This is a genomic window from Rhodobacter sp. (assembly GCA_020637515.1).
GTDB lineage: Bacteria > Pseudomonadota > Alphaproteobacteria > Rhodobacterales > Rhodobacteraceae > Pararhodobacter.
On record JACKKG010000001.1, the window covers coordinates 1,359,465 to 1,806,676 of the forward strand.

At 68.4% G+C, this 447,212-nt stretch carries 437 protein-coding genes, 9 tRNA genes and 3 pseudogenes (1 of these 449 only partly in view); 241 read left to right on the plus strand and 208 right to left on the minus strand.

Features of this window, described 5'->3' with window-relative positions; genetic code table 11:
• Together H6900_06570 and H6900_06575 are read right to left on the minus strand one after the other, a co-directional pair.
• Positions 1–297: the 5' portion of a cytochrome b/b6 domain-containing protein gene (locus H6900_06570; protein ID MCC0072940.1), read on the minus strand. 186 nt of this gene lie to the left of the window's left edge; only the first 297 of its 483 coding nucleotides appear in the window; its start codon is at positions 295–297; its stop codon lies off the left edge, out of view.
• Positions 298–521: 224 nt separating this feature from the next.
• Entirely contained in the window at positions 522–869 is a 348-nt protein-coding gene (locus H6900_06575) for a RidA family protein (protein MCC0072941.1), read from the minus strand.
• Between the two features lie 116 nt (positions 870–985).
• Between H6900_06575 and H6900_06580 the strand changes: the two genes are divergently transcribed.
• Entirely contained in the window at positions 986–1,714 is a 729-nt protein-coding gene (locus H6900_06580; GenBank protein ID MCC0072942.1) for an LPS biosynthesis glycosyltransferase, read from the plus strand.
• A 32-nt stretch (positions 1,715–1,746) separates the two neighbouring features.
• Entirely contained in the window at positions 1,747–2,415 is a 669-nt protein-coding gene (locus H6900_06585; protein MCC0072943.1) for a nitroreductase, read from the plus strand.
• 184 nt (positions 2,416–2,599) lie between these two features.
• Here H6900_06585 and H6900_06590 read toward each other — a convergent pair.
• From H6900_06590 to H6900_06600, 3 genes are all read right to left on the minus strand, one after another.
• A tRNA-Cys gene (locus tag H6900_06590) sits at positions 2,600–2,673 on the minus strand.
• Between the two features lie 71 nt (positions 2,674–2,744).
• Entirely contained in the window at positions 2,745–3,788 is a 1,044-nt protein-coding gene (locus tag H6900_06595; protein MCC0072944.1) for a membrane dipeptidase, read from the minus strand.
• Between the two features lie 85 nt (positions 3,789–3,873).
• Positions 3,874–4,491, minus strand: a complete 618-nt coding sequence (locus tag H6900_06600) for a DUF1285 domain-containing protein (protein MCC0072945.1) — start codon at positions 4,489–4,491, stop codon at positions 3,874–3,876.
• Between the two features lie 82 nt (positions 4,492–4,573).
• On the opposite strand from H6900_06600, the gene H6900_06605 reads away from it, so the two are divergent.
• Genes H6900_06605 through H6900_06620 form a run of 4 tightly spaced genes read left to right on the plus strand, consistent with a single transcriptional unit; the run spans position 4,574 to position 11,314 of the window.
• On the plus strand, positions 4,574–5,578 hold the full coding sequence (locus H6900_06605) for a MoxR family ATPase (protein MCC0072946.1): 1,005 nt from the start codon (positions 4,574–4,576) through the stop codon (positions 5,576–5,578).
• The gene (locus H6900_06610; GenBank protein ID MCC0072947.1) at positions 5,575–6,456 is read left to right on the plus strand and encodes a DUF58 domain-containing protein; all 882 of its coding nucleotides are present in this window, start codon (positions 5,575–5,577) and stop codon (positions 6,454–6,456) included. The genes H6900_06605 and H6900_06610 overlap by 4 nt, the downstream gene beginning before the upstream one ends.
• A complete protein-coding gene (locus H6900_06615) occupies positions 6,453–9,245 on the plus strand; it encodes a DUF4159 domain-containing protein (protein MCC0072948.1) in 2,793 nt (930 codons plus the stop codon). The genes H6900_06610 and H6900_06615 overlap by 4 nt, the downstream gene beginning before the upstream one ends.
• Positions 9,242–11,314: a hypothetical protein gene (locus H6900_06620; GenBank protein ID MCC0072949.1), complete on the plus strand. Its 2,073-nt coding sequence runs from the start codon at positions 9,242–9,244 to the stop codon at positions 11,312–11,314. Before H6900_06615 ends, H6900_06620 begins: the two co-directional genes overlap by 4 nt.
• Here H6900_06620 and hisD read toward each other — a convergent pair.
• The 3 genes from hisD to H6900_06635 form a co-directional block, all read right to left on the minus strand.
• Positions 11,311–12,612, minus strand: coding sequence for a histidinol dehydrogenase (gene hisD / locus H6900_06625; GenBank protein ID MCC0072950.1), 1,302 nt, complete (start codon positions 12,610–12,612; stop codon positions 11,311–11,313). The genes H6900_06620 and hisD overlap by 4 nt on opposite strands.
• Before the next feature lie 195 nt (positions 12,613–12,807).
• Complete coding sequence (locus tag H6900_06630; GenBank protein MCC0072951.1) at positions 12,808–13,326, minus strand: DUF2948 family protein; 519 nt, start codon at positions 13,324–13,326, stop codon at positions 12,808–12,810.
• The gene (locus H6900_06635; GenBank protein MCC0072952.1) at positions 13,323–13,496 is read right to left on the minus strand and encodes a hypothetical protein; all 174 of its coding nucleotides are present in this window, start codon (positions 13,494–13,496) and stop codon (positions 13,323–13,325) included. Before H6900_06635 ends, H6900_06630 begins: the two co-directional genes overlap by 4 nt.
• Before the next feature lie 88 nt (positions 13,497–13,584).
• Between H6900_06635 and H6900_06640 the strand changes: the two genes are divergently transcribed.
• The 7 genes from H6900_06640 (at position 13,585) to H6900_06670 (ending at position 19,217) form a co-directional block, all read left to right on the plus strand.
• Positions 13,585–13,659 (plus strand) — tRNA-Thr (locus H6900_06640).
• 307 nt (positions 13,660–13,966) lie between these two features.
• Positions 13,967–15,355: a uroporphyrinogen-III C-methyltransferase gene (gene cobA, locus H6900_06645; GenBank protein ID MCC0072953.1), complete on the plus strand. Its 1,389-nt coding sequence runs from the start codon at positions 13,967–13,969 to the stop codon at positions 15,353–15,355.
• Entirely contained in the window at positions 15,355–15,654 is a 300-nt protein-coding gene (locus H6900_06650; protein MCC0072954.1) for a DUF2849 domain-containing protein, read from the plus strand. Before cobA ends, H6900_06650 begins: the two co-directional genes overlap by 1 nt.
• Before the next feature lie 10 nt (positions 15,655–15,664).
• Entirely contained in the window at positions 15,665–17,305 is a 1,641-nt protein-coding gene (locus H6900_06655; protein ID MCC0072955.1) for a nitrite/sulfite reductase, read from the plus strand.
• Positions 17,295–18,005 carry a phosphoadenylyl-sulfate reductase gene (locus tag H6900_06660; GenBank protein MCC0072956.1) on the plus strand — a complete coding sequence of 237 codons (711 nt, stop codon included), beginning with the start codon at positions 17,295–17,297 and terminating at the stop codon, positions 18,003–18,005. The genes H6900_06655 and H6900_06660 overlap by 11 nt, the downstream gene beginning before the upstream one ends.
• Positions 18,006–18,048: 43 nt before the next feature.
• Positions 18,049–18,426 (plus strand): DUF934 domain-containing protein, encoded by a 378-nt coding sequence (locus H6900_06665; protein MCC0072957.1) that lies wholly within the window; start codon positions 18,049–18,051, stop codon positions 18,424–18,426.
• Positions 18,363–19,217 (plus strand): ferredoxin--NADP reductase, encoded by an 855-nt coding sequence (locus tag H6900_06670; GenBank protein ID MCC0072958.1) that lies wholly within the window; start codon positions 18,363–18,365, stop codon positions 19,215–19,217. The genes H6900_06665 and H6900_06670 overlap by 64 nt, the downstream gene beginning before the upstream one ends.
• Positions 19,218–19,249: 32 nt before the next feature.
• Here H6900_06670 and H6900_06675 read toward each other — a convergent pair whose 3' ends face one another.
• Together H6900_06675 and H6900_06680 are read right to left on the minus strand one after the other, a co-directional pair.
• The gene (locus tag H6900_06675) at positions 19,250–20,509 is read right to left on the minus strand and encodes an aminotransferase class V-fold PLP-dependent enzyme (GenBank protein MCC0072959.1); all 1,260 of its coding nucleotides are present in this window, start codon (positions 20,507–20,509) and stop codon (positions 19,250–19,252) included.
• A gap of 74 nt (positions 20,510–20,583) precedes the next feature.
• Entirely contained in the window at positions 20,584–22,713 is a 2,130-nt protein-coding gene (locus tag H6900_06680) for a hypothetical protein (protein MCC0072960.1), read from the minus strand.
• Between the two features lie 187 nt (positions 22,714–22,900).
• On the opposite strand from H6900_06680, the gene H6900_06685 reads away from it, so the two are divergent.
• The 4 genes from H6900_06685 to H6900_06700 all read left to right on the plus strand — a co-directional run bounded on the left by H6900_06685 (position 22,901) and on the right by H6900_06700 (position 26,303).
• Positions 22,901–23,539, plus strand: a complete 639-nt coding sequence (locus tag H6900_06685; GenBank protein MCC0072961.1) for a queuosine precursor transporter — start codon at positions 22,901–22,903, stop codon at positions 23,537–23,539.
• A gap of 250 nt (positions 23,540–23,789) precedes the next feature.
• Positions 23,790–24,215, plus strand: coding sequence for an aminoacyl-tRNA hydrolase (gene arfB / locus H6900_06690; protein MCC0072962.1), 426 nt, complete (start codon positions 23,790–23,792; stop codon positions 24,213–24,215).
• 75 nt (positions 24,216–24,290) lie between these two features.
• Positions 24,291–24,746 carry an NUDIX hydrolase gene (locus tag H6900_06695; protein MCC0072963.1) on the plus strand — a complete coding sequence of 152 codons (456 nt, stop codon included), beginning with the start codon at positions 24,291–24,293 and terminating at the stop codon, positions 24,744–24,746.
• Between the two features lie 75 nt (positions 24,747–24,821).
• Positions 24,822–26,303, plus strand: coding sequence for an inorganic phosphate transporter (locus H6900_06700; GenBank protein ID MCC0072964.1), 1,482 nt, complete (start codon positions 24,822–24,824; stop codon positions 26,301–26,303).
• Positions 26,304–26,360: 57 nt separating this feature from the next.
• On the opposite strand, the gene H6900_06705 is transcribed toward H6900_06700, so the two are convergent.
• A complete protein-coding gene (locus H6900_06705) occupies positions 26,361–27,263 on the minus strand; it encodes a rhodanese-related sulfurtransferase (GenBank protein ID MCC0072965.1) in 903 nt (300 codons plus the stop codon).
• 225 nt (positions 27,264–27,488) lie between these two features.
• Between H6900_06705 and ffh the strand changes: the two genes are divergently transcribed.
• The 7 genes from ffh (at position 27,489) to trmD (ending at position 32,363) form a co-directional block, all read left to right on the plus strand.
• A complete protein-coding gene (gene ffh, locus H6900_06710; GenBank protein ID MCC0072966.1) occupies positions 27,489–28,982 on the plus strand; it encodes a signal recognition particle protein in 1,494 nt (497 codons plus the stop codon).
• Positions 28,983–28,986: 4 nt separating this feature from the next.
• On the plus strand, positions 28,987–29,553 hold the full coding sequence (locus tag H6900_06715) for a GNAT family N-acetyltransferase (protein ID MCC0072967.1): 567 nt from the start codon (positions 28,987–28,989) through the stop codon (positions 29,551–29,553).
• 32 nt (positions 29,554–29,585) lie between these two features.
• Positions 29,586–29,882: a chorismate mutase gene (locus tag H6900_06720; GenBank protein ID MCC0072968.1), complete on the plus strand. Its 297-nt coding sequence runs from the start codon at positions 29,586–29,588 to the stop codon at positions 29,880–29,882.
• 54 nt (positions 29,883–29,936) lie between these two features.
• Positions 29,937–30,284: a 30S ribosomal protein S16 gene (gene rpsP / locus H6900_06725; GenBank protein ID MCC0072969.1), complete on the plus strand. Its 348-nt coding sequence runs from the start codon at positions 29,937–29,939 to the stop codon at positions 30,282–30,284.
• 102 nt (positions 30,285–30,386) lie between these two features.
• Positions 30,387–31,040 carry a 5,6-dimethylbenzimidazole synthase gene (gene bluB, locus H6900_06730; GenBank protein ID MCC0072970.1) on the plus strand — a complete coding sequence of 218 codons (654 nt, stop codon included), beginning with the start codon at positions 30,387–30,389 and terminating at the stop codon, positions 31,038–31,040.
• 10 nt (positions 31,041–31,050) lie between these two features.
• On the plus strand, positions 31,051–31,554 hold the full coding sequence (gene rimM, locus H6900_06735) for a 16S rRNA processing protein RimM (GenBank protein MCC0072971.1): 504 nt from the start codon (positions 31,051–31,053) through the stop codon (positions 31,552–31,554).
• Positions 31,551–32,363, plus strand: coding sequence for a tRNA (guanosine(37)-N1)-methyltransferase TrmD (trmD, locus tag H6900_06740; protein MCC0072972.1), 813 nt, complete (start codon positions 31,551–31,553; stop codon positions 32,361–32,363). Before rimM ends, trmD begins: the two co-directional genes overlap by 4 nt.
• Before the next feature lie 44 nt (positions 32,364–32,407).
• On the opposite strand, the gene H6900_06745 is transcribed toward trmD, so the two are convergent.
• Positions 32,408–33,019, minus strand: coding sequence for a porin family protein (locus H6900_06745; protein ID MCC0072973.1), 612 nt, complete (start codon positions 33,017–33,019; stop codon positions 32,408–32,410).
• Positions 33,020–33,170: 151 nt separating this feature from the next.
• On the minus strand, positions 33,171–33,911 hold the full coding sequence (locus H6900_06750; protein ID MCC0072974.1) for a DUF1624 domain-containing protein: 741 nt from the start codon (positions 33,909–33,911) through the stop codon (positions 33,171–33,173).
• Between the two features lie 329 nt (positions 33,912–34,240).
• On the opposite strand from H6900_06750, the gene rplS reads away from it, so the two are divergent.
• The 4 genes from rplS to H6900_06770 all read left to right on the plus strand — a co-directional run bounded on the left by rplS (position 34,241) and on the right by H6900_06770 (position 37,009).
• Positions 34,241–34,624 (plus strand): 50S ribosomal protein L19, encoded by a 384-nt coding sequence (rplS, locus tag H6900_06755; GenBank protein ID MCC0072975.1) that lies wholly within the window; start codon positions 34,241–34,243, stop codon positions 34,622–34,624.
• An 11-nt stretch (positions 34,625–34,635) separates the two neighbouring features.
• The gene (gene rpmE / locus H6900_06760; GenBank protein MCC0072976.1) at positions 34,636–34,857 is read left to right on the plus strand and encodes a 50S ribosomal protein L31; all 222 of its coding nucleotides are present in this window, start codon (positions 34,636–34,638) and stop codon (positions 34,855–34,857) included.
• Between the two features lie 72 nt (positions 34,858–34,929).
• On the plus strand, positions 34,930–36,117 hold the full coding sequence (locus H6900_06765) for a hypothetical protein (GenBank protein MCC0072977.1): 1,188 nt from the start codon (positions 34,930–34,932) through the stop codon (positions 36,115–36,117).
• Between the two features lie 82 nt (positions 36,118–36,199).
• Positions 36,200–37,009 carry a division plane positioning ATPase MipZ gene (locus tag H6900_06770; GenBank protein MCC0072978.1) on the plus strand — a complete coding sequence of 270 codons (810 nt, stop codon included), beginning with the start codon at positions 36,200–36,202 and terminating at the stop codon, positions 37,007–37,009.
• Here H6900_06770 and H6900_06775 read toward each other — a convergent pair.
• Positions 36,999–37,157, minus strand: a complete 159-nt coding sequence (locus H6900_06775; protein ID MCC0072979.1) for a hypothetical protein — start codon at positions 37,155–37,157, stop codon at positions 36,999–37,001. The genes H6900_06770 and H6900_06775 overlap by 11 nt on opposite strands.
• Before the next feature lie 168 nt (positions 37,158–37,325).
• Between H6900_06775 and H6900_06780 the strand changes: the two genes are divergently transcribed.
• A complete protein-coding gene (locus H6900_06780; protein ID MCC0072980.1) occupies positions 37,326–38,660 on the plus strand; it encodes a deoxyribodipyrimidine photo-lyase in 1,335 nt (444 codons plus the stop codon).
• Here H6900_06780 and H6900_06785 read toward each other — a convergent pair.
• Genes H6900_06785 through H6900_06795 form a run of 3 tightly spaced genes read right to left on the minus strand, consistent with a single transcriptional unit; the run spans position 38,657 to position 39,907 of the window.
• Positions 38,657–39,100, minus strand: coding sequence for an SRPBCC domain-containing protein (locus H6900_06785; protein MCC0072981.1), 444 nt, complete (start codon positions 39,098–39,100; stop codon positions 38,657–38,659). The genes H6900_06780 and H6900_06785 overlap by 4 nt on opposite strands.
• The gene (locus tag H6900_06790) at positions 39,097–39,570 is read right to left on the minus strand and encodes an SRPBCC family protein (protein MCC0072982.1); all 474 of its coding nucleotides are present in this window, start codon (positions 39,568–39,570) and stop codon (positions 39,097–39,099) included. The genes H6900_06785 and H6900_06790 overlap by 4 nt, the downstream gene beginning before the upstream one ends.
• On the minus strand, positions 39,560–39,907 hold the full coding sequence (locus tag H6900_06795; GenBank protein ID MCC0072983.1) for a helix-turn-helix transcriptional regulator: 348 nt from the start codon (positions 39,905–39,907) through the stop codon (positions 39,560–39,562). Before H6900_06795 ends, H6900_06790 begins: the two co-directional genes overlap by 11 nt.
• A gap of 176 nt (positions 39,908–40,083) precedes the next feature.
• On the opposite strand from H6900_06795, the gene H6900_06800 reads away from it, so the two are divergent.
• On the plus strand, positions 40,084–42,237 hold the full coding sequence (locus H6900_06800; GenBank protein ID MCC0072984.1) for a malate synthase G: 2,154 nt from the start codon (positions 40,084–40,086) through the stop codon (positions 42,235–42,237).
• A gap of 145 nt (positions 42,238–42,382) precedes the next feature.
• On the opposite strand, the gene pyrF is transcribed toward H6900_06800, so the two are convergent.
• Positions 42,383–43,087: an orotidine-5'-phosphate decarboxylase gene (gene pyrF, locus H6900_06805; GenBank protein ID MCC0072985.1), complete on the minus strand. Its 705-nt coding sequence runs from the start codon at positions 43,085–43,087 to the stop codon at positions 42,383–42,385.
• 93 nt (positions 43,088–43,180) lie between these two features.
• Here pyrF and H6900_06810 point away from each other — a divergent pair, with 93 nt between their 5' ends.
• Positions 43,181–44,260 (plus strand): alpha/beta fold hydrolase, encoded by a 1,080-nt coding sequence (locus tag H6900_06810; GenBank protein ID MCC0072986.1) that lies wholly within the window; start codon positions 43,181–43,183, stop codon positions 44,258–44,260.
• A gap of 44 nt (positions 44,261–44,304) precedes the next feature.
• Here the strand turns inward: H6900_06810 and H6900_06815 are convergent, their stop codons facing one another.
• The 5 genes from H6900_06815 to hemC form a co-directional block, all read right to left on the minus strand.
• Positions 44,305–44,760 carry a universal stress protein gene (locus H6900_06815; GenBank protein ID MCC0072987.1) on the minus strand — a complete coding sequence of 152 codons (456 nt, stop codon included), beginning with the start codon at positions 44,758–44,760 and terminating at the stop codon, positions 44,305–44,307.
• Positions 44,761–44,830: 70 nt separating this feature from the next.
• Entirely contained in the window at positions 44,831–45,532 is a 702-nt protein-coding gene (locus H6900_06820) for a potassium channel family protein (protein ID MCC0072988.1), read from the minus strand.
• 77 nt (positions 45,533–45,609) lie between these two features.
• A complete protein-coding gene (locus H6900_06825; protein MCC0072989.1) occupies positions 45,610–46,467 on the minus strand; it encodes a branched-chain amino acid aminotransferase in 858 nt (285 codons plus the stop codon).
• A gap of 74 nt (positions 46,468–46,541) precedes the next feature.
• Entirely contained in the window at positions 46,542–47,447 is a 906-nt protein-coding gene (gene truB / locus H6900_06830; GenBank protein ID MCC0072990.1) for a tRNA pseudouridine(55) synthase TruB, read from the minus strand.
• 66 nt (positions 47,448–47,513) lie between these two features.
• On the minus strand, positions 47,514–48,461 hold the full coding sequence (gene hemC, locus H6900_06835; protein ID MCC0072991.1) for a hydroxymethylbilane synthase: 948 nt from the start codon (positions 48,459–48,461) through the stop codon (positions 47,514–47,516).
• 451 nt (positions 48,462–48,912) lie between these two features.
• Here hemC and H6900_06840 point away from each other — a divergent pair, with 451 nt between their 5' ends.
• Positions 48,913–49,854: a class I SAM-dependent methyltransferase gene (locus H6900_06840; protein MCC0072992.1), complete on the plus strand. Its 942-nt coding sequence runs from the start codon at positions 48,913–48,915 to the stop codon at positions 49,852–49,854.
• 1,118 nt (positions 49,855–50,972) lie between these two features.
• Here the strand turns inward: H6900_06840 and H6900_06845 are convergent.
• Positions 50,973–51,896 (minus strand): annotated as a pseudogene (locus H6900_06845) (D-alanyl-D-alanine carboxypeptidase).
• Between the two features lie 221 nt (positions 51,897–52,117).
• A complete protein-coding gene (locus tag H6900_06850; protein MCC0072993.1) occupies positions 52,118–52,819 on the minus strand; it encodes an HAD family hydrolase in 702 nt (233 codons plus the stop codon).
• Positions 52,820–52,923: 104 nt separating this feature from the next.
• Here H6900_06850 and clpS point away from each other — a divergent pair, with 104 nt between their 5' ends.
• The 7 genes from clpS (at position 52,924) to H6900_06885 (ending at position 59,281) form a co-directional block, all read left to right on the plus strand.
• Positions 52,924–53,247 carry an ATP-dependent Clp protease adapter ClpS gene (gene clpS, locus H6900_06855; protein MCC0072994.1) on the plus strand — a complete coding sequence of 108 codons (324 nt, stop codon included), beginning with the start codon at positions 52,924–52,926 and terminating at the stop codon, positions 53,245–53,247.
• 24 nt (positions 53,248–53,271) lie between these two features.
• On the plus strand, positions 53,272–54,333 hold the full coding sequence (locus H6900_06860) for a class I SAM-dependent methyltransferase (GenBank protein ID MCC0072995.1): 1,062 nt from the start codon (positions 53,272–53,274) through the stop codon (positions 54,331–54,333).
• A complete protein-coding gene (locus H6900_06865) occupies positions 54,330–55,136 on the plus strand; it encodes an SDR family oxidoreductase (GenBank protein ID MCC0072996.1) in 807 nt (268 codons plus the stop codon). The genes H6900_06860 and H6900_06865 overlap by 4 nt, the downstream gene beginning before the upstream one ends.
• A gap of 55 nt (positions 55,137–55,191) precedes the next feature.
• Positions 55,192–56,712: a malonyl-CoA synthase gene (locus H6900_06870; protein MCC0072997.1), complete on the plus strand. Its 1,521-nt coding sequence runs from the start codon at positions 55,192–55,194 to the stop codon at positions 56,710–56,712.
• A 163-nt stretch (positions 56,713–56,875) separates the two neighbouring features.
• Positions 56,876–57,682 (plus strand): trypsin-like peptidase domain-containing protein, encoded by an 807-nt coding sequence (locus tag H6900_06875; GenBank protein ID MCC0072998.1) that lies wholly within the window; start codon positions 56,876–56,878, stop codon positions 57,680–57,682.
• A 132-nt stretch (positions 57,683–57,814) separates the two neighbouring features.
• The gene (locus tag H6900_06880; GenBank protein MCC0072999.1) at positions 57,815–58,273 is read left to right on the plus strand and encodes an Hsp20 family protein; all 459 of its coding nucleotides are present in this window, start codon (positions 57,815–57,817) and stop codon (positions 58,271–58,273) included.
• 108 nt (positions 58,274–58,381) lie between these two features.
• Complete coding sequence (locus tag H6900_06885) at positions 58,382–59,281, plus strand: PhzF family phenazine biosynthesis protein (GenBank protein ID MCC0073000.1); 900 nt, start codon at positions 58,382–58,384, stop codon at positions 59,279–59,281.
• A gap of 81 nt (positions 59,282–59,362) precedes the next feature.
• On the opposite strand, the gene H6900_06890 is transcribed toward H6900_06885, so the two are convergent.
• Complete coding sequence (locus H6900_06890) at positions 59,363–61,321, minus strand: protein meaA (protein MCC0073001.1); 1,959 nt, start codon at positions 61,319–61,321, stop codon at positions 59,363–59,365.
• 166 nt (positions 61,322–61,487) lie between these two features.
• On the minus strand, positions 61,488–61,757 hold the full coding sequence (locus H6900_06895; protein MCC0073002.1) for a DksA/TraR family C4-type zinc finger protein: 270 nt from the start codon (positions 61,755–61,757) through the stop codon (positions 61,488–61,490).
• A 95-nt stretch (positions 61,758–61,852) separates the two neighbouring features.
• On the opposite strand from H6900_06895, the gene H6900_06900 reads away from it, so the two are divergent.
• The 6 genes from H6900_06900 (at position 61,853) to H6900_06925 (ending at position 67,430) form a co-directional block, all read left to right on the plus strand.
• Positions 61,853–63,280: a 1-acyl-sn-glycerol-3-phosphate acyltransferase gene (locus tag H6900_06900; protein MCC0073003.1), complete on the plus strand. Its 1,428-nt coding sequence runs from the start codon at positions 61,853–61,855 to the stop codon at positions 63,278–63,280.
• 110 nt (positions 63,281–63,390) lie between these two features.
• On the plus strand, positions 63,391–64,680 hold the full coding sequence (ccrA, locus tag H6900_06905) for a crotonyl-CoA carboxylase/reductase (protein MCC0073004.1): 1,290 nt from the start codon (positions 63,391–63,393) through the stop codon (positions 64,678–64,680).
• A 120-nt stretch (positions 64,681–64,800) separates the two neighbouring features.
• Positions 64,801–64,962 carry a hypothetical protein gene (locus tag H6900_06910; protein MCC0073005.1) on the plus strand — a complete coding sequence of 54 codons (162 nt, stop codon included), beginning with the start codon at positions 64,801–64,803 and terminating at the stop codon, positions 64,960–64,962.
• A gap of 59 nt (positions 64,963–65,021) precedes the next feature.
• Positions 65,022–66,353, plus strand: a complete 1,332-nt coding sequence (locus H6900_06915) for an FAD-dependent oxidoreductase (GenBank protein ID MCC0073006.1) — start codon at positions 65,022–65,024, stop codon at positions 66,351–66,353.
• Positions 66,350–66,958 carry an amino acid transporter gene (locus tag H6900_06920; protein MCC0073007.1) on the plus strand — a complete coding sequence of 203 codons (609 nt, stop codon included), beginning with the start codon at positions 66,350–66,352 and terminating at the stop codon, positions 66,956–66,958. Before H6900_06915 ends, H6900_06920 begins: the two co-directional genes overlap by 4 nt.
• 4 nt (positions 66,959–66,962) lie before the next feature.
• Positions 66,963–67,430 (plus strand): OsmC family protein, encoded by a 468-nt coding sequence (locus tag H6900_06925; protein MCC0073008.1) that lies wholly within the window; start codon positions 66,963–66,965, stop codon positions 67,428–67,430.
• 35 nt (positions 67,431–67,465) lie between these two features.
• On the opposite strand, the gene H6900_06930 is transcribed toward H6900_06925, so the two are convergent.
• A tRNA-Tyr gene (locus H6900_06930) sits at positions 67,466–67,549 on the minus strand.
• A gap of 154 nt (positions 67,550–67,703) precedes the next feature.
• Here H6900_06930 and H6900_06935 point away from each other — a divergent pair.
• The 3 genes from H6900_06935 to H6900_06945 all read left to right on the plus strand — a co-directional run bounded on the left by H6900_06935 (position 67,704) and on the right by H6900_06945 (position 69,987).
• Positions 67,704–68,441, plus strand: a complete 738-nt coding sequence (locus tag H6900_06935; protein MCC0073009.1) for a class II aldolase/adducin family protein — start codon at positions 67,704–67,706, stop codon at positions 68,439–68,441.
• 54 nt (positions 68,442–68,495) lie between these two features.
• Positions 68,496–69,275 (plus strand): 23S rRNA (guanosine(2251)-2'-O)-methyltransferase RlmB, encoded by a 780-nt coding sequence (gene rlmB, locus H6900_06940; GenBank protein ID MCC0073010.1) that lies wholly within the window; start codon positions 68,496–68,498, stop codon positions 69,273–69,275.
• 235 nt (positions 69,276–69,510) lie between these two features.
• Positions 69,511–69,987 carry a CoA-binding protein gene (locus H6900_06945; protein MCC0073011.1) on the plus strand — a complete coding sequence of 159 codons (477 nt, stop codon included), beginning with the start codon at positions 69,511–69,513 and terminating at the stop codon, positions 69,985–69,987.
• A gap of 52 nt (positions 69,988–70,039) precedes the next feature.
• Here the strand turns inward: H6900_06945 and H6900_06950 are convergent, their stop codons facing one another.
• Positions 70,040–70,834, minus strand: coding sequence for an alpha/beta hydrolase (locus H6900_06950; GenBank protein ID MCC0073012.1), 795 nt, complete (start codon positions 70,832–70,834; stop codon positions 70,040–70,042).
• 91 nt (positions 70,835–70,925) lie between these two features.
• On the opposite strand from H6900_06950, the gene H6900_06955 reads away from it, so the two are divergent.
• From H6900_06955 to H6900_06995, 9 genes and pseudogenes are all read left to right on the plus strand, one after another.
• A complete protein-coding gene (locus H6900_06955; protein MCC0073013.1) occupies positions 70,926–72,404 on the plus strand; it encodes an NAD-dependent succinate-semialdehyde dehydrogenase in 1,479 nt (492 codons plus the stop codon).
• A gap of 123 nt (positions 72,405–72,527) precedes the next feature.
• A complete protein-coding gene (locus H6900_06960; GenBank protein MCC0073014.1) occupies positions 72,528–73,409 on the plus strand; it encodes a xanthine dehydrogenase family protein subunit M in 882 nt (293 codons plus the stop codon).
• Complete coding sequence (locus H6900_06965) at positions 73,406–73,888, plus strand: (2Fe-2S)-binding protein (protein ID MCC0073015.1); 483 nt, start codon at positions 73,406–73,408, stop codon at positions 73,886–73,888. Before H6900_06960 ends, H6900_06965 begins: the two co-directional genes overlap by 4 nt.
• Entirely contained in the window at positions 73,888–76,131 is a 2,244-nt protein-coding gene (locus tag H6900_06970) for a xanthine dehydrogenase family protein molybdopterin-binding subunit (GenBank protein ID MCC0073016.1), read from the plus strand. Before H6900_06965 ends, H6900_06970 begins: the two co-directional genes overlap by 1 nt.
• Entirely contained in the window at positions 76,118–76,369 is a 252-nt protein-coding gene (locus H6900_06975; GenBank protein ID MCC0073017.1) for a MoaD/ThiS family protein, read from the plus strand. Before H6900_06970 ends, H6900_06975 begins: the two co-directional genes overlap by 14 nt.
• Before the next feature lie 90 nt (positions 76,370–76,459).
• Positions 76,460–78,880, plus strand: a complete 2,421-nt coding sequence (locus H6900_06980) for an FAD-dependent oxidoreductase (protein MCC0073018.1) — start codon at positions 76,460–76,462, stop codon at positions 78,878–78,880.
• Entirely contained in the window at positions 78,877–79,866 is a 990-nt protein-coding gene (locus H6900_06985; protein ID MCC0073019.1) for a homocysteine S-methyltransferase family protein, read from the plus strand. The genes H6900_06980 and H6900_06985 overlap by 4 nt, the downstream gene beginning before the upstream one ends.
• 8 nt (positions 79,867–79,874) lie before the next feature.
• Positions 79,875–82,379: a GcvT family protein gene (locus H6900_06990; protein MCC0073020.1), complete on the plus strand. Its 2,505-nt coding sequence runs from the start codon at positions 79,875–79,877 to the stop codon at positions 82,377–82,379.
• 11 nt (positions 82,380–82,390) lie between these two features.
• Positions 82,391–83,932, plus strand: a pseudogene (locus H6900_06995) (trimethylamine methyltransferase family protein).
• 52 nt (positions 83,933–83,984) lie between these two features.
• Here the strand turns inward: H6900_06995 and H6900_07000 are convergent.
• Together H6900_07000 and H6900_07005 are read right to left on the minus strand one after the other, a co-directional pair.
• Positions 83,985–84,389, minus strand: coding sequence for a universal stress protein (locus tag H6900_07000; protein MCC0073021.1), 405 nt, complete (start codon positions 84,387–84,389; stop codon positions 83,985–83,987).
• A 67-nt stretch (positions 84,390–84,456) separates the two neighbouring features.
• Positions 84,457–85,065: a Pr6Pr family membrane protein gene (locus tag H6900_07005; GenBank protein ID MCC0073022.1), complete on the minus strand. Its 609-nt coding sequence runs from the start codon at positions 85,063–85,065 to the stop codon at positions 84,457–84,459.
• A 188-nt stretch (positions 85,066–85,253) separates the two neighbouring features.
• On the opposite strand from H6900_07005, the gene H6900_07010 reads away from it, so the two are divergent.
• The 5 genes from H6900_07010 (at position 85,254) to H6900_07030 (ending at position 92,864) form a co-directional block, all read left to right on the plus strand.
• Positions 85,254–86,183, plus strand: a complete 930-nt coding sequence (locus tag H6900_07010) for a class I fructose-bisphosphate aldolase (GenBank protein ID MCC0073023.1) — start codon at positions 85,254–85,256, stop codon at positions 86,181–86,183.
• Between the two features lie 160 nt (positions 86,184–86,343).
• The gene (locus H6900_07015) at positions 86,344–87,195 is read left to right on the plus strand and encodes a uracil-DNA glycosylase (protein MCC0073024.1); all 852 of its coding nucleotides are present in this window, start codon (positions 86,344–86,346) and stop codon (positions 87,193–87,195) included.
• 133 nt (positions 87,196–87,328) lie between these two features.
• On the plus strand, positions 87,329–87,871 hold the full coding sequence (gene moaB / locus H6900_07020) for a molybdenum cofactor biosynthesis protein B (protein MCC0073025.1): 543 nt from the start codon (positions 87,329–87,331) through the stop codon (positions 87,869–87,871).
• Positions 87,872–87,952: 81 nt separating this feature from the next.
• Entirely contained in the window at positions 87,953–89,431 is a 1,479-nt protein-coding gene (locus H6900_07025; protein ID MCC0073026.1) for an HlyD family efflux transporter periplasmic adaptor subunit, read from the plus strand.
• Between the two features lie 4 nt (positions 89,432–89,435).
• Positions 89,436–92,864: an efflux RND transporter permease subunit gene (locus tag H6900_07030; GenBank protein ID MCC0073027.1), complete on the plus strand. Its 3,429-nt coding sequence runs from the start codon at positions 89,436–89,438 to the stop codon at positions 92,862–92,864.
• Here the strand turns inward: H6900_07030 and H6900_07035 are convergent.
• Positions 92,861–93,685 carry a hypothetical protein gene (locus H6900_07035; protein ID MCC0073028.1) on the minus strand — a complete coding sequence of 275 codons (825 nt, stop codon included), beginning with the start codon at positions 93,683–93,685 and terminating at the stop codon, positions 92,861–92,863. The two genes, H6900_07030 and H6900_07035, sit on opposite strands and share 4 nt — an antisense overlap.
• Before the next feature lie 127 nt (positions 93,686–93,812).
• Between H6900_07035 and H6900_07040 the strand changes: the two genes are divergently transcribed.
• The gene (locus H6900_07040) at positions 93,813–94,385 is read left to right on the plus strand and encodes a YqgE/AlgH family protein (GenBank protein MCC0073029.1); all 573 of its coding nucleotides are present in this window, start codon (positions 93,813–93,815) and stop codon (positions 94,383–94,385) included.
• Between the two features lie 23 nt (positions 94,386–94,408).
• On the opposite strand, the gene hpaR is transcribed toward H6900_07040, so the two are convergent.
• Complete coding sequence (hpaR, locus tag H6900_07045; protein MCC0073030.1) at positions 94,409–94,897, minus strand: homoprotocatechuate degradation operon regulator HpaR; 489 nt, start codon at positions 94,895–94,897, stop codon at positions 94,409–94,411.
• A 345-nt stretch (positions 94,898–95,242) separates the two neighbouring features.
• Here hpaR and H6900_07050 point away from each other — a divergent pair, with 345 nt between their 5' ends.
• From H6900_07050 to H6900_07065, 4 genes are all read left to right on the plus strand, one after another.
• Entirely contained in the window at positions 95,243–96,400 is a 1,158-nt protein-coding gene (locus H6900_07050; protein MCC0073031.1) for a hypothetical protein, read from the plus strand.
• Positions 96,401–96,582: 182 nt separating this feature from the next.
• A complete protein-coding gene (locus tag H6900_07055) occupies positions 96,583–99,516 on the plus strand; it encodes an isoleucine--tRNA ligase (GenBank protein MCC0073032.1) in 2,934 nt (977 codons plus the stop codon).
• A 40-nt stretch (positions 99,517–99,556) separates the two neighbouring features.
• Positions 99,557–99,742, plus strand: coding sequence for a DUF2798 domain-containing protein (locus tag H6900_07060; GenBank protein MCC0073033.1), 186 nt, complete (start codon positions 99,557–99,559; stop codon positions 99,740–99,742).
• A 25-nt stretch (positions 99,743–99,767) separates the two neighbouring features.
• A complete protein-coding gene (locus H6900_07065; GenBank protein MCC0073034.1) occupies positions 99,768–100,235 on the plus strand; it encodes a methylated-DNA--[protein]-cysteine S-methyltransferase in 468 nt (155 codons plus the stop codon).
• Between the two features lie 12 nt (positions 100,236–100,247).
• Here H6900_07065 and H6900_07070 read toward each other — a convergent pair whose 3' ends face one another.
• From H6900_07070 to fsa, 5 genes are all read right to left on the minus strand, one after another.
• Positions 100,248–100,943: a CDP-alcohol phosphatidyltransferase family protein gene (locus tag H6900_07070; protein MCC0073035.1), complete on the minus strand. Its 696-nt coding sequence runs from the start codon at positions 100,941–100,943 to the stop codon at positions 100,248–100,250.
• A 75-nt stretch (positions 100,944–101,018) separates the two neighbouring features.
• The gene (gene rpiB, locus H6900_07075) at positions 101,019–101,468 is read right to left on the minus strand and encodes a ribose 5-phosphate isomerase B (protein ID MCC0073036.1); all 450 of its coding nucleotides are present in this window, start codon (positions 101,466–101,468) and stop codon (positions 101,019–101,021) included.
• A gap of 69 nt (positions 101,469–101,537) precedes the next feature.
• Positions 101,538–102,485 (minus strand): tyrosine recombinase XerC, encoded by a 948-nt coding sequence (locus H6900_07080; protein ID MCC0073037.1) that lies wholly within the window; start codon positions 102,483–102,485, stop codon positions 101,538–101,540.
• Positions 102,482–103,198 (minus strand): DUF484 family protein, encoded by a 717-nt coding sequence (locus H6900_07085; GenBank protein MCC0073038.1) that lies wholly within the window; start codon positions 103,196–103,198, stop codon positions 102,482–102,484. Before H6900_07085 ends, H6900_07080 begins: the two co-directional genes overlap by 4 nt.
• 42 nt (positions 103,199–103,240) lie before the next feature.
• Positions 103,241–103,894, minus strand: a complete 654-nt coding sequence (gene fsa / locus H6900_07090; protein MCC0073039.1) for a fructose-6-phosphate aldolase — start codon at positions 103,892–103,894, stop codon at positions 103,241–103,243.
• On the opposite strand from fsa, the gene H6900_07095 reads away from it, so the two are divergent.
• The 6 genes from H6900_07095 to H6900_07120 all read left to right on the plus strand — a co-directional run bounded on the left by H6900_07095 (position 103,833) and on the right by H6900_07120 (position 110,606).
• Positions 103,833–106,178 (plus strand): primosomal protein N', encoded by a 2,346-nt coding sequence (locus H6900_07095; GenBank protein MCC0073040.1) that lies wholly within the window; start codon positions 103,833–103,835, stop codon positions 106,176–106,178. The genes fsa and H6900_07095 overlap by 62 nt on opposite strands.
• A 45-nt stretch (positions 106,179–106,223) precedes the next feature.
• Positions 106,224–106,817, plus strand: a complete 594-nt coding sequence (locus H6900_07100; GenBank protein MCC0073041.1) for a class I SAM-dependent methyltransferase — start codon at positions 106,224–106,226, stop codon at positions 106,815–106,817.
• Positions 106,818–107,158: 341 nt separating this feature from the next.
• Positions 107,159–107,497: a preprotein translocase subunit YajC gene (yajC, locus tag H6900_07105; protein MCC0073042.1), complete on the plus strand. Its 339-nt coding sequence runs from the start codon at positions 107,159–107,161 to the stop codon at positions 107,495–107,497.
• A 79-nt stretch (positions 107,498–107,576) separates the two neighbouring features.
• Complete coding sequence (gene secD, locus H6900_07110; GenBank protein ID MCC0073043.1) at positions 107,577–109,241, plus strand: protein translocase subunit SecD; 1,665 nt, start codon at positions 107,577–107,579, stop codon at positions 109,239–109,241.
• A 10-nt stretch (positions 109,242–109,251) separates the two neighbouring features.
• On the plus strand, positions 109,252–110,232 hold the full coding sequence (secF, locus tag H6900_07115) for a protein translocase subunit SecF (protein MCC0073044.1): 981 nt from the start codon (positions 109,252–109,254) through the stop codon (positions 110,230–110,232).
• Entirely contained in the window at positions 110,229–110,606 is a 378-nt protein-coding gene (locus H6900_07120) for an Mth938-like domain-containing protein (protein MCC0073045.1), read from the plus strand. Before secF ends, H6900_07120 begins: the two co-directional genes overlap by 4 nt.
• On the opposite strand, the gene H6900_07125 is transcribed toward H6900_07120, so the two are convergent.
• On the minus strand, positions 110,582–111,355 hold the full coding sequence (locus H6900_07125) for a folate-binding protein YgfZ (GenBank protein ID MCC0073046.1): 774 nt from the start codon (positions 111,353–111,355) through the stop codon (positions 110,582–110,584). The genes H6900_07120 and H6900_07125 overlap by 25 nt on opposite strands.
• 54 nt (positions 111,356–111,409) lie before the next feature.
• The gene (locus H6900_07130) at positions 111,410–112,099 is read right to left on the minus strand and encodes a tyrosine-protein phosphatase (GenBank protein MCC0073047.1); all 690 of its coding nucleotides are present in this window, start codon (positions 112,097–112,099) and stop codon (positions 111,410–111,412) included.
• A 105-nt stretch (positions 112,100–112,204) separates the two neighbouring features.
• Between H6900_07130 and H6900_07135 the strand changes: the two genes are divergently transcribed.
• The gene (locus H6900_07135) at positions 112,205–113,392 is read left to right on the plus strand and encodes an alanine--glyoxylate aminotransferase family protein (GenBank protein MCC0073048.1); all 1,188 of its coding nucleotides are present in this window, start codon (positions 112,205–112,207) and stop codon (positions 113,390–113,392) included.
• Between the two features lie 30 nt (positions 113,393–113,422).
• On the opposite strand, the gene H6900_07140 is transcribed toward H6900_07135, so the two are convergent.
• Entirely contained in the window at positions 113,423–114,607 is a 1,185-nt protein-coding gene (locus H6900_07140; GenBank protein ID MCC0073049.1) for a YbfB/YjiJ family MFS transporter, read from the minus strand.
• Between the two features lie 145 nt (positions 114,608–114,752).
• On the opposite strand from H6900_07140, the gene pheS reads away from it, so the two are divergent.
• The 5 genes from pheS (at position 114,753) to H6900_07165 (ending at position 119,804) form a co-directional block, all read left to right on the plus strand.
• Positions 114,753–115,814 carry a phenylalanine--tRNA ligase subunit alpha gene (gene pheS, locus H6900_07145; protein MCC0073050.1) on the plus strand — a complete coding sequence of 354 codons (1,062 nt, stop codon included), beginning with the start codon at positions 114,753–114,755 and terminating at the stop codon, positions 115,812–115,814.
• Between the two features lie 114 nt (positions 115,815–115,928).
• Complete coding sequence (locus tag H6900_07150; protein ID MCC0073051.1) at positions 115,929–116,996, plus strand: GSCFA domain-containing protein; 1,068 nt, start codon at positions 115,929–115,931, stop codon at positions 116,994–116,996.
• A complete protein-coding gene (locus tag H6900_07155) occupies positions 116,977–117,726 on the plus strand; it encodes a hypothetical protein (GenBank protein MCC0073052.1) in 750 nt (249 codons plus the stop codon). The genes H6900_07150 and H6900_07155 overlap by 20 nt, the downstream gene beginning before the upstream one ends.
• A gap of 144 nt (positions 117,727–117,870) precedes the next feature.
• A complete protein-coding gene (locus H6900_07160) occupies positions 117,871–119,343 on the plus strand; it encodes a 2-isopropylmalate synthase (GenBank protein MCC0073053.1) in 1,473 nt (490 codons plus the stop codon).
• Between the two features lie 86 nt (positions 119,344–119,429).
• Positions 119,430–119,804: a hypothetical protein gene (locus H6900_07165; protein ID MCC0073054.1), complete on the plus strand. Its 375-nt coding sequence runs from the start codon at positions 119,430–119,432 to the stop codon at positions 119,802–119,804.
• A 13-nt stretch (positions 119,805–119,817) separates the two neighbouring features.
• Here the strand turns inward: H6900_07165 and H6900_07170 are convergent, their stop codons facing one another.
• A complete protein-coding gene (locus H6900_07170) occupies positions 119,818–120,468 on the minus strand; it encodes a ribonuclease T2 (GenBank protein MCC0073055.1) in 651 nt (216 codons plus the stop codon).
• A 149-nt stretch (positions 120,469–120,617) separates the two neighbouring features.
• On the opposite strand from H6900_07170, the gene H6900_07175 reads away from it, so the two are divergent.
• Positions 120,618–121,394, plus strand: a complete 777-nt coding sequence (locus H6900_07175) for a DUF1013 domain-containing protein (GenBank protein MCC0073056.1) — start codon at positions 120,618–120,620, stop codon at positions 121,392–121,394.
• 30 nt (positions 121,395–121,424) lie between these two features.
• On the opposite strand, the gene H6900_07180 is transcribed toward H6900_07175, so the two are convergent.
• The gene (locus tag H6900_07180) at positions 121,425–121,853 is read right to left on the minus strand and encodes a hypothetical protein (protein ID MCC0073057.1); all 429 of its coding nucleotides are present in this window, start codon (positions 121,851–121,853) and stop codon (positions 121,425–121,427) included.
• Between the two features lie 150 nt (positions 121,854–122,003).
• Here H6900_07180 and H6900_07185 point away from each other — a divergent pair, with 150 nt between their 5' ends.
• On the plus strand, positions 122,004–124,421 hold the full coding sequence (locus tag H6900_07185; protein MCC0073058.1) for a phenylalanine--tRNA ligase subunit beta: 2,418 nt from the start codon (positions 122,004–122,006) through the stop codon (positions 124,419–124,421).
• A 97-nt stretch (positions 124,422–124,518) separates the two neighbouring features.
• Here the strand turns inward: H6900_07185 and H6900_07190 are convergent, their stop codons facing one another.
• Positions 124,519–124,983, minus strand: coding sequence for a hypothetical protein (locus H6900_07190; GenBank protein MCC0073059.1), 465 nt, complete (start codon positions 124,981–124,983; stop codon positions 124,519–124,521).
• A 280-nt stretch (positions 124,984–125,263) separates the two neighbouring features.
• On the opposite strand from H6900_07190, the gene H6900_07195 reads away from it, so the two are divergent.
• The 6 genes from H6900_07195 to H6900_07220 all read left to right on the plus strand — a co-directional run bounded on the left by H6900_07195 (position 125,264) and on the right by H6900_07220 (position 133,371).
• Positions 125,264–126,604 (plus strand): mechanosensitive ion channel, encoded by a 1,341-nt coding sequence (locus tag H6900_07195; protein MCC0073060.1) that lies wholly within the window; start codon positions 125,264–125,266, stop codon positions 126,602–126,604.
• A 67-nt stretch (positions 126,605–126,671) separates the two neighbouring features.
• Entirely contained in the window at positions 126,672–127,661 is a 990-nt protein-coding gene (locus H6900_07200; GenBank protein MCC0073061.1) for a DMT family transporter, read from the plus strand.
• 54 nt (positions 127,662–127,715) lie between these two features.
• Positions 127,716–127,792: transfer RNA gene (locus H6900_07205), tRNA-Pro, on the plus strand.
• 761 nt (positions 127,793–128,553) lie between these two features.
• A complete protein-coding gene (locus H6900_07210; protein ID MCC0073062.1) occupies positions 128,554–129,981 on the plus strand; it encodes a hypothetical protein in 1,428 nt (475 codons plus the stop codon).
• Positions 129,978–132,608 (plus strand): glycosyltransferase, encoded by a 2,631-nt coding sequence (locus H6900_07215; GenBank protein ID MCC0073063.1) that lies wholly within the window; start codon positions 129,978–129,980, stop codon positions 132,606–132,608. The genes H6900_07210 and H6900_07215 overlap by 4 nt, the downstream gene beginning before the upstream one ends.
• A 4-nt stretch (positions 132,609–132,612) precedes the next feature.
• Positions 132,613–133,371, plus strand: a complete 759-nt coding sequence (locus H6900_07220; GenBank protein MCC0073064.1) for a sulfotransferase — start codon at positions 132,613–132,615, stop codon at positions 133,369–133,371.
• 67 nt (positions 133,372–133,438) lie between these two features.
• On the opposite strand, the gene H6900_07225 is transcribed toward H6900_07220, so the two are convergent.
• The 3 genes from H6900_07225 to H6900_07235 are packed head-to-tail and all read right to left on the minus strand — an operon-like array spanning position 133,439 to position 135,293.
• Positions 133,439–133,657 (minus strand): hypothetical protein, encoded by a 219-nt coding sequence (locus H6900_07225; protein ID MCC0073065.1) that lies wholly within the window; start codon positions 133,655–133,657, stop codon positions 133,439–133,441.
• Positions 133,654–133,965, minus strand: coding sequence for a hypothetical protein (locus H6900_07230; GenBank protein ID MCC0073066.1), 312 nt, complete (start codon positions 133,963–133,965; stop codon positions 133,654–133,656). Before H6900_07230 ends, H6900_07225 begins: the two co-directional genes overlap by 4 nt.
• An 11-nt stretch (positions 133,966–133,976) precedes the next feature.
• Positions 133,977–135,293 (minus strand): DUF2793 domain-containing protein, encoded by a 1,317-nt coding sequence (locus tag H6900_07235; protein MCC0073067.1) that lies wholly within the window; start codon positions 135,291–135,293, stop codon positions 133,977–133,979.
• A gap of 188 nt (positions 135,294–135,481) precedes the next feature.
• Here H6900_07235 and H6900_07240 point away from each other — a divergent pair, with 188 nt between their 5' ends.
• The 8 genes from H6900_07240 (at position 135,482) to H6900_07275 (ending at position 145,547) form a co-directional block, all read left to right on the plus strand.
• Positions 135,482–136,648, plus strand: a complete 1,167-nt coding sequence (locus H6900_07240; protein MCC0073068.1) for a nucleotide sugar dehydrogenase — start codon at positions 135,482–135,484, stop codon at positions 136,646–136,648.
• Between the two features lie 193 nt (positions 136,649–136,841).
• Positions 136,842–137,405, plus strand: coding sequence for a dTDP-4-dehydrorhamnose 3,5-epimerase (gene rfbC / locus H6900_07245; GenBank protein ID MCC0073069.1), 564 nt, complete (start codon positions 136,842–136,844; stop codon positions 137,403–137,405).
• Entirely contained in the window at positions 137,402–138,439 is a 1,038-nt protein-coding gene (rfbB, locus tag H6900_07250) for a dTDP-glucose 4,6-dehydratase (protein ID MCC0073070.1), read from the plus strand. The genes rfbC and rfbB overlap by 4 nt, the downstream gene beginning before the upstream one ends.
• A gap of 99 nt (positions 138,440–138,538) precedes the next feature.
• The gene (gene rfbD, locus H6900_07255; GenBank protein ID MCC0073071.1) at positions 138,539–139,390 is read left to right on the plus strand and encodes a dTDP-4-dehydrorhamnose reductase; all 852 of its coding nucleotides are present in this window, start codon (positions 138,539–138,541) and stop codon (positions 139,388–139,390) included.
• Positions 139,387–140,289 (plus strand): glucose-1-phosphate thymidylyltransferase RfbA, encoded by a 903-nt coding sequence (rfbA, locus tag H6900_07260; protein ID MCC0073072.1) that lies wholly within the window; start codon positions 139,387–139,389, stop codon positions 140,287–140,289. The genes rfbD and rfbA overlap by 4 nt, the downstream gene beginning before the upstream one ends.
• 65 nt (positions 140,290–140,354) lie before the next feature.
• Positions 140,355–140,951, plus strand: coding sequence for a hypothetical protein (locus H6900_07265; GenBank protein ID MCC0073073.1), 597 nt, complete (start codon positions 140,355–140,357; stop codon positions 140,949–140,951).
• Positions 140,866–142,326, plus strand: coding sequence for a DNA polymerase Y family protein (locus H6900_07270; GenBank protein ID MCC0073074.1), 1,461 nt, complete (start codon positions 140,866–140,868; stop codon positions 142,324–142,326). Before H6900_07265 ends, H6900_07270 begins: the two co-directional genes overlap by 86 nt.
• Entirely contained in the window at positions 142,323–145,547 is a 3,225-nt protein-coding gene (locus tag H6900_07275) for an error-prone DNA polymerase (GenBank protein MCC0073075.1), read from the plus strand. Before H6900_07270 ends, H6900_07275 begins: the two co-directional genes overlap by 4 nt.
• Here the strand turns inward: H6900_07275 and H6900_07280 are convergent.
• From H6900_07280 to H6900_07300, 5 genes are all read right to left on the minus strand, one after another.
• Positions 145,544–146,002 carry an Lrp/AsnC family transcriptional regulator gene (locus tag H6900_07280; protein MCC0073076.1) on the minus strand — a complete coding sequence of 153 codons (459 nt, stop codon included), beginning with the start codon at positions 146,000–146,002 and terminating at the stop codon, positions 145,544–145,546. The genes H6900_07275 and H6900_07280 overlap by 4 nt on opposite strands.
• 10 nt (positions 146,003–146,012) lie before the next feature.
• On the minus strand, positions 146,013–147,458 hold the full coding sequence (locus tag H6900_07285) for an aminotransferase class V-fold PLP-dependent enzyme (GenBank protein MCC0073077.1): 1,446 nt from the start codon (positions 147,456–147,458) through the stop codon (positions 146,013–146,015).
• 179 nt (positions 147,459–147,637) lie between these two features.
• Positions 147,638–148,618 carry a methyltetrahydrofolate cobalamin methyltransferase gene (locus H6900_07290; protein ID MCC0073078.1) on the minus strand — a complete coding sequence of 327 codons (981 nt, stop codon included), beginning with the start codon at positions 148,616–148,618 and terminating at the stop codon, positions 147,638–147,640.
• Between the two features lie 489 nt (positions 148,619–149,107).
• Positions 149,108–150,019 (minus strand): methylenetetrahydrofolate reductase, encoded by a 912-nt coding sequence (locus H6900_07295; GenBank protein ID MCC0073079.1) that lies wholly within the window; start codon positions 150,017–150,019, stop codon positions 149,108–149,110.
• 16 nt (positions 150,020–150,035) lie between these two features.
• Complete coding sequence (locus tag H6900_07300; protein MCC0073080.1) at positions 150,036–150,356, minus strand: virulence factor; 321 nt, start codon at positions 150,354–150,356, stop codon at positions 150,036–150,038.
• 293 nt (positions 150,357–150,649) lie between these two features.
• On the opposite strand from H6900_07300, the gene H6900_07305 reads away from it, so the two are divergent.
• From H6900_07305 to H6900_07365, 13 genes are all read left to right on the plus strand, one after another.
• A complete protein-coding gene (locus tag H6900_07305; protein MCC0073081.1) occupies positions 150,650–151,801 on the plus strand; it encodes a Ppx/GppA family phosphatase in 1,152 nt (383 codons plus the stop codon).
• A gap of 14 nt (positions 151,802–151,815) precedes the next feature.
• Entirely contained in the window at positions 151,816–152,562 is a 747-nt protein-coding gene (locus H6900_07310) for an RlmE family RNA methyltransferase (protein MCC0073082.1), read from the plus strand.
• On the plus strand, positions 152,549–153,274 hold the full coding sequence (locus H6900_07315) for a DUF4336 domain-containing protein (protein ID MCC0073083.1): 726 nt from the start codon (positions 152,549–152,551) through the stop codon (positions 153,272–153,274). The genes H6900_07310 and H6900_07315 overlap by 14 nt, the downstream gene beginning before the upstream one ends.
• Positions 153,275–153,389: 115 nt before the next feature.
• Complete coding sequence (locus H6900_07320; GenBank protein ID MCC0073084.1) at positions 153,390–155,681, plus strand: right-handed parallel beta-helix repeat-containing protein; 2,292 nt, start codon at positions 153,390–153,392, stop codon at positions 155,679–155,681.
• A 447-nt stretch (positions 155,682–156,128) separates the two neighbouring features.
• Positions 156,129–158,093 carry an acetate--CoA ligase gene (gene acs, locus H6900_07325; protein ID MCC0073085.1) on the plus strand — a complete coding sequence of 655 codons (1,965 nt, stop codon included), beginning with the start codon at positions 156,129–156,131 and terminating at the stop codon, positions 158,091–158,093.
• 4 nt (positions 158,094–158,097) lie between these two features.
• Entirely contained in the window at positions 158,098–158,778 is a 681-nt protein-coding gene (locus H6900_07330; protein MCC0073086.1) for an adenylate kinase, read from the plus strand.
• Positions 158,779–158,883: 105 nt separating this feature from the next.
• Positions 158,884–159,141 (plus strand): DUF4212 domain-containing protein, encoded by a 258-nt coding sequence (locus tag H6900_07335; GenBank protein ID MCC0073087.1) that lies wholly within the window; start codon positions 158,884–158,886, stop codon positions 159,139–159,141.
• A 15-nt stretch (positions 159,142–159,156) separates the two neighbouring features.
• Positions 159,157–160,923, plus strand: coding sequence for a cation acetate symporter (locus H6900_07340; protein ID MCC0073088.1), 1,767 nt, complete (start codon positions 159,157–159,159; stop codon positions 160,921–160,923).
• Between the two features lie 72 nt (positions 160,924–160,995).
• Positions 160,996–162,819 (plus strand): cyclic nucleotide-binding/CBS domain-containing protein, encoded by a 1,824-nt coding sequence (locus H6900_07345; GenBank protein ID MCC0073089.1) that lies wholly within the window; start codon positions 160,996–160,998, stop codon positions 162,817–162,819.
• 13 nt (positions 162,820–162,832) lie between these two features.
• Positions 162,833–163,387 (plus strand): hypothetical protein, encoded by a 555-nt coding sequence (locus H6900_07350; protein MCC0073090.1) that lies wholly within the window; start codon positions 162,833–162,835, stop codon positions 163,385–163,387.
• The gene (locus tag H6900_07355) at positions 163,365–163,796 is read left to right on the plus strand and encodes a response regulator (GenBank protein ID MCC0073091.1); all 432 of its coding nucleotides are present in this window, start codon (positions 163,365–163,367) and stop codon (positions 163,794–163,796) included. The genes H6900_07350 and H6900_07355 overlap by 23 nt, the downstream gene beginning before the upstream one ends.
• A complete protein-coding gene (locus tag H6900_07360; GenBank protein ID MCC0073092.1) occupies positions 163,789–165,876 on the plus strand; it encodes a DNA polymerase III subunit epsilon in 2,088 nt (695 codons plus the stop codon). The genes H6900_07355 and H6900_07360 overlap by 8 nt, the downstream gene beginning before the upstream one ends.
• An 81-nt stretch (positions 165,877–165,957) precedes the next feature.
• Positions 165,958–166,395 (plus strand): DUF1330 domain-containing protein, encoded by a 438-nt coding sequence (locus H6900_07365; protein MCC0073093.1) that lies wholly within the window; start codon positions 165,958–165,960, stop codon positions 166,393–166,395.
• A 3-nt stretch (positions 166,396–166,398) separates the two neighbouring features.
• Here the strand turns inward: H6900_07365 and H6900_07370 are convergent, their stop codons facing one another.
• Together H6900_07370 and phaZ are read right to left on the minus strand one after the other, a co-directional pair.
• The gene (locus H6900_07370; protein MCC0073094.1) at positions 166,399–167,682 is read right to left on the minus strand and encodes an NAD(P)/FAD-dependent oxidoreductase; all 1,284 of its coding nucleotides are present in this window, start codon (positions 167,680–167,682) and stop codon (positions 166,399–166,401) included.
• 156 nt (positions 167,683–167,838) lie between these two features.
• Positions 167,839–169,125, minus strand: a complete 1,287-nt coding sequence (phaZ, locus tag H6900_07375; protein ID MCC0073095.1) for a polyhydroxyalkanoate depolymerase — start codon at positions 169,123–169,125, stop codon at positions 167,839–167,841.
• A 127-nt stretch (positions 169,126–169,252) separates the two neighbouring features.
• On the opposite strand from phaZ, the gene phaC reads away from it, so the two are divergent.
• The 3 genes from phaC (at position 169,253) to phaR (ending at position 172,463) form a co-directional block, all read left to right on the plus strand.
• A complete protein-coding gene (gene phaC, locus H6900_07380) occupies positions 169,253–171,049 on the plus strand; it encodes a class I poly(R)-hydroxyalkanoic acid synthase (protein MCC0073096.1) in 1,797 nt (598 codons plus the stop codon).
• 113 nt (positions 171,050–171,162) lie between these two features.
• Complete coding sequence (locus H6900_07385; protein ID MCC0073097.1) at positions 171,163–171,654, plus strand: phasin, PhaP; 492 nt, start codon at positions 171,163–171,165, stop codon at positions 171,652–171,654.
• A 236-nt stretch (positions 171,655–171,890) separates the two neighbouring features.
• Positions 171,891–172,463, plus strand: coding sequence for a polyhydroxyalkanoate synthesis repressor PhaR (gene phaR, locus H6900_07390; protein MCC0073098.1), 573 nt, complete (start codon positions 171,891–171,893; stop codon positions 172,461–172,463).
• Positions 172,464–172,478: 15 nt separating this feature from the next.
• Here phaR and H6900_07395 read toward each other — a convergent pair whose 3' ends face one another.
• Entirely contained in the window at positions 172,479–174,512 is a 2,034-nt protein-coding gene (locus H6900_07395; GenBank protein ID MCC0073099.1) for a DUF4445 domain-containing protein, read from the minus strand.
• Between the two features lie 91 nt (positions 174,513–174,603).
• Complete coding sequence (locus H6900_07400; GenBank protein MCC0073100.1) at positions 174,604–174,942, minus strand: hypothetical protein; 339 nt, start codon at positions 174,940–174,942, stop codon at positions 174,604–174,606.
• 273 nt (positions 174,943–175,215) lie between these two features.
• On the opposite strand from H6900_07400, the gene H6900_07405 reads away from it, so the two are divergent.
• Positions 175,216–176,262 (plus strand): helix-turn-helix domain-containing protein, encoded by a 1,047-nt coding sequence (locus tag H6900_07405; protein ID MCC0073101.1) that lies wholly within the window; start codon positions 175,216–175,218, stop codon positions 176,260–176,262.
• Between the two features lie 304 nt (positions 176,263–176,566).
• On the opposite strand, the gene trpD is transcribed toward H6900_07405, so the two are convergent.
• On the minus strand, positions 176,567–177,580 hold the full coding sequence (trpD, locus tag H6900_07410) for an anthranilate phosphoribosyltransferase (protein MCC0073102.1): 1,014 nt from the start codon (positions 177,578–177,580) through the stop codon (positions 176,567–176,569).
• Positions 177,577–178,158, minus strand: a complete 582-nt coding sequence (locus H6900_07415; GenBank protein MCC0073103.1) for an aminodeoxychorismate/anthranilate synthase component II — start codon at positions 178,156–178,158, stop codon at positions 177,577–177,579. Before H6900_07415 ends, trpD begins: the two co-directional genes overlap by 4 nt.
• Positions 178,159–178,290: 132 nt before the next feature.
• On the opposite strand from H6900_07415, the gene H6900_07420 reads away from it, so the two are divergent.
• Complete coding sequence (locus H6900_07420; protein ID MCC0073104.1) at positions 178,291–180,345, plus strand: divergent polysaccharide deacetylase family protein; 2,055 nt, start codon at positions 178,291–178,293, stop codon at positions 180,343–180,345.
• A gap of 34 nt (positions 180,346–180,379) precedes the next feature.
• On the opposite strand, the gene H6900_07425 is transcribed toward H6900_07420, so the two are convergent.
• Genes H6900_07425 through H6900_07435 form a run of 3 tightly spaced genes read right to left on the minus strand, consistent with a single transcriptional unit; the run spans position 180,380 to position 183,586 of the window.
• Positions 180,380–181,750, minus strand: a complete 1,371-nt coding sequence (locus H6900_07425) for an FAD-dependent oxidoreductase (GenBank protein MCC0073105.1) — start codon at positions 181,748–181,750, stop codon at positions 180,380–180,382.
• Complete coding sequence (locus H6900_07430) at positions 181,747–182,832, minus strand: CoA transferase (GenBank protein ID MCC0073106.1); 1,086 nt, start codon at positions 182,830–182,832, stop codon at positions 181,747–181,749. The genes H6900_07425 and H6900_07430 overlap by 4 nt, the downstream gene beginning before the upstream one ends.
• Positions 182,825–183,586 carry a glycerophosphodiester phosphodiesterase gene (locus H6900_07435; GenBank protein ID MCC0073107.1) on the minus strand — a complete coding sequence of 254 codons (762 nt, stop codon included), beginning with the start codon at positions 183,584–183,586 and terminating at the stop codon, positions 182,825–182,827. Before H6900_07435 ends, H6900_07430 begins: the two co-directional genes overlap by 8 nt.
• Positions 183,587–183,862: 276 nt before the next feature.
• Between H6900_07435 and trpC the strand changes: the two genes are divergently transcribed.
• From trpC to lexA, 5 genes are all read left to right on the plus strand, one after another.
• Positions 183,863–184,663: an indole-3-glycerol phosphate synthase TrpC gene (gene trpC, locus H6900_07440; GenBank protein MCC0073108.1), complete on the plus strand. Its 801-nt coding sequence runs from the start codon at positions 183,863–183,865 to the stop codon at positions 184,661–184,663.
• Positions 184,660–185,142, plus strand: a complete 483-nt coding sequence (moaC, locus tag H6900_07445) for a cyclic pyranopterin monophosphate synthase MoaC (GenBank protein ID MCC0073109.1) — start codon at positions 184,660–184,662, stop codon at positions 185,140–185,142. Before trpC ends, moaC begins: the two co-directional genes overlap by 4 nt.
• Entirely contained in the window at positions 185,139–186,026 is an 888-nt protein-coding gene (locus tag H6900_07450) for a GIY-YIG nuclease family protein (GenBank protein MCC0073110.1), read from the plus strand. The genes moaC and H6900_07450 overlap by 4 nt, the downstream gene beginning before the upstream one ends.
• The gene (locus tag H6900_07455; protein ID MCC0073111.1) at positions 186,023–187,198 is read left to right on the plus strand and encodes a molybdopterin molybdotransferase MoeA; all 1,176 of its coding nucleotides are present in this window, start codon (positions 186,023–186,025) and stop codon (positions 187,196–187,198) included. The genes H6900_07450 and H6900_07455 overlap by 4 nt, the downstream gene beginning before the upstream one ends.
• Positions 187,199–187,264: 66 nt before the next feature.
• Positions 187,265–187,957 carry a transcriptional repressor LexA gene (gene lexA / locus H6900_07460; GenBank protein ID MCC0073112.1) on the plus strand — a complete coding sequence of 231 codons (693 nt, stop codon included), beginning with the start codon at positions 187,265–187,267 and terminating at the stop codon, positions 187,955–187,957.
• 49 nt (positions 187,958–188,006) lie between these two features.
• Here the strand turns inward: lexA and H6900_07465 are convergent, their stop codons facing one another.
• Complete coding sequence (locus H6900_07465; protein ID MCC0073113.1) at positions 188,007–188,714, minus strand: DUF599 domain-containing protein; 708 nt, start codon at positions 188,712–188,714, stop codon at positions 188,007–188,009.
• A 120-nt stretch (positions 188,715–188,834) separates the two neighbouring features.
• Between H6900_07465 and H6900_07470 the strand changes: the two genes are divergently transcribed.
• The 3 genes from H6900_07470 to glcF all read left to right on the plus strand — a co-directional run bounded on the left by H6900_07470 (position 188,835) and on the right by glcF (position 192,777).
• Positions 188,835–190,265: an FAD-binding protein gene (locus tag H6900_07470; GenBank protein ID MCC0073114.1), complete on the plus strand. Its 1,431-nt coding sequence runs from the start codon at positions 188,835–188,837 to the stop codon at positions 190,263–190,265.
• A gap of 104 nt (positions 190,266–190,369) precedes the next feature.
• Entirely contained in the window at positions 190,370–191,470 is a 1,101-nt protein-coding gene (locus H6900_07475; protein ID MCC0073115.1) for an FAD-binding protein, read from the plus strand.
• Entirely contained in the window at positions 191,470–192,777 is a 1,308-nt protein-coding gene (gene glcF, locus H6900_07480) for a glycolate oxidase subunit GlcF (GenBank protein ID MCC0073116.1), read from the plus strand. The genes H6900_07475 and glcF overlap by 1 nt, the downstream gene beginning before the upstream one ends.
• Here the strand turns inward: glcF and H6900_07485 are convergent.
• From H6900_07485 to H6900_07510, 6 genes are read right to left on the minus strand one after another with little or no spacing between them, the layout of a single operon-like run.
• The gene (locus tag H6900_07485; GenBank protein ID MCC0073117.1) at positions 192,774–193,784 is read right to left on the minus strand and encodes an SMP-30/gluconolactonase/LRE family protein; all 1,011 of its coding nucleotides are present in this window, start codon (positions 193,782–193,784) and stop codon (positions 192,774–192,776) included. The two genes, glcF and H6900_07485, sit on opposite strands and share 4 nt — an antisense overlap.
• Positions 193,781–194,578: a cyclase family protein gene (locus tag H6900_07490; GenBank protein ID MCC0073118.1), complete on the minus strand. Its 798-nt coding sequence runs from the start codon at positions 194,576–194,578 to the stop codon at positions 193,781–193,783. Before H6900_07490 ends, H6900_07485 begins: the two co-directional genes overlap by 4 nt.
• A 12-nt stretch (positions 194,579–194,590) precedes the next feature.
• Positions 194,591–195,904, minus strand: a complete 1,314-nt coding sequence (locus tag H6900_07495) for a TRAP transporter large permease (GenBank protein ID MCC0073119.1) — start codon at positions 195,902–195,904, stop codon at positions 194,591–194,593.
• Positions 195,901–196,455 carry a TRAP transporter small permease subunit gene (locus H6900_07500; GenBank protein ID MCC0073120.1) on the minus strand — a complete coding sequence of 185 codons (555 nt, stop codon included), beginning with the start codon at positions 196,453–196,455 and terminating at the stop codon, positions 195,901–195,903. The genes H6900_07495 and H6900_07500 overlap by 4 nt, the downstream gene beginning before the upstream one ends.
• 55 nt (positions 196,456–196,510) lie before the next feature.
• Entirely contained in the window at positions 196,511–197,578 is a 1,068-nt protein-coding gene (locus H6900_07505) for a C4-dicarboxylate TRAP transporter substrate-binding protein (protein MCC0073121.1), read from the minus strand.
• A complete protein-coding gene (locus H6900_07510; protein MCC0073122.1) occupies positions 197,575–198,285 on the minus strand; it encodes a TetR/AcrR family transcriptional regulator in 711 nt (236 codons plus the stop codon). The genes H6900_07505 and H6900_07510 overlap by 4 nt, the downstream gene beginning before the upstream one ends.
• A gap of 260 nt (positions 198,286–198,545) precedes the next feature.
• Here H6900_07510 and H6900_07515 point away from each other — a divergent pair, with 260 nt between their 5' ends.
• Together H6900_07515 and H6900_07520 are read left to right on the plus strand one after the other, a co-directional pair.
• Positions 198,546–199,274 carry a glycosyltransferase gene (locus tag H6900_07515; GenBank protein MCC0073123.1) on the plus strand — a complete coding sequence of 243 codons (729 nt, stop codon included), beginning with the start codon at positions 198,546–198,548 and terminating at the stop codon, positions 199,272–199,274.
• A 102-nt stretch (positions 199,275–199,376) separates the two neighbouring features.
• Positions 199,377–200,081 carry a glycosyltransferase gene (locus H6900_07520; protein ID MCC0073124.1) on the plus strand — a complete coding sequence of 235 codons (705 nt, stop codon included), beginning with the start codon at positions 199,377–199,379 and terminating at the stop codon, positions 200,079–200,081.
• Positions 200,082–200,206: 125 nt separating this feature from the next.
• Here H6900_07520 and H6900_07525 read toward each other — a convergent pair whose 3' ends face one another.
• From H6900_07525 to H6900_07540, 4 genes are read right to left on the minus strand one after another with little or no spacing between them, the layout of a single operon-like run.
• A complete protein-coding gene (locus H6900_07525) occupies positions 200,207–200,845 on the minus strand; it encodes a DUF3833 family protein (GenBank protein MCC0073125.1) in 639 nt (212 codons plus the stop codon).
• A gap of 33 nt (positions 200,846–200,878) precedes the next feature.
• Entirely contained in the window at positions 200,879–202,039 is a 1,161-nt protein-coding gene (locus tag H6900_07530; protein ID MCC0073126.1) for a class I SAM-dependent methyltransferase, read from the minus strand.
• On the minus strand, positions 202,036–202,803 hold the full coding sequence (locus H6900_07535) for a DUF1365 domain-containing protein (protein MCC0073127.1): 768 nt from the start codon (positions 202,801–202,803) through the stop codon (positions 202,036–202,038). The genes H6900_07530 and H6900_07535 overlap by 4 nt, the downstream gene beginning before the upstream one ends.
• Positions 202,800–204,098, minus strand: coding sequence for an FAD-dependent oxidoreductase (locus H6900_07540; protein ID MCC0073128.1), 1,299 nt, complete (start codon positions 204,096–204,098; stop codon positions 202,800–202,802). Before H6900_07540 ends, H6900_07535 begins: the two co-directional genes overlap by 4 nt.
• 299 nt (positions 204,099–204,397) lie before the next feature.
• Between H6900_07540 and H6900_07545 the strand changes: the two genes are divergently transcribed.
• Together H6900_07545 and H6900_07550 are read left to right on the plus strand one after the other, a co-directional pair.
• On the plus strand, positions 204,398–204,967 hold the full coding sequence (locus tag H6900_07545) for a sigma-70 family RNA polymerase sigma factor (GenBank protein MCC0073129.1): 570 nt from the start codon (positions 204,398–204,400) through the stop codon (positions 204,965–204,967).
• 2 nt (positions 204,968–204,969) lie between these two features.
• Positions 204,970–205,620: a cupin domain-containing protein gene (locus tag H6900_07550; protein ID MCC0073130.1), complete on the plus strand. Its 651-nt coding sequence runs from the start codon at positions 204,970–204,972 to the stop codon at positions 205,618–205,620.
• 47 nt (positions 205,621–205,667) lie between these two features.
• Here the strand turns inward: H6900_07550 and H6900_07555 are convergent, their stop codons facing one another.
• From H6900_07555 to H6900_07600, 10 genes are read right to left on the minus strand one after another with little or no spacing between them, the layout of a single operon-like run.
• Positions 205,668–206,489 (minus strand): F0F1 ATP synthase subunit gamma, encoded by an 822-nt coding sequence (locus tag H6900_07555; GenBank protein MCC0073131.1) that lies wholly within the window; start codon positions 206,487–206,489, stop codon positions 205,668–205,670.
• Positions 206,486–207,961: a F0F1 ATP synthase subunit alpha gene (locus H6900_07560; GenBank protein MCC0073132.1), complete on the minus strand. Its 1,476-nt coding sequence runs from the start codon at positions 207,959–207,961 to the stop codon at positions 206,486–206,488. Before H6900_07560 ends, H6900_07555 begins: the two co-directional genes overlap by 4 nt.
• Positions 207,948–208,673 (minus strand): ATPase, encoded by a 726-nt coding sequence (locus tag H6900_07565; GenBank protein ID MCC0073133.1) that lies wholly within the window; start codon positions 208,671–208,673, stop codon positions 207,948–207,950. Before H6900_07565 ends, H6900_07560 begins: the two co-directional genes overlap by 14 nt.
• On the minus strand, positions 208,670–208,918 hold the full coding sequence (locus H6900_07570) for a F0F1 ATP synthase subunit C (GenBank protein MCC0073134.1): 249 nt from the start codon (positions 208,916–208,918) through the stop codon (positions 208,670–208,672). The genes H6900_07565 and H6900_07570 overlap by 4 nt, the downstream gene beginning before the upstream one ends.
• Positions 208,915–209,616 (minus strand): F0F1 ATP synthase subunit A, encoded by a 702-nt coding sequence (locus tag H6900_07575; GenBank protein ID MCC0073135.1) that lies wholly within the window; start codon positions 209,614–209,616, stop codon positions 208,915–208,917. The genes H6900_07570 and H6900_07575 overlap by 4 nt, the downstream gene beginning before the upstream one ends.
• On the minus strand, positions 209,616–209,882 hold the full coding sequence (locus tag H6900_07580) for a hypothetical protein (protein MCC0073136.1): 267 nt from the start codon (positions 209,880–209,882) through the stop codon (positions 209,616–209,618). Before H6900_07580 ends, H6900_07575 begins: the two co-directional genes overlap by 1 nt.
• Complete coding sequence (locus H6900_07585) at positions 209,879–210,154, minus strand: AtpZ/AtpI family protein (protein MCC0073137.1); 276 nt, start codon at positions 210,152–210,154, stop codon at positions 209,879–209,881. Before H6900_07585 ends, H6900_07580 begins: the two co-directional genes overlap by 4 nt.
• Positions 210,145–210,582, minus strand: coding sequence for a F0F1 ATP synthase subunit epsilon (locus tag H6900_07590; GenBank protein ID MCC0073138.1), 438 nt, complete (start codon positions 210,580–210,582; stop codon positions 210,145–210,147). Before H6900_07590 ends, H6900_07585 begins: the two co-directional genes overlap by 10 nt.
• 14 nt (positions 210,583–210,596) lie before the next feature.
• Positions 210,597–212,270 (minus strand): F0F1 ATP synthase subunit beta, encoded by a 1,674-nt coding sequence (locus H6900_07595; protein ID MCC0073139.1) that lies wholly within the window; start codon positions 212,268–212,270, stop codon positions 210,597–210,599.
• On the minus strand, positions 212,197–213,162 hold the full coding sequence (locus H6900_07600) for an arsenic resistance protein (GenBank protein MCC0073140.1): 966 nt from the start codon (positions 213,160–213,162) through the stop codon (positions 212,197–212,199). The genes H6900_07595 and H6900_07600 overlap by 74 nt, the downstream gene beginning before the upstream one ends.
• 100 nt (positions 213,163–213,262) lie before the next feature.
• Here H6900_07600 and H6900_07605 point away from each other — a divergent pair, with 100 nt between their 5' ends.
• Positions 213,263–213,853, plus strand: a complete 591-nt coding sequence (locus H6900_07605) for a TetR family transcriptional regulator (GenBank protein MCC0073141.1) — start codon at positions 213,263–213,265, stop codon at positions 213,851–213,853.
• A gap of 2 nt (positions 213,854–213,855) precedes the next feature.
• On the opposite strand, the gene H6900_07610 is transcribed toward H6900_07605, so the two are convergent.
• From H6900_07610 to ettA, 5 genes are all read right to left on the minus strand, one after another.
• Complete coding sequence (locus tag H6900_07610; GenBank protein ID MCC0073142.1) at positions 213,856–214,728, minus strand: N-acetylmuramic acid 6-phosphate etherase; 873 nt, start codon at positions 214,726–214,728, stop codon at positions 213,856–213,858.
• Positions 214,725–215,624 (minus strand): N-acetylglucosamine kinase, encoded by a 900-nt coding sequence (locus H6900_07615; protein MCC0073143.1) that lies wholly within the window; start codon positions 215,622–215,624, stop codon positions 214,725–214,727. The genes H6900_07610 and H6900_07615 overlap by 4 nt, the downstream gene beginning before the upstream one ends.
• A gap of 66 nt (positions 215,625–215,690) precedes the next feature.
• Positions 215,691–216,077, minus strand: coding sequence for a DUF302 domain-containing protein (locus H6900_07620; GenBank protein ID MCC0073144.1), 387 nt, complete (start codon positions 216,075–216,077; stop codon positions 215,691–215,693).
• 67 nt (positions 216,078–216,144) lie between these two features.
• Positions 216,145–216,855, minus strand: a complete 711-nt coding sequence (locus tag H6900_07625) for a hypothetical protein (GenBank protein ID MCC0073145.1) — start codon at positions 216,853–216,855, stop codon at positions 216,145–216,147.
• A gap of 132 nt (positions 216,856–216,987) precedes the next feature.
• Positions 216,988–218,643 (minus strand): energy-dependent translational throttle protein EttA, encoded by a 1,656-nt coding sequence (ettA, locus tag H6900_07630; protein MCC0073146.1) that lies wholly within the window; start codon positions 218,641–218,643, stop codon positions 216,988–216,990.
• Between the two features lie 182 nt (positions 218,644–218,825).
• On the opposite strand from ettA, the gene H6900_07635 reads away from it, so the two are divergent.
• Positions 218,826–219,707, plus strand: coding sequence for an SPFH/Band 7/PHB domain protein (locus tag H6900_07635; GenBank protein MCC0073147.1), 882 nt, complete (start codon positions 218,826–218,828; stop codon positions 219,705–219,707).
• Positions 219,707–219,991 (plus strand): hypothetical protein, encoded by a 285-nt coding sequence (locus H6900_07640; protein MCC0073148.1) that lies wholly within the window; start codon positions 219,707–219,709, stop codon positions 219,989–219,991. The genes H6900_07635 and H6900_07640 overlap by 1 nt, the downstream gene beginning before the upstream one ends.
• On the opposite strand, the gene H6900_07645 is transcribed toward H6900_07640, so the two are convergent.
• From H6900_07645 to rocF, 6 genes are all read right to left on the minus strand, one after another.
• Positions 219,970–220,347 carry a YigZ family protein gene (locus H6900_07645; GenBank protein ID MCC0073149.1) on the minus strand — a complete coding sequence of 126 codons (378 nt, stop codon included), beginning with the start codon at positions 220,345–220,347 and terminating at the stop codon, positions 219,970–219,972. The genes H6900_07640 and H6900_07645 overlap by 22 nt on opposite strands.
• Positions 220,347–221,339, minus strand: coding sequence for an LLM class flavin-dependent oxidoreductase (locus H6900_07650; protein MCC0073150.1), 993 nt, complete (start codon positions 221,337–221,339; stop codon positions 220,347–220,349). Before H6900_07650 ends, H6900_07645 begins: the two co-directional genes overlap by 1 nt.
• Before the next feature lie 61 nt (positions 221,340–221,400).
• Positions 221,401–222,384 carry a sel1 repeat family protein gene (locus H6900_07655; protein MCC0073151.1) on the minus strand — a complete coding sequence of 328 codons (984 nt, stop codon included), beginning with the start codon at positions 222,382–222,384 and terminating at the stop codon, positions 221,401–221,403.
• Between the two features lie 58 nt (positions 222,385–222,442).
• Positions 222,443–223,345 carry a sel1 repeat family protein gene (locus tag H6900_07660; protein ID MCC0073152.1) on the minus strand — a complete coding sequence of 301 codons (903 nt, stop codon included), beginning with the start codon at positions 223,343–223,345 and terminating at the stop codon, positions 222,443–222,445.
• A 56-nt stretch (positions 223,346–223,401) separates the two neighbouring features.
• Positions 223,402–224,448 (minus strand): ornithine cyclodeaminase, encoded by a 1,047-nt coding sequence (locus H6900_07665; GenBank protein ID MCC0073153.1) that lies wholly within the window; start codon positions 224,446–224,448, stop codon positions 223,402–223,404.
• Positions 224,448–225,386 (minus strand): arginase, encoded by a 939-nt coding sequence (gene rocF, locus H6900_07670; GenBank protein ID MCC0073154.1) that lies wholly within the window; start codon positions 225,384–225,386, stop codon positions 224,448–224,450. The genes H6900_07665 and rocF overlap by 1 nt, the downstream gene beginning before the upstream one ends.
• A 155-nt stretch (positions 225,387–225,541) precedes the next feature.
• Here rocF and H6900_07675 point away from each other — a divergent pair, with 155 nt between their 5' ends.
• Positions 225,542–225,976: an Lrp/AsnC family transcriptional regulator gene (locus H6900_07675; GenBank protein MCC0073155.1), complete on the plus strand. Its 435-nt coding sequence runs from the start codon at positions 225,542–225,544 to the stop codon at positions 225,974–225,976.
• 1 nt (position 225,977) lies between these two features.
• Here the strand turns inward: H6900_07675 and H6900_07680 are convergent, their stop codons facing one another.
• Entirely contained in the window at positions 225,978–226,406 is a 429-nt protein-coding gene (locus H6900_07680) for a MarR family transcriptional regulator (GenBank protein MCC0073156.1), read from the minus strand.
• A gap of 92 nt (positions 226,407–226,498) precedes the next feature.
• Here H6900_07680 and H6900_07685 point away from each other — a divergent pair, with 92 nt between their 5' ends.
• The 3 genes from H6900_07685 to H6900_07695 all read left to right on the plus strand — a co-directional run bounded on the left by H6900_07685 (position 226,499) and on the right by H6900_07695 (position 229,373).
• Entirely contained in the window at positions 226,499–227,449 is a 951-nt protein-coding gene (locus tag H6900_07685) for an MBL fold metallo-hydrolase (GenBank protein ID MCC0073157.1), read from the plus strand.
• Between the two features lie 100 nt (positions 227,450–227,549).
• Positions 227,550–229,181: an FAD-dependent oxidoreductase gene (locus H6900_07690; GenBank protein MCC0073158.1), complete on the plus strand. Its 1,632-nt coding sequence runs from the start codon at positions 227,550–227,552 to the stop codon at positions 229,179–229,181.
• 3 nt (positions 229,182–229,184) lie between these two features.
• Positions 229,185–229,373 (plus strand): DUF2783 domain-containing protein, encoded by a 189-nt coding sequence (locus H6900_07695; protein MCC0073159.1) that lies wholly within the window; start codon positions 229,185–229,187, stop codon positions 229,371–229,373.
• Positions 229,374–229,393: 20 nt separating this feature from the next.
• On the opposite strand, the gene H6900_07700 is transcribed toward H6900_07695, so the two are convergent.
• From H6900_07700 to H6900_07720, 5 genes are all read right to left on the minus strand, one after another.
• Positions 229,394–230,119 carry an alanyl-tRNA editing protein gene (locus H6900_07700; GenBank protein ID MCC0073160.1) on the minus strand — a complete coding sequence of 242 codons (726 nt, stop codon included), beginning with the start codon at positions 230,117–230,119 and terminating at the stop codon, positions 229,394–229,396.
• Positions 230,116–232,641: a mechanosensitive ion channel family protein gene (locus H6900_07705; GenBank protein ID MCC0073161.1), complete on the minus strand. Its 2,526-nt coding sequence runs from the start codon at positions 232,639–232,641 to the stop codon at positions 230,116–230,118. The genes H6900_07700 and H6900_07705 overlap by 4 nt, the downstream gene beginning before the upstream one ends.
• 8 nt (positions 232,642–232,649) lie before the next feature.
• Positions 232,650–233,672 (minus strand): cysteine synthase A, encoded by a 1,023-nt coding sequence (locus H6900_07710; GenBank protein ID MCC0073162.1) that lies wholly within the window; start codon positions 233,670–233,672, stop codon positions 232,650–232,652.
• A 75-nt stretch (positions 233,673–233,747) separates the two neighbouring features.
• Positions 233,748–234,143: a hypothetical protein gene (locus H6900_07715; protein MCC0073163.1), complete on the minus strand. Its 396-nt coding sequence runs from the start codon at positions 234,141–234,143 to the stop codon at positions 233,748–233,750.
• A 108-nt stretch (positions 234,144–234,251) separates the two neighbouring features.
• The gene (locus H6900_07720; protein MCC0073164.1) at positions 234,252–234,623 is read right to left on the minus strand and encodes a hypothetical protein; all 372 of its coding nucleotides are present in this window, start codon (positions 234,621–234,623) and stop codon (positions 234,252–234,254) included.
• A 111-nt stretch (positions 234,624–234,734) separates the two neighbouring features.
• Between H6900_07720 and H6900_07725 the strand changes: the two genes are divergently transcribed.
• From H6900_07725 to H6900_07735, 3 genes are all read left to right on the plus strand, one after another.
• Positions 234,735–234,950, plus strand: a complete 216-nt coding sequence (locus H6900_07725; protein MCC0073165.1) for a hypothetical protein — start codon at positions 234,735–234,737, stop codon at positions 234,948–234,950.
• Positions 234,951–235,023: 73 nt separating this feature from the next.
• The gene (gene hisF, locus H6900_07730) at positions 235,024–235,782 is read left to right on the plus strand and encodes an imidazole glycerol phosphate synthase subunit HisF (GenBank protein MCC0073166.1); all 759 of its coding nucleotides are present in this window, start codon (positions 235,024–235,026) and stop codon (positions 235,780–235,782) included.
• A 15-nt stretch (positions 235,783–235,797) separates the two neighbouring features.
• Positions 235,798–236,121, plus strand: coding sequence for a phosphoribosyl-ATP diphosphatase (locus tag H6900_07735; protein ID MCC0073167.1), 324 nt, complete (start codon positions 235,798–235,800; stop codon positions 236,119–236,121).
• On the opposite strand, the gene mnmH is transcribed toward H6900_07735, so the two are convergent.
• The 3 genes from mnmH to H6900_07750 all read right to left on the minus strand — a co-directional run bounded on the left by mnmH (position 236,110) and on the right by H6900_07750 (position 240,522).
• Positions 236,110–237,162 carry a tRNA 2-selenouridine(34) synthase MnmH gene (gene mnmH / locus H6900_07740; protein ID MCC0073168.1) on the minus strand — a complete coding sequence of 351 codons (1,053 nt, stop codon included), beginning with the start codon at positions 237,160–237,162 and terminating at the stop codon, positions 236,110–236,112. The genes H6900_07735 and mnmH overlap by 12 nt on opposite strands.
• Before the next feature lie 133 nt (positions 237,163–237,295).
• A complete protein-coding gene (locus H6900_07745) occupies positions 237,296–239,809 on the minus strand; it encodes a drug:proton antiporter (protein ID MCC0073169.1) in 2,514 nt (837 codons plus the stop codon).
• Between the two features lie 26 nt (positions 239,810–239,835).
• Positions 239,836–240,522, minus strand: a complete 687-nt coding sequence (locus H6900_07750; GenBank protein ID MCC0073170.1) for an ATP-binding cassette domain-containing protein — start codon at positions 240,520–240,522, stop codon at positions 239,836–239,838.
• Between H6900_07750 and H6900_07755 the strand changes: the two genes are divergently transcribed.
• A complete protein-coding gene (locus tag H6900_07755; GenBank protein ID MCC0073171.1) occupies positions 240,521–241,234 on the plus strand; it encodes an arylesterase in 714 nt (237 codons plus the stop codon). The two genes, H6900_07750 and H6900_07755, sit on opposite strands and share 2 nt — an antisense overlap.
• Before the next feature lie 169 nt (positions 241,235–241,403).
• Here the strand turns inward: H6900_07755 and H6900_07760 are convergent, their stop codons facing one another.
• Positions 241,404–242,615, minus strand: coding sequence for a M24 family metallopeptidase (locus H6900_07760; protein ID MCC0073172.1), 1,212 nt, complete (start codon positions 242,613–242,615; stop codon positions 241,404–241,406).
• Between the two features lie 264 nt (positions 242,616–242,879).
• Here H6900_07760 and H6900_07765 point away from each other — a divergent pair, with 264 nt between their 5' ends.
• From H6900_07765 to H6900_07810, 10 genes are all read left to right on the plus strand, one after another.
• Positions 242,880–243,359, plus strand: a complete 480-nt coding sequence (locus tag H6900_07765; protein MCC0073173.1) for a UPF0262 family protein — start codon at positions 242,880–242,882, stop codon at positions 243,357–243,359.
• A gap of 2 nt (positions 243,360–243,361) precedes the next feature.
• Positions 243,362–243,817, plus strand: a complete 456-nt coding sequence (locus H6900_07770; GenBank protein MCC0073174.1) for a low molecular weight phosphatase family protein — start codon at positions 243,362–243,364, stop codon at positions 243,815–243,817.
• 70 nt (positions 243,818–243,887) lie between these two features.
• Positions 243,888–244,301: a nuclear transport factor 2 family protein gene (locus H6900_07775; protein ID MCC0073175.1), complete on the plus strand. Its 414-nt coding sequence runs from the start codon at positions 243,888–243,890 to the stop codon at positions 244,299–244,301.
• Complete coding sequence (locus H6900_07780; protein MCC0073176.1) at positions 244,298–244,882, plus strand: GNAT family N-acetyltransferase; 585 nt, start codon at positions 244,298–244,300, stop codon at positions 244,880–244,882. Before H6900_07775 ends, H6900_07780 begins: the two co-directional genes overlap by 4 nt.
• Positions 244,883–244,890: 8 nt before the next feature.
• Positions 244,891–245,778, plus strand: a complete 888-nt coding sequence (locus H6900_07785) for a carbon-nitrogen hydrolase family protein (GenBank protein MCC0073177.1) — start codon at positions 244,891–244,893, stop codon at positions 245,776–245,778.
• A gap of 108 nt (positions 245,779–245,886) precedes the next feature.
• Positions 245,887–246,105 carry a translation initiation factor IF-1 gene (gene infA / locus H6900_07790; GenBank protein ID MCC0073178.1) on the plus strand — a complete coding sequence of 73 codons (219 nt, stop codon included), beginning with the start codon at positions 245,887–245,889 and terminating at the stop codon, positions 246,103–246,105.
• A complete protein-coding gene (gene maf / locus H6900_07795; GenBank protein MCC0073179.1) occupies positions 246,105–246,668 on the plus strand; it encodes a septum formation protein Maf in 564 nt (187 codons plus the stop codon). Before infA ends, maf begins: the two co-directional genes overlap by 1 nt.
• Positions 246,665–247,696: a ribonuclease E/G gene (locus H6900_07800; protein ID MCC0073180.1), complete on the plus strand. Its 1,032-nt coding sequence runs from the start codon at positions 246,665–246,667 to the stop codon at positions 247,694–247,696. The genes maf and H6900_07800 overlap by 4 nt, the downstream gene beginning before the upstream one ends.
• The gene (gene yacG / locus H6900_07805) at positions 247,693–247,863 is read left to right on the plus strand and encodes a DNA gyrase inhibitor YacG (protein MCC0073181.1); all 171 of its coding nucleotides are present in this window, start codon (positions 247,693–247,695) and stop codon (positions 247,861–247,863) included. The genes H6900_07800 and yacG overlap by 4 nt, the downstream gene beginning before the upstream one ends.
• Before the next feature lie 101 nt (positions 247,864–247,964).
• The gene (locus H6900_07810; GenBank protein ID MCC0073182.1) at positions 247,965–249,758 is read left to right on the plus strand and encodes an acetate/propionate family kinase; all 1,794 of its coding nucleotides are present in this window, start codon (positions 247,965–247,967) and stop codon (positions 249,756–249,758) included.
• Between the two features lie 45 nt (positions 249,759–249,803).
• On the opposite strand, the gene H6900_07815 is transcribed toward H6900_07810, so the two are convergent.
• The 10 genes from H6900_07815 to ttcA form a co-directional block, all read right to left on the minus strand.
• Positions 249,804–250,229: a hypothetical protein gene (locus H6900_07815; GenBank protein MCC0073183.1), complete on the minus strand. Its 426-nt coding sequence runs from the start codon at positions 250,227–250,229 to the stop codon at positions 249,804–249,806.
• Between the two features lies 1 nt (position 250,230).
• Entirely contained in the window at positions 250,231–250,671 is a 441-nt protein-coding gene (locus tag H6900_07820; protein MCC0073184.1) for a YeeE/YedE family protein, read from the minus strand.
• 227 nt (positions 250,672–250,898) lie between these two features.
• A complete protein-coding gene (locus H6900_07825; protein MCC0073185.1) occupies positions 250,899–251,405 on the minus strand; it encodes a histidine phosphatase family protein in 507 nt (168 codons plus the stop codon).
• Positions 251,402–252,049, minus strand: coding sequence for a ferredoxin (locus tag H6900_07830; protein MCC0073186.1), 648 nt, complete (start codon positions 252,047–252,049; stop codon positions 251,402–251,404). The genes H6900_07825 and H6900_07830 overlap by 4 nt, the downstream gene beginning before the upstream one ends.
• On the minus strand, positions 252,036–252,932 hold the full coding sequence (gene argB / locus H6900_07835; GenBank protein MCC0073187.1) for an acetylglutamate kinase: 897 nt from the start codon (positions 252,930–252,932) through the stop codon (positions 252,036–252,038). The genes H6900_07830 and argB overlap by 14 nt, the downstream gene beginning before the upstream one ends.
• A gap of 6 nt (positions 252,933–252,938) precedes the next feature.
• The gene (locus H6900_07840; protein MCC0073188.1) at positions 252,939–253,589 is read right to left on the minus strand and encodes a YihA family ribosome biogenesis GTP-binding protein; all 651 of its coding nucleotides are present in this window, start codon (positions 253,587–253,589) and stop codon (positions 252,939–252,941) included.
• The gene (locus H6900_07845) at positions 253,586–254,347 is read right to left on the minus strand and encodes an MOSC domain-containing protein (GenBank protein ID MCC0073189.1); all 762 of its coding nucleotides are present in this window, start codon (positions 254,345–254,347) and stop codon (positions 253,586–253,588) included. Before H6900_07845 ends, H6900_07840 begins: the two co-directional genes overlap by 4 nt.
• Positions 254,344–256,152, minus strand: a complete 1,809-nt coding sequence (gene yidC, locus H6900_07850) for a membrane protein insertase YidC (protein MCC0073190.1) — start codon at positions 256,150–256,152, stop codon at positions 254,344–254,346. The genes H6900_07845 and yidC overlap by 4 nt, the downstream gene beginning before the upstream one ends.
• Before the next feature lie 182 nt (positions 256,153–256,334).
• Entirely contained in the window at positions 256,335–257,870 is a 1,536-nt protein-coding gene (locus tag H6900_07855) for a GGDEF domain-containing protein (GenBank protein ID MCC0073191.1), read from the minus strand.
• 68 nt (positions 257,871–257,938) lie between these two features.
• Entirely contained in the window at positions 257,939–258,844 is a 906-nt protein-coding gene (gene ttcA / locus H6900_07860) for a tRNA 2-thiocytidine(32) synthetase TtcA (GenBank protein ID MCC0073192.1), read from the minus strand.
• 75 nt (positions 258,845–258,919) lie between these two features.
• On the opposite strand from ttcA, the gene H6900_07865 reads away from it, so the two are divergent.
• Entirely contained in the window at positions 258,920–260,584 is a 1,665-nt protein-coding gene (locus H6900_07865) for a pentapeptide repeat-containing protein (GenBank protein MCC0073193.1), read from the plus strand.
• On the opposite strand, the gene yidD is transcribed toward H6900_07865, so the two are convergent.
• Together yidD and H6900_07875 are read right to left on the minus strand one after the other, a co-directional pair.
• Positions 260,578–260,832 carry a membrane protein insertion efficiency factor YidD gene (yidD, locus tag H6900_07870; protein ID MCC0073194.1) on the minus strand — a complete coding sequence of 85 codons (255 nt, stop codon included), beginning with the start codon at positions 260,830–260,832 and terminating at the stop codon, positions 260,578–260,580. The genes H6900_07865 and yidD overlap by 7 nt on opposite strands.
• An 85-nt stretch (positions 260,833–260,917) precedes the next feature.
• Positions 260,918–261,403, minus strand: a complete 486-nt coding sequence (locus H6900_07875; protein ID MCC0073195.1) for a DUF523 domain-containing protein — start codon at positions 261,401–261,403, stop codon at positions 260,918–260,920.
• Between the two features lie 87 nt (positions 261,404–261,490).
• Between H6900_07875 and H6900_07880 the strand changes: the two genes are divergently transcribed.
• The gene (locus H6900_07880) at positions 261,491–262,222 is read left to right on the plus strand and encodes an SDR family oxidoreductase (GenBank protein ID MCC0073196.1); all 732 of its coding nucleotides are present in this window, start codon (positions 261,491–261,493) and stop codon (positions 262,220–262,222) included.
• Positions 262,219–263,160: an alpha/beta hydrolase fold domain-containing protein gene (locus H6900_07885; protein ID MCC0073197.1), complete on the plus strand. Its 942-nt coding sequence runs from the start codon at positions 262,219–262,221 to the stop codon at positions 263,158–263,160. The genes H6900_07880 and H6900_07885 overlap by 4 nt, the downstream gene beginning before the upstream one ends.
• A gap of 3 nt (positions 263,161–263,163) precedes the next feature.
• Here H6900_07885 and H6900_07890 read toward each other — a convergent pair whose 3' ends face one another.
• Positions 263,164–263,847: an FCD domain-containing protein gene (locus H6900_07890; GenBank protein MCC0073198.1), complete on the minus strand. Its 684-nt coding sequence runs from the start codon at positions 263,845–263,847 to the stop codon at positions 263,164–263,166.
• A gap of 134 nt (positions 263,848–263,981) precedes the next feature.
• Between H6900_07890 and H6900_07895 the strand changes: the two genes are divergently transcribed.
• The 11 genes from H6900_07895 to H6900_07945 all read left to right on the plus strand — a co-directional run bounded on the left by H6900_07895 (position 263,982) and on the right by H6900_07945 (position 275,164).
• Complete coding sequence (locus tag H6900_07895) at positions 263,982–265,106, plus strand: cupin domain-containing protein (GenBank protein ID MCC0073199.1); 1,125 nt, start codon at positions 263,982–263,984, stop codon at positions 265,104–265,106.
• Positions 265,107–265,197: 91 nt separating this feature from the next.
• Complete coding sequence (locus H6900_07900) at positions 265,198–265,656, plus strand: hypothetical protein (protein MCC0073200.1); 459 nt, start codon at positions 265,198–265,200, stop codon at positions 265,654–265,656.
• A 21-nt stretch (positions 265,657–265,677) separates the two neighbouring features.
• On the plus strand, positions 265,678–266,598 hold the full coding sequence (locus tag H6900_07905; GenBank protein ID MCC0073201.1) for a fumarylacetoacetate hydrolase family protein: 921 nt from the start codon (positions 265,678–265,680) through the stop codon (positions 266,596–266,598).
• Between the two features lie 3 nt (positions 266,599–266,601).
• Complete coding sequence (locus H6900_07910) at positions 266,602–267,234, plus strand: flavin reductase family protein (GenBank protein ID MCC0073202.1); 633 nt, start codon at positions 266,602–266,604, stop codon at positions 267,232–267,234.
• A gap of 170 nt (positions 267,235–267,404) precedes the next feature.
• The gene (locus tag H6900_07915; protein ID MCC0073203.1) at positions 267,405–268,457 is read left to right on the plus strand and encodes a peptidase M29; all 1,053 of its coding nucleotides are present in this window, start codon (positions 267,405–267,407) and stop codon (positions 268,455–268,457) included.
• Positions 268,458–268,480: 23 nt separating this feature from the next.
• Positions 268,481–269,791 (plus strand): acyl-CoA/acyl-ACP dehydrogenase, encoded by a 1,311-nt coding sequence (locus H6900_07920; GenBank protein ID MCC0073204.1) that lies wholly within the window; start codon positions 268,481–268,483, stop codon positions 269,789–269,791.
• Between the two features lie 2 nt (positions 269,792–269,793).
• Positions 269,794–271,083, plus strand: a complete 1,290-nt coding sequence (locus tag H6900_07925; protein ID MCC0073205.1) for an alpha/beta fold hydrolase — start codon at positions 269,794–269,796, stop codon at positions 271,081–271,083.
• Positions 271,080–271,760, plus strand: coding sequence for a TetR/AcrR family transcriptional regulator (locus H6900_07930; GenBank protein ID MCC0073206.1), 681 nt, complete (start codon positions 271,080–271,082; stop codon positions 271,758–271,760). The genes H6900_07925 and H6900_07930 overlap by 4 nt, the downstream gene beginning before the upstream one ends.
• Positions 271,757–273,100: a glutamine synthetase gene (locus tag H6900_07935; GenBank protein MCC0073207.1), complete on the plus strand. Its 1,344-nt coding sequence runs from the start codon at positions 271,757–271,759 to the stop codon at positions 273,098–273,100. Before H6900_07930 ends, H6900_07935 begins: the two co-directional genes overlap by 4 nt.
• 4 nt (positions 273,101–273,104) lie before the next feature.
• Positions 273,105–273,614, plus strand: coding sequence for a flavin reductase family protein (locus tag H6900_07940; GenBank protein ID MCC0073208.1), 510 nt, complete (start codon positions 273,105–273,107; stop codon positions 273,612–273,614).
• A gap of 89 nt (positions 273,615–273,703) precedes the next feature.
• Positions 273,704–275,164: an APC family permease gene (locus H6900_07945; protein MCC0073209.1), complete on the plus strand. Its 1,461-nt coding sequence runs from the start codon at positions 273,704–273,706 to the stop codon at positions 275,162–275,164.
• A gap of 40 nt (positions 275,165–275,204) precedes the next feature.
• Here H6900_07945 and H6900_07950 read toward each other — a convergent pair whose 3' ends face one another.
• Positions 275,205–276,095, minus strand: coding sequence for a LysR family transcriptional regulator (locus H6900_07950; GenBank protein MCC0073210.1), 891 nt, complete (start codon positions 276,093–276,095; stop codon positions 275,205–275,207).
• 117 nt (positions 276,096–276,212) lie between these two features.
• Between H6900_07950 and katG the strand changes: the two genes are divergently transcribed.
• Positions 276,213–278,375 (plus strand): catalase/peroxidase HPI, encoded by a 2,163-nt coding sequence (gene katG, locus H6900_07955; protein ID MCC0073211.1) that lies wholly within the window; start codon positions 276,213–276,215, stop codon positions 278,373–278,375.
• A gap of 56 nt (positions 278,376–278,431) precedes the next feature.
• Here katG and galE read toward each other — a convergent pair whose 3' ends face one another.
• The 7 genes from galE to H6900_07990 all read right to left on the minus strand — a co-directional run bounded on the left by galE (position 278,432) and on the right by H6900_07990 (position 285,242).
• Positions 278,432–279,427, minus strand: a complete 996-nt coding sequence (gene galE / locus H6900_07960; GenBank protein MCC0073212.1) for a UDP-glucose 4-epimerase GalE — start codon at positions 279,425–279,427, stop codon at positions 278,432–278,434.
• Complete coding sequence (gene galU / locus H6900_07965) at positions 279,424–280,323, minus strand: UTP--glucose-1-phosphate uridylyltransferase GalU (protein ID MCC0073213.1); 900 nt, start codon at positions 280,321–280,323, stop codon at positions 279,424–279,426. Before galU ends, galE begins: the two co-directional genes overlap by 4 nt.
• Before the next feature lie 94 nt (positions 280,324–280,417).
• Positions 280,418–281,848, minus strand: coding sequence for an MFS transporter (locus H6900_07970; GenBank protein MCC0073214.1), 1,431 nt, complete (start codon positions 281,846–281,848; stop codon positions 280,418–280,420).
• Positions 281,849–281,922: 74 nt separating this feature from the next.
• Complete coding sequence (locus tag H6900_07975; GenBank protein MCC0073215.1) at positions 281,923–282,867, minus strand: Gfo/Idh/MocA family oxidoreductase; 945 nt, start codon at positions 282,865–282,867, stop codon at positions 281,923–281,925.
• 12 nt (positions 282,868–282,879) lie between these two features.
• Complete coding sequence (locus H6900_07980; protein ID MCC0073216.1) at positions 282,880–283,764, minus strand: protocatechuate 3,4-dioxygenase; 885 nt, start codon at positions 283,762–283,764, stop codon at positions 282,880–282,882.
• Positions 283,764–284,153: a protocatechuate 4,5-dioxygenase subunit alpha gene (gene ligA, locus H6900_07985; GenBank protein ID MCC0073217.1), complete on the minus strand. Its 390-nt coding sequence runs from the start codon at positions 284,151–284,153 to the stop codon at positions 283,764–283,766. Before ligA ends, H6900_07980 begins: the two co-directional genes overlap by 1 nt.
• Positions 284,154–284,306: 153 nt before the next feature.
• Entirely contained in the window at positions 284,307–285,242 is a 936-nt protein-coding gene (locus H6900_07990; protein ID MCC0073218.1) for an AEC family transporter, read from the minus strand.
• 150 nt (positions 285,243–285,392) lie between these two features.
• Here H6900_07990 and H6900_07995 point away from each other — a divergent pair, with 150 nt between their 5' ends.
• Entirely contained in the window at positions 285,393–286,139 is a 747-nt protein-coding gene (locus H6900_07995) for a sulfite exporter TauE/SafE family protein (GenBank protein ID MCC0073219.1), read from the plus strand.
• A 114-nt stretch (positions 286,140–286,253) separates the two neighbouring features.
• Here H6900_07995 and pobA read toward each other — a convergent pair whose 3' ends face one another.
• Positions 286,254–287,429, minus strand: a complete 1,176-nt coding sequence (gene pobA / locus H6900_08000; protein ID MCC0073220.1) for a 4-hydroxybenzoate 3-monooxygenase — start codon at positions 287,427–287,429, stop codon at positions 286,254–286,256.
• 54 nt (positions 287,430–287,483) lie between these two features.
• Between pobA and H6900_08005 the strand changes: the two genes are divergently transcribed.
• Both H6900_08005 and H6900_08010 read left to right on the plus strand, forming a co-directional pair.
• A complete protein-coding gene (locus H6900_08005; protein ID MCC0073221.1) occupies positions 287,484–288,386 on the plus strand; it encodes a helix-turn-helix domain-containing protein in 903 nt (300 codons plus the stop codon).
• Positions 288,387–288,504: 118 nt separating this feature from the next.
• Positions 288,505–288,747, plus strand: coding sequence for a YdcH family protein (locus H6900_08010; protein ID MCC0073222.1), 243 nt, complete (start codon positions 288,505–288,507; stop codon positions 288,745–288,747).
• A gap of 75 nt (positions 288,748–288,822) precedes the next feature.
• On the opposite strand, the gene H6900_08015 is transcribed toward H6900_08010, so the two are convergent.
• Genes H6900_08015 through H6900_08025 form a run of 3 tightly spaced genes read right to left on the minus strand, consistent with a single transcriptional unit; the run spans position 288,823 to position 291,885 of the window.
• Positions 288,823–290,235, minus strand: coding sequence for a DUF2083 domain-containing protein (locus tag H6900_08015; GenBank protein ID MCC0073223.1), 1,413 nt, complete (start codon positions 290,233–290,235; stop codon positions 288,823–288,825).
• 52 nt (positions 290,236–290,287) lie between these two features.
• The gene (locus H6900_08020) at positions 290,288–291,493 is read right to left on the minus strand and encodes a multidrug effflux MFS transporter (protein ID MCC0073224.1); all 1,206 of its coding nucleotides are present in this window, start codon (positions 291,491–291,493) and stop codon (positions 290,288–290,290) included.
• A gap of 47 nt (positions 291,494–291,540) precedes the next feature.
• Positions 291,541–291,885 (minus strand): DMT family protein, encoded by a 345-nt coding sequence (locus H6900_08025; protein MCC0073225.1) that lies wholly within the window; start codon positions 291,883–291,885, stop codon positions 291,541–291,543.
• Positions 291,886–292,068: 183 nt separating this feature from the next.
• Between H6900_08025 and H6900_08030 the strand changes: the two genes are divergently transcribed.
• The 5 genes from H6900_08030 to H6900_08050 all read left to right on the plus strand — a co-directional run bounded on the left by H6900_08030 (position 292,069) and on the right by H6900_08050 (position 297,331).
• The gene (locus tag H6900_08030; GenBank protein MCC0073226.1) at positions 292,069–293,601 is read left to right on the plus strand and encodes an acyl-CoA carboxylase subunit beta; all 1,533 of its coding nucleotides are present in this window, start codon (positions 292,069–292,071) and stop codon (positions 293,599–293,601) included.
• Positions 293,602–293,867: 266 nt separating this feature from the next.
• Positions 293,868–294,017 carry a hypothetical protein gene (locus H6900_08035; protein ID MCC0073227.1) on the plus strand — a complete coding sequence of 50 codons (150 nt, stop codon included), beginning with the start codon at positions 293,868–293,870 and terminating at the stop codon, positions 294,015–294,017.
• Between the two features lie 87 nt (positions 294,018–294,104).
• Positions 294,105–294,515 carry a hypothetical protein gene (locus H6900_08040; protein ID MCC0073228.1) on the plus strand — a complete coding sequence of 137 codons (411 nt, stop codon included), beginning with the start codon at positions 294,105–294,107 and terminating at the stop codon, positions 294,513–294,515.
• A 67-nt stretch (positions 294,516–294,582) separates the two neighbouring features.
• On the plus strand, positions 294,583–296,586 hold the full coding sequence (locus tag H6900_08045) for an acetyl/propionyl/methylcrotonyl-CoA carboxylase subunit alpha (protein MCC0073229.1): 2,004 nt from the start codon (positions 294,583–294,585) through the stop codon (positions 296,584–296,586).
• 1 nt (position 296,587) lies between these two features.
• A complete protein-coding gene (locus H6900_08050; GenBank protein MCC0073230.1) occupies positions 296,588–297,331 on the plus strand; it encodes a hypothetical protein in 744 nt (247 codons plus the stop codon).
• Positions 297,332–297,519: 188 nt separating this feature from the next.
• Here the strand turns inward: H6900_08050 and H6900_08055 are convergent, their stop codons facing one another.
• A complete protein-coding gene (locus tag H6900_08055; GenBank protein ID MCC0073231.1) occupies positions 297,520–297,960 on the minus strand; it encodes a DUF4174 domain-containing protein in 441 nt (146 codons plus the stop codon).
• A gap of 118 nt (positions 297,961–298,078) precedes the next feature.
• Here H6900_08055 and scpA point away from each other — a divergent pair, with 118 nt between their 5' ends.
• The 6 genes from scpA (at position 298,079) to H6900_08085 (ending at position 302,927) form a co-directional block, all read left to right on the plus strand.
• Positions 298,079–300,214: a methylmalonyl-CoA mutase gene (scpA, locus tag H6900_08060; protein ID MCC0073232.1), complete on the plus strand. Its 2,136-nt coding sequence runs from the start codon at positions 298,079–298,081 to the stop codon at positions 300,212–300,214.
• A gap of 111 nt (positions 300,215–300,325) precedes the next feature.
• Positions 300,326–300,805: an MAPEG family protein gene (locus H6900_08065; GenBank protein ID MCC0073233.1), complete on the plus strand. Its 480-nt coding sequence runs from the start codon at positions 300,326–300,328 to the stop codon at positions 300,803–300,805.
• Positions 300,802–301,422 (plus strand): VOC family protein, encoded by a 621-nt coding sequence (locus tag H6900_08070; protein ID MCC0073234.1) that lies wholly within the window; start codon positions 300,802–300,804, stop codon positions 301,420–301,422. The genes H6900_08065 and H6900_08070 overlap by 4 nt, the downstream gene beginning before the upstream one ends.
• Positions 301,419–301,892 (plus strand): N-acetyltransferase, encoded by a 474-nt coding sequence (locus H6900_08075; protein ID MCC0073235.1) that lies wholly within the window; start codon positions 301,419–301,421, stop codon positions 301,890–301,892. Before H6900_08070 ends, H6900_08075 begins: the two co-directional genes overlap by 4 nt.
• A 43-nt stretch (positions 301,893–301,935) precedes the next feature.
• Positions 301,936–302,619, plus strand: coding sequence for a molecular chaperone DjiA (locus H6900_08080; GenBank protein MCC0073236.1), 684 nt, complete (start codon positions 301,936–301,938; stop codon positions 302,617–302,619).
• On the plus strand, positions 302,616–302,927 hold the full coding sequence (locus H6900_08085) for a hypothetical protein (GenBank protein ID MCC0073237.1): 312 nt from the start codon (positions 302,616–302,618) through the stop codon (positions 302,925–302,927). The genes H6900_08080 and H6900_08085 overlap by 4 nt, the downstream gene beginning before the upstream one ends.
• Here H6900_08085 and H6900_08090 read toward each other — a convergent pair.
• The 5 genes from H6900_08090 to H6900_08110 form a co-directional block, all read right to left on the minus strand.
• Positions 302,879–304,345 carry a Ppx/GppA family phosphatase gene (locus tag H6900_08090; GenBank protein MCC0073238.1) on the minus strand — a complete coding sequence of 489 codons (1,467 nt, stop codon included), beginning with the start codon at positions 304,343–304,345 and terminating at the stop codon, positions 302,879–302,881. The genes H6900_08085 and H6900_08090 overlap by 49 nt on opposite strands.
• Before the next feature lie 245 nt (positions 304,346–304,590).
• Complete coding sequence (locus H6900_08095) at positions 304,591–306,780, minus strand: RNA degradosome polyphosphate kinase (protein MCC0073239.1); 2,190 nt, start codon at positions 306,778–306,780, stop codon at positions 304,591–304,593.
• A 35-nt stretch (positions 306,781–306,815) separates the two neighbouring features.
• Positions 306,816–307,532: a chromosomal replication initiator DnaA gene (locus H6900_08100; GenBank protein MCC0073240.1), complete on the minus strand. Its 717-nt coding sequence runs from the start codon at positions 307,530–307,532 to the stop codon at positions 306,816–306,818.
• Entirely contained in the window at positions 307,510–308,592 is a 1,083-nt protein-coding gene (locus H6900_08105) for an AI-2E family transporter (protein MCC0073241.1), read from the minus strand. The genes H6900_08100 and H6900_08105 overlap by 23 nt, the downstream gene beginning before the upstream one ends.
• Before the next feature lie 3 nt (positions 308,593–308,595).
• On the minus strand, positions 308,596–308,919 hold the full coding sequence (locus tag H6900_08110) for a 2Fe-2S iron-sulfur cluster binding domain-containing protein (protein ID MCC0073242.1): 324 nt from the start codon (positions 308,917–308,919) through the stop codon (positions 308,596–308,598).
• Between the two features lie 188 nt (positions 308,920–309,107).
• On the opposite strand from H6900_08110, the gene H6900_08115 reads away from it, so the two are divergent.
• A complete protein-coding gene (locus H6900_08115) occupies positions 309,108–309,590 on the plus strand; it encodes a peptidoglycan-binding protein (protein MCC0073243.1) in 483 nt (160 codons plus the stop codon).
• A gap of 105 nt (positions 309,591–309,695) precedes the next feature.
• Here H6900_08115 and H6900_08120 read toward each other — a convergent pair whose 3' ends face one another.
• The 3 genes from H6900_08120 to H6900_08130 all read right to left on the minus strand — a co-directional run bounded on the left by H6900_08120 (position 309,696) and on the right by H6900_08130 (position 312,068).
• Positions 309,696–310,886, minus strand: a complete 1,191-nt coding sequence (locus H6900_08120; GenBank protein MCC0073244.1) for a UbiH/UbiF family hydroxylase — start codon at positions 310,884–310,886, stop codon at positions 309,696–309,698.
• A gap of 59 nt (positions 310,887–310,945) precedes the next feature.
• Positions 310,946–311,185: a hypothetical protein gene (locus tag H6900_08125; GenBank protein MCC0073245.1), complete on the minus strand. Its 240-nt coding sequence runs from the start codon at positions 311,183–311,185 to the stop codon at positions 310,946–310,948.
• A gap of 241 nt (positions 311,186–311,426) precedes the next feature.
• A complete protein-coding gene (locus H6900_08130; GenBank protein ID MCC0073246.1) occupies positions 311,427–312,068 on the minus strand; it encodes a pyrimidine 5'-nucleotidase in 642 nt (213 codons plus the stop codon).
• A gap of 107 nt (positions 312,069–312,175) precedes the next feature.
• On the opposite strand from H6900_08130, the gene H6900_08135 reads away from it, so the two are divergent.
• Positions 312,176–312,832, plus strand: coding sequence for a GntR family transcriptional regulator (locus tag H6900_08135; protein MCC0073247.1), 657 nt, complete (start codon positions 312,176–312,178; stop codon positions 312,830–312,832).
• Here the strand turns inward: H6900_08135 and H6900_08140 are convergent.
• The 3 genes from H6900_08140 to H6900_08150 form a co-directional block, all read right to left on the minus strand.
• A complete protein-coding gene (locus tag H6900_08140) occupies positions 312,829–314,817 on the minus strand; it encodes a glycosyltransferase (protein MCC0073248.1) in 1,989 nt (662 codons plus the stop codon). The two genes, H6900_08135 and H6900_08140, sit on opposite strands and share 4 nt — an antisense overlap.
• Positions 314,818–314,889: 72 nt before the next feature.
• Complete coding sequence (gene carA / locus H6900_08145; GenBank protein ID MCC0073249.1) at positions 314,890–316,056, minus strand: glutamine-hydrolyzing carbamoyl-phosphate synthase small subunit; 1,167 nt, start codon at positions 316,054–316,056, stop codon at positions 314,890–314,892.
• 72 nt (positions 316,057–316,128) lie between these two features.
• On the minus strand, positions 316,129–316,569 hold the full coding sequence (locus H6900_08150; GenBank protein MCC0073250.1) for a GNAT family N-acetyltransferase: 441 nt from the start codon (positions 316,567–316,569) through the stop codon (positions 316,129–316,131).
• Positions 316,570–316,742: 173 nt separating this feature from the next.
• On the opposite strand from H6900_08150, the gene H6900_08155 reads away from it, so the two are divergent.
• Entirely contained in the window at positions 316,743–317,534 is a 792-nt protein-coding gene (locus H6900_08155) for an inositol monophosphatase (GenBank protein MCC0073251.1), read from the plus strand.
• A 231-nt stretch (positions 317,535–317,765) separates the two neighbouring features.
• Here H6900_08155 and H6900_08160 read toward each other — a convergent pair.
• A pseudogene (locus H6900_08160) lies at positions 317,766–317,963 on the minus strand (transposase).
• A gap of 84 nt (positions 317,964–318,047) precedes the next feature.
• Between H6900_08160 and H6900_08165 the strand changes: the two are divergent.
• Positions 318,048–318,620 (plus strand): hypothetical protein, encoded by a 573-nt coding sequence (locus tag H6900_08165; GenBank protein ID MCC0073252.1) that lies wholly within the window; start codon positions 318,048–318,050, stop codon positions 318,618–318,620.
• Here H6900_08165 and H6900_08170 read toward each other — a convergent pair.
• The 12 genes from H6900_08170 to H6900_08225 all read right to left on the minus strand — a co-directional run bounded on the left by H6900_08170 (position 318,617) and on the right by H6900_08225 (position 330,254).
• Positions 318,617–319,555 carry a metallophosphoesterase gene (locus H6900_08170; GenBank protein ID MCC0073253.1) on the minus strand — a complete coding sequence of 313 codons (939 nt, stop codon included), beginning with the start codon at positions 319,553–319,555 and terminating at the stop codon, positions 318,617–318,619. The two genes, H6900_08165 and H6900_08170, sit on opposite strands and share 4 nt — an antisense overlap.
• Positions 319,556–320,331: 776 nt before the next feature.
• On the minus strand, positions 320,332–321,009 hold the full coding sequence (locus H6900_08175) for a class I SAM-dependent methyltransferase (protein ID MCC0073254.1): 678 nt from the start codon (positions 321,007–321,009) through the stop codon (positions 320,332–320,334).
• 70 nt (positions 321,010–321,079) lie between these two features.
• The gene (locus H6900_08180) at positions 321,080–321,859 is read right to left on the minus strand and encodes an ABC transporter ATP-binding protein (GenBank protein ID MCC0073255.1); all 780 of its coding nucleotides are present in this window, start codon (positions 321,857–321,859) and stop codon (positions 321,080–321,082) included.
• Positions 321,859–322,926, minus strand: coding sequence for an iron ABC transporter permease (locus tag H6900_08185; protein MCC0073256.1), 1,068 nt, complete (start codon positions 322,924–322,926; stop codon positions 321,859–321,861). Before H6900_08185 ends, H6900_08180 begins: the two co-directional genes overlap by 1 nt.
• On the minus strand, positions 322,923–324,008 hold the full coding sequence (locus tag H6900_08190; protein MCC0073257.1) for an ABC transporter substrate-binding protein: 1,086 nt from the start codon (positions 324,006–324,008) through the stop codon (positions 322,923–322,925). Before H6900_08190 ends, H6900_08185 begins: the two co-directional genes overlap by 4 nt.
• Before the next feature lie 153 nt (positions 324,009–324,161).
• Positions 324,162–324,992 (minus strand): copper chaperone PCu(A)C, encoded by an 831-nt coding sequence (locus tag H6900_08195; protein ID MCC0073258.1) that lies wholly within the window; start codon positions 324,990–324,992, stop codon positions 324,162–324,164.
• A gap of 12 nt (positions 324,993–325,004) precedes the next feature.
• A complete protein-coding gene (locus H6900_08200) occupies positions 325,005–326,570 on the minus strand; it encodes a copper resistance protein CopC (protein MCC0073259.1) in 1,566 nt (521 codons plus the stop codon).
• Positions 326,571–326,711: 141 nt separating this feature from the next.
• The gene (locus H6900_08205; GenBank protein ID MCC0073260.1) at positions 326,712–327,248 is read right to left on the minus strand and encodes a DUF1775 domain-containing protein; all 537 of its coding nucleotides are present in this window, start codon (positions 327,246–327,248) and stop codon (positions 326,712–326,714) included.
• Positions 327,249–327,278: 30 nt separating this feature from the next.
• Positions 327,279–328,529, minus strand: coding sequence for a di-heme enzyme (locus tag H6900_08210; protein ID MCC0073261.1), 1,251 nt, complete (start codon positions 328,527–328,529; stop codon positions 327,279–327,281).
• 10 nt (positions 328,530–328,539) lie between these two features.
• On the minus strand, positions 328,540–329,424 hold the full coding sequence (locus H6900_08215; protein ID MCC0073262.1) for a metallo-mystery pair system four-Cys motif protein: 885 nt from the start codon (positions 329,422–329,424) through the stop codon (positions 328,540–328,542).
• A gap of 79 nt (positions 329,425–329,503) precedes the next feature.
• A complete protein-coding gene (locus H6900_08220) occupies positions 329,504–329,887 on the minus strand; it encodes a hypothetical protein (GenBank protein MCC0073263.1) in 384 nt (127 codons plus the stop codon).
• A 73-nt stretch (positions 329,888–329,960) separates the two neighbouring features.
• On the minus strand, positions 329,961–330,254 hold the full coding sequence (locus H6900_08225; protein ID MCC0073264.1) for a hypothetical protein: 294 nt from the start codon (positions 330,252–330,254) through the stop codon (positions 329,961–329,963).
• A gap of 79 nt (positions 330,255–330,333) precedes the next feature.
• On the opposite strand from H6900_08225, the gene H6900_08230 reads away from it, so the two are divergent.
• Together H6900_08230 and H6900_08235 are read left to right on the plus strand one after the other, a co-directional pair.
• Positions 330,334–331,266, plus strand: a complete 933-nt coding sequence (locus H6900_08230) for an IS5 family transposase (GenBank protein ID MCC0073265.1) — start codon at positions 330,334–330,336, stop codon at positions 331,264–331,266.
• Positions 331,267–331,340: 74 nt separating this feature from the next.
• A complete protein-coding gene (locus H6900_08235) occupies positions 331,341–332,126 on the plus strand; it encodes a hypothetical protein (protein ID MCC0073266.1) in 786 nt (261 codons plus the stop codon).
• 92 nt (positions 332,127–332,218) lie between these two features.
• Here H6900_08235 and H6900_08240 read toward each other — a convergent pair.
• Positions 332,219–332,308 (minus strand) — tRNA-Ser (locus H6900_08240).
• A 66-nt stretch (positions 332,309–332,374) separates the two neighbouring features.
• Positions 332,375–333,316: a helix-turn-helix domain-containing protein gene (locus H6900_08245; GenBank protein ID MCC0073267.1), complete on the minus strand. Its 942-nt coding sequence runs from the start codon at positions 333,314–333,316 to the stop codon at positions 332,375–332,377.
• 266 nt (positions 333,317–333,582) lie between these two features.
• On the opposite strand from H6900_08245, the gene H6900_08250 reads away from it, so the two are divergent.
• The 11 genes from H6900_08250 (at position 333,583) to H6900_08300 (ending at position 346,930) form a co-directional block, all read left to right on the plus strand.
• Positions 333,583–335,328 (plus strand): hydantoinase B/oxoprolinase family protein, encoded by a 1,746-nt coding sequence (locus tag H6900_08250; protein MCC0073268.1) that lies wholly within the window; start codon positions 333,583–333,585, stop codon positions 335,326–335,328.
• Between the two features lie 81 nt (positions 335,329–335,409).
• Positions 335,410–337,530: a hydantoinase/oxoprolinase family protein gene (locus H6900_08255; protein MCC0073269.1), complete on the plus strand. Its 2,121-nt coding sequence runs from the start codon at positions 335,410–335,412 to the stop codon at positions 337,528–337,530.
• 1 nt (position 337,531) lies between these two features.
• A complete protein-coding gene (locus H6900_08260; protein MCC0073270.1) occupies positions 337,532–338,257 on the plus strand; it encodes an ABC transporter ATP-binding protein in 726 nt (241 codons plus the stop codon).
• Positions 338,254–338,973, plus strand: a complete 720-nt coding sequence (locus tag H6900_08265; GenBank protein MCC0073271.1) for an ABC transporter ATP-binding protein — start codon at positions 338,254–338,256, stop codon at positions 338,971–338,973. The genes H6900_08260 and H6900_08265 overlap by 4 nt, the downstream gene beginning before the upstream one ends.
• A complete protein-coding gene (locus H6900_08270; GenBank protein ID MCC0073272.1) occupies positions 338,970–339,878 on the plus strand; it encodes a branched-chain amino acid ABC transporter permease in 909 nt (302 codons plus the stop codon). Before H6900_08265 ends, H6900_08270 begins: the two co-directional genes overlap by 4 nt.
• A gap of 2 nt (positions 339,879–339,880) precedes the next feature.
• A complete protein-coding gene (locus tag H6900_08275; protein MCC0073273.1) occupies positions 339,881–340,933 on the plus strand; it encodes a branched-chain amino acid ABC transporter permease in 1,053 nt (350 codons plus the stop codon).
• Between the two features lie 30 nt (positions 340,934–340,963).
• A complete protein-coding gene (locus tag H6900_08280; protein MCC0073274.1) occupies positions 340,964–342,133 on the plus strand; it encodes an ABC transporter substrate-binding protein in 1,170 nt (389 codons plus the stop codon).
• 72 nt (positions 342,134–342,205) lie between these two features.
• Complete coding sequence (gabT, locus tag H6900_08285) at positions 342,206–343,495, plus strand: 4-aminobutyrate--2-oxoglutarate transaminase (protein MCC0073275.1); 1,290 nt, start codon at positions 342,206–342,208, stop codon at positions 343,493–343,495.
• Between the two features lie 3 nt (positions 343,496–343,498).
• Positions 343,499–344,938 (plus strand): aldehyde dehydrogenase family protein, encoded by a 1,440-nt coding sequence (locus H6900_08290; protein MCC0073276.1) that lies wholly within the window; start codon positions 343,499–343,501, stop codon positions 344,936–344,938.
• Positions 344,928–346,052, plus strand: coding sequence for a butyrate kinase (gene buk / locus H6900_08295; protein MCC0073277.1), 1,125 nt, complete (start codon positions 344,928–344,930; stop codon positions 346,050–346,052). Before H6900_08290 ends, buk begins: the two co-directional genes overlap by 11 nt.
• A complete protein-coding gene (locus H6900_08300) occupies positions 346,046–346,930 on the plus strand; it encodes a phosphate butyryltransferase (GenBank protein ID MCC0073278.1) in 885 nt (294 codons plus the stop codon). Before buk ends, H6900_08300 begins: the two co-directional genes overlap by 7 nt.
• Positions 346,931–346,937: 7 nt before the next feature.
• Here H6900_08300 and H6900_08305 read toward each other — a convergent pair whose 3' ends face one another.
• The 3 genes from H6900_08305 to H6900_08315 form a co-directional block, all read right to left on the minus strand.
• Positions 346,938–348,563 (minus strand): thiamine pyrophosphate-binding protein, encoded by a 1,626-nt coding sequence (locus tag H6900_08305; GenBank protein MCC0073279.1) that lies wholly within the window; start codon positions 348,561–348,563, stop codon positions 346,938–346,940.
• A 75-nt stretch (positions 348,564–348,638) separates the two neighbouring features.
• A complete protein-coding gene (locus H6900_08310) occupies positions 348,639–350,687 on the minus strand; it encodes a VTT domain-containing protein (GenBank protein ID MCC0073280.1) in 2,049 nt (682 codons plus the stop codon).
• Entirely contained in the window at positions 350,671–352,056 is a 1,386-nt protein-coding gene (locus tag H6900_08315; GenBank protein ID MCC0073281.1) for a lysylphosphatidylglycerol synthetase family protein, read from the minus strand. Before H6900_08315 ends, H6900_08310 begins: the two co-directional genes overlap by 17 nt.
• Before the next feature lie 340 nt (positions 352,057–352,396).
• Here H6900_08315 and H6900_08320 point away from each other — a divergent pair, with 340 nt between their 5' ends.
• Together H6900_08320 and H6900_08325 are read left to right on the plus strand one after the other, a co-directional pair.
• Complete coding sequence (locus tag H6900_08320) at positions 352,397–352,681, plus strand: hypothetical protein (GenBank protein ID MCC0073282.1); 285 nt, start codon at positions 352,397–352,399, stop codon at positions 352,679–352,681.
• A 222-nt stretch (positions 352,682–352,903) separates the two neighbouring features.
• A complete protein-coding gene (locus tag H6900_08325) occupies positions 352,904–353,218 on the plus strand; it encodes a cytochrome c (GenBank protein MCC0073283.1) in 315 nt (104 codons plus the stop codon).
• A 163-nt stretch (positions 353,219–353,381) separates the two neighbouring features.
• On the opposite strand, the gene H6900_08330 is transcribed toward H6900_08325, so the two are convergent.
• Positions 353,382–353,457 (minus strand) — tRNA-Ala (locus H6900_08330).
• Positions 353,458–353,606: 149 nt separating this feature from the next.
• Between H6900_08330 and H6900_08335 the strand changes: the two genes are divergently transcribed.
• Positions 353,607–354,065, plus strand: a complete 459-nt coding sequence (locus tag H6900_08335) for a GatB/YqeY domain-containing protein (GenBank protein MCC0073284.1) — start codon at positions 353,607–353,609, stop codon at positions 354,063–354,065.
• Here the strand turns inward: H6900_08335 and H6900_08340 are convergent.
• The 4 genes from H6900_08340 to ctaD all read right to left on the minus strand — a co-directional run bounded on the left by H6900_08340 (position 354,058) and on the right by ctaD (position 357,328).
• Complete coding sequence (locus H6900_08340) at positions 354,058–354,564, minus strand: DUF2244 domain-containing protein (protein MCC0073285.1); 507 nt, start codon at positions 354,562–354,564, stop codon at positions 354,058–354,060. The two genes, H6900_08335 and H6900_08340, sit on opposite strands and share 8 nt — an antisense overlap.
• Positions 354,564–355,199 carry a glutathione S-transferase family protein gene (locus H6900_08345; GenBank protein MCC0073286.1) on the minus strand — a complete coding sequence of 212 codons (636 nt, stop codon included), beginning with the start codon at positions 355,197–355,199 and terminating at the stop codon, positions 354,564–354,566. Before H6900_08345 ends, H6900_08340 begins: the two co-directional genes overlap by 1 nt.
• On the minus strand, positions 355,193–355,594 hold the full coding sequence (locus tag H6900_08350; protein MCC0073287.1) for a RidA family protein: 402 nt from the start codon (positions 355,592–355,594) through the stop codon (positions 355,193–355,195). The genes H6900_08345 and H6900_08350 overlap by 7 nt, the downstream gene beginning before the upstream one ends.
• Before the next feature lie 69 nt (positions 355,595–355,663).
• Entirely contained in the window at positions 355,664–357,328 is a 1,665-nt protein-coding gene (gene ctaD / locus H6900_08355; protein MCC0073288.1) for a cytochrome c oxidase subunit I, read from the minus strand.
• A 353-nt stretch (positions 357,329–357,681) separates the two neighbouring features.
• Between ctaD and H6900_08360 the strand changes: the two genes are divergently transcribed.
• Entirely contained in the window at positions 357,682–358,881 is a 1,200-nt protein-coding gene (locus H6900_08360) for a PLP-dependent aminotransferase family protein (GenBank protein ID MCC0073289.1), read from the plus strand.
• 34 nt (positions 358,882–358,915) lie between these two features.
• Here H6900_08360 and lipB read toward each other — a convergent pair whose 3' ends face one another.
• Entirely contained in the window at positions 358,916–359,584 is a 669-nt protein-coding gene (gene lipB, locus H6900_08365) for a lipoyl(octanoyl) transferase LipB (protein MCC0073290.1), read from the minus strand.
• A 162-nt stretch (positions 359,585–359,746) separates the two neighbouring features.
• On the opposite strand from lipB, the gene H6900_08370 reads away from it, so the two are divergent.
• Positions 359,747–361,000, plus strand: a complete 1,254-nt coding sequence (locus H6900_08370; GenBank protein MCC0073291.1) for a peptidoglycan-binding protein — start codon at positions 359,747–359,749, stop codon at positions 360,998–361,000.
• Between the two features lie 16 nt (positions 361,001–361,016).
• Here H6900_08370 and H6900_08375 read toward each other — a convergent pair whose 3' ends face one another.
• On the minus strand, positions 361,017–361,814 hold the full coding sequence (locus H6900_08375; GenBank protein MCC0073292.1) for a LytTR family transcriptional regulator: 798 nt from the start codon (positions 361,812–361,814) through the stop codon (positions 361,017–361,019).
• Between the two features lie 86 nt (positions 361,815–361,900).
• Here H6900_08375 and H6900_08380 point away from each other — a divergent pair, with 86 nt between their 5' ends.
• From H6900_08380 to H6900_08405, 6 genes are all read left to right on the plus strand, one after another.
• On the plus strand, positions 361,901–362,428 hold the full coding sequence (locus tag H6900_08380; GenBank protein ID MCC0073293.1) for a DUF2306 domain-containing protein: 528 nt from the start codon (positions 361,901–361,903) through the stop codon (positions 362,426–362,428).
• A gap of 21 nt (positions 362,429–362,449) precedes the next feature.
• Positions 362,450–362,536: transfer RNA gene (locus H6900_08385), tRNA-Leu, on the plus strand.
• 221 nt (positions 362,537–362,757) lie between these two features.
• A complete protein-coding gene (locus tag H6900_08390; GenBank protein MCC0073294.1) occupies positions 362,758–363,882 on the plus strand; it encodes an ABC transporter ATP-binding protein in 1,125 nt (374 codons plus the stop codon).
• Positions 363,883–363,963: 81 nt separating this feature from the next.
• Positions 363,964–365,079 (plus strand): extracellular solute-binding protein, encoded by a 1,116-nt coding sequence (locus H6900_08395; protein MCC0073295.1) that lies wholly within the window; start codon positions 363,964–363,966, stop codon positions 365,077–365,079.
• A gap of 121 nt (positions 365,080–365,200) precedes the next feature.
• Complete coding sequence (locus H6900_08400; GenBank protein MCC0073296.1) at positions 365,201–366,478, plus strand: ABC transporter permease; 1,278 nt, start codon at positions 365,201–365,203, stop codon at positions 366,476–366,478.
• Between the two features lie 6 nt (positions 366,479–366,484).
• Positions 366,485–367,336 (plus strand): ABC transporter permease, encoded by an 852-nt coding sequence (locus tag H6900_08405; GenBank protein ID MCC0073297.1) that lies wholly within the window; start codon positions 366,485–366,487, stop codon positions 367,334–367,336.
• Between the two features lie 133 nt (positions 367,337–367,469).
• On the opposite strand, the gene trxC is transcribed toward H6900_08405, so the two are convergent.
• The 13 genes from trxC to H6900_08470 form a co-directional block, all read right to left on the minus strand.
• A complete protein-coding gene (gene trxC, locus H6900_08410) occupies positions 367,470–367,916 on the minus strand; it encodes a thioredoxin TrxC (protein MCC0073298.1) in 447 nt (148 codons plus the stop codon).
• A 55-nt stretch (positions 367,917–367,971) separates the two neighbouring features.
• Positions 367,972–368,595 carry a trimeric intracellular cation channel family protein gene (locus H6900_08415; GenBank protein MCC0073299.1) on the minus strand — a complete coding sequence of 208 codons (624 nt, stop codon included), beginning with the start codon at positions 368,593–368,595 and terminating at the stop codon, positions 367,972–367,974.
• Positions 368,592–369,044: a ribonuclease HI gene (rnhA, locus tag H6900_08420; GenBank protein MCC0073300.1), complete on the minus strand. Its 453-nt coding sequence runs from the start codon at positions 369,042–369,044 to the stop codon at positions 368,592–368,594. The genes H6900_08415 and rnhA overlap by 4 nt, the downstream gene beginning before the upstream one ends.
• On the minus strand, positions 369,037–369,624 hold the full coding sequence (locus tag H6900_08425) for a class I SAM-dependent methyltransferase (GenBank protein MCC0073301.1): 588 nt from the start codon (positions 369,622–369,624) through the stop codon (positions 369,037–369,039). The genes rnhA and H6900_08425 overlap by 8 nt, the downstream gene beginning before the upstream one ends.
• 70 nt (positions 369,625–369,694) lie before the next feature.
• Positions 369,695–370,645: a 4-hydroxy-3-methylbut-2-enyl diphosphate reductase gene (gene ispH, locus H6900_08430; GenBank protein MCC0073302.1), complete on the minus strand. Its 951-nt coding sequence runs from the start codon at positions 370,643–370,645 to the stop codon at positions 369,695–369,697.
• Positions 370,646–370,804: 159 nt separating this feature from the next.
• A complete protein-coding gene (gene uvrC / locus H6900_08435) occupies positions 370,805–372,670 on the minus strand; it encodes an excinuclease ABC subunit UvrC (protein MCC0073303.1) in 1,866 nt (621 codons plus the stop codon).
• Positions 372,667–372,912, minus strand: coding sequence for a hypothetical protein (locus H6900_08440; protein ID MCC0073304.1), 246 nt, complete (start codon positions 372,910–372,912; stop codon positions 372,667–372,669). Before H6900_08440 ends, uvrC begins: the two co-directional genes overlap by 4 nt.
• A 61-nt stretch (positions 372,913–372,973) precedes the next feature.
• Positions 372,974–373,756, minus strand: a complete 783-nt coding sequence (locus tag H6900_08445; GenBank protein ID MCC0073305.1) for an SDR family oxidoreductase — start codon at positions 373,754–373,756, stop codon at positions 372,974–372,976.
• A gap of 7 nt (positions 373,757–373,763) precedes the next feature.
• Positions 373,764–374,696 carry a calcium/sodium antiporter gene (locus tag H6900_08450; GenBank protein ID MCC0073306.1) on the minus strand — a complete coding sequence of 311 codons (933 nt, stop codon included), beginning with the start codon at positions 374,694–374,696 and terminating at the stop codon, positions 373,764–373,766.
• Positions 374,696–374,881, minus strand: coding sequence for a hypothetical protein (locus H6900_08455; protein MCC0073307.1), 186 nt, complete (start codon positions 374,879–374,881; stop codon positions 374,696–374,698). Before H6900_08455 ends, H6900_08450 begins: the two co-directional genes overlap by 1 nt.
• Position 374,882: 1 nt before the next feature.
• Complete coding sequence (locus tag H6900_08460) at positions 374,883–375,692, minus strand: S49 family peptidase (protein ID MCC0073308.1); 810 nt, start codon at positions 375,690–375,692, stop codon at positions 374,883–374,885.
• A 64-nt stretch (positions 375,693–375,756) separates the two neighbouring features.
• Complete coding sequence (locus H6900_08465; GenBank protein ID MCC0073309.1) at positions 375,757–376,365, minus strand: hypothetical protein; 609 nt, start codon at positions 376,363–376,365, stop codon at positions 375,757–375,759.
• Between the two features lie 63 nt (positions 376,366–376,428).
• Entirely contained in the window at positions 376,429–377,376 is a 948-nt protein-coding gene (locus H6900_08470) for an aspartate carbamoyltransferase catalytic subunit (GenBank protein MCC0073310.1), read from the minus strand.
• 126 nt (positions 377,377–377,502) lie between these two features.
• On the opposite strand from H6900_08470, the gene H6900_08475 reads away from it, so the two are divergent.
• From H6900_08475 to H6900_08500, 6 genes are all read left to right on the plus strand, one after another.
• Positions 377,503–378,651: an iron-containing alcohol dehydrogenase gene (locus tag H6900_08475; GenBank protein ID MCC0073311.1), complete on the plus strand. Its 1,149-nt coding sequence runs from the start codon at positions 377,503–377,505 to the stop codon at positions 378,649–378,651.
• Between the two features lie 125 nt (positions 378,652–378,776).
• Entirely contained in the window at positions 378,777–380,429 is a 1,653-nt protein-coding gene (locus H6900_08480) for an amidohydrolase (GenBank protein MCC0073312.1), read from the plus strand.
• On the plus strand, positions 380,426–381,511 hold the full coding sequence (locus H6900_08485) for an ABC transporter ATP-binding protein (GenBank protein MCC0073313.1): 1,086 nt from the start codon (positions 380,426–380,428) through the stop codon (positions 381,509–381,511). The genes H6900_08480 and H6900_08485 overlap by 4 nt, the downstream gene beginning before the upstream one ends.
• Positions 381,512–381,514: 3 nt before the next feature.
• Positions 381,515–382,456 (plus strand): ABC transporter permease, encoded by a 942-nt coding sequence (locus H6900_08490; protein MCC0073314.1) that lies wholly within the window; start codon positions 381,515–381,517, stop codon positions 382,454–382,456.
• The gene (locus H6900_08495) at positions 382,449–383,249 is read left to right on the plus strand and encodes an ABC transporter permease (GenBank protein MCC0073315.1); all 801 of its coding nucleotides are present in this window, start codon (positions 382,449–382,451) and stop codon (positions 383,247–383,249) included. The genes H6900_08490 and H6900_08495 overlap by 8 nt, the downstream gene beginning before the upstream one ends.
• A gap of 31 nt (positions 383,250–383,280) precedes the next feature.
• Entirely contained in the window at positions 383,281–384,312 is a 1,032-nt protein-coding gene (locus H6900_08500; protein ID MCC0073316.1) for an extracellular solute-binding protein, read from the plus strand.
• A 66-nt stretch (positions 384,313–384,378) separates the two neighbouring features.
• Here H6900_08500 and H6900_08505 read toward each other — a convergent pair whose 3' ends face one another.
• Both H6900_08505 and H6900_08510 read right to left on the minus strand, forming a co-directional pair.
• A complete protein-coding gene (locus tag H6900_08505; protein ID MCC0073317.1) occupies positions 384,379–385,134 on the minus strand; it encodes a universal stress protein in 756 nt (251 codons plus the stop codon).
• A gap of 12 nt (positions 385,135–385,146) precedes the next feature.
• Positions 385,147–386,154, minus strand: coding sequence for a Hint domain-containing protein (locus H6900_08510; GenBank protein ID MCC0073318.1), 1,008 nt, complete (start codon positions 386,152–386,154; stop codon positions 385,147–385,149).
• A gap of 124 nt (positions 386,155–386,278) precedes the next feature.
• Between H6900_08510 and H6900_08515 the strand changes: the two genes are divergently transcribed.
• On the plus strand, positions 386,279–387,058 hold the full coding sequence (locus tag H6900_08515; GenBank protein MCC0073319.1) for an SDR family oxidoreductase: 780 nt from the start codon (positions 386,279–386,281) through the stop codon (positions 387,056–387,058).
• 70 nt (positions 387,059–387,128) lie between these two features.
• Here the strand turns inward: H6900_08515 and H6900_08520 are convergent, their stop codons facing one another.
• The 4 genes from H6900_08520 to gatC all read right to left on the minus strand — a co-directional run bounded on the left by H6900_08520 (position 387,129) and on the right by gatC (position 390,470).
• A complete protein-coding gene (locus tag H6900_08520; GenBank protein ID MCC0073320.1) occupies positions 387,129–387,779 on the minus strand; it encodes an N-acetylmuramoyl-L-alanine amidase in 651 nt (216 codons plus the stop codon).
• 1 nt (position 387,780) lies between these two features.
• The gene (locus tag H6900_08525; protein ID MCC0073321.1) at positions 387,781–388,572 is read right to left on the minus strand and encodes a hypothetical protein; all 792 of its coding nucleotides are present in this window, start codon (positions 388,570–388,572) and stop codon (positions 387,781–387,783) included.
• 126 nt (positions 388,573–388,698) lie between these two features.
• Entirely contained in the window at positions 388,699–390,183 is a 1,485-nt protein-coding gene (gatA, locus tag H6900_08530; GenBank protein ID MCC0073322.1) for an Asp-tRNA(Asn)/Glu-tRNA(Gln) amidotransferase subunit GatA, read from the minus strand.
• Entirely contained in the window at positions 390,180–390,470 is a 291-nt protein-coding gene (gatC, locus tag H6900_08535; GenBank protein MCC0073323.1) for an Asp-tRNA(Asn)/Glu-tRNA(Gln) amidotransferase subunit GatC, read from the minus strand. Before gatC ends, gatA begins: the two co-directional genes overlap by 4 nt.
• Before the next feature lie 295 nt (positions 390,471–390,765).
• On the opposite strand from gatC, the gene H6900_08540 reads away from it, so the two are divergent.
• Complete coding sequence (locus H6900_08540; protein ID MCC0073324.1) at positions 390,766–391,260, plus strand: hypothetical protein; 495 nt, start codon at positions 390,766–390,768, stop codon at positions 391,258–391,260.
• Positions 391,261–391,350: 90 nt separating this feature from the next.
• Positions 391,351–392,643 (plus strand): serine--tRNA ligase, encoded by a 1,293-nt coding sequence (serS, locus tag H6900_08545; protein ID MCC0073325.1) that lies wholly within the window; start codon positions 391,351–391,353, stop codon positions 392,641–392,643.
• Between the two features lie 49 nt (positions 392,644–392,692).
• On the opposite strand, the gene H6900_08550 is transcribed toward serS, so the two are convergent.
• Complete coding sequence (locus H6900_08550; protein ID MCC0073326.1) at positions 392,693–396,409, minus strand: efflux RND transporter permease subunit; 3,717 nt, start codon at positions 396,407–396,409, stop codon at positions 392,693–392,695.
• Between the two features lie 3 nt (positions 396,410–396,412).
• The gene (locus H6900_08555) at positions 396,413–397,561 is read right to left on the minus strand and encodes an efflux RND transporter periplasmic adaptor subunit (protein MCC0073327.1); all 1,149 of its coding nucleotides are present in this window, start codon (positions 397,559–397,561) and stop codon (positions 396,413–396,415) included.
• Positions 397,562–397,892: 331 nt separating this feature from the next.
• Between H6900_08555 and H6900_08560 the strand changes: the two genes are divergently transcribed.
• Genes H6900_08560 through der form a run of 3 tightly spaced genes read left to right on the plus strand, consistent with a single transcriptional unit; the run spans position 397,893 to position 401,427 of the window.
• Complete coding sequence (locus H6900_08560) at positions 397,893–398,549, plus strand: hypothetical protein (GenBank protein MCC0073328.1); 657 nt, start codon at positions 397,893–397,895, stop codon at positions 398,547–398,549.
• A 34-nt stretch (positions 398,550–398,583) separates the two neighbouring features.
• Entirely contained in the window at positions 398,584–399,894 is a 1,311-nt protein-coding gene (locus H6900_08565) for a PQQ-binding-like beta-propeller repeat protein (protein ID MCC0073329.1), read from the plus strand.
• Positions 399,895–399,954: 60 nt separating this feature from the next.
• A complete protein-coding gene (der, locus tag H6900_08570) occupies positions 399,955–401,427 on the plus strand; it encodes a ribosome biogenesis GTPase Der (protein MCC0073330.1) in 1,473 nt (490 codons plus the stop codon).
• Between the two features lie 116 nt (positions 401,428–401,543).
• On the opposite strand, the gene H6900_08575 is transcribed toward der, so the two are convergent.
• Positions 401,544–402,878, minus strand: coding sequence for an aminopeptidase P family protein (locus H6900_08575; protein ID MCC0073331.1), 1,335 nt, complete (start codon positions 402,876–402,878; stop codon positions 401,544–401,546).
• Between the two features lie 78 nt (positions 402,879–402,956).
• On the opposite strand from H6900_08575, the gene H6900_08580 reads away from it, so the two are divergent.
• The gene (locus H6900_08580; GenBank protein ID MCC0073332.1) at positions 402,957–403,736 is read left to right on the plus strand and encodes a DUF3445 domain-containing protein; all 780 of its coding nucleotides are present in this window, start codon (positions 402,957–402,959) and stop codon (positions 403,734–403,736) included.
• Between the two features lie 30 nt (positions 403,737–403,766).
• Here H6900_08580 and H6900_08585 read toward each other — a convergent pair whose 3' ends face one another.
• From H6900_08585 to H6900_08600, 4 genes are all read right to left on the minus strand, one after another.
• The gene (locus tag H6900_08585) at positions 403,767–404,555 is read right to left on the minus strand and encodes a hypothetical protein (protein ID MCC0073333.1); all 789 of its coding nucleotides are present in this window, start codon (positions 404,553–404,555) and stop codon (positions 403,767–403,769) included.
• A 127-nt stretch (positions 404,556–404,682) separates the two neighbouring features.
• A complete protein-coding gene (locus H6900_08590) occupies positions 404,683–405,069 on the minus strand; it encodes a hypothetical protein (protein MCC0073334.1) in 387 nt (128 codons plus the stop codon).
• A gap of 85 nt (positions 405,070–405,154) precedes the next feature.
• Positions 405,155–406,561, minus strand: coding sequence for a type I glutamate--ammonia ligase (gene glnA, locus H6900_08595; GenBank protein MCC0073335.1), 1,407 nt, complete (start codon positions 406,559–406,561; stop codon positions 405,155–405,157).
• Between the two features lie 33 nt (positions 406,562–406,594).
• Positions 406,595–406,933 carry a P-II family nitrogen regulator gene (locus H6900_08600; GenBank protein MCC0073336.1) on the minus strand — a complete coding sequence of 113 codons (339 nt, stop codon included), beginning with the start codon at positions 406,931–406,933 and terminating at the stop codon, positions 406,595–406,597.
• Positions 406,934–407,117: 184 nt separating this feature from the next.
• On the opposite strand from H6900_08600, the gene H6900_08605 reads away from it, so the two are divergent.
• On the plus strand, positions 407,118–408,626 hold the full coding sequence (locus tag H6900_08605) for an NAD(P)H-hydrate dehydratase (GenBank protein ID MCC0073337.1): 1,509 nt from the start codon (positions 407,118–407,120) through the stop codon (positions 408,624–408,626).
• Between the two features lie 21 nt (positions 408,627–408,647).
• Here H6900_08605 and H6900_08610 read toward each other — a convergent pair whose 3' ends face one another.
• Entirely contained in the window at positions 408,648–409,163 is a 516-nt protein-coding gene (locus H6900_08610; GenBank protein ID MCC0073338.1) for a Hint domain-containing protein, read from the minus strand.
• A gap of 133 nt (positions 409,164–409,296) precedes the next feature.
• On the opposite strand from H6900_08610, the gene H6900_08615 reads away from it, so the two are divergent.
• Positions 409,297–409,380 (plus strand) — tRNA-Leu (locus tag H6900_08615).
• A 109-nt stretch (positions 409,381–409,489) separates the two neighbouring features.
• The gene (locus H6900_08620; protein MCC0073339.1) at positions 409,490–410,821 is read left to right on the plus strand and encodes a trigger factor; all 1,332 of its coding nucleotides are present in this window, start codon (positions 409,490–409,492) and stop codon (positions 410,819–410,821) included.
• Positions 410,822–410,916: 95 nt separating this feature from the next.
• On the opposite strand, the gene H6900_08625 is transcribed toward H6900_08620, so the two are convergent.
• The 3 genes from H6900_08625 to fabI all read right to left on the minus strand — a co-directional run bounded on the left by H6900_08625 (position 410,917) and on the right by fabI (position 414,110).
• The gene (locus H6900_08625; protein MCC0073340.1) at positions 410,917–412,542 is read right to left on the minus strand and encodes an MBL fold metallo-hydrolase; all 1,626 of its coding nucleotides are present in this window, start codon (positions 412,540–412,542) and stop codon (positions 410,917–410,919) included.
• Positions 412,543–412,629: 87 nt separating this feature from the next.
• Positions 412,630–413,148 carry a xanthine phosphoribosyltransferase gene (gpt, locus tag H6900_08630; GenBank protein ID MCC0073341.1) on the minus strand — a complete coding sequence of 173 codons (519 nt, stop codon included), beginning with the start codon at positions 413,146–413,148 and terminating at the stop codon, positions 412,630–412,632.
• A 140-nt stretch (positions 413,149–413,288) separates the two neighbouring features.
• Positions 413,289–414,110: an enoyl-ACP reductase FabI gene (fabI, locus tag H6900_08635; protein ID MCC0073342.1), complete on the minus strand. Its 822-nt coding sequence runs from the start codon at positions 414,108–414,110 to the stop codon at positions 413,289–413,291.
• A gap of 153 nt (positions 414,111–414,263) precedes the next feature.
• Between fabI and pdxH the strand changes: the two genes are divergently transcribed.
• The 4 genes from pdxH to H6900_08655 all read left to right on the plus strand — a co-directional run bounded on the left by pdxH (position 414,264) and on the right by H6900_08655 (position 416,145).
• On the plus strand, positions 414,264–414,902 hold the full coding sequence (gene pdxH / locus H6900_08640; protein MCC0073343.1) for a pyridoxamine 5'-phosphate oxidase: 639 nt from the start codon (positions 414,264–414,266) through the stop codon (positions 414,900–414,902).
• Between the two features lie 94 nt (positions 414,903–414,996).
• Positions 414,997–415,527 (plus strand): cold shock domain-containing protein, encoded by a 531-nt coding sequence (locus tag H6900_08645; GenBank protein MCC0073344.1) that lies wholly within the window; start codon positions 414,997–414,999, stop codon positions 415,525–415,527.
• 4 nt (positions 415,528–415,531) lie between these two features.
• A complete protein-coding gene (locus H6900_08650; protein MCC0073345.1) occupies positions 415,532–416,023 on the plus strand; it encodes a DUF192 domain-containing protein in 492 nt (163 codons plus the stop codon).
• Between the two features lie 45 nt (positions 416,024–416,068).
• Positions 416,069–416,145: transfer RNA gene (locus tag H6900_08655), tRNA-Pro, on the plus strand.
• Between the two features lie 373 nt (positions 416,146–416,518).
• Here the strand turns inward: H6900_08655 and H6900_08660 are convergent.
• The 5 genes from H6900_08660 to H6900_08680 are packed head-to-tail and all read right to left on the minus strand — an operon-like array spanning position 416,519 to position 419,701.
• Entirely contained in the window at positions 416,519–417,001 is a 483-nt protein-coding gene (locus tag H6900_08660) for an SRPBCC domain-containing protein (protein MCC0073346.1), read from the minus strand.
• A complete protein-coding gene (locus H6900_08665; protein ID MCC0073347.1) occupies positions 416,998–417,957 on the minus strand; it encodes an NAD(P)-dependent oxidoreductase in 960 nt (319 codons plus the stop codon). The genes H6900_08660 and H6900_08665 overlap by 4 nt, the downstream gene beginning before the upstream one ends.
• A complete protein-coding gene (locus H6900_08670) occupies positions 417,954–418,685 on the minus strand; it encodes an SDR family oxidoreductase (protein ID MCC0073348.1) in 732 nt (243 codons plus the stop codon). The genes H6900_08665 and H6900_08670 overlap by 4 nt, the downstream gene beginning before the upstream one ends.
• 3 nt (positions 418,686–418,688) lie before the next feature.
• The gene (locus H6900_08675) at positions 418,689–419,012 is read right to left on the minus strand and encodes an EthD family reductase (protein ID MCC0073349.1); all 324 of its coding nucleotides are present in this window, start codon (positions 419,010–419,012) and stop codon (positions 418,689–418,691) included.
• Positions 419,009–419,701 carry an FCD domain-containing protein gene (locus H6900_08680; protein ID MCC0073350.1) on the minus strand — a complete coding sequence of 231 codons (693 nt, stop codon included), beginning with the start codon at positions 419,699–419,701 and terminating at the stop codon, positions 419,009–419,011. Before H6900_08680 ends, H6900_08675 begins: the two co-directional genes overlap by 4 nt.
• 104 nt (positions 419,702–419,805) lie before the next feature.
• On the opposite strand from H6900_08680, the gene H6900_08685 reads away from it, so the two are divergent.
• The 5 genes from H6900_08685 (at position 419,806) to H6900_08705 (ending at position 425,208) form a co-directional block, all read left to right on the plus strand.
• Complete coding sequence (locus tag H6900_08685) at positions 419,806–420,744, plus strand: fumarylacetoacetate hydrolase family protein (protein ID MCC0073351.1); 939 nt, start codon at positions 419,806–419,808, stop codon at positions 420,742–420,744.
• Positions 420,745–420,775: 31 nt separating this feature from the next.
• Entirely contained in the window at positions 420,776–421,768 is a 993-nt protein-coding gene (gene dctP, locus H6900_08690) for a TRAP transporter substrate-binding protein DctP (GenBank protein ID MCC0073352.1), read from the plus strand.
• A 7-nt stretch (positions 421,769–421,775) separates the two neighbouring features.
• Positions 421,776–422,312, plus strand: coding sequence for a TRAP transporter small permease subunit (locus H6900_08695; GenBank protein ID MCC0073353.1), 537 nt, complete (start codon positions 421,776–421,778; stop codon positions 422,310–422,312).
• Positions 422,309–423,598, plus strand: coding sequence for a TRAP transporter large permease (locus tag H6900_08700; protein MCC0073354.1), 1,290 nt, complete (start codon positions 422,309–422,311; stop codon positions 423,596–423,598). The genes H6900_08695 and H6900_08700 overlap by 4 nt, the downstream gene beginning before the upstream one ends.
• A 425-nt stretch (positions 423,599–424,023) precedes the next feature.
• Positions 424,024–425,208 carry an acetyl-CoA C-acyltransferase gene (locus H6900_08705; GenBank protein ID MCC0073355.1) on the plus strand — a complete coding sequence of 395 codons (1,185 nt, stop codon included), beginning with the start codon at positions 424,024–424,026 and terminating at the stop codon, positions 425,206–425,208.
• Between the two features lie 105 nt (positions 425,209–425,313).
• Here the strand turns inward: H6900_08705 and H6900_08710 are convergent, their stop codons facing one another.
• Both H6900_08710 and H6900_08715 read right to left on the minus strand, forming a co-directional pair.
• A complete protein-coding gene (locus H6900_08710; protein MCC0073356.1) occupies positions 425,314–426,243 on the minus strand; it encodes an NADP-dependent oxidoreductase in 930 nt (309 codons plus the stop codon).
• A 5-nt stretch (positions 426,244–426,248) separates the two neighbouring features.
• Complete coding sequence (locus tag H6900_08715; protein ID MCC0073357.1) at positions 426,249–427,157, minus strand: LysR family transcriptional regulator; 909 nt, start codon at positions 427,155–427,157, stop codon at positions 426,249–426,251.
• Between the two features lie 88 nt (positions 427,158–427,245).
• Between H6900_08715 and H6900_08720 the strand changes: the two genes are divergently transcribed.
• From H6900_08720 to H6900_08770, 11 genes are all read left to right on the plus strand, one after another.
• The gene (locus H6900_08720) at positions 427,246–428,859 is read left to right on the plus strand and encodes an AMP-binding protein (GenBank protein ID MCC0073358.1); all 1,614 of its coding nucleotides are present in this window, start codon (positions 427,246–427,248) and stop codon (positions 428,857–428,859) included.
• 10 nt (positions 428,860–428,869) lie between these two features.
• A complete protein-coding gene (locus H6900_08725) occupies positions 428,870–429,295 on the plus strand; it encodes an organic hydroperoxide resistance protein (protein MCC0073359.1) in 426 nt (141 codons plus the stop codon).
• Positions 429,296–430,462 (plus strand): thiolase family protein, encoded by a 1,167-nt coding sequence (locus H6900_08730; protein MCC0073360.1) that lies wholly within the window; start codon positions 429,296–429,298, stop codon positions 430,460–430,462.
• Positions 430,459–431,712: an SDR family NAD(P)-dependent oxidoreductase gene (locus H6900_08735; protein ID MCC0073361.1), complete on the plus strand. Its 1,254-nt coding sequence runs from the start codon at positions 430,459–430,461 to the stop codon at positions 431,710–431,712. The genes H6900_08730 and H6900_08735 overlap by 4 nt, the downstream gene beginning before the upstream one ends.
• Positions 431,709–432,494, plus strand: coding sequence for a cyclase family protein (locus tag H6900_08740; GenBank protein ID MCC0073362.1), 786 nt, complete (start codon positions 431,709–431,711; stop codon positions 432,492–432,494). Before H6900_08735 ends, H6900_08740 begins: the two co-directional genes overlap by 4 nt.
• Positions 432,491–433,276: a hypothetical protein gene (locus H6900_08745; protein MCC0073363.1), complete on the plus strand. Its 786-nt coding sequence runs from the start codon at positions 432,491–432,493 to the stop codon at positions 433,274–433,276. Before H6900_08740 ends, H6900_08745 begins: the two co-directional genes overlap by 4 nt.
• A 23-nt stretch (positions 433,277–433,299) precedes the next feature.
• Positions 433,300–434,913, plus strand: coding sequence for an AMP-binding protein (locus H6900_08750; GenBank protein MCC0073364.1), 1,614 nt, complete (start codon positions 433,300–433,302; stop codon positions 434,911–434,913).
• Between the two features lie 107 nt (positions 434,914–435,020).
• Positions 435,021–435,995: a TRAP transporter substrate-binding protein DctP gene (dctP, locus tag H6900_08755; GenBank protein ID MCC0073365.1), complete on the plus strand. Its 975-nt coding sequence runs from the start codon at positions 435,021–435,023 to the stop codon at positions 435,993–435,995.
• An 84-nt stretch (positions 435,996–436,079) separates the two neighbouring features.
• Complete coding sequence (locus tag H6900_08760; protein ID MCC0073366.1) at positions 436,080–436,592, plus strand: TRAP transporter small permease; 513 nt, start codon at positions 436,080–436,082, stop codon at positions 436,590–436,592.
• Between the two features lie 3 nt (positions 436,593–436,595).
• Entirely contained in the window at positions 436,596–437,912 is a 1,317-nt protein-coding gene (locus H6900_08765; GenBank protein MCC0073367.1) for a TRAP transporter large permease subunit, read from the plus strand.
• Position 437,913: 1 nt separating this feature from the next.
• A complete protein-coding gene (locus H6900_08770; protein ID MCC0073368.1) occupies positions 437,914–438,606 on the plus strand; it encodes an EthD family reductase in 693 nt (230 codons plus the stop codon).
• Between the two features lie 48 nt (positions 438,607–438,654).
• On the opposite strand, the gene H6900_08775 is transcribed toward H6900_08770, so the two are convergent.
• A complete protein-coding gene (locus H6900_08775) occupies positions 438,655–439,386 on the minus strand; it encodes a triose-phosphate isomerase (protein ID MCC0073369.1) in 732 nt (243 codons plus the stop codon).
• A gap of 130 nt (positions 439,387–439,516) precedes the next feature.
• On the opposite strand from H6900_08775, the gene ilvD reads away from it, so the two are divergent.
• Entirely contained in the window at positions 439,517–441,358 is a 1,842-nt protein-coding gene (ilvD, locus tag H6900_08780) for a dihydroxy-acid dehydratase (GenBank protein ID MCC0073370.1), read from the plus strand.
• Between the two features lie 739 nt (positions 441,359–442,097).
• Here ilvD and H6900_08785 read toward each other — a convergent pair.
• The 3 genes from H6900_08785 to H6900_08795 all read right to left on the minus strand — a co-directional run bounded on the left by H6900_08785 (position 442,098) and on the right by H6900_08795 (position 443,667).
• A complete protein-coding gene (locus H6900_08785; GenBank protein ID MCC0073371.1) occupies positions 442,098–442,490 on the minus strand; it encodes an iron-sulfur cluster assembly accessory protein in 393 nt (130 codons plus the stop codon).
• A gap of 5 nt (positions 442,491–442,495) precedes the next feature.
• Positions 442,496–442,864, minus strand: coding sequence for an SUF system Fe-S cluster assembly protein (locus tag H6900_08790; protein ID MCC0073372.1), 369 nt, complete (start codon positions 442,862–442,864; stop codon positions 442,496–442,498).
• 77 nt (positions 442,865–442,941) lie between these two features.
• Complete coding sequence (locus H6900_08795; protein ID MCC0073373.1) at positions 442,942–443,667, minus strand: enoyl-CoA hydratase/isomerase family protein; 726 nt, start codon at positions 443,665–443,667, stop codon at positions 442,942–442,944.
• A gap of 82 nt (positions 443,668–443,749) precedes the next feature.
• Between H6900_08795 and tgt the strand changes: the two genes are divergently transcribed.
• Entirely contained in the window at positions 443,750–444,880 is a 1,131-nt protein-coding gene (gene tgt / locus H6900_08800; GenBank protein MCC0073374.1) for a tRNA guanosine(34) transglycosylase Tgt, read from the plus strand.
• Between the two features lie 25 nt (positions 444,881–444,905).
• Here the strand turns inward: tgt and H6900_08805 are convergent, their stop codons facing one another.
• Together H6900_08805 and H6900_08810 are read right to left on the minus strand one after the other, a co-directional pair.
• On the minus strand, positions 444,906–446,201 hold the full coding sequence (locus tag H6900_08805) for an HlyC/CorC family transporter (GenBank protein ID MCC0073375.1): 1,296 nt from the start codon (positions 446,199–446,201) through the stop codon (positions 444,906–444,908).
• Between the two features lie 135 nt (positions 446,202–446,336).
• The gene (locus H6900_08810; GenBank protein MCC0073376.1) at positions 446,337–446,906 is read right to left on the minus strand and encodes a DUF882 domain-containing protein; all 570 of its coding nucleotides are present in this window, start codon (positions 446,904–446,906) and stop codon (positions 446,337–446,339) included.
• Positions 446,907–447,212 lie beyond the last annotated feature (306 nt).

Genomic DNA, 447,212 nt, shown 5'->3' on the forward strand with positions numbered 1-447,212 from the left:
CAGCCCGTGCACGATGCTCGACCCCAGGGTCAGCATCGGGTGCTGGTTGTCCACCGGCGCCGGTGCGCCATGCACGAAGCGCAGCACCAGCCGCAGCAGCATCAGCACCAGGATCGACACGCCCACCCAGACGTGCACGCTGGTGCCGGTGGTGATCGTCGCCTCGCCGGTGCGACGCAGCGCGCGCCAGCTGTCGTTCATCCACTCATGGCTGAAGAAACTGACGGCAAGCAGCAGAAGAATGAGCCAATGCAGCACCCTTTGGGTGGCGGTGTATTTTCGAACGTCGGTCGTCATGACAAGCTTCCTTGCAACTGTCCTGTCCCCTTGAACGCGCAAAGCGCGCGTTTCCGCCGTCCGGAATGGCCATTGTCCGGCCTTGTGTCACGGCGGAATCCCGCGCGCACTTTGCCACGCCCGCCGGAAAGCTTCCAGCCCCGGGCAGACGCGATCCGGCCGCCGTGAACGGTTCTGCAACACCCCCAAGCCGGCGCAGGCCGGGGCCGGGCCCCGGCGCCCGGTCAGCGCGCGGCGGTGACGATGAATTCGACCTTGTAGTCAGGGGTCGCCAGCCTGGCCTCGCCGGTTGCACGGGCGGGCGGGTTCGCCGGGTCGATCCAGGCTTCCCAGACGGCGTTCATGGCAGCAAAATCGGCCATGTCGGCCAGCCAGACGGTGGTCGTCAGGATGCGCGACTTGGTGGTGCCGGCCGAGGCCAGCAGGCGATCGACCTCGGCCAGCGCGGCCCGCGCCTGTTCGGTGACGCCGGCGCCTTCGCCGACCTGGCCGGCCAGATAGACGGTGTCGCCATGGATGACCGCCGCGCTCATGCGGCGGCCGGGTTCGAGGCGGGTGATCTCGGTGGTCATGGGAACTCCTGGTTCGGGTTGCGCCGTTTCTCAACCACGCCACGGCCTTCGCCGCAAGAGCGGTTGAAACCCGGCGGTCCGCGCGGCATGTAAGGGGCACCAGTTCCGGAGCCGTCATGCCCGACACCCCTGCCGCCCAGGCGCTGCTCGATACCTTCGGGCACATCGTCGTCATCAACCTGCGCGATCGCGCCGATCGCCGCAGGGGAATCGACGCCGAGTTGCGCAAGGCCGGCCTGTCGCTGGATCACCCGGCGGTCGAGCTGTTCGCCGCGATCCGCCCCGACAACGCCGCCGGCTTCCCTTCGGTCGGCGCGCATGGCGCCTTTCGCAGCCATCGCGGCGTGATGGCGCGGCTGTTGTCCCAGGGGTGGCCCAGGGCGCTGGTGCTCGAGGACGACATGGCCTTTGCGACGGGCGCGGTGGCCCGGTTGCCGGCGCTGGCCCAGGCGCTGGCGACGCAGGACTGGGACCTGCTCTACGGCCATCCCGGCGACCGGCCCGAGGCCCTGCCGCAGGCGCAGGCCGGGCTGGTGGCGCTGCCCCCGGACCTGGGGCTGATCCAGTTGCATTTCCTGGGCCTGACCCGGCGCGCGGCGGAAATCGCGCTGCCCGAACTCGATGCCATGGCGGTCCGCGCGCCCGGCAGCCCCGAGGGCGGGCCGATGCATGTCGATGGCGCGCTCAACTGGGTGCGCCGGTCCCACCCCGGGCTGCGGGCGCTGGCCGCGCAGCCCGCGCTGGCCACGCAGCGCGCCTCGCGCAGCGACATCGCCCGGCCGCGCTGGTTCGACCGGACGCCGGGTTTGCGCCAGCTTGCCACCGCCCTGCGCCGCCTGCGCTGAACGCAGCCCCAGACCAACCGGAGCCCCCCGCCATGACCCCCGACGCCTTTGCTACGCTTGTCCGTGCCCGCCGGTCGGTGCGCGGGTTCCTGCCGCGCCCGGTCCCGGACGCAGACATCGAATTGGCGTTCGAAACCGCGCTCTGGGCGCCGTCGAACTGCAACGTGCAGCCCTGGACGGTGCATCTGGTCTCTGGCGACAGCCTGCGTGCGCTGGGCCGGGCGATGACCGCGCGCGCCGCGCAAGGACCGACGGCGCCCGATGTGCCGATGGACACCGCCTATGCAGGGCCATTCCGCGAGCGTCAGATCGGCTCGGCCAAGGCGCTTTACGGCGCGATGGGGATTGCGCGGGACGACCGGCAGGGGCGGGTGGACGCGTTCTTGCGCAACCTCGATGCCTTTGGCGCGCCGCATGCGGCGTTCGTGTTCCTGCCCGAGGGGTTCGGCACGCGCGAAGCCGCCGATCTGGGCGGGTTCGTGCAGACGGTGTTGCTGGCGCTTACCGCGCGCGGCATCGGGTCCGTCGCGCAGGGGGCGCTGTCGCTCTATCCCGACGTGGTGCGCGCGCATCTGGGCCTGGACCCGGGCGCGCAACTGATGTGCGGGATCGCCTTTGGCTACGAGGACCCCACGCACCCGGCGAACGCCGCCCGCACCGACCGCGCCCCGCTGGGCACTATCCTGACCCGCCACGACTGAACAAAGGCCAGGCGCACGGGGGTTTCGCCCTCGGCCGGAAGCCCTCCGGGCTTCAGCCCTCGGGCGACCCGGCGCGGCGCTGAAGCGCCGCGCGGTGTGTCGTGCCCCGTGGCGGCGGTCCTGCGAATCGCACGGCCGGGTCCGAGGGCCGGTCGGGCCGGCTCGCGATTTCGAATGGCTAGGATGGAGGTGGGTACCGGAATCGAACCGGTCTTCACGGATTTGCAATCCGGTGCGTAACCTCTCCGCCAACCCACCGTTGCCCGAGGCTGGCTCTGCTTTAGCGGCTTGGGCTTGCCTGTGCAAGGCCCCCCGAAGGGGCGGCCGGGTCAGCCGCCCAGCACGCCGCCCAGAAACCGCAGCCAGTTGTCGCGGGCGAGCTTCGCGATCAGCGCCTCGCCATAGCCATGCCTGCGCATCGCGCCGATCAGCGCCGGCAGGTCCGCACACGAGCGCAGCCCGTCGGGCAGCGGCGCGCCGTCGAAATCCGAACCGAGGCCGACATGGTCCTCGCCGGCGCCCTCGATCAGCGCGTCGAACTGGCGCAGGCAATCCTCCAGCGTCGCCCGCCCGCTTCGCCATCCCTCGGGCGAGAGGAACACGGTCGCATGGTTCAACCCGACCATGCCGCCCGATTCGCCGATCGCGCGCAGCTGCGCCGCGGTCAGATTGCGCGTCACGGGCGCCAGGTCCCAGGCGTTGGAATGGGTCGCGACCAGGGGCAGGCCCATCGCGCCGATGTCCTCGAACCCCTTCATCGTCAGATGGCTGGTGTCCACCACCATCCCCAGCGCCGCGCAGCGCCGGACCAGCCGCTTGCCGTCCTCCGTCAGCCCGGGGCCGGTGTCGCCGTCGCGCCCGCTGCAAAAGGGAACCCCCTCGCCCCAGATCGTCGGGCGCGACCAGACCGGCCCCAGGGACCGCAAACCCAGGGCATGCAGCGCGTCCAGCACCAGCAGCTCGGCGTCGATGCATTCGGCGCCCTCGAGATGCAGCAAGGCGGCGATACCGCCCGCGTCCATCACCGCGCGGATGTCCCGGGCGGTGGTGCATTGGGTCACCAGCCCGGCGCCCTGCAACCGCCGCAGGACGCCCACCTGCGCCATCACCGATTGCAACGCGGGGGCCTGATCCATCGGTGCCGGCAGCGGCATGGACTGGCCCCGGAACCCGCTGAAATCGAAGGCCTGGCGAACCGCCGGGGAATAGAGCGCAAAGAACCCCCCGCCGAACCCGCCGGCCCGGGCGGCAGCGCGATTGATGTGGCCCTCCCCGCCCGCAAATCGCGCCACGGGATCGCCGCCCGCACACCACAAACGGCTCAGAACATCGTTGTGACCGTCGAACACCAGCATTCCAACGCTCCCTCTCATCTTGTCCGAAATACGCACGGGGATTTTCAAGGGGGCCGTGGCCCCCTTGAAGCGGGGGGTCCGGGGGGCGGCAGCCCCCCGGCACCTAGACCATCTCGGCCGAGGGGATCACCGGAAAGAACGCCCCGCCCGACCACAACCCGAACCAGCGGGCCCCGGCGTGTTCGGCGTGAGCGCCCAGATCCACCAGCCGGTAAAAGCTCTTGCGATCGATCAGCGCCTCCAGGCCCGCGCGGATCATCACATAGGGTGCGGGCTCACCGGTCGCGGCGTCGCGCGTCACCCGGATCGGGTGCGCCGGCCCGGCCACGGCGGTGTCGCCGACATTGGTCTCAAAGGTCAGAACCTGGTCGCGTCCCGCGCCGCGGGCGGTGAAATCGACCGCGACAAAGGGCGCGTCATCGACCGTGATTCCGACCTTTTCGACCGGCGTGACCAGAAAATACCTGCCATCCTCGCGCTTCAGGATGGTCGAGAACAGCCGCACCAACGCCGCGCGCCCGATCGGCGTGCCCTGGTAGAACCAGGTTCCGTCCCGGGCGATGCGCATGTCCAGATCGCCGCAAAACGGCGGGTCCCACAGATGCACCGGCGGCAAACCGCCTTTCGCCGCAGCCTGCCCGGCGGCCTTGGCCAGGCTGTCGGCGCTGGCGGACTCGGGGGTCGGGGGGGCGGGGGTCACATTGTCTTGTGGCACAGTCATTTTCCGAAACGAGGTCTGGGCGAGCGGGTTCAACCTGACATATAACCGGCGCTGAACCAAGGTCACGCCCGGAGGAACCCGCATGAGCGACACCCTGCTCCCCGCCATCGAGGCGCTGGGCGACCGGCTGTCCCAGGCCCGCGCCGCCATCGCGCCGCGCTTCATCGGCCAGGAAACGGTCGTGGACCTGGCGTTGACGGCGCTCCTGTCGGGCGGGCACGCGCTGCTGGTGGGCCTGCCGGGGCTGGGCAAGACCCGGCTGGTCGATACGCTGGCCACCGTCATGGGCCTGCAATCGAACCGCATCCAGTTCACCCCCGACCTGATGCCCGCCGACATCCTGGGCTCCGAGGTGCTGGAAACCGCCCAGGACGGCAAGCGCGTTTTCCGTTTCATCGAGGGGCCGGTGTTCTGTCAGCTCCTGATGGCGGACGAGATCAACCGCGCGAGCCCCCGCACCCAATCCGCCCTGCTTCAGGCCATGCAGGAACGCGAGGTGACGATCGCCGGCCAACACCGCAGGCTGGGCGCGCCGTTCCACGTTCTGGCCACGCAGAACCCCATCGAGCAAGAGGGCACCTATCCCCTGCCCGAGGCCCAGCTCGACCGGTTCCTGGTGCAGATCGACGTCCCCTATCCCGACCGCGAGACCGAGCGCGCGATCCTGATGGCCACCACCGGGACCGAGGACGCGCAAGTGCACGGCGTCTTTACCCCGGCCGACCTGTTGGCCGCGCAGACCCTGATCCGGCGGATGCCGGTGGGCGACAGCGTCGTCGCGTCGATCCTGGGTCTGGTGCGCGCCTGCCGGCCTGGCACGCCGGATGCCGACCCCTCGCTGGGTGACGCGCTGGCCTGGGGGCCGGGACCGCGCGCGGCGCAGGCGTTGATGTTGGCCGTGCGCGCCCGCGCCCTGCTGCAAGGCCGGCTTGCGCCCTCGGCCGAGGATGTCGCGGCGCTGGCGCACCCGGTGCTGGTGCATCGCATGGCGCTCAGTTTTGCCGCGCGCGCCCGCGGCGAGGATCTGGGCGGCGTCATCGACCGCGTCGTCGCACGCGCCACCGGCGTGACGGAGGCGGCTGCGTGAACCCATCCGGGCCCGCCCTGCGCCGCTCGGCCGAGGCGCTCTCGGGCGCGTTGCCGCCGCTGCTGGTCGCGGCCGAGCATCTGGCGAACAGCGCGCTGCCCGGCGCGCATGGCCGTCGCCGCGCCGGCCCGGGGGCTGAATTCTGGCAGTTCCGCCCGGTGCACGCGGGCGACGCGGCCTCGCGCATCGACTGGCGGCGGTCGGCGCGGGGCGACGATCTCTTTGTGCGCGAGCGCGAATGGCAGGCGGCGCGGGCGGTGACACTGTGGGTCGATGACGGCGCCGCCATGGGTTTTCGCGCCGATCCGTCCCGCCAGACAAAGGCGCAGCGGGCCCGTCTGCTGGCGCTGGCGCTGGCGCTGGTGCTGCTCAGGGGCGGCGAGCGCGTGGGGCTGGCGCGGACCGACCTGCGCCCCCGCGCGGGCCGCGCGCAGGCCGAAGCCCTGGCGCTGGCGCTGGCCGACCAGGACGCCGCCGGGGCCGAGCATGGCGCCGTCGATCTGCACGCCGCGCCAGCCGGGGGCCATGTGGTGCTGTTTTCCGATTTCCTGGGCGATCTTGCGCCGCTCGAGGCCGCGCTGGCGCTGGCCGCCGCGCGGTCCATGCGTGGCATCCTGGTGCAGGTGCTGGACCCGGTCGAGGAACACTTTCCCTTTGACGGGCGCACAAGGTTCGAAAGCATGTCGGGCCATCTCAGCCACGAGACCCTGCGCGCCGCGGACCTGCGCGGCGCCTATCGCGACCGGCTGGCGGCGCGCAAGGACCGGCTGGCCGCGCTGGCGCGGGACACCGGCTGGCACGCGACGACGCTGCACACCGACAGCGCGCCGGCGCCGGGTCTGCTGTGGCTCTATCAGGCGCTGGGGGGCCACCGATGAGCCTGTCCGCGCTGGGTTTCGCCGCGCCCTGGGTGCTGTGGTCTCTGCTGGCGCTGCCGATTCTGTGGTGGCTGTTGCGCGCGGTGCCGCCGGCGCCGGTGCGCCGCCGCTTTCCCGGCGTCGCCCTGCTTCTGGGCCTGCGCGACAGGGACCCGGAAAGCCAGCGCACGCCCTGGTGGTTGCTGCTGCTCAGGGTGCTGACACTGGCGGCGCTGATCCTGGCGCTGGCGGGGCCGGTGCTGAACCCTGCGCGGGGCGTGCCGGGGCAGGGGCCGCTGCTGGTGGTGATGGACGCAAGCTGGGCCAGCGCCCGCGACTGGCCGCGCCGGATCGACAGGGTCGGCCAGGCGCTGGAGGCCGCGCAACGCGCCGGGCGCACCGTGTCGGTGGTCTCGTGGACCGACGCGCCGGAGGGCGCGCCCGAATTCCGTGCCGCGGATCACTGGCGCGAGCGCCTGACGGGGCTGGCGCCGCGCCCTTGGGCGCCGGCCGCCGGCGCGGTGCCCGACTGGATCGCCGGCCTGCCCGCGGGCACCGAAACCCTGTGGGTCAGCGACGGGCTGGCGCGGGACGGACGGGCCGCCCTGCTGGCGGCGCTGGCGCAGGTCGGGCCGGTTTCGGTGTTCGAACCCGCGTCGCCGGTGCTGGCCCTGGCGCCGGCGGTCTTTGACGGGCAGATCGTCAGCGTGACCGCGCGGCGCACACCCGGCCCGGCGCAGGCGCTGGTCCTCGATGCGGTCGGCCGCGACCCGGCCGGGGCCGAGCGCGTGCTGGACCATGCCGCGCTGACCTTTGCCGCGGGCGCTGTCAGCGCCGAGGTGCGGTTCGACCTGCCCCCCGAGCTCAGGAACCGCGTGACCCGGTTCCAGATCGACGGCGCCCGCGGCGCGGGGGCGGTCACGTTGACCGACGACGGGCTGCAACGGCGCAAGGTGGCGCTGCTCAGCGTGCGCGAGGGCAGCGAGCGGCTGGCGCTGCTGTCACCGCTGCACTACCTGCGCGAGGCTTTGCGCCCCAATGCCGACGTGATCGAAAGCGCCAGCCTGGACGACCTGTTGCTGGCCGGTCCCGATGTCCTGGTGCTGGCCGACATGCCGGGCCTGACCGACACCGAATCGCAGGCCCTGCTGCATTGGGTAGAGCAGGGCGGCCTGCTGCTGCGCTTTGCCGGTCCGCGGATGGCGGGTGCCGGCGCCAGCGCGGCGCTGGGCGGCGCGCTGAGCCAGACGGACGATCCGTTGCTGCCGGTCCGCCTGCGGGCCGGGGGGCGCACCGTGGGCGGCGCGATGAGCTGGGGCGATCCGCGCTCTCTGGCGCCCTTTCCCGAGACCTCGCCCTTTGTCGGCCTGCCGGTGCCCGCCGACGTCGGTATCCGCGCGCAGGTCCTGGCCCAGCCGGGCCCCGATCTGGCGGCGCATACCATCGCCGCGCTGGCCGACGGCACGCCGCTGGTGACCCGCGCGGCGCGTGGTGCGGGGCAGGTGGTGCTGTTCCATGTGACGGCGAATGCCGAATGGTCGAACCTGCCGCTCTCGGGCCTGTTCGTGCAAATGCTGGACCGGCTCGCGATCTCGACCCGGGGCGCCCGCCCCGAGGCCGGAGACATGGCCGGCACGCATTGGCAACCGCAAGAGATCATGGATGGCTTCGGCTTGCTCAGCCGCGCCGACGACCGCGCCGCGGTGACCGGCGAGGCCCTGGCGCCGGTGCTGCTGGGCGACCGCCCACCGGGGCCCGACCTGCCGCCGGGCCTGTATGCCGGCACCGCGCTGCGCATCGCCGTCAACGCCACCGACGCGCAAACGCCCCTGACGCCCGCGCAATGGCCGCTGGGCACCCAGGTCGAAACCGGCACCCGGCCGGCCGAGGTCCCGCTGGCGGGGTTCCTGTTCGCGCTGGCCGCCGTCGTGCTGGCGCTGGACGCGCTGGCCACCCTGGCGCTGGGCGGGCGGTTGCTGCGCGCGGCGATGCTGGTGCTGGCGCTGGGCCTTGCGGCGGCGCCGCGCGCGCAGGCCCAGACCGGCGACGTGGACCCGCGGATCCTGCAAGCCACCGAGAACGTCGTGCTGGCCGCCGTGGCCTCGGGCGATGCGCAGGTTGACGAGGTCGCGCTGGCCGGGCTGAGGGGGGTGTCGGACGCGCTTTATGCGCGCTCGTCTGTCGAGCCGGGGGCGCCGATGCGCGTGGACATCGAGACCGACGAACTGTCGGTCTTTCCGTTCCTCTACTGGCCGGTGATCGCGGATAGCCCGCTGCCCTCGCCGCAGGCCTATGCCAAGCTGAACCGCTATCTGCGCACCGGCGGCATGATCCTGTTCGACACCCGCGATGCCGAGCAGGCGCGCCTGACCGGCGGCACCACCGCCGCAGGCCGACGCCTGCAGCAGATCGCGGCGGGGCTGGACATCCCGCCGCTGGAACCCGTTCCCGCCGACCATGTGCTGACCCGCACATTCTATCTGCTCAGCGATTTCCCGGGCCGCTATCAGGGCGGCACCGTCTGGGTCGAGGCCGCGCCCGCCGACGCCCAGCAGGCCGAGGGGATGCCGTTTCGCAACCTCAATGACGGGGTGTCGCCGGTCGTCGTGGGGTCGAACGACTGGGCCTCGGCCTGGGCGGTGGACGCGCAAGGGCTGCCGATGGCGCCGGTCGGGCGCGGCACCACCGGCGACCGCCAGCGCGAGATGGCGATGCGGTTCGGTGTCAACCTGATCATGTATGTGCTGTCGGGCAACTACAAATCCGACCAGGTGCATGTGCCCGCGTTGCTGGAAAGGCTGGGACAATGAACGGCGCCTCGGTGGTCTTTGATCCGCTGTTGCCCTGGGTCGTCGTCTGGGCCCTGGGCGCGCTGGCCCTGGCGGTGACGGCGGTGTCCTTGTGGCGCGGACTGGCGGGTTGGCCGCTGCGCGCGCTGGGGCTGGGGCTGATCCTGGTGGCACTGGCCAATCCCGCCATCCAGACCGAGGACCGCCAGCCGCTGCCCGACATCGCCCTGATCCTGCGCGATGCCACGGGCTCGAACCGGCTGGCCGGGCGCGCCGCGCAGACCGAGGCCGCCGTGACCCATCTGCGCGCCGAACTCGCGCGGCTGGGAATCGAGGGCCGCGTCGCCACCATCCCCGACGGGCCCGACAACGGCGGCTCGCAGGTGAACGCGGCGCTGGATCAGGCGCTGGCGGATCTGCCGCGCGACCGTCTGGCGGGGGTGTTCGTGGTGTCGGACGGGTTGGCGCATGACCCGCCGCTGGTGACCCCGCCCGCGCCGCTGCATCTGGTGCAGACCGGCGAACCGGCCGACTGGGACCGCCGCCTGATCGTGCGCAACGCGCCCGCCTATGGCATCCTGGGCGAGACCCTGACCCTGACCCTCAGGATCGAGGACGAAGGCCGCGTCCCCGAGGCGCTGCGCGGTCAGCCGGTGCGCGTGGGCTTTGCGCTGAACGGCGAGGCCCTGCGCTATGCCACCGCCCCGGTGGGCGAGGACATGACGCTGACCCTGACGCTGGATCGTGGCGGGCTGAATGTGCTGCGCTTCGTGCTGGCGGCCGAAGAGGGCGAACTGACCGACCGCAACAACGCGGCCGTGGTGCAGATCAACGGCATTCGCGACCGGTTGCGCGTGCTTCTGGTCTCGGGCGAGCCGCACACGGGCGAACGCACCTGGCGCAACCTTCTGAAATCCGACCCCTCGGTCGATCTGGTGCATTTCACCATCCTGCGGCCGCCGGATCGCCAGGACGGGGTGCCGGTCGGGGAACTGTCGCTGATCGCCTTTCCGACGCGCGAATTGTTCGTGGAAAAGATCGACGACTTCGATCTCATCATCTTTGACCGCTATCGCCGCCGTGGGATCTTGCCGAACAGCTATTTCGACAACATCCGCCGCTATGTGACCGAGGGCGGCGCGCTGCTGGTCGTCGGTGGGCCGGAACTGGCCAGCGCGGAAAGCATCTATCATTCGCCGCTGGGCCAGATCCTGCCGGCCGAACCGACCGCGCGGGTGCTGGAACAACCCTTTGCGCCGCATCTGTCGCCCACCGGCGCCCGCCATCCGGTGACCGAGGGGTTGGACCAGGGCTATCCCGCCGCGACCCAAGGCGGCGCGCCGGGCTGGGGCCGCTGGCTCAGGCAGATCGACCTTGCGCCGCATTCGGGCGAGGTGGTGATGCAGGGCGTGGCGGATCGCCCGCTTCTGGTGCTGGACCACGCCGGGCAGGGACGGGTGGCGATGCTGGCCTCGGATCAGGCCTGGCTTTGGGACCGCGGCTTCGAAGGTGGCGGGCCGCAGGCCGAATTGCTGCGCCGTCTCGCCCACTGGCTGATGCGCGAGCCCGACCTCGAGGAAGAGGCCCTGAGTGCCGACGCGCAGGGGCTGGACATGACGATCACCCGCCGCTCGTTGCACGATGGGCCACATACGGTCACCGTGACCCGCCCCGACGACAGCAGCGTCACGCTGGATCTGACGGAAACCGCGCCGGGCCGGTTTACCGCGCATTGGCAGGGCGACGAGCCGGGCCTCTACCGGCTGCAATCCGAAGGGCTGGATACCGTCACCGTTCTGGGCACCGCCAACCCCCGCGAATACGAACGCGTGGTGGCCGATGCCGCCCCCCTGGCGCCGCTGATCGACGCCACGCGCGGCGGGGTCGCGCCCGTCGCCGCCGGCCTGCCCGCGCTGCGCGCCGTGGATGCGGGCCGTCAGGCCTGGGGCCGCGGCTGGCTGGGGGTCACGCCGCGCGGCGCCTATGTCACCACCGACCTCAGGCTGGCCGCGTTGGCGCCGGTCTGGCTGTGGCTGGTGCTGGGGCTGGGCCTGGTGCTGGCGGCCTGGCTGCGCGAGGCCCGCCGCTAACCGTTCAGCCGGTCCAGCCGCGCCCGCACGCTCAGCCCGTGCGCCTGGAGACTTTCGCTGACGGCCAGCGTCTCGGCCGCCGGGCCGATGGCGCGCAGGGCCTCGGGCGTCATGCGGGCGAGCGTCGTGCGCTTCAGGAAATCCAGCACCGACAGCCCCGACGAGAACCGCGCCGACCGCGCGGTCGGCAGCACATGGTTCGGCCCGCCGACATAGTCGCCGATCGCCTCGGGCGTCCAGTGCCCCAGGAAGATCGCGCCGGCGTGGGTGACCTCTGCCAGCAGGGCCTCGGGGTCGGCGACGCACAGTTCCAGGTGCTCGGGCGCCACGCGGTCCGACAGCGCCGCCGCCTGCGCCAGCGTATCGACGACGATCACCGCACCGTAATCGCGCCAGCTTGCGCCAGCGATTGCGCGCCGTTCCAGGGTTTCGAGGTGCCGCTCCACCGCCGCCATGACCGCCTCGGCCTCGACGGCCGAGGTCGTCACCAGGATCGACTGCGCCACCTGGTCGTGTTCGGCCTGGCTCAGCAGATCCAGGGCGATCCAGTCGGGATCGCCAGTGCCGTCGCCGATGACCAGGATCTCGCTGGGACCGGCGATCATGTCGATGCCGACCCGGCCAAAGACCCGCCGCTTGGCCGCCGCCACATAGGCGTTGCCGGGGCCGGTGATCTTGTCCACCGGCGCCACGGTCTCGGTGCCATAAGCCAGCGCCGCAATCGCCTGGGCGCCGCCGATCCGATAGATCACATCCACACCCGAAAGCCGGGCCGCCAGGATCACCAGCGGGTTCACCGCGCCGCCGGGCGTGGGGCAGGCGATGGCCAGCCGCGCGACCCCGGCGACCTTGGCCGGAATCGCGTTCATCAGCACCGACGACGGATAGCTCGCCTGGCCGCCAGGCACATAGAGCCCGGCCGCCGCGACCGGAGTCCATCGCCAGCCCAGCGCGGCCCCGCTGGCGTCCTCCCAGCGCGCATCCTCGGGGATCTGGCGCTCGTGATAGGCACGAATGCGCGCCGCCGCCAGCTCCAGCGCCGCGCGGTCGCCAGGGCTTACCTGCGCGCAGAGCGTCTCGATCTCGTCCGGGGAAAAGGCCAGCGTCGCGGGGGTCAGGGCCAGCCGGTCGAATCGCTCGGTCAATTCGATGACCGCCGCGTCGCCCCGCGCCCGCACGTCGGCAATGATCGCGGCGACGGCGGCATCCACATCGGGGCTGTCCTCGCGCTTCATGCCCAGAAGGGCGGTGAAACGGGCCTCGAAATCGGCGTCACGGGTGGTCAGGAACTGCGGCATGGCGGGCCTCCTTGCATGCCCGAGGGCATAGGGGATCGCGCCCGCAGCGTCCAGTTCCTCCGTCATGGCCCGGGGCCGAACCCGCGCCTTCTTTGTGCCGGAAATATCCTCGGGGGTATCCAAAGGGGGTGGAAAACCCCCTTTGGCGGGGGGTGCGGGGGGCTGGCCCCCCGCCGCTTGCCGGCTCCCGGGGCGCTACCTCGGGTGGCTCGGCGCCTGGCCTGACGGCGCGCCATAGGGTCGCGTCACATCCACAAGTTCGGCCTCGATGCACTCGACCGTCAACTCCAGCAGCCCGTCACCGGCAAAGGTCAGCGTGATCGTGCCGGGCCCCGCCGGCTCGGTCTCTGCGCGCCCGGTTTGTTCGGTTTGCGCGTCTGCTGTCGCGGGCCGATAGGCCACAGACAGCAGCGACAGCACGGTGTCCTTGTCGCGCGACAGCCCCTGGTGGCGCACCTCCCGGACATCGGCGAATTCCAGCACCGCGCGGACCCGCTCAAAGCGCCGCCCCGCGGCCTCGGCCTGCGGCGCGTCCTCCCAGCGGAACCGGTTCAGCAACAGCGAGAATCGACGCCGCCCCCGGGCCCAGGCCAGATCCGCCCCGGTCAGCACCGCATCCTGCACCAGCGCCGACAGCACGCCCAGATCGGCCGCGTCGCGCGCGATCAGCCGCAAGGGCGCCTCGGCCCCGTCCTCGAATCGCGCGTCGCTCATGTCTCGTCCTCTTCCGCGCGGGCCTTGGCCTGCGCCTTGCGACGGGCGATGTTGGCCTTCAGCGCGGCTTTGACGCGCGCCTCTCTGGCCTGGTCGCCCTTGGTTCCCTTGACCGACTGCACGCGGCGCGCGCGGTCCCCGGCGGGTTCGGTATCTTTGCCGCTGTTCATGGCGACCCTCTTACCGCGTGGTGAAAAAACCGTCCAGACAGGGCTTGCACAACGCGCGCTTTGCGTCTAATCAGCCGCCCGTGGCAACGCTGCAGTAGCTCAGTGGTAGAGCACTCCCTTGGTAAGGGAGAGGTCGAGAGTTCAATCCTCTCTTGCAGCACCACCTTTCCCCAGGACCCATGCCCAGAACGCCGCCGCCAAAGATCGGCAGGCGGCAGGTCGCGCGCGATTCGCAGGGCCTTGAGCCCGGCTCGGGGCGCCGCGTTCCGGCCCGCCCTCCGACGGCGCAGGGTGACCCTGTCCCGGGTTGCCGGGCGGTTCGGGTTGAAACGTCCCGTCGCGTGGGGGTACGGGACAATATTCTTCCAAACGGCCGTGAACCGGCGGTAAACTGACCTTGTTTTCTTGTGTAGCTTGCGTATTTCGGGAGTTTTTCCCATCATCGGGCCGTGCTTTCCAAGGGTGCGGCGATGCAGCATTTTCCTGTCTACCTCGATCTCGCGGCCGCGCGGGTGGTCATTGCCGGGAACGGCGCCTTTGCCCTGGCAAAGCTGCGGCTGCTGGCCAGGACGCCGGCGCGGATCACCCTCTTTGCCCCGGCGCCCGCCCGCGATCTCGAAGTCGCGGCCGGCGAACACGGCGCCACGCTTTTGCGCCGCCCGGCCGAGGCCGCCGATCTCGACGGTGCCCGGCTGGCCTATGCCGCCCATGGCGAGGGTGCCGCGGACGCCAGGTTCGCGCGGCTTGCGCGGGCGGCGGGTGCGCTGGTCAACGTGGTGGACGACCTCGAAGCCAGCGACCACATCACCCCGGCGATCGTGGACCGCGCGCCGGTGACGATCGCCATCGGCACCGAAGGCGCGGCGCCGGTGCTGGCCCGGGCGATCAAGGCTGACCTGGAGGAACGCCTGCCGCAGGGGCTGGGCACGCTCGCGCGCGCGGGCAAGCTGTTCCGCCCTGCGGCCGAGGCCCTGCCGCAGGGCCGCCGCCGCCGCGCGTTCTGGTCCGACTATTACACCCGCTCCGGCCCCGAGGTTCTGGCCGAGGCCGGCGCGGAATTGCTGGACCACGCGCTTCATGCGCTGCTTGAGCGTCATCTGCGCGCCGAGGCGGGGGTCGGACGGGTCGATCTGGTCGGCGCGGGGCCGGGCGATCCCGCGTTGATGACGCTGAAGGCCCGGCAGCTTCTGGATGCCGCCGACGTGGTGATCCACGACCGGCTGGTTCCCCGGCCAATCCTGGACCTCGCCCGCCGCGAGGCGCTGTTCGTGCCGGTCGGGAAAGAGGGGTTCGGCCCCTCGACCCCGCAGGACGCGATCAATGCCGCGATGATCGATCATGCCCGGACCGGCGCCCGCGTGGTTCGGCTGAAAGGCGGCGACGCCAGCGTCTTTGCCCGCCTGGACGAGGAAACCGAGGCGCTCGCCGCCGCCGGCATCGATTGGTCGGTGACGCCGGGCATCACGGCCGCCAGCGCCGCCGCCGCAGCCATCGGCCGCAGCCTGACCCGGCGCGGGCGCAATGCCGAACTGCGCCTTGTCACCGCGCATGACACGCAGGGCTTTGCCGAACTCGACTGGCCGGCGCTGGCCCGCCCGGGTGCCGTTGCGGCGGTCTACATGGGCAGGACGGCCGCGCGCTTTGTGCAAGGGCGCCTCATGATGCACGGCGCATCGCCTGCGACCCCGGTCACGCTGGTCGCGAACGTCGCGCGCCCGGATCAGCGCATCCTGACCTCGCGGCTCGATCGGCTGGCAGCCGATGCCGCGCAACTGTCCGGCCCGGCGATCCTGCTGGTCGGCCTGGGGCCGGCACAGGCGGCGGCCTCGTTTTCCCAACGCATCGAGGATATGGCCTGATGACCCGTGACCCCATCGTGAAAATCGTCACCGCCAACGCCCTGATCGAGGGCGACGTGGTCTACCTGACTGCCGCCGGTGGCTGGACCCGCCATCTGGCCCAGGCGGCCCCCTTTGCCGACAAGACGCAGGCCGAGGCCGCGCTGGCCAGCGCCGCGCAACGCGGGCACGAGGTCGTGGGCTGTTACCTCGCCGATGCGCGCCAGACCCCGCAAGGGCTGGACCCCGCCCATTTCCGCGAGGATTTCCGCCGTCGCGGCCCCTCGAACTATGTGCACGGCAAACAGGCCGCCGCCTGAGGACCCCATCATGTATGTCTATGACGATTTCGACCGCGCCTTTGTCGCGGAACGCAACCGGCAATTCCGCGATCAGGTGGCGCGCCGCATCGACGGTTCGCTGACCGAAGACGAGTTCAAGCCGCTCAGGCTGATGAACGGCCTGTATCTGCAACTGCACGCCTACATGCTGCGGGTGGCGGTGCCCTATGGCACGCTGAACCCCGGGCAATTGCGCGCGCTGGCGGCGATCGCGGATCGCTGGGACAAGGGCTATGGCCATGTCACCACCCGCCAGAACATGCAGTTCAACTGGCCCCGGCTGACCGACGTGCCCGACATGCTGGATGCGCTGGCCGAGGTCGGCCTGCACGCGATCCAGACATCGGGGAACACGATCCGCAACGTCACCTCGGACCCGTTCGCGGGCGCCGCGGCGGACGAGATCGCCGATCCCCGGCCCTATGCAGAGCTGATCCGCCAATGGTCCACCGACCACCCCGAATTCCAGTTCCTGCCGCGCAAGTTCAAGGTGGCGGTGACCGGATCGCCCGACGACCGCGCGGTGACGAAAGCGCATGACATCGGCTTGCGCATGGTCGCGCCCGATATGTTCGAGGTGATCGTGGGCGGGGGGCTGGGCCGCACGCCGATGATCGGCAAGGTGCTGCGCGACCGTCTGCCCGCCGCCGATCTGCTGCCCTACCTCGAGGCCGTGGTCGGCACCTACAACCTGCTGGGCCGTCGCGACAACAAGTTCAAGGCCCGTATCAAGATCACCGTGCACGAAAACGGGCTCGAAACCGTCCGCGATCTGGTCGAGGCCCGCTTTGCCGAGATCGCGCCCGGTTTCGACGCGGCGGCGACGCAGGCGCATCTGGCCCGGCTCAAGCGGATGTTCGCGCCGCCCGCGCTGGGCGCGGCGGGGGATCTGCCCTATCAGGCGGCGCGCGGTGCCGACCCGGTGTTCCGCGCCTGGGCCGACACCAACCTGCACCCCCACCGCGACTCGGGCCATGCCATCGTCACGATCAGCCTGAAGGCCCACGGTGCCACGCCGGGCGACGTGACCGCTGACCAGATGCGGTGCATCGCGGACCTGGCGGAACGGCTTGGCCACGGCGAGATCCGCTTTTCGCACGAGCAGAACATCGTCCTGCCGCATGTCGCCCGCGCCGATCTGCCGGCGCTGCACAAGGCGCTGAAAGGGCAGGGGCTGGCCACCGCGAACGTGGGGCTGGTGAGCGACATCATCGCCTGCCCCGGCATGGACTATTGCGCGCTGGCGACGGCCCGGTCGATTCCGGTTGCGCAGCAGATCGCCCGGCGGGTCGAGGCGTTGAAGATCGAGCATGACATCGGCCCGCTGAAGATCAAGATCTCGGGCTGCATCAACGCCTGCGGGCACCACCATGTCGGCCATATCGGCATTCTGGGCCTGGATCGTGCCGGGGTCGAGAATTACCAGATCACGCTGGGCGGCGACGGGTCGCAAGACGCCGTTCTGGGCGAACGCACGGGCCCGGGCTTCGCGCACGACCAGATCGTGCCGGCGGTCGAGCGGATCCTGCACACCTATCTGGCCCTGCGCACGGGCCCCGGCGAAACCTTTCTGCACACCTGGCGCCGCATCGGGCTGGCCCCGTTCAAGGAGGCCCTCTATGCCGCGTGACCTCAGCCGGTTGAACGCCACCTATGCCGGCGACGCCGAGGGCGCGCTGCGCTTTGCGCTGTCGGGCGCGTTGGGGCGGTTCGCCCTGGTGTCGAGCTTTGGCGCGGATTCGGCGGTGCTGTTGCACATGGCGGCGCAGATCGACCGCGCGGTTCCGGTGCTGTTCATCGACACGCTGATGCTGTTTCCCGAGACGCTGGCCTATCAGCGCGACCTGGCGGCGCATCTGGGGCTGACCGGGGTGCGGGTGATCGCCCCCTCGCGCCCCGAGATGTTCGCCGAGGACCCCGACGGCGTGCTGCATCGCGCACAGACCGACCCGTGCTGCGCGCTGCGCAAGATCCGCCCGCTCGCGCGCGCTCTGGACGGTTTCGACGGCTGGGTGAGCGGGCGAAAGCGGTTCCAGGGCGGCGCGCGCGGCACGCTGTCCCTGTTCGAGGACGACGCGACCTCGGGCCGGGTCAAGCTGAACCCGCTGTGCGACTGGTCCGCCAGCGCGATCGCGGCCTATCTGGACCGACACGCGCTGCCCCGCCACCCCCTGGTGGCGCGGGGATACCCGTCCATCGGTTGCGCGCCCTGCACCGGGCCCGTGGCCCCGGGCGAAGACCCGCGCGCCGGGCGCTGGCGCGGGCAGGACAAGACCGAATGCGGCATCCACATCGTGGATGGCCGCGTGATCCGCAGACGGGCCGGCTAGGCGCCCGCCGGCGCCCCGATCCCGCCAACACAGGAGACAGGCGATGCCGATCATCGTCACCGACAGGGGCTTTGGCCCCGACACACACCAGGGCGCCTGGTTCGAGCTGGCCCCCGACGTGGACCTTGCGGCGCTGGCGGGGCAACTCGCTGGTGTCACGGCGATCCGCGTCGCCTTTCCCGGCTTTGCCGACGGGCGCGGCTTTACGCTGGCGGCGCGGCTCAGGCGGGGCGGTTTTGCCGGGCGCCTGCGGGCGGCGGGGCACGTGATCGCCGATCAATATGCGATGGCGCGGCGCGCCGGGTTCGACGAGGTCGAGATCGACGACTCGCTGGCCGCCCGTCAGCCCGAACACCAATGGCTCGCCCGTGCCGACTGGCAGGCGAACGACTATCGCGCCCGCCTCAGGAGGTCCCTTTGAACCCGGCCCCGAACCCCGATCTGCAAACCGTGACCCAGGTCACGCACTGGTCCGACCGGCTGTTTTCCTTTCGCGTGACGCGGCCGCGCAGCCTGCGCTTCCGGTCGGGCGAATTCGTCATGATCGGCCTGCCGGGCGACAACGGCAAACCGATCCTGCGCGCCTATTCCATCGCCTCGCCCGCCTGGGACGACGAACTGGAATTCTATTCGATCAAGGTGCCGGACGGCCCGCTGACCGCGCGGCTGCAACATGTGCAACCGGGCGATCCGATCATCCTGCGGCCAAAGCCGGTGGGCACGCTGGTGCATGACGCGCTGACGCCTGGCAAGCGGCTGTGGTTCCTGGCCACCGGCACCGGGTTCGCCCCCTTTGCCAGCCTCTTGCGCGAGCCGCAGACCTGGGAGGTCTTTGACCGGGTCATCATGATGCACACCTGCCGCGAGGCGGACGAGCTGGACTATGGACGCGCGCTGGTGCGGGGGCTGTCCGATGATCCGCTGATCGGCGCGCTGGTGGCGGACAAGCTGCGCTATTACCCCACCACCACCCGCGACGAGACCCGCTATCGGGGCCGGATCACCGACACATTGGCCTCGGGTCAGGTGTTCCGCGATCTGGGGATCGACGGCCCGTTGTCGCCCGAACGCGACCGCGCGATGGTCTGCGGGTCACTGGCTTTCAATCGCGACGTGGCGGCGCTGCTCGACGGGTTCGGCCTGACCGAGGGGTCGAATTCCGCCCCCGGCGATTACGTCATCGAAAAGGCGTTCGTCGGTGACGGCGTCTGACAGGGGCGGGGCGGTGACCGCCCCGCGCACCCTCAGCGGTGCGTAAGGGCCTCTTCCATCGCGCCCAGGAACTTTGCCACCTCGCCCTCGGTGTTGTAATGGCAGAAGGATACGCGCAGGCAATCAGGCAGGCCCAGCGGTTTCAGCACGTTGCCGGAATAGTTGTCGGCCTTGCGGATATGCGTGCGCACGCCGCGTTCGCCCAGGAATTCGACCAGCGCCTTGGTGTCCCATCCGTCCAGCGTCAACGACACAACCCCCTCGCGCCCGGCGACCCCGTCGCCCGCGATCAGGTGAACGCCCGGCATCTCGGCCAGTCCGCGCAGGTTGCCGGTGCCGGCGATCAACCAATGCTCCAGCCGGGTCTCCTCGGCATGGATGGCCGCGCCCGCCGCCTCGAGCCGCTCGCGCCGGTCGTCCGACGTCGAGAACTGCCCGCCCAGCCAGTCGAAATAGGCCACCACATCGGAAAATGTCGCATAGCTGCCCGCGTCGCGCGTGCCCAGCTCCCAGCTTTGCGGGCCGTTGCCGATGATCTGCTCGTGATCGGTTGCCGTCAGCCGGTCCGAGGCCCAGCCGACCCCGTAGCCATGGCGCGAGAACATCTTGTAGGGGCTCAGCGCGTAGCCGTCGATGTCGTAATCGACCACGTCCACGGGCCCGTGACAGGCGTGCTGGATGCCATCGACGATGATCAGCGCCTCAGGCGCGACGGCGCGGATGGCGGCGGCGATGGCCTTCACATCCGTCGCCTTGCCGGTCACCGGCGAGGTGTGGATGATCGACGCCACGCGAATGTCGGGCCTGAGCGCGGCCTTGTAGGCCTCGACATCGACAACGCCGGTCGCGTCGTCATGCGCGACCTCGATCAACGCGCGCCCGGTCTGCTTGGCCCAGTGCGTCATCGACGAACCCAGCGCCGGGTGTTCCAGCGTGGACCGCAGCATCACGCCGCCCGCCGCCGCGCCGGTCGCGGCGTTGCGCACCAGCCGGAACAGCACCTCGGTCCCGCTTTCGCCGACGAACACCACGCCCGAGGGCGCGTTCAGGAACAGCCGCATGTCGGCCTTGCCCTGGTCAATGGCCCGCATCAACGTCTGCGAAGCGCCGTTCGGGCGGCCCTGGTTGTCCGGATAGGACGCATACAGCGCCGATGTTTCCACCACGCTCTTCAGCCTGAGCGCGCCGCCCGCGTTCTCGAAGAACACGCGCGGCCCTTCGAACGGGCAGATGTCCACATGGGCAAAACGGTCGCGGACGGCCTCGATCAGGCCGGGCTTGTCGGAGATCATCGTCTGGGGTCCCGAATGGAAAAGCGCATGGCGATGACCTGCACCGCCATGCGCGTTTTGGCAAGGGCCGCCGGTTACTTGCCCGGGCCGGGCGCCGGGGCCGGCATCGGCGCGGGGACCGGGATGCGCGTCCGCGCCAGCATTGCCAGGGCCTCTTGCCGGTGGGCGCCCTGCTGCTCGGCCTTGAGATAGGTCCAGAGCGCGGTGGTCGATCCTTCCAGCACGGCGGCCTGCCAGTTCGCCTCGTCACTTGAAGGTTCCGTCCGGCCCTGAGGGGCCAGCGCCGCGCGTTCGTCCGGCGGCACGATGCCGCGATCGTGCAGCCAGGCGCGCGCATAGCCCGAATTCAGGCCGCGCGGGTAGCTTTGCAGATAGGCCAGAACCCCGGCCACGTCGCCGGCGGCCATCGCCTGGTTCCAGGCCTGCGTCTCGGCCGAGGGCTGGTCCTGAGGCGGGCGCCGGGGCTGGACCTGCGGTTGCGGATCGGGCTGCGGATCGGGTTGCACGGTCACCGGGGCCTGGACCGTTGCCTGTTCCAGCCGCGCGCGCAGATCGTCGGGGCAGGCGGCGGCGTTGGGCGGCAGGGCCAGCGCGACGGCCTGTGCCAGCGTATCCAGCAGCGCCGCGTCGCCCTGACGGGCCATCAGGCCGACCATGTAGGGCGGTTCCCCGTCGATGCAGGCGGCCGGCACCAGCAGCCGCGCGGGCACCTCCTGGCCGTCCGGGGCGCCGTTGTCGATGGTGCGCGAGGCCAGCCCCTCGACGATCCAGACCGGGACTTCGCCGATCTGTCCGTCGCGCACCCCATCGAGCCGCGACAGCAGGCGGCCGACCTGGTCCTCGGCGCTCTGTCGGGGCACGCCGGCGACGATACGCGCCAGCGGCCCCTCGGCCCCGGCCAGAACGACATCCGACAGGCGGGTCTGGCGGTCCAGCGAGGCGACGCTGATCCCGTCGGGCAGCGCCAACCCGACGTAGCCGCCCAGCAGGGCCAGCGGCATCGCCGGTGCGGCCCCGGCCGGCGTTTCCGCAGCCGCCGGGGTGTCGGCCTGGCCCGTCTCGGCACTGGCGGGGGCAGTCGCATCCTCGGCCAGGCTGGCGATGAATGCGCCCAGCAGGTCCATGGCCCGATCGGCGGGCACCCGCGCCACGGACCCGCCCGCCAGCAACTGGCGGCCGTCGGCCTCGGGCGTGGTCGCGGCCAGGTAGACGATGGTCTGCGGGTGGCTCTCGCCGCCCTCGGTCACGCTGCCCGAGGCCGCGTAGACCGCCATCTGCCGCCCCCCCAGCGTGACCTGCCGGTCGCCCAGCGTCACGGGCAGGCCGGCCCAGCGTTCCAGTTGCGCCCGGAACCCTTCGGTGCCGGGACCGCCCATGTCGGCAAGGGCGGCGGCGCTCAGCAGGCGCATCCCGAACTCATAGGCGGCGCCGTCCAGGTTGCCGCTGGCGTTGTAACCCGCGCGGTCGCCCTGCGCCTCGTCGGCGGTGACGGTGGCATCGGCCGGCACGGCAAAGGCCAGCCCCAGCCGCGTCACCGCCGTCCAACCGTCCGGCACCGTGCCCGACGGGGCGGGCAGCGCGGTCAGGTCGAGCGGCGTGGGGATCATCGCCGCGACCGGCGCGATCGCGTCGGGGCAGTCCTGGGCGCCGTCGGGGCGGGTCAGGGTCAGACCCGCGGCGATCTGGTCCAGAACCGCGCTGTGATCGGCGGCCGTGGTCATCGCCACGAGGAAGGGCGGCAGGTCGCCCTGGCAATAGCGCGGCACGATCAGGCGTGCGGGCACGCCGGACCCGGGTTCGAGCCGTTCACCGGTCGCCGCGCGCGACGATTCGCCGGTGACGATCCAGACCGGCTGGCCGCCGACCTCGGCCTCGTCGATCGCGGCGACGCTGGCCATCATGCGGCGCACTTGCGCGGCCAGATCGCGAGGCGGAACCCCGGCCACCAGCCGCGCCGGCGCGCCGTCCCCGGATGTGAGCGTCAGGTCGGTCACCTGGGCGTTGCCGTTGCGCGCCGTCTCGGACATGCCCGCGGGGCGTTCAAGGGTCACCGCGCCGTCCAGCAGCGCGGACTGCGTCGCGGGTGCCGTTTCGGCGGGGCCGGCGGGTGGCATGGTCTCTTGCGCCAGCAAGGGCAGGGGCAGCGCGAGCGCAAGCGACAGGGCAAGAGTCGCGGTCGAACCGCGCAGGGCAAAGGATGGCATCAAAAGAATCCTCAAGGTCGCAAATCCGGACACCCCACGATAACACCGATCCCCCATATGCAAAGACCGAATGCCGCCCGCCCGGTCACGACCGCTTGCGCGGGCGCCCGGCAGGGGATAGAGGGGCGTGTCGTCCCCCGGCGGGGCGGCCAAGTCTCCGACCACCTTGTCAAAACGGATACCCGATATGACCCGATTCCTGCTGCCAGGCGTGCTGGCAATGGCCGCCACCGTCGTGGCGTCGAATATCCTGGTGCAGTTCCTGCTGGGCGACTGGCTCACCTGGGGCGCGCTGACTTATCCCGTCGCCTTCCTGGTCACCGACGTGATGAATCGCGTCTATGGCCCCGAGGCCGCGCGCCGCGTGGTCTGGGCCGGTTTCGCCGTGGGCGTGGCCTGTTCGCTGATCGGCACGCAGGTGATGCTTCACGGCGACGGCTACGACTATCCCGCCGTCACGCTGCGCATCGCGCTGGGCTCGGGGCTGGCGTTCCTGGCGGCGCAGATGAGCGATGTGGCGATCTTCGACCGGCTGCGCGCGCGCGGTCCCTGGTGGCGGGCGCCGCTGGCCTCGACGCTGGTCGGCTCGTCGCTGGACACGGTGATCTTCTTTTCCATCGCCTTTTCGGCGCTGGCGAACCCGCTGGAACCCGCCAACGTGCCCACCTGGGCGCAAGAGACCCTGCCCATGCTGGGCCTCGGCCCGGCGGTGCCGTTGTGGGTGTCTCTGGGCTTTGCCGACTGGATGGTCAAACTGGCGCTGGCGCTGATCGCTTTGGCGCCGTTCCGCGTCATTGTCCGGAAACTGACCCAACAGGTCGCCTGAAAGCCTTTGACAAATACAATATCTGTGCCACCATCGCCCTACGGTTCAATCCAGCGAAAGGAGGTGGTCCAGTGTCGAGAGTGATATTGGAGAGAGGTGTCGGGACAGTCAGGGGGGACGTGAGCTGACGGCAGCCCTTGGCTGCGTAACCCTGCTGATTGGGCCCTGGATCTAACCGGCCCCATCTCCTGAAGCTCGTGAGGGCCGCTCGATTGCCGGGCGGCCCTTTCGATTGCATAAGATGCCCATCATGCTGCATGTGACCGACGACATCGCCATTCAGGACTGGGAACTTACGGAAAGCTTCAACCGGGCTTCGGGGCCGGGCGGGCAGAACGTGAACAAGGTGTCCACCGCCGTCGAACTCAGGTTCGAAGCCGAGCGGTCGCCGGCGCTGGCCCCGGCGGCGAAGGCCCGGCTCAAGCGGTTGGCGGGGCGTCGCTGGACGCTGGACGGCGCGCTGGTGCTGCGCGTCGAGGACACCCGCAGCCAGGCGCGCAACCGCGAGATCGCGCGCGAGCGCCTGGTCGAGCTGATCCGCCAGGCGCTGGTCGCACCGCGTCGCAGGATTGCCACGAAACCCACGTATGGCAGCAAAATCCGCCGCATGGACACGAAAACGCGCCGTGGAACGGTCAAATCCCTGCGCGGGCGTGTTGACGACGACTCCAACTAGGCCCACCTTGTGACAAAGACCCCTGACAACGAGCGGTCCCGCGAAACGGCCGCCCCCGAACGCGAGCAGTCCCGCATGAAGCAATCCGCCGTGGCGGCCTTCAGGAATTTCGTCGAGCCGGTGTTCCGCCGGCCCGAATTCGTGCAGACCGCCGCGCTGTGCCTGCGCGACAGCCGCAAGGGGCCCGAGGTGCTGCTGGTGTCCAGCCTGACCTCGAAACGCTGGATCCTGCCCAAGGGCTGGCCGATGGAGGGGCGCACCCTGGCCCAGGCCGCCCTGCAAGAGGCCTGGGAAGAGGCCGGCGTGACCGGCGTGGTCGAAACCGCGCCGATGGGGCATTTCTCGTATCAGAAGGTCGTCAAGAACGGCATCCCCGTGGCCTGCCGATGCGAGGTGTTCCGCGTCGCCGTCACCGGCGAGGCGCAGGATTTCCCCGAAATGGGCCGCCGAAAGCGCCGCTGGGTCTCGCCCGAGGACGCCGCCCGGGCGGTCGAGGAACCTGAGTTGAAGAAACTGCTCAAGAGCCTTTGATCCTTCCGCATTGTGGTCGCGGGGCGAATCCGTTAGGTGGCGTGTAACCGTTTTGTGACAGCTACGGAGCCCGCGATGTCCTCGCCTGCCGATCCGAACGCCAAGGCCATCAAGACCCTCGACAAGGACCTCAAGCGGATCGGTCTGCTGGAACAGGCGACCGCCTTTACCGCCCGCCCGCTGGTCGGTCCGGGGATTGCGCTGGTGTTCATGGCGCTGGCCGGGCTGGGCGCGGCGACGGTCATGGGCGCTGGCACGGGCACCTGGGTGGTGGTCATGGCGGCGGTGATCGGTGCCTACATGGCGCTGAACATCGGCGCGAACGATGTCGCCAACAACATGGGACCGGCGGTCGGCGCGAATGCCGTGACGCTGGGCGGCGCGCTGCTGATCGCCGCCATCTGCGAGACCGCCGGCGCGCTGCTGGCGGGCGGCGATGTGGTGAGCACCGTCTCGCGCGGGATCGTGGCGCCGGAATCGGTGGCCGAACCACAGATTTTCGTCTGGGCGATGATGGCCGCGCTGTTGGCCGGCGCGCTCTGGATTCACCTGGCGACGGCGATGGGCGCACCGGTTTCGACCACCCATTCGATCGTCGGCGGGGTGATGGGCGCGGGTGTCGCCGCCGCCGGTTTTTCCGCTGTGAACTGGGGCGTGATGGGCAAGATCGCCGCAAGCTGGGTGATCTCGCCGATCCTGGGGGGCGCCATCGCCGCGCTGTTTCTGGCGGTCATCAACAACCGCATCATCTACCGCGAGGACAAGCTGGCGGCCGCGCGCACCTGGGTGCCGGTGCTGATCGGCATCATGGGCGGCGTCTTTGCCACCTATATGGCGATGAAGGGGCTGAAGGCCCTGGTGCACCTGTCGCTGGGCCAGTCGCTGCTGGTGGGGATCGCCGTCGCGGTGCCGCTGACGGTGCTGATGCGTCCGGTGATCGCGCGACAGTCGCGCGGGCTGGAAAACCGCGTGAAATCGCTGAAATCGCTGTTCTCGATCCCGCTGGTCCTGTCAGCGGCGCTGCTCAGCTTTGCCCATGGGGCGAATGACGTGGCGAACGCGGTCGGGCCGCTGGCGGCGATCGTCCACGCGGTGCAGGAGGGGGCCTCGGGCGACCGCGTGCAGATCCCCTATTGGGTGATGATCACCGGCGCGCTGGGGCTCAGCGTGGGGCTGATGCTGTTCGGACCCAAGCTCATCAACATCGTGGGGTCGGAAATCACCCGCCTGAACGCGATGCGCGCCTGGTGCGTGGCGCTGGCGGCGGCGGTCGTGGTGATCGTCGCCTCATGGCTGGGGCTGCCGGTGTCCTCGACGCATATTGCCATCGGCGGCATCTTTGGCGTGGGCTTCTACCGCGAGTGGTATCACGAGAAGATCCTCAAGGAGAACCGCGACCTCTCGGCCCTGCCGATCGAGGAACGCACCCGGCGCAAGGTCGTGCGGCGCTCGCATCTGATGACGATCCTGGCGGCGTGGCTCATCACCGTGCCCGCCACGGCGGCACTGTCGGCGGGGCTGTTCTGGTCGGCGACGGTGCTGGCGGGCTTTCGCTGATCGGGGCGCGCGGGCCCGTCGCCACCGACGGTCGCCACCAACCCCGGCCGGGGGGCCTCAGGCGCCCAGATGCCGCGTGCCGCGCGCTTCGGCCAGGGCGACCTGACGTTGCCTTTCGCGGAATCGCTGCCGGCGGGCGTCGTCGAATTCCGTGACGCACCGGGGACAGCTTACCCCGTCCTCAAAGGCCGGGTGGGCGCGGTCCTGGTCGGTGATCGGGCGGCGGCAGGCGTGGCACATCGCGTGCCCGGTGGGCGCCAGCCCATGCCCCACCGCGACGCGCTGGTCAAAGACGAAGCAGCCGCCGCGCCACAGGCTGTCGGCTTCCGGCACGTCCTCGAGGTATTGCAAGATCCCGCCCTTGAGGTGATAGACCGCCTCCACCCCTTGCCCCAGCAACCAGTTCGTCGATTTCTCGCAGCGAATGCCGCCCGTGCAGAACATCGCGATGCGCTTGTTGTGGAAGCGGTGCTTGTTCGCTTCCCACCAGGCAGGGAATTCGCCGAAGGATCGCGTGCCGGGGTCCACGGCGCCCTCGAAACTGCCGATCGCCACCTCATAGTCGTTGCGGGTGTCGATCACCGCGACATCGGGGGCGGTGATGAGCGCGTTCCAGTCGCGCGGCTCCACATAATGGCCGACGCGGGCGCGGGGGTCCACGTCGGGCTGGCCCATGGTGACGATCTCGCGCTTCAGCCGCACCTTCATGCGGCCAAAGGGCATCGTTTCGGCCGGGGCCTCTTTCCACGACAGATCCGCGCAACCCGGCAGCGCGCGGACATGGGCCAGAACCGCGTCGATCCCGGCGCGCGGCCCGGCGATCGTGCCGTTGATCCCCTCGGCGGCCAACAGCAGCGACCCCTTGACCCCCTGCGCCGCGCAAAGCCGTGCCAGCGGCGTTTTCAGCGCGGCCGGGTCGGGAAAACGGGTGAAATGATAGAGCGCGGCGACGATCAGCATGGGCGGCTTTTGCGCCTTTGACGCGGCCACGGCAATGCGTATTTGCACCCACGCGACGCCCGCGACGCTTGACTCGGTGGCGATCCGGGCCTAGGTGCTGCCTGAATTCCCCCGGAAGCCCGTGCTTCCGGTCCCATCGCTTTTGCGGGGATCGCCATCCGTCAGCGCGTTGCGCCCACGGGTGCAAATCCCCGTGGTTCCGAAGTCTGTCCCGAAAGGACTGCCATGTTCGAGAATCTGTCCGAGCGCCTGGGTGGCGTCTTTGACCGCCTGACCAAGGCGGGCGCGCTCAGCGCCGACGACGTGACCGCCGCCCTGCGCGAGGTGCGCGTGGCGCTGCTCGAGGCCGACGTTTCGCTGCCCGTCGCGCGCGATTTCATCAAGCGGGTGCAGGGCAAGGCGACGGGCGCCGCCGTCACCAAGTCGATCACGCCCGGCCAGCAGGTGGTCAAGATCGTCCATGACGAACTGATCGCCACCCTGCGCGGCGACGAGGACCCAGGCCGGCTGAAGATCGACAACCCGCCCGCGCCGGTGCTGATGGTGGGTCTGCAAGGCTCGGGCAAGACGACCACCACCGCCAAGCTGGCGCGCCGCCTGAAAGAGCGCGAGGGCAAGCGCGTGCTGATGGCCTCGCTGGACACCAACCGCCCGGCGGCGATGGAACAGCTTGCCATTCTGGGCGGGCAGATCGGTGTCGATACGCTGCCCATCGTCAAGGGCGAGAACGCCGTCGCCATCGCCCGTCGCGCCAAGTCGCAGGCGACGCTGGGCGGCTATGACGTCTACCTGCTGGACACCGCCGGCCGTCTGCACATCGACGAGGTGCTGATGGACGAGGTGCAGGCGGTGCGCGACGCCGTCAGCCCGCGTGAGACGCTGCTGGTGGTCGACGGTCTGACGGGTCAGGACGCGGTCAACGTCGCCACCGAATTCGAGGGCAAGGTCGGCATCACCGGCGTCGTGCTGACGCGGATGGATGGCGACGGACGCGGTGGTGCGGCCCTGTCGATGCGCGCCGTCACCGGCAAGCCGATCCGGTTCGTGGGTCTGGGCGAAAAGACCGACGCGCTGGAAACCTTCGAGGCCGAGCGCGTCGCGGGCCGCATCCTGGGCATGGGCGACATCGTCGCGCTGGTCGAGCGCGCGCAGCAGACGCTCGAGGCCGAGCAGGCCGAGCGGATGATGAAGCGGTTCCAGAAGGGTCAGTTCAACATGAACGACCTGAAGGCGCAGCTGGAGCAGATGCTCAAGATGGGCGGGATGCAGTCGGTCATGGGCATGATGCCCGGCATGGGCAAACTGTCCAAACAGGCCGAGGCCGCCGGGTTCGACGACACCATGCTGAAGCGCCAGATCGCGCTCATCAACTCGATGACCAAGGGCGAGCGCGCCCGCCCCGACATCTTGCAGGCCAGCCGCAAGAAGCGGATCGCGGCGGGGGCCGGTCTCGATGTGGCCGAGTTGAACAAGCTTCTGAAGATGCAGCGCCAGATGGCGGATGTGATGAAGAAGATGGGCAAGGGCGGGATGCTGAAACAGGCGATGAAGTCGATGTTCGGCAAGAACCCCGACATGGCCGATATCCAGAAGCAGATGGCCGACCCCGAGGCGATGAAGGCCGCGCAGATGGCGATGGGCCGGGGCGGCGGTCTGCCGGGTCTGGGCGGCGGCATGCCGGGCGGGTTGTCGGGCCTGGGTCTGGGCAAGAAACGCTGATCCGATGACTGCGCTGGCCGAAACCTTTGCTGCTGCGACTCCGGTGCTGGAAACCCCGCGCCTGATCCTGCGCGCGCCCCGGCTGGCGGATTTCGACGGGTTCGCGGCCTATCAGGCCAGCGACCGCGCGCGCTTCACCGGCGGCCCCGTGGATCGCAACCTGGCCTGGCGCGGCTTTGGCCATGTCGTCGGCCATTGGGTGCTGCGCGGCTACGGCGTCTTCGTGCTGCAAGAGCGCGAGACCGGGCGCGCCCTGGGCACCGCCGGCCCCTGGTTCCCCGAGGGCTGGCCCGAGCCCGAAATCGCCTGGACCCTGTGGGCGCCCGAGGCCGAGGGCCGGGGCTATGCCGTCGAAGCCGCGCTGGCGACCCGGGCCTTTGCCTATGAGACGCTGGGCTGGGCGACCGCGATCAGCATGATCCTGGACGGCAACGACCGGTCGGCGGCGCTGGCCCTGCGGTTGGGCTGCCGGCGCGAAAGCGGCTTTCACCATGCGCAATTCGGTGCGACCTCGATCTGGCGGCACCCGGCGCCCGATGCGCAGGGCGCCGGCATGGAGGCCTATGCATGAGACCCCGTTCCGATGACACCCCGGAGGCCCCGATGACCAACGATTCCGAACGCGCCGCCAATCTGCTGCGCGAGCACCGCGAGTCGATCGACCGGCTGGACGCGATCCTGGTCTACACCCTGGCCGAACGCTTCAAGCACACGCAGGCGGTAGGCCGGCTGAAGGCCACGCACGCGCTGCCGCCCTCGGACCCCTCGCGCGAGGCGCGGCAGATCGAGCGGCTGGAATGGTTGGCCAAAGAGGCCGACCTGGACCCCGAATTCGCCAAGAAATTCCTGACCTTCATCATCTCGGAGGTGATCCGTCACCACGAGAGGTTGCAGAAATGACCCGACTTGGTGCCCCCACAGGGCGCCGCAACAGCCATCCATAGGAGAAACATCATGGCTACCAAAATCCGTCTCGCGCGCGGCGGCTCGAAAAAGCGCCCGTTCTACGCCATCGTCGTGTCCGACAGCCGGATGCCGCGCGACGGCCGCTTCCTGGAAAAGATCGGCACCTACAACCCGCTTCTGCCGAAAGACAGCGAAGACCGCGTGAAGATGGACATGGAGCGCGTGCAGGCGTGGCTCGACAAGGGCGCGCAGCCGACCGACCGCGTCGTGCGCTTCCTGGAAGCCGCCGGTATCCGCGCCAAGACCGAGCGCAGCAACCCCAAGAAAGCCGTTCCCGGCAAAAAGGCTCAGGCCCGCGCGAAAGAGCGCGCCGACAAGGCCGCCGCGGCCGAGTGATCGCCGCGAGGTGACATCACCGCGAGGTGACGGGGAAGGGGGGCGCACGCGCCCCCCTCTGCCCCTGCGGGGCATTCACCCCCCGTGCGTATTTGGGACAAGATGAAAGGGGCGGCCGTGATCGGTGAGGGGGCGTTCAGCGCCGACTTCCGGGCGGAACTGGCCGAACTGCTGCGCTGGCGGCGCGATGTGCGGCACTTCCGGCGCGATCCGGTGGACGAGGCCGTTCTGGCGCGCTGTCTCGATGCGTTCCGGCTGGCGCCGTCGGTCGGGCTGTCGGAGCCCTGGCGGCTGATCCGCGTGCATAGCGAGGGCGCGCGCGCCGCCGTTCAGGCCAATTTCGAAACCGCGAACGCCGCGGCGCTGACCGGCTATGACGGCGCGCGCGCCGAACTCTATGCCGGGCTGAAGCTGTCGGGGATGCGCGAGGCGCCAGTGCATCTGGCGGTGTTCTGCGACGACAGCGCGCCCAAGGGGCAGGGTCTGGGCGCGCGCACCATGCCCGAGATGCGGCGCTATTCCGTTGCCGGCGCGGTCATGCAATTGTGGCTGTTGCTCAGGGCCGAGGGGCTGGGCATGGGCTGGGTCTCGATCCTCGATCCGGATCGCCTGGCGCGGGACCTCGGGATTGACGACGGCTGGCGGTTGGTCGCCTATCTGTGCATCGGCTGGCCCGAGGCGCAGGAGAACACGCCCGAACTGGAGCGCATGGGCTGGGAGCGCCGTGCGACGCATGTCCGGGTCGAGACACGATAGGGGCGAGGCGATGAAGGACAGGGTCTGCGTTGGAGCGATTGCCGGGGCGTTCGGCGTCCGGGGCGAGGTGCGGCTGAAAAGCTTCTGCGCCCAGCCCGAGGCGATCGCCGCCTATGCCCCGCTCTACACCGAGGACGGCACGCGCAGTTTCACCGTGCGGCTGGGCAACGCCATTCCCAACGGGATGTCGGCGCGGTTGGGGGGGGTCTCGACCCGCGAAGAGGCCGAGGCGCTGCGCGGCGTGCGCCTGTTTGCCGATCGCGATCGCCTGCCGGCGCTGCCCGACGACGAATTCTACCACGCCGATCTGATCGGCCTGACGGTGCTGGACACCGGCGGCACGGTGATCGGGCGGGTGAGTTCGGTGCAGAACCATGGGGCCGGTGACCTGCTGGAAATCCAGCGCAAGGGCAAAGGCAACGCGTTCATCCCCTTCACCGTGGCGATGGTGCCGACGGTTGATATCGCCGCCGGCCGGATCATCGCCGACCCGCCCGAGGGGCTGTTCGAATGACCGACGAGACCCCGGCGCCGAAACGCTCGCATGGGCGCGTGTCGATCAGCCTGAGCGGTCAGCCGCGCGACCTGATGGGCGGACCGCCGCGAGTCAAGGGCGCCTGGACGGCCAGGATCGTGACCCTGTTCCCGGGCGCCTTTCCAGGGGTGCTGAGCGAATCGCTGACCGGCAAGGCGATGGACCTGGGTCTATGGGCGCTGGAGACGATCGACCTGCGCCCCTTTGGCGAGGGCAGGCATCGCAACGTGGACGACACGCCGGCGGGGGGCGGCGCCGGGATGGTGCTGCGCGCGGACGTGGTGGCGCGGGCGCTGCGCGCGGCCGACGCGGGCACGCCCGGGCGCGCCCGCTGGCCGGTGGTCTATCTGTCGCCGCGCGGGCGGCGGTTCGATCAGGCGATGGCCCGGCGCTGGGCGACCTGCGACGGGATCACCCTGCTGTGCGGTCGGTTCGAAGGGGTGGACGAGCGCGTGCTCGAAGCCTTTGGCGTCGAGGAGGTCAGCTTGGGCGATTTCGTTCTGACCGGCGGCGAGATCGCCGCGCAGGCCATGATCGACGCGACGGTGCGGCTGCTGCCCGGGGTGCTGGGCAATGCCGCCTCGACCGAGGAGGAAAGCCACTCGGCCGGTCTTCTCGAGCATCCGCAATACACCCGTCCCGCGGTCTGGGAAGGGCGTGAGATCCCGGCGGTGCTGCTGTCGGGCAACCACGCCGAGATTGCGAAGTGGCGCCGGGCCGAGGCCGAGCGCCTGACCCGCGAGCGCCGCCCCGATCTGTGGGCGCGGCACGAAACGGGCCGGGATTGACCAGCCCGGCAAGGCGCCGGGCCGGAACTCACCGTGCGGTCGGGTCAGAACCGATAGGCGGCGCGCAGTTCGATCGCGGTCGTGGTGGCCACCATCGGCACGGTCGAATCCTGCAACCGGCGATAGGCCACGTCGACCCCCAGCATCAGGCGTTCGGTCGCCATGTAGTCGATGCCGAGACCGGCGGTCCAGCCCGAGGGGGTGAAGGCTGCGCCCGACAAGGTCGTGCGCGAACCGCCGACAAAGCCGTAGAGCAGCGCGCGGCCCATGGCATACCCGCCGCGCAGGCGCAGGTCGATCGTGGTGCCGGTATAGGCGTTCGGCACGCCTGTCGGCAGGTTGACCGTGCCACGCAGCACCCCGACTTCGGCACCGATGACCCAGTTCGAGGGCAGTTGATGGTTATAGCCGGCAAACAGACCGAAGGCCGTGCTGTTCAGGTTGGAATAGGGCGCGCCGCCGACCGTGACATTGCCCGAGGCCGCGGCGATCTGCCCGCCGGCGTAAAAGCCGCTCCAACTGAGCGCGGGCGCGGGTGCGGCGACCATGACCGGCGGGGTGGGGGCGGGGGTCGCATAGCCGCTGGCCAGTGCCGATGTGGCCATCGCCGAGGTCACGAGCCCGCACAGGGCCAGGGGGATACCGAACGATTTCATGCGCGTGTCTCCTGTTCGTGTCGCGTGGGCGCCTGGGTCAGACGTCCCCGACAGGGTAGCGGACAGGGTCCGGAAGGTTAGGCGCCAAATTTGGCTGCAAAGGGAACGGCCCCGGCCCGGGTTCGCGCCCGGGCGCGCGCCCCGGTTCGGGTCAGCGCAGGCCGACCAGGAACAGCCAGAGGGTGCCGAAGATCAGCGGCTGGTGGATCAGGTAGATCGCCAGCGAATGGCGCCCGGGCCAGGCCAGTCCGCGCAGCCAGCGCGGCGCGGGCAGGGCGCGGTGCAGGCCCAGCCTGGCGGCCGCCATGCCCAACAGGAAGGGTGCGAACCAGGGAAACACCGGTTCCAGATCCATGCTGAGGGGTTGCACGGCTGCGAAACCGATCCAGGCCAGCCAGCGCGGGTTCATCGCCTCGGCCGGCCAGAGATAGGGCGCGATCCAGATCGCGGCGGCGGCGGGCACGATCAGCCAGGCCGACGCGCGCAGAAAGGCCAGGCCCAGCACCCGGCTGACGGCGATGGAATGCAGGATGCCGAAAAAGACGAACATCCAGGGCATGGCGGCAAAGGTGGCGACGGTGACGGCCAGCGCCCCGGCGGCGATCTGCCCGGTGCCGATCAGGAACGGCCGCCAGCGGATGCCCTGGCCATGCGCCAGCACCAGACTGACACCGGCCAGAAAGACGAAACTGCCCGCGATCAGGCGCGCAAAGATCATCCAGGGCAGGCTCTGAATGGTGCCTTGCGCGACCAGACCGAACATTTCCAGGTCCAGCGTGGTGTGGAAGATCACCATGCCGATCAGCGCCACGCCCCGGGCGATATCGACCCCGGGCAGGCGACCGGTAGCCGGGGGCGGGGCGGGCAGGCGTGAATCGGGGGCGCTGGACATGCGCGCGAGATTAGGCGCAGGCCGCGCGAAAGGCGAGGGGGCGGGTGGGCCGCCGCGCCGGGTGTCGCGGGGCCTGTCGGTTGCGTCTTGACCCGTCGCGCGGTGCCGCCTATACCCCGCGCGTCCGGGGGCGGAATCGCCCACCGGGCCGTTTTCGTTTGGGCCCCGTCTTCTCCGGCGGATCGCGGCCCGGGCGATGGGCCAGAAACGACGACCGCATCTTTGGCGGGCTGCCCCGGGCGACCGGCGCGGGACCCGAGGGAAGACCAGAGCTCTGGGCCGGCACAGACCTGCGCGGGAAAACCGCGCGCATGGATAGGAGAGATCAGATGAACCTGATCGAACAACTCGAGGCCGAGCAGATCGCCGCTCTCGGCAAGGACATTCCCGATTTCAAGCCGGGCGACACCGTGCGCGTCGGCTACAAGGTGACCGAAGGCACGCGCTCGCGCGTTCAGGCGTTCGAAGGCGTCTGCATCAGCCGTCGCGGCGGTTCCGGCATCGCCGCCTCGTTCACCGTGCGCAAGATCTCGTTCGGCGAAGGCGTCGAGCGGATGTTCCCGCTGTATTCGACCAACATCGATTCGATCACGGTCGTGCGTCGTGGCCGCGTGCGCCGCGCCAAGCTCTATTACCTGCGTGACCGCCGCGGCAAGTCGGCGCGGATCGCGGAAAAGACCAACTACCGCGCCCTCGGCGGCAAAGCAGAGTAAGGAGCAGGATCATGAGAGACGCGATCCATCCCGAATACCACATGATCAACGTCAAGCTGGTCGATGGCACCATCGTGCAGATGAAATCGACCTGGGGCAAGGAAGGCGATACGATGTCGCTGGACATCGACCCCTCGGTGCACCCGGCCTGGACCGGCGGGTCCTCGCGCCTGATGGACACCGGCGGCCGTGTGTCGAAGTTCAAGAACAAATACGCCGGCCTGGGTTTCTGACCCGTCCCGTCGTGACGCCGAACCGGAACGCCGCTACACCCGTAGCGGCGTTCTGCATTCGAGGCTCCGCGCATGATTCTGGACATCGTGATCGTGCTGACTGTCGCCGCTGCCAGCGCGGTGGTGTGGCGCCCCTCCTTGCGCAAATGGCCGGTGTGGCGGGCGATGGTGACGCCGCTCGCGTCGATTATCGGTTCGGGGTTTCTGGTTCTGGGTCCGTTGCTGAACGACGCCTACGGGGTTTGGGCCCCGGTGGCGATGGCGGCGCTATGCGCCGCGGCCTGGGGATTCGGTGCCGCGATCCGCGACAACATCGCCACCATCGGTGACAACCTGGACGCCGGCGAAGGGGTGTGGGCCGAGGGGTTGGCCTCGGCCTTGCTGGGCTTTGCCTACATGATATCGGTCGCGTATTACCTGAACCTGTTCGGGGCCTTTGCGCTGTCACTGACCCCCTGGTCCGACCCGTTGAGCGCCCGCATCCTGACCAGCGCGGTCTATCTGCTGATCCTGGGCGTCGGCCTGACCAAGGGGTTCCGGATGCTCGAAACGATGGAATATGCCTCGGTCGCGCTGAAGCTGGCGATCATCGCCGGGCTTTTGGTGGCGCTGGCGGTGTATTTCACGGGCCTGGCGGCCCAGGGCCAGTTGGTCACCGCCCCGGCCCGGGTGACCGGTTGGGCGGCGCTGACGCTGGGGTTCGGTATGATCGTGACCGTGCAGGGGTTCGAAACCTCGCGCTATCTGGGGCACGCCTATGACGCGCCGACGCGCATCCGTTCGATGCGGATGGCGCAGGGGCTCTCGACGGCGATCTACCTGGTCTATATCGGGCTGATCGCCTTCACCTTTGCGCCGGACCCGGCGCATCTGACCGAAACCGCAATCGTGGGCATGATGGGGCAGGTTTCGCCGATCCTGCCGCTGTTCCTGGTGGCGGCGGCGCTGGCGGCGCAATTTTCGGCTGCGGTCGCGGATACCTCGGGCTCGGGCGGGCTGATCGCGGAAATCAGCCGCGACCGGATGACGCCGCGGCAGGCTTATGCGGTGACCGTCGGGGTCGGCCTGGCGATCACCTGGGCGGCGGATGTGTTCCAGATCATCGCCTATGCCTCGCGCGCGTTCGCCGCCTATTACGCGGTGCAGGCGGCCATGGCGGCGGCGCGGGTCTGGCCCCGGCGCCCGGCGCGGGCGGCGGTGCACGCGGCGCTGGCGGTGCTGGCGCTGGCGGTGGTGATCTTTGGAGCCCCGGTCGAGTAGGGCGCATCGGCGCTTCCATCGGCCGCGCGGTCAGCCTATTGTCCCGGCCACGCAAAACGCGTGGGGAAGACAAGGAAGAACCGTGGCGCATATCATCGTCACCGGCAATGAAAAGGGCGGGTCGGGCAAGTCCACGACCGCCATGCATATCGCCACCGCCCTGTGCCGAATGGGGCATCGGGTGGGGGCGCTGGACCTCGACGTGCGCCAGCGCAGCTTTGGCCGCTATATCGAGAATCGGGCCGCCTTTTGCGCACGCGAGCGCGTGACGCTGCCGAGCCCGCAATACGCCGAACTGCCCGATGTCGATCCCGCGACCCTGGCACCGAACGAGAACATCAACGACCACCGTCTGGGCGAGGCGATGGCCGCGCTGGACGCCGATTGCGATTTCATCGTGATCGACTGCCCGGGCAGCCATACGCGGCTGGCGCAGGTGGCGCATTCCCTGGCGGACACGCTGGTCACGCCGCTGAACGACAGTTTCGTGGATTTCGATCTGCTGGCAAGGATCGACCCCAACACGAACGCGGTCATGGGGCCGTCGATCTATGCCGAAATGGTTTGGCAGGCGCGCCAGCTCAGGGCGCAGGCCGGGCTGAAGCCGATCGACTGGATCGTTCTGCGCAACCGTCTGGGCGCGCAGCAGATGCACAACAAGCGCAAGGTCGGCGAGGCGTTGGACGCGCTGGCCCGCCGCATCGGGTTCCGGGTGGCGCCCGGGTTTTCCGAGCGCGTCATCTTCCGCGAGCTGTTCCCGCGCGGTCTGACGCTGCTCGATCTGCGGGACACCGGGGTCGAACAGTTGAACATCTCGAACGTGGCCGCGCGGCAGGAGTTGCGCGACCTGCTGGCCGCGCTGCGCCTGCCGGGCGTGAAGGTCAGTGTTTGAAGAACCGCTTTTCGGGCAGTTGATCCGGAAGCGATTTGTGCAACTCTTCCAGACGGGTCAACACGCGGTCTTCCTCGTCGGCAAAGATGTTGAACGGCAGTTTGATGGCCTGTCCGAAAAACCCGAGGGTCGAGGGTTGAGATTTCATCGCGGTTTCCCTTTCGCGTGGTGATCTGTGGACAAGCTGCCGCCCGGCTGTGGCGGGAATGGGGCAAAGGCGGGGTGGTTTGGCGGTATCACCGGGGCGGCGCTTGCGGCCCTGCGGCGAATTGGGGTAAAACGTGAACATCCCGGTCGCGACTCAAGGCTGTCCCCGATGCTTTCCCTCGTCTGGTTCCAACGCGATCTGCGGGTGCAGGATCACCCCGGACTGGTCTGGGCCGCGGCGCAGGGGGCCGTGCTGCCGGTCTATGTGGCGGAACCTGATCTGCTGGCCGGGCCCGATGCCTCGGCGCGTCACCACGGCTTTCTGGACGAATGCCTGAGCGGATTGCGCGCGGATCTGGCGCGGGCGGGGCAACCGCTGGTGCTGCGGGTCGGCGATGCGGTCGAGGTTCTGGCGCGGCTGCACGCCAAGCACGGCTTCGGCCGGTTGGTCACGCTCGAGTCCCCCTCGACCGCCTGGAGCCGTGCGCGCGACCGCCGGGTCGCGGATTGGGCGCGCGGCCGGGGGATCGCCTGGGCGGTGCTGCCGCAACCGGCGACCGGCACCCCGCTTGCGCCCCCGGCTCTGCCCTTCGTGACCGAGGGGACGGGCGCGTTGCCGGGCCTGAAGGCGCTGGGCCTTGCCGAGGATCGCTGCCCGTTTCGCCAGCCCGGCGGGCGCGCCACCGCCGAGCAGACGCTCGAGGCCTTTCTCGGGGCCCGGGTGCAGGGCTATGCCCGGGGCCGCCTGACGCTGACCGGGGCCGAGCGCACGGGCTCGCGCCTGTCGGCCTATCTGGCGTGGGGCGTGCTGTCGGTGCGCGAGGTTCTGGACGCCGCCCGCGCCCGTCGCGGCGACGACAACGCCGCCGGTCTCAGGGCCTTTGCCGGCCGTCTGGCGCTGCGCCAGGTCGCAGACCTGCCCGATCCGGGCGCGCCCGGCGCGGCAGACCCGGCGCGGCTGGCGGCGTGGCGTGGCGGCGAAACGGGGCTGCCCTTTGTCGATGCGGCGATGCGGGCCTTCGACGCGACCGGATGGCTGAACGCGCGCGCGCGCGGGCTGGTCGCGGCGGTCGCGTGCCACCATCTGGGGCTGGACTGGCGGGTCGTGGGCGCCCATCTGGCCCGCCTGAGCACCGATTTCGACCCTGCGCTGCACGGCCATGCGCTGCGCGCGCTGGCCGGTGTCGATGCCCCGCTGCGCCTGCCCGATCCTGTGACCGTGGGTCGTCAGCAGGACCCCGAGGGCGCGTTTATCCGCCGTTGGCTGCCCGAACTCGCGCGGTTGCCCGACGCGCATCTGCATACGCCCTGGACCTGGCCCGACGCGCGGCGCCTGCGCTACCCTGAGCCGGTGGTGGACCCGGCCAGCGCGGCGCGGGCGGTCCGGGCCGCGATCCGCGCGCGCGCGCCCGTGCCGCGCCCGACCCGGCCCGTGCTGATCGAACCGCTGCCGATCCGGCCGCAGGGCCGCCAGATGGCGCTGGACCTGCGCGCGCCGGGCTAGGCGCCGAGATGGCGCGCCAGCTTGCCCAGCGTCTGCAAGCCCAGCGTGACCGCGCCGAACCCGACGGCAGTCTGGTAGTCCTCGGGCGTGAGGAAGGTCATGCGCAACGTGACGCGGGTGCGCCCGCCCAGATCGTCGAACAGGACCGAGGCGTCGGCGTGTTTCGGCCCGTCTTCGCCCGCGTGCAGCGCATAGTCGATGCGGCGCAGGGGATCGTGGCGCGAATAGCGGTGGTGGTTGGGATAGACCGTTCCGTCGGGGCCAATCATGTCGAACACCCACTCGCCGCCCGGGCGCAGTTCGATGCGATGGGTGCGGCAGGAAAACCCGTCGGGGCCCCACCACAGCGGCAGCGCCGCCGGATCGGTCCAGGCCTGCCAGATCAGGGCCACGGGCGCGTCGATCACCCGCTCCAGCACCATTGTGCGGTCGTCGCTCATGGCCGCATCAATCCTTGCGCATAGCCTTCCAGTTGGGTCACGACCGTGCCCCAGCCCTCGTGAAAGCCCATCGCCTCGTGCCGGGCCCGGGTCTCGGGTGTGCGGTGGCGGGCGATCGCGGTGTAGCGGGTTTGCCCGTCGTCGGCATCTTCCAGCATCAGAATCGCGGTCATGAAGGGCTCGGGCGCGGGTTTCCAGCCCTCGGTATAGGTGTCGGTGAACACCAGTTTCGCGTTCGGGACCACCTCGAGAAACACGCCCCGGTTCTCCATCACCGCGCCATCGACTTCAAACGTGGTGTTGAACCGCCCGCCGACGCGCAGGTCCAGGTCGCAGGCGACGACCTTGTGCGGGCGCGGAACGAAGAATTCCTTGAGGTGGCGCGGCGTGGTCCAGCATTCGAACAGCAACGCGCGCGGCGCGTTGACGGTCCGGGTCAGGATCAGGTCGGTATCGGGATCAAGCTCCATTCGCGCGCTCCTTCATCAGTTTGGCGACATAGGAGTCCAGCCGGTCCAGCCGCGCCTCCCATTGGGCGCGCTGAACGTCCAGCCAGCCTTGCACGGGGGTCAGGGCCTCAGGGCGCACGGCACAGGTGCGCACGCGGCCGTCCTTGCGGGTTTCGATCAGTCCCGCCGCCTCGAGTTTGCGCAAATGCCCGATGAGCGAGGGCAGCGCCATGGCGAAGGGCGCGGCCAGTTCGCCCACCGTTGCGGGACCTTGCGTCAGCCGTTCCAGCACCGCGCGCCGGGTCGGATCGGCGAGGGCCTGGAAGAGACGGTCGAGGGCGGGGTCATGGTTAGCCATTTGCCTAAGTAATAGCCCGCCGCGCCGAGTCGGGCAAGCGCGATGAGCGGCCCGGCGATTTTCAGGAATTCCTTGAAACTGCCCCGGGGTTGGGGCTTGCTGCCGTTGTTGCCTATCGGAAACAGGATCCCCTATTGTATCCGGCAGCATACCGAACGCAGCATCAGGGGGCGGGGATGACCCAACGCATCGAAAAGCACGGCCTGAAGGTCGATCTGCAACTGGCCGAGTTCCTCGAAACCCGCGCGCTGCCCGGATCTGGCATCGACGCCGAGACGTTCTGGCAGGCCTTTTCCGCGATCGCGCACGATCTGGCGCCGAAGAACCGCGCGCTGCTGGACAAGCGCGAAAGCCTCCAGTCGCAGATCGACGATTGGCACCGCACGCACCGCACCGCGCCGCACAACCCGCAGGCCTATCGCACCTTTCTCGAAGATATCGGCTATCTGCTGCCCGAGGGTGACGATTTCCGGATCGAAACCGCCCATGTGGACCCCGAAATCGCCAGCGTCGCCGGGCCGCAGCTGGTGGTGCCGATCACCAACGCGCGCTATGCGCTCAATGCCGCGAACGCGCGCTGGGGCAGCCTGTATGACGGGCTCTACGGCACCGATGCCATGGGCACGCCCGCGCCCAGGGGGGGCTATGACCGGGGCCGGGGCGCGCGGGTCGTCGCCCGCGCCCGCGTGTTCCTGGACGAGGCCTTTCCGGTTCAGGGCACCAGCCACGCCGACGCGCGACGCTACAGCGTCCGGGACGGCGCGCTGCTGGTTGACGATCTGCCGTTGATGCAGCCCGAGAAATTCGCGGGCTACCTGGGAAACCCCAGGGCGCCCGATTCGGTGTTGCTGGTGAACAACGGGCTGCATGTCGAACTGGTCTTTGACCGCGCGCATCCGATCGGCGCCCGCGACCAGGCGCTTCTGGCCGATGTGCGACTGGAAAGCGCGCTCACCGCGATCATGGATTGCGAGGATTCGGTCGCCTGCGTCGATGCCGAGGACAAGGTCCAGGCCTATGCGAACTGGCTGGGCCTGATGCAGGGCGATTTGAGCGAGACCTTCCGCAAGGGCGACCAGACGGTCTCGCGCCGGCTGGCGGCGGACCGGGTCTTTACCGCGCCAGACGGGGGCGAGAAGGTTCTGAAGGGGCGCGCGCTGTTGTGGGTGCGCAACGTCGGCCATCTGATGACCAACCCGGCGGTGCTGCTGCGCGACGGCGGCGAGATCCCCGAGGGGATCATGGATGCGGTCGTCACGACGCTGATCGCCCGCCACGACCTGCAAAAGACCGAGGGGCCGCGCAATTCGGTCACCGGCTCGATGTATGTCGTGAAGCCCAAGATGCACGGCCCCGAGGAAGTGGCCTTTGCCGTCGAGATCTTCGCGCGTGTCGAGGCGGCGCTGGGCCTGGCGCCCAACACCGTGAAACTGGGCATCATGGACGAGGAACGCCGCACCTCGGCCAATCTGAAGGAGTGCATCCGGGCCGCCCGGCAGCGGGTGGCCTTCATCAACACCGGCTTCCTGGATCGCACCGGCGACGAGATCCACACGTCGATGGAGGCGGGGCCCTTCAGCCGCAAGGATTTCATCAAGCGCAAATCCTGGATCAAGGCCTACGAGGACCGCAACGTCGATATCGGTCTGGAATGCGGCCTGTCGGGCAAGGCGCAGATCGGCAAGGGCATGTGGGCGGCGCCCGACCTGATGGCGGCGATGCTGGACCAGAAGATCGAGCATCCGCGGGCCGGCGCCAACACCGCCTGGGTGCCCAGCCCCACCGCCGCCACGCTGCACGCGCTGCATTATCACAAGGTCGATGTCTTCGCGGTGCAAAAGCGGCTGGCCGCGGGCGGACGGCGCGCGCATCTGGAGACGCTGCTGGAAATCCCGCTGGCCAGCTACCGCAAATGGTCCGAGGCGCAGATCCTGGCCGAGGTCGAGAACAACGCGCAGGGTATCCTGGGCTATGTGGTGCGCTGGATCGACCAGGGCGTCGGCTGTTCCAAGGTGCCCGATATCCACGATGTCGGCCTGATGGAGGATCGCGCGACCTGCCGGATCTCAAGCCAGCATGTGGCCAACTGGCTGCACCACGGCGTGATCGGCGAGGCGCAGGTCCTGGATGCCATGAAGCGCATGGCGGAGGTGGTGGATCGCCAGAACGCGGAGGATCCGTTTTACACGCCGATGGCGCCGGGGTTCGACACCGTGGCGTTTCAGGCGGCTTGCGACCTGGTGTTCAAGGGGCGCGTTCAGCCGTCGGGCTATACCGAACCCGTGTTGCACGCGCGCCGGCTGGAACTGAAGGCCCTGCGCAACGGGTGATTTGGGGCCCCCCAGGGGGCCCGGGTGACGGGGCAGGCGGGGGGCTGCCGCCCCCCGCACCCCCTGCCCAAGGGGGTTTTCCACCCCCTTGGAACCCCCGAGGATATTTCCGGCACAAAGACGGGGCACGGTCGCCGGACCCGTGTCAGTCGGTCGCGAGGTCCGCGACGATCGCGAGGGCGGCAGCGTGCGGGTCGGCCGCGGCCCAGATCGGGCGGCCGACGACGATGTGGTCGGCGCCATTGCGCAGGGCCTGGGCGGGGGTGGCGATCCGCTTCTGGTCGTTCGCGGCACTGCCGGTCGGGCGCACCCCCGGGGTGACGATCAGCCGGCCGGCGGCGGCGGGCAGCGCGCGGATGGCGGCGGCCTCGTGCGGGCTGGCGATCACGCCGTGGGCGCCGGCCTCGAACGCGCGGGCGGCGCGTTCGGTCACGATTTCGGCCATGTCGCCCGGCACGATCATCGAAGCATCCAGATCGGCCCGATCCAGGGCGGTCAGGATCGTCACCGCGAGGATCCTGAGATCGGTGCCCGCCGCGCCCTCGCGCGCCGCGCGGACCACATGCGGGTCACCGTGCACCGTCAGAAAGTCGAACCCGAACTGCGCCATTCCGCGCACCGCCGCCTCGACCGTGGCGGGAATGTCGAAGAGTTTCATGTCCAGGAAGACGCGTTTGCCGTGTTCCTGTTTCAGTTCGTTGGCCAGCGCCAGCCCGCCGCCGGTCAGCATCCCCAGGCCGATCTTGTAGAAGCTGACGGCATCGCCCAGGCGAGCGGTCAGGTCGAGCCCGGCCACCACATTGGGCACGTCGAGGGCAACGATCAGGCGGTCATCGGCGGGACGGGGCATCGCGGGGTCTCCTGCAGGGGTCGGCCGCTGATACGCCTTTCGCGGGGGGCGGGCAACCTTGCGCCGGGCCGCCGTCGCGCGCAGCATGGCGCCATGAACCGCATCGACCGCACCCGCCCCGATTCGCCGCCGCTTGCCGGCCCCGGCCCCTGGCCCGTCGGGGTCGAGACCCGCGTGCTGACCGATCCCGCCCGCTTCGCCCCCGAGGTCGGCGCGGTGGTGCCCCGCGCCCTGACCGTGGAGTGCTGGTATCCGGCCGCGTCCGGCACGCCGGTGGGCGGGATCTATCGGTCACTGTTGCGCGACGGCGTCACGCCGGTGTGCCTGCACGGGCGCGCGGCGCGGGGCGCGGCGCCGGCCGAGGGGGAGTTTCCGTTGGTGCTGATCAGCCACGGCTATCCCGGCAACCGCTACCTGATGGCGCATCTGGCCGAGTCCCTGGCCTCGCGCGGGTATCGGGTTGCGGCGGCGGATCACCCGGGCTCGACCTACGACGATCAGGCGCCGATCGGCGCGACGCTGTATCACCGGCCGCTGGATCAACGGTTCTTGCTGGAGACCCTGGGCGGCGTGGCGGTCATCGGCTATTCGATGGGCGGCTATGGCGCGCTGGTAACGGCGGGTGCGGGGGTCGCGCCCGATCTGGTCGGGCACGAGATCGCCCCGCCCGGTGGCGTGCTGGCCATTCATCGGCACCCCGAACCGCCCGAAGGGCTGCGCGCGGTCGTGGCCATCGGCCCCTGGGGCAACGGGCGCGGGGTCTGGCCCGAGGGGGCGCTGGCGGGCGTGGGGCTGCCGCTGATGGTGATGGCCGGGAGTCTCGACGATACCTCGGACTATGAGGCGATGCGGGGCATCGCCCGTGCGGCGGGCGGCACGCTGGTCACCTTCGAGAACGCCGGCCACAACGCCGCCGCGCCGATCCCCGCGCCCGAGGAAAGCCATGCCCACAGCGACGTGCTGGGCTGGGCGCCGTTCCTGCATTATGCGGATGCGGTCTGGGACAGCGTGCGGATGAACGCCCTGGCGCAGCATTTCGCCACCGCATTTCTGGACCGGCATGTGAAGGGCGACGCGGGTTGCGACGCCTGGCTGGACCCGATGCGCGGCGCGGCGGACATGCCGGGCATCCGGCTGGAACGCTGGGAAAAGGCAGCACATCCGGCCCGCTGAAAGGCCGGAATGAAAGGCCGCGGGCGCAGCCGGGCGGCCCTGCGTCAGGCGATCATTTCCATGCGTTCCTTGGACATGGTGCCCGGCACGATGGTGATCGGCACCGGCAGCGCGCCCGAGTTGCGCGACAGTTGCGTGACCAGCGGGCCCGGGCCGCTGCGATCCTCGCCGGCGCCCAGAACCAGGATGGCGATCCTGGGGTCCTCGGCGATCTGGGCCAGGATCTCGTCCACTGGCTGGCCTTCGCGAATCACCAGTTCGGGCTGGATCGCGTGCTTGTCGCGCATCCATTTGGCAAAGACTTCGAAATGGGCCTCGATCCGTTCGCGCGCTTCCTCGCGCATCAGGTCCGCGACCCCGATCCAGTGCTGGAATTCTTCTGGTGGTATCACCGACAGGATGGTCACCCCTCCGCCCGTGTGGGCCGCTCTCAAGGCGGCAAAGCGGATCGCATTCAGGCATTCGCGACTGTCGTCGAGCACGACGAGAAACTTGCGCATCATAGTCTCCGGTTGGGGCGCCATATTGGCCCAAGGCGGACGGGCTGTCCAGCGGCAGGCGGCGCGCGGCCTATTCGGAAAAACCGCCGGTCGCGATCTTCAGCGAATGGCCGCAATGCTTGCAGTGCACCGCATCCGGGTCGTGCCGGTTCAGGCCGCATTCCGGGCAGGGGTAGCGCACCTTGCTGGGCTGAAACAGGGCGCGCGCGAATTGCACGAACAGCGCGACGCCGACCACCATCACCCCGACAGAGAACAGCTTTCCGCCGGTCGAATGCAAGGTGATGTCGCCGTATCCCGTGGTCGTCAACGTGGCGACGGTGAAATACAGCGCGTCCACATAGGCCGAGACGCCGGTGTGGGCCTCAAAGAACAACGCGAACGCCAGCGAGGTCGTGACAAAGATGAACACGAACAGGTTCATCCCGGCCAGCACCGTGTCCTCGTGCCGGCGGAAGAATTCGCTGTCGCGCCTGAGATCGCGGACCAGGTGATAGGAATGCAGCAGCCTGAGCCCGCGCAGGATGCGCAGAAAGGCGATGTCCTGCGTCAGCAGCGGCGCAATCAGCAGCGACAGCAGCACCACCAGGTCGGCGATCGTATAGAGCCTGAGCAGCATCTTGCGCCGGTCGGGCGCGATCCAGAGCCGGGCCGCGAAATCGGTCAGGATCACCAGGCCCAGCACCGTGTTCAGCGCCACCAGCAGCGCCGTCTGGGGCAGCGCCGCCGACACGATGAAATAGAGGATCGACGCCGCATCAAAGGCGATCAGGGCATAGCGGAACCGTTTGGCCCGCCGGCTGCGCCCGGTATAGAGCAGCCGGATATCGCGATGCAGCCGCGGTTCGCTCACTTGGTCGAGGCCGCCCAATCCCAATAGAGTTGCCGTGCGCGCCGGGTGATCGGGCCGATCTGATACTGGCGGTCGTCAAAGGCACGCACGGGCGTGACCTTGGACATGTTGCCCGACAGAAAGACCTCGTCGGCGCCCCGGAAATCGTCCAGCGTCAGCACGGTTTCATGCACCTTGACGCCATCGGCGCGCAGGTTGTCGATGTGGCGGGCACGGGTGATGCCAGACAGAAAGGTGCCGTTGGCGATGGGGGTGAAAACCTCGCCATCCTTGACCATAAAGGCGTTCGCGGTGGCGCTTTCCGCGACATTTCCCTGACTGTCGCAGACCAGCGCGTTGTCGAACCCCTTGGCGTTGGCCTCGGCCAGCATCCGGGCGTTGTTGGGATAGAGGCAGCCGGCCTTGGCGTTGGTCACCGCGCAATCCAGCGTGGGCCGGCGAAAGCGCGTGGTGGTCAGCGTGGTCGAGGCCTCGGGCGGGGCCATCGCGATCTGTTCCAGGCAGACCGCAAAGCCGGTCTCGTCCTGCGAGGCCAGAACGCCTGAGGCGCCGCCGTTGATCGCCCAATACATCGGCCGGATATAGACCGGATCGGTGAACCCTTCGAGCCCCTCGCGGACGATCTCGAGCATGGCCTCGGCGCTGACGGTGGGCTTGATCATCAACGCCTCGGCCGAGCGGTTGACCCGCGCCAGGTGCCGGTCCAGGTCGGGCGTCATCCCGTCGAAAAAGCGCGCTCCGTCGAACACCGTCGTGCCCAGCCACGCGCCATGATCGGCCGCCCGCATCACGGGCACATCGCCGTCGTGCCATTGTCCCTGGAAATAAGTGCGGATACGCGAGCCGACGGCCATCAGGTTTCTCCCATGCAAAGCGGCGCGAGTTAAGCACTCCGTGCCGCCGGGGTCCAGAGTGGCGCGGCGTCAAATCACAGGTTGAAGACCCGGCTGGGGTGCAACTCGCCGCCCATGTAGGTGCCCACCGCGACCGGCTTGCCCTCGAAGCTGGCCCAGGCGGTGTCGCCGGGCGCGGCGCGCGACGACAGCACGCGGCCGGGGTTGCCGTTCTTCAGCCGCACCGCACCCTCGGGGGACAGCGGCAGCTCGATCAGGTCGGCCAGGCCGGTTTCCAGAGGCAGCAGATGCGCCTCGAGGTCGGGCGTGCGGGCCATCGCGTCGATCTGGGCCAGACTCAGCCCGGCATCGGCGCGGAACGGGCCGGACCATTCGCGCCTGAGCCAGGCGACGTGCCCCAGGCATCCCAGCGCCTGCCCCAGGTCGCGCGCGATCGAGCGGACGTAACCGCCCTTGCCGCAGATCATCTCGAATTCGGCGGTGTCGGCGTCGGGGCGGGCGGTCAGCACCAGCCGCTCGATCCACAGGGGGCGGGCGGCCAGGTCCATGCTTTCGCCCGCGCGGGCGATGTCATAGGCGCGCTCGCCCTCGACCTTGACGGCGGAATATTGCGGCGGGACCTGTTCGATCTGGCCCCGGAACGCCACCAGCGCGGTTTCGATCTGGGCGTCGGTGGGTCGGGTGTCGCGGGTGTCGATGACGCGCCCCTCGGCGTCGTCGGTGTCGGTCGCGGCGCCCCAACGCACCTGGAATCGATAGCATTTGTTGGCGTCGGTGACAAAGGGCACGGTCTTGGTCGCCTCGCCCAGGGCGATGGCCAGCACGCCGGTCGCGGACGGGTCCAGCGTGCCGGCGTGGCCGGCCTTTTGCGCGTCCAGCGCCCAGCGAACCTTGCCCACGACGGCGGTCGAGGTCACGCCGGCGGGCTTGTCCACCACCAGCCAACCCGAAATCGCGCGACCCTTGCTTTTGCGTCCCATGCCGTCCTCTTGGTCCATCCGGCCGGGCGGATAGCCGAGCCCGCCGCAGGGCGCAAGCCCGCGGGTTCAGCCGCGCCAGTCGAAGAAGCCCCGGGGCGCCCGCGCCAGCAGGCGGCGCGCGATGTCCTGGCCCAGGCGCGCGGCGTCCTCGATCGGCGCGCGCCCGTCCTCGGTCAAGGCGTCCGAGCCGTCGGGGCGCAGGATCTCGCCCCGCAGCCAGACCTCGCCGCCGTCGAGCACGGCAAGCCCCGCGATCGGCGTCTCGCACGAGCCGTCGAGCGTGGCCAGATAGGCGCGTTCGGCGGCCAGCCGCTGGCCGGTGGGCGTGTCGTGGATCGCCGCCAGCATGGCCCGTGCGCGCAGGTCGTTGCCGCGCCTCTCGATGCCGATGGCGCCTTGCGCGACCGCGGGCAGCATCTCGTCGGGGGCGATGGCCGAACGGGCGACATCGGCCTTGCCCAGCCGGTTCAGCCCGGCCATGGCCAGAAAGGTGCAGTCGGCGACCCCTTCGTCCAGCTTGCGCAGGCGGGTCTGCACGTTGCCGCGGAATTCGACCACCCGCAGATCGGGCCGCCGGTGCAGCACCTGCGCGCGCCGTCTGAGCGACGAGGTGCCGACGACCTGCCCGGCCCGCAGATCGGCCAGACGCGCCACCCCCGGCGCGACAAAGGCATCGCGCACGTCCTCGCGCGGCAGGTAGCAATCCAGCACCAGCCCGTCCGGTTGCGCGACGGGCATGTCCTTCATCGAATGCACCGCGATGTCCAGCGCGCCGGCCAGCATCATGTCCTCGATCTCGCGGGTGAACAGGCCCTTGCCGCCGATCTCCTTGAGCGGGCGGTCCTGCACCCGGTCGCCGGTCGTGGTGACGATGACGATCTCGAAGGCATCCTCGGGCAGATCAAAGGCGGTCATCAGTCGGGCGCGCGTTTCATGCGCCTGGGCCAACGCCAGGGGCGAGCCGCGCGTGCCGATCTTCAACGGTTGGGCGGGGGTGGGCAGGAGGTGCGTCATGGCCTCTGCTTAGCCGCGCGCGCGCATTCACGCAACGGGTCGCGCACGGGTCCCGGGGCGGGTCACGACGTGGCCGGTTTCTTTGAACCCCAAGCGCCGCAGGCGCGACGCACGGGGGTGCCCATCGACAGGAGAATCGCCATGCCCCGCACCCTGAAAGCCGCCCGCCTGTGGGGTGTCGTCCTGGCCGCCGCTCTGGTGGCGGGCGCGGTGTCGGGCCTGCACGCCCGGGGCGCCGAGGCCCCGCCTCCCCTGACCCGATCCGCCGCCATCTAGGCGCGCGCCGCGTTTTTTTGCGAAAATCGCATGGAATTGCCCTAGTCTCGCCAGATTGACGGATCACCACGGTGGGGTTGCGTGGAAGGACCCCTCCATGAAGGATTTCGTTCGAGTGTCAGAGACTAGCACCGCATCGCGGACCCAACCCGAGTGCCCGCTGAACAGCGAGCCCATGCACCCCGCGCTGCGGGTGCCGATCGACTGGCGGCGCCCGTCGGACCCGCGCGCCTGGCAGATCTGGTGGAATGATTCCGCCGGGTTCGGCCAGGTCCATCCGCGCCCGCCGGTGGATGAGGTCGCCTCGTTCTACGATCTCGAGGACTACTATACCCACGCCGAACGGGTCGAACACGACCCCGTTGCCGAACGCCGGCAGGTCGGCTTTCTGGGGCGCGCGGTCGGATCGCTGGCGTCGCGTTTCGAACACGGGGCCGAGCCGACCGCCGACTGGTGGCGCTCGATCATTCCGGGCCAGGCGCGGCATTCGCTGGAAATCGGCTGCGGCGACGGCGACCGGATGCAGACCTATGCGCCGTTCCTGTCCGAGAGCGTGCGTGGCGTGGAACCCGACCCGCGCGCGGTGCGGGTCGCGTGCGAGCGCGGGCTGGACGTGCACCAGGGCACGGCCGAGGATCTGCCCGACGCGATCCGGGACCGTCGCTATGACCTGATCGCCTTTGTGCACGTCCTGGAGCACACCCTGGACCCGGTCCTGTCGCTGAAGAACGCCGGCGCGTTGCTGAACGCCGGCGGCATCATGTCGATCGAGGTCCCGAACAACGCCTGCCATGGCGCCCGCATGATGGGCGAGGCCTGGCGCTGGCTGGACGTGCCGAGACACCTGAACTTCTTTACGCCGGACAGTCTGGCCGCCTGCGCCGAAGCCGCCGGCCTGACAGTGCGCGCGGTGCTGTATCGCGGCTATGTGCGCCAGTTCATGCCCGACTGGCTGGTGGACGAGGCCCGAATCGGCGCCGAATTGCAGGGCCGAAAGGCCAGCAAGGCCGATATCGACCGGCAGGTGCGCCATTCGCTGCGGCTGTTCGCGCGCACCGCGCTGGCGAAACCCGCGCAGAAATACGATTCCGTCCGGGTCCTGTGTTCGCGCGCCTGAACCGGCGCGCGTGACGGGGTGGCGTTCCGCACCGGGGGCGCCGATCAGGGGGTCAGCACGGTGCAGGACAGGTCGCGCGCCATCAGGCGCTGACAGGCCAGCGTCGCCTCCATTTCCGACAGGCTCTGAACCTCGGCGTGGAAGCGCCCGGCGTGGGTGGTGACGCGGCGCACACCGGTCCCCAGCGTGCCCGATTCGGTCAGGGCCAGGCGCAGCAGCGTCCGTTCGGCATCAAAGCGCGACGCAAAGGTGCCCAGATCCACCGCCCACACGCGCCCGCCCGAGGTCGAGACCCGGGTGACGATCTCGGGCATGGGCGCCGGGATGGGTTCGTCGCTGTCGCTGTCGCTGGTGGTCAGCAGGATCGTCGGCGCCATGACCGGCTCTGACGGGTCCTCGTGCGCCATCGCCTGCAAGACCTCTTCGTCACGCCACAGGATGCGGCCCGAATCGTCCACCGTCAGCGCGGTCGAGGCCGGTTCCAGGGATTCGGCCGGGGCCAGGGGCGCGGGGGCGACGGCGGCCAGGGCGGTGGTTTCGCCGGGCTCTGGCGCGGGCGTCGCGGCCGGGGTGTCGGGCGTGGTGGTATCCAGTGCGATCGGCGGCAGGCCCGAGATGGTCACACCCGTGTCATCCACCGAAACCCCCTCGGCGATCTCGGTTTCGCTGACGGCGACGGCGGGCGCGGCCGGGGCGTCGTCCGCGCTGGCGACGGCCGTTTCGGTCGCCGTTTCGGTCGGGGCGCCCAGATCGACGGGGCGTGCCTGCGGCAGTTCGGGCGGCGTGCCGGTGATTGCCGCATACCGGTCGGCGTCGATGACGGTGAAACCCGCGGTTTCGGCGGGGTCCGCGACCTCGGCCGTTGCGTCCGTGGCGAGGGCGGCGACATCCTCGGGGCGGGCGCGCGGCACGGGTGAGGTGTCCAGTGCGACCTCGGCCGTGGCGCCGCCGTCCTCCTCGCCGCCGGTGTCGTCCGGCTCTTCCGAGGTGACGCCCGCGGCGACCCCCGATTCATCGGTGTCGGCGCTGGGATCGGGTTCGCGGATCTCGTCCATCACCTCGTCGATGCCCTCCTGGATCGAGGCGATCATGTCGGCCGAGGGGGCAGATCCCGGGGCCGGGCGGGCGCGCGGAAACAGGCTGGCTGTCGGCGCGGTTTGCAGGCGGATCACACGGCCCGCCGCCGGGCCAGAGCCGCGATCCTCGGGCGCGCGGACGTAATCAGGGCGGGCGGGACGCCGCACCGCGGCCCGGCGGGGCGCCAGCCGAAAGCCGCGATCCATCAGGTCGGTGACCCGTTGCAACCGCTGCGCCGAGGAATGCGCCCCCATCGCCACGACCAGGATGCGCACGCCGCTGCGTTCGGCCATCGCCACCAGGTTGTAGCCGGCGGCGTTGGTGAAGCCGGTCTTGATGCCGTCGGCACCGCGATAGCTGTCCAGGAACCGGCGGTTCGTGTTGCGCACGGTGGCGATGCCCGCGTCCTCGGTCCGGCGCGAGAAGATGTTGTAATATTGCGGATAATCGAAATAGAGCTGCCGCCCCAGCCGCGCCATGTCGCGCGCGGTCGAAAGGTGGCCGTCGGTGGTCAGCCCGTGCGGATTGGCGAAATGGGTGCGCTGCATCCCGATCGCCCGCGCGGTGCGGTTCATGCGTTCGGCAAAGCGCGGAACCGAGCCTTCGAGTGCCTCGGCAATGGCGACGGCGGCATCGTTCGCGGACCGCAGCGCGGCGGCGCGGATCAGATAGCGGAACGGAATCGTCTGCCCCGCGCGCAGGCCCAGCCGCGACGGAGGTTGCGCGGCCGCATGGCGCGAGATGCGCACCCTTGTGTCCAGGCTGATCTCGCCGTTCTCCAGCGCCTCGAAGGCGATGTAGAGCGTCATCATCTTGGTCAGCGAGGCCGGGTGCAGGCGCGAATTGGCGTTGTCGGTCTGATACAGGACCTCGCCGGTGCGCACATCCATGATGAGCGCGGCATAGGGTTGGGCGCGGGCGGTGGCGGTGGACAGCATGAACAGGGCCAGGGCGCAGGCCATCATCATGGCAAGCGCGCCAGAAATGCGGAGCCAACGCCGGGATTGCGTTGTCACGAGCCTGTCCTCTGCCTCTGCGCCCCGGTTATGGTAGGGCGTCGTTATCTGCTGGGTGCAGGCTAACACGCGGTCGCGCGCATGGAAAGCCCCCGCTTTTCAACAGCTTTAAGGACTTTCTTAAGGTATTTCTACATCTGGACGGCGATGATGGACCAGCCACAAGATGTTCAACCCTCCGACAGGCGCGCCAGCAGGTCGGGCAGATCCGCCAGCGCGGAAATTCGCCGGTAGCGCGGATGCGTCGCGGGTTCCGGGGCCTGTTCCAGCGCCCATTCCAACCCGTGCGGCACAAAGACGCCCCAGGCCCCGGCCGCGATCGGGGCGACGACATCCGAGGCCATGGAATTCCCGGCCATCAGCGACCCGTCGGCCCCCGCACCATGGCGCGCGAAGATCTGCGCATAGGTTTCCGCGGTCTTGTGGCTGACGATCTCGACCGCGTCGAAGGCGTCGCCCAGCCCCGATTGCGCCAGCTTGCGTTCCTGGTCCAGCAGGTCCCCCTTGGTGATCAACACCAGTTTGTGCGATCCCGCCAGGGTTTCGATGGTGTCGGCCACGCCGGGCAGCAATTCGATGGGATGGGCCAGCATATCCTGCCCGGCGGCGATGATCTGGCCGATCACGTGACCCGGCACCTGGCCCTCGGTCACCTCGATCGCGGTTTCGATCATCGACAGCATGAAGCCCTTGATGCCAAAGCCGTAATGTCCCAGGTTCCGCCGCTCGGCGGCCAGCAGGCGGTCCGCCAGATGCGCGCGTTCGGCGTGCTCGGCCAGCAATTCGGCAAAGCGCGCCTGCGTCATGTGAAAGAACCGCTCGTTGTGCCAGAGCGTGTCGTCCGCATCGAGGCCGACGGTGGTGATGCGCATGGTCCTGCCCCGCAAGGGTTTTCTTGAGCGTCCGGGACGTTATATACTGCGCTGAAACCGAATCTGTCACCCCGGGTCCTTTTTCCATGGCAATCACACCGACGATGACGGACCGCAAGGACGGCCCTGGCAGCGGCGATCCTGGCCTTGCGGTCAAGACGCGCACCCGCACGCAGCGGCCGCCGATGTACAAGGTGCTGCTGCTGAACGACGATTACACGCCGATGGAATTCGTCGTGCATGTGCTCGAGCGGTTCTTCGGCCTGAATCACGCGCAGGCGTTCGAGATCATGCTGACGGTTCACAAGAAGGGCCTCGCGGTGGTCGGCGTCTTCAGCTACGAGATTGCGGAAACCAAGGTGGCGCAGGTGATGGATTTTTCGCGCCGCCACCAGCACCCGCTGCAATGCACCCTGGAAAAGGAGTAGGGCGCCCCGCGCCCGCCGAACCGCATGTCCCTGACTGACCCGGCCCCGCGCGCCTTGCGGCTGGAGCTGGCCCTCGAGGCCGGTCTCACGATGCCCGACACCGGCGCGATCGCCGTCTTCCATCCGCGCGCGGGGGAATTGCTGTCGCCGCTGCCGCACGCGCGTGTGGCGGTGGTCACGCCGCACGCGCCCGATCACGCCGCCTTTGCCGCGCAGGGCTATGCCTGCACGCAGGCGCCCCAGGGGCCCTATGCGGCGGTGCTGGTCTGCCTGCCGCGCGGCCGGGCCGAGGGGCGCGACCTGATCGCCCGGGCCGCCGCGCTGACGACGGGACCCGTGATCGTGGATGGCCAGAAGACCGACGGTGCGGATGCGATGCTGAAGGACCTGCGCGCCCGCGTGGACCTGTCCGAGGCGATCGCCAAGGGGCATGGCAAGATTGCCTGGTTCCCCTCGCCGGGCGCGGCGCTGGCCGACTGGTGCGCCGAACCGGGCCAGGTCGAGGGTTGGCAAACGCTGCCCGGCACGTTCTCGGCCGACGGGATCGACCCGGCCTCGGGGTTGCTGGCGCAGGCGCTGCCGGCAGGGTTGAAGGGCGTGGTGGCGGACCTGGGCGCGGGCTGGGGCTATCTTGCGGGGCGTCTTCTGGACAAGGCGCCCGGGATCGCGGCGCTGCACCTGATCGAATCGGACGCGCGTGCGCTGGCCTGCGCCCGCCACAACGTCACCGACCCGCGCGCGGTCTTCCATTGGGCGGACGCGACGCAGCCGGTGCCGCGCCTGGTGCTGGATGCGGTCATCATGAACCCGCCCTTTCACACCGGCCGCGAGGCGCGCCCGCAACTGGGCGCGGCCTTCATCGCGGCGGCGGCGGCGATGCTGAAATCCTCTGGGCAGTTGTTCCTGGTGGCGAACCGGCATCTACCCTATGAGACCGCGCTGGCCGCCCATTTTCGTCGGCACGAGGAACTGCCCGGCCTGCCCGGGTTCAAGCTGTTCGTGGCCGAAGGCCCCCTGCGGGCCAAAGCCGCCGCCGCGCCTCGGGGCGGTTCCCGCGTCACCCACAGCAAAGGACGCCGCGCATGAGCTTTTCCATCGCCGGCAAGACCGCCATCATCACCGGCGCCGCGACCGGAATCGGCCACGCCATCGCCCGGCATTTCGTGGACGAGGGGGCGAATGTGGTCTTTTGCGACCATAATGAGAAACGTCTGAAATCGGGCAGCGACGACCTGGTGGACCTGCCGAATTGCCGCCTGTTCGCCGGCGACCTGCGCGAGAAACTGGCGGTGGCGAACCTGTTGTCCACCGCGCTCGACGCCTTTGACCGGGTGGATATCCTGGTGAACGCGACGCGGATGTTTGCCGTGACCGACCCGCTGGACCCCTCGGATACCACGGTCGAACAACTGCTGGACCAGAACCTGACGGTCGCGCTGCGCACCAGTCAGGCCGTGGCGCGGCGCATGATCTTGCAGGCCGAACAGGCCGAGACGCGGGCGCACGAGGCCGGCGCCATCATCAACCTGTCGTCCATCGCGGCGCATCGAACGCAGCCCCAGTTGCTGGGTTTCTCGATCTCGAACGCGGCGCTGGAACAAATGACGCGCTCGCTGGCGGTGTCGCTGGCGCCGCACGCGATCCGGGTCAACGCGGTCGCGGTGGGCTCTGTCATGTCGGGCACCTTGCGCGACACGATCGCCGAGCACCCCGACTATCGCGAGGCCATTCTCGAGGGCACGCCGCTGGGCCGGATCGGCACGGCGTCCGAGGTGGCCGAACTGGTGCAGTTCCTGGCGTCCTCGGCGGCCGGCTTCATGACGGGGCAGATCGTCGGCCTGGACGGCGGGCGGCAGGTTCTGGACACGGTGCAGCGCCCGGCGCATTGAGCCGACTGGACCGGCCCCCCGGACCGCGCTATGCGCAAGACAGGAGGATCCGCCGATGCCCAATCCGCTGTATGACGCCCTGTTCGCCCCACTGATCGAACGCCGGTCGGCGCTCGTGATCCTGCCTGACGGCACCGAGATTTCCGGCGACGCCTTTCACGCGATGTGCGCGCGCGTCGCGGGCGCGCTGGCCGCGCTGGGGCTTCAGCCCGGCGACCGCATGGCCGTCCAGGTCGAAAAAAGCGCCGATGCGCTGGCGCTCTATGGTGGCGCGGTCATGGCGGGGGTCGTGTTCCTGCCGCTGAACACCGCCTACACGCCGGACGAGGTCGCCTATTTCCTGTCCGATGCGGGCGCGAAACTCTTGCTGGCGGATAGCGCCAAGGCCGCCGCGCTGGCCCCCGTGGCCGACCGCTGCGGCGCCCGACTGATGGTGCTGAACGCCGATGGTCGCGGCAGCTTCGCCGACTTTTGCGCCACCGTCGAACCGATGCGCGCGCCCGCCGACCGGGCCGAGGGGGATCTGGCGGCGTTGCTCTATACCTCGGGCACGACCGGGCGCTCGAAGGGCGCGATGCTGAGCCAGAAGAACCTTCTGTCCAACGCCGAAGTGCTGACCCGGGCCTGGCGCTTTACCGCGCAGGACGTGCTGCTTCACGCGCTGCCGATCTTCCACACCCATGGGCTGTTCGTGGCCACCAACATCGTGCTGCTGGCCGGCGGCGCCATGATCTTGCTGCCAAAGCTGGATATCGACGCGCTGATCCGCTGGATGCCGCGCGCGACCTCGCTGATGGGGGTGCCGACCTTCTACACGCGGCTTCTGGACGATGCGCGCTTCACGCGCGATCTGGTGGCGCATATGCGGCTCTTCACCTCGGGCTCGGCGCCGCTGCTGGCGGAAACCCATGTGGCCTTTGAAGCGCGCACCGGGCACCGGATTCTCGAACGCTACGGCATGACGGAAACCAACATGAACACCTCGAACCCCTATGACGGCGAGCGCCGCGCCGGCACGGTCGGCTTTCCGCTGCCGGGGGTCGAGGTGAAGGTGACCGACCCCGAAACCGGCGCGACCCTGCCGCAGGGCGAGATCGGCATTCTCGAGGTGCGCGGCGACAATGTCTTCATGGGCTATTGGCAGATGCCCGAGAAAACCGCCGCCGAACTGCGTGCGGACGGGTTCTTCATCACCGGCGACCTGGGGCGGATCGACGACGACGGCTATGTCACCATCGTCGGCCGGCAAAAGGACCTGATCATCGCCGGCGGCTACAACATCTATCCCAAGGAAATCGAGCTGGAGCTGGACGAGGCCGAGGGCGTCAAGGAAAGCGCCGTGATCGGTGTGCCGCACCCCGACCTGGGCGAGGGGGTGCTGGGGGTGATCGTGCCGCTGCCCGGCGCCCGGCCTGATACCGCCGCGATCCTGGCGGACCTGGGCACCCGGCTGGCGCGGTTCAAGGTGCCGCGCGCGCTGGTCGTGCTGCCCGACCTGCCGCGCAACACGATGGGCAAGGTGCAGAAGAACCTGCTGCGCGACCAGTTCCGCGACTGGTTCACCTCCCGGGCCTGAGCGCCCCTGGAAACCGGGGCCAAGGGGGTTTTCCACCCCCTTGGAACCCCCGAGGATATTTCCGGCACAAAGAAGGGGCGCGGCGCGGGGGCAGGGTTAACGCCGCATTTTCGCCATCTTGGCGGGGCAGGTTGCGGGTTCCCTTTGCTGATCGCGGTTCCGAATGCGCCTGGTGTTGCTGCTGTTCCTTTTGTTCCCGTTCCAGGCCTTGGCCCAGGCGCTGGTCCAGGCCCAGGCCGATACGCGCCTGCATGCCCTGCAGACCGGCGACGCCAGCCGCGGCTGGGAGGCCGTCGGCCGGCTGAACATGCAAGGCGTCGGCTTTTGCACCGCGACGCTGATTGCCCCCGACCGCGTTCTGACCGCCGCGCATTGCCTGTTCGACCGCGCCACCGGGCAACAGATCGCGCCCGGGCGGTTGCAGTTCCTGGCCGGCTGGCGCACCGGACGGGCCGAGGCGATCCGTGGCGTGAGCCGGGTGGCGATCTGGCCCGAGTTCGACTTTGCGGTCGGCGCCGAAATGGCGAATGTGCCGCGCGACCTTGCGGTGCTGGAGCTGGACCAACCGGTGCGCAACCCCGCGATCCGACCCTTCGCGATCTCGGACGCGCCGGTGGAGACGGGCGATGCGGTCGCCGTGGTCAGCTATGCCCGCAACCGGGCCGAGGCGCCGTCGATCCAGGAGACGTGCCATGTTCTCGACCAGCGCCGCGACGGGGTCTCGGTCTTTTCGTGCGACATCGATTTCGGCTCGTCGGGTTCGCCGGTGTTCGCGGTTCGCGACGGCGCGTTGCGGGTGGTTTCGGTGATCTCGGCCCTGGCGCAGGGCGAGAGCCGCCCGATCTCGTTGGGAATGCGGCTGAGCGGGCGGATCGAAGCGCTGGAGCAGGCGCTGGATCAGGGGGTGTCGGGTGTGCTGTCGGGCCAGCCCCAGGGCGCGCGATCGAGCGCGCGCTTCCTGCGTCCCTGACCCCTTGAAAGCCCGAAACGGGCTTCCCACATCGGTTGGACCGGGCGCCCAGGATGGGGTCCGGCGCTTCAACGCCCGGCCGGGCAGACCGGCGGGCAGACATCAGACATCGCTTGTCAAAGGATGACTCACATGCGTGCTTTCGACCCGACTCCGCTGTTCCGTGCCTCGGTTGGTTTCGACCGGATGGCCGACCTGATGGATCGTGTTCTGGCTGCCGAACCCGTGCAGCCCAGCTATCCGCCCTACAACATCGAAAAGACCGACGAGAACACCTATCGCATCTCGTTGGCGGTCGCCGGCTTCAGCGCCGATGAACTGGCCGTCGATGTCAAAGAGAATTCGCTGGTGATCGCCGCCCGCAAGGCCGAGGACGAAGCCGGCCGCACCTTCCTGCATCGCGGGATCGCGACCCGCGCCTTCGAGCGCCGCTTTCACCTGGCTGACCATGTGCGCGTGACCGGCGCGACCCACGCCGACGGGATGCTGCACATCGACCTGGTGCGCGAGATCCCCGAGGCGCTGAAGCCGCGCCGCATCGAGATCGCGCGCGCCGAACCGTCGCGTCTGGTCGAGGCCTCGGCCGCCTGACGCCCCGGGATCACCCCGGCCCGGCATCGAGGGCGCGTCCTGCGGGGCGCGCCCTTTTCTTTTGCCGCGTCCCGTCGCACTGTCGGCCTGCGGCAAGGAGGGTCTGTCATGCTGGCGTTCGAAACCTGGGACGTGTTCACCGAGTCGCCTTTTGCGGGCAATCCGCTTGCCATCGTGCGCGGCGCCGATGCGCTGAGCGTGGCGCAGATGCAGACCCTGGCGCGCGAATTCAACCTGTCGGAAACCTTGTTCGTGATGGCGCCGCGCGATCCGGCGCGGACCGCGCGCGTGCGGATCTTCTTTCCCACGGCCGAGATCCCCTTTGCCGGGCACCCGACACTGGGCTGTGCGATCGCGCTATCGGGTCTGGCCGCGCCCGGACCCGACGCCGAGGTGACTCTTGTGCTCGAGGAAGAAGCGGGACTGGTGCCCGTGTGCGTCCGTCGCCGTGCCAACCGGGTCGAGGGGACCTTTGCCGCCCCGGTCCTGCCCTTTGCCGCGCCGGGCCGGGCCGATCCCGCGCTGACCGCCGCCGCGCTGGGCGTCGCCACGCTGGGCACGGTCGGGCATCCGGCGCCGTCGCTCTGGCAGGGTGGTCCGGCGTTTCTTTATGTTCCGCTGCCCGATCTGGCGACACTGGCCGCCGCGGGCCCGGTCCAGCCGCACTGGTCGCGCCTCATGCATGAGGCCGGCGTGGACAGCGCGTGGTGCTACACCCGCACGGCGCAAGGTTACCGGGCGCGCATGTTCTCGCCCACCGCCGGCATCCCCGAGGACCCGGCCACGGGCTCGGCCAGCGCGATCTTCGCGGCCGAACTCATGGCGCGCGGGCTGCTGGGCGCCGGGGAAACGCGGATCGCCATCGCCCAAGGCATCGAGATGGGCCGCCCCTCGACCATCGGACTGACGGCCGTGGTCGAGAACGGCGCCCTGGCGGCGGTTCGGGTCACGGGGTCGGCGGTGCCGATCGCACAGGGGCGGATCGCGGTGCCGCAGGTCGCGGGTTAACCGCGCGTTAACCCCCCTTCTTTGTGCCGGAAATATCCCGGGGGGTGAATTTGCGCAGCAAAGAGGGGGGCAGCGCCCCCCTTACGCGGCCGCCACCGGGCGCGCCTGGACCAGGCCCACGATGTCCATCATGATCCGGTTCAGTTCGAAATCCTTGGGCGTGTAGACGGCGGCGACGCCCATGGCGCGCAGCTTTGCCGCATCCTCGTCGGGGATGATGCCGCCGACGACCACCGGCGTATCGGCCAGCCCGGCGGCCTGCATGCGATCCATCACCTCGGCCACCAGGGGCACATGGCTGCCCGACAGGATCGACAGGCCCACCACATGCGCCTGCTGGTCGCCCGCGGCCGAGACGATTTCAGCCGGGGTCAGGCGGATGCCGTCGTAATGGATGTCCATGCCACAGTCGCGGGCGCGGGCCGCGATCTGTTCGGCACCGTTGGAATGACCGTCCAGCCCCGGCTTGCCGACCACGAATTTCAGGCGCCGTCCCAGGCGCGTGCTGACCGCATCGACGGCCGAGCGGATCTCCTCGAGCCCCTCGGTCCGGTTCGAGGGGTTGCGCGACACGCCGGTCGGCGCGCGGTATTCGCCGAACACCTGGCGCACCATCAGGCCCCATTCTCCGGTGGTCGCGCCGGCCTTGGCGGCCTTGATCGACGCCGGCATGACGTTGGCGCCGGACAGCGCGGCGGCGCGCAGCTCATCCAGCGCGGCGCGCACCGCGCCCTCGTCGCGGCTGGCGCGCCAGGCCTGAAGCCGGGCGATCTGGTCGCGCTCGGCCGCTTCATCGATCACCATGATCGCGGCGTCGCCGGTGGTCAGCGGGCTGGGTTCGGTCGTGGTGAACCGGTTCACGCCGACGACCGTGGTTTCCCCCGTCTCGATCCGCGCAATGCGTTCGGCGTTCGCCTCGACCAGGCGGCCCTTCATGTAGTCGATGGCGCTGACCGCGCCGCCCATGTCGTCGATCAGCGCCAGTTCGGCGCGCGCGCCCTCTTTCAGGGCCTGCACCTTGGCATCCACCACGGGGTTGCCGTCAAACAGATCGCCGTATTCCAGAAGGTCCGTCTCGAAGGCCAGGATCTGCTGCATCCGCAGCGACCATTGCTGATCCCACTTGCGCGGCAGGCCCAGCGCCTCGTTCCAGGCGGGAAGCTGCACGGCGCGGGCGCGGGCGTTCTTCGACAGCGTGACCGCCAACGCCTCGATCAGGATGCGGTAGACGTTGTTTTCGGGCTGCTGTTCCGTCAGCCCCAGGCTGTTCACCTGCACGCCATAGCGAAACCGGCGATAGCGCGCGTCCGCGACGCCATAGCGGTCGCGGCACAATTCGTCCCACAATTCGCTGAAGGCGCGCATCTTGCACATCTCGGTCACGAAGCGGATGCCCGCGTTCACGAAGAAGCTGATGCGCCCCACCATCTCGCCGAAATGTTGGGCCGGAACCTTGTCTTTCAGATCGTCCAGCACGGCGCAGGCGGTGGCCAGCGCAAAGGCCAGTTCCTGCTCGGGCGTCGCGCCGGCTTCTTGCAGGTGATAGGAACACACGTTCATCGGGTTCCATTTGGGCAGATGTTCGCGGGTATAGGCCGCGACATCGGTGATCATCCGCAGGCTGGGTTTCGGCGGGCAGATATAGGTGCCGCGCGACAGGTATTCCTTGATGATGTCGTTCTGGACCGTGCCCTGAAGCTGGGTGATGTCGGCGCCCTGTTCCTCGGCCACGGCGATGTAGAGCGCCAGCAACCACGGCGCGGTCGCGTTGATCGTCATCGAGGTGTTCATCTGTTCCAGCGGGATCTGGTCGAACAGTGCGCGCATGTCGCCCAGGTGGCTGACCGGCACGCCGACCTTGCCCACCTCGCCCCGGCTCAGCACATGGTCGCTGTCGTATCCCGTCTGCGTCGGCAGATCGAAGGCCACGCTGAGCCCGGTCTGCCCCTTGGACAGGTTGGTGCGATACAGGTCGTTCGAGGCTTTCGCCGTCGAATGGCCGGCATAGGTGCGGAACAGCCAGGGCTTGTCCTTGGTCATGGCGAGGGTCTCCACAATGCAGTCGCAGCGCAATTTTCTTACCCGAAGGGAATATTCGGGCGAAAGATAATGTCAAGCCGGGAATCGCTGCGACGCGGCGGCGCGCCGTCGTCCGGCCGGAAAGACGCACTCCGGCCCCTGGGCCGGACGCGGCCCCCGGTGGCCGCTATTTCAACTGGCTGTCCTTGGACCCGCGCCGGTTGATCCCGGGGCGCGCGCGAAAGGCCTGGTCGCGCTCTTGCTGGCACTCCAGGCACAAGGCGACGCCGGGCAGCGCGGCGCGGCGCGCCTCGGGGATCGGTTCCTCGCAGGCGATGCAATGGGTCCGGCTTTCCCCGCCCGGTCGTGCCCGCATCCGCATCCGCGCCAGTTCCTCGCCGATCGACGTTTCGATCTGCTCGTTCACCGCGCCGTCCTTTGCCCAACCGCCTGCCATCCGTGCCTCCCGTCCTGGGGGCAAGATACCCGTTTGCCCGCCGCCTGTCATCCTAGCCCATTGTCGCCGCCGGGGGTTTCCGCCAATCTGTGGCGATGCTTTCCCCGATCCCGGTCCCCCTCTGGCTGTTGATCCTGATCCTGCTGTTCGCGGGGGCATCGTTTCTGTCGCATTTCCTGTTCCCGTCGGTGCGCTGGTTCTTCCGCCGCCGGATGGAACGCGCGGTCGAGGAATTGAACAAGCGCCTCGAACGCCCCATCCAGCCGTTCAAGCTGGTGCGCAGGCAGGACTATGTCGTGCGGCTGGTCTATGACCCGCAGGTGATGGAGGCCGTCGCCGACTTTGCCCGCGAACAGGGCATTCCGCGTTCGGTCGCCTTTGAAAAGGCCCGCCGCTACGCGCGCGAGATCGTGCCCGGCTTTTCCACCGCCGCCTATTTCGGCTTTGCGATCCGCGTTGCGCGCCGGCTCAGCCGGATGTTCTATTCCGTGCATCTGGGCGCGGGCGACGCGCAGACCCTGCGCGCCATCGACCCCAGATCGGCCGTGGTTTTCGTCATCAACCACCGCAGCAACATGGATTATGTGCTGGTCACATGGCTGGCGGCCGACCGCTCGGCGCTGAGCTATGCGGTCGGGGAATGGGCGCAGGTCTGGCCGCTGCGGGCGCTGATCCGGGCGATGGGGGCCTATTACATTCGCCGGCGCGATTCGAACCCGCTCTATCGTGCGGTATTGGCGCGCTATGTGCAGATGTCGGTGCACGAGGGGGTGACGCAGGCGATCTTCCCCGAGGGGGGGCTCAGCCTGTCGGGCGCGGTGGGTCCGGCCAAAAAGGGGCTGTTGCACTATATCGTCCGCGATTTCCGCCCCTCGGACAGCCGCGATGTGGTCTTTGTGCCGGTCGCGCTGAACTATGACCGGGTGCTCGAGGACCGCATCCTGCACAAGGCCGCCATCACCGGCGAGCGCCGGTTCCGCGTGCGCCTGACCGAGGCCGCGGGCTGGGTGCTGCGGTTGATGTGGCAAAAGGCGCGCGGGCGGTTCCGCACCTTCGGCAATGCGGCGGTCTGCTACGGCGCGCCGGTGTCGCTGCGCGATTTCCTGACCACGCAGCCCGGCGCCAGCACCGAGGCCCTGGCCGACCTGCTGATGACCCGGGTGCGCGCCGCAGTGCCGGTGTTGCCGGTGCCTCTGGCGGCCGCGGCGCTGGTGCGGGCGGGCGGGGCGTCGTCGCTCGAGGCGCTGCGCCCGCTGACCGCGCGGCTGGTGGACGACGCGCGCGCGCAGGGCGCGACGCTGCATCTGCCAGGCGGGGTCAACGCGGCGCTGCACACGGGCCTGGCCGCGCTGGTCCATCGCGGGCTGGTGCTGCGCGACGAGGACGCACTGCGCATCGCGCCGGGGCAAGAGGGGATCGTCGGCTATTACGCGGCCTCGGCCATCCAACGCCTGGCCGAACCCGACCTGCCGGGCGGATACTGCCAGACGGCGCTGGAATTGCCGGAAGTCACAGAGACATAAAATTACAAATTCGCCCGTTAAGGGGTTGTATAGTTGCGCGACCGATTTTATCAATGCTGCAACTGCTTCGTATATTCTGCGACGCGGCGTTCGATTCTCAGGAGAGACCCATGGCCCTCGACCACAACCCCGGCATCGTCAAGTATGACGCCCCCGAGAAAGACCTCTACGAGATCGGCGAAATGCCGCCCCTCGGCTATGTGCCCAAGAAGATGTATGCCTGGGCCATCCGCCGCGAGCGTCACGGCGAGCCCGACAAGTCCTTTCAGGTCGAGGTGGTCGATACCTGGCAGATCGACAGCCACGAGGTGCTGGTCCTGGTGATGGCCGCAGGCGTCAACTACAACGGTGTCTGGGCCGGGCTTGGCGTGCCGGTCAGCCCGTTCGACGGTCACAAGCAGCCCTATCACATCGCCGGATCGGATGCGGCGGGGATTGTCTGGGCCGTCGGCGACAAGGTCAGGCAATGGAAGGTCGGCGACGAGGTCGTGGTCCATTGCAACCAGGACGACGGCGACGACGAGGAATGCAACGGCGGCGACCCGATGTTCAGCCCGACCCAGCGCATCTGGGGCTATGAGACGCCGGACGGGTCCTTCGCGCAGTTCACCCGGGTGCAGGCGCAGCAGCTCATGCCGCGGCCAAAGCACCTGACCTGGGAGGAATCGGCCTGCTACACGCTGACGCTGGCCACCGCCTACCGGATGCTGTTCGGGCACCACCCGCACGAATTGAAGCCGGGCCAGAACGTGCTGGTCTGGGGGGCCTCGGGCGGGCTGGGGTCGTTTGCGATCCAGCTCATCAACGCGGCCGGCGCGAACGCGGTCGGCGTCATTTCCGATGAATCGAAGCGCGACTTCGTCATGGCGCTGGGGGCCAAAGGCGTCATCAACCGCAACGATTTCAAATGCTGGGGCCAGTTGCCCAAGGTCAACAGCCAGGAATACAACGACTGGCTGAAAGAGGCGCGCAAGTTCGGCAAGGCGATCTGGGACATCACCGGCAAGGGCGTGAACGTGGACATGGTCTTCGAACACCCCGGCGAGGCAACCTTCCCGGTCTCGGCGCTGGTGTGCAAGAAGGGCGGCATGGTGGTGATCTGCGCCGGGACCTCGGGGTTCAACTGCACCTTTGACGTTCGCTACATGTGGATGCACCAAAAGCGCCTGCAAGGGTCGCATTTCGCGCACCTCAAACAGGCCTCGGCCGCGAACCGCCTGATGATCGAGCGCCGCATCGACCCCGCCATGTCCGAGGTCTTTCCCTGGGCCGAAATCCCGATGGCCCATGTCAAGATGCTGAAGAACCAGCACAAGCCGGGCAATATGGCGGTTCTGGTTCAGGCCCCGACGACCGGGTTGCGCACGTTCGAAGACGCGCTGGAAGCCGGGCCGCGCTGAACCCCTGACGTCACGTCATGCGACGGGCCGCCCCGCACGGGGGCGGCCTTTTCCGTTCCGGGCAACGCTTTGTCAACACACATGCCGCAGGCTTCCGCCATACCGAAGAGGAGCGGCGCCTTGGCCCATGAATGGATGATACGGGTTCTCGAGGACCTGCTGACCTATGCGCGGCTGCACGGGTTGACGGCGCTGGCCGAAATGCTCGATCAGGCGCGGATGCTGGCGATCGCCGAGATCGCCAATCTGGAACCGCGCGATCGGGGCGGGGGCGACGGGTAGCGGTTCTTGCAGGCGGATGGCCGCTGGCATAGCGTGCGGCGATCATTGTCAGGTCCCCGATGCGTCCCGATCCCCGATCCCCCGATCCCCGATCCCTTGGCCCCCGTTCCCCCGGCGCCGAAACCGCCGCCCCTTATCCCGATACCTTTTACAGCCGCACCCTGGCCGATGCCCGTCGGCGCCCCGCGCTGACGGGCCGGGTGTCGGTCGAATGCGCGGTCATCGGGGCCGGATTCGCGGGTGTCTTTACCGCGCTGTCCCTGGCGCGCGCCGGAATGCGCGTCGCCCTGATCGAGGCGCAGGCGGTGGGCTGGGGCGCCTCAGGGCGCAACGGCGGCTTCGTCTCGGACGGGTTCGCCAGCGGCGCGGCGGCGATCCGGCGGCGCGTCGGCGCGGCCCAGGCCGAGGCCCTGCAGGCGCTGTCCTCCGAGGGGGTGGAAATCCTGCGCCACGAGATCGCGACCCTGGCGATCGCAGGGGCTGATCCCGTGCCCGGTATCCTGCGGCTCAGGCGGTATGACCGCTCCGAGGATCTGCGCGCCGATGCGACGCCCGAAGCGCCCTACCTGGACCAGGCCGCGATTCGCCGCCACCTGGAGACCGCGCGCTACAAACACGGGATCGCGGAACGCACCGCCTTTCACATCCATCCGCTGAACACGCTGCGCGCGCTGGTGGCCGAGGTCGAGCGCCTGGGCGGGCTGGTCTTTGAACAAAGCCCCGTCACTGGCGCCGATCTCGACGGCCCGCTCAAGGTGCTGACCACACCCGCCGGCCGGATCGAGGCTCCGCGCGTGGTCCTTGCGACGGGGGGGTATACCGGCCCGCTGGTGCCGCGTTTGCGTCGCGCGATCCTGCCCATCGCAACCTATGTGATGCTGTCCGAACCCGCGCCCGACCTGCTGGCCCAGGCCATCCGCACCCGCATGGCGGTGGGCGACGACCGGCGGGCCGGGGATTACTATCGCCTGGTCCAGGACGGCACGCGCCTGCTCTGGGGCGGGCGCATCACCACCCACGCGGCGTCGCCCGCCGGGATCGGCCGCGCCCTCCGGGCCGAGATGCTGGGCGTCTATCCGCAACTCGGACCGCTGAAGACGGATCTGGTCTGGTCGGGGCTCATGGCCTACGCGCGCCACCGGATGCCGCAGATCGGCCCGTTGCAGCCGGGGGTCTGGCATGTCACCGGGTTCGGTGGCCACGGGCTGAACACCACCGCCATCGGAGGGCGTGTGACGGCCGAAGCGATCCTCGGCACCTCGGACCGCGTCGCGCTGTTTGCGCCCTTTGGGCTGGACTGGGCGGGCGGCCCGGTGGGTCTGGCGGCCGCGCAGGCCACCTATTGGGCGCTGCAAGTGCAGGACTGGTGGCGCGAGAGGAAGGAAGCATGAACGCGCTGGTCGCCGGGTTTCTGGCCAGCCTGTCGCTGATCGCGGCCATCGGGGCGCAGAACGCCTTTGTGCTGCGCCAGGGGATCCGGCGCGAACATGTGGCGGTCGTGGTGGCGCTTTGCGCGGGCTCGGACGCGCTGCTGATCGCGCTGGGCGTGGCGGGCTTTGGCGCCGTGGCCGAGGCGCTGCCCTGGTTGACGCCGGTCATGCTGTGGGGCGGCGTGGTGTTCCTGCTGGTTTACGGCGCGCTCAGGTTTCGCGCCGCGCTGCGGGGCGGGGCGGCACTGGCGGCGGGTGCGGGCGGGCCGGCGTCGCGCCGCCGGGTCGTGCTGACCTGCCTGGCACTGACCTGGCTCAACCCGCATGTCTATCTGGACACGCTGGCGTTGCTGGGCGCCCTGGCCGCACAATACAGCCCGCATGAAGTCCGGTTCGGCCTGGGGGCGATGCTGGCCTCGGCGGTGTTTTTCGCCGCCTTGGGATTTGGCGCGCGCTACCTCGCGCCGGTTCTGGCCCGTCCACGCGCCTGGGTGATCGTGGAATGCGTCATCGGCGCGATCATGTGGATGATCGCGGCGCATCTCGTCCTTCAAGCCCTGGAGTAAGCTTTTGAAATCTCACAGCTACACCACGCACATCCGCTGGACCGGAAACACCGGCGAGGGCACGGCGCATTACCGCGCCTATCGCCGCGACTGGGAGGTCGCGGTGCCCGGGAAACCCGTGATCCCGATGTCGAACGACCCGCTTCTGGGCGGCAATCCGGCGCTGATGAACCCTGAGGACCTGCTGTTGTCGGCGCTCTCGGGGTGCCACATGCTGTGGTATCTGCACCTGGCCTCGGATGCCGGCATCGTCGTGACCGGCTACGAGGACACGCCCGAGGGGATCGGCGCGCTCGAAACCGGCGGGGCCGGGCGGTTTGTCCGGGCCGTGCTGCGGCCGCGGATCACGCTGCGGCGCGGCGCGGATCTGGCCCGTGCGCGCGCGATTCACGAAGAGATCCACAAGGTCTGCTTCATTGCCCGATCGGTGAGCTTCCCGATCGAGATCGCGCCGGACTTTATCGAGGAATAGCGGCCCAGGACCGGCCCCACCATCCGAAAGGGGGATGGTGGGTGACCCTGGAATCGAACCAGGCGTGGGTCGCCCCGGCGGAGTTACAGTCCGCTGCCGCACCTTGCAGCTCGTCACCCTGACGAGGCCGGGGAATAGCGAAGGGGGCGAGGGGCGTCAAGGGTGGAAAACGGCGGAAACTTCCGCCATGCGACGCCGGCGCGGGGCGCGGGTTGTTCCCCCGGTCGCCCGGATTTGTGGCACGATGCCGCGACGAATCGCGAAAGGACAATCATGCGGGACAACCGGGCCGAAGCGGCGCGTGGCGACTTGGCGGCGGCGTTCCGTTGGGCCGCGCGGCTGGGATTGCACGAATCGGTCGCGAACCATTTCTCGTTGGCCCTGGACCCGGGCGGACGGCGCTTTCTCATCAACCCGAACGGGCGCCATTTCGCGCGTATCCGCGCCCGCGACCTGTTGGAACTGGATGCGGACGACCCCGAGACCATGGCGCGGACGGATGCCCCCGATCCCACCGCCTGGGGGCTGCACGGGGCGATTCATCGCGCCTGTCCCCACGCGCGTTGCGTGATGCATGTCCATTCGGTCCACGCGACGGTGCTGGCAAGCCTTGCAGATTCGCGTCTGCCGGCGATCGACCAGAACACCGCCATGTTCTTTGGGCGCCATGTGGTGGACGATCACTATGGCGGCATGGCGTTCGAGGACGAGGGCGCGCGCTGCGCCACGCTGCTGGCCGATCCGGCGATCATCGCGCTGGTGATGGGAAATCACGGGGTGCTGGTGGTCGGCGACACCGTGGCCGAGACGTTCAACCGGCTCTATTATTTCGAACGCGGGGCCGAGACCTATATCCGCGCGCTTCAGACCGGGCGGCCGCTGCGCGTGCTGCCGGATCCGGTGGCCGAGAAGGTCGCGCGGGAATGGGCCGCCTATCCCGACTTTGCCGAAAACCACCTGCGCGAATTGAAGGCGATCCTGCGCGACGAAGGGTCGGACTTTGATGACTGACTTGCGCGCGCGGGCCGTCCGGGGCATGGAGAGCGCGGCTTTTGGGGGCGCGAGATGAAGAAACCGACCTGGGTGATCGACAAGGAACGCGCCAAGCGGGCGGCGGCGGCGGAAACCGTCTGGCTGTTCGGCCTGCACGCGGTGCGCGATGCGCTGATGAACCCGGCGCGCGAACGGTTGCGCCTGCTGGTGACCAAGAACGCGGCCGACAAGCTGGCCGATGCCATCGCCGCCAGCGGGATGCAGCCCGAAATTCAGGATGCGCGCAAGTTCGGCGCGCCGCTGGCCGCCGACAGCGTGCACCAGGGCGCCGCGCTCGAGGTGAAGCCGCTCGACTGGGGCCGGTTCGACGACGTCTGCGCCACGGGCGCTGGGGCTCCGGTGGTGGTGTTGCTGGACCGGGTGACCGATCCGCACAACGTGGGCGCCATCCTGCGCTCGGCTGAGGTGTTCGGCGCCCGCGCGGTGATCGCGCCGCGCCACCATTCGGCACCGGAAACGGGCGCACTGGCCAAGACCGCCTCGGGGGCGCTGGAACGCCAGCCCTATCTGCGCGTCACCAACCTGGCCGAGGCGATGGAGACCCTGAAGCGCATGGGGTTCGTGCTGCTGGGTCTGGACGGCGAGGCCGGGACAACCCTGGCGCAGGGGCTTGCCGGGGCGGGCACGCGGCCGATCGGGCTGGTGCTGGGCGCCGAGGGGCCGGGCCTGCGCGAAAAGACGCGCGAGACCTGTGACGCGCTGGTGCGCATTCCCTTCGGCGGGGCGTTCGGCAGTCTCAACGTCTCGAACGCGGCGGCGGTGTCGCTGTATGCCGCGACCGCCGGCCGCTGAACCGGCGCGCACCCGGATCGGCGCCGGCTCGCACCGGCATCACGAATCCGCGACCCCTCTTCTTTTCCCGGGGGGCGTGCCCATATCATCACATGAAGCAGCGAGCCGGAACTCTCGCGTTTCCTCCACTGTCCCTCGTTCCCAACTGGCGCCCGGTCCCGACCGGGCGCTTTTTCGTGGATCGAAGGGCGTCGGGGGGTTGTGGCCGACGGTCGCATTTTGCAAAGCTGATGCCATGACCCAGGACGCCCCCGACGATTCCACCCTGCGCGACATTCTGACCGCGATCCACGTTGTCGGGGTGGTCGGCGTGTCGCCCAATCCGGTGCGCCCCAGCTATTTCGTCGCCCGCTACCTGGGCCTCAGGGGAAAGCGGGTGATCCCGGTGAACCCGGGCCACGCGGGCGAGACCTTGCTGGGCGCGACGGTCGTCGCCGGGGTGGGCGATCTGCCCCCTGAGGTGGACATGCTGGACGTCTTCCGCCGGTCCGAACACGTCGCCCCCATCGTGCGCGAGGCGCTGGACCACCTGCCGGGGCTGCGCACCGTCTGGTTGCAGATCGGCGTCGTCAGTGACGAGGCCCGCGCGATGTGCGCCGAACGGGGGGTGAATTTCATCCAGAACCGGTGCCCGAAAATCGAATACCAGCGCCTGTTCGGGGAACTGCGCATGGGCGGGTTCAACACCGGCGTCATCAGTTCCAGGCTGTGAGCCGGGGTGCCGAACCCGAACCCGAACCCGGGCGCGGCGATTCGAGCGGCGTTCAATCCAGCAAGGTGCGCATCAGCAGGCTTTCCGAATCGGCCAGATCGTCAATCACGTTGAAATGGTGCAGCCCCGGCGCGACATGCCAGGCGCAGTCCCAGTCTTCGGACAGAAGCCGCGCCTGCCACAGAAAGGCCGGCCGTTCCTGCCCGCCGACCCAGACGGTGCAATCGACGCCCGCGCGCCGCGCCAGCAGGGCGGGGCTTTCGGCCTCGGCCTCGGCCAGGTCCAGGTGCAGCGTGCGGTTCATGTCGGTCTGCATCAGCGGCCGCAGGTCCGACAACGGCGAGATCGGCACCACGCGCGCCAGCCGGTCGGCCCAGGCGGGCGCACGATCGGCGCAGGCCATGCGGGCGCTCAGATGCCCGCCGGCGGAATGGCCGGTGACGACGATCGGCCCCTCGGGGACCAGGTCGGCGGCCAGGGTGATCGCGGTCTCGATCTCGTCGGTGATCTGGTGGATGCGCGCGTTGGGGGCCAGGGTGTAGGTGGGCAGGGCCACCGCCCAGTCGCGGGCCAGCGCGCCCTGGGCCAGGTGCGACCAGCTTGCGGCATCGTTGGCCATCCAGTATCCACCATGGATGAAGACCATCAGCCCGGCGGGTGCCGAGGTTTCGGGCAGGAACAGATCCAGCGTCTGCCGCGTGCCGTCGCCATAGGGCAGCCCGGTGCGGGCCCTGTCGCCCAGCCGCCTGCGCATTGCCGCGGCCTCGGTCGCCCAGCGGGGCGGGTAGGTTTCCGCCCCCGCGATGAAGTCGCCGTTGGCGTAGTCGCGGCTCAGATCTTTGTGCATGTCGGCGCCATTGCTTGCGTTGTTAAGTAATTTGTGGTCAGACTGCCATCACCCCGCGCCGCCCAGCCGGCGACCTGACGATGAGGACATCATGTTGGACCAACCTACCGATCTTCGTGCCCTTCTCAAGGACCCGTCGCTGTTCGAAACCCGCGCCTATGTCGCGGGCGAGTGGATCTGGGCCGATGACGGCAAGACCTTCGCCGTGACCAACCCCGCGCGCGGCGACGTGATCGCGCAGGTCGCGGACCTGAGCCGCGCCGAGGTCGCCCGCGCCATCGCCGCCGCCGACAACGCCATGCAAGAGTGGAAGGCCCGCACCGGAAAGGATCGCGCCGCGATCTTGCGCAAATGGTATGACCTCATGGTCGCCAACGCCGACGACCTGGGAACGATCCTGACCGCCGAGATGGGCAAACCCCTGCCCGAGGCCCGCGGCGAGATCCTCTATGGCGCGGCTTTCGTCGAATGGTTCGGCGAGGAAGCCAAGCGCATCTACGGCGAAACGATCCCCGGCCACCTGCGCGACAAGCGCATCACGGTGCTGAAGCAGCCGGTGGGCGTGGTCGGATCGATCACGCCGTGGAACTTTCCCAACGCCATGATCGCGCGAAAGGTGGCGCCGGCGCTGGCCGCGGGCTGCGGGTTCGTCGCGCGCCCGGCGGCCGAAACGCCGCTGTCGGCGATCGCCATGGCGGTGCTGGCCGAACGCGCAGGCGTGCCCGGGGGGCTGTTCTCGGTCGTGCCCTCCTCGCGTTCGTCCGACATCGGCAAGGAATTCTGCGAGAACCCCAGCGTGCGAAAGCTGACCTTCACCGGTTCGACCGAGGTGGGGCGCATCCTGCTGCGCCAGGCCGCCGATCAGGTGATGAAATGCTCGATGGAACTGGGCGGCAACGCGCCCTTCATCGTCTTCGACGACGCCGATCTGGACGCCGCGGTCGAGGGCGCGATGATGTCCAAGTTCCGCAACAATGGCCAGACCTGCGTCTGCGCGAACCGTATCTATGTGCAGGCCGGGGTCTATGACGCCTTTGCCGAAAAGCTGCGCGCGGCGGTGGAAAAGCTCAATGTCGGCGACGGTCTGAGCGACGGCATCACCACCGGCCCGCTGATCAACGCCGCCGCGGTGACCAAGGTCGAGGAGCATATCAAGGATGTGCTGGACCACGGCGGCGCGCTGCTGTCGGGCGGCAAGCGCCACGCGCTGGGCGGAACCTTCTTCGAGCCGACGGTGGTGACCGGGGTCACGCAGGGCATGAAGGTCGCACAAGAGGAAACCTTTGGCCCCCTTGCGCCGCTCTTCAAGTTCGAGACCGAGGCCGAGGCGATCCAGTTCGCCAATGACACGATCTTTGGGCTGGCGTGCTATTTCTATGCCCAGAACGTGGGGCGCATCACCCGCGTGCAAGAGGCGCTGGAATACGGCATCGTGGGGGTGAACACGGGGATCATCTCGACCGAGGTCGCGCCCTTCGGCGGCGTCAAGCAATCCGGCCTGGGGCGCGAGGGCTCGCATTTCGGCATCGAGGATTTCCTCGAACTGAAATACGTCTGCCTCAGCATCTGACGCCCCGCCGGGGACCGGACGGCGCCGCCTGCGGCGTGGCGCCGTTTCGCCTTTGGCCGGGGGCCCCCCTTGCGCAAGGCGGTCGTCCTCGCGCACTCTGCCGCCACATTCTGAGGAGGGACGATGCGTTATCACAGTCCGGTATCGTTTGAGGAAGCGTCGGTTTTGGCGTCTGGTTTGAGTGGTTTGACGCGTTTTCTGGGTGGGGGGACGGATGTTCTTGTTCAGCTTCGTTCGGGTTCGGTTTGTCCGGATGACGTGATCGACCTGAAGCGGATCGCGGGGTCTGGGGATATCGTTGGGTCCTCGGCCGAGGGCTGGACGATCGGTTGCGCGGTGTCGGGGGCGCGTCTCGGGGCGCATGCGGCGCTTTCGGCGTCGTGGCCTGGTGTTGTCGAGGGGATGACGCTGGTGGGTTCGACGCAGGTTCAGGGCCGGGCGACGCTGGTCGGGAACCTGTGCAACGGGTCTCCGGCGGCGGACGGGGTTCCGGGCCTGATCGCGGCGGGTGCGACGGCGACGGTGGTCGGCCCCTCGGGTCGGCGGGTTGTCGCGGTTTCGTCGATCCCCGCGGGCCCGGGGCGGACCACGCTGGCGCGGGGCGAGGTGATCGCGGCGCTGCATCTGCCGCCGCGCGGGGCGTCGGCGGCGGACGCCTATCAGCGGTTCATTCCGCGCACGGAGATGGACATCGCGGTTGTCGGCTGCGCGGTGAACCTGCGGCTGGACGGGGACACGATCGCCGAGGCGCGGGTGGCGCTGGGGGCGGTGGCCCCGACGGTTCTTCTGGTCGAGGCGGCGGCGCGGGCGATCGTCGGCAGCCGGCTGGACGCGGCGGCGCTCGAGGCGCTGGCGGCGGCGGCGCGGGCGGCGGCGAGACCGATCAGCGACAAGCGCGGCACGGCGGCGTTCCGCACCCATGTGGCGGGGGTCCTGGCGCGCCGGGTCGCCCAGAGCGCCTACAACCGCGCGAAAGGAAACCGCGCGAAAGGAGCCGCGCAATGAGCAAGATCCATGTGACGGCGACGGTCAACGGCGACGCGGTCGAGTTTCTGGCGGACCCGCGCGAGACGCTGCTGGACTGCCTGCGCGACCACCTGGGGCTGACGGGCTCGAAGGAGGGCTGCGGCACGGGCGATTGCGGGGCGTGCTCGGTGCGTCTGGACGGGGTGCTGGTGTCGTCCTGCCTGGTGCTGGGGGTCGAGGCGCAGGGCCGCAGCATCGAGACGATCGAGGGGATGGCGGGGGCGGACGGCGCGCTGCACCCGTTGCAGCGGCGGTTCATCGAACACGCGGCGCTGCAATGCGGCTTCTGCACGCCTGGGATCCTGGTGGCGGCGAAGGCGCTGCTGGAGCAGAGCCCGGACCCCAGCGAGACCGAGATCCGCTACTGGCTGGCGGGGAACCTGTGCCGCTGCACGGGCTATGACAAGATCGTGCGCGCGGTTCAGGCCGCGGCGGCGGACCTCAGGGGGGGCGCGTGATGCCGAAGGACGAGCGGAAGACCAGCTTCAAGTATGTCGGCACCCGCCCGGACCGTCCCGACGGCCTGGACAAGGTGACGGGGCGGGCGCGCTACGGGGCGGATTACGCGGCCTCGAACATGCTGCACGCGGCGGTGGTGCGCTCGCCGCACGCGCATGCGCGGATCGTGCGCATCGACGCGTCGAAGGCGCTGGCGATGGCGGGGGTGAAGGCGGTGGTGACGCGGGCCGACTTTCCCGAGGGTCTGACGGGCGAGACGTGGAACCTGCAGGAGAACACGATCGCGGGCGAGCGGGCGCTCTATGACGGGCACGCGGTTGCGGCGGTTGCGGCGACCTCGGCCTTGCTGGCGCAGGACGCGGCGAAGCGGATCGAGGTGACCTACGAGGTGCTGCCGCATGTGACCGATGTGGACGCGGCGATGGCCGAGGGGGCGCCGGTGATCCGGGCGGGGGCGGCGGACCATTCGGTGCCCGAGGGTCTGCATCCGAACGTGGTGCGGGTGATCGACTTCGGCCATGGCGACGTGGCGGCGGGTCTGGCGTCGGCGGACCTGGTGCGCACGGCGCGCTACACGACCGAGGCGACGCACCAGGGCTATATCGAGCCGCACGCCTGCGTGGCGCAGCTGGGCGCGGACGGCAAGGGCGAGATGTGGGTCTGCACGCAGGGCCAGTGGTACATCCGGCAGATGTGCGCGGGGGTTCTGGGCCTGGACGCGGCGCAGCTTCGGGTGACGCCGTCCGAGATCGGCGGCGGGTTCGGGGGCAAGACGACGATCTTCATGGAGCCGCTGGCGCTGGCGCTGAGCCGCAAGGCGGGGGGGCGGCCGGTGAAGCTGGTGATGAGCCGGGCCGAGGTGCTGCGGGCGACGGGTCCGACGGCGTCGGCGTCGATGGACGTGACGCTGGGGATGATGGCGGACGGCCGGCTGACGGCGGCGCGGGCCGAGTTCCGGATGCAGGGCGGGGCGTTCCCCGGGGCGCCGGTGGACATGGCGCTGTTCTGCTGCTTTGCGCCCTACCGCATCCCGGCGATCCAGCACCTGGGCTATGACGTCCTGGCGAACCGTCCGAAATGCGCGGCCTACCGGGCGCCGGGGTCGCCGATGGGGGCGTTCGCGGTGGAAAGCCTGCTGGACGAGATGGCGCGCGAGCTGGGCCTGGACCCGCTGGCGGTGCGCCTGACGAACGCGGTCCGCGAGGGGGACAAGGCCAGCTACGGGCCGACCTTCGCCTCGATCGGCCTGGTCGAGGTGCTCGAGGCGACGCGGGCGCATCCGAACCTGCGGATCCCGCTGGGTCCGAACCAGGGGCGCGGGATCGCCACCGGCTACTGGTTCAACCACGGCGGCGAGACCTCGGTGTCGATGGCGATCGGCGAGGACGGGACGGCGCAGGTGTCGGTGGGCACGCCGGACATCGGCGGCTCGCGGGCGTCGATCGGGCTGATGGTGGCGGAAACGCTGGGCATCCCCTACGAGGACGTGCGCGTGAACGTGGTGGAGACCGGCGCGCTGGGGGTGAACGAGCCGACGCACGGCTCGCGCGCGACCTTCGCCAGCGGCAAGGCGGCGGTGGTGGCGACGGGCCAGGCGATCGACGAGATGTGCCGGCGCGCGGCCGCGGCCTGGGGCATCGACCCCGAGGCGGTGAGCTGGGCGGACGGCGCGGCGCATCCGGCGGGCGAGAACGCGGGCCGGTTCGCGCCGATGACCATCGCCGAGATCGGCGCGAGCATGGGCAAGACGGGGGGTCCGATCTCGGGCCACCACGAGGCCACGCCCGAGGGCGTGGGCGCGTCCTTCGGCACGCATGTGGTGGATGTCGAGGTCGACCCCGAGACCGGCCGCACGACGATCCTGCGCTACCTGGTGGTGCAGGACGCGGGCCGCGCGATCCACCCGTCCTATGTGGAAGGGCAGTATCAGGGCGGCGCCGCGCAGGGCATCGGCTGGGCGCTGAACGAGGAATACGTCTACGGGCCCGACGGCCGGCTGCAGAACCCGGTGTTCCTGGACTACCGCGTGCCGGTGGCCTCGGACCTGCCGATGATCGACACCGTGATCGTCGAGGTCCCCAACCCAGGCCACCCCTACGGCGTCCGCGGCGTCGGCGAAACCGGCATCACCCCACCCCTCCCCGCCATCGCCAACGCCATCCACGCCGCAACCGGACACCGGATCCGCAACCTCCCCATCAAACCCGACAAACTCTGGGCACAATCCCATGCAACCCCTTGACGTCCACCTCTGGTCAGGACTGAAAAGGTTCACACAGGGCGCCACGGTCGTCCCGGTCGAGGCGGCGACCGTCGGTCAGATGCTGGAGGCGCTGGTGCGGGCCCATCCGGGCCTGAAACCGGTGATCGAGGCCGGCGTGTCGGTGGTGATCGACGGCGAGGTGCTGTCCGGTGGGCTGCACCGCCCCGTGTCGCCCGACAACGAAGTGTATCTGATGCAGCGCATCAAGGGCGGTTGATCGGAAATTCCGATCAATTCGGCCCCGTCAGGCGAATTGCCAGCCCGGCCCGCGCCGCGCCATACTGCCGCCAGAACGAAGGAGGGCGGCATGGTCGAAACAGCGCGCGTGGTCATCATCGGGGGCGGGGCCGTTGGCACCTCGGCGCTCTATCACCTGGCGAAAGCGGGCTGGACGGATTGCCTGCTGCTGGAGCGCAACGAGCTGACCGCGGGATCGACCTGGCACGCGGCGGGCAATGTGCCGACCTTCAGTTCCTCGTGGTCGATCATGAACATGCAGCGGTATTCGGCGCAGCTGTATCGCGGGCTGGGCGACGCGGTCGATTATCCCATGAATTATCATGTCACCGGTTCTGTCCGGCTGGGTCACAGCGCGGAACGTCTGCGCGAGTTCCAAAAGGTCGCCGGCATGGGCCGGTATCAGGGTATGGACCTGGCGATCCTGTCGCCCTCCGAGATCCGCGACCGCTACCCGTTCCTGGAAACCCACGATCTGACCGGCGCGCTCTATGATCCCTATGACGGCGACATCGATCCCGCGCAACTGACCCAGGCGCTGGCCGCGGGCGCGCGGCAGATGGGCGCGCGGATCGACCGCTTCCGCCCCGTCACCGCCGCCCGGCGCGAGGGTGACGAATGGGTGCTGGACACCCCAAAGGGCGAGGTCCGCTGCGAATACGTGGTGAACGCGGGCGGGTATTACGCGGCGCGCGTGGGCGCGATGTTCGGCCGCCGCGTGCCGATGATGGTGATGAGCCACCAGTATCTTCTGTTCGACACCATCCCCGAACTGGAACGCTGGAGCCACGAAAGTGGCCACAAGTTGCCGCTGCTGCGCGACGTGGACAGCTCGTATTACCTCAGGCAGGAAAAGATGGGCTTCAACCTGGGCCCTTATGAAAATCCCTGCCGCGCGCACTGGGCCACCCCCGACGACCCCATGCCCGAGGATTTCAGCTTTCAGCTCTATCCCGACGATCTGGAGCGGCTGGAGTGGCATATCGCCGACGCCATGGCCCGCGTGCCGCTGCTGGAACAGGCCAGGCTGCAAAAGGTCATCAACGGCCCCATTCCCTACACCCCCGACGGCAACCCGCTGATCGGCCCGATGCCTGGCGTGCCCAACGCGTTCGAGGCCTGCGTCTTCACCTTCGGCATCTGTCAGGCCGGCGGCGCGGGCAAGGTTCTGGCGGAATGGGTGACCGAGGGCGGCACCGAATGGGACATGTGGTCATGCGACCCGCGCCGCTTCACCGGTTTCGAGGACCACGACTATTGCGTCGCCAAGGGCAAAGAGGTCTACGGCCACGAATACGCCATCCACTTCCCCATGGCGCGCTGGCCGGCGGGCGCCGACCGCAAACTGTCGCCCGTGCATGCGCAGCTCAAAAGTCTGGGCGCGCAGATGGGGGCGTTCAATGGCTGGGAGCGCGCCGAGTGGTTCGCGCAACCGGGCGACGACACCTCGTGGCAGGCCACGCAGACCTTCCGCCGCGCCGGCCCCTGGGAACCGCGGATCAAGGCCGAATGCGAGGCCGTGCGCGATGGCTGCGGGGTGCTCGACCTGCCCGGGTTCACCCGTCTGCGGCTGGTCGGCCCCGGCGCGCGCGCCCATCTAGAAAGCCTTACGGCCTCGCGCATCCCCGCGCCGGGTCGCACCGGGCTCTTGTATTTCCCCGATGCGCGCGGCCGGATCGTCACCGAGATGACCGTGCTGCCCGCGAGCGACGCGGATATCGGCGTCATCACCGCGGGCGTCGCGCAAAGCCACGACGCCGACCTCTTGCGTCGAAACCTGCCCGCCGGGGTCACGATCGAGGACTGGTCGGACCGCATCCATTGCTTCATCGTCACCGGCCCCAAGGCGCGCACGGTTCTCTCTGAACTGACCGACGGCGACCTGGACCTGCCGTGGCTTTCGGTCCAGTTTCAGGCCCGGGTCGCGGGCCGGGACGTGGCGCTGATCCGCGTGTCCTTTGCCGGCGAACTGGGGTGGGAGGTCCATTGCGACCCCGCCGATGCCGCCACGATCCACGCGGCACTTCTCGATGCCGGGGCCACGCCCTTCGGCATGAAGGCCCTGAATTCCCTCAGGATCGAAAAGGCTTATCGCGCCTGGAAAGGCGATCTTTCGACCGATTATTCGCTGCTCGAAGGCGGGCTCGGCCGTTTCATCGACTGGTCGGGCGAATTCCCCGGCAAGGCCGCGCTGCAAGCCGAAAAGGCGGCGGGCCCGGCCAAGCGGTTCACCGTGCTGACCGTGAATGCCCCCGATTTCGATCCGCCCTACATGGCCAATGTCTGGGCCGGCGACACCATCGTGGGCGAGGTCACCTCGGCCGCCTGGGGCTACCGCGTCAACGCTTGCGTCGCGCTGGCGATGATCCGCACCGCCCACACCGCCCCCGGCACGCCGCTCGAGATCGAGATCTTCGGCCAACGCCACGCGGCCACGGTCCACGGCGAGGGGCCCTTGTGGGACCCCACCAACGCGAGACTGCGCGCATGAGCATCACCTTGTTCAAAGAACGCACGGGGTTTCCAAAGGGGGCCGTGGCCCCCTTTGGCGAGGGGGCTCGGGGGGCGAGCAGCCCCCCGAAGCCGACGGTCACCCTGCTGGACGGCGGCATGGGCCAGGAACTGATCCGCCGGGGCGGCGATCAGCCCTCGCCGCTCTGGGCCACGCGGGTGATGATCGACCACCCGGGGCTGGTGCAGGCGATCCACGCCGATTATTTCGCCGCCGGGGCCAGTCTGGCGACGACGAACACCTACGCGATCCACCACGACCGCTTCGTCAAGTTCGGCCTGGACCATCGCTTTGCCGAATTCTTCGACGCCGCCCTGACCCAGGCCGAGGCCGCGCGGGACGCCTGTGGGCGCGGCCTGATCGCCGGATCGACCGGGCCGCTGGTGGCCTCGTATCGCCCGGAAACCCTGCCGCCCCACGCCGAGGCCGTCGCCCTTTATGCCGAGGTGGCGGCCATCCTGGCGCCGCGCTGCGACCTTGTCGTCGGCGAAACGGTCGCCTCGCTCGCCCATGCCCGGGCGCTGGTCGAGGGGGTCCGCAAGGGGGCGCCCGGCGCGGTGCTGTGGCTGTCGCTCACCGTGGACGACCGCGACGGCACGCGCCTCAGGTCCGGCGAACCGCTGGCCGCGGTCGCGGCGATTGCGCCGCAGGTCGAGGCCATCCTCGCCAATTGTTCCGCCCCCGAGGCGATGGACCAGGCCGTGCCGGTCCTCGCCGGTTTCGGCAAGCCGTTCGGTGCCTATGCCAACGGGTTCCAGCAGATCACCTCGGATTTCCTGAAAGACAACGCGACCGTCGATGCGCTGTCGAACCGCCCCGAGATGACGCCCGAACGCTACGCCGAATTCGCCATGGGCTGGGTCGCGCAGGGCGCCACGCTGGTGGGCGGCTGCTGCGAGACCGGGCCCGACCATATCGCCGCCATCGCCCGCCGCCTGCGCGCGGCCGGCCATCCCATCGCCTGAGGTAACCCATGACCCTGCCCACCCATGCCCGTGTCGTCATTATCGGCGGGGGCGTTTCCGGCTGTTCGGTCGCCTATCACCTGGCCCGCGCCGGCTGGACGGACATCGTCTTGCTGGAGCGCAAGCAACTGACCTGCGGCACCACCTGGCACGCCGCCGGGCTGATCGGCCAGTTGCGCGGTTCGCTGAACATGACGCGGCTCGCGAAATATTCGGCCGATCTCTACGTCCGGCTCGAATCCGAAACCGGCATTGCCACCGGGATGCGTCAGAACGGCTCGATCAGCGTCGCCCTGACCGAGGCCCGCAAGGAAGAGCTGTATCGCCAGGCCGCGCTGGCCCGCGCCTTTGACGTCGAGGTTCGCGAAATCTCGCCGGCCGAGGTCAAGGCGATGTATCCCCATCTCCATGTCGCGGATGTGGTGGGCGCGGTGCATCTGCCACTCGATGGCCAATGCGACCCGGCGAACATCGCCATGGCTCTGGCGCGCGGCGCGCGCCAGAGGGGCGCGCAGATCCACGAAGGGGTCAAGGTCACCCGCGTGCTGGACGACGGCAAGCGCGTCACCGGAGTCGAGGTGGACACCGGCCACGTCATCGCCTGCGAGCATGTCGTCAACTGCGGCGGCATGTGGGGCCGCGATCTGGCTGCGCAATCGGGTGTCACGCTGCCCCTGCACGCGGCCGAGCATTTCTACCTGCTGACCGAACCCGTCGAGGGGCTGGGCCGGCTGCCCGTGCTGCGCGTGCCTGACGAATGCGCCTATTACAAAGAGGACGCAGGCAAGATGATGCTCGGCGCGTTCGAGCCCAAGGCAAAGCCCTGGGGCATGGCCGGAATCCCCGAGGAATTCTGCTTTGACAGCCTGCCCGAGGATTTCGACCATTTCGAACCGATCCTTGCCGCTGCGATGAACCGGATGCCGCTGTTCCAGTCGGCCGGGATCCATACCTTTTTCAACGGGCCCGAAAGCTTCACGCCCGACGACCGCTATTACCTCGGTCCGGCGCCCGAGTTGGGGAACTACTGGGTCGCGGCCGGCTACAACTCGGTGGGAATCGTGTCGTCCGGCGGTGCGGGCATGGCGCTGGCCTCGTGGATGACCGAGGGCGAGGCGCCCTTCGATCTGTGGGAGGTGGACATCCGCCGGGCCCAACCGTTCCAGCGCAACCGTCGTTACCTGAAGGAACGGGTGACGGAAACGCTGGGCCTGCTCTATGCCGATCATTACCCCTATCGGCAGGTCGAGACCGCGCGCGGCGTGCGTCGCTCGCCGCTGCACGAACATCTGGCGGCGCGCGGCGCGGTCTTTGGCGAGGCCGCCGGCTGGGAGCGCGCAAACTGGTTCGCGGCCCCCGGGCAGGAACGGGCCTATCGCTACAGCTGGGGACCGCAGAACTGGTTCGCGAACCAGAAGGCCGAGCATCTGGCGGTGCGCCAGCGCGCCGGGCTGTTCGACATGACCTCGTTCGGAAAGATCCGGGTCGAGGGGCCGGGCGCCACCGCCTTTCTGCAACGGGTCTGCGCCAATGACGTGGATGTGGACGCCGGGCGGATCGTCTACACCCAGATGCTGAACGCCCGGGGCGGGATCGAAAGCGACCTGACCGTCACCCGGCTGACCGAGACGGCCTTTCTGCTGGTGGTTCCCGGCGCGACGCTGCAACGCGACCTGGCGTGGCTGCGCCGCCACCTGGGCGACGATTTCGCGGTCGTCACCGATGTGACGGCGGGCGAAGCGGTGCTGTGCCTGATGGGCCCCGAGGCCCGCGACGTGCTGGCCCGCGTCACGCCTGACGCGCTGGACAATGCCGCCTTTCCCTATGGCACGGCGCGCGAGATCGAGATCGGACTGGGTGTCTGCCGCGCGCATCGGGTCAGCTATGTCGGCGAGTTGGGCTGGGAGCTCTATGTCAGCACCGACCAGGCGGCGCATGTGTTCGAAAGCCTGATCGAGGCCACGCCGGACCTGACGCTGTGCGGGTTGCACGCGCTGGACAGTTGCCGGATCGAAAAGGGGTTTCGCCACTGGGGCCATGACATCACCGACGAGGACCACGTGCTGGAGGCGGGCCTGGGTTTTGCGGTCAAGACTGCCAAGGGCGATTTCCTGGGCCGCGAGGCGGTCTTGCGCAAGCGCGAGGCCGGGCTCACCCGGCGCATGGTGCAGTTCCTGCTGACGGATCCGGCCGCGATGGCTTATCACAACGAACCCATCTGGCGCGACGGGCGGATCGTGGGGACGGTGACCTCGGGCAATTACGGCCACCACCTGGGGGGCTCGGTGGCGATGGGCTATGTGCCTTGCCAGCCCGGCGAGGACGTGCTGGCGAGCACCTACGAGATCGACGTCGCCGGGCGGCGGGTGCCGGCGCGGGCGTCGCTGGCGCCGATGTACGATCCCGGGGCACCGGGTGCGGATGTGACAGGGCGGGGCTGCCGCCCCGCACTTCTGCCCCAAGGGGGTTTTCACCCCTGGGAAACCCCGAGGATATTTCGGGCACAAAGATGAAGGAGATGCGGATGTCGGATGAACTGTGTGCGCCCGCTCGGGCCCGGCGATCGGGGCGCGCGGCGCGGTGGCGGTGCGGGCCGCGCCGCTGGATGCGGACAAGCGGCCGGTGCGCGCGGGGCTGTCGGGGCAATATGCGCCCCTGAGCGAGGGCCGCGGTGCTGCGCATCCACCAGGCCGCGCTGGAGGCGCTGGAGGTGATCGGCCTGGCCAATGCGCCGCCCTCGGGGATTGCGGCGATGGTAGGGGCGGGGGCGATCCTGGGCGACGACGGGCGCCTGCGCTATCCGCGCGCGCTGGTCGAGGACATGCTGGCCAAGGCCGCGCGCGGGATCACGTTGCACGGCCGCGACCCGCGCCATGACCTGCGGCTTGAGGGCACGCGCGTGCACTACGGCACAGCCGGCGCGGCGGTGCATGTGGTCGATCCCGAGACCAACCGCTACCGCGATTCGACCGCGCAGGATCTGCACGACGCCGCCCGGCTGGTGCAGCATCTGGACAACGTGCATTTCTTCCAGCGGATCTGCGTCTGCCGCGATGTCACCGACAATTTCGAGATGGACATCAACACGCTTTACGGTGCGATGGCGGGCACGCAGAAGCATGTCGGCACCTCATTCAGCGACCCGTCGCATGTGGCCGGCTGCATGGATCTGATCCACATGGTCGCCGGCGGCGAGGACGCCTGGCGCGCACGGCCCTTTGTCAGCAACTCGAACTGTTTCGTCGTTCCGCCGATGAAATTCGCCGAGGAAAGCTGCATCACCATGGAGCATTGCATCCGCGCCGGGATGCCGGTGCTGCTGCTGTCGGCCGGTCAGGCCGGCGCGACCAGCCCGGCGCCGATCGCGGCGTCGATCGTGCAGGCGGTGGCGGAATGTCTGGCGGGCGTGGTCTACGTGAACGCGATCGCACCGGGGCATCCGGCGATCTTCGGCACCTGGCCCTTTGTCAGCGACCTGCGCACGGGGGCCATGTCGGGCGGCAGCGCCGAGCAGGCGCTGCTGACCGCGGGATGCGCCCAGATGCATCGCTTCTATGGCCTGCCTGGTGGCGCGGCGGCGGGGATCGCCGACAGCAAGCTGCCCGACATGCAGGCCGGCTGGGAGCAGGCGATCTCGAACACGCTGGCCGGTCTGGCCGGTCTGAACATGGTCTACGAGGCCGTGGGGATGCACGCTTCGCTTCTGGGCTTCAGCTTTGAAAGCCTGACGCTGGGCGATGACATCCTTGGCCAGGCGCTGCGGTGTGTCCGGGGTATCGACGTGACCGAGGACAGCCTGTCCATCGAGGTGATGAAGGAGGTCTGCCTGACCGGGCCCGGGCATTACCTGGGGGCGGATCAGACGCTGCAACTGATGCAGACCGAATATGTCTATCCGGCGCTGGGCAACCGCATGAGCCCAAAGGAATGGGCCGAGGCGGGCCATCCCGATCTGCTGACCGCGGCACGGCGGCGCACGGCCGACCTGCTGGCGAAAGCGCCTTGCCAGGTGGATCCCGCCATCGACCGCGCGGTGCGCGAGCGTTTCGCGATCCACTTCCGCTGACAAACCGGGCGCGCACCGCGAGGGATCGGTGCGCGCCCGTCGGTGTCCGCGCTCAGCGCGAGATCAGCACCGAGCACTGGGCGTGACGCACCACCCGGGCCGCGGTCGAGCCGATGAAATAGTCGCTCAGGCCGGGACGGTGCGAGGCGATCATGATGAGGTCCGCGCCGTTGTCCTCGGCGCATTGCAGGATCTGACTGGCGGGCGCGCCGGTGCGGATCTCGTTCACCAGGTCGGCGCCCTCGGCCATGACGCCCAGTTCCACCTTGGCCTCGGCCTGGCGGCGGTCGTTCAGGTCACGCGGCAGTTCGGCGGCGATATAGCTTGGCACATCCTCGAGGACGTGCAGCAGGCGGATGACACCGCCCGCGTCCACAAGCGCCTTGGCCTTGTCGATCAAGGCCTTGCCGGCATCGCCATGGCTGAGATCAACGGCAACGATGATATGTTTGTACATGCTGTTTCTCCATGTTCGCGTGTGGTTACGGGTTAGCGCGCGTGTCCGGTGCCCGCGTTGATCTGCGTCAATCGCGCGCAGGGCGGTGCAACAGGCGCGCGGCCAGCAGGATCAGCGCGCCCATCAGGGCAAAGACCACGACCAGGCCGGCGATGTTCATCGCGATGCGGGGCGCGCCGAATCGCCCGACGTCGAGAAAGAAATAGGGGTAGTCGCCCTCGATCCCGCCCCGGATCATCGCATAGACGCAATAGCCCAGCGGCCACAGCAACCAGTATGGCAACTGCCCCCAGCGCAGGCGCTTGCCGCCCCAGATCAGCCACCACACCAGCATGCCCAGCGGCACCAGGGTGTGATAGCCCAGATCGGTCCACCAGTCCCAGCCGGGCAACGGCGTCTCGGGCGCCAGCAACGCATGGTAGACGATACCCACCATCAGGATCGACAGCAGCCCGCCCGCCAGCGCCCCGTCGCCCGGGTGGCGGTTCAATGCGACCAGGGCCATGAGGGCCCCGATCAGCGCATTTGTCAGGATGGTAAAGAATTTCGCCAGATGCCAGATCCGCGCCGTGGCGTCGGCATAGGCGGGATCCTGCGTCAGGATGGCATACTGGCCCAGGACCGAGGCCAGGGCGATCGCGGCCACCAGGGCAGCGGCAAGACGGGCGCTGGACATGCAACCTCTCCAGAAGACGAGAGGCCGAGAATAGCGCGTTTCCAGGAAAATACACCCGTTGCGAACGGGTTTCGCCGCCGGGCCAAGAAAAACCGGGGTTGTGGGCGCTAACGGCCCCAGCGCGCCATTGTCGTGCCTCATTCGCCCGCGTATCCCTGAGGCCAGCAGACAAACAGAGGGGACACGCCATGCGCGCCACCAGAACCGTTCAGAAGATCCTGGCCAATTACGAGGGCGAAACCCCCGGCGTGAAGGCCAACCTGGCCCGCATCCTGATGGAGGGCAAGCTCGGCGGCACCGGCAAGATGATCATCCTGCCCGTGGACCAGGGCTTCGAACACGGCCCCGCCCGCAGCTTCGCGCCCAACGCGGGCGGCTACGACCCGCATTATCATTACCAGTTGGCGATCGACGCGGGGCTCAATGCCTATGCCGCCCCACTGGGCCCGCTCGAGGCCGGCGCCGACACGTTTGCCGGGCAGATTCCGACGATCCTCAAGGTGAACTCGGCCAACTCGCTGATGTCGGACACCGCCGGCAAGAACCAGGCGATCACCGCCTCGGTCGATGACGCGCTCCGGATCGGGGCCTCGGCGATCGGCTTCACGGTCTATCCGGGCTCGGATTGCGCCCTCGACATGTTCGAAGAGATCGTCGAAATGCGCAAGGAAGCCGCCGCCAAGGGCATCGCGACGGTGATCTGGTCCTATCCGCGCGGCGAGGGCATCTCGAAAGAGGGCGAGACGGCGATCGACGTGGCGGCCTATGCGGCGCATATCGCCGCGCTTCTGGGCGCGCACATCATCAAGATCAAGCTGTCCACCGACCACATCATGCAGCCCGAGGCGAAAAAGGTCTACGACAAGGAAAAGATCGACATCTCGACCCTGTCGGCGCGGGTGCGGCACTGCGTGCAATCCTCGTTCGACGGCCGGCGCCTGATCGTCTTCTCGGGCGGCGCGGCCAAGGGCACGGATGCCGTCTACGACGATGCCCGCGCGATTCGCGATGGCGGCGGCAACGGCTCGATCATTGGCCGCAACAGCTTCCAGCGCTCGCGCGAGGATGCGCTGGCGATGCTGGCCAAGCTGGTCGATATCTACAAAGGCAAGGCCTGAGCGTCCGCATCATCTTGTCCCCAATACGCACGGGGATTTTCAAGGGGGGCGTGCCCCCCTTGAAGCGGGGGGTGCGGGGGGCGGCAGCCCACCGCCGCTCCGTCCCCGGGCCTCACCCGCGCCATTGGCGCCAGCCGCCCAATCGGCTAGGCTCGGCACCATGACCCTCGCCCTGGACTGGCATCTTTCGCGGGCCCTGCTGGAATGGCAGACCGAACTCGGCGTGACGGACGCGATCCTCGCCGAGCCGGTGGATCGTTTCGCCGCGTTCGAGGCCCGCCAGAACGCCCGCCAGAACGCCCCCCAGAACGCCCCCAGCGACACCCGAGACGCCCCGCGCCCCGCCCGCGCGCCCGCCTCAGGTCCCGTCCCCGGTCCCACAACCGGCCCTTCGGACCCGGGCCCCGATCCGGTTGCCGCGGCGGCGCGCCTGGCCGCGCGGGCGCCGGATCTCGCGTCGCTGGCCGAATCGCTTGAAGCCTTCGATCTCTGCGCGCTCCGGCGCGGCGCGCGCTCCTGCGTCTTCGCGGATGGCGACCCACGGGCGCGGGTGATGATCGTGGGCGAGGGGCCCGGCGCCGACGAGGACCGCCAGGGCCTGCCCTTCGTCGGTCGCGCCGGGCAGTTGCTGGACCGGATGTTCCACGCCATCGGCCTGTCGCGGCGCAGCCCGGATGCCGAGACCGCGCTCTACATCACCAACACCGTGCCCTGGCGCCCCCCCGGCAACCGCGAGCCCACGCCCGAGGAACTGGCCATGCTCAGGCCGTTCCTGGTGCGTCACATCGAACTGGCGCGGCCCGATGTGCTGGTCGCGATGGGCAACGTCGCCTGCGACGCGCTGCTGGGCCGGCGCGGCATCCTGAAGCTGCGCGGCACCTGGACCGAGGCCTTGGGCCTGCCGGTGCTGCCGATGATGCATCCGGCCTATCTGCTGCGAAACCCCGAGGCCAAGCGCGAGGCTTGGGCGGATCTGTTGTCCCTCAAGGCGCGTCTCGGGGCGCCGCGATGATCGGCCTGCGCGCCGCCCTGCCGGCCCGTGCCCGCGCCGCCTGGGCGCGATTTGCCGCATGGCTTGGGCGGGGCCCAGCGGCGATCTTCGGCCCGCCGCCGCCCGGGTCGGCGCTATTGCAATGGGGACAGCCATGAGCCGCATCGACGACACCAAACCCTTCCTTCCGGTCGGGATCGCCGTGCTGACGGTGTCCGACACCCGCACCCTGGCCGAGGACCGCTCGGGCGAGGTGCTGGTCGGGCGCATCGCCGAGGCCGGGCACCGGCTGGCCGCGCGGGCGATCCTGCCCGACGAGCGCGCGCGGATCGCCGACCAGTTGCGCGCCTGGACGCTGGACCCGGCGATCGACGTGATCCTCAGCACCGGCGGCACCGGCCTGACCGGGCGCGACGTCACGGTCGAGGCCCACCGCGATGTCTATGAAAAGGAAATCGAGGCCTTCGCCACCGTCTTCACCATCGTGTCGATGCAGAAGATCGGCACCTCGGCCGTGCAGAGCCGCGCGACCGGCGGGGTGGCGAACGGCACCTATCTGTTCGCGTTGCCGGGATCGCCGGGCGCGTGCAAGGACGCCTGGGACGAAATCCTGAAGTTTCAGCTCGATTTTCGGCACCGTCCCTGCAATTTCGTCGAAATTCTGCCCCGACTTGATGAACATCTGCGACGGAAATAGCGTGGCGCCGCGTGCAACACTTGCGCGGGACTTTGTCGCGCGCCATCTCTATGCGACTGTCACGCGGACAAAGGGCTTTCGATGCGATTTCTGACCCGGAGTATCGTTGCTCTGTTCCTCGGTGCGATGGCGCTGGGCCTGCTGGCGGTGGCGGGGGGCATGGTGCGATCGACGATCGAGGCCCGGGCCGCGCGGCAGGACGCACCGCGCGTCGCGCGCGAACGGGTGTTCGCCGCCCGTGTCGTGACGATCGAACCGGGCGCCGTGGCGCCCGTCCTGTCCGCGTTCGGCGAGGTCGTCTCGCGCCGCACGCTGGAATTGCGGGCCACGGCGGCGGGGCGCATCCTGACCCTGGCCGACGGGTTCGAAGAGGGCGCGCCGGTGCGGGCCGGTGAGGTTCTGGTTCAGCTCGATCCCGCCGATGCCGAGGCCGCGCGCGACCTGGTGCGCGCCGACCTCGCGCGGGCCGAGGACGAACGCGACGACGCCCGCCGCGCGCTGGAACTGTCGCATCTGGACCGGGCCGAGGCCGAATCCCAGGCCGACATCCGCCGCCGCGCCTTTGAGCGCCAGCAGGGGCTGGCCGAGCGTGGCATCGGCACCGCCGCCACGGTCGAGGACGCGGAACTGGCCTATGCCGCCGCGCGCGCCTCGGTCATCGCCCGCCGCCAGGCCGAGGCCGCCGCCCAGGCGCGCGTCACCACCGCCGAGAACGCGTTGGAACGTCAGCGCATCAACCTGGCCGAGGCCGAGCGCCGCGTTGCCGACACCACCGTCACCGCCAGCTTCGACGGTGTGCTCAGCGATACCAACGCTGTTGCCGGCGGCCAGGTGTCGATGAACGAACGGCTGGCCTCGGTGATCGACCCCGGTGCGCTTGAGGTGTCGTTCCGCCTGTCCACGGCCCAATATCTGCGCTTGCTGGACGGGCAGGGCGCCCTGATGCCCGCCCGGGCCGAGATCGCGCTGGAAATGGGCGGGGCCGAGATCACCTCGCCCGGAACGCTGACGCGGGTTGCGCCTTCGGTCGGGGCGGGGCAGTCGGGGCGGCTGGTCTATGCGGCCATCGACGCGCCGCGCGGCTTTCGGCCCGGCGATTTCGTGACCGTGCGGATTACCGAACCCGTTCTGCCGGGCGTCGCCCAGGTGCCGGCGTCCGCGGTGGACAGCACCGGCGGCGTCCTGGTGCTGGGCGCCGAGGACCGGCTGGAGGCGGCCAGTGTCGAGGTCGTGCGCCGCCAAGGCGACAGCGTGCTGATCCGCGCCCCGGCGCTGGCCGGGCGTGACGTCGTCGCGGCGCGCAACCCCTTGTTGGGGGTCGGCATCCGCGTGCGCCCGCAACGCGACCAGGGCGCGGCCGCGGCCCAGCCCGAGGCGCCGGACCTGGTTGCGCTGGATCCCGAACGGCGTGCGGCGCTGATCGCGCGCGTATCGTCCAACACCATGATGCCCGAGGGCGTGCGCACCCGCATCCTGGCGCAACTGGAACAGGAACAGGTGCCCGCCCGGCTGATCGAACGACTGGAACAGGGCGGCGGCCGCCCCCGGCAAGGGGGCTGAGGCGATGGCGGGCGAACGCAAGCTGGCCTCGCAGGCGTTGGGCCTGTTTCGCTATTTCACCCGCCATCGAACCGCCGCGAACCTGGTTCTGGTGCTGATGCTGGCGGCGGGCCTGTTCGCCGTGCCCCGGATGCACGCGCAATATTTCCCCGACGTGGTCATCGACAACGTGGTGGTGACCATCCCCTGGGCCGGCGCGGGATCGTCGGACGTGGATTCGGCCATCGTTCAGGTTGTGGAGCCGGCGCTGATGGGGGTCGAAGGCGTCGCCTCGAGCGAATCGCGGGCGTCCGAGGGGCGGGCGGTCGTCACGCTGGAGTTCGAGCCGGGCTGGGACATCGATCGCGCCGCCGGCGACGTGCAGGATGCGCTCGATCTCATCACCACCCTGCCCGAGGACGCCGATGACCCGCGCGTGACGCGCTCGGCCTGGCGGGACCGGGTCACGAACGTGGTGATCTCGGGGCCGGTGGGTGTCGATCAACTGGCGCATTTCACCGATGAATTCGTCGCCCGCCTGTTCACCGCCGGCATCACCCGCACGACGATCCAGGGCATCGCCTCGCCCGAGATCGCGGTCGAGGTGCCGTCGATGCGGCTGGTGCAATATGACATCACGCTTTCGGCGATCTCGCAGGCGATCAACGCATCGATTTCGGCCGATCCGTCGGGCGATCTGGCGGGCGGGGCGCAGCGCGTGCGCACCGGCACCCAGCGCCGCACCCCGGCCGAGATTGGCGCCATCGTCCTCAGGTCCGACCCGGACGGGCGGACGCTGACCGTGGGCGACGTGGCGACGGTGCACCTGCGCGACATCGACCGCGAGCGCGCCTATTTCGTCGGCGGCAACCAGGCGATCGTCGTGCGGGTGGACCGCTCGCAGAACGGCGACGCGATCGGCATTCAGGACAGCGTGCAGCAGGTCGCGGACCAGATGATGCTGACCCTGCCCGAGGGGGTCCGCATCGACCTGACCAGTGCCCGCGCGGACCAGATCGCGAACCGGCTGAACCTGCTGATGACGAACGGCGCGCAGGGTCTGGTGCTGGTGGTGCTGCTGCTGTTCCTGTTCCTGAACGCCCGCACCGCGCTTTGGGTCGCGGCGGGTATCCCCGTGTCGATGCTGGCGGCGGTCGCCTTCATGTATGTCACCGGCATGAGCCTGAACATGATCTCGCTGTTCGCGCTGATCATCACGCTGGGCATCGTGGTCGATGACGCGATCGTGGTCGGGGAACACGCCGACTGGCGCTATCGCACCCTGCGCGAGGGTGCCGCCGAGGCCGCCGAGAACGCCGCGACGCGCATGGGCATTCCGGTGTTGGCCGCGTCGCTGACGACGATCATCGCGTTTGCCGGGCTGACGGTGATCGGCGGGCGGTTCGGCGACATGATCGCGGATATTCCCTGGACGGTGATCGCGGTGCTGATCGCTTCGCTGCTGGAATGCTTCCTGATCCTGCCGAACCACATGTCCCACGCGCTGGCGGGATCGGCGCGCGATCATTGGTATGACTGGCCGTCGCGGATGGTCAACCGGGGCTTTGACGCCTTTCGCGACAAGGCGTTCCAACCGTTCATGCGGCTGGTCATCCGCGCGCGCTACGTGGTGCTGGCCGGACTGGTGGTGCTGCTGGCCTGGGCGGCGACGGCCTTTCTGTCCGGCGCGGTCACCTGGCGGTTCTTCTCCTCGCCCGAGCAGGGCACGCTCAGCGCCAATTACGTCATGACCCCCGAGGCGACGCGCGACGACACGATGGCGATGATGCGCGAGTTGCAGCGCGCGGCCGATGCCGTGGCCGGGCGGATGCGCGACGAGCATGGCGCCTGGCCCATCGCCTCGATGGTGTCCGAGGTGGGCGGCAATGTCGGGCGCGGCCTGGCCTCGGCGGCGAACCGCGATGCGGACCAGTTGGGCAGCCTGACCATCGACCTGATCGACGCCGACCTGCGGCCGTATTCGTCCTTTGAATTCACCGCGATGCTGCAAGACGAACTGCGGCAGAGCCCGCTGCTGGAAGAAATGAGCTTTCGCACCTTTGGCGCCGGGCCCGGGGGCGATTCGCTGTCGGTCGATCTGATCGGCCAGAATGCCGACGCGCTGAAGGGCGCGGCCGAGGCGCTGAAGACGATCCTGGCGCAATTCCCGCAGGTGACAGGGCTTGAGGATACGCTGGCCTATGACAAGGAAGAGCTGGTGCTGCAACTGACCCCTCAGGGGCAGGCGCTGGGCTTTTCGACCGACGTTCTGGCGCGCGAATTGCGCCAGCGTCTCAGCGGAATCGAGGCCGCGGTCTATCCCGACGGCGTGCGCTCGGCGGCGGTCCGGGTGTCCCTGCCCGAGGGCGAGCGCGCGGCGGATTTCCTGGAGAACACGCTGTTGCGCAGCGCCGGTGGCCGCTATCTGCCGCTGGGTGACATCGTTCAGGTCGAAACGCGCCAGGGGTTCAGCTCGATCCTGCGCGAGAACGGGTTGCAACTGGTCACGGTGTCCGGCGTGCTGGACGAGGACGACCCCGAGGGCGCGCAGATGGTATTGCGCCGGCTGTCCGACGAGATCCTGCCGCGCCTGGCCGAGGATCACGGCGTCACCTGGCGGCTTTCGGGGCTGGCGGAACAGGAAAACGACTTTCTCACCGATGCCGCGCTGGGCGCGGTCGGGTGCCTGATCGCGATCTATCTGGTGTTGGCCTGGGTCTTTTCCAGCTGGCTCAGGCCGCTGGTGGTGATGGCGGTCATTCCCTTCGGCATGATCGGCGTCGTCTTTGGCCACATGCAATGGGGTATCCCGTTGACCATGTTTTCGGTCGTGGGGATCATCGGCATGGCGGGGATCATCATCAACGATTCCATCGTGCTGGTGTCCACGGTCGATGAATACGCCGCCGAACGCGGCCTGTTGCCGTCCATCGCGGATGCGGCGGCCGACCGGCTCAGGCCGGTGCTGCTGACCACGGCAACCACCGTGATGGGGCTTGGCCCGCTGTTGTTCGAACGCTCGAACGACGCGCAATTCCTCAGGCCGACGGTGGTGACGCTGTCCTATGGCCTGGGCTTCGGCATGGTGCTGGTGCTGCTGATCGTGCCGTCGCTGCTGGCGGCCGGGCACGATCTGTCGCGGATGCGCAGGTCGCTCATGCGGGCCTTCCGGCTGCCCGGCGGGCAGGTCGGGGCGGGTCTGCGGGTCTTGCCCTGGATCGGCGCGGCCTGGGTGGCGTTGGCCTTTGCGCTGACGCTGGGCTGGACCGTCGCGCTGGAAACCGCGGGCCCGCTGACGGCGCTGGCGCTGCCGGGCGCAGCCGATGGGCTGGTCCCGGCGCTGGGGGTGTTTGCGGCGACGGTCGCGGCGGGGCTGGCGGCGCTGTGGGGCACGGGGATGGCGGTGATCGCCCTGAGCCGCCGAAAGCCCGCACCGCCGGCGAAGATCGGTTAACCGCCCTGGCATCCCCGGGCGGTCAGCATCCGCCCTTCGCTGAGCACGGTAAACGCCAGGCTTGCGCGGTCAATGCTGACAGGCGCATGGGCGGGCGCGCGCACGCGGGCCTCGGCCACCAGATCGCCGCCCTCGCGCCAGGTGTGGCTGTCCGAGACCCAATACCCCGTGCCCGGCAGTTCGACGATGATGTGTTCCTGGTGCCCGGTGCGGGGAAGGGTGGCGCGCAGCGTCAGGTTCGCGCCACGCTGCGCCGGTTCCAGGTGGCAGGTGGCGCGGGTCAGGCCGGCGCCCTCGCCGGGCCGCGCGGCGGTGTCCAGCGCCGCCTGGATGCGGGGGTCGCGGCCGCCCGCGCCGCGCAGCGCGGCTTGCACCGACAGGTCCACCGGCACGCAGGTGTCGCGGCACACACCGATGGCCAGCGCGCCCATCACCGCCACCGGCCGATCGGCATTGCGCGGCCTGATGGCGATGGGAAGCACAAGCTCGTCCTCGTAGCCGAAGCTTTCCATTCCGTTCTGGTCGAAGACCACCGGCCGGGGCCAGATCGGCGTGATCGACGCCACGTTCTGCGACCGCGACCAGTCGAAACGCGGCGCGATTCCCGCCTCGCCCGGAATGCGCCAATAGGTGTGCCAGCCGGGCTGCAACTGGATGCGCAGCGCCGCGATGCGGGTGCCGTCGCGCTCGGTCCAGCCTGGCACGATCTCGACGTTCAGGACGGGACTGCCCGGTCCGCTCTGGGCCGGCGCGGGGGCGGCGGGATAGCTGAGGGCAGCGGCGAACGCCAACGCGGCGGGAAAGGCGGATCGGGTCATCATGACCGATGCTGTAGCAGACGCGCACAGGCGGAAAAGTCACAAAACGGCGATGTGGCTGGCGTGCCGACCTTGGCTTTTGCCGGCGAGAGGGCCACATTGGGGCCACGCCCGCGAGGCATGACAGGATATGGCCCAGACACTCGACCTGACCGGAACGCTTCTGATCTCGACCCCGGCGATGGGGGACCCCCGCTTTGCCCACAGCGTGATCTATCTGTGTGCGCACAGCGACGAGGGGGCCTTTGGCCTGGTGCTGAACCGCCCGCTGAAGCGCGTGGGCCTGGCCGATGTGCTGGATCAGGTCGGGATCGAAGGGGGCGCGGCGCTGGACCGGCGGCGGGTGCTGGCCGGCGGCCCGGTCGAGACCCAGCGCGGGTTCGTGCTGCATGACGGCGCGTTGGTCGAAGGCGACGCCAGCGGCCAGACCTTGCCCGACGGGCTGGTGCTGAGCGCCTCGACCGACGTGTTGAAATCGATCGCCAGGGGCGAGGGGCCGCGCGCGTGGCTTCTGGCGCTGGGTTATGCCGGCTGGGGGCCCGGGCAGCTTGAATCCGAGATCGGCCAGAACGCCTGGCTGACATGCAACGCGCAGCGCGGGCTGATCTTCGATCCCGCGCCGGGCGAACATCAATGGAACGACGCGCTGCGTTCGATGGGGGTCGATCCCTTGAGCCTGTCGGCGGTGGCGGGCCGGGCCTGACCGGCCCCCCCCGCGACCGCACCCTAGTCGGGCAGGCCGTCGGTCAGGTCCCGCAATTCGTTCAGCATGTCCAGAAGCGTCTGCATCCGCTCGTGGCCAAAGGCCGAGTCGATCTCGCGCCGCGAGGCTTCCGACTGCACGACCAGCGACTGGAACAGCGCCTGCCCGGCGGGCGTCAGCGTGACCATGTGCCGGCGCGCGTCGCTGCACGACACGCCCTGAATCAGGCCCCGTTCGCCCATCGCCCGCAGGATGCGTGTCAGCGACGGGGGCAGAATCACGCATCGCTGGCACAGCGTCCCGGCGTCCAGGGCCTCGCCATCGGCCAGCGCCCTGAGCACGCGCCACTGCGGCAGCGACAGGTTGTGCGCATCCGCGTATTTCTTGAAGCGACGCATCGTCGATTCCCGCGCCCGCAACAGCGCGACGGTCAGCGACCGCTCGTAATAATCCTTGCCCGACGGTATCCCCTCGGGCAACGCTTGCTTCACTGGTTCAGCATCTGTTTTCATGCGGTAACAATCGCGCGCTGCCGGAGAAAAGCAAGCAAATTTTCACGGGTGAAGCAGTTTGTCACGGAGCCGTGCAACGCGCAGAAATCGGGGCGCAGAAACCGGGGCTTTTCGACAGCGGGGCGCCGGCCGATTTGACGGATCGGCCGGCATGGGGCACACTGGCGCCATTGAACGGCACTATTTCGTCGCCCTAATCCGACGGGACGCGCCGGGATCATGGCGCCCTCCCCCCCGGGTGGCCGATCCCGGGTAACCGATCCCGGGTCCGGCCCCGGCGCATTCGACGGTCGGCCCGGTTCAGGCAAGGGTGCAAGGAACCCGCCCCGGAACGGAGGCCCCCGAATGACCCATCCAGACCCCGTCTTGCCGTCGCTGTTGCCCGCCAGACCCGCGGGCACCAAGATGCAGCGATTGACCGTTCACCTCGATATTCTGGGGGCGAATGGCAAACCCGATCCGGCCGCGCGGCCGGACGCCTTTAGCGTCGAACTGGTGCAGATCGGCGTCGGATTGCCGGCCAAGGTTCCGCCGACGCCGATGCCCGCGCGGGGACCGCTGGTGCTGGAAATCGACCGGCACCCGGCCGAGACCTCGAACAATTACCTGTATCTCAGGGGGCCGGGGCATCTGGGATTGCCGCATGTGCGCAACTGGGCCAGCAATGCCTCGGTGCGTCCCGTTGGCGATGCCGAGATCCGGTTCACCCTGCAAGATGACCCACAGTCGGATTACCCGGCGGTGCCCCCCGGCTGGGTGAACCCGCGCGCCTCGGACCCGCCCGAGGTCCTGCCGCCAGCCACGCCACCTGCGGCGGGCGGCCCGGTCGTGCAGGGGCGGCTGGACCTGCGCGCGGTGGCAATCGATGTGTCGGTGACGCGCCGGGATGGCACGCCGGTGACGGATTATCTGTGCCAGATCCGTCAGCATGACGGCGCCTTGCCGTTGACACAAACGCGCGAGGTCGGCACGGGGCGGCGGTTTCATATCCGCGCGTCCTCGGTCACGACCTATGTCTGGTTGTGGCAGGCCGGGAACAAGGCCAAGACCTTTCAGCGCAGAATCCTGAAGCCGGGCGCGCAGGGGGCAACCGAAACCGTCGATCTGGTTCTTGAAAACGTGCCGCTGCAACGCCGCAACGCGGTGATCGACACGCCGCCCTCTCTCATGCTGGCGCCGAATGTTTCGGTCGCGACCAGCTTTACCAAACACCCGGAGGGCAGCCAGTTGACCTCAGGGTATACGCGCGGGATTGCCACCCGGTTGCGCGAGCACGCCGAAACCTGGGTGGGCCAGCACCACCATCCGCAGCCCGGCACGCTGAGGGTTCTGGCCTACAAGGGCACGACCGTCGGCGAGGGGCAGGAGGAATGGTTCAAGACCTTTCCCGAGGGCTGGTATCGCTGGGTCGCGCGCCGGTATCATCCCGATACCGACACCTACGGCGCGGTGATCGACAAGGACATGACCATCACGCGGATGCTGGTGGACTGGTTCGCGTGACGCGCCATTGCTCCCGCCGCGCGGCGGGCGTATAGGCGGGGCCATGACCTGCCGCATCGCGATCATCGGTCGAATTAGCAGCCCGGCGCTCTGATCCAGAGTTGCCGGGACAAGGCGTATGGAGACTTGCGCCGCCCTCTGCTATCCCCTTTTCGAAAACCGACGACCCGGAGCCCCGCGCGATGTGTGCCGACACGCCCGACTACAAAGACACGCTTTTTCTGCCCGTCACCGATTTCCCCATGCGCGCCGGTCTGCCGCAGCGCGAGCCCGAATGGCTGGCCCGCTGGGAACGCCTGGACGTCTACGGGCGCCTGCGCGCCAAGCCGGGCCGCAAGCCCTTTATCCTGCATGACGGCCCGCCCTATGCGAACGGGCATCTGCACATCGGCCACGCGCTGAACAAGACGATCAAGGACATCATCGTCCGCAGCCATCAGATGATGGGTTTCGACAGCCGCTATGTGCCGGGCTGGGACTGCCACGGCCTGCCCATCGAATGGAAGATCGAGGAACAGTATCGCGCCAAGGGGCTGAACAAGGACGACGTGGATATCGTCGCCTTCCGCCAGGAATGCCGCAAGTTCGCCGAGGGCTGGATCGACATCCAGCGCGAAGAGTTCAAGCGCCTGGGCATCACCGGCACCTGGAACGACCCCTACCTGACCATGGATTTCCACGCCGAGGCGGTGATCGCCGAGGACTTCATGAAATTCCTGATGAACGGCAGCCTGTATCAGGGCTCGAAGCCGGTCATGTGGTCGCCCGTCGAAAAGACCGCCCTGGCCGAGGCCGAGGTCGAGTATCACGACCACACCAGCCATCAGGTCTGGGTGCGGTTCAAGCCGCGGATGGTTCCGCAACAGAATGACATCGATTTGAGAACGCACGATGACTTGCGCGCTGCCTCGGTCGTGATCTGGACGACGACGCCGTGGACCATCCCGCAAAATCGCGCGGTCGCGTTCAATCCGGCGATCGAATATGGGCTTTTTGAAGTTCAGGAAGTTGCTGAAAACTCAACGGCACGCGTTGGAGAAACACTTGTCCTCGCAAATAGGCTTGCCGACGGCGTGATGGCCGCTGCCAAAGTCACAAAGTTCGAGAAAAAGCGTGATGTTCCCGCATCGCAACTCGAACAGATGGGCTTTGAACATCCGTTCCGTGGCGTGAAGGATGCCGATGGCAACGTCGTCACGGAGTGGGACTATAACGTGCCCATGCTGCCCGGCGACCATGTCACCGACGACGCGGGCACGGGCTTTGTGCACACCGCGCCAAGCCATGGCGATGACGACTATCAGCTTGGTCTGAAGTTCAAGCTGCCGATGACCTATAACGTCGAGCCGGACGGCAGCTATCGCGCCGATCTGCCGTTGTTCGGCGGGCAGCACATCATCACCCCGGACGGCAAGGAAGGCCCGGCCAACGTCAGCGTCATCAAGCAGCTGGCCTATAGCGGCGCGCTTCTGGCCAAGGGCAAGCTGAAGCATTCCTACCCCCATTCCTGGCGGTCCAAGGCGCCGGTGATCTACCGCAACACGCCGCAGTGGTTCGCCGCCATCGACAAGCCGCTCGCCGATGGCATGGGCCGGTATGGCGACACGATCCGCCAGCGCGCGCTGACCTCGATCGAAGAGTTGGTGACCTTTACCCCGGTGTCGGGCCGCAACCGGCTGCACGCGATGATGCAGAACCGGCCCGACTGGGTGCTCAGCCGCCAACGCGCCTGGGGCGTGCCGCTGACCTGCTTCGTCAAGATCGGCGCAAAGCCCGACGACGGGGATTTCCTGCTGCGCGACCCGGCGGTCAATGCGCGCATCGTCCAGGCCTTCGAGGCCGAGGGCGCCGACGTCTGGTACGTCCCCGGCTTCAAGGAGCGTATCCTGGACGGGCTGCACGATCCGGCCGCCTATGACCAGGTGTTCGACATCCTGGATGTGTGGTTCGATTCCGGCTCGACGCACAATTTCGTGCTGCGCGACCGGCCCGACGGCGTGCCCGACGGCATTGCCGACGTCTACATGGAAGGCACCGACCAGCATCGCGGGTGGTTCCATTCCTCGATGCTGCAAGGCTGCGGCACCAAGGGGCGCGCGCCCTATCGCAACGTCGTCACGCACGGCTTCACGCTCGATGAAAAGGGCATGAAGATGTCCAAGTCGCTGGGCAACATCATCGCCCCGCAAGCGGTCATCGATCAGTATGGCGCCGATATCCTCAGGCTGTGGGTGGCGCAGACGGATTATACCGCCGACCAGCGGATCGGGCCCGAGATCCTGAAAGGCACCGCCGACAGCTATCGCCGGCTGCGCAACACGCTGCGCTACATGCTGGGCGCACTGGGGGGCTGGGACGGCGTCACGATCGAACGCGACGCGATGCCCGAGCTTGAGCAACTGATCCTGCACCGGCTGGCGGAACTGGATGCGCAGGTCCGCAAGGGCTATGCCGCGTTCGACTTCCAGGGCGTGTTCCAGACGCTGTTCACCTTTGCAACCTCGGATCTGTCGGCGTTCTATTTCGACATCCGCAAGGACGCGCTCTATTGCGACCCGGTGGACAGCGCGACGCGGCGTGCCTGCCTGACGGTGATGGACGCGCTGTTCCACCGTCTGACGACCTGGCTGGCGCCGATCCTGCCCTTCACGATGGAGGACGTCTGGCTGTCGCGGTTCCCGACCGACGACGAAAGCGTGCATCTGCACGACTTCCCTCAGACCCCGTCCGCCTGGCTGGACGGCGAGCTGGCAAAGCGCATGGAGCGGCTGCGCGCGGTGCGCCGCGTCGTCACCGGGGCGCTCGAGGTCGAGCGCCGCGCCAAGACCATCGGCGCCAGTCTCGAGGCCGCGCCGCGCGTCCATCTGTCGCCCGATCTTGCGCGGGCGATCACCGACCCCGACGGGTTCGCAACACTGTGCATCACCTCGGGGTTGAGCCTGACCACCGACCCTGCACCCGAGGGGGCCTTCACCGCCGAGGACGTGCCGGGCGTCGCCGTGGTCTTTCACCAGGCCGAGGGCACGAAATGCCAGCGCTGCTGGAAGATCCTGCCGGACGTGGGCACCCACAAGCACGCGGGCACCTGCCAGCGGTGCTCGGACGCGCTGGGGTAATCGGATGCCGATCAAGCTGCGGGTTCTGAACGGCTTTTTCATGGGCACGCTGATGTCGGTGGTGATGTCGGCCTTTATCACGCTGGTGAACACCGGGCCCGGCCCGGGGTTCGTGGGGCGCTGGGCGACGGCGTGGTTCCTGGCCTGGCTGCTGGCGGTGCCGCTGGCGGTGCTGGTCGGCCCCCACGCGCGGCGCTGGGCTGAAACGCTGGCGGCGCGGCTGTGAGCCGCGCCGGCCCGCGCGGCCGCTGATGCCCGCGCGCAGCATTCCGACGCCGCTGGGCGCCCTCATCGTGACCGAGGACGCTGGCGCGATCACGCGGCTGCATTGGCGCGGGGCGGCCGGGCCCGTGACGGCAAAGGACGACACCCCCCTGCTGAACCGGGCCGAGGCGCAGCTCCTCGCCTATTTCGCGGGTGAGCGGGGGGATTTCGACCTGCCCGTCCGCATCGCCGGCAGCGCGGCGCAGCAAGCGGTCTGTGCCGCCATGCAGGCCATACCCTGCGGCGAGACCCGGACCTACGGCGACTTGGCGCGCGCGCTGGGGCTGAGCGCGCAGGCGGTCGGCCAGCTATGCGGCGGCAATCCGGTGCCGGTGATCGTGCCGTGCCACCGGGTCCTGGGCGCGGCCGGTCTGGGTGGGTTCAGCGCCCCGGGCGGCGTCGAAACCAAGGTCTGGCTGCTGCGCCACGAACGGGCGGGCGGTCTGCTGATCTGACCGTGCGACGGTTCAGAGACGTTCGCGATAAAGCACCTGCTGCACCGCCCCCGCCGCCAGCAGATAGATCGAGCTGGCGATCAGCGCCAGCGTGACCGGGCGCGGCTGGGCAAAATCCATCCAGGCCGCCCAGGTCGCCGCCGCCACCCAGATCAGCGCGATCGGCAGGGTCAGCGTGCGCCACCGCCGGGTGCGGACCGGGTGCACGAACTTGATGCGCAGGAACATCGTCACCGACAGCACGACGATCAACCCCAGCAGCACCCAGAACTCGGGTCGGGTGGCAAAGACCACGACGGCCAGCATGTTCCAGCACCCCGGGAAGCCCGAGAACGAATTGTCCGCCGTCTTCATCCGCGTATCGGCGAAATAGAGCACCGAAGCAAAGGTGATGACGATGATCGCGACCCAGCCGCTCCAGCCCGGCAAGAGACCGCTCTGGAACAGCGCAAAGGCCGGGATGAACACATAGGTCAGATAGTCGATGATGAGGTCCAGCAACACGCCGTCGATGATCGGGGCCTTGTGCTTGACGTCGTATTTGCGCGCCATCGGCCCGTCGATGCCATCCACCACGAAGGCGACGACCAGCCACAGGAACATCAGGCTCCATTTCGCGTCGGCGGCGGCCAGCATGGCCAGCATCGAGAACACCGCGCCGGTGGCGGTGAACATGTGGACGAAATAGGCGCGGAAGGTCTCGGACATGAGTCTTTATTGGCGTGAATGGCGTTCCGGGGCAACCCGAAGTTTGCGCGGCCCCGGCCGGGGTGCGCGGCGCGATCAGGCTTCCATCGCGGCAATCATGTCCACGCGGGTTGCATGGCGCCCGCCCTCGAAGCGGGCGTTCAGGAACGCGTCCACGATCTCCAGCGCCAGCCCCTCGCCGACCACGCGGGCGCCCAGCGACAACATGTTGGCGTCGTTGTGCTGGCGGATCATCCGTGCCGAAAATGCGTCCGAGCAGACACCGCAGCGAATGCCCCGAACCTTGTTCGCGGCCATCATGATGCCTTGTCCGGTGCCGCACAGGACGATGCCCAGCGCGCAATCGCCCGCGGCGACGGCCCGCGCGGCCGCTTCGCCGTGTTTGGGGTAATGGGTGCTTTCGGGCGTGGTCGGGCCCAGATCGACCACCTCCCATCCCTGGGCGGCGATATGCGTGGCAATGGCCTGACGCAGGGCGATGGCGGCGTGATCGCTGGAAAGGACGATGCGGCGGTCAGTGGACATGGGGGCTGTGTTCCGTGGTCTGCGAGGGGTGCGGCCCCTCCTTAGCGCCGGGACCTGGCGGCGTCGAGGTCACGCCTTGCGCGCGCGGGGGTGCGCGTCGCGGTAAACCTGCATCAGGCGCGCGGCGTCGACGGCGGTATAGATCTGCGTCGTGGCCAGATTGGCGTGGCCCAACAGTTCCTGAATCGCCCTGAGATCGCCCCCGCGCGACAGAAGATGCGTGGCGAAGCTGTGGCGCAGGGCGTGCGGGGTGGCCGTGGCGGGCAGGCCCAGGCGCAGGCGCACCCCCTCCATCGCGCGGGTGACGAGACGCGGGTTCAGCGCCCCGCCGCGCTGGCCGCGAAACAGGGGCGCGTCGGGCGCGACCGGCCAGGGGCAGAGGCGCAGATAGGCGGCGAGGGCCTCGGCCGCGGCGGGCAGGACCGGCACCATGCGTTCCTTGCCGCCCTTGCCCAGGATGCGCAGCGCGGCGCCGGGGGTGGTGACGGTGCCCGCATCGCGGCCGGTCAGGCCCAGTGCCTCGGAGATCCGCAGCCCGCACCCATAGAGCAGCACCACGACCGCGCTGTCGCGGGCGCGGATCCAGGCCTCGGACTTGTCGTCGCTGATGGATTCGGTCACCGCGCGCGCGGCGTCCTCGTCCAGCGGGCGGGGCAGGGGGCGCGGGTGCTTGGGTGCGCGCGCGCTGAGGATCGCGGTGGCGTCGAAATCGGTGTCGCGGTCGGCCAGCCATCGCACGAAGCCCTTCAGCGCCGACAGCGCCCGCGCCAGTGACCGCGCGCCCCGGCCCGAGGCCCGCGCCTGCGCCATCCAGGCCCTGAGATCGCGTGCATCGACCGCGCGCAACTGCGCCATACCGGCAGCGCCACCGTGGTGACGGGCCAGAAAATCGAGAAACTGCACCACATCGCCCCGATAGGCGGCGATGGTGTGATCCGAGGCATCGCTCAACGCCGCGAGGTGCGACAGCCACCGTTCCAGCGCGTCGCGCAGGGCGGGGCTGATCGCCAGGCTCACGACAACCAGCGCCGCAGGACGCGCTCGAACGTGCCGGTGAAAAAGGACAGCAGGTCGGTGCCTTGCCCGGGCTTGAAGCGGTGTGGGTCCTCGGACCCCATCGCCAACATGCCCGGCAGCCGCCCCGGACCCAGATCGAGCCGCATCAACGCCTCGCTGCGCAGGTCGGCCGCGACCTCGCCGTAGGGGCCCGACGACGGCGGCACGCCTTGCCTGAGGACGATCGGACGCGGCGGAACCGGGCGCCCGCCGCTCATGTAGTGTTCGACATATCCCGGCGGCTTGACCCTGAGCACGCGGTCCAGTTTGCCCAGTCCGGCCGATTGTTCGGCGCTTTCCAGCACCAGGCGCACGGCCTCGACACGCAGGATGTCGGCCACCTCGCCGCCCAGGTCCAGCACGAAGCCCTCGAACCGGTCGGCGTCCAGCAGGGTCAGCAGCGCCCGGTGGATCTGGTTGGTCGAGGCGAGGTTCTCATAGGCGGCGGCGATGACCGCGCGGTGGGTGTCTTCCAGCCGCTCCAGCCGGGATTCCAGCCGCTCCATCGCCATGCCGCGCAGGTCCACGACATTGCCGCCCATCGCCCGTTCCGAGGTCAGCACAAGCGCGCGCATCACCTCGGGATCGTCCAGCACGATCCCGGGGTCCTGCAACACCCGCTTGCGCCACTCGTCCAAAGCTCCGGAGTCTTCGGCCGGTCCCGTTACTGCCATCTCTGCCCCGATCTTTCGTCGTTGCGTCGATCCTACACCAGGTCAGAGGATTTTCTGACCGGTTTTTTCCCAGTCCTTCATGAACTGTGCCAGCCCCGCATCGGTCAGCGGGTGGCTGGCCAGCTTGCGGATCACCTCGGGCGGGGCGGTCATCACGTCGGCGCCGACCAGCGCGGCCTGGGTCACGTGGTTCACCGTCCGCACCGACGCCGCCAGGATCTGCGTTTCGAACCCGTAGTTGTCATAGATCTGCCGGATGTCGCCGATCAGGTCCATGCCATCCAGGTTGATGTCATCGAGCCGCCCGATGAAGGGCGAGATGAAGGTCGCGCCCGCTTTCGCCGCCAGCAGCGCCTGGTTGGCGCTGAAACACAGCGTGACGTTGACCATCTTGCCCTCGTCCGACAGCACCTTGCAGGCCTTGAGCCCGTCCCAGGTCAGCGGCAGCTTGACGGTGATGTTGGGCGCGATCTCGGCCAGGCGACGGCCCTCGGCGATCATCGCATCGGCTTGCAAGGCGACGACTTCGGCCGACACCGGCCCCGCGACGATCGAGCAAATCTCGCGCGTGACCTCGATGATGTCGCGGCCCGATTTCAGGATCAAGGAGGGGTTGGTGGTGACGCCATCGACCATGCCGAGGTCGTTCAGGTCGCGGATTGCGGTCACGTCGGCGGTATCGACAAAGAATTTCATCGCGCTCTATTCCTGTGCGGGGCGGTTGCGGAAGGGGTTTGGCCGCGTCATATCCTATCGGAACCCCGCCCGAAAGGTCTTTTGCCCCGTGGATATCCCCCCGGTCCAGAGCTTCGCCCCCGGACAGCCGCTGGCGGTGCTGACCACCCAACCGCTGGACCGGCTGCTGGATTACCGCGCCCCTGAGGGCGGTGCCTGCACCGGCGATTTCGTCGAGGTGCCGCTGGGCCCGCGCAAGGTGCTGGGCTGCGTCTGGGGGGCTGGCACCGGCGACCTGCCGCTGGCCCGTTTGCGGCCCGTCGAACGGGTGCTGGACGTGCCGCCCATGCGCGACGAATTGCGCGCCTTTCTGAGCCGCGCGGCCGATTACACGCTGACCCCGCTCAGCCTGATGCTGTTTCTGGCGACGCGCGCGCCGGGGCTGATCGGCGGGCCGGCCACCGTGCGGGTCTACCGCCTGAGCGAGGCCCCGCCCGCCCGCATGACCGACGCCCGCCGGCGCGTGCTGGACACGTTCGATGCCTATGGTGGTGCCGCGCTGACCGTGGGCGAGATCACGCGCGCCGCCGGTGTCACCGGCAGTGTCGTGCACACGATGGCCGCGCAGGGCGCCCTGATCGAGGGCGAGGCCGCCAAGGACCAGCCGTATCCGCGGCTCGACCCGACGCGGCAGGGCAAGGCGCTGTCCGACGATCAGGCCGCCGCGGTCGAGGCCCTGCGCGCGGGTTCGGGCGATTTCGGGGTGACGCTGCTGAAGGGCGTCACCGGCTCGGGCAAGACCGAGGTCTACCTCGAGGCGGTGGCCGATTGCCTGCGGCAGGGTCGTCAGGCGCTGGTGCTGCTGCCCGAGATCGGCCTGACCGAGGGGTTTCTGGAGCGGGTCGAGGCCCGCTTTGGCCACCGCCCGGGCGAGTGGCACTCGGGTGTCACGATGACCGAACGCCGCCGGCTGTGGCGCATGGCGGCGCAGGGCGGCGTCGGTCTGGTGGTGGGGGCGCGGTCGGCGCTGTTCCTGCCCTACCGCGACCTCGGGCTGATCGTCGTGGATGAAGAGCACGATTCCTCGTACAAACAGGAAGACGGGGTTCTCTACAACGCGCGTGACATGGCCGTTTTGCGCGCCTCGCTGGCCGATGCGCAGGTGGTGCTGGCCTCGGCCACGCCCTCGCTGGAAACCTGGGTGAACGCCGAAACGGGGAAATACCGCCGCATCGACCTGCACGCGCGCTTTGGCGTGGCCGAGTTGCCCGAGATGCGGGCCATCGACCTGCGCAGCGACAAGGCACCGCACGGCCGCTGGATCTCGGACGGGTTGCAGGCGGCCGTCAATGCCCGCCTGCAGGCCGGCGAGCAATCGCTTCTGTTCCTCAACCGTCGCGGCTATGCCCCCGTGACCACCTGCCGGACCTGCGGTCATCAGGTGCAGTGCGACCAATGCGATGCGCGCATGGTGGAGCACCGGTTCCTGAACCGGCTGATGTGCCACCAGTGTGGCGCGACCCAGCCCATCCCCACCGCCTGCCCCCAGTGCAAGACCGAAGGGTCCATGCACCCGGTGGGCCCCGGTGTCGAACGGCTCGAGGAAGAGACCCGCGCGCTCTGGCCAGAGGCCCGCGTGGCGGTGCTGTCGTCGGATCTGTTCGGCTCGGCCCGGGCGCTGAAGGCGCAGATCGCGGCGATCGCCCAAGGCGCGGCCGATATCGTCATCGGCACGCAACTGGTGGCCAAGGGGCACAATTTCCCGCTGCTCACGCTGGTTGGCGTGGTGGACGCGGACCTGGGCCTGCACGGCAGCGACCTGCGCGCGGCAGAGCGCACCTTTCAACTGATCCGCCAGGTCGCGGGGCGGGCGGGGCGCGCCGAAAAACCGGGACTGGCGCTGTTGCAGACGCACCAACCCGACCATCCGGTGATCCAGGCCATCCTCAAGGGCGACGACGAAGGGTTCTGGCGCGCCGAAGCCGCCGAGCGGCAGGCGCTGGGAATGCCCCCTTACGGGCGGTTGGCTGGGATCATCGTCACCTCGACCTCGTTGGAACACGCCTTTGAAACGGGCAATGCGCTGGCCGCGCACGCGGACCCGCTGCTGCGCATCGGCGCGCAGGTGTTCGGCCCGGCGCCCGCCCCCATCGCGCGGGTTCGCGGGCGCCACCGCGTGCGGCTGCTGGTCAAGGCCGCGCGCGGCGCACCGCTGCAAGCCGCGATCCGCGCCTGGGTGCATCCGCTGAAACTGCCGGGCGACACGCGGCTGGCGGTTGATATCGACCCGCAGAGCTTCTGGTAATTCGCGCGGCGCTGCTTATCTCGGCGGGACAACAAGGAGACGACCATGTGGGAAGACCGTTACGCTGGCGCGCAGGGCTATCTTTTCGGCACCGAGCCGGCCCGGTTCCTGACGGAAAACCCCTGGCTGGTCCTGCCAGGGGGCACCGCGCTGAGCGTCGCGGACGGAGAAGGACGCAACGCCGTGCACCTGGCCCGCGCCGGGATGCAGGTGTCGGCCTTTGATCTGTCGGCCACCGCGGTGTCGCGGGCGAGGGCGCTGGCCCGGGACGCGGGCGTGGCGCTGGATACCCGGCTGTGCGGCTGGGACGCCTGGGACTGGTCCCGCCCCGTCGATCTGGTGATGGGCGTCTTCATCCAGTTCGCCGATCCCGCCTTTCGCGCGCGCCAGTTCGCGGACATGGCGCGCGTGCTGGCGCCCGGCGGGCGGCTGGTGCTGCACGGCTACACCCCCGAACAGGTCGCGCTGGGCACCGGCGGACCGCGCGACCCGGCCCACATGTACACCGAGGCCCTGCTGCGCGACGCGTTCCCAGGCTGGCGGATAGAGCGCCTTGCAAGCTACGAGCGTGACGTTCAGGAAGGGCGCGGGCATTCCGGGCGCTCGGCGCTGATCGATTTCGTCGCGCGCAAACCGTGAGCCGGCGCGGCCAACCCGGCCGGGGCAGGGGGCCAGCCCCCTCTTGCCTGCGGCAATTCACCCCCGGGATATTTCGGGCACAAAGACGGGACATGTGCCGCGTGTCGATCCTGCCCGTCTTTGTGCGAGGGGACACCGGCGGGTCAAAGGGGGTGGAAAACGCCCTTGGACCCGCCGTCTGCCCCGGGCGCCGCGGCCGGCATGTCCGGCGTCGCGCCCGGCCGAACACGGGGGCGTTATCGCGCCGTCCCCAGTCGCTTGAACTCGCACCGACCCGCATATAGGGTGCGCGCCAATTCCAAAGGGCGCCAGCCCGGTCCATCATCCACCCGAGGAGCCCCATGTTCATCACCCCCGCATTCGCCCAGACCGCCGGCAGCGCCGCCGGTGTCGGCGGCCTTTTTTCGTCGCTCGTGCCCTTTGTCCTGATTTTCGGGATCATGTGGTTTCTGCTGATCCGTCCGCAGCAGAAGAAAATGAAGGACCACCGCGCGATGGTCGATGCGCTGCGCCGGGGCGACCAGATCGTCACCGCGGGCGGCCTGATCGGCAAGGTTGTCAAGGTCAAGGAAGACGGCGAGGTCGAGGTCGAGATCGCCGATGGCGTGAAGGTCCGGGTTGTGCGCTCGACGATCACCACGGTCCTGTCCAAGACCGAGCCGGCCAGCTCGGTCGAGTGACGCTTTCGGCCGCGCCCCCGACCGGGGCGTGGCGCATCGTTCCGCCCCCGGGACGCCCCCACCAGCGCAAGGCCTCTCCATGCTGCAATTCTCCTTGTGGAAACGCGCCCTGATCATTCTGGTCAGCCTCGCCGCCATGATCTTCGCGGCGCCGAACCTGTTCTATGACCGGGTCGAGCAGCACAACGACGCGGTGGCCCGGATCGCGGCGGGGCAGGACACGCCCGAACTGCAAGCGCAGCGCGCGCTCTGGCCCGACTGGCTGCCGTCGGACATCGTCAACCTGGGGCTGGACCTGCGCGGCGGTGCGCATCTCCTGGCCGAGGTGCACGTGTCCGACGTCTACGCGGATCGCATCGACGCGCTGTGGCCCGAGGTGCGCGACCTTCTGCGCAACGAACGGGCGACGGTCGGCGGCGTGCGGCGAATGCCGTCCGACGACCCGGGCGTGCTGCGCATCGCGGTCGGCAATCCGGACGGCTTGCAGCACGCGCTCGAGGTGGTGCAGACGCTGGCGCAGCCGGTCACCACGCTGACCGGCATCGGCCAGCACGACCTGGACATCCACCTGGACAACGGCCAGATCGTCGTCACCCTGTCCGAGGCCGAGCGCCTGGCCACCGACGACCGCACCATGCGCCAGTCGCTGGAGATCATCCGGCGTCGCGTGGACGAGGTCGGCACCCGCGAACCGACGATCCTGCGCGAGGGCAGCGACCGAATTCTGATCGAGGTTCCCGGCCTGGGATCGGCCGAGGAGCTGAAGGCGCTGATCGGCACCACCGCGCGGCTGACCTTCCATCCGGTCGTGCGCACCACCTCGAACCCGAACGAGGCGCCCGGCCCGCGCCAGTTCATCGCGCCCTCGGAAACCGATCCGACCCAGCTTTATGTGCTGGAGACAACCCCGGTCGTCACCGGCGAGCAACTGACCGACGCGCAGCCGACCTTTGACCAGAACGGCCGTCCGGCGGTGAGCTTCCGCTTCAACCCGGCCGGCGCGCGGGCCTTTGGCCTTTACACCGCCGACCACATCGGCAGCCCGTTCGCGATCGTGCTGGACGACAAGGTCATCTCGGCCCCGGTGATCCAGTCCGCGATCCCCGGCGGTTCGGGGATCATCACCGGGCGCTTCACGGTCGAGGAAAGCACCAATCTGGCGGTGCTGCTGCGGGCGGGCGCGCTGCCGGCGCAGATGACCTTCCTGGAAGAGCGCACCATCGGTCCCGAACTGGGACAGGACAGCATCGACGCGGGCAAGATCGCCGCCGTCGTCGCCTCGGTCGCGGTGCTGGGCTACATGGCGCTGAGCTATGGCTTCTTTGGCTGGATCGCCAACGTCGCGCTGGTGTTCAACATCGCCATGGTCTTTGCGATCCTGTCGCTGATCGGCGGCACGCTGACCCTGCCCGGCATCGCCGGGATCGTGCTGACCATCGGCATGGCGGTCGATGCGAACGTGCTGATCTTCGAACGCATCCGCGAGGAGTTGCGAACCGCGCGCGGCCCGGCCCGGGCCATCGAACTGGGCTATGAGCGCGCGATGTCGGCCATTCTGGACGCCAACATCACCACATTCATCACCGCGGCGATCCTGTTCGCGCTGGGTTCGGGCCCGGTGCGCGGCTTTGCCATCACCCTGGGTCTGGGGATCGTCACGTCGGTGTTCTCGGCGATCTACATCACCCGTCTCGTCATCGTCTGGTGGTTCGAACGCCGCCGTCCCAAGACGCTGAACCTCTGAGGATCGACCCATGTTCCGGCTGAAACTCGTTCCCGACGATACCGACATCAACTTCATGGGGCCCTGGCGCTACACCTTCGGCGCCTCGGTGGTTCTGGTGGTGCTGGCGCTGGTGGCTTTCCTGTCCATCGGTCTGAACTTTGGCATCGACTTCAAGGGCGGCACCTCGATCCGCACCGAGGCGACGCAACCCGTGGATGTCGGCGCCTACCGGCAGGCGATCGTGCCGCTCAACGTGGGCGATGTCGCAATTTCGCAGGTTTTCGACCCCTCGTTCGGCCCCGAGCGCAATGTCGCCTCGATCCGGATCCAGGCGCAGGACGGGGCCGAAGCGGTGTCGCAGGACATGCTCGGACAGATCCAGACAGCGTTGCAGGGTGTGGACCCGTCGTTGCATTTCACCTCGGTCGAATCGGTCGGGCCCAAGGTTTCGGGCGAACTGGTGCAAGAGGCCATCCTGGCGGTGCTGGCCGCGCTGGGCGCGGTGCTGGTCTACATCTGGTTGCGGTTTGAATGGCAGTTCGCGCTGGGCGCCGTCGCCGCGCTGGTGCACGACATCATCCTGACCATCGGGGTGTTCACCGTGCTGCAATTGCGGTTTGACCTGACGATCATCGCGGCGCTTCTGACCATCGTCGGCTATTCGCTGAACGACACGGTCGTCGTCTTCGACCGGATCCGCGAGAACTTGATCAAGTGGAAGCAGCGCAGCCTGACCGATGTCATGAACCTGTCGCTGAACGAGACCCTGACGCGCACCTTGATGACCTCGTTCACCACGCTGATCGCGCTGGTCGCGCTGTTCGTGCTGGGCGGCGACGTGATTCGCGGCTTTGTGTTCGCGATGATCTGGGGCGTCTTTGTCGGCACCTGGTCGTCGATCTATGTCGCCGCGGTGATCGTGAAGATGCTGGGGGTGCGGCGCGATCTGGGCAAGGGCGGTGACACCTCGGCGGCGGGCACGCAGTTCGCCACCTCGGCGCCGAAATGAACCTGACCGAGATCGACTTTGGCGCGGCCCGCCCGATCGAGGGGTATGGCGCCGATTTCTACCGGCTGGACGGGGTGGCGCACCCGGCGCCCGTGGTGATCGCGCCGGCGCGGGTTGCGGCCTGGGGTGGCTATGACGACGCCGCGCCGCTGCTGGCGCTGGCGGGGCAGATCGACGTGCTGTTCATCGGCACCGGGCCCGAGATCGCGCCCATTCCCGCGGCGTTGCGCCAGACGCTGGAATCGGCCGGGCTGGGGGTCGAGATCATGGCCTCGGCCGCCGCGTGCCGCACCTACAACGTGCTGTTGTCCGAAGGGCGGCGCGTCGCCGTCGCGCTGTTGCCGGCCGGTCAATCGACGGGCGTCACCGGCTGACCACCCGCACTGAGCGGGCCCTCGATCCGGTCCATCCGCATCAGCGCCAGCCCCTTGCCGTCCGCCTGGGTATAGACCGCACCGGCCTCGCGCCCGTCGGCCATCAGGACCGGGGTTCCGGGCGGCACCGGGCCGGCGGGCAGGGACAGCACCACCAGACCGCGCCTGAGCTCGGTCTTGTGGTGCATTCGCGCCGTGACCTCCTGGCCCACGTAGCAGCCTTTGCGGAAATCGACGCCGTTCAGCCGCGCAAAGCCCAGTTCCAGAATGAAACTGTCGCCGGGGATCAACTCGGCGCCAGTCTCGGGCACCTTCCGCGCGATGCGCAGCGCGTCCCAATCGACCGCTGCCCCTTGCGTCAGCGCCTGCCCGTAGAGCCGCCAGCCCAGCCCCGGCTCGCGGGGGTCTGCCAGCGCGCCCCGGGGCGCCGGGCCGATTCCGCGGGTCACTGGCAGATCGGTGCGCGCGATCTCGACCCGGGAGCGCAGCCTGAACATCGTCAGGCGGCGCGCCAGATCGTCGGCCAGCCCCCGGGCGACGTCGATCAGCACCGCGTCGGGCTGCGCCACCAGCAGGAAATCCGCGATCAGCTTGCCCTGCGGGGTCAGCAGCGCGCCATAGCCGATGCCGTCGCGCAGGACGCGGCCCATGTCCTGGGTGACCAACCCTTGCAGGTATTTTTCGCGGTCGGGGCCGGTGACACGCAACAGGGCGCGGTCGGGCACGGGGGCGCAGCGGGTTTCGGTCATGGGACTCTCCTGTCAGAGGCCGATATAGGCCGCGCGATGCCCTTGCACAGCCCCTCAGCCCCAGCGACGGCCGGTGCGCTGTTCGTAGGCGGCGATCACGTCCCACAGGTCGTAGTCCGTCTCGACCCAATCGCGAAAGCTCTGTCCCCGGGATTCGCCGTTGCGGGCATAGAGCAGGAAGAGGTCGTCCTGGATCCCCTCGGGGCCATCGGGGTTGTGGCGAAAGCGGCGCGACAGCTGCTGCATCGCTTGCGCCGTGTCATCGCCGCATTTCACCAGCCGCCAGACCGTCGCGGCCGTGCCGGTGCGGTCCGCGCCCGACTTGCAGTGAATGACCAGGGGCAGTTCGGCGGCGTCGAAGATGCGGATCATCGTTTTCAACGCCTCGGGGTGGGGCGGGTTCTTGGCCGCCAGGTCGATCGCGTGGAACGCCAGGCCCAGACGCGCGCAGGCTTCCTGTTCGAACAATGCGTAGCTTTGCGCGGGCTGGCCGCGCAGGGACAACACCGTGCGCACCCCCTCGGCCGCCAGTTTCTCAAGATCGCGGGGCGTGGGCTGGTTCATGCGCCAGACACCCGGGGCGACCTCGGCCCGGTTCTTGGACCAGGCGCGCAGAAAGGCGTGGTCGATCAGTTGCGTGTGCCACCAGGCCCGCCTCCGCCCGGCCGGGGTTGCGATGTCGCCCGCCCAGGCATCGTCCAGACGCCGCCGCAGCGCCTTGGCCCGCTGCTTCAATCCCTTCATCCCGTCCCCTTGTTCGGCGCCCCGGGTGCTGCACGCGCCCCGGCGAATCGGCGTTGACCGCATTTCCGAGGGTCACTAACCATAACCTCCGAAGGAGACACCATAATGACCCTTGCCGCCGGCCGCCACTACCTCGCCATTCCGGGACCTTCCGTCATGCCGGACCGTGTGCTGAATGCCATGCATCAGGCTGCGCCGAACATCTATGAGGGGCCGCTGATCGACTCGGTCGCGCCGATGCGGCAGGCGCTGAAGGACGTGGCGCTGACGCGGCAGAATCTGGCGATCTACATCGGCAACGGTCACGCCACCTGGGAGGCCGCGAACACCAATGTCTTTCGTCGCGGCGACACCGCGGTGGTGCTGGCGACGGGGCGTTTCGGCCATGGCTGGGCGGATCACGCCCGCGCGCTGGGCGTGGATGCCCGCGTCACCGATTTCGGCAAATCCGCGCCGGTGGACCTGGCCCGCGCCGAGGCCGCGCTCAAGGACGCGCCCGACGCCCGCGCGGTGCTGGTCACGCATGTCGATACGTCCTCGAGCGCGAAGAGCGACATCGCGGCGATCCGGCGGTTGATGGACGATCTGCGGCACCCGGGGTTGCTGATGGTGGACTGCATCGCATCGCTGGGTTGCGATGAGTTTCGCATGGACGACTGGGGCGTCGATGTGATGATTGCCGCCAGCCAGAAGGGGCTGATGACGCCGCCGGGCCTGGGCTTCGTGTTCTTTTCCGATCGCGCGGCCGAGGTCGGCCGCGGCGCCGATCTGCGCACGCCCTATTGGGACTGGACGCGCCGAACCGCGCCGGGCGCGTTTCACGAACACTGGTTCGGCACCGCGCCGACGCATCACCTGATGGGCCTGCGCGCGGCGCTGGACATGATCCACGAGGAAGGGCTTGCCAATGTCTGGGACCGCCACGCGCGCCTGGCCCGGGCGGTCTGGGCCGCGGCCGAGGCCTGGGGCCAGGGCGGCGACTGTCGGCTGAACATCGCCAGCCCCGCGCATCGCGGGCACTCGGTCACCGCGATGCGGCTGTCCAACGGCGACGGGACGCGCCTGCGCCGCTGGTGCGAATCGCAGGCCGGGGTGACGCTGGGGATCGGGCTGGGCATGGCCGAGCCGGGCTCGCCCGCGGCGGACGATTTCTTCCGCGTGGCGCATATGGGGCATGTGAACGCGCACATGACGCTGGGCGTGCTGTCGGTGATGGACGCGGGCATGAAGGCGCTGGACATTCCGCACGGACCCGGCGCGATCGACGCCGCGGCGCGCGCCATGCTGGCCTGACCGCCCCGGTGGTGCCCGGGGCGGGGCGGGTCAGGGCGTCTCGTCCAGCGGGCGCTGAAGCGTCGCGACGGCGGCACCCACCAGCAGCACCCCGGCCGCAGCCAGCAGCGCGGTGCCGATGCTGCCGGTGCGGTCCCCCAGCCATCCGGCGGCGTAGGGGCCGACCGTCTGCGCCACGGCGAAGACCACGGTGAACAGGCTGATCGCCGGGCCCCAACTGTCGGGCGGCAGGTTCTTGCGGGCGAAGTTCGTCACCGACGACGGCGCCATGAACACGCACGAGCCAAAGACCAGCGCCGACACCGTCAGCCCCGGAACGCCCGGCCACAGCACCGGCAGCGCCGATCCGATGGCGATCCCGGTCAGCACCATGGCCAGCGGCCGGCCGCCGGAATGGCGGGCAAAGACGCCGCGCCACCAAAGCGGCGACAGGGTGATCGCGCTGCCAACCAGGACCCAGATCAAGGCCACTTGCACGGGCCCCGCCTGCTGTTCCTTCATCCAGGCCGACAGAAAGGTCAGATAGACGATATACCCCAGTCCGAAACCCGCGTAACCCGCCAGTTCGCCCGCCATGCGGCGCAGCGGCAGGGGCACGGCACGGGTCTGGCGGGCCTGGGGCGCGCGCGCGGCGCGGGCCGCCCACAGCCCCATCGGCACGCAGACCAGGCTCAGCCCGCCGACCACGAACCAGGCCCAGGGCCAGGACTGCGCCCCCCATTGGGCCAGCATCGGCGGCAGGGTCGCGCCGCACAGCACGATCGCCGATCCCCCGCCCGAGCCGAACAGGATCGCGATCCCCAGCGCGTTGCGCCTGGGGTTGTCCGCCCAGAGCCGGGCCGCCAACGCGCCAGCGGTGGAAAAAGACAGCGCCCCGGCCAGGCCGGTGATGAAGCGCCACAGGCTTTGCCACCAGAGCGCCGGCACAAGCCCGGTCGCCAGGATGGCCAGAGCGGTCACCACCAGCCCCCAGGCGAACAGGCCGTTCGGGGCGCGCCGACGCAGGGCGATCATCGTGCCGACCGCCCCCAGGATATACCCCAGCGCGTTGGCGGTGTTCAGCCAGCCGGCCTGGGCATAGCTCCAGCCCAGATCGCTGCGCATCGCGGGCAGGATCAGCCCATAGGCGAAGCGGCCGAACCCGTTGGTGACCAGAACGCCCAGCGCCAGCCCCAGCAGCACCAGCCACGGATTGGCCCCCCTGGTGTCGGTCATCGGCCCCTCCTGTCGTTGTGCCCCGGGGCCTTGATGCCGCAGCCCGCGGGCCGCCACAAGTCCACCTGAACCGCCCGACGGGCGTCGTCCGCTTGCATTCGCGCCCGGCGGCGGATAGCAGAAGCGCGTCAGTCCGGAGGCCGCCATGCAGAACCTGCGCGAAACCTATCTTGCCCGCATCTCGGGCGCTGCCGATCAGGCCGCGCTGGAAGAAGTGCGGCTTGCCGCTCTGGGCAAGAAGGGCGAGATCAGCCTGATGATGCGCGAGCTGGGCCGCATGACCGCAGAGGAGCGGCAGACGACCGGCAAGGCGCTGAACGATCTGAAGGACGAGATCGACACCGCGCTTCGCGCCCGCAAGGTCGCGCTCGAGGATGCGGCCCTGGACGAGCGGCTCAAGGCCGAGTGGCTCGATGTCACGCTGCCTGCCCGGCATCGCCAGCGCGGCACCATCCACCCAGTCAGCCAGGTGACCGAGGAATGCACCGCGATCTTCGCCGACATGGGCTTTCGGGTGGCCGAAGGGCCGCAGATCGAAACCGACTGGTATAACTTCGACGCGCTGAACATCGCGCCCGAGCATCCCGCACGGCAGGAACATGACACGTTCTTCATGCACCGTTCCGCGGGGGACGCGCGCCCGCCGCATGTGCTGCGCACCCACACCTCGCCGGTGCAGATCCGGGCGATGCAGGCGCAGGGTGCGCCGATCCGGGTGATCGCGCCGGGCCGTGTCTACCGGATGGACATGGACCAGACGCACGCGCCCATGTTCCACCAGATCGAAGGCATGGCGATCGACCGCGACATTTCGATGGCCAACCTGAAATGGGTGCTCGAGGAATTCTTCACCGCCTTTTTCGGCACCAAGGTGAAGACGCGCTTTCGCGCCTCGCATTTCCCGTTCACCGAACCCTCGGCCGAGGTGGACATCCAGTGTTCCTGGGTGAACGGCCAGCTTCGCGTCGGCGAAGGCGACGGCTGGCTCGAGGTTCTGGGATCGGGCATGATGCATCCCAAGGTGCTGCGTGCCGGCGGCGTGGACCCCAACGAATGGCAGGGCTTTGCCTTTGGCATGGGGATCGACCGCATGGCGATGCTGAAATACGGCATCCCCGATCTGCGCGCCTTTTTCGAAAGCGATCTGCGCTGGCTCAGGCATTACGGGTTCGGCGCGCTCGAGGCCCCGACGGTGCACGCCGGGTAACCCGCACGCACCGGTCGCTGGGGGCGACCGGCGACGAGAGGGCTTTGTATTTTCTCGCGTTTATGGAACACTCGCGTTTCCCGAAGGGTTGGGTAGCGATCGAAAGAGGGTCCGATGACGCCGTATTCCCGGGTCAATGCGCGCGGTTTCTGGCGTCCGGCGGTGGCCGAGCGCCACATGCTGGACATCACCGACCTTTGGCAGCCCAAATTTCCCATCGGCCGCGAGGATCGGATTTCGACCTATGGGTCGTGTTTCGCGCAGCACATCGGCGCGGCACTGCGCGGGTCCGGCTTTCGCTGGTTCGAGGCCGAGGAACCGCCCTTCGGCCTGTCGCCCGAGAACCGCAAGCGATTCAATTACGGGGTATTCACGGCCCGGACGGGAAACATCTATACCACCACGATGCTGCTGCAATGGGTGGACTGGGCGCTGGGTCATGCCCCGGTCCCCGACGAAATCTGGGAGGACGGCGGCCGCTTTCAGGACCCGTTCCGCCCCGCGATCGAGCCCGAGGGATTCGACTCGGTCGCGGAACTGCGCGCGTGCCGGCAGGCGACGCTGGCAGCGTTCCGCCGGTCGATCACACAGGCGGATGTGTTCGTCTTCACGCTCGGCCTGACCGAACGCTGGATCAACGCGCGGCAGGGCCATGAATACGCGGTCTGCCCCGGCACCGCCGCCGGTCGCTTCGATCCCCAGGCCCATGTCTTTGCGCCCCTCCAGGTCGCGCAGGTGCTGCGCGCCCTGGGCGAGGCGATGGACAAGATGCGCGCCGTCCAGCCCGCGCTGCGCTTCCTTTTGACGGTCTCGCCGGTGCCCCTGACCGCCACCATGAGCGGCAAGCATGTCCTGGTGGCGACGATGGAATCGAAATCCATCCTGCGCACGGTGGCCGGGCAACTGGCGGCGAATCGCGACCATGTGGATTATTTCCCGTCCTACGAGATCATCAACGCGCCCGCCTTTCAGGGGGTGTTCTTCGATCCGAACAAGCGCACCGTGAACCCCGCCGGGGTGGCGTTCGTCATGCGGCAGTTCTTTGCCGGGCTGGGCATTGACCCGTCGGCGCCCGGCGGATCGCAGCCCCCAAGGGGCACGCGTCCGGGCCAGGACGCGACGACCGGCGCCACCGAGATCCTGTGCCACGAGGAGTTGCTCGATGCCTTCGCGAAACGGTGACCCCCGCCGACGCCTGTGCATCCTGGGCAACAGCCACGTCGGCGCGCTGAAACGCGCCTGGGACGCGCGGGGCACCGCCAGCCCCGAGGCCGACGTCGCGCCGACCTTTTTCGCAAGCCGTCACCGGGGGCTTTCGCAGGCCAGGGTCGAGGGGCGCCATCTGGTCCCCGGAACCGAGGACCTGGCGCGCGACCTGGCCTTTACCTCGGGCGGGGACGGGACCGTCGCGCTGGACGATTTCGACGCGTTTCTGGTCTATGGTCTGTTCGTTCCCGCCTATCGCGACGCCGGGCAAAGCTATTCCGCCGCCTGCCGCATGGCGGCGCTGCATGACCATTTCGACCACCGGATCGGCGTGATTCTGGCGCAGTCCCTGCGTGCGGCGGTCGATGTGCCCGTCCTGATCGCGCACGACCCCTTGCCCGCGGACCCGGGCGGCGTGCAGGGCCGGCCCGCCGCGCGCCGCGATCACTACCGCGACACCATCGCGATGGTGAACGAACGGTTCTTTGCGCCGGCCGGGTTGACCATGCTGGCCCAGCCTGCCGAAACCCGGGTGCCCGAACGCCCGTTCTTTACCAGGGCCGCGTATGCGCGCGGCTCGCGGCGGCTGGCGGTGGGCGACGCGCTGGACGACGGGGCGCACCCGCACGAGGACCGGCTGCACATGAACGACGCGTTCGGCGCGTTGGCGCTGGACACGGTCCTTGAGGCGCTGCGCTCGCGTTAGGGGCGCCGTGCCAGGGGGTTCCTCAACCCAGTGGGGTGCGCGGGTCACGTTCCGGTGGCGGGGACTTGCCAGGAACCCCGCCCCTCCTCTAGGTTTGGCGCCGCATCCAGCGGGATCGCGCCAGACCAGAGGGGAATTCACCGCATGACGCCGTTCCAGATCCGGGTGGCCGCCATGGGCCTTGTGGCCTGTCTCGCCTTTCCCGCGCTTGCGCAAGAGGGGCTGAGCGAGGTCATCACCCGCCAGTATGACGATGGCGGCATCTACGAGGGCACCTTTCTGGACGGGCTACAGCACGGGCAGGGGACCTATCGGCTGCCCAACGGGTTCGAATATTCGGGCGACTGGTCGCATGGCCAGATCACCGGCACCGGCACCGCGCGCTACCCGAATGGATCGGTCTATACTGGCCAGTTCGAGGACGGGCGCCCCAATGGCGAGGGGCGCATGGTCTTTGCCGACGGCTCGTCCTACGAGGGGCACTGGGATCAGGGCCGGATCATGGGTCAGGGCACGCGGCGCTATGTGACCGGCGTGGTCTATACCGGCGCCTTCGACGACAGCCAGCCACATGGCCGGGGCGTGATGGAGCGCCCGGGCGGGCTGCGCTATGACGGCGAATGGCAGCATGGCCTGCGCGAGGGGCAGGGCACGATCACCTATCCCGACGGCTCGGTCTATACCGGGGGAATGCACAACGACCAGCGCCACGGCGAGGGGCGCCTGACCCGCCCCGACGGCACCGTCTATGACGGCGAGTGGTCGGACGGCATGCTGGATGGCGCGGGCGTTCTGACGCTGGCGAACGGCGACCGGCGCGAGGGCACGTTCGCGCAGGGCATGTTGCAAGGCGCGGGCCGACTGATCCTGGCGAACGGCTCCATCTATGAAGGCGAGTTCCGCGACGACCTGCGCCACGGGCGCGGGCGGCTGACCACGCCCGAGGGGTATGTCTATGCCGGCGACTGGGTGGCGGACCGGATCGACGGGCGCGGCGTCATGACCGCGCCGGACGGTGCGCGCTATGACGGGCAGTTCCGCGACGGCGTGCCGGATGGCGAGGGCGTCATCACCTATGCCGACGGCACCGGCTACAGCGGGCACTGGTCCGAGGGCCGGATCGAAGGGCAGGGCCGCGCGCGCCTGGCCGAGGGCATGATCTACGAAGGCGGCTTCCGGGCCGGTCTGCCGCAGGGCGACGGGCGCATGGAATACCCCGACGGGCGCATCTATACCGGGGCCTTCGTGAATGGCGTGCGCGAGGGGCAGGGCGTGATGGTCTACCCCGACGCCACCCGCTACGAGGGCGGCTTCCTGGCCGGAGAACGCGAGGGGCAGGGCACGATCACCATGGCCGACGGCTTTACCTATGCCGGCCAGTGGCACGGCGGTCGGATCGAGGGGCAGGGCATTGCGACCTATGCCTCGGGCGATGTCTACGAAGGTCAGTTCGTCGATGGCCAGCGCGTCGGCCAGGGGACGCTGCGTTACGCGGGCGGGCAGGTCGCCTCGGGTCGCTGGGAAAACGGTGTGCTGGTCGAACCGGATGCAAACCCGGGCTCGGGCGCCGCGCCCGCCGCTCCGGCGCCGCAGGATGCCACGAACGGCAATGGCTGACCTGTCCGGTTGATCTGGCGCAGGGCGCGGCGCGGGCCCCGGGTGCAAGCTTGCGCCACGTCCGCCCAACCCCGCAGGAGCCCCGCATGGCCCGTTTCGCCCTGATTCTCGTTGCCGCAGTCCTGGCCGGGGGCCCTGCCTGCGCGGCGGACCCCTGCGCCGAAAGCGACCGCCTGGCCGCCTTGGGAAGCCCGCAGGCGGCGGATTTCGAGCGGATCTGCGCGTTGACTGGCGCGGTCGATCTGACGCCTGAATGCGTGGCCTATCTGCGCGCCCTGACCGAACCCGACCCGGCCATCGCGCCGGCGCGCGCGGTGCTCGATTCGCTTGCCGGGGTTTGCCGGCATTCGATGCCCGGGGTGTCCGTGCCGTCTGTCGCGCCCCGCGCCGCCCCGCCGCTGACCTGCGGCGACGACGGGGTGGAATGCCGTCCGCCGGACCCCGCGGTCGAGGTCGAGTGACCCGCGCCCGCCGTCAGCGCAGGGGCAGCAGCGTCGCCGCGTCGAGCGAACATTCGCGCCGCAGGGTTTCGCGGTCGCATTCCATGGGGTCGAGCGACCGGGTCAGGCAGATGCGCAATTCGACCAGATCGCCGCGCTGACAGCTTGTGACCATCATGTCCGGTGTCAGCTCCGGGTTGGCCTCGATGAAGGCGGCCTCGACCACATCGGGGTCGATGCGCAGCTCGCGGTTCACGCCGGCGAAGACCTCGGGCAGGTGGATCGCCCCGGTCGCGCGGCGCACCAGCGCGAAATAATCGCGCGCAGACAGGCCGGAACAGCGCCCGTGCTTGTCCCATTGATGCCAGGCCGACCCCGAGGTGCCGAACAGATCGGCCTGGTCCGCGGTCTCGCGGCGCGAGGGGTCGCGCTGTCCGGTCAGGCAATGTTCCGGCCAGTCGCCGCCGGTGTTCTGCGGCCAGAGCCCGTGCACCGCCCATCCGACATGGCGCCCCTCGCCGCAGCGCGGATCGCGCCGGTCGTCGCCATCCGTCGCGCAATAGGCCGGAATCCAGCTGAGCGCGAGAAGGTAGTGATCGAACACGCCGGCCCGGTCCTGGGCCGGGGCGGGCGTCGCCAGGGCGATAGCGGCAAGAATCGGCGAAAGGGCCGTGATGAGGCGCATGGGAACCTGCATTTTCTCTTTCCTCGAACAGTCGGGGCGCTTATATATGCTCCATTCCCCGAAATCGAGGATGCACGGCCCGCGGCCGTGGCCGGTCCCTCCGGCGAGCGCCGCGCCATGCGGTTCTCGTGTGATGAAGGATCGAGACGATGGCAGCTAAACCGCTGATGGCCAAGGCGACCGCCGTGTGGCTGGTGGACAACACGACCCTGACCTTCCGGCAGGTCGCGGATTTCTGTGGCCTGCACGAGCTTGAGGTGCAGGGTATCGCCGACGGCGACGTGGCCACCGGCGTCAAGGGCTTCGACCCGATCGCCCACAACCAACTTGACGAGATCGAGATCAAGAAGGGCGAGGCCGATCCGCTTTACAAGCTGAAGCTCAAGTTCAACCCGGCCTCGGTCGGCGAGGAAAAGCGCCGTGGCCCGCGCTATACCCCGCTGTCCAAGCGCCAGGATCGTCCCGCCGCGATCCTGTGGCTGGTCAAGTTCCACCCCGAACTGGCCGATGCGCAGATCCGCAAGCTGGTCGGCACCACCAACCCGTCGATCCAGGCGATCCGCGAGCGCACCCACTGGAACATCCAGAACATCCAGCCCATCGACCCGGTGGCGCTGGGGTTGTGCCGGCAGTCCGAACTGGACGCCGAGGTGCAGAAAGCCGCCAAGAAGCGCGAGGCCGAGGGTTCGGTCATGAGCGATGACGAGCGCCGCAAGCTGGTCTCGACCGAACAGTCGCTGGACATGGCGCCCGAACCCCGCCTGCCGCGCAATATCGCCGGGCTTGAGACCTTTACGCTGGGCGGGTCCTCGGGCGATGCCGAGGACGAGAAACGCCCGGTGGACTATTCCAACGCCGACAGCTTCTTCAATCTGCCCGACGCCGACGAGGACGACGAGGACGACAGCGACGATCCGCGCCGCTGATCGCCGTATCGGACCGATTGCGGGCCGGGGTTACCAGGTGGTGACCCCGGCCCGTGCCATTCTCAGGCCCGCGCCGGTGGCATTGGTGCAGGTCAGCCCGCTTTGCGCCGACAGGCAGGTGAACGCGCCCTGCTGCCAGAACCGGCCGTAGGGCAGCACCGGCCCCGCGTCCAGCCCCGGCATCTCGCCCGAGGCGATGGGCACGGGGTGGCCCTGGGCGTGGTCCAGGATGACCACGGTATAGGTCGGTTCGACCCGGGTGCAGTGCAGCTCTTCCTGTCCGGTGAAGGTGGCATAGGTGGCGGTGCCGCCCGCCGGGATATACAGGCACCCCACATTGCCCGAGGGCATGACGAAACTGACGGTGCCGTCGGGCGCCACCGGAAAGGCGGTTTCGTTGCCCCCTGCCCAGGCTGGGGCGGCGGCGGTCAGGGCGATCAGCAGGGCGAGGCGGCGCATATCCGGCTCCTTGATTGGGGTCCTTTCCTGTGTCTCATGGACCGGCGGTCGGGTTCAATCGGGATGCCAATCGCCGCGACCGCCTTTTCACGCCTGCGCCGATGGGCTAACAGGGCGCGCAAACCCCGACGCGAACGCAAAGGTCCGGCGATGAAATTCACCCTGTCCTGGCTCAAGGAACACCTGGAAACCGAGGCCACGCTCGACGAGATCGTCGAGACGCTGACCGACCTGGGGCTCGAGGTCGAGGAGGTCGTGGACCCCGCCGCCGCGCTGGGCGCCTTTCGCATCGCCCGCATCATCGAGGCCGTGAAGCACCCCGATGCCGACAAGCTGCGCCTGTGCCGGGTCGAGGTTCTGGACGCCCCCGGCGGCACCGCCGAGGAGGTGCAGGTCGTCTGCGGCGCGCCCAACGCGCGCACCGGGCTGGTGGGGGTCTTTGCCCCGGTGGGCACGCATGTGCCGGGCACCGGCGTGGACCTGAAGGCCGGGGTGATCCGGGGGCAGGCCTCGAACGGGATGATGTGTTCCGAACGCGAGCTGGAACTCAGCGACGATCACGACGGAATCATCGACCTGCCCGCCGACGCGCCGCTGGGCGCGCGCTATATCGACTATGCGGGTCTGAACGATCCGATGATCTACATCAAGATCACCCCGAACCGCCCCGATGCGCTGGGCGTGCGGGGGATCGCCCGCGATCTGGCAGCGCGGGGGCTGGGCCGGTTGAAGCCGCTCGATGTGACCCCGGTTGCCGGCGCGTTCCCCAGCCCTGTCACGGTCCGCATCGACCCCGCCCTCAAGGACAAGGGCTGCCCGTTGTTCGCCGGCCGCGTGATCCGGGGCGTGACCAACGGCCCCTCGCCGAAATGGCTGCAGCAGCGGCTCAAGGCGATCGGCCTCAGGCCGATTTCGGCGCTGGTCGATGTGACCAACTTCTTCACCTTTGCCTTCAACCGTCCGCTGCACGTCTTCGATCTGGCCAAGGTTGCGGGCGGCACGTTGCGCATCCACCCCGCGCAGGGTGGCGAGGAAATTCTGGCGCTGGACGGCAAGACCTATACGCTGCGGCCCGGCATGATGGCGATCTCTGACGCGAACGGCGTCGAATCCATCGCCGGGATCATGGGCGGCGAGCATTCGGGGTGCACCGGGGAAACCACGGATGTGTTCCTGGAATCGGCGTATTGGGACCCGATCACCACCGCCACGACCGGCCGCGCGCTGAAGATCAACTCGGACGCGCGCTATCGCTTCGAACGCGGCGTGGATCCCGCGTTCACGCTGCCTGGGCTGGATCTGGCGACGCGCATGATCCTGGACCTGTGCGGCGGCGAGGCCTCGGACCTGGCCGTGGACGGCGCCGTGCCCGATACCGCGCGCGCCTACCGGTTCGATCCGGCCCGCGTGGTCAGCCTGGTCGGAATGGACATCCCCGCCGAGGATCAGCGTCGCACGCTCGAGGCGCTGGGCTTCCGCGTCGAGGGCTCCGAGGCCTGGGTGCCGTCCTGGCGCCCCGATGTGCTGGGCGACGCCGACCTGGTGGAAGAAGTCGCACGCATCGCCTCGCTGACGCGGCTCGAGGGCAAGCCGATGGCGCGCCCGCAAATGGGCGTGCCCGCGCCGATCCTGACGCCGATTCAGCGGCGCGAACGGCTGATGCGGCGCACGCTGGCGGCTCTGGGCTATCATGAATGCGTCACCTACAGCTTCATCGACGCCGAATCGGCCGTGCGGTTCGGTGGCGGAACCGAGGCCGTGCGGCTTGAAAATCCGATCTCCAGCGAGATGACGCATATGCGCCCGGACCTGCTGCCCGGCCTGTTGCAGGCCGTCGCCCGCAACCAGGCGCGCGGCTTTGCGGACCTGGCGCTGTTCGAACTGGGCCCGGTGTTCGCCGGTGGCGAGCCGGGCGAACAGGCGATCCACGCGACCGGTCTGCTTGTTGGCGCCAGCGGCCCGCGTGATCCGCATCATGCCCGCCGGCCGGTCGATCTGTTCGACGCCAAGGCCGACGCCGAGGCCGTGTTGACCGCCATCGGTGCGCCCGCGCGCACGCAGTCGGATCGCGCCGTGGCCAGCTGGTTCCACCCCGGCCGCGCCGGACGGCTGACGCTGGGCAAGACCGCTCTCGCCACCTTTGGCGAGGTTCATCCGCGCATCCTGAAGGCCTACGGCATCAAGGGCGCTGCGGTGGCCTTTACCCTGCCGCTCGAAGCCGCGCCGATGCCACGAAACGCGGCAGCGACCCGGGCCGCGCTGGTACTGAACGATCTGCAAGCGGTCGAGCGGGACTTCGCCTTTGTTCTCGACCGCTCGGTCGAGGCGCTGAGCGTGGTCAACGCGGCCCTCGGCGCGGACAAGGCGCTGATCGAAAGCGTGCGGGTGTTCGACGAATTCTCGGGCGACAAGGCCGAGGCGCAAATGGGCGCGGGCAAGAAATCCCTCGCCATCGCAGTGCGCCTGCAACCCAGGGGTCAGACGCTGACGGACGACGACATCGCGGGCGTCAGCGCGCGGATCGTCGAAAAGGTCGCCAAGGCCACCGGCGGCGTCCTGCGCGGTTGAAGACGACCGCGGGAGGCGGCGATTCGCGCGCCTCCCGGTCTTCCCATGGGGCCCTCGCGCGCCGACGGGCGGCTCGGCGGGTCCCCCCGGCGCGCTGTCAGGTGGCCTCGCGTTCGAGGTTCAGCTTCATGTCGATCAGCACGCGTTGCAAGGCCAGCGTCTCGTTGAGCAGGCGGCGGGCCTCGTTGGCGCTGATCGTGCCGTCCTCGATCGCGGTCTGGTATTCGGCGATCAGCAACGCGAACCGCTGGCTCAGGGCGATCACATCGGAATTGACCGAGCCGCGCGCCGGCGCGTTGGGGCGCTGGTCGTCGTGCATCAGGATCACGCCGCGCAGATCGGCCAGCGCGGTGGTCACGTGGGGGAAACTGGACGCGCTTTCCAGAGCGGCGACCACGTCAATCGGCATGAACCGGTCGGCGTGTTCGGGCAGGTCCGAATAATAGCGGTTGAGACTGGCCTTTGAGCGGCCAGAAAGCTGACTGGCGGCTTCGATTCCCACATCCTTCACCAGAACTTCGGTATGGTGCTTGAGGAAGTTCTGCGTGCTCGACAGCGTCATGTACCGGAACCTTGACAGGGGGAATTACTGCGCCCTTTTCCCATTATTGTGCGGCCCAATGCAACCTAGCAATACAGGGTGCCTTGGGCCGGGTGGATGTTCTGTTTCCCCACTGTCCGGTCGGGGCGCGTGTGTGCGTGCCGAGTGCCGTTCAAGTACTGGCGGCGGGACGGCAGGGGGCGCATCCCCTGCCGTTTCGCCGTTCCACCGTTTCGCACTGGCCAGTTTTCCCCCAAGACGCTACACGGACCCTTCGAGGAACGAGTAAGAGGCGCGGCCGATGGACGGGCAGGGGTTCGTGCAGGATCTGCAAGGCTATTTCCAGCAGGGTCTGGACGTGGCGCTGGAATGGCTGGGGTCTCCGGCGGCCTGGTCGCAGTTCGGGTTGTTGCTGGCGTCCTATGTGGCCGCGCGGGTGATCGCGGCGCGCGGCGTCCCGGTTGTCACCCGGTTGCTGACCCCGCCCGCGGACCGGACCGGCCCGATCGCCCGGTTGCGGCGGTTCGTCCTGCTGTTTGTGCCGCTGGCGATGCCGCTGATGGCCTGGGCCTTCACGCTGACCGGAGAGGCCTTGGTGCGCGCGGCCTTTGGCACCGGCGTGGTGATCGCCTTCGGCAAGAACCTGTTCCTGTTCCTGGCGGCCCGGGCCGCGGTGCGCGACATCGTGTCCGACGGCTTTCTGCGGTTCCTGGGCCGGTTCGTGCTGCTGCCGATCCTGCTGCTGAACCTGGTTGGCCTGCTGGACCCGGTCAGCGACTATCTGAACGCGGCGACGATCGACCTGGGGAACATCCGCTTTTCGGCGATGGCGCTGGTGCGCGGATTGATCTCGGGCGCGCTGCTGTTCTGGTTGGGGCGCTGGTCGAACAGCCAGTCCGAGGATTTCATCAAGGCCCGGGACGAGCTGCGCCCGGCCACCCGCGAACTGGCGATCAAGGCCAGCCAGATCGCGATCTTCGGCGCGGCGTTCCTGCTGCTGATGTCGATCATGGGCATCGACCTGACCGCGGTCGCGGTGCTGGGCGGGGCGCTGGGCGTGGGCATCGGCCTGGGCCTGCAACAGATCGCCGCGAATTTCGTGTCGGGCGTGATCTTGCTGCTTGAAGGGCAGACCACGGTCGGCGATTTCGTCGTTCTCGACAACGGCGAAGAAGGCACCATCGTCAAGATGACCGCCCGCGCCGCGATCCTGGAAACCGTGGATGGCCGCTGGATCGTCGTCCCGAACGAGGATTTCATCACCTCGCGCGTGTTCAACCTGTCGGACGCCGGCAAGGCCCACCGCTACGAGGCCGCCTTCAGCGTCAGCTACGACACCGACATCAACCTGGTGCCCGACTTGATCGAGGCGGCGGTGGGCGCGCTGGATTTCGTGCTGCAAGGGCCCGGCCGCGAGGTCGAATGCGAGCTGACCGCCTTTGCCGACAGCGGGGTCGAGTTCAGCGTCGAATACTGGGTCGAAGGGATCGAGGACCTGACCGGAAAATACCGGTCGGTGGTGTTGTTCGCGATCTGGAACGCGCTGAAGGGCGCGGAGATCGAGATCCCCTATCCGCAGCGCGTGGTTCACCATCGCGGATTGCCCCCCACGGCCATGCCGGAACCGGCCCCGCACGCATAGCCCAGCCTTGCGGGGGCGCCCCCGCGCCAGTATTGCTGGTGGCTTTACCAGCGACGGACCGTCCCTCATGCCAGCCCATACCGACAGGGAACCCGCGCGCCTGCCGTCCGGGCCGACCGGCCCGCTGATGGCGCTGGCGGCGTTCGGTTTCTATGCCACCCACGATGTGCTGATCCGCATTCTGGGCGAGACCTACAGCGTGTTCCAGATCATGTTTTACATGGGGTTGTTGAGCTTCCCCATGCTTGTGGTGATCCTGATCCGCGACCCGCACCCGGGCACGCTGCGCGCGACGCATCCCTGGTTGATGACGCTCAGGACCCTGACGATGGTCGTGTCCGCCGGGGGCGCCTTTTACGCCTTTACCGTGCTGCCGCTGGCACAGGTCTATGTGGTGCTGTTCGCCTCGCCGCTGCTGGTGACGCTGCTGGCGATACCGCTGCTGGGCGAACGGGTGGGGCTGCATCGCGGGTTGGCGGTGGTGGTGGGCCTGCTGGGGGTCCTGGTCGTGCTGCGGCCCGGGGCGCAACCGATCACGCTGGGGCATCTCTCGGCGCTGACGGCGGCGCTGGCGGGGGCGCTGTCGGGCGTCATCTCGCGCCGCATCGGCCGCGATGAGCGAAGTGCGGTGATGCTGATCTATCCGATGATGGCGAATGTGGTCATCATGGCGGCGATCCTGCCGGCGGTCTATGTGCCGATGGAACTGTCCCATCTGGCGATCGTGGGCGTGATCGCGCTGCTGGCGCTGGCCGCGATGACCCTGACCATCGGCGCCTATCGCCGAGCCGAGGCTGCTCTGGTCGCGCCGATGCAATATTCGCAAATCCTGTGGGCGACGCTCTATGGCGCGCTTCTGTTCGACGAAACGCCGAATCGCTGGACGCTGATCGGGGCGGCGCTGATCGTCGGCTCGGGCCTGTATATCGTGTTTCGCGAATCGCGCCGGAACGTGTCGGCGAATCGGCCGGTTCTGCGCACCCGCCTGCGCACCGAGACGGTCGCCGCCCCCCGTCCTGCGCTGCCCGAAGAGCCGACGATGGATCGCGTCGATTGAGCGCGATAGCCCCTTGCAAACCCGTCCATGCCGGGGTAATCCCGCGCCCACGGTCGGAGTGTAGCTCAGCCTGGTAGAGCACTGTCTTCGGGAGGCAGGGGCCGGAGGTTCGAATCCTCTCACTCCGACCAGTATCTTATCCGAGTGCCTTTGCGGTGCAGCAAGTAGGTTGATCTGTTCGCGCGCTTCTTGCAGGAGCAGGCGGTTGGGCCATGGCCCGTGCTGGCCGGATTTCAGGCGTTTCAGACCGTGTTCGGAAAACTGGCAGCCCTGGGCGAAATGGCACGCCAAAGACGCATCCCAACCCATTTCGCGGTGTGCCCGGGCAGCTATTCGCGCAAGAATTGCCCGTCGCGTTCGAACGCGTTGGTCATGGCGCAAGGGATGTGCTTACAGCCTTATGCAAGAGATTCGGGGCCTGTGACCGGACCCTGCCGGTGCGGCGATGTCAGCCCCGGCAACCGGGGCTGGCGCGGGCTGACCTTGACGCAGGCCGCCGGCCAGGGCGTCGGAGGGGGCCCTTGCGGGCCCCTGACCTGACGGAGGTGGGCATGGCGCAGCGCGTTCTTGTGGCCGGCAGGGCGGGGACCTATGGCGCCCGCGCGTGCCGGTCGCTGGCCGGCGCCCGCCCGGCCCTGGCGTTCCTGAACATTTCGACGACCGAACTTGCGCTGGTTGGTCGCGACGATCCCCTGCCGCCAGGCGACCCGACCGATCGGGCGGCGCGGTTTGCGGCCCTCGGCCCTCAGGGCCGGCCCCCGTTGATCGCCGCCCCCCGGAAATGGCAGAACACTGGCGAACACGTCCACCCCGACGCGACCCCACCGGCGCACCCCGCCCCGCGCCAAACGCAACCGATTGACCGTTGATCCGATTTCTGGAGAGTTTCGATATGGCTGATTCCTGGACCCCCGTTCTTCTGTGCCATGCCAGCGAAAGCGCGGCCATGAAGGACCTCTCCGCCGTTGCCAGGGTCGTGAGTGTCGATATCGGGAACGACGAACTGATCCTTGCGCCGGCCACGGCAAAAGGTGCGCGGGACGCGGCAATCGACGACATCGCCGTCTTTCGCGATGCGATCGGCTATGTCGCCTCGGGGGTTAAGGGGGAAACGGCCCATGCCGCGATTTCGGCGCTTTGGGAACAGCGGTTCGGCGCCGGCACCGCGCCCGCGCTTTATCCCCTGCGCGAGGAACCGGCGCTGGCCGTCGTTGGCCGGATCCTGTCCCGGTCGATGGGGACCTTGCGCCAGCGCAACACCGGCCTGATGCGCGAGATCGGCCTGCTGCGGACGACGCATGACCAGACCCAGGCCGCGTTTCAGAAGCTCGAAACCTTCTTTTACGCCAACAACCGCAGCGAGCGGATTCCCGCGATGACCCTGTCCGTGCAGCGCGGCAACCGCCCCCTGGTGCTGGAGGACGGGCAGGACATCGACCAGCGCCTGCCGATCGACAGCAGCGGCCTGTGCGACGTGGCCATTTCTATCGCCCGGAAGCCGCGCGCGGGATCGGGCACGCTGATCGCGGCGCTGATGCTGCACGACAGCGCGCAGGTCGCCGGCACCTGGGAGGTCGAGGCCGAACGGATCGACGCGGGCTGGCTGCGGCTTTGCCTGGATCGGGCGCTGCCGGCAGAACCGCAAACCGCCACCCTGCGGCTGACCTGGCTGGGCGAGGGGACGCTGGCGCTGAATGCGTCCTTCTTTCACCCCGACCCGCGGTTCATGCCGTTGCCCGACGCGCCCATGCTGGCGATGCAGCTTTGGAAATACATTCCCGATGCGCGCGCCATGATGCCTGCCGAGGGGACCGCCACCAGTTCGCCGCGGGCGATCGAACGCTGGAATATCGGCGCGCGGCATTTCAAGGCGGCGGTGCCGCTGGACGGGGCCTCGGCCGAGGACGTCACCTATTCCGAGGCATTCGGCGGGCTCATGGTGCCGCCCTCGGGGACCACGCCGACCGTGGCGCGGCTGGATCGGGCGGCGCGCGCGGGCGTCCGCCATCTGTTCGGCGGCATCAAGGTCGAGCAGACCTCGGGCCCTGAGGTCGAATTCGCCTATGCGCTGCACCCGTCGCGGGCGCGGACCGTGGGGATCAACCGCGTGCCCGCCTTTGCCGAAGGGTTGATGTCGGAATGGCACGCGCTGCCGGTGAACGAGTGGTCCGAGCACCACCTGCCGCTGGCCATCCCCCTGGACGAGGATCACGACTTGTTCCTGTTGAGCCGGCTGGTGGAGGGGGGGCATTCGGATACGCCGCCCGCGGCCTGTTTCTTCAACATCGTCGCGCAGGCCGGCACCGGAGAGGACGCATGACCCCCCGGTCCCAGCCGGTCCGTCGGGCCGATGCCGACCCCGCGCCGAAGGTGGCGGTGGTGGTGCCGATCTTTCGCCACTCGGCGCTGTTGTCCGAGGCGATCGAAAGCGTTCTGGCGCAGGAGGCCGATTTCGCGATCCGCCTGGTTCTGGTCAACGATGGCTGCCCCCACCGGGAAACCGACATGGTTTGCCGCGATTACGCCGTGGCCTATCCCGACCGCATCGTCTATCTGCGCAAGCCCAATGGCGGCTTGAGCGACGCGCGCAATTTCGGCATCCGCCATGTTCTGGCGCACGAACCCAGCGTCGAGGCCGTCTATCTGCTGGACGCCGACAACCGCATCCGGCCGCGGGCGATGGCACGGGCCTTTGCCGCGCTCCAGTCCGATCCGGCGCTGGGCTGGATCTATCCCAACATCGACATGTTCGGGCTGCAATCCGCGCACGATTATGGCGGGGCCTATTCGCGCCTGCTGCACAGCACCATGAACACCTGCGAGGCCGGCAGTCTCATCAGCCGCAAGGTGTTCGAGGCCGGCGTTCTGTTCGACGTCAGCTTCAAGCAGGGGTTCGAGGATTGGGAGTTCTTCCTGTCGGCGGCCTCGGCCGGGTTTGTCGGCGCGAACCTTGAGGATTTCGGCTTTCAGTACCGCAAGCGCCCCGAAAGCATGTTGGCCGATTCCGAACGCGAGGGGGCCGGAATTCGCGCCGCGATGCAGCAAAAGCACAAGACGCTGTTCCAACCCAAGACGCTGATCGAATTCGAACAGCAGGAAATGCCGCGCTATGCCATCCTGCTGTCGGACCGCAACGAAATCCGGCTGACGACGGACCCGCGCCACCAGACCGAGGTGCTGACCCAGGCGGAATACGAACGCCGCCTGTGGCTGGGCCAGGCCAACCCCTCGCGCTATGGCGTCGCGCCCTGGCTGGTGGTGACAAGCAGCGGCTTTCTGGCGCAGCTCGACGCGGCCGGGCTGACACATTTTGCCCTCTGGCGGCTGGAACATGTCACCGACGAGGCCGGGATCGGGGTCTGCGCGCTCGAGGTTCGCGAGGAGGATCGCATCGGCGTCAAGGTCGAGAAGGCGGTGCACGGCAACCACCTGGATGCCAGCGCGATCATGATCCGGCCGCGCCTGCTGAGCGAGGTTCTGCGCGACAGTGGCTCGGCCTGGGTGGACAGTCTCTGGACGACGATGCCGATGCCCGATATCCGGCGCCTGACGCTGTCGGTTCCGGCCGATCGCGTGCTGCCCGACGAACACGGCGCGCGCGGCGCGGTGCTGGATTTCCTGTCCTTCATTCACCGTCTGCGCGCCTCGCGCTGGCGCGACGGCGCGATGCAGGCGGTGGAATGGCGGACCGGCGACCTGAAGATCCGCGCCGAACCGTATCGCGTGATCCGCCAGCGTCTGAACGGTGCGGTGGCCTATCCGCGCATTCGCGACGGGCGCCGGCATGTGGGCCTGACCATTCCCATCGTCGAATTCGGCGGGGTGGAAAAGGTCGCGCTGAACGTGGCGCGGGTGCTCAAGGCCCAGGGGTTCGGTGTCCACCTGTTCGTTCTGATGGCCGAGGATGCGGCGATCTCGCGCGACTGGGCGGCGGTTACGGAGAGCGTCAATTTCCTGTCGGGGACCGGCTTTTCACCCTGGGGCGGCGGCGAGCAGACCTATTTCGGCACCGAGATTCCGCGCTGGGCCCAGCATGGCAACCACGCCCCCGCGCTGGGTGCGCTGTATTGGCTGGATACGGTGATCGACTTTCACGGCGGGGCGCTGGTCGCGGTCATGGGCAAGCTGAAGCGGCTGGGCGTGCGCACGGTCTCGTCGCTGCATCTGAGCGACATGTCGCCGGTTCAGCGCCCGGTCGGGAACACCTATCTTGCGATGGCGCATGAACACGCCTTCGACGCCTTTGCGCCCTGTTCGCTGCAACTGGCGGACTGGCTGCACGGGATGGGCGTGCCGCAGGAAAAGATCGTGCCGCTGGTGAATGCCCCCGCGTTCCCGATCGCGGCCGCCGATCTCGAGGCCTGCCTGACCGAACGGCGCGCGCGCGATCCGGGCGCGCCCTTGCAGGTGCTGTTCCTGGGGCGGCTGGATCCGCAAAAGGGGCTGGACCGCCTGACCGTCGTGGTTGCCGAGACGGAGTCCCTGAACCTGACCTGGCGAATTGTCGGCAAGGCGGTGCTGGCCGATGCCCGCCGTCCGCTGGCGCCGGTGCTGCAACAGCGCCTGGAACCCGCGCTGAGCACCCCCGAGGAACTGATCGAGGCCTACGGCTGGGCCGATGTCGTGGTGCTGCTGTCCGAGTTCGAGGGCCTGCCTCTGACCATCCTCGAGGCGATGCGCCAGGGCGTGGTGGTGGTGGCAACCGATGTCGGCGCGGTGTCCGAGGTCGTGCGCGACAACGAGAATGGCGTTCTGCTGCCGCTCGACCAGGCGAATTCCGCCTGCATCCAGGCGCTGACGGCGCTGTCCGCCGATCGCGCGACCCTGCGGCGCCTGTCCGAGCAGGCGGCGGCCGATTCGACCATGCGCGACTGGGAACACAGCGCCAGGGGGCTTGTCACATTCCTGAATGACGCTCATACCGATAGGTCTGTGACAAAGGGTTAGCGTAATGGATGTGTCGATTTTTGACCGGCAGACCTATCCGGACCTGTACCGTCCGTCCAAGGGCTATGTCTTCATAGCCACCTATGGGCGTTCGGGGTCCACTCTGCTGATGAAGGTGCTCAACGCCATCGAAGGCGCCTGCATTCGCGGCGAGCGGGGCAACAGCCTGTCGCCGGTGCTGCGCGCGATCTCGATCATCCAGCATGAATCGAATTTTTCGGTGCGCCGCGCCGAGGCCGCGAAACCGTTCGAGGAACGCTCGGCGCACTGGCAGCAAATCATGGGGACGGTCGATGATCCCTGGTATGGCTCGGAATCGGTCGATCCGGTGCTCTATGCCAAGCTGGCGCTGGACGCCTATGTGCGCGCGGTGCTCCTGCCTCCGGACGAGGTGACCTTTCTGGGATTGAAGGAGATCTCGTTCCATGAGGTCGGCAGCGCCTTCGAGGCCAACTTGACCTGCCTGCTGGAATTCTTCCCCAACAGCAAGATCATCTTCCTGACCCGCGACATCGCCCAGGTGGCCAATTCCGGCTGGTGGCGCGACATGGCCTATTCCGCGGTCGAAAAACGGTTGCAGGACGCCAATGCCCGGTTCGAATCCTTTCAGCTGGAACACGCCGACCGATGCATGATGTTCGATTACAGCCAGTTCGCCGAAGGGTATGACGGCGTCTTGCCGCTGTTCGATTTTCTTGGCGTCAGCGTCGCCGAGGAGACCGTCGCGGAGATCCTGTCAAAGAAGCTTTCGCATCTGAAATGAACGAACGGCGCACCGGCGGCCATGGCGCGCGACCGCGCCATGGCCCGCACCGGCGTGCGCCAGCGGATCAGCCCGCCGATTGATCCAGGACCCGCCGCGCGGCCTCGCGTTCGGCGCTGACGTCGGGCGGGACCGGCGTGCCGGTTTCGGTCAGGCGGGTGACATACCAATCGGTGCGCGCCAGGAACGCGCGGGCCTGGATCCGTTCGGCGTCGCGGCGGTCGGCCTCGGCCTCGGCGGCGCGGTCCTGTGCCGTGATCAGGCGGGACAGATCGACAGAGATCATTGCAGCACCTCGCTGGTGTCGGTGGGCAGGGGGATGGGCCCGTCGGCAAGAACCTCGATCGGATCGGGGAACAGCGCGTCGGGGGACGCGGTGCCGGCGTAGGGCATCAGCAGCGTCAGATGCAGCGTGCCGTCGATGCGACGGATGTCCGAGGCCAGCCAGGAGCAATCGACCGCGTCCTGCGGTAGCGTCGCGCCCTCGGGCACGCCGGACAGATCCAGCGCCTCGCCGTTCAGCGTCAGGGTGTCGCCCTGCCGCGCCAGCAGCAGCGTGTCGTCCATGCGGATGGGCGATAGGGTAATACGCATCCTGTCCTCCTTCAGAACCAGCGGCCCGTGGCGAGCCAGAAGATCTCGGTGTCGGCGACGCTGTTGATCGCATAGGCGAGGGCCCCGGTGGCTTGCGTGGTGCGCCCGCCATAGGGGACGTTCACGCTCAGACCGGCGTTGTTCGTGATCCGGGCGTGAATTGTCGCGCCGTTGATGCTGCCCAGCACAAAGGCCGCGGGAAAGGTCCAGGCGATGGCGGCGCTGCGATACAGCCCCCCGACCGAGGCCGTGGTGATCGCAACCCCGACCTGGCGGAATTGGCAGATCTGCGTGCCGTCGGCAAAGCGGACGTATTCGCCATTGGCGTTGCTGCCGCGCTCGATGATTGCCCCGGTCGGCACGCCGCCGCTTTGCGCGACGGGCCCGAGCGTGGAATTGAACTGTTGCCATCCCGACCAGGTGGTGCCGTCGTGATAGCGCTGGTAGCTCAGCCCGGGCGCCGCATCCGGCCAGGCGATCTGCGTCTGTTGCGAGGCGCTGCGCCGCAGATGTTGCAGGCAGAACCCCCCGGTCGAGGGCATGAGCGCCGAGCCCGACACCTGATAGAACCCCGACGCCGCGATGCTGTTCGGGTTGTCGGCGGTCGGGGTCGCGGCGAGAGGGCCACCCAGACCGAAGCCGCCGACGGTCAACAGGCGGCCCGCGGTGGCGTCGATCGGCGATGCGCAGACGGCCTCGCCCTGGGGCAGCGCCGTGGCCGGGTCGAACGCCAGCGCGGTGTGCCACGCCGTGCCGTCGGCGCTGACCTTGATGCCGAAGGCGTCGCTGCCCTGGGTGCCCATCTCGGCGCGGCCCGACCAGCCCGTCTGGAACAGCAAAGAGGCCGTGTCACCGGCCGCGTTCTTGTTGACCTTGATCTGATGGCCGGCGCCCTGATGGGTGAACAGGCTGGCCTCGGACTGGACGGCCAGCTTGTTGACCGTGTCGTAGCTGGTGCCGACGCCCAGGCCCGGCAGGTTTTGCAGGTCGGGCAGGTCTGGCGACACCCAGCCGCTGCCGTCGAACACGCGCAGGTCGGTGCCCAGTGCCGCGCGCCAGCCGACATGCGGGGTGACGAACAGCCAGCCGCCGTTCGACCAGACTGCCAGGTCCAGGTCGTGCCCCGCCCAGTCGTTGACCGCGCCGTAGCCCAGTGCCCAGACCTCGCCGTCGGTCGCGGACAACGGCGGGGTGGTCGCGTCAAAGGCCGTGACGGTCAGTTGAACAATCGAATCCAGTCGTTCGAGCGCCTCGTTGTGGGTAACGTGCTTCTGGGCTTGCGCCGCGGCCATGTAGGGCAACTTCAGGTTCGCTGACCAGAACGACATGTGACAAACTCCGCTGGTTGGTTGAGGCGGAGAATCCCGGCTTACTGCAAAGAAATGTCCAACGCGGCGCACGCAAGCGGCGGGGGGCGTGCAACAGCGGCGCCCGGGTGGGTGGACCCGTTCGCCGCGGGCGGATAATCAGGGCACGAACCCGGCGTGTGCGGGGCCGCAACCCCATGGGAGGGACGATGAAAATCTGCGTTGTCGGGATCGGGTATGTCGGCCTGTCGATGGCCGTCCTGCTGGCCAGGCGGCATCCGGTCGTGGCGCTGGATGTCGATGGTGCGCGGGTGCGGGCCTTGAACGCGCGCCGCTCGCCCGTGGTGGACCCCGATATCTCGGCGGCCCTGACCGGCGGCGATCTGACGCTTGAAGCGACCACCGACCGGGCCCGGGCGATGCGCGGCGCGGATTTCGTGGTGATCGCGACGCCGACCTCTTACGATGCCGATACGAACAAGTTCGACACCCGCACGGTCGAGGACACCGCCCGCGCCGCGCTGACGCTGGCGCCCGGGGCCGCGATCGTCATCAAATCGACGATCCCGGTGGGCTATACGGACAGTCTGAACGCGGCGCTGGGCACCGACAGGATCCTGTTCTCGCCCGAGTTCCTGCGCGAGGGGCGGGCGCTGCACGACAACCTCCATCCCTCGCGGATCGTGGTCGGATCGACCTCGGCCGCGGGGCGGGCCTTTGCCGAGCTTCTGCGCGAGGCCGCGCAGGACCCCGACGTCCCCGTCCTGCTGACCGGCCCGCGCGAGGCCGAGGCGATCAAGTTGTTCGCGAATACCTACCTTGCGCTGAGGGTGGCCTTTTTCAACGAACTCGACAGTTACGCCATGGCGCAGGCGCTCGACAGCCGGCAAATCATCGACGGTGTCAGTCTCGACCCGCGCATCGGGCAGTATTACAACAACCCGTCTTTCGGCTATGGCGGCTACTGCCTGCCAAAGGACACGCGGCAGTTGCTGGCGAATTACGAAACCGTTCCGCAAAGCCTGATCCGCGCGGTGGTCGAGGCGAACGCGACCCGCAAGGACTATCTTGCCGAGCAGGTTCTGGCGCTGAATCCGCGCCATGTCGGGGTCTACCGGCTGGTGATGAAGGCCGGGTCCGACAATTTTCGCGACAGTTCCATCCTGGGTGTGATGGAGCGGATCAAGGCCCGGGGCATCCCGGTTACGGTGTTCGAACCCCGTTACGCGGGCGATCGCTTCCTGAACGCGCCGGTCGAACGCGACCTGGCCCGGTTCAAGCAGACCGCCGATGTGATCCTTGCGAACCGGCTGTCCGCCGATCTGTCCGATGTGGCGGACAAGGTGTTCACCCGCGATCTTTTCGGCGCCGACTGATCCACGGCGCGGGGTGCGGCGCACTGGGCGCCGGGGAAACCGAGTTGAACTTTGCGCGCCGAAACGCTAATCACGATCCCGAATGCTTGCCGGTTTTCAAGGGCCTGGCACCCGCGCGCCATGGGCCTGCCGGGGGGCCGCCCCGGAAATCCGCGCCGGGGGTTCGCGGGTCATTCGGGTGCGGGAGAACGTCATGCAGGTTGAAGCCACCGCGCTGCCGGGTGTTCTCAGGCTGACCCCGCGCCGGTTCGGGGATGCGCGCGGCTGGTTCAGCGAAAGCTGGAACCTCAAGACGCTGGCCGACGCCGGGCTTGTCCTGCCCGCGTTCGTTCAGGACAACCACTCCTTCAGCGCGGCCCTCGGCACTGTCCGGGGCCTGCATTATCAGGCGCCGCCTCACGCGCAGGGCAAGCTGGTGCGCTGCGGGCGTGGGCGGCTTCTGGATGTCGCGGTCGATGCGCGCCGGGGGTCCCCGACCTATGGCCATTGGCTGACCGAGGAATTGAGCGCCGAGAACGGCCGCCAACTCTGGATTCCGGCCGGGTTCCTGCACGGGTTCGTCACACTCGAACCCGCGACCGAGATCGTCTACAAGGTGACCGATCACTATGCGCCGGATTGCGACGGCGCAGTGCATTTCGCGTCCGTCGGCATCGACTGGGGGATGGACCTGTCCGCGGCCGTTCTGTCCGGCAAGGATGCGCAGGCGCCCGCGTTTTCCGACTGGACCTCGCCCTTCGTCTGGGGGGATGCATGAAGATCCTGATCACAGGCGGCGCGGGGTTCATCGGCTCGGCGGTGGTGCGGCAGGCCGTTGCGGCGGGCCACGCGGTGGTCAATCTCGATGTGCTGACCTATGCGGCGTGCCTGGACAACGTGGCCAGCGTGGCCGACAGTCCGCTCTATGCGTTCGAGCAGGTGGATATCTGCGATGCGCCTGGTGTCGCGCGGGTTCTGGCACAGCACCGGCCCGACGCGGTGATGCATCTGGCCGCCGAAAGCCATGTCGATCGCTCGATCGATGGGCCCGGCGCCTTCATCCGCACCAATGTCGAGGGGACGTATACCCTGCTCGAAGCGGTGCGCGCCTATTGGCAGGGCCGGGGCCGCCCCGGGGAATTCCGCTTTCACCACATTTCGACCGATGAGGTGTTCGGCAGCCTGGGCGCCACCGGCAAGTTCACCGAAACCACGCCCTACGATCCGCGCAGCCCCTATTCGGCGTCCAAGGCGGCCTCGGACCATCTGGTGCGCGCCTGGCACGAGACCTATGGCCTGCCGGTCGTCCTGACCAATTGTTCGAACAACTACGGGCCCTTCCATTTCCCCGAAAAGCTGATCCCCGTGGTGATCCTGAATGCCCTCGCGGGGCTGCCGATCCCGGTTTACGGCGCCGGCGAGAACGTGCGCGACTGGCTTTATGTCGAGGATCATGCCGAGGCGCTGCTGCTGGTGCTGCAAAAGGGCGCCGTGGGGCGGTCCTACAACATCGGCGGCGAGAACGAGGCCCGCAATATCGATCTGGTGCGGACGATCTGCGCGATTCTCGATGAACTGCGCCCCGCGCCGCGCCCCTATGGCGCGCAGATCACCTTTGTGACCGACCGGCCCGGCCACGACGCTCGCTATGCCATCGACCCCAGCCGAATCCGCGCCGAACTGGGTTGGCGTCCCTCGGTGACGCTGGACGAGGGGCTCAGGCGCACCGTGCGCTGGTATCTCGACAACGAGGCCTGGTGGCGCCCGTTGCAGGCCCGTCAGGGGGTCGGACAGCGCCTGGGCAAGGGCTGATCGCGGCCCGCCGGGCTGGTCAGGGACACGGGCTTGCCGCCGCCCGGTCACGCGAATGCCGCTTTCGCCTGTCATGCAAGGCAGGACAACGAGGACCCAATGCCGCTGCTCATTTTCGGAAAGACGGGACAGGTGGCACAGGCGCTGACGCGGCTGGCGCCGCAGGCGCTGGCCCTGGGCCGGGCCGAGGCCGATCTGGCCGACCCCGCCGCCTGTGCCGCCGCCATCCATGCCGCGCGCCCCGGCGCCGTCATCAACGCCGCCGCCTGGACCGCCGTGGACCGCGCCGAAACCGAGGAAACCGCCGCCACCGTCGTCAACGGCGCGGCCCCGGCTGCGATGGCGCGCGCCTGCGCGGACCTGGGTATCCCGCTGGTCCAGATTTCGACCGACTACGTCTTTGACGGGCACGGCACGGCACCCTTTCTGCCCGACGATCCGGTGGCGCCGCTCAATGCCTATGGCCGGTCGAAACTGGCGGGCGAGCAGGGGGTGCGTGACTCGGGGGCGGTTCATGCCATCCTGCGCACCAGTTGGGTGTTCTCGGCGCAGGGGCAGAATTTCGTCAAGACGATGCTGCGCCTGGGCCGCGAACGCGCGGAACTGCGTGTCGTCGAGGATCAGATCGGCGGGCCGACCCCGGCGATGGCCATCGCGCGGGCTTGCCTGACCCTGGCCACGCACCTGCAAGAGGACCCCGCGGTGTCGGGCACCTATCATTTCGCCGGGGCGCCCGATGTCAGTTGGGCCGGTTTCGCCCGGGCAATCATGGCGCAGGCCGGGCTCGACTGCCGGGTGACCGGCATCGCGACTGCGGACTATCCCACCCCGGCACAGCGCCCGGCCAACAGCCGGCTGGCGTGCCCGGATCTTGCGCGCGTCGGTCTGGCGCGACCCGATTGGCGGGCCGCCCTGACCGAGGTGCTGACCGAACTCGGAGCGACGACATGACCCAGCCCCCCAAACGCAAGGGCATCATCCTGGCCGGCGGATCGGGCACCCGGTTGTATCCGATAACGCTGGGCGTGTCGAAACAGCTGATGCCGATCTATGACAAGCCGATGATCTATTACCCGCTCAGCGTGCTGATGCTGGCCGGTGTGCGCGAGATCGCGATCATCACCACCCCGCACGATCAAGAGCAGTTCCGCCGCGCGCTTGGCGACGGTGCGCAATGGGGGCTGAGCTTCACCTACATCGTGCAACCCTCGCCTGACGGGCTGGCGCAGGCCTTCATCCTGGCGCGCGATTTCCTGGATGGGGCGCCCTCGGTGCTGGTGCTGGGGGACAACATCTTCTTCGGTCATGGCCTGCCGGAACTGTTGGCACAGGCCGATGCTCGGCCCTCGGGGGCGACGGTGTTCGGCTATCGGGTGTCCGATCCGGAACGCTATGGGGTTGTCGGCTTCGACACCGACGGTCGCGTGACCTCGATCGTCGAGAAACCCGTGGCGCCGCCCTCGCGCTATGCCGTGACGGGGCTTTATTTCGTCGATGCCTCGGCGTCCGAGCGCGCCGAACGCATCGTCCCTTCGCCGCGCGGCGAGGTCGAGATCGTCGATCTGCTGCAAGGGTACCTCGATGACGGGTTGCTGGATGTCCAGCGCATGGGGCGGGGCTACGCCTGGCTCGATACCGGAACGCATGGCAGCCTGCTGGACGCGGGCAATTTCGTGCGCACGCTTCAGGCCCGGCAGGGTCTGCAAACCGGCTGCCCCGAGGAAATCGCCTTTCAGAACGGATGGATTTCCGTCGAGCAACTGGAACGGATCGCCGCGCCATTGGCCAAGAACGACTATGGGCGCTACCTGCTCGATCTGGCGCGGGGCGACGGGCGCTGGCGGACCTGACCCTGATGGTGCCATCGGCGGCGCTGCCCGTTGGATTCGCCGTGCGGATGTTCTAGATTTGTCCCATGTGGACCGATCCCGCCCTCTCTGGCTGTTTTCCCCTGCGCAAGACCCGCGTGCACGAGGTCTGCGGCCCGGGCGCGGCAGCGTTCTGCGCGCTGGCGGCGGCCTCGGGCGAGGGGCCGGTGCTGTGGGTGGTCGAATCGCACCGGACCGAGGGGCTGAACCCGGTGGGCCTGGCCCCGCTGCTGGCGCCCGAACGGGTGCTGACGGTGCGCACCGGCACGCAGACCGACAGCCTCGCCGTGGCTGAAGAGGCGCTCAAGGATGGCGCGGCGCCCTTTGTCGCGATCGAGATCTCGGCCCCCCTGGATCTGCGCGAGGGGCGGCGGCTGCAACTGGCGGCGCGCGCGGGGGGAACCACCGGCCTGTGCCTGATCCCCGAGGGGATGGGCTCGAACGCGGCGGAAACGCGCTGGCGGGCTGCGGCGCTGTTCGATGCGACGGGGGCGGTGGACTCGACTCTGATGCGGTGGGAGATTATCAAGAACAAAGAGGGAACACTTAGGGCCTGGAATGTTCGATGGACCCCGGAAACAGGTGGTTTGCATGTGGTTCCCCCGGTTGCCGAGCGACCGGGTTCTCAGGGCGCGTCCGGTTGACGGCCCCTTTGCGCTGACGCTGACCCAGGCCAATACCCAGCGCCTGTACGACCTGAATCGCGCGGCCGAGGCCCAGGGCCTGCATCGGGGCATGAGCTATGCCGATGCGCGGGCCTTTTGCCCCGACCTGATCAGCCACCCGGCACGGCCCGATCTGGACGCGCGGTTTCTGGCCGCGCTGCGCCGCTGGGCCACGCGCTATTGCCCCTGGGTCGGGATCGACGGGGGCGACGGGCTGGTGCTGGACGTGACCGGCGCCACGCATCTGTGGGGCGGGATCGGGGCCATGCTCGACGACATGCGCGCCCGGGCCGCCCGGGCAGGGCTGGACCTGCGGCTGGGCCAGGCGGGCACCCGGGGCGCGGCCTGGGCGCAGGCACATCACGGGGGGGCGGATACCCCCCTGGACACGCTGCCGGTGGCGGCGCTGCGGCTGGACGAGGGGACAGTCACCGGGCTGCAACGGCTGGGCCTGCGCCGCATCGGGGATCTGGATGCCACGCCCCGCGCCCCGCTGGCGCGCCGGTTCGGCCCCGAGGTCCTGCTCAGGCTGGATCAGGCACTGGGCCGCGTTTCCGAGCCCCTGAGCCCCGGGGCCGAGCCACCGCATTTCGGTTTGCGCATGACCTTTCCCGAACCGATCGGCCTGGTCCATGACGTGATGGCCGCGACCGAGCGCCTGCTGGTCCCGCTGTGCGACAGGCTCAGGGCGCACGAGGCCGGGGCGCGGCGACTTGTGCTGACGCTCAGGCGGGTCGATCAGGGCAGCCAGCAGATCGAATTGCGGCTGGCGGCGCCCATGCGCGAGGCCGCGCGCATCCTGCCCCTGTTCGACCGTGGCGTGGCCGAGGTGGACGCGGGCTTCGGCATCGACCAGATCCGCATCGAGGCGGTGCAGGTCGAACCGCTGCCCGTGCAGCAGATCGGCACCGGCGCGACCGGGCAGGCCCCCGGCCGGATCGAGGATCTGATGACGCGCATCGGCACCCGTATCGGGCTGGAGAACGTGCAGCGGTTCCTGCCCGCCGACAGCCATATCCCCGAGCGCGCCTTTTCCCTCGCGCCCGCCGCCTACAGCACGGCCGAAGGCGGCTGGGCCAGTTCCAACCCCCGCCCGCTGCGTCTGTTCCCGCCCGAGGCCATCGGGGCCTCGGGCAACACGCCGCCCGAACGCTTCCGCTGGCGGCGGGTGTCCTTCATCACCGGCCGCGCCACGGGGCCGGAACGCATCGCGCCCGAATGGTGGCTGGACGATGACGCCTGGCGGTCCGGCGTGCGCGATTACTGGCGGGTCGAGACGCGGCAGGGCCGGCGGTTGTGGCTGTTCCACACGCCGCAGAACCCGGGCTGGTTCGTGCAGGGGGAATTCGCATGAGCTATGCGGAACTCTGCGTCACGTCGAACTTTACCTTCCTGACCGGCGCCTCGCATCCTGAGGAGCTGATGAAACGGGCGGCCGAATTGGGCCTGTCTGCGTTGGCGCTGACCGATCGCAACACGCTGGCGGGTGTGGTGCGGGCCTATAGCGCGCTGAAATCGCTGGCGAAAGAGGGGGCAACCGGGTTGCCCCGGCTGATCGTCGGGGCGCGGCTGGTGTTGCGCGACTGCCCCGTCGAATGGCTGGCCCTGCCCACGGACCGCGACGCCTATCACCGGCTGGCGCGCCTGCTGACGCTGGGCAAACGGCGCGCGGGCAAGGCGGAATGCCATCTGGATCTGGCCGACCTCGAAGCGGGCGCTGCGGGCCTGATCCTGATCGCCCTGCCGCCGGCCGCCGACCCGGATACCGCGCTGGCGCCGATCCAGCGGCTTCAGCGGCGCTATCCTGGCGCGGTCTTCCTGGGCGCCGCGCCGCGGTATGACGGCTCGGATCAGGGCTGGTTCGACACCTGCGCGGCGCTGGCGCTCAGGGCCTCGGCGCCGATGGTCGCGGTGGGGGACGTGCTGATGCACCGCGCGCAGCGCCGGCAACTGGCCGACGTGCTGACCTGCCTGCGCGAGGGGGTCACCATCGACCGGATCGGCACCCGTGCCCTGCCCAACGCCGAGCGCCGCCTGAAGGGCGCGGGCGACATGGCCCGGCTTTACCGGCACCATCCGGCGGCCCTGCGGCGTACGCTGGACATCGCCGCGCGCATCGCCTTCGATCTGTCGGAACTGAGTTACGAATACCCCGACGAGATCGCCGAGGGCGGCGAAACCCCGCAACAGCGGCTGGAACGGCTGGCGCGCGCGGGCATCGACCGGCGCTATCCGCAAGGCGCGCCGCCGCGGGTATTCGAGCTGCTGGACAAGGAACTGGCGCTGGTCGCCGAACTGGATTTCCCGGCCTATTTCCTGACCGTGCACGACATCGTGGCCGAGGCCCGCAGGCGTGGCATCCTGTGTCAGGGGCGCGGTTCGGCGGCGAATTCGATCCTGTGCTACCTGTTGGGCATCACCGATGTGTCGCCCGACATGATCGGCATGGTGTTCGAGCGGTTCCTCTCGCGTTACCGGGGCGAGCCGCCGGATATCGACGTCGATTTCGAACACGAACGCCGCGAGGAGGTGATCCAGTGGATCTATGAACGATACGGCCGACATCGCGCGGGCCTGTGCGCGACGGTGATCCATTTCCGCTCGCGTGCGGCGATCCGCGAGGTGGGCAAGGTGATGGGCCTCAGCCAGGACGTGACGGCGGGGCTGTCGGGGCAGATCTGGGGGATGTCGAACGCCGGCGCCGATCCCGAGAGGATGCGCGAACTGGGGCTCGATCCCGGCGACCGGCGGCTGGCGCAGACGATCCGTCTGATCCACGAGATCATCGGCTTTCCGCGCCATCTGTCGCAGCATGTGGGCGGTTTCATCATCACCAAGGGCCGGCTCGATGAGCTGTGCCCGATCGAGAACGCGGCGATGGAGGACCGCACCGTCATCGAATGGGACAAGGACGACATCGACGCGCTGGGTATCCTCAAGGTCGATATCCTCAGCCTGGGGATGCTGACCTGCCTGCGCAAGAGCTTCGAACTGCTGCGCGACCACGAGGGGATCCGCCACACGCTGGCCACCGTCCCGCAAGAGGACCCGGCGACCTATGCGATGCTGCAACGCGCCGATGCCGTCGGGGTGTTCCAGGTGGAAAGCCGCGCGCAGATGAACTTTCTGCCCCGGATGAAACCCGCGACCTTCTACGATCTGGTGATCGAGGTGGCGATCGTCCGCCCGGGCCCCATCCAGGGCGGCATGGTCAAGCCCTTTGTCCGCCGCCGCCAGGGGCTGGAGGCGCCCGAACCCTTTGGCCCGGCGCTGGCCAAAGTCACCGAAAAAACGCTGGGCGTGCCGCTGTTCCAGGAACAGGCGATGCAGATCGCGGTCGTCGGCGCGGGCTATACCGCCGAAGAGGCCGATCAGCTGCGCCGCTCGCTGGCCTCGTTCCGGCGCATGGGCACCATCGGCCAGCACCGCGACCGCTTCATCCAGGGGATGCTGCGCAACGGGTATTCGCAGGCGGTGGCCGAACAGTGCTTTGGCCAGATCGAAGGGTTCGCGGATTACGGCTTTCCCGAAAGCCACGCCGCCGCCTTTGCCATGCTGACCTATGTGTCCTCGTGGCTGAAATGCCATCATCCGGCGGTGTTTGCCTGCGCGCTGCTGAATTCGCAGCCGATGGGCTTCTATGCCCCGGCGCAGATCGTCCGCGACCTGCGCGAACACGGGGCCGAGGTGCGGCCGGTCTGCGTCAACACCAGCGCCTGGGACAACACGCTGGAGCGGCGCGCCGACGGGCGGCTGGCACTGCGGCTGGGGTTCCGCCAGATCAAGGGCTTCCGCGAGGACGACGCGGCCTGGATCGTCGCCGCGCGGGGCAACGGCTATCCCGATCCCGAAAGCCTGTGGTTGCGCGCGGGGATCACGCCTGCCGTGCTGGAACGCCTGGCCGAGGCCGACGCCTTTGCCGGGCAGGGGCTGGGCCGGCGCGATGCGCTGTGGCAGGTGCGGGCGATCCGTGCCCCCGCGCCCCTGCCGCTGTTCGCGAACCCGCTGGATGGCGAGGGGCTGCGCGAGCCGTCGGTGACCCTGCCGCCGATGCATCTGGGCGAAGAGGTGGTCGAAGACTACATCGCCCTGCGCCTGACCCTGCGCGCGCATCCGATGGAACTGCTGCGCCCCGGGCTGCCCGGGCTGACGCCGCATGACCAGTTGCCCGTGGTGCCGGCCGGGCGCATCAGCGTCTGCGGGCTGGTCATCACCCGGCAGCGGCCCGGGACGGCCTCGGGCGTGGTGTTTCTCACGCTCGAGGATGAGACGGGCGTGTCCAACGTCGTCGTCTGGCCCAGGGTCTACGACCGCTTTCGTCGCAGCGTCATGGGCGGGCGGTTGCTGCGTGTGACCGGGCGGCTCGAACGCGAGGGGATCGTCGTCCATCTGATCGCCGAGGGGATCGAGGACCTGTCGCACCGGCTGTCAGAGCTGGGCCACCCGCTGGACGACGCCGTGGGCATCACCGAGCCGCAGGCCGACGACGCCCCCCGCCGGCCGCGCACGCCCCCCCGCGCGCGCCATCCGCGCGAACAGGCCAAGCGGCTGTTCCCCAGCCGCGATTTCCACTAGACGGGCAGGCCGCGCTGATCGGCGATGGCCTCCATGGTGATGAACGAGGTCACGGTATCCAGTTCGATCCGCTCGATCAGGCGCTGATAGACCGCGTCGAAGGCGTTCATGTCCTCGGCCACGATCTTCAGCAGATAATCGTAATCGCCGGCGATGCGGTAGAAGTCGATCACATTCGGGATCGCCAGAACCACGCGGCGGAACTCGGCCAGCCAGTCGCGCGAATGGTGCCGGGTGCGGACCATGACAAAGACCGTCAGGCCCAGCCCCACCTTGCCGGGGTTCAGCCGCACGCCCGACCCTGTCAGCACCCCGGCCTCTTGCAGCGCCGCCAGTCGTCGCGCGCAGGCGGTTTGCGACAGGCCCACGGCCTCGGCCAGCGCACGCTGCGACAGCGATGCGTCGCGTTGCAGGGCGCGCAGGATCGCGCGGTCCAGCGAATCGAGCGGCTTCATCCTGTCTCCTTCAGGCGGCGTGATCGGCCTTCAGCACGACATGCGCGGTCGCGGGGTCGATCCCGTAGGCATCGGCCAAGGGATAGGGCGCGCGCGCCAGGCTGTCCACGGCGCCGATCAGGAAATCGGTCTTGGCCTCGGTCAGGAAGGCCGACAGGTTGAGCCGCGTCCAGCCTGGTTTCACCGTCTCGTCGCCCGCCAGGATGGCGCCGCGCAACTGGTCCGAGCGCGCGCGGTCGATCCCCATCAGCCGGTGCCCATAGGGCCCGGCGCAGGCGCAGCCGCCGCGTGCCTGAATGCCCCAGCCGTCGGACAGCATCCGCGTCACCAGATGCGGGTGCAACCAGCCGCCGCGCGGATCGCGGATCCGCAGCGAGAAGATCGGCAGCCGGTCGGCGCCGGGCAGGCCCAGCACCTCGATCGCCGGGTTCGCGGCCCAGGCGACGCGCGCGCGGGCGGTCAATTCGGCGTGGCGGCGGTCCAGAAAGGCCTGTCCGGCCGCGCGTTTCACCGCCATCGCCAGCCCCGCGCGGATGTCGCCCAGGATGTTCGGCGTGCCCGCTTCCTCGCGCGCGACGGGGTCCTGGGCATAGTCCTGCCCCCAAGGCGAAACGAAGCGCACCGTGCCGCCGCCCGGCTGGCTGGGGGTGGTGGCGCGGATCGCGTCGCGGCGCAGGACCAGAACGCCGGACGCACCCGGCCCGCCCAGGAACTTGTGCGCGGAAAAGACCACCGCATCCTTGGCGTGATCGGTTCCGGGCGCCATGTCGATGGCGGTATAGGGCGCGGCGCAGGCATAGTCCCAGACGCAAAGCACGCCGCGCGCCCGCAGCATCCGCGTCACCGCGACGGTGTCGGTCAGGATGCCGGTCACGTTCGACGCGGCCGAAAACGCGCCGATGCGCAGCGCGCGCCCCTCGGTCTGGTCCAGAATCTGGCGCAGGTGGTGCAGATCGGGGCCGCCGGTGGGGGACTCGGTCAGTTCGATCACCTCGGCGCCGGATTCGCGCCAGGGCAGCAGGTTCGAGTGATGCTCATAGGGGCCCAGGATCACCACCGGCCGCGTGCCCCGCGCCACCGCCTGATCCACGCCCAGCAGGTGCACCAGCCGGTTCAGCCCTGCCGTCGCGCCCGAACCGGCAAAAATCACCGCGTGTTCGGCGGTTGCGCCGGTGCCCAGGGCAATCTCGGCGCGGGCGGCCTCGCGCAGCGCCGTGGTGACGGCACCACAATGCGAGGTTTCGGTGTGTGTGTTGGCATACCAGGGCAGCACCTGGTCGCGCATGAAATCCTCGACCTGCATCAAGGCGCGCCCCGAGGCGACGTAATCGGCATAGACCAGCGGGTGGGGCCCAAAGGGGCCGGGCACGGGAATGCCGTCGCCGATGATCCCGGCGCGGATCGTCTCGGGCGAGGGCAGGGCGTCGCGAAATGCGGCAAAGGCAGGGTGGGGCATGGCGGCGGTATCCTTTGGGCTTGGCCAAGCCTAGGCCGCGCGGATTGGCGCATTCAACGATGAATGACCCTTGGGTTGCCGGAATATTCGATCATTTGCGCCATGAATTCCGCCTGGTCCGCGCAAATGAAAACGGGCCAGGGGTTTCCCTGGCCCGTGTGATGCGTGGCGATGCCGGCTCAGCCGCGGCCGCGACGCCCCCCCCGGCGGCCCGACGACGCGGCGGCGGCGGCGGCCGAGGCTTCGGCGAAGCTCGCGCCTTCGTTCATCGCTTCCAGAACCTTGGCCAGGCGGATCCACTCGCCACCGTTGGCGTCGTGGTTCATCAAGAGGTTGGCCGCGCGGATCGCTTCCATTTCCTGCGCGCGCACCGGGTTCATGATGGCCGAGGTCATCCCCGCGCCGATCGCCATCGGCAGGAAGGCCGCGTTGATCCCGTGACGGTTCGGCAGCCCGAACGAGATGTTCGAGGCTCCGCAGGTGGTGTTCACCCCCAGCTCGTCGCGCAGGCGGCGCACCAGCGCAAAGACCTGCTGTCCGGCGGTCGCCATCGCCCCCACGGGCATCACCAGGGGGTCCACGACGATGTCATGCGCGGGAATGCCGAAGTCGGCGGCGCGCTGGACGATCTTCCTGGCCACTTCGAAGCGGACATCGGGATCGGGGGAAATGCCGGTGTCGTCGTTCGAGATCGCGACGACCGGCACGTTGTATTTCTTGACCAGCGGCAGCACCAGCTCCATGCGCTCTTCCTCGCCGGTGACCGAGTTCAGCAGCGGGCGACCGTTGGCCGCCTGGAGGCCGGCCTCGAGCGCGCCGGGGACAGAACTGTCGATGCACAGCGGCACATCGGTGATCGCCTGGATGCGCTCGATCAGGGCCTTCATCAGCGGCGGTTCGACAAAGTTGTTGTCGGCGTAGCGCGGGTCCTGGGCCATCTTGTTGGTGAAGACCGCGCCCGAGTTCACGTCGAGCACCGTCGCGCCGCACAGAACCTGTTCGAGCGCGTCCTTTTCCACGGTCGAGAAATCGCCCGCTTCCAGCTCGGCGGCCAGTTTCTTGCGGCCGGTGGGGTTGATGCGCTCGCCGATCACGCAAAACGGTTCGTCAAAACCGATGACGACGGTCTTGGTGGCGGATTCGAGGACGGTTCTGGTCATGTGGGGTCCTTTTGGGGTCAGCCGCACCGGAAGGCAGGCACAAGACCCACCCCCGAGGCGCGAGGGAGAGAGGGCAGGCCGACCCCGGAGGGTGTCAGCCGATGCGTTGGCAGGTGGTTTCGACGTCGCCGCCACCCTGAGGGTGGAACAGCGGATACAGGGTGTCGGGGGCGTCGATCCATGCCGGGCGAATCGGGAAACGCACCATAGTGCCGGGCACGCTCTGCATGGGAACGAAGGTCTGTCCGGGGGCCGAGGCCTTGGGCCCGATCGATCAGCGCGCCGGTCCCCGGATCTGATGACAGGCCGAGGACCCGTTCAGGACATGGGTTCCCCGCGCGGAAACCGCGCCCGGCGCGCCAATCGCAAGCGCGCAGGACGCAAGCCAACGACCCATCGCGAACGTTCCCAGGCCTGAAATCCCGGGAAACAGCTTCGCGGCTTTCCGGGATTTCGGTAAAGAGGGCGCGGCGAGTCGTCGGCATGATTTCAGGCGGCCTGCGCGGGCTGCTGGCCGTGACGGTGGGTCCATTCGGCGTTGGTCTTGATGCCGCCCAGCGGGAAGAAGTGCACCGATTCGATGCCGAAATCGGGGTTCGCCGCCTTGTGCTCGGCCAGCGCCAGCAGGAAGTCGTCGGGCTCATAGGGCAGCAGCAGCTTGGACACGTCCATCGCGCGTTTTTGCAGCACCTTCAGCGACGGGCCGACACCGCAGGCGATCGCGAATTTGATGAGGGTTTGCAGCTTGGCCGGGCCGGCGACGCCGATGTGCACCGGCAGGTCAACGCCGGCCTCCTTCAGGCCGTTCACCCAGTCGATGACGGGGCCCGCCTCAAAGCAGAACTGCGTGGCCATCGCCATCCGGGCGTCGGTGCGCTCGCTGAACGCCTGTTTCCAGCGCGCCGCTTCCATCACCATCCGGTCCGAGCCGTCGGGATCGATGTCCTTGTTGCCTTCGGGGTGGCCGGCGACATGCAGTCGTTCGAACCCGTCGAACGCACCGGATTCCAGCAGTTGCATCGACGAATCGAAGGCGCCCAGTTGCTTTTGCGGGTTGCCGGCCAGGATCAGCCCTTGCTTGACGCCGGCCTCGCCCTTGTAGCGGGCGACCCAGTCGGTCAGCATGGCCTTGTCGGCGATGATCCGCGCCGGGAAGTGCGGCATCGGCTCGTAGCCTTCGTTGCGCAGGCGCGCGGCGGTGGCGACCATTTCCTCGATCGGCGTGCCCTCGATATGGGCGATGTAGACGCGCGTTCCGGCGGGCAGAAGGGTGCGGAAACCCGCCACCTTTTCGGCGGTGCGCGGCATCACTTCGATGGAATAACCGGCGAGGAAGGCCGTCAGGGCCTCAGATCCGGTTGCGGTCGCGGCGGCCTTGCGGCCAAAGGGGAACAGAGCCATCAGAGCCTCCCAGAGGTTACCCACGCGCGTCCCAGCCGTCATTGGCGATCAGCGCCTTGATCCTGTCTGCGTCGTAGTCCGCTTCCAGGCGGGCGGCCTCGGCGCGGGCGACCTGTTCCTGTTCGCCAGCGACATTGTAGGGGTCGGCTTTGCGCCATTCGGACAGGTAGGAATCGGTGTCGCGCGCGCCCACCTTCATCGCGCAGCGGTCGATGGCCTGCTCGAAGCGTTCGGGCAACTGGACTTTGGCGCCCCTGCGCCCCTTGCCGACGATGACCTGCGCGGGGATGTCGCGCCAGTAGACGATGGTGACGGGCTGAAGGGTAGCATCTGACATGGGGGGCCTCGTGCGGTTGGTTCCCGTTTCCTCGCCGGTTTTCCGGTCGCGCGTGGTGACGATTTCGACCTGCGCGCGCCGGGATGCGACCCCGGTGTCATAGCAGGTCCGGCGGGGCGGGGGCCACCGGGACTAAGGCGAAAAAACTTCACCAAGGACATGAGCCGAACCGCAGGGCGACGACCCCGCGGGACCGTGTGGTCCCTGGCGCCGGCCATCGCGCCCCCGGTTTCAATCTTGCGCGGCGCCGGGGGGCGGACTAGGGTAATTGCAACACGAAATGGAGGGCGGCCATGACGCCCGAGCGTCCCGCAGGCGCGGCGGCGCATCCGAAATCGTCGAGGCCGCCCCGTCAAGGGCGGACTCCGGGCGGACCAGAGCCGAAGCGCCAGACTATGCCCTCGGACGGGGGCCTTTATGCTGCCCTCGATCTGGGCACGAATTCCTGCCGCATGTTGATTGCGCGCCCCAAGGGCGCGCAATTTGAAGTCATCGACAGTTTCTCGCGCGCGGTGGAACTGGGAACCGGACTGGAAAGCACCGGCCGTCTGGGGCACGGGCCCATGGCGCGCACCGTGCAGGCGTTGCGCATCTGCCGGCGCAAGCTGGACGACCATGCGGTCCTGCGGATGCGTCTGGTCGCAACCGAGGCCTGTCGCCGCGCCCGCAATTCGGCGGAATTCATCCGCAAGATCCAGCGCGAGACCGGGCTCAGGCTGGAAATCATTCCGGCCGAGGAAGAGGCGCGCCTGGCGGTCATCTCGTGCGCGCCCCTGGTGGCGCCCGAGACCGAGCAATTGCTGGTCATCGACATCGGCGGGGGATCGACAGAACTGGTGTGGCTGGACTTGTCCGAGGTTCCGCCCGAAGAACGGCGCGCGTCGATCCTGACCGTCAAGCTGGGGCTGGCGGCGGTCGGCACCGCGATGCCGCGACCGGGGCAGTCGCGGGTGGTGGACTGGATCAGCGTCCCGCTGGGCGTCGCGACCCTGCGCGAGCAGTTCACCGATGTCGAGGACGACGCCGCCCGCTTTGCCCTGATGAGCTGGCATTTCGAAGAACAGTTGCACAGCTTCTCGCCCTATGAGAACCCGGCGCCGCGCGAGGGGTTCCAGATCATCGGCACCTCGGGCACGGTAACGACGGTCGCGGCGTCCTATCTGGGGCTCAAGCGGTATGACCGCAACAAGGTGGACGGGTTGACGATGACCTCGGCGCAGATCGACAAGGTCATTCACGATTATCTGGCGCTGGGTCCCGAGGGGCGGCGCACCGATCCCAGGATCGGGCGCGAGCGTCACGGGCTCATCATGTCGGGCGCGGCGATCTTGCAGGCCTTGATGCGGGTCTGGCCCACGGATGTCATGTCGGTCGCCGACCGTGGCCTGCGCGAGGGGTTGCTCTATGCGCAGATGAGCCGCGACGGCGTTCTCGACGGAATGTGAAGGAAGACGGACGGATGGCAAACCCGCCGGGAAAGAACACCTCGGGGCGCGGACAGCGCGACCTGAAGGTCAAGGTAAAGACCGCCAAGGGCCGCAAGCTCAGCTCGACCCGCTGGCTGGAACGGCAGTTGAACGACCCGTATGTGGCACGCGCGCGCCGTGAGGGATTTCGCGGCCGGGCGGCGTTCAAGATCGTCGAGCTGGACGACAAGTTCCGTTTTCTGGTGCCGGGCGCCCGGGTGGTGGACCTGGGCTGCGCCCCCGGCGGCTGGTTGCAGGTCGCCGTGGACCGGGTGAACGCGCTGGGTGCAAAATCGGGCAAACGCAAGGGCACCGTCCTGGGCGTGGACCTGCAAGAGGTCGAGCCGCTGGCCGGGGCCGAGGTCCATGTGCTGGATTTCATGGCGGACGGCGCCGACGCGCAGGTCAAGACCTGGATGGGCGGCCAGGCCGATGTGGTCATGTCGGACATGGCGGCGGCCTCGTCCGGGCACAAGCAGACGGACCATTTGCGGATCATGGCGCTGTGCGAACACGCCGCCTGGTTCGCGTTTGACGTGCTGGCGCCGGGCGGCGCCTTCGTGGCCAAGGTTCTGGCGGGCGGTGCCGAGGGCGAATTGCAACAGCTGCTGAAACAACGCTTTGCCAAGGTGCACAACGTCAAGCCCCCGGCCTCGCGGTCGGATTCGTCCGAGAAATACGTCGTGGCGATGGGATTTCGCGGCTTGGTCGCGCCCACCGAAGACGATGACGGGGTATGAGCCGCTCAACACCCTGAAGCCGGTCGCTGCCGATCTGTGGGTGGTGGACGGTCCCGCGATCCGGTTCTACGGGTTGCCGTTTCCGACGCGAATGACCGTCGTTCGGCTGCCGGAAGGCGGGTTGTGGCTGCATTCCCCGATCGCCCCCGATCCCGGGCTGCTGGCAGCCCTGGCTGCGTTGGGGCCGGTGCGCCATCTGATCGCCCCCAACTGGATCCACTATGCCCATCTGCCCGCCTGGCAGGCGCTGATGCCCGAGGCCGTGACCTGGGCCGCGCCCGGCGTGGCCGCGCGCGCGACCTCGCGCAATCTGGCGCTGCGGATCGACCGGGTGCTGCCGCATACAGGGCCCGAGTGGGGCGAGGCGATCGACCATCTGCTGATCGCCGGCAGCGACCTGCACCGCGAGATCGCGTTCTGTCACCGTCCCAGCCGCAGCCTGATCCTGACCGACTTGATCGAGAATTTCGAACGGCGCGCGGTGGCGCCCTGGATGGTGCCGCTGTTGATGGTGGCCGGCAACCTGGATCCCGACGGCAAGGCGCCCATCGACATGCGCATGAGCTTTCGCAAGGGGCGCGCCGCCTTGCGCCGGTCGGTTCAACGGATGCAGGCCTGGAACCCCGAGCGCATCGTTCTGGCGCATGGCCGCTGGTATCCCGAAAACGGCGCCGGTGAACTGGCGCGCGCCTTTCGTTGGGCGCTGGACTGAGGCGGCGCAACGCGCGCTGGCCTCAAGCCCCCTTAAATCCGTCTTGCTACCCCCTGTGACCGCAAGGCCGGCAAACGCGCGGCCTTACCGATGCGTCTCAACACAGGGGTCTGACATGAACAAGGCAGTGACCGAGGGGCTGATCCTGATGCCTCCGCCCTTTGCCGACGGGCTGAACGTCTGGTCCAGTGGCGACGGCACGCCCGGCGCACCGACTTATGACGGTGCGGCCAACGCGGCCTTCGTGCCCTCGGACCCGGATTTCGAGGGCTGCCTGGAACTGCTGAAGACCGCCGCCACGCAGAAACTGCGCTGGATGGGCAGCACGCCGATCCTGAACGGGTGCTATCTGCGTGTGACCGCGCGGGTCAAGGCCATGTCCGGCGCTTTGCCGACGGTGCGGATCGCGGGTTTTGCGGCCTATGCGGGCGGGGCGGCGGTGCCGGGCATCACCGTCACCGGACCGGCCGTGCCGCTGACCGCATATGGTGAAACGGTCGAAGTCAGCGCGATCATCGCCACCGCCGCGCGCACCGGCGTGGACATGGCCTGGCCCGGCGTCCACCATGGCTATCTGGGTCTGGATCTGACCGGCCCCAACGGCGGCGTGGTGCGTATCGACGACCTGACCATCGAGGACGTCACCGGCTTCTGGCTGCGGGACATGATGGACTGGGTCGATGTCCGCGATTATGGCGCCCTCGGCAACGGTGTGACGGATGATTATGACGCCTTTGTTGCCGCCGCCGCCGATGCCGTGGCCACCGGGCGTTCCATCCTGGTGTCGCAGGGCGTGTTCTACATCGGCCAGACGCTGACGGTCGAGGCCCCGGTCCGCTTTCAGGGCACGCTGACGATGCCCGATGCCGCCCGGCTGCAACTGACCAAGAACTTCGACTATCCCAGCTATGCCGCGGCCTTCGGCTCCGAGGGATTGGCGCTGCGCAAGGGGTTGCAGGCGCTGTTCTGGTATACCGACCATGACACATTCGACCTGGGCGGGCGGCGCATCGTCCTGGATGCGCCCATCGACCTGGCGGCGACCACCGGGCTGACCTATTACGCCATCCGCCGGGTGCTGAAGAACGGGCTGATCGAAGCCAACGATACCAACGCCTGGAACACCGTCACCGTCACCTCGCAGGCGACCTATTCGACCAGCCAGCCGGCGTTTCTGACCGGGGTCGCAAATGTCGCCAACATCCCGGTCGGCTCGCGGGTTTCGGGCAGCGGCGTCGGCCGCGAGGTCTATGTCAAGGCGCGCAACATCTCGGCGCAGACGCTGACACTGAGCCAGCCATTGCACGGTGCCGCGGGCACGCAAGTCTACACCTTCGAGCGGTTCCAGTATGTCCTGGACATGTCCGGCTTTGGCGTGCTCGAGCGGTTCGAGATCGACAGCGTCGAGTTCCAGTGCAAGAACCTGTGCAGCACGTTGAACCTGTCCACCGAAGGGCCGATCTTCACGCTGCGCAACTGCACCTTCAACCGGCCCAAGGACAAGGCGATCACCTCGATCGGGCGCGGCTGCCAGGGTATGCTGGTCGACAATTGCCTGTTCCTGTCGGGCGAATCCGCCGTGCGATCCCAGGATCGGGTGACGGTGGCGATCAACGTCAACGCCAATGACGTGAAGCTGCGCAACAACCTGGTCCAGCGGTTCGGCAAGTTCGCGGTGATGTCGGGGACCTATCACCTGATCGAGGGGAACCACTTCTACCACGGCGACAACGAGATGAACGCCGTGCGCCAGCCGGGCCTGGTGCTGACCTATCCGAACAGCATCACCACGATCACCGGCAATTATGTGGACAACAGCTTCATCGAGTTGACGAACGAGCATGACGCGACCCCGAACTGGGGCGGCGAGTTCACCTTTGGCGGTCTCAGCATCACCAACAACGTGTTCCTGGTGTCGAACGTCATCTCGAGCTTCCGGTTCCTGTCGGTCAAGCCGTATGGAACGGGTCACTACGTGCAGGGGCTGATCGTCACCGGCAACGTGTTCCGCACCGTCAACGCCGCACCGGCGCGGCCGGAAGGCGTGGACACCAGTTTTGCCGACCTCGACTATTCGCGGTTCCGCAACGTGATCTGGCAGAACAACACCTACAACGGCATTCCGGGTCAGACCGAAAGTCCGCTGGTGCTGCGCCACGATCAGGGTTCGGCCAATGCGACCTGGACGGTGGCGACCGGCGGCAAGCTGCCGTTCTCGGGGTGGGCGCGCACCGTCAGCGCGCTGGTCATCGAAGGTGCGGCCACCGATGGCGGAAGTCTGGTGCGCACCTCGTTCCCCTATGTCACCGTGCAGCAAGGGGCGAACAGCGACGACGTGCGGCTGATCTGGCCCAGCGCGACCCGCGGCCGCGCGGTGGTCACGGTCCGGGTGGACAACCCGATCTGATCCGCCGGGCAGGCGGATCGGCAGCGCGTCCGCAGCGGCGGACGAAGGGCGGCGCCATACGGCGCCGCCCTTGTTTCGTTCACGTTCGCGAGATGATTCGCGTGAAACGCGTGATCGCCGCGCCGCGCGATGGCCCCGCCGCCTGGGGGCCGGCGTGGATCCGGCGCGCGACGCACGGGGCGTCAGGGCTGCGGTGACGTGGCGTCACGGCATTGACTTTCGGCCGACGGACAGGGGGCTGAAAAACATGGCGGAATTGTGGCAGGCCTGACAATGATTTACAGATTGCCACTTTGATCCGTCAAGAAATTTACAAAAAACTCGTTATTAAAAAAAGAGTTACCTAAAAATTGACCAATACGGTATAGTGGCGCTCGGATGGAGGATCGGCAACGCCGTGCCCGGTATGGGGCGACGGTTTGCGTGCCGGATGCTGGAGGAGCGTGAATGTCGGACCAGGTGCAATCGGGTGTTTACCCGGCGTCGGCGGATTTTGTGGCCAAGGCGCATGTGGACGCTGCGACCTATGAGGCGATGTACGCCGAATCGGTTTCCAACCCCGAGGGTTTCTGGGCCGAGCATGGCAAGCGCATCGACTGGATCCGCCCGTTCTCGACGGTCAAGAACACCTCGTTCGAGTTCGGCAAGGTCGATATCAAGTGGTTCGAGGACGGCACGCTGAACGTCTCGGCGAATTGCATCGACCGGCATATCGCGACCCGCGCCAACCAGACCGCAATCATCTTCGAGCCCGACGATCCCTCGGCGCATGAGGCGCGGCACATCACCTATCTTGAGCTGCTGGAGCAGGTGAGCCGCATGGCGAACGTGCTCAAGGCGAACGGCATCGGCAAAGGCGACCGCGTGGTGCTGTATCTGCCGATGATCCCCGAGGCCGCCTATGCCATGCTGGCCTGCGCGCGGATCGGCGCGATTCATTCGGTGGTCTTCGCCGGCTTCTCGCCCGACGCGCTGGCCAATCGCATCAACGACTCCGAGGCCAAGGCCGTCATCACCGCCGACAGCGCCCCGCGCGGCGGCCGCAAGACGGCCCTGAAATCCAACGCCGACAAGGCGTTGTTCGACTGCTCGGAAAAGGTGAAGTGCTTCGTCGTCAAGCATACCGGCGACCAGACAACCTGGATCGACGGGCGCGACATCGACATCAAGGCGGAAATGGCTGCGGCCAGCCCCTATTGCCCTTATGCGGAAATGAACGCCGAGGACCCGTTGTTCGTCCTCTATACCTCGGGTTCGACCGGGCGGCCCAAGGGGGTCGTGCACACCAGCGGTGGCTATCTGGTCTATGCCGCGATGACGCACGAGATGACCTTCGACTATCACGAAGGCGATGTCTTCTGGTGCACCGCGGACGTGGGCTGGGTCACCGGCCACAGCTACATCATCTATGGCCCGCTGGCGAACGGCGCGACGACCCTGATGTTCGAGGGCGTGCCGACCTATCCCGACGCCGGGCGTTTCTGGGCGGTGTGCGAAAAGCACAAGGTCAACCAGTTCTACACCGCCCCGACCGCGATCCGCGCGTTGATGGGCCAGGGTGCCGAATGGGTCGAGAAATACGACCTGTCCTCGCTGAAGGTGCTGGGCTCGGTCGGCGAGCCGATCAACCCCGAGGCCTGGAACTGGTACAACACCCATGTCGGCAAGGGTGCGCGCCCGATCGTCGATACCTTCTGGCAGACCGAGACCGGCGGCCATATGCTGACGCCGCTGCCCGGCGCGATCCCGACCAAGCCTGGCTCGGCGACCAAGCCGTTCTTCGGGGTGAAGCCGGTCATCCTGGATGCCACCACCGCCGCGGTCCAGTCGGACACCACCGCCGAGGGCGTGCTGTGCATCGCCGACAGCTGGCCCGGGCAGATGCGCACCGTCTGGGGCGATCATGAACGCTTCCAGGAAACCTATTTCCAGCAATACAAAGGCTATTATTTCACCGGCGACGGCTGCCGGCGCGATGCCGATGGCTATTACTGGATCACCGGCCGCGTCGATGATGTCATCAACGTGTCGGGCCACCGGATGGGCACGGCCGAGGTCGAAAGCGCGCTGGTCGCCCATGAAAAGGTCGCCGAGGCCGCCGTGGTCGGGTATCCGCACGCGATCAAGGGGCAGGGCATCTACGCCTATGTCACGCTGATGAACGGCATCGAACCCACCGAGGACCTGCGCAAGGAACTGGTGAAATGGGTCCGCACCGAAATCGGCCCGATTGCCAGCCCCGACCTGATCCAGTGGGCGCCCGGCCTGCCCAAGACGCGCTCGGGCAAGATCATGCGCCGCATCCTGCGCAAGATCGCCGAGAACGACTATGGCGCGCTGGGCGATATCTCGACGCTGGCCGATCCGTCGGTGGTCGAAGACCTGATCGCCAACCGCATGAATCGGGCCTGATCGGATGGAGCAGACGATGACCCGTGCGGCCGTCCTGATCCTGTTGGGCCCCCCGGGGGCGGGCAAGGGCACCCAGGCCCGGATGCTGGAAGAGCGGTTTGGCCTGGTGCAGCTGTCCACTGGCGACCTGCTGCGCGCGGCGGTGGCTGCGGGAACGCCGGCGGGCCTGGCGGCCAAGTCGGTGATGGAGGCCGGCGGCCTCGTGTCCGACGAGATCGTGCTTGCGATCCTCAAGGACCGCATGGCCGCGCCCGATACCGCCCGGGGCGTGATCCTGGACGGTTTCCCGCGCACGCCCGGCCAGGCCAGGGCGCTGGACGCGCTGCTGGCCGATCAGGGCCTGCGCATCGACGCGGCGATTTCGCTCGATGTGGATGACGCGCAGATGGTCGCCCGGGTTTCGGGCCGCTACACCTGCGCCGATTGCGGCGAGGGGTATCACGACGACTTCAAGCAACCGGCCGTGGCCGGAACTTGCGACAAATGCGACGGGACGGCGTTCAAGCGCCGAGCCGACGACAATGCCGAGACCGTGGGGGCCAGGCTGACGGCCTACCACGCGTCCACGGCACCGCTGATCGCCTATTACGACGGGCAGGGCGTGCTGCGGCGGGTGGATGGCATGGCGGCCATCGACGCGATCGCGGACGACCTGGGTTCGATCGTGCACGAGGTGACAGCGTAGCGGCGCCGGCCCCGAGGGCTCCACGCCCCGGGCCGGCGTTCGACCATGAGAGGCAGGCATCCCGTGTTCGGGGTGTCCGCAGTGGAGGAAAACCGGGAGGACACAATGTCTGACAAATCGGCCAGCGCATACTGGGCGGCGAACATCCGGCTCATCACGATCTGTCTCGTGATCTGGGCGCTCGTCTCCTTCGGCTTCGGCATCATTCTTCGCCCGCTTCTGGCGGGTATTCCCGTCGGTGGCACGGATCTCGGCTTCTGGTTCGCCCAGCAAGGCTCGATCCTGACCTTCCTGGTCCTGATCTTCTTTTATGCCGCGCGCATGAACAAGATCGACCGGGAATTCGGCGTCGACGAACAGTAACGGGAGCGGGGACAGATGGATCAGTTTACACTCAACCTGATTGTGGTGGGGCTTTCGTTCGCCCTCTACATCGGGATCGCGATTTGGGCCCGCGCGGGTTCGACCAGCGAATTCTATGCCGCCAACCGTGGCGTTCACCCCGTCCTGAACGGGATGGCGACCGCCGCCGACTGGATGTCGGCCGCCTCGTTCATCTCGATGGCCGGGATCATCGCCTTCGTCGGTTATGACAACTCGACCTACCTGATGGGCTGGACCGGCGGCTATGTGCTGCTGGCACTGCTGCTTGCGCCCTACCTGCGCAAGTTCGGCCGCTTTACCGTGCCGGACTTCATCGGCGACCGGTTCTACAGCCAGACCGCGCGTATCGTCGCCGTCATCGCGCTGCTCGTCATCTCGATCACCTATGTGATCGGGCAGATGGCTGGCGCCGGCGTCGCCTTCTCGCGCTTCCTCGAGGTTTCCAGCTCGACCGGGCTGTGGATCGCCTCGGCGGTGGTGTTCGTCTACGCCGTTCTTGGCGGGATGAAAGGCATCACCTACACGCAGGTCGCGCAGTATTGCGTGCTGATCGTCGCCTATACCATCCCGGCGATCTTCATCTCGCTGCAACTGACCGGCAGCTTCCTGCCGCAGATCGGCCTGTTCAGCGCCGACGCCTCGGGGCAGCCGCTGCTGACGCACCTGGACGGCCTGCTGACCGACCTGGGCTTCCGCTCGTATACCGAGCACCACTCGAACACGCTGGACATGGTGCTGTTCACCATGGCGCTGATGATCGGCACCGCGGGCCTGCCGCACGTCATCATCCGTTTCTTCACCGTGCCGAAAGTGTCCGATGCCCGCGCGTCGGCCGGCTGGGCGCTGGTGTTCATCGCGCTGCTCTACACGGTCGCCCCGGCGGTCGGTGCGATGGCGCGCCTGAACATCATCAACACGATCTATCCGAACGGTGTTGACGGCACGCCGCTGGCCTATGCCGATCAACCCGCGTGGATGACCAACTGGGAAAACACCGGTCTGCTGGCGTTCGAAGACAAGAACGGCGACGGCCTGATCCAGTACTACAACGCCACCGACGCGATGGCCGCCACGGCGACCGAGCGCGGCTGGAACGGCAACGAGATGACCACCTTCAACCGGGACATTCTGGTGCTGGCGAACCCGGAAATCGCGGGTCTGCCGGGTTGGGTGATCGCGCTGATCGCGGCGGGTGGTCTTGCGGCCGCACTGTCCACGGCGGCGGGTCTGCTGCTGGCGATCTCGTCGGCGGTTTCGCATGACCTCATCAAGTCGGTGCTGAATCCGGGCATCTCGGAAAAGGGCGAAATGCTGGCCGCGCGTGTCTCGATGGCGGTTGCCATCCTGATCGCGACGCTGCTGGGTCTGAACCCCCCGGGCTTTGCCGCGCAGGTGGTGGCGATCGCCTTCGGTCTGGCGGCGGCGTCGCTGTTCCCGACCATCATGATGGGGATCTTCTCCAAGAGCATGAACTCGGCCGGTGCGGTCGCGGGCATGCTGGTCGGCCTGGTCGTCGAGATGGTCTACATCTTCACCTATGTGGGCTGGTTCTTCATCCCCGGCACCAACATGCTGCCGAACACCGCCGCCAACTGGCTGTTCGGTATCCAGCCGGCCTCGTTCGGTGTGGTCGCCGCGATCCTGAACTTCCTGGTGGCGTATATCGTGCTGGCGATGACCAAGCCCGCGCCGAAGAACATCCAGGACCTGGTGGAATCGATCCGCGTGCCGCGTGGCGCCGGTTCGGCCCAATCCCACTGACCCAAGACCCGGAGGGGCGCGCGGTTGCGCCCCTCCACCCCCCTCCCTCTCTCTGGTGGAACGGTGCCCCCGATGGAAACGCAGGTCGAGACGATCCAGGCCTTCCTCGAAACGGTGCACCCTTACGACAGCCTGCCACGGGACGAACTGGCGCGGGTCGCCGGTTGCTTCGGTCGCAGGGAATATGCCGCCGGCGAACAGATCTACGCCCTGGGCGAACCTCTCAAGGGGCTCTACCTCATCAAGCGCGGCGCGGTCGAGGTGACCGACGCGAACGGGGCGCTGGTGTCCATCCTGGCGCCGCGCAATTCCTTCGGTGAGCGCGGGCTTTTGCGCGACGGGCTGGCGGTGACCTCGTCCCATGCGGTCGAGGCCACGGTCGTCCTGATGCTGCCCGAGGGCGAGTTGCGCCACCTCATGGCCAATGTCCCGGCCTTCGCGCGGTTCTTCAACCGCGCGCGGCCTGCCGAGGGCCGCGACGCCGATCTGGCCACGCTCAAGGTGGGCGATCTGATGACGCGCGGGCCGGTCAGCCTGCCACCCGGGGCCACCGTGGCCGAAGTCGCGTGCGTGATGCGCGACAAGCACGTCTCGTCGGTGGCGATCACCCAGGACGACACGCTGATCGGCCTGGTCACCACCCGCGACCTGACCGAACGGGTGATGGCCGAGGGGCTGGGCTTTGACACGCCGGTGCGCCAGGTGATGACCCCGGACCCGGTCTCGCTGGGGCCCGATGCGCTGGGTTCGGATATCCTGCACGCCATGCTGGAACGCCGCATCGGCCATGTGCCGGTGGTGCAGGACGGCAAGCTGAAGGGGATGATCACCCAGACCGACCTCACGCGGTTCCAGGCGGTCAGTTCCGCGCAGCTTGTGCGTGACGTGGCCAGCGCCGAAACGCCCCAGGAAATGGCCGAGGTCACGGCGCGCATCCCGCGCCTGTTGCAGCAACTGGTGGCGTCGCACAATGCGCACGAGGTGGTGACGCGGCTCATCACCGACATCGCCGATACCGTGACCCGCCGGCTGTTGAAACTGGCCGAGGCCCAGCTTGGCCCGGCGCCCGTGCCCTATCTGTGGCTGGCCTGCGGCAGTCAGGGCCGCCAGGAACAGACCGGCGTCAGCGATCAGGACAACTGCCTGATCCTGGACGATGCCGCGACGGCCGACGACCGGGTCTATTTCAAGGCGCTGGCGAAATTCGTGTCCGACGGTCTGAATGCGGCGGGCTACGTCTATTGCCCCGGCGACATGATGGCCACCGCCGACCGCTGGTGTCAGCCAAAGGCGACCTGGCAACGCTATTTCCGTGGCTGGATCGACACCCCCAGCCCCGAGGCGCAGATGCTGGCCTCGGTCATGTTCGACCTGCGTCCGATCGGCGGGCAGCCGTCGCTGTTTCGCGACCTCCAGGAAGAGACGCTCGAGGCGGCATCGAAGAATTCGATCTTCGTGGCGCACATGATCTCGAACTCGCTGAAGCATCACCCGCCGCTGGGCCTGTTGCGCGGCTTTGCCACGATCCGCTCGGGCGAGCACAAGAACCATGTGGACATGAAGCACAACGGCGTCGTGCCGGTGACCGACATCGCCCGCATCTATGCCCTGACCGGCAAGCTGACCGAAGTGAACACCCGCGCCCGCATCGAGGCGGGCGAAGCGGCGGGTGTGGTCTCGGTTTCGGGCGCGCGGGACCTGATCGAAGCCTACGACCTGATCGCGCGGCTCAGGCTGGAAAACCAGGCCGCGCTGGTCAAATCGGGGCGCAAGCCGGACAATTTCCTGGCGCCTTCGGACCTGTCGGATTTCGAACGCAGCCATTTGCGCGACGCCTTCGTGGTGGTGCGCACCATGCAATCGGCGCTGGGCCAGCGGGCCGGGGCGCTGGGATGAAGGGAACGGGCGCATGGTGATCGACTTTATCGGCGCGCTGGCCTCGGGGCTGGGTCTGCTGGGGCTGGTTCTGCTGGTGAACCGGGTGATCCTGCGCGGCCGTTTCGGTGGCTGGGTCTATCCGGCGACCGTCGCGCTGGGGATGGTCGCCTACACCGTCTGGGCCGAATACACCTGGCCGACCCGCACGCTCGAGGCGCAGCCGCAATTGATGCTGGCCGGCGAGAACGCGGAAAGCGTCGCCTATCGCCCCTGGACCTATCTGTGGCCCCAGGTGTCGGTGATGATTACCGTGGACCGGTCGGAAACGCGGGTCAATCCGGCCTTTCCACATCTGGTCATGACCCAGGTCGTGCGGCTGGCGCGCTGGCAGCCGGTGCGCGGCTACCTGACGGTGTTCGATTGCCAGGGCCATGCCCGCGCACTGATGGGCGAAGGCGTTGAATTGAGTGCGGACGGGGCGCTGCAAGGCGCGACCTGGGAGCCGCTGGATGCCGAGGACCCGGTGCTGCGCGCCGCGTGCTCGGTCGCGGAGGAGATCGGAAATGGCCGAGGCAGCGGAACGTAAGCGGATTCTGGTGGTCGAGGACGAGGACAACATCGCCGTCGCTCTGGACTATCTGATGACCCGCGAGGGCTACGAGCAAAGCCGGATCGCCACCGGCGCCGGGGCGGTCGATCTGATCCGCCAGACCCGGCCCGATCTGGTGCTGCTGGACGTCATGCTGCCCGAGGTCTCGGGCTACGAGATATGCCAGAACGTCCGCCTTGACCCGGCGCTGAGCGGGGTGAAGATCCTGATGATGACCGCGCGCGGCTCGGCGATGGAGCGGCGCAAGGGGCTGGCGATGGGCGCCGATGGCTTCATCTCGAAGCCCTTCGAACTGAAGGCCCTGCGCGCCGAGGTGCGCCGCATCCTGGCGGGCGAGCCCGCTGTCACGACCAGCGACGCGCCGGGCGAGGCGCGCCATGCTTGACCGCCTGAGCCTGCGCCTGCGCATCCTGCTGTTCTTTGCCGCGCTGGCGCTGGGCGCGGTCCTGGCCATCGTCGCGGGCCTATGGGTCGCGCTGCGCCACGAGGGGGCCGCGACCGTCCCCCCGGCGCTGGTCTCGGGCGGGTTGATCGCGGCGTTTCTGGTGGTCGGCCTGGTCACCTGGGTCTGGTTCCTGTTCGATCAGAACGTAGCCCGCGCCATCGAATCCCTGGCGTCGGCGATCCGCGCGCGGGTTCACGCCGGCATCGAACACGACCTGGTCGCCGAGGCCCGCGCCGCGCGCTACCTGGGCGATCTGGCGCCCGCCGCCGCCGCCGTGACCCGCACCCTGGTCGAAACCCGAAACGCCCTGGCCGAATCCGTGGCGCGCGAGACCACGCGCCTCGCGGCCGAGAAATCGCGGCTGGAAACCTTGCTGGCGGATGTTCCGGTGGCGGTGTTGCTGTGCACGGCCGACCACCAGCTGGCTTTTTACAACGGGCAGGCGGTGGACATCCTGGGGGGGGGCACCGCGCCGGGGCTGGACCGCAACCTGCTGGACTATCTGCGCGCGGGTCCGATCCGGCACGCCTATGATCGGCTGGCCGGGGCCGGGGACCCCGACCTGGCCTCGGACCTGTTGTGTGCCACGGCAACCGGCGGGCGCCTGCTGGCGGGGCGGATGCGCGTGCTGAGGCGCCGCGAAGAGGGTATCGCGCCGGGCTATGTGCTGACCCTGCGCGACGTGACCGCCGATATTGCCGCACACACCAGCCGCGAGGCCCTGCTGGCCGAGGTCTTTGATCGCGTGCGCCGGCCCGCGGCCAACCTGCAAACCGTGATCGGGGTTCTGGCGGAACTGCAAGACGCGCAGGACGCCCCCGACCTCAGCGCCGCGATGCTGGACGAGGTCGGCGCGCTGACGCAGGCGATCACCGAACTGGGCGCGCGCTATGACGCCGCGCAATCCGACTGGCGGCCTCTGGTCGCGACGCGGTCGGCGGACCTGCTGGACGGGTTGAAGGGTCGCCTCCAGGCCGAGGGGCTGTCGCTGGAAACCGAGGGGCCCGAACTGATCCTCCAGGTGGACGGGTTCGAGATCGTCGCATTCTGGGCCTGGCTGGCGTGCCGGTTGGCCGAACAGGGAACCGCCCGCGCCTTTCGCCTGGTGCTGGCCGAGGAAGACGGGCCGGGCGCGGTGATGCGGCTGTGCTGGGATGGCGCGCCGCTGTCGGTCGGCCGGCTGGACGGCTGGCTGATCGAACCCCTGGGCGCGGCGACCGGCGAGTTGAGCGCCCGCGCGGTGCTGAAAACCCATGCGACCGAGGCCTGGCCGGAACAGGTCGGCGGGCGCAGTGCCGTGGTCATGCCGATCCGCTCGGCGCGCCGGGCGGGCCGCCGGCCGCCACCGATCGCGCGCAAGGTGGTCTATGATTTCGACCTGCTGTCCAAGGCCCGCAATGCCGCGGTGGCGGACACGCGACTGGACGACCTGACGTTTGTGGTGTTCGACACGGAAACCACCGGCCTGTCGCCTGCCACGGACGAGATCGTGCAGATCGCCGGCGTCCGCCTGGTCAACGGCAAGCGGGTCGAGACCGAGGTGTTCGACACGCTGGTCAACCCGGGCCGGCCGATCCCGCCGTCCTCGACCGACGTGCACGGGATCAACGACAGCATGGTGGTGGGCGCGCCCGACATCGTCGAGGCCGGTCGCCGGTTCCACAAATTCGCCGAAGGGGCGGTGCTGGTGGCCCATAACGCCCCCTTCGACATGGAGTTCCTGCGCCGCAAGGAGGCCGCACTGGGCGTGGCCTTCGATCACCCGATCCTGGACACCGTGCTGTTGTCCGCCGTCGTCTATGGCCAGACCGAGCAGCACTCGCTCGATGCGCTGACGGCGCGGCTGGGGATCACCATCCCCGAAGAAGCCCGCCATACCGCCATCGGCGACACGGTGGCCACGGCGGACGCGTTTCTGAAGCTGGTGCCGATGCTGCGCGCGCGTGGGCTGGACACCTTTGGCGCGGTGGTGGCCGAGGTGCGCAAGCACGGGCGGCTGCTGAAGGATCTGAACGGCTGACCGGCTGACGGACGGTGGGTGCAAAGCACCCACCCTACGTGGCGATTGTGCCCGTGGCCGCGTGCGGGCTAGAGTGCCACGATGACCCATCACATCGACCCGACCCGCGACAGTTTCGCCCGGTTCAAGGACCTTCCCCGGAACCAGCCGATCCATATGCTGAACCTGATCCGCCTGCGCGCGCGCGCGGCCTATGCCGACGGGCGCGACGCCAGCGGGGCCGAGGCCTATCGCGCCTATTCGCGCGAAAGCGGGCCGATCTTTCGGGCGCTGGGTGGGCGCATCCTGTGGAGCGGCCGCCCCGAGGCGATGCTGATCGGCCCCGAGGACGAACGCTGGGACATCGCCTTTGTCGCCGCCTATCCCGATGCGCAGGCGATGATCGACATGATCCGCGATCCCGCCTATCAGCAGGCGGCCCGTCACCGCACCGCCGCCGTGGCGGATTCGCGGCTGATCCGGATGGCGCCAAACCCGCAAGGCGACGGGTTCGGCGACCGGGACCAGGACACCGCCTGAGGGTCAGCCCTTGGTGGTTTCCTTGAGCTTGTCGATGCCCAGGGTTTTCAGCGCGAGCGATTCATAGAACGGCTCGGACGTGCCCTTCTTGATCTTGCGCAGGAAGTATTTCTCGAATCCCACCTTGGCCAGATGCACCCATTTGCCTGACGACGACCAGTTCACGTTGCGCGGCGGGATCTGCGGTTGGGCGACGAAGGCGACGCCGCTGTCCCCGAAATCCGCAAGACAGACCGCGTTCCACGAGCCCACCTCGTCGGGGTCCTGGCCTTTCAGCAAGGCCGCGATGTTGTGGGCGGTCGCGGTGACCATGCTTTCGATCATGAAGCCCGTCTTGGGCACGCCGCAGGGCACCGGCGTGGGGCCGGTGGGCGGGATCGCCACGCAGACGCCGACCGAAAAGATGTTGGGGAATTTCGGATTGCGCTGATGCTTGTCCACGATGACGAAGCCGCGCGGGTTCACCAACCCCTCGATGCCCATCAAGGGCTTGATGCCCCGGAACGCCGGCAGCATCATCGCAAAGCCGAAGGGCAGTTCCTTTTCGGCCTTGACCGATCCGTCCTCGGCGATTTCCTCGACCACCATCTTTCCGTCTTCGACCCGCTTGACGCGGCTCGAGGTCATGAACTTGACGTGCTTTTCGCGCATCTCGGATTCGAGCAGGCCCTTGGTGTCGCCGACCCCGTCCAGGCCCAGATGGCCGACATAGGGTTCGGCGGTGACGAAGGTCATCGGAACCTTGTCGCGGATCTTGCGGCGCCGGAGCTCGGTCTCGACGATGAACAGGAATTCATAGGCCGGGCCAAAGCAGCTTGCCCCTTGCACGGCACCGATGATGACCGGGCCGGGATTCCGGCAGAAGGCTTCGAATTTCTCGCGTGCGGCCGTGGCGTGATCGACATGGCAGACCGACTGCGTGTGACCCTCGGGGCCAAGGCCCTCGATCTCGTCAAAGGCCAGTTCGGGCCCGGTTGCGATCACCAGATAGTCGTAGTCGATGCTGCGGCCGTCGACCAGTGCGATGCGGTTCTCGTCGGCGTGCAGCTTTTCGGCGGCAACGGGGATGAAATCGATGTTCTTCTTTTTCAGGATCGGGTTCAGATCGACCGAGATATCCTCTTTCTGCCGCCAGCCGACCGCGATCCACGGATTGGACGGGACAAAGTGATAGGTCGGGTCCTTGGTGACGACGGTGATCTTGTGATCCTTGCCGACCTGGTCGCGCAGTTCGTAGGCCATGATGGACCCGCCCAGACCCGCACCCAATACGACGATATGTGCCATTGCGAAAACTCCCCCTTCGCGCCGGTTGACGCGGGAGGATTGAATGACTCTTGGCCACGCATATCAAGAAAAATCAGAATATGAGCAGGTGACTCGGGTTTTCGGCACGGTCGGGCGCGGTCGGGCGCGGCGGGCAGGGCGCCGCGCCCGGGCCGGTCAGCCGTTCGAGGCCGCCAGAGACACCGCGGGCTTGCCCGTGGTCTTGGTCTTGCGATTGCTGTGGGTGTCCATGAACTGGAACACCAGCGGGCGGATGTTGTTGCGCCAGCTCGATCCGGCAAAGATGCCGTAGTGACCCGCGCCCGGTTCCAGGTGCTGGGCCTTCATCGAGTCGGGCACCCCGGTCAACAGGTCCAGCGCCGCCAGGCATTGACCCGGGGCCGAGATGTCGTCCTTGGAGCCTTCGACGATCTTGACCGCGACATCGGTGATCTTGCCGATATCGACCTTGCGTCCGTTCACCTCGAACACGTTACGGGCGATCTCGCGGTCCTTGAAGATCCGCTCGACGGTCGAAAGGTAGAATTCGGCCGTCATGTCCATGACCGACAGGTATTCGTCATAGAAGTGGTTGTGCGCGTCGTGTTCGCTGTCCTCGCCGCGCGCGGCGGCGGTGATCTTGTCGCTGAAGGCTTGCGCGTGACGGTCCATGTTCATGCTGAGGAACCCGGCCAGCTGCAACAGTCCGGGATAGACGGTGCGGCCGACGCCGGCGTATTTCAGCCCGACGCGCTGGATCGCCAGGTGTTCCAACTGGCCCATCGTCACCCGGCGGCCGAAATCCGTCACCTCGGTCGGCGCGGCGTCGGGGTCGATCGGGCCGCCGATCAGCGTCAGCGTGAGCGGCTGGGCCTCGGGCGCGTCCTCGGCCAGAAGGGCGGTCGCGGCCAGCGCAAGGGGCGCGGGCTGGCAGACGGCGATCACATGGGTATCGGGGCCCAGGTGCTTCATGAAATCGACAAGATACTGGGTGTAGTCCTCGACATCGAACTTGCCTTCGGACACGGGAATATCGCGCGCGTTATGCCAATCGGTGATCCAGACTTCGGCATCCGGCAGCAGGCTGGCCACGGTCGAGCGCAGCAGCGTCGAATAGTGCCCCGACATCGGTGCGCACAGCAGGATGCGGCGCGGCTTTTCCGGGCGGCCCGGCACCTTGAAGCGCAAGAGGTCGCCGAACGGGCGCTTGATCTCGATCTCGGTTTCGCACAGGTGGTCGCGGCCGTCCTCGCCGACGATCGAGCGGATGCCCCACGCGGGCTTGATGACCATGCGGGCAAAGCTGCGCTCGGTCACGCGGCCCCAGGCGGACATGACCTTGAACATCGGATGCGGCACCAGCCCCCACATCGGATACGAGGCAAAGGCCCGTGCCGAGGCGCCCAACCATTCGTTGGTGTTGCGCATCGTTTCCATCAGGTCGTAGGTCGCCATCTGCTTCATGGGTGTCTCCAGGCGATGCGGGCGCGTCAGGGTTGAAACCCGACGGAATCCGCACTTCCAAACAAGGGGGGTCGCGGTTTAGAATAGACAATGCTGCGGTGCAGGATAGTAGGGGGAGCGTAAGAATATGGCAACTTCTGAATACGAAAATTCAGAGAAACTCGATGCCTTGAACGAAAATCTGGTGCGAATCGAGGCCCTCACGCAACGCCTGATTGCTGCGTTCGCGAGGAAGCAGCCCCAACGCAGCGAATTGCAGGCGCCGGACCCCTCGCTCTACCTCGACGCGGCGACCGCCTACTGGACCGACATGGTTCAGAACCCCTCGAAGATTCTGGAGCAGCAGGTCGAATACTGGGGCAAGACGCTGAAGCATTTCGTCGAGGCGCAGGAGGCCCTGCGCGCCGGCACCTTGACCGTGCCCCCGGACGCGACGCGCGATGACAAGCGGTTCACCAACCCGCTGTGGAAGACGCATCCCTATTTCAACTACATCAAGCAGCAGTATCTGATGTCGTCGGACGCGATCGAAAAGGCGATCGCGGACCTGGACACGCTGGACCCGCGCGCGAAGAAGCGACTGGAATACTTCGGCAAGCAGATCATCGACATGATGGCGCCGACGAATTTTCTGGGCACCAACCCCGACGCCCTGATGAGGGCCGTCGAGACCGAGGGCGAATCGCTGGTCAAGGGGCTGGAGAACCTGGTGCGCGACATCGAGGCCAACGACGGCGAGCTGCTGGTCACGTTGTCCGACCGCGACGCCTTCAAGGTCGGCGGCAACATCGGCATGACCGAGGGCGCGGTGGTCTTTCGCAACCGCATGTTCGAACTGATCCAGTACAAGCCGCAGACCGAGCAGGTGCACGAAACGCCCCTGCTGATCTTTCCGCCCTGGATCAACAAGTTCTACATCCTGGACCTGAAGCCGCAGAATTCGCTCATCAAATGGATCGTCGAGCAGGGCTATACGCTGTTCGTGGTGAGCTGGGTCAACCCGGGCGCCGCCTATGCCGACGTGGGCATGGACACCTATGTTCAGGAGGGCTTCCTCACCGCCATCGACAAGGTCAAGGAAATCTGCGGCGTCAAGACGATCAACACCATCGGCTATTGCATCGCCGGGACCACGCTCAGCCTGACGTTGGCGCTGCTGCAAAAGCGCAAGGACAAGTCGATCAAGTCCGCGACGTTCTTCACCGCGCTGACCGATTTTTCCGACCAGGGCGAGACCGGGGTGTTCCTGGAGAACGATTTCGTTGACGGGATCGAGGCCGAGGCGCGCGAGAAGGGCTATCTCAAGTCCTACTTCATGACCAAGACCTTCAGTTACCTGCGGTCGAACGACCTGATCTATGGTCCCGCGATCCGCAGCTACATGCTGGGCGAGGCCCCGCCGGCCTTTGATCTGCTCTATTGGAATGGCGACGGCTCGAACTTGCCGGGGCGCATGACGATCGAGTATCTGCGCGGGCTGTGCCAGGAGAATGCGTTCTGCGAGGACGGGTTCGAGATCCTGGGCGAGCGGCTCAAGGTCGGCGACGTCAAGGTGCCGCTGTGCTCGATCGCCTGCGAGACCGACCATATCGCCGCGTGGAAATCCTGTTTCCGGGGCGTGGCGCAGATGGGGTCCACGAACAAGACCTTCATCCTGTCCGAGTCGGGGCATATCGCCGGGATCGTGAACCCGCCGTCCAAGAAGAAATACGGCCACTACACCTCGGACGCGCCGATCGAGGACCCGGACGCCTGGAAAGCCGACGCAGAGTATCACGAAGGGTCCTGGTGGCCGCGCTGGGAAGAATGGCTGCGCGCGCGTTCCGGCAAGATGATTGCGGCCCGCGCGCTGCCTGATTCGGTTTTGGCCCCGGCACCGGGCACCTATGTGATCGCGAATCCGAACGCGGGATCAACAGCTTAGGGTTGTTGCTGCACCGCAGAAAAATCGCTTGATTTTCTGCGGTGCAGCATGTAGAACTCTTCTCATCCGCCGAGGCCCGGATGGTTCGGACCCGCGTAACATGGAGAAGACCAATGGCAAAAGCTGCTACCGATTTCACCAAGATGTTCCAGGACATGATGGGTGCGTTCCCCGCCGTCGATACCAAGGCGCTTCAGGACTCGTTCAAGAGCCAGGCCGCGCTGGGCGAGAAGATGAGCAAGGTCGTTCTGGAAGCCGCTGAAAAGTCGGCCGAAGTTTCGAGCAAATGGACCAAGTCGGCGCTCGCCAAGATCGGTGAAGCCTCGACCGTCAAGGAAGAGGCGTCGGACTACGCCAAAGCCGCGACCGACTTCGCTTCGGCCTCGGCCGAGCTGGCCGCCGAACACATGGCCGCCTTCGCCGAAATCGCCAAGCGCGTTCAGATGGACACCGTCGAACTGATGCTGGCCGCTGGCAAGGACATGTCGGCCGAAGCGACCGCTGCGGTGCAGAAAGCCACGGCCGACGTGACCGCCGCCGCCAAGAAAGCGACCGACGAAGTCACCGCCGCCGCGAAAAAAGCGACCGCGGCCGCGGCGAAGTGATCGGTTGACCCGCGCCGTGTCGCGGGTCTGGACCGGATCCATACCAGGGCGCCCGATCCCCTCCCATGACGGCGCCTTGGACAAGGGCGGGCTTCGGCCCGCCCTTTGCCATTCCAGGGGCGCCTTGCCCGGTTTTTCGGCACGCCATTCCCCGGGGACGAAGAATCCTGTTTCCCCGCGCCGACTTGCGGTCTAACCTCGCCGCGATGCAGTAAACGAAACCAGGGGGGACTGCCGTGTCCGAGTCCGATAAGCCGCTGTTGATCAAGCGCTATGCGTCTCGCCGGCTCTACAACACCGAGAGCAGCGATTATGTCACGCTCGAGGATATCGCGGGCTTCATCCGGGCGGGGCGCGAGGTGCAGATCGTCGATCTCAAGACCGGCGACGACCTGACGCGCCAGTATCTGTTGCAGATCATCGCCGAGCACGAAAGCCGTGGCGAGAATGTCCTGCCGCTGGAGGTTCTGACCGATCTGGTCCGCAGCTACACCGCGCAGGCGCAAAGCGTCGTGCCCCAGTTCCTGGCGATGTCCTTCGACATGCTGCGCGAGGGGCCCGGCAAGCTGGCCGAACAGATGCACGCGATGAACCCGATGATGGCGCAGATGTCCAAGATGCCCGGGTTCGAGGCCATGCAGCGCCAGCAGCGCCAGTTCCTTGAAACGATGATGGCCGGTTGGTCGTCGATGCCGGGCGCCGCGACGACCGAAGCCGGTGACGCGGACGAGGACAAGGGCGACGACCTGTCGGCGATCCGTCGTCAGGTGGCGGCGCTCGAGGCCAAGCTCAGCAAGATGGGCAAGTGATCGTCGGGCGGCGCCTCAGCGCCGCCGCCTGCGCCCGCCTTCGCCGCCGCCGCCGGTGTTGTGGCTGACCTGCGGCAAGGTGACGACCGTCGCCAGATTGGGGAAGGTGTCCACCGCGTGCGGCAGGGCAGAGGCATTGACGAAATGCTCCTGAAAGCGCGGTTCGATGGCGGTCTCGACCTTGTGGATCCGCTTGACCTGCTGTTCGATCCCGGCCCGCGCGCCGATATTGCACAGCGCGATCCGCGCCCCGGTGCCGGCGGCGTTGCCGGCGCTGGTGACCTTGTCCAGCGGGCAATCGGGGATCATCCCCAGAACCATCGCGTGTTTCGCGCTGATATGCGCGCCAAAGGCGCCGGCCAGAACCACCCGGTCCACGGTGTCGACCTGCATCTCGTCCATGAGCAGGCGCGCGCCCGCGTAGAGCGCGGATTTGGCCAGCTGAATCGCCCGGATGTCGCCCTGTGTGACGGTGATGCGCGGGCCGTTCTGGGCGCTGCCGTCATGGATCAGATAGCTGTAGGTGCGCCCCTCGGGCTGGCAGCGCGGGGTGCTGGTCTGCTCGGGCGAGCCGATCAAACCCGCGGCATCGACGATGCCTGCCATGCGCATTTCCGCCACCGCCTCGATGATGCCCGATCCGCAGATGCCGGTGACGCCGGTTTGCGCCACGGCCTCGGCAAAGCCGGGATCGTCGGACCACAGGTCGCAGCCGATGACGCGGAAGCGCGGCTCGCGTGTCACGGGGTCGATCTCGATCCGTTCGATGGCACCGGGCGCGGCGCGTTGGCCGCTCGAAATCTGCGCGCCCTCAAACGCCGGTCCGGTGGGCGAGGAACAGGCCAGCACCCGGGTCTTGTTGCCCAGAAGGATCTCGGCGTTGGTGCCGACGTCCACGATCAGCACCAGGTCGTCCGATTCCTGCGGGGCCTCGGACAGGGCCACGGCGGCGGCGTCGGCGCCCACATGGCCGGCGATGCAGGGCAGGGTGTAGAGCCGCGCCTCGGGGTTCAGCGCGCTCAGCCCCACCTCGCGCGCCGGCAGCGACAGCGACGACGAGGTCGCCAGCGCAAAGGGCGCCTGACCCAGCTCGACCGGGTCGATGCCCAGAAACAGATGGTGCATGACCGGGTTGCAGACCACCACGGTTTCGACAATCGCGCCCGCCGCGACCCCGGCCTCGGCCGCGACGGATTGCGCCAGCGCGTTGATCGACGCGCGCACCGCTTCCGTCATCTCGACATCGCCGCCGGGGTTCATCATGGCATAGGACACGCGGCTCATCAGATCCTCGCCAAAGCGGATCTGCGGGTTCATGATCCCGCCCGAGGCCAGCACGCGGCCGTCCCTGAGGTCGCACAGATGCGCCGCGATGGTGGTCGAGCCGAGGTCGATCGCAAGGCCCACCAACGGCCCGTCATGGAACCCCGGGAAGATATCCAGCAGGCGCGCGCTGCCGCCGTGGTGGTCGCGGAACACGGCCACGGTGACCGCCCAGTTGCCCTTGCGCAGAACGGGTTGCAACTTGCGCAGCACCTGCGGCCCGGCCTCGATCCCGTCGATCTGCCATTGCGTGCGCAGCGCCGCCGACAGGCGTTCCAGATCGCCCGAAGGTTCGTGCATGTCGGGTTCGGCGACCTCGACATAATAAAGCCGCGTGGCGGGGTCCATCTGCACCGCGCGCGCGCTGGCCGCCTTGCGCACCACTTGCCGGTGCAACTGGCTTTCCGGGGGCACGTCGATCACCACGTCGCCCATGACCTTGGCCTGGCATCCCAGCCGGCGCCCGTCGATCATGCCGCGCTTGTCCTTGTAGCGTTGTTCGACCGCGTTCCATTCGCTCAGCGCGTCGGCCGACACCGTGACGCCATGCTTGGGAAAGGCGCCGACCCCCGGCGTGATCTGGCATTTCGAACAGATCCCGCGCCCGCCGCAGACCGAATCGAGGTCCACCCCCAATTGGCGCGCCGCCGTCAGGACGGGCGTGCCCAGTGCGAACCGTCCCCGCTTGCCCGAGGGCGTGAAGATCACCAGCGCGTCGTCTGTCATAGGTCTGTCCCGTCTGCGTTCGGGCGCAACATAACCCGTGGGGGCTGGCGGGAAAGGGGGAAGACGACGGCGCGCGCGCGGAAAGCGACGGTCAGTCGCGGGGCAGCGGGGTGACGGCCTCGGCCAGCAGGCTGGCTTCCGCGATCAGCGCGATCAGGATTTCGACGTGGCGCGCGGCGCGCCAGGGATTGCCGACCTCGTCCAGCGGGCGGGTGCGCATCGCGTCGTGTTGGGCCTCCAGGTCGATCAGTCGGTGCAGGGTGGCCGCGCCCGGGGCGGGCGTCGCGGGCAGACGCAGGACGCGCTTCAGGTCCGTTTCGCGCCGGTAATCGGCGGTGCCGTGGCGGGCGGTGCGCAGCAGCAGGCGCGGACGGCGGATCGTGGCCAGCGCCGACAGCACGGACAGGATCGAATCGGAATGGCAGGTCATCGGTGGCTTCCCCTTGCAGGTCGGGTTTGTGACAGGGGCATCATGACACAACCTATAAGGGTGTTGCGTTTCGGCGCTTTGCACCGTTCGCTTTGTTCAAGGCTTCTTTCCCATTGAAACCGAATAGTTGGAAACGCGGCGGGATTAAGAAACCCGTAACGAATACACGCATAGGTTGTTTACGTTTTGGAAACCTATGTGGCTTGTGTCTCTGGGGCTGCCACGCCTGAGGCATCGGCAAGAGGAGGGCGTGGCAAGGCTAGGGGGGGTCCCATGACCGCCAATGTCTCGCCGATCGGCCAATTGCCCGACTGGGTGCCCTCGGCCGTGCGGCTGTATCTGAGCCATACCGAGAATGGCCGCTCGTTGCGCGACATCGCGCGCGAAGAGGGTGTCCATGCCTCGACCGTGCTGCGTCAGGTGCGCCGATTCGAGAACCGTCGCGACGATCCACTGGTTGACTGCGCTCTGGGGCGGCTGCGTCAGGCTGCCCCGGCTGACCCCGAGGAGATCTCCGCGATGACCCAACCCCTGCGGACGGCCTGCCCCGCCACGACCCCCGATGAGACCATGCTCGACGCCGAGGCCCGCCGCGTCTTGCCCCGCCTGGCCGAGGAGGGGGCACTCCTGGTCGTTGCGCCCGACATGGACCGCGCGGTGGTCCTGCGCGACGGGGCCGGCGGCGCGACACGGCTGGCGGTGCTGGACCGCCCCATGGCCGAGGCCTTTGCGCTGCGCGAATGGATCGCCTGCGTCCAGCAAGGCCGTGTCCTGCGCTACGAGATCACCGCCGGTGGGCGGGCTGCCCTGCGCCGCCTGATCGCCGGGCGCGAAGCCCCCATCCCCGCGCGGGCTTTCGACGACGAGGACAACCGCCGCACCCGGCCGGTCACCCTGGAATCGCCGGTGACCGCGCTGGCGCGGCGGCGCGACCGTGACGGCAATCCCTTTCTGACCCCGGACCTGGTCGCCGCGGCCGAGCGCCTGCGCGAGGATTTCGAAACCGCGCAGGCCGGCCCCCGGGTCACGCAGAACTGGGACCGGTTTCTGGTTGGCCCCGATCAGGGGGGCGGGGCCGGCCTGGGCAACGCGCGCGGCGCCACGGGCGCCCGCGACCGCGTGGCCCTGGCGCTGCGCGAACTGGGGCCGGGGCTTGCCGACATGGCGCTCAGGTGCTGTTGCTACATGGAGGGGCTGGAAACCGCCGAGCGGCGGCTGGGCTGGTCGGCGCGGTCCGGCAAGATCGTGCTGCGCATCGCGCTGCTGCGCCTGAAAAAGCACTACGACGATCTCGGCGACGCGGGCAAGATGATGGGCTGATTGCCGATCCCCGGCCTGATTGTCAGGCATTCACTGGCGGCCGGCCGCGGCAACAACCGCTGATGCCGGGCCCATGGTGTTCGAAAAGGCGCGGTCACCGGCCCCGAACCCGCGGGTCAGCTCCCTTGGTGGTTGAATTTCGTAAAGCCGGGGCTGCGCTTCTTTGTGCCGGAAATATCCTCGGGGGTATCCAAAGGGGGTGGAAAACCCCCTTTGGCGGGGGGTGCGGGGGGCTGGCCCCCCGCGACCTCGTCCCTGTCGGGCCGCTCTCCCGTCGGGCCGATCGCCCTCGGACCGCCCGACCTCAGACCGGCAGCATCCGTGCCAGACCGCCCACCTTGGCCGCCGCCGCACCCGAGGCGATCGCCTCGCGCGCCATGCGCACGCCGTCGGTCAACGCGCCGACCCGGTCCGCCACCACCAGCGCGGCGGCGGCGTTCAGCAGAACCGCGTCACGATAGGCGGGCCGCCCGCCGCCCGACAGCACCGCTTTCAGCTCGGCCGCGTTCGTGGCCGGATCGCCCCCCAGCAGGTCCTCGAACGGATGCACGGGCAGGCCGGCATCCTCGGGCGCGACGGTGAATTCGCGCAATTGTCCGCCCTCCAGCGCCACCACCAGGGACGGGGCGGCAATGGACAATTCGTCCGTTCCGTCGCCGCCATGCACCAGCCACGCCTTTTCCGATCCCAGCGCCTTCAGCACCTCGGCCATGGGGCGGATCAGATCGGCCGAGAATGCGCCGGTCAGTTGCCGCCTGACCCCGGCCGGGTTGGTCAGCGGGCCCAGGATGTTGAAGATCGTCCGCGTCCCCAGTTCGGCCCGCACCGGGCCGACATGGCGCATGGCGGGATGATGCATCGGCGCCATCATGAAGCCGATGCCGACCTGGGTCAGCGCCTTTTCGACTTCGGCCGCGCCGACCATGACGTTGATGCCCAGTGCGCCCAGGGCATCCGCCGCCCCCGATTTCGAACTGAGGTTGCGATTGCCATGCTTGGCCACCGGAACGCCCGCCCCCGCGACCACAAAGGCCGTCGCGGTCGAGATGTTCAGCGTGCCCTTGCCGTCGCCGCCGGTGCCGACGATATCCATCGCCCCCCGGGGTGCCGAGACCTTGACGCAACGGGCGCGCATCACGGCGGCGGCGGCGGCGTATTCGTCCACCGTTTCGCCCCGGGTGCGCAGCGTCATCAGGAAGCCGCCCATCTGCGCCGGGGTCGCGTCGCCGGCGAACAGGATCGAAAACGCCTCCTCGGCCTCGGGCCGGGTCAGCGGGCGTTCGGCGGCGGTGGCGATCAGGGTCTTGATGGTGCTCATGCCGGGGCCTTCGCGCTGTCCAGGAAATTGCGCAGCATGGCGTGGCCGTGCTGCGAGGCGATGCTTTCGGGGTGGAACTGCACCCCCTCGATCGGCAGATCGCGATGCCTGAGCCCCATGATCATGCCACTGTCCAGCCAGGCGGTCACCTCAAGGCAATCGGGCAGGCTGTCGCGGTCCACGATCAGCGAATGATACCGCGTGGCCTCCAGCGGCGAGGGCAGGCCCTGGAACAGGCCCTGTCCGGCGTGATGCATGGTGCCCAGCTTGCCGTGGACGATCTCGCCCGCGCGCACCACCTTGCCACCAAAGGCCTGGCCGATGGTCTGGTGCCCCAGGCAGACCCCCAGCAGCGGGAGGCGGGCCTCGGCCGCGGCAGCGACCAGCGGCAGGCAGATGCCGGCCTGGTCGGGGTCGCACGGCCCGGGGCTGAGGACGATCGCATCGGCGCCCATCGCCATCGCCTGTTGCACGTCCAGCGCGTCGTTGCGGCGGACCACGACCTCGGCACCAAGTTCGCCGAAATAATGCACGAGGTTGTAGGTAAAGCTGTCGTAATTGTCGATGAGCAGCAGCATGGCGGGGTCCGGTCCTGATCGGGGCGTCCCCTACATGCAACCGCCCATGCGGCAGGGTCAAGCCCGCGCGGGGGTTCAACCTTCCGGCCGAGGCTGTATACTGGCGCCAATTCGGCGGTCAGCGAGGGTGCCATGGGCGGGTTCATCAAGGGGATCGTCACGGGCGCGGTCAGCTTCGTGCTGGGGTTCGCCGTGTTGTCGGTGGTTCTGCCGGTCGAGGACCCCGCGCCCGCACCCGACGCGCAGGCCGCGCCGGACACGCAGGCCGCGCCGGACACGCAGGCCGCACCGGACACGCAGGCCGCACAGACCGCTCAGGCCGCACAGACCGCTCAGGCCGCACAGACCGCGCAGACCGCGCCGGACGAGGATCTGGCCGTCGTCGCCCAGCCGGAAACCCTGTTGCCGCAGTCCGACGCCGCGCCGACGGAACTGGCCTCGCCCGTGACCGCAGATGGGCCCGCGGACGCGGCGGTGGATACGCCGGCAGCGACGGCGCCTCCGTCCGAGGGCGCGCTCCCTCTCGCGCAACCCCTCGTCCCGGACGGGACCGCCCCCGCCGAAACGGCCCGGCAATCCCAGCCTGCCGACACACTGCCAGGCGCCGAGCCCGCCGTGGCCCCACCGCAGGCCCCGGTCGAAGCGGTCCTGCCCCCGGGGGATGTCGCGACGGATATTCCCCGGCCGCTGGAGCCCGTGGCCCCGGATGCGCCGGTTGCTGCGGCGCCCGCCGCGCCGCCGCTGGCCGGGCTGGCCGACGCCCCGGTGGGTTCCGCGGACGACGTCCGGGTCCCGGCGGTTCCGGCGGTGGCACCGTCGCCCGCCGACTCCGCGCTGGAATCGGTGCCTGAACCGGCGCCGGTCGTGCCCGCCGTGGACGAGGCGTCGGCCGTCACGGATCCCGCGCCGGTGGCCGACGCCCCGGTCAGCAGCCCGCCAGAGAGCGATGCGCAGGCCGCGCCCGCCATTCCGCCCTCTGCCCCGGTCGAGGATGCCGCGCCGCAAGCCGGTTCAACGACCGGCGCTGCCCCGGCCGCGCAAGATGCCCCGGCCGCCGATCCCGTCCCGTCACCCGGCGCGGCGCCGGACGCGCCAACCGCGGCACCGGACGACGCCCTGCCCGCCGACGCCGGCACGGCCCCCGATCTGCCCGCGCCCGAGACCCCCGCCGCGCCCGCCGAGGACCCCGTCACGCCGGTGCCCGCCCAGGTTCTGCCGCCGAGCGAGCCCACCTTGCCTTTGGGCCCCGCCCAGCCCGGCCTCGCGCCCGCGCCTCGGGCCCCGCACACACCGCGCGGCCCGCGTGTCATGTCCTTGCCCGGAGAGGGCAGCGGCGGGACCGTGCGCCGGCGGGCCGGGGTTGTCGCCGTAGCCGAACCCCGCACCGTCGAAGGCGTGACCATCGGCCGCCTGCCCAGCATCGGCGCGCCTGTCGCGACACCCGGCGACGCCACCGCCTCGGATGCCATCGCCGCAGCGGCTGCGGCGCCGGCAAGCGACGCCGAAGCCGATCCCGCGCGGCCCGCCTGGCAACGCAACGGCGTCACGGTGGACCTGCCGCAAGGCGCGCGCGCCCTGGGGGTGGTCCTGCTCGACGATGCGCGGGCTGAATTGGATGTGATGGCCCTGCCGTTCGCGGTGACCGTGGCGCTCGATCCCTACGATCCCGACGCGCCGCGCCGCGCCGCCGGCTATCGCAACGCCGGGCACGAGGTTGCGCTGCTGGCCAGCGCGCTGCCGGTCGGCGCGACGCCGGCCGACATCGCCGTGACACTGGAAAGCTGGCGGCACGCGTTTCCCGATACCGCCGAACTGATGGATGTGCCGGTGAACGGTGTCGGGTCCAACCGGGCGTTGGCCCGCACCCTGGCCGAGATGGCGGCGCCCGAGGGCTACGGCCTGATCGTGCAGCGCGACGGTGTCGATGCGCTGTTCCAGGCCGCGCGCGCCAATTCCATGGCGGTCGTGCCCGTCTACCGGGTGCTGGACGACACCGGGCAGGGCGCGATGACGCTGCGCCGCCTGCTGGACCGGGCTGCGTTCGAGGCACAGCGCCGCAACGGAATCCTGATTGTCGGTTCGGCCGGGCAGGCCGAAACCCTGGCGGCGCTGAGCAGCTATGCCCAGGGCGCCGGACGCGAGGGGGTCGTGCTGGCTCCGGCCTCGGCGGTGCTGGAGACGCCCTGAACTGCCCCCGGGAAAACGCGCCCTCAGGCGGCGTTCAGGCGCGTCCCGTCAGCCGATTGCCGATCGCGGCCAGCCGCGAGGGGCCACCGCCGCGGGCCTCGGCGCGGTCGGCGGCGGCGAACAGGCGATACATGCTGCGCACCCCCAGCCAGCGCAGGGGCTCGGGCTCCCATTTGCGGACCCGGCGATTGACCCAAGGTAGCGCCGTCAGGTCGGTTTCGCGCCCCAGGACCAGGTCCGCCAGGGTGCGCCCGGCCAAATTGGCGGTGCTGACACCGGTGCCGACATAGCCCCCGGCCCAGCCGATCCCGTCCGCGCCCAGCCCGACCGTGGCGCACCAGTCGCGCGGCACGCCCAGCACACCGCACCAGGCGTGGTCGATCCGCGCCTGGCGCGCCGCCGGAAAGTGCCGGTGCAGGATCGCTGTCAGCCGGCGGATCGTCTCGGGGTCCGGCACGCCGTCACGGTCCAGCCGCGAGCCCCAACGATAGGGCACTCCGCGCGCGCCGACGGCGATTCGGCCCTCGCGGGTGCGCTGGCAGTAGCAATAGGCATGGTCGAAATCGCCCAGGATCTCATGGCCATCCCAGCCGATGCGGGCCCAGGTTTCGGGCGGCAGGGGTTCGGTGACAATCTGGGCCGAGTTGAGCGGCAGCCAGGCGCGCCGGTGTCCGGGCAGGGTGGCGGTGAACCCTTCGGTGCAGCGCAGCACGATCGGCGCGCGCACCTGGCCCGCGGCGGTCGTCACCACGCCGGGCGCGATGCCCGTGACCTCGGTCCCCTCATGGATCGTCACGCCGCGCCGTTCCACGGCCTCGGCCAGTCCGCGCACCAGTTTCGCGGGCTGGATACGCGCGGTCCCGCGCACCACCATCGCGCCCGTCACCCCGGGGATGGTGACGCGGGCGCGGGTCTCGGCGGCGTCCAGCGTCTGAATGCGCGCACCCTCGCCCCAATGCGCGCGGTGCCGGGCCTCGGCCACAAGGCGGGTCTGCTGGGCGGGGTTCGTGGCCACCATCAATTCGTCGCAGCGCCGGATATCGGCGTCGATTCCCTCGGCCTCGGCCACGGCGATCACGGCATCCACGGTGCCCATCATCGCCCGGACCATGGCGCGCACCGCGTCGGGGCCGCTCGAGGCGGCATAGCGGTCGTGGTTCCAGGCGAAACCGCCCGACAGCCAGCCACCATTCCGCCCTGAGGCGCCATAGCCCGCAAAGTGCTTTTCCAGCACCGTGACCCGCAGTCCCGGCGCAGCCTGCATCAGCGCATAGGCGGCCCACAGCCCGGTATACCCCGCGCCGATGATGGCCACGTCCGCCTCGGCCGGGCCTTGCAACGGGGGGCGCCGGGCGCCGGGCAGCCCGATGTCCGCATACCAGAACGAGACGCCGCCGGTCTTCATTCCAGGCCCAGGTCGCGCAGGATCGACGCGCGATCCGCGTCGCGCAGAGGGGCCGGTCCGGGATCGACGAGGCGGCCGTCGAAGCGCGGCGCGGGACGGGGCATCAGCGCGCCTCCGGCCCGGGTCCAGGTGCCGCGCGCGCCCAGATGGGGATCGGATTCGACCTCGCCCGGGGCAAGCACCGGCGCGACGCAGGCGTCGCTTTGGGCAAAGAGCGCCGCCCAATGCGCCCGGGGCCGGGTGGCAAACAGCGCCGCCAGCCTGTCCGTGGCGCGCGGCCACAGGGCGGGGTCGTTCTGACGGGCAAAATCGGGGTCTCCGCTCAGGTTCATCAGGGACAGGAACTCGGCGTAGAACTTGGGCTCCAGGCATTGGACCGACATGTAGCGCCCGTCGGCGCAGGCGTAGGTGCGTGACCAGTGCGGCCCGTCCAGCATCGAGGCCCCGCGCCGATCCTGAAACCCGCCCCCGGCATACATCGACATGATCAGCGCCATCATGTGCGCCGAGCCATCGACAATCGCCGCATCCACAACGGTGCCCTTGCCGCTGCGACCTGCGGCAAGGAGCCCCGCCAGAACGCCCGCCACCAGATAGAGCGCGCCGCCGCCGATGTCCCCCACCAGCGTGGGCGGCGTGACAGGGGGCTGTCCGGGCACCGAGGCATACCACAGCGCGCCCGAAAGCCCGGCATAGTTCAGGTCGTGCCCGGCCTGCGTCGCCCGGGGGCCATCCTGCCCCCAGCCGGTCATGCGCCCGTAGACCAGCCGCGGGTTCAGCGCCAGGGCGTCGGCGGGCCCCAGGCGCAGGCGCTCCATCACGCCGGGGCGGTTGCCCTCGATCAGGGCGTCGGCGCGGGCGATCAAGGCCTCGACTGCGGGACGGTCGGCGGCGGATTTCAGGTCCAGCGCAATCGCCCGCTTGCCGCGGTCCAAGGGGTTGCTTGCCGGGGCGCCCGGCAGGGGCGGTCCCCCGGGGCGCTGGACGCAGATCACCTCGGCCCCCAGGTCGGCCAGCATCATCGCGGCAAAGGGCCCCGGGCCGATGCCCTCGAATTCGACAATCCTCAGTCCCTCAAGCATGGCGTTCCTTTCCTTGTCCCCGTGCGCGTAACACCTGGTTCAGGACCGTGGGGCGGTCGGTCATGATCGCGTCCACCCCCATGTCCAGAAGCCGGTGCATGTCGGCGGCGTCGTCCACAGTCCAGACCTGAACCTGTATCCCCCGCCGGTGCGCGGCTCGCAGGAAACGCGGCGTCACAACCGGAATGTCGCGCCAGACGCAGGGCACCTGCACCACCCGGAACGGCGCGGCGCGAAAAGGCAGGCCCCAACCCGCCAGCCAGAGCCCCAGCACCCCGCCAAAGGCCGGCGACCAGCACAGCCCCTCGCCCAGCAAGGCGCGCAGCCGGGCGGTGCGGGACGCGTCAAAGCTGCCGACGCAGATGCGGTCCAGAACGCCCAGATCGCGTACCAGCCGCGCCAGCGGCTCGACCACCGCGTCGGACTTGGCCTCGATGTTGACGAACAGGTCGGGGTGGGCCTCGAACAGGTCGGACAGCAGCGGGATCGCGGCCCCTCCATGGGTGCGGATCCGGCCCAGTTCGGCGCGCGACAGGGCTGCGATGGCGCGCGGATCACCCGCCATCCGCGCCAGGGTCGGGTCGTGATGGATCGCCACCGCCCCGTCCGCGGTCAGATGCACATCCGTCTCGACATGCGTGAAACCGATCCGCACGGCATTCGCAAAGGCGGGAAGGGTGTTCTCCTCGGCTTCGAGCGAGCCACCGCGATGGGCGATGGCAATGGGGCGGGGATGATCGAGAAACGCGTGCATCCGGCTATCTTGCGCGCATTCCCGGCCCTGTCGAGGGGGGAGGGTCCGGAACCCGGGGGCCAGCCCCCGGACCCCCGGGATATTTGGAGCACAAAGAAGGGCCGGTTAAGAAAAGGTTAACGCGCCCTTCTTTGTGCCGGAAATATCCCGGGGGGTGAATTCGCGGCACGCGAAGAGGGGGGCTGGCCCCCCTTGCCCGACCGGGTCGGCGACACGATGGCTGCTTTCCTTCGTCGTCCGCGCGCGCTAGTCAGGACCTGCAAGGAGGACCCGGCCATGGCGACCATTCTCGACCGGATCAAGGCATACAAGCTTGAGGAAGTGGCGGCGGCGAAGCGCGCGATCCCGTTGTCCGACCTCGAATCCGAGGCCCGAAGCGCAGCCGCCCCGCGCGGGTTTGCCCGCGCCTTGCAGGCCGCGTCGGTCCGCGGATACGGGCTGATCGCCGAGATCAAGAAGGCCAGCCCGTCGAAAGGCTTGATCCGCGACGACTTCGACCCGCTGTCGCTGGCGCGCGCCTATCAGGCCGGCGGGGCAACCTGCCTGTCGGTCCTGACCGACGCGCCCAGTTTCCAGGGCGCGCCGGGCTATCTGACAGCCGCGCGCGCCGCGGTGGATCTGCCCTGCCTGCGCAAGGATTTCCTGTATGACCCCTATCAGGTGTCCGAGGCCCGGGCCTGGGGCGCCGATTGCATCCTGATCATCATGGCGTCGGTCAGCGATGCCCAGGCGGCCGAGCTCGAGGATGCGGCGCTGGGCTGGGGCATGGATGCTCTGATCGAGATCCACGACGGTGCCGAACTCGACCGCGCGCTGGCGCTGAAATCGCCGCTGATCGGCGTCAACAACCGCAATCTGAACACCTTCGAGACCACGTTGGACACCACCCGCCGGCTGGCCGCGCGGGTCCCCGCCGGGCGCACGCTGGTGTCCGAAAGCGGTCTGTTCACCCCCGCCGATCTGGCCGACATGGCCGGCCACGGGGCACGCTGTTTCCTGATCGGGGAAAGCCTGATGCGCCAGGCCGATGTCGCCGCGGCGACGCGCGCGCTATTGGCCGACCCGGTGCCGGCATGAGCGGGCTCACGCATTTCGACGCCGAGGGGCGCGCCGTCATGGTGGACGTCTCGGACAAGCCGGTGACCGCGCGGGTGGCGATCGCCTCGGCCCATGTGGTCATGCGCCCCGAGACGCTGGCCCATGTGCGGGCGGGCACCGCGAAGAAGGGCGATGTGTTGGGCGTGGCGCGGCTGGCCGGGATCATGGCGGCCAAGCGGACCGCCGAGCTGATCCCGCTGTGTCACCCTTTGCCGATCACCAAGGTTCGGGTCGATCTGGCGGTGGACGACGACTTGCCCGGGGTTCGAATCACGGCCGAGGTGAAGACCTCGGGGCAGACCGGGGTCGAAATGGAGGCCCTGACCGCCGCTTCGACCGCCGCGCTGACGGTCTATGACATGCTCAAGGCCGTCGAAAAGGGCATGGAGATCGGCGGGATTGCCGTCCTGCGCAAGGAGGGCGGAAAGTCGGGGGTATACGAAAGGGGGTCGGCATGACGGTATCGGGTCGATCGCTGGAGCTGTATTTCATCGACGGGCGCCCCGAGGGGATGTTGACGGCCGAGGTGTTCAACTGGACCGGGCATGTCCTGCGCGTTCCCCGCTTGCAGGTCGTCGAGGCCCTGCGCCGCGCCGAGACCGGGCACACCGGTGTCTATCTGCTGATCGGTGACGAAGCGGATCGCCCGCGGCTCTATGTCGGCGAAACCGAGGATCTGCGCGAACGCCTGCGCGACCACGTGGTGAAAAAGGACTGGTGGAACACGGCCATCCTGATCACCACGGCCGGGGACGCGCTGCACAAGGCGCATGTCAAATACCTGGAATCCCGTCTGGTCGAAATCGCGCGTGACGCGGGCAAGGCCGTGCTGGACAACGGCAACACCCCGCCGCGCAGCAGCCTGAGCGAATCGCATGTCGCCAACATGGAGGCGTTTCTGGAAACGCTGCTGATGGTCCTGCCGGCGATCCGGGTCGATCTGTTCCTGAACAAGGCCACCGCGACCCCGCGCAAGGAGGCGCCGCCCGCCCGCCTGTTCGAATTCAAGATGCCGCGCCACAACATCGCCGCCAGGGCGGAACTGCGCAACGAGGACCGGGTGGTTCTGGCGGGGTCCCTGGCGCGCGCGGAATGGGCGGGCGATCGACGGCACGCTGAAACCTACTGGGTCCTTCACGACGAGCTGTTGGCGAATGGCACCATCGTGGTGGGCCCGTCGGGCGCGCGTTTCGCCACCGATTATGCGTTTTCCAGCCCTTCGGCCGCGGCGGCGGTCGTCGCCGGCACGGCGCGCAACGGGCGCACCGACTGGAAGTCCGTGGACACCGGCCAGACCTATGCCGAATGGGAGGCCGCGCAGGTGACGGAGGGCACGCCATGATCGGTGTCGAGGATGCGCAGGCGCTGTGTCTGGACCTGGTGACACCGACCGCCGCGTTCGAGGACGTGGCGCTGGAACACGCCTTTGGCCGGGTGCTGCGGCGCGAGGAACGGGCGGCGCGTTCGCAACCGCCGTTCGCGTCCTCGGCCATGGACGGCTATGCGATGCGCGACGCCGAGGTCGCGATCGGCGCGCGGTTCACGGTGGTGGGCGAATCCGCCGCCGGCCATGGCTGGGACGGCACGTTGGCCCCCGGGCAGGCGGTGCGCATTTTCACCGGCGCGCCGGTTCCCGACGGCGCGGATCACGTGGTGATCCAGGAGGATGTCGCGCGCGATGGCGACACCATCACCGTTCAGCCCAATCTGGGGCAGGGGCCGAACATCCGCCCCGCCGGCGCCGATTTTCCCCAGGGGTTCGCCCTGGCGGCGCCGCGCCGGCTCAGCGCGTCGGACCTGGCGTTGCTGGCGTCGATGAACGTGCCGCGCGTGCGCGTCGCGGTGCGGCCCAGGGTGGCGCTGCTGGCGACGGGCGACGAGCTGGTCATGCCGGGGGAATCCCCCGGCCGGGACCAGATCATCGCCTCGAACACCTTTGCGCTGAAGGCCATGGTGGACGCGGCCGGAGGCGAGGGCCTGATCCTGCCCATCGCGCCCGACGATCGCGCCGCGCTGGAAGCCGCGATGGCGGACCTGGCACGCGCCGACATCGCGGTGACGATCGGCGGCGCCTCGGTCGGCGATTACGATCTGGTCGGGCAGGTGGGCGAGGCGCTGGGCATGACCCGCGCCTTCTACAAGATCAGCATGCGCCCGGGCAAACCCCTGATCGCAGGCAGCCTTGGCGATGTGCCGTATCTGGGGCTGCCGGGGAATCCGGTCTCGGCCATCGTCACGGGCCATCTGTTCCTGCTGCCCATGGTGCGGCGGATGCTGGGTCTGCGCGATGCGTTGCCGCAGACCGTCAGCGCGCGGCTGGCCGGGGATGTCGGGCCGACCGGCCCGCGCACGCATTTCATGCGCGCCCGGCTCGAGGGCGGGGTGGTCACGCCCTTCGACCGTCAGGATTCGTCGCTGCTGACGGTGCTGTCGGACGCCAACGCGCTGCTGATGCGGCCCCTGGGGGACCGTCCGCGCAAGGCCGGCGAGGTCGTTCCCGTGCTCCCGCTTTAGGAGAGTGGTTGACACAAAAGGGGAACATGCGTAGAACGAGGGCTAAACACCCTGGCGGAGGACCCGATGCTGACCCGCAAACAGCTCGAACTTCTGGAACTGATCGACACGCGGATGAAGCGCGACGGCGTGCCGCCGTCCTTTGACGAGATGAAGGACGCGCTCAACCTGCGGTCAAAGTCCGGGATTCATCGTCTCATCACCGCGCTGGAAGAACGCGGGTTCATCCGACGTCTCGCGCATCGGGCGCGCGCCATCGAAGTCGTGCGTATGCCCGAGGCTCTTGAATCGCGTCATGTGGTCCGGGTCATCGACGGCGGGGCAAGGCCCGCGCCGGCCGCGCCGGCCCGCGCGCGCGCAGTGCAGTCGGTCGATGCGCTTGAGCTGCCGGTCATGGGGCGCATCGCCGCCGGCACCCCGATCGAGGCGATCTCGGACGTGTCGCATCACGTCGCGGTGCCGGGGTCCATGCTGTCGGGCCGGGGCAATCACTATGCGCTCGAGGTCAAGGGCGATTCGATGATCGAGGCCGGTATCCACGACGGCGACATCGTGGTGATTCGGGAGCAGACGACCGCGGACAACGGCGATATCGTCGTCGCGCTGGTCGAAGGGCATGAGGCGACGCTGAAACGCTTTCGCCGGATGCGCGGCATGATCGCCCTGGAGGCCGCGAACCCGGCCTATGAAACGCGGGTTCTGCGTGACGACCAGGTGCAGGTGCAGGGGCGACTGGTCGGCCTGATCCGCAGCTATTGAGCCGCCCTGACCAAAGGGTCCGCGCAGGCGGCGGCACCGCGCCCGGCAGTCACTCGGGTGCAGGCGGCGGGTCCAGCAGGACCGCGCGGGAATGCGAGGCGAAGTCGCGGCTCCAGACCAGCCAGGCCACCACGCCGGTCGCGATCATCAACGCCCAGGGCCCCAGCAGCCAGGTCAGCGCGGCCAGCGCGAAATAGGTGGCCCGAAGCCCTCGGTTGAAATTGTAGGCCGCGCGGATGTTGATCTCGGCCGCTTGCCGGGCGCGGGGATAGGCCAGCGGGTCCTCGGGGTCGTTCGGAACCGCCGACATCAGGATCGACGAATAGCCGAACAAGCGGTTCGACCACAGGAATTTCAGGAAAGCGTGGGTCAGGAACCCCAGGGCCAACAACAGCCGCAGTTCGATCTGCCGGGCGCTGGGGCCGGCCGGGACCAGATCCTCGGTCACCCCCACCAGGCGGTCGGCGTTGCCGATCAGCGCCAGCAATCCCCCCAGCGCGATCATCGTGGCCGAGGCCAGAAAACTGGTCGCCTGCCGCAGGCTGGAGAGCACCGAAGCGTCGTAGATTCGCGGCGAGCGGGATACGAACTGTCGCATCCATTCGCGCCGATACGCGGCCATCAGCACGGTGACCGAGGGCTTGCTGCGCCGCGGATTCTCGATCATGCGCGCCAGCACGAACCAGGCCAGCAGCATCAGCAGCAGCGCCAAAAGGTCCGTCCAGGACAGCAGGGTTCGCAAGGTTTCCAGGGTCATCGTCGCACCGTGCCGGGTCGCAGCATGGTGGACGGGCGCAGGTAGCCGGTCAAGACGGGTGAAACGCTGGACTTTATCCTGATATTGGTTATATTTTCTTACCAATAGGAGGGATCGCCCATGCAAATGCCCGAACCCAAGGCCCATGTTCTCGCCCGTCGGGCCCGGATCGTCGCCCGCCTGCGCGACGTCCTTGCCGCCGACGCGGTGATCGACGACCCGGCGGAAACCCGCGCCTATGAATGCGACGGGCTGACCGCCTATCGTTGCCCGCCGCTCGCGGCGGTGCTGCCGTCCTCGACCGACGAGGTGGCGGCGGTGATGCGCATTTGCCATGACGAGGGCGTGCCGGTCGTGCCCCGGGGATCGGGCACCTCGTTGGCCGGGGGGGCGTTGCCGACCGCCGACAGCGTGATCCTGGGCGTGGCGCGCCTGCGCGCGGTGCTTGAGACGGACTATGCCAACCGCATCATCCGCGTGCAGTCGGGGCGCACCAACCTGTCGGTCACCGGCGCGGTCGAATCGGACGGGTTCTTCTATGCGCCCGACCCGTCCTCGCAATTGGCCTGTGCAATCGCGGGCAACATCGCCATGAATTCGGGCGGTGCGCATTGCCTGAAATACGGTGTGACCACGAACAACCTGCTGGGGGTCACGCTGGTGCAGATGGATGGCACCGTGATCGAGATCGGCGGCGCCCATATGGATGCCGGCGGGCTGGATCTGTTGGGCCTGGTCTGCGGGTCCGAGGGGCAGCTTGGCGTCGTCACCGAGGCCACGCTGCGCATCCTGCCCAAGCCCGAAGGCGCCCGTCCGGTGCTGATCGGATTCGAGGCGAACGAGGTCGCGGGGGCCTGTGTCAGCGACATCATCAAGGCCGGTATCCTGCCGGTGGCGATCGAATTCATGGACCGCCCCTGCATCCGCGCGACCGAGGCCTTCGCCCATCCCGGCTACCCCGATTGCGAGGCGTTGCTGATCGTCGAGGTCGAGGGGTCCGAAGACGAGATTTCCGCGCAACTGGGCATGATCCGCGAAATCGCGATGCGCCACGATCCCGTGGAGTTTCGCGAAAGCGGGTCCGAGGAGGAGTCGCGCAAGATCTGGCTGGGACGCAAATCGGCCTTTGGCGCGATGGGGCAGATCAACGACTACATGTGCCTCGATGGCACGATCCCGGTGTCCGAATTGCCCCATGTGCTGCGTCGGATCGGCGAGATGTCGAAGGCGTTCGGCCTCGACGTGGGGAACGTGTTCCACGCGGGCGACGGCAACATGCACCCGTTGATCCTGTTCGACGCCAACAAGCCGGGCGATCTGGAACGCTGCGAGGCGTTCGGCGCCGAGATCCTGAAGCTGTGCGTCGAGGTCGGCGGCTGTCTGACCGGGGAGCACGGCGTGGGAATCGAAAAGCGCGATCTGATGGGGGTTCAGTTCTCGGTGGAGGACATGGAGGCGCAGATGCGCGTCAAGGACGTGTTCGATCCCGCCTGGTTGTTGAACCCGGCCAAGGTGTTCCCGCTGGAGGTCTCGGCGGCGCGGCGCGGGTGAGGCGGGGGGCCAGCCCCCCGCACCCCCCGCCAAAGGGGGTTTTCCACCCCCTTTGGATACCCCCGAGGATATTTGAGGCACAAAGATGAGAGGGCAGGCGGCGGATGCGTCCTGAAAGCGAACAGGAACTGGCGGAGTGCGTGCGCGACGCGACCGGACCCCTGGTGGTGCGCGGCGGGAGCACGCGCGGGATCGGGCGGCCGGTCGCGGGCGCGGTGTTGGAGACGGGCGGGCTGGCCGGGGTGCGGCTCTATGAACCGGGGGCGCTGACGCTGGTGGCCGGGGCGGGAACGCCGCTGCGCGCGATCGAGGCGTTGCTGGCATCGGAAGGGCAGCGGCTGCCGTTCGAGCCGATGGATCATCGCGGGTTGCTGGCCACGACGGGCGAGCCGACGCTGGGCGGTATGGTGGCGGCCAACGCCTCGGGGCCGCGGCGCGTTCAGGCAGGGGCGTGCCGCGACAGCCTGATCGGCGTGCGATTCGTGGACGGCGCCGGGACGATCGTCAAGAACGGCGGGCGCGTGATGAAGAATGTCACCGGCTACGACCTGGTCAAGCTGATGGCGGGATCGTGGGGCACCCTGGGTGTGCTGTCCGAGGTGTCATTCAAGCTGCTGCCGCGCCCCGAAGCCGGGCGGACGCTGGTCTTCGGGGCGATGACGCCGGGCGCGGCGGTGGATTTGATGGCCGCCGCGCTGGGCTCGCCTTGGGAGGTGTCGGCCGCCTCGCGTCTGCCGGACGGGCGCTGCGCGTTGCGGATCGAGGGGTTTGCGGCCTCGGTCGCGTATCGGACCGAGGCGCTGCTGCGCCATCTGAGGCAGGACGCCGCGCGGCTGGACGGGGCCGAAAGCGACGCGTTCTGGCACGCGGTGCGCGACGTGGCGCCGTTTCACGGGCGGGCCGGGGACGTCTGGCGGCTGTCGGTCAAACCCTCGGACGCGCCCGATCTGGTGACGCGGGCGGAGGGCGAGGCGCTGCTGGACTGGGGCGGCGGGCTGGTCTGGCTGCTGCTGCCCGAGGGCTGCGACCTGCGCGCGCGGCTGGGCGCCTTTCGCGGGCACGCCACGCTGGTCCGTGCCGGCATCGAAACCCGTCGCCGTATCGCCCCCTTTCATCCCGAGGTTCCGGCCATCGCGGCGCTGTCGCGCGGGCTCAGGGACCGGTTCGATCCGCGCGGCATTCTCAATCCGGGGCTCATGGACTGATGCAGACGTTTTTCAGCGACGACCAATTGCGCGACCCCGCTACCGCGCGCGCCAACGAGGTGCTGCGCACTTGCGTGCATTGCGGTTTCTGCACGGCGACCTGCCCGACCTATCAGGTTCTGGGTGACGAACTGGACAGCCCGCGGGGGCGCATCTACCTGATCAAGGACATGCTGGAATCGGGCCGTCCCGCCGACGCCCGGACGGTCCGGCATATCGACCGGTGCCTCAGTTGCCTGGCGTGCATGACGACCTGCCCGTCGGGCGTGCATTACATGCATCTGGTCGATCACGCGCGCGCCTATATCGAAAAGACCTACAAGCGGCCCATGATGGACAGGCTGCTGCGGTGGGCGCTGGCACGGATCCTGCCGTATCCCACGCGATTCCGGTTGGCGTTGCTGGGGGCGAAGATCGGTCGGCCGTTTGCCTTTCTGATGCCCGATGCGCGGTTGAAGGCGATGCTGGCGATGGCGCCGAAACAGGTCCCTCCGGTCAGCCGCAACGATTCACCGCAGGTGTTCCCGGCGCAGGGAGAGCGGCGCCTGCGGGTGGCGCTGATGACCGGATGCGCGCAACGGGCTCTGAACACCGACATCAACGATGCCACCATCCGCGTGCTGACCCGGCTGGGCTGCGAGGTCGTGGTCGCCCGGGGTGCCGGCTGTTGCGGCGCGCTGACCCATCACATGGGCCGCGAGGACGAGAGCCACGCCTTTGCCGCGAAAAACATCGCCGCCTGGATGGCCGAGGTGCGCGGCGAGGGGCTGGATGCGGTGGTCATCAACACCTCGGGGTGCGGCACGACGGTCAAGGATTATGGCCAAATGTTCCGCAACGATCCGCTGGCGGCGGACGCGGCCACCGTCGCCGGGCTGGCGCGCGATGTGACCGAGGTTCTGGCCCAGCTCAAGCCCGAGGGGCAGGCGCCCCAGGACCTGCGTGTCGCCTATCACGCGGCCTGTTCACTGCAACACGGACAACAGATCAAGGATGCGCCCAAGCAGGTGCTGAAGCGGCTGGGCTTTGCAGTGGTGGAGCCGGCGGACCCGCATCTGTGCTGCGGATCGGCGGGGACGTACAATCTGCTCCAGCCCGAGATTTCCGCCGAGTTGAAGCGCCGCAAGGTCGCCACGCTGGAAGCGAAGGCGCCCGATGTCATCGCGGCGGGCAACATCGGCTGCATGATGCAGATCGGTTCGGGCACCGGGGTGCCGGTGGTGCACACGGTCGAGCTGGTCGATTGGGCGACCGGCGGGCCGAAACCCCGCGCGCTGGGCGAGCACGCGGGCGTGCCCCGCCTTTAGCGCCAGTGCGCCATGGGCAGGCCGGCCACCGGGCTGCGGAAGGCCGGGATGCGCGTGCCCCTGAGCGAACCGATATAGACCGTGCGCAGATCGGGGCCGCCGAACGTGACCGAGGCGAACCAGGGCGCGATGGTGCCGCCGCAGGCCAGCATGTGATTGGGCGTCACCGCGTCGCGCGCAAAGGCATCATACAGCGCGGCCGAGGGCTCGGGGTTGTCGTCGTCCAGGATCACGCGAAACCCGCCGTCCGGGGTGATCGCAAAGATCCGGTCCGACATCACATGGGTGCCCCACAGGTTGCCGTGGGCGTCAAAGGCAATGCCGTCGATGAAGCCGCCGGTGTCGGCGGGGCCGTAGACCTCGCGCGCCAGGACCTGGGCATCCGCGCCGATCCGCAGCCGGGTGATGCGTCGGCCCGTGGTCTCGACGACATACAGCCATTCCTCGGCCGCATCGAAGCGAATCTCGTTGGTGAACATGAACCCGTCGGCGACGATCCGCGCGCCTTGATTGTCCAGCACCGCGACATAGCCGTCGGCGATGTTGGGGCTGATCGCCTGCATCCAGTTGGTGATCCTGGTCGAGATCGTCAGCCAGATGCGCCCGCGCGAATCGCGCAGCACGAAATTGACCTTGCCGATGGGCGTGCCGTCGATCGTGTCCAGCATGACCGTGGTGCGCCCGTCACGGGTCATCCGTTCCAGCCGGTCGGTGCCGAAATTCGAGATCAGCACAGACCCGTCCACGTCGAACGCCAGCCCGTTGGGCAGCGTGCCCTGGGTGAAGCGGTCGGCCTCGTCCTCGGTCGCGCCAAAGCGCTGATCCAGCGCCTGGGCGATCAGCGATTGCGTGCCATCGGGGCGGATGTGCACCACACCGCCCCGCGCGTCGGCCGACCACAGGCTGCCGTCGGGCTCGGCCAGGATGCATTCGGGGCGTTGAAGGTCCTGGCCGACATAGCTGAGGTCGGCCGCGCTCACGGTGAAGCCGTCGATGGGATTGGTCATGCCGCGCCCCCCTCGTCAAGAATTGCCACGGCGCGGACATAGCCCGCCGAGGCGCGCTTGATCTTGAACGGAAAGCACGCGACGCGGAACCCGGTCGGCGGCAAGAGATCCAGGTTCGCCAGCTTTTCCATGTGGCAATAGCCGATCTCCATCGAGGCCCGGTGCCCCTCCCAGATGATCGAGGCGTCGTGCGACCGCGCATATTTCTGCGCGGTGTGAAAGAACGGCGCATCCCAGGACCAGGCGTCGGTGCCGGTCACGCGCACGCCGCGCTCCAGCAGGTAAAGCGTGGCGGCCTTGCCCATGCCGCAGCCCTTGAGCAGATAGTCGGGCTGGCCATAGGCCGCCCCGGCCGAGGTGTTGACGACCACGATCTCAAGCGGGCTGAGGGTATGACCGATGCGCGAAAGCTCGGCCTCGACATCCCCGGGCGTGACGACATAGCCATCGGGGAAATGGCGGAAATCCAGCTTGACCCCGGGCTGGAAGCACCACTCCAGCGGGACCTCGTCGATGGTGATGGCGGGGCGCCCGCCGGGCACCAGGGCGCGGTCCATGGTGGAATGGTGGTGATAGGGGGCGTCCAGATGGGTGCCGTTGTGGGTGCTCAACTGCACCGATTCGACCGCCCAGCCGTCGCCATCGGGCAGGTCGTCGGCGGTCATGCCCGGGAAAAAGCCGGTCATCTGCGCCTGCGTCTCGCGGTGGCTCATGTAGTGGATCTGGGGCTCCATCCCCGGCGGGTCCGAGGCGATCCCGGTTTCCAGCGCGACGGACAGGTCGATGATGGTCATGGCGGGCACTCCTTACAGCAGGCCGGTGGCGATGGCAGGAAAGACGATCAGGACCAGCAACACCAGCCCCATGATCGCGGCGAAGGGCAGCGCGCCCTTGAACACGTCGCCCAGCGTGATGCGGGGATCGTCCAGCGAGCCCTTGATGACAAAGACCGACAGGCCCAGCGGCGGGGTCAACAGGCCGATCTCGACGGCCAGAACGGTGACAATGCCGAACCAGATCAGATCGACATCCAGTGCGCGGGCGATGGGCAGCACCAGCGGCAGTGTGATCATCATGATCGACGAACTGTCCAGAATTGTGCCCATCAGCACCAGGATCGCGCAGAAGATCAGCACGAAGCCGGTGGTGCCCAGGTCCAGGCTGACGGCCCATTCGGTGACCGCCGCCGGCAGTCCGCTGAGCGCGAGAAAGCGTGAATACATCGTCGCGGCGATGATGAGAAAGCAGATCGAGGCGGTGATGTGCCCGGTTTCAAGCGTGACCTGCCACAACACGCGCCAGCCGATCCGGCGTTTCGCGGCGGCAATCACGATCGCGCCCAGGGCGCCGATGGCCCCGGCCTCGGTCGGGGTGAAGACGCCGCCATAGATGCCGCCCAGCACCAGCGCGATCAGCGCCGCGATGGGGGCCAGTTTCGACGCCGTATCCCGCGCCAACGATCCGTCGCGCGCGACGGGCGCGGCCGGTTCCGGCGTGCCGGTGAAGCCGGGCCACAGCCGCACCATCAGCGCGATACCGGCGATATAGGCCAGCGCCAGCAACAGTCCGGGGCCGATGCCGGCCACGAACAGCAGGCCCACGGATTGTTCGGACAGGATGCCGTAGAGGATCAGCAGCAGCGACGGCGGGATCAGCATCCCCAGCACGGACGAGCCGGCGACCACGCCGGTGGCGAAGCGCGCCGTGTGGCCGATGCGGATCATCTCGGGCACGGCGACCTTGGCAAAGACGGCGGCCGAGGCGATGGAAATCCCGGTGATCGCGGCGAACACCGCGTTGGCGCCGACCGTGGCCATGCCCAGGCCGCCCTTCAGCCGCCCCAGCGCGCGGTTCGCCACGTCGAACGTGTCGCGGCCGATGTCGGCGCGGCTGACGACCAGCCCCATCAGCACGAACAGCGGCACCACACCGAACAGATAGGAGCTGATGCTCTCGCGCGTGGCCAGCGCCATCATGCGCGCGGCGTATTGCGGGCTGTCGCGCAGGGCCCAGATGCCCAGGAACGAGGTCAGCGCCAGCGCGATCGAGACATGCATCCCCAGCCAGATCAGTCCCAGGATGCCCAGCAGCGACCACAGGCCGATCTCGACCCCGCTCATGCCGGCATCCCCCGCACGGCGCGGATCGCCAGCAACAGCGCGCGCAGCGCGAAAACCAGCGTCATCAGCGCGGCGCCCAGCACGACGATGCCGTGCACCGGCCAAATCGGCGCCAGGAACTGGCCGACCGTGCCGACCATCTCGTTGCGGCCAAAACTGCGCAGGAACTGCGGCCAGAAGGCCGAGGTCAGGATCCCCAGCAGCACCGCGCCGGCCAGATGCAGCAGGGCGTCGAAGCCCTCGGCCAGGCGCGGGTGCCGGGTATGCAGCGCGCCAAGCAAGGCGTCCGAGCGCGTCAGCTTGCCTTGCGCCGTGGTGTTGGCGATTTGCAGAAAGACGATGGCCAGGATCGACATCGCCACCATCTCGGGCACGCCGGCGATGGGGTGGCCGAAAAAGAAGCGCCCCGCCACGTCCACCGCGATCAGCAGCATGACCGCCAGGATCAGCGCCGTGCCCAGGGCCGACAGCAGGGCCGTCAGCCGATCCACCGCGCGCGCAGCCCGGTCGAGCGGCGTGATCCCGGTGCGCAGACTGTCGATCGTTGCCATATGCCCCCCTTGCGGGCAGGGCGCCGCAGCGCCCTGCCGATGGCCCAGCCGTTGCTCAGCGTTGCGACCAGTCGCGGCCCAGGTCGGCGCCCTGCGCCTGGAGCGCCGCCACATAGGCGTTCAGCACATCGGTGCCCGGCAGGCCGGCGGCGTCGGCGGCGGCGGCCCAGGTGCCGGCGATGTCGGGCAGCGCGGCGGCCCAGCGGGTCCGTTCCGCGGTCGGCAGGGTATAGAGGTGATCGGCGTCCGGCGCGATCACCGCCATCGCCGCTGCCACGCGCTGCGCCTGCTCGGCCAGATAGGCCTGGGTATAGGCGGCAGCACCGGCGCGCAGGGCGTTCTGCACGACCTCGGGCTGGTCGGCCAGCCAGGTCTGGTTGGCCACCAGCGCGCCTGCGTATTGCGCGCCGAAGTCGGTGACGGTCACATAGGGCGCGACCTCTTGCAGGCGGGCCGGCGCGGCGGCCGTGGCAAAGACGATCACACCATCGAAAACGCCGGTCTGGATGTCGTTGTAATAGGTGGTCAGGTTGCCCGCCACGCCGACCGCGCCGGTGCCCTCGAGCCAGTTGACCGCCGGTCCGGGGGCCGCGATGCGGTGCCCGGCCAGATCGTCGATCGAATGCACCGGGAAGGTGGTCATCAGCAGATAGTTGTCCAGCGCGAAGCCGCCACCCAGGTATTCGGCGTCATAGGCGTGCCAGCTGTCCAGCATCCCCGGGATGGTCTGGTTCAGCGTCTCCATCGCGGACATGACCATGGTGGGGTCCGCCGGGCCGAAGGGCGTGTTGTAGGTCACGTTCTGAAGCGGCAGCTTGTTGGGCAGAAAGACCGTCGGCACGGCCGCGACCTCGGCCAGGCCGTCCTCGATGGCGTCCAGTTCGCCGCCAACCGCCGCCAACGTGCCGCCGTAGGCCTCGGTCCAGTTGATGGCATAGCCCGACCCTTCGAGCGCGGCGTTGACCGTCGGGATGAAGGTGTCGTGCAGGTGCTTCACCCACAGAAAGATCGGCGGGTGGCCGTTGACGAGGGTGATGTCGATCGTCTCGTCGGCATAGGCGGGCAGGGCGAGGCCGGCGGCCAGCGCGGTGCCGGCCAGCAGGCGGCGGATGGTCAGGGTCATGGTGTCTCCTCCTCGGTTGGGCGTGACCGGGCGTCGGGGCCCGGGGTCCGGTCGTCTTTGTCGGCCAACGCGCGGAGTCCCGCCGCGATGAACCGCACGGCGCCGGCGATGATCTCCTCCAGATCGTCGTCGGCATCGGCCCCGTCGGACAGGTCCTGCACGCGGCCGGTCGGTGCCATCAGCGAGATGCCGATGGAAATTGCATTCAGATATCCGCGCACCGCGGCCCGCGGCGACAGACCCGGCAAGGTTGCGGACAATTCGTCGATGAACAGCCGGGCGATGGCGTTGTAATGCGTGCCGGTCAGCCTTTGCGACCGCTCGTCGGTGCCCGAGGCCGCGTGACCCAGCAGCCGCGCGTAATGCGCCCCGCCGCGCGCCGGATCGCGCCCCAGCGTCACCGTGGGTCTGAGCAGCGCGTCCAGCACCTGCTCAAGCGTCGGCTGTCCCCGGGCGTGCAGACTGGACAGCAGGGTGCGGCGTTCGTCATTGATTGCGCCGGCGCGCCGGGCGATCACGGCCTCGTAGAGCGCCTCTTTCGAGCCAAAGTAATAGTGGATCAGGGCGGCGTTGGTCCGCGCCCCCTCGCCGATGGCGCGGGTGGTGGCGCCGTGAAAGCCGTTCTCGGCAAAGACCACCTCTGCCGAGTCGAGGATCGCTTCCGAGGCCTCGCCACGTTCCGGTCTGATCTGCGCCTGACGGGCCACGGGCGGGCACCTCCTCGGGGATTTAATTAATCGCCTGATTAAATTCAGCCCGCCCGCTGGCTTGAGTCAAGCCCCCTCGCACCCTGCCGCGACAATCGCCCCGTCCCGGTCCCCGGCGCCCTCCCCGGCGCCCCGTGACAGTGGCAGGCGGCCGCGCGGAAAACCGCCACCCCGTGCCCGCGGATTGATCAGGATCAAGGTGCGGGGCGGACGCAGGGGCGATCTAGGCCTTCACTCTTGCAAATCGAGGAGCTCTCACCGTGATCCATGTCTTTATCGGCTACGATCCGCGCGAGGCCGTTGCCTATCACGTCTGTTCGAACAGTCTGATCCGCCATTCGACCGAACCGCTGGCCATTTCCCCGCTCGCACTGAAGAACCTGGGCAGCTATGCCGAAACGCACAAGGACGGCTCGAACCAGTTCATCTATAGCCGGTTCCTGTTGCCGCATCTGATGGGCTACAAGGGCTGGGCGCTGTTCGTGGATGGCGACATGCTGCTGCGCGACGATGTCGCAAAGCTCTGGGCCCTGCGCGACGAGTCCAAGGCCGTGATGTGCGTGCATCACGACTACAAGACCAAGATGGAAACCAAGTATCTGGGTGCGAAGAACCAGAACTATCCGCGCAAGAACTGGTCCTCGGTGGTGCTGTGGAACTGCGGCCACCCGGCCAACGCCGTCGTCACGCCCGAATTCGTGATGGGCGCGACCGGCGCGCAATTGCACCGCTTCACCTGGCTGAGCGACGACCTGATCGGCGAAATCCCCAAGGTCTGGAACTGGTTGCCCGACGAATTCGGCCCGAACAAGGACGCCAAGCTGCTGCACTGGACGCTGGGCACGCCCTGTTTCCACGAATTCGCCCATGCGCCCATGGCCGAGGAATGGCACCGCGAGAAGCTGCTGACGGACTACAGCCTTCAGCGCGTCATCGACGGCCCGTTCGAGGGCGAGGACGGCTATGGCGTTGCCGAGGCCGCCGAATAGGGGGGCGAACCCGCTCTGACGGGCGGCGGCGGCTTGGCCGTCGCCGCCCGGGCTGTTATGGACAGGCGCACGCGCAGGCCCGCAACGCCAACAGGAGCCCCCATGACCCAAACCCTGAAAGTCTATGTCGGGTATGACACCCGCGAGGATATCGCCTGGCAGGTCGCCCGCCATTCGCTGCTGCGCCATGCCTCGGCGCCGGTCGAAGTCTATGCCTTGCGCCAGCAGGCCTTGCGCGATCTGGGGCTTTATACGCGCGCGTCCGACAACGCGACGACCGAGTTTTCGCTGACCCGCTTCCTGACGCCCTATCTGGCCGCGCATGACGGCTGGTCGATTTTCATGGACTGCGATTTCCTGGTCACCCGCGACATCACCGAGATCCTCGGCCTGATGGACCCGGCAAAGGCGCTCTACTGCGTGCAGCACGACTATACGCCGGCCAACATGATCAAGATGGATGGCAAGCAGCAGACTGTGTATCCGCGCAAGAACTGGTCGTCCTTCATGGCCTTCAACGGCGCGCATCCGCAGGTCAAGGCGCTGACGCCGGCGGTGGTGAACGGTGAAAGCCCGGCGTTCCTGCACCGCTTCAGTTGGCTCGACGACGCGGCCATCGGCGCGCTGGATCGGGAATGGAATTTTCTCGAAGGCGAGTATCCGCGCCCCGCGTCGCTGCCCATGTGCGTTCACTACACCAACGGCGGACCCTGGTTCGAGAACTGGCAAGACGTGGATTTCGGTGACGAATGGCGCGCCGAGCGGGACCTGTATCGCGCCTCGGTCGGGGCAGGGGCGGCGGACTAGCCCGCCCCGTCAGCTCGCTTCGGCCCCTGTCAGACGCGGGCCGCGCAGGGCTAAGGCGCGGTGCGGCGCGCGCGTGCCCGCGATGAGGAACGCGCCGGGCAAACACCGGCCGGCGCGGCGCCTTGTCAGGTGCCGACCATGCTGTCGCCCGACGCGGTTTCGGACTGGTGGTCCGGCTGACGTTGCCGCCCGGCCGGGACCTCGGGAATGGGCGCCGGCACGGGGCGCATGGTGGCGACCAGTTCCGCAACGGTCACCCCGAAGCGGCGCATCTGCGAGCGGTTCATCACCGTGCCGTTCGGCATGAGATAGAGCCAGTCGATGACATCCAGCACGTGCCCGCCCGCGTCCTCGGGCAGGCGGATGCGATAGGTCAGGCGCAAGGTCGCGCCGCTGAGCGTGCCGCGCCCGGTCCCCAGGATGTCGGGCGCGGTGGCCTCCAGACTGCCGTCGGCATTCAGCGTCAGGTCCCAGCGCCTTTCCTGCACGCGCCCGGAATCGTATCGGAACGATTCCGTCAAGCTGCCGCGTCGGCCGGCCCAGCGCCCTTCCATCTGCATGACGAAACGCGAGATCGCCTTGCCCGTCGGGCCAAAGATCACCCCCTCCGAGGCAATCTTGCCGTTCAGCGCGGTGCGCGGATCGAACAACGGCCCCGTCTCGCGGAAATCCGCCGGAGCCTGCGCGGCAAAGGAAAACAGCCACGCCCGCAGCGCGATCAGCGCCAACAGCACGGCAAGAACGAGGGTCGTGGCAATCAACATGGCAAGGCTCGGTTCTGAAAGGGGGCGAGGGGGTCAGGCATGGGTCAGCGTCAGTTGCACCACATCGGTGCGCCCGGCGGCGAAGCTGGCCGCGCAGATCGCCAGGTAGTAGCGCCAGCCACGCAGGAACCGTTCGTCGCGTCCCTGCGCCCGCACGCGCGGCGCGGCGGCGGCAAGCCTGCGGTCCCATTCGCGGCAGGTCCGCGCATAGTCGGCCCCGAACGCAAAGCGGTCGCGCACGGCCAGCCCGGCCCGCCGGGCTTGCTCGGCGATGGCGCCGGTCGAGGGCAGCATGCCGCCCGGAAAGGTATAGTGCCGGATGAAATCGGACCCGCGGCGATAGGCGTCGAAATGCGCGTCGGGCACCGTGATCGCCTGCAAGGCCGCCGTTCCGCCCGGCGCCAGACGGTCGCGGAGCGTGGCGAAATACTGTGGCCAGTAGCGGTCGCCGACGGCCTCGATCATCTCGATCGAGACGATGGCGTCATAGCGCCCGCGCGTGTCGCGATAGTCCTGCAAGCGGATCTCGGCCCGTCCGTCCAGCCGGGCATCGGCATAGGCCTTCTGGCTGGGGGACACGGTGATCGCGGTGACCTGCCGGCCTTGGTCGGCCGCGCGTTCGGCCATCCCGCCCCAGCCGCAGCCGATTTCCAGCACGCGTTCGGCCGGGCCCAGACTGTGCAACAGGCGGTCGTATTTGCGCATCTGGCCGCGTTCGAGATCCGTGTCATCGGGCGCGAACAGTGCCGAGGAATAGGTCATCGAAGGGTCGAGCCACAGTTGATAGAACTCGTTGCCGACATCGTAATGGGCCTGGATGTTGCGCCGCGATCCCCGGCGCGAGTTGCGCCGCAGGACCCGGTCGATGGTGGTCAGCGCCAGCCGCTGCAGCGGGCCGGGACTGGCTGCGGCCTCGATCCGGTCGAAATTGTCCAGCGCGACGCGCGTCAGGGTCTCGACACAGGGGCTGTCCCACAGGCCGGCGACATGCGCCTCGCCAAAGCCGATGTCGCCGCGCGCCGCGACCGCACCGGCGACGGCCCAGTCGTGCAGATGCAGTTCGGCCTCTGGGCCGTGGGTGCCGAAATCGTGGCGATGCCCTTCGGGGGTGACCAGCCTGAGACGGCCGGTCGTGATCCCCTCGCAGGCGGTCAGGAACTGCCGCTGGAGGCGGCGGGTGACAAGGGATTTCATCGGCTGACGTCCTGTTCCGGAGGGAGGGGTCTGGGCCTGTAGGCCACCCCCTTGAGCTTGAGCCTGAGCGCGTGCCAGTAGATCAGCGCCAGGGTGCGCAGCGGGCCAAAGGGCCGGCGCAGCGCCGCCGCCAGAAGTGCCCGGTCGGTCATCGGCACGCGTGCGCCTGACAGGGTCGCGATCAGCCCCTCGGTGCCCCGCGTCAGCACGATGCGGATGGCGATCCGGTCCGGGGACAGATCGAACGCAAAGCTGTAGCCGCCCGCGACATCCTGGAACGGCGAGACGTGAAAGACCTTTTCGGCGTGGATCCTGTCGCCGGGCCGGATCGGCGCATAGCCGGGGTTGGCGCACAGATACGAGTGCCGCTCGCCAAAGGTGTTCGAGACCTCGGCGATCGCGGCGACCAGCGCGCCGTCCCGAAAGGCCAGCCAGAAACTGACCGGATTGAACCACAGCCCCAGAAACCGTGGCTGGGTGAGCAGGCGCAGGCTCAGCCCTTCGGGCGCGTCGTGCGCGGCCAGGACCTCGCGGGCCCAGGCCGCGCCGCGCCCGGCGCCTCGGGGGCCGCCGTGCATCCGGTCCGCGACCGAGGCCAGGTTGATGCGGTTGCGCGAGAAAAGTCGCGGATAGGGGCCGGGCGCGTCGGGGTCGATCAGCACATAATCGACGCCATGGCGAAACGCGTGGCGGGTCGATCCCAGGCGGCTGTGCGTGGTCTCGCCGCGCAGGCATTCCGGCCGGTGGTCGGTCGCGATCGTCATGCCGGCACCGTCAGCGTCGCCGGCATCGACCCCAGCGCCCGGGCGACGCGCACCGCGCTGGCAAAGCCGTCCTCGTGAAAGCCGTGGCGCAACCAGGCGCCGGCGAACCAGGTGTGGTTGTCCCCGTTGCGCGCGGCGATCCGTTGCTGCGCGGCCATTGCCGCGCGGTCGAACACCGGATGATCGAACACGACCTCGTCGTGGATCAGGTCCTCGCGCACCGGGGTCTGCGGGTTCAAGGTGACGAACAGCGGGTCGTCGTCAGGGATGGATTGCAGCCGGTTCATCCAGTACGTCACGCCGACCGTGCGCTCCTGGCCCACCTGTTCGGCGCGATAGACCCATGACGACCAGCACGCCCGCCGGTTGGGCATCTGGCCGGGGTCGGCGTGCAGCACGGCGCGGTTGGGCCGATAGGCCACGGCCGACAGATCGGCGCGTTCCCGGGCACTGGCATCGGCAAGAAGTGCCAGCGCCTGGTCGGAATGACAGGCCAGGATCACCGCGTCGAAGCGTTCCGGCAGGCCACGCTCGGGCCGGACCAAGGCGCCGGCCGCGTCGCGGGTGACCGTGCGCACCGGGCAGCCGCGGCGCAGATCGACGCCCAGCAGCGACAGACGCGCCTCGAGCCGGCGCACGTATTCGACGCTGCCGCCCTGGACCGTCCACCACTGGTGCTGGCCCCGCGGCGACAGCAGCGCATGGTTGCGAAAGAAGCGCAGCAGGCTTTTCGCCGGAAAGCCGCCGATCTCGGACGAGGGCGTGGACCAGATCGCCCCGCAGATCGGCAGCAGATAATCGCGCCGAAAGGCCTCGCCCAGGCCCAGGGCGCGCGTCAGGTCATCCACCGTCATCGTGTCGTCGAGCGCCGCCGCCTCGGCCTGGGCGTTGAAGCGCAACAGGTCGCGCAACATGCCCAGAAAGGCCGGATTGACCAGGTTGCGGCGCTGGGCGAACAGGCTCGACAGATCGCGCAGCGCGTATTCCAGCCGGCCGTTGTCCAGGCTGACGCCAAAGCTCATGTCGCTTTTGGCCACCGGCACATCGAGATCCGCGAACAGCCGGGTCAGATGCGGGTAGTTGGCATAATTGAAGACGATGAAGCCCGTATCCACGGGCTGATCGCCCCGTCGGCCGGCGATCACGGTGCGCGCGTGTCCCCCCAGCCGGGGCGCGGCCTCGAACAGGGTGACGCGGTTGGCGGGCGCCAGCAGATAGGCTGCCGCCAGACCGGCAATGCCGCCGCCGACGATGGCGATGGATCGGGGCGGAGCGATCGGGGTGTCGAAGGACATGCGCTTTCCTGTCTCTGGCCTGTCACTGGCCTGGTTCGGGTCTGGTTCGGGCGGGGCCCCGGCTGGGCGTCGATTGACAGGGATACGGCGCGCGCCGCGCATCGGATCACACGCGCCGGTCCTTTCGGGCGGATCGGGTCGGGCGGATCGGGTCGGGTGGATCGGGAAAAACTGATCCGATCCTTGGCGCGGCGCGTAACCTCGCTATGCTGAACGAGACCGACACACTTCAAACGGCACGCGTGAGGCCCGCCCCGGCGACCGGGGCAGGGCTGGCGCGGCTGGGGCAGACAGGGCGGATGAACCCCGACGACACGCACGATGGGCTTTCCCCGCCGACCCAATGGCTGCTTGCGGTGCGTGACCGGCGCGACCGCGCGGCCTTTGGCCGTCTCTTCGACCATTTCGCGCCGCGTCTGACGACGATGATGCTGCGCGCGGGCATGGGGCGGGCAATGGCCGATGACGTGGTGCAGGACGTCATGCTGACGGCCTGGCAAAAGGCCCATCTGTTCGACCCCGCGCGGGCGCAGGCCTCGGCCTGGATCTACCGCATCGCGCGCAACCGCCAGATCGACATCCTGCGGCGTGAGCGCCGCCCGGTGCCCGATGCCCTGCGCCCGTCCGAGGACGACCAGCACGACGACGACGCCCTGTCGGCGCTGGCCCTCGATCAAGAGGCCACGCGCCTGCGCGCCGCGCTCGATGCGCTGACCGCAGACCAGCGCGCGGTGATCGAACAGGCCTATCTGGGCGATCTGTCCCACACCGAGATCCGCCAGCGCACCGGCCTGCCGCTGGGAACCATCAAGTCGCGCATCCGCCTGGCCCTGGAGCGGTTGCGCCATGAACTGAAGGAACTACGCTGACCATGTCGCCCGTCACCCATCACATCCCGGATGACATCATCGAAGCCTATGCCTCGGGCGCGTTGCCACATGCCTTTTCGGTGGTGGTGGCGACTCATCTGTCGCTCTGTGCCTCGTGCCGTGCCACAGCCGAGGCCTGCGACGTGCTGGCTGGAACCGCGCTGGATGCGCTGGACGCCGGTGCGCCGGATGCCGATCTGCGCGCCCGCACGCTGGCCGCGCTGGATGCGCCCGCGCCCCGGTCCGCGCGCGCCGAACGGCCCGCCCCGTCGTCCGGTGGCCTGTTCCCCGGCCCGGTGACGGCGGAACTGCGCGGCCGGCCCCCCCGGTGGCGCAGTCTCGGGGCGGGTATCCGCCAGCAGATCCTGACCGCCGGCCCCCTGGGCACGGTGCGCCTGCTGTCCATTCCCGGCGGCAAGGCGGTGCCCGATCACGGCCACAACGGGCTGGAACTGACGCTGGTGCTGCAAGGCAGTTTCCAGGACCAGACCGGCCACTACCGGCGCGGCGACGTGCAGGTCGTGTCCGACGAGGTCGAGCATACGCCGGTCGCGGACGCGGGGCCCACCTGCATCTGCCTGGCGGCGACCGACGCGCCGCTGCGCTTCAACGCGCTGATCCCGCGCCTGCTGCAAGGGGTGTTCCGCATCTGACCGGCGCGTGCCCGCCGCCGCCTGGCCCCGGGCGCAAAGGGGGCGGTTCAGACCGAACCGCGCTGACGGCCGGCGGCCAGTTCGATCAACTCGGTCGTCATCGCCTCTTGCCGGGCCTGGCGCTGGCGCTGTTCGACGGCGAGGCGGCGGTCCTTGATGTGGGCCTCGGCCCGGGCCATGGCCTCGATCCGGGCCAGGTTCTCGACCCGCAGCCCCTCGCTGAGGGCGCGGGCGATGGCGGCGAACAGCAGTTCCATCAGCAACAACCGTGCCAGATCGGGCGCGGGCAGGGTGGTCAGGGGCGGCACGATCTCCCGCGGCGGGCGGTCCGACCCGGCCGGGGGCCAGATCGGATGCAGGGCGATCGGCAGGCCGGGTTCGTCCCGGCCCGACAGCGTGGCGATCGGCCCGGGATGCGCAGCGGTCAGCGTGACGATGGCGTCGGTGATCCGGCTGGCCAGCGCCGGGATGTCGGCGGGGGTCGCCGGCAGATCGGCCGTGAAGCGCGGCGTGATCCCGCCTTCGGCCAGCAGGGCGACGGTGCGCTGACCGACGACCAGCAACCCGGCGCCGGCGGGCACCAGATCGCGCGCGGCCTCGGCCAGGCGCAGGGGGTAGGCGCCGCAAAACCCCTGCGCGGCGCCGATCAGCAGCACCAGCCCGGGCCCGGACGGGTGCGAACCGGCCACCGGCGCGGCCAGCCGGACCAGCGCCGCGCGCACCTGCGCCTCGTAGGCCGCAAGGGCTGCCAGGGTGCCGCGCGCGGCGGCGGCATTGCCCGAGGCCATGGCCCTGAGCGCGCCGACCACTTCGCCGATCTCGTTGATGGCGGTCAGCCGGCGCTGCAAGAGGTCCGGCCGTTCGGTCACGGCAAGCCCGCCGCCTGGCGCACCGCCCCGACCAGCGCCGCGCGGGTTTCGGGCGGCAGGGCCCCCGCGGGAAGGGTGGGCAGCGCGGCGGTGCGCAGCGCCTGTTTCAGCGCCGGCAGCCGCGCGGGATCGAGCCCGTCCAGAACTCCGTCCTGTAGCGCCGCCAGCAGGGCCACCTGCGCCGCCGGTTCCAGGGGCGCGAGACGCTCTTGCGCCAGCAGCGCCGCGATCCGTTCGCCGCGCACCAGTCGCGCGCCACCCGTGCTGTCGCCAAAGCCGCCAAAGCGCGCGAACATCTTCATTTCCAGGAATTGCGCATAATCCAGACGCAGCCGCCCCGCCACCGCCTTCAGCGCGGCCGACTGGGCCTTGCCGCCGACGCGGCTGACCGACAGGCCGACATCGACCGCGGGCCGCTGGTTTGCGGCGAACAGCGTGGCCGAGGTGACGATCTGTCCATCCGCGATCGAGATCAGGTTGGTCGGGATATAGGCCGACAGGTTGCCCGCGTCGATCTCGGCAATCGGCAGGGCGGTCAGCGTTCCACCGCCCCGCGCCGCCGACAACGCGCCCGCGCGTTCGAGCAGGCGCGCGTGCAGATAGAATATGTCGCCCGGATAGGCCTCGCGTCCCGGGGGTTGGCCCGCCAGCAGCGCCAGTTCGCGGTGCGTGGCCGCGTGGCGGGTCAGGTCGTCGTGGACGATCAGCACGCGCTCGCCCCGGTCGCGGAACCATTCGGCCATGCTGGTTGCGGCAAAGGGCGCCAACCAGCGCAACCCGGGCTGGGCCGAGGGTTCGGCGATCACGAACAGGATACGGTCGGGATCGCCCTTGTCGCGCAGCGCCTCGATCACGCGGCGCACCGCCGACAGCCGCTGACCGATGGCGACATAGACGCAGACCGTGCCCTGGCGCGACTGCGTGGCGATGGCGTCGATGGCCAGCGCGGTCTTGCCGGTCTGGCGCTCGCCGATGATGAGTTCGCGCTGGCCGTGTCCGATGGCGAACATCGCGTCCACCACCAGCAGCCCGGTGTCCATGGGCGTGCTGACGAAATCGCGCTCGATGATGGAGGGGGCCGGGCGTTCGGCGGGCAGCAGGGTGTCGGCCTCGGGTGCTGGCCGGTCGTCCAGCGGGCGGCCCAGCGGGTCCAGCACCCGGCCCAGCAGGGCGGCACCCGCCGGCACCGACAGCACGGCGCCGCTGCGTCGCACGACGCTGCCCGCGCCGACGCCGACGCCGGGATCGAGGAACGCCGCGTGCAGGCTGTCCTCGTCAAGCGACAGCACGAAACCGCGCGCGCCCGTGTCGAAGATCAGCACCTCGTTCAGGCCCGCGCCCGGCAACCCGTCCACCCGGGCAATGCCGTCGGCCAGCGACAGGACGGTGCCACGCTCGCTGGCCTCGGGGCCAAGCGGGGTGTTGGCGATCGTGCCCAGCAGGGGCGCCAGGGCGGGGTCAGTGGCCGGCATCGTCATGGAGAGCCTGGGCAATACGGTCGATGTCATGGGCGAGCGAGTTCTGAACCACGCCGCTGTCGCTGCGCAGATCGAGCCCGGCGATCAGGGCCGGGTCGGTGTCGATCCGGGGGGCGATGCCATGGGGGGCCAGCGCCTGCAGAATCGCCGCGTGTTCCGCCGGGTCGGGCGGCGTGGCGCTGACCAGGCGCAGGTTGCCGCCCCGCACCAACGCCGCGCGCCGGGCCGCGGGCAGGTCGTTCAGCAGATCCGCGAGGCGCGCGGCATAGCCCGGCAGCCCGGCCGGTTGCGCGGCGAGGGCCCGGCCTGCCGCCGCCATCCCCAGGTCGATCGCCTGCCGCAGCCCCTGCGCGGCGCGCGCGCGGGTTTCGCGCTCGAGCGCGGCGCGCCCTTCTGCGATCTGGTGCGCGGCCTCGGTGTGGGCGGCCTGGATCTGCGCCTGACGCAAGGCCTCGGCTTCGGCCCGCGCCTGGGTCAGGACCGCGTCCCGTGCGGTTCGGTTGGCCTGCGCTTCGGCCTGCGCGGCCCCTTCGGCGTCGCGGGCGGCCTGCCGCGCGACCTCGGCCGCGTCCAGCGCGGCGGCGGTTTCGCGGCGCCGCCGTTCCACGATCTCAGCAACCGGACGGAACAGGAAATGCCGCAAGATGGCCAGCAGGATCAGGACATTGGCGGCCTGCAGGCCAAAGGTCCACCAGTCGAAGCTCATTGCACGAAGGGGTTGGCGAACAGCAGAAGCAGCGCGACGACCAGGCAGTAGATGGCGGTCGTCTCGATCATCGCGAGGCCGACGAACAGCGTGCGCGAGATGCTGCCGGCGGCCTCGGGCTGGCGCGCGATGGCTTCGAGGGCGGTGGCCACGGCGCGGCCTTCGGCCAGGGCCGGCCCCAGCGCCCCAAAGGACACGGCAAAGGCCGCGCCGAGGATGCTGGCGATCTGGATAAGGTCTGTCATGCGGGGTCCTCTTGCGTCGGGTTGGGGGGCGCGCCCTCGTCACCGGTCACGGCCGAACCGATGAACACCAGTGCGAGGGTGGCAAAGATATAGGCCTGCACGGCGCCCGTCAGCAAATCCAGCGCCATCAGCGGGATCGGCACCAGCAGCCCGGCCAGCGACAGCACGATGCCGATCACGAAGACGCCGCTCATCACGTTGCCGAACAGCCGGACCGTCAAAGACAGATGCCGGGTGATCTGCTCGACCAGGTTCAGCGGAATCATCACCCAACTGGGCCGGGCGAAACCGGCCAGCCAGCCCAGGACCCCCTGGCTGCGGATGCCCCAGCCGATCCCGGCCGCGAACACGATCGCCGCCAGGGCGGCATCGGTTTCCAGATGCGCGGTCGGCGGTTCGACCCCCGGCACCAGCGAGGACCAGTTGGCCACGAAGACGAACAGCAAGAGCGTTCCGATCAGCGCCCGGAACCGGGCCGGGTCGCCGGGCACGGTGGACCGGATTTCGGAATCGAGGGTCTCGACCAGCAATTCCAGGACCGCCTGCGCGCGGCCCGGCCGATCGACGCTGAGCCGCCGCGTCGCAACGATTGTGGCCAGCGCCATTGCCGCAAGGATCGCCCATGTGACAACCACCGTCCAGGCCACCGGAACCGGACCCAGCGTGAAGGCGACGGGATTGGCAAAGGGCGAATCCATCAGCGCACCCTTTGCAGGACCAGGGCGCGCCCGGCCATCAGGCCGGCGCCGCCGGCGACCAGGGGCCAGGTGCCGCCCCGGGTGCACAGCCACAGAAAGACCGCCAGCACCGCCAGACGGCCGATCTGCAAGGCGACGCCCGCCAGGCGCCCCTGGACCAGCAGCGCCGTGACCCGTTCGAGCGAACGGAAATGCAGAACGCCCAGCGCCAGCCCGGCGAGCCCCGCCAGCGCCGCGACCAAACCCGGGATCAGGAGCGCGCTCATTGGTCGTGCATCCAGCGCAGGGCCAGCCACAGGCCCAGAACGGCGCCGGCAAAGACCAGCGCGGCGGTCAGCAGGTGCCCCGCTCCCAGCAATCGGTCCAGCCAGCGGCCCAGCACCAACCCTCCCAGCACCGGCAGCACCGTCATCCAGCCCAGCACGCCGATCTGACCGAACCGGCGTGCCAGCGAGGGTTCGGGATCGGCCTCGCCGGCGCGATCCCGGTCCTGGGCCCGGCGCGCGGCCTGGGCGGTTCTGTCGTCGTTCAGGTCCATTCCGCGCCCTCCAGTCCGGAAGAATCGCCCGCAAGGGACATCTCGGCCATCAGACGGCGAATGGCACGCGCGTGCAACTGCGTTGCATGGGCGCGCGCGTTGCGGTGACTGTCGTCGCTGGTCTGTCGCTGGCGGGTGACGGCGGTTTCGAGCCGGCGCAGGTCGTCGCCCAGGATCGCCTCGCGGCAGGCGATGGCGATCCGCGCGCCGGCTTCGACCGTCAGCACCGCGCCGCGCACGGCGGCGTATCGCGTGGCCTCGCCCGGCACCCGCCAGCGCAGGACGCCTGCATCGATCACCGTCAGAAAATCCGCATGACCGGGCAGGATGCCAAAGCCGCCGGTCTCATCCTCGCCGCGAAAGGCGGCGATCGGCACCCGGTCCAGCATCAGCGCAAGCGGCGTCGTCAGGGTCAGGGTCAGGGACAGGGCCTGCGGCGCGCTCATGTCGCGCGGGTCTTGTGGCGATGCTCGGCCTCGCTCAACGGGCCGACCATGTAGAACGAGGCCTCGGCCCAGTCGTCGCACGCGCCGTCAAGGATCGCCCGGCAGCCGGCCACGGTGTCGGCCACCGCGACGCTGCGCCCCTCCATTCCGGTGAACGGCGCGGCGACGAAAAAGGGCTGCGTCAGGAACCGTTGCAGGCGCCGGGCCCGGCCGACCAGGCGCTGTTCGTCGCGGCCCAGTTCCTCGACCCCCAGCAGGGCGATGACGTCGCGCAATTCCTCGTAATGTTCCATCAACTGGCGCACATCTGCGGCGGTTCGGGCGTGTTCGGCGCCGACGATGGCCGGGTCCAGCAAGGCCGAGGTCGTCGTCAGCGGGTCGATCGCCGGATAGATGCCCTGCGCCGCAAGGTCGCGCGACAGGATCACGGTGCTGTCCATATGCGCGCTGATCGCCGAGACCGCCGGGTCGGTGAAATCGTCGGCCGGGACATAGACGGCCTCGATCGCGGTGATCGCCGCCCGCCCGCCCGAGGTGATGCGCTCCTGCACCTCGGCAACCTCGGTGTCCAGCGTCGGCTGGTAGCCCACGCGCGACGACATGCGCCCCAAAAGGCCCGAGACCTCGGCCCCGGCCTGCACGAAGCGGAACACGTTGTCCATCAGCAGCAGCACGTTGCGCCCCTGTTCGTCGCGCAGGTATTCGGCCACGGTCAGCGCGGTCAGCGGAACCCGCCAGCGCGCGCCGGGCGGTTCGTTCATCTGGCCATAGACCAGCACCGTGCGGTCGAGAACGCCATAGCCCGCCATGTCGTGCAGCATCTCGTGCCCCTCGCGCGAGCGTTCGCCGATGCCGGCAAAGACCGACACGCCGTCATAGCCGGCGACCATGGCGTGAATGAGTTCGGTCACCAGAACCGTCTTGCCGACGCCCGCGCCGCCGAACATCGCCGCCTTGCCGCCCTGCACCAGCGGCGCCAGCAGGTCGATGATCTTGATCCCGGTTTCGAAACGCGCCAACCGCGGGGCGCTGATGGCGGGATGTGCGGGCGGGCGGTGAATGGCGCGGCGGGGCGTGTCGGCGGGCAGGGGCGGGCCGTTGTCGCCGGTGCGGCCCTGCACGTCGATCAGCCGGCCCAGCACCGCGTCACCGACCGGCACGGTCAGCGGCCCGCCGGTCGGAGCGGCAGACATCAGGCGCGACAGCCCCTGCGTCGGTTCCAGAGCGATGGCGCGAAAGCGGGCCGAGTCGAGATGGGCCTGAACCTCGCAGGTGATCTCAAGCCCGCCGGGATCGGCGATCACCGCGTCGCGGATCGCGGGCAAGGCCCCGTCGTCGCAGGCGAAATCGATCACCGGGCCGCGCACGGCGATGATCCGCGCGTGGCTCACCGAGGGCCCCGCGCGGTGCCGCGTGGCCGCGAGACGGGGGCGCCGGCCCGGTCGCCTGATCGGCAAACTCGCATCATCGTTGGGTTCCCGCCACCACCAGCGCCAAAGCGCGCGTCGGGCGCCAGTGAACGCCCGTTTGGGGCAAATGACAATCCGCCCGCGCCGCGCGACCCGACACGAGAAGGTGAGCGCCCGCCGCCCGCGCTCAGACGGGTTTGGGGCCAAACGCGCGGTCGGCCAGGCGCACGGACCAGGCGGCGGACTGCACCTGCACCACATAGGCCAGCGCGATCAGCAACGCCGCCTCGGCGCCCTCGGGGCCAAACAGGTTCATCGCCAGCGCCAGCGCGATCGACAGGTTGCGCATCACCGTGCCATAGGTCAGCGCGATCGCGTCCCCACGCAGCAACATCCAGCGCCCAAGGCCAAAGGCCAGCGCATAATTGACCGCGTAGAGCAGCAGCAGCGGCACCAGCAGCCAGACCACCGTGACCGGATCGGCCACCAGCACCCGCGCTTGCAGGGCGATGGCGACAAAGGCGATGCCCAGCACCCCCAGCGTCGAAAAGGGCGGGAACCGGGGGGCCCAGGTCTTCTGGAACCCGGGCATCGTGTGGCGGCGGATCAGCCAGGCCCGCGTCAGTTGTCCGGCGACCAGGGGCAGCACCACGATGACGGCGATCTGGCGGAACACCGCGATCAGATCGACGGGCACCCGCGCCCCCGCCAGCACCATCAGGTAAAAGGGCGTCAGGATCGATCCCAGGATCAGCCCCACGACGGTCATCTTGATCGCCGCCGGCAGGTTGCCACCCGCCATTCCGGTCCACGAGATCGTCATGCCGCTGGTTGGCAGCAGCCCCGCCAGCAGCAGACCCACCGCCGCATAGGGGCGGTCGGGAAAGAACAGCAGCCCCAGCGCAAGCGCCACGAAGGGCACGATCAGGAAGTTCACGCCCTGCGCCAGCACCTGCACCTTCAGGTGCCCGCTTTCGCGCAGCTGCGACAGCTTCAGCCCCACCATCATGGGATACACCATGAGAAAGGTCAGCGGCACGATCAGCGCCTTCAGCCAGCCCGTGGGGGCCAGCAGCCCATAGATCAGCCCCAGCACCATCGCCACGGGAATGGCCAGCGTCAGGTTCTTGGTCATGCGTTGGATCAGGCGCATCGGCGGCTCCGGCGTGCGGCGGCGGTCTGGCGCCGCGGGGGTGGGTTTTCAGTCGGGGCAGATTATGTTAGTGATTGATTACTTACAACGGGGCTTTCGCATGGCGCGTAAATCTGCCGCAGAGCGCAAGGCCGACATCGTCGCCGCGCTTTTGCTGCTGGCCGACCGGATCGGCCCGGACCGGCTGACCACCACCGACATCGCGCGCGAAGTGGGCGTGACGCAGGCGGCCGTCTTTCGGCATTTCCCGACCAAGGCCGCGCTGTGGACCTCGGCCGCCGAGGGAATCGCCGCACGGCTCGAGTCCGGCTGGCAGGCCGCGATTGCCGCCAATCCGCGGCCGCGCGACCGCCTGCGGGCGCTGCTGGCGGTGCATCTGAGCCTGAACGAAACCTGCCCGGCCATGCCGGCGATCCTGAATTCGCGCGAACTGGCGGCCGATGACGTGGCGTTGCGCGCGCGGTTCGGCGGGATCCTGACGCAGTTCCGGGCGCATCTGGGCGAGGCGCTGGCGGCAATGGCGCAAGACGGGGCGCTGGCCGCCGATCTGGACCTCGCAGAGGCGGTGGACCTGCTGGCGGCGCTGGTGCTGGGCTTGACGCTGCGCTGGGGGCAAAGTCCGCGCGACACGTCGCTCGGTGACCACGGGATGCGGCTGATCGACCGGCAACTTGCGCTGTTCGCGCGCTGAGATCAGAGCACGCGCGCCAGTTGCCCGCCCACCGCCGCCAGGCGCGCGCGCGCGGTTTCGGCGTCCAGGTCCAGCAGCACCATCGCCAGCGCGGTCTTGATCGTTCCGCCCGTGGCCAGCGCGGCCCGCGCCTGCTCTGTCGGGCAACTGGCGAGGTCGGCGACCATGGCGACCGCCCTTGCGTGCAGTTTGGCGTTGGTGGGGCGCATTTCGACCATGCGGCCGCGCCAGACATGGCCCAGCCGCACCATGATGCCCGTGGACAGGCTGTTCAGCAGCACCTTCTGCGCCGTGCCCGCCTTCATCCGGGTCGAGCCGGCGATGATCTCTGCCCCGGTGTCGGCCACCAGCGCCAGGTCGCAATCGGCCCGCATCGGGGCGTCGGGCGCGTTGAACAGGCCGATGGCCAGCGCCCCGGTCGCGCGGGCATGGGCCAGCCCCGCGCGCGTGTAGGGCGTCCGCCCCGAGGCCGCGACGCCGATTACCACGTCCCGCGGCGACAGCGCGGCCGCCGTCAGCGCGGCCACGGCGGCAGGGGCGTCGTCCTCGGCCCCTTCGATGGCGTGGACCAGCGCCGCGTCGCCGCCGGCCATCAGCGCCAGCGCCCGGTCGCGCGGCCAGTCGAACGTCGGCGGAAGCTCTGCCGCGTCCAGCACCGCCAACCGCCCCGAAGTGCCGGCGCCCAGATAGATCAGCCGCCCCCCCGCGGCCAGGCGCTGGGCGGCGGCGTCGATGGCCTGGGCCAGCGTCTCGGCGGTGGCGGCGGCCGCGGCGGCGGCGGCCAACTGCGTTTCCAGAAGCGCCGCCGCCAGGTCGCGGGTTGGCCAGGTTTCCAGGCCGTCGAACCGCGGCGCGGCCTGTTCGGTGCTGCTCATGCCGGGGCTCCTTGGCCGATGCGGGCCATCGTCGCGGCATGGGCGGCGGCATCGACGGCGGGGAAATGCAGGGGGATGTCGGGCACGGCGTCTTGCATCGCCATGGCGATCGCGGGGTGCAGCCGCAGCACACCGCCGATCACGCCGACCGGCGCGAGGCCGCATCGGGCGACCAGCACCCGCGCCAGCCGCGCCAGTTCGACGCCCGCGCGCGTCATCAGGGACAGCGCCAGCGGGTCGCCCTGGGTCGCGGCGGCGGCGACGGCGGGGGCCAGTGTCCCGATGGCGCCACGATCCAGCCCATAGACATGGCGGCGCACCGGCTCCCAGCCGCTGCCGCCCACCGCGTCCCAGAAATGCCGCGCCAGGACCTCGACCCCGTCGGGGCGGCCGGTTTCGTCGATGCGGCGGAACAGCCCGTCCAGCGCCCTCAGCGCGATCCAGGCCGCCGATCCGCCGTCGTCGATCAGCGTGCCGCGCCCGCCGACCAGCGTGACCGCGCCCGCCGCGTCGATCGACAGGCCCACCGACCCCGTGCCGGCCGCGACCAGATGGCCACCGCCCTGTGGAAAGGCCGCGTGCCAGGCCAGGGCCATGTCGTTCAGCACCTGGATACGCTGGGGGGGCAGGGACAGCGCGGCGCCGATGGCGGCAACCACCGCCGGGTCCCGCGCAAGCCCCGCGCCGGTCACGCCCAGGCAGGCGGCCGTCACCGCGCCGGGCAGGGCCGCGGGAATCGGCGCCAGGGCCCGGTGGAACGCGTCGCGCGCGGCTTGGGTGAACAGCAGCCCGGTGGCGCCGTCGGTTTCGCCGCGCGCCACCTCGACCCCGTCCGCCGCCCGGCGCGCGACCCACCGCGTCGCACTGCCGCCCATGTCCACGCCGAGGACCAGCATCCTCTCGCTCCTGCCTTGCCCGGGCGGGTTATAGCGGGTTTGCGGCGGGGGCGACAGCGGGTGTGATCAGATCGCCGCGACCGCCTCGGCCAGCATGGCGCGCACCTGGCCGGCGACGGCGATCAGGTCGGCGTTGTCGATCGCCGCCATCGAGGCGACCGGGTCGATGGCCGAGACTTCGACCCCATCGGGCGTTTCGCGCAGGATGACGTTGCACGGCAGCATCGCGCCGACCCGCGCCTCCATCCCGATCGCCTGCCAGGCCATGCCCGGGTTGCAGGCGCCCAGGATGCGATAGCCCGCCATGTCCTTGTCGATCTTCTTTTTCATCGTCGCCTGCACGTCGATCTCGGTCAGGACGCCGAAGCCCTTCGATTGCAACGCCGCGCGGGTGCGGGCATCGGCGTCGGCCATGCTGGCGCCGGGGATCAGACGGTCGATGGTATAGGACATGGGGGCCTCCTTGCTTGCCGATGGCAAGATGGGGGCGGGGCGCCCAGGCCGCAAGGGGCGTCGCGTTTCAGCCGTGCGGACCCCACAGGGGACGTGCCGAATCGCCAATGGAATCCAGCAGGTTGTCCCGGATCAGGCCCAGATAGGAATCGGGGAACAACGAGCGGTCCAGATCCTGAAGGAAACCTTCGGCCAGGCCCGAGACCCGTTTCTGCGCACTGCGCGCCACATGGCGCAGATCGACCGGCGTCAGCCGCTCGCCGACCCAGCCTTCGCGGGGGGTCAGCACCAAGCGGTTGCCGCGCACCAGCGTCAGGTCGGCCACGCGCGGATCGTCGGGGGCCTCGGTCAGCAGTCGGCGCAGCTCCTTGATCGGTTCGTGATCGGCATACATGCGATCCGCCGCCGGCCAGTCGGTGGCAAAGGTATAGTAATTGTCATCAAAGCACGATGCGACGATTTCCTCGTCATTCCGAAACAGCGGCTCCAGCGGCGTGTTCGCGCGGGTGCGTCCGTGCAACGCCGGGTAGTGATGCAGCCGGCGCAGGGTGCGCGACAGGTTGGTGCCGTCGAGATCGCCGATGCGGCGGCGAATCGGGTCCAGCCGGTCCTCGGGCAGGCCCAAGAGGATCTGCCCGTCCTGCACCAGACGGTTGAACAGGCGTTTCTTGACGCCGACACCGATCAGCGCGGCCAGGATTTCCTCGCCTGCATGGCGATCCGACAGGCAGACCTGTTGGAGACTGTGGGCATGAATGTAAACGCGGCGACTGGACATGACAGATCCTGCACAAGGGTCGAAGGTGAACCAAACGCAGTGAGTGTCGCAATCGAAAATGGCGGGATTGGGCCGGCTTTCGGGCGGTCGTCTGGCCGCATCACGCGGCCAGACACGCCCGTGCCTGCGGCGTCAGCGGCTGAACTTCTTGTATTTCACGCGCTTGGGTTCCACGGAATCGGGGCCCAGGCGGCGGATCTTGTCTTCCTCGTAGGCTTCGAAGTTGCCCTCGAACCATTCGACATGGGCCTCGCCTTCGAACGCCAGGATATGCGTGCAGAGTCGGTCCAGGAAGAAGCGGTCGTGCGAGATGATGACCGCGCAGCCGGCGAAATCGTCGAGCGCGGCCTCCAGCGCCTGAAGGGTTTCCACGTCCAGGTCGTTCGTCGGTTCGTCGAGCAGCAGCACGTTGCCCCCCGAGCGCAGCAGCTTCGCCATGTGCACCCGGTTGCGTTCGCCACCCGAAAGCTGGCCAACCTTTTTCTGCTGGTCGCCGCCCTTGAAATTGAACGCGCCGCAATAGGCGCGGCTGTTCATCGTGGCATCGCCCAGTTCCAGCACTTCCAGACCTTCGGAAATCTCTTCCCAGACGGTCTTGTTCGCATCCAGCGCGTCGCGCGACTGGTCCACATAGGCCAGTTTGACGGTGTCGCCATAGCTCACGGTGCCGGCGTCGGGCGCGAGCTGGCCGGTCAGCATCCGAAACAGCGTGGATTTCCCCGCGCCGTTCGGGCCGATTACGCCGACGATGCCACCCGGAGGCAGGCTGAAGCTCAGGTCCTCGATCAGCAGCTTGTCGCCCATCGCCTTCTTCAGGCCCTCGACTTCGATCACCTTGCCGCCCAGCCGCGGGCCGTTGGGAATGATGATCTGCGCAGTGGTGATTTTCTCGCGCTCGGATTTCGAGGCCATTTCCTCGTAGGCGTTGATCCGGGCCTTCTGCTTGGCCTGGCGCGCCTTGGCGCCGGCGCGGATCCATTCCAGTTCCTTTTCCAGGACCTTCTGGCGCGACTTGTCCTCGCGCGCTTCCTGCGCCAGGCGCTTGGCCTTTTGTTCCAGCCACGAGGAATAGTTCCCCTCGTAGGGGAGGCCGCGCCCGCGATCGAGTTCGAGGATCCAGCCGGTGATGTCATCCAGGAAATAGCGGTCATGGGTGACGCACAGGATCGTGCCGGAATATTCGATCAGGTGCTTTTGCAGCCAGGCGATGGTTTCAGCGTCCAGGTGGTTGGTCGGTTCGTCCAGAAGCAGCATGTCAGGCGCTTCGAGCAGCAGCTTGCACAGGGCCACGCGGCGCTTTTCCCCGCCCGACAGGGTCGCCACGGCGGCGTCGTCCGGCGGGCAGCGCAGGGCCTCCATCGCGACGTCGATCTGGCTGTCCAGATCCCAGAGGTTCTGCGCGTCGATCTCGTCTTGCAGGCGGGCCATCTCGTCCGCGGTCTCGTCCGAGTAGTTCATGGCCAGTTCGTTGTAGCGGTCCAGCTTGGCCTGCTTTTCAGCAACCCCCAACATGACATTGCCGCGCACGTCGAGGCTGTCGTCAAGCTGCGGTTCCTGCGGCAGGTAGCCGACCCTGGCGCCCTTGGCCGCCCAGGCCTCGCCGGTGAAATCCTTGTCGATGCCGGCCATGATGCGCAGCAGCGTCGATTTCCCCGAGCCGTTCACGCCGACGACACCGATCTTCACGCCGGGCAAAAAGTTCAGGCGGATGTTCTCGAAACACTTCTTTCCGCCGGGATAGGTCTTGGACACGCCGTCCATGTGATAGACATACTGATAGCTGGCCATGCCGCAGGCTCCAACGATAACGGGAATTTGCCCCTGTCCCTACAGGGCGCCGGCGCGTGCTGCAAGCGGTGGCTCTTTCCCTTTGGCCCGGCTTTGCCCATACTGGCGGCGTTTTCGATTGATCCGGCCGTGACGTGAAACCCGACGAACTTCTCCCACAGCCCTCTGTTATGGAGTCCCTGATGTCCTCCTCGATGATCGGCGGCGGCAGCATCGTGCTGCTTCTCCTTGCCATTTTCATTATCATTTCGATTTTCCTGGGCGTGCGGATCGTGCCGCAGTCGCAGAAATACGTTGTCGAACGCTTTGGCCGGCTGCGCGCGGTGCTGGGTCCGGGCATCAACCTGATCGTGCCCTTCGTCGATACGGTGGCGCACAAGGTGTCGATCCTGGAGCGCCAGTTGCCCAACCAGCGGCAGGACGCGATCACCACCGACAACGTTCTGGTGCAGGTGGAAACCAGCGTCTTCTATCGCATCATGGAGCCGGAAAAGACCGTCTACCGCATCCGCGACGTGGACGCGGCGATCCTGACCACGGTGGCAGGTATCGTGCGGTCCGAAATCGGCACGATGGAACTGGACGAAGTGCAGTCGAACCGCGCCCGCCTGACGCAGAAGATCGGCGCGGCGATCGCGGACGTGGTCGATGACTGGGGCATCGTCGTGACGCGCGCGGAACTGCTGGATGTGAACCTTGACGAGGCCACGCGCGCGGCGATGTTGCAGCAGCTCAACGCCGAACGGGCCCGCCGCGCCGCCGTGACCGAGGCCGAGGGCCGCCGCCGCGCGGTGGAGCTGGCCGCCGACGGTCAGCTCTATGCCGCCGAACAGGAAGCAAAAGCCAAGCGCGTCACCGCCGACGCCGAGGCCTATGCCACCGGCGTCATCGCCGAAGCCATCGCCAAGAACGGGCTCGAGGCGGCGCAATACCAGATCGCGCTGGCCCAGGTCGAGGCGATGAAAAAGGTGGCCGAGGGGCAGGGCAAACAGACCATCGTGCTGCCCGCGCAATTGATGGATGCCTTTGGCGACGCCTTCAAGATGCTGAAAGGAAAACCGTGATGCAATCGCTCTGGTGGATCTGGATCGCCGCCGGTCTGGGGCTGGCGATCCTCGAGGTTCTGGTGCCCGGATTCCTGTTCGCAGGCTTTGCCGTGGGCGCGGTCGTCACCGGTGCCGTCATCGGACTGGGCATTCCCGGCGCTGGCTGGCTGGCGGCTTCGCCGGTCAACGCGCTGGTGGTCTTCGCGGTGATCTCGGTCGTCGCCTGGCTGGTGATGCGGTCCGTGATGGGCGTGCGCAAGGGGCAGATGAAGCGCATCGATCACGACATCAACGAAAGCTGATCCGCGGCTTTCAAGGTCTCCAGATAGATCCGGACCGCGTCCTGCACATGCCGGAAGCGGTCGCCCCCAAGATGCTTGCCGCCGAACCAGCGGGTGACCACGACGATATGGTGGTGCAGCCCCTCGCGTTCCAGCATCCGCACGATCACCATCCCCGCGCCGGCCTCGCCGTCGTCGTTCCTGACCGGCGCCCCGTCGATCAGGCAGGCCCAGGAATTGTGCGTGGCCCGGGCGAATTTCTTTTGCCGCTTCAACGCCTTCAGGAACGCCTTCGCCGCGTCCTCGGTGGCGCACGGGCCGCCCGAGACGGCGTATTTCGACCCCCGGTCGCTGATGATCCCGTCGAGAACCCGCATCAGCCTGTCAGGCCGCGCAGGACCTCGGCGCCGATCTGGATGGACCGGATGCGCGCGGCGGGGTCGTGGATCGCGCCGGAAAAGATCATCTCGTCGGGTTGCGTGCGCTCGATCAGCCGGGACAATTGCGCGCGCAGCGTATCCGGCCCGCCGGTCGCGGAAAACGACAGCGCGCCCTCGGCCTGCGCCAGCACGCGCGCGGGCACCAACTGGTCCAGGTTGGTGACGGGCGGCGGCAGTTTCCCGGGCTGGCCACTGCGCAGCCGGGCAAAGGACAGCACTTGCGACGACCGCAGGAACCGGGCCTCGGCATCCGTTTCGGCGGCGAAAAGCCCGGCGGCGACCATCGCATAGGGGCGTTGCAGATAGGCCGACGGCTGAAAGCGTTCGCGGTAGATCGCCAGCGCCTCGTCCAGCGCGCCGGGCGCGAAATGCGAGGCGAACGCATAGGGCAGGCCCAGATACGCGGCCAGTTGCGCCCCGAACAGGCTGGAGCCCAGGATCCAGACCGGCACCTGCGTGCCGGTGCCGGGCACGGCCCGCACCCGGGCATCGGGGCTGTCGGGGCCCAGATAGGCCAGCAGTTCCATCACGTCCTGGGGGAACTGGTCCTCGTTCGTCATGTGCCGCCTGAGCGCGCGCATGGTCAACTGATCGGTGCCGGGCGCCCGGCCCAGACCCAGGTCGATGCGACCGGGATAGAGGGTCTCGAGCGTGCCGAACGCTTCGGCGACCACCAGAGGCGCGTGGTTCGGCAGCATGATGCCGCCGGCGCCCACACGGATCGTGCGGGTGGCGCCTGCGACATGGCCGATGACCACGGCGGTGGCGGCGCTGGCGATGCCGGGCATGTTGTGATGTTCCGCCAGCCAGAAGCGGTGATACCCCGCCGCCTCGGCGGCGCGTGCCAGCGCAACGGTGTTGCCCAGGGCGTCGGCCGGGGTGGCGCCCTCGGGGACGGGCGACAGGTCGAGAAGGGAATAGTGATGCACGGCAAAGCTCCTTTGACGCGATAGCTAAGCCCTGCCGCCGCCGCTGCCAAGGCGTTGCGGGTCAGGGCAGCAGGTCGGCGCCGTCGCAGGCCATCGGATCGCCCAGCGCGCAGCCGCGTTCATAGGCGACACGCGCCCGCGCGACGTCGCGCGGCACGCCCCGCCCGCCGGCCAGGATATCGCCCAGCGTGGTGCAGGCGTAGCTGTCCTGCCCGTCGCAACCGATGTCGAACAGCCGCAGCGCCTCGTCCATGTCGGGCGGCAGCCCCAGGCCCGAGCGGTGGGCCTCGGCCAAGTTGGTGCAGCCGACCGGCTCGCCGTGCGCGCAGGCCAGGCGGTAGAGGTCGCGCGCCACGGCCATGTCCTGCGCCACGCCGTCGCCGGTCTGGTGGCGAAAGCCCAGCTGCGCACAGGCCAGGAACTGGCCCGCGTCGCAGGCCCGGCGCAGCAGGGCCGCGGTGTCCTCGGGCGGGGCGCTGCCCCACAATTCCGCCAGTTGCGCCTGCCGCAAACAGGCGTCGGGCCAGCCCGAGCGGCATTGCTGATCCAGCAACGAGAACCCGGCCTGCGGTTCGCCGGGGCCGCCGCGCCCCTCGATCCGCATCGCGGCAAAGCCGGTGCAGCCCGGGGCGGCCATCCGGTCGGGCCAGGCGTCGCAACCGGCGCGATACTGGTCGCGCGCGCTGCGGTCGCTGGCCGGCAACCCGGCCAGGCCGTTCTCATAGAGCGACCCCATGATCCCCGCAGCCAGTGCCGGCAGGGCCTGGCCGGCGTCGGTCAGCAGCGTCGCGGCGCGCGGGTCCTGAGGATCGGCGGCCAGCAGCGCGCGCGCCAGCAGCACCGCCAGAAAGGCGTCCCCCGGGGCCTGTTGCCGGGCGTCCTCGCAGGCGGCGACGGCCGCGGCCGGGTCGGCGATGCGGTAGGCGCCCGCGCTGCCCTCGATCCGGGGCAGGGCGGGGTATCCGGCCAGACGGTCGCAGGGGGTCTCTTGCGACAGGGCCGGGGTGGCGAGGGCAAACAGGGCGGCGATCAACAAGACGCGCATGGAGTCTCCATCCGGTGACGGGGCCGAGCCTAGCACGACACGGGCGTCTGCCAAGCCCTCAGCGCAGCGCGTCGGCACGCTGGCAGGCATCGCCATCGCCCGAGGCGCAGGCGCGGTCCAGCACGGCGGCGGCACGGGCGGGATCGGCCGGCACGCCGGTGCCTGTGCGATAGGCTTCGGCCAGGTTCTCGCATCCCAGCCACAGACCTTGGGCGCAAACCCGTTCGTAGGTCGCGACGGCGGCGGCCCGGTCCTGCGGCACCCCGTCGCCGGTGGCCTGACGGCTGGCGTAGTTGTTGCACGCCATCGGGTCGCCCGCCGCGCAGGCCTGCCGATAGAGCGCCAGCGCGCGCGGCAGGTCGCGGCGCACCCGCAGCCCCTGTTCGTATTCGTAGCCCAGCGCCTGGCATCCCCGCGCCAACCCCGCGTCACAGGCGCGTTGCAGCAAGGCGATGGCCTGATCGCCCGGTTCGGTGCCGGGGGTTTCCAGGATCAACCGGCCGAGGTTGGCGCAGCCGATCGCCGCAAAGGGCGGCGCTGCGCCGTCGCAGGCCTGACGAAAAAGCGCCCCGGCCTGCACCGGGTCCACCGGCAGACCGCCCCAGCCGTATTGGTGGAACAGGCCCAGCCAGGTCGCAACGGCCCCGGCGGGGGCGTTCGCGATGCCCTCGACCAGGGTGCGGGCGCGCGGATCATCGCGATCCGCGGCGATCCGCGCGCGCGACAGTTGCAACCGGAAGAGCGGCTCGGACGGATAGCGCGCCACGGCGGTTTCGCACGCGGCAATCGCGGCGGCCGGATCGCGCACCGCAAAGACGGTGGCGATCCCGGGGGCGCGGGGCGCGTAGTCCAGCCCCGCCAGCCGGTCGCAATCGGTCTGCGGCGCGCCTTGCGCGACCGCCGCCGAACGGGCCAACAGCACCGCCAGGGCCACCAGAACCAGACCAGAGGGACGGACCATAGCCTCACCAAAGGGTCGGGGCGCCGCGTTACCACCGCGCCCGTTGCCCCCGGATTTCAGCACGCCCGCATGAGCATTCCGTAAAGATCGCGCGGATCGTCCGGGTCGGCGATCATGTCCAGCCGCGGCGCGTCCGGTCCCAACTGATCGGCCAGCCAGCACAGGGCCGAGAAATCCTCGATCGCGAAGCCGACGCCGTCAAACAAGGTGACGTCGCGGCTGCTCTGCCGGCCGGGCGCGGCCCCGCTCAGCACCTGCCACAGCTCGGTCACGGGGTGGTCGGCGGGCATCTGCTGGATTTCGCCCTCGATGCGGGTTTGCGGTTCGAATTCGACAAACGTCCGCGCCCGCGCGACGATTGCCGGGGCCAGTTCGGTCTTGCCGGGGCAATCGCCGCCGATGGCGTTGATATGCACGCCCGCGCCGATCATGTTGTCGTGCAGAACCGTCGCGTTGCGCTTGTCAGCGGTGCAGGTCGTGACGACCTGGGCGCCCTCGATGGCGGATTCGGCGCTGGCGCAGGGGATCACCGTCAGCCCGCTGTCCGCCAGGTTGCGCGCGCATTTCGCTGTCGCCGCCGGGTCCAGATCGTAAAGCCGCACCGTGTCGATGCCGCAAACCGCCTTCAGCGCCAGCGCCTGGAATTCGGCCTGCGCGCCGTTGCCGATCAGCGCCAACACCGACGCGCCGGGCGTCGCCAGCGCGCGCGTCGCCATCGCCGAGGTGGCGGCCGTGCGCAACGCCGTCAGCAGCGTCATTTCGGCCACCATCAGCGGATAGCCGGTCGCCACCTGCGACAGCACGCCAAAGGCGGTGACCGTTTGCAGGCCCGCGCGCGTGTTGGCGGGGTGGCCGTTGACGTATTTGAACGCGTAGCGATCGCCGTCCGACGTTGGCATCAACTCGATCACGCCGATCGCCGAATGCGAGGCGACCCGCGCCACCTTGTCGAACCGCGGCCAGCGGCGGAAATCGGTCTCGATCCGGTCGGTCAGGTCGATCAGCGCGCGCTCCAGCCCGATGCGATGGGTGATCGCCATCATCTCGGCGACCGAGACGAACGGAACCAGCGCCTGCGCCGAGGGTTTCGGAAAGTCCCGCATCACGCCTGCCCCCGGTAGCTGCGGGTCGGTCGGTCGAACACCTTGCGGCCCATCAACGAAGCGACCAGATCGACCATCAGATGCGCGGTGCGCCCGCGCTCGTCCAGGAACGGGTTCAGCTCGACCAGGTCCAACGAACTGACCAGCCCCGAATCGTGCAGCAATTCCATCACCAGATGGGCCTCGCGGAAGGTCGCGCCACCGGGCACGGTGGTGCCGACCGCGGGGGCGATCATCGGGTCCAGGAAATCCACGTCGAGCGACACATGCAAGAGGCCGTCGGCGGCGTGAACCCGGTCGAGAAACGCCTTCAGCGGCTTGACCACGCCGTGCTCGTCCAGGACGCGCATGTCATTGATGGCAATCTCGTTTTCCAGAAGCGCGGCGTGTTCGGCGGCATCGACGCTGCGAATGCCGAACAGGCAGATGTTCTCGGGCGGCACCACGGCGGGGAAAGGCGGGAATTCGGGCATGGACCGGCCGGCAAGATAGGCGACGGGCGTGCCGTGCAGATTGCCCGTCTGGGTGGACGCGGTCGTGTGAAAGTCGCTGTGCGCGTCGAGCCACAGAACGAACAGCGGCCGGCCCTGCGCGCGCGCCGCGGCCGCGACGCCCGCGACCGAGCCCAGCGACAGCGAATGGTCGCCGCCCAGAAAGATCGGCAGACCCCGGCGCGCGGCCTCGGCGCCGGTCTCGGCCAGGGCGGCGGTCCAGCCCAGCGTCTCGGGCAGGTGATGAACGGCGGGGTTGGGGCAGGTCGCCGGCACCGCCGTCGCGGCCACGTCGCCCAGGTCGGTGACGCGATGGCCCAGGCTCTCAAGCGCCTGCGCCAGGCCGGCGGTGCGATAGGCGGCCGGGCCCATGAGGCAACCGGGACGACGTTGGCCGCTGTCAACGGGCGCGCCGATCAGCAAACAGTTGCGGGGGGTCGCGGTCATGGGGGCCTCCTTGGTTGCGGAGGCTATCGCACGGGGGCGCCAACGGTTTCATCCACCGTATTGACCATTCCGGACGCAGGATTGCGCAAAATGGTCATGCGATCTATACATTTCGATCATGCCCCCCCTCCCAGCCAAAGCGCCCGAGGCCGCCCGTGGATGACACCGACCTGCGTCTGATTGCCTCCCTGAAGCGCGATGGCCGCGCCGGCCTGGGCGAATTGGCGCTGCACCTTGGGATCAGCCGCGCGACGGTGCGGACCCGGCTGGCGCGGCTGATCCAGACGGGCGAAATCGCGGGGTTCACCATCCTGACCCGCACCGATCTGGTCGAAAGCCCGGTGCGGGCGCTGATGATGGTGGCGATCGAAGGGCCGGGCACCGACCGGGCGGTGGCGCGGATGCTGGCGCTGGGCGCGGTGCAGGCGGTTCATTCGACCACCGGGCGCTGGGACGTGATCGTCGATCTGGCGACCGACAGCCTGACCCATCTGGACGAGACCCTGGCCCGGATCCGCAAGCTCGACGGCGTCAGCCAGTCGGAAACCCACCTGCTGATGTCCACCCGCCGCGCGACCGCGGCGCGCTGAGTCACCCTTGCTGGAACAGCCGTTCCAGCACCCGCAGCCCCTCCTCCAGCTTGCGCCGGTCCTCGGGGCTGAGCGGGGCCAGCATGGCCTCGGTGGCGGCCTCCACCTCGGGGCGGATGCGGTTGAAGGCGCGCCGGCCCTTCAAGGTAAGCGCGGCATGGGCGACGCGCCGGTCGGCGGCATCGGTGCGCCGGGTGATCCAGCCGCGGGCCTCCAGCTCGGCCAGGGCGCGGCTGACCTTGGTCTTGTGCGCCGGCACGCGGGTGCACAGCTCGCTCGCGGTCAACGACGGGGCCTCGGCCAGGTTCAGCAGAACGCGCCATTCGGGCCGGGTCAACTCGTGCCGGCGGCGATAGATCGGCCGCGTGTATTCCGAGGTCAATTCCGCCAACAGGTTCAATCGGTATGGCAGATAATCTTTGAGAAACATGGCTTTGAATGTCCCCGTTGATAGTTACATTTTCAACTAATACCCTGCCTAAAGATGATTCGCAAAGGCACGAAACAGGAAGTGACACGCGCATGAGCAAGGCTTTCGCGTCGCAAGGCGACATGACGGAGAAGAGGATCAGTTTCACCGAGGTCGGTGAGGGTCTTTACGCCTTCACGGCCGAGGGGGACCCGAACACGGGCGTGATCATCGGCGACGAGTCGGTGATGATCGTCGAGGCTCAGGCGACGCCTCGGCTTGCGCGCAAGGTGATCGACTGCGTGCGTTCGGTGACCGACAAGCCGATCTCGCACGTTGTGTTGACGCATTACCACGCGGTGCGGGTGCTGGGGGCCTCGGCGTATGGCGCGCGCGAGATCATCATGTCGAACGTCGCCGCGGCGCAGGTCGAGGAGCGCGGGCAAGAGGATTGGGACAGCGAGTTCGGCCGGTTTCCGCGGCTGTTCCAGGGCCACGAGGAGATCCCCGGCCTGACCCGCCCGACGACCACGTTCAGCGAGCAGATGACGGTCTATCTGGGCAAGCGCCGGGTCGAGATCCTGACGCTGGGCCGGGCGCATACCGCCGGCGACGCGGTGATCTGGGTGCCCGATCAGGAGGTGATGTTCACCGGCGACATCGTCGAATACCACTCGGCCTGCTACTGCGGCGACGGGCATTTCCACGACTGGCAAGAGACGCTGGGCAACATCGCGGCGTTCGAACCGCGGGCGATCGCGCCGGGCCGGGGCGACGCGCTGGTGGGCGAGGCGATGGTCGCCAAGGCGATCGCCAACACGGCGGATTTCGTGCGCTCGACCTACAAGCCGGTCGAACGGGTGGTGGCGCGCGGCGGCTCGCTGAAGGACGCGTGGGACGCGGTGCGCGCGGCCTGCGACCCCAAGTTCGCGGATTACGCGATCTACGAGCACTGCCTGCCGTTCAACGTCGCGCGGGCCTATGACGAGGCCCGCGGCATCGACACCCCCCGCATCTGGACCGCCGAACGCGACCGCCAGATGTGGGCCGACCTGCAAGGCTGAACCCGGCCCCCACCGGCCGACCCGCAACCCTCCCCCAGACGCGAAACACGCCAAAGGGGGCCACCCGGAGCCCTGGGCTCCGGTTCCCGGAGGACAAGCCATGAACACGCAGAACAAGATTTTCGAGGTGCCGCTCTACCCCTATGCCAGGGCGGCGGATCAGGACGCGGCCCGGCCCGCGCGCCATCAGGTGGTCGTTGTCGGCGCGGGCCCCGTCGGCCTGGGCGCGGCCATCGACCTGGCGCAGCAGGGCGTCGAGGTTGTGGTGCTCGACGACAACGACAAGGTCAGCTTCGGCTCACGCGCGGTCTGCTACGCCAAGCGCCCGCTCGAGATCCTGGATCGTCTGGGCTGCGGCGTCGAGATGGTGGAAAAGGGCGTCGAATGGAACCTGGGCAAGGTCTTTTTCGACCAGCGGCAGGTGTACGAATTCAACCTTCTGCCGGAAGACGGGCACAAATTCCCGGCCTTCATCAACCTGCAACAGTATTATTTCGAGGAATACATGGTGCAGCGCGTCGAGGCGCTGCGCGCGGCCGGCGCCCCGATCGCGCTGCGCGGCAAGAACAAGGTCCAGCGCGTCACCGACAAGGGCGACCATGTCGAGATCGAGATCGGCACCCCCGAGGGGGCCTATGTGATCGAAGCCGACTGGCTGATCGCCTGTGACGGCGCGGGCTCGCCGATCCGGCAGGCGATGGGGCTGGATTTCGTGGGCGAGGTGTTCCAGGACAACTTCCTGATCGCCGACGTGGTGATGGATGCCGAATTCCCCACGGAACGCTGGTTCTGGTTCGACCCGCCGTTCAACCGCGGCCAGTCGGCGCTGTTGCACAAGCAGCCCGACAACGTCTGGCGCATCGATTTCCAGATCGGCTGGGACATCGACCGCGAGGCCGAGTTGAAGCCCGAGAACATCGACAAGCGCCTGCGCGCGATGCTGGGCGAGGACATCAAATACGAGCTGGAGTGGACCTCGATCTACACCTTCCAGTGCCGGCGGATGGAGCAGTTCCACAAGGGCCGCGTGATCTTTGCCGGCGACGCCGCGCACCAGGTCTCGCCTTTTGGCGCGCGCGGGGCGAATTCGGGTTTGCAGGACACCGACAACCTGGGCTGGAAACTGAAGCTGATCCTCGACGGCACGGCGCCCGAAAGCCTGCTGGACAGCTACGATGTCGAGCGCATCCACGGCGCCAAGGAAAACATCCTGAACTCTACCCGTTCGACCGATTTCATCACGCCGAAATCCGAGACCAGCCGCACCTTCCGCGATGCGGTGCTGGACCTGGCCGAAACCCACGATTTCGCGCGGCCTTTCGTCAACTCGGGGCGGCTGTCGGTGCCCTGCACCTATGACGGCTCGCCGCTGAACACGGCGGATGCGTTGCCGGGCGGGCCGGCGCGCTCGCGGCCCGGGTCGCCCTGTGCCGACCTGCCGCTGGGCGACGGCTTCCTGCTGGACCGGTTGGGCGCGCGCGCCGCGCCGCGGTTCCAGATCCTGGCGATCGACACCGACGCGCCCGCCGCCTTTGCTGCCCACGGGCTGGATTGCGAGGTGATCGCGCTCTCGACCCGGGGGAACCCGCTGCTCAAGGACCGCTATCTGGGCGACGCGGCCTCGGCCGTGTATCTGCTGCGCCCCGACCAGCATGTCGCCGCGCGTTGGAGCGCCTGGGATGAAACCGCCGTCGCCGCCGCCCTGGCGCGCGCCATCGGCAAGGAGAACTGAGACATGGCCAGCCTCAACACCACCCGCAACGCCGACCGGCCCGACGACATGTATCAGATGCTCATCGACGCGCACGAGGGCAAGACCAAGGCCGAAAGCGACGCCTTCAACGCGCGCCTGATCCTGACTCTGATGAACCATATCGGCGACAGCGAGGTCATCGCCCAGGCGCTGGCCGTGGCCGAGGGCTGAGCGACCGGGTCGCCGGGGCGTCAGGCCAGCGTCAGCGTCACCCGGCGGTTCTGCTTGCCCTTCTTTTCGATCTTGCCCAGCGTCACACGGCCGATTTCGGCGGTGTGACGCACATGCGTGCCGCCGCAGGGTTGCAGGTCCACCTGCGCGTCCTCGGTGCCGATGCGGACCAGCCGCACGCGGCCTTGCCCCATCGGCGGGCGCACCGACATGGTTTTCACCAGCCCCGGGTTCGACTCGAGCTCGGCATCGGTGATCCAGCTGTCGGTCACCGCCAGGTCGCGCGCAATCAGCGCGTTGAGCGTGTCCTCCAGCGCCTGCTTGTCCTCGGGCGCCTCGGGCATGTCAAAGTCGAGCCGCCCCTTGCCCGGCCCGATGGCGCCGCCGGTCACCGGCAGCGGGATCACCACCGACAGCAGATGCAGCGCGGTATGGGTGCGCATGTGCAGGTGGCGCTGGTCCCAGTCCAGAACCATCGTCACCCGGGTGCCGGGGGCGGGGGGCTGGGCGCCCTCATCGGGGATCAGGGCGACGCCGGTCGCGCCTTCCTTGCGGGTGGTGACGATGGCGATGCGGCCGCCATCCCAGGACAGGGTGCCGGCGTCGCCTGGCTGGCCGCCGCCGGTCGGATAGAACACCGAATCGGCGACGACGATGCCGCCGTCCTCGGCCAGGCGCGTGACCGTCGTCGTGCAGCTTCGCGCATAGGCATCCTCGCGAAACAGGGGGCGGGTGTCGTCGGTCATCGGGTCTCCTCGCGGAAATCGTCGTCGCGCTGGTCGGGGCTGACGGCGGCACTGTCGGCGGTGTCGCGGTCTGCGGCGGGTTCTGGGTGGCGGGGGGCGGGTGGCGCCTCGCGCGGGGGCGGGGGGGCCAGGGCTTCGGGATTCCTGAGCCAGATGTCGCGCTGGGCAAAGGGGATCTCGATCCCTTCCTCGGCAAAGCGGGCGGCGATCTTGTGGTTCATCTCGGTCGCGACGGCGACCTTGTAGTTCACGTCCCGCAGCACCGCACGGATGCGGAAATCCAGCGCATCGGCGCCAAAGCCCAGGAAATCGACGCCCGGCTTTGGGTCCATCACCACCAGGGGTTCGGATTCGGCGATCTCTTGCAGGATGCGCGCCACCTTGCGGGTGTCGGTGCCATAGGCCACGCCCACCGTCAGCACCACGCGCCCGGTCTTGGACGACTTGGTGTAGTTGGTCACCGCACCCGAAATGAGATCGGCGTTCGGCACGATCACCTTCGATCGGTCGAAGGTCTCGATCACCGTCGAACGGACCGAGATCCGCTCGATCGTGCCCGAGGTCGTGCCGACCTCGACCCAGTCCCCTTCCGAGACCGGACGCTCGATCAGCAAGATGATGCCGGACACGAAATTCGACACGATGTTCTGAAGACCGAAACCGATGCCGACGGACAGGGCCCCGGCGACGATCGCCAGGCCCGAAAGGTCGATGCCGGCCATGGAAAAGGCGATCAGCGCCGCGGCGGTGATGCCCAGATAGCCCACGCCCGAAACGACGGCCTTTTGCGCGCCCTTTTCCATCGACGTTTTCGGCAGGACCGAGGTTCCCAGCGCGCCCTGCAAGCCCCGGGTAATCAGGTAACCCACGGCAAAGACGATGAAGAACAGCAGCACGTTCGCGGGTGCGATGCGCGTGCCGCCCAGCGAGACCCCCTCGCTGAACCGGTTCCAGACCTCGATCAGGTCGGTTTCGCGCGCCCCCCAGATCAGCGCCATGGGGGGCATCGCCAGCAAGGCCAGCACCAGCCCCGCCAGCGAGGGCACCAGACCCTGCGCGGCGCGTTCCTCGTCGCCCAGAATCGCCGCGTAGACCGCGCCGACCAGTCCGTGCAGCACGATCACGACGCCGATCAGCGCCAACGAGGACAGGGCCGGAAAGGCAATCTGCTGCGCCGCCGCCATGTAGCCGGCCGCACCCAACAGCGGCGCCAGCACCGCCAGCAGCGTCAGGATGCGGCTGGTGAAGCGCACCATCCGATCGAAGAAGGGCGAGGTATCGACCTCGACCCTGTCAACCTCGGCACGGCGGGGTTGATGGCGCAGCAGCAGCCGCGACAGCCGCCACAGCGACAACGAGACCAGCACGATCAGCGGATACATCAGCACCGCCTGCGCCGTCGCCGGCTGCACCTGCGGCGCGATAAAGGGCACATACAGTTCCTGAAGGCCGGCCAACAGGCCCAGCGCCAGCGACACACCGCGCGCGCGGCGCCGGTCGTCGTCGCTGAGGTTCAGCGCGGCGCGCGAGTCGTTGACGACCGGGAACAGGTGCAGCGACAGCCAGCGAGCGCCGAACAGCGCCATGCCCGCCGGCACCAGCGCGTCGTTGATCCCCAGGATCGTCGGCCCGGTCATCCGGGTCAGCTGGATCGCCACGGCCAACAAGAGCAGACCCAGGAAGGGCACGATCAGTTGCGACAGCGACACGAAAAAGGCCGCGACCGCGCGACCGCGCAGGATCGCCGTGCTTTTCAACAGCCGCACCGTCAGGTGTTCCATCCAGCGCCGCCCGCGTAGCAGCAGCAGGGCCGCCAGCAGCAACGAACCGATGGTGATCGGCAGGTCGGTCAGCATTTCCTCGACCCGGGCGGGGTCAAGCCAGGCGTTGTAGATCTCGCCGTTGATGGTCAGCGCCGAGCCGATCAGCGCATCCAGCGCATCGAGCCAGTTCGCCGGATTGATCGGCGAGGGGCCCAGCGTCATCAGGGCATTGGCCTGACGCGCGCGCAGCTCGCGGTCGATGGCGCGGACGATGGCGTCGGCGCGGGCATAGGCCTCGTCGGCGGCGCGCAAGGGGGCCTCGCGTTCCGCAAGCTGTGCGTTCAGTTCGTCGCGCCGCTGGGTGACGTCGGCGGCTTCGGTCTGGCCGTCGGTCGGCACCGGGCCCAGCGCAGTGATCTGCGCCCGCAACGCGTCGATTCGCCCCTGCAACGAGGTTTCAGCGGTCATGAACTGCGTCCGCATCGCCGAAATCTCGGTGCGCAGGTCATTCAGCGCCTGGTCGGTGGTGTTCGGATCGTCGATCGCGGCCTCGGCCAGCGAGGCGAGTGCGTTCCAGACGTTGTAATCGATCGGCGCCGGGGTCTGCGCATCCGGCGGGGGGGATGCAGCGGCCGGCGCGGTCTGCGGATCCGCCGCCGCAGTCTGCGCGAACACCGGTGCGGCGGTTGGCAGGATCGCCAGCGCCATCACCGCAAGACACAGGGCGCGCAGGATGGGCAGGGGGCGAAGGCGTGGCATAGGGGCGATCACGCCTCGCGCATGTCGGGCAGCGCGCGGGCGGCGCGGTCCATCCAGCCGGGCACCGGCAGCCCCTTGTCGCGCAGGAAGGCGGGGTTGAACAGCTTGGACTGGTAGCGCGTGCCATAATCGCACAGCACCGTCACGATGGTGTGGCCCGGGCCCATCTCGCGCGCCATGCGCATCGCGCCGGCGACGTTCACGCCCGAGGACCCGCCCAGGCACAGCCCCTCGTGTTCCAGCATGTCAAAGACCACCGGCAGGGCCTCGGCGTCGGCGACGCGGAAGGCCATGTCCGGGGTAAACCCCTCCAGGTTCGCGGTGATGCGACCCTGACCGATGCCTTCGGTGATCGAATTGCCGGGGTTCTCCTGGCCGGTATACAGCTTCAGCAGCCCGGCGCCCTCGGGATCGGCCAGCGCGATCTTGACGCCCTTGGGTTGCAGCGCCATCCCGGTGCCCGCCAACGTCCCGCCCGAGCCGACGGCGCAGACGAACCCGTCCACCTTGCCCTGGGTCTGCGACCAGATCTCGGGGCCGGTGGTGTCGATATGCGCCTGACGATTCGCGACGTTGTCGAATTGGTTGGCCCAGATCGCGCCGTTGGGTTCGGTCCTGGCCAGGGCGGCGGCCAGCCGGCCCGAATATTTCACGTAATTGTTGGGGTCCTTGTAGGGGACCGCCGGAACCTCGACCAGCTCGGCGCCCGCCAGCCGCAGCATGTCCTTCTTTTCCTGGCTCTGGGTTTCGGGGATCACGATCACGGTGCGGAACCCCATCGAGGCCCCGACCAGCGCCAGCCCGATGCCGGTATTGCCGGCGGTCCCCTCGACGATGGTGCCGCCAGGCTTCAGCGCGCCGCGTGCCACCGCGTCACGGATGATGAACAGCGCGGCGCGGTCCTTGACCGACTGGCCGGGGTTCAGGAACTCGGCCTTGCCGAGGATCTCGCAGCCGGTTTCCTCGCTGGCCTTGCGAAGACGGATCAGGGGGGTGTTGCCGATGGCCTCGGACAGGGTGCGGCGGATCATGCGAGGGGTCCTTTCAGCGGGCAATATCGGTCGGTGGAGCGGCGCCGCGCGTCAGGACGCGACGCGACAGGGGCGTCAGTGCAGGACGTCGCCGCGGTTCAGCGCCCGCGCATAGAGCCAGGCCAGAAACGGCACGACGACCAGCGCGGCCAGCAGCAGGCTCAGCGGTTCGTGCAGCGGCAGCGCCGGCGCCGAGGCCCCCGCCAGGATCAGCCCGCCCGCCAGCGCCAACCCGGCGGCCCCCGACGCGAAGAACAGCAAAACCGAGGCATTGTCGCGAATCAACAGGAAGAAGGCCGCGGCAAAGCCCAGCCAAACCGCCAGCGACCAGGCCACCTTGAGCCACAGCGCATCGAGCGGCAGGTTGGCCATGATCTGCGGCCAGTCCACCTGGCCCAGCGCAAAGCGGGTGACCACGTAATCCGCCGCCAGCAGCGCCTGCCATAGCAGAAGCAGCGCGGCGACAGGCATCAGATGCGCGGGAGCGGGAGCGTGAGTGCGGGCCATGGTCTCTGCCTTCTGGTCTTTGCCACAAAGTGGCGCTGTCGAACGGTGGTGTCCAGCCCCGGGGACCCGCGGTTACCGGATGGCGGCGGCAAATTCCGGTGAACCGGCCAATTGCGCCGCCAACCCGGGCGCGACGCCCCGGGTAATCATGCGCCGGAACACGGTCTCGGCACGGGTGCCGGGCAGGACCCCCTCGGGCAAGGGGGCGGCGCCGGCCATGCGCAGCGAATTGGTCTGCACTTCGAGCGGGCGAATGTCCTGCGCGCCGGCGTGGTCGGGGCAGCCCTCGAACAGGCCGGGCGGCGGGGCCACCATGCGCGTGGCGGCGGTGGCCAGCAGGGCGCATTCGGCCGCGATCCGCTCGGCCCCGGTCGGTGGGGTTTGCGGCGTGGTCATGGTGCAGGCCGCGGCCAGCAGCAGGGGCAGAAAGCGTGTCAGGGTCATGGCGGGGTTCTACCTCGGCGGGAGGCCGCCTGCAAATGCCCGTTCACGGGCTCGTGGGTTTGCAGCGCCCGGGTGGGGCGCGCAGACTGCCGCCAAGGGAAAGGCAGGCCGATGCGCGGGCTCTGGATGCTGGCGGCGATGATGATTCTGGTGGGGCTGACGCCTCTGGCCCTCGACCTGGCGGCGCCGGTGCTGGACAACGCCGCGCTGCACCGCGTCGCGCTGGCCGGCTGGCTGGGGTTGCTGGGCGCGCCCCTGGCGCTGGCCGGAATGGCGCTGGGAATCGTCCTGGCGCTGATCGCACTGGCGCGCCGCACCCGGGACTGAGGCGCCGCCGCCCGTGCGATCGGGCTTTTCCCCCGCCCCGACTGGCGCTAGGGAAGGGGCAAGGAGCCCGCACATGCTGAAGACCCGCATCATTCCCTGCCTGGACGTGGCCGACGGCCGCGTCGTCAAGGGCGTCAATTTTGTCAATCTGATCGATGCCGGCGACCCGGTCGAGGCGGCCAAGGCCTACGATGCCGCCGGCGCGGACGAATTGTGCTTTCTGGACATCCACGCCACGCACGAGAATCGCGGCACCATGTTCGACCTGGTCACCCGCACGGCCGAGCAATGCTTCATGCCGCTGACCGTGGGCGGCGGCGTGCGCAGCCACCACGACGTGCGCGCGCTGCTTCTGGCGGGGGCCGACAAGGTCAGCTTCAACTCGGCCGCCGTGGCCAACCCCGATGTCGTGGCCGAGGCCGCCGACCGCTTCGGCAGCCAGTGCATCGTCGTCGCCATCGACGCCAAGACGGTCGCACCGGGCCGGTGGGAAATCTTCACCCACGGCGGGCGCCGGTCCACCGGCATCGACGCGGTCGAATTCGCCCGCACCGTGGCGGCCAGGGGGGCGGGCGAAATCCTGCTCACCTCGATGGACCGCGACGGCACGAAATCGGGTTTCAACCTGCCGCTGACCCGCGCCATCGCCGACGCGGTCGAGATCCCGGTCATCGCCTCGGGCGGCGTCGGCACGCTGGACCACCTGGTCGAGGGGGTGACGCAGGGGCACGCTTCGGCGGTGCTGGCGGCCTCGATCTTCCACTTCGGAACCTATACCATCGGCCAGGCCAAGGCCCATATGGCCGCCGCCGGCATCCCCGTCCGGCTCTGATCGCAAGAGGTTGACATGAGCGCCATCGCCCGGCTTGCCGCCACGGTCGAGTCCCGCAAGGGTGCCGACCCCGAAACCTCATGGACCGCCAAGCTGTTCGCGAAGGGCCCCGAGAAATGCGCCGAGAAATTCGGCGAAGAGGCCATCGAGGCGGTGATCGAGGCCGTCCGCGGCGACCGCGCCCGCCTGACGGCCGAGGCCGCCGACGTGGTCTTTCACCTGTTGGTGATGTGCGCGGCACGCGGCGTGACCCTGGCCGATATCGAGGCCGAACTGACCCGCCGCGAGGGGACCTCGGGCCTGGCCGAAAAGGCCGCGCGCGGGGCGTCAGCCCAATAGCGCAGCGATCCGCCGGGCCAGCGCGTCCTGCGCGGCGTCGCTCAGGCTGTCTGTCGTCAGCACCTGCTGCACCGTTCCCGCCTGCCTGAGGCGCGTGCGGGCATAGCGCGGGTCGTAATGCGCCTGCATCAGTTGCGCGGCGAGCGGCGCGAAATCACCCGCTTGCGCCAGCGTCTGCCAATGGGCGATGGTCTCGCGCGACTGATAGGGCGACAGCGCGTCGATCCGCGCGGCCAACTCGCCCGCATTGCCCGTCACATCGGCATAGGCCCGCGTCAGCCATTCGGCCCGCGCGGCCAGTGGCGCGGCAATCTCGACCCGCGGCGCGGCGCGCATCGCCGCCCACAGGCCGGGCGGCAGCCGGATCGCGCCGATCCGGTTGGACTCGGCCTCGACCAGAACCGGGCGCGTGGGGTCGAGCCGGGCCATTTGCAGCGCCAGCGCGCTTTCGAACCCCTTCTGCGCGGGCTGCTCGATCCCGGGTTCCAGCCCGAACAGACTGCCCCGATGGCGCGCCAGACCTTCCAGGTCCAGCACCTGCCCGCCCAACGCCGCCACCTTGTTCAGGATCGCGGTCTTGGCGGTGCCGGTGTTGCCGTCCAGAACCAGCACCGGCGCCGGAAAGGGGGCCTCGTAAAGCGCCTGCTGCACCAGCTTGCGCCAGGCGCGCCAGCCACCCTCCAGCACGCCCACCCGCCAGCCGATCTGCCCCAGGATCAGCGCGATCGAGCCCGACCGCTGCCCGCCGCGCCAGCAATAGACCAGGGGTCTGTAATCGGCCGGCTTGTCGGCCAGATACCCCTCCAGATGCCGCGCGGCGTTGCGCGCGACCAGCGCCGCGCCCATGCGCCGCGCCAGGAACCGGCTGTCCTGCACATAGACCGTGCCGACGCGCGCGCGCTCATTGTCGTCCAGCGCCGGCAGGTTCACCGCCCCCGGCACATGATCCTCGGCATATTCCGAAGGCGAGCGCACGTCGATCACCTCGTCATAGGGCAGGGTGAAAAGATCCGGAATGGCGGTGAGGGTCAGGCGCTGCATCCCCTCCGCATAGCGCCCCGCACGGCAAACGAAAACCCCGCGCGCATCATCTTGTCGGAAATACGCACGGGGTTTCCAAAGGGGGGCGTGCCCCCCTTTGGCGGGGGGTGCGGGGGGCGCGCAGCCCCCCGCCTCACCCGTTCGCCCGCAACACTCCGGCCGGGCGTGCCGCCAGCGGCCTCAACGCGAACAGCGCACCCGTCGCCAGCACCGCCGCGACGCCCCCCGACACGATCAGCACCGCCGGACCCCAGGCCAGGTGGAACTCCAGCTCCATCACCGGCACCAGGACCGCCCAGGCCGCCAACGCCCCCGCGCCGATGGCGACCAACCCCGCCGCCGCGCCCATCAACGCCGAGCGCAGCGCGAAACTGGCCAGAACCGTGGCGCGGGTGGCGCCCAGCGTCTTCAGAACCGCCGCCTCGAACAATCGCGCGCGCTCGCCCGCCGCGGCCGCCCCGACCAGCACGACAAAGCCGGTGGCCAGCGTCGCCAGAGCCGCCAGCGAGGTCGCCGCCGCCAGCCCTGCCAGCGCCTCGCCCACCCGCGCGGCCGCCTCGCGGATCGGGATCGCCGTGACGTTGGGAAACGCCTCGCCCAGGGCGCGCAGGATCGCCCCGTCGCTGCCGGCGGGTGCGCGCGCCGTCGCGATCAGCGTATAGGGCGCGCCCTGAAAGGCGCCGGGGCTGAACACCATGACAAAACCGATGCCGCCGGTGCGGAAATCCAGGTCGCGAAAATTGGCGATGGTGCCGGTGATGTCGCGGCCCAGCACGTTCACGGTGATCGTGTCGCCCAGTTTCAACCCCAGTTCCGCGCCTTCCTCGGCGCCGAAACTGATGAGCGGCGGGCCATCGTATCCGGCGGGCCACCAGGTGCCCTCGGTCAGCCGATAGGAGCCCTGATCCTCGGCAAAGGTCACGCCCCGGTCGCCCCGCAGCACCCAGTGGCTGCCGTATTCGCGTGCCGGGCGGCCGTTGATGGCGCTAATGACACCGCGCAATTGCGGCGCGGTTTCGATATCCGCGACCCCGTCGAACGCCCCGAGACGTTCGGTGAAGGTCGCCAGTTGACCGGGCTGGATGTCCAGAAAGAAGAACGAGGGCGCCCGGGCCGGCATCTGCGTGGTGATCGCACCGCGCAGATTGGCGTCGATCTGCCCCACCGCGGCCAGCACGCTCAGGCCCAGTCCCAGCGACAGCACCACGGCCACCGCCCCCTCGCGCGGGTTGCCCACGGCCGCGATCGCCAGCCGCAGCGCGGGCCGTCCGCGCAGCATCCGGCTGCGTGCCAGACGTCGCGCCACCCCGCGCAACCCCTGCGCCACCAGCCACAGCAGGACCAGCGCCCCGGCGATTCCGGCCGCAGCCCCCAGCGCCAGTTGCCAGGCATCCGAGAACCACACCGCCGCCGCCACCAGCGCCGCCGTGGCCAGCGCCAACGCCAGAAGCGGGCCGGGCCTGGGCCAGGCCCGGGCCTCGACGCCAATGCCGCGAAACAGGGCGGCGGCGCGCACCCGCTCGACCCGGGCCAGGGGCCACAGGGTGAACACCAAGGCCGTCAGAACACCGTAGAGCGCGGCCTCGGCCAACGGTCCGGGATAGAGGCCCACCGCCAACGGCACCGGCAGCCGGTCCTGCACCAGCGGCGCCGCGACCAGCACCGCGCCTGCCCCCAGCGCGACGCCCAGCGTCACGCCCAGCGCCGTCAGCACCCCGATCTGCATCAGATAGGTCGCGAAGATGACGCGCCCCTCGGCGCCCAGCGTCTTCAACGTGGCGATGACGCCCGTCTTGGCATCCAGATAGGCCCGCACAGCGGCCGAGATGCCGATCCCGCCGACCGCCAGCCCGGCCAGCCCGACCAGCACCAGAAAGGCACCGATCCGGTCCACGAACCGCGCCACACCGGGTTCCGCCCGGCTCGAATCGCGCCAGCGGATACCGGCGTCGTGGAAGGTGTCGATCAGGCTCTGGCGCACCCGCGCGGGCGTGTCGCCGGCGCGCAGGACCAGGCGATACGACGTGTCGAACAACGAGCCCGCGCCCAGCAGCCCCGCCTCGCGCAGCGCGTCCGTCGCCACCAGCGTGCGCGGCCCCAGGCCAAAGCCCCCGCCGACCGAATCCGGTTCGCGCAGGACCGCCGCCATCAGCACGAAATCCTGCGTGCCCAGCCGGAAATGATCGCCCGGACGCAGGCCCAGCCTGTCGATCAGGATCGGGTCCATCGCGCCGCCCGGCAGCCCGTCGCGCCCGGCGAGGACCTCGGCCATCGGCATCGCGGGCTCCAGTTGCGGGGCGCCGACCAGCGGCCAGCTTGCATCGACCGCCTTGACCTGCGTCAGCGCGCGCTCGCCCCCGGGCGTGACCGCCATCGACCGGAAATCGACCACCTCGCCCCAGATGGCGCTTTCGCGGGTCAGCCAGGCGCGCTCGGCCTCGCTGGCAAAGCGATAGGTCAGCCGCAGTTCGGCGTCGCCTCCCAGCAGCGCGCGACCTTCGCGCTGCAACCCGGTCTCGATCGCGGCGCGCACCGATCCCACGGCGGCAATCGCCCCCACGCCCAGGATCAGGCACAGCAGAAAGATGCGGAACCCGGCGATGCCCCCGCGCAATTCGCGCCGGGCCAGACGGGCGGCCGACCGCAGGGTCCCGCCGTGATGCGCGCGCTGGCTCATGCGCCGGCCTCCAGCCGCTCGATTCGGCCGTCGCGCAGATGCGCCACCCGGTCGCAACGCGCCGCCAGCTCGGGGGCGTGCGTGACCAGAACCAGCGTCGCCCCGTGGCGGTCCCTCAGCCCGAACAACAGGTCCATGATCGCCTGACCGTTCGTCCCGTCCAGATTGCCGGTCGGCTCGTCCGCCAGCAGCAACGCCGGGCGCGGCGCCGCGGCGCGCGCCAGGGCCACGCGCTGCTGCTCGCCGCCCGACAGTTGCGCCGGATAATGGTGCCGCCGCGCGGCCAGGCCCACGGCCTCCAGTTCGGCCTCGGCGGCGTCAAACGCGTCGCGCCGGCCGGCCAGTTCCAGCGGCACGGCGACATTCTCCAGCGCGGTCATCGTCGGGATCAGGTGAAAGCTCTGGAACACCACCCCCATCGTGCCCCGCCGGAACCGGGCCAGCGCGTCCTCGTCCATCACGCCCAGGTCCTGGCCCAGCGCCAGAACCCGCCCCCCGGTGGCCCGCTCAAGCCCCCCCATCAGCATCAGAAGCGAGGACTTTCCGGACCCCGAAGGCCCCACCAGACCCAGCGACTGCCCGGCCTCAACTTGCAGCGAGATGCCCTTCAGGATCTCGACAGGGCCGGCATTGCCCTGCAAGGTCAGCCTTGCATCCTCGAGGGACAGAACGGGTTCGGTCATGAAATCAATCCTTTGCAACGCATCCAGCGGATATGGGGTCGCGCGGCGGGCAGGCAAGCGCCTGCCGGCGCTGATTTTCATGCTTTTCGCCGCCGCCGTCGCCGTTTCCGCCGCCTCGGGCGCCCGTGCCCGGGACCTCACCGTCACCGCGCTGGGCGATTCGCTGACAGCGGGCTATGGGCTCGAACAAGGGCAGGGGCTGGTGCCGCAGTTGCAGGCCTGGCTCGATGCGCAGGGCCGCGCGGTCCGCGTCGTCAATGCCGGGGTGTCGGGCGATACCACCTCGGGCGGGCTGCAACGGCTGGACTGGGTGCTCGCCGACCGCCCCGACGCGATGATCGTGGCGCTCGGTGGCAACGACCTGCTGCGAGGCATCGACCCGGCGCTGAGCCGCGCGAATCTCGACGCGATCCTCACCCGCCTCGAGGCCGAGGGCATCCCCGCGCTGCTGGTCGGGCTCCCGGCGCCCGGCAACTACGGCCCCGCGTTCCAAAGCGCCTTCGCCGCGCTCTTTCCGGACCTCGCGGCCGCCCATGACACCCTGCTGCTGCCCGATCTGCTCGCCCCGATCGCCGCGGCACGCGACGCGGGGACGCCGGTCACCGACCTCATGCAGGGCGACATGATCCACCCCAATGCCCGCGGCGTCGCGCTCGTGGTGCAGGCGCTGGGCCCACAGGTCGAAACTCTCCTCGATCGCGTGGCTCCCTGATCCCGGCGGCCGCCGCGCATCCGCCCGGGAACCCCGTCTTTGTGCCCGAAATATCCCGGGGGGTGTGGGGGGCAGCGCCCCCCACCGGATCGCCCGAGGGCTGGAGGCTGGAAGCCTCCCGGCCGAGGGCGAAACCGCCGCCCGATCCGTCCCGCCCCCGCGCCCCCCGTCACCCGACCACGTTGAACCCCGGCCCATAGGGATAATGCGTGATGTTCTCGGCGCCGGTTTCGGTCATCACCAGAATGTCGTGCTCGCGGTATCCACCCGCGCCCGGCTGCCCCTCGGGGATCGTCAGCATCGGCTCCATCGAGATCACCATCCCGGGCTCCAGCACGGTGTCGATGTCCTCGCGCAGCTCCAGCCCCGCCTCGCGCCCGTAATAATGCGACAGCACGCCGAAGGAATGGCCATAGCCAAAGGTGCGATATTGCAGCAGGTCGCGCCCGGCGAAAAAGTCGTTGATCTTCGCCGTGACCTCGGCGCACGAGACCCCGGGCCGCAGCAGGCTCATGCCGTATTCATGCGCCGCCACATTCGCCTCCCAGATCGCCAGCGAGGCGGCGTCCACGTCGCGCGCGAACAACGTCCGCTCCAGCGCCGTGTAATAGCCCGAGATCATCGGAAAGCTGTTCAGCGACAGGATGTCGCCCGCCTCGATCCGCCGCGCGGTGACCGGGTTGTGCGCGCCGTCGGTGTTGAGACCCGACTGGAACCAGACCCAGGTGTCGCGATACTCGGCTTCGGGGAACCGCCGGGCGATCTCGCGCTCCATCGCGTCGCGCCCGGCCATCGCCACGTCGATCTCGCGCACACCCGGCGCGATCGCTTCGCGAATCGCGTAGCCGCCCACGTCGGCGGTGTTCGCCCCGGCCCGGATCAGGGCGATCTCGGCGGGCGATTTCAGCATCCTCTGGCGCATCGACGCGGGGGCCATGTCCACCCGCGCGCGTGGCCCCAGGAACGCGTCCAGCTTTTGCGACTGCACCAGGGTCAGGTGGTCGCCCTCATGGCCGATCACCCGCCCGGTCCCCGTCACCGACCGCACCGCGCGCCAGTAGTTGTCGCGCGCCCAGTCGGTATAGGTGATGTTGTCGCCATGGCACCGTCGCCAGGGCTGCCCGGCGTCGATGCCGGCGCTGATCGTGACGCTGTCGGTGGCGGTGACCACCAGCCCGTAGGGCCGACCAAAGCTGCAATAGAGAAACCCGGAATAATAGGCGATCGCCTGCATCGAGGTGAACACGCAGGCTTCGACCCCCTGGTCGGCCATGGCGGCGCGCAGGCCGGCAAGGCGCGTGTCGTATTCCTCGGCGGCGAAGGGCAGCACGCGCGACCCCTGATGGAAGCGGTAAAAGGCGGGACGTTCCGCCGCCGTCATCGTCGTCATCGTCATCGTCATTGTCAGACCTCTGGCCAGGGGTCTCGGCATCGCGGGACCCCGAAAGATCCCGGCGTGCAGGACGATGCGGCCCCGTCCGAAGGGCCGCGAGCATCGGGTCCCGTCCGGGGCCCTGCGGCGACGCCATCGCCGCTTGCTCATGGGCACGCTAGCGCCGCGACCCGCGCCTTGCAACGGCAAAGCGCCTTGATCCGGGGCGGGGGCTGGGGCATCACCATGGCGACAGTGATGAAAGACCGACGCATGAACCGCATCTGCCATATCGACATCGACGAATCCGATCTGCCCGCCCCCACGCCCGAGATGGAACAGGAGCGTCGCGTCGCGGTGTTCGACCTGCTCGAGGACAACAGCTTTGCCCTGCCGGCCCGCGACGACCGCACCGTGCCCCAGGGGCCCTACAGGCTGGCACTGGCAATCCGCGATCGGCGGCTGGTGGTCGATATCGCGCAAGAGGCCGGCGACAAGGTGGCGGAATTCCACCTGTCCCTGGGTCCGTTCCGGCAGGTCATCAAGGATTACGACCAGATCTGCGCCAGCTATTTCGACGCCGTCAAACGCCTGCCCCCCAGCCAGATCGAAGCGATCGACATGGCCCGGCGCGGGATCCACAACGAGGGCGCGCGCGTCTTGCAAGAGCGGCTCGAAGGCAAGGCCGAAATCGACCTCGATACCGCGCGGCGCCTTTTCACCCTGATTTCCGTCCTTAACCACGGGTCGTGATCTTGGACCAGGGTTTCCCCCAGTCTGTCCTGTTCTGCTGCGACCACAACTCGGTCCGCTCGCCCATGGCCGAAGGCTTCATGAAAAAGCTCTACGGTCAGCGCGCCTATGTGCAGTCCGCAGGCGTGCATGGTGAAACGGACATCGACGGTTTCGCTGTCGCCGTCAGCGCCGAGAAAGGCGTGTCGCTGGACCGCCACCGCACCCGCAGTTTCGACGAGATGCAGGAATGGGGCGACGATCTTTCCGGCTTCGATCTGATCGTCGCGCTCAGCCCTGCCAGCCAGCGCGCGGCGCTGGAACTGACGCGCTACGCGCATGTGAACGTCGAATACTGGCCGATCATGGACCCCACCGGCCTGGGCGAAACCCGCGAGACAAAGCTACAGGCCTATCGTCAGACCCGCGACCAGATCGTGCACCGGATGCAGGAACGCTTCGGGCCGCCCACGGCCTGACAGGTGTCGCTTTCCGCGCCGCTTGCGCCTGCCGGGCGGCTATCCTGCCTCTGCATTGTTGGAGACCCCGATGACCCCAGCCGATACCGCCCGAGCGACCCTTCAGGCCTATTACGACGCGTTCAACCGCGGCGACACCGCGGCCATGATCGACTGTCTGCACGACGATTTCACCCATCATGTCAACGAGGGCGCGGCGCGGCCGGGCAAGCAGGCCTTTGCCGATTTCTGCGCGCACATGTCCGAAACCTACCGCGAAACGCTGACGGACCTGGTGGTCTTTGCCAGCGCCGATGGCGGGCGTGGCGCGGCGGAATTCACAGTCAACGGCACCTATCTTCAGACCGACCCCGGCCTGCCCGAGGCCCACGGCCAGACCTATGTGCTGCCGGCGGGCGGGTTCTTCACGCTCAAGGACGGGCGCATCACCCGGGTGACGACCTATTACAACCTGCAAGACTGGATCCGGCAGGTCAGCGCATGAGGGTGCAGGCGCTGTCCGGCGCCGCGCTCGAGGCCGCGCTGGACGATGTCGCACGGCTCAGGATCGCGGTGTTTCGCGACTGGCCCTATCTCTATGACGGCGACCTGGATTACGAGCGCGCCTATCTGGCGCCCTACCGCGACAACCCCCGCGCGGTGCTGGCGGGGGCGTTCGACGGCCCGCGCCTGGTCGGCGCGGCGACCGGCACCCCGATGGAGGATCACGCCGAAGACTTCGCCGCGCCCTTTGCGCAGACCGGGATTCCATTGTCTGACATATTCTATTGTGCTGAATCCGTTTTGCTGCCCGAGTTTCGCGGCCAGGGTGTCGGACATCGGTTTTTTGATATCCGCGAGGGGCAGGCGCGGTCTCTGGGCCGGCCCCATGTCGCATTCTGTGCCGTGCAGCGCCCCGCTGACCATCCCGCGCGTCCGGCCGGCTATCGCCCGCTCGATGCCTTCTGGCGCGCCCGCGGCTACGCGCCCCTGCCCGGCGTGATTGCAACCTTTCGCTGGAGGGATCTGGGCGATAGCATGGACAGCGCGAAACCGCTGCAATTCTGGATGCGAGATCTGACATGACCCGGGACGTGACCATTGCCGCCGCCGCCTATCCGCTGGACTGGTTCGACGATTTCGCCGGGTTCGAGGCCAAGGCCGCGCATTGGGTGGCCGAAGCCGCGGGGCAGGGCGCGCAGCTTCTGGTCTTTCCCGAATACGGCGCGATGGAGCTGGCCAGCCTGGGCGGGCCGGCCATCGCCGCCGATCTCGAAGGGGCGCTGTCCGAGGTCGCGCGTCACCGGCCCCGGGTGGATGCGTTGTTTGCCCGCCTCGCTGCCGAGCACGGGGTGCATATCCTCGGCCCGTCGGGACCCGTGTTCACGGGCAACCGTCCGGTCAACCGCGCCACCCTGTTCGGCCCCGGCGGCGTGATCGGCCACCAGGACAAGCAGATCATGACCCGCTTCGAACGCGAGGCGTGGGACGTGGTCCCAGGGGCCGACGGTTTGGCCGTGTTCGACACCGAGCTGGGGCGCCTGGGTGTCGTCATCTGCTATGACAGCGAATTCCCGCTGCTGGGCCGCGCCCTGGCCGAGGCCGGGGTCGAGATCCTGCTGGCGCCCTCGTGCACCGAGTCGCTGGCGGGTTTCACGCGGGTGCGGGTCGGATCGATGGCGCGCGCGCTGGAAAACCAGTGCGCCGTGGTCCACGCGCCCCTGGTCGGGAACGCCGCGTGGTGCGTCGGAGTCGAGGACAGCACCGGCCGCGCGTCGATCTATGGGCCCCCGGACCGCGACTGGCCGGCCGAGGGGATCCTGGCCGAGGGTCGGATGGACGCACCCGGCTGGGTTCTGGCCACCGTCTCGCGCGATCTGGTGGCCCGGACGCGCGCTGATGGCGGCGTCCTGAACCTGGCGCACTGGCCCGAGCAGGCCGACCGGCTGGCCACGCCCCTCAGGGTGATCGGGGCGGTCTGACCGACCGCTCGGCGGGGAGCAAGTTAAACCTTGAATTTCCCGAAACGAAGGCGCATGTAGGCCGCGCCTGCCTTGTGCGGGCCAATATCCATTGCTTTCGGAGTGACTATGGCCAAGGAAGACACGCTCGAATTTCCCGGTGTCGTCAAGGAACTCCTGCCGAACGCGACATTCAGGGTCGAGCTGGAAAACGGCCATATGATTATTGCGACGATGGCAGGCAAGATGCGCAAGAACCGCATCCGCGTCCTGGCGGGCGACCGCGTTCAGGTCGAGATGACCCCCTACGATCTGTCCAAGGGCCGGATCAACTATCGCTTCAAGTGATGCGTCTGGTCCTGGGTTCGGCCAGCCCCCGGCGGCTGGACCTGCTGGCGCAACTGGGGATCGCGCCTGACGCCGTGCGCCCCGCCGATATCGATGAAACGCCCGGTTTGCGCGAATTGCCGCGTCCCTACTGCGCCCGCATGGCGCGGGAAAAGGCGCTGGCGCTGGACTGCGCGCCCGACGAGGTCGTGCTGTGCGCCGATACCACGGTGGCGCTGGGCCGCCGCATCCTGGGAAAACCGCGCGACGCTGTCGAAGCCGCGCAATTCCTGACCCTGCTGGGCGGGCGCCGCCATCAGGTGATCACCGCCGTCGCCGTCCGGCACGGGGACCGGCTCTGGACCCGCGAGGTCGAAACGGCGGTGAAGATGAAGCGCCTGTCGGATGACGAACTGAACGGCTATCTGGCCTGCGGCGAATGGCGGGGCAAGGCCGGCGGCTATGGCATCCAGGGCCGCGCGGGGGCTTTCATCCCGTGGATTCAGGGCAGTTTCAGCGCCGTTGTCGGCCTGCCGCTGGCGGAAACCGCGGCCCTGCTCAACGCGGCGGGGTGGCGCGCATGAAGGGCAGTCTGATCGCATTGGGCCAGATCGGCGGGCGCGCGGTGGCGGCGCTGATGGTGGACGGCCGGATCGAGGATCTGGCCCTGGACCCCGACGGCATCGCCCCAGGCGCGATCCTGCGCGGCGTGGTCGGACGGCCGGTCAAGGGGCTGGGCGGCGTGTTCATCGAACTGCCCGACGGCGAGTCCGGGTTTCTGCGCGCGCCAAAGGGGTTGGCGCCCGGGCAGCGCATCCTGGTGCAGGTCACCGGCGTCACCGAACCGGGCAAGGCCCTGCCGCTGACGCAACGCCTGCTGTTCAAGAGCCGCTATGCCATCGTCACGCCCGAGGCACCGGGGCTCAACGTGTCGCGCGCGATTCGCGATGACGGGGCGCGCGCGGATCTGAGCGCGCTGGCGGATGCGGCGATGCAGGGCGCGGACCCGTCGCTGGGCCTCATTCTGCGGTCGGTCTGCGTCGCGGCCGACGACGCCGAGATCGCCGAGGACATCGCCCAGATGCGCGCCTTGGCCGAGGCCGTTCTGGCCGATCTCGACGGGCCGCCCGAATTGCTGGTCGATGCGCCCGGTGCGCATGAATTGGCCTGGCGCGACTGGGGCGACGTGGATGCCGTCGAGGATAGCGCCGACGCGCTGGAAGTGTGCGGTGCCCTCGATCAGATCGAGGCCCTGCGTCAGCCCTGCGTTGCGCTCGACGGTGGCGCGACGATGATGATCGAACCAACGCGTGCCCTGATCGCGGTCGATGTGAACACCGGCGCGGACACATCGCCCGCGGCCGGGCTCAAGGCCTCGATCGCGGCGGCGCGCGACCTGCCCCGGCAACTCAGGCTGCGCGGCCTCGGTGGCATGGTGCTGGTCGATTTCGCGCCCTGCCCGAAACGCGACCGCCATGTGCTTGAGCAGGTCCTGAACAAGGCCTTTCGCGCCGACGCGGGCGAGGCGTCGCTGGCTGGCTGGACGCCCTTGGGCAATTTCGAACTGACCCGGCGGCGCGACCGCCCGATCCTGCGCGAGTGGCTGGCATGAGCGGCCGCTGCCCGCAATGCGGCAAGCCCACGGTCCAGGCCTACAGGCCTTTCTGCTCGCGGCGCTGCGCGGATGTGGACCTGGCGCGCTGGTTCCGGGGGGACTATGCCATTCCCGTGCCAGACGAATCCCCTGAGGACGAGGCCGAACCCGGCGCGGAAAACTGACCTCTGCGCGGCGGGTGCGATTGCCCGGTCCGTGACCGTGGGTCATGCTGTCGTCATCGGCCGGGGGGCACTATCCTGCGGCCAGATCGGAGGGACTCGTGATGCGCATCGTGGTTTTCAACGCGGGCAGTTCCAGCCTGAAATTCGGCGTGTTCGACCACCAGGGCGCGGCGACCGTCCAGGTGTTCAAGGGCGCCTTCGAGCGGTTTCGCGACGGCGGCTGCCAGGCCCGGTTCGAGGCCGGGACCCGGCGCGAATCGGGGGCGGCGCCCTATCCCGATCTGGCGGCCGCGACGGCGGCGGTTCCGGGGGTTCTGGCGGACTGGGGTTTGGACGGGCTGGACGCCGTCGGCCACCGGATCGCTCATGGCGGCGCGGATTTCGCGCAGCCCGCCCTGCTGGACGACGCGACGCTGGCGCGGATCGAAGCCTTGACCCCGCTTGCCCCCCTGCACAACCCCGCCAACCTCGAGGCCGTTCGCGTTGCCCGCAAGGTCTGGCCTGATCTGCCGCAAGTGGGCGTGTTCGACACCGCCTTTCACCTGACCAATCCGCCCCGCGTCACGACCTATGCGGTGCCCGGCGCCTGGCGCGACGCCGGGCTCAGGCGCTACGGGTTTCACGGCACCTCGCACAAATATGTCGCCCGACGCGCGGCCGAGGCATTGGACCGCCCGCTGGGCGACCTCAGGCTGATTTCGGTGCATCTGGGCAACGGCGCCAGCGCCTGCGCGGTCAACCTGGGGCGCAGCCTCGAATCCTCGATGGGTCTGACGCCGCTTGAGGGGTTGGTCATGGGCACGCGCTCGGGCGATATCGACCCGGGGGCGTTCGGCTATCTGCACCGGCAACTGGGTCTGTCGATCGAGGCCATCGAAGAGGGGCTCAATCGCGACAGCGGCCTCAAGGGGCTGACCGGCAGCGCCGACATGCGCGACGTCGAGGACCGCGCGGCGGCGGGCGACCCGGCGGCGCAACTGGCGATCAACCTATACGCCTATCGGGTGCGCAAATACATCGGCGCCTATGCGGCGGCGATGGGGGGTGTGGACGCGGTGATCTTTACCGGCGGCATCGGTGAAAACTCGGCCTCGATGCGGCGGCGGATCTGCGACGGGCTGGATTTCATGGGCCTCAGGCTGGACCATGACCGCAACATGGCCGTGGACCTGCACGACCACGCGGCGCCGCAGATCCAGGCCTACGGCGCGCGCGTGGCGGTGATCGTCACCGAAACCGCCGAACAGTTGCAGATCGCGCGCGAGGTCGCCGGGCACCTGCAACGCCCCGCGGCGGCGCCACGGCCCTTGCCGGTGGCGGTCTCGGGGCGGCATGTGCATCTGTGTGCGGCCTCGCTGAAGGCGCTGTTCGGCGACGGCTATGCGCTGACGGTGGACAAGCCCCTGCGCCAACCCGGCAACTGGGCGGCCAGAGAGCGCGTCACGCTGATCGGGCCCAAGGGTCGGATCGAGCATGTCGCGATCCTGGGCCCGCTGCGCAAGGCCACGCAGATCGAGGTGTCGCGCACCGACAGTTTCGCGTTGGGGATCGATGCGCCGGTTCGCGATTCGGGGCATCTGGACGGAACGCCGACGATCCGCATCGCGGGGCCGGCCGGTCAGATCGACACCGACGGGCTGATCGTCGCCGCGCGGCACATCCATATCAACCCGGACGACGCCTCTGCGATGGGGCTGCACGACGGGCAAGAGGTGCAGGTGCGCATCGGCGAGGGCGAGCGCGCGCTGACCTTTGGCCGGACCCTGGTGCGGGTGCAGCCGACGGCCTTCACCGAAATGCACATCGATACGGACGAGGCGAACGCGGCCGGGATCGGGCCCGATTGCGAGGGGCAGGTCGTGGCCCTGACCGCACATCCGGTGGTGACCGACTGACGCGGCGCCGGGATGGGCATTGGCGCCCATCCCATCGCGCAGGGGTCAGGCCGGGCGCGGCGTCACGGCGGGCAGGGCGCGCACCGCGATCATGCCGGCCGCCATGGCCAGCGTGAAGATCAGCCCGCCGGCGCCGCTCCAGCCCAGGGCGGCCAGGGCCGGGCCCGGGCAAAAGCCCGACAGCGCCCAGCCCGCGCCGAACAGCACCGAACCGCCCAGCAGGCGCGCGTCGAGGGTCTGGCGCGGCATCGGCGGGATCAGCGCCCCGGTCAGCGCCGCCGGGCGCCGCCGCGCCAGGCGCCAGGCCAGCAGCATCGGCAGGATCGCGCCGCCCAGCACAAAGGCCAGCGTCGGGTCCCATTCTCCGGTCACGTCCAGCCAGCCCTGCACCTTGGCGGTGTCGGTCATGCCCGACACCAGCAGGCCCAGGCCGAACAGGGCGCCCGCGGCGCCGGCGATTGCGGATCGCATGTCAGATCACTCCCAGCAGGTGGCGGGCGACGAAGAAACTGACGGCCCCGGCGCCCAGGTAGCAGGCCGTCGCGACGATCGAGCGCAGCGAGAACCGCGACATGCCGCACACCCCGTGCCCCGAGGTGCAGCCGTTCGCCAGTTTGGTGCCCGCGCCGACCAGAATGCCCGCCAGCGCCAGCATCGGCAGGTCGCCCGAGACGTGGCTGTCAGGCGCACCCAGCGCCAGCACGGCCAGCGCGGGGGCGCCGATCAGGCCCAGCAGAAACGGCAGATCCTCGCGCAGGGTGCGCGGGCCGGCGCCGTTCAGGGCGTTCGACACGATGCCGCTGGCCCCCATGATCCGCCCGTTGCCCAACAACAACAGCGCGGCGGCAAGGCCGATCATCAACCCTCCGGCCAGGCCGAACAGCCAGTCTTGGGGGTGCACAATCAGGGTCATGGCGGCGTCCCGGGCAAAGGGTTTCTGGTGCCGTCAATCTGGCCCTCACATCAAGTCATTGCAATATAACGAAAATAATAAGGCCCCTGTTCCACCCAGGGCGCCCGGCCGGGAACAGCCGTTCACCGGGCCCGGGCCCGGCGCGGGACAGGGTTTCCCTGTGACGCGGATTTCGGGAACAAGCGCCCGGCGCGGGCTGGGGGCCCGCGCGGGCGGCCAGGGGCGACTCAGCCGCCGATCTCGCTGGGGACGATGAAGTCGCGCACCGCGCCCTGACCCCAGGCGATGTCCTTCCAGCTGTCGATTTCGAACGAGGCGACCAGGGTCGCGCCCGTCGGATAGCGGCGGAACTCGGGATTCATCGGCGCCTGTGCCACGATGCGTTCGGCGAATTCCGCGATGCCCGGGTTGTGGCCGATCATCATCACCGTGTCCGTGGTGGCGTGTTTCAGCACCGCCAGCATCACATCGGGCCCGGCGTGATAGAGCGCGGGCTTCAACGTCAGGATCGGCGTGCCGGGCAGGGCCGGGGCGATGCCGGACCACGTCTTGCGGGTGCGCAGCGCGTCCGAGCACAGAACCTCGTCGGGAACATACCCGCGCGAGGCCAGCCATTCGCCGAGATCGGCAGAGGCGGTCTTGCCGCGTTCGTTCAGTGGGCGGTCATGGTCGGCCATCGTCGGGTCATCCCAACTGGATTTGGCGTGCCGCGTCAGGATCAGGCGTTTGCTCATCGGTGGAACCGGCTCATGTGATAGGCGCTTTGTTCCGGCAGTCTTGCATGGCTTTCCCCGGCGGGGCAAGCGCGGCGCGCGGCACAACCATGCGTCATGCAGTCCCGACCCGCCGTGCTGTCCAGATAGGCGTGGCAGCGCGCGGTGTCATAGGCCGTGGCGGACAGCGCGGCGACCGGGCAGGCGCGCGTGCAGGGCCTGTCCACGCAGGTGTCGCAGGGGTTTTCGGCAGGCGGAAGGTGGACCGCGAGGGGCAGCGCCAGCGCCCCCCGGAACGAGGCCCAGAGCCCGCAATCGTGATGCACCAGCATTCCCACCGGCGATTGCCACAGCCGCCCGCTATCGAGCGCCCAGCGAAAGAACGGTGGCCAGGGCGGCCCGTCCGAAGGGAACAGTGCCGTTCCGCCGAATCGCTCGGCGATGGCGCCGAGCACGCGCTTCGACCATCGGTCCAGGGGATCGGGGGCGCCGTCGTGCCATTCGGGCGCGGCCGTGACGCGCGACCACCAGGTCGTGCCGCCCTCGGGGCCGACCAGAACCAGGGACTGGGTGCCGGGCGGGCAGAAGTCCGCGTCCGGCCCGGTCACCGCCAGTGCCAGCAACCCCTCGGCGCAGAGCGCGCCCAGCGGGTCAATCGTGGGCACGCAGCGTCACGCGCGAGGGCGTGGCGCGGATCATCGACCCGGCGCCGAGTTCGGTGAACAGTTCCAGCAGGCAGGCGTTGGGCACCCGCCCGTCCAGGATGACCACCGCGCGCACCCCTTCCTCGATCGCCTGCAAGGCGGTCTCGGTCTTGGGGATCATGCCGCCGACGATGGTGCCGTCGGCGATCATCTCCCGCACCTGGTCGGGGTGGATTTCGGTCAGGACATTGCCGTCCTTGTCCTTGACGCCCGACACATCGGTCAGCAGCAACAGTCGGTCGGCCTTGAGCGCACCGGCGATGGCGCCGGCGGCGGTGTCGCCGTTCACGTTGAAGGTTTCCAGCGCGCTCATGCCGGTCGCGACCGGCGCCACGACGGGAATGATGCCCGCCTTGAACAGGTCGCGCAGCACCTGCACGTTCATTTCGACGGGTTTGCCGACAAAGCCCAGTTCGGGATCGTCGGCGACGCAGACCATGAGGTCGTCATCCTTGCCCGACACGCCCACCGCGCGGCCGCCCTCGTCCATGATGGCCTGCACGATGCGCTTGTTGACCAGCCCCGTCAGCACCATTTCGACCACCTCGACGGTGGCCTTGTCGGTCACGCGCTTGCCGCGCACGAAATCCGACTTGATGCCCAGCCGGCCCAGGAGATCGTTGATCATCGGCCCGCCGCCATGCACGACGACCGGGTTCAGCCCGACCTGTTTCATCAGCACGATGTCGCGGGCAAATTCGGCCATGGCGGTGGCGTCGCCCATGGCGTTGCCGCCGAATTTCACGACGACGACGGCGCCGGAAAAGCGTTGCAGATAGGGCAGGGCCTCGGAGAGGGTGCGGGCGATGGCTTTCCAGTCACGATCCATGTTCTGCTGTCTCATGAAGTGTTATTCCATGCTGGCGATCAGCGCGCGAAGCGTGGCGATACCCTCGCCCTTTTCCGACGAGGTGACAAGCAGCTCGGGATAGGCGGCGGGGTGTTTCGCCAGGGCGGCACGCACCTGCGCAAGCGTTCGGTCCTGTTCGGCCTTGCTGATCTTGTCGGCCTTTGTCAGCACGACCTGAAAGGTCACGGCCGACTTGTTCAACAGGTCGAGGATCTCTTCATCGACCTTCTTGATGCCGTGGCGCATGTCGATCAGCACAAAGGCCCGCCGCAGCGTCGCCCGCCCCGACAGGTAATCCTTGAGCAGCGCGTGCCATTTGCGGACCACGGCCACCGGGGCCTCGGCAAAGCCATAGCCGGGCAGGTCCACCAGATAAAGCTGCCCACCGACGTCGAAATAGTTGATTTCCTGCGTCCGGCCCGGCGTGTTTGACGTCCGCGCCAGCGACTTGCGCCCGGTCAACGCGTTGATGAGGCTGGATTTCCCCACGTTCGAACGGCCCGCGAAGCAGATCTCGAGCCGGTCGGCCGGGGGCAGGCCGGGCATCGCCACCACGCCCTTGACGAAATCGACGGGGCCCGCGAACAGCTTGCGGCCGGTCTCGGCGGTCAGGGTGTCGGGCTCGGGCGTCAGGGGAAAGGGCAGGGTCATGGCAGGATCTCCACCGGGTCGTCCAGGGCGATCTCGCCGCCCCGCGTCACGGTTGCGTAAACGCCGAAGTCGCGGTGCCCCCAACCCGATTCGAGTGCGGCCAGCGTGTCGCCCGCGGGGGCGCCGGTCTCGGGGTCGTGGGCGGTGGCGACGCAGCGGGTGATGCGTTGTTCGATGCGCAGGCGCGCGGGACCGATGGCGATCTCGTGGCCAATCCGGTCGAATTCGGTCCAGGCGGGCAGCCCGTCCAGCCACAGGTTGCCGCGGAACCGGTGTATGGACAGTGGCCGGCCCATCCGCCCGGCCAGCGCATCGAGCGACGCGAGGTTCAGGATCGCGATCCAGGGCCCCGGCACATCGGTCAGCGCGCCGCCGTCCCGGCGCGCGACCAGGGCGCGGGGGGCCGGGCGGTTGGCGGGCCAGAGCGGCCGCAGCCAATCGACCAGCGCGGGGCCGCAAGCGGGCAGGGTGCCGGCGAAGGGCGGGCGCGCGGGGTGGGTCAGGCGCAGGGCGCCCGTGGTCTCGTCAAAGGTGGCGCGGATCGCTTGCAGATGCCCCTCGGCGGCGCCCCGGACAAAGTTCATCTTGGGCACCCAGCCATCCGGCGCGGCGTCGAAACCGGCGGCTTCGGTGGCGATCGCGTAGAGGCGGTCAAAGGGCAACGGGCGGCCCTCTGTCAGGGCCGCCCGGGTCACGGTCTGGAACCCGGCGGATTTCACCGGGTGCCGCACGATATGGGCCAGTCGGGCGCCGCTCACTTGGCCTTGCCGCCCTTATTGCCGCCTTTTGGCACTTTCAACGACGCCCGGATGTTGCCGAAAATGTCGGGCCGCGAGCCATGCGCCGTCATGATCAGATATTGCTGGGTAAAGGTGATGATGTTGTTGCCGATCCAGTACATCAGCAGCCCCGAGGCAAAGCCGCCCATCACGAACATGAACACCAGCGGCATCCAGTTGAAGATGGTCGCCTGCATCGGGTCCGCCGGCGCCGGGTTCAGGCGCATCTGGAACCACATCGATGTGCCGAACAACAGCGGCAGCAGACCCAGGAACACCGTCGCCAGCATCGTGCCGGTCTCGGGCGCGGCCCAGGGCATCAGGCCAAAGAGGTTGTAGAGCGAGGTCGGGTCCGGGGCCGACAGGTCGTTGAACACCCAGAACCACGGCGCCTGCCTGAGTTCGATGGTGACGAAGATCACCTTGTAGAGCGAGAAGAAGATCGGGATCTGCAACATGATCGGCAGGCAACCGGCGGCCGGATTCACCTTGCGGTCCCGGTAGAGCGCCATCATCTCCTGTTGCAGTTTCTGCCGGTCCTCGCCCGCGCGTTCCTTGATCGCCTGCATTTCGGGCTGGAGTTCCTTCATCCGCGCCATCGAGACATAGGATTTCCAGGCGAGCGGCAGCAGCAGCGCCTTCAGCGTCAAGGTCAGCGCCAGGATCGCCCAGCCCATGTTCCCGATCAGCCCGTGATAGAAGTTCAGCACCAGGAAGATCGGCTTGGTCAGGAAGAAGAACCAGCCCCAGTCGATCGCATCCACGAAGCGGTCGATGTGCAGGCTTTCCGCGTAGCCGGTCAGCGTGGCGTATTCCTTGGCGCCGGTGAACAGCATCGACTGCGCCGTCGCGGTCTGGCCCGGTTCGACCGTGACGGTGGGCTGGCGCAGGCTGGCCTGGTAAATCTCGGAGCCCGGCACATACTGGCCGACACCCGCCGCCGGATTGCCCGGCGTCGCCACCAGCGCGGCCATGAAGTATTTCGAGGTGAAGCCGATCCAGGCGTTCTCGGTCGCGTCGGCCTCGCGCGCGGGGGTCCGCTCGCGGTCGCTGACGGGATAGTCGCGCATGGTCTTGTAGCTGTCCTCGATGAGGGCGCCATCGGCCATCTGCACCAGACCCTCATGCGAGATGTAGTAGCGTTGCATGTCCGGTGGCACATCATGTTGCGCCAGAATGCTGTAGGGGTCCAGCTGCACCGGGGTGTCGCCGGTGTTCTCTACCGTCTGGGTCACGGTGAACATGTAGCCGTCGTCCACCGCGATCTCACGGGTGAAGATCAGCCCGGCGCCGTTGTCCCAGCGCAGCGTCACCGGCGTCTCGGGGGTCAGCGCGTTGGTGCCGACCTGTTGCCAGGGGGTCGCGGGGCCGGGGACATGGTCGTAATCCAGCGCACCGCGCGGGCTCCAGCCGAACAGGGCGTAGAAGGGGTGGCGCGCGCCGCCGTTGGGATTCAGCAGGTGCACAAGCTCGCTGCCGGGGGCCACGGTCTCGCGGTAGTCGCGCAGCTGCATGTCGTCAAAGCGGCCGCCGGTCAGCGCCAGCGATCCAGTCAGGCGCGGCGTATCGATGGCGATCCGTGCCGTGGCTTCCAAAGGCTGCGCCAGGGTCGCGTCGCCGCTGGCCGGGGTCGTCGTCTCGGCCGAGGGCGGGGGGATCAGTTCGCTTTGCGCGACGGTGTCGGCGGGATCGGGCTGTGGCGGCGGGAACAGCGCGAACCAGCCCATGATGACCGCGAGGCTCAGGGCAAAGGCGAGGATCAGGTTCTTTGTTTGATCGTCCATCGGGGCTTTCCGGGCGCGATTTCGGTGCTGCGCCGGTTCAACAGGCCCTGCCCGCAAAGGTCAAGCGGATTCCCCCGGGGCGCGGCGTGACGGGCGGGGAATTTTCCCGTCCCGGGGCGTCCGGCCGCGCCGCCCGGGGTGGGCGGGGCCCCGCGCGGGCCGACCGGTCCTTGCCAGGGAGCTCAGCCGGCGGTGCCATCGGCGGCGCGCGCGGCGTCGGTGTCCTCGCACCAGGGCTCGCCGCGTTCCAGGGCCTCGGTATGGGCGCGCAACCATGCCGGCAGGTCCTGGGCCGGCATCGGGCGGGCGATGGCGAACCCTTGCAGATGGTCGCAGCCCATCTGCGCCAGCAGAACCTGCTCGCCCGCGCTTTCGACCCCCTCGGCCAGGGTGGCGATGCCCAGGCGCTCGGCCATTGACAGGATGGCCGCGACCATGCGCTGCTGGTCGGGGTCGCGGTGCAGATTGGTGACAAAAGAGCGGTCGATCTTGATCCGGCCGACGGCAAAGCGGCGAATATGGGCGATCGAGGCATGGCCGGTGCCAAAATCGTCCAGATCGATGCCGCAGCCCATCGCCGCCAGGCGGGCAATGGTGCGCACGGCGACGTCGTCGTCGCCTTCGGCGATCACGGTCTCCAGGATTTCCAAGGACAGCCGCTCGGGCGCCAGGTCGCGGCGGTCCAGTTCCCAGCCGATCTCGTCGGCCAGGCGCGGGTTGCGCAATTCCTCGGCCGACAGGTTGACCGAGACGCTGGGCACGGCGTGCCCCCCGCGATCGAGCGAGACGAGCAGGTCGAGCGCGTCGCGCAGCATCCGTTCGGCCAGCAGGGGCGACAGGCCGGCGGATTCGATTTGCGGCAGGAATTCACCCGGAGAGATCAGGCCGCGTTGCGGATGCTGCCAGCGCGCCAGCGCCTCGAACCCGCTGACCTGGCCGGTGTCGGTGCGGATCTGGGGCTGGAAATAGGCGCGGATCTCGCCATCGGTCAGGGCGCGTCGCAGCGCGCCCAGATGATCGGCGTTCAGCGTGGCGGGGAAATCGACGACCGAATAGCTGCTCAGACCGCCGGGTCCCGCGCGGCGGGCCTTTTCCGCGGCGACCTCGGCCGCTTGCAGCATGTCCAGGCCGTTGAGGCTGGCCGCGCGCGCGCTGGTCGCAAAGCCGATGGACACGCTGGGCCACAGCGTCAGGTGATCGCCACGAACGGGTTGGGCCAACCGGGTCTGAACGCGCTGGGCGATCGCCAGAACCCCGCCAAGGTCGAGAGCGCGCTGCGGAAACAGGGCGATGCCGAACCCGTCGCCGTCCAGCGCGCAGAACACGTCCTGGTCGCGCAACGCCCGGCCCAACCGGTCGCCCAGTTCCTGCGACAACAGCGCAAAGGCCGCGTCGCCATGCAGCCGGCGCACCCGGTCGGCATCGTCGATCCGCACCGCCAGAGCGGCGCCCCGCGCGCCGTCACCCGGTTGCGCCAGCGCCGCCAGCACCGCCGCACGGTCCAGGAACGGGGCCTGGCCCCCGCCGGCGGGAACCCGTCCCCGGGGGGTGCGGACCACCGCCCACAGCAGCGCGGCCTGCACCACGATCAGCGACGTGACGGTCCAGCCCGGCAGCGTTGTCGTGGCCAGGATCGTCGAGGGCGCCAGCACGGCGCAGGCCGTCAGCAGCCGTCCGATCCCCGGTCGCCGCCCGAGCCAGCCATTCACAAACCCCATGAGCCCATTCCCTTGCCGCCGGAACCCATCCGGTCGGGACAGGCTGGGCGGCCGAGGTGAGCGAAGCCTTAACGCAGCAGCGGGATTTCGTTCGAATTGTCGCGATCGGGGGCGTCGGGGGTGTCGAGCCGCGCCGCCCGCGGCCTGAGACCGGCGAAATCGAACAGCGCAGGGTCCACCAGATGCGAGGGGCGCACGTTCATCAGCGCCTTGAACATCACGTTGCGCCGGCCGGGGGTGCGGCGTTCCCATTCGTCCAGCAGCGCCTTGACCTGCATCCGCTGCAACCCGTCCTGCGAGCCGCACAGATCGCAGGGGATGACCGGATAGCCCATGGCGCGCGCGAATTTCTCGCAATCGGCCTCGGCCACCAGGGCCAGGGGGCGCAGCACCGCCAGGTCTCCGTCCTCGTTCACCAGCTTGGGCGGCATGGTGGCCAGGCGCCCGCCATGGAACAGGTTCATGAAGAAGGTTTCCAGCATGTCGTCGCGGTGGTGGCCCAGGACCACGGCCGCGCAGCCTTCCTCGCGCGCGATGCGATACAGGTTGCCGCGCCGCAGTCGCGAGCATAGCGAACAATAGGTGCGGCCTTGCGGGATCTTGTCCACGACCACCGAATAGGTGTCCTGGTATTCGATCCGGTGGGGCACACCCATGCGGGTCAGGAACTCGGGCAGGACGGTGGCGGGAAAGCCGGGCTGGCCCTGATCCAGGTTGCACGCCAGCAGATCGACGGGCAAAAGGCCGCGCCATTTCAATTCGTGCAGGATGGCCAGCAAGGTGTAGCTGTCCTTGCCGCCCGACAGGCAGACCAGCCAGCGGTCGCCGGGGCGCACCATGCCGAAGGTGTCGATCGCCTCGCGCACCTGCTGGACCAGACGCTTGCGCAGCTTGCGGAATTCGGTCGTCTTGGGCGCGCCGTGGAACAGCGCGTGGATGTCGTCGCCGGGAAGATCGTCTGCATCGTCGCGCATGGGCCGGGCCCTCCTGCGGGTTGCCATAGGGGGTTTCCTTTGCCATCGTCAAGCCATCGGCAACCGGGGCGGGCGATGGACCAGGAACAGACCGAAGAGTTGCTTGTGGACCTCAGCGCCAGCCGCTTTTCGGTTGCCTTCTCGACCCTGTTCTTCGGCTTTGGCATCGCCGCCGGGTTCCTGCTGGCGTTTTCGGGGCTGGGCTTTCTGCAAGACAGCGCGGGCATCATCGCCGGCGTGTTTCTGGTGGCGCTGTGCGTCCTGGCGCTGGCGGGGCTGGCGCTGTATCTGCTGCGCGACCGGCTGCTATCGCGACTGTTCGGCATCGCCCGGGCGCAGGTCGAACTGATCGCGACCCCGCTTGCCGATGTCGCCCAGGGCGCTGCCCGGCGCGACCCCGAGCACGCCGCGCAATCCGCCCGGCGGCTGATCCAGGTGGCGATGGCGCGCTATGCCTGGCTGGCGACGCGGCGCTGGATCATGACCTCGCTGACGGCGCTGATCGCAGCCATGGCGGCGCTGGCGGGCACCGCGCTGCTGTTCAAGCAAAACGACCTGATCGCGCAGCAGATTGTGCTGCTTTCGGTGCAAAACGACCGGATCACGCAGCAGAACGCGATGCTGGAGCAGCAGACCGAACTGGCCGAGGCCGCCCGCAACGCCGCGCTGGCGGTCGAGGTGACGGCGGTCGCGGGGCTGCTGGGCGAGGCGGTGGATCGCGCGATGGGCCCTGTCGAGCAGCGCGGCCCGATGGCCATCGTGCCTGTGCTGCACCCTGAAACCGACCTGGCGCGCAGCGTCGTGTTCCGGCTCATCGCCGTGTCGCAGGCGCTCAGGCCGTATCGGTTTCTGGACCCGGGCTACCACCAGGCGGATGAAAGCGATCTGGTGCATCAGGCGATGCGGGCCCGTCGCCAGGCCATGCCCCTGACCTATGCCCGCATGGCCGAGACGAACGGCTGGGTCGATTCCGACGGCCCGCCGCATCTGGTGGATCGCCCCGCCAGCCCCGAACGCGGCCAGTTGCTGCGCGTGATGCTGGTCAACGGCTTGCGCGAGACCGAGGTGCTCAGCTTCTACGGGCTCGATCTGAGTTTCGCCTCGGCGCAGGGGTTGACCATCGGATCGGCGACGATGCAGAACGCCGATCTGGCCTATGCGGATCTGTCCTATGGGCAAATGGTCGAGACCGACTTTCGCGGCGCCAATCTGGCCAACCTGCGGTTCCGGCACGGTCAGGTGCTGCGCAGCCGCCTGGGCCGCCTGCCCGCGGCCGATGTGCGCGCGCCCTTCACCCGAGAGCCGGGCGGGTATGACACGCGCCTGATCGGCGCCGATTTCACCGATGCCTTGATCGAGGATAGCGAATTCCGGGGGGCGAACGCGATGGCGGCACAGTTCGACCGGGCGCTGGTGATCGCGGCGGATTTCCGCGAGGCGACGCTGGCCGGCGCCAGTTTCGCGGACGCCGTGCTGATCGCGCCGCAGTGGCAGGGCGCGGTGCTGCTGTCGGTCGATCTGGACGGGGCGGTGGTGATCGGGGACGATCCGCTGGCCGCGTTGGCCGCCCAGGCCGCGCCCGACAGCTTTGTCGCCGACCGGTATCGCGCGGAACCCGTCAACCTGGACGAGGTCCTGCAAGCGCATGACTGGGCCGACGACGATCGCGCGCGCCGCATCCAGGGGCTGGTGGGCGACCAGCCTGCCTGGCGGCTGGTCCGTCTCGGCGCGTTTCAGTGACGGTGTTCGCGGTCATAGGCGGGGTCGGCGCCGGGCACAGGGTCATAGCCATGCCCACCCAGGGGATGACACCGGGCGACCCGTTTCGCCGCCAGCCATGTGCCCTTCAGCGCGCCGTGCCGTTCCAGCGCCTCCATCGCATAGGCTGAACAGGTGGGCTGGTAGCGGCAGCCATGCCCGACCCAGGGGCTGAGCAGCAGCCGATAGGCGCGAACGGGCAGCGCGACCACCCAGGCGGCGGCGGTCATCTTGGGGCGGGGGGATGGCGGCATGGAAACCTCGGTCTGACAGGGCGGATGTGGCGCCACGAGGGGCCCGGCGCAAGGGCCTGCGTCACCGCGTCAGCCATTCGGCCAGATCCGCGATCTGGTGTGGGGCGAACACCGCGATGCCGTGATCGCGCAGCACCTGCGCGGTCACCCCCGCGCCGGGCACCCTTTGGCCGGCATGGTGCCCGTCGTAGACCCGTGTGCTGCCGCAAGACGGGCTGCCATCGGTCAGCAGCGCGGCGCCGCAGCCGCGGTCCTGCGCGACCTGCAACGCGAACCGCGCCCCGGCGACAAAGGCGCGGGTCACATCGTCGCCGGTCGCGCCCAGCACCCGGCCGCGCCCGGCCAGCACATCGCGGGCGGTGGTGCCGGGCGCGATCTCGGCGGGGGCGCGCGGGGTGGGCAGGCCGGCGGCGACCTCAGGGCAGAGTGGCACCAGCCAGCCCTGCGCCTGCCAGGTCGCAAGCAACCGGTCGTGCATAGGTTTCGCCCGCCCGTCGTAGCGGACAGGCTGACCCAGCAGACAGGCACTGACCAGAATGCGCGGCATGGCGCGGATCCTAGAGCGGGGCCCGCGCCGGGTAAAGGTGGACGCGGCCCCGGGCCCGGATTAGCCTGACCGGTGCTGGAGGGACGCATGACACGACATATCCTCATCACCGGCGGATCGCGCGGGATCGGACGGGCCACGGCGCTGCTGGCGGCGGCGCGCGGCTGGCGGGTGAGCATCGGCTACCACGGCAACGCCGAGGCCGCGCGCGCGGTCGCCGCGCAGACCGGCGGCCCGGCGCTGGCGGGCGACGTCTGCGACCCCGGGGCGGTGGCGGCCGTGTTCGACGCGGCCGAGGCCGCGCAGGGGCCGCTGGACGCGGTGGTGGTCAACGCCGGGGTCGTCGCCCCCGCCATGCCGTTGGCCGAGATGTCCGACGACCGCCTGCGCCGGGTCATCGACACCAACCTGATGGGCGCGCTCTATTGCGCGCGCGAGGCCGCGCGCCGCCTGCCGCGTCCCCGGGACGTCGAGCCGGGCGCGCTGGTGCTGCTGTCCTCGATCGCGGCGAGCCTGGGCGCGCCGAACGAATACGTCGATTATGCCGCCGCCAAGGGTGCGGTGGACACGTTGACCCGGGGCCTGGCCAAGGAACTCGCGGCCGGGAACGTGCGCGTCAACGCGGTGCGCCCCGGGTTGATCGACACCGAGATCCATGCCTCGGGCGGGCGGCCGGACCGCGCGCAGGCGCTGGCGCCTCTGGTGCCGATGGGCCGCCCGGGCCGGGCCGAGGAAGTCGCCGAGGCGGTGCTGTGGCTGTGCGGGCCGGGGGCGTCCTATACCTCGGGCGCGGTGCTGGACGTGGGGGGCGGACGATGAGGGCGCCGCCGCTTCCCGTGCTGGCCTCGGCCGAGGCGCGCGCCTTTCTGGCGCAACCGATCCCCGAGGCGGTCTTTCGCCACGCGCCGCAGTCGCCGGACGAATGGCGGGCCCTGATCGACCGCTTCAATGCGCTGCGGGCAGACGCGGTCGAAACCCTGCGCGCGCTGCTGCCCGTGCGCATCGACACGGTGACGATCTCCGGTGTTCCCTGCCGCGTGCTGACGCCCGAGGGCGCGCCCGACGCGCCCGACGCCCCCGTGGTGGTCGAATTCCATGGCGGGGCCTATGTGCTCTATGCCGGACTGTCCGGGCTGGGCCGGGCGCTGAAGTTCGCGCTGGCCTCGGGGCTGCGGGTGATCGCGGTGGATTACAGGATGCCGCCCGCCGCGCCCTATCCCGCCGCGCTGGAGGATGCGCTGGCGGTCTATCGCGCCGTTCTGGCGGACAAACCGGCGCGGCGGGTGGCCGTCTACGGGACCTCGGCCGGGGGGAATCTGGCGGCCGCGATGATGGTCGCGGCGCGTGCCGAAGGGCTGGCCATGCCCGCCGCCGCGGTGCTGAACACGCCCTGGATGGACCTGACCGACGCCGGCGACAGCCTGGGCCTGTTCGACGGCATCGACCCGGCGCTGGTCACCTATCACGGGCTGGTGCGCGCCGCCGCCGCGCTTTACGCCGACGGCCTTGCGCTGGACGATCCGCGGCTTTCGCCCATCCACGCCGACTTGGGCGGTTTCCCGCCCGCGCAGATCATCACCGGCACGCGCGACCTGTTGCTCAGCGATGCCACGCGGCTGCACATGCGCCTGCTGGATCTGGGCCGCGAAAGCGAGCTCAGGGTCTATGAGGGGATGTGGCACGCCTTTGCCGATATCCCCGAGGAGGCGCAGGTCTATGACGCGATGACCCGCTTCCTGCGCGCGCGCCTGGGCTGAGGGTCAGGCGCGGCGGCGCTTGTCGGGGGTCGGTGCGGCCGTGGCCAGGGTCGCGCGGATCGTGTCGGCGGTGCGCAGATAGTGGTCGCGCAGCAAGGCGACGGCCTGTTCGGGCGTGCGCGCCAGCGTGGCGTCGGCCAGGGCCTTGTGCTCGGCCTCGATGTCGCGAGTGCGCGGCCCGGTCGAGGCCAGCAGAACCGGAAGCCGGTAGCGTTCGGTCGCATGATAGAGCCGCTCGAAGAAATCGAGCATCCAGTCCGACCCGCAGGCCGCCAGCAGGGCGCGGTGAAAGGCGTGGTGACGCGCTTCCAGTTCCCAAAGGTCGGCGTCGGGGCCGCTGCGGTCGGCTTGCAGTTTCAGCGCATAGAGGGCGGCCACGATCGCCGCCGCCCAATCGTCGCCGCCCCGGGCGATCGACAGGCGCAGGGCCTCGGTCTCGATCAGCAGGCGTGTGGCCAGCGCGTCCTCGAATTCCGCCAGCGACAGCGGCGCCACGCGGAACCCGCGCAGCGTTTCCGAGGTGACCAGACGTTCCGCACCCAGCCGGTTCAGCGCCTCGCGCAGGGGCGAGAACCCCATGCCGTAGCGTTCCGCCAGATCGGCCAACCGCAGGGGGCTGCCGGGGGCAAAGGCGCCGCGAACGATGTCGTGGCGCAACCCGTGATAGGCTTTTTCCGCGAGGGTCATGGCTGGGGTCCTTTCCTGGTTCGATCCTAGGCAATGCCCCGCAGTGCTGCAATCCGAATATTTTCGAAGATTATTATTGTTGTCGAAACGATCCTGGGTCAGACTGGACGCACCATCGAACCGGAGGGGGCATCATGGCCAAGCCGAGAGAGAACTACCGCGAAGATGTCGCGGGCCGCGCCAATGTCGAGGATACGCCGGAACTTCTGGCCTATTACGACGAACTGGACACCTATAACGCCGGCGCCCTGTGGACCGTCGCGAACAAGATCGAACCGTGGGAGCCGAAATCCGATTCGGTCCCGGTGCTGTGGCGCTACCGCGACTTGCGGTCCCATGTGCTGCGCTCGGTCGATCTGGTGACGCCGGAAAAGGCCGGGCGCCGGGTGATCTATCTGAACAACCCGGGGCGCACCGATGTCGCAGCGGCGGTCGGCTGGATCTATGCCGGGCTTCAGGTCATGCATCCGGGCGAGCGGGCCTCGGCGCACCGCCATTCGGCCAGCGCGGTCCGCTTCATCATGGAAGGTTCGGGTGCCTATACCGTGGTCGATGGCCACAAGATGACGCTGGGCGCCAATGATTTCGTGCTGACGCCGAACGGCACCTGGCACGAACATGCGGTCGAATCCTCGGGCACCCCCTGCATCTGGCAGGACGGGCTGGACATCCCGCTGGTCAACGCGCTCGAGGCGAATTTCTACGAGGTCCACCCGGACCTCAGCCAGGCCGTGACCTATGCCGTGGACGACATGACCAAGACCTGGGGCAATCCGGGCCTCACCCCGAACGGCGGCAACTGGAGCAAGGGCTATAGCCCGATGTTCAAATACGAATGGGCGCCGACCTATGAGGCGCTGGGCCGCTACGCGGAATGCACCGACGGCAGCCCCTTTGACGGCGTGCTGATGGAGTATGTGAACCCCGCCAGCAACGGGCCCGTGATGAAGACCATGGGCGCCTCGATGCAGATGCTGCGGCCGGGCGAACGGACCCGCGCGCACCGCCATACCGGCAGCTATCTCTACCACGTCTCGAAAGGGCGGGGGCATTCGATCATCAACGGCCAACGCTTCGACTGGCAGGAACGCGACATCTTCTGCGTGCCGTCGTGGGCCTGGCACGAACATGCGAATGCCTCGGACACCGAGGACGCCTGCCTGTTCTGCCTGAACGACCTGCCGGTGATGCGTTCGCTGGGGCTATACCGCGAGGAAGCCTTCGGCGATAACGGGGGGCATCAGCCCGTGGTGGCCTGAGCCGGGGTTTCGACTGTCCATGCCCTTCGATCTGACACACGCCGACCTGGCGGACCTGGCGTTGCTCGCCGGGCCGGTGCTGGTCGCCGTGATGGTGGTGGTCCTCTGGCGCCGGGCGCGGCAGAGGTCCGCCCGGCGCTGGGCGGTTCTGGACGGCTCGAACATCCTCTATTGGCAGGACGGCACGCCGCGCCTCGATCCCGTGCGCGAGGTGCTGCGCGTGATGACCGCCGCCGGCTACGATTGCTGCGTGGTCTTTGACGCCAACGCCGGGCACCTGCTGTTCGGCCGCTACGGCCGCGACAGCGATTTCAGCGCCCGGCTGGGGGTGGCCAGGGACCGGGTGATGGTCGTGCCCAGGGGCGAGCCCGCCGATCCCTTCATCCTGACCGCCGCGCGCGACGCGAATGCGGTGGTCGTGACCAACGACCGGTATCGCGACTGGAGCGCGCAGTTTCCGGAAATCCACCGCAAGAACCTGCTCGTCAAGGGTGGCTTTGACGGCGGTTCGCTTTGGCTGGGCCTGCCCGATCCGGCAGCGACGGCCTGACACTTTATCAAGGAGTCCTTCATGAAACTTGTAACCTATCGCCTGGGCGTCGAGGCGGGTGCCCGTCTGGGTGTGATCGTGGACGACCTGTGCGTCGATGTGGCCGACCTGGGCCTGGCCTGCGGCGAGGACCTGCCCGACACCATGTTGGGCCTGATCGACGCCGGCCGCCCCGGCCTGTCCGCGCTGCGCGCCTGTCTCGATGAAGTGGGCGCCGACATTCCCGTGGGCTGCGCGACCGCGCTGTCCAACGTGACCCTGCTGGCGCCGATCCCGCGGCCGCGAAAGAACATCTTTGGCATCGGGTTGAACTATCTGGACCATGTCGCCGAAAGCGCGCAGGCGCTGGACACCGCGGCCGATCTGCCCAAGCAGCCGGTGATCTTCTCGAAGCCGCCGACCGCGGTGATCGGGCCGGGCCAGCCGATCCCGCACGACGCCGAGATCACCCAGCAACTGGACTGGGAGGTCGAGCTGGCGGCGATCATCGGCACCACCGCCCGCCGCGTCAGCCGCACCGAGGCGCTGGGCTACGTCTTTGGCTATTCGGTGATGATCGACGTCTCGGCGCGCGACAACCGCCGGGCCGGGCAGTGGATCGTGTCCAAGGGGATGGACGGGTTCGCGCCCTTTGGCCCCTGCATCGTCACCGCCGACGATATCCCGAACCCGCAGGACCTGGACCTGTGGCTGACGGTGAACGGCGTCGAGAAGCAGCGATCCAACACCGCCAAGATGCTGTTCAAGGTCGATGAACTGATCGCCGACATCAGCCGCGTCATCACGCTGGAACCCGGCGACATCATTGCCACCGGCACGCCCGAGGGCGTGGGCGCCGGCCGCAAGCCGCAGGAATGGCTGTGGCCCGGCGACGTGGTGGTGGCAACGGTCGAGGGGATCGGGTCGATTCGCCACCCGGTCGTCAACGTGACCCCGGCCTGACGGATGCGCTACGATCTGGATCAGGTGCCGACGCCCATCGCCTACAAGCTGCTGGCGGCGACCGTGGTGCCCAGGCCCATCGCCTGGGTCGTCACCCGGGGCGCGCAGGGCGTGAACGCGGCGCCCTACAGCTTCTTCAACGTGATGGGGTCGGCCCCGCCGACGGTGGCGCTGGGCCTGTTGGCCGACCCCGAGAGGGGGTTCAAGGACAGCGCCGCGAATATCCTGGAGACCGGCGAATTCGTGGTCAATCTGGTGCCCGAGCGGCTGGTCGAGGCGATGAACCTGACCGCCGCCGATGCCCCCCGGGGGGTGGACGAACTGGCGCTGGCGGGGTTGGCGACACTGCCCAGCCAGCACATCGCCCCGCCGCGCATCGCCGAAAGCCCGGTCGCCTTCGAATGCCGGACGCTGTCGTCGGTGGTGACGGGCCCGTGCCAGACGGTGGTCATCGGCCGCGTTCTGGCCGTGCATATCGAGGACCGCTACCTGCTGGACCCGGATCGCGCCTGGGTCGATACCGACGCGCTGGATCTGGTCGCACGGTCCTATGGCAGCGACTACATCCGCAGCCATGACACGTTCAAGCTGGACCGCCCGACCTGGGCGGGCCTGAAGGCCGAGGGCAAGGTCTGACCTTTGGGGGCGCCCTGAGGCGCCCTCTAACTGCCCGTTTTTCTGACAATTTTCGGATCATTCAAAAATTTGCGAAAATTTTCTTGACAGAATCCGGTCTGAACGAAAACCTTAACTGCAGAGTTAAGAAATTCGTGCGAACGCGAATCGTCAACAGGAAAGAGGGTCCGATGCTTCAAGAACGCATCGAAGGTAAATGGCTTGCCGCCTTTCGCCGCGTTTTCGCGCTGAACGGAATCGGCCGTGGCACCAGGATCGCCATCATCTCGGAAACCCAGTCGCGCCCGGTTCTGGTGCATCTGTCGGAACTGGCGGCTTACGATCTGGGCGCCGAATTCTGCATGATCCAGATGCCCACGCCGCCGCAATCGGCCCCGGTGCCGGTCAAATCGACCGGCACCTCGTGGGCGATCCAGGGCAACCGCGCGGTGATCGAGGCCCTGAAGCGGGTCGAGGTGATCGTCGATTGCACGGTCGAGGGGCTGATCCATGCCCCCGAATGGCCCGAGATCGAGGACGCCGGCCAGACCCGCCTGCTGGTCATCACCAACGAACACCCCGAGATCCTGGAACGCACCGAGCCCAAGGCTGAGGATGCGGTCAAGCTGAACATCGGCATCCAGATGCTGCGCGAGGCAAACGAGATGCGCGTCACCTCGGCGCTGGGCACCGACCTGACGGTGGACCTGCGCGGCGCGCCCTGCGGCGGCACGGCGGGCTTCGGCACGACGCCGGGCGCCGTCGCCCATTGGCCAGGCGGCCTGTGCCTGGCGTTCCCCGGCAAGAATTCGGTGAACGGCCGGATCGTGATGGGCGTGGGCGACATGAACCTGACGTTCAAGACCTATCTGACCAGCCAGATCGACTGCACGATCGAGAACGATTTCGTCACCGCCATCAAGGGCGACGGTATCGACGCGCTGCACTTTCGTGAATACCTCGAGGCCTGGGACGACCGCAACGCCTATGGCCTGTCGCATGTCGGCTGGGGGATGAACCACGGCGCGAAATGGGTCTCGGCCGCGATGTATGACAAGCGCGACATGCAGGCTGTCGAATTCCGCGCGCTGGCCGGCAGCTTTCTGTGGTCCACCGGCGCGAACCAGTATGCCGGGCGTTACACGCTGGGCCATTTCGATCTTCCGATGCGCAATTGCACCATCGCCCTGGATGGCAAGGTCGTCGTTCGCGACGGCGTGCTCCAGGGCGAACTGGCCCTCTGATCCCCCCAGAATACGAGAAAATCATGAGCGATATTGCCGACTACTATGACCTCAGCCGCATTCGTCCGCAGGTGGCCGAGGTGCTGCGCCGCGTAAACCAGTTGGGGCGCGAGAAATTCGCCCCCCGCGCCAAGGGGATCGACGACGACGCGAGCTTTCCGGTCGAGAATTACAAGGATCTGGCGGCCGAGGGCTTCCTGGGCCTGTGCATCCCCGAGGAATTCGGCGGCTGGGGCTTTTCCATGTGGGAATACGCCATGGTCGGCGCCGAGATCGGCAAATACTGCGGGGCGACCGCGCTGACCTTCAACATGCACAACTCGTCCATGGCGTGGTCGCGCTTCATGTTCGACATGCCGAACCTGACGGCCGAGGAAAAGGCCGCCTTTGCCCCCCTGCGCGAGCGCCAGTTCCGCCGCGCCATGGCCGAACGCGCGATCTTTTCGCAGCCGATCTCCGAGGGCGGGCAGAACTGGACGTCCAAGCCCAACCAGACCCAGTGCCGCAAGGTCGAAGGCGGTTGGCGGATCAACGGTTTCAAGAAATTCGCCAGCCTCGCCGGATATTGCGACTATTATACCATCGTCTGCACCGAGGTGTTCGAAGGCCAGGAGCCGCGCCACGAGGACACGATGCTGTTCGTCGTGCACAAGGACGCGCCCGGCCTTTCGGTCAAGGGCGACTGGGACCCTCTGGGGATGCGCGGCACCAACTCGCGCGATCTGATCCTCAAGGATGTCTTCGTGACCGAGGACGACATGCTGATGCCGCCCGGCATTTTCGGCAAGACGCTGGCGCATTGGCCGCACATGATGGCCACGCTGTCGCCCACCTACATGGGGGTCGCGCAAGGCGCCTATGATTTCACGGTGCAATACCTGAAGGGGCAGGTCCCGGGCCAGCCGCCCATCGACCGGCGCATGTATGCCACCAAGCGCGTCGCGGTCAGCAAGATGTATGCCCGTCTGGCGAACATGCGGGCCCTGTGGTGGCAGGCGTTCTCCGAGGCCAAGGGCTTTCCCACCAAGGGCGAGGTCATGCGCATGTATGCCGCGCAATACAACATCATGGAGGGCGTGCAGGAAATCGCCGCGCTGGCGATCCGCACCTGCGGCGGCCAGTCCATGCTGCGCTCGCTGCCGCTGGAACGGATGTATCGCGACGCCCGCTGCGGTGCGCTGATGCTGCCCTATACCTCGGAGATCATGGAGGACTATATCGGCGTTCTGGCGCTTTACGAGATGGACGAACTGGACAATGCGCCCGGTGATCTCGACGGCGCGCGGACCTCGCTGTGGCGGGGCGAGAGCGGCTCGATCAAGGCGCTGCGCTGATCATGCCGCGCGACCGGGTTCAGGTTCACGGCAAGCTGACGGCATCCGCGGATGCCGTCTGGGCCGTCGCCCGCGATTTCTGCGGGGCGTGGCACCCGGCGATGACGTCGATCCGGGCCGAAACCGGCCCGGGCGGCGCCCTGGTGCGGGCCTTTACGGTAACCGGCGAAGACACGGTCTACCGCGAACAACGCACCTATTTCAGCGATTCCGACCGCGTTCTGGGCTATACCCATCTGCAAGGGATCGCGGGCGCGGAAGCCTATGACGCGCGGATCAGCGTCACGCCTACGGACGGCGGTTGCGTCGTGCAATGGACGGCCACGGTCAGCGCCCCGGCCGCCCGGCTGGGGCCGATCTGCGAGGGCACCAGGGCGGTCTTTTCCGTGGGGATCGAGGCCTTGGGCCAGGCCGCGGCCCAGGCGGCGCGTCCGGCGGCGGCGCCCTTGCCCGCGCCCGTGCCACTGACGCCGATGATCTTTGACGACCTGCCGCGCCTGGGCGTCACGGTGACGCCGGATACGGGCGGCGCCACGCTGGCCATCTTCCTGCACGGGATCGGTGGTGCACGCGGGAACTGGGACGCGCAGCTTGCCGTCGCGGGCCGTGTGATGCGCTGCGCCGCGCTCGATCTGCGCGGTTACGGCGACAGCTCGCTGGGCTCGCAGCAATCGACGGTCGATGACTATTGCGCCGACATCCTGCGCTTGCGCGAACGGCTCGGTGCGGACCGGCTGGTTCTGGTGGGGCTCAGCTATGGCAGCTGGATCGCCACCTCGTTTGCCATGCGCCACCCGGAACTGCTGGCCGGTCTGGTGCTGTCGGGCGGCTGCACCGGCATGTCCGAGGCCGGCCCCGACGAGCGCGAGGCCTTCCGCGTCAGCCGCGAGGTGCCGATGGACGCCGGTCAGGTGCCCGCCGATTTCGCGCCGGCCGTGGTCAAGGTTCTGGCCGGCCCCGACGCCACCGACGCCCTGCGGCAAACGCTGTTCGACTCGATGGCCGCGATCCCGGCCGCGACCTATCGCGATGCGCTGGTCTGCTTTACCAACCCGCTGGAAAAATTCGATTTCGCGCGTCTGACGATGCCCGTTCTGATGATGACGGGCGAATACGACCGCCTGGCCCCCCCGGCCGAGATCCGCGGCGTGGCGGGCCGTATCTGGGACGCGGCACCCCGCCCCGACGTGCGATTCGAGGTGGTGGCGAACGCGGGGCATGTCTGCAACGTCGAACAGCCCGCAGCCTACAGCCGGCACCTGCTGGACTTCCTGCGCAGGATGCCCGCATGAACCAGATGTCGCGCAGTCAGCAGAACCGTCTGGCCCGGCGCCGGGCGATCCTGGGCGCGGCGCTCAAGGTGTTCTCCGAGGCGGGCTATTCGGGCGCGACCATGGATGCGGTGGCGCTCGAAGCCGGGCTGTCCAAACCCACGCTCTACCAGTATTTCAAATCGAAAGAGGCGCTCTTCTCCGCGATGATGCTGGGCAAGCGCGACGAGATGCTCGACGTGTTCGAACATTCGCCCCACTCCAGCATGGTCGAGGACCTGCTGCGCTTTGCCTGGGACTATGCCGACACGGTGATGCGTCCCGATCTGCTGTCCCTGGCCCGGCTCATCATCGGCGAGGTGCAGCGCTTCCCCGAGATCGGCCGCGCCTATCAGTCGGCGGGGCCCGACCACGTTCTGCGCGGCATCATGGCCTATCTGGACGCACGCCGGGCCGACGGGCGGCTCGATTTCGACGACACCGAACTCGCGGCCGAGGATCTCTGGGGCCTGGTGCTGTCCGCGCCCCGGACCCGTGCGCTCTACATGCCGGACGCCGCGCCCGCGCGCGCCGAACTGGCACGCTACATCCATCATGGCATCCGCGTCTTTCTGCGGGCCTATTCCACCCGGCCCGAGGCCGATCTCGCCACGTTCGACGCGCTGGTCCGCGCGCAATCAACCACAGGTGACGCATGACGCTTGACGACTTTCTCGCCGATCCCGCCAGCCGCTTCGCGACGGTGGCGATGACGGATACCAACGGACTGTTGCGCGGTCAGATGGTATCGGCGGGGGCGCTGAAGGGGATCGCCCGCAACGGCATGGGCATGGCGCCGGCACAACTGGCGCTGGACCCCACGGACCAGATGCTGGAAATGCCCGGCGTCACCGACGGCGCGATGGCCGATTTCCACGACGACCCGCTGATCGTCGATCCCGACAGCCTGCGCCACGTGCCCTGGGCCAAGCCGGGCCACGACCTGCTGGTGCTGTCGAACTATGGCGGCGAGACCGCGAAACTGTGCCCGCGCGCGATCCTGAAATCGGTTCTGGCCCGCGCCGCCGACGCCGGGTTCGCGCCGAAATACGGGATGGAGCTGGAATACACCCTGTTCGACGAGACCGCCGAAAGCGCCCGCGCCAAGGGGTATCGCAACCTCAAGACCGCGACGCCGCACGCCAGCCACGACCTGGTGCTGTATCAGGTGGTGCAGAGCGAATGGTACGAGGCCATCGCGGCGATGGCCGAGCCCCTGCGCATCGACCTGACCAAGATGCACGAGGAAATCGGCGGCGGCTTCATGGAGGCCTGCATCGGCGCCAACGGTGGCACGGATCCGGCCGATCAACTGGTGCTGTTGAAGAACTTCATCCGGGCGCTGGCGCTCAGGCAGGGGCGGTCCGTGACCTTCATGCCGCGCTGGAACGAACAGGCTGACAGCCAGTCCATCCATCTGCACATCTCGCTCAAGGATCTGTCGGGCAACACGTTGTTCCACGACCCGGCGGGCGAACACGGCATGTCCCAGACGTTTCGCCACTTCATTGGCGGGCTTCAGGCCTATCTGGGCGACATGACACTGGTGTTCCAGCCGACCGTCAACGCGTATCGCCGCTTTGCGCCCGGCACCTTTGCCCCGCCCGGCCTGACCTGGGGATACGAGAACCGCACCACCTGCTTGCGCGTCGTCGGGCACGACTCGGGCTCTCTCAGGGTCGAGAACCGCATGGCGGGGGCGGATGCGAATCCCTATCTGATTACCGCCGCGACACTGGCTGCCGGGGTTGCCGGCATTCTCGAACGGCTGGAACCCGACCCCGAGATCCGGGGCAACGGCTATGCGCAGGCGGCGCCCCGCGATTTCGCCCGGTCCATGCCCGAGGCGGTCGAGCGTCTGCGCGGCTCGGCGCTGGCCCGCGACTGGCTGGGCGAGCGTTTTGTCGAGACGTTCAGCGCAACGCGGGCCTTCCAGCACGACGAATTCCGGCGCAAGGTGCCAGACGTGGAACTGGAACGCTTCTTCGATCTGGGGTGAGGGTATGGATCAGGACCTGCGCAACCGCTTTCTCGAGGGGATGAGCCGCGCCGCGACCTTTGTCGCGGTGGCGACGACCGACGGGCCGGGCGGGCGCTGCGGGGTGACAATCTCGTCGCTGACCTCGGTCTCGGCGGATGGCGATCACCCGTCGATGCTGGCGTGCATTCACCACCTGTCGCCCGCCGCCACGGCGATCTTGAAGAACCGCAGCTTCTGCGCCAACCTGCTGCACGAGGGGCAGCAGGACCTGGCCGATCTGTTCGCCGGGCGCGGCGGCACGGATCAGGCGGCCCGTTTCGATCATGCCCAGTGGGATTCCGGGCCCCTTGGCCAACCGCGTCTGGCCGGGGCGACGGCGGTGTTCGAATGCCGCCTGGCCACCGCGATGCTGTGGGAGACGCATCACATCATGGTCGGCCGGGTCATGGCCGTGCGCCTGTCCGAGGACCCCAAGGCGCTGCTTTACGGGCAGCGCGCCTATCGCCGCGCGGTGCATCTGAACGGCGACTGACCACCCATACCGCGACGTGCAAGGGACGCACCCGCGGCACCAAAGGGGCACCGGACGGAACCGGGCCCGCAACAACGTGGAGAGGATCTATGACGGAAACCATCGTAACCGGGGGCAGCCCGAACGAGTTGCGGCGCAACTCGCTGGGCCTGATCGCGGTCACCTTCATGGTGATCTCGGCGGCAGCGCCCCTGACGGGTGTTGCCGGCGCGATGCCGCTGGCGTTCCTGCTGGGGAATGGCGCAGGCATCCCGCTGACCTTTGTTCTCATGACGCTGATCATGCTGGCCTTTGCGGTCGGCTATGTGGCGATGGCGCGCTATGTGCGCAACGCCGGCGCGTTTTATGCCTATGCCGCGCGCGGGCTGGGCGGCACCTGGGGCGGGGCGGTCTCGTTCACCGCGCTGGTCGCCTACAACGCGATGCAGTTCGGTCTGGTCGGCCTGCTGGGCGGCATCGCCGCCGGCGTATTCGGCAGCTTCGGTATCGTTCTGCCGTGGTGGGGCTGGAGCCTGATCGCCGTCCTGCTGGTGGGCTTCCTGGGCTATCGCCAGGTCGATCTGTCGGCCAAGGTGATGATCGTTCTGGTGGCGCTCGAGTATCTGGTGGTCTTCGTGGTGGACTTCGGCATCCTCGGGGCCGGCGGGGCCGCCGACGCCGGCGGTCTGGCGGTCAACATCTTCGACATGGATGCCTTCTTCTCGGGCTCGTTGACCGCGGCGGTGCTGTTCTGCCTGGGGTCGTTCATCGGCTTCGAGGCGACGACGATCTATGCCGAGGAAGCGCGCGATCCCGAACGCACCATTCCGCGCGCGACCTATCTGGCGGTGTTCATGATCGGGCTGTTCTTTGTCTTTACCACCTGGCTGATGGTGGCGGGCGTCGGCGCGGCGAACCTGACGGACACGGTGGGCGGCCTGCCCGATCCGACGGACTATTTCTTCATGCTGGCCGACATGTATGTCGGCGGCCCGATTCCGGCGATCGCGGGCGTCTTGCTGGTCTCCAGCCTGTTCGCGGCACTCAGCGCGTTCCACAACTACATCGCGCGCTATACCTATGTCGCCGGTCGCGACGGGTTGCTGCCGTCGGCCTTTGGTCGCACGCATGATGCGCACCAGAGCCCGCACATCGGTTCGGTCACGCAGACGATCGGCGCGCTGATCGTTCTGGCGATCTTTGCCGGTCTGGGGCTGGACCCGATCCAGCACATGTTCACCTGGATCAGCCAGATCGGCACGCTGGGGGTGCTGGGTATGATGACCGTCACCTCGCTCGCGGTGATGGCCTATTTCCGCAAGACGCCCGAGGCCCAGGCCAGCGTGCTGGCGCGGGTGATCCTGCCGCTGCTTTCGGCGGTGATCATGGCGGCGTTGTTCGTCTACATCTTCATGAACTTCGGTGACCTGACCGGCACCACGGGCGGCAGCCTGGGCTGGATCCTGCCGTCGCTGATCCCGGTGGGCGCGATCATCGGCTACCTGGCCGCGGCGCGTCTGCGGTCCGCGGACCCGGCGGCCTACGAGATGCTGGGCAGCAACCGCGACTGATCCAATCGACCGACCCCGGCGGTGCCAGGCGCCGCCGGGGTCACCCTGCCGCCGCCTGACGCACGGCGTCCGCGATGGCGTCGAGATGGCCGGCCAGCGGGCTGGCATTGCGCCAGACCATGCCGATGCGGCGCGACGGGCGCGGATCGGCAAAGCGCGCGATCGACACCTCGGCCGAGCGGGTCTCGACTGGAAGCGCCATTTCCGGAATCAGCGTGACCCCGATCCCGGCCCCGACCATCTGCACCAGCGTGGACAGCGACGAACCATCCAGCAACTCGCGCGGGCTGGCCATCGTCATGTTGCAATAGGACAGCGCCTGGTCGCGGAAACAATGTCCCTCCTCGAGCAGCAAGAGGCGCATCTCGCGCAGCTTTTCGGGGCTGGGAACGGGCAGTTCGGCGTCCTTGGCGGGGCGCACCAGCACGAACTCCTCGGAGAAGAGCGCAACTTCGGTCAGCCCGGGCTCCGAGACGGGCAGCGCGACGATGGCAGTGTCCAGACGCCCCTCGTGCAATTCGCTCAGCAGCTTGGGTGTCACCGTCTCGCGGATGTGCAGGTCCAGGTCGGCGTGCGTGTCGGCCAGCCGGGCGATGACGCGTGGAAGCAGATAGGGTGCGATGGTCGGAATCACGCCCAGCCGGAAGCGTCCACTCAGCCGATCACCCGACGCCCGCGCGAGATCGCCCAGTTCCTCGACCGATTGCAGAATGGGGCGGACGCGGCGCGCCACCTCCTCGCCGAAGCTGGTCAGCCGCACCTGCCGCGCACCACGCTCGAACAGGGGGATGCCCAGGCTTTCCTCCAACTCCTTGATCTGCATCGACAAGGCGGGTTGCGAAATGGCGCAGGCATCCGCCGCGCGTCCGAAATGACCATGCCGGGCGAGGGCCTCGAAATAGCGGAACTGGCGCAGGGTCAGATTTATCATAAGAACAACTTATCATGCCAATCAGGAAATACAACTTATGCTAATCAATTTCCTTTGTTAGGGTTGCCTGACAGGGGGGCAAGGCCCCAGCGGACTCAACCAGAATCGGAGAGAGCGATGGACGGCAACCACGGCGGGAAATGCCCGGTGATGCATGGCGGGAACACCGCCAGCGGCAAGAGCGTGACGGACTGGTGGCCCAATGGGTTGAACCTGGACATCTTGCATCAACACGACACCAAGACCGACCCGATGGGGCCCGGCTTCGACTATCGCGAGGCCGTCAAGACGCTGGATTTCGCGGGGCTCAAGGCCGATCTGAAGGCGCTGTTGAAGGACAGCCAGGACTGGTGGCCGGCGGACTGGGGCCACTATGGCGGCCTGATGATCCGCCTGTCGTGGCACGCGGCCGGCACCTATCGCCTGGCCGATGGCCGGGGCGGCGCCGGCACCGGCAACCAGCGGTTCGCACCGCTCAACTCGTGGCCGGACAACGCCAGCCTCGACAAGGCCCGCCGCCTGCTGTGGCCGCTGAAAAAGAAATACGGCAACAAGATCTCGTGGGCGGACCTGTTGGTGTTGGCCGGCACCGTCGCCTACGAGGACATGGGGCTGAAGACCTTCGGCTTCGGCTTTGGCCGTCCCGACATCTGGCACCCTGAGACCGATGTCTACTGGGGCGCCGAAAAGGAATGGCTGGCCCCCTCGGACAATCGCTATGACGACGTGTCCAGGCCGGACACCATGGAAAACCCGCTGGCCGCGGTGCAGATGGGTCTGATCTACGTGAACCCGGAAGGGGTGAACGGCCAGCCCGATCCGATGAAAACCGCCGCCCAGGTGCGCGAGACCTTCGCCCGCATGGCGATGAACGACGAGGAAACCGCCGCGCTGACCATCGGCGGCCACACCGTCGGCAAGGCGCACGGCAATGGCGACGCGTCGAAGCTGGGCGCGGAACCCGAGGGGGCGGACGTGACCGAGCAGGGCCTCGGCTGGGCCAACCCCGACCAGCAGGGCAAGGCGAGCCGGGCCATGACCTCGGGGATCGAAGGGGCCTGGACCACCCATCCGACCGTGTTCGACATGGGCTATTTCGACATGCTCTTTGGCCACGAGTGGGAGCTGCGCAAATCGCCCGCCGGTGCCTGGCAGTGGGAACCCGTGTCGATCAGGGACGAGGACAAGCCGCAGGATGCCTCGGACCCGTCCAAGCGTCACAACCCGATCATGACCGACGCCGACATGGCGATGAAGGTCGATCCGGTCTACAACGCGATCTGCCAGAAATTCATGGCCGATCCCGCGTATTTCAACGACACCTTTGCCCGCGCCTGGTTCAAGCTGACGCACCGCGACATGGGGCCGAGGGCGCGCTACATCGGTCCCGATGTGCCGGCCGAGGATCTGATCTGGCAAGACCCGATCCCCGCCGGGCCGACCGGCTGGGACGTGGCAGCGGTCAAGGCAAAGATCGCGGCCGCGGGGCTCAGCCTGTCCGACATGGTGGCGACCGCCTGGGATTCGGCGCGCACCTATCGCGGGTCGGACATGCGGGGCGGCGCCAACGGTGCGCGCATCCGCCTGGCGCCGCAAAAGGACTGGGAGGGCAACGAACCCGCCCGTCTGGCCCGCGTTCTGGCTGTGCTGGAGCCGATCGCAAAGGCGGCCGGGGCCTCGCTGGCCGATGTCATCGTGCTGGCGGGTAGCGTCGGGGTGGAACAGGCGGCCAGGGCGGCCGGCCATGCCGTGAGCGTGCCCTTTACCCCGGGGCGGGGGGATGCCAGCGCGGAACAGACCGATGCGGCCTCGTTCGAGGTGCTGGAACCCGTGGCCGACGGCTATCGCAACTGGCAGAAGAAGGACTATGTGGTCAGCCCCGAGGAGCTGCTTTTGGACCGCACCCAGTTGATGGGGCTGACGGCGGCCGAGATGACGGTGCTGGTCGGCGGGATGCGGGCCATGGGCACGAACCACGGCGGCACCGCGCATGGCGTGTTCACCGACCGGGCGGGGGCGCTGACGACCGACTTCTTCGTCAACCTGACCGACATGGCCAATTCCTGGCACAAGGCGGATGGCCATTACGAGATCCGCGACCGAAGGACGGGCAAGGTCAAGTGGACGGCCACGCGGGTGGACCTGGTGTTCGGCTCGAACGCGATCCTCAGGGCCTATGCCGAGCTCTACGCCCAGGACGACAACGCGGCCAAGTTCGTCAACGATTTCGTGGCCGCCTGGACCAAGGTCATGAACGCCGACCGATTCGACCTGGCCTGAGGGCGCCGAAGGCCGAAAAAGGGGGCGCGGCCGTCGGGCCGCGCCCCCCCCCGTGTTCATCCCGAATACCCGCCGGTCTTGTGCCATCGCCAGGCGTCGGCGATCATCAGCTTCAGCGACGAGCGCATCGGCTGCCAGCCCAGTTCGTCCAGCGCGCGTTTCGAACCCGACACCAGGCAGGCCGCATCGCCGCCGCGGCGCGGGCCAAAGCGGTGCGGCACCTTGTGGCCGGTCGCCGCACGGGCGTGGCCGATCACTTCCTTGACGGTGAACCCCGCGCCGGTGCCCAGGTTGAACACCCGGTTGCCCTTGCCCGCCAGCAGCCATTCCAGCCCCAGCACATGCGCCTGCGCCAGGTCCGCCACATGCACATAGTCGCGGATGCAGGTGCCGTCCGGCGTCGCATAGTCGGTGCCGTGGATGACCAGTTCGGGGCGCTGCCCGTCGATCGCTTCCAGCATCACCGGGATGAGATGCGTCTCGGGGCGGTGGCATTCGCCGATCTCGCCCTCGGGGTCGGCGCCGGCAACGTTGAAATAGCGAAAGATGACGTGTCGCAGACCCGAAGCGGCGCCGAAGTCCCGCAGGATTTCCTCGACCGCGCGCTTGGACGAACCATAGGCGTTGATCGGCATCTGGCGCGAGGATTCGTCCAGCACGACGCCATCCTGTTCGCCATAGGTGGCGCAGGTCGATGAGAAGACCAGGTCCAGACAGCCCGCCGCGACCGCGGCCTCGATCAGGGTCAGTGACCCCATGACATTGTTGCGCCAGTATTTACCGGGGTTCGCCATGGCCTCGCCAACCTGGCTGAAGGCCGCGAAATGCATCACCGCCACGGGCGAATGCGCGGCAAAGGCCGCGTCCAGCGCCGTCCGGTCGGTCAGGTCGCCCTGCACCAGGGGGCCGTATTTGACCGCCTGCGCCCAGCCGGTCGAAAGATTGTCGAAGGTCACCGGAACATAGCCCGCATCGGCCAGGGCCTTGCACGCGTGGGACCCGATATAGCCCGCCCCGCCGGTTACCAGAACGGTGCCCTTGCTGCCGCTCATGCCGTGTCCCGCCCTGGTTGCGCCGCCAGGCGATCGCGCATCAGCACAAGGAACCGGTCGCGGAATTCCTCATGCGCCAGCGCGTGGTCCACGATGGCCGTGAGATAGCCGAACTTGGACCCGCAATCGTAGCGCCGGGCGCTCATTCCCATCGCCTTGACACGGCCCTGCGCGGCCAGAACGTCGATGGCGTCGGCCAGCTGGATCTCTCCGCCGGCACCGGGCTTCAATCCGCGCAGGATGGGAAAGATCTCGGGGTCGAAGACATAGCGCCCCATCGAGGCCAGGCGCGAGGGGGCCTCGGACAGGGACGGCTTTTCGATCAGGCCGGCAACGGTGACGCGACCGTCGGGGCCGGCCGGGCCGGGGCGGACGATGCCGTATTTGTGCACGTTCTCGTCCTCGACCTCGGTCACGCAGAGGTAGTTGGACGGCGCCTCGGCATAGGCGTTGACCATTTCGGCGGTGGGCAGCGTGTTGCCCATCATCAGGTCGTCGGCCAGAAGCACGACAAAGGGTTCGTTGCCGACCGCGGGCGCCGCGCACAGCACCGCGTCACCCAGCCCCTTGGGTTCGGGCTGGCGCACGAAAATGCAGTTCACGCCCTGCGGGATGATGTTGCGCACCATGTCGCGTTCGGCGTGCTTGCCCTTTTGCGCAAGCTGAAACTCCAGCTCCAGGTTGGCGTCGAAATGATCGCCGATCGCGCGTTTCGGCCGGCCGGTGACAAAGACCAGGTCGGTGATCCCGGCGGCGATAGCCTCCTCCACCGCGTATTGAATGATGGGCTTGTCGATGATGGGCAGCAGTTCCTTCGGCATCGCCTTGGTCGCCGGAAGGAAGCGGGTTCCCAGTCCGGCGACGGGGAACACGGCTTTGGAAATGCGTCTGGTCATAACGGCTCTCGACAAGGGTCCTCAAACTCGCCCTTTTCTACGCCCCCCATGTCTCAGCGCAACATGCAAATCCAGGGTCTGGGTCGCATCGGCGTTACTCCACCCGTCGCGCGGGGTTCACAACGCCCATGAACCATTCGATGGCGATGAATGCGGCGATGGTGACAAAGGTGGCCTGGAATGCGGCGTGCCAGGCTGCGTGGGACGCGGGATCGGCACCCGCGCCACCGACCAGGATCGCCCCTGCGTCGGTGCCGTCCGGGGCGACGAGGAACAGCACAAGCGAGGTGATCGCCGTCCCGACCGAGGCGCCGATCGACCGGAAGAAGGTGACCGACCCGGCGGCGCGGCCCAGCACGGCCTGCGGGGCGGCCTGCTGGACGATGGTGTTCATCACCGACATGACCGTGCCCAGCGACAGGCCGGTGACCAGATAGCAGGCGATCAGCGGGCCGCGCTCCAGCCCGGCGCCGCGAAAGGCCAGGAACAGCACCATCATGGCCGTGACCGGCAGGGCCAGCGAGGGGAACAGCGTGGTGCGGCCGGTCATCGTCACCAGGTTGCCGGTGATGAAGCCGGCGATCCCGAACCCCACGGTTAGCGCCAGCATGGCGGTGGCGGTCGCCAGGGCGCCATCGGTGCGCAGGATGGCATGGAACAGCGGGATCGTGGTGACCAGCGAGACCAGCGCCGCGCCGTGGAAGAACACCATGATCGAGGCCCGGTTGATCGCCCGCACGGAGAACAGCGCCGGCGGAAAGACCGGGTTGGCGGCGCGCGGCTCCAGCCGGACCAGGGCGGCGATGGCGGCGATCGCGCTCGCCGCGCCCAGCCCGGCCCAAAGCCGCGTCTGGCTGTCGCCGGCCAATTCGATGGCGGCGGTCAGCCCGAAGGCCAGCACCAGCAGCGCCAGGAACCCGCCCAGGTCGAACCGTTTGCGCCCCTCGGCCGCAGGATGGTGCGGCACGGGATGGCGGGCCAGCACCACCATGGCCAGCAAGGCCAGGGGCACCGTGGTCAGGAAGATGCCGCGCCACCCCAGAGTCGCGACCGTCACGCCCCCGACCAGGGGCCCCAGGGTCGAGGCCAGCACGCTGATCGCGGCGTTGTTGCCCTGCGCGCGGCCCCGGTCGCGCGGCGCGACCAAGTCGGCGATCAAAGCCTGGCTCAGCGCCATCAGCCCGCCGCCGCCCAGCCCCTGCACCAGCCGGCCGGCGGCCAGGAATTCGATCGAACCCGACGCCGCGCAGAGCACCGAGCCCAGGATGTAGACCGCCAGCGCCACCTGCATCATGCGCGCGCGGCCCCACACATCGCCCAGCACGCCATAGATCGGCCCGGCCACGGTCAGCGCCAGCATGTAGCCCATCACCAGCCACGGCAACCGCCGGATCTGGCCCAGATCGGCGCCGATATCGGGCAGCGCGATCGAGATCATGGTCTGGTTCGCGACGGCCAGAAAGACCGGGATGCCGATCACGGGCAGAAGCGCAAAAGGCGAGGCGTAACGTCGGGACTGATCCAAAAAGGGGCGCTCCGGCGGCAACGGAAAAGGCGCCACCCGGCCGGGCGGCGCCTTTCCTTAACAGGTGAACGGCCTCAGGTGAAGCTTTGTTCGATCCGGTCCAGCGTGCGCATCGCGTCCAGCACCTGATGCACCGACCCGTTGGGCTGACGGCCCTCGCGCATCGCGGCGATGAACTCGCGGTCGATCAGCTCGATACCGTTGTTCGACACCGCGACGCCCGTCAGGTCCACCGGCTTGTCATAGCCATCGAACAGGTCGTCATACCGGGCGATATAGGTGCCCTTGTCGCAGATGTAGCGGAAGAACGTGCCCAGCGGGCCATCGTTGTTGAACGACAGCGACAGCGTGCAGATCGCGCCCGAGGGCGTCTTCATGCCGATCGACATGTCCATGGCGATGCCCAGCTCGGGGTGGTGCGGCCCTTCCAGCCCATAGCACTGGCTGACCACCTCGCCGGTCTGATACTGGAACAGATCGACCGTGTGGCAGGCGTGGTGCCAGAGCAGGTGGTCGGTCCAGGACCGGGGCTCGCCCTTGGCGTTCATGTTCGTGCGGCGGAAGAAATAGGTCTGCACGTCCATTTGCAGGATCTTCAGCTCGCCCGCCTTGATCTTGTTGTGGATCCACTGATGCGACGGGTTGTAACGCCGCACCTGGCCGGCCATCGCCAGCACGCCGGTTTGTTCCTGAACGCGGCAGATCGCTTCGCTTTCCTCCAGGCTGTCGGCCATCGGGATCTCGATCAGAACGGGTTTCCCGGCCTCCATGCACTGGATCGCCTGCGCGGCATGCAGTTGCGTCGGGGTCGCCAGGATCACCGCGTCCACGTCGTCACGGGCCAGGCATTCGGCCAGGTCCGTGGCGGCATGGCCGATGCCGCGTTCGGCGGCCAGGGCGTCGATCTTGGCGCGGGTCGGCCCCATCACCGAGGTGACAGTGACCCCCTCGATCGCCTTCAGCGCATCGAGGTGCTTGATGCCGAAGGCGCCATAGGCGCCCGCAACGCAAATTCGCATGGTTCCCTCCGTTTACTCGGCCGCCAGCTTGGCGCGGCTGTCGTGATACGATTTGTTTTCCAAGATGATGTGACCCACGGCGGTGTTCGACGCGGGGACATGATAGTGGCGGTGAACCTCGACCACGTCCTCGTCCAGCGCGCCGCGCATGACGTGCCACATGACCATCTCGATCCCTTCCGAGCCGCCCTCGCGCAGGTATTCCACATGCGGCATCCTGGACAGGCCAACCGGGTCCTCGGTCAGGCGATCGAGGAATTGCTGATCCCATTCCTTGTTGATGAGACCCGCGCGCTTGTATTGCAACTGATGGCTCAGCCCGCCGGTGCCGAAGACCATGACCTTCAGATCCTCGGGGTAGCTTTCGACCGCGCGGCGCACGGCCTTGCCCAGGTTGTAGCAACGGTTGCCGGTGGGGGCGGGGTATTGCACCACATTCACCGCCAGCGGGATCACCTGCACGCCCCAGTCGTCCTGAGGCGTCTTGTCGCCATACATCACCGACAGCGGCACGGTCAGGCCGTGGTCCACTTCCATCTCGTTCATGATGGTGATGTCGAATTCATCCAGGATCAGCGACTGCGCGATATGCGAGGCCATCTTCTGGTGGTTGCGCACCACCGGCACCGGGCGCGGGCCATAGCCTTCGTCCGCCGGGGTAAAGGTCGCCGCCGCGCCCAGGGCAAAGGTCGGGATGCACGAGGCGTCAAAGGCCGTGCAATGGTCGTTGTAGACCAGGAAGATCACGTCGGGCTTGTGTTCGGCCATCCATTCGCGGCTGAATTCGAACCCTTTGAACACGGGCTGCCAATAGGGCTGGTCGGTGATGTGCGTATCCATCGCGACACCGATGGCGGGGACATGCGAGACGCCCACTCCTGCGACGATGCGTGCCATTACTTGTCCTCCCATTCGGATTTGTAGCGGTTGCCCTCGATCGGGCGGCCGCCGTTCAGCATCATCTCGCGGTAGGCCTCGACTCCCATGCCGGTCATAAGCCCGGCCAGGTTCTGGAAGTTGATGCCGTCGTTCGCCGCCAGCTTGGACGTGTAATAGACGTTCCCGCCCAGTTCGAGCAGCCGGTTCCAGTCGCGCTTGCGCACGGCATCGCGCTGTTCGGCGGTCATCGGGAAGCCGTCCAGATAGGCCTCTTCATCGGCGTTGAACGCATCGCGGTTCTTTTGCAGTCTCAGCGAGATGCAGAACTGGTTCAGGTGATAGCCTTCGCGGGACCGGTCGGCGTCGAAGACAAAGGTCCCGGGGATATCCTCGTAGTCCTTGTGCATGGTGGTATTCTCCCGTTTGCCGAGGTGTCGCGAACCGCCGCACGCAGGCGCGGGCCCTCCCTCGATCTGGGCAATGTATACATTCGCCCGCGCCCCGCAGGCCAATAGAAATGCACCGGCTTGCATTGAAAAAAGCTATTGTTGCGCCGGCCCTCAAAGCGCGTGCATCAGCCCCAGCGCGGCGGTGACGGTGACCACCGACAACGCGGTCGTCACGATCAGCGCGGTCGAGGTGACGGCCTCCAGCCCGAACGGGGCGGCCAGGATCGGATAGACCGTCAGCATCGGCACGGCGGCGAACAGGATGCCCACCGGGATCAGCGCGGGCGGCACGCCGGGAATGGCATAGAGCGCCGCCGCCACCAGCAACGGATGCAGCACCAGCTTGCCCAGCGCGATCCCCGAGGTCCGCCGCCAGTGCCCGCCCACCGACATCCGCGCCACCGTGCCGCCGATCACGAACAACGCCACGGGCGAGGCCGCCATCGCCAGCGTCGTCACCGCCCGCTCGACCGGCGCGGTCAGGGACAGGCCGGTCGCCCGCCACAGCAGCGACGCGGCCACCGCGATCAGCAGCGGGTTGCGGATCATCCGCGCTCCGGCCGCGCGCGCCAGCCCGCCCAGCGTGGCCCCCTTGTGCTGCGCCGCACCGGCCAGCATCGTGGCCATGGGAATGATGACCGTGTTCTCGATGGTCATGGTCATGGCAAAGACCACCGCGCCGTCAGCGCCGAACAACAGGCTGGCAATCGGAAAGCCCAGGAACCCGCTGTTCGAATTGGACATGCCAAAGGCAAAGATCCAGGCATCCGCCGCCGGCTGCCGCAAGAACAGGCGCATCCCGGCATAGCCCAGCCCCAGGGTCGCGACCGACCCCAGAAGATAGGCCGCGAAGAACGCCGGATCGAGGCCGGTGTCGCCATGGGGCAGGGCGATGGCAAAGACGATCAGCGCGGGCAGGCAGATCTTCAAGGCGAACTGGCTGAGCGCCCCGATATGCGCGGTGTCGAGATAGCGCCAGCGGATCGCCGCATAGCCGACCAGGATCATCAGATAGATCGGCAGGGTGGTCAGCAGGATCTGGATCATCGGGGCCTCCGCATTGCGCCCTGCCTAGCACGCGGCGCAACCGGGGGCGAGGGGGTGGGGGGCACGCGTCGGCCCTTGCATAAATCCGGCTTTGCTTCCAGCATCCCGGCGCCTTCCCGCCCTGATCCCAGCCCGAATCCGATCCCCGCCATGACCGACCTTCTGCCCCCCGATGTCGCGCCCCTCGTGGCGCTGTCGCTGATGGCGGTGAGCTTTGCCTCGTCCTTCATCACCATTTCCTTCGGCATCGGCGGCGGCGGGCTGATGCTGGCGGTGATGGCCAGCCTGCTGCCGCCTGCGGCGCTGGTGCCGGTGCACGGGGTGGTGCAGTTCGGCTCGAACGCCGGGCGCACGGCGATGATGGCGCGCCATATCCAATGGGGGCCGGCGCTGTGGTTCGCGGTCGGGATCGTGCTGGGGATCGGGCTGGGTGCCTCGGTCGTGCCGGCGATCCCGCCGGCGGTGGTGCTGATCGGGGTCGGCCTGTTCCTGATCTGGACGGTGCTGTCGAAGCCGCCGGCCTGGATGCGCGACTGGCCGCTGCTGACCGGTACCCTGACCAGTGTGCTGAGCATGGCCTTCGGCGCCTCGGGGCCCTTCGTGAACACCTATGTGAAATCGCTCGACCTGGGCCGCCACGCGCATGTGGCCACCACGGCGGTGCTGTTGAGCGGACAACACCTGCTCAAGGCGCTGGCCTTCGGCGTCCTGGGCTTTGCCTATGCGCCCTGGGCGGGGTTGATCGCGGCTCTGATCCTGTGCGGGCTCGCGGGCACCTGGACCGGCAAACAGGTTCTGAACCGCCTGAGCGACGCGCGCTTCCGCCAGGCTCTGAACGCGGTCCTGCTGCTGCTTTCGGCACGGCTGGTCTGGCAGGGGCTGTCGCTGCTGCTCTGACCTGACGCCCTGGCCTTCTTTGTGCCGGAAATATCCTCGGGGGTATCCAAAGGGGGTGGAAAACCCCCTTTGGCGAGGGGGTGCGGGGGGCGAGCAGCCCCCCGCCGCCTGCGGTCAGAACGGCAGGCCGACGTAGTTCTCGGCCAGCGACGACAGCGCCGCCTCGGAACTGAACAGATAGGCCAGGTCGGTGTCCTGAAGCTTCCGGTCATAGGCGATGCTGTCGGGGAAGGTGTGCAGCATGGTCGTCATCCACCAGCTGAACCGCTGCGCCTTCCAGACCCGGGCCAGCGCCTTTTGCGAATACTGGTCCAACCCGGTGTCGTCGCCCTTCAGATAGTGATCCACCATCGCGTGATACAGGTAATAGATGTCCGACGCGGCCGAGTTAAGCCCGCGCGCGCCCGTCGGCGGCACGATATGCGCGGCGTCACCCGCCAGGAACAGGTTCCCCCAGCGCATCGGCTCGGCTACGAAACTGCGCAGCGGCGCGATGGATTTCTCGATCGACGGGCCGGTTTCCAGCCGTTCCGCCACCTCGGCCGGCAGGCGCTTCTTCAACTCGTCCCAGAAGTCCGCGTCCGACCAGTCCTCGACCGTGTCCGACAACGGCACCTGGATGTAATAGCGGCTCAGCACCTGGCTGCGCAGCGAACACAGCGCAAAGCCGCGGTCGTGCTTTGCATAGATCAACTCGGGGTTCACCGGCTTGGTGCGGCTCAGCACGCCCAGCCACCCGAAGGGATAGACCTTTTCGTATTCCGTCAGCACGTCCTTGGGGATCGCCTTGCGCGAGGGGCCGTGGAACCCGTCCGCGCCGATCACGAAATCGCAGTCGATGCGCACGATCTCGTCGCCGTCGCGATAGGTGACATAGGGCGGGGTGGTGGTGTTCAGGTCGTGCAGGGCCACGTCTTCGACGTTGTGGATGACCGTGCCCTTCATCCGGTCGCGCGCGTCATAGAGATCGCGCGTCAGTTCCGTCTGGCCATAGACCACGACTGACGATCCGCCGGAATACTTGTGCAGATCGACCCGCGTCAGCGCCCCGTTGTCCGAGATCTCGAACCCGTCGTGGATCTCGCCCTCGCGGTCCATGCGCTCGCCGCACTGGGCCTCGCGCATGAGTTCGGCAAAGCCGTGCTCCAGCACGCCCGCGCGGATCCGGCCCAGCACGTATTCCCGACTGTGCTTTTCCAGCACGATCGTGTCGATGCCCTTGAGGTGCAGAAGCTGGCTGAGCATCAGCCCCGAGGGGCCGCCACCGATGATGCAGACTTGGGTTTTCATGCGTGTCTCCTCCTGAATGCGGGCGCAGAGTGCCCCTGTCGCGGGCAATGGGGAATGGACCCGGTTGCGCAATTCTTGTACGATTCGAACATGACGCGCGCTGCCTCGCCCACGATTCCCAACTACAACCTGTTCGGTGAAGCCGACGATCTGCCCGATGTCGTCCATTGCGAAACGATCGAGACCCGCTCGCGGTTGCACGATTGGGAACTGGGGGTGCACCGGCACGCGCGGTTGCATCAGGTCCTTTTGTTGCAGGACGGGGGCGGGGTGCTCAGCCTTGAAGGGCGGCGCCACGCCTTGCCGCCGATGACGCTGGTCAATGTCGCCATCGGCGTGGTGCACGGCTTCACCTTTGTTCCGGGCACGCGGGGGCTGGTCGTGACCTTCTCGGCCGAGATGCTGGACCAGTCCCTGCGGCCCGCCGAAGGGCTGCGGGACGTGCTGGCGCAGGCCGCCGTGCTGCCGGCCGAGGGGGGCACGGTGCTGACCCTGACGCAGATCGCAACCGCGTTCTCTGGCCGCGATTTTGGCCGCGCGCAAAGCCTGCGGTCGCTGGCAGGGCTGTTGCTGGCCCAGGTGGCGCGGGCAATGGTCGATCACGGCGCGGTCGCCGATCCGCGCGCCACCCCCGACCTGCTGAGCCGGTTCGAGCGCCTGCTGGACCTGCACCTGCTGGACCATTGGAGCGTTGCGGACTACGCGCGCGCGCTGGCGGTCAGCGCCCCCCACCTGTCGCGGGTCACGCGCAAGGCGACGGGAAAACCGGCCTCGGGCCTGATCGAGGACCGCTTGATTCGCGAGGCGCGGCGCAATCTGGTCTATACGAACTTGCCCATTTCGCGCATCGCCTACGCCCTGGGGTTCGAGGACCCGGCCTATTTCACCCGGGTCTTCACCCGGGCGACAGGCACCTCGCCCCGCGCCTTTCGCCAGCGCCTGGGCGAGGACGGCTGACCGCCGCGAGTCGGGCTCGGGCGTATATTGTGCATTTGTTATTGAACTTCTGATCCAGATCAAATGCGCAGCGCGACACGGCCGCTAGACTTGGGTCATCAGCAAGACGGAGATCCCGATGTCGCACACCCCCCACGAACTCGCCGAAGAATTCCCGGCCGAGATCGACAAGATGCACGCGCTCAAGCAGAGCGATCCTCATTTCGCGAAGATGTTCGACGACTATCACGACGTCAACAAGGACATCCATCGGGGCGAGACCAATGTCGAGCCGATGGCGGACGATCACATGGCCGACCTGCGCAAGAAGCGCCTGGCGCTGAAGGACCAGATTGCTCACATGCTGCGCGCGGCGTCGTGAGTGCGCGAAATTAACCAGTGATGGCGTAAGAGTGGCGGGCCGCGGAAGCGGCCCGTTTTTGTTTGCCCGGCTGGGTCACGGGGTGTCCGAGGACGGCCGCGCGATGGCATAGGGCAGGACGCCGCGCTGGTCGGGGTCGATCCGCAGCTCCTGCTCCAGCGGCGGAACGGATCGCTGGTGGCAATCCGGCCGCGCGCAGATTCGGCAGGAAATGCCGATCGGCTCGAACGCCTGCGGGTTGGTCAGGTCCATGTCGTCGGCATAGGTCAGCGATTCGGCATGGCGGATCTCGCATCCCAGACCGATGGCGTAGCGGCGCACCGGGGCGCGGAACGAACCGCCCGGTTTCGAGACATCGCGCGCCAGGCAGAAATAGCGCACCCCATCCGGCGTTTCCGCCAACTGGCGCAGGAACCGGCCCGGCGTTTCAAAGGCCTGGTGCACGTTCCACAGCGGGCAGGCGCCGCCATACCGCGCGAATTGCAGTCGCGTGGCCGAGTGGCGCTTGGTGATCGTGCCGGCCTGATCGACCCGCACAAAGAAAAAGGGCACGCCCTTGGCGCCGGGCCGTTGCAGGGTGGACAGCCGATGCGCCACCTGCTCGATCGAGGCGCCAAAGCGGTCGGCCAGCATTTCCAGATCGTGCCGCGTTTCCTGGGCGCTGGCCAGAAAGGCGCGGTAGGGTAACAGCGCGGCGCCCGCGAAATAATTCGCCAGGCCGATCTTGGCGATTGCGCGGGCCTCGTCGGACTGAAAACGCGCCAGATCCAGCGTGGCCTCCAGCAGGTCGTCCTGGGTCAGCAGGGCGATCTGGTGCAGCATCTGGAAGCGCCGTGTCGCCAGCGCGGCATGGGTGGACAGTGTGAGAATGCGGTTGCGGGGATCGTAGCGCCGCAGCGTTGCCTCGTCGGAATAGCGCACGCCGACACCACGGCGCTCCAGCAGGGCGATGGCCTTGTCCTCGATCGTGCCGGTGCCCTGGGCAAAGCGTTCGGCGGCGCGATCCACGGCGTCGATATAGTTGTCGCAGTAATGGAAGAAGTCGCGCACCTCCTCCCAGGGCGAGGGGCGCAGCATCCGGTCCTCGCGTCCCAGGGCCTCGTCCAGCGAGGCGAGGCGCTCGTGCGTCTGGCTATAGGCCCGGTGCAGCGCCAGCAGCGCACGCGCCACCCCCGGCGCGTTCGAGGCCACCAGCCGCAGATCGGCGGCGCTGGGGCCGGGCTCGGGAAAGATCGGGTCGGCCAGTGCCTCGCGCAGGTCGGAAACCATCCGCTCGCTGTCGCCGGTGCTGAGTTCGGTCACATCGGTGCCGAACTCGCGCGCCAGGGCCAGGACAACGGCCGTGCTGACCGGCCGGTTGTTGTTCTCCATCTGGTTCAGATAGGGCAACGAAACCCCCAGCCGCGCCGCGAATTCCTTTTGCGTCAGGTGCAGGCGCACGCGAATCTCGCGCAGCTTCGCCCCGGCATAGAGTTTCTGCACCGCCATCGCGCCCTCGTGCTTTGCAATGTGCCAAAGCTAGCTTTGCAAAGCGGTCGCGTCAAAGGCCCAGTTGCTTGTTGCGACGGATCACCAGCAGGATCGACAGGATCGACCCCAGCAACGAGGCCCCCATCACGATCAGCAGCGGCCAGGCGCCGGTTTCCAGCGTCAACCAGCTGCCCGCCAGCGCCGACAGCGCCGCGCCGCCGCCGATCATGATCGCCCCACCCAGCCCCGAGGCCGTGCCCGCCAGTTGCGGGCGCACCGACAACATGCCGGCGTTGGAATTGGGCAGCACCAGCCCGTTGCCCGTGCCGATCAGCAGGAAGGGCAGAAAGAACCCCAGCGCCCCGCCCCAGCCCGTCGCCACCGCCAGCACCTGCAACACCATGCCCGCGACCATCACCATGTTGCCCGTGACAATCATCCGGATCACGCCCATGCGGACCGAAAAGCGGCCCGACAGGTAGTTGCCCGCGCCGTAACCCAACCCGGTGACGCCGAAATAGAACCCCAGTTCCGCCGGCGTCAGGCCATAGAGTTCGGACCCGACGAAGGGCGCGCCACCCAGATAGGCAAAGAACACCCCAGAGGCGAAGGCCGTGCTGAGCACATAGCCCCAGAAGCGCGGCGAGGTCAGCAGTTCCGGATAGTCGGCCAGTTGCTTGCGAAAGCTCGACGGCCGGCGCACGACCGTTTCGCCCAGGTCCGCCCAGACGAGCCACAACACCAGCAAACCGAGGATCAGCATCAACCCGAAACTGGCGTGCCAGCCAAAGACCTCGTCCAGCTTGCCGCCGATGATCGGCCCCAGCATCGGCACGATCGACATGCCCAGCGTGACATAGGCGATCATCGAGGCCGCGCGCGCCTCGTCCACCATATCGCGCACGATGGCGCGGCTCAGGGCCATGGCGGTGGCGACGGCGGCCTGCAACATGCGAAAGGCCAGGAAGGTCGTGACATCGGGTGCCAGCAACGTGCCCAGCGTCGCCAGGTTGAACACCACCAGCGAGGCAACGAGGATGTTGCGCCGTCCAAAGCGGTCGGACAGCGGCCCGATCACCATTTGCAGCACCGCGCTGAATGCCAGATAGACCGAAATCGACAGCTGCATCAGCCGGTAATCCGTCTGGAAATAGGCGGTCATGTTCGGCAACGAGGGCAGGAAGATGTTCATCGACAGCGCCGAAACCCCTGAAAGCAGGATCAGCGTGACCAGATGTGGCGGGGATTTTCGGTCAAGAAACCGGGGTTCTGTCATGTTCATTTCACAAGTGTAGTGAGCGGCCCGGAAACTGTCCAGCCGCCTCAGCCGGGGCGGTGGAAAATCAGGCTGGCCCCCAGGGCGATCAGGGCAAATCCCGCGGCGTGGTTCCAGCCAAGCGGTTCGCGCAGATAGACGGTCGAAAACAGCGCGAAAACTGCCAGGGTGATGACCTCCTGGAGGGTTTTCAACTGCGCCGCGCTAAAGGTGCCGTGGCCGATCCGGTTCGCGGGCACCTGCAACATGTATTCGAACAGCGCGATCCCCCAGCTGATCAGGATGACCGCCAACAGGGGCGCGGACTTGAACCTGAGGTGACCATACCAGGCGACGGTCATGAACAGGTTCGAGGCGACGAGCAGCAGAACGGTTTGCAGGGCAATGGGCATGGGGGCCTCACGCGCGGGGGTTTCGCGCGCTATACGCCTTGCGTGCACGGTCGGAAACGGGGCTGCATTAGCGGATTTGCAATTCGCATTTGATCTTTGCTAGGTTCTTTGCAAATTTTCTCGATTTTGCTTCCCCTTGCGCGCGCCGGCCCGTAGATTGCGCCGAAATCCGAGGAGGGGCCGATGAAGGACATTCTGCAAGAGCTGGAAACCCGTCGCCAGACCGCGCGCCAGGGGGGCGGTCAGCGCCGCATCGACGCGCAGCACGCCAAGGGCAAGCTGACGGCGCGCGAACGGATCGAACTCTTGCTCGACGAAGGGTCGTTCGAGGAATTCGACATGTTCGTCGCCCACCGCTGCACCGATTTCGGCATGGAACAGGACCGCCCCGCGGGTGACGGCGTGGTCACGGGCTGGGGCACGGTGAACGGCCGGATGGTCTATGTCTTCAGCCAGGATTTTACCGTCTTCGGCGGGTCGCTGTCCGAAACCCACGCACAAAAGATCTGCAAGATCATGGACATGGCCGTGCAGAACGGGGCGCCGGTGATCGGGCTGAATGATTCCGGCGGGGCCCGCATCCAGGAAGGTGTCGCCTCGTTGGCAGGGTATGCGGACGTGTTCCAGCGCAACATCATGGCCTCAGGGGTGGTGCCGCAGATTTCCGTCATCATGGGGCCCTGCGCGGGCGGCGCGGTCTATTCGCCGGCGATGACCGACTTCATCTTCATGGTGCGCGATTCGTCCTATATGTTCGTGACCGGCCCCGACGTTGTGAAAACCGTCACCAACGAGATTGTCACCGCCGAGGAACTGGGCGGGGCCAGCACGCACACCAGGAAAAGCTCGGTCGCGGATGGCGCGTTCGAGAATGACGTCGAGGCCCTGATCGAGGTCCGCCGCCTGGTCGATTTTCTGCCGCTGAACAACCGCGAGAAACCGCCGGTGCGGCCCTTCTTCGACGATCCGCTGCGCGTCGAGAACAGCCTGGACACGCTGATCCCGGACAATCCGAACACGCCCTACGACATGAAGGAACTGATCTTCAAACTGGCGGACGAAGCGGATTTCTTCGAGATTCAGGCGGATTACGCGAAGAATATCATCACCGGGTTCATCCGGCTCGAGGGGCAGTCCGTCGGGGTCGTGGCCAACCAGCCCATGGTTCTGGCCGGCTGCCTGGACATCGACTCGAGCCGCAAGGCGGCGCGGTTCGTGCGGTTCTGCGATGCCTTCGAGATCCCGATCCTGACCCTGGTGGACGTGCCCGGCTTCCTGCCCGGGACCAGCCAGGAATACGGCGGCGTCATCAAGCACGGCGCGAAACTGCTGTTCGCCTATGGCGAGGCGACGGTGCCGAAAGTGACGGTCATCACCCGCAAGGCCTATGGCGGCGCCTATGACGTGATGGCCTCCAAGCATCTGCGCGGCGATTTCAACTATGCCTGGCCGACGGCCGAAATCGCGGTGATGGGTGCCAAGGGTGCGGTCGAGATCCTCTATCGCGGCGAGCTGGGCGACAAGGACAAGATCGCGGCGCGGACCAAGGATTACGAAGGGCGCTTTGCCAACCCCTTTGTGGCGGCCGAAAAGGGCTTTGTCGACGAGGTCATCATGCCCCATTCGACCCGCCGCCGGGTGACCCGCGCGTTTGCCAGCCTGCGCAACAAGAAGCTGACGAACCCCTGGAAAAAGCACGACAACATTCCGCTGTAACCGGCGGGGTGCGTGCCCCAGCATCTGAGGGCGGTGGCCATGATATCGCAAGATGTTGAGTTTTTGACCCCAAGCGCGGCGGGCCCTGGTGCTCTGCCGCCACAGAACGCCTTGCAAGCCCCCATGATTGAACGGAAAAACTGGCACAGACCCTTGAAATGGGATATGGTCCCCTGCAGCACTGCCAGTTCGGCATGTGCGAATAAGAGCATCCGGCGTCAGGCAAGTCCATGGCGACCGGGGAGCGAAGAGAGCAGGAGTTTTCAATGTCCAAGACCACCCTCGCCGTTATGGCCGGTGTTTTCGGCCTGTCGGTCCTGGCGGGTTGCAACCAGCGACGCCAGGAAGAATTCACCATGGTCGAGCCTGCGCCGCAGCCGATCTATGTGGAGCCGGTCACCCCGAAATACCGCTGACGTTCCGCCGTCTGGCGTAGCGCGCCGGGCGGGGCTGGCCACGGTCCCGCCCGCCTGTCTGCGTGTGCGCGTCCTGGGGGGTGCCCCATGCTGAAGCACCGCGGCTTTCCCGGGCGTCTGCCCGGCACCGATTTCCAGTTCACCATCCGGCGCGCCAATGTGAAAGAGGGGGCCTCTCCCCTGATCGAGCGCAAGCGATTCAAGGATCGCCGCGCCGCTGACCGTCGCGCCGACGCCGGCTTCATGGCCGCGCTGTGGGCGCATTTTGGCGACGAACCCTTCGAGCGTGGCAACCTGGACGCCGGGCGCCTGTCCTGGCTGTTCGGCCGCGAGGTCGTTCCCGCCGAGGACCCCTTCGATCCGAAAAGCTATGACGCCCTGCTGCGCATCGACGTGGCGGCCGCCCGTGTCAGCTTTCCAGAAGTCTTCGACGACACCGATGCGGCCGACAGCGCCGACGCCTGGTCCGAAGACGAGGACGAGGGCTGGGACGAATGAGCCTCGGGGCTGTCAACGCCTTGGATGCATTGAATTTTGAGGCCCCGGCCGGGGCAGGGGAGTGAGCATGTTCAAGAAGATCCTGATCGCCAACCGTGGCGAGATCGCCTGCCGGGTCATCAAATCCGCGCGCAAGATGGGTATCGCCACCGTGGCGCTGTATTCGGACGCGGACCGCAATGCGCTGCATGTGACGATGGCCGACGAGGCGGTGCATATCGGGCCGTCGCCGGCGAACCAGTCCTATATCGTGATCGACAAGGTGATGGACGCGATCCGCCAGACCGGCGCCGAGGCCGTGCATCCGGGCTATGGCTTCCTGTCCGAAAACAGGAAGTTCGCCGAGGCGCTGGAAAAAGAGGGCGTGATCTTTGTCGGCCCGCCCAGCCCCGCGATCGAGGCGATGGGCGACAAGATCACCTCGAAGAAGATCGCGCAGGAGGCCGGTGTCAGCACGGTGCCCGGCTACATGGGCCTGATCGCCGACGCCGAAGAGGCGGTGACCATTTCGGATCAGATCGGCTATCCCGTGATGATCAAGGCCAGCGCCGGTGGCGGCGGCAAGGGGATGCGCATCGCCTGGAACGCGCAGGAAGCGCGCGAAGGGTTCGAATCGTCCAGGAACGAGGCCGCGAACAGTTTCGGTGACGACCGTATCTTCATCGAGAAATTCGTGACCCAACCGCGTCACATCGAAATCCAGGTGCTGGCCGACAAGCACGGCAATTGCGTCTACCTGCACGAGCGCGAATGCTCGATCCAGCGCCGCAACCAGAAGGTCATCGAGGAAGCGCCCTCGCCCTTCCTGGACGCCGAGACGCGCAAGGCGATGGGCGAACAGGCCTGCGCCCTGGCCAAGGCGGTCGGCTATACCAGCGCGGGCACCGTCGAATTCATCGTCGATGGCGAGCGGAATTTCTATTTCCTCGAGATGAACACCCGGCTCCAGGTGGAGCACCCCGTCACCGAGCTGATTACCGGCGTCGATCTGGTCGAGCAGATGATCCGCGTCGCCAACGGCGAACCCTTGCCCTTCAGGCAAGAGGATCTGACGATCAACGGTTGGGCCATCGAAAGCCGTCTGTATGCCGAGGACCCCTATCGCAACTTCCTGCCGTCGATCGGGCGGTTGACGCGCTATCGGCCCCCGGTCGAAGGGCCGACCCCGCGCGGCGGCCTGGTGCGCAACGATACCGGCGTCTACGAGGGCGGCGAGATCAGCATGTATTACGACCCGATGATCGCCAAGCTGTGCACCTGGGGGCAGGACCGCGCCGCCGCGATCGAGGAAATGCGCCTGGCACTGGACACATTCGAGGTCGAGGGCATCGGTCACAACCTGCCGTTCTGTTCGGCGGTGATGGACCACCCGCGCTTTGTCTCGGGCGCCATCACCACCGCCTTCATCGCCGAGGAATTTCCCGACGGGTTCAACGGCGTCGCCCTGCCCGAGCCGATGCTGAAGCGCGTCGCGGCGGCGGCGGCGGCGATGAACCGCGTGGCGGAAATCCGGCGCGCGCGCATCTCGGGCCGGATGGACAACCACGAACGCAAGGTCGGTGACGACTGGGTCGTCGCCTTGCAGGGCGTCGATTACCCGGTGGCGATCCGGGCCGACAGAGGCGGCGCGACCGTGGCCTTTGCCGATGGCGCGGCGCTGCGCGTGGAAAGCGACTGGACCCCGGGCCAGCCGCTGGCGCGGTTGATGATCGACGGCGAGCCGCTGGTGCTGAAGGTCGGGCGCGCGACGGGCGGTTACCGTCTGCGGGTGCGCGGCGCGGATCTGAAGGTGCATGTCCGCACACCCCGTCAGGCCGAACTCGCGCGCCTCATGCCCGAGAAACTGCCGCCCGACACGTCGAAACTGCTGCTCTGCCCGATGCCGGGCCTGATGGTGAAGCTCTCGGTCGCGGTGGGCGACGAGGTTTTCGAAGGCCAGGCGCTGTGCACGGTCGAGGCGATGAAGATGGAAAACATCCTGCGCGCCGAGAAGAAGGGCGTCATCAAGCTCATCAACGCCGCCGTCGGCGGATCGCTGGCGGTGGATGACGTGATCATGGAGTTCGAGTGAGTTGAAGCGCCGCGCCGTCATCCTGCTGGGCTGCACCTTCTTCGTGGCGGTTCTGGCCTCGCTGGCCATCCTTCTCTACTCGGTCGGTTTCGGGGACCTGGTGAACAAGGGCCTGGCGGCCGTGGTGGGGGGCGGCGTCCTGGCTTTGGGCTGGGTCGCCAGTTTCGTCCTGCGCGAAATCAGCGCGGCGACCGAGGAAGGCGAGAAAAGCGAAGATCTTCAGGAGACGTTGCGCGCCGAACTCTATGTCTATCAAAGCCTGCTCGACGATGACGACACGGAAGAGGCGAAGCGACAGTTGGCCAAGCGGATTTCGGACGGCGAAAGATCGGGCAGCCGCTACGTGCCCTTTGTTCCCCGGATCAGCGCGCCGGTCATCTTTGAAGCCTTGGTCGGAGACATCTACCTGCTGCCAAAGGATGTCACCGACCGCGTGGTTCAATTCTACGCGAACCTGTCCGACGTCAGGCTTATGGCGGAAGACCTGCAAACCAAGGCTTTTATCGAGCTGCCCGGACCCAGGCGTCTAACGGCGTATTGTGACTATCTCGATATCCGGCGAACGACCTGCGAACTGGCGGAAAAGGCGGTTGCGGCCCTGAACGCCTCACTCGGCAGTTCCGACGCAATGCGGGCCGACTGTATCAACCATTTTGAAGATTTCATTGCCGAACGGAAGGCCCGTCTGCGGCTGGAACTGGAGGAATTCAGTAGCCGAAGCGTGGCCCCCGGCGGCCCTCGATAGAGTGCGGTTTTGAACGTTTTTGTTTCATCATCACTCCTGTATCCGCTACCGATGAGCTTAGGCGGCGGACGGCGTCCGGCACTGCCTTTTTCGCATCGTCAGTATTACCTTACGGAAACCGTTGCCATTTGGCAACACATAGGCCCAGTCTCTGCCGCCATGTTAACGGGAATCCATGAACGATTTCTCTACCGCCCCGCCGGCAGCCGGTCCAGCAATTCCTGCCGCCGCAGGGGGAAACGGTCGATGATTTCGCCGATTTCGCGGACGGTTCGGGGCGCGGGGCGGCGTTGCTTGATCTCGCCGTCCTTGCCGATGATGGCCAGCATGAACCCGTGCGGGCGCAGCCTTTGGCGCAGGGCGCTGCCCGAGGTCCGGTCGCTGTCGATCAGCACCAGCACGTCGCGGGTGAACAGGTCGTCGGGGTGGTCCTCGATCTCGCGCATCTGGCGGGCAAAGGCCGGGTCCAGCGGCGAATCCGCCAGCACGGCGACGATCCGGTATTGCCACAGGAAGCTGTCGGGCTCGATCCCGGCGGCATCGAGGATGCGCAGCCCCTCGGGGCGGTCGTCCTGGGCCCAGGCGGGCTGGGCCAGAACCAGGGCGGCGATGAGCAGCGTCTTCAACATGGCGGGCGGGCCTCCTTGTCCAGTGCATATAGGCACGACCGCCGGAAAAACACCCGCAACCCCAAGGATTTCGCCCCGGTCGCCCATGGCCCGGGCCTGAGAGATGAAGGAGGGCAGCATGTCCCGCGACGACGCATACGAAACCTGGAAAGGCCTGGCGCAGAAGGAACTGAAGGGCCAGGACCCCGACAGCCTGACCTGGCACACGCTGGAAGGGATTGCGGTCAAGCCGCTCTATACCCGCGCCGATACCGAGGGGCTGACGCATCTGGATTCGATGCCCGGGGTCGCGCCCTTTACCCGGGGCCCGCGCGCAACCATGTATGCCGGCCGGCCCTGGACGATCCGGCAATATGCGGGATTTTCCACCGCCGAGGAATCGAACGCCTTTTACCGCAAGGCGCTGGCGGCGGGGCAGCAGGGCGTGTCGGTCGCCTTCGATCTGGCGACGCACCGGGGCTATGACAGTGACCACCCCCGCGTCGTCGGCGATGTCGGCAAGGCGGGCGTGGCCATCGACAGCGTCGAGGACATGAAAATCCTGTTCGACGGCATCCCGCTGGACAAGGTCAGCGTCAGCATGACGATGAACGGCGCGGTGATCCCGATCCTGGCGAATTTCATCGTCACGGGCGAGGAACAGGGCGTGGACCGCAAGCTGCTGTCGGGCACGATCCAGAACGACATCCTCAAGGAGTTCATGGTCCGCAACACCTATGTCTATCCGCCTGAGCCCTCGATGCGGATCATCGCGGACATCATCGAATACACCGCGGCCGAAATGCCCAAGTTCAACTCGATCTCGATCTCGGGCTATCACATGCAGGAAGCGGGCGCGAACCTGGTGCAGGAGCTGGCCTTTACCCTGGCCGACGGGCGCGAATACGTCCGCGCGGCTCTGGCGCGCGGCATGGATGTCGATGCCTTCGCCGGGCGGCTCAGCTTCTTTTTCGCGATCGGCATGAATTTCTTCATGGAGGCCGCCAAACTGCGCGCCGCGCGCCTGTTGTGGCACCGCATCATGTCGGAATTCGCGCCCAAGAAGCCGGGCTCGCTGATGCTGCGCACGCATTGCCAGACCTCGGGCGTCAGCTTGCAGGAACAGGACCCCTACAACAACGTCGTGCGCACCGCCTACGAGGCGCTGGCGGCGGCGCTGGGCGGCACGCAGTCGCTGCACACCAACGCGCTGGACGAGGCGATCGCCCTGCCCACCGAATTCAGTGCCCGCATCGCCCGAAACACGCAGCTGATCTTGCAGGAAGAGACCGGCGTGACCAGGGTCGTCGATCCGCTGGCGGGGTCCTATTATGTCGAGAAACTGACAGCCGACCTGGCGGAAGCGGCCTGGAAACTGATCGAGGAAGTTGAAGAACTGGGAGGCATGACCAAGGCTGTCGCCTCGGGGATGCCCAAGCTCAGGATCGAGGAATCGGCGGCCAAACGTCAGGCAATGATCGACCGGGGCGAAGAGGTGATCGTCGGCGTCAACAAGTATCGGCTGGCCAAGGAAGACCCGATCGACATCCTGGATATCGACAATGTCAAGGTGCGCGAGGCGCAGATCGCGCGCCTGGAACGGACCCGCGCCGCGCGCGACGAGGCTGGCTGCACCGCGGCGCTGGCCGAACTCGAACGGCGCGCGAAAGAGGGCGGCAACCTGCTGGAGGCCGCGGTCGAGGCCGCGCGCGCGCGGGCCAGCGTGGGGGAGATCAGCATGGCGATGGAAAAGGTGTTCGGCCGTCACCGGGCCGAGGTGAAGACGCTGGCCGGCGTGTATGGCGCGGCCTACGAGGGCGACGACGCCTTTGCCGCGATCCAGAAAGACGTCGAGGCCTTTGCCGAGGCCGAGGGCCGACGCCCGCGGATGCTGGTGGTGAAGATGGGCCAGGACGGTCACGACCGGGGCGCCAAGGTGATCGCCACCGCCTTTGCCGACATCGGTTTCGACGTCGATGTGGGCCCCTTGTTCCAGACCCCTGAGGAAGCGGCGCAGGACGCGATCGACAACGACGTGCACGTGGTCGGCATCTCGTCCCAGGCGGCCGGGCACAAGACGCTGGCGCCGAAACTGATCGAGGCCCTGGAAGCCGCCGGTGCGGGGGATATCCTGGTGATCTGCGGCGGGGTGATACCGCAGCAGGATTATGCGTTCCTGAAGTCCAGGGGCGTGAAGGCGATCTTTGGTCCGGGGACCAATATCCCCGAGGCCGCGCGGGATATCCTGCGGCTGATCCGCGACGCGCGCGGTTGAATGACGGGGGGGGGGGGGCTGCCGCCCCCCCACCCCCCGCCCAAGGGGGTTTTCCACCCCCTTGGATCCCCCGAGGATATTTCGGGCACAAAGAGACGGGGAGGGCATGGCATGGGGACGAAACGGGCCATCATCGCGGCGTCGATGGCGCTGGCGTTGGTCTGGTCGCTGGCGTTGGTCTGGTTGGCACCGCGGGTCGGCGCGCCCGATCCGGTTTCCGCGCTGGTGCTGGGGTTCGTGCCCGCCGGCCTGGTCATGGCGGTCATGATCGGGCGTCTGGCGCAGCGGCGGTTCTTTGACGACGCGATCATCGACGGCGCGCCCTTCGTGCCCGGATCGGGGCCCGAGATCGACCAGCGGGTCCTGACCAACACGACCGAGCAATTGGTGCTGGCGCTGGCGCTCTGGCCCTTTGCCGGTTGGGTTCTGGGATGGGCGCTGTTGCCCGTGCTGGGACTGAATTTCGCCGTCATGCGGGTGCTTTTCTGGCTGGGCTATCACCAGTCGCCCCCTCTCAGGGGGCTGGGGTTCGCGGCGAGTTTCTATCCCACGCCGGTGGCGGCGCTGTGGGCTTTGGGGGTCTGGCTATGACCGCGGTGTTCGATCATCTGGCGGTCGCCGCCGCGTCCCTCGATGAGGGTGTCGCCGCGATGGAGGCGGCGCTGGGCCTGCCGTTGCAGCCCGGAGGGCGGCACGCGGCGATGGGCACGCACAACCGGCTGATCGGCATGGGGCCGGGCACCTATCTGGAGGTCATCGCCATCGATCCCGAAGCCCCGCCACCCGGTCGTCCGCGCTGGTTCGCGCTGGACGGGTTCCGGGGCGCCCCGCGTCCACGCGCCTGGATCCTGCGCGACGACGCGCTCGAGGCGGCGCTGAGCCGGGCGCCGGCGGGGACGGGCACGCCGATGCTGTTCCGCCGGGACGCGCTGACCTGGCGCATGGCGGTGCCCGACACCGGCGTGTTGCCCTTTGACGGGGTCGCGCCCGCGCTGATCGAATGGGGGGCAGGGGTCGCGCATCCCGCCACGCGGCTGCCCGACCAGGGCCTGCGGTTGAGCGTGCTGACCCTGCTGCATCCCGAGGCCGAGGCGCTGCGCGGGGCGCTGGCGGGACTCTGCCGGGATTCGCGCCTGCGCATCGAGACCGGCCCCCCCGGGATCGTGGCCGAGGTCCTCACCCCGCACGGGCGGCGGGTGCTGGAATGATCCGGCCCGCGCATCCCGGCGATGCCCCGGGCGTCGCGGCGATCTGGAATCCGATCATCCGCGACACCGTCATCACCTTCAATCCGCAGGAAAAGACCGACGACGAGGTCGCCGCGACAATCACGGGACGGGCCTGTTTCCTGGTCGCCGAAGGGGCCGACCGGATCCTCGGATTTGCGACCTATGCGCAGTTTCGCGGCGGGCTGGGCTATGCCCGGTCGCAAGAGCACACGATCCTGCTGGCGCCGGAGGGCCGTGGCCGGGGACTGGGCCGCGCACTGATGGCCGCGCTCGAGGATCACGCGCGGGTCGCTGGCCATCACGTCCTGGTGGGCGGGGTCAGTGGGTCGAATCCCGACGGCATCGCCTTTCATGCCGCCATCGGCTTCGAGATCGTCGGCCGGATGCCGCAGGTCGGCTGGAAGCTGGGGCGCTGGCACGATCTGGTGCTGATGCAGAAAATTCTCTGACCGGCGGATGGGCAAAACCCGGGCGCGCGGATAAGATGGGGCCATGTCGCTCTGGACCCGGATCACCGATGCCGTCGAGGCCCTGCGCGCGGGCGAACCGCTCAGCGCGGTGTTCGACCGTCTGCGCGTCCGCCCCGAACGGTCGGTCGCCTTTACCATCGGCGTGATCGCCTTGGGCGCCAAGCTGGCCAAGGCGGATGGCACCGTGACCCGTGATGAGGTGGCGATGTTCCGCGCCGTCTTTACCATCCCGCCGGGCGACGAGCCGCACGCGGCGCGGGTGTTCAATCTGGCGCGCCAGGACGTGGCCGGGTTCGACGCCTATGCGCGCAAGATCGCCGCGCTGTTTCCGCCGCGTGATCCGGTGCTGAAGGATCTGGTCGAAGGGCTGTTTCACGTCGCCATGGCCGACGGCAGCCTTCACCCCGCCGAAGAGGCGTTCTTGCAGCAGGTGTCCGGGATTTTCGGCCTGGAGGAGGCTTGTTTCCGCGCGATCAAGGCCCGCGTCGTGCCGGGCGAGCGGCCCGACCCCTTCGAACTGCTGGAATTGCCGCACGATGCGACGCTGGACCAGGCGCGCAGCGCGTGGCGGCGGATGGTGCGCGAATCCCACCCGGATTCGCTGCGCGCGCGGGGCGTTCCCGACGAGGCCGTCGCCTTGGCCGAGGAGCGGCTCAAGGCGTTGAACAACGCCTGGGAAGAAGTGCGCCAGAGGCACGCGGCATGAGGGGCGCGGCGATTGCCGTCGCGCTGGCGCTGGCGCTGATGGCCGGGCAGGGCGCCCGCGCGGATGTGCCCGGGCGCATGAGCGACATGATGGGGGACTTGCTGGGCGCGGTGGACCCCTGGTTTCGCGACCTGGGCCGGCTGATGGGGGACCTGACGGGCTGGCACGCGCCCGAGGTTCTGCCCAATGGCGACATCCTGATTCGCCGCCGCCGCCCGCAGGATTCGGCCGCCCCCGATGCCGGGCGCCCCGACAGCGATCAGCCGGATGCCGGCTCGTCGGCGGCGACCGATCCTTTCGAGCTCTGAGCGCGCCCGACGCGCAACACCGTGGTCACGCCCAGCGTCTTGGCCAGCGACTGAAAACGCTGTTCGGCCACCTCGCCGAACAACGGGCGGCTGGCCGGGCGCAGGACCAGTTCCAGCACCTTTTTCTTGGGGAAATAGCGCAACTCGCCGGCGTGATCGGGCCGACCCAGCGAGAACATCGCGCCAAAGCGCATCGCACGGCCCAGCATGATCGCGTGGCGGATTTCCTCGTCGTTGAGCAGTTTCAGAACCGGGGTCAGCCGGCTGTCGGCGCCGGGCGACTTGTAGCGGTTCATCAGCGCCAGCCCCAGATAGACCCGTCCCTTGTGGTCGAGCCCGCCCAGATTGGCCCGCGTTGCCGTGTCAAAGCAACTTTCGGACCGATAGTCGGGGTGCGCGCGCCAGTTCACATCGTGCAGCAGGCAGGCGGCCTTGATCAGGCGCATCCGTTCGGGCGGCGCGTGGCGATAGAGGGGTTGCAGGAACTCGAACAGCCGCCGACCAAAGCCGGGCACCCGCGCCGAGGCCCCCTCGAGGTGGCGGCAGGCCTCGATCAGCGGGTCGCGGGCGCGCAGGTCCTCGGGCATCTGTTCGAACAGGATGCCCTCGCGGATGCCATAGCTGGAAATGAAGATTTCGCGCGGCCGAAAGACGTTCAGCAATTGGCGCAGAACCACGGTCGCCAGCGGCACCAGCGCGATGCGCTCGGGCGAAATGCCGGTCTGTTCGCGCAGCTTGCGCAGGTCCTGCGTCGCCAGCCAGTCGATCGTCTTGCGGATCGACTTGGGTGTCATCTCGTATTCGTGCAGCACGGTCAGGGGATAGCCGCGCCGCGCCATGTCCAGCCGTGCCAGGGCGCGCCACGACCCGCCGACCAGATAGAGCGCCTTGTGCCCGGTGCCGACCTCGGTCGCGACCTGCTTCAAGGTCGCGGCGATATGGGCCTTCAGGCCCTTTTTGCCGCCCTTGATCTGTTGCAGCCGGAACGGGCCCAGCGTGGTGCTGACGCGCCGCCCGACGGTGTTGTCGCCGATCTCCGCCAGTTCCATCGACGATCCGCCGATGTCGCAGACCAGCCCTCGCGCGCCGGGCCAGCCCAGCAGCACGCCCTGCGCCGACAGCCGCGCTTCCTCGCTGCCCGGGATGATGTCCATCTCGAGGCCCGTCGCGGCCTCGACCTCGGCCTTGAAGGCCTCGCCGTCGATGGCCTCGCGCACCGCCGCGGTGGCGACCATGGTCAGGCTGGTCAGGTGCATCTCGGCGGCCAGCAGGGCAAAGCGCGTGATCGCGGCCAGCGCGCGGCTGCGCCCCTCGGGGTGCAGGCGGTTGGTTTCGGCCAGTCCCCGGCCCAGTCCGCACAGGATCTTTTCGTTGAAGAAATAGGCCGGCGAGCGGGCGGCGCCGTCGAAAACCACCATCCGGACCGAGTTCGAGCCCACGTCGATCACGCCCACGCGTTCGAGCCCGCGCACCGCCTCGTCGTCGGTGATCGGTTCCCCGACATGGCCGCGAACCGGCGTTTCAGCGGGGGGCGGGGTTGCGGTGTCGGTGGTTGTCACGGCCGTCCTCGAATCCTTGGCGGGGGGGGCGTTACAGCATGTAGGCAGCGCCGCGCCGCGGCGTCAACCGCGCGCGGACACCTGCCCCTGCGTCATGGTGCGCCTCAATCGGGCGCATGGGCCAACGCGGGAACGTCCTGCGCCCCCGCCGACCCCCGCCCCGAGAGCGAGGGATTTTCCATGAAGAAGCGGTGGCAACTGAACATCGGCCGGTCGTCGGGCGTGTCCGGGTCCGGCGTCGCGCGCAAGTAGCGCCCGGCGCTGTCCAGCACCCAGCTCTGCGCTTCGTCATAGAGGTTCGCGGCCATGACCTGCTGCACGATCTGCGCCTTGACCGTGCGGTTCTGGATCTCGACCAGGGTTTCCACGCGGCGCATCAGGTTGCGCCCCATCCAGTCGGCGGACGAGATGAACACCCGTGCCTGTTCGCCCGGCAACCCGTGCCCCGAGCCGAAGCAGACGATGCGCGAATGTTCCAGGAATCGGCCAACGATGGATTTCACCCGGATATTTTCGGAAAAGCCGCGGATTCCCGGCCTGAGCCCGCAGATGCCCCGGATCACCAGGCTGATCCGCACCCCGGCCTGCGAGGCGGCATAGAGCGCGTCGATCACGTCGGGGTCGATGAGCGAGTTCATCTTGGCCCAGATCTGCGCGGGGCGTCCGGCGCGGGCGTGGTCGGCCTCGCGCGCGATCAGTTCCAGCAGGCGATCCTTCAGCGTCAGCGGCGAGATCGCCAGGTTCTCCAGCTGTGCCGGTTGCGCGTAGCCGGACAGGTAGTTGAACACCCGCGCCGCATCGCGCCCCAGCGCCGGTTCGCAGGTGAACAGGCTGAGGTCGGTGTAGATGCGCGCGGTGATCGGGTGGTAGTTGCCGGTGCCCCAATGGGTATAGGTGACCAGCTTGTCCCCCTCGCGTCGCACCACGGCGGAAATCTTGGCGTGCGTCTTGTAGTGGATGAACCCGTAGACGACATGCGCGCCGGCGCGTTCCAGCCGGCGGGACTGGCGGATGTTGGCGGCTTCGTCAAAGCGCGCTTTCAGTTCGACAAAGGCGGTGACGGATTTGCCCGCCTCGGCGGCTTCGCACAGGGCGGTAACGATCGGACTGTCGCGCGACGTGCGATAGAGCGTCTGCTTGATCGCCAGCACGTTCGGGTCGCGCGCCGCCTGTTCCAGGAACCGCACCACCATGTCGAATGTCTCGTAGGGGTGGTGCAGCAGCATGTCCTTCTGGCGGATCGCCGAGAACATGTCGCCGTCGTGATCCTGCACCCGCTCGGGCACCCGCGGGGTAAAGGGCGGCCATTGCAGGTCGCGCCGTGCATCCACCACCAGTTCCTTCAGGTCGGCCATGCCCAGCAGACCGTCCAGATCGACGATTTCCTCGGGGGCCACGCACAATTCATCCATGATGAGGGATTTCAGCGCGGGCTCCGCGCCGGCCGTCATCGTCAGGCGCACCACTTCGCCGCGGCGCCGGCGCTTCAGGGCGACTTCGAATTCGCGCACCAGGTCCTCGGCCTCTTCCTCGACCTCCATGTCGGAATCGCGCAGCACCCGGAACGCGCAGGAATTGCGCACCGCATAGCCGGGGAACAGCGCCTGCACCTGGTCCAGCAGCAGTTCCTCGAGCGGCAGGAAGCGCAGCGCGCCGTTGTCGGCGGGCAGGCGGATGAAGCGGTCGATCTGTTGCGGCACGGGCAGCAGCGCGTTGCGGCGCAATCCGTCCGCGCGGCGTTCGATCTGAAGCGCCAGGCAGTGGCCCGCGTTCGGAATGAAGGGAAACGGGTGCGCCGGGTCGATGGCCAGCGGCGACAGCATCGGGAACACGTTGGACAGGAAATAGTCGTCCAGAAAGGCGCGGTCCTCGGGGCTGAGCGCGGCGCGGTCCAGCAATGTGATGCGTTCGTTCTCCAGCAGGGCGCGCAACACGCGAAAGGCCTCTTGCTGGGTCTGCAACAGGGCGCGGGCGTCCTCGTCGATCTGCGCGAGCTGCTGCTGCGCGGTCAGCCCGTCGATCGAAGGGGTGGTGTTCCCCGCCCGGTGCAATTCGCGCAGACCGGCCACGCGGACGGTGTAGAATTCATCCAGGTTCGTGGCCGAGATCGACAGGAACCGCACCCGTTCCAGCAACGGCACGCGCGGGTTCGACGCCTCGTCCAGCACCCGCCAGTTGAAGGCCACCCACGACAGTTCGCGGTTGAAGAACCGGCCCGGCGAGGCGGGATCGAAACCCGGGGGCGGGTCGATGGGGTCAGGAAACGGGCCGTGAAGGAAGTCTGCGGTGCTCATTCGGGGGGCGTTACCAAGCAATTGCGACGGTTTCATTATGCCGTGTCCGGACCGTCGCTGTCGAGGGGCTGGGCAAGCAGGTCCCGCGCCAGATCGCGGGTGACGGGACGTTTGCGCGCCATCGAGCGCGCGTCGAGGTCGGCGACCAGCCGCCGGGCGGCCCCGAGCGAGCGTTCCATGCGGCCCAGCAGGTAAGCGATCAGCGCCGGATCGACCCTGAGCTGGCGGTCGGCGAACAGTTTGACCAGAACCGCGCCGAGCAGTGCCTCGTCGGGTTCGGCCAGGGTCAGATGCGTGGCCGCGGTCAGCCGCGAGACCAGGTCGGGCAAGGCCAGCCCCCAGTCGCGCACCGGATGCGTCGCCGTCAGCAGGATCTGCCCGCGGCCGCGCAGATGGTTGAGCAGATGGAACAGCGCCTCTTCGCCGGCGCGATCGCCGGCCAGGCGGTCGGCGTCGTCCAGGGCCAGGGCCAGGGGGCCATCGGTGGCCAGCAGCCCGGGCAGGTCCCGCGCCAGGCGGTCCGCGGGCTGCCAGCGCGCGCCCTCGCGGCTGGCCCAGATCCGGGCGAGATGGGTCTTGCCGCTGCCGCCCGGGCCGCTCAGCACCGCGATGCCGCGCGGCAGGCCGCCCGGGGCCTCGATCGTGGCCAGCGCCAGCGCGTTCGACGGGGCCTGAAGGAAGTCGGCGCGGCCCATGGCCGGATCGGCGGGCAGGTCCAGCGGCAGTTGTTCAGCGCGCGGTGGGGTCGTCATCGGCCTCTCCCTCGGGGCCGGTATAAAGGGACGAGCCCAGGTAAACCGCGGCCGCGTGGCGCGCCAGGACACCGATCGCCGCCGCGACGGGTACCGCAACCAGCATCCCGACGAAGCCGAACAGCGCGCCAAAGACGCTGAGCGCGAAGATCAGCCAGACCGGGTGCAAGCCGACAGACCGGCCGACCAGGCGCGGGGTCATCACGTTGCCTTCCAGGAACTGGCCCAGGGCAAAGACCGCCGCGACCATCGCCAGCGAAAACCAGTCGCCCCAGAACTGCACCAGTCCCATGCCCAGCGCCAGCACGCCACCCATCAGCGCGCCGACATAGGGGATGAAGGTGATCAGTCCGGCAATCAGCCCGATCACCAGTCCGAATTGCAGGCCCACCAGCATCAGGCCACCCGAGTAATAGACCGCCATCACCAGGCAGACCGTGCCCATGCCGCGCACGAAGGCGGCGACGGTCCGGTCGATGTCGCGGGCCAGCGCGCGAATGCCGGCGGCGTGTTCGCGCGGGAGCATCGCATCGATCCGCGCGATCATGTGATCCCAGTCGAGCAGCATGTAGAACGCGACCACCGGGACCACGACGACGAGCATCGCCAGGTTGATGACCGACAGCGCCGAGCCGAGGACCGCGTTCGCCAGCTCGCCCGCGCGCGATTGCAGGGCTTCGCCCAGGCCGCGCAGGGACTGCCGCAGCGTCGAATCGGCATCGACCAGCGAGGGGAAGCGTTCGGTCAGGATCGTCGTCAGGGTTTCCGTCAGCCGCGGCAGCGCGGCGATCAGCGATTGGGTCTGCTGCGCCAGCAACGGAACCAGAAGCAGGGTCGCCAGCAGGAACAGCGACACCGCCACCAGCGAGATCAGCACCGTGGCCGTCGTGCGCCCCAGGCCCAGCCGTTCCAGCGCGTCGGCGACGGGGTCCAGGAAATAGGCCACCGCCGCGCCCAGCACGAAGGGCAGCACCACGTCCCCCAGGAACCACAGCAGCAGCACCAGCACCGCCGCGACGGCCCCCCAGATCTGCACCTGCCTGCGCACGGGGACGGCCATCGGTCAGATCTGCCGTTCGGGCATCCGCACGACCAGCCCCTCGAGTTCGGGCGTGACCTTGAGCTGGCAGGTCAGGCGCGACAGGCGCGGGTCGGGCTGATAGGCGAAGTCCAGCATGTCCTCTTCCATCGGGTCCCTGGCCGGCAGCCGGTCGATCCAGGCGGCATCGACATAGACATGGCAGGTCGAGCAGGCGCAGGCGCCGCCGCAATCGGCCTCGATCCCTTTGACGCCATTGTCGCGCGCGCCCTCCATGACGGTCAGTCCGGGGGCGACGTCGACGACATGTTGGGTGCCGTCGAACTCGATATAGGTGATCTTGACCATGGGTGCCTCGTCAGGGTCTGTCAGCGGTTCTGTCGTGTCCGACATAGGGCAAGCCGCGGCTTTTGACCAGAGACAGGCGGCCGCCAAAAGGTGCCGCGCGCGCCACGGTGCTGCCCGGAATTTGCCCCGTTTTCGGGGGATAGACTGGGTCGAGACCCGAAACAATCCGCCGAATCGGACCTGTTCCCATGATGCGCCGAATCGCCCCCGTTCTGTTGTCCTGCGTGCTGGCCACCGGCCTGGCCGCCTGCCAGGTGAACCCGCCCGAACCCGAGGTGCGCCGCGACGAGGCCGCGCCCGCTTCGCTGTCGCCCGTCGAGGGCGCGGCCTGCTGGGCGACCGACCGCGTGCCCGCCCGCACCGCGACCGACCTGGTCGCGGTGGGCCCCACGGGCGAGCGCCAGCCGCGCACGCGCGTGCTGCACCCGGCCGAGGACCGGCTGTTCGCGGTTCCCTGCCCCGACCAGATGGGCCCCGATACCATCGCCTCGTTGCAGCGCGCGCTGGCGGCGCGGGGGTTGCATGGTGGCGCGGTCACCGGGGTGATGGACGCCGAAACCGCCGCGGCGGTGCGCCGTTACCAGGCGCCGCGCGGGCTGGACAGTGCCATTCTGTCGCTGGACGCGGCGCAGCAGCTTGGCCTGGTGCCGGTGCCGCGCGACCGTCTGTGAGGGTGGGCTGCAAGGGTGGGTTTCGCCCTCGGCCGGCGGCATTCCATGCCGCAGCCCTCGGGCGACCCGGCGCGGCGCTGAAGCGCCGCGCGAGGCCGCCGGCCCTCAGCGCATGCCGATACCCAGTTGCATCAGCCCGCGGCGCACGGGCGACAGCGAATAGAGCGCGTGCAGCGCCCCCGCCCGCAGGTCCCTGAGCGGGCGCGACCGGATCATCGACGCGCGGTTCAGCAGATCAACCCCCGCCAGTCGCATCCGGGCCTCGGTCCAGCGCCGCCGGTGATAGGCGTTCAGCGGGCCGGCCTCGCCCAGCGTCGCCGGATCCGCCAGGTCCATCAGCGCGCTCAGGTCGCCGAGGCTCATGTTCAACCCCTGCGCGCCGATCGGCGGCACGACATGCGCGGCCTCGGCCATCAGGACGGTGCGCTGGCCGTTGAAGCGGTCGGCCAACTGGGTGATGATCGGCCAGACGGTGAGCGGGCTGGCCTGTTCCAGCCACCCGAACAGGCCGCACGAGCGCGCGTTCATGGCCGCTTCGAAAGCGGCGCGGGGCAGGGCGCGCAGGCGTTCTATCTCGGGGCCGGTTTCCATCCACACCACGGCCGAGCACGGCATGCCCTGGTGATCGGGCAGGGGCACCAGCGTGAAGGGCCCGCCCGACCGGTGGATCTCGGTCGAGACGTTGTTGTGCGGGTCGGGGTGGGTGACGGCAAAGGCCAGCGCCTTTTGTCCGTAGCGCGTGGTCGTCACATCGATGCCCAGGGCCTTGCGCACCGGCGAGTGGCGCCCATCCGCGCCGACGACCAGCCGCGCCGACAGCCGTTCGCCATCGGACAGCGTGACCAGCGCCTCGGTCTCGCGGGTGAGAAGCCCACGAAAGGCGGTGCCGGGGCGGAAATCGACGTTGGGCAGCTCGGCCAGCCGGGCGACGAACTCGCGCCGCAGCAGCCAGTTCGGCAGGTTCCAGCCAAAGGGTTGCGCGGACACGTCGGCGGCATCAAAATCATGCGTGATGCGGGCCACGGGCTCGGCGCCGCCGGCATCGACGATGCGCATCACCTGCAAGGGCATCGCGTGGGGTTCCAGCCGTTGCCACAGGCCCGCGGCGCTCAGAACCGGGATCGAGGGTTGCAGGAATGCGGTGGTGCGCAGGTCCGCGCCCGGGGCCTCGCCCGAGGTGACAGGCGGCGCGGGATCGACGCACAGCACCGAATAGCCCGCCGCGCCGAATGCCGCCGCCGCCGCCAGTCCCGCGACGCCGCCGCCCGAGACCAGCACATCGACCCTTTGTCGCATCATCGCCTCCGCCGCTTTGCGCCCGTCTTAGCGCATCGCGGCGGCCGAGGCGAGGCAACTCAGCCGCGACTGATCGCCACCAGCACGACGATCATCAGCGGCGAGGCGACGACCGCCGGCAGATACAAGGCCGGCAACCCCCAGGTGACGATCGCCAGCCCCCAGACCGAGACCAGCGCCAGGATCAGGTAGAGCGGAAAGTCGGCGTCGCCTTCGGCCCATTCGCGGGCGATCGCGCCCAGGATCGGCAGGCGATAGACGGCGGGACGGCGGGCGAGGGCGATGTCGGCACTGGCCATTGATAACTCCGGGTTAAAGGTTTTCACCGGATATGTCTTTGGGCGGCGCCGTGCCTATCGGGCGCGTTGCCGCAGTGTGGCAAGGGGTCGCGGAGGGTGCGGCGTCGTGACCCGTCATCGCGGGCCTTCGCGCGGCGCGTCAGCGCCGCACCCGGTCGCCCGAGGGCTACAGCATGGAATGCTGTCGGCCGAGGGCGAAACCGCCCCCCCACCCCCCTTCGTTGCCACCCCGACCCCGCGCCTAGAGCCGGCTCAGAAAGTCTGCCAGATCGTCGGTGTGGTGGTGCACATGGGCGTGGTGCTGGGCCTCGGGCGTGACCAGGACGGTGCGCATGCCCAGCGCGTGGGGAATGCGCAGGTTGCGCGGGTCGTCCTCGAACATGGCGGCGCGCGCCGGCGTCAGCCCGTCCTTGGCAAAGACGCGCGCAAAGGCCTCGGCCTGGGGCTTGGGGTGATAGTCGGCGTCCTCGACCCCGTAGACCGCGTCGAACAGCCCGTCGAGGCCGCGCGCCGCGATCACCCGACGGGCATAAGGGGCCGAGCCGTTGGTATAGACGATCCGCCGCCCCTTGAGCCGGCCGATCGCCGCGCGCAGCGCGGGGTCGGGCTCCAGCACCGAAAAATCGATGTCGTGAACCTCGACCAGATAGGGAACCGGGTCCACGCCGTGATGGGCCATCAGCCCGGCCAGCGTGGTGCCATAGGTCTGCCAGTAGCCGTGTCGCAGGCGGTCCGATTCGGCGCGATTGGCGCCGGTGGTGCGCATGACGAAATCGGTCATCTTGCGGTCGATCTGGTCGAACAGGCGCACGCTGGGGGAATACAGCGTGTTGTCCAGGTCGAACACCCAGGTATCGACATGCAGGAAGCGAGCGGCGGGCATGGGGCAGGGCTACCGTGACGCGCCCCGATACGCAAGGTCGCAGGCGGCGAATCAGGGCTTTTCACAGGCCTCTCCCGCCTCTAGTCTTCCCGCCCTTGGAGGACCCCATGACCGACATTCGACCGCCGCTGCTCGATGCCTACACGTTGATCCTGGCCGCGATCGACGACGGCACCTATCGTCCCGGCGACCGTTTGGTGGAATCGGAACTGGCGGAACGGTTCGGAGTGTCCCGCACGCCGATCCGCGAGGCGTTGCAGCGGTTGGAAACGCAGTCGCTGCTGACCCGCGACGGGCGCTCGTTGATTGTCGCGTCGCTCGATCACAACCAGTTGGCCGAGCTCTATGTCGTGCGTGCCCAGCTCGAAGGGTTGGCGGCCCGGCTCGCGGCCAAGCACGCCTCGGTCGAAGAGGTGCGCGTCTTGCGCGACATGGTGGCCGACGACCGCAAGCTGGTGAACGACCCCAAGGCGCTGAGCCGGGCGAACAAGCGGTTCCACAAGCAGATCCACCTCGCCTCGCACAACCGGTTCCTGATCCAGCAACTGGACCTGGTGCACCGCTCGATGGCCCTGCTGGCGACCACCTCGCTCGAGGCAGAGGGCCGCGGCCAGGCGGCTCTGGACGAACACGACCTGATGGTCGAGGCGATTGCCCGGGGCGATGGCGACGGCGCCGACAAGGCGTTGCGCGACCATATCAGCCGGGCGTTCGAGACCCGGCTCAAGCTGGAATCGGGCGACCGCCGGCGCCAGGGCCGCTAGGAACCGCTCACCGGGCCGCGCACCGGCCCAGTGGTGGCGGCCGTGTCGTGGATGCCGTGGGTCGTCTTGTCCCAGTAGAACGGGCTCGAGATCATTTCCCAGCAGCCCTTCCAGGCGGCGACGGCGGCCAGCGGGAAATACAGGTGCAGGCTCAGCGTCCAGGGCCTGAGGAACCGGTGGTGGGGGCTTTTCAGCGCGGCGATGTTGATCGCCAGCCCGGCGACCTCGGACAGCAGGAACATCGCCGCCACCCCGGTCAGCGCGCCGTGCGGCAGGGCGGCGGTCAGCGGATGGCCCATCCCGAACAGCATCAGCCAGAAGCTCCACAGAATCGGGGCCAGAAGGAACTGCACCAGCGTGCCCAGGAACAGCACCTGCACCCCCCAGAACCGCCATGCGCCCAGTTGCCGCCACAACAGGCCCGGGTCGCGCATGTGCACCGCGTAGGTCATCGCATAGCCCTTGAGCCAGCGCGAGCGTTGCTTGACCCAGGGCCAGACGCGGCAGTTCGCCTCTTCCAGCGTGACGCTGTCCATCAGTTCGGTGCGATAGCCGTGCCGCGCCAGGCGGAGGCCCAGATCGGCGTCCTCGGTCACGTTGTGCGCGTCCCAGCCGCCCAGCCGGTCCAGCGTTTCGCGGCGAAAGAACAATGTCGTGCCGCCCAGCGGCACCACCAGGCCCAGACGCGCCAGGCCGGGCAGGATCATGCGGAACCACGCGGCGTATTCGATCGTGAAACAGCGGCTCAGCCAGTTGGTGCGGGGGTTGTAATAGTCCAGCACCCCCTGGATGCACGCCAGGTCCGGCCCGGCGGCGGCGAAGCGTTCGACAACGCGGTGCAACTGGTCGGGCGCGGGCGCGTCCTCGGCGTCGTAGACGCCGATAACCTCGCCCCGGGCGAAGTTGAGCGCATAGTTCAGCGCGCGCGGCTTGGTGCGCAGGGCGCTGTCGGGCACCGGAATGACCCGCATCCAGTGGGGCAGGCGGTTGGCGGCCAGCGCGTCGCGGGTCAGGTGGTCGTCTTCCTCGCAGACCAGCATGACGTCCAGCAACTCGCGCGGGTAGGTCAGCGCGCCCAGCCGTTTCACCAGGCGCGGCGCGATGTCCGGTTCGCGATAGAGCGGCACCATGATCGACACCGCCGGCTTGCGCAGCCCGCGGACGGTGCTGTCGGCGGCCGCGCGTGGGCGGCTGTTGGCGATGGCGGCGGCGATCTTCAGCAGGTTGCCGGCGACCAGGAACACCAGCACCAGACCGAACAGGCCCAGGAAGGCGGCCAGCGGCGCGGCGACGGTCGCGGCCAGCATCGCGATCGCGGCGGCGGCGGCCAGGCGGCTGAAACGCTGACCGTTCCACAAGCGGCAGCTTTCCTCGGCCGCGACGCAGGTTTCGGCCATCAGGCGCAGGGCGCTGCGCCGCGAGCCCAGAAGTGCCGCGTGCAGGTCGGGTTCGGGGATCACGGCCATCGCCACCGGGCCGAGCGCGGCCTCGATCTCGTCGCGGTGCAGGTGGAACTGGTCGGGGCGGGCGCAGGCGACCAGGGTGCAGGCGCCGGCGCGCGACCAGGGCAGGCAGCCGATTTGCAGGCAGCGGCGCGGGCCCAGCCGGTCGATCAGTCGCGGGTCGGGCCGCGAGTGCGCCGGATCGATCACGCTGGTGCCGAACTGTTCCGCCAGGGCCGCCATGACCGCCTGATCCGACGCCAGGCCATGCGCGCGCAGGATGTCACCCAGATGCGCCTTGCGCCGGGTCTGAAGTTCCAGCGCCCGCACCAGATCGTCGGCGCGGATCGCCCCGTTGCGCAGCAAGATCGCGCCCAGTTGCGGGCGCGCGATCCCAGGTGGCGGGTCAGCCGGCACGCTTGCAAGGTGCGGCGCGGCCGAATCCGCCACGGCGACGGCGACGGCGCCGTGCACCGCCCCGTCCGGATCGCGCGCGCGACTCTCTGCCTGTCCCATGCCGCCCACCCCAGTTTGCGGCAGCATGGCGGGGCAGGCGTTAACAAGCGGTTAACGCCTCTGCCTCCGCCCGGGTCGGGCCCCGGTGTCCGGTATCGGTCAGGCCGCGGCCTTGCGCGCGTCCATCGCCGCGGCGAAGCGTTCGAACAGGTAATAGCTGTCTTGCGGGCCCGGGCTGGCCTCGGGATGGTATTGCACCGAGAAGACGGGTTTGTCGGCCAGCCGGATGCCGCAGTTCGATCCGTCGAACAGCGAGACATGGGTTTCCAGCACGCCCGCGGGCAGGGTCTGGCTGTCCACCGTGAAGCCGTGGTTCATCGAGGTGATCTCGACCTTGCCGGTCTCGCGGTCCTTGACCGGATGGTTCGCGCCGTGGTGGCCGTGGTTCATCTTGACCGTGCGCGCCCCCAGCGCCAGCGCCAGCATCTGGTGACCCAGGCAGATGCCGAACACGGGCAAGTCCGCGGCCAGAACGCCCTTGATCATCGGCACCGCGTATTCGCCGGTCGCGGCGGGGTCGCCCGGGCCGTTCGACAGGAACACGCCGTCGGGGTTCAGCGCCAGCACCTCGTCCGCGGTTGCCGAGGCCGGCAACACCGTCACGTCGCAGCCCGACGAGGCCAGGCAGCGCAGGATGTTCTTCTTCGCGCCATAATCGATGGCGACCACCTTGTGGCGCGGCGCGGTCTGCGGCTTGTAGCCCTCGGGCCAGGCCCAGCGCATTTCGTTCCAGCGGTAGCTTTGCGCGCAGGTCACGTCCTTGGCCAGATCGAGCCCGACCAAACCCTTCCAGCCGCGCGCGCGCGCCAGCAGGCGATCCAGGTCAAAGTTCCCCTCGGGGTCGTGCGCCAGCGCGACATGCGGCGCGCCCTGCTGCCGGATGGCGCGGGTCAGGCGGCGGGTGTCGATCCCGCCGACGCCGATGCGTCCCTGCCGGGCCAGCCAATGCGTCAGGTCGTCCGCGGCGCGCCAGTTCGAGGGCTCGGTCGGGTCCCATTTCACCACCATGCCCTCGGCGACAGCCTGCTGGGCCTCGTCGTCGTCGGCATTGACGCCGACATTGCCGACATGGGGAAAGGTGAAGGTGACGATCTGCCCGGCATACGAGGGATCGGTCATGATCTCCTGATAGCCGGTCATCGCGGTGTTGAAGCACAGTTCCGCCACCGTCTCGCCGGTCGCGCCAAAGCCGTGACCGTAAAAGATGGTTCCGTCGGCAAGAACGAGGCAAGCGGTCGGGCGCGGCTGCGCGGAAGCTGCGGGCATCGGACGGCTCCTGTCTGAATCGTGCTGTCTCTAAGGGGTCGGCCCGGGGGAATCAAGGGCGCCCCGTGCCGGTTACAGGGTGATGTCGTAGGTTTTCCAGGCCGTCGCCCTGGCCAGCTTGTCGTAAAGCGCGCGCGCGCGGGCGTTGTCCTCGGCGGTGATCCAGCGGATGACGGACCAACCACGCGCGCGGCCTTCCTCGGCGACGGCCTCGATCAAGGCGCGCGCGGCACCCGATCCCCGGGCCTCGGGCGTGACGTAGAGGTCGTCCAGGAACCCGCCCACGGCAGCGGCCAGGGGCCGGGCAAAGGGACGGAAATGGGTGAAACCCACCAATGCGCCGGAATCGTCCTGGGCGACATAGGCCTCGACCTCGTGTTCGTGGTCATGGATCCAGCCCCAGACACGCGCGCGCATCGCGTCGGTCTGTTCGACCTGGTAGAACGCGGCGTAGCCGGCATAGAGGCGCTCCCAGTCGGCGCGGTCCGTATCCTGCGGGCGTCTGATCAGCATGGCGACTCCTGTCGGCGGGTGTTTCCCTGATGTAGCAGGCCCGGGGCCCCGATGGCCAGCGCCCAGCCGCAGGCCACCCTCCGGGACGCCGCCGGGACGCCACCGGGACAGGGCCCCTTTCCTTCCGTCCGCCTTTCCCGTATGGCCCTTCTGTTCAGAACGGAGCCGCCGGTATGCAGGGAAGCGCCAATCTCAATCTCATGATCAAGGCCGTCCGCAAAGCGGGCCGGTCGCTGGTCAAGGATTTCCGCGAGGTCGAGAACCTCCAGGTTTCGGCCAAGGGGCCGGGCGACTTCGTGTCGAAAGCCGACCGCGAGGCCGAACGGATCCTGAAAGAGGAGCTGTTGGCGGGCCGCCCCAACTATGGTTGGCTGGGCGAGGAAACCGGCGAGACCGAGGGCACAGACCCCACCCGACGCTGGATCGTCGATCCGCTGGACGGCACGACGAACTTCCTGCACGGCCTGCCGCACTGGGCGATCTCGGTCGCGCTGGAGCACAAGGGCGAGATCGTCGCCGGGGTCGTCTTCGACGCCGCCAAGGACGAGATGTTCTACGCCGAAAAAGGTCTGGGCGCCTTCATGAACGAAACCCGCCTGCGCGTGTCCGGGCGGCGCACGATGATCGAATGCATCTTTGCCACCGGCGTGCCCTTTGGCGGGCGTCCGGCGCTGCCCGCGACGCTTCAGGACCTGGCGCGGCTGATGCCCGTCTGCGCCGGCGTGCGGCGCTGGGGATCGGCGGCGCTGGACCTCGCCTATGTCGCTGCGGGGCGCTATGACGGCTACTGGGAACGCGGGCTGAATGCCTGGGACGTGGCGGCGGGCGTGCTGCTGGTCAAGGAAGCGGGCGGCTTCTTCGGCCCCATCCGCGACGGCGAGAATCCGGTCGAATCGGGCAACCTGATCGCTGCCAACAGCGCGATTTACGACAGCTTCGGAAAGATCATCCGCGGGCGCGACTGACCCGCGCGTTTCCGGAACCGGGGATTCGCGCACCGCGCGGCGCTGACGCCCGTTCCGGCGGCGATCTTCCCGGCCGGGTTGGCGGTCTGAACGGACCGGGCATCGCCGCCGTCGTCAGAAAAAGCCTGCCCGTCGCCAGACGGCCGGGCTGCCATGTGTCAGCGGTCGCATGGGAACGCAGACCGACGCGCTGTGACAGCACCGCCGCGCCGGACCACGGACCGGCCCCCGCCATCGCCGCCAGCGATTGCAGAGGGTCTTGTGGGGCCGTATTCCTGGGCGCATCCCGCCGGCTCAAGCCATTGCGATTGATGAAGATTATCCCACTCAGAACACGCCGGTCGTCGACGCGAGGCTTTCCGAGGGACTTGGGGAATCAGGGCCCAAACGCGCCATCTGCGCGTCGCTCAGCCAGAAGAGATCAGATATGTCACCGCTCGGTTTTCAGGGGGTGAATCATTCTGAGACGCCGAAATCAATGTGTCCTGACCCTACAGGAAACAGCGTTCCGAGATGCGGTTCACCACCCGGGACCAACTCAAAAGTGGCGTGGACGCTCCCGTTCGCGAAATCGACGGGTTGAATGCCCTGCGGGTTCCGAACGCTCCCAAGGCGCCGGATGCCTTCAACCGAGGCCCCGAAGTCTGGACCCATGACCTCTTCGATAGGCAAGATCACCTCGAACCGGGGCCGCTCGACACCAACAAATGTCCGGGCAAGGTCTCTCGCATCGCGGAATTCTACGGTCCGGCGAATGTACGATTCCGCAGCGACGCAATCAGCTTCCGACGCGATCCGCGAAGCTGTCCTTGGCACGATGTGAAGTCTGCCGGTTCGCTCGCCGTCCATCCTCGTCCCGGTCATCGGATCTATGCCGAGCAACACCCGGTCAATCAGCATCTGTCGAGTCACCGCGCCTTCGTGGCGCTGTGGGCCGTGACCTTGCACCGCAAGTTCGGCAAACCGGCGCGCGACGAAGCGGTCACCGCGAGCCCTCGGCGATCAGCATCTACGATCTCTGCTTCGTGGCGTCCATTCCGTGGGACGAGCAGCCGCAGCGGGTGTTCGATTGAGACGAAGGGTTAGTCAGGGATCGCGTGAAGCCAAACCCGGTCGGGGGAGAGCAACGTCTCACCCGGGTGCAGTTCGTATGTGACCAGCGGCCCATCCTTACCGGCTGAATAGTCGAGGCACAGCGCGTTCGGAGCCTGCAGGACCGGATTGCCGCTGAGCCAGTAGTGACCGAAGAAGACGGGGCGTTCGTGGGCGGGATAGGTCTGCGCCATCAGGGTTCCCGGTAGTGGTCCATCGGGCAGATCATCCGGAACAGGAACCGAGATAGCGATGTCACGCCAGGTCCGGGCCCCTGCATTCCACCATTGCAGCCGAACGTGATCCCGGTGGGTGCCGTCTTTGTCGCGGAATGCAAACCCATCGGGAAGCCGGTGTTCGGGCCCCTTCGTGATTTCCTCGGCATGGTGGAAAAGCACGTCGGCAGGATCAGCCGCGCGGATCAACTGCTCTTCGGACAAAACGCCGTTCCCGGATAGCGCCCGCACGCGGTCGATCGTGGGGTCGACCCAGCAGGCATGCACGGCGCGGAATCCCTCAGCTTCCAGAAACAGCGGGAGGCTGCGCATCCACGCCAGCGCCTCGCGGGTCTCGACGGCACCGACGGGGAACTCCGCCAGGAAGCTTGCGTGCTGGCGCAGGTTCTTCTCCGAATGCGTGCGGAGGGGCTGGCCGGTCTCGGGGTGGGCCGTGTGGAATTGAAGGGCATTGAGCTCGTGGTTGCCCATGATCGCGCGGGCCTTGCCGCTGTCGATCAGGTCGCGCACCAGGTGAATGACGGCCCGGTTCTCTGGTCCACGGTCGATGAAGTCGCCCAGAAAGACGATGGTCCGCTCCGGGTCGGGATGGATCCAGCCCGCCGGACCCCGCCGCCATCCGAGGGCATCGAGCGCTCCCCGCAGTTTGGCGATCTGCCCGTGGATGTCGGGGATGATATCGACTGTTCCCATGCACTCTCCTGAAAATCGTTCCCTATGCTGATGGCTGGTTTGCAGGTGCCGTCGGTCACCGCCCCGCGCCTTGTAACGCTAACGAGTTCGAGTCCTTTTGTCGTCGGGGTTTTCCGGTTCTCGTCACGGGCGGACACCGCCACCGCTACGCACCATTCGGCCAGCGCACCCAGCGACTGCGCCTCTCGCCTGTTGCGGCTCTGTTCCCCTCGAAGGCGATGGACGCAAGGCCTGAAGTTTTGGCGGTTCTGAAACTCAGGACATTGGAAAGACGAGGAAAAATCCGATCGAACCGAATTTGACGAGGTTCGCCCGAACAGAGACGGAGAGCCGTTCAGAGCCCGAAACGGGCTTGGCGTGTAGGCTCACAGGTTCGCATGGGGGAGGCAAAGCCCATTGAAAACACAACTATTTCCGCGCCGCGATGGGCGCCTGTCCGTGTTCGCAACAGGGATGATGGCGGAGGGGATGGGCCTGATATCCAACCTTCTCTACCCTCTAAGCCATTTTTTTAATTGATGAAACTGATGGTTTAGGTCGTCACTTGGTTCAATCGCGACTGGCAGAGAAAAACGGCCGCGGCGCTACGATTGAATGCATCGACAAGACGGAGGCCTTGGAACACCCCCAGCCCAGGTTTGATGACGATCAACTGTCGGCTTCGGCGTTTTTGACCTTCCCTGAGAGGGGTGCCAAAATGTAAGCAAGGCCCATCACTTTGACATGGCGGCATTTTTTTAAAGGCCGTGGTGGAGCCCGGCAAGATGAAATCGACCTTAGGGGCCTGTGTGCCAAGCCAGCACACCGATCTCATTCGTAGCGCCTTCCAGTATGATGCCACCGCGTGCGTGTGTACGTGCCATGGCCATAATGCGGTCGTAGTCCGGCGCGATCCCGTGCATCCGCAGATGAGATATCGCATCGGGAACTGCGGCATCCATTGGGCGTTGCGGATGCCAAGTCTCTTTGATCCAGACCGGCGTTACCATGCGCCCAATGGCAACGAGTTGCTCCAGCGCGTTCGGCGTCCCCGGCGGCAGAGGGAGCGAGGCGCCATGCGCGGCGAACACCGCGTCGAGCCAGGGGTCATGGCGTTTGCGGCCCCAACCGATATAGACGCACCAGCCACGGGAACAGGCCTCCATGCGGAGAAAATCCTCGGGCGTTCGGACACCGGGCATCATCTGCGCCAGGACCAGATCAAAACCGCCGGTCCAGCCGTGTGCTTCGGGGTCGATGTCTTTCCAATCGGCGCGGACCGCCGTCACGCGTCGTTCGGGATCGTTGGCCGAGAGACGGGCCAGCATCCCCTCGGAAACATCGGTGGCGGTGACATCCGCGCCCTCATCGGACGCATAGAGCGCAAAGACACCGGTGCCCGCACCAACATCGAGGCAGCGCATCCCGGTCCGGGGCAGAGCCGCTTGCGGGACATGGGTGAGACGCGCCAGCATCCGGGCGCGGTGGCCCGGGTCTCGCCCGCTGGGAAAGCGGGGCGCGCGTTCGCTCCAAAGAGCGGCGGCATCACTCTGCGGCATGGGATGCGTCCTTTCGGAATTGGGGAACCACGACGGGCACGCCGTCGAGATGGTGAATGGCGACCGGCAGGCCATAGGTGGCCTCGATCAGATCCGGGGTTATCCCGTCTGCCGGCACATGGGCGAGGATGTTCCCGCCCTTGATCAGCAGCACCTCGTCGGCAAAGCGCAGTGCGGTGTTCAGATCGTGCATCGTCATCACCGTGGCCATGCCGCGTTCGCGCACCGCGTCGCGCAGCAGTGTCAGGATCTCGAACTGATTGCGCAGGTCCAGCGCGCTGGTCGGTTCGTCTAGCAAGAGCAGGCGCGGTTCCTGCACCAGCGCGCGCGCGATGGCGACCTTCTGCAGCTCGCCGCCGGAAAGCTCGTCGATATGGCGCAGCGCCAGCGGTTCCAGCCCCAGCTGGGCGATGGCGGCTCCGGTCTTGTCGCGGTCGGCCTGGGCGACCCGCAGCCCCATATGCGGCTTGCGACCCATCAGCACCGCGTCATAGACCGTCAGCCGCGCCGTTTCCGTGCGTTGCGCGACATAACCCACCCGCTTTGCCATGCGGGGTGGCGAGAGCCGCAGCAGGTCTTCGCCCTCGAGCAGCACCGCACCTGCAGAGGGCTTGTGAATCGCGTTCAGGCACCGGATCAGCGTAGTCTTGCCCACCCCATTGGGGCCGAGGATGACGAGGATGCGTCCCGGCCGCAGCTCGAAACCGATGCGCTCAAGCACCGTCCGGTTGCGGTAGGCGAAACCGATCTCGGAAACATGTAGCATCAGCGCCGCCCCCTGAGGATGAGAAACACGAAGACCGGTGCCCCCATGAAGGCCGTCAGCACCGAAACCGGCAGCACATGCGGCGACAGGATCAGTCTTGCCGCGGTATCGGCCAGCAACAACAGGAGCCCGCCGCCAAAGATCGATGCCGGGATCAGGAACCGGTGATCGGCGCCGATCACCCGGCGGATCATATGCGGCACCACCAGCCCGACAAAGCCGATGATCCCCAGAAAGGCGATGGAAACGGCGGTCAGCAGCGAGGCCATGACCATGCCGAAGATGCGCAGCCCGTCGACCCGCACACCCAGCCCGCGCGCGGTTTCGTCGCCGGCGTCAATGGCGTTGTAATTCCAGCTCTGGGCGAGGAAATAGAGACAGGCTACTCCAGTGAGCGCCGAAAGGATGCTCAACTCGGACCAGTCCACCCGCGCTGTATCGCCAAAGGTCCAGAAAACGATGGCGGCCAGTTGGATATCGTCAGCGAAGAATTGCAGGAAGGCCGTGCCGGCCGAGAACAGCGCGCCAAGCGCCACGCCGGTCAGCACCATCACCTCGGGCGCGGACCCGCGCAGGCGGGCGACCAGTGTGATGATCGCTGCCGCAAGCAGGGCAAAGGCAAACGCCGAGGCGGTCGTGGTGGTCGGGTCCTGGATCGCCACCGATGCAGCATTCGCGCCCTGCGGTGTGCCCGTGTCCAGGATCATCACCGCGAAGGCCGCGCCAAAGGCCGCCGCCTGCGATATGCCCAGCGTGAAGGGCGAGCCCAGCGGATTGCGCAGGATCGACTGCATTGCCGCTCCCGCCACCGCCAGCCCGGCCCCGGCGACAATGGCCGCCAGCGCCTGCGGAAGCCGGATGTTCCAGACGATGAGCTCGGACCGGCGCGGCACCTCGAGCCCGATCAGCGTGCGCGCGACCTCATTTGCCGGAATTGCGGCGGGACCCAGCGACAAGGCGGCGATCAGCGCCGGGACCAGCGCCAACCCGATCAACGCAACGATCACCAGCTTGCGGGTGGTATAGGCGCGGTATCCCGCGCCTATATGTGCGGCGGCGTCCGTCATTCGACCGACACGCGCTGAAATACCAGCCCGTCATAGGCGGCATTGAACGCATCGAAGACCGGCGCGCCGACAAGGAAGGTCTCGATCTCGTTCGCTCTTGCGACCGGATCGACATCGCGGAACGTGTCGGGCCGGGTGATGGTGCCGATGAACCAGGCATTGGCGAGGATCGAGCCGACCTCGATGTGATAGAGCGTATTGGGCAGCACGCCCCACAGATTGCCCTGCGTCACCGCGCTCAGCCCCTGATAGGCGGCATCCGTGCGCAACTCGTGAAGCCCGCCGACATCCTGCCCGCGCACCGTGCCAAGATCAAGAAACAGGACCTGGGGATCCCAGGCCACGATCTGTTCGCGCGCCACGACGCTGTGGCGGCCGGTTCCCGGTGCGCCGTCGCGGGCGAGGTTGGTCAGGCCCAGCATGTCAAAGGGCGGATAGAACGGCTCGGTGCTGTTGAATCCCTGCGCGCCCTGAAAGGCGACGCCGCCGATGAAGACGCCCGGCGCCTCGACGCTCGAGCGCGCAGCCCGGTCGCCCATCTCGGCGATTTGGCCGTCGATGAAGGCGATGACCTCCTCGGCGCGGGCCTCGCGACCGACGACCTCGCCCATGATGCGCAGCGCGCTGTCGAAGGCGGCGCGCTCGCCGGCCAGATCGCCGACGTCAACGGCGACGACCGGCAGGCCGGTCTGGTTCGACAGATCGTCATGCCCGACACCGATCGAGGACAGGGTCTTGATGATGACCTGCGGTGCCGGATCGAGCGCGAGGATCAGCTCGGGATTGTCGCGCCCGCGATGCTGCCCGATGAGTGGCAGGTCGCGGAATTCGGGATGGGCGATCGCATAGGCGCGGGGCGCGTCGGCACTGGGTCGGGTTTCGATCTCGTCGACGCCGACCACCATCTCCGTGGCGCCGAGATAGGTGAGCAGACGCAGGCAGCCGGGGCCCGAACAGATCACCCGATCGACAGTGTCGGGGATATCGACGGTCCGGCCAAGGGCGTCGGTGATTTCCCGGGCCTGGGCCGGGGCGGCTGTGAGGGCGGCGAGCAGGGCAGCCGCGTGTAGAATGGTCTTCATGGTATCAGCTCCAGAGGTTGATTGCCGCCCGAAGGCGGTGAGGGTTACCGTTGCCGGGCAATGCGAGTTCGAGGTCATTCATGCGGCGTTGGCCGGGCGCGACACCTCGTGTTTCTGGCTGGTGCAGACGGACTCCGCTTGAAATGACGGGCATCAGCCGTCTCCGAGAAAAAGCGTTCCGGCGAAACCGTCATACCGGGCGCCTTCTTCCGCGGTCAGGATCGCCTCGGTTGCCGCGACGGCTTGTTCGAGGTCAATCGCCCGGCGTGGCGGCAGACCAAGCGACCGAAACGTCGCAGCAAAGCGCAGGCTTTCCCCCGAAAGGAGGATCACGGACCATTCGCCTGCCTCTTCGCGCAGAAAGGCCCGGCCAGCCACGCCCGCGACCCGCCATGACAAGACCGAGGCATTTCCAGCGATGGCAACGGGTCCAAGATCCGTGTCGGCACCCAGAACATCGCGCAGGGCGGCTTCGACCGCGGCCGATTGCACTGGATCGACGGCAGGCTCGAGACTGCCGTGATCGTGCCCCTCATGCCCTGTCATGCCGCCGTCGCGCGGTTCGACCCAGAATTCCACCGCGATCTCGCCCGCGCGTTCGAAGACCAGCGTGGCGGGGATGCGCTCGCCCTCCTCGAAGGGGTCGCCGTCGAGCCCCATGAACATGACGTGCATGCCGCCGGGTGCGAGCGTCACCGTCTCGCCCGCCGCGATCTCGATGCCTTCGACCGGAATCATCCGGGTCACGCCCTGCGCGTCGGTTTGCGTGCCGTGCAGCGTCACACGGGGGAAATCGGCCCGCACTTCCAGCAGGCGGTCGGGATCGCTGCCGGTGTTGGTGATGGTCATGTAGCCCGCGCCGGACATGGCGGTGGTCACCGTTTCCAGCGCGTAGGGGTGGTCGATCACGAGGCTGCCGGTGGTCACCTCGTGGGCGGCGGCGGGGAGCGCCAGGAGAGCAAGGGCGAAGGCAAGGCGTTTCATCAGGGTCTCCCGTCAGTCGGTAAGGGTCAGGGTGTCGGTCAGCGTCACGCGCTCGAAATCGGTGATCAGAAGGCGCAGGGTCACGTCCCAGTCGCCCGGGCGCGGCAGGGTCACGGGGCCGGCATGCCAGAGCCCGTCGCCGCCTTGCAGGGCGGTCAGGCGGATCGGCTCGATCCCGGCTTCGGGCTGGGCGAAGACGACCTCGACCTCTTGCGGGACCAGTTCGGCGAAATCGCCGGTCTGGAAGCCGAGCATGACCTCGACAGGGCCAGCGCGGCCCGGGGTCAGGCGGATGTCGGCCATTGCGGCAGCGGTATGGATGTGGGCGTAGAGCGGCTCGGCCGGTTCGATCAGCGCGCGGGGCGGCGGCGTGAGGCGGAAGCCGGAGGCAAGGACGAGGATGGCGAGGCCGAGCACGATCTCGCCCCGGATGGCGTGGCTGAGGCGTGGCGCGGCAGTCGTCTGGCCTGCGGCCAGCGCGGGCGTCAGCACAAGCCGGTTCCGCGCGGCAAGGGCGAGGAGCCCAGCGACGAGGGCCAGCTTCGCCCCAAGCACGATGCCATAGGACGAGCCCAGCAGCGCAGCCGGGCTGCCCGATTGCAGCCATGTCAGGGTCATCCCGCTCAGGATCAGAAGCGCGACTGTCGGAACGGCGATCGACGAGAATCGCCGTAGGATGGTGTCTGGCTCAGGTCCACGCAGGGCGAGGAGGAGCGGCACGAGCGATCCCATCCAGAAGATCAGCGCGGCGGCATGGAGGGTGACGGCGGGGAGCGCCACCGCGCGCGGCGGCGCCACGGCGGCATGGCCGGAGGCCGCGAAAGAGAGCGACGCGAGCCCCCATGCGCCGAGCGCCAGCCCCTTTCGCACGGAGGTGCCGGCGGTGCGCAGCGCAAGCGCGGCCAGGAACGCCGCCCCGGCAGCAAGGACGACAGTCAAGGCAATCGGTGCTGAAAGCCCCGCTTGCCACGGCTGCATCGTGAGGAGCGCGGCGGGGGCGAGCGACAGCATGTCGAGACCCTGAACCCCGGTCAGGAGACCGCCCACCGGGATCGTCGCGCCAGCCGCGGACACGGCGATGCGGGCGAGTGCCGGTCCTGCCTGTGCAGGGGCCACGAAGGCGGCGAAGACGGCAGCCCCGACTGCGACCACCAGCGACACGGTCAGCACGGCGCGCAGGGCGGCGCCAAAGCGCGCAGCCCCCGCGGCAAGTTCCGCTGGCGTCGGCGGCGTGGCGGAAGGGGCACCGACATGGAACGTCAGCGTCCCGCCGACCGGGTGGCCATCGTCCGAGACGACGCGCCAGGACAGCAGATGCGTGCCATCTGCAAGATCCGCTGGCGGTGTTACAGTGATGGTGGCGTTCTCGGCAATGCCTTCGAGGTCAGTTGCAATACCGTCCGGCCCGATATGACGCAGGACCAGTGGTGCGATAGCTTCGTTGAACTCCAGCGTGACCGACGTTGGGGCCTCAGCGACGACCGCCCCGTCAGGGGGGGCAGAAGCGCGCAGTTGCGCATGCGCCCCAGCCTGAAATGGCAGAAGCGTAAAAATGAGGGCGACGAGAAGCCTCTGCATGGTCTATCATCCTCAAAAAGCCCGCCGAGTCCGAAAAACCGGACCCGGCGGGAAGTCGGCGCACCACAAACGGGAACTGTCGGATGCGCGCTCACATGCAGGCCGGGAAGGGACGCCTCCGCAAACCGGCCCGCACGCAACTCAATGCCCGTGGCCGTGTTCGCCGGGGGCGACCACCATTACGCCTGGGGCGGGGTCTTCCAGATCATGGCTGTCCTGCCCGGCCGCCGGGATCTCGATCCAGCGCTCGGCCCCGGTGGCGCATTCCTGAATCGCGGGGATGTAGACCATCTCGCCCGCGGGCAGTCGGTCGGTCACGCGGGCGCGGAACACGAACTCGTCGTAAAAGGCATCCGGCAATTCGCCCGACCAGATGATCTCGCGCACGCCTTCGGTGAGCGTGCGTCCATAAAGCTCGTAGCTGTTCTCGTAGGGCCCGGTCACGGTCTCCAACTCCCAGCCCGCCTTGACCATGGGCTGTGCGGCGATCAGGCCCTCGGGGATCTGGATGCGGACCCTCAGCGTCGCCTCGTCGCCGCAACCATGCGGCACCCGCAGGGTCAGACGGGCGGTTTCGCCCTGCACGACTTCGCCTTCGGCGAAAGTGGCATGGGCCAGGGCCTGGGAGCCCATGGCCAGGGTCAGGGCAAGGGTTGCAAGGGCAAGACTATGTTTCATGGTCGCGCGTTTCCTGTTGGTTTCCTGGTTTCAGTTGAGGGGCATCACCCTGTTCGCATTGGCCGGGTGCCCGTCCGGCCAGGGGTCCGCAAAGGCCGGATCGGTCAGGAAGTCCTGATCTGTCAGGCTTTCGAGAAAGGCGGTGAGGTCGGCGATCTCGGCGTCAGAAATCTCGAAACCGATGATCAGGCTGTCGCGATACGGGTTTTCGTGGCCCGCACCGGCGTGGGGGCCACCAGCGATGGTCCGCCCGCCAGCCGCGTAGTGGCGTATCACCTCTTCCAGCGTCGCGATCGACCCGTCGTGCATGTAGGGCGCGGTGACGGCCACGTTGCGCAAGCTGGGCGTGCGGAAGCGGCCCATGTCGGACGTAACGCCGGTGAATTCGTAAAGGCCGAGGCCCCCCGCCGGATAAGCGCCCGTCCCGCCGATGTTGTAGAGCCCCGTGTTGTGAAAGGCGTTCTCGGGGAACGGGGTGCGCGCGGTCTGCAGATTATCCGAGAACAGCGCGCCGGTGTGGCAGTGGTAGCATTCGAGGCGATGATCGAAGAACAGCGCCTGCCCGCGGCGGGCAGCGTCGGACATGGCGTCGGCTTCGCCATAGTAGGTCGCGCGATCATAGGGGCTGTTCAACGAGATGAGCGTGCGCTGGAAAGCCCCGAGCGCGCGGGTGATCGTGTAGAGATCGGGCGCGGGCCGCTCGGGGAAGGCCGCCGGAAAGGCCTCGGCGTACCAGGGATCGGCGGCGAGGCGCGCGAAGAGCGCCTCCTCCTGCCCCGCCATCCCCATCTCGACCGGCTCTGTGCCGAACATAGGCACCAGTGACTGAAACTCCAGCGTGGTGAAATGCGGGTTCGCCCAGGTCAGCGTCGGCATGTAGCCCACATTGGCCAGCGTCGGGGAATTGCGGTGGCCGATCGTTCCATGCGCGCCGACGCCGACCGGGCGGCCATCGCTGAAGGCCAGCTCCTGCTGGTGGCAAGAGGCGCAGGCGGTCTGGCCATCGACCGACAGCCGGGCATCGTAGAACAGGTGCCGCCCCAGATCGACCAGGTCTGGCGTCATGGTGATGTCGTCCGGCACCGGCGGCGGCGGCATCCAGGCTGGCATGGGCCAGCGGAAGGCATCGAGGATCGCCGGGCGCGCGGCGACCGTTTCCGCCGGCACCTCGTCGCGCGGCAGGAAGACGGCGGCAAGGACCGCTGACGCACCAAGGATCAGGAGGGGAGCCACGAAGGCCCCCCTCCCCGCGACACGCGCGAGGCTTGCAAAGGGACGCATGACCGCCCCGTCAGCGCATCGAGACGAGCAGTTGCTCCTCGGCCGGGAACGTGTTGAACGCCAACCCCAGCCGCGGCAACACCGTGTTGCAGTCCGGATCGTTGGGGAAGGACATGCAGCCGGGGCTGGTCTCGGGCGTGTTCTGCGTCAGGTCCGCGCCCGCCACGACGGCGGCCGGGTCGATCACCACGGTGCTCTCACCCGGAACGAAGTCAGGCAGCGCAACGGCGATGCGGTTAGGGTTGGCGCAGGCCTCGGACGGCGGCGTCGTCGCCTCGGGCGCGGCGCATTGCGTCGATCCGAGGTGAAGCATCCAGCCGCGCGGCCCTTGCCCATGGGTCGCGGTCTCGCTGTGGCCCTCGGCGGCCATGGACATTCCGGACGGCGTGGTCGGCGAAAACTCGATCTTCACGAACTTGTAGCCGCCGCGCCAGTTCCAGAACATCGCCGTCAGGTTCAGCGGCGCGGGCGCGGTGGTGGGATCGCCATGGTTCCAGTCGAAGGGAACGCCGACCTCGAACTCGAGGCCGCGATACTCGCCCTCCGGCACGGTGCCGCGCAGCGTGGTGTTCACCTGCGGCGTGCCATTGGCGCAAGACCCGGTGCCGTCCTCGAAGTCCAGAAGGGCGATGTTGTCGATCTGCCAGGCGCCATCCTGGTCGAGCGCGACCGGCACGCGGCTGCCGTCGGCGGCGATCAGGTTGGCCGAGGAGACGAACAGGCGGAAATCGAGGAACTGCACCTCGGTCGCGGCGCTGCCGAGGCCGGTGTAGCTCTCGGTGCAGGCAAAGGGCGCGCCCGCGATCTCGGCAGTGAAGGGGATTTCGACAGCCATGTCGGCGAGCGCCGGACCGGCGACGAGGGCGGCCGTAGCCGCGATAAGGACGTGTTTCATGTAAGGGTCATCCAGATTGATCAGATGTCCGCGCACAGGCGGACGGACATGGCCCGCACGGTGCGGAACCGAAGCGAGGTCAGATCAACTGGATGGACGGGGGACCCCGGGCTGGCGGCGCACGCGGACCGTGACCGGTCAGGACGAGGATTTCGGGCCAGGCGGCGCGGTGGCTGGACCAGGCCACCAGACCCGTCGGGGCAAGACATGCCGGGGCAAGCGCAAGGCTCTTTGCGATGGTGCAGGCCGGGCAGTCGGCATGGGCCGCGTGATCCTGACTGTCGTCGCCCGATGTGCAGAGGTCGGCGAGCGACCCGCCGAGGGCGAGATAGGCGGCGATCTGCGGGTCGGACAGGCGCGGGTCGGTCTCGACGGGGCGATGGCCGAAGGCAACGAGCATCAGCGCCAGTGCGCAAAGCACCGACACGGCCCGATTCCACATCAAGAGGCGCAACCTTCCCATGGGAGAAGGTTTATCCGCGATCGTTTCGTCACGCAATTGTGTCATTTCGCCCAGAGTGAAAGAAAAAGGGCATCTATTTCGATATCTGCTCGCCTCTCACCGCGGGATGGTCCGGCCCCCAGACCGCCGCCGCATCCCGTGCAACGAGGCGGCCTTGCAGTGCGGTCAGTCGGGTCAGCGCAAAGTCACGATCCCCCGTTTCGGCCAGCGCCTTATCGAACGCGCGCCGCACTGAGCGCGGCCGCCAGGGTAGCACCGCCGCGGCGAGCCAGGCGCGCAGTTCGGCTGGCAGCCGGTCGTATTCCGGCATGGGGTCCTCGTTACGACGCTTGAGCTTGAGGCTCGTCTTGCCGCGATTGCCGCGCATCAGACCGGCTCTGTTGGGCTCTGTTGCATAAATCCTGTGAGGGATTCATCTTGTGAATCCAGCATGGTAGCTGGGAAGCATGAGCAGACCAACACCCCCGACCTACAGGACTAGGAACTGGCCAGCCTACAATGAAGCGCTCAAGCGCCGAGGCTCGCTAACGATCTGGTTCGATCCCGAGATGAGCTGGGAGGCCGCCCCGACAGGTCGGCGTGGCCGCCAGCAGAGCTACAGCGATGCCGCCATCCAGACATGCCTTTCAATGAAGGTTCTGTTCGGCATGGCGTTGCGGCAAACGACCGGTTTCGTCGAAAGCCTGTTACGCTTGGTCGGGTTGAACTGGACAGTGCCCGACTTCAGCACACTGAGCCGCCGCCAGAAGTCCCTGGCCGTCAACATCCCCTACCGCGGCTCCAAGGGGCCGCTGCATCTGCTGATCGACAGCACAGGCATCAAGGTCGAAGGCGAAGGTGAGTGGAACGCCCGCAAGCACGGCGGCCCCAAACGACGCGTCTGGCGCAAGATCCACCTCGGGATCGACGAGGAAACGCTGGAGATCCGCGCCATTGAGATCACGGGGAGCCACATCGGCGATGCCCCGGTGCTGCCCGATCTGCTCAGTCAGATACCAATGGACGAAGAGATCGGCAGCGTCACCGCAGATGGCGCCTACGATACTCGAAAGTGTCACGACGCGATCGCCGATCGTGGCGCCCACGCAGTCATCCCACCGCGCAAGAATGCCAAGCCGTGGAAGACCGTCACCGCCGGCGCGGTCGCACGAAACGAGGCGCTGCGGGCATCGAAATACCTCGGCCGGGCGCTCTGCCGACGATGGAGCGGATACCACCGCCGAAGCCGCGTCGAGACAAAGATGCACTGTTTGAAACTGCTGGGCCAACGCCTGAGCGCGAGGGACTTTGACCGCCAGGTTGCCGAACTCCAGGTCCGCATCGCCGTCCTGAACGGCTACACCGCGCTCGGCATACCTGTCACAGAAGCTGTGGGATAAGTCTGTCCGGGGATACCGATGCCAGCGAAGACGAGTATTTCCGGGGCGAGGTGTTGGCGGCATCCTTGGAAGCGGTGCGCTTCGACCCGTCCTATGTGGTGCGAGTGATATCCGACCTTGTTCCCAACCCCTTCGTGGCGCGGTCCATCGTTGCCGAACTGGTTGCAGGCTTGGACGCGCGGGGCTTCGATGCGAAAAAGCTGGGCGAGGCATCCGGCGTTATCATCGACAGCCTACGGCTTGATCTAGTCGCGGAACGAGACGCCCGCGCAGAGGCGCTGTTCCGTGCAGACGTTACCCAAGGGCGCGTCCAATTCCGTCTTCGTCTTGATGGCGGGAACTGGAAGATGCCCGATCACCTGCTATCGACCGAACCTGCCGGTTCGCCTCATCTTACAGGGACAGACGGCGGCGCACTGCAGCGCAGCCTTTTTGCGCCGGTCTTCAGGAACGAGTTGAACACGGAAGAACAACACGTGGCGGTGCATCTGGATGGGGATGCAACCGTCACATGGTGGCACCGGAACGTTGCCAAGGCGAACTATGGACTTCAGGGCTGGAAGCGCGGGCGCATCTATCCTGACTTCATCTTCGCAACGGGTGGCCAAGCCGGAAGCGGGCGAATCGTTGTCTTGGAAACCAAGGGCGATCACCTTCAAAACCCCGATACCGACTATAAGCGCGACGTCCTGAACTTCCTTAACCAGAACTTCGCATGGAATCAGGCGGTGCCAGCTGGGCAGCTTCAGTTAACGGCAACAGGTCAGACGGTGGAGTGCGCCCTGATCCTCATGCCGAACATTAGTGCCGAACTGCCGAACCTGATTGCAGGCACTAAACCGGCGCAGGCCCATCCATAGCGGAGCGAAAGACCAAGCGTTTTTCATATGTGGGCCTAGATGTGGGGCGAGGCCGAGAATCTGGAAAATTATCCAACAAAATCAATGTGCGATGGCGGAGACGAAGGGATTCGAACCCTCGAGACGGTTCCCCGTCTGCACCCTTAGCAGGGGTGTGCCTTCGACCACTCGGCCACGTCTCCGCCGATCCGTATAAGTTTCCCTCTGGCGGAGAACAAGGGCTTTTCTTGCCCTTCGGGCGCGGTCCGTCAGCGGCGCCTGCGCCAGTCCGACGGGGTCAGGCCGAACAGCGATTTGAACAGCCGCGAGAACTGCGCCTGATCGGAGAATCCGTAGCGATAGGCGATTTCCGCCAGCTGCAGCGCGGGCGCCGTGGCGATGGCGTCGCGGGCGGCGATCAGGCGTTCCTCGCGGATGAACTGCGAGACGGTCTTGTTCGTGTCGCTGAACAGCTCGTGCAGGTAGCGTTTCGAGATGCCGCAGGCGTCGGCCACCGCGTCGGGCGTCAGGGCGGGGCTGGACAGCGACTGGCGGATCACCTGTTCGGCGCGGCGCAGATGGCCGGCGCGCACCGCTGTCTTGACGCTGTCGTCGTCGCCCAGCCGTTCGTCCAGCGCCAGCGCCAGGACCTCGACGATCTGTCGGCCCAGCACGCCGGCGGCCTGGCGTTCGGTCGCGGGCAGTCGCAGCAGTTGATCCATCATCGCGGTGAACAGGCCGGGCAGACCGCCCCGCGCGTCGATGATCCGGGCGCAGAAACGGTCGGGGTCGCGCAGTTTCTCGGCCAGCGCGCGCTTGGGCACCTTCAGCACGGCCAGGTCGTTTCCGGCGCCATAGGAGAAACGGTAGGGTTCGTCCCCGCGTTCGACCAGGAAGCCGCCCGGGTCACAGCGCACGTCGCGGCCGAGTTGGCGGAACTCGACCGGGCCCAGACGCGGGACGGTAATCAGGTATTCCTCTTCGCGGGTGTGGGTGATGTGGTCGGGGCGGCGTTCGTATTGCGCCGCCTCGCTGGCCAGGCGCGACAGCGAGACGGGCCCCAGCGTGCGCCGTTCAAGCTGGCCCGCAAAACCCGCCGGGTCGCGATAGCTCAGATGCAGCGGAAAATAGGTCTCGGCGATGGCGCGGCTCCAGGCCCCGGCGCGCTGGCCGGGGGGTGTCAGATCGGTGCTGTGCCGAATGATCTCCATGCGCCCTCTCCCCAAAGCGCCCTTGCCTTTTTGGCTAGCGGCGATTCGCCCGGCCGGTCAAGAAGATTTGCCCCACCGCGGTTGCCTGTGCGCGCTGTGACAAAGGGTTGTGCACGGATCGACAAGGCCGCCGGCGGGTCCGCGCGGATCGTCAAGCGAAGGCGCGCGCATCTGCAAGACCGGGCGCCCGGCGCGCGGCACTCTGGGCGGATCGGATGAGGGGGCAGCCGCGATTGCCGGCCCGGCCCCGGGGGAAGGAGACCGACATGGCCAACCGCAAGGTGGACCCGATCACGCTGTCCGTGGTCCGGGGAGTTCTGGAAACGACGCAACGCGAGATGACGCTGACGCTGGAGCAGACCGCGCGGTCGTCGGTGTTCAACCTGGCGCACGACTATTCGACCGCGCTGTTCAACCACACGCCCGAGATGATCCTGCAAGGCCAGGACATCCCGATTCACCTGGGTTCGCTGATCCCGGCGATGAAGGCCGTCGCGGGGTATTTCGAGGGCGACATCCACGAGGGCGACCTGATCTTGCACAATGATCCGGCCTGGGGCGGCTCGCATATCATCGACACCTGCATGTATTACCCGGTCTTCTATCGGGGCGAGCTGGTGTTCTGGACGGTGTGCAAGGGCCACCTGACCGACATAGGCGGCCCGGTGCCCGCCGGCTACAACCCCAATGCGACCGAGATCTACGCCGAAGGGCTGCGCATTCCGCCGGTCAAGCTGTGGGATCGGGGCACGCCGCGCAAGGACGTGATGAACCTGCTGCTGTCCAACATGCGCGCGCGCCGCGATCAGGAGGGCGACTTCAACGCCCTGATCGGCGCCTGTCAGGTGGGCGCGCGGGCCCTGACGCGGCTGATGGACAGGTATGGCAAGGACGTGGTGCAGGACTGCATCGCGGAACTGCTGGACATGGCCGAGGCGCATATGCGCAAGCTCATCGCCGAGGTGCCCGACGGCACCTATCAGGGCACCGCGATCCTCGAAGATGCGGGGCACGGGTTCGGCGATTTCGAGATCACCGCAACCGTCACGATCGCCGGCGACGGCTGTCACATCGCGATCCAGAGCCCCCCTCAGGTGCCCTATTTCATCAACAGCTATGAAGGGAACAGTCATTCGGGCGTCTATCTGGGCCTGATGATGTTCGCGCAACTGCCGCCGCCCTACAACGAGGGGCTCTATCGCTGCGTCAGCACCGACATGGGGCCCAAGGGGACGCTGTGCAACGCGCAATCCCCTGCGCCGCACATGAACTGCACCACGACGCCGATGGAAACGCTGACCGATGCCGTGCGGCTGGCCTTTGAACAGGCGGCGCCGGCCAAGGTCTCGGCCAGTTGGGGCCACGCGAACGGCTGCAACATCGCCGGCTGGGACACCCGCCACAACGAGGAATACGTGACGATGGTGCTGGCCTCGATCATCTCGGGGGCCGGGGCGACGGCCAGCCAGGACGGATGGCACGCCTGCGGGCCGGAATGCTGTTTCGGCGCGCTCACCTCGGGCGATATCGAGATGCTGGAACATTCCTATCCGATCATCATCCACAAATACGGCCTGATGCAGGATTCGGGCGGCGCCGGGCGATACCGGGGCGGCTCGGGCACCGTGTGGGAGGTCGAGCCGCTGGACAAGCCAATGACGCTGGTCACCTTTGGCGAGGGGCGGCGGATCCCGGCGATGGGGGCGGCGGGCGCGCAATCGGCGCTGGTCCAGCCAAAGGTCGGACGGCTCGAGGTGACGCGGGGCGGTCAGACGCAGATCATCACCGACAACGTGATCGAGACGATCCAGCCCGGCGAACGCGCGGCCAACAAGAACCCGGGCGGTGGCGGCTATGGCAACCCGTTCGAGCGCGACGTGCAGCGCGTGGTCGAGGACGTGCGCAACGGCCTGGTCAGTCTCGACGGGGCGCGGCTGGATTACGGCGTGGTCATCACGGACCGCGACAGCCTGCACGTCGATCTCCAGGCAACGGCCGCCCTGCGCGCCTGATCCAATCCAGTCAAACGGACCGGCCCGGCCCGGGGGTGCGCCCCCGGGGATGGCCCCGGTCAACCCGAAAGGACGCATCCCATGCAGAACCAGTATCGTCTCGGCATCGACGCGGGCGGAACCTTCACCGATTTCATCCTCGCCGATCGCGACGGCACGCTGAGGATCTTCAAGGTCCTCTCGACGCCCCAGGACCCGACGCAGGCGATCCGCAACGGCCTGGCGCTGATCGAGGACGAGACCGGCATCACCGCTGCCGAGATCGTCTCGAACGCGGATTTGTGCATCAACGGCACCACGGTCGGCCTGAACGCGCTGATTACGCACAATGGCGCGAAAACCGGCCTGATCGCCACCGCCGGGCACGAGGATTCCATCGAGATCCGCCTGGGGCACAAGGAAGACGGGTATCGCTACGACCCCGACTATCCGCCCGCGACCATGCTGGTGCCGCGCTATCTGCGGCGCGGCGTGCGGGAGCGGGTGATCTCGACCGGGGGGGTGCACACGCCCCTGAACGAGGACGACGTGCGCGAGGCCTGCCGCCATTTCCTGCGCGAGGGTGTGGATTCGGTCGCCATCAGCTTTGTCTGGTCGGTGCTGCACCCCGACCACGAGCTGCGCGCCGCAGAGATCGTGCGCGCGATGATGCCCGGTGTCCGCCTGACCGTCGGCAGCCAGCTATACCCTCAGGTGCGCGAATACACCCGCACCTCGACCGCGATCGTCAACGCCTATCTGGCGCCGATCCTGCAACGCTATGTCGAGGCCGTGGACGGCTATTTCCGGGGTCTGGGGGCGCGCCAGCCGGTGCGTTACTTCCAGTCGAACGGCGGGCTGGCGCTGGGGTCGGTCGTGACCGACCAGTCGGTCTATGCGATCAACTCGGGTCCTGCCTCGGCGCCGCAGGCCGCGCTGTATCTGGGCGAGCCCTGGGGCCTGCGCGACATCATCACCGTTGACATGGGCGGCACGTCTTTTGACATCACGCTGACCCGCGACGGGCGCGCGAACGTGTCCAAGAACATCGACTTCCTGCGCTACCGCATCGGCATCCCGATGATCCAGGTCGAAACGCTGGGCGCGGGGGGCGGTTCGATCGGCTGGATCGACGAGATGGGGCTGTTGCAGATGGGCCCCCAGTCGGCCGGGTCCGAACCGGGGCCGGCCTGTTACGACCAGGGGGGCGACCGGCCGACAACGACCGACGCGAACCTGGTTCTGGGCTTTCTGAACCCCGACGGGCTGGTCGGCGGGCGGTTGCCGCTGAGCGTGGACAAGGCCCGCACCGCGATCCGCCGGCATCTGGCCGAGCCCTTGGGCATCAGCGTCGAACAGGCCGCCTATGGCATGTTCACCATCGTCAACAACAACATGGTCAACGCCATTCGCCGCGTCTCGGTCGAGCGTGGCTATGACCCGCGGGACTTCGTGCTGAACTGCGCGGGCGGCGCGACGGCGGCGCATATCACGGCGCTGGCGCGGGAAATGGGCATCCGGAAGGTGCTGATTTCCAAGCTGGCCTCGGGGTTGTGCGCCTTTGGGCAGATCATTTCGGACGTGAAATACAACCACATGGCCCCGGTCGCCGCGCGACTCGAGGGCGCGGATACGGCGGCGCGGCTGGACGCGGTGTTCAACCGCCTTGAGGCGCGCGGTCGCGAGGATCTCAAGGGCGACGGGTTCGCCGAGGACCGGATCGCCATCCGCCGCAGTCTGGACATGCGCTATGTCGGGCAGGTGCATGAATGCACCGTCGATGTCGATCCCTTCGCCATCACCGAGGCCTCGCTGGACCAGCTCAAGGCCGCGTTCCATGCCCGGCACGAGGACCTCTACACCTATTGCGAGCCGAACTCGGCGGTCGAGGTGGTCAATGTCGAAAGCGCCATCACCGGCCGCGTGGACCGGCCCGGGCGCCTGCATCTGCCGGCGGGGCAGGGGGCAGAGCGCGCGCTCAAGGGTCATCGCCCGATGATCTTCGACGCCTCGGGCGCGGCGCTGGACACGCCGGTTTACGATGGCGCGGCGCTGGGCGCGGGGGACCGCATCGAGGGCCCCGCCGTCATCCAGGAAGTAACGACAACCATCGTTCTGGAACCGGGCTGGTCGGCGGATCTGGACGCGAGCGGCGTCTATGTCCTGACGCTGGGTGCCGAAGCCGACCTCGCGGCCGCCGCCGCGCTGACCGAGGACGCCTGAGATGGCGCTGGCGCTGGACCGGGTGGGGGTCGCCTTTGGCGGCTTCCAGGCCCTGAACGACGTGTCCCTGACCGTCGCGCCGGGGCAGGTGGTGGGTCTGATCGGCCCCAACGGAGCGGGCAAGACGACCTGCGTCAACACCCTGACCGGGTTCCAGCGCCCCTCGACGGGCCGGGTTCTGCTGGGCGGGCGCGACGTCTCGCGCCTGGCCGCGCCGGCGATGCGGCGCGCGGGCGTGGCGCGCACCTTTCAGGCCGGGCGGCTGTTCGCGGGGCTGGATGTCCTGGACAATCTGGCCTGCACCGGCGTCGGGCTGGGATTGCGCCGCGCCCGCGCCGAACACGAGGCCGAGGCGCTGATGGACTGGATGGGCATCCGCGCGCTGCAAAGCCGGGGCGCGGCGGGCCTGCCCTATACCGACGAACGCCGCGTGGCGATTGCCCGCGCGCTGATGGGTGCCCCGCGGTTCCTGCTGCTCGATGAACCCGCCGCCGGCATGTCGGACCCCGAGGCCGCCGATCTGGCCGCGCTGATCCGCCGCATCGCGACAGAGCGCGGCATCGGCTGCCTGCTCATCGAACACAACGTGGGATTGGTGCTGTCGGTCTGCGCGGATGTCGTGGTGCTGGATGGCGGCCAGGTGATCGAACACGGCGACCGTGCGGCGATCCTGGCCAGCCGCGCGGTGCGCGCCGCCTATCTGGGCACGGCCGAGGTGGCGGCATGAGCAAGCTCGGCGTGTTCGACATAGCCGTGCGCTATGGCAAGCTGACCGCCGTCACCGGCGCCAGCTTCACCCTGTCCGAGGGCGCCCGCGTCTTTCTGACCGGGCCGAACGGGGCCGGCAAATCCTCGCTGCTGGGGGCGATCGCGGGAGCGGTGCGCACGGCGCATGGCCGCGTCGAGATCGACGGCGAGATCGTCTCGGGCCGTGGCGCCGAGGACATCGCGCGCCACGGCCTGTCGATGGTGCCCGAGGGGCGGCGCATTTTCGCAGGGCTCAGCGTGCGCGAGAACCTGCTGGTGGGCACCGGCATCCGCCCCGACCGCGAGGCCGTGGCCGAGGATCTCGAGACCGTCTATGCCGCCTTTCCGATCCTGGCCGAGCGGCGCCATGCGCCGGCCGGTGCGCTGTCGGGGGGGCAGCAACAGATGCTGGCGATCAGCCGCGCGCTGATGACCAACCCGTCGCTGATGCTGGTCGATGAACCCTCGCTGGGGCTGGCGCCCAAGGTGGTGGACGAGGTCTACGAGCGCCTCTGCGCGTTGCAGGACCTGCGCCGCCTGACGCTGCTGATCGTCGAACAGAGCGCAACCCGCGCCGCGCGCGTGGGTGGGCGGATGCTGCTGATGCGCGGCGGGCGGATCGTGGCCGATGGCGATGCCGCAGCCTTTGCCGCCGACGACCTGCTGGCCGAGGCCTATTTCGGAGACCCCGCATGACCCTGCAACTGCTGTTCGACGCCCTGTCGCTGGGCGGGATCTATGCCATCGCCGCGCTGGGCATCGCGCTGATCTTCGGCGTGATGAAGCTGGTGAACTTTGCCCATGGCCAGTTCATCGCCTGCGCCGTCTTTGCGCTGATCGTGCCCTCTGCCGATGCCATCGCCACGCTGGGCATCGGCGCCTTGCCCGCGCCCCTGCTGATCCCGGTGGTGCTGGCGCTGGGCGCGGGGCTGGCCGTCGCCGCCGAGGCCCTTGTGTTCCGCCCCTTGCGCCATGCCTCGCCCGTGTCGCTGATGGTGGCCAGTTTCGCGCTGGGTGTGCTGCTGCAAAACCTGCTGCTGGTCACCTATGGCGGGCGGCCCAAGGCGCTGAGCCTCTGGGCGGGGCTGGGCGCGCCGGTGCCGGTGCTCAGCGCGCAGGTGCCCTTGCTGCAACTCATCGTCATCGGCGCTGTGGCCGTGATCCTGGTCGCGCTGGCGCTGATGCTGAAACGCAGCCGACTGGGGCTGGAAATGCGCGCCGCCGCCGAGGATTTCGGCATGGCCCGCCTGCTGGGCGTGCGCGCGAACCGCGTCATCGCCGGCGCCTTTGCGCTGTCGGGGGCGTTGGCGGCCGTGGTGGCGCTGGTGCTGGTCGCGCAGACCGGCGTCGCCGATGTGCGCATGGGCGGCGCGATCATGCTGATCGCCTTCATCGCGACGGTGGTGGGCGGCATGGGCAGCCTGACGGGCGCCGTCGCGGCGGGGCTCATGCTGGGCGCGGTCTCGGCCGCGCTGCAAGCCTTCCTTCCGCCCGAGGCCCGGCCGTTCCGCGACGCCTTTCTCTACGCGCTCGTCATCCTTGTCCTGCTGATCCGTCCGCAGGGGCTGTTTGCCCCCGCCGGCGCCAAACCGAGGGTCTGACCATGACCACGATGCACCGCCTGCGCCGCCTGTCTGCCGCGACGACGCCCCTGATCCTGATCGCCGCGCTGGCGCTGCTGGTGGTCGCGGTGATGGTCCTGGGCGACCGCGCGACGCAACGGATGGCGACCGAGGCCCTGATCCGCGTCGCGCTGGTCGCGGGGTTCTGGATCTTTGCCGGGAATTCGGGCGTCATCAGCTTCGGTCATGCGGCTTTCGCCTGCGTCGGGGCCTATACCTCGGCCTGGTTGACGCTCAGGCCGGCGATGAAGGGGTTGCTGCTGCCGGGCCTGCCCGAATGGCTGGCCCAAGCCCATTGGCCGGTGCTGCCGGCCGCCGTCGCGGGCGGGCTGGCGGCCTCGGTTCTGGCCCTGCTCACCGGGGCGGCGATCCTCAGGCTGTCGGGTATCGCCGCCTCGATCGCCACCTTTGCCTTTCTGGCGATGGTGAACGCGATCTGGTCGAACTGGACCACGGTCACCGGCGGCACCTCGTCCGTGGTCGGGCTGACGCGCTACGTCACGCCCTGGGTCGCGCTGGGCTGGGCCGGGGCGGCGATCCTGGTGGCGGCGCTCTATGCGCAATCGGCGTCGGGCCTTGCGCTCAGGGCCAGCCGCGAGGACGAGGTGGCCGCCGCCGCGTCCGGTATCGACCGCTATCGCCACCGCCTGCTGGCCTATGCGTTGTCGGCATTCTTCTGCGGCGCGGGCGGCGCGCTGGCGGGGCACGCGATCGGCGTCATCAACCCCGATGCGTTCTACCTGAGCCTGACGTTCCTGATGCTGGCGATGCTGGTCGTCGGCGGCATCGGCAGCCTGTCGGGCGCGGTGGTCGGGGTGCTGGCGGTGACGCTGGCGGGCGAAGTGCTGCTCAGGCTCGAAGGCGGGGTCAGCGTCGCCGGGGTGTCGTTTGCCCTGCCGCCGGGCTCGCAAGAGATCCTGATCGCCGCTGCGATGATCCTCGTTCTGGTCTTTCGCCCCGATGGCTTGCTGGCCGGGCGCGAAATCACCCTTTCCGCCCGCCGGGTCGCCGGGCGGGAGCGCAAGCAGACCTAGACCCAACATCAAGAACCGGGAGGAGACCCCATGAACCGCCTTGCCCTGGGCCTTGCGCTGACCGCGCTGGCCGCCCCCGCACAGGCCGATATCACCATCGGTTTTGCCATTGCCCAATCCGGCTGGATGGAGGCCTACGACACCCCCGCGGCCACCGCCGCCCAGATCCGCATCGACGAGATCAACGCCGCTGGCGGCTTGCTGGGCCAGCAGATCCGCACCGTCACGGCGGACACCCGCACCGACCGCGCCGAGGCGGCGCGCGCCGGGCTGACGCTGCTCGATGACGGCGCGCAGATGATGGTCGTGTCGTGCGACTATGACTATGGCGCGCCCGCCGCACTGGTCGCCGAGGGCGAGGGGCTGAACAGCTTCTTCCTGTGCGCCGAGGACATCAAGGCCGGCGTCCAGGGCGTGGGTCCGAACAGCTTTTCCAGTTCGGTGCTGGCCGCGGTGCAGGGCGCGACGATGGCCGAATGGTCCCACGCCCGCCGCAACGCGCGCACCGCCTATGTGCTGGAAGACACGTTCATCGAATACAACAAGGGCATTTGCACCGGCTTTGACTGGATGTGGTCGCGCCTCGACGGTGCGCAGACGTTGGGCCGCGACACCTTCGTCAATTCGGATGCCTCGATCGCCAGCCAGATCACCCGCATCCGCGAACTGCCGCAGGAACCCGATGTCATCATGCTGTGTTCGGTCATGCCGGGCGCGGCGGCGGCGGTGCGCCAGATCCGCGCGGCCGGGATCCATTCGCTGATCCTGAACGGCTCGGCCGTCGATGGGTCCTACTGGCTCGATGCGACGCCCGGCCTGTCGGGCTTTGCGCTGCCGGTGCAGGGTTCGATCTATGGCGATGACCCGCGCCCCGCGGTCGAGGCCTTCAACCAGGCCTACGAGGCCCGCACCGGTGCCCGCCCGGCCAGCCAGTATGCCTATCCGGGCTATGTGTTGATCGACTTGTGGGCGCGCGCCGTCGAACGCGCCGGCACCGTCGATGCCGCAGCCGTCACCGCCCAGCTCGAGGCGATGCGGGACGAACCCACGGCCTTTGGCCCGCGCGGCTTTGCCCCCGACCTGCACCACCAGAACACCGCGCTGATGCAGATCATCGAGATCTCTGACGGCACGCCCGCGCGCGTCGATGAATGGACGATCTCGCAGCCGGTTCCGCTGTCGGTGCTGCTGGCGCAATAAGCCCTGCGGCGCGCCCGGCCTGCGTTCCCGGGTGCGCCCTTTCCCCTCCCTTTTTCCCAGGATCCGACCCCCATGACCGAGACCCTCGCCCATCGTCAGACCGCCGCCGTCGCGCGCGGGGTCGCCACGCGCCGCATCTACGCCACCCGCGCCGAGAACGCCGAACTCTGGGACGACCAGGGCCGGCGGTATCTCGACTTTGCCTCGGGCATCGCGGTGAACAACACCGGCCACCGTCATCCGCGCGTGATGGCCGCCGTCGCCAGGCAGGCCGAGGCCTTTACCCACACCTGTTTTCACGTCGCCCCCTACGAGGGTTATATCCGACTGGCCGAACGTCTGAACGCCGCCACGCCCGGCGATTTCGCCAAGAAGACGATGCTGGTCACCACCGGCGCCGAGGCCGTGGAAAACGCGATCAAGATGGCACGCGCCCATACCGGGCGGTCGGGCGTCATCGCCTTTTCGGGTGCCTTTCATGGCCGCACGCTGCTGGGCATGGCCCTGACCGGCAAGGTCGCGCCCTACAAGAAGGGCTTCGGCGCGATGCCGGCCGAGGTTCTGCACGCGCCCTTTCCGAACGCCCTGCATGGCGTGACCGAAGCCGATGCGCTGGCGCATCTCGACCGGCTGTTCGCGTCCTCGGTGGATCCCGAGCGGATCGCCGCGATCATCATCGAACCCGTGCAGGGCGAGGGCGGGTTCAACATCGCCCCGGCGGGCTTCCTGCGCGCGCTCAGGGCGATCTGCGACCGTCACGGCATCGTGCTGATCGCGGACGAGGTGCAGGCCGGCATGGCGCGCACCGGCCGCATGTTCGGGTTTGACCATTCCGGCGTCGCCCCCGATCTGGTGACCATGGCCAAGGGGCTGGCGGGCGGCTTTCCGCTGTCGGCGGTGACCGGGCGCGCCGAGGTGGTCGATGCCCCCGGCGCGGGCGGGTTGGGTGGCACCTACGCGGGCAACCCGCTGGCGGTCGCGGCCTCGCATGCGGTGCTGGACGTGATCGCAGACGAGGGGCTGTGCGCCCGTGCCGAAACGATCGGCGCGGTGATCCGCGCGCGATTGAGCCAGATTGCGGCGCGGCAGGGGATGGAATGCATCGGCGATGTGCGCGGGCTGGGCGCGATGAACGCGCTGGAACTGGTCACCGACCGCACCACCAATGCGCCCGACGCCGCCCTGACCCAGGCCATTGTCGCCGAAGCCGAGACGCGCGGCCTGATCCTGTTGTCGTGCGGCACGCGCTACAACGTGCTGCGCCTGCTGCCGCCGCTGACGATCCCGATGGAGCACCTGCATGAGGCGCTGGACATCCTGGAAGCCGCGATCGAGGCGGCGACGATGAAACGGGTGGCCTGAGCGATGCCGGAGACCTGTCTCAACCTGATCGGCGGGGCCTGGGTCGCGGGGGATCACGCGGTCGAGAACCGCAACCCCTCGGACCTGGCGGACCTGATCGGGCTTTATGCCGCGGGCTCGGCCCAGGATGTGGCCCGCGCCGTCGCCGCCGCGCGCGCCGCGCAACCCCTGTGGGCCGCCGCAGGGCCGCAGGCGCGCGCCGATCTGCTGGAGCGGATCGCGCGCGGCATCGAGGCTCGGGAAACCGCTTTCGCGACCCTGCTGGCCCGCGAAGAGGGAAAAATTCTGCCCGAGGCGCTGGCCGAAACCCGCCGCGCCGCGCAGATCTTCCGCTTTTTCGCAGGCGAGGCGCTGCGCGTGACGGGCGATGCCGTGGACTCGGTCCGCCCCGGGGTCGAGGTCACGGTGACGCGCGAACCTCTGGGCGTCATCGGCCTGATCACGCCCTGGAACTTTCCCATTGCCATCCCGGCCTGGAAACTGGCCCCCGCGCTGGCCTATGGCAACGCGGTGGTGTTGAAACCGGCCGATCTGGTGCCCGGCACCGTGCATTTGCTGGTGCAGGTGATCCAGGACGCGGGCTGCCCGCCCGGTCTGGTCAATCTGGTGATGGGGCCGGGCTCCATCGTCGGCCAGGCGCTGATCGAGGAACCGGGGATCGACGGGATTTCGTTCACCGGCTCGGTCGCGACGGGGCGGCGCATCGCGCGCGTGGCCGGCGCGCGGCTGCTCAAGGTGCAACTGGAGATGGGCGGCAAGAACCCGATGGTGGTTCTTGACGACGCCGACCTGGATCTGGCCGTCGCCGCCTGTCTGAACGGGGCGTTCCTGTCCACCGGGCAACGCTGCACGGCCTCGTCGCGGCTGATCGTGCAGGGCGGCATCCACGACGCTTTTGTCGCGGCGCTGGGCCGGCAGATGCAGGCCCTGCGCGTAGGGCCGGCGCTGGAGCCCGACAGCCAGATCGGTCCTGTCGCCTCGGGCCCGCAACTGGCGTCGAACCTCGATTACGTCGCGCTGGCCGCGGACGAGGGCTGCGACGTCATCGGCGGCGGGCGCCTGAACGGCGCGACCGAGGGGTTCTTTCAGGCCCCCGCGCTGTTCGTGAACGCCACCAACGCGATGCGCGTTTCGCGCGACGAGATCTTTGGCCCCTGCGCCGCCGTGATCCGCGTGCGCGACTTTGACGAGGCTCTGGCCGTTGCCAATGACACCGCGTTCGGCCTGTCCGCCGGGATCTGCACGGGGTCGCTGAAACACGCCACCGCCTTTCGCCGCGGGGCGCGGGCGGGGATGGTCATGGTCAACCTGCCCACCGCGGGGGTGGATTACCACGTCCCCTTCGGCGGCACCAAGGGCAGCTCTTACGGCGCGCGCGAACAAGGCCGTCACGCGGTCGAATTCTACACGACCGTGAAAACCGCCTATAGCTATGCGGGATAGGGCGATGGGCAAGCACCTGATCCTGACGATCAACCCGGGCACCACCACCACCCGCATCGGCCTGTTCCAGCCGCAGGGCGGGGCGGTGGTGCCGGTGCTGGAACAGACGCTGGACCATGACGAAGCGGTCATGGCGGGTTTTCGCACCATCGCCGCGCAACTGCCGTTCCGCGCGGCGGCACTGGAGGGGTTTGTGGCGGCAGTGCCCGGCGGCGCGCGGCTGGCGGCGGTGGCGGGGCGCGGCGGGATGCTGACGCCGGTGCCGGCGGGGGTCATTGCCGTCGATGACGCGCTGGTGGACATGGCGCTGCACCGCCCGGTGCATCACCATGCCTCGAACCTGGGGGCACCGCTGGCGCAGCGGATCGCCGCCAAAGCGGGCTGCCCGGCCTTCATCGTCGATCCCGTGTCGGTCGATGAACTGCCGCCCGTCGCGCGGGTGTCGGGCTGCCCCGAGATCCCGCGCTTTTCCTTTGTGCACGCGCTCAATATCCGCGCCTGCGGGCGGCGGCTGGCGGATCGGCTGGGCAAGCCGTTCGCGGCGCTGAATGCCGTGGTCGCGCATCTGGGTGCGGGGATTTCGGTCGCCGCGCTGCGGGACGGGCGAATCGTGGACAGCACGAACCGCATGGAATCGTCGCCCTTTTCGCCCGAGCGCGCGGGCGGTCTGCCCCCCCTCGCGCTGATCGACCTGTGTTATTCGGGCGCCTATTCGCAGGCCGAACTGACGGCGCGGCTGTATGGTCAGGGCGGGGTTTACGCCTATCTCGGCACCAAGGACATGCGCCGGGTCGAATCGATGATCGACGCAGGCGACCCGTCCGCCCGCCTGGTGTGGGAGGCCATGGCCTATCAGATCGCCAAGGCGATCGGCGCGATGGTGGCGGTGCTCGACGGGCGTCCCGACGGGATCGTGCTGACGGGCGGCATGGCGCAATCGCCCCGTCTGACGGCCACGCTGACCCGCCGCGTTCAGGCGCTGGCGCCCGTCACGCTGTTTCCCGGCAGCCACGAAAGCCGCGCCCTGGCCGAGGGCGCGGCGCGGGTGCTGGCGGGGCACGAGCCCGCGCTGACCTGGCCCGTGCCCCCCGATGTCGAGGCCCTGCCATGGTGATTCGCACCTTTGCCGAGATCGAGCAGGCGCTGGCGGGCGTGCCCGGTCTCAGGCCCGCCGTGGCCGGGGCCGGGGATGCCGGGGTGTTGCAGGCGCTGGTCGCGGCGCTGGACACGGGCCTGGTGTCCGATGCCGTTCTGACGGGTCCCGCCGACACCCCGATCCCCGAGGCCTGGCGCCACCGCCTGCGCCTGATTCCGGCCGACACCGCCGCCGAGGCCGCCGCGCGCGCCGTGGCCGAGGTGCGCGCCGGGCGCGCGGATGTGCTGGTCAAGGGGCAGGTGGACAGCGCCGCCTATCTGCGCGCCGTGGTCGCCCGCGAGACCGGGCTGCGGGCCTCGGCCACGCTGTCGAACCTGACGCTGGCCGAGATCCCGGGCCTGGGTCGGCTGATCGGCGCCACCGACAACGGCATCGTGCCCCTGCCGGACCTGGGGCAGAAACGGGCGATGATCGCGAATGCGGTGCCGCTGCTGCGCGCGCTGGGGCTGTCGCCCGCCAGGGTCGCGGCCATCGCCGCGTCGGAAAAGGTCAGCGCGGGGCAGCCGGCGACGGTCGATGCGCAGGCGTTGTCGCGCGACCCGCCCCCCGGCGCGCTGGTCGCCGGGCCCTTTGGCTACGATGTCGCGCTGTCGCCGTCCGCGGCCCGGGCCAAGGGGTTCGCCGCGTGCCCGGTCGCGGGGCGCGCCGACCTGATCCTGTTCCCGTCGATCGAGGCCGGAAACGCCACGGTCAAGGCGTGGAAGCTGCACGCAAACGCACGCACCGCCAGCATCGTGTTGGGCGCCAGCGTGCCGGTCTTGCTGAACTCGCGCTCGGACAGCCCCGAGGCCCGGCGGCTGGGACTGGTGCTGGCGGCGGCCGTGTCGCGGTTGTGAGCGCGCGTCAGATCCGCATCCGGGGCACGTCTTCGGGGTCGAGCTTCAGCTCGATCAACAGCGGGCGGGTGCGGCTGGCGATGGCCACCAGCGCGGCGTCGAGCGTGGCGTCGCTGTCCACGCGCAGCCCCTGGCCACCAAGCGCCGTCGCCACCTCGGCGAACGAGGGCCAGTCGAATTGCGACAGGCCCGGGTCCATGGCGCGGTCCAGGAACTGGATGTGTTCGGCGCCATAGGCGCTGTCGTTGCAAACGATGACGATCAGGTCCAGCCCCAGCCGCACGGCCGTGTTGAATTCGTTCACGCCGCCCATCATGAAGCCGCCGTCGCCGGTGAACAGAACCACCGGCCGGTCGGGCGCTGCCAGCGCTGCGCCGATCGCCTCTTGCAGCCCCAATCCGATCGAGCCGAAATTCGCCGAGACGATGAAATTGCGCGGGTCGGGGGCCGAGATCCGGCACCAGACCTCGGTCATGAAGCGCCCGCCGTCGGTGGTCAGAACGCGGGTCCTGGGCAGCGCCGCCTCCAGCTTTTCCAGCGCGGGCACGAAATCCACGCAGCCCGGCTTTGCCTTGCCCGCGCGGCCCGGCGGGTGGCGGGTCAGCACGGCCATGTCCAGGTCGCGCGTGAAGCCCGAGGGCGGGATTTCGGCCTCGTTCAGCCACCAGACGATGTTGTCGGCGGTCAGCGCGGCATCCGCCACCAGCGCGGCATCGGCGTGGAAATTCTTGCTGACCTCGGTCGCGGTGTCGTTGATCTGCACCACGCGCTTGCCGGTCATCAGCTTGCCCCGGTCGGTGGTGAAATGATGCAGCGATGTGCCAAAGCAGACCACGCAATCGGCCTGCGCGATGGCGTCATAGGTGGCCGGCGTGCTGAGCGTGCCGAAGATGTCCAGATTGTAGGGGTAGCCGTTGAACAGCCCCTTGGCCTTCAGCGTGGTCGCCAGCGGCGCCTCGAGCCGGTCGGCCAGCCGTATCAACGCCGCGCGCGCGCCCGCCGCCCCGCCCCCGGCCAGGATGATCGGCCGGCGCGCCGAGGCAATCATGCCCACGGCGGCGTCCAGATCGTCGCCCTCGGGGACATAGGCCGGCGCGGCAAAGGCCGGAAAGGTGACGGGGGTATGCGCCTGCTCCTGCCACATGAAATCGGCGGGCATGTTCAGCACGATGGGGCGCTTTTCCACCCGCGCGCGGTAAAAGGCGTGCGCGACGTCATGCGCTGCGGTCTGGGGGGACCGCATCTGCTCGAACCCCGCGCCGGTGACCTTGACCACCTCGCGCTGGTCGATGTTTTGCAGGTTCTGCGGCGCCATCACCGGCGTGTCTCCGGCCAGCAGCACCATGGGAATATGGCCGCGCGCGCCCTCGGTCAACGCGGTGACGCAATTCGTCAGCGCCGGGCCATGGGTGACCGTGGCAACCCCGACCTGACCCGAGACATGGCTCCAGGCCAGCGCCATCAGCACCGCGCTGCCCTCATAGGCGACGGGGACAAAGGTTCCGCCACCCTGGCGGACGTAATGGTCCACCATGAACAGGTTCGCGTCGCCCATCAGGCCGAACATCGTCTGGATGCCGTGGTCCAGCACCGAGCGGGCGATGGACTGGTAGGTGTAGCTTTTGGCGGACATCGGCGCGTTTCCCTGGGCGATTGGCATGGGACCCAGTTTCACATAGTGGCGGCCCGAGACAACCCCTTGCGGCCGTCAGGGCGCGCGCAGCACCAGAGCCTGCACCGTCTGCGCGCCCATCGGCACGCGCCCGCTGTCGGTCGCACCGGCTGCGACCAGGGCCCGGGTCAGGGCGGCAACGGCCGGGTCGGTCCCGCCGGGCGCAGCGCCGGCCTGGGGTGTGCCCGGTTCGGGGACGGCATCGCTGCCGACGCTGCCCAAAAACAGGCGCAGCCCGTCGGCGGTGACAAAGGCGGTCTGCCAGAAACGCGCGAACACCGCCGTTCCGGGAACCGTCGGCGGGGCCGCCAGCGTCATCGTCTCGGGCGTTCCCTGCCAGAAGTGCGGCGCGATCTCGACCGAGGGGTCGGCGTCGGCTTCGACCGCGGCGTTCAGCGCGCCGATCAGCGCGCTGGGACCCTGGTCCGACGCGGCGGTCCAGCCCTGCACCGCCAGGGCGGCGCTCAGGTGTGGCGCGTCGGCGGCCAGCACGGCGACCGACAGCGGCCGCACCGGCGTGCCCAGCAGCGACAGCGTCTGTTGCGGCAGGCCGGGCGTCGCCAGCGCGTCACCGATCCCGGCGACCTGCCGGTCGGCGACGGGGGTCAGGCCCGGGTGGCGCGGCGGGTCATAGCGCCACCCCTCGAACGCGGCCAGGCCGATCAGCGCCACCACCGCCGCATGGCCCGCGAGGCTGCGCCAGCCAAAGGGCAGGGCAGGCCGCGACGGCACCCTCTCAGCCATCCATTCGCTGACGGCGATCCCCAAAACCAGCGCCAGCGCGCCGACCAGCCAGCCGCTGAGCACGTCGGACAGATAGTGTTCGATCAGGTAGACCCGGCTGCCGCCGATCGCCAGCGCCAGCATGCCCGCGCCCAACAGGGCGGTTTCGGCACGCAGCCGGCCCAGCCGCCACAGAACGAAGGCCATCATGCCGAACGCCGCGATCGAGGACCCGGCATGGCCCGACGGAAAGCTGTTCGATGTTTCCAGGTAGTATCCCAAGGGCGAGCGCGGGCGTTGGAACACCAGCTTCAGCAGCGCGATCGCCGCCGCGCTGCCCCCGACCGAAATCGCCAGCCCCGCTGCCAGAGCGATCTGTCGGCGCAGCAGCAGCCAGATCAGCATCGCCAGGCTGAGCGGGGCGACGACCTTGGCGCTGCCCAGCGCGGTAAAGGCGGTTGCGACGCGCACGGGTTGCGACGCTTGCAGGGTGTGAATCCAGGCCGCCAGCCGCGCATCGACCTGAAGGATCGGATCGCCCGACAGGAAATCGACGACCGTGCCCAGCCAGACCGCGGCGATATAGAGAAAGAGCGCGCCCAGCAGCGTCAGCGGCAGGCCGGTGAACGCGTGCCGGCTCACCCGCGCCGCCAGCCATGCGGTGGTGCGCGGATGCGCGGCGACCAACCGGGCCACGGGCGGTCGCGCGGCCAGCGCGCGGCCGGCCACGCCCAGGATGGTGACCGCCAGCGGAAGCAGCCGCAGCGCGGCGAACAGCAGGACCCACAGCACCGCCAGAACCGCCACCGCCAGGGCCCCGACCAGGGCCGCCCGTCCCAGCGTGTTGCCCAGCAGCCCGGCGGCGTCCCCCATTGCATAGCCCAGGCCGACATGGGCCAGGGCATAGGGCACGCTGCCGGCCAGGTTCCACAGAAAGAAGCGACGCCGCTCCATCCCCGCCATGGCGGCCGCCAGCGGCACCAGTCCCGCGACCGGCCCCAGGAAGCGGCCCAACACCAGCGCCAGCCCGCCGCGCCGCTCGAACAGGGCCTGGGCGCGGCGGAACACCGCCGACCCCTCGATCCGGGCGCGCCCGGGAATGCGTTGCAGCGCCAGCCGTCCGGTCCAGTAGCTCAGTTCGGACCCCAGCACCGACCCCAGCGCGACGAACCAGGCCAGGTCGAAGAAATCCATCAGCCCCTGTTGCACCAGCAGCCCGCCCGCATCGACGATCAGTGTGCCGGGCACGATGACGCCGGTCAGGAAGAAGGCCTCGAGCGCCGAGGCCAGCCCGATCAGCCAGTAGCCGAACACTCCGAACGCCTGAAGCGAGGGGAGGATCTGGTCAATCGACGGGAACATTCGGCGGGCGTCCTTGGCGCGAGGGTTGATCGAACGCACTGCGGAACGGCAACAGGACCACCGCGCCCGCGGCCAGGATCAGCGCGTTTTCGATGTCAAAGCCGGTGGCCAGCGCGATTCCCGCCCCGGTCAGCAGCGTCACGATACTGGCCACAAAGGCCGCCCGCAGCCGTTGCGCCAGGCCAAAGGACAACGCCACCAGCGCCAGACCCGACAGACCGGACGCCAGCGCGCCGCCGCGGGTCAGGATCAGCGCCACCAGGTCGCCGTCGGCCATCGCGTTCGATCGCATCGAGGGCACCAGCGACACCAGGCCCAGATACAGGCCGAACCCACAGGCGACCACGGCAACCAGCGTTGGCGCCAGCCCGTGCAGCGCGCTCAGCACCGGTTGCACGGGTTCGGGCAGACGGCGCAGCAACCGCTGGGCCAGGTGGCTGATCGCCCGCGCCTCGGTCAAGGCGACCACCAGAAAGCCCAGACCGAACGGCACCAGGTAATAGATCAGCCGGAACAGCAGCAGGGCGGCGGCCGCGTCGCTCACCGGCACCGCGGCGGGCATGACCCCCAGAACGACCGTCTCGAACACGCCGACGCCGCCCGGCACATGGCTGAGCACGCCGATCATGATCGCCGCCGAATAGACCGCGAGGAAGGTCGCGAAATCCGGCTTGCCGGCGGGCAGCAGCACCCACAACGCAAACGAGGCCGCGGCGATGTCGATCAGCGTGACCACGATCTGGCCGACCAGGTCGCGCGGCGGCGGCATGTGCAGCGTCACGCGGAACAGACGGATGTTGCGTTGCCGGATCGAGGCATAGGCGATCGCGATGACGGCGGCCGCCAGCAGGCCGCCGGCGATCGCCTGGATGGTGGCCGCCGCATAGGGCAGGTAGCTGGCGACCGCGTGGGGGTGCACGGCGAGCGCGGCCAACCCGACCAGGGTCAGCCCGGTGCCCAGTGCCACCGCCACATAGGCCGAGACCGCCGCCACCTCGAGCGCGCTGAGTCCGACCGCGGAATAGAGCCGGTAGCGCACCGCGCCACCCGAAATGGCGCTGACGCCGATGGTATTGCCAAAGGCGAATGCCAGGAAACCGCCCAGGGCGACGACGCCGGCGGGCAGTTGGTGACGGATGAAGCGCAGCCCGAACCAGTCGTAGCAGACCAGCGCCGCATAGCCCACGGCGGTTGCCGCCAGCGCCGCCGCCAGTGCCGATCCGGGCATGGCGTGGATCTGGGCCAGGATGTCGGCGGGGCGTACCGGACGCAGCAGATGCACCAACGCCGAGATCCCCATCGCGAACAGCACGCCCGCCAGCAGGATCGGGCCATATCGCTTCATCGCGCGGATCGTCGGTGTCGGCACGCAGGGGTCCTCGGGGTTGGTCGGCGGACGGGGTCAGGGCGTCGATACGCCATCCTCGGGCGAAGGCAAAACCGTTTCTTTGCGCATTTCCCTTTCTTACGAAATTGTAAAGCCCACCGTCGAAGCCGCCCCTGCGACACCGCTGTCGCAACGGGTGGTGGCGGGGCGGCGCGGCGTCACAATCGGGTGAGACCCCCGCGCGCCCTTGGGCCGGGGCGCGGCCCGGGCTATGGCCGGATTGCTGACCCCGCGCCGCGCCCGACCGGGCCCCGCGCGCGTGCCGCGTGAACCGGAACCGACGGGCCCTGCCGTGCGAACCCTTGCGATTGTGCTATGTCTGATGCTGGCCGTGCTGGGCCTGCCCCGGGCCGGGGGGGACGCGAGCATGGCCCATGTCGCGGGGCCGTCAATGGCGATGGCGGCGGGCCCGGTCGATTGCGCGCCAGACCGTTGCGCGCCGGACTGCGTCCAGTGTGGCATGGTGTCCGGTTGCGCCGCGGTCGCGGTCGAACCGCAGACCTGCCCCCTTGCGCGGCGCGCGCCCGGCCTGGCGCCCCGGCCGTTCGACGCGCCGGTCGTCGCGCAGCGGGCGCTGATGCCCGATCCCCGACCCCCACGGTCCTGACCGCAGGCGGGCCCCGTGCCCGACACGCCGTCCCTGAACCGTGGGCCGCTCGGCGGCCTCGCAAACGCATGAGTCAGACATGAACACCAAGAGCTTTCTCCTGGCCGGGGCGCTGGTCCTGGCCGCCGCCGGCGGCGCCTATTGGGCGCTCGCCCGGCGCCCCTCCCGGCAAGCGCGTCGGGCGCCCCCGCCGGCCCCGCCGCGCCGCAACCCGGCGATCCCATGGTCGAGGTCCGGCTGCCGGACAGGTTTTCGGCGCTGGAACAGATCGGGCGCACGGCCTTCGACGCGGTCTGCGCCGCCTGCCACGGCCCGAACGCCGCAGGCCGTCAGGGAATGGGGCCGCCGCTGGTGCATCCCTTCTTCCGTCCCGGCCATCATGCCGACGCGGCCTTTCAACGGGCCGTCCAGACCGGCGTGCGCGCGCATCACTGGCGCTTTGGCGACATGCCGCCGCAAGAGGGGCTGACCACGGCCGACGTGCGCGCGATCGTCGGCTATGTGCGCGCCCTGCAACGCGCAAACGGCATCCGCTAGGCGCTGACCCCGAGGGCCCTGCCCGGCCGGGCCCTCGGCACCCGGGCGCGTTGGCGCAGAGTCGCGCACACGCCGCTGCCGCGCCACGGGCGAGGCCCGGAAAATCCATGCAAGTGTCTGATTGCCCGCGTAATCCTGAGGTTTCAGTCGATTACGGGAAAAGTGGTGGAGCTGAGGGGGATCGAACCCCTGACCTCATCATTGCGAACGATGCGCTCTCCCATCTGAGCTACAGCCCCCACGCGGCGCTATGTGAGGCATTCGCGGGGGACTGTCAAGGGTATCGAACGGGAAAATCCGGGGGTGGGGGCGTGGTCCCTCCGGCGTTGCCCTCGGCCCCGGGCAAGAGTATGGTGCGCGACTGTTTCAACAGCCAAGGACCGACCCGATGTCGTTGCGCGCCCGGATTTCCGAGGACCTGAAAACCGCGATGAAAGCGAAGGACACGCTGCGCTTGTCCACGCTGCGGCTGATCAACGCGGCGATCAAAGATCGCGATATCGCCCTCAGGGGCGAGGGCGAAGACCGCGAGATGACGGACGAGGAAATCACCGCCACCCTGTCGCGCATGGTCAAGCAGCGCCAGGAAAGCGCCCGCGCCTATGAAGAAGGCGGCCGGCTAGAGCTGGTCGAACGCGAACTGGCCGAGATCGGCGTGATCGAGACCTATCTGCCGCGCCAACTGTCCCAGGACGAGGTCGCGGTCGCCATCGATTCCGTGGTGGCCGAGCTCGAGGCCGGGTCGATACGCGACATGGGGCGGGTGATGAATGCGCTGAAGGCGCGCTACACCGGGCAGATGGATTTCGGCGCCGTCGGGCCGATGGTCAAGGCGCGCCTCACCTGAGCGGGTCCTGATAGCTGCGCAGGCGGATCAGCAGCTCCGACAGATCGGCGTGCAGTCGCTGGCGTTCGTCGGGCATCAGATAGGCGCCCAGTTCGACCTCGCGTCCGCCGCCGCGCAGGGTGAGATACTGCTCGACCGGGCCGCCGCGCGGCGTCAGGGTCAGCGTGATCCAGTGCGGATCGGCGCGCCATTCCTGTTGTGGTCCGCGCGGGTTGGTGCGGACCAGCACCACCCCCTCGCGGGTCAGACTCATGTCCTCGAGGATGCGGCGATCGCGCCAGTTGCGGTCGATGGCGAACCACAGTCCCCACAGAACGACCGCCGCGAAAGGCAGCAGCCCCCACAGCACCGGAGAGCCGAGGACGGCGATCAGCGGCATCGCCAAGGTCGCGGCGGTCATGCCGATGACCATCGCAAAGCCGCGCGGATTCAGCGCGTTGTGGGGCCAGGCACGCAGCCGGGCGCGAACGGGGCCGTCGAGGGTCAGTTCATAGGGCATCAGGCACGCAGGGCCTCGAACGAGACCATGACATGCTGACGGTACGCCGGGCGTTCGGTCAAGCGCGCGCAATAGGATGCCAGGGCGGGCAAGGCGGGGCGGGCGATGTCGATGGTGAAATAGCGATACAGGATGTGTCCGAACTGGATATCTGCCAGCGTCAGGGTGTCGCCCACCAGGAACGGGTGGCGCGACAGGCGGTCCTCGGCGATTCGCAGCTTTGCGTCCAGCGCCGACAGCGCCCGCTCCAGCGCCACCGGATCGCGGCTTTCGGGAAAGCGCCAGACGGGCCAGAACACCGGGCCGGTGAACCCCAGCGCGATGTTGATCTTGGCCCATTCCGCCCAGCGGTCCACGTCGGCGCGCGCCACGGGATCGGCGGGCCAGAAGGATTCGGGTCCGTAGCGCCCCGCCAGATAGCGCAGGATGGCGCCGGTTTCCCACAGCGGCGGGGCGTCGCCGTCTTGCAGCACGGGCACGGTGCCATTTGGGTTCATGGCCAGGAATTCGGGTGTGTCGGTGCCACCAAAGCGGTGGCCTGCGTCGATGCGGCGGTGGGGCAGGCCCAGCTCGGCCACGCACCACATCAGCGCCTGCACATTCGAACTGTCGGTCCGCCCCCAGATCGTCAGCATGGCGTGTCCGGCGTTGCGGCAATGGCCCGGATTTCGACCAGCGCGCCCTCACGGCGCAGGCCGGCGACTTCGACCGCGGTCCAGGCTGGGAAGGGATCGGCCAGATAGCGCCGGCGCACGGCGTTGAACAGGTCGAAATGCTGGCGCAGGCCGATGTGGTAGCTGGTCATTTCGACCACGGCGCGCATATCCAGCCCGGCCTCGGCCAGCACGGCGGCGATCTTGTCAAAGGCGTTATGGAACTGCGCTTCGGCTGTGTCCGGCATCGCCCCCGAGGCATCGCTGCCGGTCATGCCGGTGACGAAGACATGGCCATGCGACAGCACGCCGGGGGACAGCGCCAATGCGGTGGTTGCCGTTTCCATTCCGGGCGGCACGAGGGCGGTGGGCGGCATGGCTTGGCTCCGGGCGTTGCAATGCAAAAGGCCCCGGTTCGCACCGGGGCCTTTCGGGTCTCTCAGGCCTCAGTGGGCGTGCGAGTGGTCCCAGTCCTCACGCTTGGGCAGCTGCTCGAACGTGTGTTCGGGCGGCGGGCAGGGCAGGGTCCATTCCAGCGTGTCCGCGTATTCGTTCCAGTAGTTGTTCTCGGTCACACGCTTGCCGTGGCGCAGCGTGTAATAGAGCACCCCCAGGAAGAACACGAACGAGGCGAACGACAGGAAGGCGCCGATCGACGAGAACCAGTTCCAATAGGCAAAGGCCTCAGGATAGTCGATGTAGCGGCGCGGCATCCCCTGACGGCCCAGGAAGTGCTGCGGGAAGAAGGTCAGGTTGGCACCGATGAACATCGTGAAGAAGTGCACCTTGCCCGCCCATTCCGGGTATTGCCGGCCCGACATCTTGCCGAGCCAGAAATAGACCCCGGCGAACAGCGCGAACACGGCCCCCAGCGACATCACATAGTGGAAATGCGCCACGACGTAATAGGTGTCGTGATAGGTGCGGTCGAGCGGCGCCTGCGACAGCACGATGCCGGTCACACCGCCCACCGTGAACAGGAACAGGAAGCCAAAGGCCCACAGCATCGGCGTCTCGAAGCTGATCGATCCGCGCCACATGGTCGCGATCCACGAGAAGATCTTGACCCCTGTGGGCACCGCGATCGTCATCGTCGCCAGCATGAAATAGGTCTGCTGGGTCAGCGACATGCCGACGGTATACATGTGGTGCGCCCAGACCACGAAGCCCAGCACCGCGATGGCGACCATCGCGTAGACCATCGGCAGGTAGCCGAAGATCGGCTTGCGCGAGAAGGTCGCGATGACGTGGCTGATGATGCCGAAGCCCGGGACGATGATGATATACACTTCCGGGTGGCCGAAGAACCACAGGATGTGCTGATACAGGATCGGGTCGCCGCCGCCGGCCGGGTCGAAGAAGGTCGTGCCGAAGTTGCGGTCGGTCAGCAGCATGGTGATGGCGCCGGCCAGGACGGGCAGGGCCAGCAGGATCATCCAGGCGGTGACAAAGATCGACCAGGCGAACAGCGGCACCTTGTGCAGGGTCATCCCCGGCGCGCGCATGTTCAGGAAGGTCGTGATGATGTTGATCGCGCCCAGGATCGACGAGGCGCCCGACAGGTGCACCGCGAAGATCGCGAAGTCCATCGAGTAGCCCGATTCATGGGTGGACAGCGGCGGATAAAGCACCCAGCCGGTGCCCGCACCGCGCCCGCCTTCGCCACCGGGGACGAACAGCGACACCACGGCCAGCGAGGTGCCCGCGACATAGAGCCAGTAGCTGAGGTTGTTCAGGCGCGGGAAGGCCATGTCCGGCGCACCGATGTGCAGCGGCATGAAATAGTTGCCGAACCCGCCGAACAGCGCCGGGATGATGACGAAGAACATCATGAGCACGCCGTGGGCGGTGATGATGACGTTCCACAGGTGGCCGTCGGGCGCCTCGCAATTGCCGTTGGCGATCAGGCGCATGCCTTCGGCGCACATGTATTGCACGCCCGGTTCCATCAACTCCATGCGCATGTAGACGGTAAAGACCACCGCGACGAAGCCGACGATTCCCGCCGTGAAGAGGTACAGGACGCCGATGTCCTTGTGGTTGGTGGACATGAACCAGCGGGTAAAGAACCCGCGGGTGTCCTCGTGTCCGTGAGCGGCTGCGTTGGCCATTCGTTGCTCCCGTTCCCTTGCGAACTTTTTTCTTTGCACGGTAACTTCCGCCCGGGCGATGACGACCGGGCAGATCCCTGACCCCGTTCTAGAATGCCCCGGGCGCGGCGGCAACGCCCCTGATGTCGCAGGCGGGAAAAATTTGATGCAGGTCAAGGCCGAGCATCCCGGTGGTGACGCGAATCACCGGGCTTGCAGCGGTGGAAAACGGTATTGCCGAGAGGGTTTTGGCGGCGGATGGCCCGTCTCCGCGTGTCGGCGAATCGGGAGATCCGGCATAATGGTCAGCACCATTGACTTATATCGCGACTCGGCGTTCTCTGGATCCGGACGGGCGGGGAGGAGGCGACTCGATGGACTGGCAGGCGGTGTTGGCGACGCGCGGCGGGCGGATGAAGGCGTCCGAGATCCGTGAACTGCTCAAGTTGCTGGACCGCCCCGAGGTGCTGTCCTTTGCCGGTGGCATCCCCGACCCCGCGCTTTTCCCCGCAGACGCCTTTCGCACCGCGATGGCCGAGGCGCTGAGCGGTCCCGCCGCCGGAGTCGCCTTGCAGTATTCGGTGTCCGAAGGCTATCGCCCCCTGCGCGACTGGCTGGCCGGGCGCATGGCCGATCTGGGCGTTCCCTGCGACGCCGACAACATCCTCATCACGTCGGGGTCGCAGCAGGCGCTTGATTATCTGGGCAAGTTGCTGCTGGACCCGGGCGACACGATGCTGCTGGGCTGGCCGACCTATCTGGGTGCTCTGGGTGCCTTCAATGCCTATGAGCCTTGCTTCGACCGCTTCGATCCGTCGGACAACCGCGCGCCGCTGGATGCGGCCGCGGCGGCGGCCGGGCGGGTCAAGGCGCTGTATCTGACCCCCGATTTCGCCAATCCCACGGGCGAGACCCTGACGCTGGCGCAACGCGAGGCGGCGCTCGATCGGGCCGAGGCGTTGAACGCGGCGCTGATCGAGGACGGCGCCTATCAGGTGCTGCGCTACGACGGCACGCCGGTGCCGGCGATCCTGGCGCTCGAGATCGCGCGCAAGGGCAGCATCGAAGCGTGTCGCACGCTCTATTGCGGGTCGTTCTCGAAAACGCTGGCACCGGGTCTGAGGGTGGGCTGGATCTGCGCGGCGAAACCGGTGATCCGGCGGTTGGTGTTGATGAAACAGGCGTCCGACCTGCACTCGCCCACGTTGAACCAGATCGCGACCGAGCACGTGGCCCGCACGATCTTCGACACGCACACGGCGCGCATCCGCACGGTCTATCGCGCGCGGCGCGACGCCATGCTGGCGGCTCTGGATCGCCACATGCCCGAGGGCGTGCGCTGGTCCCGGCCCGAGGGGGGCATGTTCGTCTGGCTGACCCTGCCCCGCGGGACCGACGGCGCCGCGCTGCTGGCGCGGTCGCTGGAAACCGAACGCGTCGCCTTCGTGCCGGGGCGTGCGTTCTTTGCCGACGGGTCGAACGGCAACACCTTGCGGCTGAGCTTTTCCTGCGCCGATGCCGCAATGATCGAGGAGGGGATGATGCGGCTGGGGCGGGTTCTGCGCGCGTCGTAGGGTGCGTGCAAGCACGCACCTTACCCCAGGCCGCTCAGGGGCCGCGCGCCGGGGACGTCGCCCCGAACACCGCGTCGAACTGGCGGCGCAGCGCGACATCGAGGTCGGGCATTGTCACCGGCAGGCCCAGGTCCACCAGGCTGGTCACGCCGTGGTCGCGAATGCCGCAGGGCACGATGCCGCTGAAATCGCCCAGATCGGGTTCCACGTTGATCGCGATCCCGTGGAAGCTGACCCAGCGGCGCAGCTTGACGCCGATCGCGGCGATCTTGTCTTCGCGCGGGGTGCCATCGGGATTGGGCGCCTTGTCCGGTCGCACCACCCAGACGCCCACCCGCCCCGCGCGGCGTTCGCCCGTCACGTTGAAATCGGCCAGTGTGCGGATCACCCAGTCTTCCAGTTTGTGCACGAAGCAGCGCACGTCGCGTCCGCGCTGGTTCAGGTCCAGCATGACATAGGCCACGCGCTGACCCGGGCCGTGATAGGTATACTGCCCGCCGCGCCCGGCCGTGTAGACCGGAAAGCGGTCAGGGTCGGTCAGGTCCTCGGGCCGGGCAGAGGTGCCGGCGGTGTAGAGGGGCGGGTGTTCCAGCAGCCAGACCGCTTCCGGGGCGGTGCCGGCGGCGATGGCGGCAACGCGGGCTTCCATGGCGGCCAGCGTCTGGGGGTAGGGTTGCAGCCCGGGCAGGATCGACCAGTCCATCAGCGCCTCGATTGAACGTTGCGGCGCACCCTAGCGACACACAGGGCATAGTCAATCGACCGCGCCCGTCGCCACAGGGCGCACCGCGCAAGAGTCTTGTGCGAATCGCGGCACGGCGTAGGCTATCGGGCATTGTATGATCGCATTCAGGGGGTAAAGACCATGATCCGCAAATCCTTGACCACCACCGCGCTGGCTGCCGCGCTCGTCACTTCGGGCGTGGGGCAGGCCAGCGCCGACATCGGCGACGCCATCGCCGGCGGGATCATCGGCGGCGTGATCGTCGGCGCGATCCAGAACAACAACCAGCGCCAACCCGCGCGCACCACCGGCCCGAGCACGCGCGCCGTGCCCTCGGCCGCGCGGCAGGAAGCGCGCGCCGTGCAGACCGCGCTCAACACCTTCGGCTTCGACGTCGGGGTTCCGGACGGGGTGCTGGGGCGCCAGTCGCGCGCGGGCATCTCGCAATATCAGGCCTATATGGGCTTCAACCCGACCGGGGACCTGGACGGATTCCAGCGCGACGTCCTGTTGCAGGCGTATCAGCGCAACGAAATGGGCGGCGCGGCCGTGACGCAGGTGGTCATGGGCCATCCCGACGGGCGGCGGGGCCTGCTGCTTGTGGTGCGCGACGAGATGCTGGGCCTGAACACCCGCGTCGCCGCGCCGGCCCAGCCGCAGCCGGCGGTTCCGGCCACCGGGGTGCCCAACCTCTTTGCCGGGCAGGGCGGGGCGGTCGCGGGAACCGCGGTGTCGCTGGCGTCGCACTGCAACCGCGTCGCACTGATCACCTCGAGCAACGGCGGCTATACCGATCTTGGCCGGATGACCGATGCCGGTTTCGCCCTGAACGAACAGTTCTGCCTGGCGCGCGGCTATGCGATTGCCGAGGGCGAGGCCCTGATGGCGCAGATCCCGGGCATGACGCAGCAGATGGCGGCGCAGCAATGCGCGGGGATCGCCAGTTCGATGCAGGGCGCCATCGGTGCGCTGGGGATGCAACCGCGGGCGGCGGTGCTGGCCAGCGCCTCGCAATTCGCGCTGACCTCGGGGATGACGGCGCCGGATCTGGCGAACACGGCGCGGGTCTGCCTGTCCTCGGGCTATGCCACGGACAACCTGCCGGTGGCGATCGGTTCGGCCCTGATCCTGACCGCGCTGGGTGAAACCGCCTATGGCGAGCTTCCGGCGCACCACCTCATGCAGGGGATCGGCGCACCGCAACGCCCCGACCTGGCGGCCGAGTGGTTCCGCGCCAGCGTGCCCGGGCCGGGTGCCGCGACGATGTCCGTCAGCTTCCAGCCGGGGCCTGCGACCCGCAACGCGCTGATCCTGGCGGCGGTGGACCATGTCGCGGGGCCGGCGCCGGGGGCTGTGCCGACCGCGCCGCAACCGGCCATGCCCGCCGGCAAGTGACCGCACCGGGCCGGGCTCAGAACAGCCCGGCCGCCTTGGCCTGGGACAGGTAGGTGCGGCTGACGGGGATCTCGCGCCCGTCGGACAGTTCCAGGACACCGCGCGCGCCCTCGCGGCGCGCGCGTGCGACCTGGTCCAGCGCGACCCAGTGCGAGCGGTGGACCTGCCGACCCGCGCAGCCCTCGGTTTCGGCGATGGCATCGGCCAGGCGCATCAGGACCAGGGCGCGGCCCCGGGTGGTGACGATCTCGACATAGTGGTCCTGCACCGACAGCGACACCAGCGCGCCGCGCTTGTCCAGCGGCAGGCGCGCCAGAAGGCGGGGCGCATGTGGCTGTCGGGCGGCAGGGGCCCCGCTGTCCACGGGCGCGGGGCGCGGCGCGAAGATCAGTGCCGCGGTGACCAGGAACGCCACCGGAACGGTCGAGAGCGCCAGCGACAGCCCTCCCTGGGCGGTGAACGGCACCTGGCCAAAGGCAAGGGCGTTCAGCACCCCGACCTCGGCCATGACCACCAAGGCCACCGCCAGGCTGGCCAGCGCCCATTGCATCAGGCGCGGCTGACCGCGCCTTTGCAGCGGCCCGATTGTCCAGTGCGCCACGCCCCAGCCGCTGATCGACGTGAACAGAGCCACCGCCGACCAATAGGCCAGCCGGGCCGGCAGGCGCAGCGACTCCAGAGTGCCAAACGGCCCCGAGATCGTCAGAATCGCCACCGCCAGCACCAGCATCAGCCAGGCACCGGGTCGGCGAAAGACCCGGTGCGTTTCACGAAGCGCAAGGCGCAAGTCGCTGTCACCCACGAAGGAACCCATGCTGTTGACGCATCCGCGTTGGACCGGGCCCGGGCCCGGCGTCAGGAGAGGGACATCGACCCCTGATACAACGAGGCTGACCAATGATAAACCTGTCCCCGCTGCTGAGCGCCCCGCCCGTGATCCAGATTCATGCGTTGACCGCGCTTCTGGCCCTGGGCCTGGGGCCCGTCGCGCTGCTGCGTCGCCGCCGCGACCGACTGCACCGGATCGTCGGGCGGGTCTGGATTCTGACCATGGCGACCACCGCGCTGTCCAGTTTCGCGATCCACTCGATGCCCCTGATCGGACCCTTCGGGCCGATCCACGTGCTGTCCCTGGTGACGCTGTGCGCACTGGCCTATGGTCTGCGCGCGGCGATCCGGGGCAACATCTCGGCCCACCGCAAGACCATGCAGGGCCTCTATGTCGGGGGCCTGTCGGCGGCGGCGGTGTTCACCTTGTGGCCCGGCCGGATCATGAACCGGGTGCTGTTCGGGGACCACGCATTTCTGGCGCTGCCGGTGATCGCCGCGTTGTCGCTGGTGGTGGTGGCGGTGCTGGTGCGCCTGCGCGCGCAGAAAGGCGGGCGCGGCTCAGCTTTCCCTCTTCACATCGGATTTGGAACCCGCTAAGAGCAGCCCCACCAATCCAGTGCGGTCGTGGCGGAATTGGTAGACGCGCAGCGTTGAGGTCGCTGTGGGCTAACCCCCGTGGAAGTTCGAGTCTTCTCGACCGCACCATTTTCCCTTTGGCATTTGACGCCCCCGGGCGCCCGTTCACGGATTTCGCATGGCGTTGCGCGGGACGTTTGACCGCAGGGCGCCTCGAATTTGGCCGTTTGTCCCGCCAATGACGCAAAACACGCGCCGATTGTCGCCTTTGACGGACTCGGCGCGTCCACTCCCCGATAACTGCTTGAACTCAACGAGGCCCGAGGTTTTACTGGCCCAAAGAAAAGAACATGGCTTTCCAACAGGGGGAAAGATCGGTGAATGACGCCCGGGCCGATGGCTTCGTCGTATTTGATCGCGTGCAAAAGACCTATGATGGCGAGAATCTTGTCGTCAAGGATCTGAACCTCAGTATGCCCAAGGGCGAGTTCCTGACGATGCTCGGGCCGTCCGGATCGGGCAAGACCACCTGCCTGATGATGCTGGCCGGGTTCGAGACCGCGACACACGGCGAGATCCTTCTCGCGGGCCGCCCGATCAACAACATTCCACCGCACAAGCGCGGCATCGGCATGGTGTTCCAGAACTATGCGCTGTTCCCGCACATGACGATCGCCGAGAACCTGTCCTTTCCGCTGGAAGTCCGCGGCATCGGCAAGTCGGAGCGCGAGCAGAAGATCAAGCGTGCGCTGGACATGGTGCAGATGGGCGCGTTCGGCAACCGTCGTCCGGCGCAACTGTCGGGCGGTCAGCAGCAGCGCGTCGCCCTGTCCCGCGCGCTGGTGTTCGAGCCCGAGCTGGTGCTGATGGACGAACCGCTGGGCGCGCTGGACAAGCAACTGCGCGAGCACATGCAGTTCGAGATCACCAATCTGGCCCACAACCTGGGGATCACCACGGTCTACGTCACCCACGACCAGACCGAGGCGCTGACCATGTCGGACCGCGTCGCGGTGTTCAACGACGGGCGCATCCAGCAACTCGCCCCGCCCGAGGACCTGTATGAGCGCCCCGAGAACAGCTTTGTCGCGCAGTTCATCGGCGAGAACAACAAGCTGGAAGGCGTGGTCGAGACGATCAGCGGCGATCGCTGCACGGTGCGCCTGGACGACGGCACGCTGATTGACGCGCAGCCTGTCAACGTGACCAGGGCCGGCGAGCGCACGCGCGTGTCGATCCGCCCAGAGCGGGTGGAATCGAACCCCGAACGCCTGTCCCCCGACGCCCATCTGATCGAGGCCGAGGTGCAGGAATTCATTTACATGGGCGACACGTTCCGCATCCGCCTGAAGGTTGCGGGGCAGGATGATTTCATCATGAAATATCGCAATGCCCAGGACCAGGGCCGCATGAGCCCCGGTCAGAAGATCCGCATCGGCTGGCATGCCGCGGATTGCCGGGCGCTGGACGCCTGACCCGATTTCCAAGATCCGCGCCGCCCCTGCCCGCAGGGCGGTGCGCCACACCAAGCGGGCAGTTCGACTAGGGAGCTAAGCATGAAACTGAAAACCGTTCTGAAAGGGGCCGTGGCTGTCCTCGCGCTGACCGCCGGTGCGGCCTCGGCCGACGAGATGGCCAACGAGATGACCGTCGTCTCCTGGGGCGGCGCCTATCAGGCCTCGCAGGTGAACGCCTACATCAACCCCTATGTGGCGGCGCATCCGGGGCTGAACGTCATCACCGACGAAAGCTCGGGCGACGCCGTGGCCCGCCTGCGTGCCATGAGCGAAGCCGGCAACGTCACCTGGGATCTGGTGGACGTGGTCGCCTCGGACGCGATGCGTCTGTGCGACGAGGGTCTGGCGATGCCGATCGACGCCGACACCCAACTGGCGCCCGCGCCCGATGGCACCCCCGCCTCGGTCGATTTCGGCGATACGATGGTGAGCGAGTGCTTCATCCCGCAGATCGCCTTCTCGACGACCTTCGGCTATCGCACCGACATGGTTCCCGATGGCGTGGCCCCGCCGACCGACGCCTGCGCGGTGTTCGACACCACGACCTATCCGGGCCGCCGCGCGCTGGAACGTCGCCCGATCGGGAACATGGAATGGGCCCTGCTGTGCGACGGTGTTCCGCAGGATCAGGTCTATGCGATGCTGGAAACCGAAGAGGGCATCCAGCGTGCCTTTGCGCATCTCGACACCATCAAGGCCGACACCGTCTGGTGGACCGCCGGTGCCGAAACGCCCCAGCTGCTGGCCGACGGCGAAGTCTTCATGGGCTCGACCTATAACGGCCGCCTGTTCGCCGCGATCGCCGAACAGCACCAGCCGATCGGCATGGCCTGGGGTTACCAGATGCTCGACCTCGACGGCTGGATCATCCCCGAGGGGCTGCCCGCGGATCACCTGGCCCGCGTGATGGACTTCGTCTATTTCGCGACCGACACCCAGCGCCTGGCCGATCAGGCCGCGTATATCTCGTATGGTCCGGCCCGTGCCTCTTCGGCGCCGCTGGTCGGCAACCATGCCACGCTGGGCATCCCGATGGCGCCGCACATGCCGACCGATCCGGCGAACATGACGGGTGCGTTCCTGTTCAACTACACCTGGTGGGCGGATCACCGCGACGAACTGGACGCCCGCTTCCAGGCCTGGCTGGCGCAATAACGCCCGCCTGAACGACCGGACGGCCCCGCGCGCCACGACGGCGTGACGGGGCGGTCCACCCGACGACGTCCCGGTCCTGCCCCGATGCGGCGCGGGACCGGGACCCAACAGGACCCCAGTGATGACCAGCACGGCGACAGATCCCCATCCGAGCGACGACGACCTGACCGGCGGCGACCTGAAGCGCCGCCTTGCCCGCGCGCTGAGGCGACAGAAGATCCGCGCGCTGCTGCTGATCGCGCCACTGTTGCTGTTCATCCTGCTGGGGTTCATCGCGCCGATCGGCTCGATGCTGTTCCGCTCGGTCGAGAACAACATCGTCGGCGACATCATGCCCAACACCGTCGCGGCGCTGCAATCGTGGGACGTGGACAGCACCGAACTGCCGCCCGAGGCCGTCTTCCGGGCCGTGGTCCAGGACGTCCAGGTCGCCGCGCAAGAGCGCACCGCGATGCAACTGGCGCGGCGCATGAATTTCGAGGTGCCGGGCTTTACCACCCTGATGCGCCAGACCCAGCGCGCCGTGCGCGGCTGGAACGTCGAAACCGACGGGCCCTTTCGCGATCAATTGATCGCGGCCAACCACGACTGGGGCGACCTTCACACCTGGCGCGCGCTCAAGGCCTATTCGACCGAATACACGGCCGGCTATTACCTGGCGGCGGTGGACCACACGATGGTCTCGGGCCATGTCGAGGCGCTGCCCGACAATCAGTCGATCCACATGATGCTGTTCTGGCGCACCGCCTGGATGAGCGCGCTGATCTGCTTCATGACCCTGCTGCTGGGCTATCCCGTCGCCTTCCTGCTGGCCAATGTCAAGGAACGCTATGCGAACCTGCTGCTCATCATGGTGCTGTTGCCGTTCTGGACCTCGCTGCTGGTGCGGACCTCGTCGTGGAAGGTCCTGTTGCAGGAACAGGGCGTCATCAACGATTTCCTGGTCTGGCTGGGCCTGGTCGCGGATGACAGCCGGCTGTCGATGATCAACAACAAGTTCGGTGTCATTGTCGCGATGACCCATATCCTGCTGCCTTTCATGGTGCTGCCGCTCTATTCGGTGATGAAGACCGTGCCGCCCAGCTATGTGCGCGCGGCGAAATCGCTGGGCGCGAACGACTGGACGGCCTTCTGGCGGGTCTATTTCCCGCAATCGGTGCCGGGCATCGGCGCCGGGGCGATCCTGGTGTTCATCATGGCGGTCGGCTACTACATCACGCCGGAGCTGGTGGGCGGGCCGTCGGGCATGTTCATCTCGAACCGGATCGCGCACCAGTGGTATGTCTCGGGCAACTGGGGGTTGGTTGGTGCGCTGGGCACGATCCTGCTGGTCGCGGTGCTGGTGCTCTATTGGGTCTATGACCGCGTGGTCGGCATCGACAACGTCAAGCTGGGGTAACGGATCATGGCACTTCCTTCCTATGCGTCGCCCCTGCAACGGGTCTGGTACTACGCCTTTCGCGTGATTTGCGGGCTGGTGTTCTTCTACCTGATGTTCCCGATCCTGGTGATCATTCCGCTGAGCTTCAACGCCCAGGATTTCTTCACCTTCACCCCGGAAATGCTGTCCCTGGATCCGGATGGCTTCTCGCTGAAGCACTACATCGATTTCTTCACCAACCCCGACTGGCAGATGGCGACGCGGAACTCGCTGACCATCGCGCCGATGGCGACGCTGCTGTCGGTGTCGCTGGGGACGCTGGCCGCGATCGGGTTGAGCCAGTCGCATGTCCCGTTCAAGCGGATCATCATGGCGGTTCTGATCTCGCCGATGATCGTGCCGCTGATCATTTCCGCCGCCGGGATGTATTTCTTTTTCAGCGCGATCGGTCTGCAGGGCACCTATTGGGGCGTTGTGCTGGCCCATGCGATCCTGGGTATCCCGTTTGTCATCATCACCGTGACGGCAACGCTGGTGGGCTTCGACCGCTCGCTGACGCGGGCCTCGGCGTCGATGGGGGCGGGGCCGGTGCGCACCTTCATGAAGGTGCAGTTGCCGCTGATCCTGCCCGGGGTCATCTCGGGTGCGCTGTTTGCCTTCATCACCTCGTTCGATGAGGTGGTGGTGGTGATTTTCGTCGGCTCGGCGGCCCAGCAGACGCTGCCCTGGCAGATGTTCATCGGTCTGCGCGAGCAGATCTCGCCGACGATCCTGGCGGTGGCGACGCTGATGGTGGGGCTGTCGATCCTGTTGCTGGCGACGCTGGAGATCCTGCGGCGGCGCAACGAGCGTCTCAGGGGCATGAGCCCGGGCTGAGCCCGGGTCACGGGTGGCATCGGGGGGCGGCTGCCCCCCGAACCCCCCGCTTCAAGGGGTCCACGGGACCCCTTGAAAATCCCCGTGCGTATTTCCGACAAGATGATGGGGCGCCGGATCGGACAATCGGCGGTCAGCCGACGAGCGCGAGCTTTTCCTCGACGAAGCGCATGAGATCGGCGGCCGGGCGGGCGCCCGAGAGGCGGGCGAGTTCGCGGCCCTCATGGAACAGGATGAAGGCCGGGATGCCGCGGATGTTGTAGCGCACGGTGGCGTCCGGGTTCGACTGGGTGTCGATCTTGGCCAGCCGCACGCGGGGCGCGAGGGACCTGGCCGCTTTCTCGAACTCGGGCGCCATGGCCCGGCAAGGGCCGCACCAGGGTGCCCAGAAATCCACCAGAAGCGGCACCTGGTCGTTGCGGGCCATCTTTTCCAGGGTGCGGAAATCGACCGACGCGACCTTGCCGGCATTGAGGGCGTGGCCGCAGACGGCGCATTTCGGCGCGGCGCCCAGCTTGTCGGCGGGGAACTGGTTGAGTTGACCGCAGTCGGGGCAGGTCAGGCGGAGTTTCTGGGGCATGGGATCTCTCGCATTCGCAGGGTTGAATGCGAGGTGGTGGGCGCCGCGCCGCTTGTCAAGGGCGGGGCGGGCGGGATTTGTAGACCGGAAGGCGCCAGCCAAAGGTCATGGAGCCCGCGCGCAGCAGGAAGGTGATCGCCGCGCAGGCGATCAGGGCCCAGGGCGTCGGTCCCAGGACCAGGCGCGTGGCGAGGGCGACCAGCGCGCCGGCGAAGGCCGCCGAAAGGTAGAGTTCGCCCTGGCGCAGCACCAGGGGCACCTCGTTGCAGACGACATCGCGCAGGAGGCCGCCAAAGGCGCCGGTGACCATGCCCATGATGAGGACCACCATCGGCCCGTGTCCCAGTGCGATCGCCACCCCGACGCCTGCGGGCACGGCGACGGCGAGGGCACCCGCGTCCAGCCAGTCGATGGCGCGACGACGGCTTTCCAGCAGATGCGCGGTGAAGAACACAAGCACCGCCGCGGCCGAGGCCGTGGCCAGATACCAGGGATTGGCCACCCAGAACACCACGTCGCGGTTGAGCAGCACGTCGCGCACCGTGCCGCCGCCGACAGCCGTCAGCGCGGCGATGAACAGGAACCCGACCAGGTCCAGTTGGGCGCGGCTGGCCACCAGCGCGCCGGTCAGCGCAAAGATGAAGACCGACAGGTAATCGAGGACCGCCAGCACGCTCATGGCTTGAACGGTGCCATGCCGGCGCGCGCCAGTTCGTCGGCGCGCTCGTTTTCGGCGTGGCCGGCGTGGCCCTTGATCCATTTCCAGGTGACCGCATGGGCCTTTTGCGCCGCGTCCAGCCGTTGCCACAGATCGGCGTTCTTCACCGGCTTCTTGTCGGCGGTCCTCCAGCCGTTGCGTTTCCAGCCGTGGATCCACTGCGTCACGCCGTTCTTCACATAGGCCGAATCGGTGGTGATGGTGATCGCGGTGGCGCGCGACAGGGCCTCGAGCGCGTTGATCGCGGCCAGCAATTCCATGCGGTTGTTGGTGGTCTGCGCCTCGCCGCCCTGAAGTTCGCGTTCCTTGACCAGGGTGGCGCCGTCCATCGCGCGCATCAGCACGCCCCAGCCGCCGGGGCCGGGGTTGCCGCTGCACGCGCCGTCGGTCCAGGCAAAGAGTTCAGGCATGGATTTTCCTCGCGAGGATCAGGAGTGCCGGTTCGCGCCGGCCGGCAAGCCCGGCGTCAGTGCGTTCCTCGATGTCGAAAGGCGCGAAACCGGCATCGGCCAGATGGGCCAGCAGCGCCGCGCGCGTGTAATAGGTGTAGAACCGGCCCAGGGCATCGCGCCCCTCGCCGGTGCCCAGCTTCAGGCCCAGGAACAGCACGCCTTTGGGGGCCAAGGCATCGTGCAGCGCGCGCAAGTGGCGGGGCAGGTCGGCGCGGGGCGCGTGCAGCAGGCTGAAACTGACCCAGGCGCCGTGATAGGGGCCGGGCAGCGGGTCGTCGAACCGGGCCAGGCGTGCGGGCAGGCCCTTGCGGTCGCGGGCGATGGCGATCATCGCGGCCGAGGCATCGACCGGATCGACGTCGAACCCGCGTTGCAGCAGGATTTTGGCCTGATTGCCGGGGCCGCAGCCCCAATCGAGCACACGCGCGCCGGGCGGCAGGCTGGCCATGAACCGCGCCAGCGCCTGGCTGTCGCCGTTCAGGCGGGCGTAGTCCTCTGCGCGGGCCTGGTAGACGCGCAGGGTTTCGTCGTCGCTCATGCGCGGGCCCGGGGATGCCGGCCGGCGGGCGCGCGCCCGAGGCGAGGCGCGGTCGGCGCGAACAGGGGCGTCACGCCGGCACCCTGAGGATGCGCGGGACCTTGAATTCGATGTCCTCGGTCGCGGTTTCGACGGTTTCGCGTGTCAGGTCGTAGCGGGCGGCAAAGGCGGCGACGACCTCGTCCACCAGGACCTGGGGGGCCGAGGCGCCGGCGGTCAGACCGACGGCGCGGGCGCCCTGAAGGGCCCGCCAGTCGATATCCGCGGCGCGCTGGATGAGCTGCGAATAGGGGCAACCGGCGGCGCGGCCGACCTCGACCAGGCGGCGGGAGTTCGACGAATTGGGGGCGCCGATCACCAGCAGCGCATCCACCCGGCCGGCGATCGCCTTGACCGCCGCCTGGCGGTTGGTGGTGGCGTAACAGATGTCTTCCTTGTGCGGGCCGACGATGGCAGGAAAGCGGGATTCGAGGGCGGCGACGATGCCGGCCGTATCGTCGACCGACAGGGTGGTCTGCGTGATATAGGCCAGTTTCGCGGGGTCGCGCGGCGCCAGAAGGGCGACATCGGCGACGGTTTCCACCAGGAGCACTTCGCCCTCGGGCAACTGGCCCATGGTGCCGACGGTCTCAGGATGGCCGGCGTGGCCGATCATCACCATCTGGAGGCCGTTCTGGTGGTGGCGCTCGGCCTCGATATGGACCTTGGAGACCAGCGGGCAGGTCGCATCGACATAGGTCATGTCCCGCGCCCGCGCCGCCTGCGGCACCGATTTCGGCACGCCATGGGCCGAGAAAATCACCGGCCGGTCGGCGGGGCATTCGTCCAGATCCTCGACGAAGACGGCGCCCTGGGCGCGCAGGTTGTCCACGACGAACTTGTTGTGCACGATCTCGTGGCGGACGTAGACCGGCGCCCCCCATTTGCCGAGCGCCATCTCGACGATCTTGATCGCGCGGTCCACGCCGGCGCAGAACCCGCGCGGCGCGGCGAGGACGAGGGTCATGGGCGGCTGGGTCATGGGCGTCTCCGGTTCCGGGCAAGAGGTAATGGCTGGGCGCCACGAGGTCCAGCGTTTTAGGCCGGGCGTCGGGGGGCTGCCGCCCCCCGAACCCCCCGCTTCAAGGGGGGCACGCCCCCCTTGAAAATCCCCGTGCGTATTTCGGACAAGATGATGGGATCAGGAGGATTCGTTGAAGAAGCCGTGGATCGCGCGGGCCATCTGTTCGGAGATTCCCGGCACCGCCATGAGGTCGCCCAGACCCGCGCGGGTCACCGCCTTGGCCGAACCGAAATGCGCCAGGAGCGCGCGTTTTCGCGCCGCGCCGACGCCCGGGATCTCATCGAGCGGGGTGCGGGTCGCGGCCTTGGCGCGGGCTGCGCGGTGGGTGCCGATGGCGAAGCGGTGGGCCTCGTCGCGCAGGCGCTGGATGAAGTAGAGCACCGGGTCGTTGTGCCGGAGTGCGAAGGGGCGTTGGCCCTTGCGGTGGAATTCCTCGCGCCCCAGGTCGCGTTCGACGCCCTTGGCGACGCCGACCGCGGGGATGTCCTCGAGGCCCAGTTCGGCCAGCGTCTCGGTCACAGCGGTGATTTGCCCGGCGCCGCCGTCGATCAGCAGCAGGTCGGGCCAGGCCTCGGTCTGGCGGGCGGGGTCCTCTTTCAGCAGCTTGTCGAAGCGCCGCGTCAGGACCTCGCGCATCATGCCGAAATCGTCGCCCGGCGCGGTCTTGATGGTGAACTTGCGATACTGGTTCTTCATCCAGCCGTCGGCGCCTGCGACCACCATCGCGCCCACGGCGTGGGCGCCCTGGATGTGCGAGTTGTCGTAGATCTCGATCCGGGCGGGCGGTTCGTCGAGGCCGAAGGCCTCGGCCAGGCCAGCCAGCAGGCGCGACTGAGCGGCGCTTTCCGACATCCGGCGGCCCAGCGATTCGCGCGCGTTGCGCAGCGCGTTCTCGACCAGTTCGGCCTTTTCGCCCCGCTGAGGCACGCGCAGGTCCACGTTGCGCCCGGCGCGGGCGCTGAGCAGTTCGTGGATCAGGTCCGCGTTTTCGATCGGATGCGACAGCAGGATCTGCCGGGGCGGCGGCTTGCCGTCGTAGAATTGCGCGAGGAAGGCTTCGAGGATCTCGGCCTCGTCCGCGCCCGAGCCGGTGCGCGGATAGAAATCGCTGTTGCCCCAGCTTTGATGTGCGCGGATGAAGAAGACCTGAACGCAGGCCTGCCCCTTTTCAAGATACAATGCGACGACATCCGCCTCGTCCACGCCCTTTGGGTTGATGCCCTGGGACTGCTGCACGGCGGTCAGCGCGCGGATGCGGTCGCGCAGGGCGGCGGCGCGTTCGAATTCCATGGCGTCCGAGGCGTCCTGCATCTGCTGCGCGAGGTCCGCCTGGATGTGGGTCGTCTTGCCCGAGAGGAACCGCTCGGCGTCCGAGACGAGATCGGCGTAGGCCTCGGGCGTGACGAGATTGGTGCACGGCGCCGCGCATCGCTTGATCTGGTAGAGCAGGCAGGGCCGACTGCGGTTCTGGAACACGGAATCCGTGCAGGATCGCAAAAGGAACACTTTCTGCAACTGGTTCAGCGTCCGGTTCACCGCAGAGCCGCTGGCGAAGGGACCGAAATAGCTGCCTTTTTCGCTGCGCTTGCCGCGATGCTTGCGGATCTGGGGATAGGCGTGATTTTTCGCAATCAGGATGTTCGGAAAGCTTTTGTCGTCGCGCAGAAGCACGTTGTAGATGGGCTTCAGCTGCTTGATGAGGTTCTGCTCCAGCAGCAGGGCCTCGGTCTCGGTCCGGGTGGTCAGGAACATCATCGACCGCGTTTCCGAGATCATCCGCGCGATCCGCGCCGAATGACCCGAGGGGCGGGCGTAGTTCGACACCCGTGCCTTGAGGTTGCGCGCCTTGCCGACATAGAGCACGCGGGCCTCGGCATCGAGCATCCGGTAGACCCCGGGCGAGCCGTCAAGACGGCGCACATAGTCGGCGATCAGCGCGTGGCCACTCAGCGGGTCCGGGGCCTGGGGCGGCGTGTCGGTCATGGTGCGAAACTGTCGATGATTCTCAGGTGTGGCTGCACCTTAGCGGTGCCGAGTTCAAGGACAAAGCTTTCCACGGAATCTGTGGATAACTCTGTGGAGAGGCTGGTGGGACGTGCGAAAACGCCTTGTTTCCAGAGGGCTTCGCCGCGCTGCCCAAAAAATAGGCGGTTATGCAAGTCATTGAAAAGCCTGAAAAGAAAATCGAGCCACTTGCAACACTCTGAATTTCTTAGGGTTTTCATGACGTCTTCGTGACAGTTCGCGCGGCGGTGGACAATCCGTCGCGGGCGCTCGCATGAAGAGTCATTCCGGACCCAGGATATCGGGTGTGCGCCAGCCCAGATGCTGTCCGCCATCGACGCACAAAAGCTGCCCGGTGACGGCCGGCGCGTCCAGCAGATACCCCAGCGCGGCCGTGATGTCGGACAGGTTCGCGCCCCGCTCCAGCACCGTGCTGGCGCGTTGGCGGGCGAAATGCTGGGGGCTCTGGCGTGCGCCGATCAGCGTGGGGCCGGGGCCAATGGCATTGACGCGGATGTCGGGCGCCAGGGCCTGCGCGGTGGTGCGCGTCAGCGACCAGAGCGCGGCCTTGGCCAGCGAATAGGTCATGAACTCGGGCGTGGGTTTCAGCACGCGCTGGTCCACCATGTTCACGATCAGCCCCCGGGCGAGAGGCTCGCCGGCGGCATCGCGCGCGCCTTTGGGGCATTGCGCGGCGAACTGCTGGGTCAGCAGGAACGGCGCCCGCAGGTTCGAGCCGATGTGCCGGTCCCAACTGGAGCGGGTGGCGCTGTGGATGGTGTCGTATTCAAAGATCGAGGCGTTGTTGACCAGCACCGTCAGCGGCCCGCCCAGGGCCTTTGCCGCGGCGGGGATCAGGGCGGTTGTCGCGTCCTCGTCCAGCAGGTCGGCGGGCAGGGACACGGCGCGGACGCCCAGGGCGCGCGCCTCGGCGGCGGCGCTGTCGGCGCCCTCGGCGCTGGTGGCGTAGTGCAGCGCCACATCCAGCCCGCGACCCGCCAGATACAGCGCCATGGCCCGGCCCAGCCGTTGCCCCGCGCCGGTGATCAGTGCCTTGCCCGACATGTGCCCCTCAGAACAGCCACAACAGGTAAAGGACATAAAGCGCGATCAGGCCGGCGCCAACCGTCTTGCCGATGCTGCGCCCGGTCAGAACGAAGCCGCCCAGCAGCAGCGCCGTCGCCACCATGACCCAGATGTCGAAATGCAGCATGGATTGGGGCACCGGCAGCGGTCCGACCAGCGTGGTCACGCCGATGATGCCCAGCAGGTTGAAGATGTTGGACCCGATCACGTTCCCCATCGCCACGCCGGCCTGACGGCGGATCGCGGCGGCGGTGGTGGTGGCCAGTTCGGGCAACGACGTGCCGATCGCCACCAGGGTCAGACCGATCACCGCCTCGCTGACCCCCAGCGCGGTGGCGACGTTGACCGCGCCTTCGACCAGCAGGTTCGCGCCGAGCGGCAGGCCGATCAGCCCGCCCGCCAGATACAGGGCGATGCGCAGGCCCGAGATCCCGTCCTCGACCCCCTCCAGTTCGACGGTTTCACTGGCGCGATGGTCGCGGGCGCGGGTGTAGGAGTTCCACAACATCGCCGCCAGGCCGGCCAGCAGCACCAGCCCGTGGGGCCAGGTCATCGGGCCAAGATAGGCCATCACCACGAACAGCAGCGTCGCCGCCATCATCACCAGGAAATCGTGCATCAGTTCGCGCGATACGGGCACCGCGGTGATCAGCGCGGGCACGCCCAGCACCACCAGGATGTTGGCGATGTTCGAACCCACGACATTGCCCAGCGCCAGCGCGGGCGCGTGGTCGAGCGTTGCCTGGACGGACACCAGCAATTCGGGCGCCGAGGTGCCGAAGGCCACCACGGTCAAGCCGACGATCAGCGCCGGGACCCCCAGCCTGAGGCTGAGATTGACCGCGCCCTTGACCAGCGCGTCGCCGGCCAGCACCAGCAGGACCAGCCCGCCCAGGATCATCAGAATGTCGAAAACCATCAGCGATACCTGCAATCTGGACGGCTACAACCCGCCGGAGTGTCGGAAAAGTGCACGCGCTTGCAGGTCGGGCAACGCAGGCGATCCAGCGTGGGGCGTCGCGGGCGTCGGGGTCGCAGCGCCTTCTGGATCATCGCCATCACGGCGATGAAGATCAGGAACAGGACGACGACGCGCAGGATCATGTCACAATCCCAACCGGGCCCAGAGCGCCGCTTCCTCGACGCCGGCGAGGGCGTCCTGGGCCAGCGACAGGCCCAGCCGCGACCACAGCGGCCGGCGCGTGCCAAAGCTGCGAAAGCGAACCCGCTTGCCGTAGCGGGCCTTCAGCACCGGGGTGGCGTGGCCGATCCCGTCGGCCAGGCCCAGCCGGACGGCCTCGTCCCCCAGCCAGAAGCGGCCGTCGAACAGATCGGTCCCGGTGGACAGGGCGCCGCCGCGCCGGTCGGTCACGTGGTCGATGAACACGCGGTGCATCTGTTCGAGCAGCGCCTCGAGCCGCGCGACGTCCTCGGGGGTTTCCGGGCGGAACGGGTCGAGCTGGCTTTTCGACTGCCCGGCGGTATGCACGCGCCGTTCGACCCCCAGCTTCTCGATCGCGCCGCTCAGTCCGAACCCGGCCGAGATCACGCCGATCGATCCCAGGATCGACGCGCGGTCGCAATGGATGTCGTCGGCGGCGCTGGCGATCCAGTAACCGCCCGAGGCGGCGGCGTCCTCGACAAAGGCGTGGACCGGGACGCCGGTTTCCTCGGCCAGGCGGCGGATGCGGGCGCCGATCAGCGCCGACTGCACCGGCGAGCCACCCGGCGAGTTGACGATCAACGCCACCGCCTTTGGCCGGCCGGTGCGAAAGGCGCGCTCAAGCAGCGGGCCGCAACCGGCGTCCGACAACCGGCCACGCCCGCCTGCGGCGATCATGCCTTGCATGCGGACGACATTCACGCGGGGGGCGCGCCGAAAGGGCCGCGTAAGCAGGGCGAGCGGGTTCATCATGCGCCCGATGTAAGGGGCGCCTCTGGGGGGGGCAAGAGACGGCGCCGGAAAAAGGCCGTGCTTGTCAGCTTTCCGCGTCGCGGTGCTGGACGATCAGCCGATAAACCTGCCGCGCGTCGTCGATCTGGCGGAACCCCACCGGCACGCGGACGGATTGGCGGCGCGCGGTGCCCATGGTCATCCCCGAACTGGAGCGGCGGCGCGTGGTGTAATTGCGGATGTCCTCGGCAAACCAGACCGAACCGGGGGTGCCGTCGTCGAGGCTGGGCGCCACCATGTCGTCGAACCCGATGCGGCGCAGCTTGCGCTTGCCCAGCGTGTCGGTGGCGATATAGGCCGCGCGGTTGCTGAGCGTGTACCAGGTGCGTCGGCGCGCATAGGCATCCCAGAAGATCCGCCCCACCAGCATGTAAAGACCAACCGCGACAAACGGCAGGCCAAACAGGGGGAACAGGCTGCCGATCAGGTCAAACGACGATCCGGAATGCGTCATCCGCGCCATCGTGGCGGCGCCAAAGACCCAGAAAATCGCGAAACCGCCAAAGAACAGGCCGAAAACGCTTTCGAACCGGATCAGGTCGGACCAGAGGATGCCGCCGCGTGGGCGCCCCTGCCACAGCACGCTCTCACCGTCCGCGAAAATGCCTTCCCAGCCTGTCGGGGTGGTCGCCATCAATGCCTCCTGCCAAGTCACGCCTGAAAATCGGCACGATGGTGGCAAGCCGACAGCGGTGGGTCAAGCCGGCGTCGCGTGCCGGTGCGCGAGGTTGCGCGCCAGCAGGTCCATCGCCGCCATGCGCACGGCGACGCCCATTTCCACCTGCTCCTGGATGACCGAGCGGTTGATATCGTCGGCGATGGTGCCGTCGATCTCGACCCCGCGGTTCATGGGGCCCGGGTGCATGACGATGGCGTCGTCCCTGGCAAAGGCCAGCTTTTCCGCGTCCAGGCCGTAGCGGTGATAGTATTCCCTCTCGGACGGGATGAAGCCGCCGTCCATGCGCTCTTTCTGAAGCCGCAGCATCATGACGACATCGGCGCCTTGCAGGCCCTTTTGCATGTCGTCGTAGACCTCGCAGCCGAACTCCTGCACGCCGGCGGGCATCAGCGTCGGGGGGCCGATCAGGCGCACGCGGTTTTCCATCTTGCCCAGCAGGATCAGGTTCGACCGCGCGACCCGGCTGTGGGCGATGTCGCCGCAGATCGCCACCGTCAGGCGGTGCAGGCGGCCCTTCTTGCGGCGGATTGTCAGCGCGTCCAGCAGCGCCTGGGTCGGGTGCTCGTGCTTGCCGTCCCCGGCGTTCAGCACGGCGCAGTTGACCTTTTCCGCCAGCAGATTGACCGCGCCGGAATGGGGGTGGCGGACGACCAGCAGATCGGGGTGCATCGCGTTCAGCGTCAGCGCCGTGTCGATCAGCGTCTCGCCCTTTTTCACGCTCGAGGTTTGCATCGCCATGTTCATCACATCCGCGCCCAGACGTTTGCCGGCCAGTTCGAAACTGGCCTGCGTGCGCGTCGAATTCTCGAAGAACATGTTGATCTGGGTCAGGCCCTTCAGCACCTCGCGGTGCTTGTCGCCCGACCTGTTGAGGGTGACGTAATCATCGGCCAGATCGAGGATCGCGGTGATCTCGGACGGGTGCAGGGGCTCGATGCCCAGCAGGTGGCGTTGGGTAAAGGACATGGCGGACCTCTCAGGCCTTTGGCCGGGGTATAGAAAGCGGGGCGGCGCGGGGCAAGGGGAAAGCCCGGCATTGCCCGGCGGGGGGAAAGGTGCTGACATGGGGCGCCGACAACGAAAGGGCTGCCCATGCCACCCAGCGCCACCTGGTCCTATCCCACCGCAATCCGGTTCGGCGCGGGGCGCCTGCAAGAGTTGCCCCAGGCCTGTGCCGCGGCCGGCATCCGGCGGCCCCTGCTGGTCACCGACCGCGGCCTGGCCACGCTGGCGATCACGGCGCGCGCGGCCGCGATCCTCGAGGAAGCGGGGCTGGGCCGCGCCTTGTTCGCCGAGGTCGATCCCAACCCGACCGAGGCCAACCTGAAGGCCGGGCTCGCCGCCTTTCACGCGGGGGACCATGACGGCGTGGTGGCCTTTGGCGGCGGGTCCGGGCTGGATCTGGGCAAGCTGATCGCCTTCATGGCCGGGCAGACGCGACCGGTCTGGGATTTCGCGGATGTGGGCGACTGGTGGACCCGCGCCGACGCGGCCGCGATTCGGCCCATCGTCGCGGTGCCGACCACCGCGGGCACCGGCTCCGAGGTCGGGCGGGCCTCGGTCCTGACGAATGTCGAGACGCATGAAAAGACGATCATCTTCCATCCGCGGCTGTTGCCGTCGGTGGTCATTTCCGACCCTGAGCTGACCATCGGTCTGCCGCCGGCGATCACCGCCGGCACCGGAATGGACGCGTTCGCGCATTGCCTCGAGGCCTATTGCTCGCCGCATTTCCACCCTATGAGCCAGGGCATCGCGCTGGAGGGCATGCGCCTGGTCAACGAGGCGCTGCCACGCGCCCATGCCGACGGTGCCGATCTCGAGGCGCGCGGCCAGATGATGGCGGCGGCGATGATGGGGGCGGTCGCCTTTCAAAAGGGGCTGGGCGCGATCCACGCGATCAGCCATCCGGTCGGCGCGCTTTATGGCACCCATCACGGCACGACCAACGCGGCGGTGATGGTGCCGGTGCTGGACGCCAACCAGCCGGCGATCGCTGACCGGCTGGCGCGCGCGGCCGACTATCTGGGGATCGCGGGCGGGTTCGACGGGTTTCGCGCGCATGTGCGCCAGCGGATCGCGGATCTGGGTCTGCCGCACAATCTGACCGCGCTGGGCATCGCCCACCCCGATCACGACGCCCTTCTGGCCGGCGCGCTCAAGGACCCCTCGACCGCAGGCAATCCGGTGCCGATGACGGCCGCGTTTACCCGCACGCTGATTGCCGCCTGCTTCGACTGACGGGCTGCCGGTTTTTGGTGCAGCCCGGGGTTTTCACGCGGCCTCCGGCACCGCACGGTTGCTATTTGATCAAATAATTGCTCAACTCGACCGAAAGGACATCCTGCATGGGGGTAAGCATGGGGTTGGCGACGCTGATCGTGACCAACGGCAAGGTCCTGACGATGGACGAGGCGCGGCCTCGCGCCGAAGCCGTCGCCCTGCAAGGCGAGCGCGTGCTGGCGGTCGGCACCACGGACGAGATCGCCGCGCTGGCCGGTGCCGGCTGCCGGGTGATCGACGCCGGCGGCGCGACGGTGTTGCCCGGGCTGATCGAAAGTCACCTGCACCTTTTCATGGGCGGCAACGAATTGGGGCATCTGCAATTGCTGCATGTCCAGGGCGCCGAGGCCCTGCGCCAGGCGCTGGGCGCCTTTGCCGCGGCCAACCCCGACGCGCCGATGCTGATGGGCCAGGGGTGTGACTATGCGATTCTGGGCCGCGCCCTGACCCGCCACGATCTGGACGCGATCATCCCCGACCGCCCCGTCCTGTTTACCGCCGCCGACCACCACACCGCCTGGGCCAACACCCGCGCGCTGGAGATGGCGGGCATCCTGCACGGGCGGTCGCTGGGCGTCGGCAACGAGATCGTCCTGGGGGCCGATGGCCTCGCCACCGGCGAGTTGCGCGAATTCGAGGCCTTCGCCCCGGTGCTGGCCCTGACCGGCCAGACGCGGATCGCGGCGGGCATCGCGACGGGCGAGGAACCCGTGCCGGCGCCGGATCATGCCGATCTGATCGCCGATCTCGAACCGATGGAACGCGGCCTGCGGCACTGCGCGCGGCACGGGTTCACCTCGCTCGTGAACATGGACGGCAACCGCTACACGCTGCTGGTGCTGGCCGAACTCAGACGGCAGGGGCGGTTGACCGCGCGGGTGCGGGTGCCGTTCCACTACCGCCCCCACCGCCAGCCCGCCGATCTGGCCGAGGCCACCGCCTTGAGCGCGGAATTCAACGACGACTGGCTGGCGTCGGGGTTCGTCAAACTGTTCATGGACGGGGTCGTGGACAGCGAAACGGCGGCGATGCTGCACGACTATCCCGATCATCCCGGCTGGAAGGGCGATCCGTTGCACACCGCCGAGCGGTTCAACGAGATCGCGATCGAGGCCGACCGGCGCGGCCTTCAGATCGCCGTCCATGCCATCGGTGACGGCGCGGTGCGGCGGGTGCTGGACGGGTATCAGGCGGCGCGGCAGGCGAACGGTCCGCGCGATTCGCGGCACCGGATCGAACATATCGAATTGATCGACCGGGCCGATGTGCCCCGACTGGCGGCGTTGGGGGTGACGGCCTCGATCCAGCCGGTCCACGCGCCCGGGGCGATGGATTTCCCCCTGTTGCCGACCATGAACAAGATTCACCGCGACCGTTGGCGCGACGCCTATCTGTGCCGGGACCTGGCTGCCGCCGGGGCGCGGCTGGCCTTTGCCTCGGACTGGCCGGTGACCGACATCAACCCGTTCCGCGGCATCCAGGCGGCGCTGACCCGCCCGCGCTATGAGGGCGGAACGGACCAGACCCTGGGCCTGCACGACATCCTGGCGGGCTATACCATCGGTGGCGCCTGGGCCGAACACACCGAGGACCGCAAGGGCCGGCTGCGCGCGGGGTATCTGGCCGATCTGGTGATCCTGTCGGGCGACATCGAGGCCACGCCCATCCCCGAAATCGGCGAGATGCGTGCCGCGGTCACCGTCTGCGGCGGTCGCGTCGTCTGGGAGAGCGCATGACCCCGGAAATCGAGATCACCGGCCTGGGAAAGGTCTTTGGTCAGGGCGCCGCCGCCTTTCGCGCCTTGAGCGACATCGACCTGACCATCGGCACGGGCGAATTCTTCACCCTCCTGGGCCCGTCGGGCTGCGGCAAGACCACGCTCTTGCGCATGATCGCCGGGTTCGAGGCCCCGACCTCTGGCAGGTTGCGCATCAACGGCGACGAGATGGCGGGCAAGGGGCCCAACGCGCGCCCGGTGAACACCGTCTTTCAGAACTATGCGCTGTTTCCGCATATGACGGTGGCGCAGAACATCGGCTTTGGCCTGAAGATGCTGGGCCGCCCCCGGGCCGAGGTCGCCGCGACCGTCGCCGAGATGCTGCGTCTGGTGCGGATGGAGCCGATGGCGGGCCGCCGGCCCAGCGAGATCTCGGGCGGGCAGCAACAACGCGTTGCGCTGGCCCGGGCGCTGGCGCCGCGCCCGCGCGTGCTGCTGCTGGACGAACCGCTGAGCGCGCTGGACCTCAAGCTGCGCAAGGAAATGCAAAGCGAACTCAAGCGGTTGCAATCCGAGACCGGGATCACCTTTGTGTTCGTGACGCACGACCAGGAAGAGGCGCTGACGATGTCCGACCGCATCGCGGTGATGAGCGCGGGCCGCATCTTGCAACTGGGCACCCCGCACGACATCTATCACGCGCCCGCCGACCGCTTTGTCGCGGATTTCATCGGCGACACGAATTTCCTGACCCTGACGGTCGTCGCGCTGGGCGACGGACGCGCGACCCTGACCCTGCCGGGTGGCCAGACCGCCGAGGCCCGCCTGCCGGAGGGGCTGGTTCCGGCCTTGGGGCAGTCGGTGACGGCGATCTTGCGTCCCGAACAGGCCACGCTCGCCGATCCGCCCGGCGCGGCGATGACCGCCACCGTCCAGTCGGCGGTCTTTTTCGGCACCGATACCCACCTGCACCTGACGCTGGGCGACGGCCAGCCCTTTGTCTTGCGGCGCCAGAACACCGCCGATCTGCCGGTGCCCGCGCCCGGCAGCACCGTGGGTCTGGCGCTGGGAACCGGCGCGTTGCGCGTGCTGAGGGCGTGAGCGATGCCTGAGCCCGCCGTTCGCGCCGCGCCCCCGGAACCGGCCCCGCCCGCCGAGCGCCACGGCTGGAAATGGCTGCTCAGCGCGCCCGCCTTGCTGGTGCTGGTGTTGGCGGCCTCGGGGCCGCTGCTGATCGTCGCCGTCTATTCCTTCCTCAGCCCTGGCAACATGGGCGGGATCGCCTGGTCGCCCTCGCTCGACGGCTGGTTCAAGGTCTTTTTCAGCCGTGACATCTTTGAGCCAGATCTGGTCAGCTGGAACACCGCCAATCTGACGGTGTTCTGGCGCACGGTCTGGCTGTCGGTCCAGACCACCGCGATCTGTGCGGTGCTGGGCTTTCCGACCGCCTGGTTCATCGCCACCCGCCCGCCACATCGCCGGGCGCTGTGGCTGTTCCTGATCACCATTCCGTTCTGGACCAACCTTCTGATCCGCACCTTTGCGATCCAGGAACTGATCCGCGGCACGGGGATGTTGAACACCGCCCTGCTGGCGCTGCACGTGATCGACGAGCCGTTGCAACTGCTCTATTCCAATGTCGCGATCCTGATGGGCATGGCCTATGTGTTCCTGCCGCTGATGGTGCTGCCGCTCTATGCGGCAATGGACAAGCTGGATTTCCGCCTGGTCGAGGCCGGCTATGACCTTTACGCCAGCCGCTGGCGGGTGCTCTGGCATGTCATTCTGCCGTTGGTGAAACCCGGATTCGTGGCGGGCTCGATCCTGGTCTTCATCCCGTCGATCGGGGCCTATGTCACGCCGCGCGTGCTGGGGGGCGGGCGGACGATGATGCTGGGCAACCTGATCGCGCTGCAATTCGGGCAGGGGCGCAACTGGCCCCTGGGCGCGGCGCTGGCGATGTTGCTGCTGATCCTGGTGACGGTTGCGCTGGTGTTCTATCTGCGCGCGGTCAACACCGATGGCGAGGGGCGGCGGCATGGCTAGACCCTTTGACGTGCGCAGATTGCCCGGTTTCGGCGTGGTCGCGCTGGCGACCTTCGTGCTGCTCTACCTGCCGATTCTGGTTCTGGTGGTGTTTTCCTTCAACGCCGGAACCTCGCAATCGCAATGGGAGGGGTTCTCGCTGCAATGGTATGCGGCGGCCTTTGCCAACCAGCAGGTGCAGGACGTGTCGATCCGCTCGCTCTGGCTGGCGGGGGTGGCGGCGGGGGTGGCGACGGCGCTGGCGGTGCCGGCGGCCCTGGCCACGACCCGCGTCAGCCGCTTTCCGGGGCAGACGATGATCTATGCGCTCATCAACCAGCCGCTGATGGTGCCCGAGATCGTCACCGGCATCGCGCTGCTGATCTGCGTGGCCTGGGTCAAGGTCAACACGGGCTACACCGGGATGGGCTATCTGGTCGCCGCGCATACGGCGTTCTGCATCCCCTTTGCCTATCTGCCGATCCGCGCCCGACTCGAGACCCTGGACCCGACGCTGGAACGCGCCGCCGCCGATCTCTATGCCAGCCCGGTGCAGGCGTTCCGATACATCACCTTGCCGCTGCTGGTGCCGGGCATAGCGGCGGGTTTCATGCTGGGCTTCGTCATTTCGCTGGATACGGTGGTCATCACCGAATTCGTGAAATCCGCCGGGCAGGACACGCTGCCGACCTACATGCTCGGCCAGTTGCGGCGCATCATCACGCCCGAGATGAACGCGATCGCGACCTTGTTCCTGGCGCTGTCACTGGTGTTCGTGACCGCGTTTTTCCTGATTACCCGCAAGCGCGGGTGATCCAATCCAACACCGACAGGGAGACCCAACAATGAAAAGAACGCTGATTTCCACGCTGGCACTGATCGCCGCCTCGGCCACCGCGGCCCAGGCGGACGGGGTGCTGAACATCTACAACTGGGGCAACTACACCAGCCCCGAACTGATCGAACAATTCACCCGCGACACGGGCATCCAGGTCACGATCACCGACTTCGATTCGAACGACACCGCGCTGGCCCGGGTCCGGCAGGGCGGGCACGGGTTCGATATCGTCGTGCCGACGCATTCCTATGTGCAGACCTGGATTCAAGAGGGGCTCTTGCAGCCTCTCGATCCCGCCATCGTCACCGACCGCAACAACATCGCGCCGCAGTGGCGCGACGTCGATTTCGACCCGGGGCGCGAATACACCGTGCCGTGGCAGTGGGGGACGACGGGGATTCTGGTCAACACCTCGGTCTATCACGGTGATATCAACACCGCCGACATCGTCCTGAATCCACCGCCCGAGCTGGACGGCCGCATCAACGTGATCCCCGAGATGTCGGACGTGATGGCGATCGCGATCTATGCGGCGGGCGGCGACAGCGTCTGCACCACGGACATGGACGTGCTGCGCCGCGCGCGCGACACGCTGATGGCGGCAAAGCCGCACTGGCTGTCGATCGACTATGGCACGATCGACAATTACGCCGCCGGTGACATTCTGGCGGGCATCTACTGGAACGGGGCCTCGATGCGGGCGCGGTTGCAGAACGCCGACCTCGCCTATGGCTATCCGGCGACGGGCTATCCGGTGTGGATGGACAACGCCGCCGTTCTGGCCGACGCCCAGAACCCGGAAAACGCGATGATCTTCATCAACTACATCCTGCAACCCGAGCACGCGGCGATGCTGTCGAACTTTGCCCGCTATGCGAACGGCATCACCGGGTCCGAGGAATTCATGGACGAAGGGATGCGCAACGCGCCCGAGATCGTGATCCCGGCCGAGTTGGTGTCGGCGGGGCGTTTCTCGCCGGCCTGCCCGCAAGACGTGCAGGAAATCCGCACCCAGATCTGGACGGAATTGCTGCAATAACACGCCCGACCCGAGGCGACGGGAAAGGGGGCCTCGGCCCCCTTTCTGCTGTCGGCGCCGCGCCGTTCAGGGACCGGGCTTGCTGACCAGCAGGTCGGTCGGCGGCGCGCGCATCAGGTCGCGGGCATAGTTGCCCAACTGGTCGGGACTGCGCCCCGAATGCGCCCCGATCGCCACCAGATCGGCCCCCAGCTCGGCGCTGCGAAACGCCAGCACGGGGTGCACGCCGCCCGGCACGATCTCGGGCGGTTCGGCCAGCGGCGGCAGGCCGGGGCGCGACAGGAAGGCGCTGCAATGGGCCTCGGCGCGGTCCATGGCGGCTTCGAACTCGCGGTTGCCGGGCGCGGCGCGGGCGCCTAGACGCATCTGCAAGGCGTGGATCGCGTGGAATTGCGCGCCGGGGGCGATGCGCGCCGCCATGGCCAGGGCCGCCGCCGACCCGGCCGAGAAATCGGTCGGTGCCAGCACCTGCGCATATTTGCGTTCCGGCGGTTGGTGCGCGATCAGCACGGGGCAGGGCGCGGCCAGCACGATGCGCTCCATCGTCGTCAGCCGCAGAACATCGAGAACGCGCCGTTCCCGGTGCAGCCCCAACACGATCAGCGCCGCGTTTTCCTCGGTCGCCAGGGCGGCGAGGGCGGGCGCGGTTTCGCCGGTCAGCAGGCGGGTGTCGCCGGGTAGGGCCGCGGGGGCCTTGCCGTCGGTGACATGGACGCAGACCAGCCGCGCGCCCAGAACCTCTGCCAGCGCGCGGGCGCGGGCGGCGACATGGGCCGAACGGGCAGACAGGTCGGTCGCGGCGATGACAGAGAGGTCGGGCATGGCGTTCCGGGCTCAAGGACGAAGGGGCAGCCGCGCGCCGGGCCGGTCCGGCAGGCGCGAGACCATCTCGGGGGCCAGATCGGCACCGCTGTGCAGCCGCTGCGACAGGCCGGGAAAGGCCGCGCGCAAGGGGGCGGCCAGATCCTCGGGCAGGCGGGTCAGGACCGAGGGGCAGACCATGAGACTTTCGCACGGGACGCCCTCGGCGTAGATCACCTCGTGCGCGTCGAACACCAACGAGAAATACTCGACATGCCCCCCCTCGCGGCGCAGGATCGCGCTGTCATCAACCAGGTGACGGGCCTGCACCAGCAGCCCGGCCGCACCGGTCAGGTTGCGCGCGTCGCGTCGATAGAGAAACAGGCGGTGATGCGGGCTGACCACCAGCGGGCCGGGGTTTCCCATGACGCCGGGTTGCACCACGACCGGCGCAAAGCCCCCCTCGGCCCTGAGCGTCACCGCCCCCTTCCAGCGCAGCACCTGCGCGCCGTGGTCGCGGGTAACCAGCGCGTCGCCGGGGGCCAGATCCTCGACCGGGCACTGGCGGCCGTCGGCCAATGCCACACGCGTGCCCCGCGCAAAGGCGCCCGCGACCACCGCAGCCAGCCGGATCGGCCCGGGCGTGGGGTCGGTGGCGATCAGCGAATAGACGTGGCGCGTCAGCAGGGGGGACAGCGGCAGCGCCACCCGCGCCGCGCCCAGGTTCACCACCAGAACCTCGACCAGATCGCCGTCGGGCGCCATCAGCGACAGCCGCCCCTCCAGCCGAACCGGATCGCCGGGGTTGCCGCGCTCGGACCCCGGCGCCAGTCGCCCCTCGCCGTCGGGCGAGTCGAGGTCCAGCATCAACGTCAGCGGTGTCGCGCCCTCGGCCAGGCGGTAATAATCACCGCACACGCTGTCGGCGGGCGAGGCCAGCGGATCGCCCGCGTTCGCGCCGGTGTGGACGCGCAGGTCCTCGGCCGGATAGGCCGAAACGGCGTGCGCGGCAGCAGGGGTCGGCGGCAGGGAGGCGGGCATCGGGTGAACTCGGACACTTGGCGCGCGAGTGTAGGGTGCCCCCGGGGCAAAGGTCAATCGCGGCCGCGGATTGCCCAGCGGGTGGGCGGGTGTTACCTCTGTCCGAAAGCACGGGAGAACGCTCATGGATCTGGGTCTCAAGGGGAAACGCGCGCTGGTCTGTGCCTCGTCCAGGGGGTTGGGGCGCGGCTGCGCCGAGGCCCTGGCCGACGCCGGGGTGGACCTGGTCCTGAACGCGCGCGGCGACGCGGCGTTGCAGGCAACCGCCCAGGCGATCCGCGCCGCGCATGGCGTCACGGTCGAGGCCGTCGCAGCCGACATCACGACCGACGAAGGGCGCGCGCGGGTGCTCGAGGTCGCGGGCGCGGTGGATATCCTGGTCACCAACGCCGGCGGACCGCCGCCCGGCCTGTGGACCGACTGGTCGCGCGCGGATTTCATCAAGGCGCTGGATGCCAACATGCTGACGCCGATCGCGCTGATGCAGGCGCTGTTGCCGGGGATGATGGCGCGCGGCTGGGGCCGGGTGGTCAACATCACCAGCCAGGCGGTCAAGGCGCCAATCGGCGTTCTGGGGCTGTCGAACGCCGCGCGCACCGGCTTGACGGGTTTCGTCGCGGGCACCGCGCGGCAGGTCGCGGGCACCGGCGTGACGATCAACAATCTGCTTCCCGGCATCCACGCGACAGACCGGGCCGACGCGCTGGACGGCGGCGTGGCCCGGGCCAAGGGTGTCACCCTCGAGGCGGCGCGGGCCGAGCGGATGGCGACGATTCCAGCCGGGCGCTATGGCACGGCAGCCGAATTCGGCGCGGCCTGCGCCTTTCTGTGCAGCCAGCACGCGGGGTTCATCGTCGGGCAGAACATCCTGTTGGACGGCGGCGGGATCAACACCACGCTCTGAGTCAGGCTGTCACTTATTCGACCTGCCAAAGGCTCGATCCGCTGGCTCGCGCGGCAGTTCTGGTCGAATTTCAATCGTCAGACAATCTGGCGAGGGCATCCGCCAGGGCCCGGTCGCGCCCGTCCTCGGGCCCGGCATGGCCCGGCCGGAACCGCAGCCGGAAGGCCCTGAGGCGCAGATCGGCAGGCGCCGGCGGGTATCCGATCCGGTCGAGCGATGCGGCGAGCGGGGCGTCGGCGTCGCCGGCGGTCTCGGGCCAGATCGCCAGCCCCTGCCGCGCCAGCCGCCGCCAGTCAAAGCGCGGGCCCGGGTCGCTCTTGCGCTGGGGCGCCATGTCGCTGTGCGCGATGACGCCACGCGCCGGGATCGACCAGCGCGACAGGATCCCGGGCAAGAGCGTTTCCAGGCGCGCCATCAGCGGATGCGGGAAGGGACTGCGCCCGTCGTTGTCCAGCTCGATCCCGATCGAGCGCGAGTTGACATCGTCCCGGCCGCGCCAGGCGCCCGCCCCGGCGTGCCAGGCGCGCGCGCCCTCGTCCACCATCTGCCACAGCCTGCCGTCGCGCGCGATCAGGTAATGCGCCGAGACCTCGGCCGCGGGGTCGCACAGGCGCTGAAGCGCGGCCTCGGCGCTGGCCATCTCGGTGAAATGCAGAACCACCAGCTCGGGCCGCAATCCGTCGCGGCGCGGCCCGGCGTTGGGCGAGGGGTGGCGGATCATCTCAACGCTGCGCGGCGGCCTGACGGATCGGCCTCGGGTCCCACCAGCAGGCGTAGCCGTCGCCGTCGGGGTCCAGGTTGTCGGGGTCGCGCTGCGGTCCGCCATTGGACAGGAAGGCCAGCTGCGCCGCGTCCTGGTTGCGGTATTGCAGGCAGGCGTCCTGCCAGCGCGACCAGCGAAGCGGGTTCAGGCGTCGGTAGGTTTCGGTGCCGACCGCGCCGGTGGCGCCAAGCGCATAGGCGATCAGGTTCGGCCCGCCGCTTTCCGACGGAGGCGGCACCGAGGTGACGGTGACGATCTCGGCCGGGGCCGGACCCCGCGCGCCGCCGACCGACCCGGGCGCGACGCGCTGCGAGGCGCCGCCGTGAAAGACGTTCTGATCGCGGATCGAGGAGCGCGGCGCGGTCTCGACCGTCCCGGCGGCGGTGCCGGCAAAGGCGACGGTGGCCGCCGGTTGCGGCGCCGGTTGCGCGGCGGCGGTGCGCATCGGGGCAGCCATGGGGGCCGCGCTGGCCGGGGCCAGGGGTTGCGTTGCGATCGGCGCGACCGCGACGGTGCGCATGGGCGTCACGGCGGGGGTGGGCGTCGCGGCAGGCACAGGCGGCGGCACCGGACGCGCGCGCACCGGTACGGCGTCCAGCGTGCTGGGGGCCTGCGCGGGCATCGCGCCTGGCGGAAGAATGCGTTGCTGGGCCTCGGGCGGCACGGAATAGGGCACGGCCGACTGGCGCGCGGTTTCACGCTGGCGCAGATACTGCTGGTAATCGCCGAACCCGACCCCAGTCTGGGTCATGGACGCATAGGATTCCGGACCCGTGCTACAGGCCGCCAAACCCAACAGGGCCAGCGGTCCCGCCAGTGCCAGTATTCGCATGTCTGCCTCTGCTCGATCTTTTTTCGATCTTGTTAGGCCGACAGGTTACCACCATTTTTGCGGTTTGGAAACAAATCCCGCCGCGTTTTCCAGAACCAGCGCGGTGTTCAGCAGGTCGGCCTCGCCCCAGGGGCGGCCGATCAGTTGCAAGCCCAGCGGCAGGCCCTTGCTGTCCAGCCCGGTCGGCAGGGCGATGCCGGGCAGGCCCGCCAGGTTCACAGTCACGGTGAACACGTCGTTCAGATACATCGCCACCGGGTCCGCATCCGCCATTTCCCCCAGGCCAAAGGCCGAGGACGGGGTGGCCGGCGTCAGGATCGCATCGACGCCGGCGGCAAAGGCCTGGTCGAAATCGCGCTTGATGAGCGCCCGCACGCGGCGCGCCCGGTTGTAATAGGCGTCGTAGAACCCGGCCGACAGCACATAGGTGCCCACCATCACCCGGCGCTGCACCTCGGGGCCGAACCCTTCGGCGCGGGTTTTTTCATACATCTCGACGATGCCGTCGCCCGGGCCCAGCGTGGCGCGATGGCCATAGCGCACGCCGTCATAGCGCGCCAGGTTTGACGAGGCCTCGGCCGGGGCGATGACATAATAGGCGGGCAGCGCGTATTTCGTGTGCGGCAGCGAGATGTCGCGGATCGCCGCGCCGGCGTCCTTCAGCATCCGCGTGCCGTCGGACCACAGCTTTTCGATCTCGGCCGGCATCCCGTCCATGCGGTATTCGCGCGGAATGCCGATGGTCTTGCCGCGGATGTCACCGCTCAACGCGGCCTCGAAATCCGGCACCGCGATGTCGGCGCTGGTCGAATCCCTGGCGTCATGTCCGGCCATCGCGCCCAGCATGATCGCGGCGTCGCGCACCGTCTTGGTCATCGGCCCGGCCTGGTCCAGCGACGAGGCAAAGGCCACGATCCCCCAGCGCGAGCACCGCCCGTAGGTCGGCTTGATGCCCACGGTGCCGGTAAAGGCGGCGGGCTGGCGGATCGAACCGCCGGTGTCGGTGCCGGTCGCGCCCAGGCACAGGTCGGCGGCAACCGCCGCGGCCGACCCGCCCGAGGACCCGCCCGGCGTCAGCGGCGTGTCGTCGTTGCCGCGCCGCCAGGGGTTCACCGCGTTGCCGTAGCACGAGGATTCGTTGGACGAACCCATCGCGAACTCATCCATGTTCAGCTTGCCCAGCATCACCGCGCCCGCGTCGCGCAACTGCGCCGAGACCGTGGATTCATACTCGGGCCGGAAGCCTTTCAGGATGTTCGAGGCAGCCTGCGAGGGCACGCCCTCGGTGCAGAACAGGTCCTTGATGCCGACCGGGATGCCGCACATCGCCGGGGCGTCGCCCGCCGCAATCCGCGCGTCGGCGGCCGCCGCGCGCTTCAGCGCGATCTCGGGCGTCTTGTGCACGAAGGCGTTCAGCGCACCGGCACCGTCGATCGCCGACAGGCACGCCTGCGTCAATTCGACCGAGGTCACGTCGCGCGCGCGCAGGCGGTCGCGGGCTTCGGCGATGGTCAGGGTGTTCAGGCTCATTCGACCACCTTCGGCACGGCAAAGAAACCCTCGCGGGCATCGGGGGCGTTGGACAGGATCTTTGCCTGCATGTCGCCGTCGGTCACACTGTCCTGCCGGCGCTTCAGGCGCATCGGGGTGACCGATGTCATCGGTTCGATCCCGTCCACGTTCACCTCGTTCAGTTGTTCCATGAACGTCAGGATGCCCGAGAGCTGCTCGGCCAGTTGCGGCAGGGTTTCGTCAGGCACGCGGATGCGGGCGAGTTTCGCCACCCGGCGCGCGGTCTCGATGTCGATGGTGGACATGGCTCTCTCCGGCAGGGATCGCAAGCGGTTTAGCCGCAGGGAGGCATGGGCGCAAGTCGGGCAGACGGGGTTTGATGATCCCTTGACGCTGCTCTGTCAGGATCGGTTGCAACCGGCGGCGACTGTCCAGAACCGCCGGCATCGCCTTTGCCCCGCGTGGCCGACCGCGCAGGCAGGGCGACGGCACCCCCGGGGCAATGGTTCCTCAAAACTGCGCCCCGGGGGCACAACCGGGTGGGCGGTGCCGCAGACCTGCGCGCCGGCTGCCCCCTTGGCCCAGGAACAGGAGCACGACATGCGCAATCTACCCTTGTCCGGTCTTGCCGCGGCCGCCCTCGTGGCGCTGGGCGCGACGCCTTCGGCGGCTTTCAACGGCGTCTTTCAGGGCGGCGGCACCATATCGGGGTTCTCGCCGGCCTGCGTCAACGTGGGCTGGACCCGCAACGCCGATGCCTATTCCGTCCGCTTCGAACCGGCCGGGCTGGGCTCGAGCGGGGCGGATGCGACGCTCTATTTCCTGAGCGACTATCATGCCTTTGGCTTTTCCCGGCCCGGCGGCGATTTCACGACAAGCTGGCAGACCGTCGATGCTGCTCAGCTTTTCAGCCATCCGTGGTTTCGCGGCCATGCCGAAGGGCAGGCGACCGAACTGCGACTGACCTCGATCTATCCGGCGGTCCTGGACGACACGACCGCCCGCCCCGTGCGCATTCGCGGGCAGGTGCGCCACTTTGGCGGCGTGGCATGGTGTCGGATCGACTTCGACGTCATCGTTCAGCAACGATACTGAGCGCGCGCGGCGCCGGCCGGGGTGCCGGCACCTCTTTTCCCGCGCGGCGCTTTGGTGCATACCTTGGGCCGTTCAAGCCCGAGGACCCCCATGCACGACATCCGCGCCATCCGCGAGAACCCCGAAGCCTTTGACGCCGCGCTGGCGCGCCGGGGGCTGGCCCCCATGGCGGCGACGCTGCTGGCGCTGGACGAGGGGCGGCGCGCCCGCATCCTGGCCGCCGAGACCGCGCAGGCCGATCAGAACCGCGCCTCGAAAGAGGTGGGCGCGGCCAAGGCGCGCGGCGACGACGCCGAATTCGAACGCCTGCGCGCGCTGGTGGCCGAGAAAAAGGCCGAGGTCGCGGCGATGAATGCCGAGGCCGGCGAGGAGGTCGCGCGCCTGAACGCCCTGCTGGCCGAGATCCCGAACCTGCCGCTGGATTCGGTGCCCTTTGGCAAGGACGAGACCGAGAATGTCGAGATCCGCCGCTGGGGCACGCCGCGCGCGCTGGCGTTCCGGCCGCTGGAACATTTCGACATTCCGGCGGTGAAGCCGGGTCTCGATCTGGCGATGGCGGCGAAACTGTCGGGCAGTCGCTTCATGGTGCTGAAGGGCGCCGTGGCGCGCGTGCACCGGGCGCTGGCGCAATTCATGGTCGATACCCACACCACCGAACACGGCCTGACCGAGACCTGGACCCCCGTTCTGGTCAAGGACGAGGCGATGTTCGGCACCGGCAATCTGCCGAAGTTCGCGGAAGACAGCTATCAGACGACCAACGGCTGGTGGCTGATCCCGACCTCCGAAGTGACCATGACCAACTTTGCGGCGGGCGAGATCTACGATGCCGCCGATCTGCCGCTGCGGATGACAGCGCACACCCATTGCTTCCGCTCGGAAGCGGGCAGCGCCGGCAAGGATACCACCGGCATCCTGCGCCAGCACCAGTTCGAAAAGGTCGAGATGGTGACGCTGTGCCACCCCGACCAGGCCCTGGCCGAGCACGAGCGCATGACATCCTGCGCGCAGGCGATCCTGGAAAAGCTGGGCCTGCCCTATCGCACGGTCGTGCTGTGCACCGGCGACATGGGCTTTGGCAGCCAGAAGACGCATGACATCGAGGTCTGGCTGCCCGGCCAGAACACCTATCGCGAGATTTCCTCGTGTTCGACCTGCGGCCAGTTCCAGGCGCGGCGGATGAACGCGCGTTTCCGCCCCGAGGCCGGCGGCAAGCCCGAGTTCATCGCAACGCTCAACGGCTCGGGGCTGGCGGTGGGGCGGTGCCTGATCGCGGTGCTGGAGAACGGCCAGCAAGCCGACGGTTCTGTGATCCTGCCCGAGGCGCTGCACCCCTGGCTGGGCGGCAAGACCCGCATCACGCCCGAGGGCGCGCTGGTCTGATCCTTGTCCCCGGATCGCAAAGGGCCGCCCGGTCGGGGCGGCCCTTCGTTCATTCCGCGGCGTGAGGCCTGGGCCGTGACGGCGTGGCGGCGGCGGGGGGCGCGGGTTCGGCGGTCGCGGGCTCCTCGGTCAGCGGGGCCGCGGTCGGGTCCCAGATGATCTCGGCATGGCGCACACGGCCCGACCGGCGATTCAGCGCCCGGTCCGCCCGGGCCTGACCGCCCAGCAGCGCGCGCAGTCCCGGCACGATCGCGGCCAGCCCGCTTTCGATCCAGATGCGCGCCGCCAGCAGCGCAGGGGTCAGCACCAGCGTCAGCACCGTCGAGACCCCCAGCCCGAAGACCACCGCCGTCGCCAGCGGTTTCCACCACATCGAGGTCGGACTATCGAGCGTGTAGCCCCCGTTCATGAAGTCGATGTTGAGACCCAGCATCATCGGCATCAGTCCCGCCATGGTGGTGATCGTGGTCAGCATCACCGGCCGCAGGCGCTGTTCGGCGGTGCGCACGATGGCCTCGATCCGGGGCATGTAGCGGATGAACTCCTGATAGGTGTCGATCAGCACGATGTTGTTGTTGACCACGATCCCGGCCAGGGCGACGACCCCGGTGCCGGTCATGATCATCGAGAACTGCTGCCCCATCACCAGCATCCCGATCAGCACGCCGGCAGTGGACAGGACCACCGCCAGCAACACCAGGACGGCGTTGTAAAAGCTGTTGAACTGCGCCAGCAGGATCACGAACATCAGCCCCATCGCGGCGCCGAAGGCCACGCCCAGGAAGGCGCCGGTTTCCTCCTGGTCCTGCTGTTCGCCGGTCCATTGCCAGCCGACGCCGGCGGGCAGGGGGGATTCCTGCTCAAGCCATCGGGTCAGCGCGGCAATCCGTTCGCTCGGCGTAACGGCAACCAGTTGCTGGCCCGCGTCGGCGATCTCGGCGCGCAGGGCGCGGGCGGCCTCGGCGGCGCGGGTGTCGTCGGGGTGCATCCGCGCATCGATCGCGGCGCGCGGCACCAGCCGGTCCACGCTGCCGTCGGCGTTTGTGACGGCCATCAGATCGGGCAGGGCGTCGGCCTTGACGTCGAAATAGCGCTGCTCGCCGTAGCGGTCGATGGTGCCGCGCAGCGCCACCGGCTGGCGACTGACGAAATTCGACAGCGGCACCTGGCCAAAGCGCGTCGGCACGCGCATCGTGTCCAGCGTCGCCAGCAGGCGGTCGTTCTCGGGCAGGCGCACGCGGATCTCGATCTCCTCGTCCGAGGTATCGACGCGCATCGTGTCCAGCATGATGCCGCGCGTGACCAGTTGCACCAGCCCTCCCACGGTCGCCACATCGGCGCCGAAGCGGCCGGCGGCGGCGGTGTCCACGCGGATTTCCCAGTTGACGCCGGGCAGCGGGCGGCTGTCCTCGATCCCGGTGATGCCGCCGATGGCGTGCATCCGGGCCGCGACGATGTCCACCGCCTGGCCCAGCGTGTCGAAATCGGACCCAGTCAGCCGCAGGTGGATCGGTTTCGACGAGGCCGGTCCGCCCGACATGATCATGTATTCGGTGACGATGCCTGGGATCTCGCGGAAACGGGCCTCCATCCGGTCGAGGATGACCTGCCCGCGCAGATCGGGGCGGCCGTCGCGTTCGGTCCAGTTGAGCAGTTCGAACTGGATCTGGCCGATCGAATCGCGAGGCGCCTGTCCGCCGGCCGTGTTCTGGTTCAGCCCGCCCGACCCGGCGAAGGCAAAGCTCGCCGCGACGCCGGGTTCCTCAAGCACGATCTGTTCGGCCTGCTGCACCAGCGCGTCCTTTTCCGCCAGCGACAGGTTGCCCCGCGCGCGGACGTAGACGATGCCCTGCTCGGGCTCGGTATCCACGAAAAAGGTCGTGCCGTAGTTGTTCTCGCCGTAATAGACAAAGACCTGCCAGACGGCGAAGACGATCACCCCGGTTGTGACGAAGGGCATCACCGGATTGGCGACGATGGCCTTGGTCAGCCAGCCGAACCAGGTGCGCCGATAGCCTGCGTGGATCGGGCGCGGCTTGCCCAGGGGTTTCAGCGCATTGAGCGCGATGGACAGCCCCATCGCCCCCAGGCCGGTCAGCACCGCGCCCGGCAGCAGCGCCAGCGCACCCATCTGCGCCGCCGCCTGCGCGTCGGGGATCAGCGTGGCCGGGTTCAGCATTCCGCGCAGCCCCAGCAGCGCCGCGCCCAGGGCCAGGGCCAGCACCGGCAGTCGCGCCAGCCAGGGCAGGCGGCGCAGGGCCCGGGCGATCCGGTCGAAGCTGCGCGCGATGCGTCCGGTGACGCCGCCCAGGATCGGCAGGAAGATCAGCGCCACGATCAGCGACGAGGACAGCACGAAGATCAGCGTGATCGGCAGCATCCCCATGAATTCGCCCGCGACGCCGGGCCAGAACAGCATCGGCAGGAACGCGCAGAGCGTCGTCGCGGTCGAGGACACGACCGGCCAGAACATGCGCTTGGCGGCGGCGGTATAGGCGGCCATCGGGCCCTTGCCCTCGGCGATCTGGCTGTCGGCGTATTCGGCGACGACGATCGCGCCATCGACCAGCATCCCGACGGCCAGGATCAATCCGAACATGACGATGTTCGAGATCGTCACCCCCATGATGCCCAGCAGGATGAACGACAGCAGGAACGACGACGGGATCGAAAAGCCGACCAGCAGCGCGGTGCGGGTGCCCAGGCTGGCCAGCACCACGATCATCACCAGCGCGATCGCGGTCAGCACCGACCCTTCGAGCTGCGAGATCATCGAAGCGACCTGATAGCTGCGGTCCAGCGCGGTGGTGACATGCACCGCGTCGCGCATTGCGTCCGGCCAGGTCGCGACCTCGGCGTCGATGGCGGCGCGGACTTCCTCGACCGTGCCGATCAGGTTGAAGCCCTTGCGCTTGACCACCTGCAAGGCCAGCGTCGGCAGGCCCTGGAAGCGCGCGGTGCCCGCGCGGTCCTGGAACGTCATGTGGATCGTCGCCAGGTCGCCCAGGGTGACCACGCGGTCGCCGTTCACCTTGATCGGCAGCTCGTAGATATCCTGCGCGCTTTCGAAGCTGCCGGGCAGCGACAGCGAGAAACGGCCAGTCTCGCTTTCGATGTCGCCCGCCGCGACGAGCTGGTTGTTCATCGTCACCGCGTTGATGAGCTCCATCGCCGAGACGTTGTAAGCCTCGAGTCGCAGGGGGTCGATGACGACCTCGACCATCTCGTCGCGGGTGCCCGAGACATTGGCGCTGAGCACCGCGTCCACGCCCTCGATGGCGCGTTCCAGGTCACGCGCGGCGCTGAGCAGGGTGCGTTCCGGCACGTCGCCCGAGACGGCGACAAAGACGATGGGAAACTGGCTGAAGTTGAATTCGTTGATCGTGTAATTGTCCGCGCCTTCCGGGAAATTGGCGGCGGCGCGGCTCATGCGGTCGCGCACATCGGCGATGGTCGCGGTCTTGTCCCAGTCGAATTCGAATTGCAGCACGATGCTGGCATAGCCCTGATAGGCGGTCGCCTGCATGTCGGTCAGACCGGTCAGGCCTGAAAGCTCCTGCTCCATCGGGCGGATCAGCAGCGTTTCCGCGTCCGAGGCCGAGATGCCCGGAAACGGCACCGAGATGAACAGCGCCGGCACCTCGATGTCGGGCTCGCCCTCTTTCGGCAGGCCGGTATAGGCGAGCAGCCCGGCGGCCAGCGTCATGACGACGAAGGCCAGCACCATCCGAGCGCGTTGCGCGGCCCAGTCGATCATGCCCTGCATGGATTACTCCTGTTCGCGGCGCGTGACGCGCACCGCGATGCCGTCGGTGACGTATTCCTGCCCCACCACGATCACGTCGGCGACCGTCGGCAGGCCCGAAACCCAGAACCCTTGCGGCGCATCGCGCAGCACGGTGACGGGCTGGAAAAAGGTGTGGTCGGTGTCGTCCACCAGACGCAGGCCCAGCGTGCCGTCGTCGTTCAGCGTCAGCGCCGAACCCGGCACCAGATGGCCGCGCGTCGCGGTGGCGGCGACCAGCATGTCGGCGCTGAGCCCGTCGCGGATCGCCAGATCGGTGTTCGGCACCGTTACCTCGACCCGAAAGGTGCGCGTCGCGGCATCGGCGGAACGCGCCAGAAAGGTGACGCGGCCCGTCACCTGCATGCCGTTCGACAGGCGCGCACCGGCCAGCGCCCCTTCGGCCAGCCGGTCCACCTGCGATTCGGCGGCGAAGCCGACGATCAGCATCGGATCGAGACGAATCACCGTGGCGCAAAGCCCGCCCGACGCCATCAGCGAGCCGCGCTCGGCCGAGTTCGCCTCGAGCACCCCGGCGAAGGGGGCGGTGATCGTCAGGCGCGCCAGTTCCGTGCGCGCGGCTTCGATCCCGGCGCTGGCGGCCTCGACCCCGGCGCGCGCGCTTTCCACCGCGGCGTCGGCCGAGGCGGTGCTGTTCTGCGCGCGGTAACCTTCCTGCGACAGGCGGGTGACGGTCTGCTGTTCGATGGTGGCCGCGTCCAGCCTGGCGCGCGCCTCGGTGAGGCGGGCCTCGGCCTCGGCCAGCATGGCGTTGCGGGTGCCCGGGTCCAGTTCGCACAGCACCTCGCCGGCGCTGACCAGACTGCCGCGCAGCCGCGGCTCGGACACCACCAGGCCGCCGGTCTGGGCGCGCACCTCGACCTGACGCGAGGCGGCGGTGCGCCCGCGCAGGACCACGGCGCTGTCCAGGTCGCGTTCCTCGATGCGCTGCACGACCACGGCAAAGGGCGCGTCCTCGGCCGGCGCCGTGACCGCAGCCGCGGCGGTTTCGGCGGCGGTGTCCGCGCTGGCGGGTTCGACCCCGGCCAGGGCCATCAGCGACCCGCGTTCCATCACGAAGAGATAGAGGAACGCCAGCACCAGCGCGGCGGTCAGTGGGGGCACGATACGCATTGCGGCACCTGTTCCTGTCTGTCGCCCGGGCCGGGCCGTGGGCATACCATCACGTCCGATCCCGCAAGGTCACGGCGAATTGACAGGCAGATAGGCGGAAAGCGTCGGAATTTCAATTCCGCGCGCGCGCGACGTGCACCGAAAGCGATGCAAGGCACGGCCCGCCCCCGCGCAAGGCATCCACAGGACCGTCCTGACGGGAAAAGCGGCGATCCGCCGCCCGATGCCGGGGTGCAGGCTTGGCAGCGCGGCGCCTTCGGGCTATGACGGGCCACGGCCCTGCGCGCCTGCCCGCGCGCACCCGCCCCGCGGCAGAACTCGGAGACCAGACGTGAGCAACCCCGACAGTTTCATCGACGAGGTGAACGAGGAACTCAAACGCGACCGCCTGTTCGCCGGCATCCGCAAATACGGCTGGATCGCGGTGCTGGCCGTGGTGGTGGCGGTCGGGGCGACCAGTTGGAACGAATGGCGCAAGGCCCGCGACGAGGCCGCCGCGCAGGCCTTTGGCGACTCGGTCGTCGCGGCGCTGGACGATCAGGACCCGGCCCAACGGTTGATCGCCCTTCAGGCGATCGCCGCGCAGGGCGATCGTCAGGGCATCCTGTCGCTGCTGATCGCCGCGACCGATCTGGCGGCGCAGGACCGACCCGCGGCGCTGGCCGCGCTGGCCGGCGTGGAAAGCGACGCCGCCCTGCCGATGAGCTATCGCCAGATCGCGGCGCTGAAGCGCGTGACGCTGGGCGGCGCCGACATCCCCGCCGACGAGCGCCGCGCCACGTTGCAGGGGCTGGCTGCGCCCGGTCAGGCGTTCCGCCCGCTGGCGCTGGAGCAACTGGCGCTTCTGGCGATGGAAACCGGCGATCACGACGGGGCCTTGCAGCAGGCCCAGGCGCTGTTGCAGGAACCGAACCTGACCGATGCCCTGCGCCGGCGCGTGGCGCAACTGATTGTCGTGCTGGGCGGTCTGCCCGGCGATCTAGGCTGACCGCCCGATGGCGGCAATCCCCGGAGACCGGCTTGTGAGCGTGTTCAGAACCCTGGCCCTGGTCGGCATCGCCGCGTTGGCGATCACCGGCTGCAATCGCGAACGCCCGTTGGAGGGCGAGCGCGTGAACCTGCGCGCGCCCTGGGGCGGACAGGATGCAACCAACGAGAACCGCGCGGCGCCGATCAGCATTCCGGCGGCGCGCGCGAACGGCGCCTGGACCCAGCGCCAGGGCAGCGCCGGCGGCCGGCCGGTCAACCCGTCGCTCTCGGCCACGCCGCAGCTGGCCTGGTCGGTGCCGATCGGCGCCGGTGACAGCCGCCGGGTGCGCCTGACCACCGACCCGGTGTCGGATGGCGCGCGCATCTACACGCTGGACGCCCACGCCCGCGTTCAGGCCACGACCCCCTCGGGTCAGGTGGTCTGGAGCGAGGACATAACCCCGGCCCGCGATCGGAGCAACTCGGCCTCGGGCGGTGCGCTGGCGGTGTCGGGCGGCAAGCTGTTCGTGGCCTCGGCCTATGCGTTCCTGGCGGCGCTGGACGCCGACACCGGGCGCGAGCTGTGGCGGGTCGATTTCGACGCGCCGCTGACCGGCTCGCCTGCCGTCCAGGGCAACAGCGTCTACGTCACCGCCGCCGACAGCACGATGTGGAGCCTCGACATCGCGGACGGCCGCATCCAGTGGACGATCCCCGGCACGCCCTCGATGAGCACCTATGCGCGCGGCTCGGCCGCAGCCATTGCCGGCGATTTCGTGATCTTCCCGACGCAGGCCGGCGAATTGACGGCGGTGCGCCGCTCGAACGGCGGACGGGCCTGGACGACGGTCGCCACCGGCCGCCGGCTGGGGGCCGCGTCCTCGACCATCTCGGCGCTGACGGGCGATCCGGTGGTGGACGGCGGGCGCATCTATGCCGCCAACCAGTCGGGCCGCATCTTTGCCATCGACGCCCGCACTGGCCAGGACATCTGGTCCGTGGACGAAGGGGCCTTTGCCCCGGTCTGGCCGGTTGGCGGATCGGTGTTCCTGGTCAGCGACCAGAACCGCCTGATGCGGCTGGACGCGCGTGACGGCTCGGTGATCTGGGCGCAGCAACTGCCGCTCTATACGACCGAGCGGGTGCGCCGGCGCCTGGGCATCTACCCGCAGCACGGGCCGGTTCTGGCCGGCGGCCGCCTGTGGGTCGCGTCGGGCGACGGCGTGCTCAGGGGCTTCGATCCGGCCTCGGGCGAGACGGTGGCGCAGATCGAGATTCCCGGCGGCGCGGCCTCGGGGCCGATCGTCGTGGGCGGCGCCATGTATATCCTGTCGCGCGACGGTGCGCTGCTGGCCTATCGCTGACGCTTTACAAAGCCCGCGCCGGCGCCTATGTCGGCGCCTTCGCACGCTCTGGAGGGCGCGATGAGCTTTACCCTGGCCCTGGTCGGCCGCCCGAATGTGGGCAAGTCCACACTGTTCAACCGCCTGGTCGGCAAACGCCTGGCGCTGGTCGATGACCAGCCCGGCGTCACGCGCGATCTGCGCGAGGGGGCGGCGCGGTTGGGCGACATGCGCTTTACGGTGATCGACACGGCCGGTCTGGAAAATGTCACCGACGACAGCCTTCAGGGCCGGATGCGCCGGCTGACCGAACGCGCGGTCGAGATGGTGGATGTCTGCCTGTTCATGATCGACGCGCGGGTTGGCGTCACCCCGGCCGACGAGATATTTGCCGACATCCTGCGCCGCCGCGCCCGCCATGTGATCCTGGCCGCCAACAAGGCCGAAGGCAACGCCGGCGAGGGGGGCTTTCTGGAAGCCTATTCGCTGGGTCTGGGCGAGCCCGTGCGCCTGTCCGCCGAGCACGGCCAGGGGATGGAGGAACTCTATCACGTCCTGCGCCCCCTCGCGCAGACCTTCGACGCCCGCGAAGAGGCCGAGGCCCCCGTCACCGATGTCGCCATCGCCGAAGACAGCGAGGACGACAACACCGCGGGCGAGGACGCCCCCGCCTGGGCGCCAACCGAAAAACGCCCGCTTCAGGTGGCGGTGATCGGCCGCCCCAACGCCGGCAAATCGACGCTCATCAACCAGATCATCGGCGAGGACCGCCTGCTGACCGGGCCCGAGGCTGGCATCACCCGCGATTCCATCGCGCTGCCCTTCACCTGGAACGGCACGCCGATGCGGCTGTTCGACACCGCCGGGATGCGCCGCCGTGCCCGGGTGAACGACAAGGTCGAGAAACTCTCGGTCGCCGACGGCCTCAGGGCGGTGAAATTCGCCGAGGTGGTCGTCGTTCTGCTGGACGCCGCCATTCCCTTCGAAACCCAGGACCTGCGCATCGCCGATCTCGCCGAGACCGAGGGCCGCGCCGTCGTGGTCGCGGTCAACAAATGGGACCTCGAGGACGAGAAGCAGGACAAGCTCCGCGCCCTGCTCGAAGCCTTCGAGCGTATGCTGCCGCAATTGAAGGGTGCGCCCCTGGTGACGGTTTCGGCCAGGACCGGGCGCGGGCTCGACCGTCTGCACGCGGCGATCCTGCGCGCGCACGCGATCTGGAACCGCCGCGTCGGCACCTCGCGGCTGAACCAGTGGCTGGGCGCGATGACCGAATCGCACCCGCCGCCCGCACCCGGCGGCCGCCGGATCAAGCTGCGCTACATTACCCAGGCCAAGACCCGCCCGCCAGGCTTCGTGGTCAAATGCTCGCACCCCGAGGACCTGCCCGAAAGCTATCGCCGCTACCTGGTGAACGGGCTACGCGACAGTTTCGACATGCCGGGCACGCCGATCCGGCTGTATTTCCGCGGCTCGGGCGATCAGAATCCCTACCGCGCGCGCAAATCCTCGCAGCCCTCGCGCCTGAAAAAGCACATCAAGCCCGGGCACTGACCGCGCCCGTCTTTGTGCGTCAAATATCCTCGGGGGTATCCAAAGGGGGTGGAAAACCCCCTTTGGCGGGGGGTGCGGGGGGCTGGCCCCCCGCGACCCCGGGTCGCGCGCGCGCCTCAGCCCATCAAGGCCGGGTCCAGCGGATAGCGCGTCAGGTTCTCGTAGCCGGTCTCGGTGATCAGCACCTGGTCTTCCAGCTTGATCGAGAAATCCCCGCCCTCGGGCGAGACCAGCGCCTCGACGCACAGCACCATGCCGGGTTCCAGCGCCGCGTCAAAGGCGCCGGGCACCCAGCCGTCGGGGTAGGGCACATAGGGCCACTCGTCGCACAATCCGACGCCGTGCATCTTGCACGAATACTTCTGAGCCCAATATTGCGCGTCCAGCTGGTGGCCGGAATGCACCAGTTCCTCGATCGTCACGCCGGGTTTCAGCAGCGCCATGTTCTGCGCGATGTGATCGACCGCGTGATGCATGGCCGAGATCATCGCGTTCGTGGGGCGCTGATCGCCGATCCACCAGGTGCGGCTGATGTCGATGCAGATCCCGTAGCTGCCGATCAGGTCGGTGTCGAAGGCGACGATCTCGTTCGGCTGGATGATCCGCGGCCCGCATTCCTGGAACCAGGGGTTGGTGCGCGGCCCCGAGGCCAGAAGCCGCGTCTCGATCCACTCGCCGCCGCGGCGAATGTTGGATTTATGCAGCTCGGCCCAGACGTCATCCTCGGATACGCCACCTTTCGGGATCGCTGTCCGGGCGAAATGTTCCATTTCGGACATCGCGGATTCGCAGGCGTGATGCGCGGCCCGCATCGCGAGGATCTCGTCGGGGCCCTTCACCGCGCGCGCGCGCTCGGTCACTTCCTCGCCCTCGTGGATCTCGAAACCCGCGCGCTCCAGGGCCTTCAATCCCAGGATCTGGATCTTGTCCACCGCGAGGCGCCGGTTGGTGCCGGCATGGGCGCGCATCACCTCGTCGATCTGTCCGGCAAAGCTGCGTGCGTCCTGGGCCCCCTTGTCGCCCGACACCGCGTAGAAAAAGGACGCCCCGTGGCGCAATTCCCGGACCAGCGGATTGAAATCCACCAGGAAGGGCGCCTGCTTGTATTCCCAGACCACCATGTGCCCGTCGGCGCAGACCAGGCAGGCGCGGAACGGGTTGTGGCTGTTCCACAACTGCATGTTCGTGGTGTCGGTCGCGTAGCGGATGTTCAGCGGGTCGAACAGCAACAAGCCGCCGAGATCGCGCGCGACGATCGCATCGACCAGCCGTTGCAGCCGATAGCCCCGCATCCGCGCCAGATCGGGCAGCAACAGGCCCGCCGCCTCCCATTCGCGAAACGCCAGTTGGGTTGGCCCGATCTCGACCCGGTCGTTGTCGTTGGGCGTGCCGTCCGCCAGCGTTGCACCGCGGCTGGGGTCGATCTTGCGTCGGTCAGCGTAGTGGTCCATGGTCGCTCCTCCTGTCCGCTGAGCCTGCGGGTTTCGTGCTGGACAGTCTTGTCCAATAGCGACCGGAGGATCGGAAACATGGCGGTTTTGCACGGTTCGCTGCCGGTCCTGCCCTGGCGCGACCCGCGCCTTTCGCGGCTGCCGGGCATCCAGCCGCTGGACCCGGCCGACTGGCTCAGGGTGGACGCGGCCTATGCCGGCCAGATGGCCGAGCGCGAGCGCCTGATCGCCACCTGTCCGGACGCCGTGCATGGACTGCTGCCCGCCGCCGTCGCCGCCGCGCGCGAACTTTACGACGCGGTGCTGCCCCGCCTGCCGGGGCTGGGGTTCGCCCCCGAGGGGGGCGGCTGGCGCTGTCCCGATGGCCGGCATGTCGTGCCCAACCCCGCGCAGCCGCTGCTGTCCCTGGGTCGCCTGCTGCAAGAGGATTTCTGCCTGATGCAGGACGGGCCCGACGGCCACCACGTCCTGACCGGCGCGATCCTGTGCTTTCCGGCCAGTTGGACCCTGGCAGAGAAGCTGGGGCGCGGTTTGCCCGGCATCCATACGCCGGTCGCCGGCTATGCCGGCGATCTGGCGGTGCGGGTGCAGCGGTTGTTCGACGCGATCCGCCCCGAAGCCCCCCTGTGGCGCGCGAACGCGCTGACCTATGCCGATCCGGCGCTGCACCAGCCCCGGCGCGAGGGGCAGGAAAAACCGCCCACCCGCGGCCCGGACGGCTACGTCCGGTCCGAACGCCAGTGCCTGCTGCGTCTGCCGGTGTCGCGCGCGGTGGTGTTTTCGATCCACACCTATGTCGTGCGCGCCGATTCCCTGCCGTCCGAGGATCTGGCCCTGTTGCGACAGGGCCGGCACTAACACCGCAACCGCCCCCGCGCGGCCAGACGGCTAGGACAAACTGCCAAGCAGCGCCGCCCAGGCCCCAAGCGCGGCCGCGCGGGGCAGGGTGTCGCGCAGGGCCGCGCTGAGCCGTTCCTGATCGCGGTCGAGGCCGGGCAATCCGCGCGCGCGCAGCGGCCGCTGGGTGCCGAACATCTGGCCCCCGCTGCGCCCCTGCTCGCGTTCGAGCCGCGAATCGGGCCGGGCTTGCGGCAGCGGCTGGTCGGGGCGCGGCAGGGCCTGGCGACCGGGCGGCATGGGCGCCAGCAAGCGGGTATCCGGGTCGCCCGCCTGCATCAGAACGCCGGCGTCCAGGGCGCGGAATTCCTGCAACGTCAGCGCCAGCCCGCCGGGCTGCCAGACCAGCACCGACGGCGGCGCGGCTTCGAGCACCGGCAGCAGGCTGAGACGCCCTTCGCGGATCAGGTCGCGGGCGGCGCTTTCGGGGTCGGCGGGCAGCGCGCCGCGCCGTCTCAACAAGAACCCCAGTGCGTGTTGGTGCCGGCGCAGGGCGCGGGTCAGATGGACGCGCGCGAAATCCGGCCCCGAGCCCAGGCGCGGCCGCAGGACCCCCTCCAGCGCGCGGGTCGGCAGGGGCGCGGGGGCGAGGGTCAGCACCATGTCGAACGGGTCCGAACGGATGCGCAACCCGCCTGCGTTCAGCTTGATGCCGCCGATCCGCCGGCCGGCGCCGCGCAGGTCGTCGATCAGGAACTGCATGGCCAGTACAAGGTCGGGCACCGGCTCTTGCGGTCCGTACAGCAGGGTTGCCCCCGCGATTCCCGTGCCCTTGCGCATCCAACCCGATCCTTTCGCGCCTGCGCCGACAGGATACCACCGGGTCGCGTGCTGCGAATGGCGAAAATCGTTACAATTTCATGGACAAGCCACCGCGTGCCCGGCCGTGGGACCCAAGAGGCGGACCTCAGAAATAACGGTAGAGGCCCCAGTCGTAGAACAGTTGCTGGATCTGGCGCGTGATCTGGTCCCAAAGCCCGGGTTGCGCGCGCAGCACGGCATAGATCACGAAAATGCCGACGATCAGCGCGATCCGGCCCAGCCCGCTTTTGCGGGGTTGCGAGACGCTGCCCTGCATCGTGCTGCCGCCGCCTTGCAACAGGCCCCAGGGCCCGCTGGGTTGGCCCGATTTGCGCGAAAAGGACGCCGGCGCGCTGCCCGTGCGTGCGCCCGCCGCCCGGGTGGTGCCGCTCGCGGGCGTGGCGGCGCGCGGGGGCGGGTCCAGCAGATAGTTCCGGTGCTGATACTTGCGATTCGCCGGGTGCCGGATGTCGATGGGATGATACTTGCTCATGCCCCCAGAATAGCACGCGGCGCGCCCTTCGCACGCAGGAAAAAGGGGCGCCCGAAGGCGCCCCTTTCGATCCGTCCGCCGCCGATCAGCAGCTGTAATACATCTGGTATTCGATCGGGTGCGGGGTGTGTTCGTAGGCGTAGACCTCGTCCCACTTCAGCGCCATGTAGCCTTCGAGCTGGTCCTTGGTGAACACATCGCCGGCCAGCAGGAACTCGTGATCCTTTTCCAGCTCTTCCAGGGCTTCGCGCAGCGAGCCGCAGACGGTCGGGATCGCGGCCAGTTCTTCCGGCGGCAGGTCGTAGAGGTCCTTGTCCGACGCGGGGCCCGGGTCGATCTTGTTCTTGATGCCGTCGAGGCCGGCCATCAACAGGGCCGCGAACGCCAGGTAGGGGTTCGCCGCGGGATCGGGGAAACGGGCCTCGACGCGCTTCGCCTTGGGCGATTCGGTCCACGGAATACGGACGCAACCCGAGCGGTTGCGGGCCGAATAGGCGCGCAGAACCGGGGCTTCGAAGCCGGGGATCAGGCGCTTGTAGCTGTTGGTCGAGGGGTTGGTCAGCGCGTTCAGCGCCTTGGCGTGCTTCAGGATGCCGCCGATGAAATAGAGGGCCTCCTGCGACAGGTCGGCATATTTGTCGCCAGCGAACAGCGGCTTGCCGTCCTTCCAGATCGACATGTTCACATGCATCCCCGAGCCGTTGTCGCCCTTCATCGGCTTCGGCATGAAGGTCGCGGTCTTGCCATAGGCGGCGGCGACGTTGTGGATGATGTATTTGTATTTCTGGATGTTGTCGGCCTGTTCGGTCAGCCCGCCGAAGATCATGCCCAGCTCATGCTGGCAGGTCGCGACCTCGTGGTGATGCTTGTCCACCTTCATGCCGATCGACTTCATGGTCGACAGCATTTCCGAACGGATGTCCTGCGCTTCGTCGATCGGGTTGACCGGGAAGTAGCCGCCCTTGTGGCCGGCGCGGTGCGCCTGGTTGCCGCCTTCGAATTCGGCGTCGGTGTTCCAAGCGGCGGCGTCGGCGTCGATCTGATAGCCGACCTTGGCCGGAGTCACCGAATAGCGCACGTCGTCGAACAGGAAGAACTCGGCCTCGGGGCCGCAGTAGAAGGCGTCGCCGACCCCCGAGGCTTTCAGATAGGCCTCGGCCTTTTTGGCGGTCTGGCGCGGGCAGCGCGAATAGGCCTCGCCGGTGTCGGGTTCAACCACGTCGCAGTGCAGTGCGATGGTCTTTTCCGCGTAGAAGGGGTCCACATAGACGCTCGAGGTGTCGGGCATCAGTTTCATGTCCGACTGGTCGATGGATTTCCAGCCCGCGATCGACGAGCCGTCGAACATGAAGCCTTCTTCCAGGAAATCCTCGTCGACGAGGTCCACGATCACCGTGACGTGCTGCAACTTGCCGCGCGGGTCGGTGAAGCGGATGTCCACATATTCGACCTGCTCGTCCTGGATCAGTTTGAGAACCGATTCAACGCTCATTCGTAGTCCCCTGATTGCGTAGGAAGTTCTGGATCACACGGCATCTTCGCCGGACTCGCCGGTGCGGATGCGGATCACCTGTTCAACGGGCGAGACAAAGATCTTGCCGTCGCCGATCTTGTCGGTGCGGGCGGCCGAGATGATCGCCTCGATGGCGGCATCGACCATGTCATCCGTCAGCACCACCTCGATCTTGACCTTGGGAAGGAAGTCGACGACGTATTCCGCCCCGCGATAAAGTTCGGTGTGGCCCTTCTGGCGGCCGAAGCCCTTGACCTCGATGACCGAAAGCCCCTGGATGCCGATGTCCTGGAGAGCTTCCTTCACCTCGTCGAGCTTGAAGGGCTTGATGATGGCTTCGATCTTTTTCATGCGCAGGCTCCCCGGGCCAGTATCGGGCTCGAGGCCCACAGACCACGTTCCCACCCGTGCGACAATCCGCTAGCCTGCCGGCGCGGCGGGTTTTCGCGGACAGACGCGGGAAATCCGAAAAATCGCACAAAAAATAGGCAAAGCGCCCGCTGGGCGTGCGGTCCTTGGATGGTTGGGGCTGGAAATGACCGTTTTGGTGACATCTGCTCAAATGCGCGCCATCGAGAGGGCCGCGATTGAGTCGCAGGCCGTCACCGGCGCAACCCTGATGGAACGTGCGGGCGCCGGCACCGTCGCGGCGCTGTTCGATCGCTGGCCGCCGTTGGCCCGGGGCATGCGCCGCGCGGTGGTGCTGTGCGGGCCGGGCAACAACGGCGGCGACGGCTTTGTGATCGCCCGGTTGCTGAGAGAGCGGGGATGGGCGGTGGAGGTCCTTGCGCTGGGCGAGGCGGCGCGGTCCGGGCCGGATGCGCGGACGATGCGCGCGCGCTGGGCGGCGCTTGGGCCGGTCGCGCCACTGGCCGGGCCCGGGGACCTGGCCGCAACACCGGCGCCCGCCCTGATTGTCGATGCGGTGTTCGGCACCGGATTGTCCCGTCCGCTGCACGGCGTGGCGGCCGGGGCGCTGCGGGCGGTCGCGGACTGGCGCGCGGGTCCGGCCGGGGCGGTGCCGATGGTCGCGGTCGATCTGCCCTCGGGTCTGTGCGCCGATACGGGACGGGCCCGCGGGCCGGTGCTGCGCTGCGATCTCACGGTCACCTTTCACCGGGCGAAGCCGGGCCATTATCTGGCCGAGGGGCCCGCGCATTGCGGCGCGCTGTCGGTGGTGGACATCGGCCTGACAGAGACCCCGGCCGACGCAACCCGCCTGATCGGCGCGGCCGAGGCGCGCCCGGCGCTGGACAAGGCGGGGGGACACAAGTTCGACCACGGCCATGTGGTGGTTCCCACCGGCGCGATGGGGCGCACCGGTGCGGCGCGGCTGGCGGCGCGCGCCGCGCTGCGGGTCGGCGCGGGACTGGTGAGCCTGGGCGCGCCTGCGGCGGCGATGGCGGAATGCGCGGCGCAGGTCACGGCGGTGATGCTGCGTCGGGTGGACGGGCGCGAGGACCTGGAGGCGCTGCTCGGGGATGCGCGGATCAATGCGCTCTGTCTGGGCCCCGGTCTGGGGGTCGCGCGGGCGCGCGACCTGATGGGGGCGGTGCGTGGCAAGCACGCACCCTACGGCGGTGCGCTGGTTCTGGATGCCGATGCGCTGACCGCGCTGGCGCCGCTGGAGGGGCTGTTGCCGGGGCGTTGCGTTCTGACGCCGCATGGCGGCGAATTCGCGCGGCTGTTTCCCGACCTCGCGGCGTCCGAGGCGGGCAAGATCGAGCGCACCCGCGCCGCGGCGCGTCGGGCGGGGTGCGTCGTTCTGAACAAGGGGCCCGACACGGTGATCGCGGCGCCCGACGGGCGCACTGCCTTGCAGGCGGCAACGGGCGCGCGCCGCGTGCCCTGGTTGGCGACGGCGGGCGCGGGGGACGTGCTGGCGGGGCTGATCGCGGGCCTTCTGGCGCGGGGCATGGCGCCGTTCGAGGCCGCCTGCGCCGCCGCCTGGATTCACGTCGAGGCGGCGGTGATCCTGGGACCCGGCCTGATCGCCGAGGACCTGCCCGAGGCGCTGCCCCGGGTGCTGCGGGCGCTGGCCTAGCGTCGCGCTGGCGCGTGGGGGTCAGTGGAGTTGGCGCAGGCGCTCGACCTCAGGGGCGCGGGTGCGGGCCGAGGCGACGGCGACGCCGTTCGCGTGGATCACCTGCGCGGTGTCGAAATGCAGACGGAACAGCCTGAGCCGCGACCGCGTCTCGCGCCGGATCAGCGCGTCATCGACCAGCGAGGCCGCGGGGGTCATCATCTCGGCGCGGCCGTGCAGGATGCTTGCGCGCCAGTCGCGCACCAGGATCTGCTGATGCGCCGGCACCACGAGCGGGCGGTCGCGCACCGTCTCGCCCGCCAGCGGCGCGCCGGGGGCGATCACGATCACCTCTGCGTCCTGCGCCATGAAAACCGAGGTGCCGCGCAGTTCGACAAGCCCCGCGGCGGTCATGATCCGGTCACCGGCCAGCAGGAATTCCACCGGCAGCGGGCCGTCTTCGGTCGCGACGAGGGTGCCTTCGGTCAGGCCGACGGGGCGCGCGTGCCGGGACAGCAGGGGGGTGGGTTGCGGGACGGGAAGAAGCTGCGGAACCATGATAAACCCTTGGACAACACTGTATCGTTTCCATTTGCGCATCAATCTGGGCGGAATTGTGGTGCACTGGGTGCGATTTCGAGGCGGATTCCCCCTCGTCGGGGCGCGCCGGTGTTGCTAGAAGCGTCGGCGTGCGGGTGTGGCGGAACTGGTAGACGCACCAGATTTAGGTTCTGGCGCCTTTGGCGTGGGGGTTCGAGTCCCTTCACCCGCACCACCCTCTCCCCAACGATTCAGGGTTGATCCGTCCCCGCGCGCGCACTAGGAAGGCGCAGATTTCTTCAGGCCGCCGTCCGGGCGGCCTGTCAGCTTATGCGAGGAACGAGATGCAAGTCACCGAAACCCTGAACGACGGCCTGAAGCGTGGCTACACGATCACCGTCACCGCCGACGAACTGGCGGCGAAGGTGGACGAAAAGCTGCGCGAGGCCCAGCCCGAGATCGAGATCAAGGGCTTCCGCAAGGGCAAGGTGCCGATGGCGATGCTGAAGAAGCAGTTCGGCCAGCGCCTGATGGGCGAGGCGATGCAGGAAGCCGTCGATGGCGCGATGCAGGCGCATTTCGACGAAACCGGTGCCCGTCCGGCGATGCAGCCCAAGGTCGAGATGCAGAACGGCGAGACCTGGAAGGAAGGCGACGACGTGACCGTCGCGCTGTCCTACGAGGCGCTGCCCGAGATCGACGAACCCGATTTTGCCGCCATCACGCTGGAGCGTCTGGTGGTCAAGGCCGACGACGCGGCCGTGACCGAGGCCCTGGAAAACCTGGCCAAGCAGGCGCAGGATTTCGAGGACAAGGACGGCGCGGCGGAAAACGGCGACCAGGTGACCTTCGATTTCACCGGCCGCATCGACGGCGAGGCCTTTGAGGGCGGCGCGGCGACGGATTATCCGCTGGTGCTGGGCTCGGGCCAGTTCATCCCGGGCTTTGAAGAGCAACTCGTGGGCGCCAAGGCCGGCGAGTCGCGCGATGTCACCGTGACCTTCCCCGAGAACTATGGCGCGGCAAACCTGGCCGGCAAGGAGGCCGTGTTCGAATGCGCGGTCAAGGCGGTCAAGGCGGCGAAAGCGGCGGAACTGACCGACGAACTGGCGGCGCGTTTCGGCGCGGAATCGCTGGATGCGCTGAAGGGCCAGATCCGCGAGGGGCTGGAAGGCGAATACGCCCAGGCCGCCCGCGCGGTGGTCAAGCGTGGCCTGTTGGACGCGCTGGACAGCGCCGTCACCTTCGATCTGCCCGAAAGCCTGGTCGAGGCCGAAGCCAGCCAGATCGCCCACCAGCTGTGGCACGACGAGCACCCCGAGGTGCACGACCACAACCACGGTTCGGTCGAAGTTTCGGACGAGCATCGCAGCCTGGCCGTGCGCCGGGTGAAGCTGGGCCTTCTGCTGGCCGAAGTGGGCCGCAAGGCCGAGGTCGAAGTGACCGATGCCGAGATGACCCAAGCCATCATCCAGCAGGCGCGCCAGTATCCGGGCCAAGAGCGCGAGTTCTTCGAATTCGTGCAGAAGAACCCGCAGATGCAGCAGCAGTTGCGCGCCCCGCTGTTCGAGGACAAGGTCGTGGACATGGTCCTGGGCAAGGCCGCCGTCACGGAAAAGGAAGTGTCCAAGGACGACCTGAAGGCCGCCCTGGACGCGCTGGAAGCCGAGGCCTGATCGGGCCCTTTCGGCCGCTGCGGTCTTTCGGCCGCACCTCTCGCTTTCGCCCCCGCGCCATACCCTGGCGCGGGGGTTTTTCGTGGCGCGCTGCCTCAGGCCGGGTTATCGTCCTGCCAGGCCTGCAACGCGGCGCGCAGACGCCGGATCAGCACAGCGCGGGTCTTTTCGTCGGTGGCGCCGGTCAGCGCCTCGTTGAGATCGAGAAACAGCCTGGACACGTCGTTGTGCCAGTCCAGGTTGGCGACGGCCTCGGGGCGGAGGCGGGGCGGGGGCGCGCCGGCCGGCGGGTCCTGCACTTGCGGGCCGGCGGGGGTCAGCAGGACGCTTTGGTCCAGCACCGGGCGCAGGATCGGCACCGACAGTGTCTTGCCCTCGGCAGCGGCGAGCGCGCTCATGGCCGGTTCCTCGCCATGCGTCAGGAACAGCGCCTGGCGCACGGGCGCGCGGGCGGCAATCCAGGCGGACAGTTCGGGCCCGTCGGCGTGGCCGGAATACAGCTCGATCGAGCGGATGCGCGCGCGCACGTCGTAGACCTCGCCCTGGATGCGGACCGAGCGCACGCCATCTTGCAAGAGCCGGCCCAGCGTGCCAACCGCCTGATAACCGGCCATGAGCACCGTCGCCGCGTCCGACCAGATCCAGCGTTTCAGCCGGTGCCGGATGCGCCCCGCCTCGCACATCCCCGAGGCGGCGATGACGATATGGAACCCGTCGAGATCGTCCAGGCGCTTTGAGTCCGCGACATCGTGGGTGAAATGCACATACGGCGCGTGCAGGCCCCGGGTCAGCGAATTGCCGTGGTCCAGCGTGCGGCGGTGGCGCTGGAACACCTCGGTCGCGCGGGCGGCCAGCGGGCTGTCGATGTAGATCGGGATCTCGGGCAGGGCGCCCTCGTCGATCAGCAGCGTCAGATCGGCGATCAATTCCTGCGCCCGCTCCACCGCAAAGGACGGGATCAGCAGCGCCCCGTCCGGCCGCATCGCGGCGCGCACCTCGTCGCGCAGCACCAGCCGGCGGGCCTCGTCGCTGGTGGCGGGGCGATCGGTGCCGCCATAGGTGCTTTCGCACACCAGGTAATCGACCCCCGCCGGCCCCTCGGGATCCGGGTGCAGCAGCTTGAACGCGGGTCCGATGTCCCCCGAAAAGAGCAGCCGCATCGGTTCGCGCAGCCCCGGCACCGTCACCTCCAGTTCGACCGAGGCCGACCCCAGCATATGCCCTGCGTTCCAGAACCGGGCCTGCACGCCCGGCAGCACCGCCACCCAGTCGCCGTAGTCATGGCCCAGCATCTGCGCCATGGTGCGGTCCACGTCGTCGCCGTCGTAGATCGGCTCGACCCCGGCGGCATTCCAGCGCGCGTGACGGCGGTTCAGTTGCTGCACCTCCAGCGCCTGGATATGCGCCGAATCGGGCAGCATGACGCCGCACAGGCCCACCGTCGGGCGCGTGGCGTGGATCGCACCGCGATAGCCGTCGCGCACCAGCTTGGGCAACAGGCCCGAGTGGTCGATATGGGCGTGGGTCAGCACCACCGCGTCGATCCGGGCGGCGTCGAAGGGAAAGGGGCGGTAGTTCAGCTCTTTTTCGCTTTTCGAGCCCTGGAACATGCCGCAATCGACCAGCAGCGTGCCGGTGGCGGTCTCGAGCCGGTAGCACGAGCCCGTCACCGCATGCGCGGCACCGTGAAAGCTGAGGCGGGGAAAGGGGTTGGGCGACATGGGGCACCTCCGGTCTGGCGCCACTGTCGCGCCATCGGGGCGGGGGTGCAACGGAAAACCCCGGCGCGGGGCCGGGGTTCGGGGGGGTCAGTCGCGGCCGCGGAAGGGCTCGACGTATTGCAGGGCCATGTCCCAGGGGAAGAAGATCCAGGTGTCCTGGCTGACTCCGGTGATAAAGGTGTCGGTCTGCTTCTCGCCCTCGGGTTTGGCGTAGACGCAGGCGAAATGCGCCTTGGGGTAGAGTTTGCGCACCAGTTCCAGCGTCTTTCCGGTATCGACCAGGTCGTCCACGATCAGGATGCCCTCGCCGTCGCCCATCATCTCGGCGTTGGGGGCCTTGAGCACCTGGGCCTCGCGGCGCTGATCTTCCTTGCCGCCGCCCGCGTGATAGGATTTCACGCTGATCGTATCGACGGTGCGGATGTCCAGTTCGCGCGCCACGATCATCGCCGGGGCCATTCCGCCGCGCGTGATCGCCACCACCGCGCGCCAGTTGCCGTCATCGGGGCCGCGCCCTTGCAGCCGCCAGGCAAGCGCGCGCGCGTCGCGGTGCAGCTGGTCCCAACTGACGTGAAAGCCTTTCTCGTGGGGCAGGCGGTCGATCATGGCAACATCCCTCAGGTGGCGGGCCCCGCCCCGGTCCGGCCGGTGCGGGGAACGCGGTCGATCATGGTGGGTAGCCTGATATACCGCGCGCGCGCGCGATCAAGGGGAAATCCCGTCCCCCGCCAGGAAACGGCGCGCGCTCAGTCCTTGCGGCCGGTCACCACGTCGATATCCGGCGCGTCCACCGCCTTCATGCCGACGACATGGTAGCCTGCGTCCACGTGCAGGACCTCGCCCGTGGTGCCCGACCCCAGGTCGCTGAGCAGATAGAGCGCGGCCTTGCCGACCTCTTCCTGCGTCACGTTGCGCCGCAAGGGCGAGTTCAGCTCGTTCCACTTCATGATGTAGCGGAAATCGCCGATCCCCGAGGCCGCCAGCGTCTTGATCGGCCCGGCCGAGATCGCGTTGCAGCGGATGCCGTCCTTGCCCAGGTCTTCGGCAATATACATGACCGAGGCCTCGAGCGCGGCCTTGGCAATGCCCATCACATTGTAATGCGGCATGACCTGCTCGGCGCCGTAATAGGTCAGCGTCAGCAGCGATCCGCCCTGCGGCATCATCGCCGCCGCGCGCCTGGCGACGGCGGTGAAGGAATAGACCGAAATGTCCATCGTCATCAGGAAGTTCGCGTGCGAGGTGTCCACATAGCGGCCGCGCAGCTCGTTCTTGTCGGCGAATCCGATCGCATGGACCAGAAAGTCGATCGTGCCCCACTGCTCTTGCAACGCGGCGAACATCCCATCGACCGAGTCCATGTTCGAGACGTCGCATTCGAACAGCCGGGGCACCCCCAGTTGTTCGGCCAGCGGCACCACGCGTTTCTTCAGCGCCTCGCCCTGATAGCTGAACGCCAGCTCCGCGCCCTGCGAGGCCAACGCCTGGGCGATTCCCCAGGCAATGGATTTGTCGTTGGCGAGGCCCATGATGAGGCCCCGCTTGCCCTCCATAAGTCCTGCGGACATCGCGGTCTCCGGCGAATAGTTGACGTAGGGGCTAGCTTTAGGCCAAAGGCCCGGGTGCATCAAGGTCGCATGACGACGGCCCGCCCTTGCGCCGGGGGGCCGAAACCTGCCAGTGTCCGGTGTGAACCCGACGCGTCCCATGCAGGCCCGATCATGACAGACCCCTCTTCCGAACCGCAACGCACCGGGATCTTTGCGGGCGACGACCCGTTCGTTCTGGCCCGCGCCTGGCTGGCCGAGGCCGAGGATAGCGAACCGAACGATCCCAATGCCATCGCGCTGTCCACGGTGGACGCGAACGGCCTGCCGAATGTCCGCATGGTGCTGCTGAAGGACATCGAATCGGACGGCGACGGCAAGGGCGCGTTCGTGTTCTACACGAACTATGGTTCCGCCAAGGCGCAAGAGATCGAGCAGGCCGGCAAGGCCGCCTTTGTGCTGCACTGGAAATCGTTGCGCCGCCAGATTCGGGTGCGCGGCACCGTCCAGCGCGAGGACGGACCCAAGGCCGACGCCTATTTTGCCAGCCGCTCGCTGCAATCGCGCCTGGGCGCCTGGGCGTCGCAGCAATCGCAGCCGCTGGCGTCGCGCGGAACGCTGATGGCCGAGGTCGCGAAGACGAGTTTGCGCTTTGGCACCAATCCCCCGCGCCCCCCGTTCTGGGGTGGTTACCGAATTTCGCCTCTCGAGATCGAGTTCTGGGCGGACGGCGCCTTCCGGTTGCATGACCGCTTCCGCTTTACGCGCGGTCACGAGGGGCAGCCCTGGAAAATCCTCCGTCTGAACCCGTGAAATTCGCGCTTCGTGAATGGTGAGCCCCTTGTCAACGCTGCAAAATGCGAAGATGTTAGGGCCTGGTTGGCGACATATCGGGTTGGGAATGCCGATGGTTGAGATTGAACGGGGCCTTCCGCGGGTTCGTGGAAGTGTCAAATGGTTCGATCCTTCAAAAGGATTTGGATTTATCGTGGCCGACAGTGGCGGCCCCGACATTTTGCTGCATGTGAATGCGCTGCGGAATTTCGGGCAGTCCTCGGTCTGCGATCGTGCGGGCATCGTGGTGAGCGTCCAGCAGACGCAGCGCGGTCTTCAGGCGGTCGAGGTGTTCGAGGTCACGCCTCCGGTTGACGAGGACGGCGAAACCGCGGGTCTGGTCGAGGACGAGGAAGCGCCCGGCGCCGGCCTGCCGCTGGAACCCGCCCGCGTCAAATGGTTCGACAAGGTCAAGGGATTCGGCTTTGCCAATGTCTTTGGTCGCTCCGAGGATGTGTTCATTCACATGGAAGTGTTGCGCCGGTCCGGCTTTGCCGAGCTACAACCGGGCGAGGCCGTGGGGCTGAGGATCACCGACGGGGAACGCGGCCGCATGGCGGTCGCCATCGCCTCGTGGGAGACGGCGTCGAACAGAAGGGACTGAACGGATGGTGCTGCGCAACGGTTTGGCCGGTCTGGTTCTGACCCTCGCGGCCCTCCTTCTGGGCGCACCGGCGGCGCAGGCGGCCGGGTGCAGCGACGATCACGTCCAGATTCGCGGCACGTTCGGTCAGGCTTCGTTCGCGGTCGAGATCGCCGACACCGATGGCGAGCGCGCGCTGGGCCTGATGAACCGCCCGTCCATGCCCCGATTTGCCGGCATGCTGTTCGTCTGGCCGACGCCGCAACACGCGGTGTTCTGGATGGAAAACACCCTGATCCCGCTGGACATGCTGTTCATTGACGCGCAGGGCGTCGTGCGCACCATCCACGAGAACGCCGTGCCCATGGACCGCACGCCCATCGACGGCGGCGAGGGCATTCAATATGTTCTCGAGATCAACGGCGGCATGGCGCATCGGCTGGGGCTGGTGCCGGGGGCCGAACTGCGCCACCCCGCCATTCCCCAGGGCAGCGCCGTCTGGCCCTGTTCCGAGTGATCGCCCCTTTTCAGCAACGCCCGGCTGGTCTATGACGCCCCCTGTCGGGGCGTGGCGCAGCCTGGTAGCGCGACGGTTTTGGGTACCGTAGGTCGTAGGTTCGAATCCTATCGCCCCGACCATCCTCTTGTTCAGGCGCGGCCAGATCGTTCCGGACCCCGTGCGACCTCCCGGGTCCGCAAAGGGATCGCCCCGGTCCCCGCGATCGTTGCAACGCATCGGACAGGGATGCGCCTGACGGACATCGGCACCTTGCGGATGACGTGTCGGGGTTCGAGGCATTGATGACCTCGGTTCCCCGGATCCGGGGGCAAGGGACGCGGCCGTGAGGGCCGGCCACCGTCAAACGGTCGATCGCCCGGCTGAGAAAGCCGAACGGCCGAGACTTCGGCTGCCCCCCTCTCACAACGCTGTTTGCCTGACCGGCCGCGCGCAAACCTTCGAGCGATTGGAACCGGGTGGCATCCGCGGACCGTGAGGGTTGGCAAGGTCGGCCTATTTGACTTGCGTGGTGAAAAGGCGAAACAACGCCAGCCACGCGTGCCACCGGTTCAGTCCGATCATGGCGTCGCGCATGGCCTGGGCATGCGGCTCGCCCTGGCGCGAAAATCCGTGGTGGCGCAGGGTGACCCGCGTTCCGGCCCCGCGCGCATCGAACGAGATGTCGATCAGGCTGGCCCGTGCCGGATCGGTTTCGGGCACCCATGGGCTGACGGTGGCGTCCATCTGCCAGCCCAGGCTCAACGCCCTTCCGGGTTCGGCGGACCGGGCCGTGCCCCAGGCCCTGCGCTCGCCAGTCCGCGTGACTTCGCCCCAAAGGCCGGCCTGCGTGTCGATGAACAGGGTGTCGAGATTCGCCTCGCCGCAAAAGCAATGCGCGCGTGGCCACCATTCGGCGAACCGGTGGACAAAGAACGCCCAGGCCCGGTCCGGCGAAACGGGCACATCGACGATGCGCGTGATCTCGTCGGGGTTCATGCCGCTCTCCACCAGGTTTCCAGTGTATCCCCCAGACCGTGTTCCGCCCGGAAACCCAGCTCTTGCGCGGCGGCCGACAAGTCGGTCGGCGCCGGGCGCAGATGCGGAAAGCCGGCGAACCCGCTCGGCGGGTGATCGGGAACCGATAGCGTGAAGGCCCCGAACCGCGACGCGATTTCCCGGGCCACGGCGTCCAGTGTCCAGGCTGTCGGATGGGCAATCGAATAGACCCCCTGCGCCGGGGCGTCGGCGTCGAGCGCGGCGATCATGGCACGCCCACAATCGCGGGGGTCGATGAACTCTTCGGTTCCGTCCCACCACAGGAACGGGTCGTCGAGCCTATGCGCGCCCCCGGCCCGCGCCGCCGCGATCAGCCGCGCCATCAGGCGACCAGGAACGCTGGTCGGCTGATCCGCCTCGCCGCCAACCACGGCGGCAAAACGCAGGGATACCGTGGAAAGCCCGTAGAGGTCGCGCCACAAGAGCGCCAGATGCTCGCAACTTTGCTTGGTCAGGGCATACAGGCTGCCGGGGCGATGGCTGACCAAGCCAAGGGCGGCATCTTCGGGGATCGGGTCGGGGCCCAGTGCGGGAAACCCGGCATAGACCACCGTTGCCGAACTGGCCTGCACGAACCGGCGAACCCCGGCCATATGCGCTGCGTCCAGCAGGCGCGCGGTGCCCATGATGTTGACCTCGAGCCCGCGCAGGGGGTCGGCCCGCAATCCCGTCGAAAGCACTGCGGCGGTATGAAGGACCCCGTCGATACCATGCAGCATGTCCTGCAACGGTGCGCGCAAGAGATCCGCCTCGATGAACGCGACACCCGGCAGCGACAGAACCGAGGGCGAAGGCGGGCGGATATCGACCAGCGTGCAGGCTTGCCCACGCGCGGACAGAAGACTGGCGCATTGCTGGCCGATCAGCCCCGCGCCAGTGATCAGGACTGGTTTCAAATGCCCAACCCACCTAGCGATTTGCCGCCATCGACGAACAGCGTCTGGCCGGTGACGAACGCCGCCTCGGGGCTGGCCAGCCAGACCACCGCCGAGGCGATCTCGGACGGATCGGCGGCACGGCCTGCGGGTTCCAGCTTGCTCCAGGCTTCGAACATTTCTTCGGGGGCCGAGCGGGTCATCGGGGTGTCGGTGAACCCGGGCGCAACCGAGTTCACGGTGATCCCGGTGCCGCGCAATTCCATCGCGAAGGCCCGGGTCAAACCGACCACCGCCGCTTTCGAGGCGACGTAATGTGCAAAGCGCGTGCCACCCAGGGCCCCACGCGACGAGATCGTCACGACCCGTCCGCCGGTGGTCATCCGCGCGATTCCTTCCTGAGCGGCGATGAAGGTGCCGATCAGGTTGACCTCCATCATCTTGCGAAAGTCGTCCTCGGTCAGATCCGCCAGCTTGCGGTCCCAGTAGACACCGGCAGCCGTAACAACCGTGTCGATCCGCTCTTCGGCATCCATGACGGCTTGAATCTGCCCGCGGTTGGTGGTGTCCGCGACAGCACCCAGCGCATCGATTCCTTCGGCGCGCAGGGATTCGGCGGCGGCGTCGATCTTGTTCTGATCGAGGTCCAGCAGGATCACCCGGTCCCCGGCCACGCCAAGTGCTCGGGCGATGGCAAAACCGATGCCCTGTCCAGCGCCAGTGACCAGCGACGTGCGTTTGGCTACCATGGCTCAGCCCTCCAGCGATTCCGAGACGACATGCGTCACGGTCCCTTGAAAGGGTGCCATGCCTGCCTTGATGCGGTCGCGCACCGCAGTGCGCACGGGGCTGGCCAGTGCGGCCTCCATGTCCGCCAGGGTTTCGAACAGCAGATCGAACTGCATATAAAGGGGCGGCGCGCCCTCGTCGGCCTGAACGAGCTTGCGCAGGGTCACGCCGCGAATGCCGGGATAGGTGCCGATTTCGGGCACCACGGCGTCGCGCATGTAGGCGTCGAAGGCGGGCTGATCGGCGGGGGCCACCGTGCCCAGCAACAAGGCAGATCTGAGGATCACGACGGGTCCTTTCCATGGGAATCGGGGGTCAGCAGCCGCGCCACCGCCTGCTCGGTCTTGCGCAGATGGGTGTTCATCAGCGCCACCGCCTGCGCGGTGTCGCGGCGCAGCACGGCCTCCATGATGGCGCGGTGTTCGGCGTTCACGTCGCGCACGTCCGCGGCAAGGTTGCGATAATTCAGCAGTCGCAACTTGCGATATCGTTCCGAATGGTCGGCCAGGTCGCGCCATATCTGCAACAGCCAATCCGACCCGGCAGCCGAGACCAGCGCGTAATGGAACTGACGGTGCTGCACCTCCCAGGCGGCGGCGGTGGCGCGGTCCTCGGGCGATTCCGGCAAGGGCGCGCGGGCCAGCAGATGCATGGCGCGCAGGATCTCGCCCTCCCATTCGGCATCGCCCCGCGCGATGGCCTTGGTCAGGCACAAGGCCTCGATCTCGCGGCGGGTCTGCATCAGGTCGTGCAGTTCGGCCAGCGTTACCGCGCGCACCCGGGCGCCGCGGTTCACCTCGTTGGTGACCATGCCCTCGCTTGCCAGGCGCATGAGCGCCTCGCGGATCGGCGTCAGCCCCAGGCTGTAGCGTTCGCGCAGGTCCGCCGCGCGCAGACGCTCGCCGGGAATCAGCGCGCCATGAAGGATCTCGTGCCTCAGGACGTCATAGGCGGATTGCGCGATTTTATCTGACATCTCAATTTATATGTTGACGGTTCGATTTTATGAAATCTACTGTATGTCACAGAATGAAAGCCGTCAAGCAACGACGGCAGGCGCCGCAGGAGATCGTTACCGTCATGACTAGCACAGACTTTCCTGACTGCCCCTGGGCGCTGGCCACCGTCGATTCGGCGACAGGACCGCTCGCCTGCCTTGAAACGGGTGGCAAACTCTATCGTCTGGCGCCCTCGCTGGCGCGGGTGGGGTGGACCGGCGCGGTCACCGGCACCGCGCTCTTCGACGACTGGTCCGCCGCCGAGAAAAGCCTCACGGCGGCGGCCGAACGGGTTGACCCGGCCGACCTTGTCGATCCGACCCTGAAACGCCTGGCGCCGGTCCTCTATCCCGGCAAGGTTCTGTGCGCCGGCGCGAACTATTACAACCACATGGCCGAGATGGGCTTTCCGGTCAAAGACAAGTCCACGCAGCGGCTGTTCTTCTTTTTCAAGCCGCCGCGCAATGCCGTGGTCGGCGAGGGGCCGACGGTCCACATGCCGCTTGATACGCAGGCCTTCGACTGGGAGGTCGAGCTGGCCGTGGTGATCGGCAAGCCGTGCCGCGCGGTCAGTGTGGACGAGGCGCTGGACCATGTTGCCGGCTACACGGTCGCGGTCGATTTCTGCGCGCGCGACCTGAACAAGGCGCCCGAGCAATTCTACAAGCTGGACTGGGTCGCGGGCAAGGCACAGGAAACCTGTTGCCCGTTGGGGCCGCGCTTCGTTCCGGCGTCGGCCTTTGCCGATCCGCAGGCGATCCGTCTGGGGTTGCGCGTCAACGGCGTGACCAAGCAGGACGACATCACCGGCGACATGATCTTTCCGATCGCCGAGCAACTGTCGATCCTGTCGCGGATCATGACCCTCGACCCGGGCGACGTGGTGCTGACCGGCACCCCGGCCGGGGTCGGCGCGGCCAGGCAGACCTTTCTGTCGGTTGGCGACCGGGTCGAGGCCTGGATCGACGGCATCGGCACTCTGACCACCACCATTCAACCCCCGAAAACGACCGCCGGCTAACGGCGGAGCCCCTTCGACAAGGAGACGACAGATGAGCCTTACCACTCTTTCCCGGCGCGCGATGCTCGCCATCACGGCGATCGGACTGGCCACCCTCCCGGCGCTGGCCCAGGCGCAAACCGTGCGTTTCTCGACCGCCGGACCTGCCGGGGATTTCCTCTATCGCGGGATGGAGATGATGGCCCAACACGTGGCCGACGCCAATGTCGGCCTGACGGTCGAGACCTACCCGGCCTCGTCGCTGTTCCGGCAGGGCACCGAGGTTCCGGCGATCCAGCGCGGCAACCTGGAAATGAGCACCATGGCCGCGCCCGAAATCTCGGCGCAGATCCCGTCCTGGGGGTTCCTGAGCCGCGCCTTCTTGTTTCGCGACTATGACCACATGATCGAGGTCATGTCCGGCCCGATCGGTCAGCAACTTGTGGCCGATGTCGCCGATCAGATGGGGATCGAGATCCTCGCCGTGGCCTATCTCGGCACGCGCCAGGTCGCGTTGCACCAGGCCCGCGACGTGCACAGCCCCGAGGATCTGCACGGCGTGCGCCTGCGGATGCCCGGCTCGCCCGAATGGCTGTTGCTGGGCGAATCGCTGGGGGTCGAACCGACGCCGATGGCTATGCCCGAGGTCTATGTCGCGCTTCAGACCGGCGCCATCGACGGCCAGGAAAACCCGCTGACGATCTTCAACGCCGCGCGGTTCTACGAAGTCAGCGAACAGGTCCTGCTGACCTCGCACATGGTGCAGCCGGTGTTCTACGCGATCTCCAAGCCCTTCTTCGACGCGCTCACCGCCGAGCAGCAGCAGGCGTTGCGTGAGGGCGCCCGGATCGGCGCGGGATGGAACAACGAGCAGCGTCGGGCCGACGAGGTGTCGGTCGCGGACCGCCTGGTCTCCGAGCGTGGCCTGCGCGTCGATGCCATCGATCTGGCGCCGTTCCGCGCCAATGCCGATCGCGTTTACGCAGCGTCGGATCTGGCGGCCGAGTGGAACACCGATCTGATGAACCAGATCCTGGGTCGATAAGCCTGTCATGGCCCGCATCCTGCTCACACTCCTTGCGGGTGCCCGAGTCGTCCGCCGCCTCTCCGAGGTGGCGGCGACCCTCGGGTTCGGCGCGCTCGCGGGCCTGCTCGCCTATACCGTCTGGCAACGCTACGTGATGGGCACCCCCTCGTCCTGGTCGGACGAGTTCGCGATGATCCTGTTTCTGTGGTTGATCTTTGGTGCCGCCGCGCTGGTGGTGCCTTACCGTGACCAGATCGCGGTCGGGTTGCTGGTCGATACGGTGCCCGCCCCCTGGCGCCGCTGGCTCGAGGTTTTGGGCGCAGCCCTGGCCGGGGCGATCTTGCTGGCGACGCTGCCGGTCACGATGGATTACATCGCCTTCCTGTGGCGCGAACGCACGCCGGCGCTGCGCTGGCGGCTGAACCACGTCTATTTGATCTTTGCCCTGTTCCAGGGCCTGATTGCCCTCGGCCTGCTCTTGCGCGCGTTGATCGGCCTGATCGGTCGCGCGACGCCCTTTGACGATCCGGCCCCTGCCAACATCGAGGACTGGATCGAATGAGCCCAGCTTTTGCCACGCTACTTGTCGTGCTCGTGACCCTGGTGCTGATGCGCATTCCGATCCCCTTCGCGATGATCTGCGCGGGCTTTGTCTATCTGTGGGTGGGCGGGCAGGACATGGGGCTGGTGGTCGATCAGGTGATGAACAGCCTGTTCAGTTCCTACGTGCTGCTGGCGGTTCCGATGTTCATTCTGGCCGCGAACATGATGAACGCCGGAACGATCTCGGAACGCCTGTGGCGCGCGGCCGATGCGATGGTGGGTCGTGCGCGGGGCGGGCTGGGCCATGTGAACGTCCTGGTCAGCATCGTGTTCTCGTCGATGTCCGGCAGCGCCGTCGCCGACGCCGCGGGGCCGGGCATGATGTCGATCCGCATGATGCAGAAGGTCGGCGGCTATCCAGGAGGGCTGGCGGTGGCGATCACCGCGGCCTCGGCGGTGATCGCGCCGATCATCCCGCCCTCGATTCCGATGGTGCTGTATGCGCTCAATTCGAACACCTCGGTCGGGGCGCTGTTCCTGGGCGGCATCGTCCCCGGCCTGCTGATGGGCCTGGCCTTGATGTTGACCATCGCGATCATCGCCCCGCGCATGGGTCTGCCGGCATCGGAGGCGATGAGCGGCGCGGAGATCCGCCGGGCATTGATCGCCGCGGTGCTGCCGATGACCCTGCCGATGATCCTGCTGGGCGGCATCTGGTCGGGGATCTTCACCCCGACCGAGGCCGCGGCCGTGGGCGCGATCTGGGCCTTTCTGCTTTCGGCGGTGGTCTATCGCGCGCTGGATCTCAAAGGGCTCTGGCAGGTGCTGCGGGTGTCGATGCAGAACGCCACCGTGGTCATGCTGCTGATCGCCGGGGCGTTCCTGATCAACTACGCCGTCACCGCCGAACGCCTGGACCGTGCGCTTGCCGACCTGATCCTGTCGCGGAACCTGTCGCCCTGGATGTTCCTGCTGATCGTCAATCTGGTGTTTCTGGCGCTGGGATGCCTGATCGACACCGGCACGCTGATCCTGGTCTTTGTGCCGCTGCTGATGCCCGCCGTCGCCGCGTTGGGTATCGACCCGGTGCATTTCGGCGTGCTCATCACCGTCAACATCATGATCGGACTGGTGACCCCGCCCTTTGGCCTGCTGCTTTTCGTTCTGGGTGGCCTGTCCAGGGTCGGAATGGGCGACACCGTGCGCTACCTCTGGCCGTTCCTGATCGCCCTCGTCCTCTGCCTCGGGGTCATCACCTACGTTCCCGCCGTCGTCCTGGCCCTGCCACACGCCTTTGGATTCTAGGGTCCGGTTTCGAACGGCTTCGCGCGCAGCCTCCCCGGCGCATCCGAGGTGCCGCCGTGACCCCAGTATCCCCTGGGCATAGGTGGCGACGGTCCACATCGACGCCTTGCCCGAGGCGCTGTCGCAAGCCCTTGCGCGCGCCGTCGCTCTGCCCGGTCTCGTCGAAAGCCCGCCGGATCGCGGGGCTCGATGGCTTCCGACCATGGCCGGGGCCGAACCTGTTGGAGCCGCCGGACGGTGTGTTGAAGGCTGGCCTTTGCAGCTAGGCGGCAGTGTGGTCAGCCGGCTTGAAATCGTCAGGTCCACGTCGCCAAGGTGTTCCGCCGCGTTGCGTGGTTTTTCGTCGCCGGCCGGGTCCGGATCGCGCTAGGGTGTTCGACACCCGGCCTCACCGCCTTCCTTCCCACCTTGTTTCAGGAGTTCCCATGCAGGACGCTGTCATCGTTTCGACCGCCCGGACGCCCATCGGTCGCGCTTTCCGGGGGGCCTTGAACGCCACCAAGTCGCCGACGCTGCTGGGCCACGCGATCCGTCACGCCGTGTCGCGCGCGGGTCTGGAAGGGCCCGAGATCGAGGATTCGATCATGGGCACCGTGCTGGCCGCCGGCACCGCCGGCATGAACCTGGCGCGAAATGCGGGCTTTGCCGGCGGGTTGCCGGTGTCGGTTCCGGCGCAGACCATCGACCGGCAATGCGCCTCGGGCCTGATGGCGGTGGCGATCGCTGCCGGGATGATCCGCTCCGAGGGGCGCAAGATCGTGCTGGCGGGCGGGCAGGACAGCATCAGCCTGGTGCAAGGGCCGTATTTCGACGCGGTGACGGCGGCGCGCGATGCGAATGTGACGGCGCAGGTCGAGCACGCCTATATGCCGATGCTGCAAACGGCCGAGTTCGTGGCGCGGAAATACGGCATCAGCCGCGAGGTGCAGGACGAATTCGCGCTGGTCTCGCAGCAGCGCACGGCCGCCGCGCAGGCCGGCGGGCGGCTTGATGCCGAGATCGTGCCGATCACCACGCAAATGGCCGTCAGGGACAAGGCCACGGGCGAGGTCTCGCACAAGGAGGTGACGCTGGCCCGCGACGAGGGAAACCGCCCGGAAACGACGCTGGACTCGCTGCAATCGCTGGCCCCGGTGATCGAGGGCGGATGCGTCACGGCGGGCAACGCCAGTCAGTTGTCGGACGGCGCCAGCGCGCTGGTGATGATGGCGGCGGACGAGGCGAACGCGCGCGGGCTGGCGCCGCTGGGCATCTATCGCGGGATGGCGGTCGCGGGCTGCGCGCCCGAGGAGATGGGCATCGGCCCGATCCATGCGATTCCGAAACTCCTGGCGCAGCACGGGCTCAAGGTCTCGGATATCGGCCTTTGGGAGCTGAACGAGGCCTTTGCCTGCCAGGCGCTCTATTGCCGCGATCACCTGGGCATCGACCCCGCGATCTACAACGTCAACGGCGGCGCGATTTCCATTGGTCACCCCTATGGCATGACCGGCGCGCGGCTGACCGGCCATGCGCTGATCGAGGCCAAGCGCCGGGGCGCGCGCTATGCCGTGGTGTCGATGTGCGTGGGCGGCGGCATGGGCGCCGCGGCGCTGTTCGAGACCGCCTGACGGCTTGGCCGACCCGGCAAGCGCGCCGCCGGCGTATTCCGTCGGCGGCGTGCCGGAACCGACCCAGGGCCGTCAGTGGGCAACCGCGACCGGGTGCGGCGCGGTTCAGGGCAGGATCATCAGCCTCCCTCGCGAGACGCGGCCCTGCTCGACCATCGTCTGGGCCTCGGCGGCGCGCTCCAGCGGCAGGCGCTCGGCGATCTGGGCGCTCAGGCGGCCGTCGGCGGCCCGCGTCAGGACCTCGGCCACGGCCTGGGCGTCGTCGCGAATTCCGGCGTTCACCACGCGCACGCCAAAGTCGCGGGCGCGATCCACGATCGGGGCGGCGTTCAGCCAGACCAGCAGCCCCCCCGGCGCCAGCAGCGGATAGCAGGCCGCGTGCACCGCGCCGCCCATCAGATCGAACGCCACGCCCTGCGGCGGCAGATCGCCCGGCGCGGGCCGGTCATAGGCGATCACCCGCGCCGCGCCCAGCCCCCGCACATAATCGGCATTCGCGGCGCGACAGGTGGCGGTGACCTCGGCGCCCCGGGCGGCCGCCAGTTGCACGATCAGCCCGCCGACCGCCCCCGCCCCGGCCTGGACCAGGACCCGCGTTCCGGGGCCGACCTCGGGCGCGCGCGACAGCGCAATCCAGGCCGAGAGCCCGGCGTTGACCAGCGCCCCGGCCTCGATCAGATCCAACGCCGCGGGGATCGGCACGCACAGCGCATCGGGCACGGCGATGGCCTCGGCATGGGTGCCGGCGCGCCCGGCCGGCGGGGCCATGACGGCGACCCGGTCGCCCGGTGCGAACCGCGCGACGCCCGGACCGCAGGCAATCACGGTTCCCGCCCCGTCCCGCCCCGGGATCTTGGGGAAATCCAGCGTGAAATGCTGCGCCAGCAGGCCCGCGCGCAGCTTCCAGTCCAGCGGGGTCACGCTGGCCGCCGCCAGCCGCACCAGCACCTCGCCCGGTCCGGGGTCCGGCAAGGCCACGGTTTGGATCCGGATCACATCCGCCGGTCCATGGCGGTCATAAAGGGCGGCGCGCATGGTCGTCATAGGGTCTTTCCCGAGGTTTGTTGCGCCGACAGGGCGACAAGAATATCCATGAACCGCCGCAGCGTCGGGGACACTTCGCCGGTGCGGTGGACAAGGCACAGCTCCAGCCAGACGTCCAGATCGTGCACCCGCAACAGGTGCACGCCCGCCGGGGGCCGGTGCCTTTGCATGGAATTGGTCAGCCCGATCCCGGTCCCGGCACTGACCAGGGCCAGAATCTCGGTGTCCGATTCCAGTTCGGTCAGATAATGCGGGGTGACACCGCATTCGCGAAAACGGGTGTGCACCTCGTCAAAGAACTTTGGGCTGGATTTGCGCATGAAGCCGATCATCGGCTGGCCCCTCAGATCGGTCACGCTGACCACCTTCTTGTCCGCCAGCGGCGAATCGAAGGGCACCGCCAGGACGATTTCGTGCCGGTCCACGGGGATCACTGTCAGGTCCTCGGTTCCGGTCGCGTTGTAGACCAGCGCCGCGTCGCGTTCCTCGCGCCGGAGCGCGGCAATCTGCAACGAGGTCTGCATCGCCGCAAGGCTGAGGTCCACATCGGGATGCGCGGCGCGGAACTGCCGCAGCGCGTCGGGGATCAGCCCGTGCCAGGCAACGGCCTCGATGAAGCCCAGCCGCAACGTGCCGCGCTGCCCTTCGGCGGCGGCGCGCGCGGCCTCGGCGGCTTGCGCAAGCTGGTGCAGGACGCCCCGGGAATGATCCAGAAACACCCGCCCCGCCGGGGTCAGCCGCACGCCGCGTGGCAGGCGCTCGAACAGCGGCACGCGCAATTCGGCCTCAAGCAGTTTCATCTGCCGCGACAGCGCGGGTTGGGCGATGCGCAGACGCTGCGAGGCCCGGCCGAAATGCTCGAGCTCGGCGATGGCAACGAAATACTGAATCTGTCTCACTTCCATGCGTTTTGATAGCAAAACGGCATCAATCAATCAATCATTTTGAATTGGAAATATTGCCCGGTTCGGCGGAACCCTTTGCAGAGCGCAAGTGGAGATTCCCGTGTCAGAGTGTTCGTCCCCAGCCCACCTCTTTGCTGCGACCGCGCAGCGCAGGCCGGACCTGGTCTTCGCGCTGGCCCCGGCCTCGGCGCGGTTGCCCTGGGCCCCCGAGGGCTTTCGCCTGACATATGGCGCGGCCGAGGCACAGGTTGCCCGGCTGCGGGCGGCCTATGCGGCGGCGGGATACGGACACGGTTCGCGCGTGGCGCTGATGCTCGAGAACCGGCCCGAGATGCTGCTTCACTGGATGGCGCTGAACGGGTTGGGGGCGTCGATCGTGCCCCTGAACGGTGACATGCGCCCCGAGGAACTGCGCCACCAGATGGCCGTATCGCAGGCCGAACTGGTGATCGCGGCGCCGGGATTCGAGGGGCTGCTGGCGCAGGGCCTGCCGCGGGATCTGCCGGTGGCGGGGATGGACGAAACGCCGCCCCGGTCCCGCCAGCCGCGCGCGCCGGGCGGTGGGGCCCTGGACGACGAATCGGCGCTGCTTTTCACCTCGGGCAGCACCGGCAAGCCCAAGGCCTGCATCCTGTCGAACGGCTATTTCCTGCAACTTGCCGACTGGTATGTGACCATGCCGGGCTGCGCCGCCATGACCCCGGATACCGAGATCAGCCTGACGCCGCTGCCCTTTTTCCACATGAATGCGCTGGGGTGCACCGCGCTTGGCATGATCCGGATCGGGGGCGCCATTGTGCCGCTGGACCGGTTCCACCCCGATCGCTGGTGGGCCTCGATCGCGGACAGCGGCGCGACCATCGTGCATGCGCTCGGCGTGATTCCGGCCATTGCGCTGCAACGCCCGGCGTCGGCCGATGACCGCCGTCACAAGGCCCGCTTCACCTTTGCCCCGGGTGTCGATCCGGTGCAGCGCGCCGCCTTTGAGGATCGGTTCGGCATGACCATCGTGGACGGTTGGGCGATGACCGAAACCGGCGGCGCCGCGATCACCGACACGGCCGGATTGCCCGCGATCCCGGGCGGCCGCTGCATCGGCGCGCCCCGCGCCGGAATGGAGTGGCGGATCGTCGATGAGGCCGGGCGCAACCTGCCGGTAGGCGAGGCCGGCGAACTGGTGGTCCGGACCGCGGGCCCCGAGCCGCGGAGCGGGTTCTTTTCGGGCTATCTGGGCGATGAAACCGCGACCGAATCCGCCTGGACAGAGGGCTGGTTCCACACCGGCGACGTGATGCGCGCCGATGCGCAGGGGCTTCTCTATTTCGTCGATCGGCGCAAAAGCATCATCCGCCGGTCCGGCGAGAACATCTCGGCGCTCGAGGTCGAGCAGGCGTTGCTGGCCGATCCCAGCGTCGAAACCGCCGCTGTCACCCCCGTGACGGATGCGCTGCGCGAGGAAGAGGTTTTTGCCTTTGTTGTCGCCGGGACCGGCTTTGATCCCGACGCGCTGCTGTCCCGGCTGGCGCAGCGGCTGTCCTACCACAAGCTGCCCGGCTGGCTGATGTGCGTCACGGAACTGCCCGTCAGCGCGACGCAGAAGCTCCAGCGTGGCGAAATCCGCGCCCTGGCGCAGGCTGCCGTGGCCAATGGCCAGGCGCTGGACCTGCGCCGCGCCAAGGGCACCCAACGCAAGAAACCATGAGGATACCCTGATGACCCCTGACAAGATCCTGTACGAGGCGACCGTCACCGCGACCGGAGGGCGCGCGGGCCGGGTCGAGGCCAGCGACGGCAGCCTGTCGATGGCGCTGAGCGTGCCCAAGTCCCTTGGCGGGCCGGGTGGCGAGGGCTCGAACCCCGAGCAGCTTTTCGCGGCCGGCTATGCCGCCTGCTTCATGGGCGCGGTCGCGCTGGTCGGGCGTCAGCGCAAGCTTGCGATCCCCGCCGAGTCCACCGTGACGGCCACGGTCGGCATCGGTCCCGTGGATCCCGGCTATGCCCTGGCCGTCGAACTTGCGGTGCATCTGCCCGGTCTGGACCGCCAGACGGCGATCGAGGTCGTGGACGGCGCGCATCAACGGTGCCCCTATTCCCACGCGACGCGGGGCAATGTCGCCGTCAAGCTGACGGTGGTCTGAATGGCAGGCCCGCGCGGCTATGACGGGATTGTTCTGGCGGTGCCGGTCACGGTGCCGTCGGTCAAGAACGCACCCAAATCCACCCAGTGGTGGATCGGTCGCGCGCTGGCCGGGCTGGCGCAAGGGTCGGGCCTCTCGCACAAGGTCTTTGACGGGCTCTCGGTTGCCAGCTTTTCGCTGGCCCCGGATACCACGATCGGCCTGACGCAGCACTTCGGCCTGTCGCCGCGCTATATCGACTTTCAACCGCTGGGCGGCATGTCGGGTATCGCGGCGCTGCGCCGCGCGGCGCGGGCGGTGCAGGCGGGCGACGCCGAGATCGTCGCCTGTATCGGCGCCGATGCGAACGGGCCGCAGAGCTTTCGTCGCTCGCTCGAGAACTTCTCGCGCTCGGCCCAGGATGCGGTCTATCCCTATGGCGCGGGCGGGCCGAATGTGAACTTTTCGCTGATCGCCCAGGCGTTCATGGCCGAAACGGGGCTGACGCGCGCGGATTTCGGCCGCATCGCCGTGGCGCAGCGCGGCAATGGGCAGCTCAATCCTCTGGCGCTGATCAAGGGCGCGCTGACGCTCGATGCCTATCTGGACGCCCGTCCCATCGCGCCGCCGATCCATCTGTTCGACTGCGTGATGCCCTGCGCCGGGGCCGAGGCCTTTCTGGTGCTGCGCGAAGAGACCGCCAGGGCGCAGGGCCTGCCGTTTGTCCGGCTGACCGCGTCGATCGAACGCCACAACGCCTTTCCGGCCGACACGGTGATGCTGCGTGGTGGCTGGGCGCGCGATGTTGACAGCCTGTGGGCGCAGGCGGGGGTCGAACCGGGCGCGGTCGATCTGGTCCAGACCTATGACGATTATCCCTTTGTCAGTGCCATGCAGTTCGCCGATCTGGGTTTTTGTGACCGCAAGGATCTGGCCGAGTTCATTCACGGCCATGATTTCGGCGTCGCCGGATCGTTGCCGCACAACACCTCGGGCGGGCAGTTGTCCTGCGGGCAGGCGGGGTGTGCGGGCGGATATCTGGGGCTGGTCGAGTCGATCCGCCAACTGACCGGGCAGGCCGGCGCGCGACAAGTGGCGCGGGCCCGGCGCGCGCTGGTATCGGGCTTTGGCATGATCGTGTTCGACCGCGGGCTGGGCTCGGGCGCCGCAATCCTGGAGGCCGCATGACCGATCCGTCGCACACCAGTCCGACCCGCGCCAGGGCCAATCCTCTGCGGCGCACCCGGCGGCCCCTGTTGCCGCCCGACGCGCGCAGCCGCGCGGCGCATCTGCTGACCGCCGCGGCCGCTCGGGGGCGCTTTGATCTGCCCTGTTGCAGGGGCTGCGGCCGCTTCGTCTGGCCAATCCCCGAGGCCTGCCCCGATTGCCTGTCCGAGATCGCCACGGCGCCCGCGCCGCGCGGGGCGCGCGTGATCTCGATCACCACCGCCGAGATGCCCGCCGACACCTATTTCCGCGAACGCGCCCCCTGGCGCGTCGGTCTGGTGACGCTGGACTGCGGCCCTCAGGCGATCGTCCACATGCACCCCGACGCGGTGCCCGGCCAGGACGTTCGGCTGACCCTCATGCTCGACCGCGCGGGGCAGGCCGTTCTGCACGCCGCCCCGAAAGGAGCCGCCATGCAGGCCGATCCGCAATACCGCGAGATGACCGCCGACCCCGCCGCGCGCCGGGTGCTGATTACGGATGCGCGCCACCTCGCCGCGCTGCCGCTGGCCCGCGCGCTGATCCAGGCCGGGGCCCATTCGGTCCATCTGGGCGTCCCCGAGGCGTGGAAACCCCTGCCGACGCGCGCCGCGTTCGAGGCGATCGCCGGCGTGCGTCTGGTTGATCTGGACATCACCTCGGACCGCTCGGTCACCGATCTGGCCGCGGATCTGGCCGGCAAGGTCGAGATCCTGGTCAACACCGCCGACCTGCCGCGTCCGGGCGGGCTGCTGGGCCCCGCGGCGCAGGTGCAGGCCCGCGAGATGTCCGAGGTGATCGCGCAAGGTTTGATGCGGCTGGCCCGCGCCTTTGGCCCGGCCATGGCCGGACGCGGTGCCGATGGTCCCCACGGCGCTGCCGCCTGGGTCAACCTGCTGTCGGTCTTTGGTCGCGCGACACCGCCGGGTTGGGCGGGCTACGGCGCCGCCCACGCCGCCGCGCTGTCGCTGTCGCAGGTGCTGCGCGCCGAACTGGGCGCGGGCGGGGTGCGGCTTGTCACCGTGCTGACCGGCCCGACAGACGACGACTGGTTCCAGACCCTGGGCGCGCCCCGCGTCACCGGCCCGGCGCTGGCCAATGCCATCCTGAAGGCCCTGCGCGAGGGGCTCGAGGAGGTTGCCGTGGGCGATGTCGCCCTCGATCTGATCGCCCGGCTCGAGGAAAACCCGAAGGCCGTGGAACGGGACCTGGCGCGGGGGAGCCTGTCATGACGCGTGTTCTGGAAACCCTGGCCCGGGCGCTGAGCGGCGGCGGCGTGCGGATCGTCGATCTGACGCAGACCCTGCGCGACGATTTCCCCACCATCGTCCTGCCGCCCGAGTTCGCTCCGTCCGCCCCGATCCGTATCGAGCGTGTGTCGCATTACGATGCCGCCGGGCCATCGTGGTACTGGAACAACCTGTCCTTTGGCGAACATTCGGGCACCCATTTCGACGCGCCCGCGCATTGGTTCACCGGCCGCGACCGGCCCCTCGGCACCGTGGACACGATGCCCTGCGCGCATATGGTGGCGCCGGCGTGCGTGATCGACTGTTCGGACGGGGCCGCGCTGGACGACGATTTCCTGCTGACCCGCCCGATGATCGAGGCCTGGGAGGACCGGCACGGGGCGATTCCCGCCGGCAGTTGGGTGCTGATGCGCACCGACTGGTCGGCCCGATCGGGCGCCGCCTATGCGGGGCTGCGCGACGATGGTGCCCATACGCCCGGCCCCGACGCCGAAGCGATTCGGCATCTGGTCCATGCGCGTGGTATTCTGGGCTTTGGCACCGAGACCATTGGCACGGATGCGGGGCAGGGCGGGCATTTCGAACCGCCCTATCCCGCCCACCACTATCTGCACGGCGCCGGCCGCTACGGGCTGCAATGCCTGACCAACCTTCATCTGCTGCCGCCCAAGGGCGCGATGCTGATGACCGCGCCGCTCAAGGTTCACGAGGGATCGGGCAGCCCGTTGCGCGTGCTTGCTCTGGTAGAGGGAGAGGACGAATGAAGATCTGGTGGCAAAGCTTTATCGATTCGCAGACGAGCGAAGCCTATATCGCGCGGCTGACGACCTATTTGAACACCATCGCCAGCCCGGGCACCACGGTCGAGGTGCACGGCATCACGCCGCCGGATCGCGGCTTTTCGCGACTGTCCGAGTTTCGCTGCGCGATCAGCGCCATCAACAACGGGATCGAGGCCGCCGAGCGTGGCTATGACGCCGTCGTCATGGGTCATTTCCAGGACCCGGGCCTTTACGAGCTGAAATCCGCGGTCGCGATTCCGGTGATCGGCACGGGCGAGGCGACGCTGCATCTGGCCGCGCAATACGGTCGGCACCTGGGCTTGGTAACGCTGGACGATGTGTATCGCGCGATGCACCGCGAGCAGGCCGATCTCTACGGGTTGGGCGGCCGCGTTACGCATGTAGCCGGGCTCAATGTCGAACCGTCGGATTTTTCGGCGGCTTTTGCGGGCGACGATGCGGCCCAGGCGCGCATGATTGCCGCGCTGCGCGCGGTCGCCGAGCCGATGGTGGCGGGCGGCGCGGATGTCATCATCCCGGCGGGGGTGTTGCCCGGGTTGCTGGTCAGCGCCGAATTCGGGCTGCGGATCGGTCACGCGCCGGTGGTGAACTGCGCGGCGGTGGCGCTCATGCAGGCCGAGATGCAGGTGCGTCTGCGCGCGCTCAACGGGTTGGACCTGGCCGGCGGCGGCTATTGCGCTCGCGCCCCGGCGAACGCCGTGGCCGATTTCCGCGCGCTGGCCGCCCGGGGCGTGGGGCAGTGACGCGCGCTGCCTCGCCTGCGGCCCTGCTGGCGCAGCAGGCGCAGGTCTTTGGCGCGTCTGCGCTGTTCGTGATCCCCGCCGCCGTCGCAGACCTTTGGGGCGAGGCGCGCCGGACCTGGACCTATGCCGAGGCACAGGCCCAGGTCGAAACCCTGCGCGCGGCGTATCGCGCGGCGGGTTTCGGCCCCGGTCACCGCGTGGCGCTGCTGCTGGAAAACCGGCCCGCGCATTTCCTGCACTGGCTGGCGCTGAACGGGTTGGGGGTCTGCGTGGTCCCGCTGAACCCGGACGCGGCAGCGGACGAACTGGCGTGGATCCTGGCGCATTCCGATGCCGGTCTGATCGTCACCTTGTCGCAGCGACGGGACCAGGTCGCGGGCCTGGGGGTGCCGGTCCTGCTGGACGGCGATACCCCGCCCGCGGTGCCCGCGGCTGGCGATGGCGGCCAGCATTGCGCGCTGATCTACACCTCGGGAACCTCGGGCAGGCCCAAGGGGTGCCAGTTGTCCGACGCCTATTTCATGGCCTGGGCCGACTGGTATCTGGCGCAGCCCGAGCCGATCGCGCTGCGCCCCGGGCGCGAACGGCTGCTGACCCCGATGCCGTGCTTTCACGTCAACGCGATGGGCAACAGTTTCATGGGGATGCTGGCCAGCGGCGGGGCGCAGATCATCGTCGATCGCTTTCATCCGCGCCAATGGTGGGACACCGCGATCGAGACGGGGGCAACCTGTTTCCACTATCTCGGCGTCATGCCCGCGATGCTGCTCAACCTGCCGCCGGCGCCGCATGACCGGGCGCACGGGCTGCGGTTCGGGTCTGGCGGCGGCGTCCACCCCGACAACCACGCGGCGTTCGAAGCGCGCTTTGGCGTGCCTCTGATCGAAGGTTGGGCGATGACCGAGACCGGCGGCGCCTGCATCCTCTCGTCGTTGCCCGGTCCGCGCCATGTCGGCACCCGCTGCATCGGCCGCGCCGACCGACCCGGCCCGAAGATGGAGGTGCGCCTGATCGACGGGCTGGACCGCGAGCTTGTCGGCGAGGGCGAAGGCGAGATGTGCGTGCGCGCGGCGGGCCCGGACCCGACCGCCGGGCTGTTCAGCGGGTATCTGAAGGACCCGGTCGCCACCGACGCCGCCTGGCAGGACGGTTGGCTGCGCACCGGCGACGTGGTGCGGCGCGGCCCGGACGGCGCGCTGCATTTCGTGGACCGGCGGCGCAACGTGATCCGCCGCTCGGGCGAGAATATCGCCGCGCTCGAGGTCGAGGGCGTCCTGGCCAGCCACCCCGACGTGGCGCAGGTCGTGGTCGTGGCGCTGCCGGACCCGGTGCGCGAGGAAGAGGTGATGGCCGTCGTCGTCCCCCAGGCCGGGACCGAGGGCGGCGCGCTGGCCCGGGCGCTTTTCGCGCATTGCGCGGACAAGCTGGCCTATTTCAAGGTGCCCGGTCTGGTGATGTTCCGCGACGCGCTGCCGGTGACCAGCACGCAGAAGATGCGTCGCGTCAGCGCCACGGCCTTTGCCGCGAACCCTCTGACCGACCCACGCGCGCATGATTTCCGCGCCGAAAAGCAGGGCCTGCGACGTCAGACCACGCCTGCCCACGCCCCAGCAGAGGAGGATCGCGTCGACCCCTGACACGACATGAGATGACCTGACCCACCGGCACGATACGGCGGTCGTCAAGCAAGACCGGAACCCCCGGGACACCGCCCTGTCCGACAGAACCAACACGGAGTCACACCATGAAGTTCCTTTATTCCGCGGCGCTCGCCGCAACCCTCGCCTTGACCGCGCAGACCGCGGTGGCCGAGGACGTGATCAACGCCGTCCACTTCACGCCGGCCTCGACCGATTTCTCGCAAGAGTTCCTGCGCTTCGTCGAAGCGGTGAACACCCGTGGCGAAGGCATCGTCCGGATCGACGTGCGCGGCGGACCCGAAGTGATCCCCAGCCCGCAGCTTGGCACCGCCCAGCAATCGGGCCTGATCGACATGATCCACAACCCCGCCGGCCTGTATCTTGAGCTGGTGCCCGAGGGCGAGGTGCTGTCGGCCGGGTCGGTCTCGCCGATGGAAGCGCGCGAGAACGGCGGCTGGGATCTTCTGTCGTCGATCTACCAGGAAAAGGCCAACGCGCGGCTGATCGCGCATCTCGATGCCTCGGCCGGGTTCCATATCTGGACTGTGGACGAGCCGCAGCTCGATGCCGACGGGATGATCGATTTCTCGGGGTTGGTGCTGCGTGCCTCGCCGCTCTATCGCACCTTCTTCGAGACGCTGGGCGCGACCTTCGTCATCCTGCCCGGGTCCGAGGTCTACACCTCGCTCGAGCGGGGCGTGATCAACGGCCTTGCCTATCCGGCGCTGGGCTATCACGCGTTTGGCTGGGACCGTTTTACCCGCTACCGGGTCGATCCGTCCTTTTTCCGGATGGACGTGCTGATCTCGATGAACAACGATGCGTTCGAGGCCCTCTCGCCCGAGGCGCAGCAGATCATCCTGGAGACCGGTCGCGAGTTCGAGCGCACCAGCTACGAGGAAACCGCCGCCCTGGCCGAACGTCTGCGGCAGGAGATGGTGGATCTTGGCCAGCAGGTCGTCGAGATGACCGGCGAGGGCCGCGCGCGGTTCCTCGAGACCGCGGCCAATGCCTCGTGGCAGCGGATGGAAGCGCGTGATCCGACCCATGTGGCCGAACTGCGCGCGCTCTTCCAGTAAGCGTTCCGGGGCGCGCCCTGCGCAAAGGGCGCGCCCCGACTCACCTGGCCGTGCTATACGGTGCAAAGGTGTCGAGGGAAGCGAATGAAAACCATATTTGACCTGTCCGGCCGGCTTTGCTGGGTCTTGTCGGTCATCGCGCGGGCCCTGATCGGCCTGCTTGTGCTGATCGTCGTTGCCGATGTCGCCGTGCGCAATTTCGGGTTCAGACCGTTGAGCTGGGCGGTGAACAGCTCGGAATTGCTGCTGCTCTACATCACGTTTTTTTCCATTCCCTGGTTGGTGCGCAACAAAGGGCATGTGTTCGTGAGCTTCCTGCGCATCGCGCTGTCGGACGCCGGAAAGCGCGTGCTGGCCAGGATCGTGTATCTGGGGTGCGTGGCGCTCTGTCTCTACCTGGGTTGGGTCGCACTGACATCGATGCAGCTGGCGATTGCGCGCAACACCTATGAAATGCGCAACTTCGACATCCCCAAATGGGTGATCTTCGCGCCGATGACGCTGGCCTTCTTCCTGGCCGCGCTGGAATGGCTGCGCTTCGCACTGGGGTTCGACGATTACTACGACAGCGACCCGCTGGCGAACGGGGGACACTGAGACATGGACTGGCTCTATCCGTTTTCCTTTCTCATCGGCTCGATTCTGGTGCTGATGGGGCTGGGCCTGCCGGTGGCCTTTGCGTTCTTCGCCACCAACATCGCCGGCCTGTTCCTGTTCTTCGGCGGCGCGCGCGGCGTGACGCAGATGGTCTCCAACTTCTCGGATGCGATCACCACCTACGCGCTGGCGCCGCTGCCGATGTTCCTGGTCATGGGCAGCCTGTTCTTTCGCTCGGGCCTGGGCGAGAGGGTCATTCAGGCGCTCGATCTGGCGGTCGGCAATCTGCGGGGGCGCTTGTCGCTGGTCACGCTGGGCGCGGGTGCCGTCTTTGCCGCGCTGTCCGGTTCAAGCCTGGCGAACGCCGGGATGATGGGCAGCCTGATGGCGCCCGAGATGCTGAAACGCAACTACAAGCCGCACATGGCCTATGGCCCGATCCTGGGCGCGGGCAGTCTGGCCGTGGTCATCCCGCCTTCGGCGCTGGCGGTGCTGCTTGGGTCGCTGGCCGAAATCAACGTGGGCGCGCTGCTGATCGCGGGGATCATCCCCGGCCTGATCCTGATGGTGCTGTTCGTCGGGCTCATCTTCGTGCAGACCGGCATCGACCCCGAGGCCGCCCCGCAATACCCGGTGCCCCAGGTCAGCGGCTGGACCAAGCTGCGGGCCGTGTCCCTGAACATCCTGCCGATGAGCTTTCTGGTCTTTTGCGTGGTTGGCACGATCATCCTGGGCATTGCCACCCCCACCGAAAGCGCCGCCCTGGGCTGCATGGGCGTCGTCGTGCTGCTGCTGGTCTATCGCAAGTTCAGCTGGGCCGTGATCTGGCGATCGCTGGACGACGCGATGAAGGTCACGGCGATGACCTTCCTCATCATCACCGCCTCGACCACCTTCAGCCAGATCTTCGCGTTTTCGGGGGCGTCGAACGGGTTCATCAGCACGATCACGGGAATCGACCTGGGGCCCTATGGCGTGTTGCTGATGATGATCGTCGTGATCCTGGTGCTGGGGATGTTCATGGACCAGGTGTCGATGATGCTGATCACCATTCCGCTGTTCATGCCCATCGCGCAGCTCTATCACTTCGACCCGGTCTGGTTCGGCCTGATGCTGCTGCTGGCCTTCGAGGTCGGGTTCGTCACGCCGCCCTTTGGCCTGCTGCTGTATATCGTGCTGGGCGTGGCGCCCGCGGGAACGTCGCTGCGCACCATCGCGCTGTCGGCGGCGCCCTATGTCTGCCTGACGCTGTTCCTGATCTTCCTGATCGCCATGGTGCCGCAACTGGCGCTGTTCCTGCCCAACATGATGGCGCCATGACATGAGCTTTGCCCTGGCGCTGTTCTATCACCCTGAGCCCGGCCACGAGGCACCGCCGGACGGGGCCGCGCTGCGGTCCCGGCTGGCGCAACTCGGGGGGTTGCAGGACGCCCTGATCTTCACACCGGCGGCCGCGCAGGATCGCTATGTGGATGACGGGCCGCCGCCGATGCTGGGCCTGCAACTGCATTTCGCCCGGCTCGAGGACCTCGAGGCCGCCGCCTGCGCTGGTGGCGAGGTGCAGGGTCTGGCGGGGCTGGCGGACCGCGCGCAACCGCGCGTCACCGCGCAGGCGTTCTGGCGGCGGCGTTGGCCCGTGCCCGCGCCCTGGGCGCCGGGCAGGACCCCGCCGCGCAGCTGTTCCTACGTGGTGCATTACCCCGGACCGGCCCGCGACCCCAACGCCTGGCATTCGCATTACATGGCGTCGCACCCGCCGTTGTTTCAGCAGATGCCGGGCATTCGCGGCATCGAGATCCTGACTCCGGTGGACTGGGTCAGCGGATTGCCGTTTGAAAAGACCGGCTACCTGCAACGCAACCGGGTCGAATTCGATACGCCGCAGATGTTGCAGGCGGCGCTGCAATCCCCGGTGCGCGACGCGCTGCGCGCGGATTATCACAACTTTCCACCCTACGAGGGGGGCGCGGCGCATTTCCCGATGTGGACCGAACGTTTCAGCCCCGCGGGCTGAGGCGGGTGGCGGAATCGCGATGGCCGGGACAGGGGGCGCGAGGCGTGGTCAGGCCCGTTCCAGGGCCTGGATGATCTGCCCGAAATCGTCCGCCTTGAGCGAGGCGCCGCCGACCAGCGCGCCGTCCACATTGGCGATGGCGAAAATGTCAGACGCATTCGCGGGGTTCACCGACCCGCCATAAAGCAACATCGTTGCGGCGTCGGGCACCGCGCGGCGCAGGAAATCGTGCACTTCCGCGATCTGGTCCCGGTCGGGCGTGCGGCCGGTGCCGATCGCCCAGACGGGTTCATAGGCGATGACGGTGTTCGACGCGGTGGCGCCGTCGGGCAGGGACCCGGCCAATTGCGCGCCGATCACGCCCAGGGTTTCACCGGCGTCACGCTGGGCCTCGGTCTCGCCCAGGCAGACCACCGCGACCAGCCCGACCTGCCAGGCGGCGCGGACCTTGGCCGCCACGTCGGCGTCGGTTTCGCCGTGGTCCGCCCGCCGTTCCGAATGGCCCACGATCACATGCGACGCGCCCGCGTCGGCCAGCATGGCGGCCGCGATATCGCCGGTGTGCGCGCCTTTGGGCGCGGCGTGGCAATCCTGCCCGCCCAGCGCCACGGCGCTGCCTTTCAGGGCCTCGGCCATCGGCGCCAGCAAGGTCGCGGGCGGACAGAGCAGCACCCCCACCGAGGGCGCGGGATGCGCGGCGGCCAGCGCGCGCGCCTCGTCGAGATGGGCGCGCAGCCCGTTCATCTTCCAGTTGCCGGCGGCGAGTTTGCGTCTGCTCATGGACCTCTCCCTGTCTTTCCCCCGTGTTACCGCGCCACCCCCCTCAGGCCAAGCCCGCAACGCGTCGAACCCTTGTTCGAAGCCCCTTGCTGCGGTATCGAGACGCACGAACCAGCACGAGGATTGACCCATGCCGCACTATCGTTCCCGTCGATCCACCCACGGGCGCAACATGGCCGGGGCGCGCGGCCTCTGGCGCGCGACCGGCATGACCGACAGCGACTTCGGCAAACCGATCATCGCCGTCGTGAACTCGTTCACGCAATTCGTCCCGGGGCATGTCCACCTCAAGGACCTGGGCCAGATGGTCGCCCGCGAGATCGAGGCGGCCGGCGGCGTGGCCAAGGAATTCAACACGATCGCGGTGGATGACGGCATCGCCATGGGGCACGACGGGATGCTCTATTCGCTGCCCTCGCGCGAATTGATCGCCGACAGCGTGGAATACATGGTCAACGCCCATTGCGCCGACGCGATGGTCTGCATCTCGAACTGCGACAAGATCACGCCCGGCATGATGATGGCGGCGATGCGCCTGAACATTCCGACGATCTTCGTTTCGGGCGGCCCGATGGAGGCCGGAAAGGTCCAGATCGGCGATCTGGTGAAATCGGTGGACCTGATCGACGCGATGATCGTCGCCGCCGACGACAGCTATTCCGACGAACAGGTCGATGCGTTCGAACAGAACGCCTGCCCGACCTGCGGGTCGTGTTCGGGGATGTTCACCGCCAATTCGATGAACTGCCTGGCCGAGGCGATGGGCCTGGCGCTGCCGGGCAACGGGTCGATGCTGGCGACCCACGCCGACCGCAAGGCGATCTTCCTGGAGGCCGGGCGCCGCATCGTCGAGATCACCAAGGCGCATTACGAGCGCGACGAACCCGGCTATCTGCCGCGCGAGGTCGCGAGTTTCGAGGCCTTTGAGAACGCGATGTCGCTGGACATCGCCATGGGCGGTTCGACGAACACCGTGCTGCACCTTCTGGCCATCGCCTACGAGGGCAAGGTCAACTTCACCATGGACGACATCGACCGGCTCAGCCGCAAGGTGCCGGTGCTGTGCAAGGTGGCGCCCTCGGTCGCCGACGTCCATATGGAAGATGTGCACCGCGCCGGCGGGATCATGGGCATCCTGGGCGAGATGTATCGCGGCGGACTCTTGCATGGCCACGCGCGCACGGTGCATTCGGCCACCATGGCCGAGGCCCTTGCGAAATGGGACATCAAGACCGCGAACGATCCCAAGGTGGACGAATTCTACCGCGCGGCCCCCGGGGGGGTGCGCACCACCCAGGCGTTCAGCACCGAAAACCGCTACAAGACGCTGGATGCCGACCGCACCAAGGGCGTGATCCGCACGGTCGAAAACGCGTTTTCAAAGGATGGCGGCCTGGCGGTGCTGTTCGGGAACATCGCCGAGAACGGCTGCATCGTGAAGACGGCGGGCGTGGACGATTCGATCCTGAAATTCTCGGGCACGGCCAAGGTCTATGAATCGCAGGACGCGGCGGTGAACGGCATCCTGACGGGCAAGGTCGCGGCCGGCGAGGTCGTGGTGATCCGCTACGAGGGGCCGCAGGGCGGTCCGGGGATGCAGGAGATGCTGTATCCCACCAGCTACCTGAAATCGAAAGGGCTGGGCAAGGCCTGCGCGCTCCTGACCGACGGGCGGTTCTCGGGGGGGACCTCGGGGCTGTCGATCGGCCATGTGTCGCCCGAGGCGGCCGAGGGCGGCCTGATCGGTCTGGTCGAGACCGGCGACCGCATCGACATCGACATCCCGAACCGCACCATCCACCTGGCGGTCGATGACGCCACGCTTGAGGCGCGGCGCGCGGCGAAGGGCGCCTTGCCCTGGAAACCGGCCGAAATCCGCAAGCGTGCGGTGTCCACCGCGCTCAAGGCCTATGCGATGCTGGCATCCTCGGCCGCCAAGGGCGGCGTGCGTATCCTGCCGGGTGACGAGTGAGCCCTGCATCGGGGCGCCCGCGGGGCGCCCCCATCGCCCGGGGAACGCGCGGCGCGTCCCGCTTGGCGCCGCCCGCCCGCCCCATGCATCGGGCGAGCCTGCCCATGATCCGCCGTCTGGCCCCCTAGTTGGTCCTCTGTCTCTGGTCGGTGCCCGCGCTGGCGCAAACCGTCCAGCACCCGATGATGCACAGCCACGGCGCCGATGGCACGGGGCATGACGAGGTGACGATGCCGGGGCTTCGCGGCCGCGGCGCGACGCCTGCGGAAAGCGCCGATCTGGCGGTGATGTTCCGCAACTACCAGACCTTGACCCGCGGGGTCGTGGAACGGCCCAACGGCATCCGCACGCTCACCCGCGCCGCCGACCCCGCGGTGATGGAGGCGCTGACGCGCCATGTCGCGGGGATGATCCAGCGCGTCGCGGAGGGCCGCGATCCGCAGATCGTGATCCAGAGCCCGACACTGGACATCTTCTTTGCCCGCCCCGGCGCGATCACAACCGATATCGCGATGACCGACGCGGGGATCGTCGTCACCCAGACTTCGACCGATCGCGACATCGTTGCCGCGCTGCACACCCACGCGGCCGAGGTCAGCGACATGGCCGCGCGCGGCATGCAGGCGGTGCACGAGCGCCTGATGCGCGACGCCGGGCATCAGGTCGCGCGCGCGCCCTTCTTTGTGCGCAAAATATCCCGGGGGTCCGGGGGCTGGCCCCCGGCGGCGTCAACCCGCGCCTACTCGGCCGCTTTCGAGGCGTCCATCCGCGCCTTCAGCGTTTCGACGTCGTCGAACTTGACGCTTTCGCCGCAACCGCAGGCTTCGGACACGTTCGGGTTGCGGAACTTGAAGCCGCTCTCCAGCAGCCCGGTCTCATAGTCGATCTCGGTGCCGAACAGGAACATCTGCGCCATCGGCGCGATAAGGACGCGGGCCTCGCCCTGTTCGATCACCGCTTCATGCGGTTCGACCGATTGGGCAAAGTCCATGGTATATTCCATGCCCGCGCAGCCGCCCTTCTTGACGCCGATGCGCAGACCCATCGTGCCGCCCTTGGCCATGAGCCGCGCGATATGGCGCTCGGCGGCGGGGGTCAGGGTCACGGGGGATTTTCCCGGAATGCCGAACATGGTGCTTACATGAACCCCAGTTCCAGGCGGGCCTCGTCGGACATCATGTCCATGCCCCATTGCGGATCAAAGGTCATCTCGACCTCGACATCCTGGACGCCGGGCACGATGCTGACGGCGTCCGAAACCCAGCCCGGCATCTCGCCCGCGACGGGGCACCCCGGGGCCGTCAGGGTCATGACGATATGCACCACCGACCGGTCGTCAATGGCGATCGTGTAGACCAGTCCCAGATCATAGATGTTGACCGGAATTTCCGGGTCAAAGACCGTCCGGCAGGCATCGACCACGCTGTCATAGAGCGGATGCTCGGTCGTCGAGGGGGCGATCAGCGGGGTGCCTTCGGCGGCATTGGTGGCAGGCGAGGCGTCCATACGTCCCTCATTCAATTCCTGAGCGAAGATATAAGATTATGCCTGCGGTGCGTAAAGGGGGCGGGGGCAGATTCCCCTCAGCGGCGGTTTTCGTCCAGGAAATGGCGCACCATGACGGGGGTTGCCAGCGCATAGGCGGCCTCGAGCGGCAGCGCCAGATGGGCGGACAGGCAGGCCCGCCCGTCGCGGATCGGCGCCGCGTTGCGCTGCGCCAGGCCCTGGGCCACCTCGGTGACGCGCGCGCCCAGGGCGTCCCGCGGCACGACCTCGTTCACCAGTCCGACACGCAGGGCCCAGTCCGCGCCCCGGTCCTCGCCCGTCAGCAGCAGTTCGTTCACCGCCTTGCGCCCGATCGCGCGCGACACGGCGACGGCCGGCGTGGTGCAGAACCCGCCGTTGCGCACGCCGGGCAGGCAGACCGTGGCGGTGTCGGCGGCATAGGCAAGGTCGCAGGCGGCGACCAGTTGCAGACCGGCGGCGGTGGCGATCCCTTCGAACTGCGCGATGACCGGCACGGGGCATTGGGCGACGGCCAGCATCAGCGCGGCGCAGGCATCGAACAGGGCGGTCAGATAGGCCGCGCCCCGGTCGGGGTCAGCGCGGTGGCGGGCGATCTCCTTGAGATCGTGACCGGCGCAAAAGATCCGCCCGGGTCCGTGGATCACGATCACCCGCGCCTCCGGCACATCGAGCGCCCCGTGCAGGGCGCGGATCATGGGCAGGGACAGCGGATGCGCGACCCCGTTGCCCAGCGTGAGGGTCAGGACGCCGGCGTCCAGCGCAGAGGAGACGAGATCGGTCATCGCGGCAGGATGCGACGGGACAGGCCGCTCTGGCAAGAGGGCGCGGCGCGCGCTAAAGGGGCAGGCGAAAGAGAGGCCCTGCATGAGCGAACGCTTTTCCTTTACCCTGAACGCGACCGATGGCGCGGCGCGCACCGGCGTCATCCACACGCCCCGCGGCGAGATCCGGACGCCGGCCTTCATGCCGGTCGGCACGGCCGGCACGGTCAAGGCGATGATGCCCGAAAGCGTGCGCGCGACCGGCGCGGATATCCTGCTGGGAAACACCTATCACCTGATGCTGCGGCCCACGGCCGAGCGCATCCATGCCCTGGGCGGGCTGCACCGCTTCATGAACTGGGAGCGCCCGATCCTGACCGATTCGGGCGGGTTCCAGGTGATGTCGCTATCCAGCCTGCGCAAGCTGACGGAAGAGGGCGTGCGCTTTTCCAGCCATATCGACGGCTCGAAACACTGGCTGACGCCCGAACGCTCGATGGAGATCCAGCGCCTGCTGGGTTCGGACATCGTCATGGCGTTTGACGAATGCCCCGCGCTTCCCGCCGATGAAAAGCGCGTGGCCGAATCGATGCGCCTGTCGATGCGCTGGGCGCAGCGTTCGCGCGATGCCTTTGGCGACCGGCCCGGCCACGCCCTGTTCGGGATCATGCAGGGCGGCGTCACGCCCGAGCTGCGCGCCGAAAGCGCCGAGGCGCTGGTGAAGATCGGTTTTGACGGCTATGCCGTCGGCGGTCTCGCGGTGGGCGAGGGGCAGGCGGCGATGTTCGGTGTGCTCGATTACGCGCCCGGCCAGCTGCCCGCCGACAAACCGCGTTACCTGATGGGGGTGGGCAAGCCCGACGATATCGTGGGCGCCGTGGAACGCGGCATCGACATGATGGATTGTGTGCTGCCGTCCCGGTCGGGGCGGACGGGGCAGGGCTGGACGCGGCGGGGCGCGGTCAACCTGAAGAATGCGCGCCACCGCGACGATCCCCGGCCGCTGGATGCCGATTGCACCTGCCCGGCCTGCCGGAACTACGCGCGCGCCTATCTGCATCACGTGGTTCGCGCCGACGAGATCATCGGCTCGATGCTGCTGACCTGGCATAATCTGCACTATTTCCAGACGTTGATGCAGGGCCTGCGGGACGCGATCCGGGATCATCGGTTGGCGGCCTTCGTGGCCGAGTTTCACGCGCTGAGGGCCGAGGGCGATATCGAACCGCTGTGAGCGCGGGCCGGCCCGTCGCGGCGGGTCACATCCGCCGGATGCGCAGCCGGGTCAGACGGTTTTCCATCCGTTCCACCACCGCGAAGCGGAAGCCGTGGAACTGGAACACCTGCCCGGCCTCGGGGATTGCCTGCGCTTCGTGGATCACCAGGCCGGCGACGGTGTTCGCCTCGTCGTCGGGCAGGGTCCAGTCCATCGCGCGGTTCAGGTCGCGGATCGTCATCGCGCCGTCGATCTCGATCGCGCCCGAGTCGAGCCGCGTGATCGGGTCTTCGGTCGGCAGGTCATGCTCGTCCACGATTTCGCCGACGATCTCTTCCAGGATGTCTTCGAGCGTGATCAACCCCAAAAGCGCGCCGTATTCATCGATCACCAGCGCGAAATGGCGCCGTTGTTGCAGGAATTGCTGCATCTGTTCATCGAGCGGCGTGGTGTCGGGCACGAAATAGGGCGCCCGCGCGACGCTGAGGATGTCCAGCGTCTCGATTGCGCCGAAATGCCCGCCGGCCTCGGCGACCAGTCGGTGAACCTCGCGCATCAGGTCGCGGGAATGGATCACCCCGACGATGTTCTCGGGTTCGTCGCGCCAGGCCGGCAGGCGCGAGTGCGGCGAGTTTACCGACTGGGCGATGATCTCGGCCACCGGGGCGTCGATGTTCACGGTCTCGAGCTGCGAGCGGTGCAGCATCACCTCCTCGACCGTGCGGGTGGACAGGTCCAGCGCCCCCAGCAGGCGGTCGCGGTCCTCCTTGTCCACGGTGCCTTCCTGGTGGCCCAGGGCCAGCGTGCCGGCAATTTCCTCATGGTAGGACAGCACCGCGCTGTCGGGGTCGGTGCGCACGCCCACCAACGCCAGGATGCCGCGCACCAACATGCGCACCGCGCTGACCACGGGGGCAAAGACCAGGACGATCAGCCGGATCGGCGGCGCCACGCGCGCCGCGGCGGTTTCCGGGTTGGTGATGGCGTAGGTCTTGGGCAGGACCTCGGCAAAGACCAGGACCAGCACGGTCATGATGAGCGTCGCCAGCGCGACCCCCGAATCGCCGAATAGCCGCGTGAACAGCGCCGTCGCCAACGATGCCGACAGGATGTTCACCAGGTTGTTGCCCAGCAGCACCGAGCCGATCAACCGCTCGCTGTCTTCGGTCACGTTGAGCGCGGCTTGCGCGCCCTTCGATCCCTTGTCCGCCTGCGCCCGCAGCTTTGCCCGGGACGAGGCCGTCAGCGCGGTTTCGCTGCCCGAGAAAAAGGCGGACAGGATCAGAAGCGCCAGGATCGCGGCGCTGGTGGTCCAGAATGCGGTGTCGAAAGTGGTCATGGCTCACTCGGTGGGATGGTGCGCCAAGATAGGGGTGCCGGGGTCGCCTGCACAAGGGTCGCGGCGGTATCGGCAACGACAATGCCCCGCGGCCGGCGGCAGCGGGGCGTCAGGTCGGGCGCGGAACGGTGGGGATCAGCCGCCCCAGGTGCGGACCGGGCCGCAATCGACATGCGTGAAATTCGAGCGCGAGTAACGGCCAACGCCGCCGGCATTGCACGCCAGCGCCGCGCGGGCGATCTGGCTGACCGAGCGGTTGTCGAGCCGCACGTCGGCCGCCTGGCCGACCATGTGCCGCGAATTGCGCGCGACACCGCTGGAGCGGCGGCGCAGCATGGCATTGGTTTCGGGCGACCGGTAGCCCGACAGCAGCATGTACGGTTCGCTCACGTCCAGAATGTTGTGCGTGGCGGCCAGAATGTCCAGCGTTCGGGTGTCGATGCGGTGGCTGCGGTCGATGCGCCAGTCGCGGAAGAACTGGTCCACTTCGGTCAGGACCTCGGGGATATACTCGCCATCGACCCAGTAGATGGCATCCAGGCGTTCGCCGGTCCGGCCCGAATACATCTTCAGGCGGCGGATGTCGCCGGCGCCACGGTTGAAGGCAAAGGCCTTGGACATGCGCGGGGCGGCGGTGATGGCGGTCGCGGCAAAGATGCCCAGCAGGGCGCGCCGCGAAAATCCGGGATTAGCGGAGGTCGACATTCTGGTTCTGTCCCATCCCAATACTGCGTTCGAGCCGTTGAGGCCTTGCTTCATCACGGTTTCCCTTCTGGGTCTTGCGCCCGGGCCGTGGGCCTGATGGCAAACCGATCATGAAGATTTTCGTCTTCTGATGCGTCTATGCCACAACAAGCCGCTTGGCCCAAGCACGGAGTCGGTGATCGGGGCGGTCCAACGGCAAAATAGGCGGGAATTCGCTGAAAATGCGTTAAGCGCCCTCTTTCCCGGGCCTTTCCAGGATCTTGCAAGGCAAAGCTCATGCAATTTCGGGGACGAATCGCGGCCTGT

Excerpts from the sequence above, each read along its gene's own strand:
- H6900_07580 (MCC0073136.1), bottom strand. The coding sequence starts at position 209,882 with ATGAGCGCGCTCCTGATCCCGGGTTTGGTCGCGGCGCTGGCGGGGCTC.
- H6900_08585 (MCC0073333.1), bottom strand. The coding sequence starts at position 404,555 with ATGCGCAAGGGCACGGGAATCGCGGGGGCAACCCTGCTGTACGGACCG.
- H6900_07350 (MCC0073090.1), top strand. The coding sequence starts at position 162,833 with ATGGTGATCGACTTTATCGGCGCGCTGGCCTCGGGGCTGGGTCTGCTG.
- H6900_06670 (MCC0072958.1), top strand. The coding sequence starts at position 18,363 with ATGGCTCGCCCGTGCCGACTGGCAGGCGAACGACTATCGCGCCCGCCT.
- H6900_06665 (MCC0072957.1), top strand. The coding sequence starts at position 18,049 with ATGCCGATCATCGTCACCGACAGGGGCTTTGGCCCCGACACACACCAG.
- H6900_07575 (MCC0073135.1), bottom strand. The coding sequence starts at position 209,616 with ATGGATTCGCCCTTTGCCAATCCCGTCGCCTTCACGCTGGGTCCGGTT.
- H6900_06810 (MCC0072986.1), top strand. The coding sequence starts at position 43,181 with ATGAACCGCATCGACCGCACCCGCCCCGATTCGCCGCCGCTTGCCGGC.
- H6900_07820 (MCC0073184.1), bottom strand. The coding sequence starts at position 250,671 with ATGACCCTGATTGTGCACCCCCAAGACTGGCTGTTCGGCCTGGCCGGA.
- H6900_08075 (MCC0073235.1), top strand. The coding sequence starts at position 301,419 with ATGATCCGGCCCGCGCATCCCGGCGATGCCCCGGGCGTCGCGGCGATC.
- phaC (MCC0073096.1), top strand. The coding sequence starts at position 169,253 with ATGGCAACTTCTGAATACGAAAATTCAGAGAAACTCGATGCCTTGAAC.
- H6900_07995 (MCC0073219.1), top strand. The coding sequence starts at position 285,393 with ATGACCGACCTTCTGCCCCCCGATGTCGCGCCCCTCGTGGCGCTGTCG.
- H6900_08620 (MCC0073339.1), top strand. The coding sequence starts at position 409,490 with ATGCAAGTCACCGAAACCCTGAACGACGGCCTGAAGCGTGGCTACACG.
- ligA (MCC0073217.1), bottom strand. The coding sequence starts at position 284,153 with ATGCACAAGGACTACGAGGATATCCCCGGGACCTTTGTCTTCGACGCC.
- infA (MCC0073178.1), top strand. The coding sequence starts at position 245,887 with ATGGCCAAGGAAGACACGCTCGAATTTCCCGGTGTCGTCAAGGAACTC.
- H6900_07275 (MCC0073075.1), top strand. The coding sequence starts at position 142,323 with ATGAGCTATGCGGAACTCTGCGTCACGTCGAACTTTACCTTCCTGACC.
- H6900_08040 (MCC0073228.1), top strand. The coding sequence starts at position 294,105 with ATGCTGAAGCACCGCGGCTTTCCCGGGCGTCTGCCCGGCACCGATTTC.
- H6900_07070 (MCC0073035.1), bottom strand. The coding sequence starts at position 100,943 with ATGTCCGAGACCTTCCGCGCCTATTTCGTCCACATGTTCACCGCCACC.
- H6900_07300 (MCC0073080.1), bottom strand. The coding sequence starts at position 150,356 with ATGTCAGATGCTACCCTTCAGCCCGTCACCATCGTCTACTGGCGCGAC.
- H6900_08300 (MCC0073278.1), top strand. The coding sequence starts at position 346,046 with ATGGTGATTCGCACCTTTGCCGAGATCGAGCAGGCGCTGGCGGGCGTG.
- H6900_06890 (MCC0073001.1), bottom strand. The coding sequence starts at position 61,321 with ATGACCAAGGACAAGCCCTGGCTGTTCCGCACCTATGCCGGCCATTCG.
- ccrA (MCC0073004.1), top strand. The coding sequence starts at position 63,391 with ATGGCCCTCGACCACAACCCCGGCATCGTCAAGTATGACGCCCCCGAG.
- dctP (MCC0073365.1), top strand. The coding sequence starts at position 435,021 with ATGAAGTTCCTTTATTCCGCGGCGCTCGCCGCAACCCTCGCCTTGACC.
- H6900_08180 (MCC0073255.1), bottom strand. The coding sequence starts at position 321,859 with ATGCTACATGTTTCCGAGATCGGTTTCGCCTACCGCAACCGGACGGTG.
- H6900_08555 (MCC0073327.1), bottom strand. The coding sequence starts at position 397,561 with ATGCGTATCGTGCCCCCACTGACCGCCGCGCTGGTGCTGGCGTTCCTC.
- H6900_08260 (MCC0073270.1), top strand. The coding sequence starts at position 337,532 with ATGGCGCTGGCGCTGGACCGGGTGGGGGTCGCCTTTGGCGGCTTCCAG.
- H6900_06680 (MCC0072960.1), bottom strand. The coding sequence starts at position 22,713 with ATGCCATCCTTTGCCCTGCGCGGTTCGACCGCGACTCTTGCCCTGTCG.
- H6900_08455 (MCC0073307.1), bottom strand. The coding sequence starts at position 374,881 with ATGATCCTGCGCGTCGTCGTCCTGTTCCTGATCTTCATCGCCGTGATG.
- H6900_07755 (MCC0073171.1), top strand. The coding sequence starts at position 240,521 with ATGAAATCAATCCTTTGCAACGCATCCAGCGGATATGGGGTCGCGCGG.
- H6900_07220 (MCC0073064.1), top strand. The coding sequence starts at position 132,613 with ATGGATGTGTCGATTTTTGACCGGCAGACCTATCCGGACCTGTACCGT.
- H6900_07760 (MCC0073172.1), bottom strand. The coding sequence starts at position 242,615 with ATGACGGCGGCGGAACGTCCCGCCTTTTACCGCTTCCATCAGGGGTCG.
- H6900_07490 (MCC0073118.1), bottom strand. The coding sequence starts at position 194,578 with ATGACCATCATCGACCTGTCCGTCGCGCTGGAAACCGGGATCGCCTCG.
- H6900_07530 (MCC0073126.1), bottom strand. The coding sequence starts at position 202,039 with ATGAAATCCCTTGTCACCCGCCGCCTCCAGCGGCAGTTCCTGACCGCC.
- H6900_08115 (MCC0073243.1), top strand. The coding sequence starts at position 309,108 with ATGATGCGCCGAATCGCCCCCGTTCTGTTGTCCTGCGTGCTGGCCACC.
- H6900_06605 (MCC0072946.1), top strand. The coding sequence starts at position 4,574 with ATGAGCGACACCCTGCTCCCCGCCATCGAGGCGCTGGGCGACCGGCTG.
- H6900_08680 (MCC0073350.1), bottom strand. The coding sequence starts at position 419,701 with ATGTCAGATAAAATCGCGCAATCCGCCTATGACGTCCTGAGGCACGAG.
- H6900_08735 (MCC0073361.1), top strand. The coding sequence starts at position 430,459 with ATGACCGATCCGTCGCACACCAGTCCGACCCGCGCCAGGGCCAATCCT.
- H6900_07640 (MCC0073148.1), top strand. The coding sequence starts at position 219,707 with ATGCAATCGCTCTGGTGGATCTGGATCGCCGCCGGTCTGGGGCTGGCG.
- H6900_06705 (MCC0072965.1), bottom strand. The coding sequence starts at position 27,263 with ATGCTGATCGTCGCCGCGCTCTATCATTTCACCCGTTTTCCCGACCCG.
- H6900_07690 (MCC0073158.1), top strand. The coding sequence starts at position 227,550 with ATGAACACGCAGAACAAGATTTTCGAGGTGCCGCTCTACCCCTATGCC.
- H6900_08195 (MCC0073258.1), bottom strand. The coding sequence starts at position 324,992 with ATGAAACGCCTTGCCTTCGCCCTTGCTCTCCTGGCGCTCCCCGCCGCC.
- H6900_07520 (MCC0073124.1), top strand. The coding sequence starts at position 199,377 with ATGACCCAAACCCTGAAAGTCTATGTCGGGTATGACACCCGCGAGGAT.
- H6900_08045 (MCC0073229.1), top strand. The coding sequence starts at position 294,583 with ATGTTCAAGAAGATCCTGATCGCCAACCGTGGCGAGATCGCCTGCCGG.
- H6900_07950 (MCC0073210.1), bottom strand. The coding sequence starts at position 276,095 with ATGATAAATCTGACCCTGCGCCAGTTCCGCTATTTCGAGGCCCTCGCC.
- H6900_07455 (MCC0073111.1), top strand. The coding sequence starts at position 186,023 with ATGATCGGTGTCGAGGATGCGCAGGCGCTGTGTCTGGACCTGGTGACA.
- H6900_08575 (MCC0073331.1), bottom strand. The coding sequence starts at position 402,878 with ATGGACCACTACGCTGACCGACGCAAGATCGACCCCAGCCGCGGTGCA.
- H6900_07840 (MCC0073188.1), bottom strand. The coding sequence starts at position 253,589 with ATGACCCTGCCCTTTCCCCTGACGCCCGAGCCCGACACCCTGACCGCC.
- H6900_08200 (MCC0073259.1), bottom strand. The coding sequence starts at position 326,570 with ATGCAGAGGCTTCTCGTCGCCCTCATTTTTACGCTTCTGCCATTTCAG.
- hisF (MCC0073166.1), top strand. The coding sequence starts at position 235,024 with ATGCTGAAGACCCGCATCATTCCCTGCCTGGACGTGGCCGACGGCCGC.
- H6900_07310 (MCC0073082.1), top strand. The coding sequence starts at position 151,816 with ATGGCAAACCCGCCGGGAAAGAACACCTCGGGGCGCGGACAGCGCGAC.
- ctaD (MCC0073288.1), bottom strand. The coding sequence starts at position 357,328 with ATGGCCAACGCAGCCGCTCACGGACACGAGGACACCCGCGGGTTCTTT.
- H6900_06965 (MCC0073015.1), top strand. The coding sequence starts at position 73,406 with ATGAGCAAGATCCATGTGACGGCGACGGTCAACGGCGACGCGGTCGAG.
- H6900_08610 (MCC0073338.1), bottom strand. The coding sequence starts at position 409,163 with ATGGTTCCGCAGCTTCTTCCCGTCCCGCAACCCACCCCCCTGCTGTCC.
- H6900_06860 (MCC0072995.1), top strand. The coding sequence starts at position 53,272 with ATGTCCCTGACTGACCCGGCCCCGCGCGCCTTGCGGCTGGAGCTGGCC.
- H6900_07535 (MCC0073127.1), bottom strand. The coding sequence starts at position 202,803 with ATGACGATCGCGACCGACCACCGGCCGGAATGCCTGCGCGGCGAGACC.
- yidD (MCC0073194.1), bottom strand. The coding sequence starts at position 260,832 with ATGACCGCCGCCGCCTGGGTGGTCGCGCTGCCCGTTCGCGCCTATCGG.
- H6900_07150 (MCC0073051.1), top strand. The coding sequence starts at position 115,929 with ATGACGCCGTATTCCCGGGTCAATGCGCGCGGTTTCTGGCGTCCGGCG.
- H6900_08760 (MCC0073366.1), top strand. The coding sequence starts at position 436,080 with ATGAAAACCATATTTGACCTGTCCGGCCGGCTTTGCTGGGTCTTGTCG.
- H6900_08540 (MCC0073324.1), top strand. The coding sequence starts at position 390,766 with ATGCGCAATCTACCCTTGTCCGGTCTTGCCGCGGCCGCCCTCGTGGCG.
- H6900_08590 (MCC0073334.1), bottom strand. The coding sequence starts at position 405,069 with ATGAGCAAGTATCATCCCATCGACATCCGGCACCCGGCGAATCGCAAG.
- H6900_07545 (MCC0073129.1), top strand. The coding sequence starts at position 204,398 with ATGAACCCCGACGACACGCACGATGGGCTTTCCCCGCCGACCCAATGG.
- H6900_08700 (MCC0073354.1), top strand. The coding sequence starts at position 422,309 with ATGAGCCCAGCTTTTGCCACGCTACTTGTCGTGCTCGTGACCCTGGTG.
- ettA (MCC0073146.1), bottom strand. The coding sequence starts at position 218,643 with ATGGCCAGCTATCAGTATGTCTATCACATGGACGGCGTGTCCAAGACC.
- H6900_08465 (MCC0073309.1), bottom strand. The coding sequence starts at position 376,365 with ATGGCGACCACCCCGACAGGCTGGGAAGGCATTTTCGCGGACGGTGAG.
- H6900_07605 (MCC0073141.1), top strand. The coding sequence starts at position 213,263 with ATGGCGCGTAAATCTGCCGCAGAGCGCAAGGCCGACATCGTCGCCGCG.
- H6900_08165 (MCC0073252.1), top strand. The coding sequence starts at position 318,048 with ATGCGGTTCACCACCCGGGACCAACTCAAAAGTGGCGTGGACGCTCCC.
- H6900_06960 (MCC0073014.1), top strand. The coding sequence starts at position 72,528 with ATGCGTTATCACAGTCCGGTATCGTTTGAGGAAGCGTCGGTTTTGGCG.
- H6900_07025 (MCC0073026.1), top strand. The coding sequence starts at position 87,953 with ATGCGATTTCTGACCCGGAGTATCGTTGCTCTGTTCCTCGGTGCGATG.
- rnhA (MCC0073300.1), bottom strand. The coding sequence starts at position 369,044 with ATGCCTGAACTCTTTGCCTGGACCGACGGCGCGTGCAGCGGCAACCCC.
- H6900_07210 (MCC0073062.1), top strand. The coding sequence starts at position 128,554 with ATGGCTGATTCCTGGACCCCCGTTCTTCTGTGCCATGCCAGCGAAAGC.
- H6900_07935 (MCC0073207.1), top strand. The coding sequence starts at position 271,757 with ATGACGCTTGACGACTTTCTCGCCGATCCCGCCAGCCGCTTCGCGACG.
- H6900_07475 (MCC0073115.1), top strand. The coding sequence starts at position 190,370 with ATGCGTCCTGAAAGCGAACAGGAACTGGCGGAGTGCGTGCGCGACGCG.
- H6900_07155 (MCC0073052.1), top strand. The coding sequence starts at position 116,977 with ATGCCTTCGCGAAACGGTGACCCCCGCCGACGCCTGTGCATCCTGGGC.
- H6900_07330 (MCC0073086.1), top strand. The coding sequence starts at position 158,098 with ATGGAGCAGACGATGACCCGTGCGGCCGTCCTGATCCTGTTGGGCCCC.
- moaB (MCC0073025.1), top strand. The coding sequence starts at position 87,329 with ATGAGCCGCATCGACGACACCAAACCCTTCCTTCCGGTCGGGATCGCC.
- H6900_06900 (MCC0073003.1), top strand. The coding sequence starts at position 61,853 with ATGCTTTCCCCGATCCCGGTCCCCCTCTGGCTGTTGATCCTGATCCTG.
- H6900_08775 (MCC0073369.1), bottom strand. The coding sequence starts at position 439,386 with ATGAGCAGACGCAAACTCGCCGCCGGCAACTGGAAGATGAACGGGCTG.
- H6900_07395 (MCC0073099.1), bottom strand. The coding sequence starts at position 174,512 with ATGACAGACGACGCGCTGGTGATCTTCACGCCCTCGGGCAAGCGGGGA.
- H6900_07920 (MCC0073204.1), top strand. The coding sequence starts at position 268,481 with ATGAGCGATATTGCCGACTACTATGACCTCAGCCGCATTCGTCCGCAG.
- ttcA (MCC0073192.1), bottom strand. The coding sequence starts at position 258,844 with ATGCGCGACGATGCAGACGATCTTCCCGGCGACGACATCCACGCGCTG.
- yidC (MCC0073190.1), bottom strand. The coding sequence starts at position 256,152 with ATGGACGATCAAACAAAGAACCTGATCCTCGCCTTTGCCCTGAGCCTC.
- H6900_06600 (MCC0072945.1), bottom strand. The coding sequence starts at position 4,491 with ATGACTGTGCCACAAGACAATGTGACCCCCGCCCCCCCGACCCCCGAG.
- H6900_07525 (MCC0073125.1), bottom strand. The coding sequence starts at position 200,845 with ATGTTGATTGCCACGACCCTCGTTCTTGCCGTGCTGTTGGCGCTGATC.
- H6900_08120 (MCC0073244.1), bottom strand. The coding sequence starts at position 310,886 with ATGCGACAAAGGGTCGATGTGCTGGTCTCGGGCGGCGGCGTCGCGGGA.
- H6900_07750 (MCC0073170.1), bottom strand. The coding sequence starts at position 240,522 with ATGACCGAACCCGTTCTGTCCCTCGAGGATGCAAGGCTGACCTTGCAG.
- H6900_08645 (MCC0073344.1), top strand. The coding sequence starts at position 414,997 with ATGGTTGAGATTGAACGGGGCCTTCCGCGGGTTCGTGGAAGTGTCAAA.
- H6900_07570 (MCC0073134.1), bottom strand. The coding sequence starts at position 208,918 with ATGACAGACCTTATCCAGATCGCCAGCATCCTCGGCGCGGCCTTTGCC.
- H6900_08375 (MCC0073292.1), bottom strand. The coding sequence starts at position 361,814 with ATGGGTTCCTTCGTGGGTGACAGCGACTTGCGCCTTGCGCTTCGTGAA.
- H6900_08350 (MCC0073287.1), bottom strand. The coding sequence starts at position 355,594 with ATGCCGCCCACCGCCCTCGTGCCGCCCGGAATGGAAACGGCAACCACC.
- H6900_07685 (MCC0073157.1), top strand. The coding sequence starts at position 226,499 with ATGAGCAAGGCTTTCGCGTCGCAAGGCGACATGACGGAGAAGAGGATC.
- H6900_07735 (MCC0073167.1), top strand. The coding sequence starts at position 235,798 with ATGAGCGCCATCGCCCGGCTTGCCGCCACGGTCGAGTCCCGCAAGGGT.
- H6900_08510 (MCC0073318.1), bottom strand. The coding sequence starts at position 386,154 with ATGCCCGCCTCCCTGCCGCCGACCCCTGCTGCCGCGCACGCCGTTTCG.
- H6900_07285 (MCC0073077.1), bottom strand. The coding sequence starts at position 147,458 with ATGCCCCACCCTGCCTTTGCCGCATTTCGCGACGCCCTGCCCTCGCCC.
- H6900_07875 (MCC0073195.1), bottom strand. The coding sequence starts at position 261,403 with ATGCCGCGCATTCTGGTCAGTGCCTGTCTGCTGGGTCAGCCTGTCCGC.
- H6900_06915 (MCC0073006.1), top strand. The coding sequence starts at position 65,022 with ATGCGTCCCGATCCCCGATCCCCCGATCCCCGATCCCTTGGCCCCCGT.
- gatA (MCC0073322.1), bottom strand. The coding sequence starts at position 390,183 with ATGAGCCTGAACACCCTGACCATCGCCGAAGCCCGCGACCGCCTGCGC.
- katG (MCC0073211.1), top strand. The coding sequence starts at position 276,213 with ATGGACGGCAACCACGGCGGGAAATGCCCGGTGATGCATGGCGGGAAC.
- H6900_08495 (MCC0073315.1), top strand. The coding sequence starts at position 382,449 with ATGGCTAGACCCTTTGACGTGCGCAGATTGCCCGGTTTCGGCGTGGTC.
- H6900_07810 (MCC0073182.1), top strand. The coding sequence starts at position 247,965 with ATGCGCATCGTGGTTTTCAACGCGGGCAGTTCCAGCCTGAAATTCGGC.
- H6900_08730 (MCC0073360.1), top strand. The coding sequence starts at position 429,296 with ATGGCAGGCCCGCGCGGCTATGACGGGATTGTTCTGGCGGTGCCGGTC.
- trpC (MCC0073108.1), top strand. The coding sequence starts at position 183,863 with ATGGCGACCATTCTCGACCGGATCAAGGCATACAAGCTTGAGGAAGTG.
- H6900_07190 (MCC0073059.1), bottom strand. The coding sequence starts at position 124,983 with ATGACGCTGTCGAGCACGCAGAACTTCCTCAAGCACCATACCGAAGTT.
- H6900_08395 (MCC0073295.1), top strand. The coding sequence starts at position 363,964 with ATGAAACTGAAAACCGTTCTGAAAGGGGCCGTGGCTGTCCTCGCGCTG.
- H6900_08500 (MCC0073316.1), top strand. The coding sequence starts at position 383,281 with ATGAAAAGAACGCTGATTTCCACGCTGGCACTGATCGCCGCCTCGGCC.
- H6900_07265 (MCC0073073.1), top strand. The coding sequence starts at position 140,355 with ATGTGGACCGATCCCGCCCTCTCTGGCTGTTTTCCCCTGCGCAAGACC.
- hemC (MCC0072991.1), bottom strand. The coding sequence starts at position 48,461 with ATGACGCACCTCCTGCCCACCCCCGCCCAACCGTTGAAGATCGGCACG.
- H6900_07425 (MCC0073105.1), bottom strand. The coding sequence starts at position 181,750 with ATGAAGACCGGCGGCGTCTCGTTCTGGTATGCGGACATCGGGCTGCCC.
- H6900_08150 (MCC0073250.1), bottom strand. The coding sequence starts at position 316,569 with ATGCTGATCAGACGCCCGCAGGATACGGACCGCGCCGACTGGGAGCGC.
- H6900_08710 (MCC0073356.1), bottom strand. The coding sequence starts at position 426,243 with ATGCGCGCCGCCCTTTATGACCGCCATGGACCGGCGGATGTGATCCGG.
- H6900_08015 (MCC0073223.1), bottom strand. The coding sequence starts at position 290,235 with ATGGCGGTGCAGAAACTCTATGCCGGGGCGAAGCTGCGCGAGATTCGC.
- H6900_08005 (MCC0073221.1), top strand. The coding sequence starts at position 287,484 with ATGGACCCGGTTGCGCAATTCTTGTACGATTCGAACATGACGCGCGCT.
- H6900_07085 (MCC0073038.1), bottom strand. The coding sequence starts at position 103,198 with ATGGCAGTAACGGGACCGGCCGAAGACTCCGGAGCTTTGGACGAGTGG.
- H6900_07595 (MCC0073139.1), bottom strand. The coding sequence starts at position 212,270 with ATGTGGTGCAGGTGCAGTCCGCCGCCTGGTCCGTGCGCCTGGCCGACC.
- H6900_08440 (MCC0073304.1), bottom strand. The coding sequence starts at position 372,912 with ATGAAAACCCTAAGAAATTCAGAGTGTTGCAAGTGGCTCGATTTTCTT.
- H6900_08790 (MCC0073372.1), bottom strand. The coding sequence starts at position 442,864 with ATGGACGCCTCGCCTGCCACCAATGCCGCCGAAGGCACCCCGCTGATC.
- rfbB (MCC0073070.1), top strand. The coding sequence starts at position 137,402 with ATGAAGATCCTGATCACAGGCGGCGCGGGGTTCATCGGCTCGGCGGTG.
- H6900_08770 (MCC0073368.1), top strand. The coding sequence starts at position 437,914 with ATGAGCTTTGCCCTGGCGCTGTTCTATCACCCTGAGCCCGGCCACGAG.
- H6900_08390 (MCC0073294.1), top strand. The coding sequence starts at position 362,758 with ATGGCTTTCCAACAGGGGGAAAGATCGGTGAATGACGCCCGGGCCGAT.
- moaC (MCC0073109.1), top strand. The coding sequence starts at position 184,660 with ATGAGCGGGCTCACGCATTTCGACGCCGAGGGGCGCGCCGTCATGGTG.
- H6900_07235 (MCC0073067.1), bottom strand. The coding sequence starts at position 135,293 with ATGTCGTTCTGGTCAGCGAACCTGAAGTTGCCCTACATGGCCGCGGCG.
- H6900_08715 (MCC0073357.1), bottom strand. The coding sequence starts at position 427,157 with ATGGAAGTGAGACAGATTCAGTATTTCGTTGCCATCGCCGAGCTCGAG.
- H6900_07240 (MCC0073068.1), top strand. The coding sequence starts at position 135,482 with ATGAAAATCTGCGTTGTCGGGATCGGGTATGTCGGCCTGTCGATGGCC.
- H6900_07485 (MCC0073117.1), bottom strand. The coding sequence starts at position 193,784 with ATGACCAATCCCATCGACGGCTTCACCGTGAGCGCGGCCGACCTCAGC.
- H6900_07345 (MCC0073089.1), top strand. The coding sequence starts at position 160,996 with ATGGAAACGCAGGTCGAGACGATCCAGGCCTTCCTCGAAACGGTGCAC.
- H6900_07175 (MCC0073056.1), top strand. The coding sequence starts at position 120,618 with ATGGCAGCTAAACCGCTGATGGCCAAGGCGACCGCCGTGTGGCTGGTG.
- H6900_07930 (MCC0073206.1), top strand. The coding sequence starts at position 271,080 with ATGAACCAGATGTCGCGCAGTCAGCAGAACCGTCTGGCCCGGCGCCGG.
- H6900_08090 (MCC0073238.1), bottom strand. The coding sequence starts at position 304,345 with ATGGTGGTTTTCGACGGCGCCGCCCGCTCGCCGGCCTATTTCTTCAAC.
- H6900_08525 (MCC0073321.1), bottom strand. The coding sequence starts at position 388,572 with ATGACCCAGACTGGGGTCGGGTTCGGCGATTACCAGCAGTATCTGCGC.
- H6900_07230 (MCC0073066.1), bottom strand. The coding sequence starts at position 133,965 with ATGCGTATTACCCTATCGCCCATCCGCATGGACGACACGCTGCTGCTG.
- H6900_07095 (MCC0073040.1), top strand. The coding sequence starts at position 103,833 with ATGCCGAGGTCGTTCAGGTCGCGGATTGCGGTCACGTCGGCGGTATCG.
- H6900_07315 (MCC0073083.1), top strand. The coding sequence starts at position 152,549 with ATGACGGGGTATGAGCCGCTCAACACCCTGAAGCCGGTCGCTGCCGAT.
- H6900_08055 (MCC0073231.1), bottom strand. The coding sequence starts at position 297,960 with ATGTTGAAGACGCTGCTCATCGCCGCCCTGGTTCTGGCCCAGCCCGCC.
- H6900_07430 (MCC0073106.1), bottom strand. The coding sequence starts at position 182,832 with ATGCTTGAGGGACTGAGGATTGTCGAATTCGAGGGCATCGGCCCGGGG.
- H6900_07165 (MCC0073054.1), top strand. The coding sequence starts at position 119,430 with ATGGCCCGTTTCGCCCTGATTCTCGTTGCCGCAGTCCTGGCCGGGGGC.
- H6900_07620 (MCC0073144.1), bottom strand. The coding sequence starts at position 216,077 with ATGTCCTATACCATCGACCGTCTGATCCCCGGCGCCAGCATGGCCGAC.
- scpA (MCC0073232.1), top strand. The coding sequence starts at position 298,079 with ATGTCCCGCGACGACGCATACGAAACCTGGAAAGGCCTGGCGCAGAAG.
- rocF (MCC0073154.1), bottom strand. The coding sequence starts at position 225,386 with ATGACCGCGACCCCCCGCAACTGTTTGCTGATCGGCGCGCCCGTTGAC.
- H6900_06750 (MCC0072974.1), bottom strand. The coding sequence starts at position 33,911 with ATGTCCAGCGCCCCCGATTCACGCCTGCCCGCCCCGCCCCCGGCTACC.
- H6900_08580 (MCC0073332.1), top strand. The coding sequence starts at position 402,957 with ATGGCGGTTTTGCACGGTTCGCTGCCGGTCCTGCCCTGGCGCGACCCG.
- H6900_08255 (MCC0073269.1), top strand. The coding sequence starts at position 335,410 with ATGCAGAACCAGTATCGTCTCGGCATCGACGCGGGCGGAACCTTCACC.
- H6900_08265 (MCC0073271.1), top strand. The coding sequence starts at position 338,254 with ATGAGCAAGCTCGGCGTGTTCGACATAGCCGTGCGCTATGGCAAGCTG.
- H6900_08130 (MCC0073246.1), bottom strand. The coding sequence starts at position 312,068 with ATGCCCGCCGCTCGCTTCCTGCATGTCGATACCTGGGTGTTCGACCTG.
- H6900_06580 (MCC0072942.1), top strand. The coding sequence starts at position 986 with ATGCCCGACACCCCTGCCGCCCAGGCGCTGCTCGATACCTTCGGGCAC.
- H6900_06825 (MCC0072989.1), bottom strand. The coding sequence starts at position 46,467 with ATGGCCGTCGGCTCGCGTATCCGCACTTATTTCCAGGGACAATGGCAC.
- H6900_08280 (MCC0073274.1), top strand. The coding sequence starts at position 340,964 with ATGAACCGCCTTGCCCTGGGCCTTGCGCTGACCGCGCTGGCCGCCCCC.
- H6900_08605 (MCC0073337.1), top strand. The coding sequence starts at position 407,118 with ATGACCGTTTTGGTGACATCTGCTCAAATGCGCGCCATCGAGAGGGCC.
- H6900_06655 (MCC0072955.1), top strand. The coding sequence starts at position 15,665 with ATGTATGTCTATGACGATTTCGACCGCGCCTTTGTCGCGGAACGCAAC.
- H6900_07170 (MCC0073055.1), bottom strand. The coding sequence starts at position 120,468 with ATGCGCCTCATCACGGCCCTTTCGCCGATTCTTGCCGCTATCGCCCTG.
- H6900_08520 (MCC0073320.1), bottom strand. The coding sequence starts at position 387,779 with ATGATCCGCCACCCCTCGCCCAACGCCGGGCCGCGCCGCGACGGATTG.
- H6900_08210 (MCC0073261.1), bottom strand. The coding sequence starts at position 328,529 with ATGCGTCCCTTTGCAAGCCTCGCGCGTGTCGCGGGGAGGGGGGCCTTC.
- H6900_08305 (MCC0073279.1), bottom strand. The coding sequence starts at position 348,563 with ATGTCCGCCAAAAGCTACACCTACCAGTCCATCGCCCGCTCGGTGCTG.
- rpiB (MCC0073036.1), bottom strand. The coding sequence starts at position 101,468 with ATGTCCACTGACCGCCGCATCGTCCTTTCCAGCGATCACGCCGCCATC.
- galU (MCC0073213.1), bottom strand. The coding sequence starts at position 280,323 with ATGACCAGACGCATTTCCAAAGCCGTGTTCCCCGTCGCCGGACTGGGA.
- H6900_07780 (MCC0073176.1), top strand. The coding sequence starts at position 244,298 with ATGAGGGTGCAGGCGCTGTCCGGCGCCGCGCTCGAGGCCGCGCTGGAC.
- H6900_08070 (MCC0073234.1), top strand. The coding sequence starts at position 300,802 with ATGACCGCGGTGTTCGATCATCTGGCGGTCGCCGCCGCGTCCCTCGAT.
- H6900_06630 (MCC0072951.1), bottom strand. The coding sequence starts at position 13,326 with ATGAGCGACGCGCGATTCGAGGACGGGGCCGAGGCGCCCTTGCGGCTG.
- H6900_08625 (MCC0073340.1), bottom strand. The coding sequence starts at position 412,542 with ATGTCGCCCAACCCCTTTCCCCGCCTCAGCTTTCACGGTGCCGCGCAT.
- H6900_07185 (MCC0073058.1), top strand. The coding sequence starts at position 122,004 with ATGAAATTCACCCTGTCCTGGCTCAAGGAACACCTGGAAACCGAGGCC.
- carA (MCC0073249.1), bottom strand. The coding sequence starts at position 316,056 with ATGCCCGCAGCTTCCGCGCAGCCGCGCCCGACCGCTTGCCTCGTTCTT.
- H6900_08705 (MCC0073355.1), top strand. The coding sequence starts at position 424,024 with ATGCAGGACGCTGTCATCGTTTCGACCGCCCGGACGCCCATCGGTCGC.
- H6900_07905 (MCC0073201.1), top strand. The coding sequence starts at position 265,678 with ATGAAACTTGTAACCTATCGCCTGGGCGTCGAGGCGGGTGCCCGTCTG.
- rlmB (MCC0073010.1), top strand. The coding sequence starts at position 68,496 with ATGAAGAAACCGACCTGGGTGATCGACAAGGAACGCGCCAAGCGGGCG.
- rfbC (MCC0073069.1), top strand. The coding sequence starts at position 136,842 with ATGCAGGTTGAAGCCACCGCGCTGCCGGGTGTTCTCAGGCTGACCCCG.
- H6900_07450 (MCC0073110.1), top strand. The coding sequence starts at position 185,139 with ATGACGGTATCGGGTCGATCGCTGGAGCTGTATTTCATCGACGGGCGC.
- galE (MCC0073212.1), bottom strand. The coding sequence starts at position 279,427 with ATGAGCGGCAGCAAGGGCACCGTTCTGGTAACCGGCGGGGCGGGCTAT.
- H6900_08405 (MCC0073297.1), top strand. The coding sequence starts at position 366,485 with ATGGCACTTCCTTCCTATGCGTCGCCCCTGCAACGGGTCTGGTACTAC.
- H6900_08220 (MCC0073263.1), bottom strand. The coding sequence starts at position 329,887 with ATGGGAAGGTTGCGCCTCTTGATGTGGAATCGGGCCGTGTCGGTGCTT.
- H6900_06700 (MCC0072964.1), top strand. The coding sequence starts at position 24,822 with ATGTCCTCGCCTGCCGATCCGAACGCCAAGGCCATCAAGACCCTCGAC.
- H6900_07895 (MCC0073199.1), top strand. The coding sequence starts at position 263,982 with ATGGCCAAGCCGAGAGAGAACTACCGCGAAGATGTCGCGGGCCGCGCC.
- H6900_07055 (MCC0073032.1), top strand. The coding sequence starts at position 96,583 with ATGTGTGCCGACACGCCCGACTACAAAGACACGCTTTTTCTGCCCGTC.
- H6900_07435 (MCC0073107.1), bottom strand. The coding sequence starts at position 183,586 with ATGCACGCGTTTCTCGATCATCCCCGCCCCATTGCCATCGCCCATCGC.
- rimM (MCC0072971.1), top strand. The coding sequence starts at position 31,051 with ATGAAGGACAGGGTCTGCGTTGGAGCGATTGCCGGGGCGTTCGGCGTC.
- H6900_06595 (MCC0072944.1), bottom strand. The coding sequence starts at position 3,788 with ATGAGAGGGAGCGTTGGAATGCTGGTGTTCGACGGTCACAACGATGTT.
- H6900_07295 (MCC0073079.1), bottom strand. The coding sequence starts at position 150,019 with ATGGCTCTGTTCCCCTTTGGCCGCAAGGCCGCCGCGACCGCAACCGGA.
- H6900_07415 (MCC0073103.1), bottom strand. The coding sequence starts at position 178,158 with ATGCTGCTGCTCATCGACAATTACGACAGCTTTACCTACAACCTCGTG.
- H6900_08740 (MCC0073362.1), top strand. The coding sequence starts at position 431,709 with ATGACGCGTGTTCTGGAAACCCTGGCCCGGGCGCTGAGCGGCGGCGGC.
- H6900_08685 (MCC0073351.1), top strand. The coding sequence starts at position 419,806 with ATGACTAGCACAGACTTTCCTGACTGCCCCTGGGCGCTGGCCACCGTC.
- H6900_07700 (MCC0073160.1), bottom strand. The coding sequence starts at position 230,119 with ATGACCGACGACACCCGCCCCCTGTTTCGCGAGGATGCCTATGCGCGA.
- H6900_07940 (MCC0073208.1), top strand. The coding sequence starts at position 273,105 with ATGGATCAGGACCTGCGCAACCGCTTTCTCGAGGGGATGAGCCGCGCC.
- H6900_06715 (MCC0072967.1), top strand. The coding sequence starts at position 28,987 with ATGACTGCGCTGGCCGAAACCTTTGCTGCTGCGACTCCGGTGCTGGAA.
- H6900_06865 (MCC0072996.1), top strand. The coding sequence starts at position 54,330 with ATGAGCTTTTCCATCGCCGGCAAGACCGCCATCATCACCGGCGCCGCG.
- buk (MCC0073277.1), top strand. The coding sequence starts at position 344,928 with ATGCGGGATAGGGCGATGGGCAAGCACCTGATCCTGACGATCAACCCG.
- uvrC (MCC0073303.1), bottom strand. The coding sequence starts at position 372,670 with ATGACCGACACGCCGCCCCAGGCCCCGGACCCGCTGAGTGGCCACGCG.
- rplS (MCC0072975.1), top strand. The coding sequence starts at position 34,241 with ATGAACCTGATCGAACAACTCGAGGCCGAGCAGATCGCCGCTCTCGGC.
- H6900_07035 (MCC0073028.1), bottom strand. The coding sequence starts at position 93,685 with ATGATGACCCGATCCGCCTTTCCCGCCGCGTTGGCGTTCGCCGCTGCC.
- H6900_08175 (MCC0073254.1), bottom strand. The coding sequence starts at position 321,009 with ATGCTGGCGCGTCTCACCCATGTCCCGCAAGCGGCTCTGCCCCGGACC.
- H6900_07975 (MCC0073215.1), bottom strand. The coding sequence starts at position 282,867 with ATGCGAATTTGCGTTGCGGGCGCCTATGGCGCCTTCGGCATCAAGCAC.
- H6900_07885 (MCC0073197.1), top strand. The coding sequence starts at position 262,219 with ATGAGGGCGCCGCCGCTTCCCGTGCTGGCCTCGGCCGAGGCGCGCGCC.
- H6900_07160 (MCC0073053.1), top strand. The coding sequence starts at position 117,871 with ATGACGCCGTTCCAGATCCGGGTGGCCGCCATGGGCCTTGTGGCCTGT.
- H6900_07715 (MCC0073163.1), bottom strand. The coding sequence starts at position 234,143 with ATGCCTGTCGCCGCGCTGCTTCTGCTATGGCAGGCGCTGCTGGCGGCG.
- H6900_08745 (MCC0073363.1), top strand. The coding sequence starts at position 432,491 with ATGAAGATCTGGTGGCAAAGCTTTATCGATTCGCAGACGAGCGAAGCC.
- H6900_06840 (MCC0072992.1), top strand. The coding sequence starts at position 48,913 with ATGCACCCCGCGCTGCGGGTGCCGATCGACTGGCGGCGCCCGTCGGAC.
- H6900_08030 (MCC0073226.1), top strand. The coding sequence starts at position 292,069 with ATGAAGGACATTCTGCAAGAGCTGGAAACCCGTCGCCAGACCGCGCGC.
- H6900_07060 (MCC0073033.1), top strand. The coding sequence starts at position 99,557 with ATGGGCACGCTGATGTCGGTGGTGATGTCGGCCTTTATCACGCTGGTG.
- der (MCC0073330.1), top strand. The coding sequence starts at position 399,955 with ATGAGCTTTACCCTGGCCCTGGTCGGCCGCCCGAATGTGGGCAAGTCC.
- H6900_06850 (MCC0072993.1), bottom strand. The coding sequence starts at position 52,819 with ATGCGCATCACCACCGTCGGCCTCGATGCGGACGACACGCTCTGGCAC.
- H6900_07495 (MCC0073119.1), bottom strand. The coding sequence starts at position 195,904 with ATGAGCGGGGTCGAGATCGGCCTGTGGTCGCTGCTGGGCATCCTGGGA.
- H6900_06795 (MCC0072983.1), bottom strand. The coding sequence starts at position 39,907 with ATGGCTAACCATGACCCCGCCCTCGACCGTCTCTTCCAGGCCCTCGCC.
- rfbD (MCC0073071.1), top strand. The coding sequence starts at position 138,539 with ATGCCGCTGCTCATTTTCGGAAAGACGGGACAGGTGGCACAGGCGCTG.
- pyrF (MCC0072985.1), bottom strand. The coding sequence starts at position 43,087 with ATGCCCCGTCCCGCCGATGACCGCCTGATCGTTGCCCTCGACGTGCCC.
- H6900_08110 (MCC0073242.1), bottom strand. The coding sequence starts at position 308,919 with ATGGTCAAGATCACCTATATCGAGTTCGACGGCACCCAACATGTCGTC.
- hisD (MCC0072950.1), bottom strand. The coding sequence starts at position 12,612 with ATGCCGCAGTTCCTGACCACCCGTGACGCCGATTTCGAGGCCCGTTTC.
- trxC (MCC0073298.1), bottom strand. The coding sequence starts at position 367,916 with ATGCCCCAGAAACTCCGCCTGACCTGCCCCGACTGCGGTCAACTCAAC.
- H6900_07890 (MCC0073198.1), bottom strand. The coding sequence starts at position 263,847 with ATGACCCTCGCGGAAAAAGCCTATCACGGGTTGCGCCACGACATCGTT.
- H6900_06955 (MCC0073013.1), top strand. The coding sequence starts at position 70,926 with ATGTTGGACCAACCTACCGATCTTCGTGCCCTTCTCAAGGACCCGTCG.
- H6900_07015 (MCC0073024.1), top strand. The coding sequence starts at position 86,344 with ATGACCCTCGCCCTGGACTGGCATCTTTCGCGGGCCCTGCTGGAATGG.
- H6900_08810 (MCC0073376.1), bottom strand. The coding sequence starts at position 446,906 with ATGTCGACCTCCGCTAATCCCGGATTTTCGCGGCGCGCCCTGCTGGGC.
- H6900_07565 (MCC0073133.1), bottom strand. The coding sequence starts at position 208,673 with ATGAGCTTCGACTGGTGGACCTTTGGCCTGCAGGCCGCCAATGTCCTG.
- H6900_08125 (MCC0073245.1), bottom strand. The coding sequence starts at position 311,185 with ATGGCCAGTGCCGACATCGCCCTCGCCCGCCGTCCCGCCGTCTATCGC.
- pobA (MCC0073220.1), bottom strand. The coding sequence starts at position 287,429 with ATGAAAACCCAAGTCTGCATCATCGGTGGCGGCCCCTCGGGGCTGATG.
- gabT (MCC0073275.1), top strand. The coding sequence starts at position 342,206 with ATGACCGAGACCCTCGCCCATCGTCAGACCGCCGCCGTCGCGCGCGGG.
- rpmE (MCC0072976.1), top strand. The coding sequence starts at position 34,636 with ATGAGAGACGCGATCCATCCCGAATACCACATGATCAACGTCAAGCTG.
- H6900_08400 (MCC0073296.1), top strand. The coding sequence starts at position 365,201 with ATGACCAGCACGGCGACAGATCCCCATCCGAGCGACGACGACCTGACC.
- H6900_08805 (MCC0073375.1), bottom strand. The coding sequence starts at position 446,201 with ATGACCACTTTCGACACCGCATTCTGGACCACCAGCGCCGCGATCCTG.
- H6900_06935 (MCC0073009.1), top strand. The coding sequence starts at position 67,704 with ATGCGGGACAACCGGGCCGAAGCGGCGCGTGGCGACTTGGCGGCGGCG.
- H6900_07915 (MCC0073203.1), top strand. The coding sequence starts at position 267,405 with ATGCTTCAAGAACGCATCGAAGGTAAATGGCTTGCCGCCTTTCGCCGC.
- H6900_07365 (MCC0073093.1), top strand. The coding sequence starts at position 165,958 with ATGACCCATCACATCGACCCGACCCGCGACAGTTTCGCCCGGTTCAAG.
- bluB (MCC0072970.1), top strand. The coding sequence starts at position 30,387 with ATGAAAGGGGCGGCCGTGATCGGTGAGGGGGCGTTCAGCGCCGACTTC.
- H6900_08020 (MCC0073224.1), bottom strand. The coding sequence starts at position 291,493 with ATGACAGAACCCCGGTTTCTTGACCGAAAATCCCCGCCACATCTGGTC.
- H6900_08205 (MCC0073260.1), bottom strand. The coding sequence starts at position 327,248 with ATGAAACATAGTCTTGCCCTTGCAACCCTTGCCCTGACCCTGGCCATG.
- H6900_07710 (MCC0073162.1), bottom strand. The coding sequence starts at position 233,672 with ATGATCCGCCGCACCCTGTCCGAGGCCATCGGCAACACCCCCCTGATC.
- H6900_07065 (MCC0073034.1), top strand. The coding sequence starts at position 99,768 with ATGCCCGCGCGCAGCATTCCGACGCCGCTGGGCGCCCTCATCGTGACC.
- H6900_06970 (MCC0073016.1), top strand. The coding sequence starts at position 73,888 with ATGCCGAAGGACGAGCGGAAGACCAGCTTCAAGTATGTCGGCACCCGC.
- H6900_08650 (MCC0073345.1), top strand. The coding sequence starts at position 415,532 with ATGGTGCTGCGCAACGGTTTGGCCGGTCTGGTTCTGACCCTCGCGGCC.
- H6900_08170 (MCC0073253.1), bottom strand. The coding sequence starts at position 319,555 with ATGGGAACAGTCGATATCATCCCCGACATCCACGGGCAGATCGCCAAA.
- clpS (MCC0072994.1), top strand. The coding sequence starts at position 52,924 with ATGACGGACCGCAAGGACGGCCCTGGCAGCGGCGATCCTGGCCTTGCG.
- H6900_07910 (MCC0073202.1), top strand. The coding sequence starts at position 266,602 with ATGCGCTACGATCTGGATCAGGTGCCGACGCCCATCGCCTACAAGCTG.
- H6900_06775 (MCC0072979.1), bottom strand. The coding sequence starts at position 37,157 with ATGAAATCTCAACCCTCGACCCTCGGGTTTTTCGGACAGGCCATCAAA.
- H6900_06895 (MCC0073002.1), bottom strand. The coding sequence starts at position 61,757 with ATGGCAGGCGGTTGGGCAAAGGACGGCGCGGTGAACGAGCAGATCGAA.
- H6900_08025 (MCC0073225.1), bottom strand. The coding sequence starts at position 291,885 with ATGCCCATTGCCCTGCAAACCGTTCTGCTGCTCGTCGCCTCGAACCTG.
- H6900_06745 (MCC0072973.1), bottom strand. The coding sequence starts at position 33,019 with ATGAAATCGTTCGGTATCCCCCTGGCCCTGTGCGGGCTCGTGACCTCG.
- H6900_08370 (MCC0073291.1), top strand. The coding sequence starts at position 359,747 with ATGATCCGCAAATCCTTGACCACCACCGCGCTGGCTGCCGCGCTCGTC.
- H6900_08670 (MCC0073348.1), bottom strand. The coding sequence starts at position 418,685 with ATGGTAGCCAAACGCACGTCGCTGGTCACTGGCGCTGGACAGGGCATC.
- H6900_08460 (MCC0073308.1), bottom strand. The coding sequence starts at position 375,692 with ATGATGAACCCGCTCGCCCTGCTTACGCGGCCCTTTCGGCGCGCCCCC.
- H6900_07195 (MCC0073060.1), top strand. The coding sequence starts at position 125,264 with ATGGACGGGCAGGGGTTCGTGCAGGATCTGCAAGGCTATTTCCAGCAG.
- H6900_07130 (MCC0073047.1), bottom strand. The coding sequence starts at position 112,099 with ATGAAGGGATTGAAGCAGCGGGCCAAGGCGCTGCGGCGGCGTCTGGAC.
- fabI (MCC0073342.1), bottom strand. The coding sequence starts at position 414,110 with ATGTCCGCAGGACTTATGGAGGGCAAGCGGGGCCTCATCATGGGCCTC.
- H6900_07385 (MCC0073097.1), top strand. The coding sequence starts at position 171,163 with ATGGCAAAAGCTGCTACCGATTTCACCAAGATGTTCCAGGACATGATG.
- H6900_07550 (MCC0073130.1), top strand. The coding sequence starts at position 204,970 with ATGTCGCCCGTCACCCATCACATCCCGGATGACATCATCGAAGCCTAT.
- H6900_07925 (MCC0073205.1), top strand. The coding sequence starts at position 269,794 with ATGCCGCGCGACCGGGTTCAGGTTCACGGCAAGCTGACGGCATCCGCG.
- H6900_07340 (MCC0073088.1), top strand. The coding sequence starts at position 159,157 with ATGGATCAGTTTACACTCAACCTGATTGTGGTGGGGCTTTCGTTCGCC.
- H6900_07405 (MCC0073101.1), top strand. The coding sequence starts at position 175,216 with ATGACCGCCAATGTCTCGCCGATCGGCCAATTGCCCGACTGGGTGCCC.
- H6900_08250 (MCC0073268.1), top strand. The coding sequence starts at position 333,583 with ATGGCCAACCGCAAGGTGGACCCGATCACGCTGTCCGTGGTCCGGGGA.
- H6900_07290 (MCC0073078.1), bottom strand. The coding sequence starts at position 148,618 with ATGACCAGAACCGTCCTCGAATCCGCCACCAAGACCGTCGTCATCGGT.
- H6900_07900 (MCC0073200.1), top strand. The coding sequence starts at position 265,198 with ATGGTGGTGGTCCTCTGGCGCCGGGCGCGGCAGAGGTCCGCCCGGCGC.
- H6900_07825 (MCC0073185.1), bottom strand. The coding sequence starts at position 251,405 with ATGAGCAAACGCCTGATCCTGACGCGGCACGCCAAATCCAGTTGGGAT.
- H6900_08135 (MCC0073247.1), top strand. The coding sequence starts at position 312,176 with ATGACCGACATTCGACCGCCGCTGCTCGATGCCTACACGTTGATCCTG.
- H6900_07355 (MCC0073091.1), top strand. The coding sequence starts at position 163,365 with ATGGCCGAGGCAGCGGAACGTAAGCGGATTCTGGTGGTCGAGGACGAG.
- H6900_07655 (MCC0073151.1), bottom strand. The coding sequence starts at position 222,384 with ATGCGCGTCTTGTTGATCGCCGCCCTGTTTGCCCTCGCCACCCCGGCC.
- H6900_07500 (MCC0073120.1), bottom strand. The coding sequence starts at position 196,455 with ATGGCAACGATCGACAGTCTGCGCACCGGGATCACGCCGCTCGACCGG.
- H6900_08275 (MCC0073273.1), top strand. The coding sequence starts at position 339,881 with ATGACCACGATGCACCGCCTGCGCCGCCTGTCTGCCGCGACGACGCCC.
- fsa (MCC0073039.1), bottom strand. The coding sequence starts at position 103,894 with ATGAAATTCTTTGTCGATACCGCCGACGTGACCGCAATCCGCGACCTG.
- H6900_08065 (MCC0073233.1), top strand. The coding sequence starts at position 300,326 with ATGGGGACGAAACGGGCCATCATCGCGGCGTCGATGGCGCTGGCGTTG.
- H6900_07585 (MCC0073137.1), bottom strand. The coding sequence starts at position 210,154 with ATGGACCTGAACGACGACAGAACCGCCCAGGCCGCGCGCCGGGCCCAG.
- trpD (MCC0073102.1), bottom strand. The coding sequence starts at position 177,580 with ATGAGCACCATCAAGACCCTGATCGCCACCGCCGCCGAACGCCCGCTG.
- H6900_08320 (MCC0073282.1), top strand. The coding sequence starts at position 352,397 with ATGCTGGCCGTGCTGGGCCTGCCCCGGGCCGGGGGGGACGCGAGCATG.
- H6900_07720 (MCC0073164.1), bottom strand. The coding sequence starts at position 234,623 with ATGACCCTGACACGCTTTCTGCCCCTGCTGCTGGCCGCGGCCTGCACC.
- H6900_07305 (MCC0073081.1), top strand. The coding sequence starts at position 150,650 with ATGACGCCCGAGCGTCCCGCAGGCGCGGCGGCGCATCCGAAATCGTCG.
- H6900_08325 (MCC0073283.1), top strand. The coding sequence starts at position 352,904 with ATGGTCGAGGTCCGGCTGCCGGACAGGTTTTCGGCGCTGGAACAGATC.
- ilvD (MCC0073370.1), top strand. The coding sequence starts at position 439,517 with ATGCCGCACTATCGTTCCCGTCGATCCACCCACGGGCGCAACATGGCC.
- serS (MCC0073325.1), top strand. The coding sequence starts at position 391,351 with ATGCACGACATCCGCGCCATCCGCGAGAACCCCGAAGCCTTTGACGCC.
- H6900_07610 (MCC0073142.1), bottom strand. The coding sequence starts at position 214,728 with ATGAGCAGCACCGAACAGGCCGCGCCGCGGTTCGACGGCCTGGAAACC.
- H6900_07635 (MCC0073147.1), top strand. The coding sequence starts at position 218,826 with ATGTCCTCCTCGATGATCGGCGGCGGCAGCATCGTGCTGCTTCTCCTT.
- H6900_06815 (MCC0072987.1), bottom strand. The coding sequence starts at position 44,760 with ATGCGCAAGTTTCTCGTCGTGCTCGACGACAGTCGCGAATGCCTGAAT.
- H6900_06615 (MCC0072948.1), top strand. The coding sequence starts at position 6,453 with ATGAGCCTGTCCGCGCTGGGTTTCGCCGCGCCCTGGGTGCTGTGGTCT.
- acs (MCC0073085.1), top strand. The coding sequence starts at position 156,129 with ATGTCGGACCAGGTGCAATCGGGTGTTTACCCGGCGTCGGCGGATTTT.
- H6900_08155 (MCC0073251.1), top strand. The coding sequence starts at position 316,743 with ATGCAGGGAAGCGCCAATCTCAATCTCATGATCAAGGCCGTCCGCAAA.
- glcF (MCC0073116.1), top strand. The coding sequence starts at position 191,470 with ATGCAGACGTTTTTCAGCGACGACCAATTGCGCGACCCCGCTACCGCG.
- H6900_07280 (MCC0073076.1), bottom strand. The coding sequence starts at position 146,002 with ATGAAGCCGCTCGATTCGCTGGACCGCGCGATCCTGCGCGCCCTGCAA.
- H6900_06950 (MCC0073012.1), bottom strand. The coding sequence starts at position 70,834 with ATGCACAAAGATCTGAGCCGCGACTACGCCAACGGCGACTTCATCGCG.
- H6900_08415 (MCC0073299.1), bottom strand. The coding sequence starts at position 368,595 with ATGAGCGTGCTGGCGGTCCTCGATTACCTGTCGGTCTTCATCTTTGCG.
- H6900_07880 (MCC0073196.1), top strand. The coding sequence starts at position 261,491 with ATGACACGACATATCCTCATCACCGGCGGATCGCGCGGGATCGGACGG.
- H6900_07945 (MCC0073209.1), top strand. The coding sequence starts at position 273,704 with ATGACGGAAACCATCGTAACCGGGGGCAGCCCGAACGAGTTGCGGCGC.
- H6900_07005 (MCC0073022.1), bottom strand. The coding sequence starts at position 85,065 with ATGTCCAGCGCCCGTCTTGCCGCTGCCCTGGTGGCCGCGATCGCCCTG.
- H6900_07725 (MCC0073165.1), top strand. The coding sequence starts at position 234,735 with ATGCGCGGGCTCTGGATGCTGGCGGCGATGATGATTCTGGTGGGGCTG.
- H6900_08310 (MCC0073280.1), bottom strand. The coding sequence starts at position 350,687 with ATGTTCCCGTCGATTGACCAGATCCTCCCCTCGCTTCAGGCGTTCGGA.
- arfB (MCC0072962.1), top strand. The coding sequence starts at position 23,790 with ATGCTGCATGTGACCGACGACATCGCCATTCAGGACTGGGAACTTACG.
- H6900_07865 (MCC0073193.1), top strand. The coding sequence starts at position 258,920 with ATGGACCAGGAACAGACCGAAGAGTTGCTTGTGGACCTCAGCGCCAGC.
- H6900_08085 (MCC0073237.1), top strand. The coding sequence starts at position 302,616 with ATGAGGGGCGCGGCGATTGCCGTCGCGCTGGCGCTGGCGCTGATGGCC.
- gpt (MCC0073341.1), bottom strand. The coding sequence starts at position 413,148 with ATGATCGACCGCCTGCCCCACGAGAAAGGCTTTCACGTCAGTTGGGAC.
- H6900_06635 (MCC0072952.1), bottom strand. The coding sequence starts at position 13,496 with ATGAACAGCGGCAAAGATACCGAACCCGCCGGGGACCGCGCGCGCCGC.
- H6900_07270 (MCC0073074.1), top strand. The coding sequence starts at position 140,866 with ATGTTCGATGGACCCCGGAAACAGGTGGTTTGCATGTGGTTCCCCCGG.
- H6900_08695 (MCC0073353.1), top strand. The coding sequence starts at position 421,776 with ATGGCCCGCATCCTGCTCACACTCCTTGCGGGTGCCCGAGTCGTCCGC.
- maf (MCC0073179.1), top strand. The coding sequence starts at position 246,105 with ATGCGTCTGGTCCTGGGTTCGGCCAGCCCCCGGCGGCTGGACCTGCTG.
- H6900_07125 (MCC0073046.1), bottom strand. The coding sequence starts at position 111,355 with ATGACCGAAACCCGCTGCGCCCCCGTGCCCGACCGCGCCCTGTTGCGT.
- H6900_07040 (MCC0073029.1), top strand. The coding sequence starts at position 93,813 with ATGGCCCAGACACTCGACCTGACCGGAACGCTTCTGATCTCGACCCCG.
- H6900_07140 (MCC0073049.1), bottom strand. The coding sequence starts at position 114,607 with ATGACCGACACCAGGGGGGCCAATCCGTGGCTGGTGCTGCTGGGGCTG.
- lipB (MCC0073290.1), bottom strand. The coding sequence starts at position 359,584 with ATGGACTGGTCGATCCTGCCCGGGCTGCAACCCTACCCCCAGACGCTG.
- gatC (MCC0073323.1), bottom strand. The coding sequence starts at position 390,470 with ATGTCCACCATCGACATCGAGACCGCGCGCCGGGTGGCGAAACTCGCC.
- H6900_06880 (MCC0072999.1), top strand. The coding sequence starts at position 57,815 with ATGCGTGCTTTCGACCCGACTCCGCTGTTCCGTGCCTCGGTTGGTTTC.
- H6900_07775 (MCC0073175.1), top strand. The coding sequence starts at position 243,888 with ATGACCCCAGCCGATACCGCCCGAGCGACCCTTCAGGCCTATTACGAC.
- lexA (MCC0073112.1), top strand. The coding sequence starts at position 187,265 with ATGCTGACCCGCAAACAGCTCGAACTTCTGGAACTGATCGACACGCGG.
- H6900_06985 (MCC0073019.1), top strand. The coding sequence starts at position 78,877 with ATGAGCATCACCTTGTTCAAAGAACGCACGGGGTTTCCAAAGGGGGCC.
- H6900_06675 (MCC0072959.1), bottom strand. The coding sequence starts at position 20,509 with ATGATCTCCGACAAGCCCGGCCTGATCGAGGCCGTCCGCGACCGTTTT.
- H6900_07705 (MCC0073161.1), bottom strand. The coding sequence starts at position 232,641 with ATGCCACGCCTTCGCCCCCTGCCCATCCTGCGCGCCCTGTGTCTTGCG.
- H6900_07320 (MCC0073084.1), top strand. The coding sequence starts at position 153,390 with ATGAACAAGGCAGTGACCGAGGGGCTGATCCTGATGCCTCCGCCCTTT.
- H6900_06695 (MCC0072963.1), top strand. The coding sequence starts at position 24,291 with ATGAAGCAATCCGCCGTGGCGGCCTTCAGGAATTTCGTCGAGCCGGTG.
- H6900_08080 (MCC0073236.1), top strand. The coding sequence starts at position 301,936 with ATGTCGCTCTGGACCCGGATCACCGATGCCGTCGAGGCCCTGCGCGCG.
- mnmH (MCC0073168.1), bottom strand. The coding sequence starts at position 237,162 with ATGCAGCGCCTGACCCTCACCGCCATTCCGGATCTTTTCACCCTGCCC.
- H6900_07215 (MCC0073063.1), top strand. The coding sequence starts at position 129,978 with ATGACCCCCCGGTCCCAGCCGGTCCGTCGGGCCGATGCCGACCCCGCG.
- H6900_07855 (MCC0073191.1), bottom strand. The coding sequence starts at position 257,870 with ATGGGGTTTGTGAATGGCTGGCTCGGGCGGCGACCGGGGATCGGACGG.
- H6900_06660 (MCC0072956.1), top strand. The coding sequence starts at position 17,295 with ATGCCGCGTGACCTCAGCCGGTTGAACGCCACCTATGCCGGCGACGCC.
- H6900_07765 (MCC0073173.1), top strand. The coding sequence starts at position 242,880 with ATGAACCGCATCTGCCATATCGACATCGACGAATCCGATCTGCCCGCC.
- H6900_07540 (MCC0073128.1), bottom strand. The coding sequence starts at position 204,098 with ATGTCCTTCGACACCCCGATCGCTCCGCCCCGATCCATCGCCATCGTC.
- glnA (MCC0073335.1), bottom strand. The coding sequence starts at position 406,561 with ATGAGCGTTGAATCGGTTCTCAAACTGATCCAGGACGAGCAGGTCGAA.
- H6900_07200 (MCC0073061.1), top strand. The coding sequence starts at position 126,672 with ATGCCAGCCCATACCGACAGGGAACCCGCGCGCCTGCCGTCCGGGCCG.
- H6900_07615 (MCC0073143.1), bottom strand. The coding sequence starts at position 215,624 with ATGCTGGTCCTCGGCGTGGACATGGGCGGCAGTGCGACGCGGTGGGTC.
- pdxH (MCC0073343.1), top strand. The coding sequence starts at position 414,264 with ATGACAGACCCCTCTTCCGAACCGCAACGCACCGGGATCTTTGCGGGC.
- H6900_07360 (MCC0073092.1), top strand. The coding sequence starts at position 163,789 with ATGCTTGACCGCCTGAGCCTGCGCCTGCGCATCCTGCTGTTCTTTGCC.
- H6900_08450 (MCC0073306.1), bottom strand. The coding sequence starts at position 374,696 with ATGGTTTTCGACATTCTGATGATCCTGGGCGGGCTGGTCCTGCTGGTG.
- H6900_07225 (MCC0073065.1), bottom strand. The coding sequence starts at position 133,657 with ATGATCTCTGTCGATCTGTCCCGCCTGATCACGGCACAGGACCGCGCC.
- H6900_08245 (MCC0073267.1), bottom strand. The coding sequence starts at position 333,316 with ATGGAGATCATTCGGCACAGCACCGATCTGACACCCCCCGGCCAGCGC.
- H6900_08215 (MCC0073262.1), bottom strand. The coding sequence starts at position 329,424 with ATGAAACACGTCCTTATCGCGGCTACGGCCGCCCTCGTCGCCGGTCCG.
- H6900_07470 (MCC0073114.1), top strand. The coding sequence starts at position 188,835 with ATGCAAATGCCCGAACCCAAGGCCCATGTTCTCGCCCGTCGGGCCCGG.
- H6900_08140 (MCC0073248.1), bottom strand. The coding sequence starts at position 314,817 with ATGCTGCCGCAAACTGGGGTGGGCGGCATGGGACAGGCAGAGAGTCGC.
- H6900_07010 (MCC0073023.1), top strand. The coding sequence starts at position 85,254 with ATGCGCGCCACCAGAACCGTTCAGAAGATCCTGGCCAATTACGAGGGC.
- H6900_07180 (MCC0073057.1), bottom strand. The coding sequence starts at position 121,853 with ATGCGCCGCCTCGCCCTGCTGATCGCCCTGACCGCCGCCGCCCCAGCC.
- H6900_08515 (MCC0073319.1), top strand. The coding sequence starts at position 386,279 with ATGGATCTGGGTCTCAAGGGGAAACGCGCGCTGGTCTGTGCCTCGTCC.
- H6900_07135 (MCC0073048.1), top strand. The coding sequence starts at position 112,205 with ATGACCCTTGCCGCCGGCCGCCACTACCTCGCCATTCCGGGACCTTCC.
- H6900_06620 (MCC0072949.1), top strand. The coding sequence starts at position 9,242 with ATGAACGGCGCCTCGGTGGTCTTTGATCCGCTGTTGCCCTGGGTCGTC.
- H6900_07815 (MCC0073183.1), bottom strand. The coding sequence starts at position 250,229 with ATGCGATCCGCAATCGCCGGCGCCGCGGGCGCCCTGTTCGGCCTGGGC.
- secD (MCC0073043.1), top strand. The coding sequence starts at position 107,577 with ATGCTGCAATTCTCCTTGTGGAAACGCGCCCTGATCATTCTGGTCAGC.
- H6900_07660 (MCC0073152.1), bottom strand. The coding sequence starts at position 223,345 with ATGGTCCGTCCCTCTGGTCTGGTTCTGGTGGCCCTGGCGGTGCTGTTG.
- yajC (MCC0073042.1), top strand. The coding sequence starts at position 107,159 with ATGTTCATCACCCCCGCATTCGCCCAGACCGCCGGCAGCGCCGCCGGT.
- H6900_08185 (MCC0073256.1), bottom strand. The coding sequence starts at position 322,926 with ATGACGGACGCCGCCGCACATATAGGCGCGGGATACCGCGCCTATACC.
- H6900_08765 (MCC0073367.1), top strand. The coding sequence starts at position 436,596 with ATGGACTGGCTCTATCCGTTTTCCTTTCTCATCGGCTCGATTCTGGTG.
- trmD (MCC0072972.1), top strand. The coding sequence starts at position 31,551 with ATGACCGACGAGACCCCGGCGCCGAAACGCTCGCATGGGCGCGTGTCG.
- H6900_06945 (MCC0073011.1), top strand. The coding sequence starts at position 69,511 with ATGACCCAGGACGCCCCCGACGATTCCACCCTGCGCGACATTCTGACC.
- H6900_07625 (MCC0073145.1), bottom strand. The coding sequence starts at position 216,855 with ATGTCCAGTCGCCGCGTTTACATTCATGCCCACAGTCTCCAACAGGTC.
- rfbA (MCC0073072.1), top strand. The coding sequence starts at position 139,387 with ATGACCCAGCCCCCCAAACGCAAGGGCATCATCCTGGCCGGCGGATCG.
- H6900_07120 (MCC0073045.1), top strand. The coding sequence starts at position 110,229 with ATGAACCTGACCGAGATCGACTTTGGCGCGGCCCGCCCGATCGAGGGG.
- H6900_08290 (MCC0073276.1), top strand. The coding sequence starts at position 343,499 with ATGCCGGAGACCTGTCTCAACCTGATCGGCGGGGCCTGGGTCGCGGGG.
- truB (MCC0072990.1), bottom strand. The coding sequence starts at position 47,447 with ATGGGACGCAAAAGCAAGGGTCGCGCGATTTCGGGTTGGCTGGTGGTG.
- H6900_07000 (MCC0073021.1), bottom strand. The coding sequence starts at position 84,389 with ATGTACAAACATATCATCGTTGCCGTTGATCTCAGCCATGGCGATGCC.
- rpsP (MCC0072969.1), top strand. The coding sequence starts at position 29,937 with ATGGCTACCAAAATCCGTCTCGCGCGCGGCGGCTCGAAAAAGCGCCCG.
- H6900_06980 (MCC0073018.1), top strand. The coding sequence starts at position 76,460 with ATGGTCGAAACAGCGCGCGTGGTCATCATCGGGGGCGGGGCCGTTGGC.
- H6900_07800 (MCC0073180.1), top strand. The coding sequence starts at position 246,665 with ATGAAGGGCAGTCTGATCGCATTGGGCCAGATCGGCGGGCGCGCGGTG.
- H6900_07465 (MCC0073113.1), bottom strand. The coding sequence starts at position 188,714 with ATGACCCTGGAAACCTTGCGAACCCTGCTGTCCTGGACGGACCTTTTG.
- H6900_08795 (MCC0073373.1), bottom strand. The coding sequence starts at position 443,667 with ATGACCGATCTCGTCTCCTCTGCGCTGGACGCCGGCGTCCTGACCCTC.
- H6900_08035 (MCC0073227.1), top strand. The coding sequence starts at position 293,868 with ATGTCCAAGACCACCCTCGCCGTTATGGCCGGTGTTTTCGGCCTGTCG.
- H6900_08190 (MCC0073257.1), bottom strand. The coding sequence starts at position 324,008 with ATGAAGACCATTCTACACGCGGCTGCCCTGCTCGCCGCCCTCACAGCC.
- H6900_07990 (MCC0073218.1), bottom strand. The coding sequence starts at position 285,242 with ATGATCCAGATCCTGCTGACCACCCTGCCGATCTATCTGATGATCCTG.
- H6900_07370 (MCC0073094.1), bottom strand. The coding sequence starts at position 167,682 with ATGGCACATATCGTCGTATTGGGTGCGGGTCTGGGCGGGTCCATCATG.
- hpaR (MCC0073030.1), bottom strand. The coding sequence starts at position 94,897 with ATGAAAACAGATGCTGAACCAGTGAAGCAAGCGTTGCCCGAGGGGATA.
- H6900_07420 (MCC0073104.1), top strand. The coding sequence starts at position 178,291 with ATGGGCGGGTTCATCAAGGGGATCGTCACGGGCGCGGTCAGCTTCGTG.
- H6900_07030 (MCC0073027.1), top strand. The coding sequence starts at position 89,436 with ATGGCGGGCGAACGCAAGCTGGCCTCGCAGGCGTTGGGCCTGTTTCGC.
- H6900_06585 (MCC0072943.1), top strand. The coding sequence starts at position 1,747 with ATGACCCCCGACGCCTTTGCTACGCTTGTCCGTGCCCGCCGGTCGGTG.
- H6900_06720 (MCC0072968.1), top strand. The coding sequence starts at position 29,586 with ATGACCAACGATTCCGAACGCGCCGCCAATCTGCTGCGCGAGCACCGC.
- pheS (MCC0073050.1), top strand. The coding sequence starts at position 114,753 with ATGCAGAACCTGCGCGAAACCTATCTTGCCCGCATCTCGGGCGCTGCC.
- H6900_08725 (MCC0073359.1), top strand. The coding sequence starts at position 428,870 with ATGACCCCTGACAAGATCCTGTACGAGGCGACCGTCACCGCGACCGGA.
- H6900_06790 (MCC0072982.1), bottom strand. The coding sequence starts at position 39,570 with ATGGAGCTTGATCCCGATACCGACCTGATCCTGACCCGGACCGTCAAC.
- H6900_06575 (MCC0072941.1), bottom strand. The coding sequence starts at position 869 with ATGACCACCGAGATCACCCGCCTCGAACCCGGCCGCCGCATGAGCGCG.
- secF (MCC0073044.1), top strand. The coding sequence starts at position 109,252 with ATGTTCCGGCTGAAACTCGTTCCCGACGATACCGACATCAACTTCATG.
- ffh (MCC0072966.1), top strand. The coding sequence starts at position 27,489 with ATGTTCGAGAATCTGTCCGAGCGCCTGGGTGGCGTCTTTGACCGCCTG.
- H6900_08270 (MCC0073272.1), top strand. The coding sequence starts at position 338,970 with ATGACCCTGCAACTGCTGTTCGACGCCCTGTCGCTGGGCGGGATCTAT.
- H6900_07600 (MCC0073140.1), bottom strand. The coding sequence starts at position 213,162 with ATGCGCCTGATCCAACGCATGACCAAGAACCTGACGCTGGCCATTCCC.
- H6900_08100 (MCC0073240.1), bottom strand. The coding sequence starts at position 307,532 with ATGACGACCCCACCGCGCGCTGAACAACTGCCGCTGGACCTGCCCGCC.
- H6900_08095 (MCC0073239.1), bottom strand. The coding sequence starts at position 306,780 with ATGAGCACCGCAGACTTCCTTCACGGCCCGTTTCCTGACCCCATCGAC.
- H6900_07100 (MCC0073041.1), top strand. The coding sequence starts at position 106,224 with ATGTGGGAAGACCGTTACGCTGGCGCGCAGGGCTATCTTTTCGGCACC.
- H6900_06765 (MCC0072977.1), top strand. The coding sequence starts at position 34,930 with ATGATTCTGGACATCGTGATCGTGCTGACTGTCGCCGCTGCCAGCGCG.
- H6900_08445 (MCC0073305.1), bottom strand. The coding sequence starts at position 373,756 with ATGTCGGGCAAGGCACTGATCACCGGCGCGGGGCAACGGCTGGGCCGG.
- H6900_08425 (MCC0073301.1), bottom strand. The coding sequence starts at position 369,624 with ATGAGCGACGACGAAACCCTGCGCGTCTACCAGGCCCGCGCAGAGGAC.
- H6900_07695 (MCC0073159.1), top strand. The coding sequence starts at position 229,185 with ATGGCCAGCCTCAACACCACCCGCAACGCCGACCGGCCCGACGACATG.
- H6900_06785 (MCC0072981.1), bottom strand. The coding sequence starts at position 39,100 with ATGAGCGACGACCGCACAATGGTGCTGGAGCGGGTGATCGACGCGCCC.
- H6900_08475 (MCC0073311.1), top strand. The coding sequence starts at position 377,503 with ATGCCACCCAGCGCCACCTGGTCCTATCCCACCGCAATCCGGTTCGGC.
- H6900_07050 (MCC0073031.1), top strand. The coding sequence starts at position 95,243 with ATGACCCATCCAGACCCCGTCTTGCCGTCGCTGTTGCCCGCCAGACCC.
- H6900_06870 (MCC0072997.1), top strand. The coding sequence starts at position 55,192 with ATGCCCAATCCGCTGTATGACGCCCTGTTCGCCCCACTGATCGAACGC.
- dctP (MCC0073352.1), top strand. The coding sequence starts at position 420,776 with ATGAGCCTTACCACTCTTTCCCGGCGCGCGATGCTCGCCATCACGGCG.
- H6900_06685 (MCC0072961.1), top strand. The coding sequence starts at position 22,901 with ATGACCCGATTCCTGCTGCCAGGCGTGCTGGCAATGGCCGCCACCGTC.
- cobA (MCC0072953.1), top strand. The coding sequence starts at position 13,967 with ATGCAGCATTTTCCTGTCTACCTCGATCTCGCGGCCGCGCGGGTGGTC.
- H6900_06780 (MCC0072980.1), top strand. The coding sequence starts at position 37,326 with ATGCTTTCCCTCGTCTGGTTCCAACGCGATCTGCGGGTGCAGGATCAC.
- H6900_06990 (MCC0073020.1), top strand. The coding sequence starts at position 79,875 with ATGACCCTGCCCACCCATGCCCGTGTCGTCATTATCGGCGGGGGCGTT.
- H6900_07560 (MCC0073132.1), bottom strand. The coding sequence starts at position 207,961 with ATGCCGGCCACTGACCCCGCCCTGGCGCCCCTGCTGGGCACGATCGCC.
- H6900_08010 (MCC0073222.1), top strand. The coding sequence starts at position 288,505 with ATGTCGCACACCCCCCACGAACTCGCCGAAGAATTCCCGGCCGAGATC.
- H6900_06885 (MCC0073000.1), top strand. The coding sequence starts at position 58,382 with ATGCTGGCGTTCGAAACCTGGGACGTGTTCACCGAGTCGCCTTTTGCG.
- argB (MCC0073187.1), bottom strand. The coding sequence starts at position 252,932 with ATGAGACAGCAGAACATGGATCGTGACTGGAAAGCCATCGCCCGCACC.
- H6900_06975 (MCC0073017.1), top strand. The coding sequence starts at position 76,118 with ATGCAACCCCTTGACGTCCACCTCTGGTCAGGACTGAAAAGGTTCACA.
- H6900_08225 (MCC0073264.1), bottom strand. The coding sequence starts at position 330,254 with ATGCGCGGCAATCGCGGCAAGACGAGCCTCAAGCTCAAGCGTCGTAAC.
- H6900_08600 (MCC0073336.1), bottom strand. The coding sequence starts at position 406,933 with ATGAAAAAGATCGAAGCCATCATCAAGCCCTTCAAGCTCGACGAGGTG.
- H6900_06800 (MCC0072984.1), top strand. The coding sequence starts at position 40,084 with ATGACCCAACGCATCGAAAAGCACGGCCTGAAGGTCGATCTGCAACTG.
- H6900_07680 (MCC0073156.1), bottom strand. The coding sequence starts at position 226,406 with ATGTTTCTCAAAGATTATCTGCCATACCGATTGAACCTGTTGGCGGAA.
- H6900_07980 (MCC0073216.1), bottom strand. The coding sequence starts at position 283,764 with ATGGCACGCATCGTCGCAGGAGTGGGCGTCTCGCATGTCCCCGCCATC.
- tgt (MCC0073374.1), top strand. The coding sequence starts at position 443,750 with ATGAGCGAACGCTTTTCCTTTACCCTGAACGCGACCGATGGCGCGGCG.
- phaZ (MCC0073095.1), bottom strand. The coding sequence starts at position 169,125 with ATGAAGCAGATGGCGACCTACGACCTGATGGAAACGATGCGCAACACC.
- H6900_08785 (MCC0073371.1), bottom strand. The coding sequence starts at position 442,490 with ATGTTCGGCATTCCGGGAAAATCCCCCGTGACCCTGACCCCCGCCGCC.
- H6900_08470 (MCC0073310.1), bottom strand. The coding sequence starts at position 377,376 with ATGTCCTTTACCCAACGCCACCTGCTGGGCATCGAGCCCCTGCACCCG.
- H6900_08230 (MCC0073265.1), top strand. The coding sequence starts at position 330,334 with ATGAGCAGACCAACACCCCCGACCTACAGGACTAGGAACTGGCCAGCC.
- H6900_08660 (MCC0073346.1), bottom strand. The coding sequence starts at position 417,001 with ATGAACCCCGACGAGATCACGCGCATCGTCGATGTGCCCGTTTCGCCG.
- H6900_07665 (MCC0073153.1), bottom strand. The coding sequence starts at position 224,448 with ATGCGGGACTTTCCGAAACCCTCGGCGCAGGCGCTGGTTCCGTTCGTC.
- H6900_08345 (MCC0073286.1), bottom strand. The coding sequence starts at position 355,199 with ATGCTGACGATCTGGGGGCGGACCGACAGTTCGAATGTGCAGGCGCTG.
- ispH (MCC0073302.1), bottom strand. The coding sequence starts at position 370,645 with ATGACCCAGCCGCCCATGACCCTCGTCCTCGCCGCGCCGCGCGGGTTC.
- H6900_06920 (MCC0073007.1), top strand. The coding sequence starts at position 66,350 with ATGAACGCGCTGGTCGCCGGGTTTCTGGCCAGCCTGTCGCTGATCGCG.
- H6900_08490 (MCC0073314.1), top strand. The coding sequence starts at position 381,515 with ATGCCTGAGCCCGCCGTTCGCGCCGCGCCCCCGGAACCGGCCCCGCCC.
- H6900_08360 (MCC0073289.1), top strand. The coding sequence starts at position 357,682 with ATGGACTGGCAGGCGGTGTTGGCGACGCGCGGCGGGCGGATGAAGGCG.
- H6900_08105 (MCC0073241.1), bottom strand. The coding sequence starts at position 308,592 with ATGGCCGTCCCCGTGCGCAGGCAGGTGCAGATCTGGGGGGCCGTCGCG.
- yacG (MCC0073181.1), top strand. The coding sequence starts at position 247,693 with ATGAGCGGCCGCTGCCCGCAATGCGGCAAGCCCACGGTCCAGGCCTAC.
- H6900_07400 (MCC0073100.1), bottom strand. The coding sequence starts at position 174,942 with ATGACCTGCCATTCCGATTCGATCCTGTCCGTGCTGTCGGCGCTGGCC.
- H6900_08335 (MCC0073284.1), top strand. The coding sequence starts at position 353,607 with ATGTCGTTGCGCGCCCGGATTTCCGAGGACCTGAAAACCGCGATGAAA.
- H6900_07645 (MCC0073149.1), bottom strand. The coding sequence starts at position 220,347 with ATGCGGGTTCTCGACGGGATCATCAGCGACCGGGGGTCGAAATACGCC.
- H6900_06650 (MCC0072954.1), top strand. The coding sequence starts at position 15,355 with ATGACCCGTGACCCCATCGTGAAAATCGTCACCGCCAACGCCCTGATC.
- H6900_08505 (MCC0073317.1), bottom strand. The coding sequence starts at position 385,134 with ATGCCCGACCTCTCTGTCATCGCCGCGACCGACCTGTCTGCCCGTTCG.
- H6900_08340 (MCC0073285.1), bottom strand. The coding sequence starts at position 354,564 with ATGCCCTATGAACTGACCCTCGACGGCCCCGTTCGCGCCCGGCTGCGT.
- H6900_08485 (MCC0073313.1), top strand. The coding sequence starts at position 380,426 with ATGACCCCGGAAATCGAGATCACCGGCCTGGGAAAGGTCTTTGGTCAG.
- H6900_08550 (MCC0073326.1), bottom strand. The coding sequence starts at position 396,409 with ATGCAGGGCATGATCGACTGGGCCGCGCAACGCGCTCGGATGGTGCTG.
- H6900_07505 (MCC0073121.1), bottom strand. The coding sequence starts at position 197,578 with ATGACCCTGACCATCCGCCGCCTGCTGGCCGGCACCGCGCTGGCCGCC.
- H6900_06875 (MCC0072998.1), top strand. The coding sequence starts at position 56,876 with ATGCGCCTGGTGTTGCTGCTGTTCCTTTTGTTCCCGTTCCAGGCCTTG.
- H6900_07335 (MCC0073087.1), top strand. The coding sequence starts at position 158,884 with ATGTCTGACAAATCGGCCAGCGCATACTGGGCGGCGAACATCCGGCTC.